The organism is Vibrio sp. RC2502, from assembly GCF_054850435.1.
In genome coordinates this window covers 230,686-692,058 of sequence record NZ_CM141453.1, presented here as the reverse complement: position 1 = coordinate 692,058, position 461,373 = coordinate 230,686, and the positions used below count along the sequence as shown (strand labels likewise).

The 461,373-nt window shown below is 45.0% G+C and carries 415 protein-coding genes, 5 tRNA genes, 3 rRNA genes, 2 other RNA genes, 1 pseudogene, 1 riboswitch and 2 other annotated features (2 of these 429 cut by a window edge); of the genes and pseudogenes, 149 read left to right on the top strand and 277 right to left on the bottom strand.

Going from position 1 to position 461,373, the window contains the following annotated elements; translation table 11 throughout:
• Positions 1–978 carry the 3' portion of a membrane-bound lytic murein transglycosylase MltF gene (gene mltF / locus ACYJZR_RS03195; RefSeq protein WP_406966302.1) on the top strand. Its footprint begins 600 nt before the window's first position, so only the last 978 of its 1,578 coding nucleotides appear in the window; its start codon lies off the left edge, out of view; the stop codon is at positions 976–978.
• 308 nt (positions 979–1,286) lie between these two features.
• On the top strand, positions 1,287–1,421 hold the full coding sequence (locus ACYJZR_RS03190; protein WP_005488686.1) for a hypothetical protein: 135 nt from the start codon (positions 1,287–1,289) through the stop codon (positions 1,419–1,421).
• Positions 1,422–1,478: 57 nt separating this feature from the next.
• On the opposite strand, the gene tadA is transcribed toward ACYJZR_RS03190, so the two are convergent.
• The 6 genes from tadA to ACYJZR_RS03160 form a co-directional block, all read right to left on the bottom strand.
• A complete protein-coding gene (gene tadA / locus ACYJZR_RS03185) occupies positions 1,479–2,003 on the bottom strand; it encodes a tRNA adenosine(34) deaminase TadA (protein WP_005455934.1) in 525 nt (174 codons plus the stop codon).
• A gap of 166 nt (positions 2,004–2,169) precedes the next feature.
• Positions 2,170–3,729 carry an AbgT family transporter gene (locus ACYJZR_RS03180; protein WP_042772776.1) on the bottom strand — a complete coding sequence of 520 codons (1,560 nt, stop codon included), beginning with the start codon at positions 3,727–3,729 and terminating at the stop codon, positions 2,170–2,172.
• 287 nt (positions 3,730–4,016) lie between these two features.
• Positions 4,017–4,427 (bottom strand): type IV pilus modification PilV family protein, encoded by a 411-nt coding sequence (locus ACYJZR_RS03175; RefSeq protein ID WP_015296322.1) that lies wholly within the window; start codon positions 4,425–4,427, stop codon positions 4,017–4,019.
• The gene (locus ACYJZR_RS03170; RefSeq protein WP_406966301.1) at positions 4,417–5,727 is read right to left on the bottom strand and encodes a hypothetical protein; all 1,311 of its coding nucleotides are present in this window, start codon (positions 5,725–5,727) and stop codon (positions 4,417–4,419) included. Before ACYJZR_RS03170 ends, ACYJZR_RS03175 begins: the two co-directional genes overlap by 11 nt.
• Positions 5,724–6,341, bottom strand: a complete 618-nt coding sequence (locus tag ACYJZR_RS03165; RefSeq protein WP_005496288.1) for a PilW family protein — start codon at positions 6,339–6,341, stop codon at positions 5,724–5,726. Before ACYJZR_RS03165 ends, ACYJZR_RS03170 begins: the two co-directional genes overlap by 4 nt.
• The gene (locus tag ACYJZR_RS03160) at positions 6,322–6,831 is read right to left on the bottom strand and encodes a GspH/FimT family pseudopilin (protein WP_023623229.1); all 510 of its coding nucleotides are present in this window, start codon (positions 6,829–6,831) and stop codon (positions 6,322–6,324) included. The genes ACYJZR_RS03165 and ACYJZR_RS03160 overlap by 20 nt, the downstream gene beginning before the upstream one ends.
• A gap of 103 nt (positions 6,832–6,934) precedes the next feature.
• Between ACYJZR_RS03160 and ACYJZR_RS03155 the strand changes: the two genes are divergently transcribed.
• Entirely contained in the window at positions 6,935–7,366 is a 432-nt protein-coding gene (locus ACYJZR_RS03155) for a type IV pilin protein (protein WP_024700118.1), read from the top strand.
• Between the two features lie 69 nt (positions 7,367–7,435).
• Here the strand turns inward: ACYJZR_RS03155 and dnaJ are convergent, their stop codons facing one another.
• The 4 genes from dnaJ to grpE all read right to left on the bottom strand — a co-directional run bounded on the left by dnaJ (position 7,436) and on the right by grpE (position 13,335).
• Positions 7,436–8,581: a molecular chaperone DnaJ gene (gene dnaJ, locus ACYJZR_RS03150; RefSeq protein WP_005496291.1), complete on the bottom strand. Its 1,146-nt coding sequence runs from the start codon at positions 8,579–8,581 to the stop codon at positions 7,436–7,438.
• Positions 8,582–8,785: 204 nt separating this feature from the next.
• The gene (dnaK, locus tag ACYJZR_RS03145) at positions 8,786–10,699 is read right to left on the bottom strand and encodes a molecular chaperone DnaK (protein WP_029798300.1); all 1,914 of its coding nucleotides are present in this window, start codon (positions 10,697–10,699) and stop codon (positions 8,786–8,788) included.
• Between the two features lie 347 nt (positions 10,700–11,046).
• Positions 11,047–12,321, bottom strand: a complete 1,275-nt coding sequence (locus tag ACYJZR_RS03140; RefSeq protein ID WP_343344252.1) for a dicarboxylate/amino acid:cation symporter — start codon at positions 12,319–12,321, stop codon at positions 11,047–11,049.
• Positions 12,322–12,738: 417 nt separating this feature from the next.
• Entirely contained in the window at positions 12,739–13,335 is a 597-nt protein-coding gene (gene grpE, locus ACYJZR_RS03135) for a nucleotide exchange factor GrpE (protein ID WP_024700119.1), read from the bottom strand.
• 145 nt (positions 13,336–13,480) lie between these two features.
• On the opposite strand from grpE, the gene nadK reads away from it, so the two are divergent.
• From nadK to bamE, 4 genes are all read left to right on the top strand, one after another.
• On the top strand, positions 13,481–14,365 hold the full coding sequence (gene nadK / locus ACYJZR_RS03130; RefSeq protein ID WP_005455932.1) for an NAD(+) kinase: 885 nt from the start codon (positions 13,481–13,483) through the stop codon (positions 14,363–14,365).
• 250 nt (positions 14,366–14,615) lie between these two features.
• Entirely contained in the window at positions 14,616–15,806 is a 1,191-nt protein-coding gene (locus tag ACYJZR_RS03125; protein WP_021823044.1) for a DUF3103 domain-containing protein, read from the top strand.
• 167 nt (positions 15,807–15,973) lie between these two features.
• Entirely contained in the window at positions 15,974–17,638 is a 1,665-nt protein-coding gene (gene recN, locus ACYJZR_RS03120; RefSeq protein WP_005456006.1) for a DNA repair protein RecN, read from the top strand.
• Positions 17,639–17,877: 239 nt separating this feature from the next.
• A complete protein-coding gene (bamE, locus tag ACYJZR_RS03115) occupies positions 17,878–18,237 on the top strand; it encodes an outer membrane protein assembly factor BamE (protein ID WP_005455981.1) in 360 nt (119 codons plus the stop codon).
• Positions 18,238–18,337: 100 nt separating this feature from the next.
• Here the strand turns inward: bamE and ACYJZR_RS03110 are convergent, their stop codons facing one another.
• Together ACYJZR_RS03110 and ACYJZR_RS03105 are read right to left on the bottom strand one after the other, a co-directional pair.
• On the bottom strand, positions 18,338–18,685 hold the full coding sequence (locus tag ACYJZR_RS03110; protein ID WP_005456005.1) for an RnfH family protein: 348 nt from the start codon (positions 18,683–18,685) through the stop codon (positions 18,338–18,340).
• Positions 18,675–19,118, bottom strand: coding sequence for an SRPBCC family protein (locus ACYJZR_RS03105; protein WP_005381641.1), 444 nt, complete (start codon positions 19,116–19,118; stop codon positions 18,675–18,677). The genes ACYJZR_RS03110 and ACYJZR_RS03105 overlap by 11 nt, the downstream gene beginning before the upstream one ends.
• A 118-nt stretch (positions 19,119–19,236) precedes the next feature.
• On the opposite strand from ACYJZR_RS03105, the gene smpB reads away from it, so the two are divergent.
• From smpB to ACYJZR_RS03090, 3 genes are all read left to right on the top strand, one after another.
• Complete coding sequence (gene smpB / locus ACYJZR_RS03100; protein ID WP_005455975.1) at positions 19,237–19,722, top strand: SsrA-binding protein SmpB; 486 nt, start codon at positions 19,237–19,239, stop codon at positions 19,720–19,722.
• Between the two features lie 67 nt (positions 19,723–19,789).
• Positions 19,790–20,157, top strand: a transfer-messenger RNA (tmRNA) gene (gene ssrA, locus ACYJZR_RS03095).
• 277 nt (positions 20,158–20,434) lie between these two features.
• Positions 20,435–20,617, top strand: a complete 183-nt coding sequence (locus ACYJZR_RS03090) for a lipase family protein (RefSeq protein WP_406966314.1) — start codon at positions 20,435–20,437, stop codon at positions 20,615–20,617.
• A gap of 118 nt (positions 20,618–20,735) precedes the next feature.
• Here the strand turns inward: ACYJZR_RS03090 and ACYJZR_RS03085 are convergent, their stop codons facing one another.
• A complete protein-coding gene (locus ACYJZR_RS03085) occupies positions 20,736–21,299 on the bottom strand; it encodes a porin family protein (protein WP_005455971.1) in 564 nt (187 codons plus the stop codon).
• Between the two features lie 398 nt (positions 21,300–21,697).
• Here ACYJZR_RS03085 and ACYJZR_RS03080 point away from each other — a divergent pair, with 398 nt between their 5' ends.
• The 4 genes from ACYJZR_RS03080 (at position 21,698) to ACYJZR_RS03065 (ending at position 26,600) form a co-directional block, all read left to right on the top strand.
• The gene (locus ACYJZR_RS03080) at positions 21,698–22,588 is read left to right on the top strand and encodes a LysR family transcriptional regulator (protein ID WP_024699669.1); all 891 of its coding nucleotides are present in this window, start codon (positions 21,698–21,700) and stop codon (positions 22,586–22,588) included.
• A 135-nt stretch (positions 22,589–22,723) separates the two neighbouring features.
• Complete coding sequence (locus tag ACYJZR_RS03075) at positions 22,724–24,256, top strand: bifunctional GNAT family N-acetyltransferase/carbon-nitrogen hydrolase family protein (RefSeq protein ID WP_005464264.1); 1,533 nt, start codon at positions 22,724–22,726, stop codon at positions 24,254–24,256.
• 222 nt (positions 24,257–24,478) lie between these two features.
• Positions 24,479–25,066: a DedA family protein gene (locus tag ACYJZR_RS03070; RefSeq protein WP_406966313.1), complete on the top strand. Its 588-nt coding sequence runs from the start codon at positions 24,479–24,481 to the stop codon at positions 25,064–25,066.
• A gap of 166 nt (positions 25,067–25,232) precedes the next feature.
• Positions 25,233–26,600, top strand: coding sequence for a Na+/H+ antiporter NhaC family protein (locus ACYJZR_RS03065; RefSeq protein ID WP_192868715.1), 1,368 nt, complete (start codon positions 25,233–25,235; stop codon positions 26,598–26,600).
• Between the two features lie 75 nt (positions 26,601–26,675).
• On the opposite strand, the gene ACYJZR_RS03060 is transcribed toward ACYJZR_RS03065, so the two are convergent.
• The 3 genes from ACYJZR_RS03060 to ACYJZR_RS03050 form a co-directional block, all read right to left on the bottom strand.
• Entirely contained in the window at positions 26,676–27,515 is an 840-nt protein-coding gene (locus tag ACYJZR_RS03060; RefSeq protein WP_343365753.1) for a beta-keto acid cleavage family enzyme, read from the bottom strand.
• The gene (locus ACYJZR_RS03055) at positions 27,506–28,837 is read right to left on the bottom strand and encodes an aspartate aminotransferase family protein (RefSeq protein WP_406966300.1); all 1,332 of its coding nucleotides are present in this window, start codon (positions 28,835–28,837) and stop codon (positions 27,506–27,508) included. The genes ACYJZR_RS03060 and ACYJZR_RS03055 overlap by 10 nt, the downstream gene beginning before the upstream one ends.
• A gap of 207 nt (positions 28,838–29,044) precedes the next feature.
• Positions 29,045–30,313, bottom strand: a complete 1,269-nt coding sequence (locus ACYJZR_RS03050; protein WP_062866615.1) for an O-acetylhomoserine aminocarboxypropyltransferase/cysteine synthase family protein — start codon at positions 30,311–30,313, stop codon at positions 29,045–29,047.
• Between the two features lie 289 nt (positions 30,314–30,602).
• Between ACYJZR_RS03050 and ACYJZR_RS03045 the strand changes: the two genes are divergently transcribed.
• Positions 30,603–32,348, top strand: a complete 1,746-nt coding sequence (locus tag ACYJZR_RS03045) for an amidohydrolase (protein ID WP_020904175.1) — start codon at positions 30,603–30,605, stop codon at positions 32,346–32,348.
• A 154-nt stretch (positions 32,349–32,502) separates the two neighbouring features.
• On the opposite strand, the gene ACYJZR_RS03040 is transcribed toward ACYJZR_RS03045, so the two are convergent.
• The 3 genes from ACYJZR_RS03040 to ACYJZR_RS03030 all read right to left on the bottom strand — a co-directional run bounded on the left by ACYJZR_RS03040 (position 32,503) and on the right by ACYJZR_RS03030 (position 35,299).
• Complete coding sequence (locus ACYJZR_RS03040) at positions 32,503–33,639, bottom strand: lipase family protein (protein WP_005464246.1); 1,137 nt, start codon at positions 33,637–33,639, stop codon at positions 32,503–32,505.
• Between the two features lie 20 nt (positions 33,640–33,659).
• Complete coding sequence (locus ACYJZR_RS03035) at positions 33,660–34,226, bottom strand: DUF6795 domain-containing protein (protein ID WP_017448840.1); 567 nt, start codon at positions 34,224–34,226, stop codon at positions 33,660–33,662.
• A gap of 152 nt (positions 34,227–34,378) precedes the next feature.
• Positions 34,379–35,299, bottom strand: coding sequence for a LysR family transcriptional regulator (locus ACYJZR_RS03030; protein WP_406966299.1), 921 nt, complete (start codon positions 35,297–35,299; stop codon positions 34,379–34,381).
• A 107-nt stretch (positions 35,300–35,406) separates the two neighbouring features.
• Here ACYJZR_RS03030 and ACYJZR_RS03025 point away from each other — a divergent pair, with 107 nt between their 5' ends.
• Together ACYJZR_RS03025 and ACYJZR_RS03020 are read left to right on the top strand one after the other, a co-directional pair.
• On the top strand, positions 35,407–36,663 hold the full coding sequence (locus tag ACYJZR_RS03025; RefSeq protein WP_025501377.1) for a D-amino acid dehydrogenase: 1,257 nt from the start codon (positions 35,407–35,409) through the stop codon (positions 36,661–36,663).
• A gap of 304 nt (positions 36,664–36,967) precedes the next feature.
• Positions 36,968–38,515, top strand: coding sequence for an alanine/glycine:cation symporter family protein (locus tag ACYJZR_RS03020; RefSeq protein WP_005464242.1), 1,548 nt, complete (start codon positions 36,968–36,970; stop codon positions 38,513–38,515).
• Between the two features lie 104 nt (positions 38,516–38,619).
• Here ACYJZR_RS03020 and ACYJZR_RS03015 read toward each other — a convergent pair whose 3' ends face one another.
• The 5 genes from ACYJZR_RS03015 to ACYJZR_RS02995 all read right to left on the bottom strand — a co-directional run bounded on the left by ACYJZR_RS03015 (position 38,620) and on the right by ACYJZR_RS02995 (position 44,385).
• Positions 38,620–39,600 (bottom strand): HAD family hydrolase, encoded by a 981-nt coding sequence (locus ACYJZR_RS03015; protein WP_079877535.1) that lies wholly within the window; start codon positions 39,598–39,600, stop codon positions 38,620–38,622.
• Between the two features lie 185 nt (positions 39,601–39,785).
• Positions 39,786–40,376 carry an acetate uptake transporter gene (locus ACYJZR_RS03010; protein ID WP_005460258.1) on the bottom strand — a complete coding sequence of 197 codons (591 nt, stop codon included), beginning with the start codon at positions 40,374–40,376 and terminating at the stop codon, positions 39,786–39,788.
• Positions 40,377–40,547: 171 nt separating this feature from the next.
• Positions 40,548–42,251: a chitinase gene (locus ACYJZR_RS03005; protein WP_005483748.1), complete on the bottom strand. Its 1,704-nt coding sequence runs from the start codon at positions 42,249–42,251 to the stop codon at positions 40,548–40,550.
• Positions 42,252–42,465: 214 nt separating this feature from the next.
• Positions 42,466–43,986 (bottom strand): Na+/H+ antiporter NhaC family protein, encoded by a 1,521-nt coding sequence (locus tag ACYJZR_RS03000; RefSeq protein WP_140270826.1) that lies wholly within the window; start codon positions 43,984–43,986, stop codon positions 42,466–42,468.
• 213 nt (positions 43,987–44,199) lie between these two features.
• Positions 44,200–44,385, bottom strand: coding sequence for a hypothetical protein (locus tag ACYJZR_RS02995; RefSeq protein WP_017635711.1), 186 nt, complete (start codon positions 44,383–44,385; stop codon positions 44,200–44,202).
• A gap of 887 nt (positions 44,386–45,272) precedes the next feature.
• Between ACYJZR_RS02995 and ACYJZR_RS02990 the strand changes: the two genes are divergently transcribed.
• Together ACYJZR_RS02990 and ACYJZR_RS02985 are read left to right on the top strand one after the other, a co-directional pair.
• Positions 45,273–48,425 carry a DEAD/DEAH box helicase gene (locus ACYJZR_RS02990; RefSeq protein ID WP_136677715.1) on the top strand — a complete coding sequence of 1,051 codons (3,153 nt, stop codon included), beginning with the start codon at positions 45,273–45,275 and terminating at the stop codon, positions 48,423–48,425.
• A 718-nt stretch (positions 48,426–49,143) separates the two neighbouring features.
• The gene (locus ACYJZR_RS02985; RefSeq protein ID WP_136677713.1) at positions 49,144–50,232 is read left to right on the top strand and encodes an Abi family protein; all 1,089 of its coding nucleotides are present in this window, start codon (positions 49,144–49,146) and stop codon (positions 50,230–50,232) included.
• Between the two features lie 218 nt (positions 50,233–50,450).
• Here the strand turns inward: ACYJZR_RS02985 and ACYJZR_RS02980 are convergent, their stop codons facing one another.
• The 6 genes from ACYJZR_RS02980 to ACYJZR_RS02955 form a co-directional block, all read right to left on the bottom strand.
• Positions 50,451–50,705: a hypothetical protein gene (locus tag ACYJZR_RS02980; RefSeq protein WP_136677711.1), complete on the bottom strand. Its 255-nt coding sequence runs from the start codon at positions 50,703–50,705 to the stop codon at positions 50,451–50,453.
• A 2-nt stretch (positions 50,706–50,707) separates the two neighbouring features.
• Positions 50,708–50,911: a hypothetical protein gene (locus ACYJZR_RS02975; RefSeq protein ID WP_025610286.1), complete on the bottom strand. Its 204-nt coding sequence runs from the start codon at positions 50,909–50,911 to the stop codon at positions 50,708–50,710.
• 55 nt (positions 50,912–50,966) lie between these two features.
• Entirely contained in the window at positions 50,967–52,262 is a 1,296-nt protein-coding gene (trbL, locus tag ACYJZR_RS02970; RefSeq protein ID WP_140363914.1) for a P-type conjugative transfer protein TrbL, read from the bottom strand.
• 202 nt (positions 52,263–52,464) lie between these two features.
• Positions 52,465–53,241 (bottom strand): P-type conjugative transfer protein TrbJ, encoded by a 777-nt coding sequence (trbJ, locus tag ACYJZR_RS02965; RefSeq protein WP_025518621.1) that lies wholly within the window; start codon positions 53,239–53,241, stop codon positions 52,465–52,467.
• A gap of 980 nt (positions 53,242–54,221) precedes the next feature.
• Positions 54,222–55,235: a replication protein RepA gene (locus ACYJZR_RS02960; RefSeq protein ID WP_029855865.1), complete on the bottom strand. Its 1,014-nt coding sequence runs from the start codon at positions 55,233–55,235 to the stop codon at positions 54,222–54,224.
• A gap of 12 nt (positions 55,236–55,247) precedes the next feature.
• On the bottom strand, positions 55,248–55,472 hold the full coding sequence (locus ACYJZR_RS02955; RefSeq protein ID WP_025518619.1) for a helix-turn-helix transcriptional regulator: 225 nt from the start codon (positions 55,470–55,472) through the stop codon (positions 55,248–55,250).
• Between the two features lie 207 nt (positions 55,473–55,679).
• Between ACYJZR_RS02955 and ACYJZR_RS02950 the strand changes: the two genes are divergently transcribed.
• From ACYJZR_RS02950 to ACYJZR_RS02935, 4 genes are all read left to right on the top strand, one after another.
• Positions 55,680–57,032 carry a hypothetical protein gene (locus ACYJZR_RS02950; protein ID WP_136677704.1) on the top strand — a complete coding sequence of 451 codons (1,353 nt, stop codon included), beginning with the start codon at positions 55,680–55,682 and terminating at the stop codon, positions 57,030–57,032.
• A 440-nt stretch (positions 57,033–57,472) separates the two neighbouring features.
• Positions 57,473–57,691, top strand: a complete 219-nt coding sequence (locus ACYJZR_RS02945; protein ID WP_062853956.1) for a hypothetical protein — start codon at positions 57,473–57,475, stop codon at positions 57,689–57,691.
• 63 nt (positions 57,692–57,754) lie between these two features.
• Positions 57,755–58,042 carry a helix-turn-helix domain-containing protein gene (locus tag ACYJZR_RS02940; protein ID WP_062853957.1) on the top strand — a complete coding sequence of 96 codons (288 nt, stop codon included), beginning with the start codon at positions 57,755–57,757 and terminating at the stop codon, positions 58,040–58,042.
• Positions 58,026–59,165 (top strand): reverse transcriptase family protein, encoded by a 1,140-nt coding sequence (locus ACYJZR_RS02935; RefSeq protein ID WP_136677700.1) that lies wholly within the window; start codon positions 58,026–58,028, stop codon positions 59,163–59,165. Before ACYJZR_RS02940 ends, ACYJZR_RS02935 begins: the two co-directional genes overlap by 17 nt.
• A gap of 26 nt (positions 59,166–59,191) precedes the next feature.
• Here the strand turns inward: ACYJZR_RS02935 and ACYJZR_RS02930 are convergent, their stop codons facing one another.
• The 3 genes from ACYJZR_RS02930 to guaB all read right to left on the bottom strand — a co-directional run bounded on the left by ACYJZR_RS02930 (position 59,192) and on the right by guaB (position 63,805).
• Positions 59,192–60,379, bottom strand: coding sequence for a tyrosine-type recombinase/integrase (locus ACYJZR_RS02930; protein ID WP_062853959.1), 1,188 nt, complete (start codon positions 60,377–60,379; stop codon positions 59,192–59,194).
• Between the two features lie 307 nt (positions 60,380–60,686).
• Positions 60,687–62,240, bottom strand: coding sequence for a glutamine-hydrolyzing GMP synthase (guaA, locus tag ACYJZR_RS02925; RefSeq protein WP_406966298.1), 1,554 nt, complete (start codon positions 62,238–62,240; stop codon positions 60,687–60,689).
• A 98-nt stretch (positions 62,241–62,338) separates the two neighbouring features.
• Positions 62,339–63,805, bottom strand: a complete 1,467-nt coding sequence (gene guaB / locus ACYJZR_RS02920; RefSeq protein WP_005460229.1) for an IMP dehydrogenase — start codon at positions 63,803–63,805, stop codon at positions 62,339–62,341.
• A 232-nt stretch (positions 63,806–64,037) separates the two neighbouring features.
• Here guaB and xseA point away from each other — a divergent pair, with 232 nt between their 5' ends.
• Complete coding sequence (xseA, locus tag ACYJZR_RS02915; protein ID WP_025611248.1) at positions 64,038–65,369, top strand: exodeoxyribonuclease VII large subunit; 1,332 nt, start codon at positions 64,038–64,040, stop codon at positions 65,367–65,369.
• Positions 65,370–65,390: 21 nt separating this feature from the next.
• Here xseA and ACYJZR_RS02910 read toward each other — a convergent pair whose 3' ends face one another.
• The 20 genes from ACYJZR_RS02910 to trmJ form a co-directional block, all read right to left on the bottom strand.
• Positions 65,391–65,615 (bottom strand): zinc ribbon domain-containing protein, encoded by a 225-nt coding sequence (locus tag ACYJZR_RS02910; protein ID WP_005460239.1) that lies wholly within the window; start codon positions 65,613–65,615, stop codon positions 65,391–65,393.
• 292 nt (positions 65,616–65,907) lie between these two features.
• A complete protein-coding gene (locus ACYJZR_RS02905) occupies positions 65,908–66,789 on the bottom strand; it encodes an alanyl-tRNA editing protein (protein ID WP_203493131.1) in 882 nt (293 codons plus the stop codon).
• Positions 66,790–67,022: 233 nt separating this feature from the next.
• Positions 67,023–68,519 carry a ribosome biogenesis GTPase Der gene (gene der, locus ACYJZR_RS02900; protein WP_021487269.1) on the bottom strand — a complete coding sequence of 499 codons (1,497 nt, stop codon included), beginning with the start codon at positions 68,517–68,519 and terminating at the stop codon, positions 67,023–67,025.
• Between the two features lie 167 nt (positions 68,520–68,686).
• Positions 68,687–69,847 carry an outer membrane protein assembly factor BamB gene (bamB, locus tag ACYJZR_RS02895; protein ID WP_406966297.1) on the bottom strand — a complete coding sequence of 387 codons (1,161 nt, stop codon included), beginning with the start codon at positions 69,845–69,847 and terminating at the stop codon, positions 68,687–68,689.
• Positions 69,848–69,862: 15 nt separating this feature from the next.
• Positions 69,863–70,477, bottom strand: coding sequence for a YfgM family protein (locus ACYJZR_RS02890; RefSeq protein ID WP_053301640.1), 615 nt, complete (start codon positions 70,475–70,477; stop codon positions 69,863–69,865).
• A gap of 125 nt (positions 70,478–70,602) precedes the next feature.
• Positions 70,603–71,871, bottom strand: a complete 1,269-nt coding sequence (hisS, locus tag ACYJZR_RS02885) for a histidine--tRNA ligase (RefSeq protein WP_020904180.1) — start codon at positions 71,869–71,871, stop codon at positions 70,603–70,605.
• Between the two features lie 26 nt (positions 71,872–71,897).
• Positions 71,898–73,016 carry a flavodoxin-dependent (E)-4-hydroxy-3-methylbut-2-enyl-diphosphate synthase gene (gene ispG, locus ACYJZR_RS02880; protein ID WP_005496320.1) on the bottom strand — a complete coding sequence of 373 codons (1,119 nt, stop codon included), beginning with the start codon at positions 73,014–73,016 and terminating at the stop codon, positions 71,898–71,900.
• Positions 73,017–73,022: 6 nt separating this feature from the next.
• Complete coding sequence (rodZ, locus tag ACYJZR_RS02875) at positions 73,023–73,973, bottom strand: cytoskeleton protein RodZ (RefSeq protein WP_005496322.1); 951 nt, start codon at positions 73,971–73,973, stop codon at positions 73,023–73,025.
• Positions 73,974–74,385: 412 nt separating this feature from the next.
• On the bottom strand, positions 74,386–75,513 hold the full coding sequence (gene rlmN, locus ACYJZR_RS02870; protein WP_015296287.1) for a dual-specificity RNA methyltransferase RlmN: 1,128 nt from the start codon (positions 75,511–75,513) through the stop codon (positions 74,386–74,388).
• 219 nt (positions 75,514–75,732) lie between these two features.
• Entirely contained in the window at positions 75,733–76,158 is a 426-nt protein-coding gene (gene ndk / locus ACYJZR_RS02865) for a nucleoside-diphosphate kinase (RefSeq protein ID WP_005460254.1), read from the bottom strand.
• Positions 76,159–76,244: 86 nt separating this feature from the next.
• The gene (gene pepB, locus ACYJZR_RS02860) at positions 76,245–77,543 is read right to left on the bottom strand and encodes an aminopeptidase PepB (protein ID WP_005460223.1); all 1,299 of its coding nucleotides are present in this window, start codon (positions 77,541–77,543) and stop codon (positions 76,245–76,247) included.
• Between the two features lie 171 nt (positions 77,544–77,714).
• Positions 77,715–77,909, bottom strand: a complete 195-nt coding sequence (gene iscX, locus ACYJZR_RS02855) for a Fe-S cluster assembly protein IscX (RefSeq protein ID WP_005460231.1) — start codon at positions 77,907–77,909, stop codon at positions 77,715–77,717.
• 44 nt (positions 77,910–77,953) lie between these two features.
• Positions 77,954–78,292 (bottom strand): ISC system 2Fe-2S type ferredoxin, encoded by a 339-nt coding sequence (gene fdx / locus ACYJZR_RS02850; protein ID WP_005460237.1) that lies wholly within the window; start codon positions 78,290–78,292, stop codon positions 77,954–77,956.
• A gap of 12 nt (positions 78,293–78,304) precedes the next feature.
• Positions 78,305–80,158: a Fe-S protein assembly chaperone HscA gene (gene hscA, locus ACYJZR_RS02845; protein WP_406966296.1), complete on the bottom strand. Its 1,854-nt coding sequence runs from the start codon at positions 80,156–80,158 to the stop codon at positions 78,305–78,307.
• A 21-nt stretch (positions 80,159–80,179) separates the two neighbouring features.
• Positions 80,180–80,695: a co-chaperone HscB gene (hscB, locus tag ACYJZR_RS02840; RefSeq protein WP_005460241.1), complete on the bottom strand. Its 516-nt coding sequence runs from the start codon at positions 80,693–80,695 to the stop codon at positions 80,180–80,182.
• 55 nt (positions 80,696–80,750) lie between these two features.
• On the bottom strand, positions 80,751–81,074 hold the full coding sequence (gene iscA / locus ACYJZR_RS02835) for an iron-sulfur cluster assembly protein IscA (protein ID WP_005482998.1): 324 nt from the start codon (positions 81,072–81,074) through the stop codon (positions 80,751–80,753).
• A 71-nt stretch (positions 81,075–81,145) separates the two neighbouring features.
• On the bottom strand, positions 81,146–81,529 hold the full coding sequence (gene iscU / locus ACYJZR_RS02830; protein WP_005483070.1) for a Fe-S cluster assembly scaffold IscU: 384 nt from the start codon (positions 81,527–81,529) through the stop codon (positions 81,146–81,148).
• A gap of 37 nt (positions 81,530–81,566) precedes the next feature.
• Complete coding sequence (locus ACYJZR_RS02825) at positions 81,567–82,781, bottom strand: IscS subfamily cysteine desulfurase (protein WP_005460179.1); 1,215 nt, start codon at positions 82,779–82,781, stop codon at positions 81,567–81,569.
• A gap of 28 nt (positions 82,782–82,809) precedes the next feature.
• Entirely contained in the window at positions 82,810–83,316 is a 507-nt protein-coding gene (gene iscR, locus ACYJZR_RS02820; RefSeq protein WP_005381720.1) for a Fe-S cluster assembly transcriptional regulator IscR, read from the bottom strand.
• A 126-nt stretch (positions 83,317–83,442) separates the two neighbouring features.
• Positions 83,443–84,162 carry a tRNA (cytosine(32)/uridine(32)-2'-O)-methyltransferase TrmJ gene (gene trmJ, locus ACYJZR_RS02815; protein ID WP_005460175.1) on the bottom strand — a complete coding sequence of 240 codons (720 nt, stop codon included), beginning with the start codon at positions 84,160–84,162 and terminating at the stop codon, positions 83,443–83,445.
• 231 nt (positions 84,163–84,393) lie between these two features.
• On the opposite strand from trmJ, the gene suhB reads away from it, so the two are divergent.
• Positions 84,394–85,197, top strand: coding sequence for an inositol-1-monophosphatase (gene suhB, locus ACYJZR_RS02810; protein WP_005460178.1), 804 nt, complete (start codon positions 84,394–84,396; stop codon positions 85,195–85,197).
• 222 nt (positions 85,198–85,419) lie between these two features.
• On the opposite strand, the gene secF is transcribed toward suhB, so the two are convergent.
• The 6 genes from secF to ACYJZR_RS02780 form a co-directional block, all read right to left on the bottom strand.
• Positions 85,420–86,367 (bottom strand): protein translocase subunit SecF, encoded by a 948-nt coding sequence (gene secF, locus ACYJZR_RS02805; RefSeq protein ID WP_005460198.1) that lies wholly within the window; start codon positions 86,365–86,367, stop codon positions 85,420–85,422.
• A gap of 14 nt (positions 86,368–86,381) precedes the next feature.
• Positions 86,382–88,238, bottom strand: coding sequence for a protein translocase subunit SecD (gene secD / locus ACYJZR_RS02800; protein WP_005460193.1), 1,857 nt, complete (start codon positions 88,236–88,238; stop codon positions 86,382–86,384).
• Positions 88,239–88,259: 21 nt separating this feature from the next.
• Positions 88,260–88,589, bottom strand: a complete 330-nt coding sequence (gene yajC / locus ACYJZR_RS02795; protein WP_005460204.1) for a preprotein translocase subunit YajC — start codon at positions 88,587–88,589, stop codon at positions 88,260–88,262.
• 165 nt (positions 88,590–88,754) lie between these two features.
• Entirely contained in the window at positions 88,755–89,888 is a 1,134-nt protein-coding gene (gene tgt / locus ACYJZR_RS02790) for a tRNA guanosine(34) transglycosylase Tgt (RefSeq protein ID WP_005460199.1), read from the bottom strand.
• Positions 89,889–90,035: 147 nt separating this feature from the next.
• A complete protein-coding gene (queA, locus tag ACYJZR_RS02785) occupies positions 90,036–91,088 on the bottom strand; it encodes a tRNA preQ1(34) S-adenosylmethionine ribosyltransferase-isomerase QueA (RefSeq protein ID WP_005483764.1) in 1,053 nt (350 codons plus the stop codon).
• A 305-nt stretch (positions 91,089–91,393) separates the two neighbouring features.
• On the bottom strand, positions 91,394–92,542 hold the full coding sequence (locus tag ACYJZR_RS02780) for a trypsin-like serine protease (protein WP_248377712.1): 1,149 nt from the start codon (positions 92,540–92,542) through the stop codon (positions 91,394–91,396).
• A 317-nt stretch (positions 92,543–92,859) separates the two neighbouring features.
• On the opposite strand from ACYJZR_RS02780, the gene ACYJZR_RS02775 reads away from it, so the two are divergent.
• The gene (locus ACYJZR_RS02775; RefSeq protein WP_005460159.1) at positions 92,860–93,318 is read left to right on the top strand and encodes a CBS domain-containing protein; all 459 of its coding nucleotides are present in this window, start codon (positions 92,860–92,862) and stop codon (positions 93,316–93,318) included.
• 78 nt (positions 93,319–93,396) lie between these two features.
• Here the strand turns inward: ACYJZR_RS02775 and aceA are convergent, their stop codons facing one another.
• The 3 genes from aceA to ACYJZR_RS02760 all read right to left on the bottom strand — a co-directional run bounded on the left by aceA (position 93,397) and on the right by ACYJZR_RS02760 (position 97,966).
• Complete coding sequence (gene aceA, locus ACYJZR_RS02770; RefSeq protein ID WP_005460165.1) at positions 93,397–94,707, bottom strand: isocitrate lyase; 1,311 nt, start codon at positions 94,705–94,707, stop codon at positions 93,397–93,399.
• Between the two features lie 118 nt (positions 94,708–94,825).
• Positions 94,826–96,454 (bottom strand): malate synthase A, encoded by a 1,629-nt coding sequence (gene aceB / locus ACYJZR_RS02765; RefSeq protein WP_021823035.1) that lies wholly within the window; start codon positions 96,452–96,454, stop codon positions 94,826–94,828.
• Between the two features lie 606 nt (positions 96,455–97,060).
• A complete protein-coding gene (locus tag ACYJZR_RS02760; RefSeq protein WP_005460156.1) occupies positions 97,061–97,966 on the bottom strand; it encodes a hydrogen peroxide-inducible genes activator in 906 nt (301 codons plus the stop codon).
• Between the two features lie 199 nt (positions 97,967–98,165).
• Here ACYJZR_RS02760 and ACYJZR_RS02755 point away from each other — a divergent pair, with 199 nt between their 5' ends.
• The 3 genes from ACYJZR_RS02755 to ppk2 all read left to right on the top strand — a co-directional run bounded on the left by ACYJZR_RS02755 (position 98,166) and on the right by ppk2 (position 100,652).
• A complete protein-coding gene (locus ACYJZR_RS02755; protein WP_005381738.1) occupies positions 98,166–98,777 on the top strand; it encodes a peroxiredoxin C in 612 nt (203 codons plus the stop codon).
• A 285-nt stretch (positions 98,778–99,062) separates the two neighbouring features.
• Complete coding sequence (locus tag ACYJZR_RS02750) at positions 99,063–99,806, top strand: copper homeostasis protein CutC (protein ID WP_406966295.1); 744 nt, start codon at positions 99,063–99,065, stop codon at positions 99,804–99,806.
• A 69-nt stretch (positions 99,807–99,875) separates the two neighbouring features.
• Positions 99,876–100,652: a polyphosphate kinase 2 gene (gene ppk2, locus ACYJZR_RS02745; protein ID WP_005460167.1), complete on the top strand. Its 777-nt coding sequence runs from the start codon at positions 99,876–99,878 to the stop codon at positions 100,650–100,652.
• 60 nt (positions 100,653–100,712) lie between these two features.
• Here ppk2 and phoU read toward each other — a convergent pair whose 3' ends face one another.
• The 4 genes from phoU to ACYJZR_RS02725 are packed head-to-tail and all read right to left on the bottom strand — an operon-like array spanning position 100,713 to position 106,171.
• The gene (gene phoU, locus ACYJZR_RS02740; protein WP_005440349.1) at positions 100,713–101,411 is read right to left on the bottom strand and encodes a phosphate signaling complex protein PhoU; all 699 of its coding nucleotides are present in this window, start codon (positions 101,409–101,411) and stop codon (positions 100,713–100,715) included.
• Between the two features lie 30 nt (positions 101,412–101,441).
• Complete coding sequence (gene pstB / locus ACYJZR_RS02735; protein ID WP_005460191.1) at positions 101,442–102,260, bottom strand: phosphate ABC transporter ATP-binding protein PstB; 819 nt, start codon at positions 102,258–102,260, stop codon at positions 101,442–101,444.
• Positions 102,261–102,262: 2 nt separating this feature from the next.
• On the bottom strand, positions 102,263–103,936 hold the full coding sequence (gene pstA, locus ACYJZR_RS02730) for a phosphate ABC transporter permease PstA (protein ID WP_020904187.1): 1,674 nt from the start codon (positions 103,934–103,936) through the stop codon (positions 102,263–102,265).
• A 30-nt stretch (positions 103,937–103,966) separates the two neighbouring features.
• The gene (locus tag ACYJZR_RS02725) at positions 103,967–106,171 is read right to left on the bottom strand and encodes an ABC transporter permease subunit (protein ID WP_029798109.1); all 2,205 of its coding nucleotides are present in this window, start codon (positions 106,169–106,171) and stop codon (positions 103,967–103,969) included.
• A gap of 208 nt (positions 106,172–106,379) precedes the next feature.
• Here ACYJZR_RS02725 and ppk1 point away from each other — a divergent pair, with 208 nt between their 5' ends.
• Positions 106,380–108,470, top strand: a complete 2,091-nt coding sequence (ppk1, locus tag ACYJZR_RS02720; protein ID WP_005460183.1) for a polyphosphate kinase 1 — start codon at positions 106,380–106,382, stop codon at positions 108,468–108,470.
• A complete protein-coding gene (gene ppx / locus ACYJZR_RS02715) occupies positions 108,454–109,959 on the top strand; it encodes an exopolyphosphatase (RefSeq protein ID WP_042770880.1) in 1,506 nt (501 codons plus the stop codon). The genes ppk1 and ppx overlap by 17 nt, the downstream gene beginning before the upstream one ends.
• Before the next feature lie 26 nt (positions 109,960–109,985).
• Here the strand turns inward: ppx and ACYJZR_RS02710 are convergent, their stop codons facing one another.
• Genes ACYJZR_RS02710 through phoB form a run of 3 tightly spaced genes read right to left on the bottom strand, consistent with a single transcriptional unit; the run spans position 109,986 to position 112,973 of the window.
• Positions 109,986–110,945 carry a PstS family phosphate ABC transporter substrate-binding protein gene (locus ACYJZR_RS02710; protein WP_025631379.1) on the bottom strand — a complete coding sequence of 320 codons (960 nt, stop codon included), beginning with the start codon at positions 110,943–110,945 and terminating at the stop codon, positions 109,986–109,988.
• Positions 110,945–112,243, bottom strand: a complete 1,299-nt coding sequence (gene phoR, locus ACYJZR_RS02705; RefSeq protein ID WP_005460158.1) for a phosphate regulon sensor histidine kinase PhoR — start codon at positions 112,241–112,243, stop codon at positions 110,945–110,947. Before phoR ends, ACYJZR_RS02710 begins: the two co-directional genes overlap by 1 nt.
• A 40-nt stretch (positions 112,244–112,283) precedes the next feature.
• Positions 112,284–112,973 (bottom strand): phosphate regulon transcriptional regulator PhoB, encoded by a 690-nt coding sequence (phoB, locus tag ACYJZR_RS02700; RefSeq protein WP_005460184.1) that lies wholly within the window; start codon positions 112,971–112,973, stop codon positions 112,284–112,286.
• 224 nt (positions 112,974–113,197) lie between these two features.
• On the opposite strand from phoB, the gene rdgC reads away from it, so the two are divergent.
• From rdgC to ACYJZR_RS02685, 3 genes are all read left to right on the top strand, one after another.
• A complete protein-coding gene (gene rdgC, locus ACYJZR_RS02695) occupies positions 113,198–114,112 on the top strand; it encodes a recombination-associated protein RdgC (RefSeq protein WP_005460210.1) in 915 nt (304 codons plus the stop codon).
• A 165-nt stretch (positions 114,113–114,277) separates the two neighbouring features.
• Positions 114,278–115,678, top strand: a complete 1,401-nt coding sequence (trhP, locus tag ACYJZR_RS02690) for a prephenate-dependent tRNA uridine(34) hydroxylase TrhP (RefSeq protein WP_005496358.1) — start codon at positions 114,278–114,280, stop codon at positions 115,676–115,678.
• Positions 115,679–115,680: 2 nt separating this feature from the next.
• Positions 115,681–115,935: a YfhL family 4Fe-4S dicluster ferredoxin gene (locus ACYJZR_RS02685; RefSeq protein WP_005460170.1), complete on the top strand. Its 255-nt coding sequence runs from the start codon at positions 115,681–115,683 to the stop codon at positions 115,933–115,935.
• A gap of 42 nt (positions 115,936–115,977) precedes the next feature.
• On the opposite strand, the gene ACYJZR_RS02680 is transcribed toward ACYJZR_RS02685, so the two are convergent.
• The 13 genes from ACYJZR_RS02680 to rluD all read right to left on the bottom strand — a co-directional run bounded on the left by ACYJZR_RS02680 (position 115,978) and on the right by rluD (position 128,499).
• Positions 115,978–116,286, bottom strand: a complete 309-nt coding sequence (locus ACYJZR_RS02680; RefSeq protein WP_005496359.1) for a hypothetical protein — start codon at positions 116,284–116,286, stop codon at positions 115,978–115,980.
• Positions 116,287–116,606: 320 nt separating this feature from the next.
• Positions 116,607–117,443: a penicillin-insensitive murein endopeptidase gene (mepA, locus tag ACYJZR_RS02675; protein ID WP_406966294.1), complete on the bottom strand. Its 837-nt coding sequence runs from the start codon at positions 117,441–117,443 to the stop codon at positions 116,607–116,609.
• A gap of 12 nt (positions 117,444–117,455) precedes the next feature.
• Positions 117,456–117,788, bottom strand: a complete 333-nt coding sequence (locus tag ACYJZR_RS02670; protein ID WP_005483015.1) for a DUF1904 domain-containing protein — start codon at positions 117,786–117,788, stop codon at positions 117,456–117,458.
• A gap of 366 nt (positions 117,789–118,154) precedes the next feature.
• Positions 118,155–118,231, bottom strand: a tRNA-Trp gene (locus ACYJZR_RS02665).
• A 35-nt stretch (positions 118,232–118,266) separates the two neighbouring features.
• Positions 118,267–118,343 (bottom strand) — tRNA-Asp (locus ACYJZR_RS02660).
• A 30-nt stretch (positions 118,344–118,373) separates the two neighbouring features.
• Positions 118,374–118,489 (bottom strand): 5S ribosomal RNA (gene rrf, locus ACYJZR_RS02655).
• A gap of 91 nt (positions 118,490–118,580) precedes the next feature.
• Positions 118,581–121,471, bottom strand: a 23S ribosomal RNA gene (locus tag ACYJZR_RS02650).
• 280 nt (positions 121,472–121,751) lie between these two features.
• Positions 121,752–121,827: transfer RNA gene (locus tag ACYJZR_RS02645), tRNA-Glu, on the bottom strand.
• A 12-nt stretch (positions 121,828–121,839) separates the two neighbouring features.
• Positions 121,840–121,915, bottom strand: a tRNA-Ala gene (locus ACYJZR_RS02640).
• 97 nt (positions 121,916–122,012) lie between these two features.
• Positions 122,013–123,565: ribosomal RNA gene (locus ACYJZR_RS02635) — 16S ribosomal RNA — on the bottom strand.
• Together the 16S, 23S and 5S rRNA genes with 4 tRNA genes alongside form the textbook arrangement of a ribosomal RNA operon.
• 505 nt (positions 123,566–124,070) lie before the next feature.
• A complete protein-coding gene (gene clpB / locus ACYJZR_RS02630; protein WP_005460310.1) occupies positions 124,071–126,644 on the bottom strand; it encodes an ATP-dependent chaperone ClpB in 2,574 nt (857 codons plus the stop codon).
• Between the two features lie 147 nt (positions 126,645–126,791).
• Positions 126,792–127,520, bottom strand: a complete 729-nt coding sequence (pgeF, locus tag ACYJZR_RS02625) for a peptidoglycan editing factor PgeF (RefSeq protein WP_406966356.1) — start codon at positions 127,518–127,520, stop codon at positions 126,792–126,794.
• A gap of 1 nt (position 127,521) precedes the next feature.
• Positions 127,522–128,499 carry a 23S rRNA pseudouridine(1911/1915/1917) synthase RluD gene (rluD, locus tag ACYJZR_RS02620; RefSeq protein WP_005460300.1) on the bottom strand — a complete coding sequence of 326 codons (978 nt, stop codon included), beginning with the start codon at positions 128,497–128,499 and terminating at the stop codon, positions 127,522–127,524.
• Between the two features lie 136 nt (positions 128,500–128,635).
• On the opposite strand from rluD, the gene ACYJZR_RS02615 reads away from it, so the two are divergent.
• From ACYJZR_RS02615 to yjjX, 5 genes are all read left to right on the top strand, one after another.
• Positions 128,636–129,364 carry an outer membrane protein assembly factor BamD gene (locus tag ACYJZR_RS02615; protein WP_005460312.1) on the top strand — a complete coding sequence of 243 codons (729 nt, stop codon included), beginning with the start codon at positions 128,636–128,638 and terminating at the stop codon, positions 129,362–129,364.
• Between the two features lie 134 nt (positions 129,365–129,498).
• Positions 129,499–130,980, top strand: a complete 1,482-nt coding sequence (locus ACYJZR_RS02610) for an MltF family protein (protein ID WP_406966357.1) — start codon at positions 129,499–129,501, stop codon at positions 130,978–130,980.
• Positions 130,981–131,310: 330 nt separating this feature from the next.
• Positions 131,311–131,637 carry a ribosome hibernation-promoting factor, HPF/YfiA family gene (hpf, locus tag ACYJZR_RS02605; RefSeq protein ID WP_406966358.1) on the top strand — a complete coding sequence of 109 codons (327 nt, stop codon included), beginning with the start codon at positions 131,311–131,313 and terminating at the stop codon, positions 131,635–131,637.
• 108 nt (positions 131,638–131,745) lie between these two features.
• Positions 131,746–131,867, top strand: a sequence feature (Phe leader region).
• Positions 131,868–131,880: 13 nt separating this feature from the next.
• Positions 131,881–133,059: a prephenate dehydratase gene (gene pheA, locus ACYJZR_RS02600; protein WP_005468591.1), complete on the top strand. Its 1,179-nt coding sequence runs from the start codon at positions 131,881–131,883 to the stop codon at positions 133,057–133,059.
• Between the two features lie 24 nt (positions 133,060–133,083).
• On the top strand, positions 133,084–133,617 hold the full coding sequence (gene yjjX, locus ACYJZR_RS02595; RefSeq protein WP_021450232.1) for an inosine/xanthosine triphosphatase: 534 nt from the start codon (positions 133,084–133,086) through the stop codon (positions 133,615–133,617).
• Positions 133,618–133,665: 48 nt separating this feature from the next.
• On the opposite strand, the gene trpR is transcribed toward yjjX, so the two are convergent.
• Entirely contained in the window at positions 133,666–133,977 is a 312-nt protein-coding gene (trpR, locus tag ACYJZR_RS02590; RefSeq protein WP_005497218.1) for a trp operon repressor, read from the bottom strand.
• A 13-nt stretch (positions 133,978–133,990) separates the two neighbouring features.
• Entirely contained in the window at positions 133,991–135,937 is a 1,947-nt protein-coding gene (gene sltY / locus ACYJZR_RS02585; RefSeq protein WP_406966359.1) for a murein transglycosylase, read from the bottom strand.
• Positions 135,938–136,300: 363 nt separating this feature from the next.
• Between sltY and ettA the strand changes: the two genes are divergently transcribed.
• The 3 genes from ettA (at position 136,301) to ACYJZR_RS02570 (ending at position 139,670) form a co-directional block, all read left to right on the top strand.
• Complete coding sequence (gene ettA, locus ACYJZR_RS02580; RefSeq protein ID WP_005460278.1) at positions 136,301–137,968, top strand: energy-dependent translational throttle protein EttA; 1,668 nt, start codon at positions 136,301–136,303, stop codon at positions 137,966–137,968.
• 303 nt (positions 137,969–138,271) lie between these two features.
• A complete protein-coding gene (locus ACYJZR_RS02575; protein WP_005497212.1) occupies positions 138,272–138,640 on the top strand; it encodes a PilZ domain-containing protein in 369 nt (122 codons plus the stop codon).
• Positions 138,641–138,668: 28 nt separating this feature from the next.
• A complete protein-coding gene (locus tag ACYJZR_RS02570) occupies positions 138,669–139,670 on the top strand; it encodes a M23 family metallopeptidase (protein ID WP_005477915.1) in 1,002 nt (333 codons plus the stop codon).
• Between the two features lie 61 nt (positions 139,671–139,731).
• Here ACYJZR_RS02570 and tyrA read toward each other — a convergent pair whose 3' ends face one another.
• The 3 genes from tyrA to nagZ form a co-directional block, all read right to left on the bottom strand.
• Positions 139,732–140,859: a bifunctional chorismate mutase/prephenate dehydrogenase gene (tyrA, locus tag ACYJZR_RS02565; RefSeq protein WP_020904200.1), complete on the bottom strand. Its 1,128-nt coding sequence runs from the start codon at positions 140,857–140,859 to the stop codon at positions 139,732–139,734.
• Positions 140,860–140,884: 25 nt separating this feature from the next.
• Positions 140,885–141,958 carry a 3-deoxy-7-phosphoheptulonate synthase gene (locus tag ACYJZR_RS02560; protein WP_005477886.1) on the bottom strand — a complete coding sequence of 358 codons (1,074 nt, stop codon included), beginning with the start codon at positions 141,956–141,958 and terminating at the stop codon, positions 140,885–140,887.
• Positions 141,959–142,165: 207 nt separating this feature from the next.
• Entirely contained in the window at positions 142,166–143,149 is a 984-nt protein-coding gene (gene nagZ, locus ACYJZR_RS02555) for a beta-N-acetylhexosaminidase (RefSeq protein WP_025505049.1), read from the bottom strand.
• A 99-nt stretch (positions 143,150–143,248) separates the two neighbouring features.
• On the opposite strand from nagZ, the gene ACYJZR_RS02550 reads away from it, so the two are divergent.
• Together ACYJZR_RS02550 and murQ are read left to right on the top strand one after the other, a co-directional pair.
• Positions 143,249–144,361 carry an anhydro-N-acetylmuramic acid kinase gene (locus ACYJZR_RS02550; protein WP_140389119.1) on the top strand — a complete coding sequence of 371 codons (1,113 nt, stop codon included), beginning with the start codon at positions 143,249–143,251 and terminating at the stop codon, positions 144,359–144,361.
• A 36-nt stretch (positions 144,362–144,397) separates the two neighbouring features.
• The gene (gene murQ, locus ACYJZR_RS02545) at positions 144,398–145,324 is read left to right on the top strand and encodes an N-acetylmuramic acid 6-phosphate etherase (RefSeq protein ID WP_021822970.1); all 927 of its coding nucleotides are present in this window, start codon (positions 144,398–144,400) and stop codon (positions 145,322–145,324) included.
• A 79-nt stretch (positions 145,325–145,403) separates the two neighbouring features.
• On the opposite strand, the gene ACYJZR_RS02540 is transcribed toward murQ, so the two are convergent.
• Together ACYJZR_RS02540 and ACYJZR_RS02535 are read right to left on the bottom strand one after the other, a co-directional pair.
• The gene (locus ACYJZR_RS02540) at positions 145,404–145,736 is read right to left on the bottom strand and encodes a hypothetical protein (RefSeq protein ID WP_140334419.1); all 333 of its coding nucleotides are present in this window, start codon (positions 145,734–145,736) and stop codon (positions 145,404–145,406) included.
• A 139-nt stretch (positions 145,737–145,875) separates the two neighbouring features.
• Complete coding sequence (locus ACYJZR_RS02535; RefSeq protein WP_005460271.1) at positions 145,876–146,217, bottom strand: DUF2799 domain-containing protein; 342 nt, start codon at positions 146,215–146,217, stop codon at positions 145,876–145,878.
• 273 nt (positions 146,218–146,490) lie between these two features.
• On the opposite strand from ACYJZR_RS02535, the gene ACYJZR_RS02530 reads away from it, so the two are divergent.
• The 3 genes from ACYJZR_RS02530 (at position 146,491) to btsR (ending at position 150,551) form a co-directional block, all read left to right on the top strand.
• The gene (locus ACYJZR_RS02530; RefSeq protein ID WP_029796805.1) at positions 146,491–147,975 is read left to right on the top strand and encodes a carbon starvation CstA family protein; all 1,485 of its coding nucleotides are present in this window, start codon (positions 146,491–146,493) and stop codon (positions 147,973–147,975) included.
• A 145-nt stretch (positions 147,976–148,120) separates the two neighbouring features.
• On the top strand, positions 148,121–149,791 hold the full coding sequence (locus ACYJZR_RS02525; protein ID WP_461715840.1) for a LytS/YhcK type 5TM receptor domain-containing protein: 1,671 nt from the start codon (positions 148,121–148,123) through the stop codon (positions 149,789–149,791).
• A gap of 31 nt (positions 149,792–149,822) precedes the next feature.
• A complete protein-coding gene (btsR, locus tag ACYJZR_RS02520) occupies positions 149,823–150,551 on the top strand; it encodes a two-component system response regulator BtsR (protein WP_005460295.1) in 729 nt (242 codons plus the stop codon).
• Between the two features lie 76 nt (positions 150,552–150,627).
• Here btsR and ispH read toward each other — a convergent pair whose 3' ends face one another.
• The 6 genes from ispH to murJ form a co-directional block, all read right to left on the bottom strand.
• Positions 150,628–151,593 carry a 4-hydroxy-3-methylbut-2-enyl diphosphate reductase gene (gene ispH / locus ACYJZR_RS02515; RefSeq protein ID WP_193245244.1) on the bottom strand — a complete coding sequence of 322 codons (966 nt, stop codon included), beginning with the start codon at positions 151,591–151,593 and terminating at the stop codon, positions 150,628–150,630.
• Between the two features lie 24 nt (positions 151,594–151,617).
• Positions 151,618–152,049 (bottom strand): FKBP-type peptidyl-prolyl cis-trans isomerase, encoded by a 432-nt coding sequence (gene fkpB, locus ACYJZR_RS02510; RefSeq protein ID WP_024702563.1) that lies wholly within the window; start codon positions 152,047–152,049, stop codon positions 151,618–151,620.
• Positions 152,050–152,205: 156 nt separating this feature from the next.
• On the bottom strand, positions 152,206–152,715 hold the full coding sequence (gene lspA, locus ACYJZR_RS02505; protein WP_005460289.1) for a signal peptidase II: 510 nt from the start codon (positions 152,713–152,715) through the stop codon (positions 152,206–152,208).
• Positions 152,716–152,788: 73 nt separating this feature from the next.
• Complete coding sequence (ileS, locus tag ACYJZR_RS02500) at positions 152,789–155,617, bottom strand: isoleucine--tRNA ligase (protein WP_461715839.1); 2,829 nt, start codon at positions 155,615–155,617, stop codon at positions 152,789–152,791.
• Positions 155,618–155,681: 64 nt separating this feature from the next.
• A complete protein-coding gene (gene ribF / locus ACYJZR_RS02495) occupies positions 155,682–156,617 on the bottom strand; it encodes a bifunctional riboflavin kinase/FAD synthetase (RefSeq protein ID WP_005477935.1) in 936 nt (311 codons plus the stop codon).
• A gap of 70 nt (positions 156,618–156,687) precedes the next feature.
• Positions 156,688–158,250: a murein biosynthesis integral membrane protein MurJ gene (murJ, locus tag ACYJZR_RS02490; protein WP_193245242.1), complete on the bottom strand. Its 1,563-nt coding sequence runs from the start codon at positions 158,248–158,250 to the stop codon at positions 156,688–156,690.
• 294 nt (positions 158,251–158,544) lie between these two features.
• Between murJ and rpsT the strand changes: the two genes are divergently transcribed.
• Positions 158,545–158,805, top strand: a complete 261-nt coding sequence (gene rpsT, locus ACYJZR_RS02485; RefSeq protein WP_005381938.1) for a 30S ribosomal protein S20 — start codon at positions 158,545–158,547, stop codon at positions 158,803–158,805.
• Between the two features lie 198 nt (positions 158,806–159,003).
• On the opposite strand, the gene ACYJZR_RS02480 is transcribed toward rpsT, so the two are convergent.
• Together ACYJZR_RS02480 and nhaR are read right to left on the bottom strand one after the other, a co-directional pair.
• Positions 159,004–159,300 (bottom strand): ArsR/SmtB family transcription factor, encoded by a 297-nt coding sequence (locus ACYJZR_RS02480; protein WP_005461077.1) that lies wholly within the window; start codon positions 159,298–159,300, stop codon positions 159,004–159,006.
• A 292-nt stretch (positions 159,301–159,592) separates the two neighbouring features.
• Positions 159,593–160,483 carry a transcriptional activator NhaR gene (gene nhaR, locus ACYJZR_RS02475; RefSeq protein WP_005457134.1) on the bottom strand — a complete coding sequence of 297 codons (891 nt, stop codon included), beginning with the start codon at positions 160,481–160,483 and terminating at the stop codon, positions 159,593–159,595.
• Between the two features lie 384 nt (positions 160,484–160,867).
• Here nhaR and ACYJZR_RS02470 point away from each other — a divergent pair, with 384 nt between their 5' ends.
• Together ACYJZR_RS02470 and ACYJZR_RS02465 are read left to right on the top strand one after the other, a co-directional pair.
• Complete coding sequence (locus ACYJZR_RS02470) at positions 160,868–162,016, top strand: Na/Pi symporter (protein ID WP_049887087.1); 1,149 nt, start codon at positions 160,868–160,870, stop codon at positions 162,014–162,016.
• Positions 162,017–162,322: 306 nt separating this feature from the next.
• Positions 162,323–163,465, top strand: a complete 1,143-nt coding sequence (locus ACYJZR_RS02465) for a flavohemoglobin expression-modulating QEGLA motif protein (protein WP_021454849.1) — start codon at positions 162,323–162,325, stop codon at positions 163,463–163,465.
• Between the two features lie 72 nt (positions 163,466–163,537).
• Here the strand turns inward: ACYJZR_RS02465 and ACYJZR_RS02460 are convergent, their stop codons facing one another.
• The 5 genes from ACYJZR_RS02460 to rppH all read right to left on the bottom strand — a co-directional run bounded on the left by ACYJZR_RS02460 (position 163,538) and on the right by rppH (position 168,880).
• Complete coding sequence (locus tag ACYJZR_RS02460; RefSeq protein ID WP_083147847.1) at positions 163,538–164,389, bottom strand: thymidylate synthase; 852 nt, start codon at positions 164,387–164,389, stop codon at positions 163,538–163,540.
• Positions 164,390–164,398: 9 nt separating this feature from the next.
• Positions 164,399–165,220 (bottom strand): prolipoprotein diacylglyceryl transferase, encoded by an 822-nt coding sequence (gene lgt / locus ACYJZR_RS02455; RefSeq protein WP_005497169.1) that lies wholly within the window; start codon positions 165,218–165,220, stop codon positions 164,399–164,401.
• Positions 165,221–165,308: 88 nt separating this feature from the next.
• A complete protein-coding gene (locus ACYJZR_RS02450) occupies positions 165,309–166,100 on the bottom strand; it encodes a sulfite exporter TauE/SafE family protein (protein WP_005481395.1) in 792 nt (263 codons plus the stop codon).
• 6 nt (positions 166,101–166,106) lie between these two features.
• Complete coding sequence (gene ptsP, locus ACYJZR_RS02445; RefSeq protein WP_025792726.1) at positions 166,107–168,353, bottom strand: phosphoenolpyruvate--protein phosphotransferase; 2,247 nt, start codon at positions 168,351–168,353, stop codon at positions 166,107–166,109.
• A gap of 2 nt (positions 168,354–168,355) precedes the next feature.
• Positions 168,356–168,880, bottom strand: a complete 525-nt coding sequence (gene rppH, locus ACYJZR_RS02440) for an RNA pyrophosphohydrolase (RefSeq protein ID WP_005457789.1) — start codon at positions 168,878–168,880, stop codon at positions 168,356–168,358.
• Between the two features lie 618 nt (positions 168,881–169,498).
• Between rppH and mutH the strand changes: the two genes are divergently transcribed.
• Entirely contained in the window at positions 169,499–170,179 is a 681-nt protein-coding gene (gene mutH, locus ACYJZR_RS02435) for a DNA mismatch repair endonuclease MutH (RefSeq protein WP_005481789.1), read from the top strand.
• A 14-nt stretch (positions 170,180–170,193) separates the two neighbouring features.
• Here mutH and ACYJZR_RS02430 read toward each other — a convergent pair whose 3' ends face one another.
• The gene (locus ACYJZR_RS02430; RefSeq protein WP_005481791.1) at positions 170,194–170,505 is read right to left on the bottom strand and encodes a DUF6482 family protein; all 312 of its coding nucleotides are present in this window, start codon (positions 170,503–170,505) and stop codon (positions 170,194–170,196) included.
• A 156-nt stretch (positions 170,506–170,661) separates the two neighbouring features.
• Between ACYJZR_RS02430 and ACYJZR_RS02425 the strand changes: the two genes are divergently transcribed.
• Positions 170,662–171,696: an NADP(H)-dependent aldo-keto reductase gene (locus ACYJZR_RS02425; protein ID WP_005488759.1), complete on the top strand. Its 1,035-nt coding sequence runs from the start codon at positions 170,662–170,664 to the stop codon at positions 171,694–171,696.
• A 133-nt stretch (positions 171,697–171,829) separates the two neighbouring features.
• Here ACYJZR_RS02425 and ACYJZR_RS02420 read toward each other — a convergent pair whose 3' ends face one another.
• The 7 genes from ACYJZR_RS02420 to xerD form a co-directional block, all read right to left on the bottom strand.
• Positions 171,830–172,081, bottom strand: coding sequence for a hypothetical protein (locus ACYJZR_RS02420; protein WP_005459410.1), 252 nt, complete (start codon positions 172,079–172,081; stop codon positions 171,830–171,832).
• Between the two features lie 509 nt (positions 172,082–172,590).
• Positions 172,591–173,925, bottom strand: a complete 1,335-nt coding sequence (vpsR, locus tag ACYJZR_RS02415; RefSeq protein ID WP_005459408.1) for a cyclic-di-GMP-binding transcriptional regulator VpsR — start codon at positions 173,923–173,925, stop codon at positions 172,591–172,593.
• 249 nt (positions 173,926–174,174) lie between these two features.
• Positions 174,175–175,692 carry a lysine--tRNA ligase gene (gene lysS, locus ACYJZR_RS02410; protein WP_005459407.1) on the bottom strand — a complete coding sequence of 506 codons (1,518 nt, stop codon included), beginning with the start codon at positions 175,690–175,692 and terminating at the stop codon, positions 174,175–174,177.
• 34 nt (positions 175,693–175,726) lie between these two features.
• Positions 175,727–176,825 (bottom strand): peptide chain release factor 2 gene (gene prfB, locus ACYJZR_RS02405; RefSeq protein ID WP_097371395.1). Its coding sequence is split into 2 segments (ribosomal slippage): positions 175,727–176,749 and positions 176,751–176,825, totalling 1,098 coding nucleotides; the frame shifts between segments, so codons are not numbered across the junction.
• A 173-nt stretch (positions 176,826–176,998) separates the two neighbouring features.
• Positions 176,999–178,738, bottom strand: coding sequence for a single-stranded-DNA-specific exonuclease RecJ (gene recJ / locus ACYJZR_RS02400; protein ID WP_140268712.1), 1,740 nt, complete (start codon positions 178,736–178,738; stop codon positions 176,999–177,001).
• Positions 178,739–178,783: 45 nt separating this feature from the next.
• Positions 178,784–179,572 (bottom strand): bifunctional protein-disulfide isomerase/oxidoreductase DsbC, encoded by a 789-nt coding sequence (gene dsbC / locus ACYJZR_RS02395; protein WP_005497149.1) that lies wholly within the window; start codon positions 179,570–179,572, stop codon positions 178,784–178,786.
• 59 nt (positions 179,573–179,631) lie between these two features.
• Complete coding sequence (gene xerD / locus ACYJZR_RS02390) at positions 179,632–180,549, bottom strand: site-specific tyrosine recombinase XerD (protein ID WP_005459400.1); 918 nt, start codon at positions 180,547–180,549, stop codon at positions 179,632–179,634.
• Between the two features lie 167 nt (positions 180,550–180,716).
• Here xerD and fldB point away from each other — a divergent pair, with 167 nt between their 5' ends.
• Complete coding sequence (gene fldB / locus ACYJZR_RS02385; protein WP_005479739.1) at positions 180,717–181,235, top strand: flavodoxin FldB; 519 nt, start codon at positions 180,717–180,719, stop codon at positions 181,233–181,235.
• Between the two features lie 90 nt (positions 181,236–181,325).
• Here the strand turns inward: fldB and brnQ are convergent, their stop codons facing one another.
• Positions 181,326–182,639: a branched-chain amino acid transport system II carrier protein gene (brnQ, locus tag ACYJZR_RS02380; RefSeq protein WP_005459396.1), complete on the bottom strand. Its 1,314-nt coding sequence runs from the start codon at positions 182,637–182,639 to the stop codon at positions 181,326–181,328.
• A gap of 331 nt (positions 182,640–182,970) precedes the next feature.
• Between brnQ and ACYJZR_RS02375 the strand changes: the two genes are divergently transcribed.
• The gene (locus ACYJZR_RS02375) at positions 182,971–183,690 is read left to right on the top strand and encodes a tRNA1(Val) (adenine(37)-N6)-methyltransferase (RefSeq protein WP_406966364.1); all 720 of its coding nucleotides are present in this window, start codon (positions 182,971–182,973) and stop codon (positions 183,688–183,690) included.
• 107 nt (positions 183,691–183,797) lie between these two features.
• The gene (gene srmB / locus ACYJZR_RS02370; protein ID WP_005479730.1) at positions 183,798–185,021 is read left to right on the top strand and encodes an ATP-dependent RNA helicase SrmB; all 1,224 of its coding nucleotides are present in this window, start codon (positions 183,798–183,800) and stop codon (positions 185,019–185,021) included.
• 105 nt (positions 185,022–185,126) lie between these two features.
• Here srmB and yaaA read toward each other — a convergent pair whose 3' ends face one another.
• Together yaaA and ACYJZR_RS02360 are read right to left on the bottom strand one after the other, a co-directional pair.
• On the bottom strand, positions 185,127–185,903 hold the full coding sequence (gene yaaA, locus ACYJZR_RS02365) for a peroxide stress protein YaaA (RefSeq protein WP_025523242.1): 777 nt from the start codon (positions 185,901–185,903) through the stop codon (positions 185,127–185,129).
• A 107-nt stretch (positions 185,904–186,010) separates the two neighbouring features.
• Positions 186,011–187,444, bottom strand: a complete 1,434-nt coding sequence (locus ACYJZR_RS02360) for an alanine/glycine:cation symporter family protein (protein WP_005459389.1) — start codon at positions 187,442–187,444, stop codon at positions 186,011–186,013.
• Between the two features lie 721 nt (positions 187,445–188,165).
• On the opposite strand from ACYJZR_RS02360, the gene ACYJZR_RS02355 reads away from it, so the two are divergent.
• Positions 188,166–188,351, top strand: coding sequence for a DUF3545 family protein (locus ACYJZR_RS02355; protein WP_005459060.1), 186 nt, complete (start codon positions 188,166–188,168; stop codon positions 188,349–188,351).
• Between the two features lie 230 nt (positions 188,352–188,581).
• Here ACYJZR_RS02355 and ACYJZR_RS02350 read toward each other — a convergent pair whose 3' ends face one another.
• The 3 genes from ACYJZR_RS02350 to nfo form a co-directional block, all read right to left on the bottom strand.
• A complete protein-coding gene (locus ACYJZR_RS02350) occupies positions 188,582–189,133 on the bottom strand; it encodes a hemerythrin domain-containing protein (protein WP_005459058.1) in 552 nt (183 codons plus the stop codon).
• 112 nt (positions 189,134–189,245) lie between these two features.
• On the bottom strand, positions 189,246–189,926 hold the full coding sequence (ung, locus tag ACYJZR_RS02345) for a uracil-DNA glycosylase (protein ID WP_406966365.1): 681 nt from the start codon (positions 189,924–189,926) through the stop codon (positions 189,246–189,248).
• Between the two features lie 284 nt (positions 189,927–190,210).
• Entirely contained in the window at positions 190,211–191,098 is an 888-nt protein-coding gene (gene nfo, locus ACYJZR_RS02340; protein ID WP_406966366.1) for a deoxyribonuclease IV, read from the bottom strand.
• 326 nt (positions 191,099–191,424) lie between these two features.
• On the opposite strand from nfo, the gene grcA reads away from it, so the two are divergent.
• A complete protein-coding gene (gene grcA / locus ACYJZR_RS02335; RefSeq protein ID WP_005459053.1) occupies positions 191,425–191,802 on the top strand; it encodes an autonomous glycyl radical cofactor GrcA in 378 nt (125 codons plus the stop codon).
• A gap of 138 nt (positions 191,803–191,940) precedes the next feature.
• Here the strand turns inward: grcA and thrC are convergent, their stop codons facing one another.
• Genes thrC through thrA form a run of 3 tightly spaced genes read right to left on the bottom strand, consistent with a single transcriptional unit; the run spans position 191,941 to position 196,654 of the window.
• Complete coding sequence (gene thrC, locus ACYJZR_RS02330) at positions 191,941–193,221, bottom strand: threonine synthase (protein ID WP_461715838.1); 1,281 nt, start codon at positions 193,219–193,221, stop codon at positions 191,941–191,943.
• Positions 193,218–194,174: a homoserine kinase gene (gene thrB / locus ACYJZR_RS02325; RefSeq protein WP_020904214.1), complete on the bottom strand. Its 957-nt coding sequence runs from the start codon at positions 194,172–194,174 to the stop codon at positions 193,218–193,220. Before thrB ends, thrC begins: the two co-directional genes overlap by 4 nt.
• 20 nt (positions 194,175–194,194) lie before the next feature.
• Positions 194,195–196,654: a bifunctional aspartate kinase/homoserine dehydrogenase I gene (thrA, locus tag ACYJZR_RS02320; RefSeq protein WP_005479590.1), complete on the bottom strand. Its 2,460-nt coding sequence runs from the start codon at positions 196,652–196,654 to the stop codon at positions 194,195–194,197.
• 54 nt (positions 196,655–196,708) lie between these two features.
• Positions 196,709–196,828, bottom strand: a sequence feature (Thr leader region).
• A 439-nt stretch (positions 196,829–197,267) separates the two neighbouring features.
• Here thrA and ACYJZR_RS02315 point away from each other — a divergent pair.
• Positions 197,268–197,738 (top strand): hypothetical protein, encoded by a 471-nt coding sequence (locus tag ACYJZR_RS02315; RefSeq protein WP_005486998.1) that lies wholly within the window; start codon positions 197,268–197,270, stop codon positions 197,736–197,738.
• Here ACYJZR_RS02315 and ACYJZR_RS02310 read toward each other — a convergent pair.
• Positions 197,735–198,217 carry a putative 4-hydroxy-4-methyl-2-oxoglutarate aldolase gene (locus ACYJZR_RS02310; protein WP_025552947.1) on the bottom strand — a complete coding sequence of 161 codons (483 nt, stop codon included), beginning with the start codon at positions 198,215–198,217 and terminating at the stop codon, positions 197,735–197,737. The two genes, ACYJZR_RS02315 and ACYJZR_RS02310, sit on opposite strands and share 4 nt — an antisense overlap.
• A 53-nt stretch (positions 198,218–198,270) precedes the next feature.
• Complete coding sequence (locus ACYJZR_RS02305; RefSeq protein ID WP_005497140.1) at positions 198,271–198,678, bottom strand: DUF3293 domain-containing protein; 408 nt, start codon at positions 198,676–198,678, stop codon at positions 198,271–198,273.
• 360 nt (positions 198,679–199,038) lie between these two features.
• Here ACYJZR_RS02305 and arcA point away from each other — a divergent pair, with 360 nt between their 5' ends.
• Positions 199,039–199,755 (top strand): two-component system response regulator ArcA, encoded by a 717-nt coding sequence (gene arcA, locus ACYJZR_RS02300; protein WP_005479585.1) that lies wholly within the window; start codon positions 199,039–199,041, stop codon positions 199,753–199,755.
• Positions 199,756–199,822: 67 nt separating this feature from the next.
• Here arcA and ACYJZR_RS02295 read toward each other — a convergent pair whose 3' ends face one another.
• From ACYJZR_RS02295 to mnmL, 4 genes are all read right to left on the bottom strand, one after another.
• The gene (locus ACYJZR_RS02295) at positions 199,823–200,287 is read right to left on the bottom strand and encodes a hypothetical protein (protein WP_015296247.1); all 465 of its coding nucleotides are present in this window, start codon (positions 200,285–200,287) and stop codon (positions 199,823–199,825) included.
• A gap of 1 nt (position 200,288) precedes the next feature.
• Positions 200,289–202,640, bottom strand: a complete 2,352-nt coding sequence (gene arcB, locus ACYJZR_RS02290) for an aerobic respiration two-component sensor histidine kinase ArcB (protein ID WP_017449171.1) — start codon at positions 202,638–202,640, stop codon at positions 200,289–200,291.
• Positions 202,641–202,866: 226 nt separating this feature from the next.
• Positions 202,867–204,612 carry a sensor domain-containing diguanylate cyclase gene (locus ACYJZR_RS02285; protein ID WP_005455892.1) on the bottom strand — a complete coding sequence of 582 codons (1,746 nt, stop codon included), beginning with the start codon at positions 204,610–204,612 and terminating at the stop codon, positions 202,867–202,869.
• Between the two features lie 34 nt (positions 204,613–204,646).
• A complete protein-coding gene (gene mnmL, locus ACYJZR_RS02280) occupies positions 204,647–205,606 on the bottom strand; it encodes a tRNA modification radical SAM protein MnmL/YtqA (protein ID WP_021450207.1) in 960 nt (319 codons plus the stop codon).
• A gap of 551 nt (positions 205,607–206,157) precedes the next feature.
• Between mnmL and gltB (ACYJZR_RS02275) the strand changes: the two genes are divergently transcribed.
• From gltB (ACYJZR_RS02275) to ACYJZR_RS02230, 10 genes are all read left to right on the top strand, one after another.
• The gene (gene gltB, locus ACYJZR_RS02275) at positions 206,158–210,711 is read left to right on the top strand and encodes a glutamate synthase large subunit (RefSeq protein WP_025792699.1); all 4,554 of its coding nucleotides are present in this window, start codon (positions 206,158–206,160) and stop codon (positions 210,709–210,711) included.
• Positions 210,711–212,180 carry a glutamate synthase subunit beta gene (locus ACYJZR_RS02270; RefSeq protein WP_406966368.1) on the top strand — a complete coding sequence of 490 codons (1,470 nt, stop codon included), beginning with the start codon at positions 210,711–210,713 and terminating at the stop codon, positions 212,178–212,180. The genes gltB (ACYJZR_RS02275) and ACYJZR_RS02270 overlap by 1 nt, the downstream gene beginning before the upstream one ends.
• A gap of 452 nt (positions 212,181–212,632) precedes the next feature.
• Positions 212,633–217,096: a glutamate synthase large subunit gene (gene gltB, locus ACYJZR_RS02265; RefSeq protein ID WP_140170144.1), complete on the top strand. Its 4,464-nt coding sequence runs from the start codon at positions 212,633–212,635 to the stop codon at positions 217,094–217,096.
• A gap of 21 nt (positions 217,097–217,117) precedes the next feature.
• Entirely contained in the window at positions 217,118–218,530 is a 1,413-nt protein-coding gene (locus ACYJZR_RS02260; RefSeq protein WP_020904222.1) for an FAD-dependent oxidoreductase, read from the top strand.
• Between the two features lie 91 nt (positions 218,531–218,621).
• Positions 218,622–219,050 carry a DUF1499 domain-containing protein gene (locus tag ACYJZR_RS02255; protein ID WP_025533283.1) on the top strand — a complete coding sequence of 143 codons (429 nt, stop codon included), beginning with the start codon at positions 218,622–218,624 and terminating at the stop codon, positions 219,048–219,050.
• Positions 219,051–219,112: 62 nt separating this feature from the next.
• A complete protein-coding gene (gene mtnN / locus ACYJZR_RS02250) occupies positions 219,113–219,808 on the top strand; it encodes a 5'-methylthioadenosine/S-adenosylhomocysteine nucleosidase (protein ID WP_005461186.1) in 696 nt (231 codons plus the stop codon).
• Positions 219,809–219,820: 12 nt separating this feature from the next.
• Entirely contained in the window at positions 219,821–220,774 is a 954-nt protein-coding gene (locus tag ACYJZR_RS02245) for a cobalamin biosynthesis family protein (protein WP_281960834.1), read from the top strand.
• On the top strand, positions 220,774–221,598 hold the full coding sequence (gene btuF / locus ACYJZR_RS02240) for a vitamin B12 ABC transporter substrate-binding protein BtuF (protein WP_025504582.1): 825 nt from the start codon (positions 220,774–220,776) through the stop codon (positions 221,596–221,598). Before ACYJZR_RS02245 ends, btuF begins: the two co-directional genes overlap by 1 nt.
• A gap of 71 nt (positions 221,599–221,669) precedes the next feature.
• Positions 221,670–222,290, top strand: coding sequence for a TRIC cation channel family protein (locus ACYJZR_RS02235; RefSeq protein WP_005461192.1), 621 nt, complete (start codon positions 221,670–221,672; stop codon positions 222,288–222,290).
• A gap of 132 nt (positions 222,291–222,422) precedes the next feature.
• Entirely contained in the window at positions 222,423–223,283 is an 861-nt protein-coding gene (locus tag ACYJZR_RS02230; RefSeq protein WP_029786531.1) for a LysR family transcriptional regulator, read from the top strand.
• On the opposite strand, the gene ACYJZR_RS02225 is transcribed toward ACYJZR_RS02230, so the two are convergent.
• On the bottom strand, positions 223,219–223,998 hold the full coding sequence (locus ACYJZR_RS02225) for a TSUP family transporter (RefSeq protein WP_406966369.1): 780 nt from the start codon (positions 223,996–223,998) through the stop codon (positions 223,219–223,221). The genes ACYJZR_RS02230 and ACYJZR_RS02225 overlap by 65 nt on opposite strands.
• Positions 223,999–224,231: 233 nt before the next feature.
• On the opposite strand from ACYJZR_RS02225, the gene ACYJZR_RS02220 reads away from it, so the two are divergent.
• Positions 224,232–224,702, top strand: coding sequence for a hypothetical protein (locus ACYJZR_RS02220; RefSeq protein WP_406966370.1), 471 nt, complete (start codon positions 224,232–224,234; stop codon positions 224,700–224,702).
• Between the two features lie 304 nt (positions 224,703–225,006).
• Positions 225,007–225,429, top strand: a complete 423-nt coding sequence (locus tag ACYJZR_RS02215; protein ID WP_011105666.1) for a hypothetical protein — start codon at positions 225,007–225,009, stop codon at positions 225,427–225,429.
• 556 nt (positions 225,430–225,985) lie between these two features.
• Here the strand turns inward: ACYJZR_RS02215 and carB are convergent.
• The 5 genes from carB to secA all read right to left on the bottom strand — a co-directional run bounded on the left by carB (position 225,986) and on the right by secA (position 234,976).
• Positions 225,986–229,219 carry a carbamoyl-phosphate synthase large subunit gene (gene carB / locus ACYJZR_RS02210; RefSeq protein WP_337218865.1) on the bottom strand — a complete coding sequence of 1,078 codons (3,234 nt, stop codon included), beginning with the start codon at positions 229,217–229,219 and terminating at the stop codon, positions 225,986–225,988.
• Positions 229,220–229,235: 16 nt separating this feature from the next.
• Positions 229,236–230,375 carry a glutamine-hydrolyzing carbamoyl-phosphate synthase small subunit gene (carA, locus tag ACYJZR_RS02205; RefSeq protein WP_011105665.1) on the bottom strand — a complete coding sequence of 380 codons (1,140 nt, stop codon included), beginning with the start codon at positions 230,373–230,375 and terminating at the stop codon, positions 229,236–229,238.
• Between the two features lie 481 nt (positions 230,376–230,856).
• Positions 230,857–231,666 (bottom strand): 4-hydroxy-tetrahydrodipicolinate reductase, encoded by an 810-nt coding sequence (dapB, locus tag ACYJZR_RS02200; RefSeq protein WP_015296233.1) that lies wholly within the window; start codon positions 231,664–231,666, stop codon positions 230,857–230,859.
• A gap of 109 nt (positions 231,667–231,775) precedes the next feature.
• Complete coding sequence (gene mutT, locus ACYJZR_RS02195) at positions 231,776–232,174, bottom strand: 8-oxo-dGTP diphosphatase MutT (protein ID WP_069548379.1); 399 nt, start codon at positions 232,172–232,174, stop codon at positions 231,776–231,778.
• A 75-nt stretch (positions 232,175–232,249) separates the two neighbouring features.
• Positions 232,250–234,976 carry a preprotein translocase subunit SecA gene (secA, locus tag ACYJZR_RS02190; protein WP_005461206.1) on the bottom strand — a complete coding sequence of 909 codons (2,727 nt, stop codon included), beginning with the start codon at positions 234,974–234,976 and terminating at the stop codon, positions 232,250–232,252.
• 412 nt (positions 234,977–235,388) lie between these two features.
• On the opposite strand from secA, the gene ACYJZR_RS02185 reads away from it, so the two are divergent.
• Positions 235,389–235,844, top strand: a complete 456-nt coding sequence (locus ACYJZR_RS02185; protein ID WP_005497100.1) for a DUF721 domain-containing protein — start codon at positions 235,389–235,391, stop codon at positions 235,842–235,844.
• A 104-nt stretch (positions 235,845–235,948) separates the two neighbouring features.
• Here the strand turns inward: ACYJZR_RS02185 and lpxC are convergent, their stop codons facing one another.
• From lpxC to rsmI, 16 genes are all read right to left on the bottom strand, one after another.
• On the bottom strand, positions 235,949–236,866 hold the full coding sequence (gene lpxC, locus ACYJZR_RS02180) for a UDP-3-O-acyl-N-acetylglucosamine deacetylase (protein WP_005461213.1): 918 nt from the start codon (positions 236,864–236,866) through the stop codon (positions 235,949–235,951).
• A 101-nt stretch (positions 236,867–236,967) separates the two neighbouring features.
• On the bottom strand, positions 236,968–238,197 hold the full coding sequence (gene ftsZ / locus ACYJZR_RS02175) for a cell division protein FtsZ (protein ID WP_005497096.1): 1,230 nt from the start codon (positions 238,195–238,197) through the stop codon (positions 236,968–236,970).
• 30 nt (positions 238,198–238,227) lie between these two features.
• Positions 238,228–239,490 (bottom strand): cell division protein FtsA, encoded by a 1,263-nt coding sequence (gene ftsA, locus ACYJZR_RS02170; protein ID WP_005458184.1) that lies wholly within the window; start codon positions 239,488–239,490, stop codon positions 238,228–238,230.
• On the bottom strand, positions 239,483–240,265 hold the full coding sequence (locus ACYJZR_RS02165; protein ID WP_005489880.1) for a cell division protein FtsQ/DivIB: 783 nt from the start codon (positions 240,263–240,265) through the stop codon (positions 239,483–239,485). Before ACYJZR_RS02165 ends, ftsA begins: the two co-directional genes overlap by 8 nt.
• Before the next feature lie 190 nt (positions 240,266–240,455).
• Positions 240,456–241,913 (bottom strand): UDP-N-acetylmuramate--L-alanine ligase, encoded by a 1,458-nt coding sequence (gene murC / locus ACYJZR_RS02160; protein ID WP_005497094.1) that lies wholly within the window; start codon positions 241,911–241,913, stop codon positions 240,456–240,458.
• A gap of 22 nt (positions 241,914–241,935) precedes the next feature.
• Positions 241,936–243,003 carry an undecaprenyldiphospho-muramoylpentapeptide beta-N-acetylglucosaminyltransferase gene (gene murG, locus ACYJZR_RS02155; protein ID WP_406966371.1) on the bottom strand — a complete coding sequence of 356 codons (1,068 nt, stop codon included), beginning with the start codon at positions 243,001–243,003 and terminating at the stop codon, positions 241,936–241,938.
• Positions 242,990–244,186, bottom strand: coding sequence for a cell division protein FtsW (ftsW, locus tag ACYJZR_RS02150; RefSeq protein WP_005458190.1), 1,197 nt, complete (start codon positions 244,184–244,186; stop codon positions 242,990–242,992). The genes murG and ftsW overlap by 14 nt, the downstream gene beginning before the upstream one ends.
• 18 nt (positions 244,187–244,204) lie before the next feature.
• A complete protein-coding gene (gene murD, locus ACYJZR_RS02145) occupies positions 244,205–245,518 on the bottom strand; it encodes a UDP-N-acetylmuramoyl-L-alanine--D-glutamate ligase (protein ID WP_406966372.1) in 1,314 nt (437 codons plus the stop codon).
• 39 nt (positions 245,519–245,557) lie between these two features.
• Positions 245,558–246,640: a phospho-N-acetylmuramoyl-pentapeptide-transferase gene (gene mraY / locus ACYJZR_RS02140; protein ID WP_005458164.1), complete on the bottom strand. Its 1,083-nt coding sequence runs from the start codon at positions 246,638–246,640 to the stop codon at positions 245,558–245,560.
• Positions 246,640–248,004, bottom strand: a complete 1,365-nt coding sequence (locus ACYJZR_RS02135) for a UDP-N-acetylmuramoyl-tripeptide--D-alanyl-D-alanine ligase (protein WP_062851669.1) — start codon at positions 248,002–248,004, stop codon at positions 246,640–246,642. Before ACYJZR_RS02135 ends, mraY begins: the two co-directional genes overlap by 1 nt.
• Positions 248,001–249,482, bottom strand: coding sequence for a UDP-N-acetylmuramoyl-L-alanyl-D-glutamate--2,6-diaminopimelate ligase (gene murE, locus ACYJZR_RS02130; protein ID WP_406966373.1), 1,482 nt, complete (start codon positions 249,480–249,482; stop codon positions 248,001–248,003). Before murE ends, ACYJZR_RS02135 begins: the two co-directional genes overlap by 4 nt.
• Before the next feature lie 60 nt (positions 249,483–249,542).
• Complete coding sequence (locus ACYJZR_RS02125) at positions 249,543–251,336, bottom strand: penicillin-binding transpeptidase domain-containing protein (RefSeq protein ID WP_025588528.1); 1,794 nt, start codon at positions 251,334–251,336, stop codon at positions 249,543–249,545.
• Entirely contained in the window at positions 251,333–251,650 is a 318-nt protein-coding gene (ftsL, locus tag ACYJZR_RS02120; protein WP_005458197.1) for a cell division protein FtsL, read from the bottom strand. The genes ACYJZR_RS02125 and ftsL overlap by 4 nt, the downstream gene beginning before the upstream one ends.
• 5 nt (positions 251,651–251,655) lie before the next feature.
• On the bottom strand, positions 251,656–252,606 hold the full coding sequence (gene rsmH / locus ACYJZR_RS02115; RefSeq protein ID WP_005458168.1) for a 16S rRNA (cytosine(1402)-N(4))-methyltransferase RsmH: 951 nt from the start codon (positions 252,604–252,606) through the stop codon (positions 251,656–251,658).
• A 175-nt stretch (positions 252,607–252,781) separates the two neighbouring features.
• Positions 252,782–253,211: RNase P RNA component class A (gene rnpB, locus ACYJZR_RS02110), an RNA gene on the bottom strand.
• A 166-nt stretch (positions 253,212–253,377) separates the two neighbouring features.
• Positions 253,378–254,241, bottom strand: coding sequence for a 16S rRNA (cytidine(1402)-2'-O)-methyltransferase (rsmI, locus tag ACYJZR_RS02105; protein WP_005497083.1), 864 nt, complete (start codon positions 254,239–254,241; stop codon positions 253,378–253,380).
• Positions 254,242–254,309: 68 nt separating this feature from the next.
• Here rsmI and ACYJZR_RS02100 point away from each other — a divergent pair, with 68 nt between their 5' ends.
• The 4 genes from ACYJZR_RS02100 to ACYJZR_RS02085 are packed head-to-tail and all read left to right on the top strand — an operon-like array spanning position 254,310 to position 257,807.
• Positions 254,310–256,121, top strand: coding sequence for a penicillin-binding protein activator (locus ACYJZR_RS02100; RefSeq protein WP_406966374.1), 1,812 nt, complete (start codon positions 254,310–254,312; stop codon positions 256,119–256,121).
• Complete coding sequence (locus ACYJZR_RS02095; protein ID WP_005479720.1) at positions 256,108–256,473, top strand: YraN family protein; 366 nt, start codon at positions 256,108–256,110, stop codon at positions 256,471–256,473. Before ACYJZR_RS02100 ends, ACYJZR_RS02095 begins: the two co-directional genes overlap by 14 nt.
• A 3-nt stretch (positions 256,474–256,476) precedes the next feature.
• Positions 256,477–257,067, top strand: a complete 591-nt coding sequence (locus ACYJZR_RS02090; protein WP_005458175.1) for a phosphoheptose isomerase — start codon at positions 256,477–256,479, stop codon at positions 257,065–257,067.
• A gap of 20 nt (positions 257,068–257,087) precedes the next feature.
• Positions 257,088–257,807: a BON domain-containing protein gene (locus ACYJZR_RS02085; protein ID WP_109183583.1), complete on the top strand. Its 720-nt coding sequence runs from the start codon at positions 257,088–257,090 to the stop codon at positions 257,805–257,807.
• Between the two features lie 60 nt (positions 257,808–257,867).
• On the opposite strand, the gene sspB is transcribed toward ACYJZR_RS02085, so the two are convergent.
• The 8 genes from sspB to zapE all read right to left on the bottom strand — a co-directional run bounded on the left by sspB (position 257,868) and on the right by zapE (position 264,427).
• Positions 257,868–258,350 (bottom strand): ClpXP protease specificity-enhancing factor, encoded by a 483-nt coding sequence (sspB, locus tag ACYJZR_RS02080; protein ID WP_005458208.1) that lies wholly within the window; start codon positions 258,348–258,350, stop codon positions 257,868–257,870.
• 16 nt (positions 258,351–258,366) lie between these two features.
• The gene (sspA, locus tag ACYJZR_RS02075; protein ID WP_005458199.1) at positions 258,367–259,002 is read right to left on the bottom strand and encodes a stringent starvation protein SspA; all 636 of its coding nucleotides are present in this window, start codon (positions 259,000–259,002) and stop codon (positions 258,367–258,369) included.
• A 96-nt stretch (positions 259,003–259,098) separates the two neighbouring features.
• Entirely contained in the window at positions 259,099–259,836 is a 738-nt protein-coding gene (locus tag ACYJZR_RS02070; protein ID WP_005479715.1) for a cytochrome c1, read from the bottom strand.
• The gene (locus tag ACYJZR_RS02065; RefSeq protein WP_005479717.1) at positions 259,833–261,098 is read right to left on the bottom strand and encodes a cytochrome b; all 1,266 of its coding nucleotides are present in this window, start codon (positions 261,096–261,098) and stop codon (positions 259,833–259,835) included. The genes ACYJZR_RS02070 and ACYJZR_RS02065 overlap by 4 nt, the downstream gene beginning before the upstream one ends.
• Positions 261,098–261,688 (bottom strand): ubiquinol-cytochrome c reductase iron-sulfur subunit, encoded by a 591-nt coding sequence (gene petA / locus ACYJZR_RS02060; protein ID WP_005479718.1) that lies wholly within the window; start codon positions 261,686–261,688, stop codon positions 261,098–261,100. Before petA ends, ACYJZR_RS02065 begins: the two co-directional genes overlap by 1 nt.
• Positions 261,689–262,234: 546 nt before the next feature.
• Positions 262,235–262,627 (bottom strand): 30S ribosomal protein S9, encoded by a 393-nt coding sequence (gene rpsI / locus ACYJZR_RS02055; RefSeq protein WP_005458217.1) that lies wholly within the window; start codon positions 262,625–262,627, stop codon positions 262,235–262,237.
• A 15-nt stretch (positions 262,628–262,642) separates the two neighbouring features.
• Positions 262,643–263,071, bottom strand: a complete 429-nt coding sequence (gene rplM / locus ACYJZR_RS02050) for a 50S ribosomal protein L13 (protein ID WP_005396465.1) — start codon at positions 263,069–263,071, stop codon at positions 262,643–262,645.
• A 252-nt stretch (positions 263,072–263,323) separates the two neighbouring features.
• On the bottom strand, positions 263,324–264,427 hold the full coding sequence (gene zapE, locus ACYJZR_RS02045; RefSeq protein ID WP_017449190.1) for a cell division protein ZapE: 1,104 nt from the start codon (positions 264,425–264,427) through the stop codon (positions 263,324–263,326).
• A 196-nt stretch (positions 264,428–264,623) separates the two neighbouring features.
• Here zapE and zapG point away from each other — a divergent pair, with 196 nt between their 5' ends.
• From zapG to degS, 3 genes are all read left to right on the top strand, one after another.
• Positions 264,624–265,067, top strand: coding sequence for a Z-ring associated protein ZapG (gene zapG / locus ACYJZR_RS02040; RefSeq protein WP_005457173.1), 444 nt, complete (start codon positions 264,624–264,626; stop codon positions 265,065–265,067).
• 336 nt (positions 265,068–265,403) lie between these two features.
• A complete protein-coding gene (locus tag ACYJZR_RS02035) occupies positions 265,404–266,771 on the top strand; it encodes a Do family serine endopeptidase (RefSeq protein ID WP_005457169.1) in 1,368 nt (455 codons plus the stop codon).
• Positions 266,772–266,967: 196 nt separating this feature from the next.
• Positions 266,968–268,032, top strand: coding sequence for an outer membrane-stress sensor serine endopeptidase DegS (gene degS / locus ACYJZR_RS02030; protein WP_005490480.1), 1,065 nt, complete (start codon positions 266,968–266,970; stop codon positions 268,030–268,032).
• 42 nt (positions 268,033–268,074) lie between these two features.
• On the opposite strand, the gene parC is transcribed toward degS, so the two are convergent.
• The 6 genes from parC to nudF form a co-directional block, all read right to left on the bottom strand.
• On the bottom strand, positions 268,075–270,360 hold the full coding sequence (parC, locus tag ACYJZR_RS02025) for a DNA topoisomerase IV subunit A (protein WP_024700365.1): 2,286 nt from the start codon (positions 270,358–270,360) through the stop codon (positions 268,075–268,077).
• A 3-nt stretch (positions 270,361–270,363) separates the two neighbouring features.
• Complete coding sequence (gene parE, locus ACYJZR_RS02020) at positions 270,364–272,244, bottom strand: DNA topoisomerase IV subunit B (protein WP_005457157.1); 1,881 nt, start codon at positions 272,242–272,244, stop codon at positions 270,364–270,366.
• A gap of 252 nt (positions 272,245–272,496) precedes the next feature.
• Positions 272,497–273,081: an esterase YqiA gene (gene yqiA, locus ACYJZR_RS02015; RefSeq protein WP_015296221.1), complete on the bottom strand. Its 585-nt coding sequence runs from the start codon at positions 273,079–273,081 to the stop codon at positions 272,497–272,499.
• A 48-nt stretch (positions 273,082–273,129) separates the two neighbouring features.
• Complete coding sequence (cpdA, locus tag ACYJZR_RS02010) at positions 273,130–273,936, bottom strand: 3',5'-cyclic-AMP phosphodiesterase (protein ID WP_406966376.1); 807 nt, start codon at positions 273,934–273,936, stop codon at positions 273,130–273,132.
• Positions 273,937–273,997: 61 nt separating this feature from the next.
• Positions 273,998–274,441 (bottom strand): DUF1249 family protein, encoded by a 444-nt coding sequence (locus ACYJZR_RS02005; RefSeq protein WP_005482022.1) that lies wholly within the window; start codon positions 274,439–274,441, stop codon positions 273,998–274,000.
• Positions 274,441–275,091 carry an ADP-ribose diphosphatase gene (gene nudF / locus ACYJZR_RS02000; RefSeq protein ID WP_005497056.1) on the bottom strand — a complete coding sequence of 217 codons (651 nt, stop codon included), beginning with the start codon at positions 275,089–275,091 and terminating at the stop codon, positions 274,441–274,443. The genes ACYJZR_RS02005 and nudF overlap by 1 nt, the downstream gene beginning before the upstream one ends.
• A gap of 229 nt (positions 275,092–275,320) precedes the next feature.
• On the opposite strand from nudF, the gene vpoC reads away from it, so the two are divergent.
• Positions 275,321–276,649: an efflux RND transporter outer membrane protein VpoC gene (gene vpoC / locus ACYJZR_RS01995; RefSeq protein WP_005455451.1), complete on the top strand. Its 1,329-nt coding sequence runs from the start codon at positions 275,321–275,323 to the stop codon at positions 276,647–276,649.
• A gap of 217 nt (positions 276,650–276,866) precedes the next feature.
• On the opposite strand, the gene hldE is transcribed toward vpoC, so the two are convergent.
• The 3 genes from hldE to ACYJZR_RS01980 form a co-directional block, all read right to left on the bottom strand.
• Positions 276,867–278,297, bottom strand: a complete 1,431-nt coding sequence (hldE, locus tag ACYJZR_RS01990; protein ID WP_005497052.1) for a bifunctional D-glycero-beta-D-manno-heptose-7-phosphate kinase/D-glycero-beta-D-manno-heptose 1-phosphate adenylyltransferase HldE — start codon at positions 278,295–278,297, stop codon at positions 276,867–276,869.
• Positions 278,298–278,374: 77 nt separating this feature from the next.
• Entirely contained in the window at positions 278,375–281,218 is a 2,844-nt protein-coding gene (glnE, locus tag ACYJZR_RS01985; protein ID WP_406966377.1) for a bifunctional [glutamate--ammonia ligase]-adenylyl-L-tyrosine phosphorylase/[glutamate--ammonia-ligase] adenylyltransferase, read from the bottom strand.
• A 108-nt stretch (positions 281,219–281,326) separates the two neighbouring features.
• Complete coding sequence (locus ACYJZR_RS01980) at positions 281,327–282,583, bottom strand: methyl-accepting chemotaxis protein (protein WP_005455439.1); 1,257 nt, start codon at positions 282,581–282,583, stop codon at positions 281,327–281,329.
• Between the two features lie 48 nt (positions 282,584–282,631).
• Here ACYJZR_RS01980 and ACYJZR_RS01975 point away from each other — a divergent pair, with 48 nt between their 5' ends.
• Entirely contained in the window at positions 282,632–283,450 is an 819-nt protein-coding gene (locus ACYJZR_RS01975) for a potassium channel family protein (RefSeq protein ID WP_005455438.1), read from the top strand.
• 62 nt (positions 283,451–283,512) lie between these two features.
• Here the strand turns inward: ACYJZR_RS01975 and ACYJZR_RS01970 are convergent, their stop codons facing one another.
• The gene (locus tag ACYJZR_RS01970) at positions 283,513–285,048 is read right to left on the bottom strand and encodes a CYTH and CHAD domain-containing protein (RefSeq protein ID WP_020840070.1); all 1,536 of its coding nucleotides are present in this window, start codon (positions 285,046–285,048) and stop codon (positions 283,513–283,515) included.
• A gap of 212 nt (positions 285,049–285,260) precedes the next feature.
• On the opposite strand from ACYJZR_RS01970, the gene ACYJZR_RS01965 reads away from it, so the two are divergent.
• The 3 genes from ACYJZR_RS01965 to ACYJZR_RS01955 all read left to right on the top strand — a co-directional run bounded on the left by ACYJZR_RS01965 (position 285,261) and on the right by ACYJZR_RS01955 (position 288,120).
• Complete coding sequence (locus ACYJZR_RS01965) at positions 285,261–285,941, top strand: TIGR00153 family protein (protein ID WP_005479163.1); 681 nt, start codon at positions 285,261–285,263, stop codon at positions 285,939–285,941.
• A gap of 130 nt (positions 285,942–286,071) precedes the next feature.
• On the top strand, positions 286,072–287,331 hold the full coding sequence (locus ACYJZR_RS01960; protein WP_005479165.1) for an inorganic phosphate transporter: 1,260 nt from the start codon (positions 286,072–286,074) through the stop codon (positions 287,329–287,331).
• A gap of 177 nt (positions 287,332–287,508) precedes the next feature.
• Positions 287,509–288,120, top strand: a complete 612-nt coding sequence (locus tag ACYJZR_RS01955; protein WP_005455434.1) for a TIGR04211 family SH3 domain-containing protein — start codon at positions 287,509–287,511, stop codon at positions 288,118–288,120.
• A 93-nt stretch (positions 288,121–288,213) separates the two neighbouring features.
• Here the strand turns inward: ACYJZR_RS01955 and ACYJZR_RS01950 are convergent, their stop codons facing one another.
• Positions 288,214–288,897, bottom strand: a complete 684-nt coding sequence (locus tag ACYJZR_RS01950) for a general secretion pathway protein GspB (protein WP_021450183.1) — start codon at positions 288,895–288,897, stop codon at positions 288,214–288,216.
• Complete coding sequence (locus ACYJZR_RS01945) at positions 288,897–290,516, bottom strand: ExeA family protein (protein ID WP_021487208.1); 1,620 nt, start codon at positions 290,514–290,516, stop codon at positions 288,897–288,899. The genes ACYJZR_RS01950 and ACYJZR_RS01945 overlap by 1 nt, the downstream gene beginning before the upstream one ends.
• 138 nt (positions 290,517–290,654) lie before the next feature.
• Here ACYJZR_RS01945 and ACYJZR_RS01940 point away from each other — a divergent pair, with 138 nt between their 5' ends.
• On the top strand, positions 290,655–291,875 hold the full coding sequence (locus ACYJZR_RS01940; protein WP_274015825.1) for a multifunctional CCA addition/repair protein: 1,221 nt from the start codon (positions 290,655–290,657) through the stop codon (positions 291,873–291,875).
• Between the two features lie 52 nt (positions 291,876–291,927).
• On the opposite strand, the gene ACYJZR_RS01935 is transcribed toward ACYJZR_RS01940, so the two are convergent.
• The 3 genes from ACYJZR_RS01935 to folB are packed head-to-tail and all read right to left on the bottom strand — an operon-like array spanning position 291,928 to position 293,585.
• Positions 291,928–292,731 carry an undecaprenyl-diphosphate phosphatase gene (locus ACYJZR_RS01935; protein WP_005497040.1) on the bottom strand — a complete coding sequence of 268 codons (804 nt, stop codon included), beginning with the start codon at positions 292,729–292,731 and terminating at the stop codon, positions 291,928–291,930.
• Positions 292,732–292,746: 15 nt separating this feature from the next.
• Positions 292,747–293,229 (bottom strand): 2-amino-4-hydroxy-6-hydroxymethyldihydropteridine diphosphokinase, encoded by a 483-nt coding sequence (gene folK / locus ACYJZR_RS01930; protein WP_023584970.1) that lies wholly within the window; start codon positions 293,227–293,229, stop codon positions 292,747–292,749.
• Positions 293,226–293,585 (bottom strand): bifunctional dihydroneopterin aldolase/7,8-dihydroneopterin epimerase, encoded by a 360-nt coding sequence (gene folB / locus ACYJZR_RS01925; protein WP_005465889.1) that lies wholly within the window; start codon positions 293,583–293,585, stop codon positions 293,226–293,228. The genes folK and folB overlap by 4 nt, the downstream gene beginning before the upstream one ends.
• Positions 293,586–293,833: 248 nt before the next feature.
• Between folB and plsY the strand changes: the two genes are divergently transcribed.
• Positions 293,834–294,445 carry a glycerol-3-phosphate 1-O-acyltransferase PlsY gene (gene plsY / locus ACYJZR_RS01920; RefSeq protein WP_005479185.1) on the top strand — a complete coding sequence of 204 codons (612 nt, stop codon included), beginning with the start codon at positions 293,834–293,836 and terminating at the stop codon, positions 294,443–294,445.
• Positions 294,446–294,466: 21 nt separating this feature from the next.
• Here plsY and ACYJZR_RS01915 read toward each other — a convergent pair whose 3' ends face one another.
• The gene (locus tag ACYJZR_RS01915; RefSeq protein WP_406966378.1) at positions 294,467–295,282 is read right to left on the bottom strand and encodes an alpha/beta fold hydrolase; all 816 of its coding nucleotides are present in this window, start codon (positions 295,280–295,282) and stop codon (positions 294,467–294,469) included.
• A gap of 157 nt (positions 295,283–295,439) precedes the next feature.
• On the bottom strand, positions 295,440–296,456 hold the full coding sequence (gene tsaD, locus ACYJZR_RS01910; protein ID WP_011105657.1) for a tRNA (adenosine(37)-N6)-threonylcarbamoyltransferase complex transferase subunit TsaD: 1,017 nt from the start codon (positions 296,454–296,456) through the stop codon (positions 295,440–295,442).
• Between the two features lie 230 nt (positions 296,457–296,686).
• Between tsaD and rpsU the strand changes: the two genes are divergently transcribed.
• From rpsU to ACYJZR_RS01885, 5 genes are all read left to right on the top strand, one after another.
• A complete protein-coding gene (gene rpsU / locus ACYJZR_RS01905; protein WP_001145625.1) occupies positions 296,687–296,902 on the top strand; it encodes a 30S ribosomal protein S21 in 216 nt (71 codons plus the stop codon).
• Between the two features lie 28 nt (positions 296,903–296,930).
• Positions 296,931–297,374 (top strand): GatB/YqeY domain-containing protein, encoded by a 444-nt coding sequence (locus tag ACYJZR_RS01900; protein ID WP_005453780.1) that lies wholly within the window; start codon positions 296,931–296,933, stop codon positions 297,372–297,374.
• A gap of 148 nt (positions 297,375–297,522) precedes the next feature.
• Positions 297,523–299,283, top strand: coding sequence for a DNA primase (gene dnaG, locus ACYJZR_RS01895; protein ID WP_406966379.1), 1,761 nt, complete (start codon positions 297,523–297,525; stop codon positions 299,281–299,283).
• 99 nt (positions 299,284–299,382) lie between these two features.
• On the top strand, positions 299,383–301,245 hold the full coding sequence (rpoD, locus tag ACYJZR_RS01890) for an RNA polymerase sigma factor RpoD (RefSeq protein ID WP_005453778.1): 1,863 nt from the start codon (positions 299,383–299,385) through the stop codon (positions 301,243–301,245).
• 140 nt (positions 301,246–301,385) lie between these two features.
• Positions 301,386–301,461, top strand: a tRNA-Ile gene (locus ACYJZR_RS01885).
• An 862-nt stretch (positions 301,462–302,323) separates the two neighbouring features.
• Here the strand turns inward: ACYJZR_RS01885 and ACYJZR_RS01880 are convergent.
• Entirely contained in the window at positions 302,324–302,887 is a 564-nt protein-coding gene (locus ACYJZR_RS01880) for a hypothetical protein (protein WP_406966487.1), read from the bottom strand.
• Between the two features lie 168 nt (positions 302,888–303,055).
• Here ACYJZR_RS01880 and ACYJZR_RS01875 point away from each other — a divergent pair, with 168 nt between their 5' ends.
• The 4 genes from ACYJZR_RS01875 to ACYJZR_RS01860 all read left to right on the top strand — a co-directional run bounded on the left by ACYJZR_RS01875 (position 303,056) and on the right by ACYJZR_RS01860 (position 306,488).
• The gene (locus tag ACYJZR_RS01875) at positions 303,056–303,418 is read left to right on the top strand and encodes a hypothetical protein (RefSeq protein WP_406966486.1); all 363 of its coding nucleotides are present in this window, start codon (positions 303,056–303,058) and stop codon (positions 303,416–303,418) included.
• A 10-nt stretch (positions 303,419–303,428) separates the two neighbouring features.
• A complete protein-coding gene (locus ACYJZR_RS01870; protein WP_406966485.1) occupies positions 303,429–304,613 on the top strand; it encodes a tyrosine-type recombinase/integrase in 1,185 nt (394 codons plus the stop codon).
• A 156-nt stretch (positions 304,614–304,769) separates the two neighbouring features.
• Positions 304,770–306,296 carry an anti-phage dCTP deaminase gene (locus tag ACYJZR_RS01865; RefSeq protein WP_406966484.1) on the top strand — a complete coding sequence of 509 codons (1,527 nt, stop codon included), beginning with the start codon at positions 304,770–304,772 and terminating at the stop codon, positions 306,294–306,296.
• Between the two features lie 9 nt (positions 306,297–306,305).
• Positions 306,306–306,488 carry a hypothetical protein gene (locus ACYJZR_RS01860; RefSeq protein WP_461715837.1) on the top strand — a complete coding sequence of 61 codons (183 nt, stop codon included), beginning with the start codon at positions 306,306–306,308 and terminating at the stop codon, positions 306,486–306,488.
• A 1,052-nt stretch (positions 306,489–307,540) separates the two neighbouring features.
• Here ACYJZR_RS01860 and ACYJZR_RS01855 read toward each other — a convergent pair.
• From ACYJZR_RS01855 to ACYJZR_RS01800, 12 genes and pseudogenes are all read right to left on the bottom strand, one after another.
• Positions 307,541–308,569 (bottom strand): ImmA/IrrE family metallo-endopeptidase, encoded by a 1,029-nt coding sequence (locus tag ACYJZR_RS01855; protein WP_180795755.1) that lies wholly within the window; start codon positions 308,567–308,569, stop codon positions 307,541–307,543.
• A 70-nt stretch (positions 308,570–308,639) separates the two neighbouring features.
• Positions 308,640–309,299, bottom strand: a complete 660-nt coding sequence (locus ACYJZR_RS01850; RefSeq protein WP_140062845.1) for a hypothetical protein — start codon at positions 309,297–309,299, stop codon at positions 308,640–308,642.
• Between the two features lie 236 nt (positions 309,300–309,535).
• A complete protein-coding gene (locus ACYJZR_RS01845; RefSeq protein WP_406966292.1) occupies positions 309,536–310,984 on the bottom strand; it encodes an ATP-binding protein in 1,449 nt (482 codons plus the stop codon).
• A 20-nt stretch (positions 310,985–311,004) separates the two neighbouring features.
• Entirely contained in the window at positions 311,005–311,862 is an 858-nt protein-coding gene (locus tag ACYJZR_RS01840) for a DNA polymerase (protein ID WP_193294739.1), read from the bottom strand.
• Between the two features lie 210 nt (positions 311,863–312,072).
• Positions 312,073–312,813 (bottom strand): hypothetical protein, encoded by a 741-nt coding sequence (locus ACYJZR_RS01835; RefSeq protein WP_406966291.1) that lies wholly within the window; start codon positions 312,811–312,813, stop codon positions 312,073–312,075.
• Between the two features lie 363 nt (positions 312,814–313,176).
• Positions 313,177–314,397, bottom strand: a complete 1,221-nt coding sequence (locus ACYJZR_RS01830; protein WP_140090607.1) for a hypothetical protein — start codon at positions 314,395–314,397, stop codon at positions 313,177–313,179.
• Positions 314,398–314,540: 143 nt separating this feature from the next.
• Entirely contained in the window at positions 314,541–314,717 is a 177-nt protein-coding gene (locus ACYJZR_RS01825; RefSeq protein ID WP_019280745.1) for a hypothetical protein, read from the bottom strand.
• Between the two features lie 70 nt (positions 314,718–314,787).
• Positions 314,788–315,162, bottom strand: coding sequence for a hypothetical protein (locus ACYJZR_RS01820; protein WP_406966290.1), 375 nt, complete (start codon positions 315,160–315,162; stop codon positions 314,788–314,790).
• Positions 315,163–315,257: 95 nt separating this feature from the next.
• A complete protein-coding gene (locus tag ACYJZR_RS01815) occupies positions 315,258–315,728 on the bottom strand; it encodes a hypothetical protein (protein ID WP_193294736.1) in 471 nt (156 codons plus the stop codon).
• A 1,666-nt stretch (positions 315,729–317,394) separates the two neighbouring features.
• The gene (locus ACYJZR_RS01810; RefSeq protein ID WP_406966293.1) at positions 317,395–317,769 is read right to left on the bottom strand and encodes a zeta toxin family protein; all 375 of its coding nucleotides are present in this window, start codon (positions 317,767–317,769) and stop codon (positions 317,395–317,397) included.
• A gap of 169 nt (positions 317,770–317,938) precedes the next feature.
• Entirely contained in the window at positions 317,939–318,256 is a 318-nt protein-coding gene (locus tag ACYJZR_RS01805; protein WP_406966289.1) for a hypothetical protein, read from the bottom strand.
• A 15-nt stretch (positions 318,257–318,271) separates the two neighbouring features.
• Positions 318,272–318,828 (bottom strand): annotated as a pseudogene (locus ACYJZR_RS01800) (VapE domain-containing protein).
• 1,233 nt (positions 318,829–320,061) lie between these two features.
• Here ACYJZR_RS01800 and ACYJZR_RS01795 point away from each other — a divergent pair.
• Together ACYJZR_RS01795 and ACYJZR_RS01790 are read left to right on the top strand one after the other, a co-directional pair.
• The gene (locus tag ACYJZR_RS01795; RefSeq protein WP_080259884.1) at positions 320,062–320,844 is read left to right on the top strand and encodes an ApaLI family restriction endonuclease; all 783 of its coding nucleotides are present in this window, start codon (positions 320,062–320,064) and stop codon (positions 320,842–320,844) included.
• Positions 320,837–322,015: a DNA-methyltransferase gene (locus tag ACYJZR_RS01790; RefSeq protein WP_029831948.1), complete on the top strand. Its 1,179-nt coding sequence runs from the start codon at positions 320,837–320,839 to the stop codon at positions 322,013–322,015. The genes ACYJZR_RS01795 and ACYJZR_RS01790 overlap by 8 nt, the downstream gene beginning before the upstream one ends.
• Before the next feature lie 598 nt (positions 322,016–322,613).
• On the opposite strand, the gene ACYJZR_RS01785 is transcribed toward ACYJZR_RS01790, so the two are convergent.
• Positions 322,614–323,327, bottom strand: a complete 714-nt coding sequence (locus ACYJZR_RS01785) for a tyrosine-type recombinase/integrase (RefSeq protein ID WP_406966288.1) — start codon at positions 323,325–323,327, stop codon at positions 322,614–322,616.
• Between the two features lie 27 nt (positions 323,328–323,354).
• Positions 323,355–323,516: a hypothetical protein gene (locus ACYJZR_RS01780; RefSeq protein WP_406966287.1), complete on the bottom strand. Its 162-nt coding sequence runs from the start codon at positions 323,514–323,516 to the stop codon at positions 323,355–323,357.
• A 507-nt stretch (positions 323,517–324,023) separates the two neighbouring features.
• Here ACYJZR_RS01780 and ACYJZR_RS01775 point away from each other — a divergent pair.
• Positions 324,024–324,827 (top strand): MetQ/NlpA family ABC transporter substrate-binding protein, encoded by an 804-nt coding sequence (locus ACYJZR_RS01775; RefSeq protein ID WP_406966286.1) that lies wholly within the window; start codon positions 324,024–324,026, stop codon positions 324,825–324,827.
• A gap of 117 nt (positions 324,828–324,944) precedes the next feature.
• Here ACYJZR_RS01775 and ACYJZR_RS01770 read toward each other — a convergent pair whose 3' ends face one another.
• A complete protein-coding gene (locus ACYJZR_RS01770) occupies positions 324,945–325,217 on the bottom strand; it encodes a hypothetical protein (protein WP_005497023.1) in 273 nt (90 codons plus the stop codon).
• 366 nt (positions 325,218–325,583) lie between these two features.
• Here ACYJZR_RS01770 and ACYJZR_RS01765 point away from each other — a divergent pair, with 366 nt between their 5' ends.
• On the top strand, positions 325,584–326,633 hold the full coding sequence (locus tag ACYJZR_RS01765; RefSeq protein WP_024700375.1) for a DUF4382 domain-containing protein: 1,050 nt from the start codon (positions 325,584–325,586) through the stop codon (positions 326,631–326,633).
• 43 nt (positions 326,634–326,676) lie between these two features.
• Here the strand turns inward: ACYJZR_RS01765 and ACYJZR_RS01760 are convergent, their stop codons facing one another.
• Positions 326,677–327,396 (bottom strand): SIMPL domain-containing protein, encoded by a 720-nt coding sequence (locus ACYJZR_RS01760; protein ID WP_005453781.1) that lies wholly within the window; start codon positions 327,394–327,396, stop codon positions 326,677–326,679.
• Positions 327,397–327,559: 163 nt separating this feature from the next.
• Here ACYJZR_RS01760 and ACYJZR_RS01755 point away from each other — a divergent pair, with 163 nt between their 5' ends.
• From ACYJZR_RS01755 to ACYJZR_RS01730, 6 genes are all read left to right on the top strand, one after another.
• Complete coding sequence (locus tag ACYJZR_RS01755; protein ID WP_023650285.1) at positions 327,560–327,826, top strand: hypothetical protein; 267 nt, start codon at positions 327,560–327,562, stop codon at positions 327,824–327,826.
• Between the two features lie 137 nt (positions 327,827–327,963).
• Entirely contained in the window at positions 327,964–329,712 is a 1,749-nt protein-coding gene (locus ACYJZR_RS01750; protein WP_025571048.1) for a lysophospholipid acyltransferase family protein, read from the top strand.
• A 610-nt stretch (positions 329,713–330,322) separates the two neighbouring features.
• On the top strand, positions 330,323–332,275 hold the full coding sequence (locus ACYJZR_RS01745; RefSeq protein WP_005487444.1) for a PTS mannitol transporter subunit IICBA: 1,953 nt from the start codon (positions 330,323–330,325) through the stop codon (positions 332,273–332,275).
• Between the two features lie 112 nt (positions 332,276–332,387).
• A complete protein-coding gene (locus ACYJZR_RS01740; protein ID WP_045544848.1) occupies positions 332,388–333,536 on the top strand; it encodes a mannitol-1-phosphate 5-dehydrogenase in 1,149 nt (382 codons plus the stop codon).
• 57 nt (positions 333,537–333,593) lie between these two features.
• Complete coding sequence (locus ACYJZR_RS01735) at positions 333,594–334,124, top strand: MltR family transcriptional regulator (RefSeq protein ID WP_005392227.1); 531 nt, start codon at positions 333,594–333,596, stop codon at positions 334,122–334,124.
• 120 nt (positions 334,125–334,244) lie between these two features.
• Positions 334,245–334,904, top strand: a complete 660-nt coding sequence (locus ACYJZR_RS01730) for an HAD family hydrolase (protein ID WP_406966285.1) — start codon at positions 334,245–334,247, stop codon at positions 334,902–334,904.
• Here ACYJZR_RS01730 and ACYJZR_RS01725 read toward each other — a convergent pair.
• The 5 genes from ACYJZR_RS01725 to ACYJZR_RS01705 form a co-directional block, all read right to left on the bottom strand.
• Complete coding sequence (locus ACYJZR_RS01725) at positions 334,864–336,237, bottom strand: heavy metal sensor histidine kinase (protein WP_199251002.1); 1,374 nt, start codon at positions 336,235–336,237, stop codon at positions 334,864–334,866. The two genes, ACYJZR_RS01730 and ACYJZR_RS01725, sit on opposite strands and share 41 nt — an antisense overlap.
• The gene (locus ACYJZR_RS01720; protein ID WP_140077665.1) at positions 336,230–336,922 is read right to left on the bottom strand and encodes a heavy metal response regulator transcription factor; all 693 of its coding nucleotides are present in this window, start codon (positions 336,920–336,922) and stop codon (positions 336,230–336,232) included. The genes ACYJZR_RS01725 and ACYJZR_RS01720 overlap by 8 nt, the downstream gene beginning before the upstream one ends.
• A 102-nt stretch (positions 336,923–337,024) precedes the next feature.
• Complete coding sequence (locus ACYJZR_RS01715; protein WP_005496993.1) at positions 337,025–337,402, bottom strand: DUF3316 domain-containing protein; 378 nt, start codon at positions 337,400–337,402, stop codon at positions 337,025–337,027.
• 204 nt (positions 337,403–337,606) lie between these two features.
• Positions 337,607–339,439: a glutamine--fructose-6-phosphate transaminase (isomerizing) gene (gene glmS / locus ACYJZR_RS01710; RefSeq protein WP_005453795.1), complete on the bottom strand. Its 1,833-nt coding sequence runs from the start codon at positions 339,437–339,439 to the stop codon at positions 337,607–337,609.
• 114 nt (positions 339,440–339,553) lie between these two features.
• Complete coding sequence (locus tag ACYJZR_RS01705) at positions 339,554–340,315, bottom strand: DeoR/GlpR family DNA-binding transcription regulator (protein ID WP_005453786.1); 762 nt, start codon at positions 340,313–340,315, stop codon at positions 339,554–339,556.
• 431 nt (positions 340,316–340,746) lie between these two features.
• On the opposite strand from ACYJZR_RS01705, the gene pykF reads away from it, so the two are divergent.
• A complete protein-coding gene (gene pykF, locus ACYJZR_RS01700; RefSeq protein ID WP_005453794.1) occupies positions 340,747–342,159 on the top strand; it encodes a pyruvate kinase PykF in 1,413 nt (470 codons plus the stop codon).
• A 199-nt stretch (positions 342,160–342,358) separates the two neighbouring features.
• Positions 342,359–342,985 (top strand): GntR family transcriptional regulator, encoded by a 627-nt coding sequence (locus ACYJZR_RS01695; RefSeq protein WP_461715869.1) that lies wholly within the window; start codon positions 342,359–342,361, stop codon positions 342,983–342,985.
• Positions 342,986–343,078: 93 nt separating this feature from the next.
• Here the strand turns inward: ACYJZR_RS01695 and ACYJZR_RS01690 are convergent, their stop codons facing one another.
• From ACYJZR_RS01690 to ACYJZR_RS01655, 8 genes are all read right to left on the bottom strand, one after another.
• Entirely contained in the window at positions 343,079–344,959 is a 1,881-nt protein-coding gene (locus ACYJZR_RS01690; protein ID WP_053315255.1) for a sensor domain-containing diguanylate cyclase, read from the bottom strand.
• A 111-nt stretch (positions 344,960–345,070) separates the two neighbouring features.
• On the bottom strand, positions 345,071–345,565 hold the full coding sequence (ilvN, locus tag ACYJZR_RS01685) for an acetolactate synthase small subunit (protein WP_005459526.1): 495 nt from the start codon (positions 345,563–345,565) through the stop codon (positions 345,071–345,073).
• 1 nt (position 345,566) lies between these two features.
• The gene (locus tag ACYJZR_RS01680; RefSeq protein ID WP_005480580.1) at positions 345,567–347,291 is read right to left on the bottom strand and encodes an acetolactate synthase 3 large subunit; all 1,725 of its coding nucleotides are present in this window, start codon (positions 347,289–347,291) and stop codon (positions 345,567–345,569) included.
• 450 nt (positions 347,292–347,741) lie between these two features.
• The gene (locus ACYJZR_RS01675) at positions 347,742–349,550 is read right to left on the bottom strand and encodes an AMP-dependent synthetase/ligase (RefSeq protein ID WP_406966283.1); all 1,809 of its coding nucleotides are present in this window, start codon (positions 349,548–349,550) and stop codon (positions 347,742–347,744) included.
• A 298-nt stretch (positions 349,551–349,848) separates the two neighbouring features.
• Positions 349,849–350,808: a LysR family transcriptional regulator CalR gene (gene calR / locus ACYJZR_RS01670; RefSeq protein ID WP_005459522.1), complete on the bottom strand. Its 960-nt coding sequence runs from the start codon at positions 350,806–350,808 to the stop codon at positions 349,849–349,851.
• Positions 350,809–351,405: 597 nt separating this feature from the next.
• Positions 351,406–352,452, bottom strand: a complete 1,047-nt coding sequence (locus ACYJZR_RS01665; protein ID WP_005488416.1) for an MJ1255/VC2487 family glycosyltransferase — start codon at positions 352,450–352,452, stop codon at positions 351,406–351,408.
• Positions 352,453–352,455: 3 nt separating this feature from the next.
• Positions 352,456–353,004: a phosphatase PAP2 family protein gene (locus ACYJZR_RS01660; RefSeq protein ID WP_406966282.1), complete on the bottom strand. Its 549-nt coding sequence runs from the start codon at positions 353,002–353,004 to the stop codon at positions 352,456–352,458.
• A gap of 167 nt (positions 353,005–353,171) precedes the next feature.
• Entirely contained in the window at positions 353,172–353,969 is a 798-nt protein-coding gene (locus ACYJZR_RS01655) for an SH3 domain-containing protein (protein ID WP_406966281.1), read from the bottom strand.
• 544 nt (positions 353,970–354,513) lie between these two features.
• Here ACYJZR_RS01655 and leuA point away from each other — a divergent pair.
• From leuA to ACYJZR_RS01630, 5 genes are all read left to right on the top strand, one after another.
• The gene (gene leuA / locus ACYJZR_RS01650) at positions 354,514–356,061 is read left to right on the top strand and encodes a 2-isopropylmalate synthase (RefSeq protein ID WP_005459507.1); all 1,548 of its coding nucleotides are present in this window, start codon (positions 354,514–354,516) and stop codon (positions 356,059–356,061) included.
• Positions 356,062–356,143: 82 nt separating this feature from the next.
• Entirely contained in the window at positions 356,144–357,235 is a 1,092-nt protein-coding gene (leuB, locus tag ACYJZR_RS01645) for a 3-isopropylmalate dehydrogenase (protein ID WP_005459506.1), read from the top strand.
• Positions 357,236–357,325: 90 nt separating this feature from the next.
• A complete protein-coding gene (leuC, locus tag ACYJZR_RS01640) occupies positions 357,326–358,741 on the top strand; it encodes a 3-isopropylmalate dehydratase large subunit (RefSeq protein WP_025532972.1) in 1,416 nt (471 codons plus the stop codon).
• Between the two features lie 11 nt (positions 358,742–358,752).
• A complete protein-coding gene (gene leuD / locus ACYJZR_RS01635) occupies positions 358,753–359,355 on the top strand; it encodes a 3-isopropylmalate dehydratase small subunit (protein WP_005480538.1) in 603 nt (200 codons plus the stop codon).
• A gap of 132 nt (positions 359,356–359,487) precedes the next feature.
• The gene (locus tag ACYJZR_RS01630) at positions 359,488–360,270 is read left to right on the top strand and encodes a DUF547 domain-containing protein (RefSeq protein ID WP_031815902.1); all 783 of its coding nucleotides are present in this window, start codon (positions 359,488–359,490) and stop codon (positions 360,268–360,270) included.
• A 110-nt stretch (positions 360,271–360,380) separates the two neighbouring features.
• Here ACYJZR_RS01630 and djlA read toward each other — a convergent pair whose 3' ends face one another.
• The gene (gene djlA / locus ACYJZR_RS01625) at positions 360,381–361,235 is read right to left on the bottom strand and encodes a co-chaperone DjlA (RefSeq protein ID WP_005459635.1); all 855 of its coding nucleotides are present in this window, start codon (positions 361,233–361,235) and stop codon (positions 360,381–360,383) included.
• Positions 361,236–361,502: 267 nt separating this feature from the next.
• On the opposite strand from djlA, the gene lptD reads away from it, so the two are divergent.
• From lptD to apaH, 6 genes are all read left to right on the top strand, one after another.
• Complete coding sequence (gene lptD, locus ACYJZR_RS01620) at positions 361,503–363,848, top strand: LPS assembly protein LptD (RefSeq protein ID WP_005459627.1); 2,346 nt, start codon at positions 361,503–361,505, stop codon at positions 363,846–363,848.
• Between the two features lie 61 nt (positions 363,849–363,909).
• Positions 363,910–365,193: a peptidylprolyl isomerase SurA gene (surA, locus tag ACYJZR_RS01615; RefSeq protein ID WP_005459625.1), complete on the top strand. Its 1,284-nt coding sequence runs from the start codon at positions 363,910–363,912 to the stop codon at positions 365,191–365,193.
• Positions 365,183–366,181: a 4-hydroxythreonine-4-phosphate dehydrogenase PdxA gene (gene pdxA / locus ACYJZR_RS01610; protein ID WP_005488414.1), complete on the top strand. Its 999-nt coding sequence runs from the start codon at positions 365,183–365,185 to the stop codon at positions 366,179–366,181. Before surA ends, pdxA begins: the two co-directional genes overlap by 11 nt.
• Positions 366,178–366,987, top strand: coding sequence for a 16S rRNA (adenine(1518)-N(6)/adenine(1519)-N(6))-dimethyltransferase RsmA (gene rsmA, locus ACYJZR_RS01605; RefSeq protein WP_005459622.1), 810 nt, complete (start codon positions 366,178–366,180; stop codon positions 366,985–366,987). The genes pdxA and rsmA overlap by 4 nt, the downstream gene beginning before the upstream one ends.
• Before the next feature lie 65 nt (positions 366,988–367,052).
• Positions 367,053–367,433: a Co2+/Mg2+ efflux protein ApaG gene (gene apaG, locus ACYJZR_RS01600; RefSeq protein ID WP_005459620.1), complete on the top strand. Its 381-nt coding sequence runs from the start codon at positions 367,053–367,055 to the stop codon at positions 367,431–367,433.
• A gap of 16 nt (positions 367,434–367,449) precedes the next feature.
• Positions 367,450–368,256: a bis(5'-nucleosyl)-tetraphosphatase (symmetrical) ApaH gene (gene apaH / locus ACYJZR_RS01595; RefSeq protein WP_283012958.1), complete on the top strand. Its 807-nt coding sequence runs from the start codon at positions 367,450–367,452 to the stop codon at positions 368,254–368,256.
• An 80-nt stretch (positions 368,257–368,336) separates the two neighbouring features.
• On the opposite strand, the gene folA is transcribed toward apaH, so the two are convergent.
• From folA to rplU, 6 genes are all read right to left on the bottom strand, one after another.
• A complete protein-coding gene (folA, locus tag ACYJZR_RS01590; RefSeq protein ID WP_062858396.1) occupies positions 368,337–368,819 on the bottom strand; it encodes a type 3 dihydrofolate reductase in 483 nt (160 codons plus the stop codon).
• Positions 368,820–368,828: 9 nt separating this feature from the next.
• Positions 368,829–369,302, bottom strand: a complete 474-nt coding sequence (locus ACYJZR_RS01585) for a threonine/serine exporter family protein (protein ID WP_005459611.1) — start codon at positions 369,300–369,302, stop codon at positions 368,829–368,831.
• The gene (locus ACYJZR_RS01580) at positions 369,302–370,102 is read right to left on the bottom strand and encodes a threonine/serine exporter family protein (protein ID WP_005459610.1); all 801 of its coding nucleotides are present in this window, start codon (positions 370,100–370,102) and stop codon (positions 369,302–369,304) included. Before ACYJZR_RS01580 ends, ACYJZR_RS01585 begins: the two co-directional genes overlap by 1 nt.
• 192 nt (positions 370,103–370,294) lie before the next feature.
• Entirely contained in the window at positions 370,295–371,464 is a 1,170-nt protein-coding gene (gene cgtA, locus ACYJZR_RS01575; protein WP_025573710.1) for an Obg family GTPase CgtA, read from the bottom strand.
• 210 nt (positions 371,465–371,674) lie between these two features.
• Positions 371,675–371,932: a 50S ribosomal protein L27 gene (gene rpmA / locus ACYJZR_RS01570; protein WP_005383095.1), complete on the bottom strand. Its 258-nt coding sequence runs from the start codon at positions 371,930–371,932 to the stop codon at positions 371,675–371,677.
• 20 nt (positions 371,933–371,952) lie between these two features.
• The gene (gene rplU, locus ACYJZR_RS01565) at positions 371,953–372,264 is read right to left on the bottom strand and encodes a 50S ribosomal protein L21 (RefSeq protein WP_005383096.1); all 312 of its coding nucleotides are present in this window, start codon (positions 372,262–372,264) and stop codon (positions 371,953–371,955) included.
• A 257-nt stretch (positions 372,265–372,521) separates the two neighbouring features.
• Here rplU and ispB point away from each other — a divergent pair, with 257 nt between their 5' ends.
• Positions 372,522–373,493: an octaprenyl diphosphate synthase gene (ispB, locus tag ACYJZR_RS01560; RefSeq protein ID WP_005479642.1), complete on the top strand. Its 972-nt coding sequence runs from the start codon at positions 372,522–372,524 to the stop codon at positions 373,491–373,493.
• Between the two features lie 91 nt (positions 373,494–373,584).
• On the opposite strand, the gene ACYJZR_RS01555 is transcribed toward ispB, so the two are convergent.
• Both ACYJZR_RS01555 and mdh read right to left on the bottom strand, forming a co-directional pair.
• A complete protein-coding gene (locus tag ACYJZR_RS01555; protein ID WP_005479653.1) occupies positions 373,585–373,776 on the bottom strand; it encodes a hypothetical protein in 192 nt (63 codons plus the stop codon).
• 113 nt (positions 373,777–373,889) lie between these two features.
• Positions 373,890–374,825 carry a malate dehydrogenase gene (gene mdh / locus ACYJZR_RS01550; RefSeq protein WP_005454639.1) on the bottom strand — a complete coding sequence of 312 codons (936 nt, stop codon included), beginning with the start codon at positions 374,823–374,825 and terminating at the stop codon, positions 373,890–373,892.
• 358 nt (positions 374,826–375,183) lie between these two features.
• Between mdh and argR the strand changes: the two genes are divergently transcribed.
• The 4 genes from argR to ACYJZR_RS01530 all read left to right on the top strand — a co-directional run bounded on the left by argR (position 375,184) and on the right by ACYJZR_RS01530 (position 380,387).
• The gene (gene argR, locus ACYJZR_RS01545; RefSeq protein ID WP_005430583.1) at positions 375,184–375,654 is read left to right on the top strand and encodes a transcriptional regulator ArgR; all 471 of its coding nucleotides are present in this window, start codon (positions 375,184–375,186) and stop codon (positions 375,652–375,654) included.
• 405 nt (positions 375,655–376,059) lie between these two features.
• Positions 376,060–377,028, top strand: a complete 969-nt coding sequence (locus ACYJZR_RS01540) for a TAXI family TRAP transporter solute-binding subunit (protein WP_406966280.1) — start codon at positions 376,060–376,062, stop codon at positions 377,026–377,028.
• Positions 377,029–377,325: 297 nt separating this feature from the next.
• Positions 377,326–379,905 (top strand): TRAP transporter permease, encoded by a 2,580-nt coding sequence (locus tag ACYJZR_RS01535; RefSeq protein WP_063517145.1) that lies wholly within the window; start codon positions 377,326–377,328, stop codon positions 379,903–379,905.
• A gap of 44 nt (positions 379,906–379,949) precedes the next feature.
• Complete coding sequence (locus ACYJZR_RS01530; RefSeq protein ID WP_005454686.1) at positions 379,950–380,387, top strand: universal stress protein; 438 nt, start codon at positions 379,950–379,952, stop codon at positions 380,385–380,387.
• Between the two features lie 60 nt (positions 380,388–380,447).
• Here ACYJZR_RS01530 and thiQ read toward each other — a convergent pair whose 3' ends face one another.
• From thiQ to mpl, 5 genes are all read right to left on the bottom strand, one after another.
• The gene (gene thiQ, locus ACYJZR_RS01525) at positions 380,448–381,155 is read right to left on the bottom strand and encodes a thiamine ABC transporter ATP-binding protein (protein ID WP_406966279.1); all 708 of its coding nucleotides are present in this window, start codon (positions 381,153–381,155) and stop codon (positions 380,448–380,450) included.
• On the bottom strand, positions 381,155–382,741 hold the full coding sequence (gene thiP / locus ACYJZR_RS01520; protein WP_071651775.1) for a thiamine/thiamine pyrophosphate ABC transporter permease ThiP: 1,587 nt from the start codon (positions 382,739–382,741) through the stop codon (positions 381,155–381,157). Before thiP ends, thiQ begins: the two co-directional genes overlap by 1 nt.
• Before the next feature lie 41 nt (positions 382,742–382,782).
• A complete protein-coding gene (thiB, locus tag ACYJZR_RS01515; protein ID WP_140051900.1) occupies positions 382,783–383,775 on the bottom strand; it encodes a thiamine ABC transporter substrate binding subunit in 993 nt (330 codons plus the stop codon).
• Between the two features lie 72 nt (positions 383,776–383,847).
• Positions 383,848–383,984, bottom strand: a riboswitch (TPP riboswitch).
• Between the two features lie 37 nt (positions 383,985–384,021).
• Positions 384,022–384,660 carry a flavin prenyltransferase UbiX gene (locus ACYJZR_RS01510; RefSeq protein WP_005489583.1) on the bottom strand — a complete coding sequence of 213 codons (639 nt, stop codon included), beginning with the start codon at positions 384,658–384,660 and terminating at the stop codon, positions 384,022–384,024.
• A 5-nt stretch (positions 384,661–384,665) separates the two neighbouring features.
• The gene (mpl, locus tag ACYJZR_RS01505; RefSeq protein WP_047725488.1) at positions 384,666–386,024 is read right to left on the bottom strand and encodes a UDP-N-acetylmuramate:L-alanyl-gamma-D-glutamyl-meso-diaminopimelate ligase; all 1,359 of its coding nucleotides are present in this window, start codon (positions 386,022–386,024) and stop codon (positions 384,666–384,668) included.
• Between the two features lie 312 nt (positions 386,025–386,336).
• On the opposite strand from mpl, the gene fbp reads away from it, so the two are divergent.
• Together fbp and ppa are read left to right on the top strand one after the other, a co-directional pair.
• Positions 386,337–387,353 carry a class 1 fructose-bisphosphatase gene (gene fbp, locus ACYJZR_RS01500; RefSeq protein ID WP_005454699.1) on the top strand — a complete coding sequence of 339 codons (1,017 nt, stop codon included), beginning with the start codon at positions 386,337–386,339 and terminating at the stop codon, positions 387,351–387,353.
• Positions 387,354–387,480: 127 nt separating this feature from the next.
• Entirely contained in the window at positions 387,481–388,011 is a 531-nt protein-coding gene (gene ppa, locus ACYJZR_RS01495) for an inorganic diphosphatase (RefSeq protein WP_005454643.1), read from the top strand.
• Positions 388,012–388,085: 74 nt separating this feature from the next.
• Here the strand turns inward: ppa and ACYJZR_RS01490 are convergent, their stop codons facing one another.
• The 4 genes from ACYJZR_RS01490 to tamA form a co-directional block, all read right to left on the bottom strand.
• A complete protein-coding gene (locus tag ACYJZR_RS01490) occupies positions 388,086–388,448 on the bottom strand; it encodes a DUF2799 domain-containing protein (RefSeq protein ID WP_015296185.1) in 363 nt (120 codons plus the stop codon).
• A gap of 96 nt (positions 388,449–388,544) precedes the next feature.
• Positions 388,545–388,892: a gamma-glutamylcyclotransferase family protein gene (locus ACYJZR_RS01485; protein ID WP_005454676.1), complete on the bottom strand. Its 348-nt coding sequence runs from the start codon at positions 388,890–388,892 to the stop codon at positions 388,545–388,547.
• Between the two features lie 44 nt (positions 388,893–388,936).
• Complete coding sequence (gene tamB, locus ACYJZR_RS01480) at positions 388,937–392,704, bottom strand: autotransporter assembly complex protein TamB (protein WP_406966278.1); 3,768 nt, start codon at positions 392,702–392,704, stop codon at positions 388,937–388,939.
• On the bottom strand, positions 392,701–394,413 hold the full coding sequence (tamA, locus tag ACYJZR_RS01475; RefSeq protein WP_005489530.1) for an autotransporter assembly complex protein TamA: 1,713 nt from the start codon (positions 394,411–394,413) through the stop codon (positions 392,701–392,703). Before tamA ends, tamB begins: the two co-directional genes overlap by 4 nt.
• Positions 394,414–394,580: 167 nt before the next feature.
• Here tamA and msrA point away from each other — a divergent pair, with 167 nt between their 5' ends.
• Entirely contained in the window at positions 394,581–395,219 is a 639-nt protein-coding gene (gene msrA / locus ACYJZR_RS01470; protein WP_005479646.1) for a peptide-methionine (S)-S-oxide reductase MsrA, read from the top strand.
• A gap of 83 nt (positions 395,220–395,302) precedes the next feature.
• Here the strand turns inward: msrA and ACYJZR_RS01465 are convergent, their stop codons facing one another.
• Positions 395,303–395,503, bottom strand: coding sequence for a DUF1107 domain-containing protein (locus ACYJZR_RS01465; RefSeq protein WP_005454667.1), 201 nt, complete (start codon positions 395,501–395,503; stop codon positions 395,303–395,305).
• A 212-nt stretch (positions 395,504–395,715) separates the two neighbouring features.
• Between ACYJZR_RS01465 and ACYJZR_RS01460 the strand changes: the two genes are divergently transcribed.
• The 7 genes from ACYJZR_RS01460 (at position 395,716) to ACYJZR_RS01430 (ending at position 401,253) form a co-directional block, all read left to right on the top strand.
• On the top strand, positions 395,716–396,267 hold the full coding sequence (locus ACYJZR_RS01460) for a YtfJ family protein (protein ID WP_069541489.1): 552 nt from the start codon (positions 395,716–395,718) through the stop codon (positions 396,265–396,267).
• Between the two features lie 159 nt (positions 396,268–396,426).
• The gene (locus ACYJZR_RS01455) at positions 396,427–396,726 is read left to right on the top strand and encodes a DUF2607 domain-containing protein (RefSeq protein ID WP_079879303.1); all 300 of its coding nucleotides are present in this window, start codon (positions 396,427–396,429) and stop codon (positions 396,724–396,726) included.
• A gap of 128 nt (positions 396,727–396,854) precedes the next feature.
• Positions 396,855–397,484, top strand: coding sequence for a zinc uptake protein ZrgA (gene zrgA / locus ACYJZR_RS01450; RefSeq protein WP_025524937.1), 630 nt, complete (start codon positions 396,855–396,857; stop codon positions 397,482–397,484).
• Positions 397,485–397,548: 64 nt separating this feature from the next.
• Complete coding sequence (locus ACYJZR_RS01445; RefSeq protein ID WP_025517589.1) at positions 397,549–398,277, top strand: ABC transporter ATP-binding protein; 729 nt, start codon at positions 397,549–397,551, stop codon at positions 398,275–398,277.
• On the top strand, positions 398,274–399,533 hold the full coding sequence (locus ACYJZR_RS01440; protein WP_005454685.1) for an ABC transporter permease: 1,260 nt from the start codon (positions 398,274–398,276) through the stop codon (positions 399,531–399,533). The genes ACYJZR_RS01445 and ACYJZR_RS01440 overlap by 4 nt, the downstream gene beginning before the upstream one ends.
• Positions 399,534–399,535: 2 nt before the next feature.
• Entirely contained in the window at positions 399,536–400,030 is a 495-nt protein-coding gene (locus tag ACYJZR_RS01435) for a DUF3299 domain-containing protein (protein WP_005479671.1), read from the top strand.
• A gap of 317 nt (positions 400,031–400,347) precedes the next feature.
• Positions 400,348–401,253: a TIGR03899 family protein gene (locus tag ACYJZR_RS01430; protein ID WP_005454670.1), complete on the top strand. Its 906-nt coding sequence runs from the start codon at positions 400,348–400,350 to the stop codon at positions 401,251–401,253.
• 90 nt (positions 401,254–401,343) lie between these two features.
• Here ACYJZR_RS01430 and cysC read toward each other — a convergent pair whose 3' ends face one another.
• The 5 genes from cysC to cobA all read right to left on the bottom strand — a co-directional run bounded on the left by cysC (position 401,344) and on the right by cobA (position 407,234).
• Entirely contained in the window at positions 401,344–401,961 is a 618-nt protein-coding gene (gene cysC / locus ACYJZR_RS01425) for an adenylyl-sulfate kinase (protein WP_005454655.1), read from the bottom strand.
• 24 nt (positions 401,962–401,985) lie between these two features.
• Entirely contained in the window at positions 401,986–403,710 is a 1,725-nt protein-coding gene (locus ACYJZR_RS01420) for an SLC13 family permease (protein WP_025535700.1), read from the bottom strand.
• A 231-nt stretch (positions 403,711–403,941) separates the two neighbouring features.
• Positions 403,942–405,372, bottom strand: a complete 1,431-nt coding sequence (gene cysN, locus ACYJZR_RS01415; RefSeq protein ID WP_005454657.1) for a sulfate adenylyltransferase subunit CysN — start codon at positions 405,370–405,372, stop codon at positions 403,942–403,944.
• 18 nt (positions 405,373–405,390) lie between these two features.
• The gene (gene cysD, locus ACYJZR_RS01410) at positions 405,391–406,299 is read right to left on the bottom strand and encodes a sulfate adenylyltransferase subunit CysD (protein WP_005454659.1); all 909 of its coding nucleotides are present in this window, start codon (positions 406,297–406,299) and stop codon (positions 405,391–405,393) included.
• 59 nt (positions 406,300–406,358) lie between these two features.
• On the bottom strand, positions 406,359–407,234 hold the full coding sequence (cobA, locus tag ACYJZR_RS01405; protein ID WP_021447805.1) for a uroporphyrinogen-III C-methyltransferase: 876 nt from the start codon (positions 407,232–407,234) through the stop codon (positions 406,359–406,361).
• Positions 407,235–407,500: 266 nt separating this feature from the next.
• Here cobA and cpdB point away from each other — a divergent pair, with 266 nt between their 5' ends.
• A complete protein-coding gene (gene cpdB / locus ACYJZR_RS01400) occupies positions 407,501–409,462 on the top strand; it encodes a 2',3'-cyclic-nucleotide 2'-phosphodiesterase (RefSeq protein WP_406966277.1) in 1,962 nt (653 codons plus the stop codon).
• Between the two features lie 108 nt (positions 409,463–409,570).
• A complete protein-coding gene (locus ACYJZR_RS01395; RefSeq protein ID WP_025521914.1) occupies positions 409,571–410,143 on the top strand; it encodes a Crp/Fnr family transcriptional regulator in 573 nt (190 codons plus the stop codon).
• A gap of 58 nt (positions 410,144–410,201) precedes the next feature.
• Here the strand turns inward: ACYJZR_RS01395 and dbpA are convergent, their stop codons facing one another.
• Entirely contained in the window at positions 410,202–411,581 is a 1,380-nt protein-coding gene (dbpA, locus tag ACYJZR_RS01390) for an ATP-dependent RNA helicase DbpA (RefSeq protein ID WP_005454697.1), read from the bottom strand.
• 146 nt (positions 411,582–411,727) lie between these two features.
• On the opposite strand from dbpA, the gene ACYJZR_RS01385 reads away from it, so the two are divergent.
• Positions 411,728–412,189, top strand: a complete 462-nt coding sequence (locus tag ACYJZR_RS01385; protein ID WP_005489532.1) for a GNAT family N-acetyltransferase — start codon at positions 411,728–411,730, stop codon at positions 412,187–412,189.
• A gap of 66 nt (positions 412,190–412,255) precedes the next feature.
• Here ACYJZR_RS01385 and ACYJZR_RS01380 read toward each other — a convergent pair whose 3' ends face one another.
• Positions 412,256–412,855: a LysM-like peptidoglycan-binding domain-containing protein gene (locus ACYJZR_RS01380; protein ID WP_020904298.1), complete on the bottom strand. Its 600-nt coding sequence runs from the start codon at positions 412,853–412,855 to the stop codon at positions 412,256–412,258.
• 232 nt (positions 412,856–413,087) lie between these two features.
• On the opposite strand from ACYJZR_RS01380, the gene ACYJZR_RS01375 reads away from it, so the two are divergent.
• A complete protein-coding gene (locus ACYJZR_RS01375) occupies positions 413,088–413,708 on the top strand; it encodes an FKBP-type peptidyl-prolyl cis-trans isomerase (protein WP_005489645.1) in 621 nt (206 codons plus the stop codon).
• 138 nt (positions 413,709–413,846) lie between these two features.
• The gene (locus ACYJZR_RS01370) at positions 413,847–414,326 is read left to right on the top strand and encodes a DUF2780 domain-containing protein (RefSeq protein WP_017449005.1); all 480 of its coding nucleotides are present in this window, start codon (positions 413,847–413,849) and stop codon (positions 414,324–414,326) included.
• 138 nt (positions 414,327–414,464) lie between these two features.
• Here ACYJZR_RS01370 and rplQ read toward each other — a convergent pair whose 3' ends face one another.
• From rplQ to rpmE, 29 genes are all read right to left on the bottom strand, one after another.
• A complete protein-coding gene (rplQ, locus tag ACYJZR_RS01365) occupies positions 414,465–414,845 on the bottom strand; it encodes a 50S ribosomal protein L17 (protein WP_005383141.1) in 381 nt (126 codons plus the stop codon).
• A 26-nt stretch (positions 414,846–414,871) separates the two neighbouring features.
• Complete coding sequence (locus ACYJZR_RS01360) at positions 414,872–415,864, bottom strand: DNA-directed RNA polymerase subunit alpha (protein WP_005383143.1); 993 nt, start codon at positions 415,862–415,864, stop codon at positions 414,872–414,874.
• Between the two features lie 24 nt (positions 415,865–415,888).
• On the bottom strand, positions 415,889–416,509 hold the full coding sequence (rpsD, locus tag ACYJZR_RS01355) for a 30S ribosomal protein S4 (RefSeq protein WP_005383146.1): 621 nt from the start codon (positions 416,507–416,509) through the stop codon (positions 415,889–415,891).
• Positions 416,510–416,536: 27 nt separating this feature from the next.
• The gene (gene rpsK, locus ACYJZR_RS01350; RefSeq protein WP_001118870.1) at positions 416,537–416,926 is read right to left on the bottom strand and encodes a 30S ribosomal protein S11; all 390 of its coding nucleotides are present in this window, start codon (positions 416,924–416,926) and stop codon (positions 416,537–416,539) included.
• An 18-nt stretch (positions 416,927–416,944) separates the two neighbouring features.
• A complete protein-coding gene (rpsM, locus tag ACYJZR_RS01345; RefSeq protein WP_005450559.1) occupies positions 416,945–417,301 on the bottom strand; it encodes a 30S ribosomal protein S13 in 357 nt (118 codons plus the stop codon).
• Positions 417,302–417,450: 149 nt separating this feature from the next.
• Complete coding sequence (rpmJ, locus tag ACYJZR_RS01340; RefSeq protein ID WP_000868186.1) at positions 417,451–417,564, bottom strand: 50S ribosomal protein L36; 114 nt, start codon at positions 417,562–417,564, stop codon at positions 417,451–417,453.
• Positions 417,565–417,602: 38 nt separating this feature from the next.
• A complete protein-coding gene (secY, locus tag ACYJZR_RS01335) occupies positions 417,603–418,937 on the bottom strand; it encodes a preprotein translocase subunit SecY (RefSeq protein WP_005481401.1) in 1,335 nt (444 codons plus the stop codon).
• Between the two features lie 20 nt (positions 418,938–418,957).
• Positions 418,958–419,392: a 50S ribosomal protein L15 gene (gene rplO / locus ACYJZR_RS01330; protein WP_005450562.1), complete on the bottom strand. Its 435-nt coding sequence runs from the start codon at positions 419,390–419,392 to the stop codon at positions 418,958–418,960.
• A 5-nt stretch (positions 419,393–419,397) separates the two neighbouring features.
• Complete coding sequence (gene rpmD / locus ACYJZR_RS01325) at positions 419,398–419,574, bottom strand: 50S ribosomal protein L30 (protein WP_000201159.1); 177 nt, start codon at positions 419,572–419,574, stop codon at positions 419,398–419,400.
• Positions 419,575–419,581: 7 nt separating this feature from the next.
• Entirely contained in the window at positions 419,582–420,085 is a 504-nt protein-coding gene (gene rpsE, locus ACYJZR_RS01320; protein ID WP_005435090.1) for a 30S ribosomal protein S5, read from the bottom strand.
• A gap of 14 nt (positions 420,086–420,099) precedes the next feature.
• Positions 420,100–420,453: a 50S ribosomal protein L18 gene (rplR, locus tag ACYJZR_RS01315; RefSeq protein ID WP_005435088.1), complete on the bottom strand. Its 354-nt coding sequence runs from the start codon at positions 420,451–420,453 to the stop codon at positions 420,100–420,102.
• A 9-nt stretch (positions 420,454–420,462) separates the two neighbouring features.
• Complete coding sequence (gene rplF, locus ACYJZR_RS01310; RefSeq protein WP_005455654.1) at positions 420,463–420,996, bottom strand: 50S ribosomal protein L6; 534 nt, start codon at positions 420,994–420,996, stop codon at positions 420,463–420,465.
• A 12-nt stretch (positions 420,997–421,008) separates the two neighbouring features.
• On the bottom strand, positions 421,009–421,401 hold the full coding sequence (gene rpsH / locus ACYJZR_RS01305) for a 30S ribosomal protein S8 (RefSeq protein WP_005455656.1): 393 nt from the start codon (positions 421,399–421,401) through the stop codon (positions 421,009–421,011).
• A gap of 29 nt (positions 421,402–421,430) precedes the next feature.
• Positions 421,431–421,736: a 30S ribosomal protein S14 gene (gene rpsN, locus ACYJZR_RS01300; RefSeq protein ID WP_005455658.1), complete on the bottom strand. Its 306-nt coding sequence runs from the start codon at positions 421,734–421,736 to the stop codon at positions 421,431–421,433.
• 17 nt (positions 421,737–421,753) lie between these two features.
• A complete protein-coding gene (rplE, locus tag ACYJZR_RS01295; RefSeq protein ID WP_005455660.1) occupies positions 421,754–422,293 on the bottom strand; it encodes a 50S ribosomal protein L5 in 540 nt (179 codons plus the stop codon).
• A gap of 23 nt (positions 422,294–422,316) precedes the next feature.
• Positions 422,317–422,634, bottom strand: a complete 318-nt coding sequence (gene rplX, locus ACYJZR_RS01290) for a 50S ribosomal protein L24 (RefSeq protein ID WP_005455662.1) — start codon at positions 422,632–422,634, stop codon at positions 422,317–422,319.
• Positions 422,635–422,647: 13 nt separating this feature from the next.
• The gene (rplN, locus tag ACYJZR_RS01285) at positions 422,648–423,019 is read right to left on the bottom strand and encodes a 50S ribosomal protein L14 (RefSeq protein WP_005489425.1); all 372 of its coding nucleotides are present in this window, start codon (positions 423,017–423,019) and stop codon (positions 422,648–422,650) included.
• A gap of 162 nt (positions 423,020–423,181) precedes the next feature.
• Positions 423,182–423,436: a 30S ribosomal protein S17 gene (rpsQ, locus tag ACYJZR_RS01280; protein WP_005461671.1), complete on the bottom strand. Its 255-nt coding sequence runs from the start codon at positions 423,434–423,436 to the stop codon at positions 423,182–423,184.
• Positions 423,436–423,627: a 50S ribosomal protein L29 gene (rpmC, locus tag ACYJZR_RS01275; RefSeq protein ID WP_005379576.1), complete on the bottom strand. Its 192-nt coding sequence runs from the start codon at positions 423,625–423,627 to the stop codon at positions 423,436–423,438. Before rpmC ends, rpsQ begins: the two co-directional genes overlap by 1 nt.
• Positions 423,627–424,037 (bottom strand): 50S ribosomal protein L16, encoded by a 411-nt coding sequence (gene rplP / locus ACYJZR_RS01270; protein WP_005379577.1) that lies wholly within the window; start codon positions 424,035–424,037, stop codon positions 423,627–423,629. The genes rpmC and rplP overlap by 1 nt, the downstream gene beginning before the upstream one ends.
• A gap of 11 nt (positions 424,038–424,048) precedes the next feature.
• Positions 424,049–424,747 (bottom strand): 30S ribosomal protein S3, encoded by a 699-nt coding sequence (gene rpsC, locus ACYJZR_RS01265; RefSeq protein ID WP_005383161.1) that lies wholly within the window; start codon positions 424,745–424,747, stop codon positions 424,049–424,051.
• Between the two features lie 18 nt (positions 424,748–424,765).
• The gene (rplV, locus tag ACYJZR_RS01260) at positions 424,766–425,098 is read right to left on the bottom strand and encodes a 50S ribosomal protein L22 (RefSeq protein WP_005383164.1); all 333 of its coding nucleotides are present in this window, start codon (positions 425,096–425,098) and stop codon (positions 424,766–424,768) included.
• A gap of 10 nt (positions 425,099–425,108) precedes the next feature.
• Positions 425,109–425,387, bottom strand: a complete 279-nt coding sequence (rpsS, locus tag ACYJZR_RS01255; RefSeq protein WP_004394525.1) for a 30S ribosomal protein S19 — start codon at positions 425,385–425,387, stop codon at positions 425,109–425,111.
• A 21-nt stretch (positions 425,388–425,408) separates the two neighbouring features.
• Positions 425,409–426,233, bottom strand: coding sequence for a 50S ribosomal protein L2 (gene rplB / locus ACYJZR_RS01250; RefSeq protein WP_005489461.1), 825 nt, complete (start codon positions 426,231–426,233; stop codon positions 425,409–425,411).
• A gap of 15 nt (positions 426,234–426,248) precedes the next feature.
• Positions 426,249–426,551 carry a 50S ribosomal protein L23 gene (gene rplW / locus ACYJZR_RS01245; protein WP_004398471.1) on the bottom strand — a complete coding sequence of 101 codons (303 nt, stop codon included), beginning with the start codon at positions 426,549–426,551 and terminating at the stop codon, positions 426,249–426,251.
• Positions 426,548–427,150, bottom strand: a complete 603-nt coding sequence (gene rplD / locus ACYJZR_RS01240) for a 50S ribosomal protein L4 (protein WP_005379556.1) — start codon at positions 427,148–427,150, stop codon at positions 426,548–426,550. The genes rplW and rplD overlap by 4 nt, the downstream gene beginning before the upstream one ends.
• Positions 427,151–427,167: 17 nt before the next feature.
• Positions 427,168–427,797 (bottom strand): 50S ribosomal protein L3, encoded by a 630-nt coding sequence (rplC, locus tag ACYJZR_RS01235; RefSeq protein ID WP_005456132.1) that lies wholly within the window; start codon positions 427,795–427,797, stop codon positions 427,168–427,170.
• 14 nt (positions 427,798–427,811) lie between these two features.
• Positions 427,812–428,123, bottom strand: a complete 312-nt coding sequence (gene rpsJ / locus ACYJZR_RS01230) for a 30S ribosomal protein S10 (protein ID WP_004410492.1) — start codon at positions 428,121–428,123, stop codon at positions 427,812–427,814.
• A 457-nt stretch (positions 428,124–428,580) separates the two neighbouring features.
• Positions 428,581–428,802 carry a 50S ribosomal protein L31 gene (rpmE, locus tag ACYJZR_RS01225; RefSeq protein ID WP_005457203.1) on the bottom strand — a complete coding sequence of 74 codons (222 nt, stop codon included), beginning with the start codon at positions 428,800–428,802 and terminating at the stop codon, positions 428,581–428,583.
• A gap of 294 nt (positions 428,803–429,096) precedes the next feature.
• Between rpmE and priA the strand changes: the two genes are divergently transcribed.
• The 7 genes from priA (at position 429,097) to rraA (ending at position 437,124) form a co-directional block, all read left to right on the top strand.
• Positions 429,097–431,301: a primosomal protein N' gene (gene priA, locus ACYJZR_RS01220; RefSeq protein WP_406966276.1), complete on the top strand. Its 2,205-nt coding sequence runs from the start codon at positions 429,097–429,099 to the stop codon at positions 431,299–431,301.
• A gap of 332 nt (positions 431,302–431,633) precedes the next feature.
• Positions 431,634–432,641 (top strand): DNA-binding transcriptional regulator CytR, encoded by a 1,008-nt coding sequence (cytR, locus tag ACYJZR_RS01215; protein ID WP_005481416.1) that lies wholly within the window; start codon positions 431,634–431,636, stop codon positions 432,639–432,641.
• A 175-nt stretch (positions 432,642–432,816) separates the two neighbouring features.
• Positions 432,817–433,362: a cell division protein FtsN gene (gene ftsN, locus ACYJZR_RS01210; RefSeq protein WP_005489623.1), complete on the top strand. Its 546-nt coding sequence runs from the start codon at positions 432,817–432,819 to the stop codon at positions 433,360–433,362.
• 164 nt (positions 433,363–433,526) lie between these two features.
• Positions 433,527–434,078 (top strand): ATP-dependent protease subunit HslV, encoded by a 552-nt coding sequence (hslV, locus tag ACYJZR_RS01205; protein ID WP_005489705.1) that lies wholly within the window; start codon positions 433,527–433,529, stop codon positions 434,076–434,078.
• A gap of 23 nt (positions 434,079–434,101) precedes the next feature.
• A complete protein-coding gene (hslU, locus tag ACYJZR_RS01200; protein WP_021449544.1) occupies positions 434,102–435,433 on the top strand; it encodes an HslU--HslV peptidase ATPase subunit in 1,332 nt (443 codons plus the stop codon).
• A gap of 184 nt (positions 435,434–435,617) precedes the next feature.
• Positions 435,618–436,535: a 1,4-dihydroxy-2-naphthoate polyprenyltransferase gene (locus ACYJZR_RS01195; RefSeq protein ID WP_005457195.1), complete on the top strand. Its 918-nt coding sequence runs from the start codon at positions 435,618–435,620 to the stop codon at positions 436,533–436,535.
• Positions 436,536–436,611: 76 nt separating this feature from the next.
• Positions 436,612–437,124, top strand: coding sequence for a ribonuclease E activity regulator RraA (rraA, locus tag ACYJZR_RS01190; RefSeq protein ID WP_005457192.1), 513 nt, complete (start codon positions 436,612–436,614; stop codon positions 437,122–437,124).
• A gap of 104 nt (positions 437,125–437,228) precedes the next feature.
• On the opposite strand, the gene zapB is transcribed toward rraA, so the two are convergent.
• Positions 437,229–437,471: a cell division protein ZapB gene (gene zapB / locus ACYJZR_RS01185; RefSeq protein WP_005481417.1), complete on the bottom strand. Its 243-nt coding sequence runs from the start codon at positions 437,469–437,471 to the stop codon at positions 437,229–437,231.
• A 346-nt stretch (positions 437,472–437,817) separates the two neighbouring features.
• Between zapB and glpX the strand changes: the two genes are divergently transcribed.
• From glpX to ACYJZR_RS01170, 3 genes are all read left to right on the top strand, one after another.
• The gene (gene glpX / locus ACYJZR_RS01180; protein ID WP_005458880.1) at positions 437,818–438,825 is read left to right on the top strand and encodes a class II fructose-bisphosphatase; all 1,008 of its coding nucleotides are present in this window, start codon (positions 437,818–437,820) and stop codon (positions 438,823–438,825) included.
• Positions 438,826–438,970: 145 nt separating this feature from the next.
• Complete coding sequence (locus tag ACYJZR_RS01175; RefSeq protein ID WP_005484031.1) at positions 438,971–439,585, top strand: helix-turn-helix transcriptional regulator; 615 nt, start codon at positions 438,971–438,973, stop codon at positions 439,583–439,585.
• A gap of 104 nt (positions 439,586–439,689) precedes the next feature.
• On the top strand, positions 439,690–440,046 hold the full coding sequence (locus ACYJZR_RS01170) for a DUF3135 domain-containing protein (RefSeq protein WP_015296168.1): 357 nt from the start codon (positions 439,690–439,692) through the stop codon (positions 440,044–440,046).
• A 40-nt stretch (positions 440,047–440,086) separates the two neighbouring features.
• Here ACYJZR_RS01170 and ACYJZR_RS01165 read toward each other — a convergent pair whose 3' ends face one another.
• Together ACYJZR_RS01165 and ACYJZR_RS01160 are read right to left on the bottom strand one after the other, a co-directional pair.
• Entirely contained in the window at positions 440,087–440,509 is a 423-nt protein-coding gene (locus tag ACYJZR_RS01165) for a DUF805 domain-containing protein (protein ID WP_005458874.1), read from the bottom strand.
• Between the two features lie 98 nt (positions 440,510–440,607).
• A complete protein-coding gene (locus tag ACYJZR_RS01160; RefSeq protein WP_005496920.1) occupies positions 440,608–440,955 on the bottom strand; it encodes a 5-carboxymethyl-2-hydroxymuconate Delta-isomerase in 348 nt (115 codons plus the stop codon).
• 270 nt (positions 440,956–441,225) lie between these two features.
• On the opposite strand from ACYJZR_RS01160, the gene tpiA reads away from it, so the two are divergent.
• Entirely contained in the window at positions 441,226–441,996 is a 771-nt protein-coding gene (gene tpiA, locus ACYJZR_RS01155) for a triose-phosphate isomerase (RefSeq protein WP_406966275.1), read from the top strand.
• 95 nt (positions 441,997–442,091) lie between these two features.
• Here the strand turns inward: tpiA and galU are convergent, their stop codons facing one another.
• From galU to wecA, 17 genes are all read right to left on the bottom strand, one after another.
• Positions 442,092–442,970, bottom strand: a complete 879-nt coding sequence (galU, locus tag ACYJZR_RS01150; RefSeq protein ID WP_406966274.1) for a UTP--glucose-1-phosphate uridylyltransferase GalU — start codon at positions 442,968–442,970, stop codon at positions 442,092–442,094.
• Between the two features lie 67 nt (positions 442,971–443,037).
• On the bottom strand, positions 443,038–444,204 hold the full coding sequence (locus ACYJZR_RS01145; protein ID WP_406966273.1) for a nucleotide sugar dehydrogenase: 1,167 nt from the start codon (positions 444,202–444,204) through the stop codon (positions 443,038–443,040).
• Positions 444,205–444,301: 97 nt separating this feature from the next.
• Positions 444,302–446,404 (bottom strand): YjbH domain-containing protein, encoded by a 2,103-nt coding sequence (locus tag ACYJZR_RS01140; protein ID WP_406966272.1) that lies wholly within the window; start codon positions 446,402–446,404, stop codon positions 444,302–444,304.
• A 171-nt stretch (positions 446,405–446,575) separates the two neighbouring features.
• Positions 446,576–447,784 carry a mannose-6-phosphate isomerase, class I gene (manA, locus tag ACYJZR_RS01135; RefSeq protein ID WP_406966271.1) on the bottom strand — a complete coding sequence of 403 codons (1,209 nt, stop codon included), beginning with the start codon at positions 447,782–447,784 and terminating at the stop codon, positions 446,576–446,578.
• Positions 447,785–447,855: 71 nt separating this feature from the next.
• Positions 447,856–449,280 (bottom strand): phosphomannomutase, encoded by a 1,425-nt coding sequence (locus ACYJZR_RS01130; RefSeq protein WP_406966270.1) that lies wholly within the window; start codon positions 449,278–449,280, stop codon positions 447,856–447,858.
• A 3-nt stretch (positions 449,281–449,283) separates the two neighbouring features.
• A complete protein-coding gene (locus ACYJZR_RS01125; RefSeq protein ID WP_406966269.1) occupies positions 449,284–450,030 on the bottom strand; it encodes a glycosyltransferase family 2 protein in 747 nt (248 codons plus the stop codon).
• A complete protein-coding gene (locus tag ACYJZR_RS01120; RefSeq protein ID WP_203501090.1) occupies positions 450,030–451,436 on the bottom strand; it encodes a mannose-1-phosphate guanylyltransferase/mannose-6-phosphate isomerase in 1,407 nt (468 codons plus the stop codon). The genes ACYJZR_RS01125 and ACYJZR_RS01120 overlap by 1 nt, the downstream gene beginning before the upstream one ends.
• Before the next feature lie 24 nt (positions 451,437–451,460).
• Complete coding sequence (locus ACYJZR_RS01115) at positions 451,461–451,916, bottom strand: GDP-mannose mannosyl hydrolase (protein WP_203501087.1); 456 nt, start codon at positions 451,914–451,916, stop codon at positions 451,461–451,463.
• Positions 451,917–451,918: 2 nt separating this feature from the next.
• Positions 451,919–452,896 carry a GDP-L-fucose synthase gene (fcl, locus tag ACYJZR_RS01110; RefSeq protein ID WP_203501084.1) on the bottom strand — a complete coding sequence of 326 codons (978 nt, stop codon included), beginning with the start codon at positions 452,894–452,896 and terminating at the stop codon, positions 451,919–451,921.
• Positions 452,896–454,002 (bottom strand): GDP-mannose 4,6-dehydratase, encoded by a 1,107-nt coding sequence (gmd, locus tag ACYJZR_RS01105; protein ID WP_203501082.1) that lies wholly within the window; start codon positions 454,000–454,002, stop codon positions 452,896–452,898. The genes fcl and gmd overlap by 1 nt, the downstream gene beginning before the upstream one ends.
• Positions 453,999–454,547 (bottom strand): WcaF family extracellular polysaccharide biosynthesis acetyltransferase, encoded by a 549-nt coding sequence (locus ACYJZR_RS01100; RefSeq protein ID WP_203501080.1) that lies wholly within the window; start codon positions 454,545–454,547, stop codon positions 453,999–454,001. The genes gmd and ACYJZR_RS01100 overlap by 4 nt, the downstream gene beginning before the upstream one ends.
• A complete protein-coding gene (locus ACYJZR_RS01095) occupies positions 454,544–455,449 on the bottom strand; it encodes a glycosyltransferase family 2 protein (RefSeq protein ID WP_406966268.1) in 906 nt (301 codons plus the stop codon). The genes ACYJZR_RS01100 and ACYJZR_RS01095 overlap by 4 nt, the downstream gene beginning before the upstream one ends.
• On the bottom strand, positions 455,449–456,612 hold the full coding sequence (locus tag ACYJZR_RS01090) for a glycosyltransferase (RefSeq protein ID WP_406966267.1): 1,164 nt from the start codon (positions 456,610–456,612) through the stop codon (positions 455,449–455,451). The genes ACYJZR_RS01095 and ACYJZR_RS01090 overlap by 1 nt, the downstream gene beginning before the upstream one ends.
• On the bottom strand, positions 456,609–457,358 hold the full coding sequence (locus tag ACYJZR_RS01085; protein ID WP_406966266.1) for a glycosyltransferase: 750 nt from the start codon (positions 457,356–457,358) through the stop codon (positions 456,609–456,611). Before ACYJZR_RS01085 ends, ACYJZR_RS01090 begins: the two co-directional genes overlap by 4 nt.
• Positions 457,355–458,716 (bottom strand): hypothetical protein, encoded by a 1,362-nt coding sequence (locus tag ACYJZR_RS01080; protein ID WP_406966265.1) that lies wholly within the window; start codon positions 458,714–458,716, stop codon positions 457,355–457,357. Before ACYJZR_RS01080 ends, ACYJZR_RS01085 begins: the two co-directional genes overlap by 4 nt.
• Positions 458,717–458,720: 4 nt before the next feature.
• On the bottom strand, positions 458,721–459,917 hold the full coding sequence (locus ACYJZR_RS01075) for a polysaccharide biosynthesis protein (protein ID WP_406966264.1): 1,197 nt from the start codon (positions 459,915–459,917) through the stop codon (positions 458,721–458,723).
• Between the two features lie 395 nt (positions 459,918–460,312).
• A protein-coding gene (wecA, locus tag ACYJZR_RS01070; RefSeq protein ID WP_406966263.1) for a UDP-N-acetylglucosamine--undecaprenyl-phosphate N-acetylglucosaminephosphotransferase crosses the window boundary here: on the bottom strand, positions 460,313–461,373 show its 3' portion. 25 nt of this gene lie beyond the right edge of the window; 1,061 of the gene's 1,086 nt are visible here — the last part of the coding sequence; its start codon lies beyond the right edge, outside the window — the gene reads right to left on this strand; its stop codon occupies positions 460,313–460,315.

The following is a 461,373-nucleotide window of genomic DNA, read 5'->3' as shown; positions in this document are numbered from 1 at the left end:
CGCGATCTACTGAAACATGTATCGACTGGAGAACTGCGTTTCACCGTCACTGATTCCGTAGAACTGTCCCTCGCGCAACGCCTGTATCCAGATTTAGCACTTGCTTTTGAGCTCACCGAAGATCAACCAGTATCATGGTTTACTCGCCGCTCAGAGGATGAGAGCTTGTATGCGATGCTGATTGAGTTTTTCGGCAATATCAAACAATCTGGCGAGCTAGCTTCTCTTGAAGAGAAGTACATTGGCCATATTGAAGCGTTTGACTACGTGGACACGCGTGCCTTTATTCGTGCTCTTGATGATAAGTTGCCGAGATGGGCTCCGCTGTTCCAAAAATACAGCGAAGAGTTTGATTGGCGTTTAATCGCGGCTTTGGCCTACCAAGAATCTCATTGGAAACCAAAAGCAAAATCGCCTACGGGTGTTCGTGGCATGATGATGCTGACTTTACCAACTGCGAAAAGTGTTGGTGTAACCGATCGTCTAAACCCAGAGCAATCTGTTCGTGGTGGTGTGGAATACCTGCGTCGCATCGTCGCTCGCGTACCTGATACGATTAACGAACATGAAAAAATTTGGTTTGCATTGGCATCGTACAATATTGGTTATGGCCACATGATGGACGCGCGTCGACTAACCAAGACACAAGGTGGCGATCCAAACGCATGGGCAGATGTAAAAGACCGACTACCGCTGTTACGACAAAAGCGTTACTACAGCCAAACTCGTTATGGCTACGCTCGTGGAGACGAGGCACGAAATTACGTTGAAAATATTCGACGCTACTACCAATCAATCATTGGGCATGTCAGTCAAAAGCCTTCCATTGATGAAGATACGGATGATCTACAGGTTATCCCACCATTAAATCCAGAGTTGCTTATTTCTGGTGCGGTGGAAACCATTGCAGAAGAAGTGTCTGGAGCCTCTGATATCACCAATGAAGTCGATGAAGATTTAGACCAAGAAGAAGAATAAACACGCAAAAAGACGAGTGTGAAGCTCGTCTTTTTTGTTGAGTCCAAGGTAGAACTTATCTAAAATCCGATGTTCCGAACCAGACCGGTCATCATAGTAAGTGCATATAAACGTGATTGGTCAACACCTTGCCGCAGCGTCCATACCCATTAATTGATGCCTGCGGAATAAATCGGTTCGGTTGGTTTCCCTCTCTCCTAATTTGAAGTGACTCCATCACTAGAATGTCATCCACAAGGCAAAGTAGATGCGGCCGTGCGCTGTATCGCGAGAGGGTGTTTGTAGTCTTGTCTGCAGGAGGTTCGGATATGAGAAGACGTAGAGTGCAGTCAAAGCGTTTGAATAAGACAGTGGCTGCGATTCGCCGCAAGCGAAAGCTGACAACGATGAAAAAGAAAGTCAGTTCACGCAATCGTGTATTCGTTCACTTAGTAAATCACTAAGAACTTAAAGCAAACATCTACACACCCGTAGATGTTTGCTGAACACAACTCACCAACTTAATCTTCTTGCTTACCTTCTAATACTTTTTTCTCTTGTTTCTTAGCCTTAATTTCTTTGCGACGACGCTTGAAAAAGGCCTGCAACTGCTCACGGCACTCATCCTCTAACAGCCCTTTTTCGACCGTTGCGTAATGGTAAGCCGCTTGGCTCTCAAACAAGTTCAATACCGTACCAGCCGCGCCAGCTTTAAGATCTGGCGCGCCAAATACCACGCGTTTCACTCTGCTGTGCAACAGTGCTCCTGCGCACATCGGGCAAGGCTCTAGTGTGACATAGAGAGTGGTGTCTAAAAGTCGATAGTTTTCTAACACAGCCCCTGCGTTACGTAGAGTCTGAATCTCCGCATGTGCTGTTGCATCATGAGAGCAGATAGAGCGGTTCCAGCCTTCTGCAATCACTTCTCCATCTTTAACTAATACCGCTCCCACAGGCACCTCTCCTTCCAATTCAGCTTGTTCAGCTAATGCAAGTGCACGGCGCATAAAAATTTCGTCTTGTGGGGTAAATTGATGCTCAGACAAAAGGGCTCCAGAAAGGAAGGTAACTATGAATAGCGAAATATTACCACCAACATCGCTTTCACTACAGCAGGACATAAGTTTTGGAGATGCGCCTCTTTCGTAATAGCACCTCAAAACAAAAAAGCGCAGACCTTTCGACCTGCGCTTTTCTCTAATATTCGATCATTTACATCGTGTATGTGTACGGTGCTTGAATACCTAGTGGGATACCTACCATCCAGTAAAGAACTAGGAAGATTGACCAACCAATCAACATAGCAATCGAGAATGGCATCATCAGTGACGCCAGTGTACCAATGCCTGTCGACTTCACGTAACGTTGACAATAAACCACTACAAGAGGGAAGAATACCATCAGAGGCGAAATGATGTTCGATACTGAGTCACCCACACGGTAAGCCGCCTGAGATAGTTCAGGAGAAATACCTACCGCCATTAGCATTGGAACTAGGATTGGACCAATCAAAGCCCATTTCGCAGAAGCGGAACCGATAAGTAGGTTTACAGCTGCTGTTAGCAAGATCATACCAATGATGGTTGCTTCACCTGGTAGGTTCATCGCTTTTAAGCCTTCTGCACCATACAACGCTAGCATCGTACCGATGTTTGACTGAGCAAATGCAGATAGGAACTGAGCACAGAAGAACGACATGACAATGTATGCGCCCATGGTCGACATGGTGTCCGCCATCGCTTTGATGATGTCGTTACTTGTCTTAAAGGTGCCAGATACTTTGCCGTAAACGTAACCAGGGATGATAAATAGAATGAAGATCAGTGGAACAATCGACTTCATGATAGGCGCAGAAAACGCCGTAATTTCGCCTTCAGGAGAACGAAGTGCCGAGTTCTCAGGCAATAACGCGACAACAAGAAGTGCGATACCCGCCATCATAGCCCAGCCAGCGTAGCGGAATGCTTTTGATTCCAACTCAGTGAAAGAGCCTAAGTTTGGTGCCGTTTCTGCATCTTCATCAATTGGCATCTTTGCAAGACGAGGCTCGATGATTTTCTCAGTCACGTACCAACCGATAGCAACGATGATCACTGAAGATAGACCAGTGAAGAAGATGTTTGCTAGAGGGTTAACCACGTATTCAGGATCAAGAACCTGTGCTGCCGTTTGTGTGAAACCAGCGAGCAATGGGTCAATACCTGAAGGAATGAAGTTTGCAGAGAAACCACCAGACACACCAGCAAATGCTGCTGCGATACCAGCTAGAGGGTGACGACCAGCGGCATGGAAAATGATACCACCTAGAGGAATAACCAAAACGTAGCCCGCATCAGCCGCGGTATGCGAGATGATTGCGACAAGAATAAGCATTGGTGTAAGTAGCTTCGCTGGAGTGAAGTTCAGCATCTTCTTAAGGCCAGTAGTGATAAAACCAGAAGAATCCGCAACACCTACACCCAACATTGCAACTAATACGATGCCTAGAGGTGCAAAACCAGTAAACGTAGTGACCATGTTAGCAAGGAAACTTGCTAGAGCTTCACCCGTAAGTAAGTTAGTAATGGTAAGAGCTTCGCCCGTTCGAGGGTTTGGAAGGTCGAAAGTCACATTCGACAAAAGTGCAGACGCAGCCCAAGTAATGATCAGTGCCCAGAAAAACAAAATCGCAGGATCAGGAATTTTATTACCTGCACGCTCGATAAAGTTTAGAAAGCGATCCATCCCGCTCGGCTTCGATGATGGTGCCTTATTTACAGCTTGGTTACTCATGGTAACTCCATATGAATGATGTTGGTGCCAAGGCCTATTTGAATAATTATAACGGCCTATTATCAACACAGCATTCTAGTAAATAAGGATAGGGAAAGCACAAGGTTCTATGATTTTTTCCATAATTGGAGACATATTTTGCAAAAACGCCACTCCAATTAAACATAATAAAAACAGTAGAACATCAACCGCATTAACAGTTCGAAAACCATTCATTAACTGAGACAAACCCGGTATCAAAAAGAAATTATCCACGACTTTGTCTCAAGCTATGTATGCAATTGAACTTAGTTTTCGAATTCACTGTACTGTGAAATCATAGTTTTCAACTGAACTGATTGCGTTTGTCCCACTCTATCTTTCCAACTGGTCGTAATAGTAATGGTTTTAAGAGATCCAGACACAGTAGCCGACGGCACAACCCACTCCACTGTATACGCACCAGTAGCGGAAGATCCTGTTGCAATAGAGGCAAAGCTAGCCGTAGAGATCGTCGAAAGCGCATCCGAGGCTCCACGCGTACGGAACCATTCCAATTTATTTTCAGCAAGACGCAACGCTTCAATACTTTCTATCGCATAGTCGGATTCTCGTTCGAGATACACGTTTAGCTTTGTTAAACCTAGAGCCCCAACACCGATAAGCAAAAAAGAAATTAGAACCTCAAGAAGGTTAAAACCTTTTTGTTTAGAGATCATTCCAAGAGCCTCGCTGCCACTTTAGTTTCTCAATGTACTTGCCGCTCTTTCCACCATTGTAGGCAGGTATCAAAGATCCATTTAATTTTATAGTTCTATCTTCTGCATCTAACCCTATCCCGCCATCAAGCTTCAATGAACCATCTAGCAAAAAAGCATATTTATTAAAGTCATTATTAATATCATGCTTGTGAAAAGAAGTAGGGGTTACACCTATATCATTTTTAGAATCAAAAAGATCAATCCATATTTCTTTAACATCCAACACAATTGGCTTTGAAAGGTATTGGTAAAGAAGTCCATCAAAATAACTCATACTTTGACTGTAGAGAACACCATCATAAATAATAAGCTGAATAGCATTATCTACAGGCTGAGTAGTAGAACCAAAAATATTTCCTGATATTGCGCAACTGCCATCGACCCAAAACCTTCGTTTTCCAGCAGCGTAAGCATTAGCTAACTTAGTATGGCATGACTTAACCCAACCTTTAGGTGTCTTACCGCTAGCAATTACAACGCCAACAGGATCCGCTTTAATCTCGTTTTTGAGTTTTGCTACGTTAACTGCGTTGAAATCCATAGTGAATAAGTCTTTGAAAACCGAAATATTTGCAACATTTTCTTTGATATCTTCATTTTTATTCGAAGTGCTAGTAGTAGCTAGGTAGGTTGGACGTTTGGTTTCTTCAAATAAATTGGATTTGTGCGAATTCTTACAAGTAAAGCTAGGAGCCCCTAAAATCCCAGTAGCATGACTACTGACTGAACTGTCCACCGTCAGAAAGTGCTCATCAGAACCACTTACACTTGCTACATAACTCACGGTTCCACCAGCAATAATGGATGTACACTCACTGTCAGACGACAAACCTTTTGCTTTAGGGACAAAGTGCATTGAGCCAGTAAGCTCTACCGACGCACTCGTTTTTAGTACTGCACCAAGGCCGTTTCCTGTCGAAATTATCACTTTACTTAAATTTGTATTTCCCTCTTTAGATGTAACCAAATATTCATAATCGCTGAGCTTTCTTATCGTAGTAGATACTGCACAGCCCAGTAGAGTAATTGTTCCCGAAGGAGGAAGTACTAACATCTTCTCCTTTATTTGTGCAAAAGCACATTCCAATCCTCCTTCAGCCTTCCAATGTTCTTGTCGAGCTTTTAGTTCATTCTGAGCCACTTTTAATTGAAAGAATACGCCCTTTGATGATGCGAGAGATGCAATCAAAGCAAACAATAATAGTATGGATGTTACTAACAACGTCGTGTATCCAGAACATCCAAATTTAGATCTCATTGCCAATTCCTTTGCTTAATTGAAAACTCTGCAACTTGATTAATTACGCCGTCTACAGTTTGTAAAGCCAAAGTAACATCCGTTACAGCGCTAATATTTGTGCCATTCGTTACGACTTTAGAATTCACTGTAAAATTCGTCACTTGAAAAATATCTTCATCAAATAAAGAACGGCAAAAATCCACACCATCAAAAGACAGTATTTGGGCTTGGGATACTACACCATTCTCACAGATTACAAGTTTGCTATCTCGCTTCTCATACTTAATATTTCTATAGTTTTTATTTAACGGAGAGTCATCTCTAAAATAAACAAACCCAATAGAAGATGCACCACTGACTGTTATTGTTTCCGAGGCTCCGGATAATTTAAGAGACATACCATGACCACCATCATAACCCGCTCTTTGAATATCCTCTTTCATGACAGCTAGAGTAATATTAAGCCCTTGTAGCAAATTTAGTTCTAAGCTTTTTTCTTTCGCTGTTTGTTGTATGCTAATAAATATCGAACCAATTATTCCTAAAACCATGAGTCCAATTAGAGAGCTAATCATGAGTTCAATCAAAGAGCTACCTATTTGGTAACGTCTGCTAGCATTTAAGGTAATCATACAATTTAGCTCCAGACATACTACAAACTTTTATTCGCCCTGGCGGATTAGAAAGTGCCACTTTTAATTTTGTACTTTGCTCACTGGTCGGGAAGAACTCGATACTTCCGCTTTGCGGTCGACCTCTCACTTCCTCAAAACTCATTTTTTTAGTCTCATAACTATGTAACACTGATAATTCTGAAAACTGTGTCCCGGAAAGGTGTAAAATAACATTCCCCGCACCACTTTCTGCATCGGTTAAGGTGATTGACCAAGCACCTTGACTCACTACATTGCCTTTATTCATAGAGAAATGGACATATAGTTTTTTATTTCGTACGACTGCTTCAGATTTACTTTGGCTCAAAAAACCGACCAACTCTGTTGCAAGTCTCTGCATTTGTACTGTTTGAGAAACACGACTAAAGCTTGGCGCTGCAAACGCTAATATAATACTCAGCACAGCAACAGTGATCATAAGTTCCAACAACGTAAACCCGCGAGGCATTTCCCAAATTCCTATGCAAACGGCTAGTCGACCGTAATTCATCTTGCACAGATGCTATCACCTGCCAAAAATAGGCGGAAAAGTGAAAAGGAAACTACTCGTGATGATTCGAATTTCTCGTTGTAACAGCTACAAAAAAAGATTGAGAGGGATGACATTGATCGAATTACTGATAGCCGTAACGATCGTCGGAATCATTGCAGCAATCGCCTACCCTTCTTATACCAATCATGTGATCAAGTCCCATAGAACGGTTGCCTTGAGCGATCTTAGTCGAATTCAACTGGAACTAGAGACATCTTATGATGGTGGGTATGACTGGAGTCATATTATTTCTGGTGGCGCCTGTACTCTATGTGATTCCGACACAGATCGATTTTCGTTCGATATTGCGAGCTCTGCAAGCACAGCCTACATCATTACAGCAACAGCAAAATCGGATCTTGGGCAGGACGACGACGAGTGCTTGAATGGCACTACAACTATCACTTTAACGTCAACAAATGTTGAATCACCAAGTGCTTGCTGGAATTAAAAAAACTACAAATGCAAAAAGGCCTGCGTTTCAGCAGGCCTTTGTTTTTGAGCTTTTAATGAACTTATCTTAGCTGGTTAAATCATCAAAGAACTTCTTCACACCATTGAAGAAGCCTTCAGATTTTGGTTTGTGTTTAGTTGCAGCTTCACCGCCACAAGACTCTTCAAACTCTTTCAACAGTTCTTTTTGGCGAGCGCTTAAGTTAACTGGCGTTTCTACAACCAATTTAACGATCAAGTCACCAATACCACCGCCACGGACGCCTTTCACACCTTTACCGCGCATACGGAACATACGGCCAGTTTGTGTTTCTGACGGCACTTTTAGGCTTACTCGTCCATCAAGTGTTGGAACTTCAACTTCGCCGCCGAGTGCAGCCATAGCAAAGCTTACTGGCACTTCACAATAGAGGTTGTTGCCGTCACGCTCGAAAATGTGATGCTCTTTCACGTGTACTTGTACGTATAAATCACCTGATGGTGCACCCATTTCTCCCGCTTCGCCTTCGCCAGATAGACGAATGCGATCGCCGGTATCCACGCCAGCTGGGATTTTAACGTTAAGTGTTTTCGTTTTTTGCTTGCGACCTTGACCATGACACTCATTACAAGGGTCTTTAATGATCTTACCTTTACCATGACAGGTAGGACAGGTTTGCTGAACAGCGAAGAAACCTTGACGCATTTGTACTTGGCCATGGCCATGACAGGTACCACATGTTTCCGCTGATGAGCCTTTCTTCGCACCGCTACCGTCACAAGAGTCACAGTGAACCAGTGTCGGAACTTCAATCTCTTTAGTTACACCACGAACGGCTTCTTCTAACGTTAGCTCCATGTTGTAACGTAAGTCGGCGCCACGTTGCGCACGATGACCACCGCCACCACGGCGACCGCCACCGAAGATATCGCCAAACACATCACCAAAGATGTCGCCGAAGTCAGCACCGCCTCCACCAAAGCCGCCGCCGAAACCACCGCCACCTTGTTCAAAAGCAGCATGGCCATATTGGTCATAAGCCGCTTTTTTCTGAGAGTCGGTTAGAACTTCGTACGCTTCTTTTACTTCTTTAAACTTGTCCGCCGCAGACTCATCACCCTGGTTTCTGTCTGGGTGGAATTTCATCGCTAGGCGCTTGTACGCCTTTTTGATATCACGCTCTGAGGCATCACGGCTTACGCCTAATACTTCGTAAAAATCACGTTTTGACATGTTCTTCGTCACCAGTTAATTACTACAAACGGCATCGATTCACCGCTTGGTGTTTGTATCGTTCTAGGTAAGTGCACTTATTGCAAAATACTTAACTAGAAAGACAGCGTTTACAAACAGACGGGCGTAAGAGTCACCCCAAACGCCCGCACACCGAAGTCGTATCGACCCCAGATGGCTTTGCAGCCATCTGGTTAAGAAAGATTATTTCTTGTCGTCTTTAACTTCTTCGAACTCCGCATCTACCACGTCGTCATCTTTTGACGACGCGCCAGCGTCAGCACCTTGAGCTTGTTGCGCTTGAGCTTGTTGTTGAGCGATTTCCATTAGTTTTTGAGCAGCAGTCATAAGAGCTTGAACTTTCGCATCAATTGCTTCTTTGTCTTCGCCTTTACGTGCTTCTTCTAGCTCAGAGATAGCAGTTTCAATCTTCTCTTTCTCTTCAGCTGGAAGTGCGTCACCCGCTTCTTCCATTTGCTTACGAGTACCGTGAATCATTTGGTCTGCTTGGTTACGTGCAGTTGCTAGCTCTTCGAACTTTTTGTCCGCTTCTTTGTTAGCTTCTGCTTCTTGAACCATTTTCTCGATTTCGTCATCGCTTAGACCGCCAGAAGCTTGGATTGTGATCTTCTGCTCTTTACCAGTCTGCTTATCTTTCGCTGATACGTGTAGAATACCATCCGCATCAAGGTCGAAAGTTACTTCGATTTGTGGCATGCCACGTGGTGCAGGCTGGATGCCCTCTAGGTTAAACTGACCTAGAGACTTGTTGTACATCGCTTGCTTACGCTCACCTTGTAAAACGTGGATAGTTACCGCGCTCTGGTTGTCTTCTGCAGTAGAGAAAACTTGGTTCGCTTTAGTTGGGATAGTTGTGTTCTTCTCAACTAGCTTAGTCATTACGCCACCCATAGTCTCGATACCTAGAGACAGTGGAGTTACGTCTAGTAGTAGAACATCTTTAACTTCACCAGCAAGTACACCACCTTGAACTGCAGCACCCATTGCTACTGCTTCGTCAGGGTTCACGTCACGACGCGCTTCTTTACCGAAGAACTCAGCAACTTTCGCTTGAACCATTGGCATACGAGTCTGACCACCAACTAGGATTACGTCAGTGATATCGTTTACTGATAGGTCAGCGTCAGCTAGAGCTACTTTTAGTGGCTCAAGAGAGCGTTGTACTAGGTCTTCAACTAGAGATTCTAGTTTCGCACGAGTCACTTTGATGTTCATGTGCTTAGGACCAGTTGCATCAGCAGTAACGTAAGGTAGGTTTACGTCTGTTTGAGAAGTAGAAGAAAGCTCAATTTTCGCTTTTTCTGCTGCTTCTTTAACACGCTGCATTGCTAGTGGATCGTTTTTAAGATCGATACCTTGCTCTTTCTTAAACTCGTCTACTAAGTAGTTGATTAGACGGTTATCAAAGTCTTCACCACCTAGGTGAGTGTCACCATTAGTTGCTAGAACTTCGAATGTTTTTTCGCCTTCAACTTCATCGATTTCGATGATTGAAATATCGAATGTACCACCACCAAGGTCGTATACAGCGATAGTGCGGTCACCGCCTTTCTTGTCTAGGCCGTAAGCTAGCGCAGCTGCTGTTGGTTCGTTGATGATACGTTTAACTTCTAGACCTGCGATACGACCAGCATCTTTCGTTGCTTGACGCTGTGCATCGTTAAAGTAAGCAGGTACTGTGATAACTGCGCCAGTTACTTCCTCACCTAGGAAGTCTTCAGCAGTTTTCTTCATTTTCTTAAGAACTTCAGCAGAAACCTGAGGAGCTGCCATTTTTTGGCCTTTCGCTTCTACCCAAGCGTCACCGTTGTCAGCCTTAACGATTTTGTAAGGCATGATTTCGATGTCACGCTGAACTTCTTCGTCTTCAAAACGACGACCAATTAGACGCTTAATTGCAAATAGCGTGTTAGTTGGGTTAGTTACTGCTTGACGTTTCGCAGGTTGACCTACTAGCGTCTCACCGTCAGTGTAAGCAATAACCGATGCAGTAGTACGTTCACCCTCTGCGTTTTCAATTACACGTGGTTTGTCGCCGTCTAGTACAGCAACACATGAGTTAGTAGTACCTAAGTCAATACCAATGATTTTACCCATCTGGCTATCTCCGAATAAATTCTATTTTCGTTTGGTTATAACCCCAATGTGGGGGGAGGAGAATCGGGTTTCAACCCTTGCTCACAAACAAAAATAATCAATGTTTGCTTCTCTATGCCACATAGATAAGGGCGTCAAAACGCTTTTCAAGGGCAGAATTGAAAAAAAGCGTATTTTTTATGAATTAATTGATTTCTTTCCAGCTTGTTGGGAATGCATCACATTCCAGAGACAACTTCCAAAGTAAACATGATGAAAAGCGGTTATTTTTCTGTGACATAAAAACAAGAAAGCGAGCTCATTCCGCTCGCTTTCTATATATATAGATTCAACTCTATTGTTCAAGGCTAGGCATTAGCTTGTGCAGGCTGCGCCTCTACTTCTTCTTGATTGCCGATCTCACCTTCTGTTTTGGCGACAATAGTGTTCACTGCGGTATCCCCTACCACGTTCGAAGAGGTACAGAACATATCGTTGATACGGTCAACCGCTGCAATGATAGCTAAACCTTCTGGTGGAAGACCCAATTGGTGAAGAAGCACACCAACCATCACCACACCACCACCTGGTACGCCACCAGCACCAATAGAAAGAAGAAGAATCGTCAGACCGAGTGTAAACACATCAGCGGTGTTAATTGGCTGGCCAAACGCGTTAGCAACGAAGATTGTTGCAAGCGCGATATAAATAGATACACCTGACATGTTCATCGTCGCGCCTAGCGGTACACCAAAACCCGCAACTGATTTAGAAACTTGCAGTTTCTCTGTCAGAGTACGCATGGTTACAGGGATGGTTGCATTTGAACTTGCCGTAGATAGGGAAAATAGGATTTGTTCACGAGTTGCGCGGAGAAACGCCTTTGGAGAAGTTCCAGTCGTAATACCAACTGCCATTGGATAGAAGATGAAAATCCAGAACACAAGCATAGCCACGACAAGCGCAACATAACCTGCAACAGACATCAGTGTATTCGCATTTAAGGTTGCACCTAGTTGAATCATCAGAGCAAACACACCGTAAGGTGCTAGACTCATGACCAAACCAACCAGCTTCATCATGATCTCATTGGCCATCTTAAACGTGCGGATAGCAGGGCCACCACGAGAATCCAGAGCTTGAATGGCTAGACCTGTCAAAATAGCCATAAAGATAATTTGTAGCATGTCGCCGTTAGCAAAAGCTTGTACTGGATTGCTTGGTACAATGTTTACCACGAGCGAGAAAATATCTGGTGTTTCAGTTGTCGTCAGTTTGACGGTTTCAGAAACAGTACCCGCTAAGTTTGCACTAGCACCCGGTTGGAAAATTAAACCTACGGTCAGCGCTGCTGCGATCGCAATGATGGTATTGAGAATGTAGAGAGTAAAAGTTTTCCCACCAAGACGACCAAAAGCGCTAATGTCTTTCAAATCGACAATGCCGCACACGATTGAAACATACACAAGAGGCACAACCAAAAGCTTGATCAGCGAGACAAACATGCCGCCAACCCCTTCTGCCGTTCCAAGTAGGTAAGTATCAAAAATCGCAATACCACTAAATAAGTACTGAATAGCTGTGCCCAGCACAAGGCCGGCAAACAAGCCTATGAAAATCTTACTAGAAAGCGATTTATCCATTATAAATCTCCGATATGTTGTGTTTACTATTTACATTTTTGTAGTTATATCTGCTTATTTCTAAAGCAGTGGTCGCAAATAATACATATCAAAGTTACAAAATAAAGCGATAATTTACATTTTTGTTAACAACAAAATTCAGCAAAACAAACTATGAATACATTCATATTCAGAACAAAACTCACTTAGTCAAATGATAACAACCAGTTATCGGTTTAAGGTTGTATAACTACGCAGTTGATAGAAAGAAAATTCCCTATAAGAAAAAATATCCCCAATAGGAAAAACTTTGAAAGGGATCAAATTTTAGATATCGATGGTTCAGCGAGACGGAGGGAGCACACCTTTGTTTAAAACAAAAATGCCCATCACAAACGTGATAGGCATTTTGTATTTACTTTGCAGTGACTTGCGTCGTTATTTAGCAACCATGACCATTGCAGGACGAATCACACGGCCGTTTAACTCATAACCCTTCTGCATAACAAACATCACGGTGTTTGATTCATGATCTGGGCTTTCTTGAATAGACATTGCTTGGTGGAATTCAGGGTTGAACGTTTCGCCTTCAGGGTTGATTTCTTTCAAACCAAACTTAGCAACCACATCAACAAACGTCTTGTGGGTCAGCTCAACACCTTCAAGGATCGGCTTAATCACTTCGTTTTCTGTATCTGCCGCTTGAATCGCACGCTCTAGGTTATCGATAACAGGAAGCAGTTCTTCAGCGAACTTGTTAAGAGCGTATTTACGCGCTTTGTCGATTTCCTGTTCAGTACGACGACGCATATTTTCAACTTCAGCTTTTGCACGAAGCACTGCGTCTTGCTGATCTTTTACTTTGGTTTCGCTAGACAATAATGCCGCTTCTAGTTGAGCAATCTTAGCGTCTTTCTCGTCACCAATTTCTTCAAGTTCTGCTTCAGTTTCTTGAGCCGCAGCTTCTACTTTTTCAGCCTCTTCGATGATTTGATCAAGCTCTTCTTCTGTAACTTTGTTTTCTTCGTTGCTCATGATATCTCCAGAATTCAACGTAATGCCCTTAAAGCCATGCTCGTTTTGCGGGCTTTAACCACATAAAAATTCGCATATTTAGGTAACTTGCCATTATTATGGGGATGAAGATTCCTGATTCAAGCCTCTTTAATGCGGAAATGCTATGAAAAATCCATGTAACGTGATCGCGATTATCGGAAAACCAAGAGATCAACAAGCGATTCAGACTCATAAAGAGCTTTACGAATGGCTGACCTCAGAAGGTTACAAAGTGTTTATTGACGATCGCCTTGCAGCGATTTTGGACGAGATCCCGCAAAACCACTTCGCCAGCTTAGTTGAGTTGGGCAAAAACGCAGATCTTGCGATAGTTGTCGGTGGTGATGGCAACATGCTGGGCGCAGCGAGAATTTTATCGCGTTTTGACGTGCCTGTGATTGGCGTAAACCGTGGCAATCTAGGCTTTTTAACTGATTTAAACCCAGACGATTTCCAAGCGGCACTCAAAGCCGTACTTGCGGGAGAGTACATTGAAGAAGAGCGTTTCTTACTTGAGGCAGAAGTGCATCGTCATGGTCAAATAAAAAGTCATAACGCCGCTTTAAACGAAGCCGTACTCCATCCTGGGCAAATCGCACATATGATTGAGTTTGAGGTGTACATTGATGAAAGCTTTGCCTTCTCTTTACGCGCCGATGGGTTGATTGTCTCCACACCAACAGGCTCGACAGCATACTCACTTTCTGGTGGTGGCCCTATTCTGTCACCAAGCCTGAATGCCATTTCACTGGTGCCTATGTTCCCTCATACCTTATCTAGCCGACCGTTGGTGGTTGATGGCAAACGCAGAATCAAACTGATTGTGTCACCAGAAAATCGCGGTACACAAGAAGTAAGTTGTGATGGACAAGTGTCGCTGCCAGTTTCTCCCGGCGATGAGATCCACATTTATCAAAGCCCAAATGTACTCAAACTCATCCATCCGAAAGACTACAGCTACTATCACGTATTAAGGAACAAACTCGGTTGGTCTAGTAAGTTATTCTAGCTTTCATGAACACGAATTTAAGCCAGTTGCTGATTGCTGCTGGCTTTTTTCTTTTTTGGGATAACACGTAAAACCTTACTAATAAGGCGACGCAATATATCCTGCCGTTAAAACGAAATTTATAAACCTTGATCCTGTGTGCAAAGTTTAACTTATTCCAGAAAAGCAAATTGAATGGAGTATGTCGGGTGATATTCTCACCATGAATAGAGTATTAACTCTATTTCATAAAATCAATAAAGGACATACTATGAAAAAAACTATCATTCTGTCTGTTCTCAGTACATTAGCACTGATTGGCTGCCAATCTGAAGATACTAAAGTGACAAACGTATCTAATGCGCGTGCGGACGACATTACACAAACCAAACGGGAACTTGCTCAACAACTGAGCGAAAACTATACGGCAATTGAGCCAATGTTGAGAAGAGATATTACTGCTCAACAAACCAATGTTCCTGTCTCCTCTTTCATTGAGCAAAACCCTACTGCAGAATTTAGCCAACAGCTCGTTGAAGCCGATGCTCAAATTCGTAGCTGGAAAGGCATTACTGAATTCTCAGATCAATTGCTAGAAGTGCGCTTAGCCAACGAAAAAATGCTAGGAGCATGGCTCAATGGCGACGTTGCACCACTCTTTGCCTTTGAACCAAGCGGTGATGATGAAAGCTGGCAATACATCGAAGCGTTTGACGTTTACGGGCAAATTCATCAACTTGATGTGTATCAGCTTCCTGACGTTCCCGTTCTAGTTGTCGATAACAACAGCTCTGCAGAGCTCAAAGCAGGCTTACAGGCGATGCAGGCAGAAATGAAAAAACTGGGGCAGCCAGCTCTAATTCAGCCTTATTATTCAGAGAGTCAAAAACAATCTTCACCAATGCTACAAAGCGCAGTGACAAGTGATGTCGCTCCGATTCAAACAACTCAACTGAAGAAAATTCGCTTAGCGGATGACAAAGAACCGTGGATCTCTGGCAAAGCAGAGGTTTACGCCATCGTGACAGGTGTCAATCCAAGCCGCGACGAGCCGACAATTGATCTGGTAGAGCTTCCTTACTTGGATTACGACAACCAAGATTACTACCCAAATCAAATCATCATTCACTGGTCTCGCTACCGCTGGGGCGCTGCAGATATTGTTCTGATGGAGCAAGATGACGGCACAGACTACAAACAGCTGGCGAAACTATTGGTGCAAGTGGCTGAAGAAGTTCTGAAAGCCATCCCAGATCCGCAAGTTCAGGCATACGCAGTCATCCCACAAATCACTAACAAGATCATCGATGCCATTCCAGATGGTGTGCTTACCAACGATGATGACTTTGTTGACGTTTTCTACACGTTGATGCAAGACACGTCGTATGTCGATCACCCAGGAGCAAGTGTTAATGCTGTCGTGACACTAGAGCCACTGACGATCAATCCAACTCGCCCATAACCCTTTCAATTTCAATGAGTCGTTGTCGAGACTTCGACTCATTTTTCCCACCTCATCACAAAAAATAACCTGTTAGATAAAAATATTCCCGCTCATCTTTACTGTATAAAGAAACAGTATATACTGTTCTCATATACAGTATTGTTCAGTTATACAGGTAAATAAAAATGCTGGCTCATCTAAGTGTTAATAATTTTGCGATTGTTAAGTCTTTACAACTCGAGCTTTCTAAGGGCATGACCACCATTACAGGTGAAACAGGCGCTGGTAAATCTATTGCGATTGATGCGTTAGGTCTGTGCCTAGGCGGACGTGCCGATGCAGGTATGGTGCGTCAAGGTGAAGAGAAAACCGAAGTCAGTGCCGCCTTTTTACTGGACAACAACCTACATGCAACGCGTTGGCTAGAAGATAACGATCTGCTGGATGGCACTGAATGTATCTTGCGTCGCATCATAACTAAAGAAGGCCGTTCAAGAGCCTTCATCAACGGCAGCCCAGTACCACTTTCACAATTAAAATCTCTTGGGCAGCTGTTAATCAACATCCATGGACAACACGCGCATCACCAACTGATGAAAAGCGAATACCAAATGGCGATGTTGGATCAATATGCCGGACACTTAAATCTATTAAAGAGTACACGCAGTGCGTACCAACATTGGCGTCAGGCAGACAATAACCTCAAGCAACTCAAGGAAAACAGCCAGCAGAATCAGGCGCAAAAACAGTTGCTTGAATACCAAATCAAAGAACTGAATGAGCTATCGCTAGGTGAAGAAGAATTCGCAGAACTCGAGCAAGAGCACAAACGACTGTCCAATAGCGGTGAACTCGCCGCTACCTGTCAGCAAGCCCTCGAACTTATTTACGAAGGTGAAGAAGTCAATGCGCTTGGTATTTTGCAATCGGCCAATCACTCCCTAATTCAATTAGCGGAATTAGATGAAAAATTAGCCGAGCTACCAAATATGCTGGCTGACGCGATGATCCAGCTAGAAGAAACCAAAAACGAACTTCGTAGCTACTTGGATGGCATCGATGTTGATCCAGGTCGTATGGCTTATGTCGAAGAGCGTTTTTCTAAAGTGATGTCGATGGCTCGTAAGCATCATGTTATGCCTGATGAGTTATACCAACATCACCAAGACCTTCTAGCACAAATCGAAGCATTGGATTGCTCTGATGAACGTCTGGATGAATTGGCTCAAGAAGTGGAACAGAAATACCAAAGCTTCCTGACTCAAGCGGAAAAGCTGCATAAATCACGCAGCCGTTACGCAAAAGAACTGAACAAGCTGATCACGCAAAGCATGCACGAACTGAGCATGGAAAAAGCCGTCTTCAGCATTGAAGTAAACAACGAAAACACACATCCGTCGCCACTGGGTATGGACAGTGTGTGCTTCTTGGTTTCCACTAACCCTGGTCAACCTTTACAACCAATTGCGAAAGTTGCGTCAGGTGGTGAGTTATCCCGAATCTCGCTAGCGATCCAAGTGATCACTGCTCAAAAAGTAGATACGCCAAGTTTGATCTTCGATGAGGTGGACGTGGGTATTAGTGGCCCAACAGCTGCGGTAGTAGGCAAAATGCTACGCAAGCTTGGAGAATCGACTCAAGTCATGTGTGTCACACACTTACCGCAAGTAGCCGGTTGTGGCCACCAACAAATGTTTGTCGCAAAACACACCAAAGGTGGTCAAACGGAAACACAAATGCGCGCACTAGATGAAGAACAACGTGTGGCAGAACTGGCTCGTTTACTCGGTGGTAGCCAAATCACTGATTCAACATTAGCTAACGCGAAAGAACTCCTTATCGCCGCCTAACCCTATGACACAGAGTCATCGGCAATCCAGTTGATGACTCTTTTCGTATTAATCGCTTCAGTGACTCGGCTAACGAAAACGCCATTAGGCCCCCTATCACCCCTTAATATCTGCTAATAAATGCAACTCAACTCAAAATTCGTTGTCAGATTCCCTACCATGCGACGCATAGCTTTTTACATCTGCGTCGAGCTTGTTTATTATCAGCGCAGTATTTTAAAGGTTACTAAGAAATTATTATGCAATTAAAGAAGTGGTTAGTTGCCGTACCATTAGCAATGACATTGCTGACAGGATGTTCGGTATTGGAAAAACTGGTTTATCGTATTGATATCAACCAAGGCAACTATGTAGAACAAAGTGCGGTTGATAAATTAAAGTTTGGGATGACTAAAGCACAGGTTCGCTTCGTACTTGGATCGCCAATGCTTATCGAAAATGGCTATCCTAACACTTGGTATTATATCTACCATCACACGCCAGGCCACGGTGACCCAGTACAGAAAGATCTTGTCGTAAACTTTAATGACCAAGGAACGCTGGCCGATATCAGCGGTGACTTCCCGAAAAGTGACGCGTTTTACGAACAGATCCAATAAACCAATCCTGTCATTACATCGATTGGCATCATAAAACCTTTATGCAAAAAAACCTCCCACTTGGGAGGTTTTTTATCATCTAAAATATTGCTTATTCTGCTTACTTGCGCAGAGCATTTGGCTTGCCACCAGTCACTGGATCGGCATTCCCAGCCGCTTTTGCTTGCTCTGCTCGCTTACGACGAATCTCTTTTGGATCTGCCAATAAAGGGCGATAGATTTCAATGCGGTCTTTATCACGTACGGTCGCGTCTAGTTTTACATTACGACTAAACACACCTACTTTGTTTTTTGCTAAATCAATTTCTGGATACAATTCCAAGACACCCGACTGACGAATGATCTCTTCAACCGTCGCGTGGTTATTCACAACTAAGTTAAACACGCGTTGCTCATGAGGCAATGCATACACGACCTCAACGTGAATCATGTCTGACTCAATACTCATAACACTCGTACACCTGTTTCGCGCGTTTGGTAAATGCATTAACCATATTGCTAGTTAGCTCGTTAAAAATCTTGCCGAACGCCATTTCAATCATTTTGCTCGAAAACTCAAACTCAAGCTTAAGTTCAACCTTACATGCCTGCTCATCCAACGCAGTAAAAATCCAACCACCTCGGAGCGTTTTAAACGGACCATCAACCAAGTTCATCATAATAGCTTGGCCAGGAATAAGCTCATTGGACGTAGTGAACGTTTTACTGATGCCCGCTTTCGCAACATCGACAGAAGCGACCATGCCGTTACCCGAAGACTCAATAATTCGAGAGCCCGAACAACCAGGCAAAAATTCAGGGTATTTAGCAACATCATTGACCAGATTAAACATCTGTTCTGCACTAAAAGACACCAACGCAGAACGGCTGACTTGCTTCATACATACTCCTATCGATACATGTACAGATTTAAAGCTCGCGACAATTTTACTTTTATTCCACGATTGCGCAAATAAAAGGATTTCCTATCCGATATCCAACCCGTATAATGACGCCATTATGGCAAAGAAAAAATCAAAACAAAAAGCGGGTAGTAACACTATCGCGCTGAACAAAAAAGCTCGCCACGAGTATTTCATTGAAGATGAAATCGAAGCTGGCTTGGAGCTCCAAGGTTGGGAAGTGAAAGCCCTTCGCCAAGGTAAAGCCAATATTTCTGAAAGTTACGTATTCATGCGTGACGGTGAAGCCTTTGTGAGTGGCATGACAATCACTCCTTTAAATCAGGCATCGACACACGTAGTGGCGAACCCTACTCGTGTGCGCAAACTACTTATGAGTCGTCGTGAACTTGACAACCTACTCGGTCGCATTAACCGTGAAGGTATGACACTTACGGCACTCTCTCTGTACTGGTCTCGCTCTTGGGTGAAGATAAAAATAGGTGTAGCAAAAGGTAAAAAGCTTCACGATAAACGTACAGATCTTAAAGAAAAAGACTGGGCAAGAGAAAAAGCACGCGTAATGAAGAGCGCACTGCGTTAATCTTGACCACTTAAACGCATAGTGCTGGACAGCTAAGTCTTTTCTGTTACTATGCGAATCATACCTTGGGGCTGATTTAGGATTCGACGGGAATTCAGAAGTCTGAGGTGCATGCCGAGGTGCGGTAGGCCTCGTTAACAAACCGCAAAAAAATAGTCGCAAACGACGAAAACTACGCACTAGCAGCTTAATACCCTGCTCAGAGCTCTCTCGCCCTAGCTTCCGCACGTAAGACGGGGAATAACGAGAGATCAAACCCAAACGCGCTAGCCCGGATTCTCCCGCCTGAGAGATGAACGGCGAATTATAATTCAGGATAGTCATTCATTAGCGTGTCGGTTCGCAGGTGGATGGTGAATTTAAAGATCGACTAAGCATGTAGTACCAATGATGAACGGTTTTCGGACGCGGGTTCAACTCCCGCCAGCTCCACCAAACGTTTGGAAAAGGCCACCTTCGGGTGGCCTTTTTTGTATCAACAATCATATTGTCTTCTTTTCTCAGGCACTCATACTACCTGATGACTTATCACAAGCATTACTGCGTAACTTTACAACCTATGCTGATAAAAACTCGTTGAGTATTAAATAGCAGACTATACGCTCATAAGTACAACACCAACCACACATGAGAATTCAAAAGTACTCATTAAAAGATAGAAAGTGTGTACTTACTATATGCTTTTCAATCTAAAGTTTTCTAAGCTTTTGGGATATCAGGTACTTCATCCGGTTACAAGGTACATGCAGGTTTTGTAAATCTCTTCAATACAATAAAGCCACAACTTGCAGCATGCATCGCTGGTTATTCGAAAAAGAACATAAAAGAACCAAAGGTAATACACTGCGTAGGTCATAGTTTAGGTGGTGCTCTTGCTTCATTAGCAACAGATTGAGTGAGTAAAATAGTCTCTTCAATTTTCTCCTTACTAAGAATTTCAGGTCTAGTTCATATAACACAACAAAAAATGCGAAGCTATTTAAGCTTCGCATTTTTATTATGGCTTAGAATTATTAGAATCTATATTCCACACCTAAAGATGCTTGTTTAAAATCTGTATTTGTATTCGCACCATCAAATACATTTTCTGCATTCAATTCCACATCGTACCAAGTGTATTCTGCGTTAACTAAAAAGTTATCCGTTACTTTAAAACCTACACCAGCACCAGCAAATACCCCTTCGTCATCTTTGTTCCCATGGAATCCAGCAACGTTATAATCTGTCGAATACCACATTTGGCCACCTTTCGCGTACACATCCACTCTATCGGTGATTGGAGCCGTCACTTTCAATGCTGCGGTATAACCATCCGTCTCTGCATTAGCCAAGTTGTTACCATAGCTACCAAAATCAATGTAGCCACCTTCCAACGCTAAGTAACGGTTAAAGCGATAACCCACCAATGCTTGCATTGCATCGCTGTCGTCATCGAAATCATCTTGTCCATCAACTTTTAAATAACCGTAGTTCGCACCTACATAAACGCCATGATCTTTGGAGTCCGCTGCGTAAGATAAAGTACTAAACGTTGCTAGAGAAAATAGACCAACCAGAGTAACAACATTGCTTTTCATTTCGTTCTCCTAAATTAACTGATTATCGAAAGTTCCAATCATAAATAGCAAAAGCAATGCCAATATTAAATTAATGAAAAACTATTTTATTTAATAAGATTCTGACAATTAGCTAAAAAAACTCGTACAAAAAACAAAATACCGGCTATTTATTTACCTTACACAAACAATATAAATTTAGGATAAATATAACTAGTGAAAAAGCTTCTCGCTAATTTGTAGTTTTTTCAAAATAAAAATACACAGCGTGAATATTCTTGAGTTGTTAAATAGTCATTGAAATATCGCGTTGCGTGTTTACTAGAAAGGAAGACAATCACACATCCGTCGTGCCTTGCTTTGCTTAAAAGCACAAATCCTCTACTCTGTGCCTAAGCAAATTCAATGGAATTGAAAGAATGATAAAAGGCAGTGAGTACCCTTCCATTCGTGCGTTGAGGACTTTTGTTGCTGTGGCTAACTATCTCAGCTTTTCTAAAGCCGCCGATGACCTGTGCGTAACACAAGGAGCGGTCAGTAAACAGATGGCATCTTTAGAGCAACTCGTTGGGCTTCCTCTCATTCATCGAGGGTTAAACGGCGTGGAGCTAACAGAGGAAGGAAAGCGCTATTTGCCCCAAATAACAGAAGCTCTGGAGCTCATTCAGCATGCAACCGCCAGCCTAATTCAGACCAATACTGATCAAGAGCTGTTGGTTGTCGATGTCACACCCTCATTTGCCAGTCTTTGGCTCGTGCCAAATATCGATGATTTCCACCAGCGCCATCCAAATATTCGCGTGAAAATTCTTACCGGAGATGGCGCAGTTAAAAACATTCATGGCGAAAGCGATCTGCATGTGCGGTGTTTGCCTCTTTCGACTCATTATGAATATAGCCAGCTCTTATGTGAGGAAACCTTGTTGCTGATTGGCAACACCAACCTACCAAAACTGTCAGACAACCAAGCTATCAGCCATTACCCATTTATTCCGCAAACGACTCGCCCGCAGCTGTGGGAGCAATTCAAACAGGAGAACGATTTAGAGTGCCCAATCACCTATCACTCCGTCGGGTTTGAGCATTTTTATTTGGCGTGTGAAGCCGTGAGAATGGAGAAGGGCTTGGCTTTGCTGCCCGATTTTATGGCGCAATTTTCTATTTTGCGTGGTGACATCCAACATATTGGGAATCTAAAGCTTCACAGCGGCTATGGCTATTATGTGGTGATCCCAAACTTCCGGTTAACGTCAAGAAAAGTGGCACTTTTTCATGACTGGTTAAAAGACAAACTTACCCATCATACCTAAAGCTACCGATATGAAACCAGTATAAATATGAAGATTGTGCAGAGCCTATCACCTACCGCGCCTCAAATGTAAGTATGGTTAAATTTGTGGCATTCTCATCCATACTATTTGAAAAGGATAAATGGATAGTAGGATATGGACAGCAACACGCCAAGACTCTCTTTACGTACCATTGAGCCGACCGATTACCCAGAGTTAGCGGAATTAATGGACCTCGTTTTTCCTGATGTGGGCGGATCATGGCCACGCCTGACCATCATGGATCTCATTCATCAGTTTCCCGATGGACAAATCTGTATTGAGGATAACGGCAAAATTGTCGGCGCTGCGCTGACGATCAAAGTGGACTACAACCGATTTTCACTTCCTCACCTGTACACTGACATCATCACCGAAAATAACGTCATTCAGAACCAAGTGACAGGCGATGCCATGTATGGCCTAGATGTGTTTGTTCACCCTGATTACCGTGGGCTTCGCTTGGGCCGACGTCTTTACGACGCGCGCAAAGAGTTGTGCCGCAGCAAAAACTTTAAAGCAATACTAGCCGGTGGCCGCATTCCGAATTACCACCAATACGCGGATGAACTGAGCGTTGCAGAGTACATCGACAAAGTAAAACGCCGCGAATTGCACGACCCGATCCTCTCATTCCAGCTTGCGAATGACTTTGATGTTAAACGCATCATGCGTGGCTATTTGCCAGAAGATAACGCCTCAAAAGGCTACGCCACGTTGCTAGAGTGGGATAATTTTTTCTACGAGGAAGACATTCAATCCGTTCACGACATCGAGAAAACCTTGATTCGCATTGGCGTGGTGCAATGGCAAATGCGCGCGATGAACGATTTGGAAGACTTGCTCGATCAAGCCGAGTTTTTTATCTCCTCTCTGGCCAACTACAAAGCCGACTTTGCTTTGTTTCCTGAGTTCTTCAATGCTCCGTTGATGGGATTGCAAAACGATCAAAACTCGGTTGAAGCTATTCGCTTTCTTGCTAGCTTTACAGAAGAGATCAAAAACCGTTTCTCGCAAATGGCGGTCACTTACAACATCAATATCATTGCTGGCAGTATGCCGCTCATCGAAGATGGCAAGCTCTACAACGTAGCGTACTTACTGCAACGCGATGGGGAAATTAACGCTCAGTACAAAATCCACATCACGCCACACGAACAAAAAGATTGGGTAATTGATGGCGGCGATAATGTACAAGTGTTCGAAACCGATGCTGGTAAGGTCGGCATTCTGATTTGTTACGACAGCGAGTTCCCTGAGCTGGGTCGTATGCTCGCCGAACAAGGCGCGCAAATTATCTTTGTGCCATTCTGGACCGATACCAAAAACGGCTATCAACGTGTGCGGATCTGTTCTCAATCTCGCGCGATCGAAAACGAGTGTTATGTAGCGATTGGCGGCAGTGTCGGCAACTTACCGCGCGTAGACAACGTGGACATTCAATATGCTCAGTCAGCGGTGTTCTCACCTTCAGACATTTATTTCCCCCACGACGCCACATTGACGGAAGCCAGTGCGAATACGGAAATGATCATCTTTGCCGATGTTGACTTAACCAAGCTGAAACAGCTCAACACCGAAGGCTCGGTAACGAACTTACGCCATCGACGCCTCGATTTGTACGGTGCGTTCACAACACCAAAAGAGTAGCCTGAGACCCAAGCCATAATAATGACCGCTCGCCGTCGTGAATCAAACGGCGAGCGGAATCCAGCGCAACAGCGCATCAGGTAAACACAATTATCAGAGGTATGTCAGTTTTTCTCGGGAATGAGAAACAAGAATTGACCAGAGAAAACAACAGGAGTATCACTCCCATTTCCTTCCGATTTTATTAGAGGAAAGCATTTGGAACACATTAACGCTTTACTCATCTCCATGAAGCCTCTGCTGGAGCAGTACGGCTACCTTGCGCTTATTGTCAGCATCTTTTTTGAAGGTATTGGCATTCCCATGCCTGGGCAATCTTTGATGATCGCAGCGTCAATTCTGGCCTCAGAACAAGTCATGAATCTGAGTATGGTCATGGCTATATCTTGGCTCAGCTGCTTTTTGGGCAATACTTGTGGTTACTTACTTGGTTACTACTTTGAAGGATGGCTAGATAAAAAAGGTTACATCTCTGGCCCTAAAATGCAGAAGCTCCAAAGCACCATTCAAAAATATGGCCCTGCTTGTTTGGTGGTCAGCCGATTTATTGAAGGGATGAAGCAATTTATGCCTCTGGCGTGTGGGATAGCAAAAATGCCACGCAGAGAGTTTTTACTCGGCAACGCACTCGCTGCCACCATTTGGGTTTTGGTGTTCAGTTTACTTACGCATTTTGCATTTGAGCACCTCAGCGCACTCAGTCATTTATATAGCCACTACAAATACGTAATCTGGGCGAGCGCCGCGGTTGTGTTCGCATTGATGCTCCTAGGCTTACTCAAGCGAAAAAAAGCAAAATCGTCGCTATAAATGCACTTTCAATAAAGGCTCATGGTATCAGTAAGATAGATGCCATGAGCTTTTTTCTTTCCTCCAAATACAAAAATTACTCAGCCATTTAGACGTCTAGACGTTGACAATAAAAGTCGGTGAGATTAGTCTGCTCACTTCTCTTATTATTATCTTTGTCGTTTACATGTCCGGTTCCCAACAAACTACTAAAACAGTTGCACCGTCTGCGGTCGCTCTGATCCCATTGATCGTATTCCTTGCGCTATTTATTGGCGTAGGCACGTACTTATCTTTGCAAGGCGTTGAATTTGCCTTCTACCAGCTGCCAGCACCAATTGCGGTATTACCAGCCATCATCATTGCGTTTCTTCTCAGCAAAGAGAAACTTAACCGCTCTATTGAACATTTTATGCGTGGTGTTGGTCATCAAGACATCATCGCAATGTGCATGATCTACTTGCTTGCAGGTGCGTTTGCTGCCGTTGCAAAGGCTTCTGGCGGTGTCGATGCTACCGTAAACTTAGGTCTATCTGCCATTCCGACCAGCATGATTTTGCCTGGTATTTTCATGATCTCAGCCTTCATTGCGACAGCGATGGGCACTTCGATGGGCACCATCGCTGCCGTTGCACCTGTGGCTTTGGGCATTGCTCAATCTGCAGGCATGAGCTTGCCATTAACCGCTGGTGTTGTGCTCAGCGGCGCGATGTTTGGTGATAACCTTTCTATCATCTCTGACACCACCATCGCGGCAACACGCTCTCAGGGCTGTGAAATGAAGGACAAGTTCAAAGAGAACATCCGCATTGCACTGCCAGCAGCACTGGTTGCTATGGGTATTTTTGCCTTCAACAGCACTGCGACTCAAGTGCCAGAGACTGGCCCAATTGAATGGTTAAAAGTGCTACCGTACGTCACCATTTTGATTTTGGCGGTTTCAGGGCTTAACGTATTTGTTGTGCTGACTATCGGTATTTTACTGGCGGGTGGCGTAAGTTTGGTTTCGATTGACGACTACGGTCTAACGAACCTAGCGCAAGACGTGTACAGCGGTTTTGGCAACATGCAGGAAATCTTCCTGCTATCGATGCTGATTGGTGGTCTGAGTGAGTTAATGCGCCGTCAAGGTGGTCTTGCTTTCCTAACCAACTTAGTGAGCAGCATGATCCACGCGTTTGGCTCTAGCCATTCAAAACACGCGAACAGCCGCGCAAGTGAGCTAGGTATCGCGGGCTTGGTTTCTATGGTGAATGGTTGCACGGCAAACAATACGGTCGCCATCATCGTATCAGGTAGCGTGGCGCGCCAGTTGGCGGAAGAGAACAATGTCTCTCCTCGTCGCTCAGCAAGCTTGTTGGATATTTTCTCGTGCGTGGTACAAGGCATTTTGCCTTACGGCGCGCAAGTATTGTTGCTAGGCTCAGTATTTAACCTTTCTCCATTAGAAGTGGTTACCAACTCTTACTACTGTTTCGCGCTGGCAATTGCAGCCATTGTGGCGGTGTTTATCAAACACCCAGCTCGCCAACCCGCAGTGCAAACCGAAAACTAACGACAAATACCGAAAAGGCTCCGATGGAGCCTTTTTGCTTTCCGTTCTTCTTTATTTTCCTTGCTTCAAACAGATTCACTTTAAAACTGAACGCAAACTTTGCGCACTGTGTAAAGGAATCGCGAAGCAACGCGCCACATCGCGTAGAGCTTCCACCTGAGCCGCGTTACTGATTGCCAATTCGCCTGCCACATCGAAGTGGTTATTCTCAAACCCCACTCTCACATCGAATCCAAGTAACATCGCACTCGCTAAACAGTCTTGCTCTCGCGCGCCAAAAGCACAAATGGCACATCGAATTCCTTCCTCGACAAAACGCGCCAAATTCAAACCTCGTAAATCCCATGGCGAAGACTGTTGAGCTTGGTGATAACGCCCTAACACCACTAATGCATGCTGATGCGTTTTAGGTAGCATGCCCGCATCGCGTAGTTGGAAATAACGTTCAATGTCGGTTGCATCGTAGAGAATAATTTGGCTCACGATGCTGTTCTCTGCCAACCAATGGAAAAAGGCATGCCCTTCTTTCTCACTTGCGCGATCGGGGATTAACTCCCTCAATGCGAAAGAAGCCGCTTCTGGTTTCACAGCTTTAACTAACGCCCGCTGTTGTGGCGGAGAATATAAACCCACCGCCTCTGTAGTGAGCTGAACCATCATGGTTTCTCCCACCGCTTCTTTCACGGCATGGTAAATTGCCATGTTGTCGTCGATGTCTAATGAATGACGTCCGTTGGCGTCTCTAGCATGCAAATGGATCATGGCAGCTCCTGCCGTTTGACAAGCGATAGCCTCTTCAACCAGTTCGTCTTTTGTCATGGGTAAGTTGGCGTGATCGTGCTTAGTTTTTCTAGCACCGTTTGGGGCCACGATAATGGCGATAGGTTCTCGCAAATATTGGTTTGCTACTTCCATGTCTCCGCCACCTCTTTTAACGTCAGTGAGAGTTTACCGACTAGTTCATCAATATGATGAGACTGAATAATGAATGGTGGTGCGAGCAAAATATGGTGCCCATTAACGCCATCAATCGTCCCACCCATTGGATAGCACATTAAGCCATTTTCCATTGCTCGCTGTTTGATGCGTTTGTCTGCCAATGTGGCTTTACTCAGAGGCGCCTTGCTTTCTTTGTCCGCCACCAGCTCAATGCCAAAAAACAAGCCTTTACCACGAATGTCGCCAATGTACGGTAAATGGGCCAATGCAGAAGTAAGCTCATTACGCAGCAAAGCACTTTGCTGATTCACCGCCGTTAATAAGTCATCTTGGAAGATGGTTTGAATGGTTGCCACGGCAGCAGCGCACGCCACAGGGTGCGCCATAAAAGTATGACCATGTTGGAAAAAACCACTTCCATCAGCAATAGCTTGGTAGACTCGATCATTCGCCACCACCGCACCAATAGGTTGATAACCCGCACCAAGCCCTTTAGCCATACACACCAGATCGGGTTCTGCCTCTTCCTGCTCAAACGCAAAAAAACTGCCACTGCGTCCAACGCCACACATGACTTCATCCAAGATCAATAACACATCGTATTGGTCGCATATTTCGCGAATACGCTTGAAATAACCTTGCGTTGCAGGCACAGCTCCAGCGGTGGCTCCCACAATGGGCTCGGCGACAAAAGCCATGACATTATCGGCCCCCAACTCAAGAATTTTTGCCTCTAGTTCATTCGCCGCTCGCAATGAGTAATCCAATTCCGACTCATGACTCTGCTGATAACGATAAGCATAGCAAGGGGCAATATGATGACTCGGATGCAAGATAGGTTTGAACGGTTCACGTCGCCATTCATTACCACCGACCGCCAGAGCTCCCAACGTATTGCCGTGATAACTTTGCTGACGCGCGATGAATTGCTTTTTCTCTGGCTTACCTGATTCCACAAAATACTGCCGCGCCATTTTTAGTGCCGACTCCACCGCTTCTGATCCGCCACTGACTAAATACACATGGTTGAACTGCTCAGGCATATGCTGACAAATCAATTCCGCTAGTCGCTCACTGCTGTCACTAGTAAAAAATCCAGTATGAGCAAACGGCACTCTCTCGAGCTGTTCCAACATGGCTTTTTTAACGGCTTGATGACTATGGCCAAGGTTTGATACCGCAGCGCCACCACAAGCATCGAGATACTGTTTTCCTTGTTTATCGAATAGATAAACACCTTCACCTTTATCGATGATTGGCAGCGTGGCATGGCAATGACGGTGAAATACGTAAGACATTTGAGTCCCTTCCAATGTATAAGATTTGCACATATCATCAGGAACAAACCCAAACGCGACAAGGGAATAAATTTCACCCACCATGAGCTTTTGGAATACCACAACCCAAAAACAATAAAGCCTTTGATATTTAAACAATAAAACAAATAAAGGCCAGCTTTTTTAAAGGCTGGCCTATGGGTAACCAAAAGCTAAAAAAGAATCGTTTTACGCGTTTAGTGCCTGTTCTAAATCGGCTAGGATATCGTCAATATGCTCAATACCCACAGATAAACGAATCATCTCTGGTGACACACCAGCTTGTTTTTGTTCTGCTTCGCTCAACTGACGATGAGTCGTCGATGCTGGATGACAAGCCAATGATTTTGCATCGCCAATGTTCACCAAACGCTTAAAGATTTTCAGAGCGTCATAAAAGCGCACTCCGGCTTCATAACCGTCTTTTAAACCAAACGACAAAATCGCAGAAGGCTTACCTTTCATGTATTTTTCGGCGAGGTTGAAGTGTGCTGAACTTGGCAAGCCGGCGTAACTCACCCAACTGACTTTGTCATGCTGTTCCAAGAATTCAGCCACTTTGAGAGCATTCTCAGTATGGCGTTCCATACGCAGCGGTAACGTTTCTAGCCCTTGCATAAGCATAAATGCATTCATCGGTGATAATGCCGAACCGGTATTACGCAATGGTACGGTACGCGCGCGCCCGATAAATGCTGCCTCACCAAACGCTTCGGTATACACGACTCCGTGGTAAGAAGGTTCTGGTTGGTTGAAAACGGGAAAACGGCCTTTGTGCTGCGCCCAAGGGAATTTACCGGAATCTACAATCACGCCACCCAATGTGGTGCCATGCCCACCAACGTATTTAGTGAGCGAGTGAACTACGATATCCGCACCGAACTCGATGGGTTTGCACAGCACTGGCGTCGCGACAGTGTTATCCACAATCACAGGCACACCTTGTGCGTGAGCAAGCTCCGCCACACGTTCTAAATCAACGATATTACCCGCAGGGTTACCAATGCTCTCGCAGTATACCGCTTTGGTATTTTCATCAATTAACTCGACCAAACTTTCTGGCTTGTCATCTTTGGCAAACTTCACTTGAATACCTTGATTTGGCAGCATGTGCGCAAACAAGGTGTAAGTACCGCCATAAAGTTGCGGCGTAGAAACGATGTTATCGCCCGCTTGCGCTAAGGTCAGAATCGCATAGTTAATCGCTGCACTCCCCGCACTCACGACCAATCCAGCAATGCCGCCTTCTAACGCCGCCATGCGTTTTTCCAGAACATCGTTAGTCGGATTCATGATGCGAGTGTAGATATTACCCGGCACTTCCAAGTTAAACAGATCAGCGCCGTGCTGCGCGTTATCAAACTCGTACGCGACCGTTTGATAAATCGGCGTCGCGACAGATTTAGTGGTAGGGTCAGTTTCGTAACCAAAATGGATGGATAGCGTTTCGTCTTTCATGTTCTTCCTTGAGCGTCATCGAGATAAATCGTGGACTTATCATGCCGACTTTTTAACCACAGAACCTCGTTATGGGTCACATTGCCCAAGCCCAGAAACGTTTATGAAATGGGAAAAGGTAACATTTTTGATATTCATCGATAGGTATAACTTGCGCTTGATTGAAAGTCTTTAATCTTGTTGATAATCCTCCTTCAATATGAACTAAAGTGAATGTGACCTATTGAGTTCTCAAACTCATTGAGATGGGAGCAATAGGCAAAAAACTTACTCTGTATGGAGATGACCGATGAACAAAAACTGGATCCCCATTGCCCTATCTGGGCTTGCTTTAACGGGGTGTTTTTCTGAAGAAGCGAAAGAAGTAGAAGCCGTCGCCGAGCCACTCAAAGTAACCGCCGCAGACAAAATTTATTATGGTGGCGACATCCTAACCATGGCTGGCGATAAGCCAGAGTACGCCGAAGCCGTCGCGACATTAGGCGAGAAAATCATTTATGTCGGCAGCAAAGATGGAGCGATGGAACACAAGTTCGGTAAAACACAGTTGGTCGACTTAAAAGGCAAAACTATGTTGCCTGGCTTTGTTGATCCGCACAGTCATGTGTATGGTGTTGGTCTGCAAGCCATGGTCGCAAACGTGCTGCCATCTCCTGATGGCGAAGCCGATACCGTTGCGAAAATCATAGAAACTCTGAAAAATGCCGAGAACAATAATACGCAACGCCTATTCATTGAGAAAACGGGGTGGATTTTAGGTTTTGGTTACGACGACGCCCAACTGGATTACTACCCTACCAAAGCGGATCTCGATAAAGTCAGCACAGATAAGCCTGTATTGATCATTCACACTTCGGGGCATTTGAGTGTCGCAAACAGTAAAGCGTTAGAGCTAGCAGGCATCACATCAGAATCGGAAGATCCAAAAGGTGGCATTATCCGCCGAATGGAAAACAGCCAAGAGCCAAATGGTGTCCTAGAAGAAAACGCGCACTTTGCAATGCTGTTCAACCTCAATAAGTTGATTGATTCAGAACTTCAAGATCGCATGTTAGAAGCCTCACAAGGTATGTACGCGAAATATGGCTATACCACAGCTCAAGAAGGACGAGCAACATCAGAAGGTTATGAAGCGATGAAACGCGCGTCGAAAAACGACAAGCTGATGATCGACTTGGTTGCGTACGCCGATATGGTATCGAGCAGTGATTTTATGGACTCGGAATACAACACGCCAGAGTACACAAACCATTTCCGCATCGGTGGCGTAAAGCTGAACTTTGATGGCTCTCCACAAGGTAAAACGGCATGGCTAAGTCAGCCTTACTTCCACCCGCCACATGGACAAGATAAAGACTACGCTGGCTACCCAACCTTTGAAGATCAACAAGCTTACGATTACGTAGAAACGGCCTTTAAAAATGAATGGCAAGTGCTGACGCATGCCAATGGTGACGCTGCGATCGAGCAATTTATCAACGCAGTGACCAAAGCAAATGAAAAGCTAGGAAAACAAGACCGCCGACCTGTACTCATTCACGGCCAAACCATGCGCCAAGACCAAGTGGATCGCTTAGCGGCGCAAGGCATCTTCCCTTCTCTATTCCCAATGCATACTTTTTATTGGGGTGACTGGCATGTGGACTCGGTGCTCGGCCATCCTCGTGCCGATTTCATTTCACCAACTCAAGCGGTGAGAAAGGCAGGGTTAAAGTTCAGTACTCACCATGACGCACCTGTTGCGCTGCCAAGTTCATTCCGAGTATTGGATGCGACCGTCAATCGCACCACCAGAACTGATAAAGTACTGGGGGCAGATCAGCGCGTTGACACGTACACCGCGCTGCAAGCCATGACCATTTGGCCAGCTTACCAACACTTTGAGGAGTCGTATAAAGGTTCTATCGAAGTAGGTAAGAATGCGGATTTAATCATCCTCGATAACAACCCGATGAAGATTGAACCTAAGGCGCTAAAAGACCTAAACGTGGAAGAAACCATCAGCAGAGGTCAATCGGTTTATCAACGACAGTAATCCAAAATAAAACACCGCCGCTATCGAGGCGGTGTTTTCTATCTGACTCACCAAGCACTTTATCTATTTGCTCGCCACTAGCTTCACTAACCAAGTAGGAAACTTTTCGTATTTAAGAATAAACCACACCTAAGCAAAGGAGGATTAATCAAAATCAGAAGGTCGTTTTGAGGGCGGCTTTAACAGCCTGATTCAACTTACTTAGCACCAATTCAAACACCCAACGAATAAAGGAATAAGTAAATTTGATCGCGATATTTGCACCTTTCCCCGCAAATACCAACATGTGGCCAAGTAAACCTTTTACGCGTTCAGAAAATTCGCTAGAGAGTTCTGAAATTTTGACGATTGAACGAGCAATCGCGTCATATATAGTAGCAATAGCAGAACCTACATTTTGCAGGGCAAAGACTGACGCCGCAGCCCCACCATCAACTAACAACGTAAGGAGCGCTGCCGAGATCTTATCTGCCCAATCAGCAGAAGGTGTGGCTTGAAGTCGATTCTCATAGTTTAAAACTACGCGTTTAAAAGTGGAGCTTGCCTTTTGAAAGCCAAGGCTATCCCAGGTTGCAGTCTGTGTATAAGAACTGTACTCCGCCATAAAATGTGCGCTAGGAAAAAGACCTTGAGCACGATTCAATATGTACTCCGAACCATCATAAGGCACATGATAAAAAGGCCATACTGGCGCTTTTGTTACGGGGTCCGCACCATTGACACAACGGAAGTGAGTCGATATTCGAGATGATGAGTTGATCGAAAAAGATTTCATTCCGACTCTTGGTGAGCCAAAAGTATATAAGTTAACTCTGCCTTTAAACTCTGGAGAAGCAGAAATCCAATTAGCAACCAGAGTCGCTAATGCACCACCTAAACTGTGTCCAACACAATGTATAGTACCGTTAGCGGTTACCGGATTATCACGAAGAAAACGAGTTAAACCTTTTCTCATAGAATAGAACGTAGTTTGGAATCCCGAATGAACGGTCTCTCCGGTATCTGTTCCTTTCCCGCTACACGTTAAGTCTGTAATCCCATCAGCTAATCCTGCTGTACCTCTAAAAGCTAAGACAAGGTCATTTTTATAACGCTCACTTTTTCCCTTTCCTAGCAGAGCAAACCCTGTTTCAGGACGAAAGAAAAAACCACCACTTGTACCTACCGCTACTTTCGAAAAACCAAAGTGATTATCAACAACAGCTGGCAGTTTCACACGTTCAAGATTGTGCTTCACTTCGTATGCAATATTACATAGTTCACTCGCCATAAATGGAGAAATAGTGCTCATTAGTTGTTTTTCCTTACTCTTTATTTTTTCAATACGTGGGTATCAGTAGTTTCGTCATATTCGTATGTATTTATTCTCTCGCTATTCCAATCACATACAGAATGAACAGGAGTTCGCCTTGTGCTTTCTGGTGAAATATCAACTTCGTGGATTTGCTTGTTGTTCGATAACTCACAGTCAATATTCATCAGCATCCATCTCAATGAGTCTGCGCCTTCTGTTGGCACCCACGCCCCCCAGACTTCTTTCTTTTCAGACTCGCAATCAACGCAGACATATTGATACACCTTCAAACTCCCACCAAATATGTCTCCGGGAGCTCGCGACCGAACAGTAACGCCAGGAAAGAAAAACTCACCTAGTTCATTGGTTTGGGCTTCATCTTTTAGCGTTTTTCCTTTTTTATATCCTTCATAAAAAAGTTCTCGATGAACCGTTAGCCCAACTTGTGGTTTACCATCAAGCTTAATAACACCACGTACTTCTGGTGACATTTCCACATCGTATTTTTTAAACGGCCAAAACATTGCACTTGCTCCTACCGAAAATAGAGCTAGGACCAATATAAGCGAGTTTTTTTTAGCCATAGCCTTTCTCTATCCATTAGTTATTTTCTAGGATGATATGGAAAAAGATGAGTAAGAGAGAGAAGTTAATAAAGTGAAGATAATTTGTGGGAAGTGGCTCAAGATAATATGTAATTAAGACATTTATTTTTATTATTTCTTAAACACTTAAATCATCGTCGTGACTCAATCTGCTTCAAAAGCCACTCTCTAAATCGCTCAGTTGACTGGCTTCTTGTATTCATGATCAAGTAATACCCAGCATTGGCAGGAATGGGGGCGAATGGAGAAACCAAACGTTTCGTCGTCAATTCATCCTCAATCAACGCCATGCGTGCCATCGCGATCCCGACTCCAGCTTCCGCCGCAGACATCGCCATGTCTGTTCGATTGAAAAAGTGACCGACATCGGTTTTAAAATCGAATCCCATTGCCGAAGCCCAATACAACCACTCATAGTCACGTGTCGCTTTTTCCCACGGCATCGCGTCGTGCAACAACGTAGCCGCTTGCCATTGATTAGCAGACATCGACGATGTTTGATCACCAAAAGGAGTTTTTAGCCATCGATGATCCTCAAGGTATTTAAGGCTCATCACTGGCAGCAATTTTTCATCGAGAATCAACTCGGCATCATGGTCTCGATAAGGGTGAAGGCCGTAGTCAATGGCGACGTCATAGTCTTTCAAATCGCTGTTGACTAGCGCTCCTTCCGCAAAGATCTGCACTTGTATTTCTGGGTTCTCTAGTTGAAAGCTTTCGAGTTTAGGCACTAGCCACTTAAAGGCGAATGAGGGAGTGAGCTTCAAGCGAACCTCATTGATATGCTTTTCTACTCTCAGATCATCAAGCAACTTGCCTAACTCAGAGAAATGCAACTGCGTGGCTTGTTGCAGTTGTATTCCCTTTTCGGTGAGGCGGATCCCTCGAGAGTGGCGTTCAAAAAGAGTAAAACCTAACAACTCTTCTAAGTGGATTATTTGTTGGCTTACAGCCCCTGTCGTAAGGTGTAGATGCTTAGCAGCGCCCGTAAAACTGGCATGTGCCGCCACTTGGTTAAACAACCATAAACCACTTATCACGTTACTTCTCATCACTAAGCCTATAGTTTTTCTAAACGCTGTATGTAATTTATATCGATTGTTAATAAAAGGTAAAGAAAAGAAACTAACCGCTACTGATAAATGTGTGGAGTACCTCAATGGAAGTCATCGTATTAGGCAGCGGTGTTATCGGTTTAACCTCTGCTTGGTATTTATCTCAAGCAGGCTATCAAGTCACGGTCATCGATCGCCAACCAAGCAGCGCGATGGAAACAAGCTTTGCCAATGCAGGACAAATTTCTTATGGCTACTCATCCCCATGGGCAGCTCCGGGTATCCCGCTCAAGGCGATCAAATGGCTGATGGAAGAACACGCTCCACTAAAAATAAAGCCGTCGCTAAGCACAGACATGATCAGTTGGGCAAGCAAGATGGTTGCGAACTGCACCTTGCCTCGCTATCAAATCAACAAAGCTCGCATGCTGTCTATCGCCAACCACAGCCGAACTTGCTTGGAACAATTACGTAATGAGCACGCGATTGAATACCAAGGACGCCAGTTTGGTACCTTGCAAGTGTTCCGCACAACTCAACAGTTAACCGCAATCGAAAAAGACCTCAAGCTGCTTGAGCAAAGTGGTACTCGATTTGAGTTGATGGACGTTGAACAGTGCCTTCGACAAGAACCCGGTTTAGCGCTGGTCAAAGATAAAATCGTAGGCGGGTTGTATTTGCCTGATGATGAAACAGGTGACTGCTTTCAGTTTTGCCAACAGCTGACAGAACTTGCGAAAGCGCATGGTGTCACGTTTAAATTCAATACCGAAGTGAGTAATTGGGTTACTGTAGGCAAAAAGATCATAGGTGTCCAAACGAACCACGGTTTGTTTAAGGCCGACCAATTTGTCGTTGCTTCTGGTAGCTTTTCCACAGCGCTTTTAAAGCAGCTCGATATTGATATTCCAGTGTATCCGGTTAAAGGATATTCACTGACGCTACCGATAGAAAATGAAGAATACGCACCGCGCTCTACTGTCATGGATGAGACTTACAAAGTCGCTATGACTCGATTTGATGACCGCATACGAGTGGCTGGCACCGCTGAACTTGCCGGTTTCGACCCATCCTTGCCACAAAAGCGCAAAAACACGATTGAGATGGTGGTTCGCGATTTGTTCCCTCGCGGCGGTGATTTCAGCCAAGCAGAATTCTGGACCGGATTTCGCCCAATGACGCCAGATGGCACACCAATCATAGGTGCAACGCCATACGACAACCTCTTTACTAATACCGGGCATGGGACGTTAGGGTGGACAATGGCATGTGGTTCTGGGCACTTATTGGCCAATATCATGACAGGTGAAAAAGCCAAAATCATGGAGAACTCAGAGCTCAACTTACTTCGTTACGCGTAAATAATCGCACAAAAATCAAACAGACCTTTATTCCACATACTGCATAGTGGTTAGCATTTTTAACTCATCGAATATGCAGCACATTAAAATGACAACGTGCTGCATATTTAATCAAACCAATAAATTCCCCATCTAATTGCGCACAATAATCAACTAGAACCAAATTTTAACAACACCAAGCCATTCTGTGCCCACCATCACGCTATAAACGATTTATAGACAAAAAAGTTAACAATTGCATTACAAAAAGGGTAATGTGTTGTTTGAAAAATAACCACAAACACAACTAACAGGGAAAATACTCATGCAGTCATTAGTTGATTTTCTGAATGGAATTATCTGGAGCCCAGTACTGATCTACCTGTGTCTTGGGGCGGGTTTGTTCTATTCGATCATGACACGCTTTGTGCAGATTCGTCATTTCTTTGAGATGTGGCGCTTGCTACTTTCGGGCAAAAGTTCAACCAAGGGGATCTCATCATTTCAGGCGCTTGCCGTTTCGCTATCTGGCCGTGTAGGTACTGGTAACATTGCCGGTGTTGCTGCGGCTATCGGCTTTGGTGGCCCTGGCGCCGTATTCTGGATGTGGGTTGTTGCCTTCTTTGGCGCTGCAACAGCATATGCAGAATCCACTCTCGCTCAAATCTACAAAGAAGAAGATGAAGGTGAATTCCGTGGCGGCCCTGCTTACTACATCGAAAAGGCAATGGGGCAAAAATGGTACGCATGGATCTTTGCTATCTCGACCATCTTTGCGTGTGGTGTGCTACTTCCTGGCGTTCAATCCAACAGTATTGGTAACGCGGTAGAAGCAGCATTTGGCTCTGGTGACATGATCGAAACCGCTATTGGTACCTTCAGTTTTGCTAAAATTTTCACTGGTACGGTTGTCTGTGTCATTCTTGCCTTCATCATCTTTGGTGGCGTAAAGCGTATTGCGAACTTCACTCAGATCGTTGTGCCATTCATGGCATTGGCGTACATCATCACCGCTTTCGTTATCATTCTTCTAAACATCGGTGAAATCCCACGCATTATCGGCATGATCCTAGGAGACGCGTTCACTCCTATGGCTGGTGTTGGTGCTGCCATTGGTTGGGGTGTTAAACGTGGTGTTTACTCAAATGAAGCAGGCCAAGGTACCGGCCCTCACGCAGCAGCGGCAGCAAGCGTTGATCATCCTGCACAGCAAGGTCTGGTTCAATCATTCTCAATCTACATCGATACACTACTAGTATGTTCGGCAACTGCGTTTATGATTCTTATCACAGGTGCGTACAACGTACACGGTGCGGTTGAAGGTGCATTCCTTGTGCAAAACCTACCAGCCGATATTGGGGCCAATGGTCCAGTATTCACGCAAATGGCGATTGAAAGTGCTCTGCCTGGAGTTGGTAAACCGTTCATCGCTGTTGCACTGTTCTTCTTCGCATTCACCACGATCTTGGCTTACTACTACATCGCAGAAACAAACATTGCCTACATTCGCCGTACCTTTAAAGTGAACGGTCTGATGTTTATCTTAAAACTGGTACTTATCTCAGCCGTGTTTTACGGTACAGTAAAAACCGCAAACCTAGCATGGGCGATGGGTGATGTTGGCGTAGGTTTGATGGCTTGGCTGAACATCGTGGGTATCTTGATCATCTTCTTTATGTCGAAGCCTGCTCTGAAAGCGCTGACCGACTACGAAGAACAACAGAAGCAAGGTGTCACAGAGTTTACGTTCAACCCAGTTGCGCTAGGTATCAAAGGTGCAGATTACTGGGAAGAGAAATACAAACGTAAAACGGGTCAAGCACCAACGACTGAAACTACCGCAACAGACACGGTAGAACAGCCTTCGACCTAAGTTTCTTTCCTTAAAAATAAGAAAAAGCAGTGGTCCGTTCTTCGGACACAACAAAGGGGTTAACCAGTGGTTAACCCCTTTTTATATCAGTCAGATTGGAAATCTTACTTGGTCGGATACACTTGCTTCCAATCGTTTTTCATATCAGCGATTAACCAACCTTTCGCTTTCGCTTCATCCAATCCTTTATCTAGCTTACCAATGCTAGAGGTGCGGTCATATTTCCACTCACGTTGGTCATCCGTGTGATGAACGTACATTGCTAAACGAGGAGCAGTACCTGACGTCGTCCATTGCAGCATTTGTAGGTCACCATCTGAGTTGCCAAACGAAGCTATTGGGCGCTTACCAATGTGCTGATAAATTTGCTGCGGTTTTTCCGCTTTGTCGTTATTCACTTCAATGCCCGGTACGCGCTTAACTTGGTAACTACCATCAACATTAACGAACTCTGTAGATAGACGAGTACCAATGATACGCTCGGATGGGATGTTGTAGACATCCGTCGCCCAAGCTCGCATAAAGGCATTGCCACCACCAGACACAATGAAGTTTTTAAAGCCGTTGCTATCAAGATAGTCCAACAGTTCTAACATTGGTTGATACACCATATCGGTGTATGGGCGACCCGTTACGGGGTGCTTAGCCGTACTTATCCAAGCTTGCACAATAGACGTGAACTCATCGCTGCTCATTCCTGAATGCGTTTTTTGCACCATGGTTAGAACATCTTCTAAGCTCAGCTTATCTATCTGCCCGCTTAACACCAGTGAGTATGGTTTAGTCGTCTTCCAATCAGGGTGGCTAGCCGCTTGCTCTTTAATTTGGTCGAGCACAAACAAGATTTGGAAGTACATCGGCTTTTCTGACCATAACGTTCCGTCGTTATCAAAAGTGGCAATACGATCTTGAGGAGCAACAAAATTGGGAGAGTTAGCGTCAGTAACATCACTGACAAATTGGATAATTGCTTGTTTGGTTTGACCGTCGTTCCACGAAGGCAATGGGTCACTATTTTGCGCCAAAATAGGAAATGAAATCACCGCGACAGCGAGCGTAAAAACATTCAAGAGGTAATTTTTCATCAGTTGTAAACTCTTTATATAGGGGAGTTTAATAATGGAGCATTCTCGAAGAAAAAATTCTCTCTTGGTCACAACAATGTCTTATTCGGAATATTCCTACTTGAAAGCCCAAAAGATTCATAAAATTCAATGAAATAAAAAAGCGGACCTATTGGCCCGCTTTTTCAATGAGTTCGATTTAACGCTTAAGCTGCGACTGCTTCAACTTTACGAGCGATTTTTGCTTTACCTACAGGTAGAACTTCACGACCAAATTCGTTGTTTAGCACTTGCGCCATTGCGAAGTAAATTGCGCTTGCGCCACAGAAGATACCTTCGAAGCCAGCGATAGCACCGATAACTTCGCTACCAGTGAAATCACGAGCAGCAAGCAAGAAGAACAGGATAGTTAGAGAACCAAATACCACCTGCTTCGCTGTTGGGTAACATAGAGAGCCAATGAACATGAAACCAGTGAAGATACCCCAAAGTGCTAGGTACCAACCCATAAAGCTTGCTGGGCTCGCAGGAAGACCCATGTGAGGCATTACGATTAAACCAACCAATGTTAGCCAAAATAGACCGTAAGAAGTAAACGCAGTTGTCCCGAACGTGTCGCCGCGTTTAAAGCACATGATGCCAACGATTACTTGGCTAAGGCCACCGTAAAAGATGCCCATCGCTAGAATCATAGAGTCAAGTGGGAAAAATCCTGCGTTATGAATGTTCAGCAGAATAGTGGTCATACCGAAACCCATCAGACCTAGCGGTGCTGGGTTAGCCAGTTTTGTCGACATGTACAAATACCTTTTTTCAAAAATGTTGATAAAAAATGCGCGCGAATTTTAATGGACACCCAATCAAAAGAGAAAAGCCGTTATTGAAAACTTAGATTCCACAAATAAGCAACAGCACAAATAAAAAAAGACCCTGCTAAAAAGCAGAGCCTTTATAAAGAGTTAAATTATTTATTGGCAGGAAATCTCATCCCAGAACCAGTTGCTCTGCGTTGGGCTTTCCCACACTCCAGGGCCGTTTTTTGCGACAAAGCATTTGTTTTGGTACGTCACTTTATCACCGTTAGCCACTTGAGTTACGCCTGGCTCCCACTGAATGAAGTTACCTGTTACTGGTGGCACTGGCTCAGTGACCGGAGGCTCTGGTTCTGTGACTGGCGGTTCAGGTTCAGTCACAGGTGGTTCAGGTTCCGTTGTTGGCGGCTCCGTAGGTGTGCCTGAAACCAACTTCCAAGGGTCTCCTTTCGTTGGCTCATTACCTTGTGACCACCATTTCGCTTCGTAAACAGCACCTTGGTAAGAAACTTGATCACCAGTGTTGTAGACTTTGCCTGAATCCCAAGCTGCCACGCCACCTACAGGTGGATCGACCGGATCTACAGGGTCTAACTTGTCAACCACACGAACTTCAGGCCAACCCGCATGAGATTGGTAGAAGTTAGTTACACACTTCTCGTAATCGCCCGCAACTAGCGCAGAGTAAGCCGTTTGGAAACCAACCAACTCACATTCAAACGAATGGCCTCCAGGGCGATCTGAGTAGTATTTCCAGTTACCATCCCAGTTAGTGTAAAGCACGTCAGTTGCACCATTTAGGTTTAGGCTGCCGTAAGGCGTTTGCTGCCAACAAGTGTTCTTCTCGTCAGCTTCAATTGGAATTTGGTAGTGTGCCGCCAAACCTTCCCAGTAACGGATACGGTTAACAGGCTGACCTTTATCCTTGTTTTGCTCACCACACTCAATACCACCATTGATCACGTTGATAGTGGTGCCGAAACCGTAACCAATGCCTGCATCAAGTTCACGTTGTGAAGGAACCCAAGTACGGTCAATTACATGTAGCATTGCTGGTTTAGGTGCTTGTGGGGTTAGGAAGAACCAGATAGCCGATGCCAAGTTCAGCCACGAATCCGCAACCAAACCTGGATTTTTCAGCAATACAGATGCATCACCATCAAACATCACTTCAGAGAACGCGCCATAGTTAAAGTGGTAAGAAAGCTGTTTAGCACCACGTCCAAAGTAACCTTGTCCCGGTTCACATGGCCAACGTTTGTTTTGCCAGTCATTCTGACCACAACCTGTCGTGTAACCTTCTTGACCTTCTGACCAGCCCATTTCACGTACGTGAACCAAAGCTTGCTGCCACTCTTCCAATCCTAGAGGGTTATCCGATACGTTATCAATCGAAATATGACCACCGGTTTCCTGCGCAAAGTGAGCAAAGGCTGTCACGATCGATTTTTTACAAATCGCATCCGAATCACGGCCATCAGTGTACTCACCACAAAATGCTGGGAATTTACCAATCGCACGTAGGAAACGCGTGTAAGTGTATTCAGGTGCGGCCATTTGAGTCAGGAAGTCCCACTCGCTTTCAGGGAACACACGCTCTACACGCTTCACGTTTTCTGGGTTGGTTGCCGCTCCAGGAACAATCGCTTCGACGACTGAGTTAGGACGCGTCTCTAGTGCTTGTGACCAAATGGCATACATAGGGTCAGAGGTTTTGCTTTGCTCCATAGCTTGAACGTCACCACGAGCAATGACATAACCATTCGGATTTTGCGGATCAGGCTGGATATTCATACTTGCATTCGCTTGTGCCGCTAGGACACAACTCAATGCAATAGGAAGATGTTTGAGTGCAAACATGTCTAGTCTCCGGGTTTAACAATACAATATACAAGGAATAACTAGACATATAGTGGATCATATATAAAAAACGCCGAGCGAAGTGAGTTCATTCTGCGAGACAAAATGAATAAATAAGTCCTTGCACACATTTTGTCACAAGAAAAATGTTACCTTGACTCAAAAGAAAAGCGGAGGCTGACTACGCCTCCGTTTGATGATATTTCTATCTCTATTACTCTGCTGAAACAGACTCAAGTTGCTCGGTTGGCTTCTGTTTTGATAGCACATAGTAAATAGCGAACTGAGCGACAATCGCCGCAAGTACAATCACAGGTGAGGCAGCAACGCCTGCCAAAAGAAAGCACCCAAGTGCAATCACGCCATTCAACACCGCGTAAGGCAACTGTGTACGGAAGTGCTCATACTGTTCACACCCTGCTCCTGTTGACGACAGAATCGTGGTTTCAGAGATTGGAGAACAGTGATCACCAAATAAACCGCCAGATAACACGGCACCAATGCAAACTAGCAAAGGAGCATCAATCGCAACGGCCGTTGGGATCACTAATGGCATCATGATGGCGAACGTGCCCCAAGATGATCCCGTAGCAAACGAGATAATACCGGCAAGCAAAAAAGCAACGGCTGGCAATAGCCAATACGGGAAACCGGCTTGAGCTTGTTCAGCAATATATGCAGCTGCACCTAATTCTTTCCCAACAGAGCTAAGCGCCCAAGCCAATACCAAGATAACCGCGACAGACATCATGTTTGACATGCCTTTGAGGTACACTTGGATACCATCGGAAAGCTTTCTGACGCCATAAAACGCCATCAGCGCAATTAGAGTGAAGGCCGCGAAGAAGTACGCCGAAGAGAGTGCAGCCCTAAACGTTGAGCCTGCCACTTTTTGAAATGGAAAACCGTGTGGCACCAGGATGGTACATAGAACCACCAACATAACGAGCAAAGGCGCCCAGACAAAACTAGATTTTGCATTTTTATGCACAAACACATCCATCGATTCCTGAACTTTTCCAAAATCAGAACCCTGTTCTGCTAACTGCTCAGCCTTCGCCATCGGTCCGAAATCTAACTTGAAGAAAGAGACAATCGGCACAATCGCGATCGCAAGAAAGGCATAAAACTGATACGGGATCGCACCAATGAAAGCATCCCAGTCACTCATACTGACATTCAGGGCAATAAACTCTTTTTGAATCAATCCCATGATGTAAACGCCCCACCCGATAAAAGGAATCAAGATTGCGACGGGAGAGGAAGTAGAATCGATAATGAAAGCTAATTTTTGGCGTGATACTTTTAACTTATCAAATAAAGGGCGAAAAACAGGGCCAACAATCAGTGGTGTACCAAGGTCTGAGAAGAAAATAACGACACCACCGAACCATGCTGATAGTTGAGCTTGGCATTTACTCGCCACCCATTGGGTAACCTTTTTAGCAAAGGCGACACCGCCGCCGGACTTTTCCATTAAAGCGACGAAACCACCAATAAACACTAATAACAAAATCACACCAGCGTTGTAGCTATCCGTAAGTTGCGGCAGTAGATAGCTTTTCATCAACGCACTAAACGAGTCTAGTGGTCCTTTTTCAACAAAGGTGCCTTCAAGCATAGCGACGCCACTGACCACACCGGCGAACAAACCAACGACGACATTTCTCGTAGTCAGCGCGAGGAAAAGGGTAATAAGGATGGGAATGAGGGAGGTAACGTCAGCCTGTTCCATAGCAATACCATTTTTAATATTTAAACAATAAAAATGAATATATATCTAATTTTGGCGCATGTATATATTTCTCACGAAAAATTTGAGCCACCTCTTCACAAATTGGAAGTACAAAAAAACCAGCCCGAAGGCTGGTTCTTGTTAACTCAACAATCTAGAGGAAAATTATTCCCACTCGAATATCAACGAGCACAAAATACATCTAAATAACAGCTAGTTAGAAATGCCACCTTTCTCGATACCATCATCTATACCATGCGCAGATTTTTTTTGATTTTTTGCGTCTCGTCGGCGTTTTAGTTCAGCCTTGCCCCAAGCTGAGGATTCTTTCATATCGCGACGAAGCTCTTGTATCTCTTCAACACTAAGCCGTCGTGGGCCCGAGGTAATTCTATCCATCTTGTGCCTCCAACTTGTCGCAGTACATTTTAAAACGCATCAAAACATGAGTTACTAGCAAGAAATATTGGGGATATTTTTAGATTGTTTTTCATACACATCTTGAAAGCCATCAACACTGCCCAAAGATTATACAACGAGGAATAACCTCGTTAAATAAAAGGATCAAATCATGGGTTTGAAACCAGGGCCAAAACCAATAGCCAAGTCGACCGGCAAGCCAGATCAACGTCGACGTGACAACAAAAAAACTCCAGGAAACACTCCCGGCTTAAAGCCAAGCAAATCCTCGACCAAGTAACGCTACCTCAATATCGAGTCAGTGTAAGTGGTACTGACTCTTGTTTTAAAACCGATCACCTATTTTTTCCTGAGTTCTACCAGCGCCGATCGCAGCACACTAGTTAGGTGGTACTTCTTCACTATTTCATCAACAGAAAATGGACAAGCATTACTTTTCATGCATTCGACATACTTTTCGATATCAGAATCAAGTAATCGATATGCTTTAAGAGGTAGGAATTTTTTTAGTTTCAAATAGCTAGTTTTTCATTAACTATCAGATAGTAAGTAAAATTTTGAATGTATTATTTTCGGCTTCATCACAGTCTTTTGCTGATTTCGCATCTATATTTCATTGAGTTGTGGAATTCATTGGTTGATGCTTTAGGTAGTGTATGTGCTGAAGGTGTGCGATTTCAGCATACTAAACAGAAGTAGTCGAAGAATATCTGAAAACACTAAGTAAACGCAGTCGTCTTAATTCCTAGTTGATAAAGGTGTTTATACTTTTCACGTAATTCAGAGCTTAAATTCCAGTTCTTTTGGATGAGCAGGCTTATATCGGGTGTAAGAAAATTTTCCAAAGGCAAAGGAGATAGCTATTTATGGAGACATTGGGTAACGAAGCGCTTTACTTTGAATATCGCAAAACCAAGATTGGGTATTTAACTCGTTTAGCTGTTGAAGAAGGAGCTCAACGCCTCAATGCTGGTTTACTTGATGATGGCTCCTATTCAATTGTGAGCAAGGGATTAAAACTGAAGGCAAACCTCAAAAAAGGGCGAGGAAAGCGTAAGGGGCAGTATATTGTAGATGGGTGTGTGATACCTGATTCCGTATTGGCGTCCACTTTTTATAGCGGAGTTAATATTAATGGAGTTGGTTTAGATAACGAGGAACTCAGACCTGCACAAAAAGGAGCAATTCACGGTTTACTATGTCACTGGTCACTAAGTAATGAGCCTGCTACGGTAGTTTTGCCAACAGGTACTGGTAAAACGGAAACTATGTTAGTAGCCACTCTTGTCGACAAGGCAAAAAGAACACTAGTTATAGTCCCCACAATTGAACTAAAAAGTCAGATTGCTGGAAAATTTGGTAGTTGGGGAATATTACGTGAACTAGGTGTTCTACCTGAAAGTGCACCAAATCCATGTGTATTGACACTAGATAAAACAGTTTTGTCCGTAGAGGATCTTGAGGCTATAGAACTAGCTGACGTGGTTGTTACTACACCTGCTTTAATTGCTAGAGCAACTCAATGTTTGCACAAAAATTTAGCTAATTCATTTTCTCATGTGTACTTCGATGAAGCTCATCACGTACAAGCCAACGAATGGAACTCAATCAAAAGCCTTTTCTCTGACTCAAAAATAGTGCAGTTTACCGCAACACCATATCGACACGATAAAAAGCCAATTGAAGGGAAAATTGTATACAACTATCCGCTATCACAAGCTTTAATGGATAACTGCTTTTCAAACATTTCACTTGTAACTATTGATGAAAGACATCCAAGAAAAAAAGATAAAGCAATAGCAGATGCAGCCATATCTCGTCTTAGGGAAGATAGAAAAAAAGGTTGGACTAAGCATCGTGTAATGGTTAGAACAGGCAGCCAGAAACAAGCGGATAAGCTTTTTTTACAGTACCAACAGTGGTTTCCTGAGGAAAGAATTGTGCTAATTCACAATAAAACTCCCGGAAAGAAAGAAATAATAAAGAGGATAAAATCCGGGGAGTATGACATTGTTGTCTGCGTTGATATGTTAAAAGAAGGGTTTGATTATCCGGAATTTAAGATTGCAGCAGTACATAGCGTTCATAAATCTCTTGGAGTGCTTCTTCAATTTATCGGACGTTTTACTCGGACTCGAAAAGACTTGGGTGATGCATCTTTTGTTGTTAATTATGCAGAAGAAAAAATGTCCTTAGAACTGGAAAACCTTTTTCAAGATGGTACCGGTTGGGAGAATGTAATTAGCGAAATAGCAGATGCAAAGAAAGTGGAAGCTGAGTCACTTCTATCTTTTCTTCAAGGATGCAAACCATACTCTGGCTTCGACTCAGCAGATATTGAATTGAACCCCAAATTGGTTTACCCCGCTCTAAGTTGTTTATGCTTTCAAGCCGAGAAAGTCGATTGGGGATCCTTTAAGGGTGCCTTCAACTTATCACACTATTCACTGTCTCAGCCATATATTAACGAAAAAGAAAATGTATTCTATTTCACCACACAAAAAAGAGAGCAAGTTAAGTGGGCAAGAAGTAATAAAATGCGGGACCAAAACTGGGACTTGATAGTCATGCATTTTGATGACCGCTCTAAACTCCTTTACATTGGTTATACTGAAAAAAGTTTAGATATAGATAACTTAGTAGATAAATTAACAAATAAGGAGCCCGAACTCATTAAAGGGGATTGCGTTTTCCGTTCGTTCGATTCGATAAAAAGGTTAAGTATTATCCATGCTGGCATATTTAAACCTGCAAATCACTTACATCGTTATTCGAAGTTGAGTGGTGCTGATGTATCAACAGAACTAGAGCGATGGAAAGAAGGAAAGCGTTGCAAGAAATCCGATTTTGTTGGTATCGGCTACCGAGGAGGGTTTCCTGTTAGCGTTGGAGCCTCAGTAAAAGGGAAGATTTGGAGCCCGTCGAGACGAGGAGACCTAAAAGAATGGAAGCTGTGGTGTCTGGAAATAGGAAAACTGATTACCGATGAAAGCATCGATTCTAATCAGTTATTAGAAGACTCAGCTCAAAAAGTTCAAATAGAATCCTATCCAGACGATTTGATAGTACTTTCAACTGACTGGTCTGAAGACTTATATGATCGTATCCACAAGATCACACTAGAGCATGGGCAATATGGTTCTTATTTATTATCGGAAGCAAAACTAAAGTTGCTATCAACAAAAGGAAAAACAGCTAATTTTGTTTTAAAGCTATTAGACCAAGAGTTGTCATTTAAAGTTGTTCTCGGTAGTGAAAACGGTCATGAAGTAAGAGGGCTGAATAGCAGTGGATATCATATTGAAGGGCTTAAGGCTACTCCTATTTCTTTAGAGCAATTTTTTCAAGAGTACCCTCCAACTATGTTTTTGCTAAATGGTTGCACTATAGCAGGCTGCATCCATACCGATTACGGGGAAGAGTTTATACAATCAATTCCGAACGATAAAATAGTTGCAGTAGATTGGGAGGATACAGACTTTACCATTGAATCGTATTATAAAAGTGATAAACCAAGACAAAAGTCCATTCAAGAATTCATGATGCGTCGAATGGTCGAGGAAGGGGCCACCGTAGTATTTAACGATGACAACTCAGGTGAGTCATCTGATATTGTTGCAATTTTTCTTGAAGATGAATTGATTAGATTTAATATGATTCATTGTAAGTACTCTAAAGAAAAATCTGGTGCAAGAAAATCTGACTTGTATGAAGTATGCGGTCAAGCAATCATTTCTCTACGCTATAAATGGAAAACGGAAGAGTTACTTAAACACTTAGATAGAAGAAACAGGACTGGTGTATTAAATGGAAAACGTTTCTATCATGGTGAAACAAGCGACTTAATCAAAGTTAAACAAGCCTTAAAGTACTGTAATGTTGAATTTGAGTTTGCTATCGCTCAACCTGGAGTTGCCATATCACAGATTGATGCTGAAATGAGTAGTTTTTTAAACTCAATTTACTCAACGGTTATTGAAATGACAGAGACACAATTAAAGTGTTATTTCAGCGCTTGATTCGGGACTTAGCGTCCTTTTGTTAGAGTAAGGCATAGAAACGGTTAAAGAGATACTATAGTCGGAAATCAAAACGTCAAATTGCTTTCCGGCGAGAAGCGAATTAGGAAATATTACTCAGCTGTTTGAAAAATCAGCATAAAGGAATAAGATAAAGATTGAGATCAGTAGATAGCATGCTCGAAACTCTCAATTTCCGTTCACGGTCGGTATCATATGAACTGATTCCGTTTTGCTATTTGGGATACCAGAAGTAATCCTTGGGGTTGAAACACACCGTTGCTGTAACTCGAAAGTGTCCAAAGGTGCGCTGACGGCACGTGCAACACGATTTCCCCAAAGCAAGCTAGAATAATGAATCAAACACACATTGCTAAACTGGATTTACCATGGAAAAGCTAATACTAGCAGTAAAAAGCAAATCTCTAGTGGTGTGTTCAAAGAACGGATAGGCGTACGGCGAAATTGTCCTTAGAATGCTCACAGAATCAAAAAAAGCACCTGAAAGGTGCTTTCTTTGAAAATTTTTCGGTACTAGGACATCAAACTTAATTGAGTAGGACCTAGCCCTCACTGTGTAAGTCGGGCGGAAACCGCACTTCTTGGTATCTAGTCTAGGTTAGTTATGACTGCTATGTCAAGAAAATCTTTGATATTAAACCTGACTAATAACCATGTATAATGACTCGTATTAAACATAAGCGAAAATCAGCCAGTTATGACCATAAAATCAATAAAGTCATCTTTATCTCTTAAGCGTCTATCCACATACCTTACCCCGCCAATTGGCTGTAAAACGGATGAAGCCGCTTTAGGGGCTTACTTGTGGAATCAAGAAGTAAGCAGCGTCATGGGAAGCGTCCTACACACTATTGAAATTTCGTTGCGCAACGCAATATATGATAGCTATCTTAACTATGTAAAAGGGCACATTCAAGCTGGCACGGCCCAATCAACAGCTGCAAACATCCTCGGTCCTGTAAGGGGCAACCCTGAAATGTGGTTTAGGATGGCATTCACAGCCCAAACGAATAAAACAGCTGTAGATATCATTAATCGTGTAAAGGCTCAACTAAATACGGAAAAGAAACCAAAAACTCCTGATAATTACATTGCAAAGTTAACACTGGGTTTTTGGGTGGAACTGATTGATAAAGCTTATAGTATTAATAGTCCTGACAATACAACTGGTTTAATACTCTGGCCTCCAATTCGTTCTGATGTATTTCCTAACGCTACTCGTAAAGGTAATCCGCTTGGCATCAATGAAATTCGAGATGAGCTAAAGTATATCAATAAACTTCGTAATCGCTTAGCTCATCATGAACCTTTATGGAAAACTAATAGCCAGTTTGATGTTAAGTCCATTATTAATAAAGTAATCAGTGACTATCAACGATGCATCACTGTCATTAATTGGATAAATCCATCCATGACAAAGCTACTATCCATGGTGGAAAATCACAATAGAATCAATGAACTGTGTAAACTGGAGACACTAGAACGAATGATGAAGCTGCCTGTTGACTTAGACAATATGCCAGATGAAGATTTGTTGACTAATCTGCTCTTAATTGATGAAACTAGAGAGGGAAAGATAATTTCAGTTACCAAAGGCGGCGGCCTTTTCATTCGTGACTCTTCAAATCAGACATTTTTTTCACCAAAATCTGAAATTAAGCTGCCAGATGGCCACGCGGGTCTTACAATAAATGATAAAGTAAGGTTTGTGGGAGCACCTCCTAAAGATCCAAATGACTCAAAACAGAAACCTCTAGCTCTAGGCATTTCTATTGCGCCTAATTAATGTTTTTGCAAGACATGTAGACACTTTTTCAAGGAATTCGTGCTTAACTGCATCGCACAGGTTTACTAAACTTCAGTTAATCCATAACACTCTAAATTGACAATCTCACTGACGCATTTATGTCCAGAAACAGAAGCGAGTTAAAGCATCACCATAACCAGTTTGATGTATATGAAAATACAGGCCGGTGCACCATCACCGGCCCGTGTGCTTTCTAACTACTTGCGTCGGCCAAACGGCCAGCGTCTCATGTTGTCGATTTGATCGACCGATCTCGTCATGTCCTTGTAAATGCACCAGGCCAACTTGTTTTGGGGTACCTCCATTTTGTCGGCAATGGCTTTCATCTTTGGACCGTGCCCGATGTTATGCAGCCGCTGGCCAAAAAAATAGAAGGCCAGCATCACAATGAACATCACTGCGAAGAAACCAAATACCTCCGCAAGGTTTTGAGGTGGAAAGTTAAACTCCATAATCAGTAATCCTTATCTAGTTCGGCCGAACGGCCTTTATTGACAAAGCTAGCAACCTCTTCATTGCGTTCCTGGGCATACGAAACGTAGTCCTCAACGCCAAAGGTGTGCTTTTCCGGGTTGCGCTCTTGCCATTCAGCATGTGCTTGGCGGGCTTCTTCCTGGTCCTCGCTGGATAGGCCATCAAAGCCGCCGATTTGATTCATCCAGCTAGTACCCACACCGCCCAGGCTATCGTTATCAAATGCAGGGGAAGCATCGTCAATCGTCCTCCTTATCGCCGTCATCCCCGTCATCTTTCGTGCTGTTTCGGATCGAGCTGGCTAAACGGCCACCGGCAGTGTGGCCAAGTCTTTCTCCGACCATATCCCCCATTCCCTTTATCAAATTAGCGCTAGTATCCGCTGCAATACGACCCGCTTTTACAGCGCTACCTTTAAAGCCACCGCCAGAGGATTCGCCATTACTAAAAGATTGACCGGAAGCTTGGGAGAAGGAGCCAGCCTCGTCAGAATCACCGCTACCGCTAAATGCACTGCTAAGGCTCGACATCACGTCAGCATTGTTCGCTACGTTCTCACCGGCTTTTGCAAACGCAGCTTGAATAGCAGACGCACCGCCAGCGGTAGCCATTGCTGCACCGGCAGCCATACCACCAGTGGCAACAGCCGCTCCGGCCATCGCACCAGCACTTATGCTGCCAGCCCCCGCCGCCGCGCCGCCTCCAGGAACTAGGCTAGCAACCACATTGGGAACAGAGTGAATAAGCATTACGAGAACCAGTGAAACGACAAAGATCACCAGCAGTTCACGCATAGGGGCGTCATTGGATAGATCAGCATAAAAACCGTCCATAATCGACATGGCAATGCCAATGAGCAAAGTCATTGTCATCAGCTTCAAAGCAACGCCCAATACGCTTTTGAAGTAGTTGATTGCTATATCTGAAGTCCAACGCGAACCACCAAACCCCAGCACGAAAACACCGGCATATATCAATATCCAAGCTGTTACCAAGGCCAACAACACATTAGCTGCCACAACCGCCATACATGCCAAAATTGCTAGCGTGATGAAGAAGATAGACAAGTTATCTATAGGGTTTGTGAAGCTGTAGGACTCACCTGCTTTAACAATAATGTCGAAAGCAATGCTAATAGGCTCTGAGGGGGTTAGGTCTCTCGGAAGGCCACCGGCTTGAGCACCGATCGTTCTCAACGAGTCGATGATTGACGTCGCAAAGTCCGGGCCGTTTCTGAGTAACCAGAGGAAGAAACCAAACGTCAGGATAAAGCGCATAAACTCGGCAAAGAACTCCCTCATATCAGCTTGTTTAAGGATTAAAGTCCCGCCAGTCCAAACAAGAGATATAGTGCCCAGCGTCCAAAACAGCCACACGGCATGGTTTGTAATTACCGTACTCCAAGTGGCACTGGCGATCATGAAGCGCATAGCCACCTCATCCAAGACACCATTAGGCTCAATGGCCGCCGACGCAGTTTGCGAGGTAAGTAAAACAGCTAGTAGCATCACAAGTCGAATGCATATCTTGCTCATAATTAGAACCCCTTATTCTCGGAGCGATCCGTGTGCTCGCCCATATTCCAAAGACAGTTCCCTTCTTCCCTCTGCTCTTTCGTCAGGCTCGGGTTATTACAGTTGATCGTTGTAGACTTTGGCCCTCCATCTTCACCACACCCTACCAGAACGAAAGAGGCCAACACGCTGACGATAAAAACTCGAATGATATTCTTCATGATTAGAACCCCCTGTTTTTTGAACGGTCGGTTGGATCTCCCATATCAAATAACCTTTCACGGGACGCTTGATATTGAGCTTCGCGGTCGGCTTCAGCCTGCATTCGAGAACCAACAGCATTCTGCTGAGCAATCAACAAGCTACGGATTTGAAGGAGTTGGTTGGCTTGGTTACTAGCAAGCTGGTTGGCATAGCCAATAGCAGCTAACTGACCATCAGCTCCCTGGGCAGCTGACTGTAATCGGTGCAGCTGACGAGCGTCAGCCTGCAAGTTTTTATGCTGTAGCTTCAAGCCTTCAAAGAGAGCATCGTTGGCTGTTTTCTGGGATTCGGACGCCAAGCGACGGTTTTCTTCCATCCTCGCTTGCTCTGCAGGCGTACAACCTCCAGATCCATTGAAGCAAGGTGAACTGCGGTAGTAGGCCACATCCTGGAATTTGCTTAGGTAAGCATCAAGGCTACCAAGCTGGTTTTGATAATAAGCAAGCGTATTGGTGGCATGAGTTAAATCATCAATCGTCGATTGTGCCTGGTCCCAAATATAAGCCGCTGGGGCCATCGTGTTTTGCAGCTGGTTTTCATACTGCTGCAACTGAGTTTGGTACTGTTGGATCTGCTTGGCTGTTTGAGTGACAGACTCCATTGCTGACATAATATTTTGTGTCAGGTTCGTTCCATCAACAACCGGAATCCCAGCGACTACCGGTATGGGAGAGATAAGCGCTAATGAAATAGCAACCGTAGGTATTTTAGCCGCTAAAATACGTATATTGTTCATGATTGAGTGCCCTTAGTATTGTCGTGACTAAGTTGCACCCACCAACCTGTATCGGCCTAAAATCTATAGATATAAGCCTCTACCCCTACTGAAAATCAGCGGTGAATGTGGACCTCTACAAAGATAGGTTGTCACTTTCTATCCTGGCGTCCGACCTGCGCGACACCTTAAAAACGCGCGGCCTTAGAGCTTTGAAACATAGGTGTCATTCCCCTTAAAACTGGTTAGGAGTCCAAGGGTTAAAATCGAGAATTAGATACCTCGTAGAGCAAGATGTCGTTGAGCCCGAAGGTGCGAATAAGTAGTGAGTGAAATAGGAACCATCAACTTGTTGGTGGGCCTACTTCACCTATCTTGCCCGCACCTCAGCACTGTTTATCCATGTTTTGCTATCTGTATATTTCTGCAAAGACGATGAATCTTGTCTGTATTTGTATGTATATGTCTGAAATCACATGGGAAAGGCTTGTAATATTATTTCGATTCCAAATATCTCCCGCCCCTCAAATGTCAATAAATGTTGAAACGCCAAGAAAATTAAATATTAAAGAAATTAATTTTCAATAACTTAAAAAACTCCCATGCCGTTCAAATCCGTTCTATTGACAGTTTCAGACATGTATAAATCAGCTGCACAAGTCGGTGTTTCATAAACTACATTGTTCCAATTTTCCAATTTCGAGATTCAAACCTCTCAGTCTTTACCAAATTATCCACTGTGTTTTTCGCTTAACTACAGGTTAATTTTTTATATAGGTAAACCTACAGGAAAGTACTATAGGAGGTTCCACAACCATCTGTTATTAAAAAGCTTTTTGGCCTTTCTCGGGACAGAACATGCGCACTCCGGGACAAAACATGCGTAAACCGGGACAAAACATGCGCAAAACTCCTCCTTTAAAGCGGGACAAAACATGCGTGGATAACTTTCTAATTTCCCAGACTTACTAACACCTAAAACGATGGTGTATACAGTTCCATTACGCTTCAATATCCCGTTCAATCTGTCGTTTTGTCCGTCGAGGTACTTGAGGAGCACTTGGCTTCAAAAGTAATCCTTTTTCGGTTGGAGTAGCATCTAGTTCTGGCCATGCCTGTTGTACCTTTTTAAGTCCACCATTGAACCGTCGTTTAAAGTCTTTGACATTGGCGTAATTCGCTCCCAATTGTCCCATCAAACCTAACCAAGGGATAATTGTGGCTCGCTTTAAATAACTCACCCGATAAGTCGCCCAGCAATATATATCTACGGCCATCGGAGAACGCTTAATCAACCGCAGAACTCTCATATCCAAAGGGACAGGTTTATCTGTAATAAGTTGAAAAAACTTAGGCGATAGTTCCACCCAAGATTCCCCTAATGAATCTTGATCGGATTGCTTTGTACTCCACCAAATATGGGAAAAATCAGCAACCCTAGCTCCTGTTTCATCTTCACAAATATATCCACCTTCATCATTTAGTTCTGTATAACTGACACTGATCGTAGTTTTGAACAACCGCCGCATTTGGTCCCTAAAGGGGTCTATTGGCCCATTTTCTCCCCCACTTGAACGCACCCCTAGTTTTTTCATAAAACCTCTTTGAGAATCTCCTAGTTCAAGCTTGCGTGCTTCCTGTTCTGTGATAAAGCCATTGTCCAGTTTTGACTTATTTCTCACTGCTTGTGTACTTACCCAAACCAAGAGATAGCGTGCATAACAACCGAAAGGCAAACCTACAGATGATGGTGCCATCATGTGCATCGTGAAATTACCATTCTTCCGGCTCCACTCATTCGATTTTGGATTGCTGTGCGGCATGGTTGCTTGAATCAGAAGTCGAGCAATAAATCCGAGTTCATTAGCCTCCTGAGCACTGCATTCTTGAATCTCTATGATGGAGTCTACGTAGCTCGATCTCACCTCAACTTTTGTTTTACGGCGCACTACTGGGACATTTTTTTTCTTGTTTGATACAAGGAACTCTGTATCCATAAAATCTTCAAACGACATATTGATTACTGACTACCAAAAAAAGCCCGGTCTAGCTGCTTTGAATGCAGACCTGCGTTTTTCTTCTATCCAGTTTTCAACCTCCGCAAGATCCCACGCCACACTGCGGCTAGTAAGTACTATTCGTCGAGGAAACTCTCCCCGTTGCTCCATGTTGTAAATAGTCCGATCAGACAAAGGAATCATCTTGAGTAGTGTCTTGCGGTTAATCAGGGTTTTATGTGCCAGCTCCTGCATGTCTTTGCCTCCTCTTAGTTACTGAGACCTGACTATGCCAATATTTTTTAAACTCCGGATTGGACGTTTTGGCTGATTAAGTTGAGCCTTCATTTATTTTCATATTGATAAAGGACCAGCTACCAATAAATGCAAGTGGTTGCTAATATATTCATTGCTTAGCCATTGGCGACATGACACTGCAGTATGGGGGGACGGGAGTGACAGATGGAACATGCTGAAATCGAAAAGGAAGCGAGTGTTCGCTTAGACACATACTTTATATCTGTATGGGAAGATTGCGACGCCTTTGTCGCCGATGGCATACGGGAGTTTCGAGATCGTTGGGCAAACTACACCGTACATTCAAGAAGAAAAGACCCTAGAAGCCATTTGAAAGATGTTCTGGCCTACGACAAGTTAGAAACAGATAAACTCCCTATTGGAGAGCTCATCTTAGAAGTTCTCGATCCCAAGGTATCGGCGTTCCTTAGCTCTCTTCCTGAGAGTCATTTTCATTTCTTTCCAAATCCCTATCTGAATATTAATCGCTCACCCTTGCCACGTTCAAAAGCTAAATTGACCATGACAGAACGAGTCACACGTGAGATGTCTCGTAAATATGGCTCCAAATTTAAAGAAGATACTCCATTAACCAATCTAGTCATGATGATGGGATTTAAAAACGCTCATGATGTGATCAAACAGCAACTACGACATTTTGAGAATACTGAGCATCAATATCGGCCTATAGATTTTAGGTTTCAAGCAACCGTAGATAATCTGCTCGAACTATTATGGCTGCTTCACCTGACACCTACGCGATTTAAACAACATAGTGCCGACACCAAACTTAATGCACGACGAAAGCAAACCTACTGTGAGCTATGTGGCCAAAGAAATGAACTCGCAGAATATTTCTATAAGCTAGATAACAATATGCCAAATGATGAATATCAGATAGATAATCACAACGAAAAAAATCCTGACAACAAGAAAAAACTGCAGCTCAGCCACCGGTATTGCTCTCGCCATAAACCGAAAAACATTGATGGCCGCACTTGGAATTCGACATACAAAAGTGCTCTGAAATCAAAGGGCCAATTTGAGAAGGAATTACGACGATTGCAGCTTCACATTTTCAAAGTCGAACAGCTTAAAGCTGTATCAGGAGATGAACTAGTTGACCAGTATTTCTACCACTTCCTCCAAGATAAATGCGTAACGCAAAAGCAAGCTGACGCATTTTTCCATTACATTAGGAATAATTTCGAGTACCCGGTAGAGCTAAAGGGCGAAACAGAAAAACTCATTAATGAAGCAGCAGTGAGCTTTACTGGATCTGGTACAACTCTTGGAGCCGGTGATGAAGGAGCTTTACGGAATATAGCCCGAAGAATGGTCGATTCAAGACTTACTGACAATAAGAAAAGAATGCTCGCTCTGAAAAAGCAAGACCAAGGCCTTAGTCAGAAAGCGATTGCTCAAAAACTAACTGAACTTGGTGGTAAAAAAATAACTCCCCAAGCTGTGTCTAAAGCACTAGGAACTATTCGCGATGAGTTTCTCTTACCACGCTAGAAGAACTGACAGAATTTTAGCGGCTAAAATTACCATTCTATAAAATTAGCAAACAGGGTTGACAAATAGGCCACCCAAATTTATTCTATCTATAGTGCAGATGAAATCATCTGTAACGCTCTTTCAAAAGTTACCTTTATTGTGAGCCTGACATATGGCCTAACAGCCGTTCATTTGTAGCAATTCAAAATGAACTATCTTTCCAGCCCACATGAGGATTCATATTGGCACGCGGTTGTCATGAGCCAAAGCTCGAACCGAACGTCGATGGTCCTTATCGCTTAGTTGAATAACTTTGCTGATGGCAGGGGAGAACCAGAGATACACTTCTCTGGGGGTATTGGTTGGTTTGTCTACTGTATTTCTATTCGGCCACGATGTGCAAATTGGCAGGGGGTACATCCTGTATCCGATTAGTGCAACTATATAAGGTAATATATATGAACTTGAAAGAATCGATCGAGCGTCTTAAAGAGGCTCGTGAAAAATGCGTTAATACAGTAGACAAAAGCACACTTGAGAAAATCGATAATTCTATCGAGGAACTTGAGATAATGAGTAAAGTGGCAAGTAAGCCCAACAAAATGAAGTGGTTGTCAGTGGTTGTTCAGGTATTGAGCTTGATAAAATTGGCGGCTGGTTTCATTGACTTGGAGTAACAAAAGCTCACTAACTCTGTGCAACCAGCCAAATAAATCCTCCAATATTTAAGAGATATAATTATGTTAGCTATCGGTAAAACTATTAAAGAATTCAGACAACTACGTGGATTGTCTTTAAATCAGGTGGCTGAAGAAGCTAATATGGATAAATCTTATCTATCCAAAATAGAAAATGAAAAGCGAGATCCTTCCCTATCATCATTATCTCGAATCAGTAAAGCACTTAACATTCCTTTAAATATACTGATTTTGATGTGTGAAGAGCCCTCAGATAGTCCTTTCTCTGAGTTTACAGAAAGTCTAAAATCAATAGCGAGAGAAATCGTAAAAAGTGAACCTACGGCCTAAATACACACAAAAACCAATTGGTAGTATCGAAGCTTTAGCTAATTTATTGAATTTAACGTTACATGATCTTGATAAGCTAATACAATCATCAAACGATGACTATATCGTAGCTGATAAAATTGAGAAAGATGATGGCAGTATAAGAGTTACATACAAAGCGAAACCAAGACTTCGTACTGCTTTAGATTCTATAAAATCAAGAGTTTTTGATAAGGTTGAACATCCTGACTATATAACAGCAGGACAAATAGGAAAAAGTTATGTCGATAATGCACAAGCTCACATTAATTCACGCATGTTAATGTCTGAAGACATAAGAAATTTTTTCCCATCAATTAGCGTCAAAGAAGTAAACCGTATTTTTCAACACTTTTTCTGTTTCCCTCCTAAAGTATCAAATGCACTTAGCGAGCTAAGTACAAAAGAAGGCTTTTTAGTTCAAGGCAGTCCCCTAAGTGGTGAAATAGCCAATCTAATATTCTACCGAGATGAGCCAGAACTTGTTAAATTTTGCCAAGACCAAGGACTAAGATATACACGTTACTACGATGACATTCATATTAGCTCTGATGAAAAAGATTTCTATGAATTAATTCCTCACCTGAAATCAGAAATCTATCGAATTTTTGGAAAGTCAGGAGTAAAACCTCATAGAGCTAAGAAAAAAAGCCATTTTAGTACGTGTTCATCTCGACTTTCTGTACACGATGTTACTGTTAACTCAAAAAAAACTAATCCGTCCCAAAAAAGAATATCTAAAGTGAGACAGTTATTATTCACATATGAATATATGGTAGATAACAACTGTGATATAGAAGATATTATTAAAAAATACCGTTCTATTCACGGGCACATAAATACTCTTCAGCAACAAGGATACTCACAAGCAGGAAAGTTAAAAGAACACTTATCATTGATAACTTGTAGAATAAGTGAGTCTGAGGCAAAAAAATACGCTAGAAAATATCGAAAAGTTAAATCGAAGAAAGAATTAACCCAATTTAGTTCAAAAGTATCTATTCTAAAAAGAATTAGTGGCAGAGTAGCTATGGTTATAAACTCAGAAAAAAAATCTGCTAATGATAAAATTAAGAAAAAGCTATCTCGTAATTCAAGTATGTAATCAACATTGACTAGCGTAACTGAGCTTCAACGAGTCCACTCATCAATCATATCAGCCCAATCCTGTAGCATTGATGCACGTTGTTCTCGATACTCGGCTTTGTTGTAAACTGCCCTCACCCCTTTCTGTTCGTGCGCCAGGCATTTTTCTATCCAATCCGTGTTGTATCCAGCTTCATGCAGCAGTGTACTCGCTGTTCTACGTAGGTCATGCGGCCCAAACTTACTTAGTGACTGACCTTCCTTTTGCGCGGCCTTGTATGTCAAATCCATGACTCGGTTCATCGTCGCACTACTCATTGGAGCATCAGAGTCATAACGGGAAGGAAGAATGTAATCAGAACCACCGGCAAATGTCTTTAAGGCGATGAGAATGTCCATAGCCTGGCGTGACAAAAATACCAGGTGCGGGTTACGTCGTTTCATTCTCTCCTTGGGGATCGTCCACAACGCTTCACTAAAGTTAATTTCATTCCAGGTTGCATTGGTTAACTCGCTTTTGCGCACCATAGTCAACAACAGCAACTTTACCGAAGCACGAATCGAAGGGGTTGTACCTACCTTTTCCATGTAGCGGTACATCAGACCGATCTCAGCCGGCGTTAATGTTCGGTCTCTTGGTTCAAATCGAGCAATACTGGCGGGTCTCACCAAGTCTGCCGGGTTCTCAACTTTCTGCCCTCTCTCAATCGCCCATCGATACACCTGGAGTACAATGTCACGCGTATGCACAGCTGTTGCCGGTGCTCCACGCTCTACTATCGCGTCAGTCAATGCTCGCAGATCTTCATGAGTGATTTCTGTCAGCTTCTGATTGCCAAATTTACCCTCTAACTCTCGGGCATAGACTGAGCGACGCATATCCCGGGTAGAATCGGCCATCTGATAACCACGCAACCATTTCTGAGCCCAGGCACCAAAGGTTTCAGCATCTTTCGTTCTCGCCTTCGCACGTGCTTTCTCTTTGGCCGGTGACTTTCCATCAGTAACCATTCTCTTCGCTTCATTGAGACGCTCACGCGCTTCTGCTAACGTGATGCCTCCTACTCCATAGCGACCAAAGGTAATGGTTTCTTGTCTGCCATTGATCGAGTAGTTGTAGCGAAAAGAAATAGAGCCCGCAGTGGTCACAGCAACATAGAGGCCATCACGGTCATTGACTTTGTAAAGTTTATCTTTGGGTTTGAGATTGCGTAGCTTGGTATCAGTCAGCATGTTTCGACCTTTTATTCTTGTTTGATACCATGCTGAAAAACCTCTAAATAATAAGAGGTTAATCTTTACAAAACAGATAGATATAGAAATTTAATACCATGCCCCATCAAAAACACTCAGCATGGTATCGGGCGTAATCCATGGCATTACCGATGAATCATACCCATCAAAATACCACGGTCAAACCGTGCTTGGCGTTGCCAGACATTGCCAAAAATGACTAAGCCAAAAACAAAAAAAGTCCGCAATTACGCGGACTTAAGTATGATTTAGTGCTTGTTAATGCCAGACCTTTCTTAAAGGGGCATTATTCCCACTCGATTGTCGCTGGTGGCTTACCAGAAATGTCGTAAACAACACGTGAAATACCTTCAACTTCGTTGATAATACGGTTAGATACCTTACCTAGGAAGTCGTACGGTAGGTGTGCCCAATGCGCTGTCATAAAATCGATAGTTTCAACTGCACGCAGTGATACCACCCAATCGTATTTACGACCGTCGCCCATTACACCTACAGAGCGAACTGGTAGGAATACCGTGAACGCTTGAGATACTTTATCGTATAGATCTGCTGCGTGAAGCTCTTCAATGAAGATAGCATCAGCACGACGTAGCAAGTCACAGTACTCTTTCTTGATCTCGCCAAGAACGCGAACACCTAGACCAGGACCTGGGAACGGGTGGCGGTAAAGCATGTTGTACGGAAGACCTAGTTCTAGACCAATCTTACGAACTTCATCTTTGAACAACTCACGTAGTGGCTCAACTAGACCCATTTCCATATCGTCAGGTAGACCGCCCACGTTGTGGTGTGATTTGATCACGTGCGCTTTACCAGTTTTAGATGCTGCAGACTCGATTACGTCTGGGTAGATAGTGCCCTGAGCTAGCCATTTTGCGTTTTTCAGCTTCTTCGATTCTTCATCGAATACGTCTACGAACACGTGACCGATAGTCTTACGTTTTTCTTCTGGGTCAGACTTGCCTTTCAGCGCTTCAAGGAAACGCTCTTCTGCGTCAACTTTGATGATGTTTAGGCCGAACTTATCGCCGAACATATCCATTACTTGCTGACCTTCGTTTAGACGAAGCAGGCCGTTATCCACGAATACACATGTAAGCTTGTCGCCAATTGCACGGTGAACCAGCATAGCAACAACGGATGAATCTACACCACCAGAAAGACCTAGAATAACTTCATCGTCACGCACTTGCTCTTTAATACGAGCAACAGCGTCTTCGATGATAGATTCAGAGGTCCATAGACGCTCACAGCCACACACGCCAAGAACGAAGTTCTCTAGCATTTGTAGGCCACCTTTCGTGTGTGTTACTTCTGGGTGGAACTGAACGCCGTAGTATTTCTTCTCTTCGTTCGCCATTGCCGCGTAAGGACAAGTGTCTGTCTCACCGACTTTTACGAAGTCTGCTGGAATTTCTACAACTTTGTCACCGTGGCTCATCCAAACGTCTTGAGTCGCTTCAAGATCTTTGAAGATCGCAGATTCGCCAGAAACTTTTACTTGTGCGTAGCCAAATTCACGCTCGTTTGAGCCCGCGACTTTACCACCTAGCTGTTCTGCCATGGTTTGCATGCCGTAACATACACCAAGTACAGGAACACCTGAGTCAAATACATATTGAGGAGCGCGAGGAGAGTTTTCTTCTGTAACGCTTTCTGGGCCACCAGAAAGGATAATGCCATCTGGGTTGAATTCGCGAATATCCGCTTCTTCTACGTCCCAGCTCCATAGCTCACAGTAAACGCCGATTTCGCGTACGCGACGTGCAACTAATTGAGTGTACTGAGAACCGAAGTCCAAGATCAGAATACGTTGGTCATGGATATTTTTAGTCATTTTGAGCAGTCTTTTAAGGCTAAGTGATTAAAACCGAGGCGAGTGTACTCGCCTCTTCTTAATGCTTCAAGGAAAAAGCAAACGTTTACGTTAGGCTATTAGTTACCTAGACGGTAGTTTGGCGCTTCCTTAGTGATCTGAACGTCGTGTACGTGAGATTCTTGCATACCCGCACCAGAAATACGTACAAATTCAGCTTTAGTACGCATGTCTTCGATAGTTGCAGAACCCGTAAGACCCATGCTTGAACGTAGACCACCCATTTGTTGGTGTACGATCTCTTTTAGGCGGCCTTTGTATGCGATACGACCTTCAATGCCTTCTGGTACAAGCTTGTCTGCTGCGTTGTCAGACTGGAAGTAACGGTCAGAAGAACCTTGAGACATCGCGCCTAGAGAACCCATACCACGGTAAGCTTTGTAAGAACGGCCGTTGTAAAGAATCACTTCGCCCGGCGCCTCTTCTGTACCTGCGAACATAGAACCAACCATCACACATGATGCGCCTGCTACGATTGCTTTACAGATATCACCAGAGAAACGGATACCGCCGTCAGCAATTACTGGGATGCCGTATTCGTTAGCCACTTCAGCCGCGTCAGCGATTGCTGTGATTTGAGGAACACCAACACCCGTTACGATGCGAGTCGTACAGATAGAACCAGGGCCAATACCGACTTTCACTGCGCTCACGCCAGCTTCGATCAGTGCTTTCGCGCCAGCACCTGTTGCGACGTTACCGCCGATGATGTCTAGATCTGGGTACGCAGCACGAGTGTCACGAATACGTTGTAGAACGCCTTCTGAATGACCGTGAGAAGAGTCGATAAGTAGTACGTCAACGCCCGCTTCTACAAGTGCAGCAACACGTTCTTCGTTACCCGCACCAGCACCAACAGCAGCGCCAACACGTAGACGACCGCGCTCATCTTTACATGCATTTGGTTTACGTTCTGCTTTATGGAAGTCTTTAGCAGTGATCATACCGGTTAGTTTGAACTCATCGTTCACTACCAGTACTTTTTCAACGCGTGCTTCATGCATTTTCTCTTGAACTTCTTCACGAGTTGCACCTTCTTTTACAGAAGCTAGACGCTCTTTAGGCGTCATTACCGCAGACACTTTCTTAGATAGGTCAGTCACAAAGCGTACGTCACGACCAGTGATGATACCCACTAGCTCGTTGTGCTCTGTTACTACAGGGAAACCTGCAAAACCGTGCTTTTCAGTCAGAGCGACTACATCGGCGATGGTTGCATCAGGATTCACAGTCACAGGGTCTGTTACCACACCAGCTTCGAACTTCTTAACTTTACGAACTTCTGCCGCTTGCTGCTCAATAGACATGTTCTTGTGGATAAAGCCAATGCCACCTTCCTGCGCAAGAGCGATAGCTAGACGGGCTTCCGTCACGGTGTCCATCGACGCAGAAATCATAGGGATGTTCAGACTGATGTTTTTCGTCAACTGAGTGCGAAGATCAGCTGTGTTTGGGAGAACGGTGGAGTGTGCTGGCACAAGTAGTACGTCATCGAATGTCAGCGCTTCTTTGGCAATTCTTAGCATTTGCAATATCTCACAATTAGAGGAGTAAAAAGAACAATCCAATCTCATCGTTTCGCATAATGAGGGTAACTGGTTTTAGGTAACAAGTTACATTTGGATTAGATATTGCGGAGGGATTATACGTTCAACGCAATCGCTTGACTACAAGTTTTTTAATTTTTTTCTTGCAATTACCCCCTTGCTATGTATTATATTGCCGCTAATTTCCATACTCACGTCTAAGAGATTAGCTGTGCTCTCCAAGACCAATCAAAACATCTTCACTGTTTCTCGTCTCAACGCAGAAGTTCGTTTACTCCTTGAAAACGAAATGGGGATCGTTTGGCTTGTCGGAGAGATATCCAACTTCTCTGCTCCTGTTTCCGGTCACTGGTACCTCACCCTTAAAGATTCTCGTGCTCAAGTAAAATGTGCCATGTTCCGTGGTAACAATCGTCGCGTTACTTTCAAACCTGCAAATGGCAATCAAGTTTTAGTTAAAGCCCGTCTGTCTCTGTATGAGCCACGTGGTGACTACCAATTGATCATCGAAAGCATGCAGCCTGAAGGCGATGGTCGCCTACAACAAGAGTTTGAAGAGCTTAAGATGAAGTTGGCAGCGGAAGGTTTGTTCGCTCAAACCAACAAACTGCCACTACCAGAACATCCAAAGCGTGTTGGTATCATCACTTCTAAAACAGGTGCTGCGCTTTACGACATATTGGACGTTTTAAAACGCCGTGATCCTTCCCTACCCGTGGTGATTTATCCGACCATGGTCCAAGGTGATGACGCAGCCATTCAAATTGCCCAAGCAATCGGTCGTGCGAATAGCCGAAATGAATGTGATGTATTGATTGTTGGTCGTGGCGGCGGCTCTCTAGAAGACTTATGGTGCTTTAACAATGAGATCCTTGCTCGCACTATTGCTGCAAGTCAAATCCCGATCATTAGTGCTGTGGGCCATGAAGTCGACATGACGATTGCCGATTTTGTTGCCGATGTGCGAGCTCCTACTCCATCAGCTGCCGCTGAACTGGTTAGCCGTGACAACAGCCATAAAGATCAATCGCTTGTAGCGAAACAGCATAAACTAGCTAGTGCGATGCGCTACTACTTAGCGCAGCAAAAACAGCAATCTGCGCAACTTCTGCATCGCTTAGAACGCCAACATCCAAGTTATCAGTTGCAGCGTCAGTCACAGCAACTCGATGAGCTGGATATGCGTTTGCGTAGAGCTATGCAACGCTTCATCGATACACGCCAACAAGCCGTTGAGCGTAAACACCATCGTCTGCAATTAAACTCTCCTATTAAACACTTAGCACAACAAAAGTCGAGGCTTGAACGTGTTGAGCACAAGCTAATGGACGCAATGGATCGAAAACTACTGACGATGCGTCATCAGTTAGCGATTGCGGCAGAAAAGTTAGATACCGTCAGTCCCCTAGCGACACTCAAGCGTGGTTACTCCATCACGCAAACGGATCAAGGTAAGGTCGTTACAAGCGCAGATGATGTAAAAACGGGCGACCTTTTAGTCACCCGTTTGGCTAATGGTGAGATTCACTCTACCGTTAGTTAGCCAACTTTAAAGTGAGCTTAGTCAGCTGATTTTTTGAAACTCAAATCGCACACGAGATTTAGATTTGAGTTCATTACAGGTATTGCAGAAATAATTCGCAGCCCCACAAGCCTGAAGCTTTTCTAACTCAGCACCACAGTCCGGGCAAAAACCTACTTTTTTGAAATCGGATTCACATTGGCCACAATGATATTGACCAGTCCATTCTAGTTCTACTTCGCAATCTGGACATTTGTTCTGTTGCATATCTCTCACCTTACTGTTTCACTCGCTCCAGTATTCACATTTTCTAACCGCTAACCTTGATGTATACACCATATGCAAGGTAATGGGTTTACTTCACGAGAAGCTTACTTTAAGAAAGATCTTATTCTGATCATCGGATATTTACCATTTGATCAGCGATCACCCCCTAAAAGAATATTTATATAACCACACACCGAAAGCATAAGTTACATGTTCTGCATTCCAATTTAAAGAAGCATAAAACACCAAAATAAAATTCAAAAAAAGAAAAAACAGAATTTAATAAAAAGATCTAATTGGAAAAGCAAGCTATTACATCGGTGTGCATTTCAATCGTTTGTGAATCCATTTCGACCAACTTGACGTGTATCGAGCCAAAGTCACTCAAATGCTCTGCGTGCGTTCCTCCACAAGGGATCACGGCCAATTCTCCCTCTCCCAAGTCACATTTCCAATAACGAGAATCGGTCAAGTTGTCACCATGGCAGTCCATAATGATCGCCGCGTCTCTTTCCAGCCAAAGCTTCAATTGTGCATTCACCTGACCCTCTATTTTCTCTAAGTCTGACAGCATTTCTGCGCTGTTTAGGCCTCTTTTACGGAGTGTTTTACCTAAACGGTAAGTATCTAGGCACTTGTCTGGTGTTACAAAGCTGGCTTCTTGGGCATAACTATTAAAATCATAGTTGCCATGTGGGTCTTTACGATCTGCATCTTTACGCCAGTAACTGGCAGCGAGGACTTTATTTAGGGCTAAGTAGGCGAGATGACCTGCACTGTGTCCACGACTCAATGCTTGTTGGTACTCTTTATCCACTTTCAGCGTCACTCGTGTACCTTGAGATAGAGTGTCAACAAGCGCTAATACATGTACGACAACAAATAACCAGCCTTCTGTATCGCGCTTTACAGGGATTGCCGCTCCAACAAATAACTCTCCGGTTGCCACTTCAATGGCACCAACTTGACAATCAATCACTTCAAATTGTTGATCATTAAATACTAAGATGCCTTTATCCGCGGGATGATCAGGCCAGATATGGCTAACGGGATGAAACGGAGTCACGTCGGTGACTACGTAGGTCACTTCATTGTGGTTTTGAACGAGTTGAATCTGAGCGTCCAACTGCCAAGTTTGATGGCAGAAACGGGTTTGTGTCGCGGTAATCGTCATGCTTTGCTTATCTTTGTGAATGTAAGAAGTTAAGGTTGTGTGCTGAGCATTTGAAGATACAGGAATCTGCACGTCATCACTAATATCACTAGAGAAAAACCGCGCAGAAGAACATTGTGATAATGATGAAAGTAAGGTTTAGAAAAGGACACATCTCACATCACTTTTAGAGGTTGCAAAAAACAGATAAAAAAATACCCAAGTAAAAACTTGGGTATCTTCAAATGCTTAAATTATTTTTTGCGGTTTTTAACCACAGACATCATACGTTTACGCTTACGCTCTTGAGACAAAGTTAGCTTGTTCGCACGATTCTCAAACGGGTTTTCGCTATTCTGGAAGTTGATACGAATTGGCGTACCCATAATTTCCAGTGACTTGCGGAAGTAGTTCATCAAGTAACGCTTGTATGAATCCGGAAGTTCACGAACCATGTTACCGTGAATCACGACGATTGGTGGGTTGTAACCACCTGCGTGCGCGTATTTTAGCTTGATACGACGGCCACGAACCATTGGCGGTTGGTGATCATCAGTCGCCATCTTCATGATACGAGTCAAAACAGAGGTACCAACACGTGTCGTTGCCGACTTGTACGCTTCTTGGATAGACTCAAACAAGTGACCAACACCAGTACCGTGCAGTGCAGAAATAAAGTGAATACGAGCAAAGTCTACGAAACCTAGGCGGCGGTCTAGCTCTTTCTTCACGTTCTCTTTTACTTCGTTATCTAGACCATCCCACTTGTTTACCGCTAGTACGATTGAACGACCGGCGTTCAATGCAAAACCTAGCAGGCTCAAGTCTTGGTCAGAGATGTTTTCACGTGCGTCGATAACCAATAGCACTACGTTTGCGTCTTCGACAGCTTTCAACGTTTTAACAACGGAGAATTTCTCAACCGTTTCGTTAATACGACCACGACGACGTACACCCGCAGTATCAATGATTACATACTCACGGCCATCACGTTCCATAGGAATGTAGATTGAGTCACGAGTTGTGCCTGGCATGTCGTATACCACAACACGTTCTTCACCAAGAATACGGTTGGTTAACGTCGACTTACCAACGTTTGGACGACCAATGATTGCTAGTTTGATTGGCTGTTCTTGTAGACGTTGGAACTCCGCTTCCGCTTCTTCTTCGGTGTATTCGTCTGGTGCAATTTCAGCGTCTTCAAATTCTGTCAGATCTTCAATCTCACCTTCTTCTGATTCACTTGTTAGTAAATCATCAAAGAATGGAGCTAGTGCACGCTCAAGCAACGCTGTAACACCACGACCGTGTGCAGCCGCGATTTGGTACATGTCATCAACACCAAGCTGCCAGAAATCAGCACACGCAGCGTCAGCATCAATACCATCAATTTTGTTTACCACCAGCATCGCTGGTTTTTCAATTTTACGCAGATGCGTCGCAATCGCTTCATCAGCAGGTGTAAGACCAGCACGACCGTCAACAAGGAATAGCACGACGTCAGCTTCATCAATCGCTGCTAGCGACTGCTCTGCCATTTTGGTTTCCACGCCTTCTTCTGTGCCATCAATACCGCCAGTATCAATGACAATGAATTCGTGCTCTTCATCAAGACGAGCTTGGCCGTATTTACGGTCTCGCGTTAGGCCTGGAAAGTCCGCAACCAACGCGTCACGTGTGCGTGTCAATCGGTTAAATAGTGTAGATTTACCTACGTTCGGACGCCCTACTAGAGCAACAACAGGTACCATAACAACCTCTACAATAATCTTTCTTCTGTAGTTATAGGTAACGACTTGCCCGATGCCAAATCAAGCCAGCTTTTTACCTATAACCACGTCAGGGTTAAAAATTTCAAACAACAAAACGGCTCCTAACTGTCACCAGCCAGGAGCCGAATGTGAATTATATCACGATATTATTCGTTAATGGTTAGTTTCTTTACATCGCCGTTGCGAGTTGTAATGACATAACCATCAGACAATAGAGTCGGACCAACCGCAAAACCACTGTCATCAACGAATTGTTGAGCTACGAACTCACCCGTCGAACGATCTAACCAGTGCAGGTAACCTAGGGTATCACCTAAAACTAAATAGTTACCGACGATAACTGGCGCAGTTAACTGACGGTGTTCTAATAGGCTATTTTCCCAAAGTTCAGTACCGCTTCGAGCATCAACCGCGACCACGTGATCTTTTTCGGTGATAACAAAGATACGACTGCCGTCCGTTGCGATATCGTTCGCTGACGAATAATTACGCTTCCAGATTGGGTTAGCCGAACGCAAATCAATAGCGATCAACTGACCATTGTATCCAATGGTGAAAAGAGTTCCGCCCAGTACAATAGGTGAAGAGTCAACGTCAACCAGACGGTCAATTTCCGTAGCGCCTTTCGGTGTGCCTACTGGCTGTTGCCAAATAAGCTGACCACGCTCCACAATCGCTGCGGCTAGTCGACCATTTGCCGTACCCCAGAAAACACCACCACCAATCGCAGTTGGAGTGCTGTCTCCGCGTAGTGTCAGGTTTGGAACTTCAGTACTTAGTGCCCAGCGCTGCTCACCAGAGTTTTCATCCAAAGCAATCAACATACCACGGCTGGTATTTACGATGATCAAGCCTGAATCCGCAACGGGTTTCGCCAGAACTTCACCACCGACTTTAATGCGCCAAATGATTTCACCAGTTTCTTGGCTTAGTGCAATCACTTCACCATTTTCAGAACCGATGTAAAGATGTTCGTACGCCGCAGTAATACCGCCAGACAGACGAGTAATCACGTCTTCTTCCAGATCGGTTTGCCATAATTGCTTACCATTTTCTGGATCAAGCGCTTTCACCAAACCATCACGGCTCGCGACAAACAACATGTCGTTTGCGTAGACTGGAGAAAGCTTTGAGAAGTAATGACCAACACCATCACCAATCGATGTGCTCCATTCACTCTTGGTCGTAAACTGACTATCTACCTGCGGTAGTGGTGCCATAACGATGGTATCTTCCTCGCCAGCACAACCAGCTAGGATGCCCACCGTTAATGCCCCTAACAAGGCTTTCTTAAAGACTCTTTTCATCCAATGCGGTCCTTATTATTTCGCCAAGTCGTCCAATTTCATTTGCAGTGTTGGGCTTGCATCTGCTGCTTGCTGCGCTTCTGTGTACGCCGCGTAAGCTGCATCTTTGTCACCTTGACGAAGTGCAATATCACCACGCAATTCAGCAATGCGACCAGCCCATGCTGTATCTGTCACTTTGCCTAGCTCAGTGTTTGCAGCATCAAAGTTACCCATTTCTGTCTCGATACGAGCGATGCGGTAGTTAATTAGTGGAGATAAAGCAGCATCTTTCGTATTGCTTTGAGCCCATTTAAGTTGCTCAAGAGCAGCAGCAAAGTCTTTCGCTTCGACTTGTGCTTTTGCTAGTTGCAGAGCAGCCAATACTGAATATTCTTTAACTTCGTTCGATTCGATAAAAGCTTGCACATCTGATTGCGCATCTACGCCTTTTTCTTGCAGCGTATTCATTGCGGTTGTGTAGCTTTGCGAAGCTGTTTCACTCGCCTGAATCACAGTATCCTGGTAGTAACGCCAGCCAAATAGACCACCTAAGCCAACAACAGCACCGATGATGACGGCTTTACCGTTTTCCTTCCACCAGTCTTTAATAGCTTCAACTTGTTGTTCTTCAGTATCGTAAAGTTCCACTTCCTGTCCTCTTAAAACATGTAAATGGCAGCAAAGCTGCCATTGCTCCTATTTCGTCGAAAGGCTCCGATTTTGGGAGCCTTATTGTTACGAACTAGGATTTAATCTTTAGCTTATTAAAAGACTTAAATCAGTGCTGCGATCTTCTCAGCAACTTCAGCTTGGCTGTAAGTCTCTTGCTCACCACCAACTAAATCTTTTAGTACAACGGTATTGTCGGCAACTTCGTTTTCGCCCAGAACCAATGCTACAACAGCACCTACTTTATCTGCGCGTTTAAACTGTTTCTTGAAGTTACCGCCACCGAAGTGATTCATCACGCGAACGCCTGAAATAGCTTCACGAAGCTGCTCTGCTAGCTTCATACCTGCCATCATGGTGCCTTCACCTGCAGTTACCACGTAAACATCCACACTGCGACGTACGTCTGTAAGCTCTAAAGTTTCCAACATAAGAACTAGACGCTCTAGACCCATTGCAAAGCCAACTGCTGGTGTTGGTTTGCCACCAAGTTGCTCTACAAGACCGTCGTAGCGACCACCGCCACACACAGTGCCTTGAGCACCTAGGCTTTCCGTGATCCACTCAAATACCGTGCGGTTGTAGTAATCCAGACCACGAACAAGACGTTCGTTAACTGTGTATTCGATACCTGCTGCGTCTAAAAGTTCACATAGACCTGCGAAGTGTGCTTTAGATTCTTCACCTAAGTACTCAGAAAGACGCGGTGCATCACCTAAAATAGCCTGAATGTCAGGGTTCTTCGTATCCAGAACACGCAGTGGGTTAGTGTGCATGCGGCGCTTACAATCTTCGTCTAGCACATCGATATGTTGTTCAAGGAAGGCAACCAGTGCTGTGCGGTAGTCTGCGCGATCTTCTTGAGAACCGATTGAGTTCAGTTCAAGACGCACGTGCTTGTCGATGCCTAATTCACGCCATAGACGAGCAGTCATCATGATAAGCTCGGCGTCAACGTCAGGGCCATTTAGACCAAACACTTCCACACCACATTGGTGGAATTGACGGTAACGACCTTTCTGCGGACGCTCATGGCGGAACATAGGCCCCATGTACCACAGACGCTGTTCGTCACGGTTGATCAGGCTGTTTTGAATACATGAACGTACACAACCCGCAGTACCTTCAGGGCGAAGTGTTAGGCTGTCTCCGTTACGATCATCAAAGGTGTACATTTCTTTTGAAACGACGTCTGTCTCTTCACCAACAGCGCGGCTGAATAGGTTTGTTTCTTCAACGATTGGCATGCGCACTTCGTTATAACCGTATGCGCTAATTACATTTTTCACTGTGTTTTCAAGTTTCTGCCACAGTGGAGATTGAGTTGGGAGACAATCGTTCATGCCTCGGATTGCTTGGATTGTTTTTGCCACAATACTTACCGTAATACTCGTTGAGATTAATCTTGTACTTTTACTTCAATGCGATTTTCGCTATCCATCATAGACGCTTTCGCACGGATCTTTGCTTCTAGCTGATTCACAAGATCATTGTTATCGAAACGCTCTTTTTGACGTTTTCCGTCTTCATAGAACGCACTCTTCTTGTTGCTACCCGCAAGACCCAAATGGGAAACCTCAGCTTCACCAGGACCATTTACTACACAGCCAATAATAGACACATCCATTGGTGTGATGATGTCTTCTAAACGCTGTTCAAGCGCATTTACGGTACCAATAACATCGAATTCTTGGCGTGAACAACTTGGGCAAGCAATAAAGTTGATGCCACGAGAGCGAATACGCAAAGATTTCAGAATATCGAAACCGACTTTGATTTCTTCGACTGGATCAGCAGCTAAAGAGATACGTAACGTATCACCAATACCTTCCGATAAAAGCATGCCCAAGCCAACTGCTGACTTCACAGCACCTGCGCGCGCACCACCAGCTTCAGTAATACCTAAGTGAAGCGGCTGGTCGATTTTCTTCGCTAGCAAGCGGTAAGAATCAACCGCAAGGAATACATCCGATGCTTTAACGCTGACTTTGAACTGATCAAAGTTAAGACGATCGAGATGATCCACATGACGCATCGCTGATTCAACTAGGGCTTCAGGCGTTGGTTCACCGTATTTCATCTGCAGATCTTTTTCCAAAGAGCCGCCATTAACGCCAATACGGATCGGGATATTCTTATCACGCGCACAATCAACAACCGAGCGAATACGCTCTTCGTTACCAATGTTACCTGGGTTGATACGCAAACAATCGACGCCGTATTCCGCGACTTTCAGTGCGATACGGTAGTCAAAGTGAATATCAGCAACCAGAGGAACAGATACTTGCTGTTTGATCAGCTTAAACGCTTCTGCTGCTTCCATCGTTGGTACTGAAACACGGACGATGTCTGCGCCGACTTTTTCTAGTGCTCGGATTTGTGCGACTGTCGCTTCCACATCAGTCGTGCGAGTGTTAGTCATTGACTGTACGGCAATTGGCGCACCATCACCAATTGGCACATCACCCACATAAATACGCGTCGATTTACGACGAATAATTGGAGATTCGTGTTGCATAATTTTTTATAACGGTAGAGTGAATCTAGCTACTTTGCCTGAAGTATACCCAGAAAGGTCGACAGGTTCACTTGCAAATGTCATTGTTACACCTTCCGGTGCGCCTAATATCACTTTAAATGGCGCTTTTCCGGTAAGTTCTACATCTTGACCCGGTTTCTGAGTGCCACTTACGAGTGTTTTGCCGTTTGTATCTTTTACTTGGATCCAGCAATCTGCTTTAAATTTCATGGTGAGCAGAGTCATACCTTCTGGCACTACAGGAGATGCGTCTTGAACCTCTTCTGCTGCTTCAATCACAGCAACTGGTTCTTGAGTTGCTTCTGTTGTCGACTCTTCTGTTTCTGCAGGTACCACTTCATCAGTTTGCGCTGCATTGATGGATGATTCTGATGCTGTATTGTTTGATGCCGCTAGTTCTGCTGGAGTACTTGCGATCAGCTCTTCTTCGGTCATTAGATCAATATCAGCAATTTCATCGGCACTTGGTTGGCTTGTTTCAACATTAGCCTCTGCTACAACTTGAGCGAGACTATTTTCTTGCTGATTTTGCCACCACCAAGCTGCTGAGATACCGATGATGACAATGGCTATTACCCAAGTCAGCAACATAATTCGGCTGTTGTGTTTCTCGTGTTTGGTTTTACGAGAAAAGCTTTGCATTTCGATTTCTTGCTCTTTTGGCTTTACATCTGCCGTCTGTTCTAGAGCAACCAGCACCACTTTCTCATCTAGCCCGACAAACTTTGCGTAAGAACGCAAATAGCCGCGAGTGAATGTCGCTACTTGTTGAGATTCAAATCGGTTGTTTTCAATATCTTCAATAACAGAAACGCGAAGTCTCAGGCGATCAGCAACTTGCTTTTGAGTCATACCTAAAGATTCGCGTTTGTTTTTGAGTAATGTGCCCGCTTCAATCGAAAGCGGTACTTCATTGGTATTTTCGTGTTCTGTCATAATGGTGGTATTTAATCTGTTTTAGTGGCTAACACGGTTATTTATTTTCGTTGTTGTTCTTAAGCCTCACTTAAAGATAGCTAGCCTGTTCGCGTTAACCAAAATTATATTTTTAAGAAATTCTCAACAATTGAGTGTGAATACCCGTTTTGCAAAAATCAGCAAAGCGTATGAGAAAAAATGTTGAGAATAATCGGTGTCTTCATGAATGTTCTTCACCATGATAAGCGAATGTATAACGAAGACAAAAACTCTTTCCACTCAAACTAACAGATAGCTCAAGCTTTTGTCCAAACTTTGACACAGTAAATTGAAATAAACGCCAAAACCATTCAATTCAGGGGTTACTTTACAAATACAACAAACAAAATAGCCAGAGCAAAGGCTCTGGCTATTTTTAATTTGGGGCAAATTATACCGCTTTTACGTCGATGGTTTCTGCACCGCGCGCAGCTTTTAAAGCCGCAGTACGTTTAGTACGGTCAATAACGTCACCGACTAACTGACCACATGCCGCATCAATATCATCACCACGTGTTTTACGAACCGTCACCGTATGCTCGTATTGCATCAATGTTTTTTGGAATCGGTCAATACGTGAGTTGCTTGGCTTCTTGTACGGAGAACCTGGATACGGGTTAAACGGAATCAGGTTGATCTTACATGGTGTGTCTTTCATCAGCTCAGCCAGCTCGCGTGCGTGATCCATGTCATCGTTCACATGATCAAGCAACACGTACTCGACTGTTACTTTGCCACGGTTTGCGTTCGAAGATGCGATGTAACGACGAACTGACGCTAAGAAGTCTTGAATATCCCAACGATCGTTGATTGGCATGATTTCACTACGTAGCTTATCGTTTGGCGCATGTAGGGAGATAGCCAATGCGACGTCAATCTTACCTGTCATCTGATCAAGACCAGAAACCACACCTGAAGTTGATACAGTAACGCGACGTTTAGAAAGACCAAAACCAAGATCATCAAGCATGATTTCTAGCGCAGGGATTAGGTTCTTCATGTTAAGAAGAGGCTCACCCATACCCATCATTACGACGTTAGTGATTGGACGACGACCAGTTTCTTTTTGCAAACCGATTTCACGTGCAGCACGCCACACCTGACCGATGATTTCAGATACTTTTAGGTTGCGGTTGAAGCCTTGTTGAGCGGTCGAACAGAACTTACACTCCAACGCACAACCTACCTGAGAAGATACGCATAACGTCGCGCGATCCTCTTCTGGGATGTAAACCGTTTCTACGTCTTGGTCACCCACCTTCATTGCCCACTTAATCGTGCCGTCTGAAGAGTGCTGAGCTTCTGCAACCGTTGGGGCTTTAATTTCGCACTTGTGCTGCAGTTTTTCACGTAGTTTCTTGTTGATGTTCGTCATGTTGTCGAAGTCATCAACACCGAAATGGTAGATCCACTTCATAACCTGATCAGCACGAAACGCTTTCTCGCCTAGTTCTTCCGCGAAAAACTGACGCATGCCTTTGCGATCAAAGTCTAGTAGATTGATTTTTTCAGTAGTCATGTTGCCTCTCAATGACTGAAACAAGAATAAGGGCGCGAATTGTACAGCCTTTATGCAGCTACAACAAGAGGTCTAAAACCCTGTCTTTGCTAAGCCATTAAAAACACTTCGGTTAAACATTGAACAACCTAACCAATGCGCCTTCGAACTGTTTCGATAATAAAAAGCCCCGGAATTATCCGAGGCTAACTATCTTTACGAGCACAAACTAACTACCAATTAGCGAGGGCAAATTTCTGACTCAGGGAAGAAGAACTCAATCTCACGAGCCGCTGATTCAGGACTATCTGAACCATGCACAGAGTTATGACGCATGCTTAGCGCGTAATCTGCGCGAAGTGTGCCTGCTGCCGCTTCTTCTGGGTTGGTTTTACCCATCAATTCGCGGTAACGTGCAATCGCATTTTCGCCTTCCAACACTTGAACCATAATAGGGCCAGAAGTCATGAACTCTTTTAGAGGTTGGAAGAATTCTTTACCTTCATGTTCTGCGTAAAAACCACTCGCCTGCTCTTCAGTCAGGTGAACCATTTTCGCAGCAATAATGCGTAGGCCAGCCTTCTCGATTCGATTGTAGATTTCACCGATCAGGTTTCTTTCCACAGCGTCAGGCTTAACAATTGAAAACGTTCTTTCCAGAGCCATAAGGTTTCCTTTTTGTACTTGTAATAATAGTGTTTAAAAGTGACTTACTTGACTACGGCAGCGCCTAACTGACGCCACCATAAATATTATTTTTCTGCTTGCTCATTAAGAAGGCGAGCAAGAGTGCGGACACCCATACCAGTCGCGCCAGCCGCCCACTTGTCTGATGCAGACTTACGGTAAGTACCAGCACAATCGAAGTGCAACCAGCCTTTCTTGTAGTCTTCAACAAAGTAAGACAAAAATGCAGCAGCGGTACTTGCGCCTGGACTGTAGTCTCCAGAGCTGATGTTCGATAAATCAGCGAAGTTTGACGGCAACATACCACGGTGGAAATCAGCCAGAGGCAGTGGCCACAGGCCTTCTTTCTCTTTGTTTGCTGCGGTTAGCGCTTGATGAGAAAGTTCATCATCAAAGCTCATTAACGCGTGGTAGTCGTTACCCAATGCGTTTTTCGCCGCGCCGGTTAACGTTGCGCAGTCGATGATCAACTCAGGGTTATGCTCGCTTGCATAGATAAGACCATCGGCAAGTACCAAACGACCTTCTGCGTCGGTGTTCATGATCTCAACAGTCTTACCATTTTTGTAGGTGATGATGTCGCCAAGCTTCAGCGCACGACCAGAAACCATATTCTCAGCACAACATAAGATCAGTTTTACGCGCTTGTTCAAACCACGCAAAATAGCTAACCCCAAACCACCAGTAATCGTACCTGAACCGCCCATATCGGCTTTCATTGCACTCATAAAGTTTGAAGGCTTAAGGCTGTAACCACCTGAATCAAACGTAATGCCTTTACCTACTAGACACGCGAATACTGGTGCGTTTTCATCGCCAGTCGGGTTGTAATCCAATTGCAGCATTGCTGATGTGCGATCCGAACCACGACCAACCGCATAGATACCTTCCCAACCTTCCGCTAGTAGATCTTTATCTTTAACAATACGAGCCGTTACTGTGCCTTCTGGTGCGACAGATTTGATGAACTCAGCCGCCATCGTAGCAAGTTGACGAGGTGCAACTTCTTCCGCCGTTTTGTTGATGATATCGCGCGTAAAATCGGTCGCTTTAATGCGAGCTTGAAGTTCAGTTTGGTCTTCTTCAGAAAGCGCAGTCCATTCTAGTAAACCGTGTTTTTTCGGGTTGCGGTAACCTTGATGGAAAGCCCAGATGCTTTCCAAATCCCAATGTTCACCAGAAAGTAGAACTGAATGAATTCCTTGGCCATCTAGCTGACGAGCTGCACGCTGAATTGCACCAAGATCATGACCTTCACCTAGATGAATCGTCGCACCGGTTTCAGAGAATGAAAGTAGTGCTTTCTCACCCCAGTGTGGAGCAGCAGAATCTTGACTTAAAAATACAGACATCTGTGTAGACATGGTTTCTCCTTGTCTTATATCGGCGTAGCCTACGCCGCTTCTTTTTAATAACTCACGGATGTTAGCATTATGTAGGGTAAAAATGTCAACTTGATAAAAAAACGGACCTAGAGGTCCGCTTTTTTTAGTAAGAATTGTTAACTCGGCTGCGTTTTACTGCCGAATTGAGCATCAGTCTGCTTCGTCCATCCAGCACATGATGACCGCTTCTAGGATCTTTTCGTTACAATGGTTTGGCTCATCGTCAAACTCATCTAACTCCATGATCCATTGATGAAGATCGGTAAAACGTACGGTTTGTGGATCCACATCTGGAAACTTGTCACAAAGCTCAATCGCGATATCGCGAGAATCTGTCCATTTCATTGCTCATCTTCCTTTTTCTTCGCCCCTATTTTGGAGCGATAGTATTAATGATCTTCTGATGCGTGGTTTAGCGTGTATTTTGGAATTTCAACAACCAAGTCTTCATCCGCAACTTTCGCCTGACAACCAAGACGAGACTCCGGCTCAAGACCCCATGCTTTGTCTAGCATGTCATCTTCTAGCTCTTCGCTCTCTTCAAGAGAATCAAAACCTTCACGAATGATCACGTGGCAAGTAGTACAAGCACACGATTTTTCACACGCGTGTTCAATACCAATACCGTTTTTTAGTGCTACGTCTAGAACGGTTTCACCCGTCTTCGCTTCCAACACTGCGCCTTCTGGGCACAAATCTTCGTGTGGTAATACAATAATCTTAGGCATAACTACTTTCTCTTATATATCGTCTACTGATTGACCTGACAATGCAGCTCGAATCGATTTATCCATACGGCGCGACGCAAAGTCTTGGCTAGCTTTGTCTGTATCTTTGATGCCTTGCTCAATGGCATTTGCATCATCACCATTACGCAGCTCAATCAGTGCTTCAATGGCTTTTAATAGATCTTGTTTTTCTTGCTCTGATAGTAGTTCATCACCATCAGCTTGCATTGCAGCGATCAAACCTTCAATCACCCGGTCGGCTTCAACGCGTTGTTCAGCTAACGCACGAGCTTGCATGTCTTCTTTGGCGTGAGTCATCGAATCACGCAGCATGTTCGCAACTTCGTTATCGCTTAAACCGTAAGAAGGTTTCACTTGAATTTCGGACTGAACACCAGTGCTCTTTTCCATTGCAGTCACAGATAGTAAACCGTCAGCATCAACTTGGTACGTCACTCGGATGTGCGCTGCACCTGCCGCCATAGGAGGAATACCTTTTAGTGAGAAACGCGCAAGTGAACGACAATCATCCACCATCTCGCGCTCGCCTTGCACAACGTGCACGCTCATCGCTGTTTGACCATCTTTGAAGGTGGTAAACTCTTGCGCGCGAGCAACAGGAATCGTGGTGTTGCGCGGAATGATTTTCTCAACCAACCCACCCATGGTTTCAATACCCAATGATAATGGAATCACGTCAAGCAGCAGCATTTCAGAGTCAGGCTTGTTACCAGCAAGAATATCTGCTTGGATACCCGCACCAATAGCCACCACTTCATCAGGGTTGATGCTAGTGAGTGGTGTGCGACCAAAGAATTCACCTACCATTTCACGGACAAGCAAGGTACGAGTTGAGCCACCAACCATCACAACTTCAAGTACTTCCTCCGCTTCTACGTCAGCATCTTTCAGTGCACGACGACAAGACATCAGAGTTTTCTTCACGAGTGGGCGAATCAGGTCTTCGAACTGCTCGCGTGTTACAGTGCCTTTCCAGCCAAACACGTCAACTTCTACGCTGTCTTGCTCAGAGAAAGCAATTTTGGTCGCCGTTGCAATGTTCAGTAATGCACGGTTTTTCTCAGCAGAAAGCGGCGCTTCTAGGCCAGCTTGCTCCATTAGGTAATCCGCTAATAGGTGGTCAAAGTCGTCACCGCCAAGTGCAGAGTCGCCGCCTGTTGCTAATACTTCAAATACGCCTTTCGACAAACGTAGGATAGAGATATCGAACGTACCGCCACCTAAATCGTAAACGGCAATCACGCCCTCTTGACCTGAATCCAGACCGTAGGCAATCGCCGCTGCCGTTGGCTCATTAAGAAGACGCAGTACATGTAAACCCGCTAGCTTAGCCGCATCTTTCGTGCCCGCGCGTTGCGCGTCATCGAAGTACGCTGGAACGGTAATTACCACGCCCGCAAGCTCTCCACCTAGAGTTTCTTCTGCGCGTTTACCTAGCGCTTTTAGAATATCTGCAGAAACTTCAATCGGGTTTTTATTCCCTTGAGCAGTTTGCAGTACTGGTAAGCCATTATCACTCTCTTTAAAACGGTAAGGTAATGAAGGGTAGCGAGATTGAATGTCTTTTAGCGAGCGGCCAATCAAGCGTTTCACTGAGATAATGGTGTTCTCAGGTTCAAACTCTGCTTTGGCTTTCGCATCGTAACCAACCACTGTTGATTCTGCTGAGTAATTCACCACCGATGGCAAAATGCTACGACCTTGCTCATCATTTAATGTGGTGGCATCGCCACTGCGTACAGAAGCGACCAAAGAGTTGGTAGTACCTAAGTCGATACCAGCCGCTAACTTATGCTCATGAGGTGCCGAGCTTTGGCCCGGTTCTGCGATTTGAAGTAGTGCCATGATTGGTCCTTGTCACGCTAACTAGCCGAGAAGCTTATCTTCGACCAGTTCAATTTCGTTCTTTAGTTTGGCAATGAATTTCAATTTACGAACTCGGTCTGCGGCTTCAGCCCAAAGACCATCGTTAAGCTCTTGCTCAACGCTTGCCAAATGCTGCTTATACATTTTGCTGACCTTAGAATCGAAGTCAAAAAGCGCCGATTCAGGATCAGAGCAGTCAGCAATATCTTCTAGTTCTTCGCGCAGTTCCATTTGTTCCATCAGGAACATCGGATCTTGCATGGTTTGTTGCTCACCACGGATTTCCATTCCCTGCTCTGCCAAGATGTACTCCGCACGAGAGATAGGATGTTTGAGGACTTGGTACGCATCGTTAATTTGCGCAGCCTTTTGCACCGACATCAAGCGGTCTCGCTCAGAGGCGGTAGCAAAGTTGTCCGGGTGGAAGCGTTTTTGTAGTTCTCGGAACTTAGAAGAAAGAAGGCTACCATCCAGCTGAAACTGACTTGGTAGCCCAAATAATTCAAAGTGATTCATTAAGATCGGGTCCTAGTAAAGCCTTCCGGACTCGCTTGCCCAGAAGGACAATCAATTAGACGTTGAAGCTTTCACCACAACCACATTCACTTTTTGCATTAGGGTTGTTGAATTCAAAACCTTCATTCAACCCTTCTTTCACGTAATCCAATTCGGTACCGTCTAAGTACACCAAGCTTTTCTTGTCGATGATGATTTTCACGCCTGAGAAATCAAACACTTCATCTTCTTCGTTTAGCTCGTCAACAAACTCAAGTACGTAAGCCATGCCGGAACAACCTGTCGTCTTCACTCCAAGACGTAAACCGATACCTTTGCCTCGGTTATCTAGGAATGCTTTTACGCGACTTGCCGCTGTTTCTGTCATTGTGATGGCCATACTGCACCTTAGTCTGTCTAAATTACGATTGGAATGGGAGCGTTAAAGGCTCCCATTATATTACGGAATAATTATTCTTGGTGTTTTTTCTTGTAGTCAGCAACCGCTGCTTTGATTGCATCTTCAGCAAGAATTGAACAGTGAACTTTCACAGGTGGAAGTTCTAGCTCTTCTGCAATTTCAGAGTTCTTAATTGCAGCCGCTTCATCAATTGATTTGCCTTTTACCCACTCTGTTACTAGTGAGCTTGACGCGATTGCACTACCACAACCGTAAGTTTTGAACTTCGCATCTTCGATGATACCTTCCGGTGTCACTTTAATTTGCAGTTTCATTACGTCACCACAAGCTGGAGCGCCAACCATGCCGCTACCTACTGATGGGTCTTCTTTGTCAAATGAACCAACGTTACGCGGGTTCTCGTAGTGATCAATTACTTTTTCGCTGTATGCCATGATAAATTACCTCGAATCCTCTATTCAGTCCGTGAGATTAATGGTGAGCCCATTCAACAGTGCTCAGATCAACCCCTTCCTTGTACATATCCCATAGAGGAGACATGTCGCGTAGCTTAGTCACTGCAACGCGGATTTGTTCAATTGCGTAATCAATTTCTTCTTCTGTCGTGAAACGACCGAATGAGAAACGAACCGAGCTGTGAGCCAATTCATCATCCATGCCTAGGGCACGAAGTACGTAAGAAGGCTCTAGACTCGCAGAAGTACATGCACTACCTGAAGATACCGCTAGATCTTTTAGCGACATCAGCAGAGATTCACCTTCTACGAAAGCAAAACTGATGTTTAGGTTTTGTGGTACACGCTGCTCTAGGTCACCGTTCACTGTTACCGCTTCAAGGTCTTTCACACCATTAAGAAGGCGGTTACGAAGTGCTAGTGCGTGGTCGTAATCTTTCTGCATCTCTTCTTTTGCAATGCGGAAAGCTTCACCCATGCCTACGATTTGGTGAGTTGCTAACGTACCAGAACGGAAACCACGCTCGTGACCGCCGCCGTGCATTTGTGCTTCAAGGCGGATACGAGGTTTACGACGTACGTAAAGTGCACCGATACCTTTAGGACCGTAGACTTTGTGTGCTGACAATGAAATCAAATCAACTTTCATTTCTTGAACGTCGATTGGCAATTTACCAGCAGACTGAGCTGCATCCACGTGGAACACGATCTTGCGCTCACGACATAATTCGCCGATGGCTGCGATGTCTTGAATTACACCGATTTCGTTGTTTACGTGCATAATAGACACAAGCACGGTGTCATCGCGCATTGCCGCTTTCAGCTTCTCAAGATCGATAAGGCCGTTTGATTCTGGCTCTAGGTAAGTCACTTCAAAGCCTTCACGTTCCAGTTGACGACATGGGTCAAGAACCGCTTTATGCTCTGTTTTACACGTGATTACGTGTTTGCCTTTTTTCGAGTAAAAGTGCGCAGCACCTTTAATCGCAAGGTTGTCAGACTCTGTCGCACCAGATGTGAATACGATTTCGCGAGGATCTGCATTTAGAAGGTCAGCAATTTGCTCACGAGCAGTATCTACCGCTTCTTCTGCCTGCCAGCCGTAACGGTGCGAACGTGAAGCTGGGTTGCCAAATGTGCCATCCATTGTCATGTACTGAACCATTTTTTCAGCAACACGTGGATCAACTGGACATGTAGCGGAATAATCAAGATAAATCGGCAGTTTCATTCTCTACTCCAATGTAAAATGCTGACCGCTAAGAGCGGACGTTTACACCGATGGGCGCGGCGGTTGTATTTTTGTTTGAAAGCCCATGAGTTACCGCCAGATCAATATCCTGACGATCAGAAATTTCTAGCACTTCATTGTCTGTCATCAACTCACCAAGAGTGATGTTATTCAAGAAGTCACTAATGCGAGAACTTAGGTCACGCCATAGCGTATGAGTTAAGCAACGAGTCCCGCCTTGGCAATCTCCTTTGCCCTGACATTTGGTTGCGTCAACTGACTCATCAACGGCCGCAATCACAGTACCGATAGCGATACTATGTGCGTCGGCACCAAGTCGGTAACCACCACCAGGACCACGAACGCTGGCAACGAGACCTGCTTTACGCAATTTAGAAAAAAGCTGCTCTAAGTAAGAGAGCGAGATCCCCTGACGTTCTGAAATATCAGCAAGAGGTACAGGGTTTTGTTGCGAATGCAGTGCCACATCCAGCATGGCTGTCACCGCATATCTTCCTTTAGATGTAAGTTTCATACCACACCGTATCCACATGGTTTGTAATGGTTAAGATTTTTCCATACCCGAGTAAAATGGTCAAGTATTTATTTGACTAAATTACTCAAGTATTCATCCTTACACCTAAAAAGGTTATTTCTTTATTCAGAGCTTCTTTTCAATCGAGGTCAAAATACCGCGAAGAATATTCAACTCTTGAGTCTCTGGTCGTGCTCGAGAGAAAAGACGACGCAACTTATTCATCACCTGGCCAGGTTGTTCTTTGTTTATAAACTGGGTCTCTACGATGACCTTTTCAAGATGGTCAAAGAACATTTCTAGCTCTTTATGACGAGGATACTCTTCGACTTCAACTGGTGAGAATTGTTTCTGCTCAAGATTAAGATGAGCAACACGAACTTCATAGCTTAGCGTTTGAACCGCCATCGCTAAGTTCAGGGAACTGTATTCAGGGTTAGCAGGAATGCATACATGATAGTGACACTTTTGTAGCTCTTCGTTAGTTAGGCCTGTTCTTTCACGCCCAAACACTAAAGCTACCGGATGTTTTTGGCCTTCAACTGCAAACTTTTCACCACATTCACGTGGCTCAAGCATTGGCCATTCTAATGTGCGAGAGCGAGCACTTGAACCTACCACAAGACCACAGTCTTCAATAGCTTCTTCCAGTGTGCTTACGACTTGAGCATTCTGAGCGATATCAGCGGCACCAGCGGCCAGTGCTAGCGTTTGTTCATCCACTTCACATTGTGGATCGACCAATACAAGTTGGCTTAACCCCATCACCTTCATTGCTCGGGCTGCTGAGCCAATATTGCCAGAATGTGAGGTACCTACGAGTACGACTTTTACTTGATCCAACATCTATGATTGCTACCTAAATTAAAACCGCAGGATGTTACCATAGTTTTTTAACACACCCTAGGGAGAAGCTGACTTCTATTCGCATTCTCATCAATTGTTGTGTTGTATGACGCGATATCAAAGATGACACCATTCATTAACGTCTAAAAAATAACCACTTCCTTTTTCGTTTATCTTTGGTATACTCGCCGCCGCTTTTATTCGTTCTTTAACATCCGTTGGGAAATTTGTATGCATCCAATGCTAAACATTGCTATTCGCGCTGCGCGAAAAGCAGGCAATCATATTGCTAAATCATTAGAAAACACTGATAAAGTAGAATCTACACTTAAAGGCACTAATGACTTTGTCACTAACGTAGACAAAGAAGCAGAATACATCATCATCGATACTATCAAGCAGTCTTACCCAGAGCACTGCATCGTTGCTGAAGAACAAGGTCTTATCGAAGGTAAAGATAAAGACGTACAATGGATCATCGACCCACTGGATGGCACTACTAACTTTGTAAAAGGTTACCCACACTTCGCGGTTTCTATCGCTGTTCGTATCAAAGGCAAAACTGAAGTTGCTTGTGTTTACGATCCAATGCAAAACGAACTATTTACTGCACAACGCGGTGCTGGTGCTCAGCTAAACAGTGCACGTATTCGTGTTACTCCGCTGAAAGACCTTCAAGGTACTGTTCTAGCAACAGGTTTCCCATTCAAGCAGAAGCAACACTCAGAGTCTTACATTAAGATCGTTGGTTCTCTATTCACTGAATGTGCTGACTTCCGTCGTAGCGGCTCTGCAGCTCTTGACCTATGTTACGTGGCTGCTGGCCGTGTTGATGGTTACTTCGAGCTAGGTCTAAAACCTTGGGATATGGCTGCAGGTGAGCTTATTGCTCGTGAAGCTGGCGCAATCCTAACTGACTTTGCTGGCGGCACTGAGTACATGAAGTCTGGTAACATTGTTGCTTCAAGCGCTCGTGGCGTGAAATCTATGCTTAAGCATATTCGCGAAAATGGTAACAGCGCGATCCTTAAGTAAGATTTAAAAGTCAATTTAGCCCGTCACGCTGATGACTTTAAGAAGCCCCGCTCGTTGAGCGGGGCTTTTTTGTATCCAGACCCACATTGTTTAGATTCTAAAAACTTGGGCTAGATTATAAAAACTTGATGTCCGCCAGACACTCTACTTCTTTGCTCAACGTCTAGATACAAAAAAACCGCTGAGAGTTCAGCGGTTTTTGTTTTCGATTCTCAATCAGCCTTATGGCATCTCGTCGAATTCTGCGCCTTCTTTTTCTACTTGCGGTGGCATCAAGTGCTCTTTCTGGATACCCAGTTTTAGAGCAAGTGCAGATGCTACGTAGATAGAAGAGTAAGTACCAACCGTGATACCTAACAACAGTGCCGTTGCAAAGCCGTGGATCATTGCCCCGCCCTGTACAAACAGTGCAATAACTACAAACAACGTTGTACCAGAAGTAATCAACGTACGGCTCAATGTCTGTGTAATCGAAGCATCCATGATGTCCGCAGGATCACCTTTACGCATCTTGCGGAAATTTTCACGAATACGGTCGAATACTACGATGGTATCGTTGAGCGAGTAACCAACAACCGTTAGCAACGCAGCCACGATAGTTAGGTCCACTTCAATCTGTAGGAATGAGAATACACCCAGCGTGATAATAATATCGTGCGCCAACGCCATTACAGCACCTGCCGCTAGACGCCATTCAAATCGCATTGATACGTAAATCAGGATACAGATGAGCGACACTAGGATCGCCAGACCGCCGGCTTCAGTTAGTTCATCACCAACGTTTGGACCAACAAACTCGATACGGCGCATTTCTACGCTTTCACCAGTACCTTCTTTGATCGCACCGATGATTTGGTTACCTAGCGTTTCGCCAGAAACGTCGTCACGAGGACGAAGACGCACCATCACATCGCGAGCACTACCAAAGTTCTGTACTGTCGCATCTCCGAAACCTTTTGCATCAAGTGCTGTACGGATTTCTTCAAGGTTAGCTGGTTTTTCAAAGCCAACTTCGATTAGCGTACCGCCCGTGAAATCTAGACCCCAGTTCAGCCATTTGGTTGATAATGTGAAGATAGAAGCGGCAATCATGAAGATTGAGAATACGAACGCCACTTTTGACCAACGCATAAAGCCGATCGACTTCTCTGCTTTTAGAATTTGAAACATATTAATTCCCAGCCTTAGATCGACAATTTATCAACGCGTTTGCCACCGTACAGTAGGTTCACGATACAACGTGTACCAATGATGGCGGTGAACATTGAAGTTAAGATACCGATAGATAGAGTAACTGCGAAACCTTTCACTGCACCTGTACCAACAGCAAACAGAATGATTGCAGTGATAAGCGTCGTGATGTTCGCATCGGCAATGGTACTAAATGCGTTGGCGTAACCTTGGTGAATCGCTTGTTGTGGACTACGTCCATCTCGCAGCTCTTCACGGATACGTTCAAAGATCAGTACGTTAGCATCGACGGCCATACCCACAGTCAATACGATACCGGCAATACCTGGCAGCGTCATCGTTGCCCCTGGAATCATCGACATCACACCAATGATCAACACTAAGTTAGCCATCAACGCAATATTGGCAATCAGACCAAAGCCGCGGTAGTAAAGCAGAGTAAATAGCATTACAGCTACCATACCCCAAACACACGCTTGGATACCCATGTCGATGTTTTGCTGACCCATTGACGGACCAATGGTACGTTCTTCAACGATAGAGATCGGTGCGATAAGTGCACCAGCACGTAATAGAAGTGCGAGGTTGTGCGCTTCAGCAGCAGAGTCGATACCTGTAATACGGAAGTTACGGCCAAGTGCAGATTGAATCGTTGCTTGGTTAATCACTTCTTCGTGCTTAGTCAGGATAACTTTGCCTTCAGGCGTTTTACGACCGCTGTCTTTGTACTCAGCAAACACGGTAGCCATTAATTTACCAATGTTTTTCTTTGAGAACGCCGACATCTTGTTACCACCCTCGCTGTCTAGCGAGATGTTAACTTGAGGGCGACCGTATTCATCCACACTAGAACTTGCATCCGTGATGCTAGCGCCGCTTAGGATGACACGCTTTTTAAGTACAACAGGACGACCATCGCGATCTTGTTTGATTTCACTGCCCGCAGGTGCACGGCCATTCGCCGCCGCTGCTAAATCAGCTTTATCATCAACTTCACGGAATTCAAGGGTTGCCGTAGCACCGAGAATTTCTTTCGCACGAGCAGTATCTTGAACACCTGGCAGCTCAACAACGATGCGGCTAGCGCCTTGACGTTGCACAAGCGGCTCAGCAACACCCAGCTCGTTTACACGGTTACGTAGAATCGTGATGTTTTGTTCTACAGCGTAGTTACGAATCTCTTGCAAACGTTGCTCAGTAAAAGTGGCGATAAGAGCGTAACGACCATTCGAATCAGACTCGACAAAGTTCATGTCAGGATGATTCTTCGTTAGCGTGCGCTTCGCTTCAGCCAGTTGCTCTTCGTCACGTAGCAGTACTTCCACCCCTTCTTTGCCAGAAGGACGGATTGCACGGTAACGAATCTTAGCGTCACGAAGTTCACTACGGAAAGCTTCCTCTTGTTGACCAACAAGCTTTTCCATTGCTGCGTCCATATCCACTTCCATCAAGAAGTGAACACCACCACGTAGGTCAAGACCTAGTTTAAGTGGCGACGCACCAATTGCTTCTAGCCAATCTGGAGTAGAAGGAGCAAGGTTAAGTGCAACAATTTTGTCTTTGCCAAGCGCTTCGCTGATGACATCACGAGCACTAATTTGAGTATCAGTGTCGTTGAAACGAACAAGAATTGATCCATTCTCGAGAGCAATGGATTTATGAGAGAGATGCTCTTTATCAAGAGCAGTGGTGACAGCATCCAGCGTTGACATATCTACAGAGGCGCCACGCGCCCCTGTAACTTGAATAGCCGGATCTTCACCGTAGATATTTGGAAGTGCATACAATGCAGCGGTGATGATGGCAAAAAACACCATCAAGTACTTCCATAATGGGTAACGGTTTAGCACAGCGAGGACCCTTTAGCTGTTTTATAGAGACTTAAGCGTACCTTTTGGCAGCACTGCAGTGATGAAGTCTTTCTTGATTACAACTTCATTGTTCGCGTTAAGCTCAATTGAAATGTAGTCGTTGTCTTCAGCGATTTTAGTGATTTTACCCACTAGACCGCCGCTGGTCAGAACTTCGTCACCTTTGCCCATAGAAGACATTAGGTTCTTGTGTTCTTTAACACGTTTCGCTTGTGGACGGTAAATCATGAAGTAGAAAATCACTGCGAACATGCCAAGCATGATTAGCATTTCGAAACCACCGCCAGCTGGCGCGCCTTCTGCTGCTGCGTGAGCCTGAGAAATAAACATTAAAACATCCTCATTATATTTTATTGATAATCCAACAAGTTGGGCTTTCGCAATTTAGATTCAAGTCTGAGAGTGACTAATAGAGATCGCTCTCTCAAAAATAACGTGCGTTAGCCTACTTTATTAGCAAAAGCCTCTGGCGACATGCCAAAGGCTTTAATTCTTTTAAGCTTTGCTTAGTGGTGGCACTTCGCGGTCACGACGAGCGTAAAACTCTTGAACAAACTCATCGAAACGGTCTTCATCAATCGCCTTGCGAATGCTTTCCATCAGACGCTGGTAGTAACGCAGGTTGTGGATCGTATTCAGACGAGCTCCTAGAATTTCGTTACAACGCTCTAGGTGGTGAAGGTACGACTTGCTGTAGTTCTGACAAGTGTAACAGTCACAATGCGGATCTAACGGCGTTGTATCCGTTTTATGTTTCGCATTACGGATCTTGATCACACCACCAGTCACAAATAGGTGGCCGTTACGTGCGTTACGCGTAGGCATTACACAGTCAAACATGTCGATACCGCGACGAACGCCTTCTACCAAGTCTTCCGGTTTACCTACGCCCATTAGGTAGCGTGGCTTATCTTCTGGAAGTTGTGGACAAGTGTGCTCAAGAATACGGTGCATGTCTTCTTTTGGCTCACCAACCGCCAAACCACCCACTGCGTAGCCGTCAAAACCGATCTCAGTTAGGCCTTTTACCGATACATCACGAAGGTCTTCGTAAACACCACCTTGAACAATACCAAATAGGTTGTTCGGGTTTTCTAGCTTATCGAAGTGATCACGTGAGCGTTGAGCCCAACGTAGCGACATTTCCATCGATTTTTTCGCTTCGTTATGTGTCGCAGGGTATGGCGTACACTCGTCGAAAATCATTACGATGTCAGAGCCTAGATCTTTTTGAATTTCCATCGACTTTTCTGCATCCATGAAAATCTTGTCGCCATTCACAGGGTTACGGAAGTGAACACCTTTCTCTGTGATAGTACGCATCTTACCTAGGCTGAATACTTGGAAACCGCCTGAATCGGTAAGAATAGGACCGTGCCAGTTCATGAAATCGTGCAGGTCACCGTGCATTTTCATCACTTCTTGACCAGGACGCAGCCACAAGTGGAACGTGTTGCCTAGCAGAATTTCTGCCCCTGTGCCTTTTACTTCTTCTGGTGTCATGCCTTTAACCGTACCGTAGGTACCGACTGGCATGAACGCTGGAGTTTGGACAGTGCCGCGTTCGAAAGTCAGTTGACCACGACGCGCATTACCGTTTTTCTTCTTAAGATCGAATTTTAATTTCACGATGCCTCCGAATGTCAGAGAAACAGTCTGACTGAGTGTTTAGGGCTCTGCCCTACTTAAGGAGCGGTCGCTTTTCCTTGCGAGAGACAAAGCAATGAATGCTTTATTTCCTAGCTTACTGCTAGCACTCGTAAATCTTATTTTTTACTAAATCGTTTTCTTTTTGATGAACATTGAGTCACCGTACGAGAAGAAGCGGTATTTGTTTTCCACCGCATGCTTGTAAGCATTCATGGTGTTCTCGTAGCCAGCAAACGCACTCACCAACATGATCAATGTTGATTCTGGTAAGTGGAAGTTCGTGATCAAGCAATCCACCAGCTGGTATTCGTAACCAGGGTAGATAAAAATTTCAGTATCGCCGAAGAATGGAACCAACTCTGAGCCTTTCTTCAATGCATCTTGCGCTGCACTTTCGAGTGAACGTACTGATGTTGTACCCACTGCGATGATGCGACCACCGCGAGCTTTGGTTGCATTGATGGCATCCACCACTTCTTGCGGTACTTCTACATACTCTGCATGCATGTGGTGATCGTTGATGTTATCCACTTTTACGGGTTGGAACGTACCTGCACCGACGTGTAGTGTAACGTAAGCGAACTCAGCGCCTTTGGCTTTGATCTTATCTAAAAGAACGTCATCAAAGTGCAGGCCAGCCGTAGGTGCTGCTACTGCGCCTGGTTTTTGGTTATATACGGTTTGGTAACGCTCTTTATCTGCGTCTTCATCTGGGCGGTCAATGTATGGAGGAAGTGGCATGTGGCCAATTTCTTCAAGGATTTCTAATACCGTCTTATCAGAGTTAAATTTCAGTTCAAATAGAGCGTCGTGACGAGCCACCATTTCCGCTGAGTATTCGTCATTCTCACCCACAATAATGGTAGTACCTGGTTTTGGTGATTTAGAGCAGCGAACGTGCGCAAGAATGCTTTTCTCATCTAGCATGCGCTCCACTAGCACCTCTAACTTACCGCCAGATTCTTTACGACCAAACATACGCGCTGGAATAACACGAGTATTATTGAAAACCACTAAGTCACCAGCTTGAACTTGGTTTAACACATCGGTAAATGTGCCATCTATAAGCTCGCCAGTATTGCCGTCCATTTGTAGTAGTCGGCTTGCGGTACGCTCTGGTTGAGGGTAACGAGCGATGAGTTCATCTGGAAGGTCGAAATGGAAATCTGATACTTGCATGTTACTTGTCTTATATATTGGTCAAATCACGTCAAAGAAGACGATTAAATTGCGACGAGTTTTTCGCAGCAGACTAGTATATGTTTACATGCTGCAATAGCAAGCAAATCCCCAGAATATCGCTGTAAAAGCCATGGTGAAGAGTGTAATAAAACATGAAAATCCGCGATCACTTGGCAATATTCTTACATGGCGTAAGGACATTCATTTTGACGACGCACTCATCGTCATTAATACAGCGCCAACCTAACAATAAAACGAGCAGCGACGTGGGCTGCTCGTTTCTTTCAACATCGTTAACGTTATTACGCTTCGCGTCTGCGCCACCATGCTAAAGGAGCGAACAGAGCCAACAACCAGAGATTTAGACTGCCGCCATCGTCATCGGAACCTTTGAAATCACAATTATTGGTTGCAATACCATCGTGACACTCTTTGCCTGCTTCTTCTCTAGCATTGATGATAAAATTTGGTTCAGTGATGTAACGGTTTGGTGGTGTGTCGGCAGTAATGTAAGACTGAACCCAATCGTAGTAGTTACTGACCTTCGTATAAAAACTTGGAATGGTCAGCGAGCCACAAGTCGGCAATACCAAAGGACCACCACTCACGACCCCAATTTGCTTGCCTGTCGCAATGTCCAGCAGCGGGCCACCGCTGTCCCCTTTACAAGCAGAGTTACCATATTGAGTGCTGCTGCTTGGCTCTAAAATCCTATTGAATGTGGGCACTGTACAGATCTTAGTCGCGTTGTTTCTAGAGTTAATCAACCCCGGATAGCTATTGCCAATTTCCAGACGCTCATAACACTTGTCTATCGGAAGAAAACCGATCTGAGTGGTTTGTAACAAAGGAGAAGCCTCCGATGCCATTGGCGTTGTTGTTCCCCATCCATAAACCTGAACATTTTCAGTTCGCTGGTTGGTGTCGTAGTTATCGTTCCAATCCGCAGCTAATCGTGCCTCAATGCTGATCATGTCTTCTTTCGTGGCGAGGTCAGCCACATTCACCCCAGTAACTGGGCGAGTAAGGTAAAGCAGCGCAATGTCATTATCGAGCGCCGTTTGAATAGGCTTCACATTCCCCTTGCTGTCAACATCCGCTTTCGAGATACGAGTGTAGTTTGGATGCACGACGACATGCGAAACGGTGTAGTAGTTGTCGATACTCGTATCGTGAAGATTATGTACACGAGCAGTGATAGACAGTTCACCCGGTTGGGTAACGTAATAGCTCGCTTCGTTCGAACCTTGCCCCATTACGACACAGTGGGCCGCAGTCATTACCCACTGGTCAGTGACCATAGTGCCGCCACAGTTTTGAAATTCCGCCATGTTACTGGCTCGAATCGCAACGCGATCTGCAGGGTTTGACTCCACACTGCCCAAAACGATGGCCTGAGCGGATTGGACACTCATTGCAGCAGCCATCAGTGCAAATAATTTTTTGTACATAATCGTCTTCAATTTGGTAAGCCTGAGCGTATCTTCTTCGAGAGACGAATCTTGGAAAATCCAACGAATAAAAATGTGCGATTCAATTCATTGGATTACCTTGGGTACACATTCAATATCAATCAAAAATGCCAACTGACTCGCACGCAAACCGACTTATTCAAACTAATAAAAACATCGATAACACACAGATTACGCAGTAAAAAAGAGGCGCAAGAACATTGTGCTATTTAATTGATGAAAAACGAGTTGGCTCCCAGATATACGGCAAAATATTCTCTATATTTAAAGAAAGGACAATGCCGCTGGAGGTCTCTATGATCAAGGTTGAAGACATGATGACTCGCAACCCTCATACCTTGCTACGCACGCATACCTTGCGCGATGCAAAGAGCATGATGGACGCGTTGGATATTCGACATATTCCGGTTGTTGACGCCAATCATCACTTACAAGGCTTGGTGACTCAACGTGATATTCTTGCTGCTCAAGAATCCTGTTTGCACCCAGATGACGCTGAACAATCTTTTACCCTCGATACGCCTCTCTACGAAATGATGCACACTAACATCATGACTGCAGAGCCAAGAGCGGGTCTAAAAGAGAGCGCCATTTACATGCAAAAGCACAAAGTGGGCTGCTTGCCTATCGTGCATAAAGGGCATCTGGTTGGAATCATTACTGACACGGACTTCGTTACGATCGCGATCAACTTGCTTGAACTGCAAGAAGAGGTTGAGCCGGAAGAAATTGAACCGGATGAAGAAGCGTTATAAAGACGAAAAAAGAGCGGCCGGGATGCCGCTCAAAATATGCCATTACTGACGCTGATTAAGGAAGTGTTGCAGTGCCAATTAGAATTGGTCTTCTTCGGTCGAACCGGTAAGCGCAGTGACAGATGAGTTACCACCTTGGATGGTGTTCGTCATTCTATCGAAGTAACCTGTACCCACTTCTTGTTGGTGAGCCACAAAGGTGTAGCCTTTCTCTGCTGCTTGGAATTCAGGACGTTGAACTTTCTCAACATAATGACGCATACCTTCACCTTGCGCATAAGCGTGTGCCAATTCAAACATGTTAAACCACATGTTGTGGATACCCGCTAGCGTGATGAACTGGTACTTGTAGCCCATGTCTGAAAGCTCTTGCTGGAACTTCGCAATGGTTTCTGCATCGAGATTTTTCTCCCAGTTGAACGATGGCGAACAGTTGTATGCAAGCAGCTGATCTGGATACTCAGCATGAATCGCTTCTGCGAACTTACGCGCCTCTTCTAGACACGGCGTCGCAGTTTCACACCAAATCAAGTCTGCATATGGTGCGTAAGCCAAACCACGAGAAATCGCTTGGTCGATACCTGCACGTACACGGTAGAAGCCTTCTTGAGTACGCTCACCTTCAATAAAGTCTTTATCGTATGGGTCGCAATCTGAAGTTAGCAGGTCTGCCGCGTTCGCATCAGTACGTGCAATAACTAGCGTTGTTGTGCCAGAGACGTCTGCAGCAAGACGCGCAGCTACCAGTTTTTGTACCGCTTCTTGCGTCGGAACCAGTACTTTACCGCCCATGTGACCACATTTTTTAACCGAAGCGAGTTGGTCTTCAAAGTGAACACCAGCGGCACCGGCTTCGATCATCGACTTCATCAGTTCATATGCGTTTAGCACGCCACCAAAGCCCGCCTCTGCGTCCGCTACGATTGGTAGGAAGTAATCAATACCACCTTCATCTTCAGGAGACTTGCCATTCGCCCACTGAATTTGGTCAGCACGACGGAAAGAGTTGTTGATGCGCTTAACCACTGAAGGCACTGAGTCCACTGGGTATAGCGACTGATCCGGGTACATAGTCGATGCAGTGTTGTTATCTGCCGCTACCTGCCAGCCTGATAGGTAAATCGCTTCGATACCCGCTTTCGCTTGTTGTACGGCTTGACCACCTGTCAGTGCACCAAGACAGTTTACATAACCTTTTTTCGCACTGCCGTTGACCAGTGACCACAGCTTATCAGCACCACGTTGTGCGATTGTATTTGCAGGTACCATCGAGCCACGCAGTTCTACGACTTCTTCTGCAGTATACGTACGCTTTACGTTTTTCCAGCGTGGATTCGTTGCCCAGTCTTTTTCCAGAGCTTCAATTTGTTGGCGGCGAGTCAATGTCATTGGTCTATCCCTCTTTATTATTTGCACTTTTGTTTGTGCGTTGAGTTTCCGTTCTCAGGCAGTACATCCCTATCTGCCTCGAAAGTTTTCACGTTATTGGTATTACAGTTAAGAATTCTTAGTCCAGGTAGTCATAACCAGGGACGGTTAAGAAGTTGGTTAGCTCATCGCTAGTTGTTAGCTTCGCCATCAATTGTGCGGCTTCTTCAAAACGCCCGGCTTGATAACGTTCTTCGCCCACTTCTTGTTTCACTACTTCTACTTCTTCTTGCAAGTAGGTTTCGAACAGTGCTTTTGTCACCTGTTGACCATTGTCGAGTGACTTACCGTGCTGAATCCATTGCCAGATTGAGGCGCGAGAAATCTCAGCAGTCGCAGCATCTTCCATTAATCCGTAGATTGGTACACAGCCGTTTCCAGAAATCCAAGCTTCGATGTATTGCAGCGCAACGCGAATGTTGTGGCGCATGCCTTCTTCTGTACGTTCACCGTCACACGGTTCTAGCAACTCGGCTGCGGTAATTGGCGCATCTTCGGAGCGACTAACATCTAGTTGATTTGTTCGCTCTCCAAGTGCCGCACTGAATACTTCCATAGCAGTATCGGCTAGACCCGGGTGGGCAACCCACGTACCGTCGTGACCGTTATTCGCCTCAAGTGATTTATCGTTGTGAATTTTATCCAACACTTTCTGGTTTTCTTGCGGGTCTTTCGCGGGAATAAAGGCGGCCATTCCTCCCATCGCGAAAGCACCACGCTTGTGACAAGTACGAACCAACAAACGCGAATAGGCGTTCAAAAATGGTTTGTCCATGGTGACGACTTGGCGATCCGGCAGAACACGATCTGGGTGTTTCTTCAGTGTTTTGATGTAACTGAAAATGTAATCCCAACGACCACAATTCAGCCCTACGATATGCTCTTTAAGTGAGAACAAAATCTCATCCATCTCAAACACAGCTGGTAACGTTTCGATCAGCACGGTCGCTTTGATCGTGCCAGTCTCTAAACCAAAATATTCTTCTGTGAAATGGAACACTTCACTCCACCACTTCGCCTCATGATGAGACTGCAGTTTAGGAAGATAGAAATATGGACCGCTGCCTTTTTGAAGCAATGCTTTGTGGTTATTGTAGAAATACAGTGCGAAATCAAAAAGCGCACCTGGAATGATCTGACCGTGCCACGTCACGTGTTTTTCTTTTAAGTGAAGGCCGCGAACACGGCAGATCAACACCGCTGGGTCGTCCACCAGCTGATAATGCTTGCCATTGCCAGGGTTGGTGTAGCTAATGTTGCCATTAACGGCATCTCGCAAGTTAACTTGACCATCGAGAACCTTGTCCCAAGCTGGCGACATAGAGTCTTCGAAATCCGCCATGAATACTTTTACATTTGCATTCAAAGCGTTGATCACCATTTTGCGATCTGTTGGGCCTGTAATCTCAACACGGCGATCTTGTAGATCCTGAGGAATACCTAAGATCTTCCAACTACCTTCACGAATATCTTGTGTGTCAGGCAGGAAGTCTGGCAACTCCCCAGCGTCGATGCGTGCTTGCTTTTCTTCTCTCGCTTCCAACAACTCTTCAACACGCCCAGCAAATTTTTCACACAGCAGAGATAAAAAGGTTTGGGCTTCAACAGGGAAAATAGCTTGATGCTCCGGAGCAAGTGCTCCAGTCACCTCAAGCATGCCTTGGGTTTGCTGTGATGGTTGTGTTTTTTGTTCTGTCTGAGCAAGCATAATCATTCATCCTTAACGTGCTTTATCTATCTTGGGCAGTCAGCGTAAAGCCACATTTGTAAGTTATGAACAACAAAATACATCCTTTAACTTTGTGTTCAATCTGTGTGGCCGTGTTCATAGATTGCTTAAGCCTGAGTGCTTTTTCAATCTAGACATAAGTCTTAGCAGCCTTTAAATAAGCTATATCAACAAAGGGTTTAACGAAACCCCCTAGACAAACAAAACACAAAATTCGAAGTTTTATTCGGCACCAAACAAAGCACTGATTTTGGATGCCAATTTGTAAGTTATTACGTAATTAAATTACATTAAATTTTACAATGAAATATGATTTAAAACAGGTGTATGAATATAGAGGCAAGCGAGAAAACCTTGTACTCATAAGGTCTAGCGTAAGGAATTTAAACGGAGGTTAAACACAATGCGCAGCCAATTGTGTAAAATTAACATTGTGAAATTTCACAATTTTATGAAAGCTTCACGAAAATAAAGCTGTGAAATTTTACAAGCCAAAGTTCACCGACAGAATAAAATACTAGAAAGCGCACCGTTTCCAGTGCGCTTTTAGAGAAATAGTGAGGAAGTAAAGGCTAATACTAATAGCTAAAGCAGTTCGGAAACCACATCTGCAAGTTGGTTAAAAGTGTTTGTTCTTGATGAACTAGGGCGCCAAACCAAACCAATTTCGCGATACGCTTGCTGGCCAGGAGGGTCGATCACCACCAAATTTTGGTTGTGTAACAAGCCGTGTTCGATTGCCATTTGAGGAATAAAAGTGGTACCTAAGCCGTTCGCGACCATCTGCACCAAGGTATGTAAGCTGGTTGCCGTAAACGGGTTAATTTTCTCTTTATCGGTCAGCTTACAAGCTGAAACTGCATGTTCAGTTAAACAATGCTCTTTCTCTAATAGGAACACCGACTCATCCGGCAGATCGTCATAACGAATCGGTACAGGAATCGAATCGACTTGGTTTGCACTGATCACCATACGGAACGGATCTTTGCCGACGACGCGACTCTCCATGCCATCGATTTCAACAGGCAACGCTAAGATCAGTACATCTAACTCACCATGGCGCAGCGCTTGCAACAAATTGGTGGTGGTGTCTTCTCTTAATAGAAGATTTAGTTGAGGGAATCGATAATTCACCTCTTGGACGAGGTCACACAATAAGAACGGTGCAATCGTTGGAATACACCCAACCTTCAACTGGCCTTTCATATCATCGCCCTGACATAATCGGCCAAGTTCTACCAAATCTTGTCCTTTGGCCAATAGCTCTCGACCTTGCTTTACGACCATTTCTCCCGTCTGGGTAAAAACCAACGGGCTTTTCTTGTCTTTCTTTTCGTAAAGCGGACAACCGATCAACTCTTCAAGATTCTGAATCCCTTTACTTAACGTTGATTGACTGACAAAGCAGCGTTCTGCTGCCTCGCTAAAATGTCGAGTTTCATGCAGTGTCACTAAATAATGTAACTGCTTCAGACTGGGCCATTTATTCATAATTGTATTTGTATCTACCGCTGTTCCAGTGATCGAGTTAATAGTTTTGTTGTTATCGCTTTTTTCGATTAACTCAATCTATTTATTTCGCTTTTTTCAATACTACAATCTGTACTATAGTTTGTCTCGAACAAACACGGACCAAACCGACATTACTGTATTCGGTTTGGAACTAACCATACTTTTTAGGAGCAAAAAAATGGTACTAGTAGGTCGTCAAGCCCCTGATTTTACTGCAGCAGCTGTTCTAGGTAACGGTGAAATCGTTGAAAACTTCAACTTTGCAGAGTTCACTAAAGGTAAGAAAGCAGTAGTTTTCTTCTACCCACTAGATTTCACTTTCGTTTGCCCATCTGAGCTAATTGCATTCGACAACCGTCTAGCTGATTTCCAAGCTAAAGGTGTTGAAGTTATCGGTGTTTCTATCGACTCTCAGTTCTCTCACAACGCATGGCGTAACACTGCTATCGAAGATGGCGGTATCGGTCAAGTTAAGTACCCACTAGTTGCTGACGTTAAGCACGAAATCTGTAAAGCTTACGACGTTGAGCACCCAGAAGCAGGCGTTGCTTTCCGTGGTTCTTTCCTAATCGACGAAGAAGGCGTTGTACGTCACCAAGTAGTTAACGACCTACCTCTAGGCCGTAACATCGACGAAATGCTACGTATGGTTGATGCTCTAAACTTCCACCAGAAGCACGGCGAAGTATGTCCTGCACAATGGGAAGAAGGCAAAGCAGGTATGGACGCATCTCCAAAAGGTGTTGCAGCGTTCCTATCTGAGCACGCAGCTGACCTAGGCAAAAAATAATAGACCTTCACCCAAGCTCAACGGGTGTGATGGTTGGATGTATATATAAAGCAAAAAGCTATAGCGGGAAAACCGCAAACGCCAATCAGTCTAAGTAAAGTCCTATCGAAGCCCAGAGTATATGCTCTGGGCTTTCTTTTATCTTCAATAAATGTGCTCAAATGAGGTAACACCTAGGCGAAAACTTTACCTCTATTTCCCATCGACATCATACAGATTCTGCCTGTTGGCCCTGCTAATATCTTAGCCATAACACTTACTGTAACGTTAGTAGGATGAATCAAAGTGGTTACTCATCTAGAAGTCTGTATTGATAATATTGAATCTCTTCATTACGCCATTGCTGGTGGCGCAACTCGTATTGAGCTTTGCTCATCTCTCGCATTGGGTGGCTTAACGCCAAGCTTCGGTTTTATGCAGCAAGCGGCCAAACAATCTTCTGTGCCTGTGTATGCCATGATTCGTCCACGCCAAGGCGACTTTTTCTATAACGAAGAGGAGCTAGACATGATGCGTTGGGACATCGAAGCCGCCCATCAATCTGGTTTAGATGGAGTGGTGCTAGGCGTACTGACCCAAGAAGGTGATATCCACATGCCGTTTGCCACCGCATTGTGCGAGTTTGCACAAGCACTGGGTCTTGGCATCACGTTTCATCGTGCGTTTGATCAATGTCGCAAAGCAGAACAAGCGTTGGAAGATATTATCCATTTAGGTTGCGAACGTATTCTGACTTCAGGCCTCGCTCCATCTGCACCAGCAGGCGAGAGCGTACTTAAATCTCTTGTGGAGCAAGCCCAAGGACGCATTGCGATCATGGCCGGGGCGGGAGTGAATGCAGACAACGTCCGTGATTTAGTCAAAAACACGAACGTGCAAGAAATCCATCTTTCAGGCAAGACCACACGCCCTAGCCAAATGACCTTTATTGCTGAACAAAGCAAAATGGGCGCTTCAGATGTCGATGATTTTGCGATTCCTATTACCAGTACTCAAGCCATCGCCAACGTCGCAGCAGCTCTCAAATAACACATTCGAAACCCCCACTTTCTACTTTGAGTGCTAACATATTGAGCATCAAGGAGTGAGGAACGAATAATGTCTAAGCTAAAGAAAAAGGAATACGAACAAGAGCTTAAAAAGCTGCAGGTCGAATTGGTAAAGCTGCAGGAATGGGTTAAACACAAAGGACTAAAAGTCGTCGTTCTGTTTGAAGGCCGTGATGCCGCAGGCAAAGGCGGCGTAATTAAGAGAATTACGGAAAAGTTAAATCACCGTGTTTGCCGCGTAGTGGCATTGCCCGCCCCGACTGAAAAAGAAAAGACACAATGGTACTTTCAACGTTATGTCGCGCACCTGCCATCCGCCGGTGAAATCGTCTTGTTTGACCGCAGTTGGTATAACCGAGCTGGCGTCGAAAAAGTCATGGGCTTTTGTACGCCAGATGAATATGAAGAATTTCTACGCTCTTGCCCTGAATTCGAGAGAATGCTGCAACGCTCAGGCATTATTTTGCTCAAGTACTGGTTTTCGGTCTCCGACGAGGAGCAGGAAAAACGCTTCTTAGGGCGCATCAACACGCCGATAAAGCGCTGGAAGTTCAGCCCTATGGATCTAGAATCTCGACACCGCTGGGCGGAGTATTCTGAAGCAAAAGACAAGATGTTCGCTTACACCGACACCAAAAACTGTCCTTGGTGGGTTGTACCTTCAGATTCAAAACAAAAAGCGCGCTTAAATTGCATTAGCCATCTACTCAGTCAAATTGAATATAAAGCGCTAGAGTACCCACCAATTGAGTTACCAGAGATCAATAAAGAGGGCTACGTCAGAGCGCCAATAGACGATCAAACGTTTGTACCGGATAAGTACTGATCTCGGCTTCTAAGATCCAAAAGACCAGCGTTCGCTGGTCTTTTTCATTTATATGAAGCGTTACTTCAACACATCATCAATGCTTTGATCACCAAGGTGACGAACGTCCTTACCTTTCACAAAGTAAATAATGTATTCACAAATGTTTTGGCAACGATCCCCTACTCGTTCAATAGCGCGAGCAGACCACATTACCTGAAGAATATGCGGAATATTTTTTGGGTCTTCCATCATGTAGGTCATGAGCTGACGGATCACCGCTTCGTATTCGGCATCCAGCTTATCATCGAGTTTGTGAACCTCTGCGGCGGCTTCAACATCCATACGAGCGAATGCATCCAAAACCTGATGCAACATTTGAATCGCCTGACGGCAGAGAGGTTCTAATGAAACTTGGAATTGGCGTTCTTTCGATGACGGGCTTTCGATAGCGACATAAGCAATGCGTGTCGCGACATCCCCAATGCGTTCAAGATCAGTAATGGTCTTGATGATCGCCATAATCAGGCGCAAATCTTTCGCAGTCGGCTGACGTTTGGCGATGATGCGAGTACACGCGTCATCAATCGATACTTCCATTGCATTCACTTTATGATCGTCACGCACAACCTTTCGCGCGAGCTCAATGTCTTCTTTATGCAAGGCTTGAATAGCATACGAAAGCTGCTGTTCCACCAAGCCACCCATGGTTAACACATGAGTACGAATCGATTCTAGCTCTACGTTAAATTGTCCTGAAATATGACGTCCAAAGTGCATGATTTTCCTTATTCCGTGTTTGATCGAGCCTTAGCCGTATCGACCAGTAATGTAGTCTTCTGTCTGTTTCTTCATTGGCGATGTGAAGATTGAGTCTGCGTCGGAGTATTCAATCAACTTACCCATGTGAATGAATGCGGTGTGGTCACTCACTCGCGCGGCTTGCTGCATGTTGTGGGTAACGATCACGACAGTATATTGAGTCTTAAGCTCGTTGATAAGTTCTTCAATAGTTAAAGTTGATATTGGATCCAGTGCCGATGTTGGCTCATCCAATAACAGCACTTCTGGTTCAATTGCTACAGCACGCGCAATAACTAAACGTTGCTGCTGACCACCCGAAAGTCCAAATGCGTTTTCGTGCAATCTATCTTTCACTTCATCCCACAACGCAGCAGAGCGAAGCGAACGTTCAACCGCATCATCTAATGTGCGACTGTTCTTAACACCTTGTAAGCGTAAGCCATAAACCACATTCTCATAAATCGACTTAGGAAATGGGTTGGGACGCTGAAAAACCATTCCAACGCGACGCCTAAGCGTTGCTACATCGACATTCGGGTGATAGACGTTCTTACCGTGCAAACGAACTTTTCCGGTGACTTTACATCCTTCCACCAAGTCGTTCATACGATTGATACAGCGCAACAATGTCGATTTACCACAACCAGACGGGCCGATAAATGCTGTCACTCGCCCTTTTGGGATACGCATCGAAATATCGTGTAATGCCTGCGCTTGACCGTAGAAAAGATTAAGGTTCTCTATCGAGATCGCCGTTTGTTCATCCGTTAAGTTATGGACGTCCAGTGGTGGCTCATAACCTAATGTATTATCGAAATTAAACATACTTAATCTTGTCCTAACGTTCTGTATTTTTCTCGTAAATTATTGCGAATGCTGATTGCTGTTAAGTTTAGTCCGACAATCACGGTAACGAGCAAGAAGGAAGTGGCATACACCAGCGGGCGCGCCGCTTCAATGTTGGAGGTTTGAAATCCAACGTCGTAAATATGAAAACCTAAGTGCATGAACTTTCTGTCCAAATGCACGTAAGGGAACTGACCATCAACAGGCAAACTGGACGCCAATTTCACAACCCCCACTAGCATTAGTGGCGCGACTTCCCCTGCGGCACGCGCAATCGCCAGAATCAAACCAGTGATAATTGCAGGCGTTGCCATTGGTAATACCACGCGCCACAACGTTTCAAATTGCGTCGCGCCAAGCGCCAAAGAACCGTGGCGTACTGAGCTCGGAATACGTGTTAAGCCTTCCTCTGTCGTAACAATAACCACGGGCAGTGTTAATACTGCTAGCGTCAAAGCCGACCACAACAAACCCGGCGTACCAAAAGTTGGCGCAGGCAATCGCTCGGCATAAAACACGTTATCGATGGAGGCTCCGATGGTATAGACAAAGAAACCCAACCCGAACACGCCATACACGATCGAAGGAACCCCCGCCAAGTTGATGACCGCAATTCGAATAATTCGCGTAAGTGCATTGTTCTTCGCGTATTCATGCAAGTAAATCGCAGCAACCACCCCAAGCGGCATCACGATAATCGACATGATAAGCACCAAGAAAACGGTTCCGAATATTGCAGGAAAAACGCCGCCCTCAGAGTTCGATTCTCTTGGATCTTCGGATAAGAATTTCCAGACCTGTTTACCCCAATGCATCACTTTGTCAGGTAACGACATTTGGTTTGGGTACCAGTAGTCCAATATGTCTTCAAGGGGAATCGAAACATGAGAACCCGTCATGTCCTCAACAATTAGTGCATAGCCAGAAAGCTGTAAACGCAAGCCATCCAGTTGTAAGTCCAACTTCGCCAGCTCTTGTTCCACTTGCTCTTTTTGTTGCAAGTTCTGCGCTAAAAAATCTTCCGTTAGGGTATTGTTGAGCTCATGTTTGCGCTTGTCTAAACGCAATTGCTCAAGCTTCCAACCCAGGTCTTTCAGTTGGTCGACGACCAAAGAATCAATCTCGTGGCGCAGCGTTTCTGCGTCATCAAGCTTTTTGTTCAACACCGTTTGGATATCAGTTTGATAGAGCTTGTCGCCATCTTGAAACGCCACCAGCTTACCAAAAAAGTATCCGCCGCTGCTGCGCTCAATCACCGCCCACTCTTTGGGTGTGGTTGGCTCATCCAGCTGCATCTGCAATACGGAAATAAAATCGGCCGGATATAACTCGCGATTCGCAATTTTGATGTTCAATCGAGTCGCGAAGTCCTCATCTTCGTCTAACTTCTTGACGGCATCCACTGGAAGATAGCTTCTCGGAACAAAGCTACGCTCGTAAATTTGGCCAATCAAAATGGTGTTTTCATGCAGCACTTCACCTTGCACCGGCGTCAACGACGTTACGTTCCATTGATACAATGGCGCAGGCCAGAAATAGGTTAATCCTTTCCAACCAATGAGGAGCAATAACCCTAACACCGATAACAAACTGATGCTGACCGCACCGCCTGTTAGCCATATCCACGGTGCGCCAGAACGAATCCAATTTAACATTCAGTAACTCGCTCTTTTTCCTGATCTAAACTACAACGCACGGTATTTATCTCTCAATCTTTGACGCACCAACTCTGCCAGCGCGTTCACAGCAAAGGTGAAGACAAACAAAATCAACGCAGCGAGGAACAACAAACGATAATGCGAACTGCCAACTTCAGACTCTGGCAACTCCACCGCAATGGTTGCCGATAAGCTGCGAAGTCCTTCTAAAATGTTCCAGTCCATCAAAGGCGTGTTACCAGTCGCCATCAAGACAATCATCGTCTCACCAACTGCGCGTCCAAGTCCCATCATAATGGCGGAGAAAATACCTGGGCTGGCCGTAAGGAGCACGACGTAAATCAAGGTTTGCCAAGGAGTGGCCCCAAGCGCTAACGAACCATCAGACAAGTGCTTTGGTACAGAGAAAATGGCATCTTCCGCAATGGTAAAAATGGTAGGAATCACGGCAAAGCCCATCGCAAGGCCAACCACCAAAGAATTACGCTGATCAAAACCAATCCCGTGATTGGTCAAAAACAAACGCATGTCGCCACCAAAGAAGGTTTGTTCAATACTTGGAGAAATCCAAACTCCGATACCAATCAACAGTAAAATCACTGGCATAAGAACCAGCGCATGCCATCCATTAGGTAGACGATTACGCAGAGATTGAGGTATCAGAGCCCACAAGCCCCCCATGACCATGGTGCTCAATGGCAACACAAACAACATCACCACGACCGTAATCAGATGGTCTTCGACTATCGGAGCAAACCATAACCCGGCTAGGAAACCGATGATGACGGTCGGCAGTGCTTCCATCAATTCAATGGACGGCTTAACCACTCGACGCATGCGTGGCGACATAAAATACGCCGTATAAATAGCGCCTAGCACCGCCAAAGGCACTGAAAACAGCATCGCAAACATAGCCGCTTTTATCGTGCCGAACGCAATCGGCACCAAGCTAAATTTGGCTTCAAAGTTATCGCTGGCCGATGTAGATTGCCATACAAATTCAGGCTCTGGATAACCTTCGTACCACACTTTCTGCCACAGTGAAGAAAGCGAGACTTCAGGGTAAGAGTTATCGACCTCCGCCACCTTTAACGAGTCATCATTCCAAGTAATCAGATAGCGTTCATTGTTCGACATTGCCGCCATCGCAGGCGCTTGTTTATAAGCTCGCTTAAACAACACCAGTTTTTCACTGGTCGTGTAATGACTCTGAAGCGTACCATTGGTGTAGAAACTGTAGAATCCTTTGCGGTGTGAATCTGGCAATAAGTATTTAAGTTCAGACGCTAATTTGAAGTCACGAATATGAGTTAAGGTTCGCTTATCATTTTGCAAAGTATCAAACCATTGCGAAACGCGACCATCATTGTGCGTCACCAACAGGGAATATGCGCCCGCAAGCAAATCAATCGTTCTTACAGAATGCTTTTTATCCCCTTGAGTAAGATCGATAACTTCGCGCACCGTAAACTTTTGAGCAGCTTTGGTCAGAACAATTAACTCCGACCCATCACGCAAATAAAGCGTTTCACCATCCGGTGTTAAGAGCATCTGTTGGGGAGCGTCAAAGCCCGCAGAAAAGGAAAAATCAATCGTGGTTGGAGCGACGCCTAGCGCAGACTTCTCTTGCCAACGCGCTTTGACTTTCCCGCTGCGAGTCTGCCAAACAATAGTTGGAGTTTGTGTTGACGCATTGAAGACAAATTGAGTCACAGGATCTTGCGCGTCGGTGAGCGTCAAATTCATATCCGTCGACAGCGCCACCACTTCTGGCGGGCGAGTATTTTCTCTCAACGTTGCGTTGAATTCTGGCTTGAAGATATGAGCTAGACCTTGATCATCCACTAATCCATACCAACCAAGGCCAGGAGCCGATTGAGAAAAAGATACCGGATTAGTCGCTAACTGTTGAGTATAAATGGCGGGCTTATCAGGTGCGTCCATCGATAAATATTGAATCTCACCACTTTGCGTTAAAACGAAAGCAAGTTGTGAATAGTCATCGACAGAAATGGCCAGAGGCATGCCCACTTGCGTGGTTCGAGTCGCGTGATTAGGTTTGATCTCTGCATCAGAAAACAGAGGAATGATCACCATCGCAAGGTAGACGAAGATCAGAATAAGGGCAGCGAGCACACCCACTCCACCAGATGTCACTGCAAGTCGAACTAAACGATCTTTAATCAGCCGTTTCTTATCTTTTTCCTGCAATGAAAACTCGGCTTGGGCCATTTATCTCTCTACCTTTTTTGACTTAGTACTAGAATATGTCGTTAAGATGACAATTATATTACAGATCACATTAAACACCTGAAAAGAATACAACTCTTATGCAATGCGTGGTATGAAATATATCTGTAACAAAAATCTCATAATGTTTTCACTCGTCTGTTTATCCCCATGATCAGTACGATTACTTCACTTTAGGCTAGGTAAGGTTATGAGCGCAGAAAAACTATATATAGAAAAAGAGCTTAGTTGGTTATCTTTCAATGAACGAGTGTTACAAGAAGCGGCCGACAAAACCGTTCCGTTGATCGAGCGTATTCGTTTTCTTGGGATCTTTTCCAACAACCTCGACGAATTCTACAAAGTGCGCTTCGCTGATGTGAAACGTCGTATTTTGATCAACCAAGAGCGAGGAGGGAGTGACAACTCCAAGCGTCTGTTAAGTAAGATGCAAGCCAAAGCCCTTAAGCTTAACGAACAATTCGACGAACTTTACAGTGAATTAATTAGAGAAATGGCACGGCGTCGCATTTTCTTGGTCAATGAGCATCAACTCGATGAAGCGCAGGAAAAATGGATCACCAAATACTTCCGCAAAGAAGTCATGCCACATATCACGCCTTTGTTGATGAAAGATGAAATCGACGTGCTGCAATTCCTCAAAGACGAATACGCTTACATCGCCGTCGAACTGCGCAAAGAAGACCACTCTCAATACGCTCTCATCGAAATTCCAACCGACCACCTGCCACGCTTCGTGATGGTGCCAGAGCAAAAAGGCAAACGCCGTAAGACCATCATCCTGCTTGATAACATCATCCGATACTGTTTAGACGAGCTTTTTAAAGGCTTTTTCGACTATGATGAGCTCGCAGGCTACGCGATGAAAATGACGCGTGATGCAGAATACGACTTGCGTAATGAAATCGAATACAGCTTGCTAGAGCAAATGTCAGCAGGTGTAAACCAACGTTTAACCGCCATGCCAGTACGCTTTGTGTATGAGCGTGAAATGCCGCAAGAGATGCTCGACTTCTTGTGCAGCAAACTAAGAATTTCCAATTACGACAACCTAATTCCAGGTGGGCGCTACCACAACTTCAAAGATTTCATCGCTTTTCCAAACGTCGGGCGAGAATACCTCGAAAACAAACCAATGCCACCAATGAAGTGTGCAGACTTTGAAGGTTACGCCAACAGTTTCGAAGCCATCAAAGCCAAAGACATTCTACTCTACTACCCTTATCACACCTTTGACCATATTGGTGAATTGGTTCGCCAGGCATCCTTTGACCCGAAAGTGCTCAGCATCAAAATTAATATCTACCGCGTAGCCAAAGACTCTCGCTTGATGAACTCTTTGATTGATGCAGTGCATAACGGCAAAAACGTTACTGTAGTCGTTGAGTTGCAGGCGCGATTTGATGAAGAAGCAAATATTGAATGGTCAAAAGTTCTGACTGAAGCTGGCGTGCACGTCATCTTTGGTGCGCCCGGTTTAAAGATTCACTCAAAGTTATTGATGATCAGTCGCCGTGAAGGTGACGATATTATTCGCTACGCGCACATTGGCACGGGCAACTTCCACGAAAAAACCGCTCGAATCTATACCGACTTTTCGCTGCTCACCGCAGACCAAGAAATCACCAATGAAGTGCGCAACGTGTTTGGATACATTGAGAACCCTTATCGCCCAGTGAAGTTCAATCACTTGATGGTTTCTCCGCGTAATTCGCGCACCCAAATTTACCGCCTGATTGACAATGAAATCGCCAATGCAAAGGCGGGCAAAAAGGCCGGATTAACCATAAAGGTCAACAACCTCGTCGATAAAGGCATCGTCACCCGTCTTTACGCAGCAAGCAACGCGGGGGTAAAGATCAACATGATCATCCGCGGCATGTGCGCTTTGGTTCCAGGAATTGAAGGCGTCAGCGAAAACATTCGAATCATCAGTATCGTTGATCGCTTTTTGGAACACCCACGCGTAGTGATCACGCACAATGATGGGGATCCTCAAGTCTACATTTCATCTGCCGATTGGATGACACGAAACATCGATCATCGTATCGAAGTTGCCGCTCCTGTTCGTGATCCACGTTTGAAACAGAGAATTATTGATATAACTAACATCCACTTTACCGATACAGTAAAGGCACGTTTGATAGACAAAGAGATGAGCAATAGCTATGTACCGCGCGGGAACCGTAAAAAAGTTCGCTCACAAGTTGCCATCTACGACTATCTTAAAAATATAGAAAAGCAAACGAGAAGACAAAAGTCAGATGTCTCAGATACTTGAACAAGATGAACGCTATATTGCCGCGATCGATCTCGGCTCTAATAGCTTCCACATGGTGGTGGCGAAGGTGGTCGGCAGCGACCTACAGCTTATCAGTCGCCATAAACAGAGGGTTCGTTTAGCCTCTGGCCTAGACAGTGAATTGAATTTAAGTCACGCCTCCATGGAGCGAGCGTTGGAGTGTCTTGCGATGTTCGCAGAGAGGCTGCAAGGCTTTGATGAATCCAATGTGCGCATTGCTGCTACACACACGCTAAGAAGAGCGAAAAACGCGCATTTGTTTATCCAACGAGCAAAAGCAGTCATGCCATTCCCGATAGAGATTATTCCGGGAGAGGAAGAAGCGCGCCTAATTTACTTGGGTGTCGCACACACTCAAGTGGAATCTAATTCTAAACTGGTGGTCGATATTGGCGGTGGCAGCACCGAGATGATCATCGGACAAGAGTTCGAGCCAGAACTGCTTAATAGCAAACAGATGGGCTGCGTCAGCTTTACACAGCAGTACTTCAAAAATGGCAAGTTATCGAGCAAAAACTTCAGCAAAGCCATGCTCGCTGCCGAACAAAAGTTAGAGTCCATCGCGACCAAATACCGCAAGAAAGGTTGGGATATTGCACTCGGCTCATCAGGTACCATCAAAGCGATTCAAGAGGTATTGATTGGGCTGGGCTTTGAAGACGGTTTAATCACAGCAAAGCGTCTGAGTAAGCTCATTGATACTTTAAACGAGTTCGCGTCAATTGATGATATTCAGTTGACTGGCTTGACCGATGAACGTAAACCGGTATTTGCCGCTGGTGTGGCGATTTTAGCTGCGATTTTTCAGGCACTAAAAATCGACCAGATGTTTTTCTCTGATGGAGCATTGAGAGAAGGCTTGTTATATGAAATGGAAGAGCGGTTTGCTCGCTCTGACATTCGCATGCGTACCACGGAAAACCTAGCACAAAAACATCGTGTGGATCTCGAGCACGCTGCACGCGTAAAAGGTCACGCACGCGAGATGCTTGAACAAGTACATTCTGAGCTTGGGATTAAAAAGAAAAGCGAACTGTTTGATTTATTAGAATGGGCCGCTCTGCTGCATGAAGTTGGGCTAAGCATCAACCTACGCAGCTTCCATCGCCACTCGTTTTATATTCTTCTGCATTCAACCCTTCAAGGTTTTAACCGTGAGCAACAACTCGTCTTGGCGACGCTTGCACGCTTTCAACGCAAAGCGCTAAGGCTCAATGAGTTACCAGAGTTCAACCTCTACAAACAAAGTGATGTGTTAAGCCTGATTAAGATTCTTCGTCTGTCCATAGTCCTTAATGGGCAACGCAACGACGACCCACTACCTGACATCACTTTATCGATCAAAGGCGATGAATGGATGCTCACTTGTACCGATGAAGCATGGTTAGATAATAATAAGTTGCTGCATGCCGATTTGCTGGAAGAACAAGATAGATGGGCAAGTGCGAAGTGGACACTCACTTTTTAGTTTTCGGTACAATGAAAAAAGTCGGCTTAAAGGCCGACTTTTTTTAACTCTTCCGCTGCGAAATCTGCAGTGATCGGTACATAGCCATCTTTTTCGACTAACGCTTGTCCCTGAGCAGAGAACATAAAACGAATAAACTCGGCTTCTATTGGAGACAACGGGTAATCAGGATGCTTGTTCACGTATACATAAAGGTAGCGTGATAGTGGGTACTTACCTGAGACAATATTTGTACGAGTCGGGCTAACATAGTTAACCCCCTTTTTAGCGATGGGAACCAACCTTACGCCAGCCACTCGATAACCCACGCCAGAATAACCAACTCCGCTGATGGTCGATGCCACAGATTGCACCACAGAAGCCGAGCCCGGTTGTTCATTCACTCGAGTTTTGAAGTCACCGCCACACAGCGCATTGCTTTTGAAGTAACCATACGTCCCGGACACAGAGTTACGCCCAAACAACTGCAAGTTGCGCTTCGCCCATTCGGCTTTTAAACCTAGTTGCTGCCAGTTAGTGATGAACTGACTTTCTCCACAACGCAACGTAGCGGAAAACATGGCGTCCAATTGATTAAAGTTCAAACCTTGAATGGGATTGTCTTGATGCACAAAAATACCAATAGCATCAATAGCAACGCGCAATGCTGTAGGTTTGTAACCATGCTGTCGCTCAAACGCTTCGATTTCTTTCAAACGCATCGGGCGGCTCATTGGACCAAACTGCGCCGTTTGCTCTGTTAAAGCAGGTGGCGCCGTTGACGAGCCTGAAGCTTGAACTTGCGCGTTGATGTTCGGGTAAATGGATTTAAACTCTTCCACCCAAAGTGTGGTCATCCCCGCCAAAGTGTCTGAGCCTACCGAAAGCAAATTACCAACAATGCCAGTGGTTTTATGGTAGTTCGGTAATGGCTTATCTTGAGCAACCGCCATACTCGAACAAATAAGCGCGATACAAACGATGGCTTTACTGACTCGACGTCCCATTATTTCACCACCAAACGACTTGGAAGTACGAACGAGAACTTACTGCCTACACCGACTTCACTTTGAATTTCCAGGTGTGAGTCATGATGGCTCAACGCATGTTTCACAATTGCCAATCCTAAACCACTGCCACCCGTATCGCGTGAACGTGCTTTATCAACTCGGTAGAAACGCTCAGTCAGTCGATGCAAGTGTTGTGGCTCAATGCCATCACCACTGTCTTCAACTTCAAGGCACGCACCTTGTGCGGTTTGATACCAACGAACATGAATATTGGCTCCCGGAGGAGTGTACTTCACTGCGTTGTAAACAAGGTTGGAGATCGCGCTGCGCAATTGGTCATCATCTCCAAGCACGCGAAGGCTAGTATCGACATCAAACTTGAGTTTATGTTGGTCATCACCACTTAAGCTGATCGCTTCTTTCTCTAATACTTCAAGCATTGCTGGCACGTTTACGACATCTTCCAACTCATGCATCGGCGCGGCTTCAATCTTAGATAAGGTAAGAAGTTGATTCACTAAGCTATTCATGCGGTTAAGCTGCTCCGTCATCACCCCATGCGCTTTAGTCCACATCGGGCCGACGATCATGTCTGGGTCTTCCGTCATCTCCAGATAACCTTGTAGTACGGTCATCGGAGTACGTAGCTCATGAGAAACGTTGGCGAAGAAGTTACGACGCATTCCTTCGAGTTGCTTAAGTTGGCTCACGTCACGCACCACCATCAGGTGTTCACCTTCCGTGTAAGGCACGATACGCAGTTCTAACATACGTTCGACATTCAACGGCGAGCGCATTTCTAGCGGTTCGGAGAAATCTTTTTTATTGAGGTACTTGATGAAATCTGGAGTTCGAATCAGGTTCGAGATAGGTTGACCGGAATCTTCTGGCCAATGGAAGCCTAACAGGTGTTGAGCTAATCGGTTACACCAAACAATGTTGCCTTCCGCGCGAAATACTACGACAGCATCGGGCAATGATTCGGCACCGTTTCTAAAGCGACGGATTAGATTGGTGAGCTCTTTGCGTTTACGGCGTTGACGCTGTTGCAAACGATAGAGACCGTTAAAGAGAGACTCCCAGTTACCACTGCCAGACGGCGGAGTCAGACGTTTTTCATCCCATAACCAAGAAGACAAGCGCACTTGGTTATGCAAATGCCACACAAGCTGCAAAGCCGTGGCAGCCAAAAGCAACCACGGCATATAACCGAATATCCACCCCACTATCACCCAAGGGGTGTAAAAAAAAGCCAGCTCCCAGGCCAGCTTTTTCCACGTTAATCTTTCAACCACTCATTACTCCAGAAATGGCATTGATAAGCTGCGTAAAAATCTAAGCCTTTGTTGAGAAGCGGTAACCAGCGCCACGAACGGTTTGAATCAGTTTGTCGTGACCGGCAGCTTCCAGTGCTTTACGAAGACGACGGATATGAACGTCAACAGTACGGTCTTCAACATAAACATTGGTGCCCCACACGTTATTTAGCAGCTGCTCACGGCTGTAAACACGCTCTTGATGGGTCATAAAGAAGTGCAGCATCTTGAACTCGGTAGGCCCCATATCAACCGCTTCATCATTCGCAGTAACACGGTGAGAAACAGGATCGAGTTTGAGACCTTGAACATCAATCACATCTTCTAATGCGGTCGGCGTAACACGGCGAATAACCGCTTTAAGGCGAGCAACTAACTCTTTAGGAGAAAACGGTTTGGTAATGTAGTCATCTGCACCAACCTCTAAACCGCGAACTTTATCTTCTTCTTCACCGCGAGCAGTCAGCATCACAACAGGAATGTTGCGTGTAAGCTCTTCACGTTTCATGTGTTTGATAAAATTAATGCCACTACCGCCAGGTAACATCCAATCCAGTAATACTAAATCAGGGAAGGGTTCAGCCAGTTTGGTTACAGCAGTATCGTAATCTTCCGCCTCTACCGCCTGGTAACCTTTTTGTTCAAGCACGAAGCAAAGCATTTCACGAATTGGAGCTTCGTCTTCAACAACTAGAATCCTTCTAGACATAATTGAGTAACCTTATGTTTGTTGAGCTAATGAATTTAAGAGACAAAGCGCCCCTCGATGCATAAGCATTATCACTACCAATTATGACACTTTTGTGACCTTTGAAAACAAATTTTCATATAACTTTCTTTTGGGGTTCATCCTGATATTTTTCATTTCTATTAAGACATCAGCTCAAAAATTCCCTATGATTACTCCCTTGTCATCAAGCCTAGAGAAGATTTATGTGGTTTAAAAACTGTCTGGTATATCGCGTTAACCGCGAGGTTAACTTCAACGCCGATCAACTAGAAACTCAACTCGCTGAGTTTCGATTCACCCCTTGTGGTAGCCAAGATAAACAAAAGTTTGGTTGGGTTAGTGCTATGGGTCGACATGGCGACATGATGACGCACGTGTCAGAAAACCGCATTCTGATCTGTGCAAAAAAAGAAGAGAAAATGCTGCCTGCTTCTGTGATTAAAGAGTCTCTGAATGCAAAAGTAGACGCTATGGAAGCGCAAGAAGGTCGCCCTCTGAAGAAGAAAGAGAAAGACAACTTAAAAGATGACATCGTGATGGACTTGCTGCCTCGTGCCTTTAGCCGCAGCAGCCACACTCACGTGTTGATTATGCCAAAAGAAGGCTTCATCCTTGTCGATGCAAGCAGCTACAAAAAAGCAGAAGACGTATTAGCGCTACTGCGTAAAACCATGGGTAGCTTACCTGTTGTTCCTGCGATTCCAGAAGTAGCAATTGAAACCACGCTAACTGAATGGGTTAAAACAGGTAACACACCGCAAGGCATCACCATGATGGACGAAGCTGAGTTAAAATCGGTACTTGAAGAAGGTGGCGTGATTCGCTGTAAGAAGCAAGAGCTGACCACAGATGAAATCCGCAATCACATCGCAGCTGACAAAGTCGTGACGAAACTTGCGCTTAACTGGCAAGACCGAATCGAGTTCATCATGGCTGAAGATTCCGGCATCAAACGTCTAAAATTCTCAGATGAGTTGAAAGATCAAAACGACGATATCCCACGTGAAGATCAAGCGGCTCGCTTTGATGCTGACTTCTCACTAATGTGCGGTGAATTCAGCGCTTTCCTACCAAATCTATATGAAGCGCTAGGCGGCCTGCCTAACCCTAACGCATAAGATAACCCTACTTTTTAATAAATACGCCCTCACTTTTTGTAGGGCGTTTGTTCATCTAAAGCACAATTCTCCTAGTCACAGTTCACATTTTGACGTAAAATTTGCGCCCCATTTCCATAAGGTGGAATTGGCCTGACTTGTGATCAGATAAAAGAGAATTGAGCAATGACAACTGAGAAAGCATTCGTACCTGAGCTATTGTCTCCAGCGGGCAGCCTGAAAAATATGCGTTACGCATTCGCCTACGGCGCAGATGCAGTTTACGCTGGCCAACCTCGCTACAGCCTACGCGTACGTAACAACGAGTTTAACCACGAGAACCTAAAAATCGGTATCGATGAAGCACATGCCCTAGGCAAAAAGCTTTACGTGGTATGCAACATCCAACCACATAACTCGAAGCTAAAAACCTTCATTCGTGACCTTAAACCAGTCGTTGAGATGGGCCCTGACGCGTTGATCATGTCAGATCCTGGTCTAATCATGATGGTTCGTGAAGCTTTCCCAGAAATGCCAATTCACCTTTCTGTACAAGCAAACGCTGTAAACTGGGCAACCGTTAAGTTCTGGGCAGCGAATGGCGTTGAACGTGTAATCGTTTCTCGCGAGCTTTCTCTAGAAGAAATCGAAGAAATTCGTGAGCATTGCCCTGAAACTGAACTAGAAGTATTCGTTCACGGTGCACTATGTATGGCTTACTCTGGTCGTTGCCTACTTTCTGGTTACATTAACAAGCGTGACCCTAACCAAGGTACATGTACTAACGCATGTCGTTGGGAATACAAAGTTGAAGAAGGCAAAGAAAACGACGCTGGCGACATCGTTGAGAAGTTTGACCCAACTGAAGCACAGCCTGTTGAAGTTCAAGACGAGCGCCCTGAAACCACTATCGGTCGTGGTAAACCAACGGATGAAGTGGTTCTGCTTTCTGAAGCGCATCGTCCAGAAGAAAAAATGGCTGCCTACGAAGATGAACACGGCACTTACATCATGAACTCAAAAGACCTACGCGCGGTTCAGCACGTAGAGCGTCTAACTAAGATGGGTGTTCACTCACTAAAAATCGAAGGCCGCACTAAGTCGTTCTACTACTGCGCACGTACAGCGCAAGTTTACCGTAAAGCGATCGACGACGCAGTTGCAGGTAAACCATTCGATGAAAGCCTAATGGGTACACTAGAAAGCCTAGCTCACCGTGGTTACACAGAAGGTTTCCTGCGTCGTCATACACACGATACTTACCAAAACTACGACTACGGTTACTCAGTCTCTGACGCACAACAATTTGTTGGTGAGTTCACAGGTAAACGTCGTGGCGACATGGCAGAAGTTGAAGTGAAAAACAAATTCGTTGTAGGTGACAGCCTGGAGTTAATGACACCAAAAGGTAACGTTGTTTTCACTTTAGAAGCGATGGAAAACCGCAAATCAGAGTCAATTGAAGACGCAAAAGGTAACGGCCACTTCGTATTCATTCCTGTTCCTGAAGACATGGACCTAGAATACGGTCTGTTGATGCGCAATCTAAACGCAGGCCAGGACACTCGTAACCCTACTGGTAAGTAATCATGGCGTTACTCATCACTGACAAATGCATTAACTGCGACATGTGTGATCCGGAATGCCCGAATGGCGCGATCAGCATGGGAGACAGCATCTTCGAAATCGACCCTAACTTATGTACTGAGTGCAAAGGTCATTACGAAAAGCCTACCTGTCAGTCAGTTTGTCCAATAACAAAATGTATTATTACTGATCCAAACCACATTGAGACAGAAGAGCAATTGCTTGAAAAGTTTGTGGTGATTCAGGGACTCGCCTAAATAAAATGAGGTTCAACTTTGCGAACAAAGTTGAACCTTTTTTTATCCTGATTTTTCGATTGGATAGATATTGCAAAACAACTCTTTCTCAAAGTGATACTCGAGTCTTTCACGCCAATTTTCAGCTTGAGATACAGGAATTAAATAGAAGTTTTCCCTGCTCGTATCTGTAACGAAAGCCATTCCATATTGCATTAGCTCGTAATGCACATCATTAACAAATCCCGGATCGAGACGCTGACGTCCCGTCAGGTGATTAACATCTTCACGAGTCAATAAAACTCCCTTGGGATCACTGCTAAATCTGTGTCTTAACCACTCTGCAAATTCTTTTGCACAAATCATAGTCATGGTTTTGTCCTTGATTCATTCTACGGCAGGTCACTCCACAACCCCGCCTCAATACCTTGTCTGCGTTGCCTATTTTACTTACCAACCGACAGACATATTGTTCAGAAATCAGAGTATCGTGACGAAAGATCTTTCAAAACAGAGTCGTTACCACTCAACAATACATACAACCCGTTGTTTATTTAGGATTTCTATAATATGCCACCCAAACGAGTTGGGTTAGTTTTTGTATTGGTATTATTCACTGTAGACAAAAGTATGATGTTTCTCCAGTTTCATAAAAGAGATACCTGAGCCGAAACAAGAACAAAGATAAGACGTTATTTACTGACGATAAGTGGCTGACATTGTGGTGGAATCGCTTTTTTCTTTTTAGGTTTAGCCGCTACTTTTTCTGGCTGGGGCTTCGCTGAGACAACTGCTTTTGGCTTCCAACTCGCTAACTCCGAACCGCACCCATCACCAGAAGGAGGAGGTGCTTGATCGACACAATTAGAGCTTGAGTCAGGGCATGATAAGCGCACATGAAAATGATAATGATGTCCCCACCAAGGACGAACTTTACGTAGCCAAGAACGATCTTTTCCCCCTTCCTGAGCACACAGTTGCTCCTTGATAACAGGGTGAACAAAGATACGAGCCACCTCATCGCTCTTAGCAGCATAACGGATGAGTTCAAAATGCCTCTTATCCCATCGATGATTTAATATCGAGTAGTCTTGCAGATCAACCACACTCATCGGTTTCGGCAATTGAAGTTCGTTATAGGAGAGAGGAGAGTCAGCTAAACGCAACCAGATATCAATATCCAGCCCCGTTTGATGGCTTGAATGACCAGATGAAAAACGGCCGCCACGAGGTAAAGAAAGGTCGCCAATCAGTAAAGTAGTTTTTAACTTTTGATTCGCCTTTAAAGCTAGGCTTTCAACAAAATCTATAGTGTTAGGGTGCCCATAGTAGCGATTCGTTCGACTACGTAACACTTGATAACCTGTACCTTCTAAAGGCAACGGGGAAGCCCCATCTAAGCAGCCGTTCGCGTAACTACCAATAGAAGAGGATATATTATGAGTGGGAGCACTAACTTGCTCCCATGGCGTAGCATAAAGAGGAGCTGAGAAAAATAAACTTAAATAAAAAGAAAGACTCAGCCGCATCATACATCCCCTTTAGTAATGTTCACCATTATCATAGTAGGCATTTGGCGATAGTGCAGAAAAAATGACTGCTACATCAATATCTTCACCGACTACACCACGAACCTGTTGTGTAATTACTTTCGCCACCTTGTCTTGAGTCTCTTGTCCTCGATCAAACCACAAAACTTCAACAAAAGGATAAGCAGGACTTACCTCGCCTTCACTAAAGAAAGTTGTGTAGATGTACTCAAAAGTAAAATCTTCTCGTGGACTATTCATTAGTGGCTGGAGCTCGTCAGTCAGTGGCTTTGACAAAGCTTGTACTGCTTGAGGTTCTACAGCGCGAAATCGTAGATGTGGCATAAGGTTAATCCTATATTTGTATTGTCCTAAGATGATAACAGGAACAACAACGCTAATCATCCCAACAACAACTAAACACGTTCTTAAAAATACCCAGAAAAACGCTAATAAATATCAACAAGAGCTTGAGATTCCCATCAGTGACATTCAACGACAAGGTATCACTAGCGGCTAGATATCAATCCCGCTGGAAATCTGCTGTTCTTTATATAGGGAAAGTAGATAAGAGATTAGGGCAGTTCAGACTTAGCGACCATTAGCTACGCGCCTAGAATCGCCTATTTGGGAACTTGAGTTCACAAAGAATAAATTTTGCCATTTTACAAACGTAAAAAAGCCCCAGTCTTTCGACTGAGGCTTTAAATATGGCAGGGGTGGAGAGATTCGAACTCCCAACACGCGGATTTGGAATCCGCTGCTCTGCCAATTGGAGCTACACCCCTGTAGTTCGTGTTTAATGAGACGACTCTCGAATAAGTGGCGGAGCGGACGGGACTCGAACCCGCGACCCCCGGCGTGACAGGCCGGTATTCTAACCAACTGAACTACCGCTCCGCACTGGTTAGACCTAAGTCTAAATTTAAAGCCTGGCGATGTCCTACTCTCACATGGGGAAACCCCACACTACCATCGGCGCTATTTCGTTTCACTTCTGAGTTCGGAATGGAGTCAGGTGGGTCCAAAACGCTATGGTCGCCAAGCAAATTCTTTAATTCGGAAAGCTGTTTTTGTGTTCTCTACACATTCAATTCTGTTCTTGCTTCGAGTCCATCAAAACCCCTTGGGTGTTGTATGGTTAAGCCTCACGGGCAATTAGTATCAGTTAGCTCAATGCCTCACAGCACTTACACACCTGACCTATCAACGTCGTAGTCTCCGACAACCCTTTAGGATACTTAAAGTATCAGGGAAGACTCATCTCAGGGCTCGCTTCCCGCTTAGATGCTTTCAGCGGTTATCGATTCCGAACTTAGCTACCGGGCAATGCGTCTGGCGACACAACCCGAACACCAGAGGTTCGTCCACTCCGGTCCTCTCGTACTAGGAGCAGCCCCCTTCAATCTTCCAACGCCCACGGCAGATAGGGACCGAACTGTCTCACGACGTTCTAAACCCAGCTCGCGTACCACTTTAAATGGCGAACAGCCATACCCTTGGGACCGACTTCAGCCCCAGGATGTGATGAGCCGACATCGAGGTGCCAAACACCGCCGTCGATATGAACTCTTGGGCGGTATCAGCCTGTTATCCCCGGAGTACCTTTTATCCGTTGAGCGATGGCCCTTCCATTCAGAACCACCGGATCACTATGACCTGCTTTCGCACCTGCTCGAATTGTCATTCTCGCAGTCAAGCGGGCTTATGCCATTGCACTAACCTCACGATGTCCAACCGTGATTAGCCCACCTTCGTGCTCCTCCGTTACTCTTTGGGAGGAGACCGCCCCAGTCAAACTACCCACCAGGCACTGTCCGCAACCCCGATTAGGGGTCGACGTTAGAACATCAACACTACAAGGGTGGTATTTCAAGGACGGCTCCACACATACTGGCGTACGTGCTTCAAAGCCTCCCACCTATCCTACACATGTAGGGTCAATGTTCAGTGCCAAGCTGTAGTAAAGGTTCACGGGGTCTTTCCGTCTAGCCGCGGGTACACTGCATCTTCACAGCGATTTCAATTTCACTGAGTCTCGGGTGGAGACAGCGTGGCCATCATTACGCCATTCGTGCAGGTCGGAACTTACCCGACAAGGAATTTCGCTACCTTAGGACCGTTATAGTTACGGCCGCCGTTTACCGGGGCTTCGATCAAGAGCTTCGACCGAAGTCTAACCCCATCAATTAACCTTCCGGCACCGGGCAGGCGTCACACCGTATACGTCATCTTACGATTTTGCACAGTGCTGTGTTTTTAATAAACAGTTGCAGCCACCTGGTATCTGCGACTCTCGTCAGCTCCATCCGCGAGGGACTTCACCATCAAGAGCGTACCTTCTCCCGAAGTTACGGTACCATTTTGCCTAGTTCCTTCACCCGAGTTCTCTCAAGCGCCTTGGTATTCTCTACCCGACCACCTGTGTCGGTTTGGGGTACGATTCCTTACAATCTGAAGCTTAGAGGCTTTTCCTGGAAGCATGGCATCAATGACTTCACACCCGTAGGTGCTCGACGTCGTGTCTCAGCCTTAAAAAGAGCCGGATTTACCTAACTCTTAAGCCTACGCACTTGAACCTGGACAACCGTCGCCAGGCCCACCTAGCCTTCTCCGTCCCCCCATCGCAATTGTAAGAAGTACGGGAATATTAACCCGTTTCCCATCGACTACGCCTTTCGGCCTCGCCTTAGGGGTCGACTTACCCTGCCCCGATTAACGTTGGACAGGAACCCTTGGTCTTCCGGCGAGGAGGTTTTTCACCCCCTTTATCGTTACTCATGTCAGCATTCGCACTTCTGATACGTCCAGCATGCGTTACCACACACCTTCAACCGCTTACAGAACGCTCCCCTACCCAATGTGCAAAAGCACATTGCCGCAGCTTCGGTTTACTACTTAGCCCCGTTACATCTTCCGCGCAGGCCGACTCGACCAGTGAGCTATTACGCTTTCTTTAAATGATGGCTGCTTCTAAGCCAACATCCTGGCTGTCTGAGCCTTCCCACATCGTTTCCCACTTAGTAGTAATTTGGGACCTTAGCTGGCGGTCTGGGTTGTTTCCCTCTCCACGACGGACGTTAGCACCCGCCGTGTGTCTCCCGGATAGTACTTACTGGTATTCGGAGTTTGCAAAGGGTTGGTAAGTCGGGATGACCCCCTAGCCTTAACAGTGCTCTACCCCCAGTAGTATTCGTCCGAGGCGCTACCTAAATAGCTTTCGGGGAGAACCAGCTATCTCCAGGTTTGATTGGCCTTTCACCCCTAGCCACAAGTCATCCGCTAATTTTTCAACATTAGTCGGTTCGGTCCTCCAGTTGATGTTACTCAACCTTCAACCTGCCCATGGCTAGATCACCTGGTTTCGGGTCTATATCCAGAGACTGAACGCCCAGTTAAGACTCGGTTTCCCTACGGCTCCCCTAGATGGTTAACCTTGCCACTGAATATAAGTCGCTGACCCATTATACAAAAGGTACGCAGTCACAGGACAAAGCCTGCTCCTACTGCTTGTACGTACACGGTTTCAGGTTCTATTTCACTCCCCTCACAGGGGTTCTTTTCGCCTTTCCCTCACGGTACTGGTTCACTATCGGTCAGTCAGTAGTATTTAGCCTTGGAGGATGGTCCCCCCATATTCAGACAGGATATCACGTGTCCCGCCCTACTCGATTTCACTGAACACACGTCGTCAACTACGGGACTATCACCCTGTATCGTCGGACTTTCCAGACCGTTCGTCTAACGCGTGTAAAGCTTAAGGGCTAATCCAATTTCGCTCGCCGCTACTTTCGGAATCTCGGTTGATTTCTTTTCCTCGGGGTACTTAGATGTTTCAGTTCCCCCGGTTCGCCTCCTTACCCTATGTATTCAGGTAAGGATACGTGCTTATGCACGTGGGTTTCCCCATTCAGAAATCCCAGACTCAAATGGTTGTTACTACCTAATCTGGGCTTATCGCAAGTTACTACGTCTTTCATCGCCTCTGACTGCCAAGGCATCCACCGTGTACGCTTAGTCACTTAACCATACAACCCGAAGGAGTTTCGAGTTGATGAACAAGTCACCAAAGTTGTCTGCAATTTTTATACATGATGCAGACTCGATTTTGCCGGACTCAAATTCCAAGAACACTTGAATGTGTTATTTTGGTGTTTGTCATAAAGACAAACATTGAGAACTTTACAAACAACAATAAATTGTTGTTTTGTCAGCTTTCCAAATTGTTAAAGAGCTAATCACTTCTAATGAAGTAACCATTTTTAAGAACACTTAATACTTTCTTATCAAAAGAAATGTGCTTAAAGATGGTATCCCGTAGGGGAGTCGAACCCCTGTTACCGCCGTGAAAGGGCGGTGTCCTAGGCCTCTAGACGAACGGGACATAGGAAGTCAGTGGTGGAGCTAATCGGGATCGAACCGATGACCTCTTCGCTGCCAGCGAAGCGCTCTCCCAGCTGAGCTATAGCCCCACATAAATTGCTTCAGCACTTTATGCAGAACCAACTTTTTGCTCTTAATTTAAACCATATCAATCTGTGTGGACACTCATCGTGAGTAATCATCGTTTAAGGAGGTGATCCAGCGCCAGGTTCCCCTAGCGCTACCTTGTTACGACTTCACCCCAGTCATGAACCACAAAGTGGTAAGCGTCCCCCCGAAGGTTAAACTACCTACTTCTTTTGCAGCCCACTCCCATGGTGTGACGGGCGGTGTGTACAAGGCCCGGGAACGTATTCACCGTGGCATTCTGATCCACGATTACTAGCGATTCCGACTTCATGGAGTCGAGTTGCAGACTCCAATCCGGACTACGACGCACTTTTTGGGATTCGCTCACTTTCGCAAGTTGGCTGCCCTCTGTATGCGCCATTGTAGCACGTGTGTAGCCCTACTCGTAAGGGCCATGATGACTTGACGTCGTCCCCACCTTCCTCCGGTTTATCACCGGCAGTCTCCCTGGAGTTCCCGACATTACTCGCTGGCAAACAAGGATAAGGGTTGCGCTCGTTGCGGGACTTAACCCAACATTTCACAACACGAGCTGACGACAGCCATGCAGCACCTGTCTCAGAGTTCCCGAAGGCACCAATCCATCTCTGGAAAGTTCTCTGGATGTCAAGAGTAGGTAAGGTTCTTCGCGTTGCATCGAATTAAACCACATGCTCCACCGCTTGTGCGGGCCCCCGTCAATTCATTTGAGTTTTAATCTTGCGACCGTACTCCCCAGGCGGTCTACTTAACGCGTTAGCTCCGAAAGCCACGGCTCAAGGCCACAACCTCCAAGTAGACATCGTTTACGGCGTGGACTACCAGGGTATCTAATCCTGTTTGCTCCCCACGCTTTCGCATCTGAGTGTCAGTATCTGTCCAGGGGGCCGCCTTCGCCACCGGTATTCCTTCAGATCTCTACGCATTTCACCGCTACACCTGAAATTCTACCCCCCTCTACAGTACTCTAGTCTGCCAGTTTCAAATGCAATTCCGAGGTTGAGCCCCGGGCTTTCACATCTGACTTAACAAACCACCTGCATGCGCTTTACGCCCAGTAATTCCGATTAACGCTCGCACCCTCCGTATTACCGCGGCTGCTGGCACGGAGTTAGCCGGTGCTTCTTCTGTCGCTAACGTCAAATAATGCAGCTATTAACTACACTACCTTCCTCACGACTGAAAGTGCTTTACAACCCGAAGGCCTTCTTCACACACGCGGCATGGCTGCATCAGGCTTGCGCCCATTGTGCAATATTCCCCACTGCTGCCTCCCGTAGGAGTCTGGACCGTGTCTCAGTTCCAGTGTGGCTGATCATCCTCTCAGACCAGCTAGGGATCGTCGCCTTGGTGAGCCCTTACCTCACCAACTAGCTAATCCCACCTAGGCATATCCTGACGCGAGAGGCCCGAAGGTCCCCCTCTTTGGCCCGTAGGCATCATGCGGTATTAGCCATCGTTTCCAATGGTTATCCCCCACATCAGGGCAATTTCCTAGGCATTACTCACCCGTCCGCCGCTCGACGCCGTTATCGTTCCCCGAAGGTTCAGATAACTCGTTTCCGCTCGACTTGCATGTGTTAGGCCTGCCGCCAGCGTTCAATCTGAGCCATGATCAAACTCTTCAATTTAAGATTTTGTTCGGCTCAATGAATACTGAACATTACATAAAGTAATGTTTGAATTGACTGTGCTGAATCCGAAGATTCAATGGTCACTTCGTTTCATTGAAACCTAATTTGATACCGAAGTATCGAATTGGATTATCATCAACGAGTGCCCACACAGATTGATAGGTTCTTATTTTTAAAGAGCACACTTTGAAGCTCTCTTCAAAGTGGACGGCCATTTTAGCTAGATAACTTATCGTGTCAAACACTTTTTTAAGTTATTTATCTGCGAGTTAATTCTTAACTCACTGACCTTGTTGACTAGGCTTCGCTTAACTAGCTTTCCCTTGGCAACGGAGGCGCATTATAGGGAATTCATTGAGGAACACAAGCCTATTTTTCAAAAAAACTCTCCTTTTCAGTTCGTTCGTATAGAAAACATTCAAAACGGACTAAAAGCGCATAGAAAAGGGGCCCGAAAGCCCCTTAAGTGTGATTTTAATCTCACTTTTTTGTGTCAGTGCAATTACTGATGAGCGAGAATTTGGTCATTAGTAACGATTAGCTGCACTTTCTTGTCTGGAACTATTTCACCAGCAAGAATGGATTTAGCTAATGGGTTCTCGACATTCTGTTGAATTGCACGTTTTAAAGGACGTGCACCGTATACTGGGTCGAAACCGACTTGGGCGATCAAGTCGAGTGCTTTATCAGACACCTCCAATTGATACCCTTTTTCTTCTAGTCGTTTTGCCAAGCGTTCTAATTGAATAGAAGCAATGGACTTAATGTGCTCTTGACCAAGTGGGTGGAATACCACTATTTCGTCAACACGGTTCAAGAACTCTGGGCGGAAGTGTTTGCTAACCACATCCATCACTTCACTCTTGATACCTTGATAGTCCAATGTGGCGAAGTTCTCTTGGATTCGAGAGGAACCCAAGTTTGATGTCATGATCACGACGGTGTTACGAAAATCAACCGTACGACCTTGTCCATCAGTGAGTCGGCCATCATCGAGCACCTGCAGAAGAATATTGAACACATCTGGATGTGCTTTTTCTACTTCATCCAACAAGATCACTGAGTATGGTTTACGACGAACCGCTTCAGTTAGATAACCACCCTCTTCGTAACCAACGTAACCTGGAGGCGCACCCACTAATCTTGCCACTGAGTGTTTCTCCATGAACTCCGACATGTCGATACGTACCATTGCATCTTCACTGTCGAACATGAAGCTCGCGAGTGTCTTACATAATTCCGTTTTACCGACACCAGTTGGGCCTAAGAATAAGAAGGAACCAATTGGTCGGTTTGGATCAGAAAGCCCAGCTCGGCTACGACGAATCGCGTTCGATACCACTGCAACTGCTTCGCTTTGCCCTACAACACGATTGTGAAGCACATCTTCCATGCGAAGTAGTTTCTCTTTCTCCGCTTCTAGCATCTTAGATACTGGAATGCCGGTTTGTTTAGAAAGCACTTCTGCGATTTCGTTATCTGTTACCTTATTGCGAAGCAGCGTCATTTCTTGCATTTCAGCCTGAGTCGCCAAGTCTAGTTGCTTCTCTAATTCCGGAATACGGCCGTATTGAAGCTCAGACATTCGGTTCAGATCACCAGCACGACGCGCAAACTCCATGTCCATGCGAGCTTGCTCTAGTTCAGATTTAATATGCTGAGTACCAGAAAGTGCGGCTTTTTCTGTATTCCAAACCTCTTCTAACTCTGCGTATTCGCGTTCTTTCTCATTCAACTCATCATTCAATGCTTGCAGACGCTTTTCACTCGCTTCATCGTGCTCGTTACTTAGTGCTTGTTGCTCAATTTTTAGTTGGATGATTTTACGCTCAAGCTTATCCAATGATTCTGGTTTTGAATCGATTTGTAGACGAATGCTTGAAGCCGCTTCATCGATCAAGTCAATGGCTTTATCTGGCAACTGACGGTCCGAAATATAACGGTGCGACAAACTTGCCGCTGCAACAATCGCTGGGTCAGTAATTTCTACATGGTGATGAAGTTCATAACGCTCTTTCAGACCACGAAGAATAGCCACCGTATCTTCTACTGTCGGCTCATCCACCAGCACTTTTTGGAAACGACGTTCTAATGCAGCATCCTTTTCGATGTATTGACGGTACTCATCCAATGTTGTTGCACCAACACAGTGAAGTTCGCCGCGAGCCAATGCTGGTTTGAGCATGTTGCCCGCATCCATTGAACCTTCACCTTTACCAGCGCCGACCATAGTGTGTAGTTCATCAATGAAGAGGATGACGTTGCCTTCTTCTTTAGCAAGTTCATTCAATACTGATTTTAAACGCTCTTCAAATTCACCACGGTATTTCGCGCCAGCAACAAGTGCGCCCATATCCAGTGATAGAACACGGCGACCGCGTAGACCTTCTGGCACTTCGTTATTAACGATTCGCTGCGCCAAGCCTTCAACAATTGCGGTTTTACCCACACCAGGCTCACCGATGATCACTGGGTTGTTTTTGGTGCGACGTTGCAATACTTGAATCGTGCGACGAATTTCATCATCTCGACCAATTACAGGATCCAATTTGCCCTGCTCAGCTCGCTCAGTTAAATCGATGGTGAATTTTTCAAGAGCCTGACGTAGCTCTTCAGCATTTGGATCATTGACCTTTTGACCACCTCTGATCTTTTCAATCGCTTGACTCACTTTTTGCTCGGTCAGCCCAACTTCTTTAAGTAGTTGCCCTAAAGGACCACGATCTTCTAATGCCGCAAGCAAGAAGACTTCGGACGAGATGTAGGAGTCTTGACGCTTTTGAGCCACTTTGTCACACAGATTGAACAAAGTCCCCATCGAGCTAGAAAGCTGCACATCACCACCGATGCCACTCACCTTTGGTAATCGATCAAGCATTTCGCCCAGCTTTGAGCGGAGATGAGTTACATCCACGTCCAGCATTGTCAGCAATGGACGAATTGGACTGCCATTTTGATCAAGCAAAGCCACCATTAAGTGAACTGGCTCGATGTACTGATGATCGCGCCCTAACGCTAGTGATTGAGCATCAGAGATAGCGATTTGAAACTTACTGGTAAATCTATCAAGACGCATATCGACCTTCCTAACCTCGATTAAAGAGAATTCTTTTGACAGTAGAAAGATGGATACTCAGTGGGGGAATTTCAAGGGAGTGAATAAATAAAGATAGCTTTGCAAAAATAGAACTATGCATCTCAGCTCTTTTGATCTTTATGTGGCTTACTCTTCCATCCAGATAAACGTAGCTTGTCTTCCTGTCACACCATCTCGGCGGTAAGAATAAAAGGACTCTTTATCTTGGTAAGTACACAAACCGGAATCGAAAACTTGCGAGACGCCAGCCCTGTTGAGACGCAGCGTCGCTAATTGCGACATATTGGCAAGCCATTTACCTTCTATATTACGAGAAGTAAATGCGCGCTGAGCATTTGAGTCAAAATCGACAAACGCTTGTAGAACATCTTCGCCCACTTCAAACGCCTGTGGACCAATAGCAGGCCCTAACCATGCCATCACATCACCCGAAAATAATGCAAGAGCATTTTCAACGATACCATTTGCCAAACCACGCCAACCGGCATGAACAGCTGCTACTTGAGTACCTTGAGTATTCGTCAGCAGTACAGGCAAACAATCAGCGGTCATGGCAGAACACACAACATTACTCGCCGATGTGAAGACGCCATCAGCATCAAGCACTATTGACGTAGGAGCATTCGCATGGGCAACGACAGTAGAATGAGTTTGGTTTAACCAAATTGGCGCACTTGGCATATTCGCTTGCTGCGCCAACCAATGACGATTCTTCGCTACGATAGAAGCATCATCCCCAACGTGTGCACCGAGATTTAACCCTTGATAAGAGCCTGTCGAAAAGCCACCAACTCGCGTAGAAGCAAAGGCTTTGACATTTTTAGGTGCAGACCAGTTAGGAATGATTGCCTTCATCTTAAAACTCGTCCGGTAGACCGTATTCTTCAGTGTCTTTACGCAGCGCTTCAGTCATTGCCACCATATCGTCTGGCACTGGAGCATGGAATTCCAGTTCTTCACCAGTTATCGGGTGTTCAAAACGAAGCATTACAGCGTGTAGCGCCTGACGATCGAAACCACGAATCATGTCCGTCAGTTCCTGCGATGCACCAGTAGGAATACGTGCACGACCACCGTAGGCAGTATCACCTAACAGAGGATGCTGTAGGTAAGACATATGAACACGGATTTGGTGAGTACGACCCGTTTCCAAACGCAGACGGATACGCGTGTGCTCACGGAAGTGCTCTGCCACACGGTAGTGCGTTACCGCAGGTTTACCCAAAGGAGCTACAGCCATGAGTGTGCGTTTAGTCGAGTGGCGACCAATTGGTTGATCCACTTTACCACCCGCAGTCATACGACCGATTGCAATCGCTTCGTACTCACGCGTGATGTTGCGTTTTTGCAGAGCACGAACCAAACGCGTTTGCGCAGGAACGGTTTTCGCCACAACCATCAGACCTGTGGTGTCTTTATCAAGACGATGTACGATGCCCGCTCGCGGTACTTCTGCGATATCTGGGTAATGATGTAGCAATGCATTCAGCACGGTACCATCTGGTGTACCAGCACCAGGGTGAACGACGAAGTCACGAGGCTTATTGATTACGATGATGTCATCATCTTCGTAGACGATATCTAGTGGGATATCTTGCGCTTCCCAGCGTTCTTCATCTTCCAGCTCGGCTTGCAAAGTAATTTCCTCGCCACCCATAACTTTGGTGCGAGGTTTAGTGACAACTTCACCATTCACTTGAACTTTCCCGTCCAGCAACCATTCTTTCAGGCGCGAACGAGAGAAGTCAGCGAACAATTCGGCGATAGCTTGGTCTAAACGTTGACCTAACTGGCTATCTTTTACGGTATTTGTTAATACAATCTGCTGAGCCATATCGAACTTTTTTAAAAACTGTGAGACTAATGCTCACGACTGTGGAAAAATAGACTATTACGTCATTGTATCTGTTACTGGAAAGAAAGTAACGGCAGCTTAAGAAATATTTAGATTCAAGGAACAGACTCCTGATATGAAACGTCAGACTTTAACAGGCCTTTTAGCGGTATCTCTTCTGTTTGGATGTGCAAGCAAAGAAGAAATCGTTCCTGATGTGCCACCTTCGGAACTGTATGCAGACGCACAAGTCTCACTTCAAAGTGGCAACTGGCTTTCTGCGATTGAGAAACTGGAAGCGTTAGACTCACGTTACCCATTTGGTGCCTACTCTGAACAGGTGCAACTTGACCTTATTTACGCATACTACAAAAACGACGACCTAGCGTTAGGCTTAGCAACCATCTCTCGCTTTATGCGCCTAAACCCTACCCATGAAAAAATGGACTGGGTGCTTTACATGCGTGGTCTGAGCCACATGGCTCAAGATCGTAACTTTATGCACGACCTGTTTAGCATCGATCGTAGCGACCGCGACCCAGAGCCCGTGAAAAAAGCATTTGATGACTTTAAGAAGCTGCTTCAACGTTATCCAAACAGCCCATATGCGGAAGATGCACAAAAACGCATGGTGGCCTTGAAAAACCGCTTAGCGAATTACGATTTAGCTACCGCTGATTTTTACCTTCGCCGTGAAGCATGGATCGCTGCCATTAACCGTAGCCAAGAGCTTCAAAAATCATTCCCTGATACAGAAGCAGCTCGCAAATCGTTAGAAATTCAGCTGGAAGCCTACAAGCAGCTGCAACTAGAAGATGCCGTTGCAAGAACAGAAGCGCTCATTAAGCTAAATCCTGTCAAATAAACGCCTACCGCCACAGCTCAAACTGTGGCGGTTTTGTTTTCTACCACCAATTCCTCCTCTTTGAACAATCTTGATGATTTTTTGAGCACAACTTATGCTTAGAGTTCTACTCCACCATTAAACTGGACGTGAACGTGACCATATCTAAGTTTTGGGCAATGCTGTTCTTTCTGTTGTCGGCGTCCGTTTACGCTTTGGAAATCTCACCATTAAAACAGCCTCCGTACACGGGTGACTTAGATGTCATCAAAGAGAAAAATGTATTGCGCGTTTTAGTCTCTGCCGATTTAGGCTTCTACTATATCGAAGGAGGAACACCAAAAGGGATTGGCGCAGAGCTGCTGGCTCACTTTGAAAAAGATTTACGCAAAATCAAACCCAAACTGAACGTACAAATCATCCCTCTAGCGCGAGACCAATTGCTCCCTTCTCTCGAAAACGGCTCTGGTGATTTAGTGGTGGCAAACTTGACGATCACTGAGGCCCGCAAACAAAAAGTCGACTTCAGTACCCCAATCTTATCCGGCATCGAAGAGTGGGTGATCACCAACAAAAGTACTCCAACCATCACTAAACTTGAGCAGTTGAGCGGTAAGGAGATTTGGGTACGTGCCAGTTCAAGCTACTTTGAAAGCATTCAAGCCGTCAACAAAACACTGAACAAGAAAGGCTTACCGCCAATTATCGTGCACTTCATCGAAGAGACTCTGCAAGACTACGAACTCGTCGGCATGCTCAACAATGGCTATATCAAAGCCATTGTTTTAGATAGCCACAAAGCCAAACTTTGGCTCAATGCGATGGATGACATCAAAGCGCATAAGAAAGTCCCTCTTCGCAAAAACGGCAACATCGCTTGGGTAATGCGACAAAACAGTCCTCAACTCAAAGCAGTGGTGAACAAATTCATCCAAAAATCTCGCTCAGGCACTCTCCTTGGAAACGTCATATATAGCAAATACATCGACAATACCAATTGGCTCAATAAGGCACTTAACCCTAAGAAAATTGCCCAGCTAGAAAAACTGTCGGCGCTGTTTTCACGCTACGGGGAGAAATATGACTTGGATTATTTGCTGATTGCGGCGGTTGCGTATAAAGAGTCCGGATTTAATAACAACTTAGTCGGCACAAGAGGCGCAGTGGGCATAATGCAAGTCTTACCGAGCACAGCGCGCGATCCAAACATCAACATCCAAAATGTTCGACAACTCGAAAACAACATCCACGCAGGAGCGAAATACTTAGCGTTTTTACGTCGGCAGTACTTTGGCGATAAGGCCATTACGACTGAGAACAAAATTTACTTTACCTTGGCGGCTTACAATGCAGGCCCAGGTAATGTCGAGAAAATGCGCAAGCGAGCCGCACAGCAAGGCTACGACCCCAACGTTTGGTTTAATAATGTCGAAGTGGTCATGCGAAAAAGCCTCAGCTCAACGGTCAGTTATGTGACTAGCGTGAACCGTTACTACGTCATCTATAAGCAACTAGAGAGCTTAGACCTCACCAAAACACTAGAAAATGTGCTGCTGATTCCTGATGACCCAGTCTTTATGACACCAATAAGGAAAATCACTCAAACGCCAGATACAAAAATGCCGCTTGTTAATTAAGCGGCATTTTTATTATTCAGTGTACTTTGAAATTGCAGAGTGATTAATGTCACATTTTCATTCTAGTTAAAATTTAACCACTCTAAAAAACAGGCTGAACAACGTCCCTAAAAACGAAGGCGTTTTCAGCTGAGTACTCTATCCAATCTAATGATTTGCTAACCGATAACAAGCAATTTTGCGATAAATCTCAACAGATCTTGAGTGAGATCACATTCATTTTTCATCATCAAAAACACAACTTAAAAGGTGATCTAAATCACATTCTTTTATCCTTAAAGCGGTAATCTGAACTCAACCCATGAGGGATGCAACAGAGGAAAAACACTTATGACAATGAATATCACTGGCAAAAACATCGAAATCACCTCTGCAATCCGTGCTCATATTGAGAGCAAATTTAAAAAACTGGAGAAATGGCAAGTCGACATTATTGGATGCCAAGCAACTTTCAGTGAGGAACCGAATAAACATAAGAAATTCGAAGCGGTAATTAAAGTTCCTAAAGGCCAACTTGTCGCCTCAGCAACTCACGAAGATCTTTACGCAGCTATCAATGAAGTGGAGCAAAAACTAGAACGACAACTGAATAAGCTGACCCACAAACCTGAAGCTCGTCGTGCCAATAAGCCTGAGCTAGTGGAAGAAGAAGAGTAAACCGACCAGATTGAGGAAGTAGCGCCGAAAGGCGCTATTTTTTTGCTTGACGCTCCCCGCCTGCTTGCTTATTGTGTTTAAACACTCATAAATTAAGCACTATTTATGCACTTAACCTCACTGTTTATTTTTGACTTCTTTTTCCTTCCATAGTTGGAGGGGCTAACTCGTTTGTGAAAGAAAAGTCAAAAACAAACAGAAAGCCTCCCCACTCGGGAGGCTTTTTTTATAAGGAAAGAATTGATGACTGACCAACCTATTTCCCTTGAAGAAATTCGTTTACGCTTGAATGAGCTCGATGACCAGCTCCTTAGCTTGCTGTCTGAACGCCGTAAACTCAGCATTGAAGTAGCCAAAAGCAAAGTACAAACCTCAAAACCAGTTCGTGATGCCGTTCGAGAACAACAACTGTTGGTTAAGCTGATTTCCAACGGCCGAGACAAATACGAACTCGACGCTCAGTACATCACCAAACTTTTCCACACCATCATTGAAGATTCGGTCTTACTTCAACAAGGTTATCTGCAAAACCTTGTTAATCCGCAACAAAGCCGCAAGCCACTTGCACGCGTCGCTTTCTTGGGAGCCAAAGGTTCTTACTCGCACTTGGCAAGCCGCGAATATTTCAGTCGTAAAAATACCGAGCTTATCGAGCTAAATTGTGAGCATTTCAAAGAAGTGACTCGAACGGTGGAATCTGGCCATGCTGATTACGGTGTGCTGCCCATCGAAAACACCAGCTCGGGCTCGATCAATGAAGTATATGACCTACTACAACACACCACGCTGTATATTGTTGGTGAGCTGACTCAACCTATCGAGCACTGCTTAGTCGCAACGAAAGACATTCGCCTCGAAGACATCAAAACACTGTACTCGCATCCGCAACCGCACCAACAGTGCAGCGAATTCTTAAGCCGTATGAAAGGCGTGAAACTTGAGTCTTGCGCAAGCACAGCAGACGCGATGCAAAAAGTCCAAGAGATGAATCGTGATGATGTGGCCGCAATTGGGAATGCTTCAAGTGGTAAGTTGTACGGCCTACAAGCGATCCAAGGCAACATCGCGAACCAAACCGAAAACCACACGCGCTTTATTGTCGTCGCGCGTAAACCAGTTGAAGTCTCGACGCAAATTCCAGCCAAAACGACGTTGATTATGTCGACCTCCCAAGAGGCGGGCTCATTGGTTGAAACTCTACTGGTACTGCAACGCTACGGCATCAATATGACTAAGTTAGAATCGCGTCCAATCATGGGTAATCCGTGGGAAGAAATGTTCTACGTTGATCTAGAAGCGCACCTAGGCTCAACCGAAATGCAGCAAGCATTGCAAGAGCTAACAAAAATCACTAAACACTTGAAAGTACTGGGTTGTTATCCAAGCGAAAACATCAAACCAACGCAAGTGAAATTGAGCTAATAGACATCGATGAGTAAAAAGATCATGGCAACCCAAAAAGTCGTTATCGCCTCTCTAAACCCTGCAAAAATCAATGCGGTAAAGAGTGCATTTCAAAGCGCATTCCCTCAACAAGCTTTTGAGTTTGTCGGCATCAGCGTTCCGAGTGAAGTCGCCGATCAGCCGATGACTAACGAAGAGACCCATCGCGGCGCAGTCAATCGAGTTAAAAATGCCAAAGTGGAAATGCCAACTGCAGACTTTTATGTTGGCTTAGAAGCTGGAATTGAAGGCAATGTGACGTTTGCGTGGATGGTGATTGAATCAGATACCCATCGTGGAGAATCTCGCTCAGCCAGTTTGATGTTGCCGCCAGAAGTATTAGCTCAACTTGCAGATGCTAATGAACTTGGTGATGTGATGGACAAAGTATTTGGCACCGAAAACATCAAACAAAAGGGCGGCGCAATCAGCTTGCTGACCCAAAACCAATTAACTCGTAGCTCGGTGTATCATCAAGCATTAATTCTGGCGCTGATTCCATTTACGAATCCAGACCACTTCCCTGCCAATCTTTAATTCGAATTACCAGATACGAAAAAGGGCGGATATTTCCGCCCTTTTCTGTTACTTCGCGACTTGAGCCACTTGCTCTAGTAAGAGTTTCAGCTTGTCTTTTTCCGCCTCGGATTTCGACTTCAACTCATTTGAGCCACGAGTGATCGTGGCAATGCCAACACCAAGCATCTGACTGATCTGACGTTGAGATAATTCCCCTTTGAGAAGCTCATTAAGAATGTTAACGCGTGCAGTTAATGATTCCCTCTCATCAGGTGTCATCAGCATGGTTAACAGCATCTCATGTTGCTGACTATCCACGCTGGATCGGATTAGCTCGACAATCTGTTGCCAGTCTCTGTACTCGGGTTCGTGTGACATCAAGTTACCTCACTCAATACTTGGTATTGATCTCGTGTTGATTCAAGAACGCGCCGTCGATACCCAAAAGATCACGATAGTAGGTTTCAAACATCAGAATGTTTTGCACATACCCACGAGTTTCGTTAAATGGAATCGCCTCAATAAAGGCGTATGCGTCCACTTTGCCTTGGGTTCGCTCTCGCCACGTTTTTACTCGGTTAGGGCCAGCATTATAAGCGGCGAGCGCAAAAATACGATTATTATCGTAATCCTCTAGCAAACCTTGCAGATAATGGCTACCGATCTCGATGTTTTTGCCGACGTTGTATAAATCATCGCTACCTTGATAAGTCAGCTTGTATTTACGCGCCGTGTACTTCGCAGTCGCAGGCATGATTTGCATGATACCGCGAGCCCCTACCGGAGAACGCGCCTCTGAATCCAATGCACTTTCTTGTCTGGCTAACGACATCATCGTAATCGGGTCGATGTCATGCTTCTTCGCATAAAAGTTGAACCACCAGCGGTGCGCAATGGGGAATCGCAGTTCAATATTGTCCCACATTTGCGCTTGGATACTGGCTGTGACAGTTAGGTGATGCCAATTCTTGGATGAGGCATACGCCGCCAACATCGCCTTTTCATCTTTACCTACTCTACTCAGCAAATGCGCCCACTCACTTTTCGCTGCCGCAATTTTATCTGTCGCAATCAACTCTTCAATACGAGTGAGAGAGTTTTGATACGGGTGAATAACCTTAGTATCGAGCTTAATACGATGAGATGGATATTTGATTGACTGACCAATCGCATTCGCCGCAGCTACGCTGTAGAAATTGCGCTGACCAACTAAGGTCGCCAATCGCTGTTTGCCTGCAATATCATCACCCAGCGCAATCTCACTTCGACCTAACCAATATTGCCAGCGAAGCGAGGCTTGCTCATCTTTGTTGAGTACGGCAATCCACTGTTGAACACCTTTCCAATCTGCATTTTGAATTGCTAGACGGATACGATTTTCGATCAAAGCGACATTTTTACTGGTTTTCGTCTTATCATCTCGCCATTTGGCTAGTGAATCGGATTCAGTACGAATCAGACGAATCGCAATGTAGTCCGCAAGTGCTTGGGCTTTTTCTGCTGAGAACTTTTGTCCTTTCACGACTTGCGCATGCGCTTTTTGAGCTTGATTGACATCCATGCGAGCTAGCTTTTCTAACGCATATTCACTCTGAGCACGATAAAAGTCATTGGCTGGCTTTTTCTTAGCAAACTCAACCACCGTTGCAGGTTTATCAAACAGCGCTTTCATTTCTTGCGCTTGTTGTTTCGCTTTTGCAGAGCTTGGCAGCTTTTGCAAATAAGCCATCAAACTACCGTTACGAGCATCAAACGCCAACAACATGCGTTGCAGAACCAAATCGTCTGTACGTCCACCCGCTTTATCCCAAGCATTAAATAACGGGTCACACTCACTCGCGATGCTAGAACCGCTTAGCCACATGTCTTCTGCGCCTTTAAAGGCTGCAACTTGTTTGCCTTGTTTTAACTGAGCAACGTAAAAAATACACTGATAACGCTCACCACTTGGAATGACTTTTTGAAACTCAGTGATGGTTTTCCAATCTTTCTGTTTGTACAAGTTATCGAGATAAGGCGCACGAATGCGACGTGAGAAAGGGAACGCCTCATGCTCATTAATGAAAGCATCCACTTGTTGTGGTGATTTCATGGATAGCTGCCTGATGAACGTTCGGTAATCCACATAAGGAGTCAGTGGATAATCAGCAATTTTTGGACGAATAGATAAGTATCCGTCAATGTCATTCTTATCTAATAAATCTTGAGCTTGTTCATATACTTCGCGCTGCTTTTCTAAGCTGAGCGACGCGTTTGCCGTCATGCTCACTGCACATAACGCAGCGGCATAACACACGTTTTTAGCCAATTCAGATACGTTGAATCTCATTTGTGTCATTTTCCCCAGACATTTACTGCCCCAAAGCCTAGTTTTCTTAGAGTTCAGTGTTTTGAAGGCGCTTTGAATCCATGCATTCATTCGTTTGGAATGCGGCTATCACTGTAAAACAACTTGGTGTATTAAAATTTGTACTCGTGAAACTTTTAAGACAATAGAGGCATGATGTTCCCAATAAGCAATGCAGACGCTCCTAAAATCAAAGCGAATAACAAAAGTGTATACCCTAACCGTGTAAGTTTCCGGTCAGCTGAAAATAAGAAATCTCATCCATAGGGAAATTCTTGCAATCCGGTAACAAAACAAAGGGAGTTGGTATAAAATAGTGGGTTTGAATGACAGTTAATTTAGGAACGATCGGCAATGGCTGAATACGTATATACCATGTCGCGGGTGAGCAAAATTGTGCCACCTAAGCGTCAAATTCTTAAAGACATCTCTCTGAGCTTCTTCCCTGGTGCGAAAATCGGTGTTTTAGGTCTGAACGGTGCAGGTAAATCTACCCTGCTACGTATCATGGCTGGTATCGACACGGATATCGACGGTGAAGCACGTCCACAACCGGGCCTAAACGTTGGCTACCTACCGCAAGAACCAGTACTCGATGAATCGAAAACCGTTCGTGAAGTCGTTGAAGAAGCAGTTGCTGACGTTGCTGACGCACTGAAACGTCTTGACGCTGTGTACGCTGCATACGCAGAACCAGATGCAGACTTTGATGCCCTAGCGAAAGAGCAAGGTGAACTAGAAGCTCTGATCCAAGCAAAAGACGGCCACAACCTAGAAAACACGCTAGAGCGTGCGGCAGATGCACTTCGTCTACCTGAGTGGGACCAAAAAATCGCTCACCTATCTGGTGGTGAACGTCGCCGTGTAGCAATTTGTCGTCTGCTTTTATCGAAACCAGACATGCTACTACTCGACGAACCAACCAACCACTTGGATGCAGAGTCGGTTGCATGGCTAGAACGCTTCCTAGTGGATTACTCTGGCACTGTTGTGGCGATCACCCACGACCGTTACTTCCTAGACAACGCAGCAGGTTGGATTCTTGAACTTGACCGTGGTGAAGGTATTCCATGGGAAGGTAACTACACCTCTTGGCTAGAGCAGAAAGATGCACGTCTACAACAAGAAGCATCACAAGAAAGCGCTCGCCAAAAGACTATCGAGAAAGAACTTGAATGGGTACGTAAAAACCCTAAAGGTCGCCAAGCAAAATCTAAAGCACGTATGGCGCGCTTTGAAGAGCTACAAAACACTGAGCACCAAAAACGTAACGAAACCAACGAGCTGTTCATCCCACCAGGTGAGCGTCTAGGTGACAAAGTGATTGAAGTGAAGAACCTGACTAAGTCGTTTGACGGTCGCGTTCTGATTGATGACCTATCGTTCAACATGCCTAAAGGTGCGATCGTGGGTATCATCGGTGCCAACGGCGCGGGTAAATCAACGCTATTCAAGATGCTAAGCGGCACTGAACAACCTGACTCAGGTACCATTGAGATGGGTGACACAGTGAAACTCGCATCTGTTGAGCAGTTCCGTGATTCAATGAACGATAAGAACACGGTATTCCAAGAGATTTCTGAAGGCGCTGACATCATCAAGATCAACAACTTTGAAATCCCTGCGCGTGCGTACTGTTCACGTTTCAACTTCAAAGGCTCAGACCAACAGAAAGTGATTGGCGAGCTATCTGGCGGTGAACGTAACCGTGTACACCTAGCAAAACTGCTTAAAGCGGGCGGTAACGTACTACTACTCGACGAACCAACCAACGACCTTGACGTTGAAACGCTACGTGCTTTAGAAGAAGCACTACTAGAGTTCCCGGGCTGTGCAATGGTTATCTCGCACGACCGTTGGTTCCTAGACCGTATTGCAACGCACATCATCGACTACCGTGACGAAGGCCAAGTTAACTTCTACGAAGGTAACTACACTGAGTACATGGATTGGTTGAAGAAAACGTTGGGTCCTGAAGCTGCAGAGCCGCACCGCATCAAATACAAACGTATTGCAAAATAATGATTACGACAGACTGACACCGAAACTTACGCTTTCTGGAAAGTCTGTTGGTAATTTATACAAAGGCCGCTATCATAGCGGCCTTTGTCGTATACCCCAGCCAGTTAAAAGCGCCTTTCTGGGCCATTTTGATTGGCGTTATTAAGGTATTTGATGATTTGAGAGTCATTGGGTCAGTGAAAAACATGACCGTGTACTTACGTAACTCTGTAGCGTTCTCGACAGTTTTTAAACAACATTCGAACACTTTTTGTTCTTCTTGATATACTATTCAATCTGTTTAAATGCCTTAGAGAGCGCAATATGACGGAGAAAAGACGCTTTTCACGCATCATCTACCAAGCTCCAGCTCAGTTAGAACAACGTGATTTGAGACTTAACGCTACGATTCAAGATCTTTCCTTACATGGTTTGCTCTTACAAGCCGAAGGCTTAGATACATTGAATCCTGCACTTTTAGTTGATGTCGGTTTCTCGTTCCACCAGTCTGAACAAGAGATTACGTTAACGGCACAGATCGTAGACGTCGCTCAAGACCAAATACGGCTCAAGATCACCAACATCGGCATTGAAAGCATTAGCCAATTAAAACGATTTATCGAATTGAATGTAGGCAATAACGAACTTCTGAATCGAGAGTTAGACCATCTTTCCGATTTAGGGGAAAAATAAATCAACGCCTATTTAAGTAACAATAATTATGTCTAAAAAAATCATCATGCAGATCCCCACTAAAAACGGTGATCAGCAATTTTATTTGGGCCGCGGTTCGGTCCTAACCATATTAACTTCGATCATCGCCTTACCTGCCGTTGTCGGCGGGGCTTGGTATTTGAACCAGCAACAGATTCATAATCAGACAACGCTGGCGCAAACCATTACCAAACTAGAAAGCGAGAAAGCGGAAATCACAGCGCTCTATGAAGAGCAATTGGATACCAACCACTCACTCTCTCAAGCTTTGACGGACAAGAACAACCAGATTCAGCTGCTCGGAAAGCGCGTATTTGATGTGGAATCGGTACTCGGCCTTGCTGATGAAGAGCTGTCTATCGATGAGAACAACCTCGCCTTAGAAGAGCGAATTGATGCGGCAGCTATAGATTCTGCGGTTCGTGCGACCATGTTCCGTTTGATTCCGAATGATAGCCCAGTGACGTATCAACGAATCTCTTCTTCTTACGGCAGTCGGATCAATCCTATCTCAGGTAGAAGACACGTGCATACCGGTATCGATTTGACCTGTAAGCGCGGTGAAGAAATCCTCGCGCCTGCAGACGGTGTGGTTGAAACCGTACGCCCAGGAAACAAAGGTTATGGTAACTACCTCACCCTTCGTCACTCTTTTGGTTTCTCTAGCTCTTTCGCTCACTTGAACAAGTTCAATGTCAAAAGCGGCCAGTTTGTTAGTAAAGGTGATGTCATTGCGCAATGTGGTAATTCAGGAAATTCAACCGGCCCACATTTGCACTATGAAGTGAGATTTCTAGGTCGCACACTTAACCCTCAATCACTAATGGAGTGGACGCCAGAAAACTTCAACTACGTGTTTGAGAAAGAGAAGATGGTGAAATGGGGTCCATTAGTTCAGTTGATTGATAATGTAGTGCGTCTACAAATCAACTTAACTAACTCACCCTACCGCGACACAACGATTAATACAGTTTCTAGTGAAGACAACAACGAAACGATTATTAACTGATGTCATTCCTTGAAATAGAAAGAGCAGCCTAGAGCTGCTCTTTTCTTTTAAGAGGATAACATTATCCACGATGGATATTGTCATTCGCCTGTTTCAGTAAGTTTTGGCTCTCGTTCATAAATTGTTGAGAGTATTGGCCAAACCAATCACTCACCTGCTCAAAACTTTCTACAAATTTGGCCTTGTCTTTGCTGTCTAAAATCGCAAGCGCTTCCCCAAAGCGTTGATGGAAACGCTTGATCATATCGATGTTCTCTTGCGATGCGAGAATGATGTCACCGTAGAGATTTGGATCCTGACCAAACAGACGCCCCACCATTGCCAATTCAAGACGGTAAATTGGCGAGCTCAGTTTCAACAGTTGCTCAATATTCGGGTTCTCTTTGCTAAGGTGCATTCCGTAAGCAAATGACGTGAAGTGGCGCAGCGCTTGGATTAACGTCATGCCATGGTCGTGCTCTTGCGCATCAATCTGACACAAGCTCGCGCCCCAAATACCAAACTGTTGCAACAACCATTGGTATTGCTCGTTACCACGCCCATCACAGTAAACAATCACCTGCTTGGCAAGGCTAGGAACATCAGGGCCGAACATCGGGTGTAAACCAACCACAGGTCCAGCGTGCACATTCAACATCGCTTGCAGCGGCTTTGACTTGATAGACGTCAGGTCACACAGAATGCAGTCTTGTGGCAAGTTGCCCAGTTTTTCAATCACCCCTTCCGTCAGGTGAATCGGTACGGTGACAACCACTAGGCCTGCGTCTTTGAGAATCTCATCCGCACGATCCCAATCTTTGCTACCCAAAACTTTCACTTGGTAACCTGATAGCTTGAACATGCGGCCAAACAGACCGCCTAACTGGCCATTACCACCAATAATGACCACTGAGCGTAATTCTGGGTTCAAACACTTAAAACCGGAATCTTTCTCGCTGGCATAAGACTCACGCATGGTACGACGAAGAATGTCTTCGATAAGCTGAGGTGGGACACCCATTTTCTCAGCTTCTGCTCGGCGAGACGCCAGCATCGCCGCTTCACGATCAGGGGCATAAATAGGCAAACCGTGTTCACTTTTTACTTCCCCAACTTTTTCTACCAGCGCTAAACGCTGAGCCAAAAGCTCAAGCATTTGTTTGTCGACTGCATCAATCTGATCGCGCAATGCGTTAAGTTCAACTGCCATTGATGTTCCTTAAATAAGTTCCGTTTTAGCCTTTAAGGCGGTTTTCTAAGAAAGGCACCAGCTCTTCGTGTGCATGACGTAATAGTGCCTCAGTTGACTCCCAATTAATACAAGCGTCAGTGATAGATACGCCGTATTTCATCTCATCCAACGCCAGCTCAGAAGATTGATTACCTTCATTGATGTGGCTCTCGATCATCAAACCGATGATCGACTTGTTCCCTTCACGGATTTGGTGAATCACATCTTCTGCGACCAATGGCTGACGACGGTAATCTTTGCGTGAGTTTGCATGGCTGCAATCCACCATCAATGACGCTTCAAGACCTGATTTCGCCATTTCTTGTTCGCATTCCGTAACGGATACTGAGTCGTAGTTCGTCTGTTTACCACCACGTAAGATCACGTGGCCATTCGGGTTACCTTGGGTTGTGAGCAACGCAACTTGACCTTCACGGTTGATGCCCATAAAGCGGTGGCTAGAAGAGGCGGCCTGCATCGCATTGATTGCGGTTGCCAAACTGCCATCTGTGCCGTTCTTAAAGCCAATCGGCATCGAAAGACCACTAGCCATCTCACGGTGTGTTTGTGATTCTGTTGTGCGTGCGCCGATCGCTGCCCAACTAAAAGTATCGGCTAAGTATTGTGGGCTAATTGGGTCAAGAGCTTCGGTTGCAAGTGGGATTTCCATTTCCGCCAGTTCCACCAGCAGTTCACGTCCTACGTGCAGACCGTGTTCAATGTCGAAGCTGCCGTCTAGGTGTGGGTCATTGATCAGGCCTTTCCAGCCGACCGTGGTGCGCGGCTTCTCAAAGTAAACACGCATTACAATATACAGTTGATCGCTTAGTTGTTCAGAAAGAGCTTTTAGACGCTTCGCGTAATCCTTTGCGGCTTCAATGTCATGGATGGAGCATGGTCCACATACGACAAGTAGGCGATGGTCTTTTTTGTGAATGATGTTGGCGATGGTTTGGCGAGATTCTTGAATAAAACGGCGCGCCTTTTCACTAAGAGGAAGCTTCACTTTTAGCTCATCTGGCGTAATAAGAACCTGTTCATCGCTGATGTTAATATTGCTCAATTCACTTTTTTGCATAATTCAAACCTGTATATTTATTTTTACACCCAACCAAATCCTTGGCGAGACAACTAAGCCTTAACGACAAGATAACAGGCTAAAAAAGAAAAACAAGCGTACACAATAAAAAACATTTACCGTAAACTTTATTTTACATGCAAAGAAAAAGCCAAAGTCTAATGAGCTTTGGCTTCTAATTGGTGTTTTTAACAGTTTACGAGAGGTTTAGCTGGTCAAGCGTTTCATCGCTTCACTCGCCGCTTTCCACTCATGAGACAATTTGAGATCGCTTAAAGAAAACGACTGCTTTTTGAGTAGTGCATCCGCCAGTGGCACGGTTGAAACAGGCAAGTTATCCAACACTTCAACTTGTGCTTCACGCTTATTACACATCAATAGCATATCGCAACCGGCTTTCATGGCTTGAGCCCCACGCTCAGCGGGGCTTCCCATGATCGCAGCGCCTTCCATCGTCAAATCATCGGAGAAAATTAAGCCTTTAAAACCAAGCTGTTGACGTAAAACGTGTTTCAACCAGTATTCAGAACCACTTGCGGGCTGAGAATCGTAGTTCGGGAAAATCACGTGAGCAGGCATCATGGCATCTAAAATACCGGCATCAATTTGCGCTTTGAAGATAGCCATGTCTTGTTCAAAAATGTCGCTGCGCTCGTCGTATGGCGTTTCTAAATGTGAGTCAGCAATCACACCACCATGACCCGGGAAGTGTTTTCCGGTCGTCGCCATTCCTACGCTCTTCATACCCTGCATATAAGCGGTGCTATAACGAAGGATGGTATCGGCATCTTCACCAAATGCACGGTTACCGATCGCTTTACATTGATGACCTTTGTCGAGCACGGGTGCAAAGCTTAAATCGATGTCGTGAGCAATCAACTCGGCTGCCATTAGCCAACCGCCCATACGTGCTAGCTCCTCGCCATTGTGATGTTTGGCGTATTCGTCGGCGGCAGGGATTAACGAGAAACCTTCACGAAAGCGTTGTACTCGCCCGCCCTCTTGATCCACACCAATCAGGAATGGGCGTTTCACAGCTTTGCGAATAGATTGAGTAAGTGCTTGAAGCTGTTCACTATCATGATAGTTACGAGTAAATAGGATCAAGCCACCAACCGTAGGATGTTCCAGAATTTCTTTGTCTTCTGCGGTCAGTTCATAACCCGCAACGTCAACCCATAACGGTCCCATTTTTTCTCCTCAAAATCGGCTGAATATCTCGTATTCGATGAGGTTATTCGCTTCAGATTTGCTTTACAATAAGTGAATGAAGAATTGACGAGATCGGCTATGAAATTTAACGAACTGTACATTGGTGTGATGTCTGGAACCAGTATGGACGGCGTTGATACCGCTCTGGTTGAGATTACAGATAATCACGTTCGCTTAATTGCGCACGACGACTATCCAATGCCTGCGGCGATGAAAGAAATGCTGTTATCGGTTTGTACCGGTCAAGCGACAAACTTAAAAGCCATCGGTGAACTTGACCACCAGCTCGGCCACCTATTTGCAGATGCCGTGTTGCAGCTACTCAATAAGTCTGGTTACGTCGCAGAACAAATTCGTGCGATAGGCAATCACGGTCAGACAGTGTTCCATCAGCCTACCGGAGACTTGCCATTTACCACTCAATTGGGCGATGCCAACATTATCGCGGTCAAAACAGGTATTGATACGGTAGCGGATTTTCGTCGTAAAGACATGGCGCTGGGTGGACAAGGTGCTCCACTGGTTCCCGCTTTTCACAAAAGCATCTTTGCCATGCAAGATTCCACAACGGTCGTGCTAAACATCGGCGGCATTGCCAACATTTCGGTTTTGCATCCGCAGCAACCCGTGCACGGCTACGATACAGGGCCGGGCAATATGTTGATGGACGCATGGTGTGAGCGACATACTGGCCACGGTTTCGACAAAGACGCGCAACTTGCCCAGCGAGGCAGCGTCAACGAAGCATTGCTGGCTCATTTACTTAAAGAGCCTTATCTCACAATGTCAGCCCCGAAGAGTACTGGACGTGAACTGTTCAACATGGATTGGCTACATCACCAGTTAGCCAATTACAATGTATCCGTCGAAGACGTCCAACGCACCTTGTGCGAATACACCGCGATCACTATTGCGCATGACGTAACAAAGTTCACGTATGGCGAGACACCTCAGCTGTTGGTTTGCGGCGGCGGTGCACGCAACCCACTGTTGATGCAACGTTTAACGGAACTTCTCCCCCAATGGCATGTGTCAACCACTACCGATAAAGGCGTTGATGGCGACTACATGGAAGCAATGGCGTTTGCTTGGCTTGCGCAGCGCCATATTCATGGCCTCCCTAGCAATTTACCGGAAGTCACAGGGGCAAGTCGCCTCGCTTCACTTGGTGTGCTCTATTCAAAAAATTAAGGGCAATAGACCCTAAACAAAAAGGCTTAATTCATTATGACGAACGATGCACTTATCGCAGCTTTATCCCATCTGGTATCTGAAGGGCGAAATCCAGATACCATGGACATCGACTTGCTGCCTTCTCTCGATATTGTTCAGCGCATCAACCAACAGGACAAACTCGTTCCGCTTGCCGTTGAAAAAGTGTTGCCTGAGATTGCTCAAGCGGTCGATAAGATCACCGACGCCTTTAAAGTGGGTGGACGCTTAATTTATATGGGTGCAGGCACGAGCGGCCGTTTAGGTGTACTGGATGCCTCGGAATGCCCACCAACGTTTGGCGTATCGGACAAAATGGTGATCGGCCTTATCGCTGGTGGCCCAGAAGCGATACTAAAAGCCAAAGAAGGTGCAGAGGACTCACCTCAACTTGGTGAGCAAGATTTAAAGGCTATCGACTTCAGCAGCAATGATGTACTGGTAGGAATAGCAGCCAGTGGTCGTACACCTTATGTGATTGGCGGTTTGGAATACGCGAATACGATTGGAGCAACTACCGTTGCGTTGTCGTGCAATCCGGATTCTCCTATCGCAGATATTGCTGATATCGCAATAAGTCCCGTTGTTGGCCCAGAAGCCTTGACGGGGTCCACTCGCTTAAAATCAGGCACCGCGCAAAAGTTGGTGCTCAACATGCTCACTACAGCAAGTATGATCCGTTTAGGTAAGAGCTACCAAAACTTGATGGTGGACGTGAAAGCGACCAACAACAAATTGGTCGCGCGTGCTGCTCGCATTGTTATGCAGGCGACGGAGTGCACTAAAGAAGAGGCAACCGAGGTACTTAAGCAGACCAATTATGAGGTGAAACTGGCGATCTTAATGATCTTGACCGATCTTGATATCGAGTCCGCACGTCAGCACCTTCATCATCAAGACGGCTTCTTGCGTAAAGCGGTAGAAAGCCACAAAGCAAACTGACCTAATGTAAGAAGGTTGGACAGTAAAAAGGTGGCTCATGGGCCACCTTATCTTTTTGCCGGAGCTGATACATCAAGCATCAATCCTCGTCATACAACCACTCATCAAATTCGCGATTTAACTCGTTATTCACCTTACGCTTGAGCTGGTCTGGATCAGTGGCATTTTTAACGCGTTCCACTTTATTCGTGTACTGGCGTGTCGCCTCGTTTACTTCCCGTTTCATTTTGTTTTGCACGTAAGTCCCGTTGGTGAGATCTTCAATATCCCGCTTGGTATTATTGAGCGTATTCGTAATCTGATGCTTGTTATGGTCGTATTTGCGTTTCGCTTTGATCGTGTCTTTCAGCACATTGCCGGCACTTGCGGTTAGCGGCAGTAATACTAACGCAACTAAAAAGTACTTTTTCATATTTCAATATCACTTATTACTCAATCTCAATGAGCCAAGTAGACCAAAGCGATCCGATAGAATTGTCAGAAGTTCAACAAGCCAAACTATCGTCTTGATTATGAAACAGAATGAGTCTTGGCGTTAATTACTGTATTTATTAATTACTGTATTCGTTCCAGCCTCGTTGCCATTCCATACGGAATTTTTGCGCTTGCTCAGTGCCCTCACAGACACCCTCATAATATTGGCCAGATAGACCCATTTGATAAGCAAAGTCTGGATTGCAATATTCAGCGACACCTTCCAAATAGCCACGGTCATAATCACCAGGATTAGCAGTGCCCAACGTTTTCAGCTCTTTTACACTACGAGAAGTGTGCCCTGCGATGCCATCTTGATAACCAATCTGATACCAATCACCCGATTTGGCGAGATCTTCCGTGGTTGCAGCACACCCAGCCAATAATACCAGCGCCAACCCCAACGTCGCTTTTTTCATAACTCTTCCTTAACTGATTGTTTTCAAAACAAGCTTATCACTAATTCTCAGAATCTGCCGCTCAACACCCAGATTTCGCCACTCACGCTGCCGTTAAACCACTTAATGATGAAACGCGCCACTCACTAGCATCACAAACCACTCAATCGGTATATCGACCACTCGCTACTCTATTCGACCACTCATCTACTAAGCGAATGCATTTAACACAAGTGCCGCATAACATGCACCCTGAGATTAAAAAATTACCCTACCCAACCAAGGACAATTGCTATGATGTGGTTTCTAACTTGTGTCGCTGCCCTCATCGGCGGATACTTCATCTACGGCGCTTTCGTTGAGAAAATTTTCGGCATCAATGAGAAACGCCAAACCCCTGCACACACCAAAACGGATGGTGTTGACTTTGTTCCAATGTCAACAAAGAAGGTTTACCTAGTTCAGCTACTTAACATCGCTGGTGTAGGTCCTATCTTTGGCCCAATCATGGGTGCACTTTACGGCCCAGCCGCAATGCTTTGGATTGTTGTAGGTTGTATCTTTGCAGGTGCCGTACACGATTACTTCTCAGGTATGCTTTCAGTGCGTAACGGCGGTGCATCAGTGCCAACGATTACTGGTCGCTACCTAGGTAATGGCGCAAAACACTTTATGAATATCTTTGCCATTGTCCTGTTGCTTCTTGTTGGTGTGGTATTCGTATCAGCGCCAGCGGGCATGATCACAAACCTAATCAATGATCAAACCAGCCTAAACGTAAGCATGACAACAATGGTTGTGATTATTTTTGCTTACTACATCATCGCGACAATCGTTCCAGTAGATAAGATCATCGGTCGTTTCTACCCTCTATTTGGCGCACTACTTATCTTCATGTCGGTTGGTCTAATGACTGCGGTTGCTCTATCTAGCGAGCACACAGTGATGGGTGATTTCCAAGTAACAGACATGTTCTCTAACCTAAACCCAAATGATATGCCTTTATGGCCTGCACTGTTCATCACTATCGCTTGTGGTGCAATCTCTGGCTTCCACGCAACTCAGTCGCCACTAATGGCGCGTTGTATGGAAAACGAGAAAAACGGTCGCTTCGTATTCTACGGTGCAATGATTGGTGAAGGTGTTATCGCTCTAATCTGGTGTGCTATCGCCCTATCATTCTTCGGCTCTCTAGAAGCGCTTTCTGAAGCAGTGAAAAACGGTGGTCCTGGTAACGTGGTATACAGCGCGTCATTTGGTCTACTAGGTGTATTCGGCGGTATCATTGCTTTCCTAGGTGTGGTTATCCTACCAATCACATCAGGTGACACAGCATTCCGTTCAAGCCGTCTAATCCTTGCTGAATACTTCAACATGGAACAGAAAACACTACGTAACCGTCTGCTAATGGCTGTACCGCTATTCGTTATCGGTGGTGTGTTGACTCAAGTAGACTTTGGCATCATCTGGCGTTACTTCGGCTTCGCAAACCAAACAACTGCGGTAATGATGCTTTGGACTGCGTCGGCTTACCTACTACGTCACAACAAACTGCACTGGATTACGACTATCCCTGCAATGTTCATGACTACAGTGTGTGTAACTTTCATTCTGAACAACAGCTCACTAGGTTTCGGCCTACCAATGCAAGTGTCGACTATCGCAGGTGTCATCTTCTCCCTAGTCGTTACAGGTTACGTTATCAAAACCTCTAAAGGTAAAGGCGAATCTGAACTGGCGGATGAAGAAAAACCACAAACAGTAACAGAAACTGCATAAGCCAACCTCATATTGACTGGTTAAGACAAGGAGCCTGCCGTTTGCAGGCTCTTTTTGTTTTATACCTAAATGACTTTAAAGGCCGATAAAACCTTGAGGTTGTTTAGGTATACAATAACAACATTAATTTCAGGTTAGGTTCGCTATGGAACTGGTTATCTCTCTCTTGCAGCAAATGTGTGTTTACTTAGTCTTGGCTTACATGCTGAGTAAAACACCCATCATCTTACCGCTACTGAGTATTTCGTCTCGCCTTAGCCATCGTTTAATTTGCTACGTGCTCTTTTCTGGCTTTTGTATCCTCGGGACGTACTTTGGCCTGCACATCAATGATGCGATCGCCAACACGCGTGCCATTGGCGCTGTCATGGGCGGGTTGTTCGGCGGGCCAGTAGTCGGTTTTGCTGTCGGCTTAACCGGCGGGATTCATCGTTATTCACTTGGTGGCTTTACCGACCTAGCCTGTGCTATTTCAACCACTGCTGAAGGCGTGATTGGTGGCTTGTTACATGTCTACCTTATCAAACGCAACAAGGGCGCATTGCTGTTCAACCCAAGTGTGGTGTTCAGCGTGACATTTGTTGCCGAAGTTGTGCAGATGATTTTGTTGTTGGCGGTAGCCAAACCCTTCGACCAAGCCTACGAACTGGTGTCAGCGATTGCCGCTCCGATGATCATTGCCAACTCGTTCGGTGCCGCACTTTTCATGAGCATCCTACAAGATAGAAAAACCATTTTTGAAAAGTACTCCGCTACCTTTTCACGCCGCGCGCTTACCATCGCCGATCGCTCCGTAGGCATTTTGAGCAACGGTTTTAACACCGAGAATGCAGAAAAAATCGCTCGTATCATTTACGAAGAAACCAAAGTTGGCGCAGTTGCAATTACTGATCAAGAGAAGATTTTGGCGTTTGTCGGCATTGGCGATGACCACCATAGACCGAATACGCCTATTTCATCGCAAAGCACATTAGATTCGATGGAGAAAAACGACATCATCTACCTTGATGGTACAGAGCGTCCGTATCAGTGTTCTTTGGCGAAAGATTGCAAACTCGGTTCGGCGTTGATCATTCCATTGCGTGCGGGTAAAGCGGTCATCGGAACAATCAAACTCTATGAACCTAAGCGTAAGCTGTTCTCAACCGCCAACATGTCAATGGCAGAAGGGATAGCTCAATTGCTCTCCAGTCAAATTTTGTATGGCGATTATCAACAACAACAAGCGCTGTTAGCGCAGGCAGAAATCAAACTGTTGCACGCGCAGGTAAACCCTCACTTTTTGTTTAACGCGCTCAATACCATCAGTGCGATTACGCGCCGCGATCCAGATAAAGCCCGCGAATTAATTCAAAATTTATCGCACTTTTTCCGCAGTAACTTAAAACAGAACATCAATACGGTGACGCTGAAAGAAGAGCTTGCACACGTCAATTCTTACCTCAGTATCGAAAAAGCACGCTTCACGGATCGCTTGGAAGTAGAAATAGATATCGACCCAGAGTTGCTCGATATCAAGCTGCCAAGTTTCACACTTCAACCCTTGGTGGAAAATGCCATCAAACACGGCATCTCCAATATGCTTGAAGGTGGAAAAGTTAAAATTTACAGCGAAGTGCACCCTCAAGGACACCTGATTACAGTCGAGGACAACGCAGGCAGTTTCCAGCCACCAAAAGACAACCACTCAGGTTTAGGCTTGGAAATTGTAGACAAACGTCTCACTAATCAATTTGGGCGTGATTCAGCGCTAAAAATCGCGAGTGTGACGCATCAATTTACTAAAATGAGCTTTATCATTCCCCCGAAATCATAAACCCAATCAGCAGCAATAAAGGTAATGTTGGATGTTAACCGCACTCGTCATTGATGATGAACAGTTTGCTCGAGAAGAGCTGGCAGAGCTCTTGGATGAAACAGGTCAAGTGGAGGTGGTCGGTGATGCGTCCAATGCCATCTTGGGCCTCAAAAAAATCAACGAGCTCAAACCTGATGTGGTGTTCTTAGATATCCAAATGCCTCAAGTGACTGGGATTGAGCTGCTTGGCATGCTCGATCCTGAAACCATGCCGTATGTGGTTTTTGTTACCGCTTATGACCAATACGCAATCCAAGCTTTTGAAGACAACGCGTTTGATTATCTCCTCAAACCTGTCGACCCATGCCGCTTAAACAAAACCGTTAAGCGCCTAAACAAGGTGATCAGTCAATCAGCGTTAACTCAACAACTGTCTGCGATTACACCCGATACTTTGGATCAAATTCCTTGTATTGGACACAATCGGATTGTGATCATGGCAACCGAGACGGTGGAATGTGCTTATAGCGATATTAGCGGTGTGCATGTACGTTCCACCAGCCAAACAGCAAGCACTCAGCTCACGTTAAAAACACTGGAAGAAAAAACGCCCTTAGTGCGTTGTCATCGCCAATATTTAGTGAGCATTAAGGCCATCAGTGAAATCAAGCTGCTGGAAAATGGTCTAGCCGAAATCATCACTAAAACAGGCTTTGAGATTCCAGTAAGCCGTCGTTACCTCAAAGTACTCAAAGAGATGCTAGGTATCAGCCATTAAGTGCCGAATATGAGCGAAACATGCGATCAAAAAAGGCGACCTTGAGGTCGCCTTTTGAATATTCGATAAATGGATATCAGTCCACTTGCTTGATTTGCAGCTCTTTTGGTACTTCGAAGAACATGTTTTCTTCTCGACCTAAGACTTCATCGACTGAACGTGCACCCACTAGCTCTTTGATACGCTCAAGAATCTGATTCACCAACTCTTCTGGCGCAGAAGCACCCGCTGTCACACCTACTTTTGTCTTGCCTTCAAACCACTCAGGCTTGATATCTTCAGGACAATCAGTCAAGTAACCAGGCGTGCCAAGTTTCTCAGCCAACTCTTTAAGACGAGTAGAGTTTGAAGAGTTCTTAGAACCCACAACCACCATTACATCCACATCACCAGCCAGCTCTCGCACGGCATCTTGGCGGTTTTGTGTTGCGTAACAAATATCGTCTTTACGTGGACCTTGGATGTCAGGAAATACGCGGCGTAGCTCTTCAATCACATCAGAGGTTTCATCGACAGACAATGTGGTTTGGCTTACATAGTGCAGATCCGATGGATCTTTCACGATCGCTTTTAGTTTCTCAACGTCCGCAGGAGTTTCCACTAAGTACATGCCGCCAGTTTCGCTTGAGTACTGACCCATGGTACCTTCGACTTCTGGGTGACCAGCGTGACCAATCAGAACCACTTCCATATTGCGGCGGCTTGCACGCGCAACTTCCATATGAACTTTCGTTACCAATGGGCAGGTTGCATCAAATACCGTCAGATCACGCTGTTTTGCTTCTTGGCGAACCGCTTGCGATACACCATGAGCAGAGAAAATCACGATGTTGTTGTCAGGCACTTCATGTAGCTCTTCAACGAAGATAGCGCCTCGTTGCTTTAACCCCTCAACCACAAAACGGTTATGTACCACTTCATGGCGAACATAAATCGGTGGCTGATACAGCTCTAGCGCACGCTCTACGATGCTAATCGCACGGTCAACACCAGCACAAAAACCGCGTGGGTTAGCTAATAGGATTTTCATTTCATTGCTCATGGAAATTATCTTTTATTGGGTTGGCTATTCTACTGACAAAATTTCGACTTCGAAAGTCACGTCTTGTCCCGCTAGAGGGTGATTAAAGTCTACCGTTACCGAATCGCCAGCAATCTCAGTAATGATGCCCGGAATTTCCATACCATCAGGGCCACTGAAAGCCATGATAGTACCGACTTCAACTTCCGCTTCACCAACAAATTTGGTGCGATCCATATGATGAATATGGTCTGGGTTAGGCATACCAAAAGCATCTTGCGCTTTGAGTTCAATCGCTTTTTTCTCACCAGATTGGAGACCCACCAAGCACTGCTCGAAGTTCTCACTCAGGCTGCCGTCACCCATCACAAACTTCGCTGGTTTGCCCATATTATGAGTGCTGTCTGCCACCGAACCATCTTTCATTTTGATCGTAAAATGCAGGGTTACTATCGAATCATTCGTTATTGTTGTCACGTTACTGCTTCCTTGTTCTTGGGTCATTACGTCTATCCGCTTTGTCTTTTTATACACTGATGTGCGGATTTGCGCTCCAACATAATAAAAAGCGTCGTACGAATCAACGGACGACGCTTAGGGTTATTCGACTTTTCCAATATACATGGCCACGATTTAGGCTTTTGCTGTGTCTTTCTTGCGAAAGCCGTCTAGGATAATCATCGCCGCACCAAGACAAATCGCCATATCAGCAAGGTTAAATGCCGGCCAGTGATAATTGCCCCAGTAGAAGTCTAAGTAATCGACCACAAAACCATGGATCACGCGGTCAAATACGTTGCCAACGGCACCGCCAATAATCATGGCGTAAGCAATGTTGTTCCACTTTTCTTTTGCAGGAAGCTTACTCATCCAATAAGTCAAAAGACCTGTGACTACAAACGCGATACCGGTAAACAACCAACGTTGCCAACCCGCTTGATCGCTCAAAAAGCTGAAAGCTGCGCCATAGTTGTGAACATAGAGAAGATTGAAGAAAGGCAAAATTTCAATTCGGTTTGCCCAGCCATATCCCATGTTGTTCATGACAACGTATTTAATGCCTATATCGGCCAAAAAAATCACAATCGCTAGCCACAGCCAACGTACACCTGATTGCTTTAACGTCAGTGCTTTTTCACTCATTACTTTACCTACAAACAGCCCCAGTAAATACTGGGGCTGTTAATTTTAAAAAAAGTTCAGTCGTTCTAGGCAATTACGCGAATTTACGTACTTCACCTTCGCCATCAACGTTAGATACACAGCGACCACAAATCTTCTCGTGACCCGCAATTGTGCCTACGTCTGGCGTGTGGTGCCAACAACGATCACACTTCTCAGCTTCTGTCGCTTTCACTTCAACAAACAGACCTTCGATGTCTGTTGCTTGTGCCGCGTCAGATTTCTCGCTTAAAGGCTTAACTGCTGCTGCAGACGTCAGTAGCACGAAGCGTAACTCGTCTTCTAGCTTGTTGATTTTCGCCGCTAGTGCGTCATCAGCAAATAGAGTTAGCTCAGCTTGTAGTGCACCACCGATGGTTTTCTCTGCACGCGCCGCTTCAAGAAGTTTGTTCACCGCCCCACGAACTTTCTGAATTTCAGTCCAGAATTCGTTGTTCAGCTCTTCACCTTCCGCTAGACCAAATAGACCATCGAACCACTCACCTGTGAACACGAATTTTTCGCGATCGCCTGGCATCTCGTTCCAGATCTCATCTGCGGTGAATGACATGATTGGCGCCATCCAACGAACTAGTGCTTCTACGATGTAGTAAAGTGCAGTCTGACAGCTACGTTGAGCGTGGCCGCCCTGCTTCGCTGTGTACTGACGGTCTTTGATTACGTCTAGGTAGAATGAGCCCATCTCGATAGAACAGAACTGCATTAGACGCTGAGTTACGGCGTGGATGTTGTATTCATCGTACGCTTTGATGATCTCTTCTTGCGCAGCAAGTGCACGACCAACTGCCCAACGGTCTAGCGCCACCATTTCTTCAGCTGGAACGATGTCTGTTGCTGGGTTGAAGCCATTTAGGTTCGCTAGGAAGAAACGCGCTGTGTTACGGATACGACGATACGCATCTGCAGAACGTTTTAGGATTTCATCAGAAACCGCAACTTCACCAGTGTAGTCTGTAGAAGCAACCCATAGACGCAAAATGTCTGCACCGAGTTTGTTCGTTACGTCTTTTGGCGCAACCACGTTACCGATAGATTTAGACATCTTACGGCCGTGACCATCAACCACGAAACCGTGCGTCAGAACTTGTTTGTATGGCGCGACACCTTTCATCGCAATTGATGAAATTAGAGAAGACTGGAACCAACCACGGTGTTGGTCAGAACCTTCAAGGTATAGGTCTGCACTGTTACCGTTGTACTCTTCACGAGCATCAACAACTGAGAAGTGCGTAACACCTGAATCGAACCATACGTCTAGCGTATCTAGTACTTTTTCGTACTGCTCTGCTTCGTCGCCTAGTAGTTCAGCTGCGTCTACATCCCACCATGCTTGAATGCCTTTTTCTTCAACAAGCTTCGCTACTTTTTCAATTAGCTCTAACGTGTTTGGATGAAGTTCTGCTGTTTCTTTATGAACAAACAGAGCGATTGGCACACCCCAAGTACGTTGACGAGAGATACACCACTCAGGACGACCTTCGATCATACCTTCGATACGGCTTTGACCCCACTCAGGCATCCACTGAACACCTTTGATTGACTCTAGTGCTTTTGCACGTAGGCCAGCTTGGTCCATTGATACGAACCATTGAGGTGTTGCGCGGAAGATGATTGGAGTCTTATGACGCCAACAGTGCGGGTAGCTATGCTCGTAAGCGTGATGATGTAGTAGCGCGCCTTTTTCTTTTAGCGTTTCTACGACAGCGTCATTCGCTTTGAATACGTGCTGGCCAGCAAAAAGCTCAGTGTCTGGTAGGTAAACACCGTTGGAGCCCACTGGGTTTGCCACTTCTAGGTTGTACTTTTGACCAACCGCAAAGTCTTCCTGACCATGGCCAGGTGCCGTGTGAACCACACCAGTACCTGAGTCAGTCGTCACGTGATCACCAAGGATCGCCGGAACTGTGAAATCGTAGAATGGGTGTTGGAACTGAGAAAGCTCAAGATCCGCACCTTTCGCAAAACCAAGGTTATGGAAGTGCTCGATGCCCGCGCGATCCATCACATCTTTTGCCAATTCAGCAGCAACGATAATACGCTCAGGGTTGTCACCCTCAACTTGGATTAGCACGTATTCAAGATCATCACGTAGACATACTGCGCGGTTTGCAGGCAGAGTCCAAGGAGTGGTTGTCCAGATAACGATTGAAACGTCACCCTTACCTTCGTGACCTTCAGTCAATTCAAATTTAGATAGCAGCGCAGCTTCGTCCGCTGTTTTAAAACGTACGTCGATAGATGGCGATACTTTATCTTTGTATTCTACTTCTGCTTCCGCAAGTGCAGAACCACAATCCGTACACCAGTGAACAGGTTTGAAACCTTTTAATAGGTGGCCATTACTTGCGATTTTACCAAGCGCACGAATGATGTTCGCTTCAGTTGCGAAATCCATAGTGCGGTATGGCTTATCCCACTCACCCATGATGCCAAGACGCTTGAAGCTTTCTTTCTGACCTTCAACCTGACCTGCTGCGTATTCGCGACATTTTTCGCGGAATTCCGCTGCCGTTACTTTTTGGCCTGGTTTGCCTACTTTCTTTTCTACCATCAATTCGATTGGCAGACCGTGGCAGTCCCAGCCTGGGATGTAAGGTGCGTCAAAACCTGAAAGTGTTTTGGATTTAATAATAATGTCTTTAAGAATCTTGTTTAGTGCGTGACCAATGTGAATGTCACCATTTGCGTAAGGAGGGCCATCGTGCAATACGAATGACTTTTTGCCTTTTTTAGCTTTACGGATTTCACCGTAAAGATCTTCTTTGTACCAACGCTCAAGCATTTCTGGCTCACGATTAGCCAGGTTGCCGCGCATTGGAAACCCTGTTTCAGGTAAGTTCAGGGTATCTTTATACTCACTCATCGATTCTTAATTCCGTTATATTGGGCGAAAATTAGACATTATGTCGAACGGTGGAATAAACCGTTCAACTCTTAAGCTGACGCAGCCACACCCTTGCTGCTTCAGCATCCAATTCGATTTGTTGTTTAAGTGCTTCAAACGACTCAAACTTTTGCTCATCTCGAAGTTTGTGCAAAAGTTCCACTTCTAGTTGCTTGCCATATAAATTGGCATGAAAGTCAAATAAGTGTACTTCTAACTGTTGGCGAACGCCATTTACTGTAGGTCGTTGGCCAATATTAGCCACGCCACCGACTGGCTTATCACCCAAGCCTAGCGCTTGAACAACATAGACTCCGGAAACCGGAGAAACACAACGCTTCAGTGGAATATTGGCCGTCGGGAACCCAATGGTTCTTCCTAACTTTCTTCCGTGTGAAACGCGACCGCTGATGCTGTAATCTCTTCCCAGCATCTCTTGAGCGGCATGCAAATCGTCACGAGCTAAGGCTTCGCGAATCGCGGTACTACTCACTCGTAACTGTTGTAAACAAAAGCTTTGGGTACTGACGACTTCAAAGCCGTATTTTTCCCCTGCTTCCTGCAACATAGCAAAGTTACCTAAACGGCCTTTGCCAAAGCAGAAATCATCACCAACGACAAGAAACTTAACACCCAAACGCTCGACCAACAAGTCGCGGATAAACTCTTCCGCTGTCAGGCTGGCAAAATGGCGATTAAAGTTGACGCAAAGCAAACGATCGATGTCGAGCTTGCTTAATTGAACGAACTTGTCGCGCAGTCGCGTCAACCTTGCGGGCGCTTTGTCTTTGGCAAACAGCTCCATTGGCTGAGGTTCAAAGGTCATCACAACCGACGGTAACGAAAGTTTCTCCGCTTGCTCAGACACTTGCTGCAATACTTGTTGATGGCCTTTGTGTACGCCATCGAAATTGCCGATCGTCAACACACAACCATAATGGTGTGGTGCGATATTATGAATGCCTCTAATCAGTTCCATTGGATACTGCGTTCTGCCTCTGTTTTTACTTTGCACTGTGTGAAACTGACGGATTATATACTAATCAACCTCAATCTGTCCCAGCTTTTAGGTCTTTTAAACGTACGCCTGTCAAAAATAGAACCGCCAGGTAAACTACGGCGCCTAGACCAATTAACATTCCTAACATGCCGCTACGGTGAGCAAAGCTCCACTCTAGCCAAACCGACATATCTTCCAATTGCCATAAGATCGCAGCGACCATCGCAGCGCCAGCAACAACCAAACGTATAATAAAGAAGACGGTACGCTTAGTGATTTGATAGACACCTGCAATGTGCAGACCTCGGTACAACAGCGCCATGTTGACGAACGCTGACAATGCCGTAGCAATAGCCAAACCGACGTAACCGTAGAAATAGGCGAAAATTGCGTTGAACACCATGTTAGTCACCATCGCGATGATGCCGTATTTCACTGGCGTTTTTGTGTCTTGACGTGAGTAATAGCCTGGCGCCAACACTTTAATTAACATGAAATTCAATAGGCCAGATGCGTAAGCGAGCAACGACAGAGACGCTTGGTGCACATCTTGTGGAGAGAACTCACCGCGCATAAATAGAACCATCAACATCGGCTTCGCCAACGCCATCAAACCCAACATCGCCGGAATCCCGAGCAGCGTAACCATGCGAACGCCCCAATCCATGGTATGTGCAAAACCTTCGCTCTGCGAGTCCACATGTTTACGAGACAGCGCAGGCAAAATCACCGTCGCAATCGCAATACCAAACAGCCCCAGCGGGAACTCCAACAAACGATCGGAATAATACAACCAGCTGATTGAGCCAGTTTGTAGAAAGCTGGCAATAAAAGTATCAAATAGCAGGTTGATTTGACTGACAGAGACGCCAAACAAAGCGGGAATCATCAACGTGCGGATTTTTACCACCCCAGGATCGCGCCACCCCCACTTAGGCTTAACCATCACGCCCGCTTTAATAAGGAAAGGAATTTGGAATAAGAACTGAACCAAACCACCTAAAAACACACCGATAGCCAGACCGATTTCCGGTTGAGACATCTGTGGCGAAATAAACCAAGCCGCCAGAATGATCATGACATTCAAAAAGACCGGAGTGAATGAGGAGACGGCAAACTTGCCGAGTGTGTTAAGAATGGCTCCGGAAAGCGCAACAAAGGTGATGAACCATAAATAAGGGAAGGTAATTTTGAGCATCAGACTGGCTAGCTCAAATTTCTCTGCGGCCGGCCCACCATGCATCCAATCTAAAAACCAGCCAAAACCAAACAGCGCGGTTACCACACCAGAGCCCAGCACGCCCAGCACGGTAACAATAGAGACAATAACCCCTAACGTACCGGCAGCACGAGCAATCAACTCGCGTGTTTTGTCCATATCACCTTGAGCGTGATTCTCCGTTAAAACAGGGACAAACGCTTGAGAAAAAGCCCCTTCAGCAAACAAACGTCGTAAGAAATTCGGAATTTTGTTGGCGAAGAAAAAGACGTCAGCGCTTGCTCCTGCCCCCATTAAATTTGCCACTACAACATCGCGAACTAAACCCAGAACGCGGGAAATTAATGTCATAGCACTGACGATCATGCCTGACTTGAGTAGTCGTTTACTCACTGTAACCTCGGAATATCACTATAAGACAGCCAACCCTATACTGTTAAGCTCGTGGAGGCTCTAAATAGACGTCAAAAATATATCCGTTTATTGTTAGTTCTAAGCGGATAATTATTAGCATTGGTATAAAAATGCTGTTAGAATCCCCGCCATCTTAACCGCGATAACCTTTCACACCAAAATTTGTTTTGGTTTAGATGGGTTTTTGCACAAATCATTTGACATTTAGGCGCAAATGAGGGATATTCCTCGCCCTTAAATTGTCACAGAACTAAGTTTTTGGGAGTTAGACCCTTGGCAAATAGTAAATCTGCTAAGAAGCGCGCTATCCAAGCTGAGAAACGTCGTCAGCACAATGCTAGCCGTCGCTCAATGATGCGTACTTACATGAAGAAAACTGTTGCTGCTATCGAAGCAGGCGACAAAGAAGCTGCAACTGCTGCATTCGCTGTAGTTACACCTATCCTAGACCGCATGGCAACTAAAGGCCTTATTCACAAGAATAAAGCAGCTCGCCATAAGTCTCGTTTCGCTGCACAAATCAAAGCTCTTTAATAGACACTTGATTTTACAGTGAAGAAAAAACCGGCTTTATGTCGGTTTTTTTATATCTAAAATTCGTCAAATCACGAATCCAAGATAAGAAAAAAGCTGGCACTGCCAGCTTTTGTTATTTAGGACGACTCAAATCTGCCAGTTACCTACCGTTGCCTAAACAACACAGATAACCCTTACGCATTTCAGTCTGTGCGATCAGTTTGCGCAATAAAGACCGTGAAGGGTTTGAATCAATGTCTTCACCTCATCACTTTTTAACGTGTAATACACCGTTTGCGCTTCTTTTCTCGTCGCGACCAATTCGTCACGACGAAGCCAAGCTAAATGTTGCGATAACGCCGACTGGCTTAATTCCAGTTTGGTACACAGCTCCCCAACGGACAACTCTTGGTTATGCAGCATACAAAGAATTTGTAGGCGTCTTTCGTTTGCCATCGCTTTGAGCAACACGACGGCTTTTGCGGAGTTTTTCTCCATTTCTTGTAGATTCATGTGTTGGACCTCTAGCTACAACTTACTTATTCCAACCCTGGCCAGCTTGTTGTGTTGCACTGATTTAATATCTCTAAGGACATCAAGATTCTTCTCCAGAGCCTTCTTTATTAGAACCTCTAAATTTGGCTTTAAAGCGATACATCAATTTAACCCACCAGCAGTGTTCACTGGGGCTTTATCGACGAGAAATAATTTTGCTCACTAAACCAAGTATCTTGAATTACTTAGGTATCATTTAGATTTATATTTTTATCGATAGTAATCTATTTATTTGAGCAACGATACGGGTTTACTCAAACATTTGACTGAAATCAGCATCACATACGTTTTTTACCGCAGGATGCTGAATCATTCGCTCGGCGAAAATAACGTAATACTCTTCTTTCAAATCCTCAACATGACCGATCAACTGCAAGCTGCGGTCATCTTCGATTTCTGACATGTAAACCGTCGGCGCCAAAAAGATTACATCATCACGGTATCTCGCAAAGGCTTTCATCAACGCGACATCATCAAACTCTCCCAAGACATCAGGTTGTAATCCTTGGCGATCAAACCATTGAATGACTTTTCGCCCCATCGCCGTTCGACTTGCTGGGATCAACAGCTTTTTCTTTTCCAAAATTTCAGGGAACTTCACGTCTGGAATGTCAGAAGATGCAAAGAAACTCATGCTACTCTCGCCAAGCTTCTTACTATAAAGGCCTGGGCTTTGCGTCGAGTCCACCGGGCAATCAGAAAGAATCATATCCAACTTGTGCTGCGATAGCCGTTCTAATAACAGTTCGTGCGTCGACTCATAACAACGTAAGTGGATACTGTTGTCTTCAGGTACAGTTGTCATCAGCACTTTACTAACTAGCCGTTTTGACAGCGCATCGGCCACACCAACTTCAAACAAAATGTTGGAGTGCTGACTGTAGTTCACAATATCAAGCATCTCATAGCTTAAACCAAACATACGATCCGCATATTTGAAGACCAATTGTCCGAGTTCTGTTGGTTCGACAGTACGGCCGTTTCGCTTGGTTAGCTTACCTTTCATCCGCTCTTCAAGCGCTTTGATTTGCCCGGTCACCGTTTGAGGAGTGAGAAAAAGCGCATCCGCGGCCTTGGTAACAGAGCCCTGCTTGCACACCATCCAGAAGTAATAAAGATGGTTGTAATTTAGATGTGACATCGGCCAATTCCAGAAAAGAAGGTGATGCTTTTTATACCAAATGTGACAGAGACAGACAAGATACTCGGCAAAACCATCACTTTAACCAACTAAAATTAAGTTTTACCGAAAATACAATCTCAGCATTGTCATAAAACTTGAAGTAAAACGCACTTTTTATCGAATTTTCATCAAAAAAACCTCAGTTTATAAAACCAATAAAACCTATATTTTTCAATAAATTAAAACAGGATAATCCGCTACCTTTTTGGAACTATTAAAAAGCACAATAAAAAGTGCCCACAGAAATCAATCTGTAATATTACTGAAATATTTGTTCTCTAACATCGCCCGAAGTTTCAACTTAAGACCGAAAAACGAACTTAAAGGTCAACGGAGAAAATTATGATGAACCAAGCTACTTCAACAGCAGCGCCTATCTCGAGCACGACTCGTTGGTTACGCTGGGCTAACTTGGCATTCATGCTGTATCTGCTTCTTCTAGCAGTATCTATGGTTGGTAGCGGTTTCAAATGGGCAACTGGCGACCAAGCAAAAGTATTGTTTGAGTTTGCATCTCACCCTATCGCTGGTCTTATGATCGGCCTAGTAGCAACAGCCCTAATCCAATCCTCAAGTACTGTAACTTCTATTATTGTGGGCTTAGTTGCAGGTGGTCTACCTGTAGAGACAGCGATTCCAATGGTAATGGGTGCCAATATTGGTACAACAGTGACCAATACTTTGGTTTCACTAGGTCACGTACGTTGTAAGGAAGAATTCAAGCGCGCATTTGCTAGTGCGACGATCCACGACTTCTTTAACCTTCTTGCTGTTCTGATCTTCCTTCCTTTGGAAATGATGTTCGGCATTCTAGAGAAAATTTCTCACTGGTTGGTTTCGCCACTATTGAACACTGGCGACATGAGCATGAAGGGTTTTGACTTCATCAAGCCAATCACTAAGCCTGTTGTTTCTGCTATCAAAGAACCGCTATCAACATTTGGTGACACCATGGGTGGCGTGGCTCTAATTGCTTTAGGTATCGCTACAATCTTCGTTGCTATCACAGTAATGGGTAAGCTAATGAAGAGCCTAATGGTTGGCCGTGCTCGCGATATTCTGAAGAATGCAATTGGTCGTGGTCCTATCCACGGTATCGTTTCAGGCTCGATCGTGACGGTGCTGGTACAATCTTCATCAACAACAACAAGCTTGATGGTTCCACTTGTAGGTACTGGTGTTCTTAAAGTTCGTGACATTTACCCATTCACGCTGGGTGCTAACATCGGTACGTGTATCACTGCACTACTTGCAGCTACCGCCGTATCTGGTGAGTTTGCTGTGTTTGCTCTTCAGATTGCGCTAGTACACTTAACCTTTAATATTTTGGCGACACTGTTTATCTTTGGTATTCCGTTCTTACGTGAAATCCCAGTAAAAGGCGCTGAAATGATTTCAGAGCTTGCTATCAAAAACAAAGCCGTTGTGGGTGGCTACCTGATGTCTGTATTCATCATTCTGCCAGGCACAATCCTTGCTCTGACAACCTGATAATACCAACCATCGCTTATTGTTTAAGGCTCCACGTTGTGGGGCCTTTTTTGTATCTGTAACCATGATGCAAAAATGAGAGCTGATGTAACTCCGATTGAGACTGAGAAATATTTGTTGTTCAAACCAAACACTCAATGATAATTTGGCTCCACCTCTTTCAATACAATCACCGTTAGTCAAAAGTACAGAGACGGTCATATACACAATGGATAACGGCTCTTGCCTCCCATAGTTGTCTTCGATGACTGACAGGTACTCTGCGCGTTGTTGAAAAGGTCTTACCTTCACATGGAGTTGAACGACATGGCTCAGTTTAATGAACCAATTTCTAGCCAGCTATTAGCAATAGATGAAAACCTCACTCAGTTAGTCACTGATATTGATATTCTTAGCAGCGTAAACCCGCTTAATTACGCCCAAGAGCGAGAAAGGTTCATCAGTAATAAGTACTCGCAAGAACCTAACTTTCAGTACCAGAAAGCGCCTCTTGACACTCATCAGTCAAAACGCCGTTTGTACGAATTGCCTTTGGAACACATCGAAGATACTCAGTTGCAAAAGCTTTATGAGGATGTCATTCAGTCTTACGCCGACAAACTTGATCAAGTCAACACCATAGGTACGCAAGAGTTCCTATACAACTCTCTGCGCTATTACGGTGAACCAAGTGCGAAAGACATTGCTAACGCACATTTCATTTTGCATCTTCCGACAGAAGAAGAGAGCAAACCAGAGCATGATAGCCGCTCCATTGCTCATTTCATGCAAAGCTTCGCCGATAAAAATGGGTATGAATGTGAAATTCAAATCTTAGATGGCATGCTAGCTAACGCTTTGGTGTCAGGCTCACGAGTGAAGATTAACAGCGCTGCGCACATCACAACTGACGAGCTTGAAGCACTCGCACACCACGAGATGGGTGTGCATTTGCTAACTACGCTTAATGGTCGTCAACAGCCACTTAAAGTGCTTAGTTTAGGTTGCCCTGCCAATACCAATACGCAGGAAGGGTTGGCCATTTTGTGTGAGTACCTCTCTGGACACTTCAGTATCAAACGTTTAAGAACCTTAGCTCTTCGCGTGCTTGCTGTAGAATCTATGATTAAAGAGCGCGATTTCCGCCATACCTTTATGTTGCTGAAGGAGCAGTACAAAGCGTCTGATGTTCAAGCCTTTACCATTACTTCGCGCGTATACCGCGGTGGTGGCTTAACCAAAGATTATTTGTACCTGAGAGGATTTAGAGAAGTGCTCAACGCGTACGATAAGCTAGGGGATGATTTTTCACTGCTGCTATGTGGTAAAACGGAATTGAAGTATTTCGATCTGATCCGTTCTCTCGTTAATAAAGGGATTTTCACACAACCAAAGTTCATTAGCCCTGCGCTATCGACTCCGAAGCAAACTAACCCGATTCATCGCTATATCGTTAGCGCATTGAAGTAACGAAACTCAAACGCATCACAAAAGCAAAAAAGCTCCATTCGGAGCTTTTTGTATTATCAAGAACCAGCGTGATTACACTGAGAATGGATAACGAATTGGATCGTGGTGTTCGTACCCTTCTACCCAAAAGTCATCCAGTGTCACCCAAGTTTCCAAATCTTCTAGAGATTTAATCTCCGGATTGATATGGAATGTTGGTGCTTGCAACGGTTCACGCTTCAACTGAACATCGCGCATCAACTCAAGCTGATCTTCATAAATGTGCGCGTTAACGATTTTATGGAAGGCCTGACCTGGCTTATTACCCGTAATTTGCGCCATGATCGCTAAGAACACATAAACTTGAACCATGTTGAAGTTCAATCCAAGCGGCACATCGCACGAACGCTGTGTACTGTTGAGATACAAAGTGTCATCCAGTAGCGAGAAATGATGACTGTACATACAAGGTCGCAAGCACCCCATATGGAACTCACCAGGGTTGTAGAAGTTCAAGATTTCACCACGGTCATCAACACCGCGAGTCAAATCATCCACAATCTTGCGTAGCTGGTCGATATGACCACCATCAGGCTTTGCCCATGCACGACCTTGAACGCCGTACACACGGCCCATGTCGTCTTCACCCTTACGGTATGGGTTATTCAACCAAGCGTCGTTTAGGTTGGCGTTCGCATCCCACGTTTTGGTGCCTAATTTACGGAAATCTTCAGCATTATCATAACCACGAATGTAGCCAAGTAGCTCAGCCACTGCTGCTTTCCAAAAACTTTTACGCGTCGTTACCAATGGAAATTGATTGTTCGCAACATCGTAGGTTAAATCCGCGTTGATTACCGTCAGGCAACGTTTACCTGTACGTTCATTTTCAACCCAAACACCTTGATCAACGATGCGTTGACACAAATCTAAATACTGTTTCACACCAATACCTTACTTCGTTTTAACTTGAGCTTTGTCTTGGTAAAGACCACGTTTGTAAGCCCAAACCATCATCAGAATACCCAACACGATCATTGGCGTTGATAGAATTTGTCCCATCGAAATATAACCACCAAATAGACCAAGCTGAGCATCCGGTTCGCGAACGAACTCGACTAAGAAGCGGAATGTACCATATCCAGCTAAAAATAGCCCTGATACCGAACCCAATGGGCGAGGCTTTTTGATGAACCAGTTCAAGATGAAAAACAGCACTACGCCTTCTAACAGCATTTCATACAGTTGCGATGGGTGACGTGGTAAAGGCCCGCCATTTGGGAAAACGATAGCCCAAGGAACGTCTGTTACACGCCCCCAAAGCTCGCTGTTCATGAAGTTACCCATACGGCCCATACCCAAGCCAAATGGCACAAGAGGCGCAACAAAGTCAGCAACGCCGAAGAAGGTACGACCGTTCTTGTGTGCATACCAGAACATTGCCGTAATCACACCCAACAAACCACCGTGGAACGACATACCGCCAGTCCAAACTTTGAAGAGATACAAAGGATCATCTAAAAACAGTTCAAAGTTATAGAAGATAACGTAACCGACGCGACCACCGATGACGACCCCTAAGAAGCCCGCGAAAAGTAGATCAGAGACTTGCTCTCGAGTCCAGCCGCTGCCTGGTTTGTCAGCACGACGGTTCGCCAACCACAATGCAAACATGAAACCGACGAGGTACATCAAACCGTACCAACGAATTGAAACAGGACCAATAGAGACTAAAACCGGATCAATATTGGGAAATTGAAGGTATCCCTGAGACATAAATCATTCTCTTCTTATTTACAAATAAAACCAATATACCCAAGTCACCTCAAATGCTCGGTTCAGCGTGAATAACTTGGGAATAAACTTACAGCAGCATTGTTGCTGCAACAAACATCAAGAATATTGCGAATATTTTCTTTAATACCGCAGTAGGAAGATTGGTCGCGAGCTTCGCCCCCACTTTCGTGGTCAACATCGAAGTCATCGCAATCGCAAGTAACGCAGGAAGGTAAACATAACCAATACTGTACGCAGGTAAGCCTTCAACCTTATAGCCGTGCAAAATAAAGCCGATCATGCCAGAGATGGCGATGATGCAGCCACAAACTGACGATGAGCCGACCGCTTTACGCATTTCTACGCCGTGCTTGTTGAGAAAAGGCACCGATAAAGAACCGCCACCGATACCAGCTAAGCTCGAAACCACACCAATTCCCGTTCCGTACATCATAGTGACCGGACTACTCGGCATTGGCTTCTCACTTTTTACTTTAATGGATCGGAACATCTGTACAGCTAGACACAGTACAATGACACCAAATACTTTCGGCAAGTAATGAGTTGGGATCCATTCGGCAATGTTGGCACCAACAAAGCCGCCAATCACCACTCCGGGCATTAGCCACTTCACAACAAACATATCTACGTTGCCAAGTTTAAGATGGTTGAGAGCAGAAGAACCTGATGTAACGATGATGCTTGCCAGAGATGTCGCAAGCGCCATATGCATGCTCATTTCTGGAGAAATGCCCGCCCAAGGCAGCAAAAATAACAACGCAGGTACGACGATTAATCCGCCCCCAATGCCGAGTAGCCCCGCCATCACACCAACAAAAGCGCCCAGCGCCAGCAATAACAAAAATAAAGAGACGGTCACGATTACCTACTTTTTCCCTGCACGAACGAAGCCTGCAAAACCTTGTTGGATAAAGAAATCATGCATCATTTGATGAATCTCCTCTCCGTACGATTTTGTCATCGCCTGTTCTGCTAGTTTTTCTAGTTCCTGTTGTTGGCTATGACGAATCAAATACTTCACCTTAGCCACGTTAGATGTGTTCATACTTAAGCTGGTGTATCCCAACCCAAGTAATAAGAGCGCACCAAATGGATCACCGGCTAATTCACCGCAGATGCACACTGGCACATGATATTTATCGCACACGTCATGAATCTGTTTGAGTGCTAACAGCACTGCCGGATGCATGGATTCATAGACATCAGCGACGCGGGAATTGTTCCGATCCACCGCCAGTAAATACTGAGTTAAGTCGTTAGTACCAACAGAGACAAAATCCACTCGATGCGCGATGGCAGGAAGCAGATATACCATCGATGGCACTTCGATCATCACCCCGACTTTTGGAACCTGGATACGCTCATCAAGCAAGACAACTTCGCTGTAGGCTTGGTTGATCAGCGTCATCGCATCATCCAGCTCTTTAATACCAGATACCATGGGTAACAAGATACTTAAATTACCACTTTCAGCACTAGCTCTTAGCATCGCACGCAATTGAATCAAAAAGATATCAGGATGATCTAACGTAAAGCGAATCCCGCGCCAACCTAAAAACGGATTGTCCTCTTCGATTGGCAGGTATGGCAATGGTTTATCACCACCGATGTCCAGAGTACGCATCACCACGCGTTGGCTCGAGTAGCTGTTTAATATTGCTCGATATTGATGATACTGCTCATCTTCCGATGGAAAGTGATGTTGAAGTAAAAATGCAATTTCAGTTCGATATAAACCGACACCATCGACGCCCGTATTAATGGCAATGTTGCTATCGGCACTGAGACCCGCATTCAGCATCACTTCAATGTGCTGGTTATCTAACGTTACGGCAGGTAACGCGAGATCTTTATTGACCATCGCGAAGAGCTCTGACTCTTCACTAACCAAACTGCGATACTCACGTAACAGCTGGCGGTTGGGCTCAAGAAAAATCTCGCCCGTATAGCCATCAACGATGCCTAATTTGCCGTTAACCACATCCGTATTGATGTTAGCGCCCATAACGGCCGGCACACCCAATGCGCGCGAAAGAATTGCAGCGTGTGAGTTTGCGCCCCCTTCAAGCGAAACGACCGCTAATAAATGTTCTTTCGGCACCGATGCTAACAAAGTCGCAGTAAGCTCATTGGCCACTAAGATGATAGGACGATCGATGGCCGCATTCTCTTGCTCACTGTTGTGCAGAAAATACAGCAACCTTTGCCCCAACTCTCGGATATCTTGTGCTCGTTCACGCAAATAGACATCTGACATACGAGCAAAGCGGTTTGAATAAGTTTCAACTACCTGACGCAGTGCCCAATCTGCTCGATCGCCTTTTTCAATCTGTTTCTTAAGATCGCCGCGCAACATTGGATCATTGAGCAAGTGGGTAAACAAATCGAATATCGCTAACGCATCTTTATTGATTTCGCTGTCGAACTTTTTCCGCATCCGGCGGAAGTCATTCAGCGCACGCTCAATCGCTACCAGCAGCAGCTCTTGCTCTCGCTCTTTATCCAGCGTGGAAGACGGGAATACGTCCGACAAACTCGGCTGCGTGTTGTCAAACCAAAACTCTCCGATGGCAACACCTGTTGATGCAGGCAATCCTTTAAGAACCGTCGGTTTTGAGGCTAATTGCCAATGACCTAAACTTTGCGCGTGAGCGATGATCACGGCTAACTGCGCAGATAAGGTCACTAAGAAAGATTCTTCCATCTCACTAAACAATCGTGGCGTCTTTTGCTGAATGACTAATACACCTAATACTTGTTTGCGATGGATGATTGGAGTGGCGAGGAAAGAGTGATAAACCTGTTCACCAAGCTGCGGGAAAAATTTAAATTCAGGGTGTTTTGAAGCTTCTGCGAGGTTAAGAGGTTCTGCGCTGCGTTTAACGAGACCAACTAAACCTTCATTGAAATTAATGTGGATGCTATCGCCTTCAAAAATAAGGCCTTGAGTTGCCATCAACTCAAGGCGCTGCATTTCTTCATTGGCGAGATAGATAGTACAACACTCAGTGCGAAGGGCGGCACAAGTCTCTTTTACCAATATATCGAGAGCCAGATGCACATCATCGACTCTGGAGACTTTCTCAACTATTTCCCTTAGCTGGCTGAGCATGACTATCCTCTACGTTGTTGCTTTTTTCTTTTCCCTTTCGCTTTTCTCTCTCGAAAAGGCATGGCTAAAGATGCAAACTCTTTCATCGCTCGACGATAAACATCACGCTTGAAAGAAACAACTTGCCGAACTGGATACCAATAGCTCACCCAGCGCCAACCATCAAATTCAGGGGATTTCCCGCGCTGCATATTGATGCGCGATTCATCGCATTCCAATCGCAGCAGAAACCATTTCTGTTTTTGGCCGATACAAACAGGCTTGGAGTCCCAACGCACCAATCGCTTTGGTAGTTTATATCTTAACCAATGACGACTTGTTGCAATGATCTTAACGTCTTTTTTCGTTAATCCGACTTCTTCATACAACTCCCTGAACATCGCCTGTTCAGGTGTTTCACCTTCGTCAATCCCACCTTGTGGAAATTGCCATGAGTGTTGCCCGTATCGTTTAGCCCAGAAGACCTGACCATGGTTATTACATATCACAATACCAACATTCAGTCGGTAACCATCGCCATCTATCACTGGCTAACCTCTATGAATAATTTTTTATTACCATGATTTTTCCACATATCCCCATTACTAGCAAACTTACTGATGTGATATGAGCAAGATTTATTACCTTTTCACCGTTATTGGATATCTTTTAATCAAATTAAAGTTTATCAACACAAGAGTGAGACATTGCCCACATTTATTCACCTTTTCTGTGAATAACTTTGTGAAGAATTCCATATCAACTCCGATTTTCAATCAAAAGCATTATTCTCTTACTCATCAATAAAAATAACGACCAATCATAACTCAATGATAAATATAAACTTAAAAACAAACCTGGTGATAAAACGATCTTGTCAATTCTGATGATCTTTTCACCAAACTCAGATCGGTCAAAGATCAACCGATCGGTTATTTATCCACACATTCATTCTCTAACTTCATGACATCTACATAAAATCAAGCCTAAAAACGTTTCAAAACCCCTGTTTATTCATCCAGTCCATCAGTAGATCCACTTATATGCACCTATATCTGTGGATAAGTTATGAATTGATCATTCTTAATCCATCTCGATGAAATCTTGGACAGTAGATTTTGTTGAAATTTGTTAGACTAGGATTTTTCCATTGTCATGCAGTTATTATGAAACCAGAACCACAATCAGAAGCGGAGTTAATGGAACGCGCTCACGATATTGCCGGACTCAGTTTTGCGGAATTAGCGGACGAAGCAGGGATGACCGTTCCAGAAAACCTCAAACGCGATAAAGGCTGGGTGGGACAATTGCTGGAATGGCATTTGGGCGCTCCTGCGGGTAGCAAACCTCAACAAGACTTTTCCAAACTTGGTATCGAGTTAAAGAGCATTCCAATTGGCTACAACGGACGACCGTTAGAAACTACATTTGTATGCGTTGCACCCTTAACTGGTGTTCAAGGACTGACATGGGAAACCAGCCATGTGCGCAATAAGCTCTCGCGCGTATTGTGGGTTCCTGTAGAAGGTGAACGAGAAATCCCCCTTGCCGAGCGTCGTGTAGGGACGCCTCTTATTTGGTCGCCAGATAAAGAAGAAGAGCAGATCTTACGAAATGACTGGGAAGAACTGATGGAAATGATCGTCTTTGGCAAATTTGATCAAATTTCAGCCAGACATGGCGAAGCGCTTCACCTGCGCCCAAAGGCCGCTAATGCCAAAGCACTAACTGAAGCCTATAGCTCCAACGGGAAACCAATGAAGACGCTACCACGAGGCTTTTACCTACGAACACAATTCACCGAACAGATCTTACTGAAGCACTATATCAATGTGCAATCTGAGTAACTCATCTGTTCACTCTAATGGGTAACCAACGATAATTCGATATCGCAGTAAGAGGCAGTACCCTCACTACCGCACTCATCATAAGCGTTGTGTAACCGCAAATAAGCTTTGTCGATACCTAACCTGAGCAGCTCTTCTTTCACCAAATCTAAGGAACCAAAATGAAGCGGTTCCTCTCCATCTTTAATCGGCTCTAGCTGGTGCTTATATTCCACAGCTAGCAAATAGTCAGAGACATCGGAACACCCAATGACAAATACTTTGGGTAACGTATAGGTGTCTTTATGTTGACCATGTAGCCACATGTCCAGTTGATGCTTCTGCATAGTGCACCTCCTTCACAAGATCTTTTTAGTGTAGTTGGGGGATGAATACCTTTCGAGCCACACTTGCGCTTATACGTAAATGATTTGCGATAGCGACCAAAAATCCCATATATTGATGGATAACCTATTCAGTTGGCTATTTTTCAAGGAAGTGAAATGCAATACACCAAACTACCGCACTCATCACTCGAGATCAGTAAAATCTGTCTCGGCACTATGACTTTTGGTGAGCAAAATATCGAACAAGAAGCTTTTGAGCAGCTCGACTTTGCTGTCGATCATGGGGTGAACTTCATTGATACCGCAGAGATGTACCCTGTTCCGCCAAAAGCAGAAACACAAGGCCTAACAGAACAATACATCGGCAACTGGCTGACAAAATCCGGCAAGCGAGAAAAAGTCGTTCTAGCGACAAAAGTGGCAGGGCCGCGCAATGTGCCTCACATCCGTGAAAACATGAGTTTAAATCGTCGCAATATCCATGATGCCATCGACTCTAGCCTTCAACGACTCCAAACCGATTACGTAGATTTGTACCAACTTCACTGGCCACAGCGTCAAACTAACTGCTTTGGCCAACTCAACTACCCTTACCCAGACAAGCAAGAAGAAGTGACGTTAATTGAAACCCTAGAAGCATTAACTGAACTGGTTAAGATGGGTAAAGTGCGTTACATCGGCGTATCTAACGAAACACCTTGGGGGGTGATGTCTTTGCTTCGTTTAGCGGAGAAGCATGATTTACCGCGTATAGTTTCAATTCAAAATCCATACAATCTACTCAACCGCAGCTTCGAAGTGGGTTTGTCTGAAATCAGCCATTATGAAGGTGTCCAACTGTTAGCGTATTCACCTCTGGCGTTTGGTTGTTTGAGTGGTAAATACTTACATGGCGCAAAACCAGAAGGTGCACGCTGTACTAAGTGGGAGCGTTTCGCTCGTTACTTCACGCCTCAAGGCGTCAAAGCGACAGAAGCATACGTGAACTTGGCGCGTGAGCATGGCCTAGATCCTGCGCAAATGGCATTGGCGTTCGTTAATCAACGTCCATTTGTCGCTTCCAATATCATCGGAGCGACCAACCTTGATCAACTTAAAGCTAACATTGACAGCATCGATATCAAGCTTAGTGATGAGCTGTTAACAGACATTCAAGCGATCGGTACTACCTACTCTAACCCATGTCCATAAAAGCAAACAGGCTGACCACATAGGTCAGCCTGTTAATAGCACTTAGAACAAATCTATTTCGATATGCGTTTACAGCGTGTTGAGCTTTTAGGGTTAACTAAAGCGTAATGTTGGAAGCTCAACACGCTATAGATTACGTCGGTATTCGCGCAGTTAGCACTCGACGAAGATGACGAACTCGACGTTCAACTTTAACCGCTTCAGGCACGCTGGTTTGAGTAACTCGCCCTTCACGATCTAAACCAATATCCCTTAATAAATGAACATTGGTCCATGGAACATCATGAGAACTGCGGCGCACGGTACGTTGCCATTCTCTCTCTTCACGTTTTAAATCCGCTTTAATAAGCAAAGTCGCCAATGTTAAGTAAATTGAGTGACGCATAATTTTTCTCCAATTAAACGATAAATGATCGACTGGGAAAAATAGTACGCAGAGACACAGAGAGATCTGTTGAGACTAAGCCGCTACTTTTCCGCAGCCTAGTAAACATAAATTAGGTTACGGATTAATTTTTATCTTGTGAGCCAGTGGTATCGTTAATATCCGATTTAAAAGCTATCGGAGATTTAGACATACGATCAGCGCAAGCAGTGGTGTTAACAACGTAATGTTTCATCTTGCGCCTCCTAGCTAAAAAAATAATCCGTGTGTGAAGTGATATAACTCAACGAGTTATGGCTAAATTGTAAGCGTTGATGAATATATATCAAACAATTTCTATGCTTTCGATAAAAAACAAATCAATACCCTGAAGATAAGTTGCATATGTTTTTTCATATAACATATTCATCTAGGGAATATATAAAACTTCGAGTTTTATAAATCAGAACGTATACAACGAAAAAGAGCGACCAGCAAGGTCGCTCTTTCAATTCGATTCACTCATTGAATTACATCGCTTGATCGGAAATCAAGTTGTGCTTATTCAGTAGTCGATACATGGTTGCACGCGACACACCAAGTTCTTTCGCCGCATTGGAAACTTGACCAGAGTGCGATTCCAACACGACCAATAACGCATCACGCTCACTCTTTTCACGAATTGATTTCAAACTGCGTTTTGAATCATTACGTTGCGGCAAATCGAGATGATGCTCTTCAATCATCACGCTGTCAGACATCAACACCGCACGCTTAACTTGGTTCATCAACTCGCGAACATTACCAGGCCAGAAGTAACGAGTCAGAGCTTTCAAAGCGTCCTCTGAGAAACTTTTTGCTTGAGAGTTGTACTCTTTAGAGAACTCTTGCAGATAGAAGCGAGCTAGTAGTGCAATGTCACTCGCGCGCTCTTTCAAGCTTGGTACGTTGATACGAAGTACATTGATGTAATGGTACAACTCTTCGTTGAAGTCGCCATCAATCAAAGCTTTTTCTACGTCTGACGAGTTAGCAGCAAGAATACGCACATTCACATTCTTCACACCTTCGCGCGTTTCAATCGTGCCCTCTTGCAAGAACCTTAACAGGTTCATTTGCTGGTCTTTCGAAATGGTCAGAATGTCATTAAACAACACAGTACCGCCATCTGCTTGTTCCAACAGACTTGGGCCCATCTCAGCATCCGCAGCAATACCAAAGACTTCCGCTTGGAAACGTTGCTCATTCAAAGCGCGGCAGTTAATCGACATAAAGGGCTTATGAGAACGGGAAGATACTTTGTGAATTGCACGAGCAACCGCTTCTTTACCAGTACCGCTCTCGCCAGAGATCAGAATACTCACGTCCGTAGGACCAATTCGCTTAACTTGATCGCGTAAGCGCTTCATCGGGATAGATTCGCCAATCAGCCCCATATCGAGGCTATTGCCAAAGCTTGGCCAAACTTTTTTCTCTAGCTTGAGCATACCAAGTTGGTGGCCGATGGTACTCAACAGTTGGGCATCTGGGATTGGGGCAGTAAAAAAGTCGATACAGAAGTTAACGATGAACTGGCAGATGGTGTCTGTGCCGAGCTGAGACTCACGAATAAACGCCAGCCAACGCACGTGCTTATGAGAACTCACTAAGTTTGCCAGACCATTCAAGCTAAACTCGTCATGGCTCAGGTCAACGATACCGATACAAGGCCCAATATCTTCCAATAACGTGTTAGCTTTGCGTAAGTCGCCTACTTGGTGACACTTCCAGCCAACTTGTTCCAGTACTGATAACCAAGGCTCATAAGTACCGCCAACTACCACAAGCGATCCCGGGATGGAATCCATCTTAAACTGCCCAGCCATTCTCTAACCCTTATTCTTTTGTTGATAGAAATTTCGCGCCACAAACCCATCTTTGCGAACGGGTAACATTATCGAGACTACGACGCTCGAAGTCTGTCTCAATATTAAGACTATGCAATAGATTGAGATTTGGCGAATACTTATTTGCATATGCCATCAAAATCAAAATGCAACCTATTGAATTTTAGGAAATTAAAGATACAAAAAAACCACCCGAAGGTGGTTTTTTTGTCATTGTTCAGCAAAGAATTACGCTTGTGGGCGCATTGCAGGGAACAAGATCACGTCACGGATAGTGTGCGTGTTAGTTAGCAGCATAACTAGGCGGTCGATACCGATACCTTGACCTGCTGTTGGTGGTAGACCGTGCTCTAGTGCAGTGATGTAGTCTGCATCGTAGAACATCGCTTCGTCATCACCAGATTCTTTTGCTTCAACCTGTGCTTTAAAGCGCGCGTCTTGGTCTTCTGCATCGTTAAGCTCTGAGAAGCCGTTTGCTACTTCACGGCCACCGATGAAGAACTCAAAGCGGTCTGTGAAGAATGGGTTGTCATCGCTACGACGTGCCAGTGGAGAAATATCCGCTGGGTAGCCAGTGATGAACGTAGGCTGCATTAGTTTAGGTTCTGCAGTTTCACCGAAGATCTCTTCAAGAAGCTGACCACAAGTCCAGAAAGGTTCTACTTCAACGTGAACAGATTTCGCGATAGAAACCATTAGTTCGCGGTTTTGTAGATCTTCTTCCGTTAGCGCTTGGATTTGAGCGTGGTCTGGGTTGTAGTGTTTGATTGCTTCAAACATGCTCATGCGAGCGTACTTACCGCCAAACTCAACAGTATCTTCACCGTAAGGCATTGATGTTGAACCTAGAACTTCTAGTGCTACAGAGCTTAGTAGTTCCTCAGTGAAGTCCATTAGATCTTTGTAATCCGCGTACGCCATGTAGAATTCCATCATTGTGAATTCTGGGTTGTGACGTGGAGAAAGACCTTCGTTACGGAAGTTACGGTTGATTTCGAATACGCGATCAAAGCCACCAACAACTAGACGCTTCAGGTATAGCTCAGGCGCAATACGCAGGTACATTGGCATGTCTAGCGCGTTGTGATGCGTGATGAATGGGCGAGCACTTGCACCACCAGGGATCACGTGCATCATTGGCGTTTCAACTTCCATGAACTGTTTAGAGATCATGAAGTTACGAATTGCAGACATAACTTTAGAACGTACAACGAATGCATTACGAGAATCTTCGTTAACGATTAGGTCTACGTAACGCTGACGGTAACGCATTTCTTGGTCAGTTAGACCGTGGAACTTCTCAGGAAGTGGACGAAGTGCTTTTGTTAGCAACTCGTACTCTTCCATGTTCACGTATAGGTCGCCTTTACCAGATTTGTGTAGCGCACCTTTAACACCGATGATGTCGCCGATATCAAGACCTTGGTATTTCTCTTTCAGTTCTTTTTGAACTTCTTTGTCTGCGTAAGCTTGGATACGGCCAGATGTTTCTTGAATTACTAGGAATGGACCACGTTTTGCCATAATACGACCAGCGATCGCTACTACGTGGTTAAGCTCTTCTAGCTCTTCCTTAGTCTTTTCACCGAACTCTTTTTGAAGGTCGCCCGCTAGTGCGTCACGACGGAAGTCGTTTGGGTGGCCGTTTGCTTTGCAGCTCTTTCGGATTTCGTCCAGTTTAGCGCGGCGCTCAGCAATCAGCTTGTTTTCTTCTTGTACAGTTTCGTTTTGAACAGCATCAGTCATTTTCGATGTATCCTGTTTTTGTCGGTGAAAAGCTTTATAGGCCTGATTTCAGGCTAGCTTCAATAAATTTGTCCAGATCGCCATCAAGAACCGCTTGAGTATTACGGTTTTCAACGCCCGTACGGAGGTCTTTAATGCGTGAATCATCCAATACGTAAGAACGGATCTGGCTACCCCAGCCAATGTCAGACTTAGCGTCTTCATTAGCTTGTTTTTCCGCGTTTTGCTTTTGCAATTCAAGCTCAAATAGCTTCGCTCGAAGCTGTTTCATTGCCTGATCTTTGTTCTTATGTTGAGAACGGTCGTTTTGACACTGCACCACAGTATTCGTTGGTACGTGCGTAATACGTACCGCAGATTCAGTGGTGTTGACGTGCTGACCACCCGCACCTGACGCACGGTAAACGTCGATACGAAGATCAGCAGGGTTAATGTCGATAGCAATGTTTTCATCAATCTCTGGGTAGATGAACGCAGACGCAAAAGACGTATGACGACGGCCGCCTGAATCGAATGGCGATTTACGTACTAAACGGTGAACACCAGTTTCTGTACGTAGCCAACCGTAAGCGTAATCACCAGAGATACGAACCGTTGCAGATTTAAGACCCGCAACCTCACCTTCAGATACTTCGATAACTTCCGCCTTGAAGCCTTTCGCTTCTGCCCAGCGTAAGTACATGCGTAACATCATGTTGGTCCAGTCTTGCGCCTCAGTACCACCTGAACCTGCTTGCAAGTCAATGTAGCAATCAGAGCTATCGTGGTCACCAGAGAACATACGGCGGAATTCTAGCTGCGCAAGCTTCTCTTCCAACTCTGCAAGTTCTGGTTCGATTTCATCAAACGTTTCTTGGTCTTGTTCTTCAACAGCCAGTTCAAGAAGACCATCAACATCTTCTACACCTTGCTCTAGTTGATCAATAGTTTCAACTACGGCTTCAAGTGATGCACGTTCTTTACCTAGTGCTTGTGCACGTTCAGGCTCGTTCCATACATCTGGCTGTTCAAGTTCTGCGTTGACTTCTTCTAGACGCTCTTTCTTCGCGTCATAGTCAAAGATACCCCCTCAGGACATTCGTGCGCTCAGACACGTCCTGAAGACGGTTTTTAATGGGATTGATTTCAAACATGTTTGCTCAACATTTTAGAATAGAATTTAACCGAGAAATTCTACTGAAAAATGTGACGGAGATACAGGAAAATTTCGGCTGAGAAATCAGATTACGATTAGAGAGAGCACGGTCATAAAATTTTACACCCGCTTAAGGGCAACCGTACTCTATATTTAAGAAAAGCTTAGGTATTACTTGGCTTCGATGTGATCAATCATCAGTTGCAATGATTGGTTACCACGAAATTCATTCACATCCAGCTTGTAGGCTAAACGTACAGTTTTGACCGATGCGTCAGGCCAACGGCGTAAATCGACGTTAAATGCAATTCCATCAATCATCACATTGGTCGGATACCCTTTGTATAAAGGCTCCAACATCAGTTTAAGATGTTTTTCTCCCACCAATTTTTGGTGCAACACCTTAAACTCACCATCAAAGATTGGCTCAGGAAAAGCTTGTCCGAATGGCCCACCAGCGCGCAACTGCTCCGCAATGTGCATAGAAAACTCTTCCGGTTTTAACTCGCCATCAGTAAGAATCACGCCTTTTAGAGCCGCTTCGTCGAGCTCTTTTTTCACCACTTCATCGAATAAACGACTGAAACGCTCAAAATCTTGCTCTTTGATGGTTAATCCTGCCGCCATCGCGTGACCGCCAAACTTGATGATCAAACCTGGATTTTGCGTATCGATGAAGTCCAACGCATCACGCATGTGTAATCCAGGAATCGAACGACAAGAACCCTTGATCGTCCCTTCACCACCGTCAGCAAAGGCAATGACTGGGCGATGGAATTTCTCTTTGATACGCGAAGCGAGAATACCAATCACACCTTGGTGCCAATCGCGTTGGAACAGCGATAAACCGTATGGCAGTTCGCTGTTTTCGCCAAACTGCAAACGTTCACAAAACGCCATCGCTTCTTGCTTCATGCCTTCTTCAATCTCTTTACGAGTCTGATTGAGCCCATCAAGCTCACTGGCCATGCGACGTGCGGCGTGGATGTTGTTACACATCAGCAGCTCAACACCAAAAGACATGTCGTCTAAACGGCCAGCGGCATTAATACGCGGCCCCAATGCAAAGCCGAAGTCCGATGCCACCAAACGTCGCGCATCGCGTTTCGCCACTTCAATCAGTGCCTGAATACCTGGGCGCGCTTTCCCCGCACGAATACGCTGCAAACCTTGATGCACCAGAATTCGGTTGTTCTCATCAAGCGGCACAACATCAGCGACAGTGCCCAGTGCGACAAGGTCGATCAGCTCCATCAGTTTCGGCTCTTGCATGCCTTGCTGAGCAAACCAGTTGTGTTTGCGCATGTGGACACACAACGCCATCATCAGATAGAACGCCACACCAACGCCAGCCAACGCTTTAGAAGGAAACGCACAACTGTCGAGGTTTGGGTTCACCATCGCATCCACTTCTGGCAGAACTTGTCCTGGCAAATGGTGGTCTGTCACCAATACGGTAATGCCATTTTCTTTGGCGTAGCGCACACCTTCAATCGACGATACGCCATTGTCGACCGTCATGATCATTTCTGCGCCAAGTTCCAATGCTTGATCGACCACCTCTGGGCTCAAACCGTAGCCATCTTCAAAGCGGTTCGGCACCAAGTAATCGACGTTATTGCTGCCAAGCATACGCAATGCCAATACAGAAAGAGCAGAACTCGTTGCGCCATCTGCGTCAAAGTCACCCACCACGATGATGCGTTTTTGCTCTTGAATAGCTTGGAACAACAACTCAACCGCCTGCTCAATACCGCCAAGCTTTTGGTACGAATGCAATCCACGAGCAGAGGTTTCTAGCTGCGCGATGTCAGTAATACCGCGATTGATGTAAATGCGTTTTAAGATCGGAGGAATGGAATCTGGGAGAAGGGAAAGATCCGGTTCGGGACGTCGTTGAATTTCTATCATGCTTGAAAAGAGCCGACTATTGCGTCGGCTCTGCTCCTTAAAGGATTACAGTTGCTCTAAACGTTTCAGTAGTTCAGCTGGCGGTAAGTAACCACCAACCATCTCACCGTTTGGAAGGAAGATTGCAGGTGTACCTGAAATACCTAACTGACGACCAACGTTGTAGTGCGCTTGGATGGTCTCTTTACATTGTTCAAGATCTTTCGCTGGATTGTCGAAAGTGCGGCTCACTTTCGCGTTATGCATCGCCGCTTTTGGATCTTCTGCACACCAAATCGTTGCCATTTGCTCAGCAACAGGCCCTGTCGCACCTTGGCGAGGGTATGCCATGTAACGCACAGTAATACCTAGATCATTGTAGCCCTGCATTTGGTTATGCAGACGAACACAGTAGCCACAAGTGATGTCAGTAAACACAGTCACCACGTACTTTTCGTTGTCCGCTTTGTATTCGATCATGCTGTCTGCAAACTTAGCAATTTTCTCAGCATTCAAAGGCGCTTGGCGTTCTGCAAGTACGTCTTTGTAACCGCCGTTGTCATCAATCGCGTATAGCGTACCTGCAATAAAGTGATCGCCATTGTTTGACGCAAACAATATGCCGCCGTTGGTTTGAATTTCTAGCAAGCCCGCCACGTCTGAAGGTTGAATATCAATAATAGACAGACCTAGTTTCGAGAACTTCGCTTTTAGCGCCGCTTCATCAAAGTGTTGTTGCGCAGTTGGCGCAGCCTGTTGTGCAGGAGTTTCGGTTTTTGCCTGACTTTCTTCCGCACCACACGCGGTAATAAAGAATGGTAAAGTCAGCAGAGTTAGTCGGCGTAATACGCTCATTAAAGTCACCTTTAAATAAATTCTTTTCATCCAATCAAGAAGGATGAAGCAAGCCATCATTATGCTCTTGGGTGGTGTTGACTGTGGATCTGCTTCAATCGTTCAGTCGCCACGTGAGTATAAATTTGCGTGGTCGATAAGTCACTATGCCCTAGCAGCATCTGTACGACCCTGAGATCTGCGCCATAGTTCAATAAATGCGTTGCAAACGCGTGGCGTAAAACGTGCGGCGAAAGCTGGTCGGTATCGATGCCAGCAATGACAGCATAGTATTTGATACGATGCCAAAACGTCTGACGAGTCATTTGGCGTGCTCGTTTACTTGGGAATACCACATCGGAAGACGTTTCTCCCAATAATGCAGGGCGACCTTGCTGGATGAATGTTTCAATCCAATCGATCGCATTCTCCCCCATCGGCACCAAACGTTCCTTGCCACCTTTACCCGTCACACGCACGACGCCCTGACGTAAACTGATGTTTTCCATCGTCAGGCTGACGAGTTCTGTCACACGCAACCCAGTCGCGTACAACAACTCAAGCATGGCTTTATCGCGCAGTTCTACCGGATCATTAGGATCTGGCGCGTCCAAAAGTGCGTCCACTTGCTCTTCACTGATGTCTTTCGGTAAGCGTTGTGGCAATTTCGGGCTGACCAACAAGGCACTAGGGTCATCGGCACGCACTTTTTCACGGTGAAGATACTGAAACAAACGGCGAATAGCTGACAGCATACGAGCACGTGACGTCTGCTTGTAATCCAAATCCACCAGATACGTTTGGTATTCTTGAAGTCCAGACAAACTGATGAAATCGAGGCGGTAACGATGATGCTCCATCCAAGTGAGAAGCTTCATTAAGTCATTTCGGTACGAAGCCAGCGTATTCTCTGACAGACCGCGCTCCATCCACATTGCATCTAAGAATTGCTCAACAAGCGCAAAATCTTGTTGATTGACAGGCTGTTGTGCCGTCATTCACGCTTCCTTTTATTGTTCATCTATACCCAGTGAGAGTAAGACAGCGCCAGTGTGAATGCTATAAAAAATTGGCTCAGGTGGGGAATCTCACGATATTCGCTGCATTCCTAGGCAGTTTAAGGTTAAAATCCTCTGCAACAGCAACACAAAAAACGACGAATATAATGAAAATCGGACTCTTTTACGGCTCAACAACCTGCTACACCGAGATGGCAGCAGAGAAAATTCGCAACATTATTGGTGCAGACCTTGTCGATATTCACAATGTGAAAGAGACGCCGCTATCGCTGATGGCTGAGTATGATTTATTGCTTCTAGGCATCTCGACTTGGGACTTTGGTGAGATCCAAGAAGATTGGAGCGCTATTTGGCAAGACATCGCGTCTACGCCGTTGAAAGGCAAAGTTGTGGCACTATTTGGTCTTGGCGACCAAGAAGGCTACGGTGAATGGTACCTTGATGCCATGGGCCTACTGCACGACGAGTTAAAAGCAACCGGCGCCCAGTTTATCGGTTATTGGCCAAACGAAGGCTATGAGTTTGAAGCCTCTAAAGCGCTAACGGAAGATGGCAGCCAATTTGTTGGCCTAGCACTAGATGAAGATTCTCAATACGACTTGAGTGACGAGCGAATTGAAAAGTGGTGTGAACAAGTACTTGTGGAGTTCCACGATACGCTTTAAGCACCGACGCTTACGTTGATGCGAACCAGATACAAAAAAGCCCGATGAATCACTTCATCGGGCTTTTTCATTATTCAATTTCTAGCGTCTTTACGCCGCTTCTTCTCGTAGTTCTGGTTGAACAGATTTAGAGATGAAGAACATGCAGATGATAGCTGCCAGAGTAGGAAGAACCCAACCCATGCCCACTTCAAACAGCGGTAGTACGTTGAACGCAGATACATCCAAACCAGCAACTTTCGCTGCATCAACAAGTGCGAATAATAGTGATACTAGCAGTACCGCACGGTATGCAAAGCGAGGATTTGGCAGCTTGCTACGAACAAAGGTAAGAGCAACCAAAGCAATCGCCACTGGGTAAAGGGCAAACAGTACAGGTACAGAGAGCGAAATCAATTGCGCTAGACCAACGTTAGCAACTAGAGCACATACAGCACCGTTGATTAGAACCCACTGCTTGTATGACAGTGATGTCTTCGAGCTGAAGAAATCAGAACATGCTGAAATCAGGCCGATAGCCGTTGTCAGACACGCTAGCAATACAATCACAGAAAGAACGATTTGACCGTAAGGGCCAAACAACGCTTGAACGTACTGGCTTAAAATCAGACCACCGTTGTCTGCGCCCGCAGCAACTGTTGCACTGGTAGCGCCTAGGTAGAATAGCGAAATGTAAACAAATGCTAGACCAGCCGCAGCGATACAACCTGCAAAAATCAGGTACTTAGTCGTCGCAGAACGCTCCGTGATGCCTTTGCCGCGCAGTGCATCCACCATCAACATACCAAACATCAGCGATGCGAAAGTATCCATGGTGTTGTAGCCTTCAAGGAAGCCTTTGGTTAGTGGCTGAGTTAGGTACTCACCGCGTGCACCAATCATATCGCCTTGAGGATCTAGGAATACTGCAACAGCAAGAATGATCAAACCGACAAACAGCGCTGGAGTCAGCACTTTACCGATCAAGTCGATAAGACGGCCTTGGAACCAAGAGAACAGCATTGCAACCGCAAAAAAGATCACAGAGAACGCGGTAAGGTGCGCTTGAGAAGCTTCAACAAAGAATGGCTTCACGGCCATCTCGTAAGCCACTAGACCTGTACGAGGCGCTGCAAACGCAGGACCAATAATGATGAAGATAAGTGCTGCCATCAATACTGCTGCTTTTTTCGGAAGATCTTGAGTCAAGTGATCCCATGATCCACCTGCAACAGCAATAGCAACAATAGTAATAAGAGGTAGACCTACCGCTGTTAGCAAGAAACCGAACATCGCTGGCAATAGGTTTTCACCCGCGAGCTGACCCGCTAGAGGTGGAAAGATGATGTTGCCTGCACCTAAAAAGAACGCAAATAGCATAAAGCCTACTGCGACAATATCTGTTAGTTTTAACGTCTGCTTCACAGATAACCCTTTTCTTTATTTAATGAATGTTGTGTATGCATCGACCACTTTTTTGTATACCCAAAAGTTAATGAGTATCTGTGGTTCAATCTATAAAATTTTCGCCGCATAATGACGAAAGACTCATCATTTGGCAACCTTTAAGAAAAAAACACCATATTAATTTAGTTTTTAAACTTAAAAGCAGTGTATCTAACTAGATCAAAAGAACCGTACAGTTCTTTATCTCGATCAATTAACCATACAATTTAATAACCAACAAAACAACAATCTATACAAATAAGAAACAATAGAGAATTTCACTTAAATATTGAGCAGATAAGAAACAATCATGAAGAGCGGAAAATTTCAAACTAAAGGCTTCAAGTTTAAGCAGTTTTGTATCGAAGGAGGCGAAAGTGGCATGCCGGTGAGTACCGACGGCGTGATGCTAGGCGCGTGGATGGAAAGTCCGAGCCCTGCCCATATCTTGGATATCGGGACAGGAACAGGGTTACTCGCTTTGATGTGTGCTCAACGCTTTCCTGACGCAAAAATTACCGCCGTTGACATCGAAACCACAGCGGTTGAAGCCGCAAGCCACAATTTTTCGCACTCGCCGTGGCACGACCGACTCTCAGTTCAGCATACCGATGTTTTGAGTTTTTCGCCGCCGCAACGCTTTCAACGCATTGTTTGCAACCCACCCTACTTCAACACTGGTGAGCAAGCTAAACAAAGCCAGCGAGCAACCGCAAGGCATACCGACTCCCTACGCCATGATGCGTTGCTTAAGTGTTGTTATCAGTTGCTAGATGCAGAAGGAAAAGCCAGCTTTGTGCTGCCAATCACCGAAGGGGAGCTATTTATTGAACTAGCATTAACCCAGGGTTGGGCTCTATCTCGACTGTGCCGCGTGCAACCATCGGAAAAGAAACCCGTGCACCGTTTGCTGTTTGAACTGGCAAAGCAACCTTGCGAGACTCAAGAGTCACATTTGATCATTCGCTCATCAGACGGTTACAGCGATGATTTTGTCCGCTTAACCCACGAGTTTTATCTTAAGATGTGAAATAACATGTGATCCTTATCACCAATCACTTTATAATGTGCGACCTTTTTATATTCTATGCTGCTTTGGCGAACCATTAACCAAGCTTTGCTTGTGGAGAACTCATTGTGATCAGAACCTTTGCTGAACTTGATCTAGACCAAAACCTACTTGAAGCCATTGAAGAGATGGGCTACGAACGCCCAACTAAAATTCAGGCAGAAGCGATTCCACAAGCGTTGGATGGTCGTGACATTCTAGCGTCAGCGCCAACGGGTACTGGTAAAACGGCAGCCTTCGTTCTGCCAGCATTGCAATACTTGCAAGATTTCCCTCGTCGTAAACCTGGGCCTGCGCGTATTTTGATCCTTACGCCAACTCGCGAACTAGCTATGCAGGTTGCCGACCAAGCTCGTGCTTTGGCAAAGAACACTAAGCTGAACATCTTCACGATCACAGGCGGCGTTCAATACCAAGAACATGCAGACATCCTAGCAACTACGCAAGACATCGTAGTTGCAACACCAGGCCGTCTACGTGAGTACATTGATGCAGAACGTTTTGATTGTCGTGCTATCGAATGGCTGGTTCTCGATGAAGCAGACCGCATGCTGGACATGGGCTTTGCTCCAACGGTTGACCGTCTGTCGAATGAATGTCGCTGGCGTAAGCAAACCCTTCTGTTTTCAGCAACATTAGAAGGTAAAGGCGTAGAAGGCTTCACAGCTGACCTACTGAACGAGCCAGCAGAGATCGACGCAAAATCGCCACTGCGTGAGCGTAAGAAGATTGCTCAATGGTATCACCGTGCTGATAGCGCAGAACACAAACTGGCTCTGCTGAAACATATCATCACAGAGCAAGCTGAGCGCACTATCGTGTTCTTAAAAACTCGTGAACGCTTGGCAGAGCTACGTGCACAACTTGAGAGCGCACAAATCCCGTGTTCGTGGATTCAAGGTGAAATGCCTCAAGATCGTCGTAATAATGCCATTGCACGTTTCCGTGACGGTACTGTGAACGTGCTACTAGCAACAGACGTTGCGGCGCGTGGTATCGACCTTCCTGATGTTTCTCACGTTATCAACTACGACATGCCGCGCACGGCTGACGTATACCTTCACCGTATCGGCCGTACAGCTCGTGCAGGTAAGAAAGGTAACGCAATCTCAATCGTAGAAGCGCACGACCAGCCAATGATGGATCGCGTAGCACGTTACGTGAAAGAAGACATCAAAGAGCGTTTCATTAAAGAGATGCGCCCTAAGCACAAGAAACCTGTGTTTAAGAAGAAAAAGAAAAAAGAAGACAAGAAGAAAACAGCGAAAAAGAAAACCGCTAAGAAGAAGTAATCTTGTTGAGGCTTAAAAAGCCCAAATAGAAATAACAAAGGGTTGGCAGTGCCAACCCTTTTTCGTTTATGTAGCTTTCAATCAATAACGCGTATTACGCTTCAATCAGTTTTGCTCTTCGCGTTTAAATACCAAGTCTGTTGGTGTCGACTCTTCCTCAACGAAGTAGTAGCCAGCGGTATCAAACTTCGTTAAGTCCGCCACGCTCTCAATGCGATTTTCGATGATGTAACGCGCCATCATGCCACGCGCTTTCTTCGCATAAAAACTGATCACCTTGTATTGACCATTCTTACAGTCTTTGAAAATTGGCGTAATCACTTGTGCATCCAAGTTCTTTGGCTTCACCGCTTTAAAATACTCATTCGACGCAAGATTGATCAAAACATTGTCGCCTTGCTCAGCAATCGCTTCGTTGAGCTTGTCGGTAATCACATTGCCCCAGAACTGGTACAGGTTGCTTCCTTTCTCGTTCGCCAGTTTTGTCCCCATCTCCAGACGGTATGGTTGCATTAAGTCGAGCGGTTTGAGCAGACCGTACAGACCAGATAGCATGCGTAAGTGTTTTTGCGCGTATTCGAAGTCCGCATCTGATAGTGTTTCAGCTTCCAAGCCCGTGTACACATCACCTTTAAACGCCAAAATGGCCTGACGCGAGTTTTCCGTTGTGAACGTTTCGCTCCACTCTTGGAATCGCCCGACGTTCAGATCGGCTATCTTGTCACTCACTTTCATTAAAGAGGCAACATCAGCAGGCGTCAGTTTGCGGCAAACGTCGATCAATTCTTTTGAATATTCAATTAACTCTGGTTGAGTAAATTTTTCTGTCGCTAACGGAGACTCGTAATCGAGGGTCTTCGCTGGAGAAACTACGATAAGCATGACTTTCACTTCCCTAATTTTGTTTTTTATTAGGGTACAAAAAAAGCCATGCATTGTCTGCATGGCTTTACGAATCGTCTTAATAGCTTTTAACGATAGGAGAACACTTAGTCTTTCTTAGTGTTGTCCCAAATACCGTCTTCTAGCTGAGACTTAAGCTCAGGGAAATCGTTCGCATCGAACGTTGGTACTTTACCTTCGCCTAGCTGGCGGTTGTAGTCTTTCGCCAGTTTGATCACGATGCCCGATAGCAACAGAATCGCTACCAAGTTAACAATCGCCATCAGACCCATCGAAACGTCAGCTAACGACCAAACCACAGGAAGAGACGCTAGCGCACCAAACATTACCATGCCCAGAACCACAACGCGGAAGATGCTTAGACCAGCTTTATGGTTATGTTCCAAGAAGATCAGGTTCGTTTCTGCGTAAGAGTAGTTCGCGATGATTGAAGTAAACGCGAAGAAGAAGATTGCAACTGCAACAAAGATGCCGCCCCAATCACCAACTTGCGAGCTCAATGCACGCTGAGTTAGCTCAATACCAGTAACTTCCGTTGCTTGACCTACATACTCGCCCGACATCAGGATAATCGCTACTGTTGCAGAACAGATAACAATCGTATCCATGAACACGCCTAGCATCTGAACGTAACCTTGAGATGCTGGGTGCGGTGGGTAAGGCGTTGCCGACGCTGCCGCGTTAGGCGCAGAACCCATACCCGCTTCGTTCGAGAATAGACCACGTTTGATACCGTTGATCATTGCTTGTGCAATCGCATAACCAAGACCACCCGCTGCTGCTTCTTGCAGACCGAATGCGCTCTTGAAGATCAGCATCAATACATCTGGTAGTTTCTCTAGGTTTGAGAATACAACGAACAATGCAAGTACTAGGTATAGCAGTGCCATGATAGGAACGATCAGCTCAGCTACTTTCGCGATACGCTTGATACCACCGAAGATAACTACAGCTGAAAGTGCAACAACAGCAATACCAACGTATAGGTCATTCCAACCAAATGCGTTGCTCATTGCGTTTGCAATTGAGTTCGCTTGTACGGCGTTGAATACCAAACCAAAAGCGATGATTAGGAAAACAGAGAACAACACGCCCATCCAACGCATGCCCAAGCCTTTTTCCATGTAGTAAGCAGGACCACCACGGTAGTTGCCATCATCATCTTTGGTTTTGTATAGCTGCGCCAGAGTACTCTCTGCAAACGACGTTGCCATACCAAGCATTGCGATCAGCCACATCCAGAAGATCGCGCCAGGGCCACCCGCAGTCAATGCAACTGCAACACCCGCCATGTTACCAGTACCTACACGTGCAGCAAGACTAGTACAAAGCGCTTGGAAAGAAGAAATACCAGCTTTGTCTGCTTTACGACTGTTCTTAAGAACAGAGAACATGTGGCCGAAGTGGCGGAATTGGATGAATCCCAATCGAACGGTGAAGTAGATTCCTACACCTACAAGAAGATAAACCAGAATCGAACCCCAAAGGAGGTCGTTCATCAAATTGATTAAGTCTGTCATGTGTACCTCAAAGTGAGTTGCGCCAGTCTGTGCGTCCGAGCCATCCACCAGATTGCCTGCTAAGTGTCAAAGTGTGCTTAGCTTTTTGAATAATGTTTATGCGCAATCTAGAATCGTAAACGTCGCTTCATGCATCCATTTTACGTACCAGCGTATTTTTTGACGGGCGGATAATGCAACCTAGGAACGCAAAAATCAATATGCAACCATTACAATAACATTGTTATTTTTCACTATAAAGTCACCAAAAAATAACATAAAAAGAGGACTTAACACCCCAAACACGCAACATTTCAATTACCAACATCCAACATAAATAATTACACCGACATTAATAGAACAGCACTCCATAAAAAACGAACCAGGCTAGTATTCACAAGGTGTTACATAAAATTATCTTCGCCGCCAGAGAGGTAATCGAACACTATTTCATCAAACACATTTTATGCAACTTCAACCTTTGCTTAGTACTCTAATTGAACGCATCAAATTAACATTGAAAATCTCTTCATTTAATCGTTTTCCCTTTCTCGTTTGTACACTTTTTATTCAATTATTCACGAAGCAAAATGTGATTTTGAGAGAACTTTTGTACGAAACTGTCATGTTACCGACACAAATGCGAAATATATCATGGTTATTCTCACACCTATTGTGGTACTTAAAAAACTCCACAAGGACTGGTTACAACAGTTTAGATAAAGAAGGGTAAAGGTGGCTTATGGAAGGCTTTCAACTAGATGAGATTTTCAATCTGGATACTACCTCAACAACAAGATCTCGCGCTAAACCAGTAAAAAGAAAGTGGCGTGAAATAGAAGAGATGAACGACAGACGTAACTTACTTAAAGAACTACGTGAACTTGATGTTTGCAACGACTACAGCTTAGACGACATCAAACTCTAATTTGAACAAAAGGCACCCTAACGGTGCCTTTTGTTTTTGTATAGAGTAGGGTTACATGTTCTGATTCTCTACGTCTAAATGTTTACGTGGACGGAATTCTTACTCAATGAGAATTATCCGTTCTTTTTATCGAGAATTGGTTATGTTGAATTTCCATTCAATTCTCAAAGAATAAGAATTACCACAAATAAACCCGAGCAAGATTTATAGATACTCGGGCTTTGAGTGAGTTAAACAAACTCCATATCGCTTTGACGAACGCGCTCGGCAAGCTGTTTGTAGCGATCCGCAATCGTGTCACCAAATACAGGGTCGTCTTCGCTCTCGGTCCACAGACTTTCAACGTGTTGCCAGTCTTCAGTAGTAAAAAGCTCTTCAATTAATGGCAGGATTTTTCTCTCTTCGAGCTCAAGGTGACGCTTTTGCGACTCAATGAAATCTTCTAGCTGAGCAATAAAGATGTCTTGAGGAACAACCGCATCTTGCAAAATCATCTCAATGAGCATCGAAAACTCTTTGGTCTTCTCGGCAAGCTCTTGGTGCTCTTTCTCCAAGTTTTCCATGGTTTGTTGCTTACCGTAATGCTTGAGGAAATGATGGTAGAGAATATCTTCTTTCGGATGATGAATTTTTTCCGAATGGTTTGAGAGGTAATCAACAATCTCGCTTACTAGCGAGTAATTAATGGCGTTTTCTTCTTTTATTTCGTTGAGTTTATGGCGCAATATGGCCAGCAGGCGAACCATGTAGCCGTGTTCGCGTCGAATTCTTTCGATCATCATAGCGTCTCTCCTTAACACCTACTTTCAATAAGTGTACATGAGAAATTCGCTACCAGCTTCGAGCATGCTCAAAAAAACAGCGATCATAGCACCATGATCGCTGTCTCTTCTTTTATACCGTTAACGGTAAATGCCAGTTGATTGGCTCTTTTCCTTGCAAAGCAAGTAATTGGTTTGCTTGGGAGAAATGCTTACAACCCAAGAATCCTCGATGAGCAGACAATGGCGATGGATGCGGCGCGGCTAATACATGGTGCTTCGAGCGGTCGATGAAACGCCCTTTCTTCTGAGCGTGAGATCCCCATAAAAGGAACACGACCCCATGCTGATGCTGGTTTATCGCTTCAATCACTCGGTCTGTGAATGTTTCCCACCCTGTTTTAGAGTGTGAGTGCGCTTTGCCTTGCTCAACCGTCAAAACCGTATTGAGCAACAATACGCCTTGCTCTGCCCAGCTTTGCAAGAATCCGTGCTGAGGGATCTGGAATCCTTCGATATCTTGAGCCAATTCTTTATACATGTTCACGAGCGACGGTGGCGTTTTGATTCCTGGAAGCACAGAGAAGCACAAACCATGCGCCTGATTTGGACCGTGGTATGGGTCTTGTCCTAAGATCACCACTTTCACATCGTTAAACTCAGTGAAACGAAATGCGTTAAAAACATCTTTTGCTGGCGGGTAAATCGCTTTGCCTGCTGCTCGTTCTGCTTCAACAAAATTCAACGTGTCTACAAAGTAGCTCTGCTTTTTCTCTTCGCCGATCACATCGTGCCAAGTGGGTGACTGATTCATGGAAAGTTCCTGTCCTAAATTTTGCTTCTATTCTAACGAGCGAAACCCAAACAAACAAAAAACTTACCACGAACTTGAGAACAGCAATAAAAGACTAATGCTTCTGCGGCGTTCTAAAATGACCTTGCCCAGTAATGTGGCGATTAGGCATCGGCAGACGCAGTACGCGGCGACTGTAAGCATAGGGAGCAAAAGAGAGTGGTCGAGACATAGTGGCATCCTTCTTTCTTAATTCAAATTGACTTAAGCGACTAAGAAAGAAAGGTGCCAACTTTGCGATTACATTATTGGTTGTTAATAGCGGCTAAATGAAACTGGCGCAGTGTGTTGATCTCTTGCTGCCAGATGTCCGGATCAATTGTTTCTAAAATCAGAGGGATACCATCAAAACGAGAGTCTTTCGCAATGTACTCGAAACAATCCCACCCGATCTCTCCTTTACCTAAAGAATGGTGACGATCCACTTTGCTAGCAAACTCTACTTTTGAATCATTTAGATGCATTGCTCGCAAATAGTGCATACCCACAATACGGTCAAATTCAGCAAAAGTGCGTTCGCAATCTTCTTTTGTACGCAAGTCATAACCAGCCGTAAAGGTATGGCAGGTATCAATACAAACACCGACACGATCTTTATCTTCCACTTGCTCGATGATTTCAGCTAAGTGCTCAAACTTCCAACCAAGATTTGTGCCCTGCCCCGCAGTATTCTCAATCACCGCTACCACATCCGGTACAGTTTTGTGCGCTAAGTTGATTGACGCAGCAATCGTTGCCAAGCATTCCTGTTCAGAGACTTTCTTTAGGTGACTACCCGGGTGGAAGTTAAGCAAAGTCAGTCCCAACTGATTGCAACGCTCCATTTCATCGATGAACGCAGCGCGTGACTTATCCAACTTGTCCGCTTCTGGAGCACCTAAGTTAATCAGGTATGAGTCGTGCGGGAGAATATATTCTGCGCCGAAACCCAGCATTTTACAGTTCGCTTTAAATGCACTGATGGTTTTTGCTTCTAAAGGCTTCGCCACCCACTGGCGTTGGTTTTTAGTAAATAGTGCGAATGCATTCGCGCCAATTTCGCGAGCTCTCAACGGCGCTTGATCGACCCCACCAGCAGCAGAGACATGTGCACCAATGAGTTTATTACCAAACTTGTTTTTCATGTTTGTCATTTAATCACTTTAGACTTTCAGTATCGCTACCCAAATACAGATAGTTGCGTTAATCAGTTTAAATTTTAAGCTCAATTTGTAGTAAATTTACAACAAATTGAGTTATTAAATATTTTTTATATTATCAAATAAATTGTAATTAGTATGTTTTCAAAGGTTTTATTGATTTAACTCAACAAAATCACCTTAATAAAAATGATGTTTTTGGTTGTTTTTTGACTTAAATCAATATTAAAATAGTGGATATTAGCTATATAATACTCAGCTCAACAAAAATTTGAAAATTAACACCAATAATCACCACGTAAGTGGTCTAGGAGATAGTGATGATCCAAGGTATCCAAATTACTAAAGCAGCAAACGACGAACTACTAAACTCAATCTGGCTACTAGATAGCGAGAAGAATGAAGCACGTTGTGTTGCTGCAGCAACTGGTTACGAAGCAGACCAAGTTATCGCAATCAGCGACCTAGGTGAATACGAAAGCCGCGAAGTAGCTATCGAAACTGCACCTCGCATCGAAGGTGGTCAACACCTAAACGTGAACGTTCTTAAACGTGAAACGCTAGAAGATGCAGTTGCTCACCCAGAAAAATACCCACAGCTAACAATCCGTGTTTCTGGTTACGCAGTACGCTTCAACTCGCTAACGCCAGAACAACAACGTGATGTTATCGCTCGTACATTCACTGAGACTCTATAATAGAGTACGCTCAAGTAAGTTTTAAAAACGGCGCTCAATGAGCGCCGTTTTTTATATTCGATTTCTGCCCGAGACCAGCCCTATAAAAACAAAAAGGCGGAGACAATGCCCCACCTTTTATCGCATATTCAGTTTTGGTTACTGAACGCGGCGTAATACTGTTTTTAGTGCATCAAAATCCGCATCAAGATCTTCAGACAACAACTCCATCGCAGCATGTTTAGCTAGTGGTGCAGGCAGTTCGATATCCGTCTGAAGAATATCATCTACAACCTCTTTGAACTTCGCTGGGTGCGCAGTACACAAGAACAGACCCGTTTCACCTTCTTGCAGTTGCTCTTCCAATACGCGGTAAGCAATCGCACCGTGTGGCTCACATAGGTAGCCTAATGCGTACAAGTCTTTTACTGATTGTGCGCTTTGTTCATCAGAAACTGCGCCTTTACCTAGTGTCTCTAGGCCCCACTCTTTCACGCGGCACAGCTCTTCGATACGCGGCCAGTTGTTCGGTTGGCTCACGTCCATCGCATTTGAAGTGGTTGCAACCGTTGGTTTTGGCTCCCATTTACCCGTTTCGAGGTAACGAGGCACCGTGTCATTCGCGTTGGTAGCAGCAATAAAACGTTTGATAGGTAAACCTAGCGCTTTTGCTAATAGACCTGCTGTTAGGTTACCAAAGTTACCGCTTGGTACAGAAACCACGAGGTTTTCACGCTCTTGCTTACTCATTTGCGCCGCAGCTTCAAAGTAGTAACAGATTTGTGCCATCAAGCGGCTGATGTTGATTGAATTTGCAGAGTTCAGACCGATCTCTTCACGCAGCTCCGCATCATCAAACGCTTGTTTCACCAATGCTTGACATGCATCGAAATCGCCATTGATTGCTACAGTGTGGATGTTTTTACCTAGTGTACAAAACAGCTTCTCTTGCAGCGGGCTGATCTTGCCTTTCGGGTAAAGAATCACAACATTAATGTCTTCCATTCCGTAGAAAGCATGCGCAACAGCTGCTCCAGTATCGCCTGACGTTGCGGTCAAAATAGTGATCTTGCCGCCATTAGAAACTGCCGCAAGGGATTGCGCCATGAAGCGGCCACCGAAATCTTTAAATGCTAACGTCGGGCCATGGAAAAGTTCTAGCGCGTAAACGCCTTCTTTTACTTGGTTGATTGGTGCTGGGAATTGGAATGCAGCATCAACCATTGCGTTAACTTGCTCTTCCGACAGTTCATCACCAATCAGTGCTGATAGAATCTTGGTGCTACGAGAAACAAAATCTTCTGCTAGCAACGCATCAACGTCTTCAAGTTTTGGTAATTCCGATGGGAAAAATAGGCCTTGATTACGACCTAATCCTTGGCGAACGGCTTGGCCAAAGGAAACTTGTTCATCATTTTCTTTTATATTGTAAAGCCTCATAGCTCACTTCCTGTTACTTTCGAACCCTGCTTATCTAAACGACAAACATGGACGAATCCTTCTTCGTTTTGTACGTAATTTTGTTCTAGCCAGCGAGCAACTCGCTCAGCGACATCTTTCTGTTTGCAAATACTGAACAGTGTCGGACCACTGCCAGAAATACCAGTTGCTAACGCGCCTGCTGATGCTGCGTACTGACGCGCATTCGCAAAGCCCGGAAGCAGTTTCTCACGATACGGTTCTGCGATCACGTCTTTGATCATTTTTGCAGCAAGCTCTGGCTGACCAGAGTGACATGCATGAATAAAGCCCGCAAGGTGACGGCCATGAGCAATGATATCTTGTCGACGATATTGAGATGGTAGAATTTCACGCGCTTCAGCCGTCGACACTTTAATGCCTGGATACGCCATCACCCAATACCACTCGTCAAAGCAAGGGACTTCTTGGCTGATGATGCCCAGCTCTTCAAGCATCAACTGAACACCACCAAGGTAACATGGAGCAACATTGTCGTAGTGAACACCACCCGAAATTTTGCCTTCCATTTCACCCATTAAAGCCAGTAATTCCGTTTCATTCAAAGGCTGGTCGTGGAATCGGTTTAGCGCGTCCAACGCTGCCACAATAGAACAAGCACTTGAGCCCAAACCAGAACCAATAGGCATGTTTTTCTCTAGCGTCATTTCAAGTGGTTTTAGCTCAATGCCTTTTTTGTCCAGTTCACGAGCAAACACCACCCAACAATCGTAAACGATGTTCTCTTTTGGATCGGTTGGTAACTTCGAAACAAAGTGCCCAGCAGTGTTTAGACTGAACGGCTCAGTCCCTGCTTTTACTTGAACTCGGTCACCTAACAAAGTGCCGTCAACTGGAGAAACTGCAGCCCCCAGCACGTCAAAACCTACGCTAACATTACCAATTGAAGCTGGGGCATAAACCACTACGCCCATATCACTTGCACTCATTCTTGTTATACCCCTAGTTTCCAACCTAAAGTACGCATTACATCCGAGAATACGCCTGCTGCCGTCACTTCTGTACCGGCACCGTAACCACGCAGCACCAAAGGAATTGGCTGGTAGTAGCGACTATAAAACGCCAACGCGTTTTCACCGTCTTTAATTTTGAACATTGGATCATTTTCATCGACAGCGGCCATGCTCACTGTGCACTTGCCATCATTAATTTCACCAACATAACGTAGCACTTTGCCTTCTTCTGCCGCTTTCGCAGATAACTCTTTGAAGTACGCGTCCGCTTCTGGCAAACGAGCCATAAATTCATCAACACTGCCTGAATCATCAAAGCCTGGTGGTAGCGCTTGGTCAACGACCACATCTTCAAGCTCTAATGACATACCTGCTTCGCGAGCTAGGATGAGCAGCTTACGCGCAACATCCATACCAGAAAGATCATCACGAGGGTCTGGCTCAGTGAAGCCATTTTCTTTCGCAATATTTGTCGCTTCGCTCAGGCTCATACCCTCGTCAAGTTTACCGAAGATATAAGACAGTGAACCTGACAAAATGCCACTAAATCGTTCAAGCTCATCGCCTGCTGCAATCAGGTTTTGTAAGTTTTCGATAACCGGTAGGCCTGCCCCTACGGTTGTTTCGTACATCAACTTGCGACGCGAGCTACGAGCGACATCTCGAAGCTGATGGTAGTACGCCATGCTTGCTGTGTTTGCTTTTTTGTTTGGTGTGACCACGTGGAAACCTGCTGCTAGAAAGTCTGCATATTGATTTGCAATGTCTTCACTAGACGTACAATCCACAAGTACAGGGTTGATAATGTGATTGCGCTGAACTAACGCGATTAAACGAGCTAGACTGAATTCTTCTGTTGCCGCAGACATGCGGTCGCGCCAGTGTTCTAGTGGTAAGCCTTCACTATCGAGTAGCAAGCCTTTGCTATTTGCTAAACCACACACTCGAATCACGATACCTTTTTCTGCCAGTTTGGATTGCTGACGTTGGATCTGATCCACCAGCTCACCGCCAACACCACCAACACCAACAACAAACACATCGAGGAAGTATTTGGAGTTAAATAGGTTTTCGTGACACGCTTTGATCGCCTCAGAAATTTTGTCTTCCGGAATCACCGCAGAGATAGCACGCTCTGAAGAACCCTGCGCAATCGCGACGATATTGACGTTCACTTCCGCAAGAGAAGAGAAGAAACGTGAAGCAACACCACGAGATGTACGCATGCCGTCACCAACCAAGGTAACGATAGAAACATCATCGATAAAATCAACCGGTTCCAATAGACCGTCTTTTAGTTCAAGCTCAAACGCATCCGCCAGAACTTGTTGAGCTTTCAGCTTATCATCGGCCTCGATACAGAAGCTGATGCTGTACTCAGACGATGATTGAGTAATCAAAACAATAGATACGCCAGCAGAAGACATCGCACCAAATACTCGGCTCGCCATGCCTACCATCCCCTTCATACCTGGGCCTGATACGTTAACCATGGTTAGGTCGTTAAGCGTTGTAATACCTTTGATCGCAAGATTATCTTCACCAGTATCTTGGCCGATAAGCGTACCCGCGCCTTGAGGGTTAAAGCTGTTTTTGATCAGACATGGAATGTGGAATTGCGCGATAGGAGCAATGGTCTTCGGATGCAGAACGGATGCACCGAAGTAAGAAAGCTCCATTGCTTCTTGATAGCTGAGTGACTTAAGCAGTCGTGCATCTTCAACCAATCGAGGATCGCAGTTGTAAACGCCATCCACGTCCGTCCAGATTTCACAACAATCAGCACGTAAACAAGCCGCTAATACTGCCGCTGAATAGTCAGAACCGTTACGACCCAGCGTCACCAATTCGCCTTTTTCATTACCCGCAGTAAAGCCCGGCATGATGTTCACATGATCTTTAGGAAGAGGATTTTGACGGAAGTTCTGTGTCGATACATCAACATCCACCATGGCTTCTAGGTGATCGCCTTTCGCATACAGATATTCAACAGGATCAATGAGGTTCGCTTTTTGCCCTTTGGCTTCCAGTACCGCCTTCATCAATTGAATCGAAACTCGCTCACCTTTACTGATGATGCGAGCATTGACGTTGTTTGGACACATACCAAGTAAGTTGATGCCGTGCACAAACTGACGCAGTTGAGAAAGAGAGGTTTTAACTTGGTTATCGAACGCCGCACCTTCTAGGTTAGGCAATACCGCTTGGATATCAGCAAAAAGCGTTTTAAACGACTCTTCCAACTCATTGATTTGCAGCTCAGCTTCACCATTGCGAAGTGCACCTTCAATGACTGCTACTAACTTATTCGTCGTTTTACCCGGCGCTGAAAGTACAACGGCCACTTCTTCTTGTTGAGCGTTATTGGCAATGATATCTGCCGCTCTCAAAAAGCGATCTGCATCCGCTAGTGATGAACCGCCAAACTTCAATACTCGCATCCCTTCCTCCGATGTATTTTCTTAATTTTTGTCTAAATTCTGTCTAAAAACGCATAAAAAAAGGCCTGTATCTTGTTGGATACAGGCCTTTTTTGTGAATTTCTTTCGCTCAGCAGCCTGCCCCAACATTTGTCGTGTCGGTAATAATAATGGTCGTGGTCATTACTACTAGGCTGTTAGATGGCATAAATAAATATTCAACGTTAATCGTGTTTGCTTATATCTACGTTTACCGAGTTTCCTATTCAGAGTCAACAAAAAATTGTTTATTTTCCAGTCTTCCAGAGGTTTATTCTGCGTAATGTCATTGATATATAAGTGTAATTACTTACGCTTGATTTTAAGAAAAACATCCTTGTTTTCTAACTTCAGGAGTTAATGCCATTAAACGAAGGGTGATTAGGAGCCATAGGTAAGCGGATCTTTCTCATAAAGCGCAAGATCAAACATTTAGACGGTGTTGTTTCTAGTTAACAACAACTTAACTGTGATCAATGTTCCTAGGATCGAATTATTTAGAAAATAGATGTGTTGGCTTTCATATTCTATGCTTTAATAGTGAGAAGCTTTTAGCAGATACTAATAAAAAAGTTAGACACAAGGAGTGGTGGACATGAAAAAATGGCTTTTTCTGTTACTGTTTTCAGTGTCTGGCGTTTCTTTTGCTAACGATCTCCCTCCCCTTCCAGGGAAAACAAGCGCGTCTCCTCACAAACTGTTTATCTCAAGCGAAAGTTACCAAACCGACAGCTTTGATGTATGGAATATTGATGGTGGCTACGCCTATGAACTTTTTGATTCTGTTGACCTTTATGTAGGTGCGCGAGTCAATAACTCTCCGACTCAAAACCAAAGCGGCTTTCTCAGCGGGATCAGCTACCACTTCAATGATCGTGTCACCGTAAAAAGTACCGTAAGATCTTACAAATCTGAGAATAGCAACGGCATTCAAACCGAAGACAGTAGCCTCGCTGCTGAACTTTCTAGCCGCGTGAAAATTACCGATAAGTTAGACATTCACGCGACGTTGGATTACCAAGATTGGCAACAAGGCTTTGAGGTAGGTTTAGGTTTCCGATTTTAAAAATCGAGTGCTTCTTTTGAAATCAACACCCCATTCCAATCGGCATAAACATGATGTTTTGGTTGAACAATTTGGTTCAGCATCGTTAACGTCACGTTGACTTCACCCACACCACGCTTTTCCGTTTTAAACGGGCATGTACCCAGCGCTTGCACTCCTATGTCCATTTGCGACATTTGTGCCACATCACGCACTGCTCCGTACACAATGATGCCTTCCCAACCATTTTCGATACCGAGTATCGCCAGCTGATCACCAAGCAGCGCTTTTTGGCAGGAACCGTGTCCATCAACAATCAAGACTTTGCCAGTGCCATCCTGTTCTAGAACTTCACGTACTTTAGAATTATCGTGATAGCAACGCACTGTGACAATTTCGCCATGAAAGGCGGTACGTTGACCAAAGTTCTGTAGTGGTAAATTCAGCAACGCCACTTGGTCTTCAAATTGGTCACAAATATCTGGTGTTATGTCTCTCATATTTCCTCCGTGAATTTGCTCGCTCGGGCATAACCCCAACGAGAGATATCCTGTTATACGAGCCTGTCGTTAATTTTTCCTAGCCAGTGTTTTTTGCTCGGTGCCGCGCACGCAACTAAGTAAAGATCACTATCTATCACATAGTAAATGGCATTTTGTTGAAACGCTTTTGCCAATCGCACAGCCTCTTCTAATGATATATCCGCCGCAAAACTCTCTTCACACCATTCAAAGCTGCGATCACCTACGTTAACGAGCACGTAATTCGCGTGTTTAAGTTGTTTTTCCAACTCTTGATTACTTATGCAGTTCTCTTTCTTTGACCGCAAATTACTGTAGGGGTTCCAAGCAGTTATCACCGCATAACTTGACGTATGCCATTCAGCTTCAAAATGAAAAAAAGATTCTGAATAAGCATTCCATAACGATACATCTATGTTCGTATTACTTTTTTCTATCATAACTCTTAAACGATTAATAACAGTTACATTTCATCAATTGATGTAAATCAACAAACTGAATGGAATTAACATTTGAGCATTGTTAGCATGCTGTTAACAATATAAAATCCGCTCCATATCTTAGGGTGTTTACGTTTCATGCCCTGCAAAGCAAGGAACTGAAAGGTAAACAAGCCCTATAGAATAAACGTCGCCATTGGATACTGGTGAGTTGGCAAAATTCCAAGGAAGGCGGATAGCTGAAAGAAGTGTTTTTTTGATCAACTTGATTTATTATCAAAATCACATTACCTGTATGTTATATTTTTGCCTAGAATTTATTCTATTAGCACAATTTTGTCACAAATTTAGGTACCGCCAATGCAAACCCCGCAGATTCTTATCGTAGAAGATGAGCAAGTAACTCGTAACACTCTTAAGAGTATTTTTGAAGCAGAGGGATACGCTGTTTTTGAAGCCAGTGACGGTGAAGAGATGCACCAAGTGTTGTCTGACAACTCTATCAACTTGGTCATTATGGACATTAATCTTCCAGGCAAGAATGGTCTACTGCTAGCACGTGAACTACGTGAGCAAGCGAACATCGCTCTGATGTTCCTAACAGGCCGCGACAATGAAGTAGACAAGATCCTAGGTCTTGAAATTGGTGCTGATGACTACATCACAAAACCATTCAACCCACGTGAATTGACTATTCGTGCGCGCAACCTGCTAAGCCGCTCAATGAGCACTAACGCAGTTCAAGAAGAAAAGCGCTCAGTAGAAAAATACGAATTCAACGGTTGGGTGTTAGATATTAACAGCCGCTCACTAGTGAGCCCTGCTGGCGATAGCTACAAGCTGCCTCGTTCTGAATTCCGTGCACTTCTGCACTTCTGTGAGAACCCAGGTAAGATCCAAACACGTGCTGATCTTCTTAAGAAGATGACTGGCCGTGAGCTTAAACCACATGACCGTACTGTCGACGTAACGATTCGCCGTATTCGTAAACACTTCGAATCAGTATCTGGTACGCCAGAAATCATCGCGACTATCCACGGTGAAGGCTACCGCTTCTGTGGAGACTTAGAAGACTAATTCAGTCTGCTAGAAATACGAAGGGCTTGCTCATTGGAGCAAGCCCTTTTTCTATGCGGGAAAGAAACTAATAAACCTTGTTTATCTTCACGTGCTTTTCAACAAGCCAACGTTGTTTACCCGCATCATCAAGCAGCAACGCCAAATCGACGGATTTATCTGTATCGGCTTCAACTTGCCAAGTAAACGTCACTTCCCACTGATTTTCGCTGTGAGTGCGAGTTTCCAAGTCCCCACCATCAATCATCCACTCGGTAGTACCCTGCTTTATAATCAGAGCCTCAGCAGTCAAATTCGCAGGCAGCTGTTTGTCGCCTTCCAGATACAAAGCACCTTGAATACTCAACTCTTGAACGTCTTGCACAGGTTCTTCCTCAATCGCAGGCATTAAGTTCACCCAAAGATTGCTCTTTAGTTCAACATTCACCTGATTCATCGTAATTTGGCTGCCTTGTTGCCAGTTCACTTGAGGAACAGAACTACAACCTACGAGCGATGCAATAAGTAAGGCTACGGGTGCAAGTTTCTTCATGTTATTTCCTTTGATCTAACCAACTTTTGAGTACCTGAATATCGTTTTGGTATTCATTCTTTATCTCTTCGACCCAGTCAGAAATATTTTCCCACCATGCCGGCATATCCGGTGATTGCGCTTTTTGAGCAACGCTTTGGATACGTTTAAGACCAATAGATCCTGCCGCACCTTTGATTTTATGCGCTTCAGAAACAATGCCATCCTGATCTTTTGCGGTCATGTTTGAGTCTAATACCTCAATGTAATCTGGCATCATGTCTTCAAACATCTTGATGCTGTCGTACACGGGTTTAACGCCGACAATATCCACATAAGACTCTAGCATATCCAGATCCAGTAGATGTGTCTCAATCACAGGAGAAGGCGCCGCTTCTTCCTTGACTTCAGGCTTAACAATCACCGCGGGTTTATCGACTCGATCAACAAAGAACTTATCTATCACTGACTGAATAGCATGCACAGCTAATGGTTTACTGATTGCGTCATCCATTCCATTTTCTAAGTACTCTCGACGATCTTTCATCACGTTCGCCGTTAACGCCACCAACGGAGGTAAGTGGTCATAATGCTCACGGTAGTACTTCGCCACATCAAACCCTGTCATGTCTGGCAGTTGAATGTCCAACAGCGCAAGGTCGTATTGATCCGGCACAAAGTTGACTAACGCTTCTTCCCCAGTCATCGCGACCGTCACGGAATGCCCCAAACTTTCTAGCAGCGACTTAGCCACCGTCACGTTAAGTTCAATGTCTTCAACCATAAAGATGTTGAGATGCACATTGTCGCGCTTTGCATCGATTACCGGCTCTTCGAGTTCAACAATAGGAACGTGAATCGACACAGTAAAAGTACTACCAAAGCCTTCTTCACTTGTGACCGTAATGTCCCCATCCATCATATTGATCAGTTGTTTCGAAACCGCTAACCCAATGCCTGTACCTACCGCATGCAAGTTGTCTTTGCCCGACTTAACTTGATAATACATAGCAAAAATCTTATCCAGTTCAGCTTCAGGAATACCGATGCCAGTGTCTTCGACTTCCATAATGATAGTCGCGAAGTCTTCTTCGACATCAGCGCTGACTGTCATCACAACGCCACCTTCTTTGGTGAACTTCATCGCGTTGCTGACTAGGTTCCAAATCACCTGACGTAAACGGGTCGCATCCACCTCGATCGCTTTTGGTAGGTCACTCAAACGTTCTAAGTCGAAACGCAGTCCTTTTTGTTCCGCCATGAGCGCCGAAATACTCTCTATCTCGGCGACAAAGTCTTCAAAGTTCAATGGCGCAGGTAACAGCTCAAGCTTGCGACGGTCGAATTTGTCCATATCGATGATGTCATTGAAGATATTCCCCAACGTAATCGCACTCACGTTGATCGTCTGCATGTGCTTACGCTGCTCTTCCGTCAGCGGACTATCAAGCAACATTCGACTCAGGCCAACAATGCCGTTTAACGGTGTGCGAAGTTCATGGCTAATTGTGGAGATAAACGTCGTTTTATCTCGGCTGGCTTTTTCTAGAGATTCTTCGTGACGCTTACGCTCAGTAATGTCTCGCCCAAAACCAACCAACCCCAAATGTCGACCGTCTTTGCTATAAAATGGTACTTTGCGCAATTCAAAATAGTGTTTTCGCCCATCAGGGTATTCCAACCATTGCTCGTAAGTGATCGCTTGGTTGTCGCTAAAGACTTTTTGGTCGGTATCTACGATTGGTTGCGCAATTTCTTTACTGTAGACATCCCACGGGCTCAAGCCGACAAGTTGATGCTCTTTCTTGCCCGTTAACTCTTCCATCGCTCGGTTACAACCAGAGAAGACGCCATCGGCATTACGGTAATAAATCAAATCAGGTGACGCATCGATGAATGAACGTAACAAGGCGGTACGCTCTGCTAACTCTAATTGCGTTCGCTCACGCTGGAAAACCTCATTTTCTAGATCCTGCATCGCCTCTTCACGCGCTTCTTCCGCTTTAATCCGCTCTTCAATCTCTAGATTGAGCTTTTCGATGTTCTGCTGTAGTTGGAAGTTCAGTTCTTGGTCACGTGAACGCATGTCTTTCAATTTAGAAACCAGCTTCGTCAATCGTTGACGAGACTCTTCTAACTGATCTACCACCACAGATAGGAAGTAAACGGCCCAGGGCGTGATTAACAAACCAAAGAAAACGGAACGTACGATGTCGATATCATCGACGCGCCCTTTGAGAGCCAAAGTGATACCAACTTGTACGACGACAGCAAGTGCCACCAGCGCTAGGGCTAACAAAATTGAAAAACGGACAATCCCTAGTTTCACCAGTAAGTCTACATAGTACTGGGCGAGATTTTTCATGGGCTTCATTCACTACTCCATGGCACAAGCAAGCTATCAACCCGACATATTGAAAACGGGCAGATGTACAAGGCCTAACGCAATTTAGGTCTGTTTGATTTTGAGGCATTCACCTTGATGAACTGGCGACAATCAGAGGATCACAGACGAGAACACAAGGTATAAGCAGTTTAACGTGTTTAATACGGTGATTTAAACCGCTTGCTATCAACTTAGAGCAAGCGGTCACAAAGCGCTAGAAGGAACTAGGGTGGATGCAGGTGCGATTACGGCCATCGGCTTTGGCCTGGTATAGCGCACTGTCGGCCATAGCGATGCCCATTTCAGGTTCATCACCATGCTGAGGAACGTAAGAAACAAAGCCGATACTCACACTCAGGTGCTCTGAAGCTTCCGAACTACCGTGCTCCATATCAAGCTGTCTAATTTGTTGATGAATGCGCTGAGCGACTTGCTCTGCGCCTTCTGTTGTCGTGTTTGGCAAGATAAAACCAAATTCTTCACCACCGTATCGAGCCACGCAGTCTGAAGAACGGTTGACCACTTGCTTGAAGACCGCCGCGACACGAATCAACGCCTCATCGCCTTGTTGGTGCCCGTAACAGTCGTTGTAATCTTTAAAGAAGTCGATGTCGCACAACATGATAGTCAAAGGCAATTTTTCACGAATGTGGTGATACCAAAGTACATGAAGACGTTCATCAAATCGGCGTCTATTCGCCACTTGCGTCAAGCTGTCCATAAAGCTCAATTTCTCAAGTTCAAGGTTCGCTTGTTCAAGTTTTTGCTCGGCAAGATAACGCTCTGAAATATCACGCGCCATGATAAGAACGCCATTCGTACCCGATGCCTTGTCTTTAAACGGCGATTTCACCACATCAAACCACGTAATATGGCCATCACTACTCACGACCTTATCGATGTACCTTACCGGTTCCGCTTGTCGTAGAGCGTGTAGGTCGCTCGTTTCCAACCGCGTGTACATTTCAACGGGAATGACATCTTGAAGACGCTTACCAATCAAATCAGAAACTTCCGATATACCTAAAGCGTTTACAAATGGCTTATTGCACGCTTGGTACACCATATTCTCATTAAAAATACCGATAGAGTCAGGGCTTGCATCTAAGATTGTTTGAAGAATGGTGTCACGCTGAGCCAAGGCGACTTCAGTGTCTTTACGACGTTCCATTTCATCACGTAAGTTCTGTTGAATCTTATGCCATTCCGTCACATCGTGACTAATAGACAACGTTCCGAGTAGCTCACCACTTGGCGATACTAACGAGCTTAAATTCACTTCAAGCAAGCAGCTGCGACCTTGCGTGTCCGTCGTCCATTTGCGTTCACTTTTACGGGTAGCGACTCGGCTCGCCGTTGCAGTGATGGCTTCTTCTCGTCGCCCCTCCCAAAACTGGTCAAAGGCACGATTCGTCGTCAATAAGTTACCTTGGCAATCTTGCAAGCAGATCAACTCGGACAGCGAATCTAGCGCTGAGCGAGCCATCTCTAACTGCGCCAACTCTTGCTGCTGCTCTTGTAAAGTGACTTGATAAGGTTGCGCGTACATGATCCAAACACGATGACCACGTAGCAAACTCTTTCGGCCGGACAATTCAACCTTAATAGATTCGTTTTCAGATAAACGCCAATCAAAGACTTGGTGACGGAAATAGCGACTGGAAAAACTATCTAGCAACGAAGAAAGTTTGTGAAGCTCAAACAAAGCTGGGTACAAAAAGCCTGTACCCAGTGAGCGAATGCCAAGCAACTGCATCGCTGCTTGATTCGAAAGTAGGATTTGTCCATGGCTGGCATCTAGCACCAGCACTGGATAAGGCGAATCAGTAATAAGCTGCTTAAGTGCGTTTTGGAAACGAAAGTAGATAAGTGCTATCGCAATCGCACTGACTATCGATAGCAGGACAATATATCCATAACTCTCCTGCCCATTCCAAAGCCAATTAAGTAACTGATCCATTTTTCCACCTATAAAGCAAACTGCTAAAAATATATCAGTTATTTATTGAGCAATCTGCTTTTAATTCCGGCTTCGTGTAGATAAAAGGTTTTCCTATTAAGCTGCCTTGAGCGCCATCTTTATTTAATGCGCGACCAATTTCAGTCATGGCTAACCAACGGTTTTCACACCAAAGCGGGGACAACAACGTTGGACGACGAGCTGCGGAAGAGACACGATGAAACACAACATCAGCGGGCGTCATACGAATCATTTCACTGGCAATCGCAACATATTCTTCCAATTCAGGAGCTTCTAATCTGCCAGCTCTCCAAGCTTTCGCCATCGTACTGCCTTCCACAATATGCAGGCCATGTAACTTGATGCCATCAGTGCCCACGGCCAGCACTTTTTGCAGCGTTTCAATATTATCATCGCGGGTTTCTTTCGGTAATCCAACAATCAAATGAGTACAAACTTTGATCCCTAAGGCTCGAGCTCGCTGAGTGATCTCCGCATAACATTCAAAATCATGTCCGCGGTTGATGCGTTTGAGCGTATCGTTATTTGCTGTTTGAAGACCTAGCTCAAGCCAAATTTCATAACCTTGGTTTACATAATCCGACAGCAAATCTAATACGGAATCAGGTACACAATCCGGTCGAGTGCCTACGCACAGCCCCACAATATCAGCAGCTTTGAGCGCTTCTTCGTACATATTTTTCAGTACTTGCACTTCTGCATAGGTACTGGTGTAAGCCTGAAAATACGCCAGATATTTCTTCGCTCGATGGATTTCCCCAGCACGATCTTTCAACTGTTCATGAATACTTTTGATTTGTACTTCTTCGTCAGCAAACGAAGCCACATTACAAAATGTACAACCACCTCGGCCAATCGTGCCGTCGCGGTTTGGGCAACTAAAGCCACCATGTAAAGTCAGCTTATGGACTTTTTCGCCGTAACGACGCTGAAGATCTTGGCCTAGTGTATTGACCAACTCATGTAACTGCATAGATTCTCACCAATAGTAAACCGTAATAAATCTCACTACGATTTATGTAACTAAATTACATCCCTGCAAGAAAAAACAAACAATATTACTCAATTCAAACAACTCCCAATCGGTGTGAAATCAATAAACTTGCATAAATACAGACAAAAAAGCGTCATGTTGCGTAAATGTTAAACTAAAAATGCATATTTAAACGAAAAAATTGGGTCACAGAGGCGACTTTTCATTGCAATCCGAAGTAACAAAATTGTAGGATACTTACACAACCCCGCATTTTTTGTGACTTTTATTACAGCACGCACAGCGGGAATTGTCGGTGTTATCCCACTCCCACCTATATAAATCACTAAATAGTGAGAATAAATAAAGGGATATCACCAAGGATTGTTTTTCTCGCAATACTTTTCCTGCGAGATACGGAAAGGAATCAAGACCAGTCAACCTCGACTGGTGGCGATAATAAATATAAAGGACAAGACGCATCATGTGTCACAAGGCAACTTCGGTCTGCCTCGTACCTTTGCGTCGCATTGAACTGGAAGGATGTATCTATGGTAGATAGAGAGCAAAATTCACAGGGTCTATACACTCCGGAATTGGAGCATGACGCTTGTGGTATCGGTTTTGTTGCTCACCTTAAAAACCGTAAATCTCATGAAGTAGTGACTCAAGCATTGGATATGCTGGCTCGCATGGAACACCGTGGCGGTCAAGGTTGTGACCCATGCAGCGGTGACGGTGCGGGTATTTTGTTGCAAAAACCTCATGAATTCCTATTAGAAGAGGCCGTTAAACTAGGCATTAAACTGCCTTCGTTTGAAAAGTATGGCGTTGGTGTCGTTCTTTTCCCAAAAGACGAATACAAACGCGAACAATGCCGTGACATTTTAGAGCGTAATGCCAAACGCTTAGATCTCGAAGTCATCGGCTACCGCGTATTACCAACCGACAACTCCATGATTGGTGCCGACCCTCTAAGCACAGAGCCTCAATTTGAGCACGTGTTTATCTCCGGCGGTCCTGGCATCACACCTGAAGAGCTAGAACGCAAACTTTACGTACTTCGTAATTACACCGTACGCGTTTGCCTAGAAAGCGTTTCGAACATTGGTGACGACTTCTACATTAACTCAATGTCTTACAAGACATTGGTGTACAAAGGTCAGTTAACGACAGAGCAAGTGCCTCAGTACTTCCTCGACCTGCAAAACCCGACCATGGTGACCGCTCTGGCACTGGTACACTCTCGTTTCTCTACCAATACCTTCCCGAAATGGCGTCTTGCACAGCCTTTCCGTTACATCGCTCACAACGGTGAAATCAACACAGTTCGCGGTAACTTGAACTGGATGAAAGCCCGTGAAGCGATCCTAGAATCAGACCTGTTTACTCAGGCTGAAATCGACATGCTTCTTCCTATCTGTCAGGAAGGCAGCTCGGATTCATCAAACTTTGATATGGCACTTGAGCTCCTAGTTCTTTCTGGTCGTAGCCTGCCACATGCCTTAATGATGATGATCCCTGAAGCATGGCAAGAAAATAAAAACATGGATCCTAAGCGTCGCGCGTTTTACCAGTACCACGCAAACATTATGGAACCGTGGGATGGCCCGGCATCTGTCTGTTTTACCGATGGTGTTCAAGTAGGTGCAACGCTCGACCGCAACGGTCTACGCCCTTCTCGCTACACAGTGACCAAAGATAACTTCCTAGTCATGGCATCAGAATCTGGCGTAGTGGATATTGCACCAGAGAACGTAGAGTTCCGTGGTCGTCTGCAACCAGGTCGTATCTTCGTTGCGGATCTAGAGCAAGGTCGCATCATTTCTGATGAAGAAGTGAAAGACACCATCGCAACGGCACAACCTTACGAGAAGTGGGTAGAAGAAAACCTACTGAGCTTGAAGAAGCTGCCTGATGCGAGCAACCAGTTCAGCCAACCTAAGCCAGAACATCTTCTACACCGTCAACAAGCGTTTGGCGTAAGTACTGAAGAAGTGAACGAAATCATCGTTCCAATGGCAAATGAAGGTAAAGAACCGCTATCTGCAATGGGTGCAGACTGGCCGCTGGCCGTGCTGTCACACCAGTCGCAACATCTTTCAAACTACTTCAAGCAGTTGTTTGCGCAGGTAACCAACCCACCGATCGACCCGATCCGTGAGCGTATGGTTATGTCGCTGAATACTTACTTGGGTAAAGACCAAAACCTTCTGACTGAAACGCCACTTCACTGTCAGAAAGTGGAATTGGAATCGCCAGTTCTGGCTAACTCTGAGCTTGAGAAACTGCGTGCTATCGACAACGAACACCTGCAAGCCAAAACGCTGGATATCGTGTTCCAAGCCAGCGAAGACCAAGGCAAGCTAGAGCGTGCACTAAAACGTATCTGCCAATACGCTGAAGATGCCGTTATCGATGGTTACTCAATCATCCTACTGACTGACCGTGCAGTGAACTCAAACCACGCGGCGATCCCAGCAATGCTGGCAGTTGGTGCAGTACATCATCATTTGATCCGCAAAGGTCTACGTGCGAAGTGTGACATCGTGGTTGAAACCGGTGACGCGCGTGAAACGCACCACTTTGCAACGCTACTTGGTTACGGTGCGAATGCGGTTAACCCTTACCTAGTGATTGAAACCATCATTGAACTTCAACGTACTAAGAAGTTGGATCCAGAAACGAACCCTCGCGATCTGTTCAACAACTACCGTAAAGCGATCAATGGCGGTCTTCTGAAGATCTTCTCGAAGATGGGTATCTCAACCCTGCAGTCGTACCATGGTGCGCAAATCTTCGAAGCATTGGGTATCCACAAATCAGTGGTAGACAAATACTTCACTGGTACGGTTTCTCGCATCCAAGGTTTGACTCTGGATGACATCGCGAAAGAAGTGTTGATTCGCCACCGCATCGGTTACCCACAACGCGAAATCCCAATTCAAATGCTGGATGTGGGCGGTGTTTACCAGTGGAAACAACGTGGTGAGAAACACCTATTCAACCCAGAAACCATCTCTCTACTCCAGCAATCAACTCGCAACAAAGATTACGAGCAGTTCAAGCAGTATGCGAGTGCCGTCGATAAACAAGGTGACAACGCGGTAACGCTACGTAGCCAACTGGAATTCATCAAGAACCCTGCGGGCTCTATCTCTATCGATGAAGTAGAACCAATCGAAAGCATCGTGAAACGCTTCGCGACAGGTGCAATGTCATTCGGTTCTATTTCTTACGAAGCTCACTCCACACTGGCTGTTGCGATGAACCGTCTTGGCGCGAAGTCCAACTCAGGTGAAGGTGGTGAAGACCCAATGCGCTTTGAGCGCAAAGAAAATGGTGATTGGGAACGCTCTGCAATCAAACAGGTGGCTTCTGGCCGTTTCGGCGTAACCTCTTACTACCTAACTAACGCTGAAGAGCTGCAAATCAAAATGGCTCAAGGCGCGAAGCCGGGTGAAGGTGGTCAGCTACCAGGTGATAAAGTGGATGACTGGATCGGTGCCACTCGTCACTCGACTCCAGGCGTCGGTCTGATCTCACCACCGCCACACCACGATATCTACTCAATCGAAGATTTGGCTCAGCTGATCTACGATTTGAAAAACGCCAACCGCGCTGGTCGTGTAAACGTGAAACTGGTATCGGAAGCGGGCGTAGGTACGATCGCATCTGGTGTAGCGAAAGCGAAAGCGGACGTAGTACTGATCGCTGGTTTCGATGGCGGTACCGGTGCTTCACCAATGTCTTCTATTCGTCACACCGGCCTTCCTTGGGAGCTAGGTTTGGCAGAAACCCACCAAACGCTACTGAAGAACGGCCTACGTAACCGTATCGTTGTTCAAGCAGATGGTCAGATGAAGACACCTCGTGACCTTGCAGTCGCAACACTACTAGGTGCAGAAGAATGGGGCGTAGCAACCGCCGCATTGGTGGTTGAAGGCTGTATCATGATGCGTAAGTGTCATAAGAACACCTGTCCTGTTGGTATCGCGACTCAGAACAAAACACTTCGCGAGCGCTTTGATGGTCGCGTAGAAGACGTCGTAACCTTCTTCCAATACATGGCCCAAGGTCTACGAGAAATCATGGCTGAACTTGGCTTCCGCACTATCGATGAGATGGTAGGGCAAGGTCAAAAACTGAAAGTTCGCCAAGACGTTTCTCATTGGAAGTACAAGAACCTGGATCTATCTCCTGTACTTCATGTTGAACAGCCTCGCGAAGCTGATGGCGTGTTTAACCAAGCGCAGCAGAACCACAACCTTGAAGCAGTACTAGACCGTAAGCTGATTCAAGCCGCAATTCCAGCTCTAGAAAAAGGTGAAGCAGTAAATGCTGACTTCCCTATCGTTAACACAGACCGCTCTGTCGGAACCATGCTGTCTAACGAAATTTCGAAAGTGTACAAAGACCAAGGTCTACCTCAACCAATGAATGTCAAATTCAAAGGTTCTGCGGGCCAATCTTTCGGCGCATTCCTCGCTAAGGGCGTGAAGTTCGAAGTGGAAGGTGATGCAAACGACTACTGGGGTAAAGGCTTATCTGGCGGTACTTTGGTGCTCTACCCTGACGCGAAATCGAGCATTGTCGCAGAAGACAACATCGTAGTTGGTAACGTATGTTTCTACGGTGCAACTTCGGGTGAGTCTTTCATTCGCGGTATGGCAGGTGAGCGTTTCTGTGTTCGTAACTCAGGCGCGAAAGTGGTTGTAGAAGGTGTCGGTGACCACGGTTGTGAATATATGACGGGCGGTGCAGCCATCATCCTGGGTTCAACAGGTCGTAACTTTGCTGCAGGTATGAGTGGCGGCGTGGCTTACGTATGGGATAAATCGGGTGACTTTGAGTCAAAACTGAACCCAGAGCTCGTTGACTTAGACCCAATCGAGCAAGAAGACAAAGATCTATTACTCGACATGCTAACCAAGCATGTTCAATTCACAGGAAGTGAAGTCGCTCAGTCTTTCCTAGATAACTTTGAAGCAAGCCTAGCCTCTATGGTTAAGGTGATGCCGCGTGACTACAAAGCGGTTCTTCAAAAGCGTAAAGCTGAGGAGGCTCAGTCTCAAGGAAATGAAACTCAAGCGGAGGCAGTGTAATGGGTAAGCCTACTGGATTTTTAGAGCATGGTCGTGAACTACCACAGAAGATCGACCCAGCTGAACGTATCAAGAACAACAAAGAGTTCGTTCTGAACGAGGAGTTTGGTAGCAAAATCAATACTCAGGCTTCTCGTTGTATGGATTGTGGTGTGCCGTTTTGTCATAACGGCTGCCCTATCGGCAACATCATCCCAGAATTTAACGATGCGGTTTATCGTGATAGCTGGGAAGAAGCATGGAACATTCTAAGTTCAACCAACAACTTCCCGGAGTTTACTGGTCGAGTTTGTCCCGCTCCTTGTGAAAGTGCATGTGTGCTTGGCATTAACCAAGACCCAATCACTATCTGTAATATCGAGAAAACCATCGTGGAAACGGCGTACCGTGAAGGATACGCCAAACCAAAAACTCCGCGTTCTCGCACTGGTAAAACAGTCGCTATTATTGGTTCTGGCCCTGCGGGTCTTGCGGCTGCCGAGCAGCTAAACAGCGCAGGCCATACCGTGACCGTATTCGAGCGTGACGAGAAAGTGGGTGGTCTGCTGCGTTTCGGTATTCCAGATTTCAAACTGAGCATGGAAGTCATTGATCGTAAGATCAATCTAATGACAGAAGCTGGCGTTGAGTTTAGAGTAAATCAACACGTTGGTGTCGATGTAAACGCGCAACAACTGCGTCAAGAGTACGATGTGGTACTGCTGACTGGTGGCTCAACCGTTCCTCGCGATCTTCCTGTTCCGGGACGCGATCTAAAAGGCGTGTACTTTGCAATGCAGTTCCTCGGACAAAACAATCGCCGAGCAAACAACATGGATCTAAAAGGTGAAGAAATTCACGCAGCAGGAAAACATGTTGTCGTAATCGGTGGTGGTGATACTGGTTCAGACTGTGTGGGTACATCAAACCGTCACGGCGCAGCAAGCATAACTCAAGTTGAAATCATGCCGATTCCACCAGAGAAGCGCCCTGCCAATATGCCTTGGCCTCAATACCCAATGATCCTACGCACTTCGACTTCTCATGAAGAAGGTGTCGATCGTCACTGGAACATCTTGACCAAAGAGTTCATCGGTAACGACAAAGGTGAAGTTACAGGTCTTCGTCTTGCAGATATCGTTTGGGAAGATGCGAAACCAGGCGAGCGCCCAAGCTTTAAAGAAGTAGAAGGCAGCGAACGCGTGATCCCATGTGACATGGCTTTCCTAGCGATGGGCTTCCTGCACCCAGAACCAACTGGCGTGCTTGCTCAACTGGATATCGTACTCGATGATCGCGGCAACGTTGCAACGCAAGGTTTCGCGACGAATCAAGAAGGCGTATTCGCCGCAGGTGATATGCGTACAGGCCAATCTTTGGTGGTTCGTTGTATCAACGAAGGTCGCGAATGTGCTCGTGCTATTGATGAATACCTGATGGGTGGCACTAACCTTGAAGCAAAAGCAAATTCGCTAATGCTTTCAGCATAAAGGGGGCATTCACGCTTCCTTCTTTCAAAGTCATCACTTAGCCATCAGCGATATCGATGGCTAAAGACCAAGAAAGAAAACAATTCCTTCCAATCTTTATCTTTTGACCAGCATTTTATGCTGGTCTTTTTTATTCCTCCCAGCATCAAATGTTACTTTTTTGTAACAATCAATTTTCTATCCCATTGAAATCATTACACTATTTTAGGTAATTAAACGGTAAATCGCATATTCACGTGATTATCCACTAATAACTTGACCTTTTTTACAATAAGCTATAGCTTGTGAAGTTGATGAAAATAAAACACACAAATTTTGTTAAATATTTTTCTGAATTAACTGAATAAATACACACAAAAAATATAAAAGTGACGCATAGTTAGTCATCACTATCAACGTAAGCAGTGTTGATGTATCTGTCGGGATGACAGATAAGCAAAGGGAGAATTGCAATGGCTCTTTATGATCCAAGTCTTGAGAAAGACAACTGTGGATTTGGCTTGATCGCACATATGGAAGGCGAGCAAAGCCATAAGCTGGTTCGTACAGCAATTTCTGCACTTGACCGAATGACCCACCGTGGTGGTATTGCCGCCGATGGTAAAACAGGTGATGGTTGTGGTCTTCTTTTACAAAAGCCCGATTCCTATTTACGCCTTATCGCCGAAGAGAATGGTTTCAACCTAGGCAAACAATATGCCGTAGGGATGCTTTTCTTCAGCCAAGATCCGGTTAAAGCTCAATTATCTAAAGACATCGTCAATAAAGAACTCGCTCAAGAAACCTTAACGGTTGCGGGTTGGCGCGAAGTTCCAACAAATTCTGCAGTACTCGGCCCGATTGCGGCCAACTCACTGCCCAATATTCAGCAAGTCTTTATCTCAGCTCCAGCGGGCTGGCGTGAGCGCGACATTGAACGCCGTCTCTATATTGCCCGTCGCCGTATTGAAAAACAGATCACCGAGGATCCTGATTTCTACATCTGTAGCTTATCGACGCAAGTGCTGGTGTACAAAGGTTTGTGCATGCCTGCAGATTTACCTCGCTTCTACCTTGATCTTGCTGATCTACGCATGGAATCCGCTATCTGTCTGTTCCACCAGCGTTTTTCAACCAACACTCAACCTCGCTGGCCACTGGCGCAGCCGTTCCGTTATCTTGCTCACAACGGTGAGATCAATACCATTGAAGGCAACCGCCAATGGGCCCGAGCGCGTGCTTATAAGTTCTCTTCCCCATTGCTGCCCGATTTACAAACCGCAGCTCCGTTTGTAAATGAGACTGGTTCGGATTCTTCAAGTCTGGATAACATGTTGGATCTTTTCTTGGCAGGCGGCATGGATATCTTCCGAGCCATGCGAATGCTTGTTCCACCAGCATGGCAAAATCACCCAGATATGGATCCCGATCTACGAGCCTTCTACGATTTCAACTCCAAACACATGGAGCCTTGGGATGGCCCAGCAGGGATCGTACTTTCCGATGGCCGCTACGCAGCATGTAACCTCGACCGAAACGGTCTGCGCCCAGCTCGCTACGTGATCACAAAAGACAAGTTAATCACGCTGGCTTCTGAAATCGGTATTTGGGATTACGCACCAGACGAAGTTGCGAAAAAAGGTCGTGTTGGCCCTGGTGAGTTGTTAGTTGTCGATACTCGTAAAGGTAAACTGTGGCAATCAAGCGAGATCGATAACGATCTCAAATCTCGTCACCCATACCGCGAATGGATGGAAAACAACGTTCGCAAACTAACGCCATTCTCTCAGTTACCTGAAGATCAAGTGGGTGAGCGAAGCTTCGATGAAGATTTGCTTAAGACCTATCAAAAGCAGTTCGCCATGACCAATGAAGAAGTGGATCAGGTTCTGCGCGTACTTGGCGATATGGGTCAAGAAGCCGTAGGCTCTATGGGCGATGACACGCCAATGGCAGTACTGTCTTCGAAAGAGCGTTTGGTTACCGATTACTTCCGCCAGAAGTTTGCTCAGGTCACCAACCCGCCTATCGATCCACTACGTGAAAAGCATGTTATGTCGTTAGCCACCAGTATAGGTCAGGAGATGAACGTCTTCTGTGAAACCGACGGCCACGCGCATCGAGTGACATTTGATTCTCCAGTGCTACTTTACTCTGACATGCAGCAGTTGCTTGAGCTGGGTGACGATCACTACCGCAATACCATTCTCGACATAAACTACGATCCACAAGAGAAAGATCTCAAACAAGCGATCGATGACTTATGTGATCAAGCTGAACAAGTGGTGCGAGAAGGTACCGTCTTAGTGGTTCTTTCCGACCGCGCATTAGTTAAAGGCAAATTGCCAATTCCAGCCGCCATGGCTGTCGGCGCCGTGCAAACTCGCTTAGTTACAGCCAACCTTCGTTGTGATGCCAACATCGTCGCGGAAACCGCAACCGCACGTGATCCTCATCAATTTGCCGTATTGCTAGGCTTTGGCGCTACGGCGGTTTATCCGTATCTAGCTTATGAAGCTTTAGGCAAATTGATTGACGATGGTGCCCTAGATAAAGACTACCGCGATGTTATGCAGAACTATCAGTATGGCATCAACAAAGGCTTGTACAAAATCATGTCGAAGATGGGTATTTCGACCATCGCCTCTTACCGTTGCTCACAATTGTTCGAAGCTGTTGGGTTGAGCCGGGAAGTGGTCGACTTGTGCTTTAAAGGCGTAACCACTCGCATCGAAGGCGCAAACTTTGATGATTTCCAACAAGATTTAACCAACTTGTCCCGCAAGGCGTGGGCAAAACGTAAATCGATTGAACATGGCGGATTACTCAAATACGTACATGGCGGTGAGTACCATGCCTACAACCCTGATGTGGTAGGTACACTGCAAAAAGCGGTGAAATCTGGTGAAAGTAACGATTACCAAAGTTTTGCCAAACAAGTAAACGAGCGCCCTGTCGCGATGTTGCGTGACCTAATGACACTGAAAAAAACTGACTCGCCATTGCCACTTGAACGAATCGAACCTAAAACAGAATTGTTCAAACGTTTTGATTCTGCCGCCATGTCTATCGGAGCGTTGAGCCCAGAGGCACACGAAGCACTTGCAACGGCGATGAACCGTCTTGGTGGTTACTCTAACTCTGGTGAAGGTGGTGAAGATCCTCGTCGTTTTGGCACCGAGCGTAACTCGCGAATCAAGCAGATCGCGTCAGGCCGTTTTGGGGTTACGCCTCATTACCTAACCAATGCAGACGTACTGCAAATCAAGGTTGCACAAGGAGCTAAACCTGGTGAAGGTGGTCAGCTACCAGGGCACAAAGTCACGGCAGAAATCGCCAAGCTGCGTTACTCGGTGCAAGGGGTAACGTTAATCTCCCCTCCTCCACATCACGATATTTATTCGATTGAGGATTTAGCTCAGCTGATCTTCGACCTAAAACAAGTCAACCCGAATGCCCTAGTTTCGGTGAAACTCGTCTCCGAGCCTGGTGTCGGCACCATAGCCACAGGGGTCGCAAAAGCTTACGCCGACCTCATCACTATCTCAGGTTACGATGGCGGTACGGCCGCAAGTCCACTGACTTCGGTGAAATACGCAGGTAGTCCTTGGGAACTTGGCCTCGCAGAAACCCAACAAGCACTGGTTGCAAATGGCCTTCGCCATAAGATTCGTCTTCAAGTAGATGGCGGGTTAAAAACAGGGCTAGATGTTGTTAAGGCCGCGATTCTTGGTGCGGAAAGCTTCGGATTTGGTACCGCACCAATGGTTGCGATGGGTTGTAAATTCTTACGTATTTGCCACTTGAACAACTGTGCAACGGGTGTGGCAACTCAAGATGAAACCCTTCGTAAAGAGTACTTTAAAGGCTTACCTGAAATGGTAATGAACTATTTTACTGGCCTTGCCGATGAAGTACGTGAGTTACTCGCAGAACTTGGCGTAGAGAAACTGACAGACTTAATTGGTCGTACTGATTTACTTGAAGCCGTCGAGGGCTTCACTGCGAAGCAAACCAAGTTGGATCTATCAAACATCTTAGAAGCTCCTATTTCAGCCGAAGGTCATCCACTATTTTGGACGGAGCCAAACAAACCGTTTGATAAAGCCGAACTCAACCAAAAAATCGTTGATGATGCCTTGAATGCTGTCGAAAACAGCCAATCAGCAAGTTTCTTCTACAACGTCATCAACACCGACCGTTCTGTTGGCGCGCGTTTATCTGGTGAGATAGCAAAACGCTATGGCAACCAAGGTTTGGCAGCTTCGCCAATCAAAATCTATCTTGATGGTACGGCTGGCCAGTCGTTTGGTGTTTGGAATGCGGGCGGCGTAGAGCTTTACCTCACTGGTGATGCGAACGACTACGTAGGCAAAGGCATGGCAGGCGGTAAAATCGCGATTAAACCTCACCTAGGCACTGCATTTAAATGTAACGAAGCCACCATTATCGGTAACACATGTTTGTACGGCGCGACAGGAGGCAAACTGTTTGCTGCGGGTAAAGCGGGAGAGCGTTTTGGTGTTCGTAACTCTGGCACCATCGCTGTCATAGAAGGCGCGGGGGATAACGCTTGTGAATACATGACTGGCGGCATTGTGGCTATTCTTGGCGCCACAGGTGTGAACTTCGGCGCGGGTATGACGGGCGGTTTTGCTTACGTGTTGGATGAAAATCAAGACTTCCAAGGCCGTGTAAACAACGAATCGGTGGAAGCCATTTCACTGTCGGATCTATACATCCACCAAGAGCACTTGCGCGGCCTAATTGCAGAGCATCTCGAAGAGACTGGCTCTAGCCATGCAGAACATATTTTGGCGAACTTTGACGAATGGATTCCGAAGTTCTATTTGGTGAAACCTCAAGCGGCTGACTTAAACACGCTACTTGGTCACCAAAGCCGCAGCGCTGCTGAACTGCGCGTTCAAGCCCAATAAATCATGGAGGATGTTTGAATCATGAGTCAGAACGTTTACCAATTTATCGATGTTCAACGCGTAGATCCGGCGAAAAAACCAATTAAGATTCGTAAGATTGAGTTTGTTGAAATCTACGAGCCGTTCACGAAACAACAAGCAACGGCGCAAGCCGATCGCTGTTTGGATTGCGGTAACCCATATTGTGAATGGAAGTGCCCAGTCCATAACTACATTCCCCAGTGGCTAAAACTGGCGAATGAAGGCCGAATTTTAGAAGCCGTGGAACTTTCACACCAAACCAACAGCTTGCCTGAAGTGTGTGGCCGTGTGTGTCCGCAAGACCGTTTGTGTGAGGGTTCGTGCACACTAAATGATGATTTTGGTGCAGTCACGATAGGTAACATTGAAAAGTACATCACCGACAAAGCCTTTGAAATGGGCTGGAAGCCTGACATGTCCAAAGTGGAGTGGACGGATAAAAAGGTGGCAATCATCGGCGCCGGCCCTGCTGGTCTGGCAGCAGCAGACATCTTAGTTCGCAACGGTGTAAAACCGGTGGTGTTTGACCGTTACCCAGAGATTGGTGGCCTACTTACCTTTGGTATTCCTTCTTTCAAATTGGAAAAAGGAGTCATGGAAAATCGTCGTCGGGTATTTACCGAAATGGGCGTTGAGTTCCGCATGAATGTGGAAGTCGGCCAAGATGTGCAGATGCAAGAACTGCTTGATGAATACGATGCGGTTTTCTTAGGTGTGGGCACATACAAATACATGCGCGCGGGTTTGGAAAATGAAGACGCGCCGGGCGTTTATGACGCCCTACCATTTTTGATTTCCAATACCTATAAGGTTATGGAGCTAGAACATAACCAACCGTTTATCGATATGGCTGGCAAAAAAGTCGTAGTGCTTGGTGGTGGTGATACCGCGATGGACTGCGTGCGAACTTCGATCCGTCAAGGCGCATCTAACGTGATTTGTGCCTACCGTCGTGATGAAGAAAACATGCCAGGCTCCCGTCGAGAAGTGAAAAATGCCAAAGAAGAGGGCGTGAAGTTCATGTTTAACCTCCAGCCTTTAGGTATTGAGGTTGATGCGTATGGCAAAGTTTCAGGCGTGAAAGTGGTCAAAACTGCTTTAGGCGAGCCTGATGACGCAGGTCGCCGTCGCCCAGAACCTGTAGAAGGAAGTGAACACGTCCTGCCTGCCGATGCTGTCATCATGGCATTTGGTTTCCAACCTCATCAAATGAACTGGCTGACTCCGTTCAATGTTGAACTTGATCAATGGGGACGAATCAAAGCACCCAACAACCAAGAGTTTCAATATCAAACCAGCAATGAAAAGATCTTTGCTGGGGGAGACGCGGTTCGCGGTTCTGATTTAGTGGTAACCGCCATTGATGAAGGACGAAAAGCAGCAGAAGGTATTCTTGATTACTTAGACGTGTAGCCTCGTCCCAACACTCAAAAAGGCTCCAATGATTGGATCCTTTTTTCTTTTATTACATATAATTAAATTCCTCTGTTAAGGAATAGAACTCATGAAAAAAGCCGCTCTGATGCTCATCACTTTTCTCGGCTTAACCGCATGCAGCCAAGGAGTCACTTCGATGCCAGATAGAACTCAAACCCCATGTGGGAACAAACCTAACTGCGTTTCAACACAAGACCAACGAGAAGAACACCACCTCGAACCTTTTACTCTCACCGAATCCGCCACATTGGATGCAATTGAGCAAGCAGCACTGCAACTATCGGGGGCTAAAACAGCAGAGAAAGATGGCAATTATCTGCGCATTGAATGCACATCTAAAATCATGCGCTTCGTGGATGATCTCGAATTAAAGATCGACGGGCATACTCTGATCGTGCGTTCAGAATCGCGCGTAGGGTATTCCGACTTTGGCGTCAATCGAAAACGGGCCGAGCAATTACGAACCGAACTTTCTAAAGCAGAACTCATCAAATAGAAAACTGCTGACAGGGAGTGCTATACTCTCGCCGATTAAATATTTTACCTAAAGAGAGTGCTATGAAAGTTGGTATCATCGGGGCGATGGAACAAGAAGTGACCATCCTGAAAGAAGCTATGACAAACTGCCAAACCGTAAACAAAGCAGGTTGTACGTTTTTCTCTGGTCAAATTAACGATGTAGATGTAGTGCTACTACAATCTGGTATCGGTAAAGTTGCTGCGGCAGTTGGTACAACAATTCTTCTTGATGAATACCAACCAGATGTGGTTATCAACACAGGTTCTGCTGGTGGTTTCGATTCAAGCCTAAATCTAGGTGACGTAGTGATTTCTACAGAAGTGCGCCACCATGATGCAGACGTGACTGCTTTTGGCTATGAAATTGGTCAAATGGCAGGTCAGCCAGCAGCATTCAAAGCGGATGAAAAACTGATGGACCTAGCGGAAAAAGCACTCGAGCAAATGGCAAATACACATGCCGTTCGCGGTTTGATCTGTACGGGCGATGCGTTTGTTTGCACGGCTGAGCGCCAAGCGTTCATTCGTGAAAACTTCCCATCCGTTATTGCGGTTGAAATGGAAGCATCAGCTATTGCTCAGACTTGCCACCAGTTCAACACACCATTTGTTGTTGTACGTGCTATCTCTGACGTTGCTGATAAAGAATCACCAATGAGCTTTGAAGAATTCCTGCCTCTAGCAGCAAAAAGCTCTTCAGAAATGGTATTCAAGATGCTGGAACTGGTTAAGTAATCCAAGTCATTCATGGAAGAAATTTTTCAGCAATTCTATGCTAACGGTGCGCTCCTCGTGATGTGGGGCGCATTACTGTTTCACCTTATCCTCCCTATTCCTCATTCCGCTCACCCTGCGACTTTATGGCGCAAGGTAGCCGAACAATTAGCAGAGAAAGTAAATAACCACCATAGCTACTCACAAAGCATTCTCTCAGGAAGCCTCGCTCTTATTTTGATGACATTGCCGTGTTTGGTGCTCTTAATCGCTCTAAAGCCCTTAGTTTGGCAAGAGCCTCTGTACGAACTTGCCTTGTTACTATTAGCGTTAGATTGGCGAAGTTGCGAAACCCTCACCAAACAACTTGCCCTCGCCTTGTCGCGTGAGGATAAAACGCGCTGTCGCGAGCTACTCAAACCTTTTGTGAATCGTGATACCGAAACGTTATCGCTTGTCGGTATAGGTAAAGCCGGAGCTGAAACCATCATTATGGGCTTTGGTCGCAATGTAGTGTGTGTACTGTTTTGGTATGCCATCGCAGGTGGGATTGGGGCGCTCATGTACCGTTTAACCATGGAGCTAGCACGAGCTTGGTCTCCTAGCCGTCGTCAGTATGCGCCATTTGGGAAACCAGCCATTCAAATCGTTGCCGTTTTAGAGCTCATTCCATTAAGATTATTTGCCCTACTGTTGCTTGCTGGTCACAATATGTCCGCAGTGCTTAATGGACTTAAACAACAAGCGAAATCTTGGCCATTGCCAGGGCCAGCTTGGGTGCTGTGTACTATCGGCAATAAGTTCCAGCTTTCGTTAGGAGGCCCAGCTCTATACCAAGGCGTCAGAGCAGAACGCACCAAGATTGGTGGACGCATTGTGCCTTCTGCTATTCATCTTGCACAAATCCAAATTTTACTGGTTTGGCGCATCTTTGCTTGGATTGTGATTCAAAGCTTTCTTCTAGGACTGATTTATCAAGGATTATGATGAACAAAATTTGCCTATCCCTCCCCCTTTTCTTCTCCTCTCTTACGATGGCGAACGAACCCGTTGAACGAGTGATCAGTTTAGCGCCTCACGCCACAGAGATCGCTTATGCTGCTGGCTTAGGTGACAAACTGATCGCTGTGAGTGAGATGAGTGATTATCCGAAGGAAGCTGGCGAACTGGAGAAAGTATCCAATTACCAAGGCATAAAGTTGGAACGCATCATTGCCCTTCAGCCCGATCTTGTCATTGCTTGGCCTGCGGGTAACCCCGCCAAAGAGCTCGAAAAGTTAAAACAATTTGGCGTACCTATCTACTACTCAACCACGGGTACTTTAGAAGACATCGCAAATAATATTGAGCAGCTGAGTCAATACAGTGATGATCCATCAAAGGGTCAAAAAGCAGCACGGGACTTTAGAGAGGGGCTAACTGCTCTCAAAGCGACATACAACACCACAGAGAAAGTCCGCTATTTTTATCAACTCAGCGAAAAGCCGATCATTACTGTGGCAGGTAAAAACTGGCCGAGCGAAGTGTTTAACTTCTGTGGTGGTGAAAATGTATTTGCCAATACAGCAGCACCCTATCCTCAAGTTAGTATCGAGCAAGTGATCACACGTCAACCTGAAGTACTCTTCACCTCTCGTCATGCTATGAGTGATGATGGAATGTGGGCTCAATGGAAAAATGAACTGCCAGCTCTGCGCAACAATCATGTTTGGTCACTCAATTCTGATTGGATAAATCGCCCAACACCACGCACACTCAACGCTATCATTGAAGTGTGTGAACACTTTGAAAGCGTTAGACGAAAACGCTAACGTTTTCGTTGGAAATACCGTACAATTTCCGCCCATTTTTGTTCTCACACTTTTTATAGGTACCAAGTAACATGGATTCCATGCTGCTTTATATGATCGATTTATTCGGTACAGCAATCTTCGCTGTGTCTGGTGTTTTACTCGCTGGCCGATTAAAAATGGATCCCTTCGGCGTTATCGTCCTAGGCAGCGTGACTGCCATTGGCGGTGGCACTATTCGTGATATGGCACTTGGTGCGACCCCCGTCTTTTGGATTACCGATACCACTTATCTTTGGGTTATCTTCATCACCTGTTTGTTAACTATGATCTTGGTTCGCAGACCAAAACGGTTAGCTTGGTGGGTTTTACCCGTGTGTGACGCCATCGGTCTGGCCGTATTTGTGGGAATTGGAGTAGAAAAAGCACTCGCCTACAACGCCTCCGGCATGGTTGCCGTGATCATGGGCGTAATCACCGGTTGCGGTGGCGGCATAATCCGAGATGTCTTGGCCCGAGAGGTACCTATGGTGCTAAGAAGCGAAGTCTACGCCACAGCCTGTATCATTGGTGGCATCTTCCATACAATGGCTGTGAGTATGGGTTACGATCATTCCACAGCCCTGCTCGCAGGTGTTATCTCAACACTAGTGATTCGCCTGGGTGCGATTCGTTGGCATCTATCTTTACCTACTTTCGCTATCAACCGCTAAGCACTTCAAGTACAGCTTTCAATCTAAAGAGCCGGCTTTATCTCGGCTCTTCGCATTTTAATTAACACGATTCGCTTATCCCTCAGCAATTCGTTAAATTATCCGTCTCATTCCTAATTTTCATTAATTGCTATGTTATTAGAAGGCATTGAAACGTTACTTGTACTAAGTAAAGAAAAAACCATGAGCCGCACTGGTAGTCAGCTGTACATCAGCCAATCTGCGGTGAGTAAACGTATCGCCAATTTAGAAAAAAAGTTAGGAAAGAAACTGATCGAGCCAAACGGCAGACACATTAAACTAACCTCGGATGCTCTGGCCCTTATCAATACGATAGAGCCCACATTCAATGAGTTACGAGGACAGATTTACGATCAGCAAGAGCTCGAAGATACGTCATTAATAAAAATGGATTGCTCAGAAACTCTCGTCGCAGGTTATCTGAGTATGATTATGGAAGAGCAACTAGCACACGATCCTTATCTCAGAATCTCTACCAATCACACTCCGAGAATCGTTGAAAACGTAAAATCAGGGCGAGCGACCCTAGGATTCTGCGCTGGTTACTTACCTTCTCATCACGGTTTGATGAGCGTTCATCTCGCCGATGAGCCTTTCTCTATAATAAGTAAGCACCCGCTAACTCAATTACCAAAAGCGATTTTAACTAACGATTTGAATAACCCAGCCAATACATATCAGCAAGCCATTTTGTCCAAGTACGAGATCCAACCTTTGATGGAGATGGACTCCTACACTGCGGCAGCGCAATTAGCTTTAAAAGGTATGGCACCAGCACTGATACCTAAATCCATCATCAAAACACTCAACATCGCATCAAATTTCTGTTTTGAATTCGAAGAACTAGAGCCTCTAATTCGCCCAATACACATCTGTCTTCGCCACAACACATACCGCAATCAGCGAATTAAAACAGTGTTAGAAGCCATTGCTGATGTTGTTGCCAAAGAAGTTTTGTTGCCATCAGCATAGACATGGTAATCACTAGAGGTCGAATCCACTTTTGACCTTTGGTAACCACCACTTTTGCGCCAAGTTGAGCGCCAATAAAGCCACCGACCGCCATCGTCAAACCAATTTCCCATACAGGTAACCCTGCTAGAACGAAAAACGACAATGCAGCGATGTTTGAAGTGAAATTCAAAATCTTAGTTCGTGCTGTTGCATCCACGAGGGAAAAGTGGCCAAGAGCAACAAAGCACACAGTAAAAATCGAGCCCGTACCGGGGCCAAAGAAACCATCGTAGAAACCAACTCCACCACCGATACACAATGCAAACATCGCTTCGGCAAGTTTTGGTTCTCCATCGATTTTTCGAGTACTTGGTGCGAGTAAAAAATAAAGAGAAATCGCAATTAGAAGAATAGGAATCAAACTGGTGAGTACGCTAGCATCAATAAACTGTACAGCCTCGGCACCGATTGCAGCACCAATAAAAGTACAGAGTATCGCGAAACGCATTTCCTTTAGGCTAACAATACCGTTACGCACGAAATACCAGCTAGCCGAGAAGCTACCAAACGAACTTTGTAACTTGTTGGTTGCTAGAGCTTGAGTCGGACTCAACCCCGCAGCCAAAAGCGCAGGGAGCGTAATGAGTCCTCCCCCACCAGCCATCGCATCAATAAAACCAGCCACAGATGCAACCAAAAACAACGCGGTTAATACTTCTAAAGTAAGCTCCACTTACACTTCCTTGCTCAAAAATACGAAAAGAGCTAAACGGTAGCACTTAACACCTCAAACTAAAAAGGAAAGTCGAGATATGAACCTATTCCATATTTTCACCTTTGCGAAAATTTCATTTATATTTTCATAAAAAAGGAGGCTTGCCTCAAGATTATACATAAAAATAGTATTTTCATTGCCTATGAAATTCTAGTCAGGTCTAATATCATTACGAATTCATGGAGAAAAACATGTATCCTGTAATACAACAAGACAAAACGAGCAACGCCAAAGAAATACATATATTATCAGTTAACACACTCGACTCTTTAATTAGCATTAACATCAAAAGGAAAGATATAGTATCAAAATGGACAATTCTAAAAGATAAATTTGATAATACTGCCAATTACTATGCAACAGCAGATGACCTTGTATTTTTATCGAGATTAGCTAATAACCTAACCGGCGCTGTAAACCCAGTCCATATAAATTATTATTCAGGCCAAGCACATTTTGTATTTACAGGAACTCCTGCACTAAAAATAAAACTAAGAGTGTTAGGTTCTCGTGCCCCAACGCCAATAATCGCAAACTTTGCTGTTGGTTCAAAACAGGCAATTCAATCGATAAAAAGTGGGACAATTATTACGGTAGTGTTAGTTAGTTCTTTCAGAGCACTAGAACATTTTTTTCAGAAAATAATAAAACCACACTATTAAGTCTGTTTGGAACAATAACTAGTGACATCATAAAACTGGGAATTTCATCCGCAATAGCAGCAATTGCTGTAAAAGGAATCTCTGGAGCGACTACTATTTTTGCTCTAACTTCTGGCCCATTATTTTTGGCTATAGGTGTAAGCTTGGTTGTCGGGAATATTTTAAACCACATTGATAATAAATATGAGATAACACAAAAATTCAAACTAGCACTAGAGAAAACATTGAATGAATCACTAAAAAAAGAAGAAATGAGAATCAACGATGTGATAGGTAGAAGTTACATAAAGAATGGGGTATTTTTATGAAACAAGAAGATGACTTGGATTTAACATCAACACTGTTGATATCATTGTTATTTCTTTTATTAGGCTTATCTTGCATTTACTTCTTTTACAACGATGTAATTAACTATGTAAAATATATATATAACAAAGATGAAGTTATAGTCATTTCTCAGGGCGCACTTTATGGACTATTTGGAAGCTGGATATTTATATCTTGTTTTATTTTTTTAATAACTGTATTTTTAAATAAAAGAAAGTTATCACACAAAAAAGAAGCACTTTTCGTAAGGGTTATAATTTCCTTTTCAATCATAACAATTGTAGCGCCAACTGCACTTATGTTTCTTACTAAAGAACACTTAATAAGACAAGGTTATTCTTTCTCGATTGACGAAGACAAGTCTTGGTTACAAGATAGAGTTTATATTTTTAAAAAGTAACTGGTATCAACATTTTAAACCGGAGTATTTGGTACATTAAAAAGTACTTTTCTTTTTGGAAGGTATAAAACTTAGTCACACATAAGAAAACTTAAAATAACGCAGAAAATCCATTAAAATAATTAACATATCAAGAGTATATTTTTACATTTAACACTGAGACCATACCTGAAAATAAAATAATAATTTAAAATAAATAAGCCCATTTCATTCAATAAATAGAATTCATTGCATATCTTTCTATTATGATTCGTAATCATAGTTATCATTTCCCCTCCGAAAATTCTTTAAAAAAGAGGGGCGCATTTCAGAGAAAATACACTGGATTACCACCAAATCAATCCCCTCTCACTTGTTGTATCAATTTTATTAAAAAATAGTGGTTCTATAACATATCATTTTCCATAACAAGTTTAGCGCTGTACAGAGTCTTAGATATCAAAAGCTCTTAGCACGCTTCAATTAAGTAGGCCTAAAATAAAAAAGCCCGCTCAAATGAGCGGGCAATGAGGTTGTCATATAAGCCCTATTTACCGGGCTTATTGATTTTTATCTATTACGCTTCCAGACTCGCTTTTACTTTAGCGTGTAGCTCCTGAACAGAAGTTACTGACGCTTTTGCATCAGCAGTGTGAGACATACACGTTGCAAACGCAGCGTTTAGCGTTGTTGTGTAGTTCACTTTTTCTGCTAGAGCACCGCGGCGTAGAACTTTCGAATCTTCAATAGCTTGACGACCTGCAGCCGTGTTCACAATGTAGGTGTATTCGTTGTTCTTGATGCGGTCAAGAATGTGTGGACGACCTTCATGTACTTTGTTTACCAGGCGAGGGTTAATACCCGCTTCACCAAGGATTACAGCAGTACCGTGAGTAGCATCCAATTGGTAACCCAATTTTACTAGCTTAGAAGCCAGGTCAACAACACGCTGCTTATCACCTTCACGAACAGAAAGTAGCGCACGGCCACCTTCAGGGTACACACTGCCACAGCCAAGCTCTGCTTTTGCGTAAGCTTCTGCAAACGTTGCACCAACACCCATCACTTCACCTGTTGAGCGCATTTCAGGACCTAATAGAGGGTCAACGCCAGGGAACTTATTGAAAGGTAGAACGACTTCTTTGACTGAGTAGTAAGGAGGAATAATCTCTTTAGTGAAACCTTGTGATTCCAGAGATTGACCCGCCATTACACGTGCCGCGATTTTCGCTAGTGGTGCGCCTGTCGCTTTCGATACGAATGGAACCGTACGTGCAGCACGCGGGTTTACTTCGATTAGGTAAACTTCGTTGTCTTTTACTGCGAACTGCGTGTTCATCAGACCACGAACACCAAGTTCGAACGCCAGCTTCTCAACTTGCTCACGCATCTTGTCTTGGATTTCTTGGCTTAGCGTGTAGGCAGGAAGCGAACATGCAGAGTCACCAGAGTGAACGCCCGCTTGCTCAATGTGCTCCATGATGCCGCCGATAACCACGCGCTCACCGTCACAGATAGCGTCGATATCCACTTCTGTTGCATCATCTAGGAATCGGTCTAGTAGAACTGGAGATTCATTCGATACGCTTACTGCTTCGTTGAAGTAGCGACGTAGATCTTGCTCGTCGTATACGATTTCCATCGCACGACCGCCTAGTACGTAAGATGGGCGGACAACCAATGGGAAACCGATCTCTTTCGACTTCTCTACCGCTTGCTCCATCGCCGTTACTGTTGCGTTTTGTGGTTGTAGAAGACCTAAACGCTCAACTGCAGCCTGGAAACGCTCACGGTCTTCTGCGCGGTCAATCGCATCTGGGCTTGTACCGATGATTGGCACGCCTGCAGCTTCTAGTGCGCGAGCCAGTTTAAGTGGCGTTTGACCACCGTATTGAACAATCACACCTTTTGGCTTTTCAACGCGGGCGATAGACAACACATCTTCAAGAGTTACTGGTTCGAAGTAAAGACGGTCAGATGTATCGTAGTCTGTCGATACTGTTTCTGGGTTACAGTTCACCATAATGGTTTCGTAGCCATCTTCACGAAGCGCTAGTGATGCATGTACACAACAGTAGTCGAATTCGATACCTTGACCGATACGGTTTGGACCACCGCCCAGTACCATGATCTTGTCTTTATCTGTTGGGTTTGCTTCACACTCTTCATCGTAAGATGAGTACATGTAAGCCGTATCAGAAGAGAACTCTGCCGCACACGTATCCACACGCTTGTAGACAGGGTGGATGTCAAACTGGTCACGTAGACGACGGATTTCGCTTTCAGCCACACCTAACAGTTTAGATAGGCGCGCATCAGAGAAACCTTTACGTTTCATCTGGCGTAGAACTTCTTCTGTTAGACCAGCAAAGCCACCGGCTTTCACTTGCTCTTCTAGTTTAACTAGCTCTTCAATTTGAACTAGGAACCAGCGATCAATGTTCGTCAGGTTAAACACGCCATCCACTGACATGCCCGCACGGAATGCATCTGCGATATACCAGATACGCTCTGCGCCAGCTTCTTTTAGTTCGTGACGAATCTTAGTTAATGCGTCAGGTGCATCTAGGTCAACCATCTCATCAAAGCCAGTCGCGCCAACCTCTAGGCCACGTAATGCTTTGTGAAGAGATTCTTGTTGGTTACGACCAATCGCCATTACCTCACCAACTGACTTCATCTGAGTCGTCAGGCGATCGTTAGCGCCAGCAAATTTCTCGAAGTTAAAACGAGGAATCTTGGTCACTACGTAGTCGATAGTAGGTTCGAATGATGCCGGAGTTGCACCACCTGTAATGTCGTTTTGCAGCTCGTCTAGAGTAAAGCCAACAGCCAGTTTCGCCGCAATCTTAGCGATTGGGAAACCTGTTGCTTTTGATGCCAGAGCAGAAGAGCGAGATACACGTGGGTTCATCTCGATGATAACCATACGGCCATCTTTCGGGTTGATACCAAACTGTACGTTTGAACCACCTGTCTCAACACCGATTTCACGCAGAACCGCTAGCGATGCATTACGCATTAGCTGGTATTCTTTGTCAGTCAGAGTTTGCGCTGGAGCAACCGTGATTGAGTCACCGGTGTGGATGCCCATTGGGTCGAAGTTTTCGATTGAACATACGATGATACAGTTGTCCGCTTTGTCGCGAACTACTTCCATTTCGTACTCTTTCCAACCGATTAGCGATTCATCGATAAGAAGTTCGTTAGTCGGAGAAAGATCCAGACCACGACGACAGATTTCTTCAAACTCTTCTTTGTTGTACGCGATACCGCCACCCGTACCACCCATGGTGAACGATGGACGGATGATACAAGGGAAGCCAACCATGTCTAAAACTTTGTAAGCTTCTTCCATCGTCTTCGCGGTATCAGCACGAGGACACTCAAGGCCGATAGACTTCATTGCTTTATCGAAGCGAGAACGGTCTTCTGCTTTATCAATCGCGTCAGCCGTTGCGCCAATCATCTCTACGCCGAATTCAGCAAGAACGCCGTGCTTCTCTAGATCTAGCGCACAGTTAAGCGCCGTCTGACCACCCATTGTTGGCAATACTGCATCTGGGCGTTCTTTCTCAATGATCTTGCGAACAACTTCCCATTGAATCGGCTCGATGTAAGTTGCATCTGCCATTTCAGGGTCTGTCATGATGGTTGCTGGGTTAGAGTTAACTAGAATAACTCGGTAGCCTTCTTCACGAAGAGCTTTACACGCTTGTGCGCCAGAGTAGTCAAACTCACATGCCTGACCGATAACAATCGGACCAGCACCAAGAATTAGAATACTTTGAATGTCAGTACGTTTTGGCATTATCTACTACTCCGAATTAAGCGCTGTGTTTTTTGATGAGTTCGATAAAGTGGTCAAATAGCGGTGCCGCGTCGTGTGGACCTGGGCTTGCTTCTGGGTGACCTTGGAAACTAAATGCTGGCTTGTCTGTGCGGTGAATACCTTGTAGAGAACCGTCAAATAGTGATACGTGAGTCGCACGTAAGTTTTCCGGTAATGTTGCTTCATCTGCCGCAAAGCCGTGGTTTTGCGAAGTGATCATCACAACGTTACGCTCTAAATCTTTTACTGGGTGGTTCGCACCGTGGTGACCAAACTTCATTTTCACCGTTTGCGCACCCGACGCAAGCGCCAGAATTTGGTGACCTAGACAGATACCAAAAATTGGTAGGCCTTTTTCTAGGAACACTTTGGTCGCTTCAATCGCGTAAGTACAAGGCTCTGGGTCACCAGGACCGTTCGATAGGAACACGCCATCTGGATTCAGAGCCAGAACTTCTTCAGCAGAAGTTTCTGCAGGAACAACCGTTAGGCGGCAGCCGCGGTCAACCAACATTCGTAAGATGTTGCGTTTTGCGCCGAAGTCGTAAGCAACAACGTGGTATGGCAACTCGCTGTCGTCTTTCGCTTCTGGAAGTCCACTCTCAAGCGTCCACGAACCTTGTTTCCATTGATACGCTTCTTTTGTTGTAACCTCTTTCGCAAGATCCATACCTTTCAAACCAGGAAATTCTTTTGCTTTCGCTAGCGCCAAAGCTTCGTCTAGATTGTTACCAGCTACGATACAACCGTTTTGAGCACCTTTTTCACGCAGGATACGAGTTAACTTACGCGTGTCGATGTCTGCGATGCCGACGATGTTTTGCGACTTAAGATAATCAGAAAGGGATTGTTCATTACGGAAGTTAGAAGCGATAAGAGGGAGATCGCGAATCACAAGGCCTTGTGCATGAATGGAAGAGGATTCTTCGTCTTCGGAATTGGTTCCGGTATTGCCAATGTGAGGGTAAGTAAGAGTAACGATTTGCTGAGAATAGGAAGGATCAGTGAGGATTTCTTGATACCCCGTCATCGAGGTATTGAAAACGACTTCACCGACGGAAACGCCATCTGCCCCAATGGACACTCCGCGGAACACTGTCCCATCTTCTAGGACTAACAGTGCTAATTTACTCAAGACAACCTCCAGAATAAAAATGCAAAAAAAATAAATCAAACTGCAACCATGCCTTCCTTTACCTATAAAATCTACATAAATAGGTATTTCAGACAAATTGGCGGTATTCTAAAGATGGACTGCAAACCTGTCAACACACAATGAAAAATAAATTATCTTTTTCTAAAGAGTAATAGCATTTACTAGCAATAAGCCCCAAAAACACAAGTTTCCACCACCTGCAAACTTTGAAGATGGTTCTTTTTTTAGATTTTACAAATTTGAACTTTTTATAGATCACAAATTTTTATGAGATTTTCACGCAAACGTTAATCACAACAAAACAACATCAACTTTTAAGCAGTTAAGACAAATAAAGCAACCAAGCCAGCAAAAATACACACAAACAAGTTCAAAACTGACGCTCTACAATACTCATTTTATTTACATAACTTTCTTCAAATACAAAAAAGCCGGCTTACGCCGGCGAATAATTATGTATTTAAAGCTCATTCAAACCAAGCACATCGGTCATGGTATAAAAGCCCGCCGGCTTGGAATGTAGCCACACAGCAGCCTTCACGGCACCATTAGCAAAAGTCATGCGGTCCGTCGCTTTGTGCGTTATTTCGACTCGCTCACCAATATCAGCAAACATTGCTGTGTGCTCGCCGACAATGTCACCTGCACGAATGGTTGCAAAACCGATTTCATCTTTAGTACGCTCACCAGTAATGCCTTCACGCGCATACACCGCAACATCACTTAACTTGTTGCCCATAGCGCCAGCAATCGCCTCACCCATACCAATCGCAGTACCTGACGGAGCATCAACTTTATGGCGGTGATGAGCTTCGACAATCTCGACATCGCAGTAATCACCCATTACTTTTGCAGCTTTCTCAAGCAACTTAAATACTAAGTTCACACCAACAGAGTAGTTAGGCGCCATCACAACAGGTACGTGCTTCGCAACTGCATCAATCAGTGCTCGCTCTTCTTCACTAAAGCCAGTGGTACCAATTACGATAGACTTCCCATGCTGTTTACATAACTCTAAGTTCGCTAACGTACTTACTGGAGCGGTAAAGTCGATAACAACATCAAAATTGTCGACCTCTTTCTCTAGGTCATCGGTCAGGAAAACATCGAACTTTCCTTCACCACAAAGTTCACCGATATCAACACCGACGAGCGAAGATTCTGGACGTTCTGAACCTGCCGTTACAGATGCATCTGGGTTTATGTGCGAGGCTTTGACTAGGTTGCGACCCATACGGCCAGCAGCTCCTGCGATTGCAATACGAACCATTGCGCTTTCTCTCCTTCTCTGGATAACGAGGCTTCTCGTTCTCTTTCGTTTCGCTGAATCTTTTTAAACTAACAACATACTGTGTTAACCACAAGCACGTTCATTGGGCTTAAGCAAACTCTTTTACGACACGTTGTAAGATAGGCACGTTCGCTTCAGGGAAGGTGTAATTCCCTAATTCACCAACTGCGACCCAGCGCCCTTCTTGACCTTCTCGACCATAAGGTTCGTTCTCGAACTGAGAGACGGTAATAAAATCAAATTTTAGTGACTTATCTGGGTAATCGTATTCAAGGTGTTCAAACGGTGCTTGTTCAATCACTCGAATCCCCACTTCCTCTTCAAGCTCACGAACCATCGCTTGTTCAACTGTTTCTCCTAGCTCGACTTTACCGCCCGGAAACTCCCAAAAACCACCTTTATGTTTATCATCAGGACGTTTAGTAATAAAGATTTGCGACTTATCTTGATTGAAAATGATCGCTGCAACAATGTGAATTCTTTTCATGGATATTTACCTAGGATCTATCGATACAAAAAGAGCCGCCTAAGCGACTCTTTCTTATTAAGTTATCAAGTTAGATTAATTGATCTGACCGTGACACTGCTTGTATTTCTTGCCACTACCACATGGACAAGGTTCGTTTCGACCTACTTTACGCTCATCACGAACAACAGGTTGATTTGAGCCCTCAGACTCTTCACCATCAGCCAACTGATTTTCCGCAGCTGCATGCTGAGCCTGCGCACGACGAGCAGCTTCTTCTGCTTGTGCACGACGTTGCTCTTCCATACGCTCAACTTCTTCTTGCTGTTGAACGCGGACACGAGACAGAACAGTAATAACGTCAGTCTTTAGCGCTTCAAGTAAACCTTCAAACAATTCAAACGATTCACGTTTGTACTCTTGTTTCGGGTTCTTTTGTGCGTAGCCACGTAGGTGGATACCTTGACGCAGATGATCCATCGCCGCCAGATGCTCTTTCCAAAGCGTATCGAGTGTTTGAAGCATCACTGATTTTTCGAAGTTACGAAGCACTTGTGCACCCACAACTTCTTCTTTCGCTTTGTATACTTCAACGGCTAGGCTGATAATCTTCTCGCGCAGCGCTTCTTCGTACAGTTTGTCGTCTTCCTCAAGCCATTGCTTGATTGGCGCGTCTAGATCGAAATCTGCTTTCAAACGTTCTTGAAGACCTTCCACATCCCACATGTCTTCTAGAGATTGTGGTGGAATGTATTCGTCGATGATCGCTGTGAGCACATCTTCACGGTTTTGTTCAATCATGTCGCTGATATCGTCAACGTTCATGAGCTCATCACGCAGTTCGTAAACCACTTTACGTTGATCGTTCGCCACGTCATCGTATTCAAGAAGCTGTTTACGGATGTCGAAGTTGCGACCTTCCACTTTGCGTTGTGCTTTTTCAATAGAACGAGACAACATCTTAGATTCGATTGCTTCGCCTTCTTCCATACCGCTTTGAATCAAGCTTGCCATACGATCTGAAGTGAAAATACGCAGTAGTGAGTCTTCCATCGATAGGTAGAAACGAGATGAACCCGCATCACCTTGACGACCAGAACGGCCACGTAACTGGTTATCGATACGACGAGATTCATGACGCTCAGTACCGATGATGTGCAGACCACCAGCATCTAAAACTTGATCGTGAACTTTTTTCCACTCAGCTTTGATTGCGTCGATTTGCTCTTTCGTTGGATCTTGTAGTGATTCAACTTTTGCTTGCCAGCTACCACCTAGCACGATATCTGTACCACGACCCGCCATGTTTGTTGCGATAGTTACCGCACCAGGCATACCTGCTTCAGCAACGATTTCCGCTTCTTTCTCATGGAACTTAGCGTTCAAAACGTTGTGTTTGATCTTCGCTTTCTTCAAGGCGTTGGAGAGTAGTTCTGATTTTTCAATCGATACTGTACCAACCAATGTTGGCTGACCTTTCGCAACGCGCTCTTTGATATCTTCAATGATTGCAGCAAACTTCTCAGCTTCGGTACGGTACACCACATCCGGCATATCGTTACGAATCATTGGTTTGTTGGTTGGAATAACAACAGTTTCCAAGCCATAAATAGATTGGAACTCAAACGCTTCAGTATCCGCTGTACCAGTCATACCAGACAGTTTCTCGTATAGACGGAAGTAATTCTGGAATGTGATAGAGGCTAGCGTTTGGTTTTCGTTTTGGATCTTAACGCCTTCTTTCGCTTCGACAGCTTGGTGAAGACCTTCTGACCAACGACGACCTGGCATTGTACGACCAGTGTGTTCATCAACGATCACAACTTCGCCGTCATCGTTAACGATGTAATCCACATTACGCTCAAACAGCACATGTGCTCGTAGAGCAGCATTTACATGGTGAAGCAAGCTGATGTTCGCTGGTGAGTACAATGTATCACCTTCTTCCATCAAACCATTTTTAACCAATAGCTCTTCTACGTATTCTTGACCCGTTTCAGTCAAGTGAACTTGTTTTGATTTTTCATCAACAGTGTAGTGACCATCGCCACGGTACTCTTCAGAATCTTCTTTATCTTGCTTCTGTAGATGTGGGATAAGCAGGTTGATTCGAGTGTAAAGTTCTGAACTGTCTTCTGCCGGACCAGAGATAATCAAAGGAGTACGAGCTTCATCGATAAGGATTGAGTCCACCTCATCGACCACAGCAAAGAAACGTTCGCGCTGAACACGGTCTTCATTGCGGAAAGCCATGTTGTCGCGCAAGTAATCGAAACCAAACTCGTTGTTTGTTCCGTATAGAATATCAGCTTGGTACGCTTCTTTTTTCGCTTGAGGAGGCATGTTCGGTACGTTAACACCAACCGTCATACCTAGGAATTCAAATAGCGGACGGTTTGTCTCCGCATCACGTTTAGCGAGGTAGTCGTTGACCGTAACAACGTGTACGCCTTTACCAGGAAGTGCATTTAGGTAAGCAGGAAGAGTTGCCGTTAGAGTTTTACCTTCACCCGTGCGCATCTCTGCGATTTGGCCTGCATTTAGAACCATACCGCCGATGAGCTGCACGTCGAAGTGACGCATACCGTATACACGTTTAGACGCTTCACGAACAGTAGCAAAAGCTTCTGGAAGTAGCTTATCAAGAGTTTCGCCTTGCTCTAGGCGCTCACGGAACTCAACAGTTTTCGCTTTAAGCTCTTCATCTGAAAGTGCTTCAAATGTTGGTTCGTAGTTATTGATCTCTTTTACAATTTTTCTAAGGCGGCGCAGTGTTCGGTCGTTGCGACTGCCAATTACTTTTGTCAGTAGCTTAGTTATCATTTTTCGTGAATCTCTCTTTAATCAGACCGTTCCCGATCTACTCGTAATGCCTTCAGTCTCTGCCAGTTTGGAACTAAGAATACTGAGATAAATCATTTATCAAAGATATTGAGTTCAAACATTCATATTTCAAGGCTAAGTTTCGAAACAATGTGGCTTAGTGTAAGGATTTTTCATCGATACAACCATAAATAGACGTATTTGTTTGAAGCACTCTGAAATTTTTAGTTAAAGTGGTGATGGATTAGCCAATATTATTAGCAGCTACACGACGAAACTTGGCAAAAACAGGACTTTACCACGTTCAATCCATCTCCATTGTAAAACTGAGGCTAAAGACGTTAATGTAAACTATACCTAGTGAGAAAGCTGCTCTAGAATAGTCATATCTCAACAAAATTAGATTTTACCTATGCGTGATCATCGACCAACCTCGACAGAGGATGTAATTGCTGAGTCTCAATTTAAGCAAATTCAAGAACATGCCGGAGAAATCTTGCAGCTTAACCAAGCTCTACAAACAATTTTACCAAAAGGGACGGCAGATCATTGCCGAGTTGCAAATATTCGCAATGGCCATCTTCTGATAGACGTATCTAGCGCGGCCATCAAAATGAAGATCGACTACGATCGTCTAATGATCTTAAACAAACTGCGCACACAAGGTTATGCAAAATTGATAAGTGTCGACGTTCGGATCAACCCTTCACTTTATCGTAATCGATACGAGAAAGACGATAGGCCCAAACGCCCGCCGCTCACTGAGTCAGCAGCTCAATCACTGATGACCATCGCTGATATGGCCCCACCAAAAATCCAAGAGCGACTAAAAAGGCTCGCAGATATGGCAGAAAAATCTGGCCAATAACCATCAACCATCAACCATCAACCATCAACCATCATCAAGTGATGGTAAAATTTAGATAGAAAAAAACCAGGTCGAAACCTGGTTTTTAATATTCTTTGACTAACTTATGCTAGCACCATGTTTGGCTCTGCAAAAGCGACTGGAGAACCGACTTCTTCTTCGAAAGTTGTCCATTCCCACGCTTCTTGATCCGCCAATACTGCGCGTAGAAGTTGGTTGTTTAAACCGTGACCTGATTTATAAGCACGGAATTCACCAATAATTGGATGACCACACATGTAAAGGTCGCCAATTGCATCTAACACCTTGTGAGTAACAAACTCATTCTCAAAGCGCAGACCTTCTTCGTTCAGAATTCGGTAATCGTCCAATACGATAGCATTGTCGAAACTACCACCCAAAACTAGGTTTTGAGATTGTAGGTACTCGATATCACGCATAAAGCCAAACGTACGTGCACGAGAAATTTCGCGAACGAAACCTTGAGATGAGAAATCAAACAGCAGGCGCTGCTCGTCTGATTCAATCGCAGGGTGGTTAAAGTCAATTTCGAAGTCCATACGGAAGCCGTTAAATGGGACAAATTCTGCCCACTTATCGCCATCTTCAAAACGAACTGGCTTTTTAATGCGGATAAAACGCTTAGGAACGTTTTGCATTTCGATACCCGCTTGCTGAAGCAGGTAAACGAACGGGCTTGCGCTACCATCCATAATTGGGATTTCAGGTGCGTCAACTTCAACAATAATGTTGTCGATGCCCATACCTGCAAGTGCAGCGTTCAAGTGTTCAACCGTTGAAATACGCACACCTTCGTCGTTCACTAATGCAGTACAAAGCATAGTGTCACGAACAGAAGCTGGATCAGCTGGAAAATCTACAGGTGGATTTACATCTGTACGACGGTAAATAATACCTGTGTTTGCAGCAGCCGGGCGCAGAGTAAGCGTGACTTTACGACCAGAATGGAGACCCACACCAGTAGTTTTCACTATTTCTTTCAGAGTACGTTGTCTGATCATCTGCTTGCCTCTCTAAAATATGCTACAAAACACGGCCGTCTGTAACGTCGACCGTGAATGCTACCATAATTTTGAGCCATGTCAAATTTATGGGTTAAAGATTAATCAGCCTGACGACGTAAAAATGCCGGGATATCTAAGTAACCGCTTTCTTTCTCTTGCTTTGGTGCTGCTGAGCTTTGGCCCGCGGCAGGAGAAGAAGAAACTGTGTTTGTCGGCTGAGGAGTTACCTGTGGCTTCTCTTGCACTTGATTTTGCAAAGTTTGTGCCGGCTTTTCTTCAGCTTGCGTTGCCGCGACTTGTTGTGGCTGAGCTTGAGGAGCCGAAGCTACTTTCGCTTTACCACCAGCGACTAGCGTGATATCTGGCTTTCTTTCATTGCCAATACCTGTCGCAACTACTGTCACACGGATTTCATCAGTCATATCTGGGTCTAGAGAAGTACCGATAACCACGGTTGCATTGTCAGATGCAAATGCCTTCACTGTGTTACCAACTGTCTCAAACTCATCAAGACGCATGTCCAGACCAGCAGTGATGTTAACAAGAACACCGCGAGCACCAGCAAGATCGATATCTTCTAGAAGTGGGCTAGAAATTGCCATCTCAGCCGCTTCTTCAGCTCGGTCTTCACCTTTCGCAATACCACTACCCATCATCGCGTGACCCATTTCAGACATCACTGTACGTACGTCTGCAAAGTCGACGTTGATCATACCAGGGCGAGTGATTAGCTCGGCGATACCTTGAACTGCATTCTTAAGAACGTCATTCGCACTCGCAAATGCTTCAAGCAACGTTACGCCACGACCAAGAACTTTAAGTAGCTTCTCGTTTGGAATCGTAATTAACGAGTCAACGTGCTTAGATAACTCATCGATGCCTTGCTCAGCAAACGCTAAACGCTTTTTGCCTTCAAAGCTGAACGGTTTTGTTACAACCGCTACAGTCAGAATACCTAGCTCTTTCGCCACTTCAGCAATAACAGGTGCTGCACCAGTACCTGTACCACCGCCCATACCAGCTGCGATAAACACCATATCGGCACCTGTTAGGGAATCTTTAATTCTGTCTCTGTCTTCGAGAGCTGCCTCACGGCCAACTTGTGGATTCGCACCTGCACCCAGACCTTTAGTGATATCACCACCAATCTGAATGACATTGCCAACGCTTGTCTTACGAAGTGCTTGCGCATCAGTGTTGACGCTGATGAATTCCACACCTTCGATGGATTCACGCACCATGTGTTCAACGGCGTTACCACCGCCGCCACCAACTCCAACGACCTTGATTACTGCATCGTCAGACATTTCCATCATCGGTTCAAACATGTGTTGTCTCCGTTTATCCTGCAACTCAGGTTAAAACTCTTTTTGTATCCAATTACGCAATTTATCGAAAAAGCCAGTAACAGATGAGCGTTTAGGTTCATTGTAATCGCTATCGTCGCTAGACTGCATGTCTCTTGCGTAATGAAGTAATCCAACTGCCGTAGAATGGTACGGCTCTTTTACATAGTCAGTTAGTCCGCTGACTTCGAGCGGTTTGCCGACCCTTACTTGATTGCGGAATACGCGCTCCGCACATTCTACTACTCCGTCAATTTGCGCCGCACCGCCGGTTAGAACTACACCCGCAGCAAGATGGTGCTTAATGCCCTCTTCACGCAGTTTCGCTTGTACAGAGTCGATAGTTTGGTTAACTAATCCCATAAGCTCAGAGTATCGTGGCTCAATCACTTCAGATAGAGTCTGACGCTGCAGACTACGTGAAGGACGTCCTCCTACGCTTGGGACATTAACCGTGTCATCCTTACTGACCAGTTCACTCAAAGCACAGCCATATTTGACTTTTATTTCTTCAGCATCGCTCACTGGCGTACCAAAAGCAAAAGCAATATCGCTCGTTACAGCATTTCCTGCGTACGAAAATACTTCTGTGTGACGTAACGCACCACCAGTCCAGATAGCCACATCCATCGTGCCGGCGCCAATATCTACCACACAAACTCCGAGCTCTCTTTCATCCTCGGTGATTACCGCATTACTTGCAGCAAGCCCTGAAAACACAAGTTGCTCTACTTTAAGGCCGCAGCGCTCTACTGCCTTAATAATATTGCGCGCCATGTCATTATGACACGAGATAAGATGGACACTGACTTCCATTCTTACCCCTGATAAACCAAGAGGGTTTTTGATCCCTTCTTGATAGTCGATGGTGAACTCTTGAGGAATCACGTGAAGGATTCGCTGTTCATCACCGATTTTAATTGATTTCGCGGTATGGATCGCTCTGTCCATATCTTCTTGAGAAACTTCCTCGTCTGATATGGTGCCCATGCCTTTTTCAATTCGGCTTGCGATATGCTTACCAGACAACGAGATGAAGACTCGGCTGATTTGGCACTCGGCCATTAGCTCAGCTTGATCAATTGCACGTTGTACTGATTTTACAACCGACTCCAAGTCATTCACGCCACCTTTATCCATGCCGCGCGAAGGGCTACTACCCGCACCAATAATATTAATTTGGCCATCAGGTAGAATCTCACCCACTAGAGCTGATACGGTTGCAGTGCCTATATCAAGACCAACAATAATGTTGTCATCTGCGGCCTTAGTCATCTGTACTCTCTTCTAACTCTTCTTCAGGAAACCAACCGACTGCGGCTCCTGTATCGTACCTGAGATCGATATAACTGATTCGTTGCGTGTCACTGCCAAGCTTGTTATAGAGCGAAAAAAAGCGCTCTATACGCTCAAGAAGAGACTCTTTACCAAGCTCTAATCGAATACCGTTATCTAGGATGATTTGCCAAGCTCGTCGCTCGTTTAACACCAGAGACGATATCGCTAAACCCAATTGTTGAAACTTAGGACTCAGTTCGCGGTAAGTTTGTAACACTTCCGGGCCAGTGTCTTTGGGTCCATACAACTTAACTTTCTCGTCCTTTAACAAAGCAACATCACCATCGAAAACCAAACCGTTTTTATCTAACAGTTCGTTGCCATTCCAAATGGCTTCGGGTTGATGCTCTGTTAAGAAAACTTTTACTGTATCGGGCCACTGCTTGCGAATCGCTGCATGAGCAACCCACGGCAATGCTTCAACACTTTGCTGTAATACATCAATATCCTGAGACATGAATGTACCGATGTGATCTATTCGACTAAATGCAGCCTGAACATCGTCAGCTTTGACGTACTCCAATTTACCTTGAAGCACTATTTTGGAGAGAGGTAACCTTTGGTCATCCCACATCCAACTGATCGCCGAGTACAAAACAGAACTAATTAAGGTCACAACCACAACGAAAAATAGCGCACCCAAGATTTTATCTTGGCGACCACGGTTATTGTCCGTGTTTAGTCGCTCTTCATTAAGTGCAATATTCAACAACGTCTTCGTTTCCTGACTTTTGTCGTGTACTTTTCACCGCATAATATCGTATCGGCAAAAGTATTGACTTTAACCTTGGGATTATACTGAGCTCTTGTAAACTATCAAACACTGATAACAATAAATCACAACGATCTTGACGCAAAATCGAGATCTGAGTCTTATCTGTCCTTTGCGTCATCACTCTGACTTATCCAAGCATCTTGTTTATATTTAACTCAAGATTAGCCAGCTGTTTGGCAACTTTACCAACATCACCAGCACCTTGCGTTAAAATTAGGTCGCCGTCTTGTATAACGTTAGCCAAAACTGATGGTAATTGCTCGATTTCTGGAACAAAAATCGGATCTACTTTACCTCGGCTGCGAATCGTACGGCACAAAGAGCGTCCATCCGCGCCAGCAATTGGTTTTTCACCCGCGGCATACACGTCAAGCATGATCAATACATCAACCTGCTCAAGCACGTTTGCAAAATCATCGTAAAGGTCACGAGTGCGACTGTAACGATGTGGTTGGAAAATCATAACCAATCGCTTATCTTGCCAACCACTGCGTGCTGCATTAATGGTTACGTCAACTTCCGTTGGGTGATGACCGTAATCATCGACTAACATCGCATGACCGTTACCTGTATCAAACTCACCAAGGTGATCAAAACGACGGCCAGTACCTTGAGTGCCCGCCATCGCTTTTAGAATCGCGTCATCTTCAATGTCGTCTTCCGTTGCGACCGCTATTGCTGCTGATGCGTTCAACGCATTGTGACGGCCTGGAATGTTTAGCGTGATATCGAGGTTAGCTCGACCTTTACGTACTACTGTAAATTTACCTTGCTGACCTTCTTGATGATAATTTTCGATACGTACGTCCGCATCGTCAGAAAAGCCGTAGGTGATCACTTGACGGCTAATACGCGGAATCAACTCACGAATCACTGGATCATCGATACAGACAATGGCTTGGCCATAAAACGGCAGGTTGTGAAGAAAATCAATGAAGGTTTGTTTCAACGTTTCGAAGTCACCACCGTAGGTATCCATGTGGTCAGCTTCGATGTTGGTAACGATGCTCACCATAGGTTGCAGGTGCAAGAAAGAGGCGTCGCTCTCATCCGCTTCTGCAATCAGAATACGGCTAGAGCCCAAGCGCGCATTGGTGCCCGCGCTCTTTACTAGACCGCCGTTTACAAACGTTGGATCAAGGCCTGCTTCGGAATAGATTTGTGTGACTAGTGCTGTGGTGGTGGTTTTACCATGTGTACCCGCAACAGCGATACCATGACGGAATCGCATCAGTTCAGCCAGCATTTCTGCTCGGCGAACAATAGGAATACGCAATTCACGAGCCGCCATGACTTCAGGGTTTTCCTCGTTAATCGCGGTGGAAACGACTACCACACTAGCCTTTTCGACATTACTTGCTTGGTGACCAATAAATACGGTTGCCCCTTTCGACACTAAGCGCTCGGTTACTGGGTTTTCAGACAAGTCTGAACCCGTGATTTCATAACCTTCGTTTAGAAGAACTTCAGCAATGCCGCTCATGCCCGCACCACCGATACCGATGAAGTGGATGCATTTCACGCGACGCATTTCTGGTACCATCGCGCGAATCTGAGCTAAGTCTTGTGTATGTTGGATAGTCATTAATTCGATTCTCAATAATTCGTTAACGCTTTTCGGTCAAAGCGACAATGGCTTGTGCGACAACTTTGTCAGCATCTAATTTTGCGGCACTGCGTGCCTTTTGAGCCATTGAAAGTAAAGCTTGGCGATCCAATTGTTGGATCTGTTGAGTCAAAGACTCCACGGTTAAATCAGGTTGTTCAATCATCTTCGCAGCACCGCATTCCACTAAGTGGTCGGCATTCAGTGCCTGTTGACGGTCTTTATGCATGAACGGGATAAAAATCGCGCCTACACCTGCTGCTGAGACTTCAGATACCGTCAATGCGCCAGAACGGCACACTAGCAGATCTGCCCACGCATACGCTTGTGCAACATCATCAATAAACTCGGTCACTTCTGCATTAGCAACATTGTTCGCTTGATAAGCAGCTTGCACTTCTTGCGCTGCGCCTTTACCTGCTTGATGACGAATACAGTAGTCTTGTCCCAAGTTTGCCATCACCGCTGGCAATGTTTGATTAAGAATACGCGCCCCTTGGCTGCCGCCCATAACAAGAATACGAATTGGTCCTTCTCTCTCTTGCATACGTTGAGCGGGCTCATCCAACTGCGTTACGTCTTCACGTACTGGGTTACCGACAACCGCCGCAGAAGGAAATGCGCCGGGAAACGCTTGAAAGACTTTCTTAGCGATCTTTGATAGCCATTGATTTGTTAAACCTGCAACCGCGTTTTGTTCGTGTAGAACAACCGGGATACCGCTTAACCAAGCCGCGATACCACCCGGACCACTCACATAGCCGCCCATACCTAAAACGGCATCCGGCTGCCAGCGCTTCATGTGCGCTCGTGCTTGCATGATGGCATTAGTAATTTGAAAAGGGGCAGCTAAAAGACGTTTAACACCTTGGCCTCGCAGACCTTTTACTTTGATAAAGTCGATCTCAATACCATGCTTTGGCACCAAATCGGCTTCCATTCGATCCGCTGTACCTAACCAACGGATCTCCCAGCCTTGTTCTTGAAGCTGCTTTGCAACCGCCAAACCTGGGAATACGTGACCGCCGGTACCACCAGCCATCACCATCAAACGTTTATTCTGTTTCATTCGTCTGTTGTTCTGATTGTTGTTGCGCGCGTTTCAAGCGGCATTCGTGATCGATACGCAGCAATATGGACACTGCAACGGACATGATAATCAGACTGGAACCACCATAACTGATTAGTGGAAGCGTCAAACCTTTGGTTGGAACAATACCAGCGGCTGCGCCCACATTGACCATGGTTTGAAACGCAAACCAAATACCAATACCAAACGCTAAGTAACCACCAAACATCTCGCCTTCTTCAAAAGCACGTTTGCCGATATACACAGCTTTAAGTACCAAGCTAAAAATCAACATCAGCACTAAAACGACACCGACGAAACCAAGCTCTTCAGCCAATACCGCAAATACAAAGTCGGTGTGCGCTTCTGGTAGGTATTCCAGTTTTTGAATTGAGTTCCCCAACCCTTGACCAAACCATTCTCCGCGACCAAACGCCATCAAAGATTGAGTCAACTGATAGCCGCTACCGAACGGATCTTCCCATGGGTCAAGAAACGAAGTAACACGGCGCATACGGTACGGTTCTACCAAGATCAAACCGACGACAGCGCCAATGCCAGCAATCATCAGAGCCAGAAACTGGGTTAGCTTCGCGCCCGCGATAAATAACATACCAAACAGAGTAACCAGCATTACAACGACGGTACCCAAATCCGGCTGACCAAGTAACAAGACGGCGAAGAAAGCAAACACCATGATTGGCTTCATAAAGCCGCCAAAGAAGGTCTGGCGCACTTCATCTTGCTTACGGACTAAATAACCGGACATGAAGATGAACAGCGATAGCTTCGCAACTTCGGCAGGCTGTAAGTTGAACAGACCAAGCGGAATCCAACGAGAGGCGCCGTTTACTGACTTACCTGCAAGAAGTACAACAATCAGCAAGCCGAATGAGACCCAAAGCAAGTAATGACTTTTCTTAAACCATTGCTCTAAAGGTACTTGAAGTATCACCGCAGAGGTCCCGATCGCCAACACTAAGAAGGTGGCATGACGGAACATGAAGTGGAACGGCTGATCGGTCAATCGTGAGCTGATTGGGAAAGACGCAGAGGTCACCATAATCAAACCAGTCAACATCAAACCCAACGCAATCCACACCAACTGGCGATCAAACAGCGCTTCTGGCGCTGGATGCTTAAGCCAATTACCAATGTTGTGTTTAACGTTACTTAAACCCACGAAACGAGTAACCTTTAGTTATGCATATTTCTGAGCAAGAACAGCAAATACATCGCCTCTTGCCATAAAATTGTCGAATTGATCAAAGCTAGCACATGCGGGAGACAGCATCACCATATCACCAGATTTTAACTGCGAAGATATTTGTTGAATCACATCTTCCATGGTGTTGAAACGGATTGCTGACTCATGTAGTGGCATAAAATCATCGCCATCTAGGCCAAAACAGCACAGTTGTAGGTTAAGCGTTGCAAAGATCGGTTTTAATGGCGTGAAGTCCGCGCCTTTACCGACACCACCAACGAGCAGATAAAGTTTACCGGTCGACTCTAATCCTGATAGCGCAGCCGTAGTGCTTGCGATATTAGTTGCTTTAGAGTCATTCACCCATTTTACGCCACGATTATCCGCAACCACCTGGCATCGATGTGTCAGTCCAGTGTAATTTTTAAGTGCATTCAAAGCGTTGTGGTAATCAACACCTGCAGCTTTGAGCAGAGCCAACACGACGAGAGCGTTCGCTAAGTTATGTTTGCCGACAAGTTTCAATTCATCGCTGGCGATGACGCGCTGACCATGATCAAGTAACCATGTGCGAGAACCATCGACTTCAAGGCCGTAAGCTTGCTCATCGCTGCCAAACGTAACCACGGGCATCTCAACCTCTGGGTACGTCTCTTGATCATCACGGTTAACTACAGCTAACTCTGCATGATCAAAAATACGCAGCTTAGCAGCGCGATAATCTGCCATACCTTCGTAGCGATCCATATGATCTTCGGAAAGGTTAAGAAATGCCGCCGCTTTGAGTTTCAAACTCGACGTCGTTTCCAACTGAAAACTTGAAAGTTCCAGTACATACAAATCCGCATCTTGCTCAAGCAGCTCCAGTGCAGGCACGCCAATGTTACCACCGACACCCACCGTCAATCCTGCCGCTTTTGCCATCACACCAGTTAAATCTGTCACCGTGCTCTTGCCGTTTGAACCCGTGATAGCCACCACTGGTTTATTCACAGCCCAAGCAAACAACTCGATGTCCCCCACGACAGGCGTGCCTTTCGCTAGCACCGTTTGTATCTCTGGTGTCGCTAACGCAATACCAGGGTTGGTCACCACCAAGTCCGCCTCTGCAAGCCACTGGGTATTCCAACCACCACGGTGTAGTTCAACCTGTTCAGGCAGACGCTCGGCGCCTGGCGGATTGTCACGCGTATCAATAACTTTAACCGTCAATTGCGGCTGAGTTTTTCGGAGGTGTTTAACGACAGAGAGCCCGGTAATACCGAGCCCTACGACGACAACGTTATGTATGTTTTGCCAACGTTCCATATGTGATCACACTGTATTGCTTGTTCTTGGAAAGTGCGTTTAACGCACTTTCAATGTCGCAAGACCAATCAGAACAAGAACCATAGAAATTATCCAGAAACGCACGATTACACGAGGTTCTGGCCAACCTTTTAATTCGTAGTGATGATGAATTGGTGCCATGCGGAAAATGCGTTGACCGCGCAGCTTGTATGAACCGACTTGGAGGATTACAGACAGTGTTTCCATTACAAACACACCGCCCATGATAACCAGCACTAATTCTTGACGAACCAAAACAGCGATAGTGCCTAGTGCACCACCTAGCGCAAGAGAGCCTACGTCACCCATAAATACTTGCGCTGGATAGGTGTTGAACCATAAGAATCCAAGACCCGCGCCCACAATCGCCGTACATACCACAACAAGCTCAGAGGCGTGCGGTAGATATGGGATGTGCAGATATTCAGAAAAGTTAACGTTACCTGTCGCCCAAGCGATAACGGCAAAACCTGCAGCAACCAGTACCGTCGGCATGATAGCCAAACCATCTAAACCATCAGTGAGGTTTACCGCATTACTGGTGCCAACAATCACGAAGTAAGTCAGAATGATGTACATCAGACCAAGCTGTGGCATCACGTCTTTAAAGAATGGCACGACAAGCTGCGTCGCTGCTGTGTCTTTACCATAAGCGTATAGAGCAAATGCCACAACAAATGCGATCAAAGACTGCCAGAAATACTTCCAACGCGCGATCAAACCATCGGTGTTTTTACGCACCACTTTACGATAATCATCGACAAAGCCAACGGCGCCATAACCTAGCAACACCGTCAGTACCGCCCAAACATAAGGGTTGGATAAATCAGTCCACAATAGAATCGTGATCGAAATAGCCGCCAAAATCATGATACCGCCCATAGTAGGAGTACCACGCTTGCTAAAGTGAGATTCAGGGCCTTCGTTACGCACGACCTGACCAATTTGAAGCATTTGCAAACGCTTGATCATGATAGGTCCCATCCAAAGAGAAAGACCTAGGGCAGTAAGTACACTGAGAATTGCTCGAAAAGACAGGTATTCAAACAATCGGAAAAAAGACAGGTATGGCTGTAGCAGCTCGGCAAGCCAAATAATCATTAAAAATACTCCTTCAAAGCAGCAGCGACTTCAAACATACGTGCACCGTTCGCGCCTTTAACCAAAATAGTGTGTTGGTCAGAAACGGTTTGGTCTAGATGCTGCTTGATGTAGTCAATCATCTCTTGATGTGTCTCAAAGTGAATGCCATGGCAAAGCTCGCTAATGATCTTTGCGTCTGCACCATATGTGAGAACATGTTCAAATTTTTGTGGGGCAGCATGTTCCCCGACTTGACGGTGAAGTGCAAGACTTTCCTCACCCAATTCAGCCATATTGCCTAAAATCAACCAGCGCTGACCGCGAAACGCCCCAAGCAAATCAACCGCCGCTTTCATCGCAGGTACGCTTGCATTGTAGCTGTCATCGATCAACTTGATCGTCGAGCTGAGTTGCTCCACATCCACTCGGCCTTTTACTTTGTTAAGGTTTAAAAGACCAAACTGAATCTCTTCAACAGTTGCCCCCATGTGTAGCGCAATGATTGAGGCCGCAATGGCATTTGCAACGTTATGTTGACCAATAATACCAAGTGACAGTTCAATTTCTCGCGAATCTGATGAAATATGCAAAGTAAAGCTCGCTTTACCTTCCTCATTCATTGTCACGTTCGATGCGTAAAAGTCCGCTTGCGAATTATTATGCGAGAAAGTGATCACTTTTTTATCTGCAAGAACCGATTGCCACAGCGCGTCACCGTTACTATCGAGATTGACGATGGCTATGCCACCAGCCGATACCCCTTGATAGATTTCACCTTTGGCTTGTTTTACACCCTCAATAGAACCAAAGCCTTCCAAATGCGCCGCCGCGACATTGTTTACCAGCGCGATATCCGGTTTCACAAGCTGCGTAGTGTAAGCAATTTCACCAATATGGTTTGCGCCTAGCTCAATCACCGCGTAATCGTCATCTTGCTGAGAACGCAGCAAGGTCAGCGGAACACCAATATCATTATTGAAGTTACCTGCCGTGAACAACACGTTGCCTTTTTGCTGAAGAATGCTGGCAACCATCTCTTTCACAGTGGTCTTTCCACAACTGCCAGTTATCGCAACGGTAGGCGTTTGGCAAGAATGGTGCACCCAAGAAGCTAACTCGCCCAGTGCGATTTTGGTATCCGATACCACGACTTGCGGCGCATTCACATCAAGACGCTTTTCAACCAATAAGGCACCAGCCCCCGCTTCAAATGCTTGCTGACAAAAATTATGCGCATCGAATCGTTCACCGACAAGCGCAACAAACAGCGCACCATTGTCGATCGTTCGCGTGTCAGTGGACACTGCGTCGATAGTCAGATCGTTACCGAATAACGCTCCGCCAGTGATTTCTGCAATTTGAGATAAAGTAACCTTGATCATGAGGACAATCCTAAAAGCTGCATTGCGGATTCGCGGTCGGAATAATGAATCGTTTCGCCATTACGAATTTGGTAGTCTTCGTGGCCCTTACCTGCCAGCAAGATAATGTCTTGAGGCGCAGCGTTTTCTAACGCGTAAGAAAGCGCTTTAAAGCGATCATGCTGAACAATAGCTTCTGCTGGTTTGGATAGGCCAGCAAGCATATCTTTGACGATGAATACAGGGTCTTCACTGCGCGGGTTATCATCGGTCAAGACGACTTTGTCACCCAAACGCTCAGCGATTTCTGCCATCATCGGACGCTTACCTGCATCGCGATCGCCACCACAACCGAAAATAGCCCAAAGCTGTCCGTCACAATGCACGCGCAGTGCTTGTAATGCTTTTTCAAGCGCATCTGGCGTGTGAGCGTAATCGACCACAACTTTGGCGCGATGCTCAGCTTGGAATAGCTCCATTCGGCCTAACACCGGCTGCAATTGAGCAGCCGTCGCTAGCAAATCGTTCTTATCAAAACCAAGGCTCAATAAGGTCGCAAATGCCAGCATTAAGTTGGCTGCGTTGAATTCACCAATCAACGGCGCATGCAGCGTACCTTCGCCAAACTGACCATCAAAACGAATCGTAATACCGGATTCAGCATAAGCCACTTGGCTCGCCCATAGCGCGTGTTCAAACTCAGTTGTAGGATCAAGAGAAACGGCAATCGCATTGGTCAGTTGTTTCGCCCACGCAGCGCCAACTTCGTCATCAACATTGATGATTGCTTGATCACATTGATGCTGGGTAAACAGCGTTAGTTTGGCATTGGCGTACTCTTCCATCGTACCGTGATAATCAAGATGGTCTCGGCTCAAGTTGGTAAATACGCCAGCAGCAAAGGAAAGGGATTTAACGCGGCCTTGGATCAAGCCATGAGAAGACACTTCTAACGCCGTATATTGCGCTTGTTGTTCGGCCAAAGAAGCCAGCGTATGCTGGATTTCCACTGCGTTTCCTGTGGTGTTCGCCGCTTCTTTTAAATCATCTAAGAAACCATTACCTGTGGTGCCCATCACTGCTGCTTTTGAGCCAACTAATCCAATCCACTGCGCGATAAGCTGGGTGATGGTAGTTTTACCGTTTGTACCTGTCACACCAATCAACTTCATATCAGGATAGGTGTACAACTGGCCGGCAATTTCAGATAAACATTTATCAAGCGCATCGAGATAAACCACCGGAATATCATCGATGATGTCGATTGTGCCATGTGCTTTCACATCACAAGCCTGGGCAATCACCGCATTGGCGCCTTTTTCAATCGCAGAGACAATGAACTTACGTCCATCTACCACATGGCCGACAAGAGCGACAAAAGTTGTACCTGGTTGAACTTTGCGACTATCAAGTTCTAGTTCTGAAACAAGAACGGACGCCAAACTAGGGCAATCCACCCAAGGGGAAAGCAGCGCGTCCATACTGATGGCTTTAGTCATAATTGTTCTCCGAGCTTTGGCTCAGGTTTTCTTAAAGTGCTTTGCAGTAGGCTACATCGCCTACTGCTGGAATTTGTTTTCATCAGGTGCGACGTTCAGGATTTGCAGTGCGCCTTTCATAATTTCAGAAAAGACAGGGGACGCGACCGAACCACCATAGTAATCATCACCTTGCGGCTCATTCACAATCACCACCAACGCAATTCGTGGGTCGCTCACAGGTGCTAGACCTGCGGTATAAGTGATGTATTCATCACTATAGCCACCCGCCGATGCTTTTCGAGACGTACCCGTTTTAGCACCGACTCGATACCCCGGAACGGCTGCACGACGAGCCGAACCGCCTTTTTGAGTTACGGTCTCAAGCATATCAAGCACAAGACGCGCATTTTCCTTGCTTACTACCTGACGTGACATATCACGGTCATTACTCTCGATAATATGAATCGGCTCGTACTTGCCAAGGTTCCCTAACGTTGCATACGCATGTGCAAGCTGAATCGGCGTGATAGACAGACCATAACCAAACGCAATGGTTGCACGTTCAATGGGAGACCAACGCGTTCGAGTTGGGAAGATACCAGTCACTTCGCCAACTAAGTTCAAACCAGAAAGTTCCCCAAAACCCACCGAACTGTACAAGCCAAGCAGCGCCTCAACAGGCATTTGCATCGCAAGTTTGGTCACACCGATGTTACTCGATTTTTTCAGAATCATAGACAGACTAGCTTTGCCTACCCACGAAACGTCCCTGACTCGGCTACCGCCCAATCGAAGCACGCCATTACCGGTATCAACGATAGTATCTTTATCCGCCACTCCATTTTCTAAGGCGGCTAAAATAACGAAAGGCTTAATGGTCGAGCCGGGCTCCATTGAGTCCGTGATCACACGGTTACGCATCTTATAACTTTGCCAATCCGTGCGGTTATTTGGGTTGTATGACGGAGCATTAACCATCGCCAAAACGGCACCCGTTTTTACATCCAGCATCACCACGGAGCCAGAGGTTGCACGGTGATCGGCAACCGCCTGTTTGATGGCACGGTAAGCGATAGCCTGCAAACGCTGATCAATGGTCAGCTGCAACGACTTGCCTTCTTGTTTGTCTTGCCAAGCGATGTTTTCAACGACACGGCCATAGCGGTCTTTACGAATGGTCTTTTTACCTTCTTCACCGGTTAGCCATTCATCGTAACTGCGCTCAACCCCCTCTAGGCCATGACCGTCAATGCCTGTCACACCGACAAGGTGCGCACTGACTTCGCCAGCCGGGTAATAACGACGAGACTCCGACTTAAGACCAATACCTGGTAGCTTCAGTTCACGAATGTAGTTTGCCATTGCTGGGCTCACCTGACGCTGCAGGTAAATAAAGCGACGATTTTCGTTGCGCTTGATTTTGTCAATCAGGCCTTGGCGATCCACACCTAACACGTCTGCTAAGGCATACCAGTTTTGTTTCTGACTTAGCGCATTTTCTTTAAAAATGGTGGCTGGATCGGCCCAAACCGCTTCAACAGGCACACTCACCGCTAAAGGTTCGCCATTGCGATCAGAAATAATGCCTCGTGCAGACGGGATAGACTTAACACGAATCGAACGTAGATCGCCCTGCTTAATGAGATTATCCGGCTCGATGATTTGAATGTAGGCCACACGAGCGACAAGAAGCGCAAAGGCGCAGAAAACAAAAAACAGCAATAAGTGGAAGCGCCAGCGAATCAAAAATGATGACTCTACTTCTACTTTCGCTGCTTTCGGTGCGGTTTTGGTGTCGTTTACTGCGGCTTTGGGTTTCGCAGAAGACTTACGCTTATTTCCTTGTTTAGCGTTGGTTTTCTTTCTTATCATTTTAGCGTGATAACCACTTCTTTATCGCCGTCAGGTCGTTTCATTTCAAGATCCTTTTTCGCAAGATCTTGCACTCGACTGTGTTCTGCTAAGGCGGTTTCTTCCAACATCAGGTTGCGCCATTCGCTATCTAATCGCTCGCGCTCAACCAGAGTGTGATCTTTTTCAGTGATCGCTTGACGCGCATGGTGGGTAGCAAATACCACTCCCATTGCTGATGCCATGATCAATAGCAACAATAGTAATGACCAGCGACCAACGGTAATTAAATCCGTGGCGATCAACTTAGCAAGGTTGGGAGTGGGTTTCGTCATAATAATTAAAGCTTTTCAGCAATTCTTAGCACAGAACTGCGCGAACGAGGGTTCATGTCAATTTCTTGTTTGCTCGGTTTTATCGCTTTGCCAACAGTTTTCATGTTTGCGCTGCCAAGCTCTTTGATTTGCGCTTCCGTCAAAGGAATCCCATGTGGAACCTCAGGACCTTTACTTTCTTTGCGGATAAAGCGTTTTACCATGCGGTCTTCCAACGAATGGAAACTGATGACAGATAAACGACCTTCAGGAGCTAAAATACGAGCCGCGCCTTTCAGCGCAGTATCAATTTCTTCTAGCTCACTGTTGATGTAAATACGGAACGCTTGGAAAGCACGCGTCGCTGGGTGCTTTTTCTCTTTAAAACTTTTTGGTGCTGCTTCAGAGATCAGTTTTGCCAACTGACCAGTACGAACCATTGGCTCGTTCTCTTCGTTTTCACGGTATTCCACAATCGCACGAGCAATACGACGAGCGTGTTTGTCTTCACCGAATTCACGAATCACCCAAGTGATGTCATCCAGATCCGCTTCCATCAACCATTGAGAAACCGGGATGCCTGAAGTTGGGTCCATGCGCATATCTAGCGGGCCATCTTTCATAAAGCTGAAACCACGCTCTGCGTCATCCAACTGAGGCGAAGACACACCAAGATCCAATAGTACACCGTCTACTTTACCAACTAGGTCATACTCTTCTGCGTATTGAGCCATGCCAGAAAACGGGCCATGAATAATGGTAAAACGAGGGTCGTCAATTTTGCCTGCTTCCGCAATCGCTTGAGGGTCACGGTCAATACTGTACAGTCGGCCATTTGGGCCTAGTTTGGATAAAATTGTACGGCTGTGACCGCCTCGGCCAAATGTTCCATCAATGTAGATACCATCTGGTTTGATAGCCAAGCCATCAATGGATTCATTTAATAACACGGAAATATGTTGGAAGGTTTCGGTCATAGCTTTCTCGTTGAATGATCTTGAAGCGATTCTTTAGTGTACTGATTTCCTACATCATCGCCACCACAAGTCTAAAGTTAGACGTGATTTACGCCAAGTTTATTGGTAATGACATAGTTTGCGTCAATTAAATGCAAAAAACCCATCGCTACCGAAGTAGAGATGGGTCTCGAATAGGTGGAGCCGACACATAAGCCGGGTTCTGTTCCGCTTGCGCGGCGGTAGCCATTCGTCTAGGCCAGCAATCACTCACTGGCTCGAGCAACCTACCCGCCTCCTTACGCGAGCAACGCAATGTGGAGGCCTATTTGGTCTTGCTTCAGGTGGAGTTTACCCTGCTACGAACTATTACTAGTCGTCCGGTGCGCTCTTACCGCACCCTTTCACCCTTACCTGTTCCCTTGCGGGCCATCGGCGGTCTTCTCTCTGCTGCACTTGTCGTAGGCTTGCGCCCCCCAGGCGTTACCTGGCACCTTGCTCTATGAAGCCCGGACTTTCCTCCCCTTTGTCAGTCTCCCGAAGGACGTCAACGTCAGTTTCCCGAAGGACCTCAACGTCAGTCTCCCGAAGGACATCAACAAAGCAGCGACTACCCAGTCAGCTCCGAGGGCGGATTGTATAGAGTTCTCACTTCAGAGTCTAGTTAGATCACAGATATGATGAAATGAATGCACCGAGTGATGAGTTTTTAGTCAAAACGCAAAAGGTAAACAATAAAAAAGGGTCGATGCTTTCACATCAACCCTTTGCAATATGCAATCTAAACAGCCCTTAATCTAAGTTTTCTAAACCCCATTTGTATAGAGCGTTCTTCTTCAGATTGTGGATTTCTGCCACCAACGCTGCCGCTTTCTTCAAAGGCAGTTCTTTCGTCAGAATACCCAAAGTACGCAAAGCCTCATCGGGCAATGCCTCATCCGATGTTTCACGATGACCATGGATCAAAAGCACCATTTCACCACGTTGCTGGTTATCGTCACTTTTCACCCACTCAATGAGTTCACCCAAAGGCATGCCTTGGATGGTTTCAAATGTTTTAGTGAGTTCTCTTGCTAGAACGACTTCTCGCTCAGGGCCAAGAACGTCTAACATATCTTGTAACGAGTCTAAAATTCGGTGTGGTGACTCGTAAAAAATGCATGTGCGCTCTACCGATGCGATCTCTAAGAATTTATCTTTACGACCTTTACTTTTGGGCGGTAGAAAGCCTTCAAAACTAAAGCGATCTGACGGCAATCCAGACGCGCTTAACGCAGTGATAACTGCACACGCACCAGGAAGAGGCACAACTCTTACGCCCGCTTGACGACATTTTGTCACCAGATGGTATCCTGGATCGCTGATTAGTGGTGTACCAGCGTCAGACACTAAGGCGATAGACTGACCTGACAATAGCTTTTCGACCAAAACCTGTGCTTTTTGTTGCTCATTGTGATCATGCAACGCAAAAGTTTTGGTTTGGATATTGAAGTGAGACAGTAATTTACCCGTATGTCGGGTATCCTCTGCAGCGATGATGTCCACGTTCGACAGAACTTCGATAGCACGTTGTGTGATATCCGCTAAATTTCCGATTGGAGTCGGTACGATGTAGAGAGTTGGCCCCTCATTCGGCAACTTATTTTTATCTGTCATTTGTTTACCATCACTTCAACGATTAATATAGAGACAATTTTGTACAAAATTATAGAGAACTCACGGCAATGATTAACCATAAGAGACTCAGTGTACCACGCATACTCACTCCTGTTGCACTAGCAATTACGCTCGCCGCCTGTTCTTCAGGCCCGAGACAGCCTGATGGCGTAGATGTCACACTTGAGCCTACCCAGTCGGTACAGAACTACATGATTCAAGCTGATAGCACGGAAGGCAGCTTACAAAACGACTGGTTGATCATGGCAACCAAAGCCGCAATCCAAGCGAACCAATTGGATCAAGCAGACCTTCTGATAAAACGTCTGGCTCGCCAACAATTGACGGAAGTTCAACAGGCAGAGTGGCAACTGGCGCGTGCGACCATACAGCAAAAGCAAGGCGATTACTCTCAGTTGTTGCAACTTCTCAACTTTAAGCCTTGGTGGAAACTACCAAATGAGCAGTGGAAAGATTACTACTCTCTACGTGCCGACGCTTACCAAAGCCTAAATCAGCCGTTTGAAGCCAACCGCCAACTGGTAGCGTTTAGTCAATACGCGTCATCAGAAGAGCAACGCGAAATCTCAAGCCGAATTTGGATGAACTTTGGCAGTTACTCTGAATATGAACTGACTTCGCTACAAACTGAACCCAGCGAAGACGTGTTAGACGGATGGTTGCAATTAGCAGTTTACGCAAAAACGCTCTCCGGCAATCTGTCTCAGTTAAAAAATACCCTTGAGCGTTGGTTGAACGAGAACCCGTCACACCCAGCGGCAATCTATACACCAGAAGAAATTCAAAACATTCTGTCACTTGATATCGTAAAACCAAATAACACAGCATTGTTGTTACCATTAACAGGTAAGTTTGCGCCTCAGGCACAATTGATCCGCGATGGTTTTGTATTCGCGATGATGAATGATAGAAACCGCGATCCAAGCGCAACGCTTACCGTCATTGATACGAATGCGTACAGCGCTGACGAAGTGAAGCAACGTCTTATCAACGAAAACATCGATTTTGTTGTCGGCCCGCTGCAAAAAGAAAATGTCGAACTATTGCAAACAACAATGGATGGCTCAGCAAACAGTCCAGCCATTCCAGCACTGGCGCTGAATATTCCTGAAGATGTTCAGCCAGGTACCGACATCTGCTACCTAGCGTTGTCACCAGAGCAAGAAGTGGCTCAAGCTGCAAAATACTTGTTTAGCGAAGGCTATAACTTCCCGCTGATCCTAGCGCCAAAAGGCAGCTACGGTGAGCGTGTTGTGCAAGCTTTCAATGAAGAATGGAGCAAGTACAGCTCAAACAAAGTCGCAACAAGCTACTTTGGTGATAAGCGCCAGCTACAAAAAGACATTAACGACGTCTTTGGATTACAAGAGAGCAAACAGCGTATCGCACAGATGCAATCGCTCATGCGCATTAAGTTGGAAACACAGCCACGCAGTCGTCGTGATGTGGACGCAGTTTACATTGTCGCTCGTAGCTCTGAACTAACACTTATCAAACCATTCATTGAGGTCGCAATTAACCCAGATGCGAAGCCACCAAAATTGTTCTCGAACTCTCGTAGCAACAGCGGTGGTGCGACGTACGAAGACTTAACAGGCATTATCTACAGTGACATTCCGCTGTTAGTAAACCCAGACCCAATCGTGACAGCTGAAATGAATGAGCTATGGGCAGATCAATCCAACATGGAAAAACGCTTAAAAGCTCTAGGGATGGATGCCTACAAACTGATCGGTGAATTGCCACAAATGAAAGTGGTACCAGGTTACTCAGTAAGCGGCCAAACTGGTACGTTAAGCATTGACAACAACTGTGTTGTACAACGCGAATTGAGCTGGGCTGAGCGTGGGGCTCTTTAGTAAGCGTCAAATAGGTAATCAGTACGAGACCCTGGCGAAGCAGTATCTGCAGCGTCAGGGTTTGCGTTTTTTAGATCAAAATTATCTGACAAAGTTCGGCGAAATTGATTTAATCTTCCAACAAGATGAAACTATCGTCTTTGTTGAAGTCAAATATCGTAAGAACGATCATTTTGGCTCAGCGGCTGAAATGGTCACAAACGCTAAAATGCGCAAACTGATCAAAACAGCACAAGTTTGGCTCAGCCAACAACGCACAATGAACACCATAGATTATCGGTTCGATGTCATCGCCATTCATGACAGTGGTCGCGACATCAACTGGATACAAAATGCAATATCTGAAGGATAAGCGATGCTAGACAGCATTAAAGATAGCTTTACAGAAAGTATTCAAATTCAAATCGCAGCCGCAGAAGCTCTGCCTGATGCGATCACGCACGCCGCTCAAGCCATGGTTTCGAGCTTGCTGAATGGCAACAAAATTCTTTGCTGCGGCAACGGTGGCAGCGCCTCAAATGCACAACAGTTTGTTTCTTGTCTTTTAAATCGCTTTGAGACCGAACGCCCTAGCCTTCCCGCTATGGCGCTGACTGCGGACAACACCACACTAACGGCAGTTGCAAACGACTACCACTATCAAGAGATTTTCTCTAAGCAAGTTCGTGCATTTGGCCAACCAGGCGATATTCTTTTGGCGCTTTCTACCAGTGGCAACAGCAAAAACATCATCAAAGCGATGGAGGCGGCTGTAACTCGCGACATGACCATTATCGCCCTAACAGGTAAAGATGGTGGTGAAATGGCAGGATTACTGGGCGAAAACGATGTAGAAATTCGCATTCCATCCCATCGCACGGCTCGCATTCACGAAGTGCATATGGTCACTCTTCACTGCTTATGCGATTTGATTGACCAAGTACTTTTCCCTGCTCATGAAGAATAACAGATTTGAGAATCAGCATTATGATACGTAGCCTTGTCATTTTATGTACCATCTTAAGCTTGAGCGGATGTGCAGGACTGTTCATTGCTGGAGCTGCCACCACGGCAAATATTGTGACAGATACTCGCACCACGAAGCAGATCTGGCAAGACAACAATATTGAATTTGAAGTCGCAGCGATCGGTAATAAAGAACCATTTAAAGGGCATGTTCGAGTTGTTGCGAGCTCGTACAATGGTACGGTTGTTTTAATGGGCCAAGCTCCAACTCAAGATTTGATTAATCAAATTGAGCAACGAGCTAGAGCCATTGATGGCGTCAAAACCATTCATAACCAAATTAAGGCTAAAGAGCCATTGAGCGTGACGCAAATCAGCAACGACAGCTGGATCACAACCAAGGTAAAATCGGCTCTATTAACCGACTCGGACCTCAATGGCGTGAAAGTCAAAGTCATTACAGAGGATGGTGACGTATTTTTGTTTGGCTATGTAACCGCTCAGCAAGGTGAACGCGCGACGGAGATTTCGCGCAATATCTCTGGCGTAAAACAGGTGATCAAAGGGTTCCAATACGGAGACGCAGAACCAGTTAAAGTCGATTTACCTAGCGACGGTGTGACAACACAGACACAAACACAGACACAGACACAGACACAGACACAGACACAGACACAGACACAGACACAGACACAAGATGATAGTGATCCAGATGTCGAGACGTTTACCATTAGTGACTAAACGATATTGAAAAACTTGAAACCGAAGTATAAAAAAAGCAGCGTTAACGCTGCTTTTTATTTACTTAATCACTCTTAAGCTTGGTCGACCTTTAGGACGAGGAGCTTCTTCCTCTTGGGATTCTGCACCAATCTCCTCAGAAGTTTCTTCCGTCACCGCCTTAAAAGATGGTGACAAATCTTCTTCTTCAATCGTTTCTTCTTCGATGTGCGTGTACGCTTCTTCTGGTTCAAACATTGTTCCAGCACCGTTTTCACGAGCATAAATCGCTTGAACCGCATACACTGGCACGATCACTGAGTGTGGTCGGCCACTAAAACGAGCATGGAAGGTAATCGCATCATTACCCAACTCTAAGTTACCAACGGCACGAGGAGCAATATTCAAGATAATCTGACCATCTTGAACAAACTCAACAGGCACACGCACACCCGGCATAGTTGCATCAACAACCAAGTGGGGAGTTAAGTCATTGTCTACTAGCCAATCGTAAAATGCGCGAAGCATATACGGACGGCGAGCAGTCATTTTTGCAATATCCATAACGTCTCTAAATCGCTTAGCGAACTAGACGCATTTCACGTTCAGCTTCAGTTAAAGAAGCAAGGAATGAATCACGCTCAAATACGCGGTTCATGTATACCTTGATTTCTTTTGAGCCTGGGCCAACTAGGTCAATACCAAGTTGAGGTAGGCGCCACAATAGTGGAGCTAGGTAACAATCGATTAGGCTGAATTCTTCACTCATAAAGTATTCGTATTCAGCAAAAATTGGCGCTAGAGTCAGTAGATCGTTACGAAGTTTCGTACGCGCTTTTTCTGACTCTTCTGCATTACCTTTAACAATTTTTTCAGCTAGTGAGTACCAGTTACGTTCAATACGGTACATCATCAAACGGCTGTTACCACGAGCAACTGGGTAAACCGGCATTAGAGGTGGATGAGGGAAACGCTCGTCCAAGTACTCCATGATGATTTTTGAATCGTAAAGAGCTAGCTCACGGTCAACAAGAGTTGGCACTGATTTATATGGGTTTAGCTCAACAAGCTCAGCAGGAAGATTAGCTTCATCAACAAGCTCAACTTCAACACTTACGCCTTTTTCAGCTAGTACGATGCGAACCTGATGGCTATACAAATCTGATGCACTTGAGAAAAGAGTCATCACAGAACGTTTATTGGCAGCTACAGCCATGGAGCCCTCCAGTACACTTACAAATAAAAATAATGGAGGCTAAGCCTCCATTATCCATCAATTAAAATTGGGAATTAGCACGGTATGATAGCACAATTAATGCACATCACGCCAATACTCTTTCTTAAGCATCACGACAACAATCGTTAGTAGAACTAGGAAACCCATTACCCACCAACCCAAAGCATGACGCTCAAGTTGAACTGGGTCGCCGGCGTAAACCAAGAAGTTCACCAAGTCACCAACCGCTTTGTCATATTCGCCTTCGCTTAATTCGCCAGTACCGTTTGTCTCAGTACCAACAACCACTTTGACTTCTTCACCATCAACCATCTTAGTGCCGTACACTGGCGTTGGAATACCTTGCAGTTCTTCAAGAACGTGCGGCATACCAACACTTGGGAATACGATGTTGTTCACGCCAAATGGACGAGATGGATCAACATAGAAAGAGCGTAAGTATGTGTACAACCAATCCGCACCACGCACTCGGGCTACCAAAGTTAGATCCGGTGGTGGAGCACCAAACCAGTTTGCCGCCTGCTTCGGTGGCATAGCATTAACCATGAGGTCACCGATTTTCGCTTCAGGGTTGAAAATCAGATTTTCCTTCATTAGGTCAGCTGGAATATCTAAGTCTGTTGCTACACGCTCATAACGCTGGTATTGCGTAGAGTGACAAGCAAAACAGTAGTTCATGAACAACTTCGCGCCATTTTGTAGCGAAGCTTTATCCGTTAGGTCCACGTTTGCTTTATCAAGCGGAACGTTGGCCCCTGCTGCCATCGCAAGAGATGGCAACATAGCAAATAGAATTACAATCCACTTCTTCATTTGAATGTCACCCTCTCTGGTAATGGTTTGGTTGCTTCATTTTTGCTGTAGAAGAACAGCAGTACAAAGAACATGAAGTAACACAAGCTAAAGATCTGAGATAGTAGTGTGTACGTCGGTGTTGCAGGCAACGCACCTAAAATGCCCAGAGCGATAAAGGCGATAGTGAACTGAACAATATTCAATAGGTGGATTTTGCTACGGTAACGGTACGAACGTACTTTACAGCGATCCAACCAAGGTAGAACAAACAGTACAGCGATAGACGCACCCATTAGGATTACACCCAATAGCTTGTCTGGAACCGCACGCAAGATTGCGTAAAACGGAGTGAAGTACCATACCGGAGCGATGTGTTCAGGCGTCTTCAATGGGTTTGCAGCTTCAAAGTTAGGCGGCTCAAGGAAGTATCCACCCATTTCTGGGTTAAAGAACAACACATAACAGAAGAAGAACAAGAAGCCAGCGACACCAACCAAATCCTTAACCGTGCCATATGGATGGAAAGGAATAGAGTCAATAATATCGTATTTCTTCGTGTAGTAATCGTGGAACTTGAACTGCGTTTTGTAATCATCGCCCATTGAACCTTTTGGTAACTTCGTTTCGATACCGTCAGGGTTGTTAGAGCCCACTTCGTGCAGTGCCAACACGTGAAGCACGATAAGTAGAAGTAGTACGATAGGCAGCGCGATTACGTGTAGTGCGAAGAAACGGTTCAACGTTGCACCTGAGATGATGTAGTCACCACGAATCCAAAGCGTTAAGTCATCACCGATAACAGGGATTGCACCAAACAGAGAAATGATTACCTGAGCGCCCCAGTATGACATCTGACCCCATGGTAGTAGGTAACCCATGAATGCTTCAGCCATTAGAACTAGGAAGATCAACATACCGAAGATCCACAGTAGTTCACGAGGCTTTTGGTACGAACCGTAGATCAGACCACGGAACATGTGCAGGTATACAACAACGAAAAACGCTGATGCGCCAGTTGAGTGCATGTAACGCAGAAGCCAACCGTACTCAACGTCACGCATGATGTATTCGATAGATGCAAACGCACCTTCACCAGAAGGAACGTAGTTCATCGTTAGCCAAATACCCGTTAGGATTTGGTTAACAAGAACCAGCATCGCCAGAGAACCAAAAAGATACCAAAAGTTGAAGTTCTTCGGCATTGGGTATTCAGATAAATGCTTTTTATAAGCATTCATTGCTGGAATACGCTTTTCTACCCAGTCTAATAGTGCTTGCATTATGCATCCCCCTCATCAACACCCACAATGAGCTTGGTGTCGCTCAAATACATGTGTTTAGGAACGACAAGGTTCAATGGAGCAGGTACCCCTTGGAATACTCGGCCTGCCATATCGAACTTAGAACCATGACAAGGGCAGAAGAAGCCGGACCTTACACCCTGCACCTGCTCTGAGAAAGAGTCTGGTAGGTAGGTAGGTGAACAACCAAGGTGAGTACAGAAACCAACGGCAACAAAGTACTCTTCTTTAATCGAGCGAAACTCATTCTGAGCGTACTCTGGCTGCTGTTCCATTTCAGATTGTGGATCACGAAGCTTATCACTGATCGTTTTTAGGTTATCCAGAACGCTTTGAGTACGGCGAACAATCCATACAGGTTTCCCCTGCCACTCAACACGTACCAGCTGACCTGGTTCAATTTTACTTATATCCACTTCCACCGGTGCACCCGCCGCTTTGGCTTTAGCACTCGGATTCCATGATTTAATAAAAGGCACGGCGACGGCGACTGCCCCTAACCCACCAACAACTGCCGTTGTAGCGGTTAGAAAACGCCTGCGACCGTTATTTAAAGGCGCGTTGCTCATCCAAACATTCTCCCATTTGCTCCCTTTGGATCGTTATTATTCCGCTTATAAGAGCATGGCTAACAAATAATGAATTTAGTTCTAATTATTGGGGAGAAATGATAAAGAAAACCCTACTTTTTGACAAGATAAAGCTACCTTTTTGTAACATTTGTGAGGCAAATCGCTCGCGTCGTCACAAAAGCGGCAGAATTATAAAAAATTGATGTGATTTGTAACAAGAAAGCGAAATGAAGAACAACAAAATTAAGCCTCACATGCCTTTTATTTTGGTTGTTTTCAGAGAATTACACCGAATAAGTTTTCAATAAGTGACAAAAATCACTAACACGTAAATTTAAACTTTTGTAGCACAGGTAAAGCGTAAATATTGCGATAAAACCTTCGTAAAATGTTGCGTGGATATTAAGGGGAAGTGTTCTGAGATAACCAGAGAGAACGGATGTTTTATCTGACAATAAAAAACAAAAAGCTCGGCATATAGCCGAGCTTTTGGTGCACAGTCCCAGAATAATTCTGGAAAGCATAATTTCCGGTAAAAGGAAATTAACGCTTAGAGAACTGTGGACGACGACGTGCTTTACGTAGACCAACTTTCTTACGTTCAACGCAACGAGCGTCACGAGTAACGTAACCAGCTGCACGTAGAGCAGGACGTAGAGACTCATCGTATTCCATAAGCGCGCGAGTGATACCGTGACGGATAGCACCAGCTTGACCAGAAATACCGCCGCCTTTAACTGTAACGTAAAGGTCTAGCTTCTCAGTTAGTTCAACTAGCTCTAGAGGTTGTTTAACAACCATGCGAGAAGTTGGACGACCGAAGTATTCATCAAGGCTACGCTTGTTTACTACAATGTTGCCGCTGCCTGGTTTAATAAAAACACGTGCAGCTGAGCTTTTGCGACGGCCAGTGCCGTAGTATTGATTCTCTGCCATTTTCGAAATCCCCAATTAGATGTCTAGTACTTGTGGTTGTTGAGCAACATGGTTGTGCTCAGCGCCTGCGTAAACTTTAAGCTTACGGTACATAGCACGGCCTAGAGGACCACGTGGAAGCATGCCTTTAACTGCTAGCTCAAGAACCATCTCAGGTTTACGATCGATCAGCTTTTCAAAAGTGATAGATTTTAGACCACCTGGGAACTCAGAGTGACGGTAGTACACTTTGTCTTTAGCTTTGTTACCAGTTACAGCAACTTTCTCAGCGTTGATAACGATGATGTAGTCACCAGCGTCAACGTGAGGAGTGTATTCAGCTTTATGTTTGCCACGTAGGCGAGATGCAATTTCACTTGCTAGACGGCCAAGAGTTTTACCTTCAGCGTCTACAACGTACCAGTCGCGTTTTACAGTTTCTGGTTTAGCAACGAAAGTTTTCATGCTAATAATAACCCGTTAATTAAAATTTAAACTTTAAAGGAACACCCGTTTGGTGCTCCCACACTGTCTAAGAGCCCAGTCATCACCCCTTCGAGTCGTTGGTACTCTCGACCATCTATTTCGAAATAACTTCGATAATCCGGTCTGCAGTAACGGTGGGTCGCAGGATTATAGAGAAGAGCGAAGAAAAAATCACCTTTTTTTGCGCCAAATCACTAATTTTTTCTTCACTTTTTAAAGAGGCAATCAAATTTACGCCAAATGCTCGCGAGCAAGGTACTCATGACTCTGCATCTCGGTTAAACGCGATACACAACGCTTGAACTCAAATTCCAGTTGTCCTTCGGTATATAAGGCATCCATCTCGACTTCCGCTGAAATAATCAGTTTTACGTTGCGCTCATAAAACTCGTCGACTAAAGCAATAAAACGCCTCGCAGCATCATCAATTTTACGATTCATCTGACGAACATCGGCCAGTAAAACCGTGTGATAAATACGTGAGAGTTCAATGTAATCGTTTTGACTTCGAGCGGTTTGGCACAACTGCTCAAAAGAAGCATGTAACACCCCATCACTGGCTTCAATCACGTTAATCTGTCGATGATTAATGTCGATTTTGTGGGCAACGCTTTTACGCTCAGCCGTAAGCTGCTGGTAATAGGTATTTAAATTAATAGAAGCCTGCTCATCCAATGGATAATGGTAGATTTCGGCTTGTTCCAACGTCCTCAGACGATAATCGACACCACTATCCACATTTAGTACATGGCAACGCGCCAAAATCATATCAATAGCAGGAAGGAAACGAGCTCGCTGTAAGCCATTACGATACAAATTTTGTGGTTCGATGTTTGACGTCGCCACCAGCACCATCTGACGCTTAAACATTTCTTGCAACAATGTGGCAAGAATCATGGCATCAGTTATGTCAGACACAAAGAACTCGTCAAAACAAACAATATCTGCTTCTTGTTTAAATAAGTCGGCAACTTTGGAGAGAGGATTTTCTACCTCCCCCAAACGCTTTAACTCGTCATGTACCCGATACATAAAGCGGTGAAAGTGCACGCGCATTTTTCTGTCAGTAGGTAAGGCATCAAAAAAGGCGTCCATTAAATAGGTTTTACCTCGGCCTACCCCGCCCCAAAAGTACAAACCTTTTGGGGGTTGAGGCATCTCGACCTTTTTACCCATGAGCTTTTGCCATTTAGAAAGTTGAGGGATCGGCGCAGACTGAAACTCAACAATATCATGGTAGAGTTTGTCTAAAGCGACAACGGCTTGATGCTGGGCTTCATCGCGCTGGAATCCATGTTCTGCTATATCTTTTTGATATCGTTTTAGTGGTGTCATCAGATTAAGTCGTGTTAGAGGTACAGAGAAAATGGTCACCTCGGGGTCAACTTTGAGAATAGAGAGAAGTAGTTATCAGTCCCCGAAGACATACTGCTATTTTTCTTTATCGGCTGTGAAAGCCATAGTAACATGGACAAGCACCGCGTGTAACTAAGTAGTAAAAGACTTGTTAAAACAACTATAAGGAGCAGTTATGCCTTGGATTTATGCCATTGTGGGTTTGCTGGTCGGTACAATCGTAGGCGTAGTCATTAGTAGACTAACCACCCCTGAATACAAGAAACAAAAGTCTGTGCAAAAAGAACTTGAAGCGGCTAAGTTTGAACTAGAGCAACAACGTCAAGAGCTCGTAGATCATTTTGCACAAACCGCAGAAATGTTGGATACCCTGGGTAAGGATTACACTAAACTCTACCAACATATGGCGAAGACCTCTTCAGAACTTCTGCCTAACTTGCCAGAACAAGATAACCCGTTTGATAAGAAAACGGCGATGTCTTCAGAGCAAATCAAAGAAGACCAACCAGAGGTCAACGAACAACCAAAAGACTACGCCAACGGCGCGACCGGTCTTTTGAAAGATCAAGAAAAAGAGATCATCAACGCTCCCGACGTGGTGACGGCTAAAGCCTCTTAACCTGCTCTTTTCCTTTCTTTTGGGTCGATATAAATCGTAATTTGTATCGACCCTTTTTGAACTTTTCTGCAGCAATCCCTCTCTAACTTGCATGTGAACTGCCGTCACCCTTTGAATATCCAAACTAGACCTTATATTAAAAATATCAATCAAGATAAGTTGATGTTCATAAACCTATGCAGGCAATTCGTTTCAATCTATTGCGGCCTTTGAATAATGGCATGCGCTATCGGTTGGGCTAAACGTACCCTGTCATGGATGACCAAACGCTTATTCTTATTGGTGTAAAGTGCGGATATTTCTTTTTGGCAGACATGTTTCAAGAGGAGTTACTGGATGAAAAAGCCATTGCTTGCGCTAACCGTTCTATCTTTAAGTTTGAGTTCCATTATCACGCCGATAACGGCCACGGCAGCACTGCCTCTAAGTGTTGATGGCCAGCAATTACCAAGCCTAGCCCCGATGCTAGAAAAAGTGACCCCAGCAGTCGTGAGCATTGCGGTTGAGGGTAAACAAGTTCAAACCAGTCGTATTCCGGAACAATTTCAGTTCTTCTTCGGCCCTGACTTCCCGATGGAGCAAACTCGAGAGCGTCCATTCCGCGGATTGGGCTCTGGCGTCATTATTGATGCCCAAAAAGGGCACATCGTCACTAACTATCATGTGATCAAAGGCGCGGATGAAATTCGAGTGCGCCTCTATGACGGCCGCGAGTACGATGCAGAACTCGTTGGTGGTGATGAGATGGCAGACGTCGCATTGCTGAAATTAGAAAAAGCGAAAAATCTAACTCAGATTAAGATTGCCGACTCTGACAAGTTACGCGTCGGCGACTTTACTGTTGCTATCGGCAACCCATTTGGTCTCGGCCAAACCGTCACCTCGGGTATCGTTTCTGCTCTGGGTCGTAGTGGTTTAAACGTGGAGAACTTCGAAAACTTCATCCAAACCGATGCCGCAATCAATAGTGGTAACTCTGGCGGTGCACTGGTAAACCTTAACGGTGAGCTGATCGGTATTAACACCGCCATTTTGGGACCAAATGGCGGCAACGTCGGGATTGGTTTTGCGATCCCATCGAACATGATGAGAAACCTCACTGAGCAGATTTTAGAATTTGGTGAAGTAAAACGTGGCATGTTGGGCGTTCAAGGTGGTGAAGTGACCTCTGAGCTGGCAGAAGCACTGGGTTACGAGTCAAGTAAAGGGGCATTCATCAGCCAAGTCGTGCCCGATAGCGCAGCGGACAAAGCGGGTCTAAAAGCCGGTGATGTGGTTGTCTCAGTGAACGGTAAGTCAATCGACACTTTCTCTGAGTTGCGCGCTAAAGTCGCCACATTAGGAGCGGGTAAGAAGATCACGCTAGGCGTTATTCGTGATGGTAAGAGCAAGTCGTTTGACGTGACTCTTGGCGAGTCCACCAACATGAAAGCCAAAGCGGAAACGTTGCATGAAGGCCTAAAAGGAGCAGAATTAAGTAACACTACACCGAGTGATGCCATCCAAGGGGTAAAAGTCTCCAGTGTTGCAGAGAATTCACCTGCCGCGCAATACCAGCTAAAACAAGGTGACATCATTATTGGCGTCAATCGTCAACGAGTGAAAAACCTTGCGGAGCTTCGCTCTATTGTTGATAAACACAAAGGTGTGCTTGCGCTAAATATCCAACGTGGGGAACGTACTATCTACTTGGTGATTCGATAGTCTCTAGCCTCTAAAATCAGGGCAAAACCAGACGATTGATTCATCACTCTTGGTGATGAAGCTCGAAGAGTTCAGCTTACTATCAATCTGATTATTAAAAGGGCAGTGCGATCACGCACTGCCCTTTTGTTATTTTTCAATGTAATGCTATTCTTCACCTTTCTATGCCATTTTGGCGCTCATGCATGGAGAGGATATGCTTAGCTTTTTATTACGTTCTGTCTTTTTAGGCTTAGCAACCGCTGCCGTTGTACTGCTCGCAGTTCCATCATTGCGCAATAACGTTATTCCTGTCGCGCTCGACCAACAACCGAAAAATATCGCATCTCTTGAGTTGTCGTTTAATCAAGCCGTAAGAAGAGCGGCGCCAGCGGTTGTGAATATCTACAGCCGAAAATACGTTGAAAACGATCGCAGTAAACTCTCGACACAAGGGCTGGGTTCTGGGGTTATCGTCAGCGAAAAAGGTTATATCATTACCAACTATCACGTGGTAGCTCAAGCAGACCAAGTCGTTGTTGCATTGCAAGATGGTCGAGCTGCTGCTGCTCAACTTGTTGGCACCGACAAACGCACGGACATTGCCGTTTTACGAGTTGAAGGTTCTAACCTACCTGTCATCCCATTGAATTCCGAATACAAACCTCAGGTTGGTGATGTCGTTTTAGCGATTGGTAACCCATACAACTTAGGGCAAACCACGACCTTCGGCATTATTTCCGCGACAGGTCGCTCTTCTATTAGCGATGGTCGTCAAGCCTTCATCCAAACTGATGCTGCAATCAATGAAGGTAACTCGGGCGGCGCATTGGTGAATACTCAAGGTGAATTGGTAGGCATCAACACCGCATCTTTCCAGCAGGCAACCGATCTCGAAACCTACGGTATCTCATTTGCAATCCCTGCCCCACTCGCCAGCAAAATTATGCAGAAAATCATCGCTGATGGTCGTGTGATTCGCGGCTACATCGGTATTGATGGGCAAGACATCAATGCAGTGACGGCCCGTTTACTAGGAAACGAGCACATTGGCGGTATCGTTGTTTTAGGTATCGACCCAAATGGTCCAGCAAGTGCCGCAGGCTTTGAAAAACAAGACATCATTATCAGTATCGATGGCAATAAAGTTCAGGGCCGTCAAAGCGTGATGGATATCGTCACGGATTTACGCCCAGGCACTTCTGTCGACGTTGGTATCATTCGTAAAGGCAAGGAAATGACTCTAAAAGTCACCATCGCCGAAGACAAACAAGAAGCATAAAAAAATCCCAGCCAATGGCTGGGATTTTTGTTTCTATTCGTTTTATTCGCTTTCGATCGATTCTTCAGTGCTGCTCGACTCACCAAGCTCAACGTCAATTCGCGTCACTCTCTGTAAGCCTCTTGGCAGCAGACTACCTCGGCGACCACGCTCACCACGGAAGTTCTCAAGATCAGCAGGTTTCAAACCTAGTTTGCGCTTACCAGCGTACAAGGTTAAAGAAGCACCTTGCGGCAACGCGATTAAGTGGGACAACACTTCTTCACGCTCTTTCGCTTTAGCTGCTGGGATGTTGATAATCTTGTTACCTTTACCTTTCGCTAATTGCGGCAAGTCTTTAATTGGGAACAACAACATACGCCCTTGGTTGGTAATCGCTAGAATCTCATCCGAATCCAGATCGCCGACTTCTTTCGGTGTCATCACTTCAGAATTTGCAGGCAACGTAACCAACGCTTTACCGCTGCGGTTCTTCGATAGCAAATCAGCGCCTTTACACACAAAGCCGTAACCAGCATCGGAGCCCACCAGCCATAGCTGATCTTCTTCGCTCATGATCACCTGACGAATACTGCTACCCGCCGTGATATTCAAGCGACCAGTAATCGGCTCACCTTGACTACGTGCTGATGGCAACGAGTGCGACTCAAGCGAGTAACTTCGACCATCGCTGCCAAGGAAGACCGCCGGCTGACTGCTCTTACCGCGCGCATGCGCCAAGTATTTATCGCCTGATTTGTAGTTCAAGCTTTCCGCATCGACATCGTGTCCTTTCGCATGACGAACCCAACCTTTTTCAGACAGTACAACGGTAATTGGTTCACTTGGTACTAGGTCACGCTCAGTCAGTGCTTTTGCTTCAGCACGTTCAACTAAAGGAGAACGACGGTCATCGCCGTATTTCTCTGCGTCGGCTTTAATTTCTTTCTTAAGCAGTGTGTTCAGACGACGCTCAGAACCAAGCAGCTGCTCTAGCTTCTCACGCTCTTTCTCGAGTTCGTCTTGTTCACCACGGATCTTCATCTCTTCTAGCTTCGCTAGATGACGAAGTTTGGTATCCAGAATCGCATCGGCCTGAATATCGGTGATACCAAAGCGTTCCATCAACACCGCTTTTGGATCGTCTTCGGTACGAATGATCTCAATCACTTCATCTAGGTTGAGGTAAGCAACTAACAAACCTTCTAAGATGTGTAGACGAGCCATCACCTTGTCTAAACGGTATTGTAAACGACGACGCACGGTACTGCGGCGGAACTCAATCCACTCAGATAGGATCTGTACGAGACCTTTCACTTGAGGACGGTTATCCAAGCCAATCATGTTCAAGTTAACACGGTAGCTACGCTCTAGATCAGTAGATGCAAACAAGTGGTTCATCAGCAAATCGCAATCGACGCGATTCGAACGTGGCACGATTACGATGCGAGTTGGGTTCTCATGATCCGATTCGTCACGAAGATCTTCTACCATTGGTAGCTTCTTCGCACGCATTTGGTTTGCGATCTGCTCAAGCAGCTTCGAGCCAGACACTTGATGTGGAATCGACGTGATGACGATGTCTGACCCTTCTTTATGCCATACTGCACGCATCTTGATGCTGCCACGGCCGTTGCGATAGATCTTTTCAATTTCCGCTTGAGGCGAAATAATCTCCGCTTCTGTCGGATAATCTGGACCTTTCACAAACTGCATAACTTCAGGCAATTCTGCTTTCGGATTGTCGATCAGATGGATAGTTGCGTCAGCCACTTCACGAACGTTGTGAGGTGGGATATCTGTCGCCATACCAACCGCGATACCCGTTACGCCATTCAACAAGATATGAGGTAGACGTGCTGGCAACATTTGAGGCTCTTTCATCGTGCCATCAAAGTTTGGTTGCCATTCCACAGTGCCCTGACCTAACTCACCAAGCAATACTTCTGCAAACTTCGACAGTTTCGCTTCGGTATAACGCATTGCCGCGAAAGATTTCGGGTCATCCGGAGCACCCCAGTTTCCCTGACCATCAACCAGTGGGTAACGGTAAGAGAATGGTTGCGCCATTAATACCATCGCTTCGTAACATGCAGAGTCACCGTGCGGGTGGTATTTACCTAACACGTCACCAACGGTACGTGCAGACTTTTTGTATTTTGCTGATGCCGAAAGACCAAGCTCCGACATCGCGTAAATGATGCGTCGTTGAACCGGTTTTAAACCATCGCCAATGTATGGCAATGCACGGTCCATGATTACGTACATCGAGTAGTTCAGATAAGCGTCTTCAGTGAACTTGCGCATTGGCAACTGTTCAACGCCATCGTAGGTAATTTCTGTAGACATCCGTTAAACCTCTGCCAAATCGCCGTTGTTTTGTAGCCAAGAACGACGGTCATCTGCGCGTTTTTTACCTAGCAGCATGTCCATCATTTCCATAGTGGCTTCAGAGTCGTCGATCGTAAGTTGAACCAAACGACGCGTGTTCGGATCCATTGTGGTCTCGCGTAGCTGAATTGGGTTCATCTCACCCAGACCTTTGAATCGTTGTACGTTGATTTTGGCTTTCTTCTTCGACAAACGTTCTAGAATGCCATCTTTTTCATCGTCATCGAGGGCGTAGAAGACTTCTTTACCACAGTCGATTCGATACAGAGGCGGCATTGCTACATAGATATGACCCGCTTCAACGAGCGCGCGGAAGTGACGAGTAAACAAAGCACACAATAGCGTTGCGATGTGAAGACCGTCCGAGTCCGCATCGGCAAGAATACAAATTTTACCGTAGCGTAGGCTGTCAAGGTTGTCGCTGTCTGGGTCGATACCCAATGCAACCGAGATGTCATGCACTTCTTGAGACGCCAGAACTTGATCGGCAGAGACTTCCCATGTGTTTAGGATCTTACCACGCAGTGGCATTACCGCTTGGAATTCACGATCTCGGGCTTGCTTCGCGCTGCCACCCGCAGAGTCACCCTCCACGAAGAAGATTTCGGTGCGATTTAAGTCTTGTACGGAACAGTCTGTTAGCTTACCTGGCAAGGCAGGACCCGATGCGACTTTCTTACGTACGACTTTCTTGCTTGCGCGCATACGACGGTGCGCGTTAGCAATACACACTTCCGCTAGTTGCTCTGCAAGTTGAGGCTTTTCGTTTAGCCACAGACTGAATGCATCTTTTACCACACCAGAGACAAACGCAGCGGTTTGACGCGAAGAGAGACGCTCTTTAGTCTGACCAGCAAACTGTGGATCTTGGATCTTAACCGACAACACGTACGAACAACGGTCGAAAACATCATCGCCCGTTAGCTTCACACCACGTGGTAGCAAGTTGCGGAATTCACAGAACTCACGCATCGCATCCAACAAACCTTGGCGAAGACCATTTACGTGTGTACCACCCTGAGCTGTTGGGATAAGGTTCACGTAACTTTCGGTGATCATCTCGCCGCCTTCTGGCTGCCAGATTACTGCCCAGTTTGCTGCTTCTGTGTCTGCAGAAAACTCCCCAGTAAACGGTTCTTCTGGTAGTACTGGGTAACCTTTTACGCCTTCGGCTAGATAGTCTTTCAAACCATCTTCGTAGTACCACTGGTAGTCTTTGTTGTTTACTTTATCGGTAAACGTAATTTCTAGACCTGGGCAAAGTACCGCTTTCGCTCGTAGGTTGTTCACCAAACGAGTTACAGAGAAGTTAGCTGAATCGAAATACTTCGCATCCGGCCAAAAGTGCACGCTAGTACCGCGATTGCGGCGACCACATGTGCCCGTTACAGTAAGGTCTGATACTTTGTCACCGTGCTCAAAAGCAATTTCGTACACTTGACCATCACGACGTACCGTCACTTCAACTCGCTTAGACAGCGCGTTTACTACTGAGATACCTACACCGTGCAAACCACCTGAAAACTGGTAGTTTTTGTTGGAGAATTTACCACCCGCATGGAGCTTACATAAGATCAGCTCAACACCAGATACTTTCTCTTCAGGGTGGATATCAACAGGCATGCCTCGACCATCATCGATCACTTCTAGTGATTGGTCAGCATGTAGGATGACTTGTACTTTTGAGGCATGTCCGGCTAGCGCTTCATCGACACTGTTATCGATAACTTCTTGGCCCAAGTGGTTTGGGCGCGCTGTATCCGTATACATCCCTGGTCGGCGACGTACTGGCTCAAGGCCATTCAGTACTTCAATGGCACCAGCATTATATTGTTCAGTCATAATACGGAATTGTTCTCAAAGTTTACTTGTTACCCAAGTCTTACCTATCGGTAAGCACATACTCAGGAAACGAAAAAGCTACCCTGTCAGCATCGTTAAGTGTTTATAAATCTGATGCATAACAACGTAGCCAGGGTCGATGACCCTTAAGATCTTTAGGCAAAACATAGTCGGAAAGCATACCGCCTATGTCAAGAAACAGTTGGATATATCAATAAAAACTATGAGCCTATTCCAATCGTCTCATTAGTATTACAGTTCAAGGAATTCGATAATCTTAGCAGGATAACGCTCAAAGCCTACAAAACTGTGATCACCGCCTTGTTCTACCGTTTGCTTAGCTTTTGCAAACTTATCTACCGCTTGGCGATAGTCTAAAACCTCGTCTTCGGTTTGCTGCAACAACCAGAAAGAGTTAGGCGACGCGATGCTTTGTACATCAAGAGCTTTTAACTCGTCAATATGACAAGCTTCAAGTGTATAGGTTTCATGCGTGTATGGGTTGGTTTGCTCCCCCAAATAATCAACAAGCAACTCATAAGGTTTAACTGCAGGGTTCACGACAACCGCTTTAAAACCGTACTTCGCGTTTAACCACGTCGACATGTAACCACCAAGCGAGCTACCCACTAAGCCAATGTTGTAGTCGTCTTTGTATTGCTCAACAATATCCAACAACAATTGAGCCGCTTGTTCAGGAAAGCAAGGCAATTGTGGGACGATGACTTTGATGTCCGGACGATGCTGCGCGCAATATTCTCTCATTAAATTGGCTTTCATTGAGAGCGGTGAGCTGTTGAAACCGTGGATGTACAATAGAAGTGAAGGTTTACTCATAGAAGTCTCGCATGAAAAAGCGAGCCCGAACTTAGAGCTCGGGCATCATTAATATCCGTTGGAAGAGAAATCTGGCTGGAATTGGCCTTCTGGTAAACGGTCGACATGGGTTGTGATGTCGCCGTTGGTGTGCATTTCTAGCTCACGCCAACCTGGGGATGTGGTATCAAGCGCGAAATCATCGGAATTCGGCTTAAACTGGACACACGTTGATGGTGTTGCCATCACTCGAATACCTTTGTGTATTACGTTCATGTCTTGATGAACATGCCCACACAAAATGCCTTTTACATTGTCGAATCGATCCACAACTTGCCAAAACGCTTCTGCTTCTTTCAACGTATGCTGATCAAGCCAAGCGCTCCCCACCAGCAAAGGATGGTGATGCAATAAAACCAGTGTATGACGCTCAGGAAATTCCGTTAATTTCTCTTCCAAAAGAGTCAACTGCTGATCGCTTAAACGCCCATGAGGCACGCCTACTACTTGAGAATCAAGCAAAATCAATTGCCACTTTTCACCCAGCAACACATGTTCTGCCGCTTGAATTTGTGGTGAAGGTAACACACTGCCCATATTGGGTTTGTAATCGTGATTTCCCGGCAGCCAATAACAATCCTTTTGCAGCGGCGCAATGCCATCAGCAAATCGTTGATAAGATTCAGCGCTATGATCCTGTGAAATATCGCCAGTCGCTAAAATGTAATCAAACCCCACTTTGCGGCGCAAAACTTCGTTAACCACAGCAGAAAAGCTGTCGGCTGTTTTTACGCTCAGCAAACTTCCCTCGTCTGCAGCGAACAGATGAGTATCCGTGATTTGTAAAAGTTTGATGCTGTCATTCGATGATTGCAAAATGAAAACCTGATTCGTTCACTCTATAGTTTCTTGTTATTTTCCTTGAATGACGTGACGATCAATTGAAGGCAAGCGGCGTTCTACTAATGCCACTTCGTAAACAAAACGTCAGCCATTCACCAAGGAACGTATTAAGTTGATGCTTTTCATCTCTCTGCATCAACTGGTCATTGGGATAATCATATTTAGCTTTAATGCGTGAGAACTCTCCGCTTGAGCATACTTCAGCCACTCTCGCATCGTGATAAAGCCTGACAGACATCGTCGGCAAAGGAAACACTGGCGTTTCATCACTCTGACATATCTCAACAACTGTGGTGTATTTTGTGATTTCATTCACGGTCAGTTGGTAAACCATGTTCGCCGCTTGATAGCAACGTACATCCCCAACCTCAGCAGAGACAGGCAGTAAGGCATTTAACTTAGCGTAATTGGTCTCATAGGTTCTCATCAGACCCGCTAAATCAACATGATATCGCTGTTTTTCAGCCACCTGCGCCATTACTTACTCTCCACTATTTGGGGATATCCCCATTGTGACCTCAACTCTTGATGGTTTAATTGCAACCATTGCAACGCAATAATAGAAGCACCATTCTCAAATATTCCGTCTTTCACCCATTGGTACGCTTGTTCACGACTTAGCACATGAACTCGAATGTCTTCATCTTCATAGTCTAAACCATGAATGCCGTGCGCTTTAGAAGCATCAACTTCACCAACAAACACATCCAGTTTTTCAGAACATCCACCGGAAGAAGGATAATAAGACGTGACTGATGCCACTCGCCCTACGGTAATGCCGGCTTCTTCTTCGGCTTCACGGCGAATCACCTCTTCTGCGGATTCATCGCGATCGATCATACCAGCGACAATTTCTAGCTGCCAAGGGTGTTCATGTTCCAATGCGCCAATGCGGATCTGCTCAATGATAACCACTTGATCCGTTTTAGGATCGTAGGGCAGCATTGCCGCGGCATGGCCACGCTCGAACATTTCTCGTTCAACCACGTCGCTCCAACCACCAGCGAATAGCTTATGCTTAAAACGGTACTTCACCATTTTAAAGAAGCCTTCAAACACAGATTCTTTCGAGATGATTTCTACGTCTCGTGAAGTAAACTCATCTTGTCGTTTGTCACACTGTTGCATTCAACACCTCTCTGAGTGAATCTTGTAGTTTACTCATTGTTAATCACTTGCTCAAAGGACTTGGCTCAACTTTTTGTACAATAGTTATAATTTATTTTAAGTCTGAGTCAAAAATTTATTGCACAGATGGACAATTACGTGTAAAAAAGTGCAAACTTTAGAGTAAATATCGTTCAAATTGAGTTAAACTACTGAGAATTAACCAATCTATTGACCGCGGGAATAGAAAATGAAAAAATTGCTTCCACTATTTATCAGTGCAGCGCTAGGTGGCATAAGTTCTTCTGCATGGGCAGATTCTTTAGCTGAAATCTACGACTTAGCAAAGCAAAATGATCCACAATTGCTCAGTGTAGCAGCACAGCGTGACCGAGCTTTTGAAGCAATCACCTCTAGCCGTAGTGCTCTATTACCACAAATCAACCTAACAGCGGGTTACAACCTGACTCGTGGCGATACAGAATACGATTCAAATCTTATTAGTGACGTGTCAAACGACTCAAATGCCCTAACTGCTGGCGTTAACTTCTCGCAAGAACTTTACAACCGCGCATCTTGGATCACATTAGATACTGCTGAAAAAAGCGCTCGCCAAGCAGATGCTACTTACGCAGCAGCACAACAAGGTTTGATCCTTCGCGTATCTCAAGCGTACTTCGAAGTATTGCGCGCTCAAGACAATCTAGTCTTCGTTCGTGCAGAGAAAGCAGCTGTTGGTCGCCAACTAGAGCAAACAAAACAACGCTTCGAAGTTGGTTTGTCGGCAATCACTGACGTTCACGATGCTCAAGCTCAGTACGATGCAGTACTAGCGGATGAAGTGTTGGCAGAAAATGACCTGATCAACAGCTACGAATCGCTACGTGAAATCACTGGTCAAGAACACAAAAACTTAAACGTTCTTGATACTAACCGTTTCTCTGCAACACGTACGAACAGCCCTGCTGAAACGTTGATCGATGAAGCGAAAACGAAGAACCTTAGCCTATTGTCAGCTCGTATTTCACAAGACATCGCGCGCGACAACATCTCGCTAGCTAGCTCTGGTCACCTACCAACACTGTCTCTAGACGGTGGTTACAACTACGGTGATACTTCAAACAGTGCTCGTGATAACACGACGGATAACTTCAATATTGGCGTTAACCTAGCAGTGCCACTTTACACTGGCGGCAACGTGACATCACAAACCAAACAAGCTGAGTTTGCGTACGTTGCAGCAAGCGAAGATCTTGAAGCTCAGTACCGTAGCGTAGTGAAAGATGTTCGTGCACAAAACAACAACATCAACGCTTCTATTGGTGCGTTAAAAGCGTATGAGCAATCTGTAGTTTCAGCGAGATCTGCGCTAGAAGCGACAGAAGCTGGTTTTGATGTAGGTACTCGTACTATCGTTGATGTTCTAGACGCAACTCGTCGCCTATACGATGCGAACAAAAACCTTTCAGACGCTCGTTACAACTACATCCTGAGTGTTCTTCAGCTTCGCCAAGCGGTTGGTACACTAAGCGAACAAGACATCTTGGATGTGGATGCAGGTTTGAAACCAGCGAAATAACGTTCAGTTATACAATGAAATTAAAACGCCAGTTGATTCTTCAACTGGCGTTTTTTGTTGTCTATCATTCGATGCAAATTACCTAACATTGTACGCCTAGCGATTATCTCGCAAATGCATTGCCATACCAGAACGTAACGTAGGACAGCAAGCATAGAAAAACAAAAAGGCCGCTTTGCAGCGACCTTTCAGATAGTGTTGTTCAAAGCAGTAAGGCTTAGCCTTTGCCGCCTTTAATTGCATTGATGATTTCGCTGGTTGAGCAACCATCTTCAAAGTTCAAAACACGAACTTCACCACCTGCTGCAATCACTTCTTTACCACCGGCAATCTCTTCTGGTTTGTAGTCACCGCCTTTCACTAACATGCTTGGCAGCACTTCAGAGATCAGACGCTGTGGCGTATCTTCACTAAACGGTACAACCCAGTCAACTGCACCTAAACCTGCCAATACTGCCATACGGCGATCGGTTGGGTTTACTGGACGACCAGGGCCTTTTAAACGCTTTACAGACTCATCGGTATTTACTGCGACAATTAGGCGATCACCTAGCTCAGCAGCATGATTAAGGTAAGACACATGACCAGCGTGAAGAATATCAAAACAACCATTAGTCATAACGACTTTCTCGCCACGAGCACGTGCTTTTTTCACCGCTTCGATCAGTGCTTTTTCTGAGATGACACCAAAGTCGGTATCTTGACTGCCATGAACCGCTTCTGCCAATTCAATTTCAGACAGCGTCGACGTACCCAATTTACCCACGACAACGCCAGCAGCTGCATTAGCAAGTGCACACGCTTCTTCAAAGGATTTACCTGCCGCAACCGACGCGGCAAGTACAGAAATCACCGTGTCGCCAGCACCTGTTACGTCGTAGACTTCTTTCGCTTGCGTTGGTAGATGGAATGGCTCTTGGCCGCGACGAATCAACGTCATACCGTGCTCACTACGTGTTACCAATAGCGCTTCAAAATCAAACTCTTCAACAAGTGCCAGTGCTTTCTCTACCAGCTCTTGATCCGATTTCACTTTACCGACCACATCTTCAAACTCTTTCATGTTTGGTGTCAGTAGAGTTGCACCGCGGTAACGTTCAAAGTCCGCACCTTTGGGATCGATGAAAACAGGAATATTCGCGGCTCGCGCTTTCTGAATATACGCTTGAACGTGCTCTAGAGAGCCTTTTGCGTAGTCAGACATGATCACCGCTTTCACGTTTGGTAGCGCTGCATCCATACGAGACAGAACCGGGGTCGCGTCGGTATTCTCAAACTTATCTTCGAAGTCAAGACGGATAAGTTGCTGGCCACGGCTCATAACGCGTAATTTAGTAATGGTTGGATAATCAGGCAACGCAACAAAATCACACTTCACGTTCAATGCGCTGAGTGTTTCCGTTAGCACTTTTGCTGGCTCATCTTCACCAGTCAGACCAACAATGTGAGCATGACCACCTAGTGACGCGATGTTCATCGCAACGTTCGCAGCACCACCCGGACGCTCTTCATTGTTTTCTACTTTTACAACAGGTACTGGTGCTTCTGGCGAGATACGTCCAGTTGGGCCATACCAGTAACGGTCTAGCATGACATCACCGATGATGAGCACACCAGCGCTGTTGTAATCAGGTAGAATTGGTTTCATTATTGGTCTCCAAAAATTAAATCGTGGTGAGTTTAGCACAGCCTTTTTCTAGGCTGAACCTTGAGCACTACTTCTACTTAGGCGAACCACTGGTTCCATGCTTGCTTCACCCATTCTCTTTCTGCAACAAACTTATCTTCAACCACATCAGCATCCAAATTAAGCAGGTTTCTGTGGTGTATTTCGTTACGCATCGTCGTGTACGCGCGTATCAGTTGCATCGCTTGGTCTTCCTCCATGACACCTTGAGCAATTAGCGTTTCATATATTCGGACATTGTCACACCAACGCGTAAGCTTAGGTTTCTCGTGACTATAGTTAAGCACCAAATATTGAGCCAGAAATTCGATATCGGTAATACCACCGACGTCTTGCTTGATCATGAAGCGACCAGATTTCTTACCGCCTAAATGATCGCGCATTTTTTCGCGCATCTCGACGACTTCTTTTTTCAACGTTTGCTCATCACGCGGTTTACACAACACATCATGACGAGTGTTATGGAAAGCAATCGCCAATGGTTCATCACCATAAATCATGCGAGCGCGCACTAAAGCTTGATGCTCCCAAGTCCACGCATCTTGATGTTGATAATCATCAAACGCATCGGTTGGACTCACCAACAGGCCGGACGCACCAGAAGGACGTAAGCGAGTGTCCACTTCGTATAGAATGCCTGATGCGGTGCGGGTTGAGAAAATATGGATGATGCGCTGTGCTAAACGAAGGTAGAACTGGCGGCCGTCAATTTCCTTCTTACCATCGGTGTATACATTAACTGGGCAGTCGTGCATAAAGACAATATCTAAGTCTGAGTTGTAGCCCAACTCCCATCCACCGACTTTACCATAACCGATCACGGCAAAGCCTTTGCCTTCACGGTCTTTCACGTGTGTTGGCTCGCCGTATTTTTCAGACACTTGAAGCCACGCTTGGCTGACCACCGCTTCAACAATGGCTTCTGCTAGATAAGTTAAGTGGTCACTTACTTTCATGACTGGCAGCACGCCAGCGATATCCGCTGCGGCAATACGCAGAATACAAATTTGCTTAAACTGACGCAGCGCTTCCATTTGCTGCTCCATATCATCTTCGGGAATACGGGCAAGGAAATCGCGCAATTCAGTGCGATAGCTATCGAGTGGAATTGGGTTGTACAGTTGTTGAGGATCTATCAACTCATCCAGAAGGATTGGATAACGAGACAACTGTTCGGAAATCATTGGACTTGCGGTACACAAGCGCACCAACTGCACCAATGCGGCAGGGTGTTCATCCAACAATTCCAAGTACGTCGTGCGCGTGCAAATATTGTGTAGTAAATGCAACACTCGCGGTAAACCAAATTGAGCATCTGGGTGGGCAAACACCGCATCAAACACTTTTGGCATCAAGCGGTTTAAGACCTCTCGCCCACGGGGGCCGAGCGTTTTCTTGGCCAAGTCGGCTTTAAAGTTGATGATAGCTTTAGAGAATATGGCGGGCTCTTCAACTTGAATGTCCTGCTCTAAAATCAGCTCTAGCACATCTTGTTTATTGGCCATATCCCATAATTCATGGAAATGACGAGCAATCGTGCTGCCCTCATCTTCTTCGTCGTCACCAATCAAGGTTTCAAATACTTGATGGACTTTATTCATGTGCTGCTGAGCTTGTTCGATGAGCAGATCCCACGACTCTAGCTGCATCGCAGTTGCCAGTTTTAAACGCTCAATGTCGCAATCGGGCAGCGTTTGAGTCTGCTTGTCTGCCATTGCTTGCAGTAGATTTTCTAGCTGGCGTAAATATTTATATGCCGCTTCCAGATTGCTGACCTCTTGCGGGGTTAACAGTGCAAGCTCTTCAATACCACTTAGGGTTTCGAGCAAGCCACGATTGCGCAAAGATGGCTCTCGCCCGCCGCGAATCAGTTGGAAAACTTGCGCGATAAACTCAATTTCTCGAATACCACCAGCACCCAGCTTGATGTTGTTGGTTAAACCGCGACGTCGCACTTCACTGCTGATCATTGATTTCATGCGGCGCAATGACTGAATCGCACTAAAGTCGATGTAACGACGGAACACAAACGGACGCAACATTTTGCGTAGCTCTTGATATTGCGGATACATTTCGCATCCCATCACGCGCGCTTTGATCATCGCGTAACGTTCCCAGTCTCGTCCTTGCTCTTGGTAGTAATCTTCCAACGCGGCATAGCTCATTACCAATGGGCCGCTTTCTCCAAATGGACGCAACCGCATGTCGACACGATAACAAAAACCATCAAACGTCTGTTGATCGAGTGCTTTGATGATCCGCTGACCAAGACGAGTAAAGAACTGCGCGTTAGCAATACTGCGGCGGGCACCTTGGGTTTCGCCGTTTTCAGGGTAAGTAAAAATCAGGTCGATATCGGAAGAGAAATTCAGTTCACCGCCGCCTAGCTTGCCCATCCCAATGATCAACATCGGTTGAGCTTCACCCTCTGCATTTGTTGGCGTTCCCCATTCTGCGCAGCAAATTTTGTATTGCCATTGGTATGTCTCAAAGATCATCGCCTCTGCCAATTGGGACAAATGACGTAATGACTCTTCAAGTGTCCAAGCATGTAAGAAGTCTTTCCACGCGATGTAGACCATTTCTCGATTTCGGAACTGACGCAGAACGCGATGACCAGAGATTTCATCTGGGCATTCTGCCAATAAAGCGGCCAGACGGGTGCGATAAGCTTGGTGTCGGCTAAGCTCACTTAACATCGTTGGTAACTGCTGCGCGAGAGCCTCGTCACGGTGAATGGTTTCCGTAATAAATTGGCTCAACGCCGAGACGTAATGAAACTGCTCTACGACCTCATTTGGCCATGATTGAAGGTAACCCGCTTCTTGGGCATTTTGAACGGCAGATTCGGCGACAGAGACCAGTGACGAAGGCAGCTGCATGTTTCTTCCTTGTGTGAAAAGCACGGTGATTCATTCTTTATACCAGACTTAAAGCAAATAAAAACGCCCACAAAAGGTTTGTGGGCGTTTTATCAAATCCAATTCGCTTTATACGCTAAATGACTTAATCTTCTTATCTAGCTCTTCGGCGTTACTTTGCATCATTTCAGAGGTTTCCAGTAACTCTGTGACCACCACGACCGATGCTTCAACCAGCTCACGAACGTTCGTCAAGTTCTGGCTCATTTCTTCCGCTACACTGCTTTGTTGTCCTGAAGCGGTGGCTATTTGGAAGTTCATGTCGTTGATTTGTGTTACTTGAGCAACAATGCCATCAAGCTCACTACCCGCGTTAGAAACCAGTTCCACGCCTTCAGCCGCTTCGACAACACTTTTCTCCATCAAATCAACCGCAGAAGTCGCGCTGGCCTGTAGCTGAGTGATCATTTCTTGAATTTCCACCGTCGCTTGTTGCGTGCGCTGCGCAAGGTTACGAACTTCGTCCGCCACCACAGCAAAACCACGCCCTGCTTCACCAGCACGCGCCGCTTCAATCGCTGCATTCAAAGCAAGCAAGTTGGTTTGCTCAGAGATGCCTTGAATCGTACCCACTACGCTACCAATCGACTCAACACGCTCTTCGACTTGGTTTACGGCTTGTGCAGAAGACGCAATATCTGAAGATAGCTCGCTCATTTTCGCCACTGTGCTTTGCAAGAACTGTTGACCCGTTACGGCTTGCGTGGAAGCCTGTTCCGTCAAAGAAGAAGCCGTTTGAGCATGATCGGCCACCGTTTGTACGGTCGATGACATCTCGCTCATGGCCGTCGCCAGTTGGTCAATCTCGTTGAACTCTTCTTGCGCCGACTCTTTAGTTTCTGACATGCTCAATGTCATCACTTCCGTCAATGTCGCTAGCTCGTCTGAGGCGTTGATTTGCATTTGAATCACGTCATGCAGTTGGCGACGCGTTTTCTCTAGCTCTCGTGCCACATCTCCGTATTCATCTTTACAGTCCATACCAAATGGTACCGACAAGTTTTTGCTCGCCATTAATTTGATGGCTTCATTGAGATACTGAGTTTGGCGCAGCATTACGCGTGCGGCGGCCAACAGTAAAGCCACAAAAACGACGATAAGTAGCGCGGTCTGCCACACGACTTGAGTCAAATACGCTTCATAATGTTGTTGAGCAACTTGCGCATTTTGAGTGGCTGCTAAAAGTGAATCGTAAAATGTGTTTGCGTCCCAAAGTTGTTTTGCCACGATCAGAACGGTACTGAATACCATCAACATGACCATTTTCGGTACAAGTCGAATGTCGGATATGACCCTTTCCCATGGCTTGAATGCCAGCTTTTCCATTGTCAGTTCTCCACTGAGTCTTATATAGTTTTTACATCTCTTATAGTTATGTTTGCGCTTGGGTTCTATCACGCGATTTATTTCGAGCTTCGTATGAAAAATAATGATATCAAAGACAGCACTCGACCGATGGGCCTGTTGTCACTAATCTTGTCCTTTATGGCGTTATTTGTGATCTCTGGCCTGTTGTTTTTTCCAATTGATAACGAAACCCGTCAAGTTCTTATCGGTCTGGATTTTATAATCTGTAGTATTTTTCTATTGCAGCTCACCATTGATTTGATCCGCTCCACAGATCGACGTTCATTTATTAAGCTGCATTGGATAGATTTTGTGGCCAGCATCCCAATGATCGAGCCATTACGCTTTGCTCGCATCTTTCATATTTTGCGCGTGGTGTTGGTGCTGCGCTCTTCAAAGTTCATTCTGCATCAGCTCAAAGAAAACCGCCGAGAAACGACCGTCGCGTCCATATTGCTGTTGATGGTGATCCTCATAACGCTCGGCTCCACCGCCATGCTGTTTATCGAAGCCAAAAACCCAGCTGCGAACATCCGTACTGGAGCTGATGCTTTGTGGTGGGTCTTTGTGACCATCTCCACTGTGGGTTATGGCGATCATTATCCAGTGACCTCTGGAGGAAAGTTTTTAGCCGTCATCATCATCGTTTGTGGAGTGGGGATCTTCGGTATGATCTCTGGTGTGATTACGTCGATTTTAACCGCTCCGACTAAACAGCAAGATCACCGTTCTAAGAACAAAGAGCGGATGTTAGAACAGCTATTAGAACAGCAAGAACAAATCCTTGAGCGACTAACTCTTATCGAAGAGGAAATGCAGCAACGCAAAATTCAGACAAAAAAATAGGACCTATCGGTCCTATTTCTCTTTAAATTAATGAAGATAACGCGGCTTTACACTCGCCTATCTTATTTTTCACGCCAGTACGGCTGAGTCTCTACGCTGATTGCTCTTGTTTGATCCATTGCATGAAGAATCGAACGCTCTTGGCGGTGCAGCCAACGCTCTAGCTGTTCTTTCTCTTCATTTTCCAGCATATCGACCAAAGGCAATAGATGGTTCAGCATCAACAGATCATCAATGCCATGCACTAAGTCAGCCCAAGGAAGGCGGAAACTATTACGCTCGTCGAAGTTGTACAAGCTCGCAAAACCAATTCCAGTGTAAAGGTTACGCAGCAGACGGTAACGCTGATCCACATACTCTTGCGCAGACAAATCACGCTCTGCAGGGAAAGCTTCCATCAGCTCTGCCCAAGTGCGATCCAATTGCGTCACAGAAAACGGCATGATGTTGCTTGCCATCTTCTCGCGCGCTTTCTCATCCAAGAATGGCTGCCAGCCACGCGCTAAGATCCAGCGGCTAAGATCCAGCAGTAATCCTGTGTAACGCGCCGAACTCAACAATGTCAGCATCTCTTCACGACTTGGCAACTCTTCCAACTGTTGAGTCAACTCAGAGACAAGGAACTTACGCGCGTCAAGTTTGCGCAATACGTTACCTTTATCATCAAGCAACTCTTCAAGGTGAGCATGTTCATCAAGCCAAACGAGCTCTTCTTCTAACCACTTCAATTCTTGACGTAAGATAGCGCTCGCACGACGAGGCACTACGCCACCAAAAATGGTCAATGTTTGGCGAATAAAACGAATGGCGTTACTGATTTCACGCAGCGCTTCCACACTGTCGCGCTCTGAGTAAATTTGTTCGTGGTAATGCCAATGCGATAAAGCATGTTCAAGTGAATTGATTAAGCAGTATTCAACGGTGTCTGTTTTGTTACTGTCCACTAAAGAAAGCGGCTTCACTTCGTCGCCAGTGTAACCAGTCGCTAAACGGTAGCCTTTTGCGGCTTTGCTCAAGTTACCCAGACGCATCCCACCTTGTTCGCAGAAACTGCGCGCCAAAGTAAATAGTGCATCGGTCTGGCCAGATTTGAGTTCAAGTTCGACTTCACAAATCGGTTCTTGTCTCTCTTCTCCGTCTTCCCCTTGCGCGACAACCATGCCTTGGTCAAACGCGACCTCTACTTGGCTGCCATCTGGCATACCAATCAGCCACTGCTCACGCGTGAAGTTGGTCGAAAAAAGCGGAACTAACTCGGATTGTAGAGTCGCGACATCTTTGCCTGACGGCCAGATATCGGAAGGATGAAGCGAAAGATCAGGTTCATTATTTGTGTGCTCAGCATTGTATTCTGGTCTTTGATGTAAGCCTGCGACAACGCGTCCTGCGGTTTTTACGGTTTGGACGAAAACGTCATCAAAACGGCGAATTCTTAAACCAATGTCGTGCTGTCTTAGCCAATTGTCGGCTGTATCAAAATAGGTGTTACCCAAGTCACGACAACTATGCTGAAGTACTTTTGTTTCAGAAATTTTTGCTCGTAAAGTTTCTGAAAATTCAGGAGAAACAAAAAACTTCAGTTCTATCTCGGTTTCCATAGCTATACCTTTCAAAGCAGATAGAAACAGGATATTGCCTAATTTCTCGCACGGCAAGAAAGAAATATCACCCGAATGATGATCTAAAACAGTTTTAATGAGCCATTTAATGCGTTAACATGCGCGCCTTTATAGCCATCGTTCAACATTTCGCCAAGAACTAAGAAATGGTGTATGTTTTTTTAAGGTTATAGTTATTAGGTTGAATGACCATGCCAGTAAATACAATTATGGGGTTATTTGCAAAGTCCCCAATTAAGCCTTTGCAACGCCACGTTGTGTGTGTCAACGAATGTTGTTCACACCTGGTGAAGTTCTTTGAAGTTTCTTCAAAGGGTGACTGGGAAAAAGCATCTGAGATCCGTGCACAAATTTCTCATCTAGAGAAAGAAGCGGACGTGCTAAAACGTGAAATCCGTCTAAAACTGCCTCGCGGTTTGTTTATGCCAGTCGATCGTACTGACATGCTTGAGCTTCTGACTCAACAGGACAAACTTGCTAACCTGGCAAAAGACATTGCTGGCCGTGTATATGGTCGACAACTTGTCATTCCTGAGGCTCTCCAACCAAACTTCCTCGCTTACGTTCAACGTTGTCTTGATGCTGCTAACCAAGCGCAAAAAGTAATCAATGAACTTGATGAACTGCTAGAAACCGGCTTCAAAGGCCGCGAAGTGACGCTCGTCGCTGAAATGATTCATCAGTTGGACGTTATTGAAGATGATACCGATGCCATGCAGATTGAACTGCGCCAACAACTGATGGCGATTGAATCTGAAATGAACCCTATCGATGTCATGTTCTTGTACAAGATTCTTGAATGGGTAGGTGGTATTGCCGACCAAGCGCAGCGCGTAGGTGCTCGTTTGGAAGTGATGCTATCTCGATCTTAAAACATAAGTTAACGACATAACGAAGAGCATAATGAACACGTGTCAGATGGACGATGACTATTTTCACCGTCTTATGGTTTGGCGCGCGTAAAATTTTGCTCCGCTTGTTATAAAACAACTAGGTATTACGATGGATATCCTTGCGAACTACGGCACTGTCCTGATTATTGTTGCAGCGATTTTTGGTTTCATGATGGCGATTGGTATTGGCGCGAACGACGTTGCTAATGCGATGGGTACATCAGTAGGTTCAAAAGCGCTAACCGTAAAACAAGCTATCATCATTGCGATGATCTTCGAATTTGCGGGTGCATACCTTGCAGGCGGTGAAGTAACCGACACTATCCGTAAAGGTGTTATCGAAACATCTCTCTTTGCTAGCCAACCAGACATTCTTGTCTTCGGTATGATGTCAGCACTTCTTGCTGCTGGTACATGGCTGCTGCTTGCTTCTTACATGGGCTGGCCTGTATCAACGACTCACTCTATCATCGGTGCAATCATCGGTTTTGCATGTGTGTCTGTAGGTACTGAAGCGGTTGACTGGAGCAGCGTTCAAGGGATTGTCGGTAGCTGGATCATTACTCCGGTTATCTCAGGCTTCTTTGCTTACGTCATTTTCGTCAGCGCACAGCGTCTGATTTTTGATACTGAGAACCCACTATTCAACGCAAAACGTTTCGTTCCTGTTTACATGTTCATCACGACAATGGTGATTGCACTTGTAACCATCAAAAAAGGTCTGAAGCACGTTGGTCTTCACCTGACTAACGGCGAAGCGTGGATGTGGGCAGTAGCGGTATCTGCACTTGTTATGGCTGGCGGCTACTTCTACATTCAGAAAAAATTCGCTAACCGTGAAGAAGACCGCAGCTTTGCTGGCGTAGAAGGTATCTTCAGCGTTCTAATGGTAATCACAGCTTGTGCGATGGCATTTGCTCACGGCTCAAACGACGTAGCAAACGCGATTGGCCCTCTTTCTGCAGTAGTATCGACTGTTGAACATATGGGTGAGGTTACAGCGAAAAGCACTATCGCATGGTGGATTCTTCCATTGGGCGGTATCGGTATTGTTGTCGGTCTTGCAACAATGGGCCACAAAGTAATGGCAACCGTTGGTACCGGCATCACTGAACTAACACCAAGCCGTGGTTTTGCAGCTCAGCTTGCAACTGCATGTACGGTTGTATTGGCATCAGGTACTGGTCTGCCAATCTCTACCACTCAAACACTGGTTGGTGCGGTTCTAGGTGTAGGTTTTGCACGTGGTATCGCTGCCCTAAACCTAGGTGTAGTACGTAACATCGTGGCTTCATGGATTGTTACGCTACCAGCAGGTGCACTATTGGCTGTCGTATTCTTCTACGGCATTCAAGCGATGTTCTCTTAATACATCCGTCAATAGAATGTAAGCGCTTTGTCATTATTGACTCAAACGCACAGAAAGGGAGGCTTTGCCTCCCTTCTTTGTTGCACCGAACTTTGAAACTGCATACTATTCGTCTATTTCCGGCTCCAATCATTCGGTGCCAACGCTGTATCCAAGAAAATCGTTAAGGGATTTACTGTGAAAAAACTAATCATCACGGTTTTGTTTACTTTGCTAGCAGCACCAGCGGCACTAGCAGCAAACCGTTATATTTCTGATGACCTATTCACTTTCATGCACTCAGGTCCAAACAATACTTACCGTATCATTGGCAGCATTAACGCTGGCTCTAAAGTTCAGCTTTTACAAGCCAACAAAGATACAGGCTACACGCAAGTTCGTGATGACCGCGGCCGCACTGGTTGGGTACAAAGCAAGTTTGTGACAAATCAAGAAAGCATGGCAATTCGCCTTCCTCGTATTGAGAAAGAGCTGTCAGAAGTGAAAGAACAGCTAGCAAATGCTCGTCAAACTTCTGATACCGAGAAAGCGGGTCTAGTAACATCACTAGAAACTCGTAACCAACAAATTACAGATCTAGAGAAAAAATACTCTGAGATCAGCGACCAGCTCACTTCTGTTGAAACAGAAAACCGTGAACTTCGCGCCAAGCTGGATACGCAAAAAGATGACATGCTGCTTAAGTACTTCACTTACGGTGGCGGTGTAGCAGGCCTTGGTCTTTTATTTGGTTTGATTCTTCCTCATATCATTCCACGCAGAAAGAAATCACCTGCAGGTTGGGCATAACTGCCCCGCAAACTACCAGTTTGCACATAGCGGATACGAAAAAGGCCACATTCATGTGGCCTTTTGCTTATCTAATGGTTTCACGCGAGAGCACTAACCATCCCATTCGTAAAGTGCAGGGATTCGGATTTGCTCACCTTGGAATTCGACAATGACAGCCTGCGGCTGAATCTCTTTCAGCGTGACTTGTCCATCCACCACATCCCCTTGGTGATACTCCACATTATTGATTTTCACCCAACGACGATTGGCGTCACTGGCATACATATGCGTTTGCAAATTAAGGGCAGGAAGACGTCCTTGCCACTGCTGCGCATTGCGCTCCAAGTCATTCACCTGTGACGGCGCAGAAGTCGGCGCATCGTTTTGAGACAGCGCATTTTCCACTTTTTTGGCGAGATCTGGAGACAAGGAAGACAAGTCTAGATCATCCAATGACAAACCTAAGTCGTCACGACGATGCGTAGATGCTGTGCTCGTGACGGGAGTAGCCGTTGTCGGATCTGGAGCCTCACCCTCGTTGGCATACTCGGAGGGTTGCAAGAATGTCCCAATGTCGCGAGATAACTCGGCACTCGGCCATTCTCGTGGCAGTTGAGCAAGATCCGTTGATTCTGGATAATCTAAAACTTCAAATGGTTGTACGGCTTCCGCCACCACTACCTCTGGCGTAACCGCTTGAGTCTCTGGCGTAAGCAAATCTAAATGCCACGCAACCGCAATCGCTGACACGCTAATAGGCACAAGAAAGAGTCCAACATGTTTGATGACTGACATTACGCCTCCTCCTTGTTAATGCTTGCTAGTGTTGGCGCATTAGGTTGCACACTTTGTTGTAAGCGCTCTAACGTGCGATGACCCGCAATGCCATCCACACCGATGCCTTGCCAACGTTGGAACAGTTCCACTCGCTCTTTTAACGCACCGTCAAAAATAGACGTTTCCAGTGGTGATTCACTGACCGCTTTTGCAAGCAATTGGTCAAGCACTTCGATCGCCGGCCCTTCCATATCTAAACGCAACGTCTCTTTAAGCGGCGCTTGCCACAATTCAATGATGTTGCCCTGCCACATTGGTTTCAGCCACGAAACAGGTAAACGTAGACGCTGTTTGCCATTGAGCACTTCTACTTGGTCGTTGCCAACTGCATACAAAATCACGTAACCAACATCGCCTTGATAATTCAGCTCTAAAATAACCGGTCGATTTTGCTGCATCAGCAAGGGCCACGTTGCCATTTTTCTTTCACAACGCATGGTGGATTGAGGCTCAGACAAGCAAAGATTATCGCGCACTGATGCTCGATATCCCCAAAGGCGGTAAAGATCATTCACGGCAAGATTGGATTGTTTCTGCGCCAACAGCATATCGCGCTGCGCATCAGTTAGCTGCTCACTTGCCATAAGAGGAGCAGGAGTAGACGAAGACGCAGCAACGGGTACTTCCGACATCGGAGCCTTTGGCTTCATTGGCATGTAATTTATTGCAGCCCAGCCGACACCAACCGCTGCCATTACACCAATAGCAGCCGATCCCCACGCTGGCCATGTAAAAGATTGACGAGGTTTATCTTGCTGGTAAATGTCCGCCTGAAACTGCATGACTTCTTCGCAGGCTTGTTGCACCGTCTGTTTATCGACAACGACACTGCCCTGGTGATAACTCATATTCAATGCTTTATCACAAATCAGGTTGATGAGACGCGGAATGCCATGGCTATACTTCGCAATCAACTTACTGGAACTGCGATGAAACAGTTGCTGATCACCACCAGCCGTGTGCAAACGAAACGCGATGTAATCCGCAGTCTCTTTCTCATCAAGAGGTAACAGATGATAACGGCCAGTGATACGCTGTGCGAGCTGACGCAACTGCGTAGTCTGTAACAAGCGTTGCAATTCTGGCTGCCCTACCAACAGCACTTTAAGCAGCTTTCTGGTATCGGTTTCTAAGTTCGTTAACAAGCGCAGTTGCTCAAGTACATCGGCAGCAAGATGCTGAGCCTCATCAATGACGAGCAACGTCTGCCAACCCACCTTGTGGTTACGCAGCAAATAATGATGTATGACTTGGTTTAGCTGTTTTAACGTCGCATCCTGCGGATAAGAGATCTTAAATTCATCGCAAATCGCTTCTAGCAGATCTCGGCTCGAAAAAGTCGGATTGAGAATCAGCCCCGCTTTGGTGCTTTCATCTAAATTCGCGAGCATGGCTTTGGCCACTGTCGTTTTGCCTGTTCCTACCTCACCGGTCAGCATGGCAAAACCACCGCCGTCGCCCAATCCCGCATTGAGGTGCGTGATCGCTTCTTTATGACGTTGGCTTAAATACAAATAACGTGAGTTGGGAACAATCGAAAACGGCTGCTCAACAAACCCAAAAAAGTCCTTATACATTAGGATCTCCAGCTAAAAACCCATCCCAAAAGAATCAAATATGATGTAAACATAGTTGCATCTGTTCTTGGGAGTAAAGAAAAGTACCATTGCTTGCTACAATGTCCAACGTCATATCCATAAATTCAGAGGTAATTCGTGCAAGTTTATTTAGTAGGTGGCGCAGTTCGAGATCAATTGCTCGGCATTGACAGTTATGACAACGATTGGGTGGTAGTCGGAGCCACACCAGAAATGATGCTTGCTCAAGGATACACTGCCGTCGGAAAAGACTTTCCTGTTTTTCTTCATCCTAAAAATAAAGAAGAACACGCACTTGCACGAACCGAAAGAAAATCAGGCTCAGGTTACACGGGTTTTGACTGTTTCTTCGATCCAAGCGTAACGCTAGAAGAGGATTTGATTCGCCGTGATTTAACCATTAACGCCATGGCGATGGATGATAGCGGCCAGCTGTACGATCCTTATGGCGGCCAAGCCGATTTGAATAATCGCATATTGCGTCATGTATCAGATGCTTTTGTGGAAGATCCCCTTAGAGTACTTCGGGTCGCACGTTTTGCTGCAAAACTTGCCTCGCTGGGATTTACGGTAGCAAAAGAAACCATGCAACTCATGCGCGACATGGCAGACTCAGGTGAACTCAATACGCTAACCCCAGAACGCGTGTGGCAAGAGTGGCATAAATCGCTTTCAACGCCTCGTCCCGATGTGTTTATATCAGTATTGCGAGATTGCGGCGCGTTAGCCGTCGTGCTACCAGAAATCGATGCGTTGTTTGGGGTACCTCAACCTGAAAAATGGCACCCAGAGATCGATACGGGTATCCATATGTTGATGGTAGCAGAGCAAGCCGCAAAGCTGAGCACGTCACTCCCTGTTAGATTTGCCGCACAGGTGCATGACTTAGGGAAAGGCGTGACACCAGAGAGCGAATGGCCTAGCCATAAAATGCATTGTCATACCGGTTTAAAGCTAATTAAAAAACTGTGCGAACGTGTACGTGTACCGAATGAATTTAAAGATTTAGCGCTCATGGTCTGCGAGCAACACTCCAACATTCATCGCGCCGCTGAGTTAAAGCCGCAAACCATCATCAAAATCCTGAACAAGTTTGATGTATGGCGCAAGTCGGAGCGCTTAAAAGACATTCTAATTTGCTGCCAAGCGGATCATGCAGGCCGCAAAGGTTTAGAAGACCAACCGTATCCACAAGCGGATATTTTTATGCTGGCCTATCAAGCAGCGGCATCAGTAGATGTGCAAGCCATCATTCAGGATGGCTTCAAAGGTCCAACTATTCGTGATGAACAAGAAAAACGACGTATTGAAGCGGTCAAAGTCGCTTTAAATAAGTAACGCCAAAATAAAAACGCCCGCTCAATTGAGCGGGCGTTTTTGTTTTCAATGATTAAGCACTAAGCAAGAATGCAAATAGGCCCACACCTAGAATCAGACGGTAAATCACGAATGGCGTCATGCCCATGCGTGAAATCATCTTCAAGAAGAAGTGGATACAGATGTATGCGCTAATAAATGAAGTCAGAATACCAGTCAGCAAAAAGCCTACGTGCACAGGCTCACCGCTGGTAACCAGCTTCATACCCAAGTAGCTACCAGCTAATGTGATGATAGGAATCGACATCAAAAATGAAAAACGCGCTGCCGCTTCACGGGTGAAGCCCAAATATAGAGCGGCAGTGATCGTTGCGCCAGAACGTGAAGTCCCAGGGATCATCGCAAGTGCTTGAGCAATACCAATAAACACCGCTTTCTTCCAGCCAGTTTGGTACTCATCGGCAACAAGCTTGGCATTCTTATCCACCCACCAAAGCAACAAACCGAATACGATGGTGGTTGTCGCAATCACATAGGCACTGCGCAGGTAGACTTCGATAACGTCTTTCATCAGCAAACCGAACACACACGCCGGAATCGTCGCGATCACGATCATCCATGCCAGTTTTGCTTCTTTACTGCGGTCACCTTTGAAGATCGAAGCAAACAATGCTTGGAATAAAGTGATCACTTCGTGGCGGAAATAAATTACAACCGCCATCAATGTGCCGACGTGTACTGCCACATCAAACGCTAGACCTTGGTCGGCCCAGCCGAAAATAGCAGAGGGTAGGATCAAGTGCGCAGAGCTGGAAATGGGCAAAAACTCTGTCAGACCCTGAATCAGAGCCAAAATAAAGGCTTCAAAATAACTCATGTAAACAACTCAAATTTAAAGTGAAAAAGAAACTGGTTTGAGTGAATCAACGGGCTGCATAGCATGCCAAATGTCGGCTACAGTGCGTCCATCGCCGGGGATCACTAAATGAGGTTCGAGATCATACAAGGGCTTTGTGACAAAAGGATATTTGTAGATATCACTGCGAGGTAGCTCCGGTTTTTGTGTCGAGATGCACTCACCGAAGAGCACTATATCGAGATCCAGTGTTCGATCCTGATACTTTTGCGCATTTTCCTCACGCCCCCACTTATATTCAATCTCACGTAAGTGGTGACTCAACTCTTCGAGTGACAACTTTGTGCGCATCACAATCACAAAGTTGTAGAAGTTTTGGCTACTAAAGCCGATAGGTTCACATTCGTATATCGGTGAGACGAGGAGATCTTCGCCGAGCTTCTGCAACTCGAGATAGGCAACCTTAGCGTGTTGCTCTCTGTCTATGTTTGTCCCCACACCGATATAAGTGGTGATCATGCTTGGCCTCGTTCAATCACAACCCCAACAGATCGTGCCTGAGGAACGGCGCCCGGTTTCGCTAAACGAATCTTCACCCAAGGGACGCTGAAGCGTTGCATGATAAGTTCTGCAACTTCTTCCGCCACGCGCTCTACCAACAAGAAGCGACCATTTTCAATATGATTTAATACTGCTTCACTCACCTGTGAGTAATCTAAGGCATCTTGAACATCATCACTTTTACCCGCAGGCTTGTTGTCGTGCGCCATTTCAATATCCAGAACCAACTTTTGTTTAATTTGTTGTTCCCAGTCATACACGCCAATCGTGGTGATTACTTCTAACTGTTCAATAAATACTTTATCCAGAGCCATCTTATGTCCTTCTTTACAGAGGTCGGATACCCGTCAGGGGTAATTTGATCGTAATATTCTATACCTAAGTAACCTTTGGCTAGGTCATCGAAATGTTACTTAGGTATAAACTGCGCTGCATCTTTATATACAAGAACTCACATAATGCAAGCTCTATCGCAGAGAGTATTTCAGCTCACCGCTGAATCAGGCTATGATACCAACTACGCGGGAACTGAGCATTAATTTCCAATCCATCAAGGACTTCTATGGACGCACTGGCACTAATAATGACAATGGCCGCCTACTTACTGGGTTCTGTTTCCAGTGCGGTGTTGATTTGTCGCCTGTTAAAACTGCCAGACCCTCGTAACGTTGGCTCAAACAATCCAGGCGCGACCAATGTATTGCGCATTGGCGGAAAAGGCGCGGCCGTATCGGTGTTGTTGTGCGATATGCTCAAAGGGACGATTCCAGTTTGGGGGGGGTACTTTCTTGGTATCGATCCTATCATTCTTGGCGTTATTGCTATCGCGGCGTGCCTTGGTCACATGTACCCAATTTTCTTCCACTTTAAAGGGGGTAAAGGCGTCGCTACCGCGCTTGGTGCCATTGCTCCAATTGGCTTAGACCTCACAGGCCTAGTTATGCTGACTTGGCTCTCGGTTGCCGTCCTGTTTCGCTACTCTTCCCTTGCCGCACTCGTCACTGTGTTAGTCACACCGTTTTATACTTGGATGTTCAAACCGCAATACACCCTGCCCGTTGCCATGTTGTGTTGTCTAATCGTGTTTAAACATCATCAAAACATTCGCCGTTTACTTTCGGGTGAAGAGCCTAAAATTGGTGAAAAGAAACTGACAGAAAAAAACTCGGCATAACGCCGAGTTTTTAAATGGATTTTAAGCGTGAACTTTGTTTAGGAAGTTCAACAGCATCTGATTCACAAACTCGGGCTGTTCAAGCGAACTGATATGACCCGCATCTGGAATCTCCACCAACTCACTGCCCGTAATGCAGTCATTCATTAGGTAAGATTCAAATACCGGACGCGGCTTATCTTCTCGACCAACTGCGATCAATGTTGGCAGTGCGAATTTTTCTGCATCTTCAATCACATCACGTCGCCCAAACACCATGCGACCGATACGAGCAATTTCTACAGCTCGCTCACCTGTTAGCAATTCAAGGCTTTGTTTAAATGAAGCAACCAATTCTGGGTGAACTTGATCCGCGTTATTCGCAAAGAACAGTGGTGCAACTGCTTCGATAATAGGCTCAGGAACACCTTGAACTTGGCTGATGGTATCTAGCATCGCAAAGTATTTTTTATGCGTCACTTCTGGTTCCCAACCAATAAAGGTATCCATCAACACCAATGACTTCACTCGTTGCGGGGCTTGAGCGGTCAGTTCCGCGCCCCACATGCCGCCAACAGATAAGCCAACAATGGAAAATTTGTCGATTTCCAAATGATCCATTAGCGCCAGCATGTGTTGGGCATAATCAACTAAAGACGTGGTCGAAGCAGGAGCGGCGTCCGATTCACCATGCGCCCATAAGTCAGGCACAATACAACGATAGGACTGACTCAAAACTTCAATTTGAGGCGCCCACATTTGGCAATCCCACAAATAGCTATGTCCAAACAGCAGCACAGGCCCTTCGCCTTTGTCTAGGTAAGCAAGTTGCTGACCTTCAATTTCAAACTTCTTCATTGTTATATCCATTTATTATTCTTCCGCGCCATCCTATCACTGAACACAAAGAAAACTGCTCACATCAGTCTGGAAATCTCGCGCCTTTTTCTTAGGGAAATAAACCACAAAAACAAAGGCCTCTATAAATAGAGGCCAGTCAATATACAAGGTTTGATTACGCGATTGGCGTTAGCTGGTCAATTGGCCAGCGCGGACGCGCTTCCACCGACATATCTGCGACTTCACCGTTCTTCAAACGTTGCATACCCGCATACGCAATCATTGCACCGTTGTCAGTACAAAACTCGGTACGTGGGTAATACACTTCACCACCGATTTTCTTCGCAAGCTTCTCAAGCTCTGCACGCAAGCGACGATTCGCACTTACACCACCAGCAATAACGATGCGCTTCATACCGGTTTGCTCTAATGCACGCTTACATTTAATTGCCAACGTTGCACAAACGGCTTCTTCAAAAGCGTATGCAATATCAGCACGAGTCTGCTCGTCATCGCCATTCGCTGCAATCGTGTTTGCCGTGAAGGTTTTCAAACCCGAGAAACTCATATCCAAACCCGGCACATTGGTCATTGGTCGTGGGAACTTAAAGCGACCCGGAGTACCTTTCTCTGCTAGCTTAGATAACAGAGGACCGCCTGGGTAATCTAGCCCCATCAGCTTAGCCGTCTTATCAAATGCTTCACCGGCTGCATCATCAATGGATTCGCCTAGAATCTTGTATTCACCAATGCCTTTTACTTCCACCATCATCGAGTGACCGCCAGAAACCAACACCGCCACAAATGGGAATGGTGGTGGGTTGTCTTCTAGCATTGGCGCAAGTAAATGACCTTCCATGTGATGAACAGGAACAGCAGGCACACCCCATGCGTAAGCAATACTGCGACCGATGGTTGCACCCACTAGCAAAGCACCAACCAAACCAGGACCGGCCGTGTAAGCCACGCCGTCGATGTCTTGGGATGTTAAGTTTGCTTCTTTTAGTGCCTCTTTAATAAGAGGAATGGTTTTCTTTACATGGTCACGTGAAGCCAACTCTGGCACCACGCCGCCGTAATCCGCGTGAAGTTTTACTTGGCTGTAAAGCTTGTGCGCCAACAGGCCTTTTTCATCGTCGTAAATCGCGATTCCTGTCTCGTCACAAGAGGTTTCGATACCAATAATGCGCATGGTTTTCTCAGTATGCTTTCTGTATAGAGGAAATTTGGGCGTCATATTACCTCGCCTTGGTGCTTCAAACAAATTTTGTACAGACAATAAACGACAAAAGGCTTTACAAAGCCGTTGTGATCGGATTAAAATTCCGCACCATTTTTGATCAAGCTGGTAAGTGACCAAACAATTATGATTTGGTCTGTTGAATGCCAGCGTTAACGAATAACCCCTGAGGTGAAAGGCATATGCCAGTAGTTAAAGTACGTGAAAACGAACCGTTCGACGTTGCTCTACGTCGTTTCAAGCGCTCTTGCGAAAAAGCAGGTATCCTTTCTGAAGTGCGTCGTCGTGAGCACTACGAAAAACCAACTACAGTTCGCAAACGCGCTAAAGCAGCAGCTCAAAAGCGTCACGCTAAGAAGCTAGCTCGCGAAAACGCTCGTCGCGTTCGCCTGTACTAATAACTGAGCTCCCAAAAGGAATTTAGTTATGGCTCTCATTGATCAACTCAAAGAAGAGCAAAAATTAGCGATGAAAGCCAAGGACAAATTGCGCCTTGGTACTATTCGTTTAGCCTTAGCAGCAATCAAGCAACGTGAAGTTGACGAGCAGATCACTCTGAACGATGACGACATTCTTGCTGTGTTGACTAAAATGGTTAAGCAGCGTCGCGACTCTGTTACGCAGTACGAAGCAGCTGGTCGTCAAGATCTTGCTGATGTGGAACAAGCAGAAATTACAGTTCTTGAGGAATTTATGCCTCAACCACTGACAGAAGAAGAAGTTGCTGCTCTTATCGAGAAAGCAATTGCAGAATCTGGTGCAGCTGGCATGCAAGACATGGGCAAAGTAATGGGCGTTCTGAAACCACAAATTCAAGGGCGTGCAGATATGGGTAAAGTAAGCGGTTTAGTTCGCGCTAAATTGGCTTAACACCCCACCCAATTGCAGCAAGCCGTGCTATCCTTTGGAACGCACGGCTTGTTTGTATCTGGCAGAATGGAATAAAACAAAGTCTCGCACATGCTTTTCTCTATAACCCATTCACACCAATCATGATTTTTCTTTTTTGTTAGGTTTTATGGCTGGACACATCCCTCGCAGTTTTATTGATGACCTTCTAGCTCGGCTTGATATTGTCGATATTATCGACGCACGCGTGAAACTTAAGAAAAAAGGCAAAAACTACGGTGCTTGTTGCCCATTTCACAACGAGAAAACACCGTCATTCAGCGTGAGCCAAGAGAAGCAGTTCTATCACTGTTTTGGCTGTGGTGCACATGGCAACGCCATCGACTTTATGATGGAGTTTGAACGCCTAGAGTTCGTTGAAGCGATTGAAGAACTTGCCTCTTATCTAGGTTTGGACGTTCCTCGCGAACAACGTAGTGGTGGCGGTGGGCAGTTCAATTCTGGACCGCAAGCAAGCAGCAGTGAAAAACGCAGCCTATACGATTTAATGAGTAGCATTGCCCAGTTTTACCGTAACCAACTCAAACAACCTTCGAGCAAGGTCGCGATTGAATACCTAAAAGACCGTGGTCTATCTGGTGAAATCGTTCAGAAATTTGGCATTGGTTATGTGGCTGACGAATGGGATTTAGTCCGTAAAAACTTCGGCCAGAATAAAGACAATCAAGACATGCTTGTCACTGGTGGCATGCTGATTGAAAACGACAAAGGCAACCGTTATGACCGCTTTCGTGGTCGTATTATGTTTCCAATTCGTGACCGTCGTGGTCGAGTAATTGGCTTTGGTGGTCGAGTACTTGGTGAAGGTACGCCAAAATATCTCAACTCACCGGAAACGCCAATATTCCATAAAGGCAAAGAGCTTTATGGCCTGTACGAAGTGTTACAAGCGCATCGTGAACCAGCACAAATTTTGGTGGTTGAAGGCTATATGGACGTTGTCGCTCTGGCTCAGTACGGCGTAGATTATTCCGTCGCTTCGCTAGGCACTTCGACAACGGGCGATCATATTCAAATGTTGTTCCGCCAAACCAATACCGTTGTGTGTTGTTACGATGGCGACCGAGCAGGTAAAGAAGCGGCATGGCGAGCGTTAGAAAACGCACTTCAATTCCTCAAAACCGGGAACACATTGAAGTTCTTATTCTTACCTGATGGGGAAGACCCAGACAGCTACGTTCGTAAATACGGCAAAGCCGCGTTCGAGCAACAAATAGAACAAGCGACACCACTATCGAGCTACCTTTTTGACAACTTGATTGAGTTACACCAAATTAATTTGGGTAACAACGAAGGTAAGTCTGCGTTGAGAGCATACGCTAGCGCCTTGATTGACAAGATTCCTGACCCATACTTTCAGGAGTTGCTCGAAAAACTATTGGATGAGCGCACGGGGTTTGATAACCGCCTACGTCAGCCTCGTAAAAAGATAAGTGAAACTCGACCTCAACCGCACAAAGAGATCAAACGAACTCCTATGCGTGAGGTTATTGCTCTACTTATTCAAAATCCGAGCTATGCTCAAATGGTACCGGACCTTTCCTCAGTGAGAGACTTATCCATACCAGGCCTAAGTTTATTTGCAGATGTACTTGATAAATGCCAGGCGCATCCCCATATCAACACAGGCCAATTATTAGAGCACTGGCGCAACAGCCAGAATGAGGCACTTCTGTCTCGTCTTGCGAGCTGGGATATTCCGCTCGACGAAGACAACCAAGAAGAAATATTTTTAGACTCACTGGATAAAATTATTGCCCAGTGCGTAGAAAAGCAAATTGAAAACCTGCAGGCCAAAGCAAGAAGTGTCGGTTTATCAGCCGAAGAGAAAAGGGAGCTGCTAGCACTTATGCTAGATTTAAAAGCGTAACCCTGTTTAATTAGTCAGCAACAATTTAATTTGTTATAGTAAGTGGTTTGCATTTCGCATACTGATTCCTTCACCAGATTACGAAGTTGGATACCGTCTATGGATCAAAATCCGCAGTCACAGCTAAAGTTACTTGTTATTAAAGGCAAGGAGCAAGGCTATCTGACCTACGCCGAAGTAAATGACCACCTACCTGCTGAAATCGTAGATTCAGAACAGGTAGAAGACATCATTCAGATGATCAACGACATGGGTATCAAGGTAGTAGAAACTGCTCCTGATGCTGATGATCTAGCACTGAACGATGACACAAACATTACCGATGAAGATGCAGCTGAAGCTGCAGCAGCAGCACTTTCTAGCGTAGAAAGTGAAATTGGTCGTACAACAGACCCAGTTCGCATGTACATGCGTGAAATGGGTACTGTAGAGCTGCTGACTCGCGAAGGCGAAATCGACATCGCAAAACGCATTGAAGAAGGTATTAACCAAGTTCAATCGTCTGTTGCTGAATACCCTGGCACTATTCCTTACATCCTAGAGCAATTTGATAAGGTTCAGGCAGAAGAACTTCGTCTGACTGATTTAATCTCTGGTTTTGTAGATCCTGACGCTGACGATACAGCAGCGCCAACCGCGACTCACATCGGTTCTGAACTGTCTGAAACTCAATTAGAAGAGGAAGACGAAGAAGACCTAGAAGATGATGAAGAAAGCGATGACGATTCAGATGATTCAGAAGAAGATGTAGGTATTGACCCAGAGCTAGCGCTTGAGAAATTCAACCAGCTACGCAGCACATACCAAAATCTTCAGCTAGCGATCAATGAGTACGGCTACGACAGCCCGAAAGCAACCGTTGCTAACGAAATGATGCTAGACGTATTCAAAGAATTCCGTCTAACACCAAAACAGTTCGACCACCTAGTGAACGAACTTCGCACAGCAATGGATCGCGTTCGTACTCAAGAACGTTTGATCATGAAGTCTGTGGTTGAATACGGCAAAATGCCGAAGAAATCGTTTATTGCCCTATTCACTGGTAACGAATCAAGTGATGCATGGCTAGACGAGATCCTAGCATCTGACAAGCCATACGCTGAGAAAATCAAACGTAACGAAGAAGAGATCCGTCGTTCAATCGCTAAGTTAAAAATGATTGAAGAAGAGACATCTCTAAACGTACAAAACATTAAAGACATCAGCCGTCGCATGTCTATCGGTGAAGCGAAAGCACGCCGTGCGAAGAAAGAGATGGTTGAAGCGAACTTACGTCTTGTAATTTCTATCGCGAAGAAATACACCAACCGTGGCCTACAATTCTTGGATCTAATCCAAGAAGGTAACATCGGTCTGATGAAAGCGGTAGATAAGTTTGAATACCGTCGTGGTTACAAGTTCTCGACTTACGCAACGTGGTGGATCCGTCAGGCAATCACTCGTTCAATCGCGGACCAAGCACGTACGATTCGTATCCCGGTACATATGATCGAAACGATCAACAAGCTAAACCGTATCTCTCGTCAAATGCTACAAGAGATGGGCCGTGAGCCGCTACCGGAAGAACTGGCAGAGCGTATGCAAATGCCAGAAGACAAGATCCGTAAAGTACTGAAGATCGCTAAAGAGCCAATCTCAATGGAGACACCAATCGGTGACGACGAAGATTCGCATCTAGGTGATTTCATCGAAGATACAACGCTAGAACTACCGCTAGACTCTGCAACAGCAACAAGCCTGAAAATGGCTACAAAAGATGTACTTGCAGGCCTAACGCCACGTGAAGCGAAAGTACTTCGTATGCGCTTTGGTATCGACATGAACACTGACCACACTCTAGAAGAAGTTGGTAAACAGTTCGACGTTACTCGTGAACGTATTCGTCAGATCGAAGCAAAAGCTCTACGTAAACTTCGTCACCCTAGCCGCTCAGAAACTCTGCGCAGCTTCCTCGACGAATAATAAAGCGTTGGACAAAAAAGGTGACCTTAGGTCACCTTTTTTATTATCACTGGTTCTAAGTGGATAAAAACTAAGCGCAATTGCCCTAGTTGCTATCTAGACACCTTGCAATGCTTCCCCTATAATCGTTGACCTATTAAGGCCCCTTAGCTCAGTGGTTAGAGCAGTCGACTCATAATCGATTGGTCCGCAGTTCAAGTCTGCGAGGGGCCACCATATTCCAGAAGGCTCGTAGAGAAATCTACGGGCCTTTTTTCGTTCTAGTCCTTTCCATATCCGGTCCGCGATTACTTCCGGTAAGCTCTGCTCCATTCGGTCAGCCGAAACTCGCAGCGTAGTCACCACAGTGATGTATTTCCTAGTCCAGAGTGATATCCACCATCAGAACTTTCTCTAGTCTGTACAGCGCGAATCAGAGCAGATACATACCACTCAACACCAGACCCGAACCCCATAAAAACTCGCCACCTAAACCAACAAAAATATAACCAACATCCTGTCCATTAGCTGAAGTTATTAATATAGATATGGGATGGAAAGCTAGTTCAGCGACGGAAGGGACACCCATGATCCAAAAGCTCTCAGAACTAGCCAGTCAGGAAAAAACAGCATTCAATGATGACCGATTACCCTCAGTGGTAATCGGTCTGTTATCTCTTAAGTAATTTAGGTCAGTAATCATCTACACTCCACCACAGCACCAGAAACAACAGCTAATCACTGGACTGGTATTCATACTCAGAACGGAATTACCAACAGCACACTGGATTACAGCGCGAACCTGCTATGAGTTAGGGTGTCAAGTTGGGTTGATGGAATCAGATGGAACTCCCGTCGACGACGACGGCAAACTGGACGGAAAACCTAAATAGGAAATTTACATTAGGGTTCGTGTCCAGCTCGGTATCTAGCCAAAATCGCAGCTAAAGACCGGATAGAGACCGGACCGACGACGCCGTCGCGATAACTACAGAAACTACATCATGCAGGAAGTTAGGCAGGATAAGCCTTAGAGGAAGATTACAGGGGCAGTCTGATGTGACCGACCCAGCGATCTAGGATTTTAGTTGTTGGGGTGTTAGAGGTTGAGCATGAAAGCTGGTAAGTATACTTCGCGGTCATTATTAACTTTGTGCTGAACTTTATCGATGATAGACAAATCTTCATTCTCAAACCAAATTAGATAGTTATTCTCGTCCTCTCGGTGATGTCGTGGTTGAACTACTACAGCATCCGCATAGCTAAGCCCCAATGCGTGTCCTATTTCTAAAACAGTTCTGTTAGTGCTCGAATCCAAAATGGTTAGGGTGATTCCGGTGATACCTTTTTCTTTCCACCCCCTCAGAAAACCTGACCACAGATTGGCCTTCAGATTTGATGATTCCTTAAACTTCTCTGCGTTCCATACGAGAAACTGAGTAGGTTTATCGTTGTAGGAAATGCAAACCTCAGCCAGTCTTGTATCCAATAGAGCAGCTTTAAAATCTAGCTCATTACTTGGGTCAAAGGTAATCGTAGGCTTACGTTCAGAGACCTTGGTTACTGAGTCCAGTAAACGATTTATTACAGCATCAGGGGTATCAAAGCCTTTAGCTAACTCAGACAAGCGTTCGTATGTTTTTTGAGATATATCTATTTTCATAATCATCCTCCAAATCAATTATGGAACAATGTAAATCATATATGATTAAACTATGATTTCAATAGCTAATTTTTGAATTGCTTAAAAAAGTATCACTATTATTAACCGAATCATTCTAAAAATTAGACTCATATTAACTCTATGACATTGATAATAATGGAATTAATTATGATTAAGCTAACTAATCTTCAACAAATCACAAGTCTACCAATCACCACCACCTTACAAGAACAAATCAAATCCATACTCACCGAACCATTTCACGATGACGCAGAAACCCAACAGGCATGGGATGAGCTGCAATGTGAACTCTGGTTTCTCACATCAATTTCCGAACTCTCTGCCGTCGTCGACGACGATATCGAAATGCTAAAGCGAGCACTGACCTATACCGAATTCGAAGATGATCTGGACTACGGAGCAGTACTCACACTGAGCATTGTCGAGGACTCTGGTAAGGGTATCTACCTACTGATGCCTAAGACACTGCTCACCGAATTATGCCAATACTTCTCCATCGAGAATGACTAAGGAGGCGGTGATGCAATCTCGAAAATTCAAATTCAATAAGCGCCAACTTGATTCACTTCCTCCGACGCCGACGACGAGCAAAAGTAAGGAAACGGAATATACCGACGAGTTGTGTTGCGGACTCAAGCTGATAATTAACCGTCAAGGCAGGAAGCGTTTCTTGTTCAGATACACCCTGCATGGAACCAAGAAATCCATCCAACTAGGTGAGTATCCAGCGCTAGACATCAACACTGCTCGCCAGATTGCCAATGACCATAAACGGGAAATTGCTCTCGGTAATGACCCTAAGGCTATTCGCGATGAGAAGCGCAACGTCCTTACGTTCCAAGAGTTCTCAGAACTGCACTACTTACCCTACGCAATGATGAACAAGCTCACAGCCAAAAGTGATGCAGGTAGTCTCAAGCTCCATTTCTATCAGAAATGGAGCAAGAAACCTATCACTGATATCGGACAGCAGGACATTCAGAAATTGTTAGATGGATTACTAGAAGGTAGGAAGCCAGCGACGGTAAATCGTTTGCGGTCGCTTATCCTCCGCATGTTCAGACTCGCAATGGAATGGGGTTATGTCGATTCTAATCCCGGTCAGTACATCAGGAAGTTGAAGGAAAACAATGTAAGACAGCGATTCCTTTCACGGGCCGAGGTCTCCAGCTTCATCAAGGCATGTAACGAAGAATCGAATCGCACTCAATCTAACGCATTGAAATTCGCTCTGCTTACTGGGATGCGAATCGGGGAAATTACCAGTTCGAAATGGGAATGTCTTACCGTCGACGACGACGGCAACTGGAGTCTATTTCTACCTCACACTAAGTCGGGACTATCGAGAACGGTCCTGCTCAACCATTTAGCTAAGGAAGTCATCCATGATCAACGACGATTTCAACAACCGAAGAACCCCTATATCTTTGCCGGAGATGCACCCGGTAGACCTATCGCCCACCCGAAGAAAGCATTTGCTCGGATCAAGAAAGCTGCTGGAATTACAGACAACTTCCGAATTCATGATTTGAGGCATAGCTTTGCATCAATCCTGATCAATAGTGGTAATGCCACGCTCTACGATGTTCAGCATTTGTTAGGGCATCAGTCGCCACAAACCAGTACGAGATATGCTCATTTGGCTAGTTCAAGGCTGAGAGAGGTTAGTGCTAATGTGGCTGAGTTGGTAAGAGGATGTAAGTAGCTCTTGACCTTAAGTAACCCTATCTCAGGTTACTTAAGGTCATCTTTCAAGTTAAATAAGATATACATAACATTTTTAGTGGCTAATGTTTGTACTATTTATGCTTTTCTTATCATTATGTAATTTGATGCATTACTTTATTGGTTGAAAGTTTTTATGGGTAATAAAGGCAATCCACAGGAAAATGGTACAGTAGATTCAGAAGACGATTATTCCGAAATAGTGATAGCTTTAGTCTCAGCTGTAGGGACTGACTTAAGTCGATTCATTAATTTAATGAAGGACGAACTAGAGTTATACGATTTTAAACCTGAAGTAATTCGTGTCTCTTCTGCTTTCTTGTGTGCACTTCAGTCTCAACCTGAGGGCTTATCAAAGCTGGAAACCATTAATTACTTTATGGATCTAGGTAATGAGTATCGTAATTTGACTGGAAACAATGCAGCTCTAGCATACGCTGCTATTTCCGAGATATCTAAACGTCGTGCAGAAATTTTAGGGGATAGTGAGCCTCGCCCATTAAACAAGAAAGCTTGGATTATTCGCTCACTAAAGCATCCCGATGAAGTGGCTGCTCTGAGGGAGACTTATGGTAATAGTTTATTTGTCATGGGAATACATGCTAGTTACGAAAGCCGCTCTCAAACTTTAGATAATAAACGTAGAAGTACTGAAGGAAAGGATGTAGTCGAAAAACTTATATTAAGAGATGCTGATGAAGGCCCAGATAACGGTCATGGTCAACATACGAGAGATACTTTTCATTTAGCTGACTTCTTTATAGATGAAGATCAAAATCTAAACAAAAATAGAGCAGATGTAGAACGTGTTTTTAGGCTAATTTTCGGGTATCCATTTCTTACCCCCACATTCGATGAATATGCCATGTATATGGCTTTTGCAGCATCTAGTCGCTCAGCAGACCTGTCAAGACAAGTAGGGGCAGTACTAACTAAAGACAATAATATAATATCTACAGGTGCTAATGATGTCCCTAGAGCCAAAGGAGGTTTGTACTGGCCAACTTTGGATAGTTCAAAAACACGGATAGTAGATAGTCCAAGTGGTAGGGACTACATGCGTGGTTATGATGCTAACAAAAGAGCAATTGAAGAGGTCATTGAGGATATCATTGAAAAACTGGAACTCGATAACTGCTCCGAACTGCATGAGAAGCTAAAAAGAACAAAATTAAGAGATATAACAGAGTACGGAAGAGTTGTGCATGCAGAGATGGAAGCGATTTTATCTTGTGGTAGAACCAACAATAGTACTTTAGATACAACTTTATACTGTACAACTTTCCCATGTCATAACTGTGCGAAACATATAATTGCTGCTGGAGTATTGAGAGTTGTCTATGTTGAGCCGTATTCCAAAAGTAAGGCTTTTGAGTTTCACAGCGATGCAATTTCAGAACGTTTATGTGCTGAAAAAGTTTCTTTTGAGCCATTTGTGGGTGTTGGTCCAAGAAGTTTCCTAAACTTTTTTTCTATGACCTTAGGGGATGGACGAGAGATTAAGCGCAAATATCCTTCAGGTGATACTGTAGACTGGAGCAGAGAATCAGCTAAACTAAGGCTAGAGCCTAATGCAATCCAATATATTGCAAGCGAGGTTATCTCCTCTGCTTTAACAAACCAGTATTTCAAAATTTATAAAGAGAAAAATGCTAATAAATAGGAAGTTATGATGAATAAAGTTGATAACAAAGCTCTAGTTGAACATTTGGAGAAGGCTGAAAAGACTGTAACAGCCTGGCCTCAATGGCAACAACAAATTTATAGAGCCAAAGTATCCTCTCAATCCACGCAGCTTTCAAAGCAAGCAGAGAGGAACCCAGCCACCAATCCTTTTATTAACCCCAACAACTAAAATCCTAGATCGCTGGGTCGGTCACATCAGACTGCCCCTGTAATCTTCCTCTAAGGCTTATCCTGCCTAACTTCCTGCATGATGTAGTTTCTGTAGTTATCGCGACGGCGTCGTCGGTCCGGTCTCTATCCGGTCTTTAGCTGCGATTTTGGCTAGATACCGAGCTGGACACGAACCCTAATGTAAATTTCCTATTTAGGTTTTCCGTCCAGTTTGCCGTCGTCGTCGACGGGAGTTCCATCTGATTCCATCAACCCAACTTGACACCCTAACTCATAGCAGGTTCGCGCTGTAATCCAGTGTGCTGTTGGTAATTCCGTTCTGAGTATGAATACCAGTCCAGTGATTAGCTGTTGTTTCTGGTGCTGTGGTGGAGTGTAGATGATTACTGACCTAAATTACTTAAGAGATAACAGACCGATTACCACTGAGGGTAATCGGTCATCATTGAATGCTGTTTTTTCCTGACTGGCTAGTTCTGAGAGCTTTTGGATCATGGGTGTCCCTTCCGTCGCTGAACTAGCTTTCCATCCCATATCTATATTAATAACTTCAGCTAATGGACAGGATGTTGGTTATATTTTTGTTGGTTTAGGTGGCGAGTTTTTATGGGGTTCGGGTCTGGTGTTGAGTGGTATGTATCTGCTCTGATTCGCGCTGTACAGACTAGAGAAAGTTCTGATGGTGGATATCACTCTGGACTAGGAAATACATCACTGTGGTGACTACGCTGCGAGTTTCGGCTGACCGAATGGAGCAGAGCTTACCGGAAGTAATCGCGGACCGGATATGGAAAGGACTAGAACGAAAAAAGGCCCGTAGATTTCTCTACGAGCCTTCTGGAATATGGTGGCCCCTCGCAGACTTGAACTGCGGACCAATCGATTATGAGCGAAGGTCTGACACAATATCACTGCACAATCAACATAGAAACCCTGCCCCGAATCACGCCTAAATCCACCAGCAAAATCACATCACCTGATTACCCGCATGATTTTACTGACGTCGCCGTCGGTAGTTGCTGACAGTGATTAGTACGACGACGCCGCTCTTTAAACTAGCTCCATGAATGGTGAAGGCATTTTTATACTTGGAAATAGTTTTGAAACTAACTGTCTAGACAAACCTATTTCTTTCAATAAATTATGCCAATTTACAGGACCTATTTTAGTGAATAGATCTGAAATTAAGCTAGGTTCTTCAACTGGAATTTTGTCGTCAAGAGGCTCATTCTTTGAGTACCCATTTTTATTAAGGTATATATATCCAGAACGCATTCTATCTTCAGAGATCAAACCTAAACTTTTTGCTCTATATAACAATGCTTTTAAGCTTACACCAAAGTAAGTTTTTAGAACCTTCAAGCTATTCCAGTTTAAACTTCTAGTTCCTTTTAACAATGGATATTTATTAGTCGCACTTAAAAATAGACTTCTTGGCATCAAGAGAGAGCTTGCAAAATAGTTTGCTTGCTTTTCAGTTTCTTTATCACCAGTTTGAATTCCGCTATGCATAACAAGGTGACCAATTTCATGAGCAAGGTCAAAACGATACCGACAAGGACTACCTTTAGCGTTATTCCGGATTATTAATGGCCACTTTCTTGATATAGAAAATGCATCAACTTTTTCATCAACACCTTCGATAATAGCTATAACAATACCAGCATTTTCAGCTAAGAGCGTTAAATTCCCGATGGGAGCATCACCAATATTCCATTCTTTTCTTAGACGCTCAGATGCTATTTCGATATCGTTTATATTTTCAAAGGATAGATCTGAAACTTCAGGAAGAAGAACCTCTCTAGCTGGATAATATTTACTGACCCCTTGAAGTAATTCATCCAAAACCTCAGCTCTAGCCATTACCATATTAGTTAATGTTTTAGTTCTTGAACGTAAACTTCTAAAGTGACAATCTTCTTCTACAACTGGTGCTATTCTATCGCTATAAAAATATTCTTTTTTAACGTCTAAGTGTTTACATAATATTGGGAGTTGCTCTTCGGTTGGTTCTTGACCAGCTTCCATTTTATGAACATTTTGACGAGTTACTGCTAATAACTCGCCTAGCTCTTCCAATGAGAACCCCTGAGCTAATCGTGCAAGTCGTAACTTATCACCACGATATGATCTTAATGCTTCGCGATTACTAAACATCGTCCTCAGCCACATTTGGTACTTCTTCTTTATCTCTCAATGGCTCAATTTCAACTTTCTTCACTTCAGCAGGAGCAGGAAGTGCATCTTCGACAGGATATGGTACATGCCTTGCCGTTGAATTGGATTGCCAGACAGATTTCATTTGTTTTGTAATTGAGTCATATCCAACTAGAACGACTCGATAGTCATCCTCTAAATCTTCTAGCTCATTTCCTGTATCTTCAACAGTAGCAGGAGCTTGAATAAAGAGACGCCAAGTTAAATCAATCGAATTCCCCTCAAGGTCATCAAAAAGAGTTAGTTGAGATTGCTCACAATCATTTTTAAAGAAAACTTTTCCTTTTTTGGGATTAGAAGGGTCGTCTTTAAAAACGCGAACAGGGATAGTACAGATTTTAGGAACGTAGTCCATAGTTTTACTGGCAATAGTAAGCCACGGGATAGACTTATCTTCCGCCAATTTAAAGAACAACTGTCGAGTCCTACCAAAAATACTCGTTTCAAAGGTATAGTTATCATCATACTCTGAACTATTAGATTGAAGTGTCATCTCAACGATTTGTAGCATTCTTTTAGATACGAACTCTAAATGCTCTTCTTGTAACTCGGGGCACAACACAAATGGAGATTCGAATTGTTCGATGTTCATACTTTCAGGCTCTTTTTTGATTTTGTAAACCAATTATCTTGCCGATTTGAAATTTAGTCAACTAGAAAGAGGCGAAAAATGGATTTTGTTAACTGATGAATTGGCTTTTAATGTGAGTATTATTCGATTTATATAGACATTACGCTCTATACCTAGGCTTTGACGTCGTCGACGGCAGCACTAAAACAAAAAAATCCGACACCGATGACCAAAGCCACCGATGCCGGATGTGTTGATTAAATCAAAGGTTTATCTGAAACCATTATGTAACGCTCTGCATCTCGTCCAAACTTGAAGTAGATGCCATTCGCATTCAAACTCGATTCTTGACCCTTAATCTTTGCTGACAACGCCGCTGCACCTTTAGGTAGGTACATGCTTTCTTCAAACTCTTGAAGCTTATTCAGAAGCTCGGAAGGCTTGCCCTTCCACGGCTTACCTCCAGCTTTCTTAAGCAATGCCGTAAAAGCAATCGTTAGACTATCATCTGCCATACCCGACGCCATCAGCGACTCTACATTCTTCTCGTACACTTTTTGCAGCTTACCCTCTGGGAGTTTCCAAATTTTTTCTAGCGCTCCTATCCATTTGGCATAGTCCATCATTCGCGCTTCGTGCATCACCTCAACATCAGGCAATACCGCCAACGCTTTGGATGCAAGAGTCAGTAAGGCACCGAATATCTCTGGCATTGATGCTTCTAACTCTGCTTTCAGCTCTTGTTCAGGACGTCGATCACCTTTCTTCATCGGTTCCAAGTTGACTCGGAGGCAACGGGAAGCTAAGTCGGATTCTTTAACAAAATCATGAATACCGTTTAATACTAGTGGGCTATGTAGCTCTAGCATCGTCACTTCTGCTGTCTTGTACAGTGTTCGCTTCGTCATGGTTCCCTTGGTAGCTACGGTACAAAGAAAATCACTTTGACGCTTAGTTAGGCTTCTAAGGTTATCAATAACAACTAGCGACATGCCGTTGATGGTCAGAACAAAGTCACTTTGCTTAGGAAAAGCCATCGCTGAGACAGCGCTAGGATCTAACAAGCCACGAAGCACGTTATTACAGAAGAAGCTTTTTCCCGCCCCCTTTTCACCTTGAATCATCAAGATAGGATAAGGGACACCTTTCGCCTTAGGATGTGCCATTAAGTAAGTCATGTAAGCGACCAGCAAGAAGAAAGTATTCGTGTCCGTATTAATGAACTTTCTCAGCTTTGCCAAGGCTGACTTGGTGTCGTCACATGGCAACTTAGGCGTATCCATTGGTAACTGAAAGCTCGGTCGCTGAAAATAGAGATTCTCATTACTAGCTGGCATTGTATCCAACACTTCAACACCTTGAGCACTAAGTTGAGCAATCTGACCGTTCGAGAGGTCAATGGTCACTGTTTCAGATCCCGGAGCCATACCATATCGAATTTGAGGTTTAATCAACGGCTGCTCATGCTCCCATGCGATAGCTTTGACTTCCTCGAATGCATCTTTCACGTTTTTACCAACCAATCTTAGTTCTACTCGCTTAGCGAACTTACGCAGCATCTGCTCTCCCTTATCAGAAGCCAATGGGATAGCTTGCTTAGACTCTCCGGTATGCTCAATCAAATATGGTGTACGTGACTCGTCCTGCTTAACTACGCTAGGGGTAAACTGTTCTAAGAACTCTGCGAATGCATTTTTATCAGCCATTGTAAAAATCTCCTTTAATACTATTTTACTTGGGATGGCAGCATCATTTCGACTGCCACTTTTAAACGGAAACCATTTAGAACATCGGCGGCGGCGTCGGTGAGAGCCTGAGTTGCCGCATCCAATTGGTTTTGAAATTGTGCTTGTTCTAACCTCACCAAGAACGAATCGTGGTTGGTGAGTAGAAGTGGAATGTTGGCATCATCAAGACGTAGACAGGCTCGGCGCATAATGTCGGCACCTGTTGCTTGGATCTTCCAATTAGCTAGCGAGAGTTGCCCGTCCAAATCCGAAACGGTGTATTGCCAATCTAAGGAACGAGCGAAGCCTTGATGCCGAATAACATCGGCAGACTTAGCGAGATAGCGGTCAATTGGGTAAATAAGACGAGATAGCTCATTAGACAGAGCTCTAACTCGACTCAACGCAATCCCCAGTTTTTCAGCGAGTGTCCGATAACCGATACCATATAAGCGCCCAATGAGCATTTGCTTACACTGGTCACGGCTAAATTGGCCGCCAACTAACTGAACGATATTTTTGTATATGTCTCCCTTTTGGTACCAATGCATGAGCACCTGACATTGCGCAAAATAAGCGGCAATCATGGGCTCTTGTTGCTGGTAATCTAAAAGGGCATAAACACTGCCTTTAGGTGGGCTCAGTACAGACTTCCAGTACTGCTTAGGAACTTGGTTCAGAGAAGAACCAAGAGCATGGTCACGACCTGTTTTAGTATGAAAAGCCGAGACGACCGGACGATACCAATGTCCGGTAGAATCTGTGTTTAGTGCTTTAACAATGCCTTGATATTGCTTAGCTACGAATTGGCTTGTACCCGATTTTTTCTGTGAGTACGAACCAATTCGCTTAAGCATTGCAGCACGATTTACTCTAATCGCTTCTCTACTCTTTAGATGCTCTATATGCCGGGTAATGCGACGTTGAACATCTAAAGGGGGCAAGCTTGAAACAGATTTAACCTCTTGAGCAATATGGTCAGGTAGGTAACCTTGCACAGAGTGAGCAAGTAACTGTTTATTCAGCGCATAGGTATGTGGTCCAAGACCATAACGTACTATTGCAATTCATGCTGCAATATCATCGAAATCCAAATCATCAAGGTCAATCTCATCTTCAATTTCGATTTCTTCCAATTCTTCTAACGGCTCAGAGTCGTCCGAGAAAATTCCATCTTCGGAAGGATCTCTCACTCTTTCATCGTCGGCGTCGTCATTACTCACTGGCTTTTGTTCAGTATCACCGTCAACGACGTCAACAAACTCACCTTTATTTTCTAACAACGCTTGAGCTACAGGATGTTCTAGGGAATCGATGTGATACTCTCCACCAAACGTTTCATCAAAAGCTTTCGCTACAAGAGACATATCAACATCGAATGGGGCGATATCATGCTCAAGCGAGTAACTATAGACACCAGCCTCTTTGTTACGTTTTACGGAGATAACCTTCCCCTCAGCACTCGCCTTCACCGCGTCTAGCTTGCTGCGGTTCCAAGAGTTTGATGGATTGCTACTCAATAGAACTAGGCGAATCTCGTTTTTTGTCGTTTGCAGAACATGAAGTATCTTTTGAGATACTTCTTTTTTTGGTAAGGACTGTGCAACATCGGCATCTACATAATATGTATACTTATATCCTGTCTCGTCATCGTATCGCTCAATCGTTAGCATTTTTTGTACTTCAGACTTCGTCATAAATGGAACACCATCTGACGGCATCATGTTTGACAATGCGTTACTAGGAATCTGCGCTTTGAAGTTAGCTACTTTTTCAGCCTGTTCATTTAGTTTTTCAAATAGACTCATTTCATTCTCTCCTAAGTTATCAATAGATAATTGATGCGACTTAATTCAGCATCGCAATAGGCAGCCATTCAGCTACCCATTAAGTTGCTAAATCAACATTCAAAAATCGTAGAGCGTTACTTTCCAGATTGTTAAAGAGCATCGAGAAGGCGTTCCGTCTCGTTGGTTTGCATTAAACAGCAATGTTGTAGAGTTGAATTTCCAAAGTGCTTGCAATAGCCAAACTTATCGTTGGAACCTTCTTTCCTAACCACGAAATACATTTAACCAGCTCCCCCACGAAGATAATTTCCAAAGTGCTTGTAAAAGCTACAGGCATAAAAAAAGAGAAGCTTTCGCTTCTCTTTGGGCATCTAACTCACGCTACTTTGACTGTTGTGATTTCTCGTATGCATTCCTACTTTTACTGAACAAACTATCTGATATATAAGCAAATGGTCCATCATACTTCTTCCACTTACTAAACTCTGAATTGAGTTGCTTCTGTCTTCTGGCATAGCATTCATCATCAGACTCAACTACACCATCCTTCCCCACTTTCCTACTCACTTTATCCAGATAAAAGAAGCGATCATTTTTTGCCATTTCTTCTGCTGCTTTATTGGCAGACACTGCATTAACCTTTAACCATGAATATAGCCACGCTTTAATAAATAACCAGCGATACGTTGCTCTGATATCGCTAGCTTTGTAACCACCATGTAGACGAGTATAGATAAACGCATTGGGACTTTTTAATTCCACTTCTCGTTCATACTTGATACCCGTATGCTCCATTTCTAATTCTGCTGCACGCTTAGAGAGCTCGTAGTAGAGCACCATATCCACATATCGCTTAGTATCTATCCTCAATAACTTCTCATATCCCATAGTAGTGAGTAGCTCTGATTGCAGGTCATCAACTAAACACTGCACATGGCTTACAATTGTGTCTTGATAGAGCTGCAATAAGGATTTGGCTAGTAAGGCGTATTTTTGATTAGGACGAAACTCTTCGAATGCACCTGTATTCATTACAGGTAGCTTCGATAGTAAAACCAATTGGTCTGCAACATAAGAACATTTATCAAGAATTTCGGTAAGAAGCTCTGGAGTGAACATCGCCTCCTCATTTCCTATTTGTGCTTTCAACACAGTAAACAACCAGTTGTCCCATGCATAACAACAATGCTCAACCAATTCGACAAGCTCACGAGCCATCAATGTGACTTCATTATTGTATGGGTGTCGAAACTCTATCGTATGCATAATTCGATGCATCTCGGCTCTTACGCTCAACTCTAACGAGTCATTCTTAACTAACTGAGAAATAGGTCTTTCCAGTAATGTTTGACACTCCCAGTAGTACTCTTCAATGTCATCCAACCCAAAAAGGTTCATAGCAAAAATGCAATATGGCTTACTATTTCCGGGCATATCGTTGACCTTTATAGAAAGCTCATGGAATTGAGGATGTTCGTAGCTTAATTTTCCTCCTATTTTTAGCTGTTTAAGCTCCGGATGATGTTCTACGATATTTAGCTCAAATACTTGTAAGTCTTTATCTTTGCAATCTATCGTAAATGGCTGTCTAGCTTTACTCATTGTTCTTCAAGATTTATCCAAAAAAACAATGATACCGTAACGATACTGAAAGCTTTAATGTTGTATCGTCGTCGACGCATTGTGAATCGACGTCGGCGACAACAAAAAAGCAGAGGTTATCCCCTGCTCACCTAGCTTGTCCGTCAATCGTCTATAACCTCGTCGGCGACAATGCCGATCAAAAAACCAGCAACTCCACCAGCTAAAGCACCGTAGGCCCCATAGTACCTAGCTCCGAGAGCTGCACCTATTTTCGCTGCACGAATACCTGTGTTCTTTTTTGACTGGGATGATGATTGTGAAAAGGTTCTGCTTTGCATGTTTGCTCCTTTGGGAAGTAAAGAAGGGCAATACCTCTCGATATCACCCTTAACGATTTAATGTCCCAACTTACTTAACTGAATCGCATAGATGATTTGCGAAGCTACGAGTCATCATCTGACTTTGATATTGGTTATTTAGCTTCAATGTGTTGAGCCAGAACTCATCCCCATCAACTTCGAATTGCATAAATGCTTTCTGCTCTTGATTACGGAAATTCACATCACCTTCAATATCAACGAAGATTCGCCCCGATTTGGTTTTACCTGATTTCCATGTTTCATTGGTGAATGCTGAGTCGATCATGTCCCCTATTACGTAAGGGCAACCATCTGGGCTGCCTTCTTTAATTGTCTGGATTACATCATCTGTATCCGAACTAAATAGACCTGCTGATGCACCAAAGCTAGCTAGAACTAACGCACTGATTAGTAGTTTTTTCATTACTACATTTCCTTATTAGATTTACTGATTGAAAAATTTGATAGTGATTGCTGTCGGTGTCGTCGGTACGACGTCAACGACGATAAATGGAAGGGTTATTTTGTTTTCTTGTCTGCGAGTGCTAACAGCTCTGCTTTTAGCTTTTGGTATTCGTCGCCTAGTACGTGAAGATAAATTGATGATTTGGACTTTTGGGCTAGACCTAAGTCTCTAACTATTGAGGCGCAAAAACCTTGGTTATTGGCTGAACCTGAAGGATATAGGGATTTATAGACCTGACTTTTCCACGGGTTATCACCTTGAGATTCGATCAACTGGAATAGTTCGTTAAGTGGAACCCAGTGTTTTGAATGCAATCCTGCCCCGCCACTTTGTCCGGCAATACGAAAGTAGAGTTGATCATCTTCACTGTTTTGAGCAACCTCGTAGAGCACCATTCCTTGGGCCTTTGCCCCTAGTTTGGGTGCTTCACCTGTTTTGAGAATGGTAGAGAATGGCTTGTCTTCTGGTGTGGTTTTAGATGTGTCAGCCTCTGCATTCTTCCTGCTGTTTTTGGGTTGGTTCATAGAAACTCCTTTATTTCATTGAGCTAGAAATAAGAAAGCCCCTACCGGACGGATCCAGTAAGGGCTCTTACAATTCAATAATATAAATTCGTTTTGCTGCTTGTTACGCCTAGGGATTTTTCCTGTCTTTTTCCGGTACTGTTCCTGTCTTTCCAACACAGTTTTCTACATTTTCTCGTCGGCGTCGTCGTACTAATCACACTCAATAATTCCCGTCGTCGATGCCAGTAAAATCATGCGGGTAATCAGGTGATGTGATTTTGCTGGTGGATTTAGGCGTGATTCGGGGCAGGGTTTCTATGTTGATTGTGCAGTGATATTGTGTCAGACCTTCGCTCATAATCGATTGGTCATGTGTTCAAGTCACATAGGGGCCACCATTATTCCTTAAGGCTTATGGAGAAATCCGTAAGCCTTTTTCGTTCTAGTCCTTTCCATATCCGGTCCGCAATTACTTCCGGTAAGCTCTTGTCCATCAGGTCAGCCGAAAGACTCCACGTAGTCACCACAGAGTCACACTTCCCCTATCAGAGTGATATCCACCATCAGAACCTTCTCTCGTCTGTACAGCACGAATCAGAGCAGATACATACCACTCAACCCCAGAAAAACTCCGTACCTGAACCAACAAAAATATAACCAACATCCTGTCCATTAGCTGAAGTTATTAATCTAGGTATGGGATGGATAGCTAGTTCAGTGACGGGAAGGACACCCATGATCCTAAAGCTCTCAGAACTAGCCAGTCAGGAAAAAACAGCATTCAATGAAGACCGATTACCCTCAGTGGTAATCGGTCTGTTATCTCTTAAGTGATTTAGGTCAGTAATCATCGGCACTCAACCACAGCACCAGAAACAGCGGCTGATCACTGGACTGGTATTCATACTGGAACCGGAAAAACCAACGGCACACAGGATTACAGCGTGGATCTGGTATGAGTTAGGACTACGAGTTGGGTTAGTCGAATAGGATGGGAATCTAGCTGATTACTGTCGGGACTGTCGCGGCTGTCAGAACCGTCGTAACTGTCAGGACTACAGGGAAAATACATCTGCTGCCGTCGAGATAATTACAGAAACCACATCATGCAGGAAGTTAGGCAGGATAAGCCTTAGAGCGAGATTACAGGGCCAGTCTGGTGTGACCGACCCAGCGATCTAGGATTTTAGTTAGTATGATTTGTGAGAGTCACACTCAGATGAATCATTAGATTTTTGGCTGTATTTTGAATACCTCTGGGCAAGCTTATGTTTATTTGCCCTAGCATCCCTTGTTTTTCTTATCACAGCCCTAGTTTCTCGAGTTTCTCGTTCATATATATAGGAAACATTTTCTTGATAGTTACTGTTTTTTTTTCGCATTATCCTTGGCTACTCGAGCACTAGAGCCTGTGGCGTAAACACCATTATAGTATGCGACGGTTACTTTCTTTTTCTTCTTTTTTTGTCTTTGCTATCAATCATGCTCCAACCCCTCCATAAATTGAGATAAGCGGACTTTCCTCTGTAGCATAGATGACATTGGGAGCATCTGCCTCTGTATTTACCTTACCAACAGAACTCCATTCTGAATCATCCCTCATACGGTAATAGGTTAACGTTGGGTCATTTGAATACTCATCAAATACCAGTCCGAGTGGTACATAACGTTCAGTACTCAAGAATCAAGAAAAGGTGCGGTTAGCAGAAACTTTGCGGTCTACACTAACAAAAACAAAATGGACTTTATAGCCAGCTTCAATCAATGCATTGCGCAAGCCTCGTATAGAAGAACAATCATAGCCTATTTTAGGTATTACTATGTTGGCGCCTTCTGACACCATGAACTCATGTACAGATTTTTCTTCCTCAAATTCAGGCTTGGTACTTCCAGATGTAAGCAACGATGATTCGGCATGTACTAAGCTTGCGCCTTGAGGGATACAAAACTCAGGAAACTTTCTTTTTGCATAGTCCGAGTCAATGATTGCCGCTCCCTTTAGCTCTGCAATTAGGTTTGATACGGTGGATTTTCCTGACTCAGGTAAACCAGTAACAATTATCGCTTCTTGCTCATACTTTAGTCCGCTTTGAGGCAGGATTCCTCCGCGCCCTAGTTTAATCTGGTCGTCATCATCAAGGCGTGTGTTGCTAATTAGCTCTTCAAATATCCTACTTCTTAAATTTTCTCTTAGTTCATTAGTGCGATAGGATGTATGTCGACTATCTTCACTTGTTAACGTCGGCTGATTTACTGTTGCAGATAGTAGCTTCTCCGCTGTGACGAGATTCTAGTTTCCCTTCATCTGCTAATAGCTGTAAGGCCCTACCAACATGGGCTACATAATTGCATGGCACTCCTACAACCTGACAAATCTGCCCTGGTGCAAGCCACTCTGTTTGCATACGTATATCATCAGTGCTCATTGATATTCTTTCTTGCAATATATGGTACCAGCGCCCTTTGTCGAGATACTTATCTGATATCGTATCAACTAAGCTCTGTTCTTCCATCGTTAATATCCAAGGTTCGCCAGCTTCATACATCTGCTTTACTTCTAGCTAAAACTGCCTTAGTAACTCAGGATTATTGTGACGAAGGCTACCTGTCCCATTAAATTCCCAGCCAAGTATTTCATTAACAGTATCCATATCGATAGGCTCGCTTAGCTCTATCACACCAAAACGCGTATTACCTGTCCTATCTTTTAAGATATCTTGGCCGTTAACAGTTGCAATAAGTAGTGATTGTCTGGTTTTTTCAGATCTGTACGCGCATATGGAGGTCTTATTGTGTCAAATTCTTGAGATATAAATGCTTTTAGCTGACCCTGACTGCATTTTGTCGATGACTCCAGCTCGCCAAGCTCAACAATCCATGACTTAATTATTGGCCGTACACTATCTTTACTGCGGGGATCTAAAGCTCTTCCTCCCACAAACGCCCCTTGAATGACGTCCCCAATCCTTGATAAGAATGCCGTTTTTCTAAAAGATTGCTTGCTTTGAATTACAGGCACTAACTTGCTGCTAAAACGAGGCTCATAAAGGGCGGCAATACACGCTACCAGCCACCTCCGCATAATTAGTTCCGTTACGTCAGGTCTCTTTGAACGCATGTAACTAATAACACTCTGCACACGTTCAACACCATCCCACTTGGACTTATCTAAATATAAAACGACTGGGTGATATGCACGCTGTTTGGATAAAACATGTATGTGATCGTCAACAGTTGCTTTCGGTAAATCAACTCTTGCACAGTCACTTTTCAGCCGACTCTTAAACTCCTCATATTCCAGACACTCACCCTTGTGGTATGTTTCTATTTCAACGGTCATATAATTCAGATAAGGTACGTATTCATTATGCATCAAAAGTAGCTTCAAGTTCTCATCAGTATTTAGTATCGCTTTCCTAACTCGTTGCTTTCTTTGGTCTGGAAAATCAAGTTCATTATTGTTATCCGTAGCCTTACTCATTGCTCCCTCCTTGGCTTTCTATCCATTTATTTACCTCAGACTCTCACCACCCCAAGCATCGGCCGTTCATTTGAATCGGTTGTAGAAATCATTTTTTCTTTTGCCCACCACCTCCAAATTGTCTTTGGCGTTCGCCCAAGAGCCTCTGATACTTCTTTTAATGGTATTATTCGATTTGGTGTCATGATCTGTCTCCTTATCTCATTTCAGGACAGGAGCTAGTATCTTTGAAAAAAGGGGGGAACGGTTTTAGGAGATCGATTGCTATTAATGACACTTTAGAAGGTAGTTGAGGCCCTAGGTTTTGTTCGCAGTGCGAACAAAAGGTAATGCTAAGCAACCTAAAAAATAGCCGTGAACACAATAGCGGTGAACGTACTGGCACGTCTCTGGACAGATCTGAGCTAGCTAGGGGTCGCTAGCTCGAAGTTGGAGAAAAGCTTCTTAGAACAGTGAAGATACTCTTAAACGAGTCTTTCACATAAATCTTCATTGGGATATTATTCGGTCAAAATTCGCACTCCGTAGAGTTTGGTTCGTCACAAAGTCACAGTCCGTTTTTTGGGTAAACTGGTGAGAATAAGTGCTTAAAAATGTCCCTAGAGCGACTTGATTGCGTCAGGTGGGCGTTTTGATGTGCTGAGTTCGGCTATTTGCCATAATGGGCATAAGCAGCACTTTTTTGTAAGGTAATTTTGAAAATTACATTATGCAGTTAACATCCATACTCCTATATTTAGATGTATAGACGTTTAGATGCTTAGATGTTTGGGGGTGTGATTTTTTGTGAGTAAGATTGTGTTGTTTGCAAATCTTAGCTTGCTAAATATGGTAGATTCTCTTGAAAAGTCATTGTTTATTGAGATTTAAATGAAGATTGAAAAACTAAAAAAAACTGAACTAGTAGAGTATTGCAAATCGATAGGTTTAGATACGAAAGGAAAAAATGTTCCTGAGCTCAGGGACGCAATATACAAACTTGAAAGAGAAGAAATCGATAGCGCTATATCTAAAGGACTTGGCTTAGAACTTCTGAAAGAAAAGATCGGAAAACTTGCAGATGATTATGCTCATAATTTAAGCATGAAGATTGATGATCGGAAAGAAGAAATGAAGAGAGATGACAACTCTCATTACCTAATATACAGAGTATTAGGTATATCAAATGAAGAGGGTACATTGATAGATGTATACCAAAATACAGGTCGATTTCTCTATAAGTATGCAGGCTCATTCTTAGAAGAAGCCGCAACACTATGTATGTTCTTTTCAAATCGAGACGGAAAAAAAACTCTAATAGATAATACTATTGGTAGTAAGCCTAAAACTTTTGAAATAGATTTTTTAAATAGTAATGATGCTGTTGAGTTGAAGTGGAGAGATGCCACAACAGATGGTGATCATATAACCAAAGAACATACTAGGGTCAAAGCGATAAAAGAAAGCGGGTTTAAACCTATTCGAGTTATGTTTTATTACCCTCAAAGAGAGCAAGCTATAAAGATACAGGAAACATTGAAAACCATCTACCATGGCGTTGATGGTGAATACTATGCTGGGGATGACGCTTGGGACTACTTAAAAGAAGTGAGTGGTTATGACTTGAAAGGTATTTTGGTAGAAATTGCAGAGAGTAGAGACAAAAATGATTGATACCATATTACATGGTGACTGTTTAGATGAAATGAAGCTTCTAAATGAATCATCAATAGATATGATTTACTTAGACCCCCCTTTCTTTACAGAAAAGCGCCATAAACTAAAAAATCGAGAGCGCACTAAAGAGTTCAGTTTTGATGACATTTGGGGGAGTGACAGGGAGTACGCTGAGTTTCTTAAAGAACGCATTGAAGTAATGCATTCACGATTGAAAGATACCGGGTCGATTTTTGTTCACTGTGATAAAAGTGGTGAGCATATTGTTAGAGCAATATTAGACCAAGTTTTTGGCGCGGAAAACTTTCAATCAGAAATAATTTGGTCTTATAAAAGATGGTCTAACTCTAAAAAAGGACTTCTTCCAAGCCATCAAAATATTTATTTCTATTCGAAAACAAAAAAATTTAAATTTAATAAGATTTATACTAATTACTCTGAAACAACTAATGTTGACCAAATTCTTCAAAGAAGAAGAAGGGATGAACACAATAAATCAATTTATGATAGAGATAGTGATGGTAATATAATAAATGGAGACAAGAAAAAAGGAGTTCCTTTAAGTGATGTTTGGGATATTCCTTACTTGAACCCAAAAGCAAAAGAAAGAGTCGGGTACCCTACTCAAAAGCCACTTTTACTATTAGAGCAGATTATTAAACTTGTTACTGATGAAGGTGATTTGGTTTTAGATCCTTTCTGTGGAAGTGGTACTACTTGTGTTGCTGCTAAGTTGGAAAACAGACGGTTCTTAGGTATAGATCAATCAGCTGATGCCGTAGAACTTGCAAACTCTCGACTAGACAATCCTATTAAAACCGAATCGAACTTGGTTAAAAAAGGAAGAGCGTCATACAGAAACTCTGATGAGTCAGCGTTGGCCTTATTGAAAGGAATTGAATTTAACGCCGTTCAGCGCAATAAGGGTATTGATGCGATTCTTATGGAGCAGTATCAAAACACTCCAATCCTAGTCAGAGTTCAAAAAGAGAATGAATCTTTAAGTGATGCTGCATCATTACTTTCTAACGCAATGAAAGTTAAGAAATCTTTGCGTTCTATATTGATTCAAACAGCATTGGATGACGGTATGTTTGAAGTTAATGTGGAAGGAATGGAGATAATACAAGCTCCATCTTTATTGATATCTAAAGCAGTAGGATTGTAACGTTATCTACCATAAACTTCGTTGTACGAACCAAGAGTGAACTAGAGGCTGATCATCAGCCTCTTTTGCTATCTGTCTAGCAAGCTTGGGGGCAAAAATGAGTCACGAGCAATCAGACATGGTGCATGCACATATCACTAACACTTTAGTACAGCACCATTAAATAGAAGCTAACCGACGCTGCGTTCGCAGTACGAACGCAAATCTCACCAGAGACTGACGACGTTTGAATCCGAGTTTTCAACCCTAGATAACTTACTTTCCCATAACTCCAAAGCATGACGCTTCTCAGCCAAATATTCGTATCTATCGTAATGTTTTGAGCTAACGTCGTTTAAAGCATGATTTTGTAACCTATCTCTTACAGCCTTACGTCCCCCTATCTCTCCCATTAAGGTTTTGCAGGTACGACGTATATCTTTAGGGATAAAATGCTCAAAGTTCGGGTGATCATCTCTGTAGCGTGAAATTGTTTGGCTCAGAGAGTCAAAACGAACATGGTCATTCTCATTTTTGTAGTGCGGAAAGATGAACGAGCTACCCAAATAACGTTCTTTCAACCTCTTCAAGATGGATATCGCAGAGTCAGTTAAGGGAATTAAATGACTGCGCTTGTTTTTCGACAGCTCGGCATAATAAGTAAGGTTCGTTCATCCCAGTTGATAGCAGTCCATTTAGAGGCTGCTAGCTCATAAGGTCGTTGTCCTCCTGTATGAATACAAAGAAGAATAAGGCATCGCATCATTTCAGACGCACGAACACCCTCAATATCAAACTCAATATCCTGTATGAACTGGTGCAACTCTTGAAAAGTTAAGTAGCGTTCTCCTACTCGTTCCGCATCTTTTTGTTTCGGTATCGAAGAAACGGGGTTAAAAGTAAGACCAAACTTAGCATCTCTCAAATAATTAGCAGGATCGTTATCGTGTGAAAGGCCATAGTTAAATGCTGCATGAAGATAGCTTCTGACACGATTACTTTGAGTTGCTGCTCCACGTTGAATCATGTGGGCTAAAATTGTAACGATATCAGCTGTAGTCACATCACAAGCCTTAGTCTCTCTAGATATAAATGGATAAACCTCCCTCTCCAGCGAGCGATAAACGTTTTGAAAAGTCCTTTTCCCTTCTTTTTTCATTTGGTTCACGTAACTTTGAAACAGTAGCTCAATGCTGCCCTTACTTTCTTCTTCTCGTCGGGCTGCTTCGCGCTTTTTCTCTGCCGTAGCTAATTCAAATTTAGGATCAAGCCGATGCTTTAGCATCAAACCTAGCTTGTGCGCCTCTTTCCTCGCATCAACAAGACTGAGCACCGGAAATCGGCCTAATTGAATAAAACGTCACTTACCTTCTTTGTAGTATCGAAAGACAAAGCTCTTACTACCACTGACCATCACCTTAATGCCAAGACGACCGACACCTTTCGTTCGGTCATCGTCCCAAAAATAATAAGCATTGGTTTTGGGCTTCAATCCCAGAATCTCTTTTTGAGTTATTGCCATTGTCTCATCCTGTATTGCCTAACTAGACCCAATACAATATTGGGTCTAGTTAGGAAGTCGCTTAATGACAGTTTGTGAGATGACATACGATAAAACAAGCCAAGTAATCCATTATTTTTCAACGACTTTAATACTTTGTGAGATAAAATTGAATTCTATAAAACAAGTATAATCACGACTCATAATCGATTGGTCCCCAGTTCAAGTCTGGGAGGGGCCAGCAAATTTCGAAAGGCGTTGCTGGTTGGACCTACTACGCCTTTTTTGTATCTGATGGTTTTAAGTGTTGCTATAGGTACACCGTTGGCACCTGAGCTCATCTTCTTGTCCCCCTTGTAAATTCCCTTGCTTAAACCCCCATCAACTTTCTCAACCATCTGCTCAATAATATTTGTGCTCTACAGCCCTTGTGACCTTCAAATGATCCCTCAATGTTTTAGTCGTTGACCGTTTATATATTCCTGATAGGATAGCCGTATGGACGTCTAAACATAAAATGGAGTTACGATGACAAGTTTAGGTCACATCAAAAAGTTATCTTGGGTTCTCGCTGCTGTGATCAGCTTAAGTGCCTGCGGAGAAAAAGATAATTCAGTACTCAAAGTCGGAGCTACGGTTGGGCCACATGCACAAGTAGTTGAAGCAGTAGCGAAAGAAGCGGCAAAACAAGGGCTAAATGTTGAAGTCATCGAGTTCTCTGATTACGTGACACCTAACGCCGCGCTGAGTGACGGTAGCATCGATATTAACAGCTACCAACACCAACCTTTTTTGGATAATTTCAACAGCAGTCATAACTCTCAGCTCGTTTCAATTGGCCAATCTATCTTGATGCGCATGGGTATTTATTCCAATAAATACCGTTCGTTAGAAGAGTTACCAAACCGTGCCAGAATTGCCATTCCAAACGACCCAACTAATGGAGGCCGAGGGCTGTTACTACTCGCTGATGCGGGCTTGATTGAGCTTAAACCAGGTGTTGGCCATAAAGCCGCGTTAACCGATATTAAGAGCAATCAAAAAGAACTGGAGTTCGTTGAGGTAGATGCGGCGCAGCTGCCAAGAACGCTGGATGACGTTGATGCCGCAGCTATTACGATGAATTACGTGATGTCTTCAGGCTTAGACCCCAAGAAGCAAAGTATTTTCCTAGAGTCCAAAGACGCACCTCTCGCTGTTATGGTTATTGCGACTCGTGAAGCCGACAGAAACAACGAGGCTTACAAGAAGTTCGTCTCTATTTACCAATCCCAAGAAATTCGCGACTTCCTTGATAGCACTTTCAAAGGAACGATTGAACCAGCCTTTTAAGTAAGAATTAATCCTTGAGCAAGCTATCTTGCTTAGAGAGACAAAACGACAGAGGCTCATGAAAAAAAGCGTGAGCCTCTGTCGTATCAAATGGTATCAATCGTACTTGGAGTTAGATTATCGGTTTTCTGCTTCTAATTTTAGCGCGATATAGTTTTGTGCGGCGGTAACCAAATCAGAACGATTGATGATCTTCCATAGGAAAAATGGCGGGATTAAGAATGCAATGAAATAAAACGACTCATGAAAAAAGATCTGAGCAATTGCATCTTGATGTTCCCACAGCGCCGTAAGCGCGAAAAGATCGAGCATCACGCCAAGTACACCAAAAACAACTGAAACCACGATCGCTAATCCTAGTAGCTCTCGAATAAAAAATTTGTATGCCATCATACTAATTCCTTCTAGCAATATTCGACCTTACGTTACGCCCCTCATCACCTATCTATTTTGATTATTATCAACTTCATTTCACTACGAATAAGAACTTAGTTTTATAAAAAAGCGCTTGTATAAATGGGGAAAGTGGTTGCAAAGCAACCACGTTGTTTAGCTAAGTAGAGCCGAAGTTAATGGAGTTACTGCTTCGCTGCTGCACTTGAGCAATAGATTTAAAAATAGCCTTTTAGGAATCCATATCACACTATGAATTTCCCTTTTTTACATTGACCCCGTCATTACCAAGCAATGACATTTCGTCTCGACTCTGAGACTAATCTTCGATGTTTATCGGCAGTGTAAACACAAGAGGTCAATATGAAAAAATACACTTATCCTCTACTTGCTATCTCAGGCGGTCTACTACTGACTGGCTGCGGTGGCGACGACTCTTCATCAAATACAGAATCCGCTACGTTTTCTCTTGGTGTCTCAGATGCACCTGTGGATGACGCCAACAAAGTGGTCTTAGCATTTAAAGACGTGGTTTTAATTCCCTTTAACCCAGAAACGGGCGAGCAAACTGGCGATCACATTCTGCTAGACGCAAGCGAGAACGGCGCTCTACATCAAGTTGATTTGATGGAATATCAAGGAAAAAATGCCAAAACCATCATTAGCGAACAACAAATTGCTCCGGGTGATTACGCCATGTGCGTTTACGCGAAAGATGGCCGACAGTTGAATGATACGTCTCTATCGTATGTCGAAAAAACTGATGGCTCAGTAAAAGGTCTTGTTGTTCCAAGTCGTGGTAGCTGCTTTGGCTTTAAGCCCGATACCAGCGATCAGGGTCGCTTGAAGTTTTCCCAAAAAGGTCAGTATGTAAAAGTTCACACTGGGCACAATAGCTACGTTGTAGAGTTTGATTTGCGTAAAGGTCTGGCGGATCCAGTCGGCCAAGATCATATGAACATGAACTCGAATGCCGTAAGTTTGGTGAACGCATCAGATTCAGGCCATATCGCTGGCACGGTAAGTAACGTGCAATACCAAGCTTGCGAAGCAGACAGTGCGGCATGGAACGCGATTCATGATGTGCCTGCCGTTCACTCTGTTTACCTGTATGCGGGTTCTATGGATCGCTCAACCATGGGCGATATGGGCGCGACAGCTCCACTCAACGCGCCAGTTGCGGTAGCTAACGTGAATGAATCACAAGACGAAGAAGGCAATACAACCTACAGCTACGAGTTTGGTTACATTGGCCCGGGTACTTACAGCATTGGCTACACATGTACCGCGTATATTGATACGCCAGACGCTCATGAAACGTCAGAAGACGGTTTCTTGATTTACCAGCACTACACGCCAGTTGATGTTGTCGAGACAGAGCTGACAACTCAGGACATTAATCCCATTCTTTAAGTCACCATATTAAAAAAGCCGCTCGTACTGAGCGGCTTTTTACTTAGTCAGAAAGGTAATATTGAACCGTCGATACCACTCGGACTTTTTTAATGTAAGGCGTATTGCTATCGCGGTCATAAATGGAGAACTGACCTTGCGTCGCTCGCTTGATCTTTCCTAATGAGCTTTGTGAGTCTTTCGCAAACTTTTGTGCCACCTCGCGGGCGTTTTTGGTCGCCTCTTCGATCATGTCTGGTTTGATGTCATTAAGTTTCGTGAAACTGTATTCGATTCGGTTTGCATAAGGATCTTGATTAAGAATCACGCCTTGTTTCCCAAGTTCACCAATCTCATTGATCGCCGCACGAACCACATTGATATTTTGGCTGTAAACCGTGACCGTTCGGGATGCTAAATAACGATACTCAATATCTTGCTCACCACCATATTGCTGCGCTTTACGGTCTATCACTGAAGGCGAAGACAGCGAGATGTTTTTGTCAGTTAAGCCTTTTGCGGTTAAAAAATCGAGAATCAAACGCGTTTGTTGGTCTATGTCATCAAACATCGCGCCCATATCATTGCTGGCTACCGTAAATTGGATTGGCCAAATGACGGTATCTGCCGGGTATTCTCGCTCAGACAATCCCTTCACCGTTACCACTCGCTCATAGGCTTTGTATTTGACTGCTGTTTGCTGAATAAAAAAGCCCAATACTCCTAAACCTATTATCAGACACAGCCCGAGCCATATTGACGCTTTATTGGAAATCTTCTCCATTCATCCTCCTAATTTCGCCAAAACTAACAATTCGTAGTATCGATAACATAGCTCAACTATGGCCAGAAAATGGCGACCTAAAGCTAAATTTTTGTCATATCGTTCGAAATGGTGAATAAAATTAATTAAAATTGAACAGTGTTTTATTGTGAGTTTTAAGATTATGTTGAAAACAAAATGGTTGGTGGTTCTAGGCGGATTATTTGTCTCAACGGCCTGTTTGAGTGCTGACGACTTAGCTATAGATGACAACTCAACACAAGAACCCCAAGCGGATGCGTGTAATGAACAGCAATACGAAGGGAAAAGCTTTGATGGTCGAATTCTGCTAGATAATGAGCCGACCAAACAGGTCTTGAGCTCACTAGAAAGTCTCGGTGAAACGCTCAACTCTCTGAGTATCCTGATGTTTGCTGGCGACAAAACGTAACGCTAAAGCTGTCCTATCCCCTTCGCCTTTGGTCAACAAAGCTTCACCAGTTTGTCACCAAAGGCTCATGGATTTGCCTCTGAACTGTCATATGTAATTTCTACTATCCGATCAGCCACTTGTACGCTGAGGTAAATATGGATAGTTCGACCCCTTTTCGTCTCCCTCGTAAAACGCCGTTTGGCATTGGTGAAAACGTTGCAGAATGGGCTACGGGTTTAAGTCAGCTCGATAAATTCTACGCCCAACGCCCCGTGAATACGGATACCAAAACTTTCTTACGATTCACACTGGATATCTTGGGTATCGACTATCGCATTGCCCATGGTTCGCTCGGCTCAGTGCCAAAGCAAGGCGCAACCGTCATTGTGGCGAATCACCCTCTCGGCTGTGTTGAAGGCGTGATTCTCGCCGAACTACTGTTGATGGTACGAGACGATATCCAAATTTTAGCGAATCAGTACCTAAAAACCGTGCCAGAGCTCGACCAACTTTTTATTGGTGTCGACGTATTCGAGGGCAAAGATGCGGTCAAGTCAAACATGAAGGCACTTAGAGCAGCCAACAAACACCTTGCGAATGGCGGCTTGTTATTGGTTTTCCCTGCGGGTGAAGTGTCGCAGTTGGTGGATGCTAAACAACAGCGTTTAGAAGACAAAGAATGGAGCCGCAGTGTCAGCGCGTTAATTCGTAAGAACAAAGCCGCCACTGTTCCTGTCTTCATTCGTGGGCAGAACTCAAAACGCTTCTACATGGCAGGTAAAATCCACCCTCTTTTACGCACCTTGATGTTAGGAAGAGAGCTGCTCAACAAGAGCGCAAAAACCATTGAGTTGTCCTTTGGGCAAGCAATCAAGTTTAAAGAACTCAATAACCTCAACGATGATCAGATCGTCAATTATCTGAGGCTTAACACCTACCTGCTTAACCGCGATGTAAGTGCCACTCAGCAAACGGTCTCAGACAATGATCTCTTACCTATTGCGGCAGGGTTACCCATAGGCCAATTGCTTGAAGAGCTGCACAGCTTACCGGCAGAAACCCAACTGCTTCAAAGTGGCGAGTTCGACGTGTACTGCGCCAGTGCGCAGCAGATCCCATCTCTCCTGCATGAAATTGGCCGCTTGCGAGAACATAATTTCCGTCAAGTTGGCGAAGGGACCGGACAAGCGATAGACATCGATCACTTCGATCATGATTACCTGCACCTGTTTGTGTGGGATCGTGAGAACCAATGCATGGTAGGAGCTTACCGTCTTGGATTAGTTGATCAATTATTGGCGAAATATGGCGTAGAAGGATTGTATTCGCGCACCTTGTTCAACTATGACCAACGCTTTCTCGATCAAATGGGTAAGTCGATTGAAATGGGGCGTTCTGTGATTGCCGAGCAATATCAAAAAAGCATGAGTGCCCTACTCTTACTCTGGAAAGGCATAGCGACTTTTGTTCATCAACATCCTGAGTACACGCACTTATTTGGCCCAGTGAGCATCAGCAACGATTACAGTCATACCGCGCGTCAATTATTGGCACAATCGATGACCCTACACCACTACGACAACGACTGCGCCGAATACGTCACTCCGTCAAACCCGCTGCCAGAAACCAACTTAAACTGGAATACCAGCATGCTAACCGCATTGGGAGATTTACAATTGCTATCTCGCGTGATCGCTCGAATTGATGAAGGCAAAGGCGTCCCGGTATTACTGCGCCAATATTTGAGTTTGAATGGTAAGTTGGTGTGTTTTAACGTCGATCCTGCGTTTAACAACGCACTGGATGGATTGATTATGGTGGATTTACGCGATGTACCTGAGAAAACGCTTGCACGTTATATGGGCAGTGAAAACGCACGCGAGTATTTAGCTATGAACAATTAACCGTCGTCTACAAACGTAGGAGGTATCGCGCTGCTCAAAATCGCTATAAACAAAACGCGTGCAGCGTGATACGTTATTTGCTCATAAAACATTAAAAACAAAGTGTTTAGTTAAGCTCATCGCAAAAAGGCCACTCATCTCCAGCTTTAATCCACAAAACGCCAACATCGCGCAAACGTTCACGTTATAAACTTTCACAAAACCTCAAAATGGTTATATATCACATTTCAAATCAAACCGAACGCCAAACAAAATGTGACATTGATCGTTTCAGGCATTTAATTTGAATTAAAAAAGAAATTAAAGGTGATCTCAATCACAATGAATTTTGATTTTATATTTGTCAGAAGATCGAATTGATCACTAATATTTTTATTGACAGATTTGAAAGTCATTTTTTGTTATTAAGTTACATATCAATTAATTGATCATCATCACTTAAAAAATGCTTTTCATCCGAAGAAATGCGGGGGTTGATCACGAAAAACCCGTCGTCAGTTCCAATTGGAAAATGTGTGGTAAATTGATTGGGTACTAAGCAATCAAACAAGCGGTTTTGGCGAACCGTTTACGACAACATATTCATCAGAACATCGAACGGGGAATTGTTATGATATCACCAGATGCCAAGATCAAGATACAAAATTTTGGTCGTTTTCTGTCAAACATGGTAATGCCTAACATCGGCGCGTTTATCGCGTGGGGCTTTATCACTGCTCTATTTATCCCAACCGGATGGCTACCAAATGAGACGTTAGCTTCCATGGTTGGGCCTATGATCACTTACTTGCTGCCACTACTTATCGGTTACACCGGTGGTAAGTTAGTGGGCGGCGATCGCGGCGCGGTCGTTGGTGCAATCACAACCATGGGCGTGATCGTCGGTACCGACATCCCAATGTTTATGGGCGCAATGATGGTTGGCCCAATGGGTGGCTGGGCAATCAAAAAATTCGATAACTACATCGACGGTAAAGTAAAAAGCGGCTTCGAGATGTTGGTCAACAACTTCTCTGCGGGCATCATCGGTATGCTGTGCGCCATTCTGGCTTTCTTCCTTATCGGCCCATTTGTCAAAGTGCTTTCAGGCGCATTGGCAGCTGGCGTAAACTTCCTTGTTTCAGCGCACCTTCTGCCACTGACTTCTATTTTTGTTGAGCCAGCGAAGATCCTGTTCCTAAATAACGCGATCAACCACGGCATCTTCTCTCCACTGGGTATTCAGCAAGCGTCTGAGACCGGTCAATCGATCTTCTTCTTGATCGAAGCGAACCCTGGTCCGGGCTTGGGTATCCTGCTTGCTTACATGGTGTTTGGCAAAGGTACGGCTCGCCAAACGGCTGGCGGTGCATCCATCATCCATTTCTTCGGTGGCATTCACGAGATTTACTTCCCGTATATTCTAATGAACCCACGTCTGATCCTTGCGGCTATTGCAGGTGGTATGACTGGCGTGTTCGTTCTAACCATGTTTAACGCGGGCATCGTTTCTCCAGCATCACCAGGTTCAATCTTTGCAATCTTGTTGATGACTCAAAAAGGCTCAATTGTTGGCGTTCTTGCCTCTATCGCGGCAGCAACAGGCGTGTCATTCGCGGTTGCATCTCTGCTGATGAAAACGCAAACCTCGACAGAAGAAGATGGCGATGAAGCGGCACTAGAAAAAGCCACATCGCAAATGAAAGACATGAAATCTGCATCGAAAAACGGCGCAGTGGTAAACAACGAAAGCAAAGGTGACGTTGACCTAGCGACAGTACAAAGCATCATTGTCGCTTGTGATGCAGGCATGGGCTCAAGCGCCATGGGTGCGAGCATGCTACGTAAGAAAGTTCAGGACGCAGGTCTGAACGTCCACGTAACCAACCTTGCTATCAACAGCTTACCAGAGAGTGCAGATATCGTGATTACTCATAAAGACTTAACGGATCGTGCACGTAAGCATGCTCCAAACGCACACCACATTTCATTGACTAACTTCTTAGACAGCGAAATGTACAACCAGCTAGTCACCAAGTTACTGGCAGCACAAAAACAGTCGGCGGCGAATGACGATCAAATGGTCAAAGTATCAGTACTTGCTGCCAACGACGACAGCTTTGAGCCACAACAGCCATCGGTTTTCCAAATCCAGCGTGAAAACATTCATCTAGGTTTGAAAGCAGCCAACAAAGAAGAAGCCATCCGCTTTGCAGGCAACAAATTGGTTGAACTTGGCTACGCAGAACCAGAATACGTAGACGCGATGTTTGAACGTGAAGCGTTGGTTCCAACTTACCTTGGCGAGTCTATCGCGGTTCCTCATGGCACCGTAGAAGCGAAAGACCGTGTGAAGAAAACTGGCATTGTAATCTGCCAATACCCATCGGGTATCCAATTTACTGAAGATGACGACGATGTCGCGAAACTGGTTATCGGCATTGCCGCTAAGAACGATGAGCACATCCAGGTGATCACCACCATTACGAACGCGCTCGATGAGCCGGAAGCAATTGAGAAGCTAACCAGCACCAACGATGTAGAAGAAATTCTGAACATCCTTGGCGGTCAACAAGCGGCTTAATTACTCCTTTAATTTGCTCCTGAGGCAAACGAGGTCAGCTGTCACCCCCTATGCGGTTGGCCTCACCCTAGTTTCGTAAGTCAACATTTTCAGATATTGGTAGGTAAGAATTATGAAAAACGCAGTTCATTTTGGTGCAGGTAACATCGGTCGTGGTTTCATCGGTAAACTCTTAGCAGACGCAGAAGTCGAGGTCACTTTCGCTGACGTTGATGTACCGCTAGTAGACCAGCTCAGCCACAAACAAGAATACAAAGTAAAAGTGGTCGGTACTGAGTGTCAAATCGACACCGTTACCCATGTCACAGCGGTAAACTCAGCCAGTGAAGACGTGATTGATCGCATCGTCAAAACCGATTTAGTCACCACAGCAGTGGGTCCAAACGTATTAGACATCATCGCGAAAACCATCGCGAAAGGTATCGCCAAACGTTTTGAAGCTGGCAATGACGCGCCACTTAACATCATCGCCTGTGAAAATATGGTGCGTGGCACAACGCACCTAAAAGGTGAAGTGTACAAACACTTAGATAAATCATTGCATGCAAAAGCAGACGAGTTGGTTGGCTTTGTTGATTCCGCTGTCGATCGCATCGTGCCACCAGCAGAAGCCGCCAACGATGACCCATTGGAAGTGACGGTTGAAAGCTTCAGCGAATGGATTGTCGATGAGCAACAGTTCAAGGGCGACATCCCAAACATTGCTGGCATGGAAAAAACCAACAACCTAATGGCCTTTGTCGAACGTAAGCTGTTCACCCTAAACACAGGTCACTGCATTACCGCTTATTTAGGCTGTTTGAAAGGCCATCGCACCATTCGCGAAGCGATTGAAGACCCAAGCATTCATGCCGAAGTAAAACAAGCAATGCAGGAAAGTGGCGAAGTATTGATTCGTCGTTACGGCTTCGACCGCGACATGCACAATGCCTACATCGAAAAGATTTTAGGTCGCTTCGCCAACCCATATTTAGTGGATGAAGTGGATCGAGTTGGGCGACAACCAATTCGTAAATTGGGTGCAAATGATAGATTAGTGAAGCCATTACTCGGTACAATCGAGTATTGCACTGAAAATCAAACACTTTTGAAAGGGATCGCGGCGGCGTTGAAATACACCAACGACACCGATCCGCAAGCGGTTGAGCTACAGACCTCATTAAAAGAGGTTGGCGTGACAAAAACGCTAGCAAAATACACAGGTCTGGCTGAAGACAGTGTTGAAGTGGCTCAAATCGAGTCGCTTTACAACCAGCTTTGATTGACTCAGGGGGAGCTCTGCTCCCCTTAATATAATAATGAAACAACTGATCAGTATATGGCAGATAACATCAACGAAACCGAGATCATTGAACGACTCAACAGCGCACCATCGGTACGTGGCTTCTTTATTGCGACCGTCGACGTTTTTAACGAATCCATCGACGGACTCATCCAAAGAATCTTCCGTAAAGATAACTTTGCTGTGCAATCGGTCGTCGGCCCATTACTGCAAGATTCAGGACCGCTTGGCGACTTATCGGTTCGTTTGAAGTTATTGTTTGGTCTAGGTGTATTGCCCGACGACATCTACCACGATATCGAAGACATCATTAAGCTGAAAAACCAACTGAACAGCGATGCATCGGACTACGAGTTCACTGACCCGAATATCCTAGAACCGATCAAAAAACTGCATCTGGTGAAGAAAATGGGCATGGTGCAATTGGAAGTCAACGAACCCGATGACGACATCGATCTTGAGTTTTACCAACTCCAGCTTCAGCGCCAACAACAAATCATTAAGTCCGGCCTGTCACTCGCGATTGTCGAAATTTGCAATGAACTGGGCAAGGACAGCCCGTTCTAATATCTGCCCCTTGTTATACCTAAGCTCCCTAACACTCATGCTGATCTAGGTAGCTTTGTTATAACCGCTTGCTACCACCGATAGCAAAAGACTGGCCCTTCTCTGCCACAGGAGCGTGTGATGCTCAAAGCAATTCTCTTTGATATGGACGGCTTAATTTTCGATACCGAATCCATCTACAGGCAAAGCTGGCAATTCGCAGGAGCCGAGCAAGGCTTACAAATCACCGACGATACCTACCAACAGTTCATTGGCGTTCAAGACCCAGAGTGCGAAAGAATTCTCGCCGAGCACTTTCAAAACGCTATCGATATGACGCGCTACAGAACGGTACGGGATGCGCATTTTCATCAACTAAGAGAACAAGGCATCGGACTAAAAACGGGATTTGATGGACTATTTTCTGCGATCAAACTGCGGGGCCTAACCACAGCACTGGTCACCTCTTCTCATCGACCTGACGTACTATATAACTTTGCCCCTTTCAATTATCTCGACCAGTTTGATTTGATTATCACTGCAGAAGATGTGCAACATGGCAAACCCCATCCAGAATGCTACCAAATGGCGTATCGAAAACTCGGGCTAAAATCACAGCAATGCTTAGTGTTGGAAGATTCCAATAATGGCATTAAAGCCGCACTTGCTGCTGGCTGCCATGCAGTGATGATTCCAGACTTATTGCCACCGCAGACAGAGTTAATGTCTGATATCACTGTACTCGACAACCTAGCTCAGGTTATTCCTCTTTTGGACTCGTACGGGCCGAAGGCAACCTGATGTGAAATTCGGTGCGCTGGTTTTCTGATTGAACTTGGATATCACCTTCATACGCCTGCACGATAGATTGGGTAATCGACAAACCTAACCCTGCACCGACGCTACCTACATGTTGGCGAGATTTATCTGCGCGATAAAACCGGTCGAAAAGGTACGGTAAGTTTTGCTCGGCAATGGCGTCACCTTGGTTGCTGACCGATATCGTCACCTGTTCATCAACCTCTTGAACGTCAATCACAATGGTTGAATCAGCATACGCATGACGAATCGCGTTGGAGAGCAAATTGCCCACCGCACGCTCAAACATGTTTTTGTCCATATAGAGCTGACCGTCGCCTGAACTCACGATTCGCACCTCGGCATCTTCGGCCAATATTTCAAAATACGCGACCAAGCGGTCAATTTCCTCCTGCACCGCAAACACTTCGTCATGGCGATGAATGAGCTTGTTTTCAGCCTTGGCAATGTAGAGCAAATCGTTGATGGTTTTCGTGATGCGGTTGAGTTCTTCCAACGTTGAGGCAATCGCATCCTGATACTCTTCAGGCGTTCGACACGCACCTAAAATGACCTGATTTTGCGTAGTAATGTTGGTGAGTGGCGTTTTTAACTCATGTGCTATATCAGAAGAAAACTCGCTCAAGCGGCGAAAACCAGTTTGCAACCTATCGAGCATCGCGTTGTGTTTGTTGGCTAACTCGCGCAGTTCTATTGGCAACGAATCGGGGTCGAGACGAATGCCCATTTGCTCTGGTGATATCTGTTGAATGTGCTGATTCAATCCCACAATCGGCTTCAACCCACGTTTTACCATCCAACCGCTCAACGCTGAAGAAATCACAAACGCCAAACCGAGCGCCCAAAACAAAATCCAGTCGAGTTTATCCAAAAACAAAATATGGTGATTGATACTCATACCGAGCACCACCTGATACTCCCCAGCTTGAAACGCAAACGCACGAATATTCAGCGAGTCCTCACTCCATTCGATGGCACGCTCGTGATTTAAGACCTGAGGAGAGCTAATGCTGTAGGCTCGGTTCTGAGGAATCGTCAGGCTCGAATTCTGATAGACGTTCTGCTTGCCTTCAAACACCCACATGTAGAGCGTGCTGTTATTCGCTTGCTTGAACACATCCTCTGGCGAGCGTTTTAACTCGTTCTCAATGGCATTGAACTTACTGGAAATATAGCTGAAATCTTGCGAATAAAAGTGACGCTCAATGGCGTACTGTAGGATGAAAGCCAAAGAAAAATAGGTCACAAACGTCATACTAACAAACATCAGCACGAGCTTGTTTTTCATGGAAAAAGGCAGCGAGAACTTAGGCATCACGACTCTCTTCGAGTTTGTAGCCCATCCCTCTGACAGTGTGAATCAGTGGTCTATCGAACGGTTTGTCCACTTTGCTACGCAGACGTTTGACCGCCACATCAATCACATTGGTATCGCTGTCAAAGTTCATATCCCACACTAACGACGCAATGGTGGTACGTGAAAGTACTTGGCCAGTTTTGCGCATCAACAACTCAAGCAGGGCATATTCTTTGGCGGTAAGCGACATCGACTGCCCCGCGCGCGTGGCAACGTGTTTGATCATATCAAGTTCTAAATCTGCCACACGTAATGTTTGCGGCGATGCGACCACTTGCGCGGCAATATGATGACGAAATACGTTTTGAACACGCGCCAGTAGCTCTGCAAACGCGTAAGGTTTTACCACATAGTCATTGGCACCCAGCTCAAAACCGCGCACGCGATCTTCCACTTGCTCCTTCGCTGTCAGCATGATCACTGGAGTGTGAATCCCACTACTGCGCAATGTGTTAAGCACCTGCCAACCATCGAGTTTAGGCAACATAATGTCGAGGAGGATTAAGTCATATTCTTCACTGGTAGCGTGATAAAGCCCATCGACCCCATCATGCACTAAATCCACCACATACCCAGATTCAATCAAACCTTTTTGCAGATATTCTCCGGCTTTGTGCTCATCTTCGACGATCAATATTTTCAACTTTACTTACCTAGTGTGTTAGCGGGAGGATGAGAACCCAGTATAAAGCTCGAAAAAGAGCATGATGTGAACCACACCATACTCTTCCTCCTTGGTAAACCATTATCGATTGTTATCGCGTTCGGCATAATGCACTTTGACATTCACTTTGCCCAAATATTCCAACTGACCATCTTCATTCATGCGTTCTTGCACGGTCACGAAGCCACCATCTTTTAAATGCGTACTGCGAGACTTCACATTAAACGTCAGGATATTGAGCTCTTTATTCAATTCACGAGCCGTCATGGTTTTAAGTGAATTGAGTTCAGACAGTGCCTGTTGATAAGCCTCATCTGACGTTGCCGTCGGCGTAACTGAGATTGTTTTCATCTCTTCGCGGCTCACGTAGTTGCCACCAGTGAAAAGTGGTTGAGCGAATGCAGATGCGCTAGTCATTGCCATTACCGTTACAAAAAGAGCAGTTTTGATTGCGTTCATGTTGTTAACCTTTGAGTGCTTGTTTTCAATGAGGTCATTATTGAACACCGCCTCTGACACCACCCTTTCAACAAAATTACATTTTTGTCATGAAAGCAACCTACTGGCGAAAGCTCTTGATCGCTCCATCACGCTTAGCACAAGACAAAAAAAACGGCACATGCTCTCGCATGTGCCGCCTAGGATTTTTGCTGTTAAGCGTAATTACTCAACCGTCACCGCTTTCGCTAAGTTACGTGGTTGGTCTACGTCCGTACCTTTGATCAGTGCTACGTAGTAAGACAGCAACTGCATTGGGATGGTGTAGTAGATCGCCGCCGTGATTTCACTAACGTGAGGCATCGTGATGATCTTCATTGTTTCATCGCCTTCGAAGCCTGCGTCTGCATCTGCGAATACGTATAGAAGGCCGCCACGTGCACGCACTTCTTCAACGTTTGATTTTAGCTTCTCAAGTAGGTCGTTGCTTGGTGCAACCACCACAACAGGCATGTCAGCATCAATCAGCGCAAGAGGACCGTGTTTCAGTTCACCCGCCGCGTACGCTTCTGCGTGGATGTAAGAGATCTCTTTCAGTTTTAGAGACGCTTCCATCGCGATTGGGTAGAACTCACCACGACCTAGGAACAATGTGTGGTGCTTGTCTGCAAAATCCGTTGCTAGTGCTTCAATTTCTTTCTCGAAAGAAAGTGCCGCGTTGATTTGCTTAGGAAGTGCGTGTAGCGCTTCAACAATCTCTTTTTCTTTCTCTTTGCTGATGCGACCTTGCTCTTTACCCAGGGCTGTTACCAGCATAAGTAGTGCAGAAAGCTGAGTCGTGAACGCTTTGGTTGAAGCCACGCCGATTTCGACGCCAGCGCGAGTCATGAATGCAAAATCTGACTCACGAACCAAAGAAGAACCCGCTACGTTACAGATGGTCATCGCCGCCATGTAACCTTTTTCTTTCGCAAGACGAAGTGCTGCTAACGTATCTGCTGTTTCACCAGACTGAGACAACGTAATAAGAAGGCTGTTTGGACGAGTCACAAACTTACGGTAACGGAACTCAGACGCGATTTCGACGTCACAGCTCACGCCAGCAATGTCTTCAAACCAGTAACGCGCTGTCATACCTGCGTTGTAAGACGTACCACACGCGACGATTTGTACATGTTCTACTTTGCTTAGAATGTCTGCCGCATGCACACCGATCGCATCAGTTACAACAGAGTCTGCCGTGATGCGGCCTTCCATTGTGTTGATCAACGCTTTAGGTTGCTCGTAGATTTCTTTTTGCATGAAGTGACGGTATTGGCCTTTATCACCTGCATCATGCTCTGCATTTGATTCGGTAATTTCACGCTCAACACGTTCGCCAGTCACATCGAAAACCGTTACGTCACGGCGAGTAATTTCTGCTACGTCACCTTCTTCTAGGTACATGAAGCGACGTGTTACGTTAAGAAGTGCAAGTTGGTCAGAAGCAAGGAAGTTCTCACCGACACCAAAACCGATCACGATTGGGCTGCCAGAACGTGCTACGACGATGCGAGATGGGTCTTTACGGTCCATCGCCACTGTGCCGTATGCGCCTTCAAGTTGTTTCGCGGTTTTTTGTACCGCTTCTAGTAGAGATTCAGCTGTACGCAGTTCCCACTCAACCATGTGTGCGATAACTTCTGTATCCGTTTGCGATTCGAATACGTAACCACGAGATTGAAGCAGTTCACGCAGCTCTTCGTGGTTTTCAATAATACCGTTGTGAACCACCGTGATGTCGCCAGACATGTGTGGGTGAGCGTTGATTTCAGAAGGTTCACCGTGCGTCGCCCAACGAGTGTGAGCGATACCAGTACCGCCAACCACTTTCGCTTCATCAACCGCGTCCGCCAACTCTTGTACTTTACCTAGGCGACGAATGCGCGTTAGGTTTGCTTCAGCGTCAACAATTGCCACGCCCGCAGAGTCGTAACCGCGGTATTCCAAGCGGCGTAAGCCTTCAACTAAAATTTCTGCAACATCTCGTTGTGCTACTGCACCTACGATTCCACACATGTGTTTATCTCCGTTTGTAGTTTTGTTCTTCCCTAGCCATGTTTCAGATAGAGGCAGCAAGCAAAGGCCTGTATTCAGAGGGAAGTGAAATATGAAACTGGTTACATTATTAGATTAGGCGCAAATGACTTTCACGCCATGTTGTTCAATCTGTACTTTGTGCTCTGGTTGGATATCCGCATCGGTGACCAGCACATCAATTTGATGCCAAGCGAGCTCTAAGTTAGGGATCTTACGACCGATTTTTTCGGACTCGATCATAACAATGACTTCACGAGAGACTTCTGCCATCACCTTACTTAAGCCAACCAACTCATTAAATGTTGTGGTTCCGCGCTCCAAATCGATGCCATCCGCACCAATAAACAGCTGGTCAAAGTCGTAAGCTCGTAATACAGATTCGGCTACTTTGCCTTGAAAGGATTCAGAGTGCGTATCCCAAGTTCCACCTGTCATTAGCAGAGTGGGTTCACTCTCTAGTTCGTTAAGGGCATTGGCGACGTGCAACGAGTTGGTCATGACCACCAAGCCACGTTTGTCGTTCAGTTGCTGAATCAGCGCAGCGGTCGTGCTACCGCTGTCTATCACGATTCGATTATGGTCGCGAATCAATGATGCCGCAGCTTTCGCCAAACTTAACTTTCGAGTCGAAACATTAGAGCTTAGTTCTTCATGAATAACTTCCGTAGGGATGGCAATCGCACCACCGTATCGGCGTAAAAGTTGTCCATTTTTTTCTAGAGAAGCTAAGTCCTTTCTAATCGTGACTTCTGAGGTTTCGAACTTTTGAGCCAGTTCATCAACACTGACTTCTCCTAGCTCATTTACCATGTTGGAAATCGCGTGTCTTCTCAGTTGAGTGTTTCGTTTCGACATTTACGTTTTGAATTTAAGTTTCGATGTGAAACTTATTATAGTCAAACCGAAACTTTTAAGTCCATTTATTTCGATCCAAAAAATTAATATTTCTCGATAAAACCTTGTCCTAAGACAATTCTTAAACAGTGATATTGGATTCATTCGGTGGTAGAATTCGCCACCGAAAAGAAAAAAAATTACAGAACTGACGGCTATTTTTTTGCAACTTTCTGCATATAAAGTGGGATTAGTCACAAAAAGGTAACCAAAATCGCCGATCTTTTAGTCATAAAATGACTAAACTTGGTGAAAGACTTTCAGAATCTGAAGTTCAATAATACGGCGGAAAATCGGTGGGTGGCAGGCACTAAATGTCATCAAAAGCGCCTAACTTCAGAGTAAATAACCGACTTTCAAATTGTAACTATACTTACCGGAGAGTATCTTCCATGAAAAAGACCAAAATCGTTTGTACGATTGGCCCTAAAACTGAATCTGTAGAGAAGCTAACTGAACTAGTAAACGCAGGCATGAACGTAATGCGTCTTAACTTCTCTCACGGTGACTACGAAGAACACGGCACTCGTATCGCGAACTTCCGCAAAGTAATGGAAGCTACTGGCAAACAACTAGCAATCCTTCTAGATACTAAAGGTCCAGAAATCCGCACTATCAAACTAGAAGGCGGTAACGACGTTGATCTAGTAGCTGGTCAAGAATTCACTTTCACAACTGACACTTCAGTTGTAGGTAACAAAGACAAAGTTGCAGTAACTTACGCTGGCTTCGCAGCTGACCTAAACGTTGGTAACACTATCCTAGTAGACGACGGTCTAATCGAAATGGAAGTTATCGCAACAACTGACACTGAAGTTAAATGTAAAGTTCTTAACAACGGTGCTCTAGGCGAAAACAAAGGTGTTAACCTTCCTGGCGTTTCTGTAAACCTACCTGCTCTATCTGAAAAAGATAAGAACGACCTTAAATTCGGTTGTGAGCAAGGCGTTGATTTCGTAGCTGCATCTTTCATCCGTAAAGCTTCTGACGTTCAAGAAATCCGTGAAGTACTTGCTGCAAACGGCGGCGAGAACATCCACATCATCTCTAAGATCGAAAACCAAGAAGGTGTTGATAACTTCGATGAGATCCTAGAACTTTCTGACGGCATCATGGTTGCTCGTGGCGACCTAGGTGTTGAAATCCCAGCTGAAGAAGTAATCTTCGCTCAGAAAATGATGATCGAGAAGTGTAACCGTGCACGTAAGATGGTTATCACTGCAACTCAAATGCTTGATTCTATGATCAACAACCCACGCCCTACTCGTGCGGAAGCAGGCGACGTTGCAAACGCAGTAATGGACGGCACAGACGCAGTAATGCTTTCTGGCGAAACAGCAAAAGGTAAATACCCTGTTGAAGCGGTAACTATCATGGCTCAAATCGCTAAGCGTACTGACTCTGTACTTAAAGCTGAACTAGGTTCTCGTCTAGACAGCCCACGTCTACGCATCACTGAAGCAGTATGTAAAGGCGCAGTAGACACAGCTGAAAAACTTGCAGCTCCACTGATCGTTGTTGCAACTGAAGGCGGTAAATCAGCTCGTTCAGTACGTAAGTACTTCCCAACTGCAAACATCCTAGCGCTAACAACTAACAAGAAAACTGCAGCACAACTAGTTCTAACTAAGGGTGTTACTCCAGTTGTTGTTGACGCTATCGAAAGCACTGACGCATTCTACGTAGCAGGTAAAGAACTTGCTCTAGAATCTGGTCTAGGCAACAAAGGCGACATCGTAGTAATGGTTTCTGGTGCTCTAGTCGCTTCAGGTACTACGAACACAGCTTCTGTACACGTACTATAAGACTGAATTTTTAACACTTCAGTTTATTGAGAAAGAGGGCTTATGCCCTCTTTTTTTATATGGCTTTCTTGCTCTAATAATACGCTACCTGTATCATTCTCCTCACGCAGAATTGCGTACTGTTTAATTTTGTCGTCACGATAAAAAATTCTATGAGGTGTATGTGTCCAGTCCCACTCTTACCGACAAAGTATCAAAAATGATCTGTCAGGATATCCTGACTGGTGAGCTAAAACCTGGTCAAAAACTTGTGGTTGCAGAGCTAAAAGAGAAATACAACGTAGGTGCCTCCCCTATTCGCGAAGCATTGGTTCAGCTATCGTGGAGCAAATACGTCAAACTCGCGCCGCAAAAAGGCTGCTGGGTTGCGCCAGTGTGTAAGCATGAGTTGAATGACTTGTATGAAAGCCTACGGATGACGGCTTCATTTCTATTGAAAAAGGCGATCATGACAGGTGATGAGAACTGGGAACTGGACGTCCTAACTTCATACCACAAACTATCTCGAGTGAATCTCGACCAAGGCTTTTGCTGGAGAGAGTGGGAAGAACGCCACTATCACTTTCTTGAAGCGTTGCTTGAGGGGGCGAACTCACACAATTTGTTGACCTTCTTCCGAGATATTTTAAACCAGATCAAGCGTTACCATTACTTTGCTATGCAAGTGCTAGGAACGAACAATCAAGGTCACTGCAATATCGATGAACAAGAGATGATCATGAAGTTATCGCTGTCTAAAAATAGTGACGATGCGGTGCAGTTTCTGGATCGTTATTTGTTGAAGTCGTTGCAATGTGTCGAAACCGCCATCGACAACCCGCTATAAACGTCACGCCAAATCAACTCGCTTATTAACGAAAAAATCGGGTATATCCCGATTTTTTCTTTTTGGTATAAACGGTTCTCTCGCCCATGTGAACTAAGCAATATCATCAATGCTATGACACAAAGAAACGCAGTTTCTACCAGCGCTTTTGGATTCATACAGCGCGATATCTGCGCACTTATAGCTTCGAGTTCGGTCGGCAGTGAGGTCACTATAACCCGCACTGACGGTAACGGTCATATTGCTTCGCAGCTGAACCGCGACTCGCAAACGATTGAGCACCACTTCGGCCTCTTTAACTGTAGTATGAGGCATGATCACCGCAAACTCCTCACCACCAACACGAGAAACAAAATCCGTAGTGCGTACTTCACGTAGTAACGTTTCTGCGACGCTACAAATGACTTTATCCCCTTCATCGTGACCGCGTTCATCGTTAATGCGCTTAAAGTGGTCAATATCAAACAAAGCCAAACACGTCGTCGGTGTATCAGGATAACGTTCTACAATATTCGCGTAGTGGGTTAATTGTTCTTCAAACTTTCTGCGGTTCCACAGTCCAGTCAAACCGTCTTTCTCACTTAAGTTGCGCAGCTGCTCTTCCAACGCTTTACGTTCAGAAATATCTACCAGCGAAGTGATGTAATAGCTGATTTTACCGGACTTTGTTAAGTTCGCTTGGATACGCATGATCGCCGTAAACACATGATTCAATTGGGTACGGCAGCGTACTTCGCCTTCCCAAACATTCTCGCGCCCTAACTTATTCCAAATGTTTAGCGTCTCTTCGAGGTCTTCAGGAAGCAAAATCAGGCTATGGGCATTTGAGCCTTTCACTTGTTCGGTAGAATAACCCATCATGTTTTCAAACTCTTGGTTGACCATGATGATGCGAAGCGATGCGTCAGAAATCATGACGGCGGTCATACCATCGAGTGCGGCACGGGCTAACTTCGATTCCACACTATGACGACGGTAATGCAGCGCCAACGCGGTAATTGGCAAAGTGAAAACCAGCACAAGACTTAATACAAACAAGGATTCTTGAATAAGGTCATTGATGTCGCGCGTCGCTCTTTTTGACAACTGCTCATTCGAGAGGTCGATGATGAGATGCAAAGGCTCGTTGGAGACAAACTTAATCGAGCTAAACGCAATCAAATGTTCACCGTTATAAGAGTACCCCGCTTGCTCAGATACTACTCGCAGCCATATATCTGGATACATATTCGAGAAATTAAACTGAGAACGCTCAGGAATAATATCGCCATACAAGCGCGACTCGTCAGGACTCGCGATATAAAAACCTTTGTGCTTAACCAACTCGATATGGAAATCTCGCACTGGTGAATAGTTGAGAAGGGATGACAGATACTCGATATCGACATTCAACACTAAGTAACCCTGTCGAACGTCATTCACTGAAATTGGCATCAAAATGCGTAGTGACGGACTTAGCGGATAAACCAACTCACCTTTGTCCCTTTCAAGTTCAATCCCCCAAGCTGAGATTTGCTCGTTCTCCAAACTCTGCGCGTATTTAAAATACTCTCGCGCAGATTTATCTCGAAGGATCAATGATGGGCCAGCGATGCCGGTTTTGAAATCGTATTTAATGCGAACTTTTTCGGTGCCAGAGGTATCGAGAAAACGGATCTGCTTATACAGTTTTTGGTTGCGAGCAACCGAGCTCCACATGTTCTCTAAGATGGTCAGATTGGCTTTACTGGGTTCACGTAAGTAATCGTAAAGGCTTTGACTGTGACCAAGTAGGTCGCTGATGGTTTCTATCTGATCTTGAATATTGTTGTATTCGCGCCCGGTGTAAGCCAGTTGGTGTAAGGCTTCTTTGGCGGTGTTTTCAACATTATTCGCTAAGAGGGCTTGGTATTTCTGGTAGTAGTAGGTGGCGGTGAGGGCACTAAAGAATAGTGCTGTCGCCAATAATGTGCCGACCAGCTTTTTTACTTTCACGCGTCCTACAGCCTATGATGCCTACTAAAACGACAATTATATCATTATTTGGCAGCATCTAAACAAAAAGCCACTGTAATACAGTGGCTTTTCGGTCAGATATGAGGCTTGTTAAGGCTTTAACGCTCGTTCTCCACGGGCAATACCTACTACCCCGCTACGTGCTACTTCGACCACTTCGGTGACTTCGGAGATGGCTTGGATGAACGCGTCGAGCTTTTCACTGGTGCCAGCAAGCTGCACGGTGTACTGAGAAGCGGTGACATCCACAATCTGTCCACGGAAGATATCTGCCGTACGTTTCACTTCCGCTCGCGCAAAACCACTGGCTTTCACTTTCACCATCATCAGTTCACGTTCAATATGTTCAAACTCTGTGACTTCTTGCACTTTCAGTACATCAATCAACTTGTGTAACTGTTTCTGGATTTGCTCCAGCTGCATTTCATCCGATGTGGTTGTGATGTTCAAACGCGATAATGTTTCGTCATCCGTCGGCGATACGGTCAATGATTCAATGTTGTAACCACGTTGAGAGAACAAGCCGACAACACGAGACAACGCACCCGGTTGGTTTTCCAATAGCAATGAAATAATGTGTCTCATATTAAGTTCTCTCCGTTTTGCTTAGCCACATCTTGTCCATACCTTCGCCTTTAATTTGCATCGGGTATACGTGCTCGGTTTCGTCTACGTTGATATCAACAAACACCAAACGATCTTTCATATCCAACGCTTTTTGTAGCCCTTCTTCGAGCTGATCTGGCGTTTCGATACGAATGCCGACGTGACCATAAGCTTCTGCAATCGCAGCAAAATCCGGAACAGAACTCATGTAAGAGTTAGAGTGGCGACCTTGATAAATTATGTCTTGCCACTGTTTTACCATACCGAGGAATCGGTTATTGAGGTTAATGATCTTCACAGGAATATCGTACTGCATGGCCGTCGATAGCTCCTGAATGTTCATCTGGATACTGCCATCACCCGTCACCACCACCACTTCTTCTTCAGGCATCGCGAACTTAACGCCCATACCAGCAGGAAGACCGAAGCCCATTGTGCCCAAGCCACCCGAATTGATCCAACGGCGAGGTTTGTTGAATGGGTAGTACAACGCCGCAAACATTTGGTGCTGGCCTACATCAGACGCCACATACGCATCACCATTGGTTAGCTTGTGCAGTGTTTCAATGACTTGCTGTGGCTTAATTCGATCCGACGAAGTTTCGTAAGACAAGCACTGACGATCGCGCCACACTTGAATATCATCCCACCACTTAGTGATCGCCGCTTCATCGTTGCCACAATCTTGCTCTGCCAGTAGACCAAGCATAGTAGTCAGTACTTTTTCAGCAGAGCCTACGATTGGAAGATCCACTTTGACGTTTTTGGAGATCGACGACGGATCAATATCAATGTGCATCACTTTCGCATTTGGACAGTACTTCTCAAGGTTATTGGTGGTGCGGTCATCAAAACGCACCCCAATACCGAAGATCAGATCCGCTTCGTGCATCGCCATATTGGCTTCGTAAGTACCGTGCATCCCCAACATACCAAGCGAGTTTTTGTGAGTACCCGGAAATGCACCTAGGCCCATTAAGGTACTGACAACTGGCAGGTTAAGTTTGTCTGCCAGTTCTAAAATATGTTCGTGAGCACCAGAAATGACTGCGCCACCACCGACATAAAGCACCGGTTTTTTCGCTTCAATCAAAGACTTCAGCGCTTTCTTGATTTGGCCTTTATGACCCGAAGTGGTTGGCTTGTATGAACGCATCGAGATGCTTTCTGGATATTGGTAAGGCAGTTTGATTTGCGGATTCATTACGTCTTTTGGCAAATCAATCACAACTGGCCCAGGACGACCCGTTGTTGAAATGTAGAAGGCTTTTTTGATCGTTTCAGGGATATCTTCCGCCTTTTTCACCAAAAAGCTGTGTTTTACTACCGGACGAGAGACGCCCACGATGTCACATTCTTGGAAAGCATCGTTACCAATCAGGCTGTTTGGCACGTTCCCTGAAATCACGATCATCGGAATGGAGTCCATGTACGCCGTTGCAATACCGGTAATGGTATTGGTTGCGCCAGGCCCTGAACATACCAGTACCACACCCGGCTTACCTGTTGCGCGAGCATAGCCATCAGCCATGTGTGTCGCAGCCTGTTCGTGTCTTACTAGTACGTGTTTAATTTGGTCGGTTTTTGCGTGCAGTGCATCATAGATATCCAAAACGGAACCACCCGGATAACCGAAGATCTGCTCTACGTTTTCCTCTATCAGAGATTGCACCACCATCTCTGCACCTGATAACATTGCTGTCATAATTGCTCTCCTTACCCAGAATTCCACACCGTAAGGTCAACGGTTTGGTCTGGTTTTACATAGTCTAGGTCTTATTCGTAGCCTAATCGAAATACTTCCACGTTTTCGGCTATGTCTTGCGTTCGTCATAACATCCCGCAAGGTTCATCAACAAATGTAACGGTTTATTAGCAACGGGTCTAATGAGAGATATGTCTAGTTTTTAAACAAGACACTAGAAAGCAGAACGATAACAGGAATAGAAGCCAACTAAGCGCAAATATGCAGCACGATCAAAAAACATAACGACAAAAAAAAGAACATAATTTCACAGAGATTTACCCAAACATCAGAAATTCACCCGTTATCTGCATCATCAAGCCGAACTGCTGCACATACAAAAATCCCCAACGATACCAAAAGGTATGGCTGGGGATCTTTTCATCAATCTGAAATCTAAGTCAGTGCTTGTTACTTTTTATCTGACTTTTCGTTGTACATTTCTTCGATTTCGTCTTGGTATTTATCGTTAATCACTTTACGACGCAGTTTTTGCGTTGGCGTTAACTCTCCATCGTCCATCGAGAAAGCTCTTGGTAGCAGTTTGAACTTCTTAACTTGCTCAAATTTCGCCAGTTCTTTTTGCAGTTCATTCACTCGCTTCTCAAGCATTTCGACCACTTGGTGGTGTTTGATAAGCTCAACTCGGTCGTGGTATGCGATGTTCAGTTCTTTCGCATATTCTTCAAGAGAGTCAAAACACGGCACAATCAGCGCAGAAACAAACTTGCGTGTATCGGCAATCACCGCAATCTGCTCAATGAAGTGGTCTTTACCAATCGCACCTTCGATCATTTGCGGTGCAATATATTTACCACCAGAGGTTTTCATCAGTTCTTTAATTCGATCGGTGATGAACAGGTTGCCATTTTCATCAATATGGCCAGCATCACCGGTCTTTAAGAAACCGTGCTCATCAAACGTCTTTTCGGTCTCTTCTGGCATTTTGTAGTAACCGCGCATCACCATCGGGCCACGAACCAGAATCTCGTTGTTTTCGCCAATCTTCACTTGCGCGCCAGGCATCGACATACCGATAGAATCCGGATCAAAGCACTTGTCATCCCAGCACGAAATCGTCGCGGTGGTTTCTGTCATGCCGTAGCCCAACTTCACGTTGATGCCAATAGCATGGAAGAAGCGACCAATGGTTTCATCCAACTTCGCGCCACCACATGGCATAAAGTTGATACGACCACCGAGTAACGCACGCAACTTACTTAGCACCAGCTTGTCAGCTAATGCGTGTGCTTTGCGCAGCATCATCGAAGGTTTGCGCTTTTCTTGATGGCAAAGTGCCATTTTCGCGCCCATGTTCACCGCCCAAGTAAACATGATCTTGCGATTAATCGGTGCTCGAGACACTTTCTCGTGAATCGCTGAGAAAATCTTTTCGTAGAAACGAGGAACCGCACACATCACGGTTGGACGCACTTCATTCAAGGCATCGCGCACCTGCATTGTGTCTTGCAAGTAACAGTTCGTCGCACCTTTGTACAATACGTAGAATGTCCAAGCGCGTTCAAATACGTGTGAAAGCGGAAGGAAACACAAAGAAACATCATCTTGAGATAAGCTCAAGCGTTGGTCGTGACCTTCTAGCTGAGCTGCGATGTTGCCATAATCCAACATCACGCCCTTAGGTTGACCCGTTGTACCTGAGGTGTAGATCAGCGTAAGCAAATCATCAACTTTCGCTTGTTCCAAACGCTCATCAAGTTCAGCTTGATGGCTTGTATCGCCTTTTGCGACAAAGTCTTTCCAAGAGATAGCAAAGTCATGATCGCCAAGCTCAATATCGTCCGACATCGCAACAATCAGCTCTAACTGCTCACATTGTTCAAAAATGCTCACAGCAGCATCAAACTGAGGCTGTTCGCCAACAAACAGAACTTTTACGTCTGCGTTGTCGATGATGTATGCCGACTGAGCAGCAGTATTGGTTGGGTAGATAGGTACCGTCACGCCACGCAGTTGCAGTGCGGCGAAATCAGCAATCGTCCATTGCGGCATATTGTTTGAGAAAATGCCGATCTTATCTTGGACTCCTAAACCCTGAGCCAAAAGTGCAAGCGATAAAGTATCAACTTGCTGACCAAACTGCTCCCAAGTAATACCTTGCCATGCTCCTGCTACTTTATGTTTCAGTGCAACGCGGGTACCACCGTTCGCAATTTGTTCACGAATACGTTTAACGATATGAAAATCTAACTTGGCCATTCTTTTACTTACCTTTTGGCTTACAGGCGTAAGCTATTTGAGCGAACAAGTGTACTCACGCAATGCTAAAACGCAACTGACCAGTATCAAACTTATCACTAATAAGAGACAACTATCACTAATGAACCCAAGGCCCAATTGAAGTTGATGGAGGTTTAGGCAAAATAACTTGCTGTTTCGCTTATTAATTAACCTAAATAAAAAGCCCCGAAAGACAAGCGTCTCTCGGGGCCAAACAATTGTAAAAATTGATGATTACAAATCCAGTCTGACCAGTTCATCAGACCAAATAATAAACTTATTTTGATGCAACCACTTCACCACACGTCACCATTAGCTGGTCACGTAGCCAAATGTGGCCTTTGTCTTTTTCACTTGATTCATGCCAGCTAAGGAAGCCGCTGATTTCTTTGTTCGCAAATGGGAAGTCTAGAATCTGCAGTTGGTCACTGTTCACCGCATTTTCCGCCATCCAGCGTGGTGCGATAGTCACTAACTCAGATTGGCTAACAACGTAAAGCAAGTTGCTTAGGCTTGAACCTTCGTACGCAGCTTGGCAGTCAAGCTCGCGGTACGCCTGCTCAGAGAAGCTACGTTGACCGTGAACTTTAGACAGTTTCGCGTGCTTTTCGTTAATTAGCTGCTCGGCGCTTACGCCACCTTGAATACGTGGGTGCGTTTTCGAAGCGATAACCACCAATTCATCTTTGAAGATTTCTGTGCTTGAGAAACCTTGCTCATCAAAACGAGCGTAATCGATCACGAAGTCGATTTCTTGGTAACGCATGCGCTCAGAAAGAAGACGGTCAAATTCCGCGTCTAGATGTAGCTGAACGTTTGGCGCTTGTTGATTAATCTTCGCCATGATTTTTGGAGCAAAGCGCATGTCACATGGGCTGCAAATCGCCAGCTTGAATAGACGAGTTGACGACTCTGGTTGGAATACCGAGCTTGGCAATTCGTTACGGATCAGTTGCAATGCTTGGCGGATAGGGCCAAACAGTTGACGCGCACGTTGAGTTGGTTGAATACCACGGCCCTGACGCATGAACAGTTCATCGTTAAACATCACTTTTAGACGTGCCACGGCATTACTTACTGCCGGTTGAGACATGCCTAAGTTGTGTGCTGCACGAGTGATATTTTGCTCTTGCATCACAGCATCAAATACAGTCAGTAGGTTCAAATCTACACCACGCAAAGTGCTTTCCATACGGTAGCTAGCAATTGCGCTCATCGCATCTTTCTTCTCTAACATTGAGTGCGCCTCTTTTGTAATCGTCAAATTGTTTCAATGAATTCATAACGAATAGAATCCCATCTCGCACAAAAGACGGCGGCTGGATTCGAATCATTTTTACGAATAGAAACCTAATTTTTATTATATTTATCGTCCGGATACTTCCGGCTCGAAGCGTACTATCAACTAATCGATTGGGGTTTAGCAACTAGATTGATATTTAATCACTAAATTTTAGCCACTTAGGTATTTAATCATTTAAAATCAACAAATTGAGAAAAACATAAAAAACTATAAAACAACTAAAACCACACTCTTTGAGTATGTATTTAGCAAATTGATAAGACTAAGAACAAACATCGAAACACATTTACCCCACCTATCAATAACCAGCAGACCAAAAAACACAGCCTATGTCTTTGGCGTAAATTTGCGCGTATCAGTCAAATAATCTGCAATTAAACAATGAATAGAAATGAACGAGAGGGAATAAAAATGCAGCCCTTCGAAATCGAAAAGCTGCATCAAGTACCATGTAGGAATGTTGGAAGGAACGTAATAATAGGTAGTTAATAGTTATTATGTGTTTGCCACAAGCAATCCGAGCAAACAAACTTAGATATTGGATACATAGCTCGGAAAATCCACCTGCTCCCACAACTGTTTGGAGAGTTCTTCTTGCGAATCCCATGCCCCTTGTAAAACCCAATTCACGATGGCTTGTGCAACGTCGGGGTATTTAACACTCTCAGCTTGCTGCTCTTTGAGCCACTGACGTACGGTAGAAATGTCTAAACTATCCATTGCAGTGGCTAACCCAAGATCTTCCAGCGTGGCTACGTTGCTCTGCTGTTCAAATTGTCCTGCCAGTGGTTTCATTAGCAGTTTTTTGCCAAGAGAAAGTGCTTCTGAAGGCAATTCAAAACCACCATTGGCGATGACCCCACAGCAACGATGTAGATGGTGCTGAAAGTTGGTGTGGCACAGCGGACGCAATTCTATGTTCTCCACTTTCTCTACTTCTATCACGTCGGGGTGATAACAAATAAACGTCTGCTGATTAAAGTGGAACAACAAGTCGCAGATGTCCTCAATCGACTCAAACGGTAAATACACCAACACGAAATCATCGTTATCCGCTTGGTTATCCAAAGTGTGAACGATGGGCGGTAGCAACGGCTGATCAAAGTGATACCAGTGCAATCCAAGCTGATGTTGAGATGGAGCAAAATACTCAAGTACTGATTTATCCAGCCAGCTCGCCCCCTTCAGAGGCACTGGATAGCGAAACGCATTTTGGTGACTGATACCGATACACGGCTTATTTTGTTGACGAGCAGCCCAAGCCGTGACGGGTTCAAAGTCGTTGATGATTAAATCATAAGGCGCCAGGTTGAGTTGGTTCACTTCTTTGAAAAAATGAATCAAATTGTTGTTCAAGGCCGTTTTGGCGTAATTGACCGAGCCTTTTTCCGTCACAAACGTAAAACCGCGACGAGTCTGATAATCGCCAAACGCTTCCATTGAAAAGTATTTCTCCGGTGCTCGCCCAGAAAAAAGAAAGTCGACCTGCACATCGTGCGATTCAAATGCCTTGCTCATTGCACGAGCACGTGCGATATGGCCATTTCCCGTACCTTGAACACCGTATAGAATTTTCATTCATTAGCCTCCTACGTTCGCAATAGCTAGAGCACCACACGCACTTCCCAACAGCGCCCCTATGATGACGTCAGTAAAGAAATGGACACCGAGCAAAATACGCGCCGTACCAATTAAGCTCGCCCAAAAGAATGCGGCATAACCGAGTTCTGGGTAGTAATGGTTGATAAGTGTTGCCATAACAAACGCAGCAGCAGTATGTCCAGACGGTAAACTATAGCGATCAGAAGGGGTGATAAAAGCAGGTAACAAAGCGCTCAGTTCTTCAGGACGGCGGCGTTTAAAGCTGTTTTTTAGCGTCCAGTAAATGGGTAGCTCGACGGCAAATGCCAGCAATCCGGCTAACATAAACCAAGAGCCGTGTTCTTTATCTAAATACCAAGCTAACAGCCCTAAGACGACGTAGAGATGCCCATCTCCACTGTGCGAAACGCCTTTACTGATGTTGGCAACTTGTTGGTTAAAACGGTGCTGAAGACATACGCTAGAGAATGCTAAATCAAACTTAGCGATGGTTGCTATTGGCTGTGTGATTGTCTCAATGGTTCGCATGTGACCTTCCCTTACTTTGACAACGCCTTTGTGTGCAAAGTAGGAGGTTTAGGTGACAGCTACATGACGGGAAGTTGGACAATTAGTGACAAAAGTAGAATGGACGGAATAGCGCACATTGATGTGCCCAACCATACCGTTAAACACATCAATAAAAGCAATAAGAATTACGAAGGGTTAGCTGATGAGGCTGACGGCGTATCGATATACCAAACTTTGCGTTTTTTGCGGCATGCGCGTAATGACCCCGTGGTCACATCACCGTCTTTAGTTAACTCATAGCTCAGCGCTCGACAAGTGTAGCTGCCCAGCAGCTCGTGTCGGGCACTCGATACAGAATGAGTCGCTTGCTGAGCATCGAACAACGGATTCGGTTGAGTCGACAAAATATCGCGATTCACTACGTTGCTGCGTACGTAATCTTGGTGCACGTAGCCCTTAATAACGCCTTTTTGTTCAACCAGAATCCAAGGTTCTCCTTCTACTCTCGCCAACGCATTGAACACTTCGCCTTTTTCAAGTTGCCCCAGCTTTGTACTCTCTACACTCGGTTTGGAGCGTAAATTTAACCCCGTTTTTGAACGATAGGAGACATCCATAAACTCCAGCTTGTTAGAGGTATCCACTCCCTCTTCTACTGGCCTGACTATCTCCGCTTGTTGCCACTCATTAGGTTGCACGCGGATCTTCCACCACGAATAGGTGTCAGGATCTTTGCCTTTGAATTTATCTCGGCTGTCTGACTCAAGCGCCACAAGCATCTGATTTAAGAAAGATTCCCGCCCTTCACTGCTTAAGTACATGTCCATTTGATCGCTGATCACCATAATACTTTGCGCATGATCGTTCACGATCACCGGAGAAGCCACCTCAGCATTCGTGTTTGATTGAAACAGCTGACAACCAGATAAGCTGATCAATGTTAATGCGAGTGCCGAACGTCCAAGTTGTTTTGCTGTGACCATGAATCCTTTACCTTCTGTTTCTCTTCACCTAATGCAACTGCACTACTATAAATGGTCAGCGCGTATTTTCGCCAAGCAATTAAGACCTTTGTGTGATAAGTCGCAATCCCTATATCTGAATTTTGATAACACAAAGCTTTAGGCTGTGATCTTTGTCGCCACGCTCAGGTTCTAGCACGTTTCCTTCACTTTTAACTGATTGCACTTTGAATTGATTGAATGTGTCGATGTATTCGCTGACTATTATTAAACCACTCATCCGATATGAATAAAAAATCGACTTTAGGGTTGACGCGCTCCAAGGAGTGCGGTACTAATTTGTTAACTTAAATTTGTGGAAAGCTTAACAACTATGTCAGCTCATTTTTCTATCCTGCTTAGCCTCCTCCTGATCGTGACCAGTTCGCGCGGGTAGGCTGTGGAAGAAAAATAACCACACCAATTTCTTAGAAACCCGCATGAAAATGCGGGTTTTTTTATATCTAAATACTGGAAGTAAACGATTAACTTGCACGAAAGTGCAGAAATCAGGAAGGAAGCAAACATGAACGATCAGGTCATTATATTCGACACCACCTTGCGTGATGGCGAGCAAGCGTTGTCAGCAAGCTTGACGGTTAAAGAAAAACTGCAGATTGCCTATGCGCTTGAAAGGCTGGGCGTTGATGTTATCGAAGCTGGTTTTCCTATCTCTTCCCCTGGCGATTTCGAGTCCGTACAAACTATTGCAAAACACATCAAAAATAGCCGAGTTTGTGCCCTTTCGCGTGCCGTTGCGAAAGACATCGATGCCGCAGCTGAAGCGCTAAAAGTTGCTGACCAATTCCGTATCCACACTTTTCTAGCCACTTCCACGATTCACGTTCAAGACAAGCTACGCCGCAGTTACGATGACGTACTTGAAATGGCGGTCAACGCCGTTAAACACGCGCGTAACTACACCGATGATGTCGAATTTTCTTGTGAAGACGCAGGCCGAACACCAATCGACAATCTATGTCGCATGGTTGAAGCCGCAATTGATGCTGGAGCAAGCACCATCAACATTCCCGATACCGTTGGCTACACAGTGCCAAGCGAGTTCGGTGGCATCATCCAAACGCTTTTCAACCGAGTGCCGAACATCGACAAGGCCATCATTTCGGTGCACTGTCATGATGACTTGGGCATGTCGGTCGCAAACTCAATTGCAGCAGTACAAGCCGGTGCTCGCCAAATTGAAGGCACCATCAATGGTATCGGCGAGCGTGCGGGTAACTGCTCACTAGAAGAGATCGCGATGATCATCAAGACGCGTCAAGAGCTTCTGGGCGTAAGCACGGGGATCAAACACGAAGAAATCCATCGTACTAGCAAGTTAGTGAGTCAACTGTGCAACATGCCGATCCAAAGCAACAAAGCGGTCGTGGGTGCCAATGCATTCAGCCATTCTTCAGGTATCCACCAAGACGGCATGTTAAAGAACAAGAACACTTACGAGATCATGACGCCTGAGTCGATTGGTCTTAAGAACCAAGCACTTAACCTAACCAGTCGTAGCGGCCGAGCGGCGGTGAAGAGCCACATGGATTCCATGGGTTATAAAGAAGATGAGTACAACCTAGACGCACTGTACGCCGACTTCTTGAAACTGGCCGACCGTAAAGGCCAAGTGTTTGATTACGATTTGGAAGCGCTAATGCACTTCTCCAACTTGCGTGAAGAAGATGACTTCTACAAGTTGAATTACCTAAGCGTGCAATCGGGCAGCGTGATGGCAACCACCAGCATCAAGATGCAATGTGGTGATGCGGAAATGTGTGAAGCGGCGGTCGGTAATGGGCCTGTTGATGCGCTATACCAATGTATCTACCGCGTGACAGGTTACGAGATCGTACTAGATAAATTCGATCTAACCGCAAAAGGTGAAGGTGAGGATGGTCTAGGTCAAGCAGACATCATTGCCAACTACAAAGGTAGAAAATACCACGGTACGGGCGTTTCAACCGATATCGTAGAAGCTTCTGGTCAAGCGCTATTGCATGTTATCAACAGCATCCATCGCGCAGACACCATTGCCGAGATGAAGCAGAAAAAGATTGCTACGGTATAGTCATGCTGAGCTTTATCGCTCAGAGACACACAACACGATTTCAAATAATTGAGCTCAAAAATTAGAAGATTAAAGGAATAACATGACAGACAAATCATACAAAATTGCCGTACTTCCTGGTGACGGCATCGGCCCAGAAGTGATGGCTCAAGCGCATAAAGTTCTGGATGCGATCGAGCAAAAACATGGCATCTCATTTGAGCGCGAAGAACATGATGTTGGTGGTATTGCTATCGATAATCATGGTTGCCCACTTCCAGAAAGTACGGTAACAGCGTGTGAAGAGTCTGACGCGGTTCTATTTGGTTCGGTTGGTGGCCCTAAGTGGGAACATTTGCCACCAAACGACCAGCCAGAGCGCGGTGCATTGCTGCCACTACGTAAGCACTTCCAACTGTTTTGTAACCTTCGTCCAGCGCAAATCCACGCTGGTCTAGAAGCTTTCTCACCGCTACGTGCAGACATCTCAGGTCGCGGCTTTGATATTGTCGTCGTACGCGAATTAACTGGTGGCATCTACTTCGGCCAACCGAAAGGCCGTGAGGGTGAAGGCGCTAACGAAAAAGCGTTTGATACCGAGGTGTACCACCGCTACGAAATCGAACGTATTGCAAAAATCGCGTTTGAATCGGCTCGTCTACGTCGCAAGAAAGTGTGCTCAATTGACAAAGCAAACGTTCTGCAGAGTTCTATCTTATGGCGTGAAGTTGTGGAAGAGATTGCCAAAGACTACCCAGATGTCGAGTTGTCTCACATGTACATCGACAACGCGACCATGCAGTTAATCAAAGACCCAGCCCAGTTTGACGTCATGTTATGTTCAAACATCTTTGGCGACATCATCTCTGATGAGTGTGCAATGATCACGGGCTCTATGGGCATGTTGCCTTCAGCAAGTCTTAACGAAAGCAAGTTCGGCCTATACGAGCCTGCCGGTGGCAGCGCACCAGATATCGCAGGCAAAAACATTGCTAACCCAGTTGCGCAGATCCTTTCTGCAGCACTGATGCTGCGTTACAGCCTTGGCGAAGAAGCCGCGGCGCAAGATATCGAATCCGCAGTATCTAAAGCACTTTCGGCAGGCGAGCTTACCGCAGACCTAGCAAGCGATAAGCCTGCACTGACGACATCAGAAATGGGTGACAAGATCGCTGAGTACATTTTGAACTCATAAACAGACTGACATTATAAATATAACTGTCGTTTGCCATCACCACAGCGGATCATCCCGTTGCGGTGACAAGGACGACGAGGAAAGGAAGCAATGGGCAAAACACTATACGAAAAAGTCTACGACGCACACGTTGCCGTCGCGGCAGAAGGGGAAACCCCTATTCTTTATATTGATCGTCACTTGGTACACGAAGTGACCTCTCCACAAGCCTTTGATGGCTTGCGTGAAAAAGGCCGTAAAGTTCGTCAGGTTAGCAAAACGTTCGCCACGATGGATCACAACGTTTCGACCACAACCAAAGACATCAACGCCTCTGGCGAGATGGCGCGTATCCAAATGGAAACGCTATCGAAAAACTGCGAAGAGTTCGGTGTTACCCTTTACGACCTAAACCACAAATATCAGGGCATCGTCCATGTTATGGGCCCAGAGCTAGGCATTACTCTACCGGGTATGACCATCGTTTGTGGTGACTCTCATACCGCAACACACGGGGCATTTGGTTCACTGGCTTTCGGTATCGGTACCTCTGAAGTTGAACACGTACTAGCGACTCAAACGCTAAAACAAGCACGTGCGAAAACAATGAAAATCGAAGTGAAAGGTAAAGTCGCACCGGGTATTACCGCAAAAGATATCGTTCTAGCGATCATCGGCAAAACAACGGCTGCGGGCGGTACTGGTTATGTGGTTGAATTCTGCGGTGAAGCGATTACTGACCTTTCTATGGAAGGCCGCATGACGGTATGTAACATGGCCATTGAATTGGGCGCAAAAGCAGGCCTAATTGCGCCAGATGAAACCACTTTTGAATACATCAAAGGTCGTAAGTTCTCACCGCAAGGCACAGATTTTGATGCCGCAGTAGAGTACTGGAAGACGTTAAAAACTGACGCAGATGCCGAATTTGATGCCGTAGTAACGCTAAACGCTGCTGACATCAAACCACAAGTAACTTGGGGCACAAACCCAGGTCAGGTCATTGCCGTTGACCAACCGATTCCAGCACCAGAAAGCTTCACAGATCCAATCGAAAAAGCGTCTGCTGAAAAAGCATTGGCTTACATGGGCCTAGAAGCAGGCAAATCATTGTCTGACTACCAAGTAGATAAAGTGTTTGTTGGCTCTTGTACGAACTCTCGCATCGAAGACATGCGCGCTGCCGCCGTCGTGGCGAAAGGCCGTAAGGTCGCATCGCACGTTCAAGCATTGATTGTCCCGGGCTCAGAACAGGTGAAAGCACAAGCAGAAGCCGAAGGCTTGGATGTCATATTTAAAGAAGCGGGCTTTGAATGGCGTCTACCAGGTTGTTCAATGTGTTTAGCAATGAACAATGACCGTTTGGGACCTCACGAGCGTTGTGCATCCACATCAAACCGTAACTTTGAAGGCCGTCAGGGCCGTGATGGTCGCACTCACTTGGTTAGCCCTGCAATGGCAGCCGCGGCAGCTATCGCGGGTCACTTTGTTGACATTCGTGAATTAACTTTTGATAAACAGGATTAGGGAGAACAATCATGTCAGGTTTTAAACAACATACTGGTTTGGTTGTGCCTCTAGATGCCGCCAACGTTGACACGGATGCCATTATTCCAAAGCAGTTTTTACAAAAAGTTTCTCGCCTAGGTTTCGGTAAGCATCTTTTCCATGACTGGCGCTTCCTTGATGATGCAGGCGAGCGACCAAACCCTGAGTTTGTAATGAATGCGCCGCGTTACCAAGGCGCTTCTATCCTACTTGCGCGTGAAAACTTCGGCTGTGGCTCATCTCGTGAACACGCACCTTGGGCTTTGGCTGATTACGGCATTAAAGCGATGATCGCACCTAGTTTTGCGGACATTTTCTACGGCAACTCCATCAACAACCAAATGGTTCCGGTTCGTCTGACTGAGCAAGAAGTGGATGAACTGTTCCAATTCGTTGAAGCCAATGAAGGTGCGCAAATTGAAGTGGATCTGGAAGCCCTAAAGGTGCGCGCAAACGGCAAGGAGTATGACTTTGAAATCGACGAGTTTCGTCGTCACTGCCTGCTTAATGGCTTAGATAACATCGGTTTGACGCTTCAGCACGAAGACAAAATCGCTGAGTATGAAGCCAATATCCCAAGCTTCCTGCGTTAAAACGCTTCTTTGAATAGACAAATAACAGGCTGACCATTGTCAGCCTGTTTTGTTTTTATGCATAGATTAAAGAAAGAAAACAACAACTAGACGGGTCTACACTAACAATTAAGTCTCACTAAAGGTCTCTCTATGAAGCGTTTCTTATTGCTACTGTGTGCCCTACTCTCCTTTTCCGCTCTGGCCGCACCAAAAGCCGACTTATGGCCTTATTGGCAGCAGTCCAACGGGGTCAACCAAACCTCAATCTCTCATCTGGAGTGGCAACAGTTACTCGACAGCTATCTAGTTACCCGAGGCGACAACACTCTATTTCGTTACAACCAAGTCTCGTTCGCCGATAAAACAAAGTTAAAGCAGTACATTCAACGTCTCGCTAGTTTAAATCCATTGCAATACCGCCAAGCCGAACAATACGCGTATTGGGTAAACCTGTACAACGCGCTGACGGTTGACCTAATTTTGGATAACTACCCGATAACGTCGATCACCAAGTTAGGCGGGCTGTTTAGCTTTGGCCCATGGGATCAAGATGTCATCACCATTAACGGAAAAAGTCTGACCTTAAATGATATTGAGCACCGAATTTTACGACCAATCTGGCAAGACCCAAGAACGCACTACGCTGTCAATTGTGCAAGCCTAGGCTGCCCGAATCTTCAAACTCAAGCTTTTACCGCTGAGAATACTCAAACCTTGCTAGAGAGTGCCGCAAAGACCTTTATCAACAGCAAAAAAGGCGTCTCTATTGAAGGTAACACGGCGAAAATATCTTCAATTTATGAGTGGTTTGCCGTTGATTTTGGTGGTGAGAAAGAGGTGTTTAACCACATCAGAAAGTACGCGCCACAATACAACCATTTTTCAGGTCGGGTGAAGTACGACTACGATTGGAACTTGAACCAAGCCGACTGATTTATTCAGCTTTGTTCAGCTTGAGATGCTTTTAGCCACCGATAACCCAAAAGCTAAAAAAGGGCACCAAGTGCCCTTTTTACTTTCTAGTTTGCTTGCTAGATTTTGGCTTACTTAAAGCCTTTTACCTTTTTAATTAAATCGTAAGCGTTTTGAATTTCTTGCGATTTTTCTTTTGCGACGTTCATCATTTCTGGCGGTAAACCTTTGGCCATCAACTTATCAGGGTGGTGCTCATTCATTAACTTACGGTAAGCACGTTTAACGGTTTTACCGTCCGCCTCTGGTGACACATCCAAAATTTTGTACGCATCGGCCAATTGATCCGCCTGTGAGGCTTGCTGCCAACCTGACGACTGGTATTGACCTTGTTGCTGACCATGGAAACCACCTTGATGTTGGAAACGGAACGCCGCTTCTTGCATTTGCAGGCGACGCTCTAGTTGCTCAGAGGAGAAACCTAAACCACGAGCAATTTTGTGCAGGACATTACGTTCACTTGGATGGATAGCTCCATCAGCAAAGGCCGCGGAAATTTGCAGTTCAAGGAAGAATTGCAGCAAATCAAAACGGCCAGCGGTCGAGATTTTTACACGCACCAGCACATCTTCTAATGGGAAATCACTCTCTTTCCCTTCGCGGAACGCATCTTGCGCCGCACGGCGTTGTTCGCCATGCAAATTCATACGATCCATCATGGCAGTCGCAAGTTGGATCTCTTCTTTAGTGACCTGCCCTTTGGCTTTTGCCACGTGTCCCATTACTGCAAACGCCGCTTTAAAGAATTCTTCCTGACGCTGTGCCTGACTTGGTCCTTTTCCAAAGCCACCTGTAGAGAACCCAGCTTGACTCAAACGTCGGGCTTTATCGAATTGGTGACCAATAAATAAACCAAACAGCAAACCGAATGGACCACCCAGTAACAAGCCAAAAAAGGCACCCAGAATTTTGCCAAAAATATGCATTATGTGTTCTCTATCAATGAATTTTTATCGACGACGACGGTCTTATAGTGCCGGATGGAACGATTTCCTTTATGATAATGGAATTAGTTTTATTTCGGCTAGGCCATTTCGCCTGCTTATCTTTGCAGCTATTTTTGTCGTCATTATGCCATAGCAAATCAATACGCTGGGACAATTGCGACTATAGTTGATTCATTTGGCTATGACGCTAGGGTACAACAAGCCCTATAGCCATCGAGTAGTAGTGACACAGGAAAGTTCAATTCAATGCAACATTTCTCCCGCACATTTATAGCGGCCTCTATCAGCACCGCCTTGTTTGTACCCACCACTCAAGCTGAAGCGAATATAAATGATAGTGTGCAGGAAATGCCCGCCACAGATCAATGTTTGGTCGAAACAAGTGGCGAGGAGGACGCTCTTAATACCCCAGTAGTGGTAGAAGCGGACAACCTGCAAGCCATTAATGGTGACAAAGCACAATACTCTGGAAACGTCCAAGTAACGCAAGGTCCGAAGAAAATCACCGCAGATAGCGTAACCCTGCACCAACAAGACAACGTGGTGGTGGCAGAAGGCAACGTGACCTTCAATGACGGACAAGTTAAAGCCCGCTCAGATCGTGTTACCAACGACATCAACCAAGATACCTTCTCGCTTGAAAACACCGAATACCAATTTCTTTGCCAACAAGGTCGTGGTACTGCTGCTTACATTGCGCGTACAGGTCAGTCTGTCTATGAACTAGAAGATGGCTCAATCACATCATGTCCGGAAGGCGATAATTCATGGCGCTTGGTTGCGTCTGGTATTGATGTAGACCAAGACGAAGAGACCGCCACGCTGCACCACCCTCGTTTTGAGATCATGGATGTGCCTGTGTTTTACGTGCCATACATGACCATGCCTATTGGCAACACGCGTAAAACTGGTTTCCTATTCCCTTCTCTTTCCTACGGTTCTAGTGACGGTATGGAAGTGGAAGTGCCATTTTACTGGAACATCGCGCCTCAATACGACATGACACTCACTGCACTCTACATGCAGCAACGTGGCACCAAACTCGACACCGATTTCCGTTACCTAACCGATGGTTGGGGTGAAGGTAAACTGAAAGGCGAATACCTCAACAGCGATAAAAAATATCAAGATGATTCTCGCTGGGGTTACCAAGTTAAGCACGATGGTATTATCAATAAACAGTGGATTGTGAAAGTTGATTACTCACAAGTCAGTGACATTGATTACTTCCTAGATTTGGACTCTGACATCGGTAACCGTGAAGACGGCCAGTTAGTCCAAGAAGGACATGTGCAGTACCGTTCAGATTTCTGGGATGCGTCTTTAACCGTTCGAGATTTCCAAATCCTCTTGAAAGAAGAAAACCGTCCATATCGTTTGCTTCCTCAATTAGATTTGAACTACTACACGCCGTTGTGGGGTGATCACCTTAACTTCGACGTAAAAAGCCAAGTCAGCCGTTTTGACACTAGTGATACCGCTCGACCAAACGCGACTCGCGTTCACATAGAGCCGGGACTAACCATGCCGCTGTCAAACTCTTGGGCCACTTGGACAACGGAAGCGCGCGTACTTTCAACTTACTACTCTCAAGACCTTACTGGCTTGACAGACGTAGACTTGAAAAACCAGCTTGATGAACAAGTTTCTCGTGTTATTCCTGAGTTCCGAACCCATGCTCAGATTTACTTAGAGCGTGACACCAGTTGGATCAAAGGCTACACACAAACGCTAGAACCACAGCTTCAGTACCTATACGTACCAGAAGAAGATCAAACCAACATTTACAACTACGATACAACGCTGCTGCAAACTGACTACTACGGTCTATTCCGCAGTCGTAAGTACAGTGGTATTGATAAGATCGCATCGGCTAACCAGCTGAGCTACGGTGCAAGTACGCGCTTCTTTGATGATGACTACAAAGAACGTTTGAACGTGTCGTTTGGTCAGATCTACTACTTCGATAAGAAGACGAAAATCAGCAATAGCCCGAACATTCCAGACGAGACAACCAACTACTCTTCATGGGCAGTTGAAGCTGATTTCAACTACAACGACTACCTGTTCTATCACGGTGGCGTTCAGTACGACATCGACTTAAGCTCAATGCAGCTTGCCAACAGTACGTTGGAATATCAGTTTAACGGCGGCTTTATTCAAGGTAACTACCGCTATGTCACTCGCGAATACATCGAAGATACGATCATTCTCGAAAACCTCGACACTATTACTCGTAAAGGTATTTCACAAGCAGGTATCGTAGCGGCATACGAGTTCAACCGTAACTGGTCTGCAAGCGGTCAGTACTACTATGACCTAAATGAAAATACCGATATGGAATGGCTAGCAAGCCTGCGTTACCAATCTGATTGTTGGTACATTGGTTTGACATACTCTAACCAATTACTCGGTTGGGAAAATCAAGCCATCGGCAGTACGGGCTCCTCTCCTGAATACGAAAACAACTTTAGTGTTAACTTCGGTATTCAAGGCTTTGCGACAAATCAAAGCACCGGTACAGCAGTCAAAGAACTGGATGGTTCCGACAACGCGATTAAATACGGTCGCCCATTCTATTTGAACAATTAATCGAATTAAGCGTCTTACTCTAAATAAGACGCTTCTTCAAAAAATACTGACGGAATTTTAAATGAAAATTTGGAAATCAATCTTATTCACGACCCTACTCTCTTGTGGAGCAGTAGCAGCACCGGTAGAGCTTGATAAGGTTGCTGTCATCGTTAACGACGGTGTCATTCTACAAAGCGACATCAATACTGCGATGAAAACCCTACAAGCCAATGCTCGTCAAAGCGGAAAAAGTCTACCTTCGGCAAGCGTGCTCAAAGAGCAAGTGGTAGAAAAACTGATCATCGATACGCTGCAAGGCCAAGAAGCTGACCGTATTGGTGTACGCATCGACGATAACCGTCTAAACCAAGCCATCGCAGAAATCGCACGCAACAATAACCAAAGCGTGGAAGAACTGGCAGCATCAGTGCAAGCAGAAGGCCTAAGCTACCCAGAGTTCCGCGAGCAAATCCGTAAAGAAATTGCAGCGTCAGAAGCTCGTAATGCGCTAGTTCGTCGCCGAATCAATATCCTTCCAGCAGAAGTTGATAGCCTTGCAGACCAGCTAGCGAAAGAAACCAACGCAACCGTGCAATACAAAATCGGTCATATCCAACTGCGTTTCACCGACGGTCAAGATAAATCAGAAGTAGAAGCACAAGCGAAAGCCCTGGTTAAAAAACTCAATGACGGCGCAGACTTCACCGAAATGGCTTACACCTACTCTAAAGGTCCGAAAGCTCTCCAAGGTGGTGATTGGGGTTGGATGCGTAAAGAAGAAATGCCAACCATCTTTGCTGATCAAATCAAGATGCAAAACAAAGGCAGCATCATTGGTCCATTCCGTAGTGGCGTTGGTTTCCACATCCTAAAAATTGAAGATGTGAAGGGTCTGGAAACCGTTGCGGTGACGGAAGTTAACGCTCGACATATTCTGATCAAACCAACCGTGATTCTTAGTGATGAAGGCGCTAAAAAGCAGTTAAATGAATTCGTTCGTCGCATCAAAGCTGGCGAAGCGACCTTTGCTCAATTGGCCTCACAATACAGCCAAGACCCAGGCTCTGCGGCTCAAGATGGTGAACTTGGTTACCAAACACCAGATCTTTATGTTCCTGAATTTAAACACCAAGTTGAAACACTACCAGTTGGCTCAATCAGTGAACCATTCAAAACGGTTCATGGCTGGCACATTGTTGAAGTGTTAGACCGACGCCAAGTCGACCGCACAGATTCAGCAATGAAGAATAAAGCTTACCGCATTCTGTTCAATCGTAAGTTTAATGAAGAAGCAGGCGCATGGATGCAAGAGCTGCGTGCAAGTGCGTTTGTTGAAATCGTGGATGACAACAATGACAACTAATTCAATTCGCAGAATTGTCGTAACCGCAGGAGAACCTGCGGGCATCGGCCCTGACTTAGTGCTGGCTCTATCAAAAGAAGATTGGGCACACCAGATTGTCGTCTGCGCAGATAAAAACATGTTGCTGGAACGTGCCAAAATGCTTGGCATTGATGTCCAACTCTTTGATTACAATCCTGAAGAAGCACCTAAGGCGCAAAAAGCGGGCACACTTATCGTTGACCACGTTGAAATTTCGGAAAACGCGATTGCTGGTCAACTTAATGAAGCCAACGGCCACTACGTATTAAAAACGCTAGAAAGAGCCGCTTTGGGCTGTATGAATGATGAATTTGATGCTATTGTCACCGGCCCTGTTCACAAGGGGGTGATCAATCGCGCAGGTGTTGCATTCAGTGGTCATACTGAATTCTTTGCCGAGAAATCAAATACACCGTTAGTGGTGATGATGTTGGCAACAGAAGGACTGCGTGTCGCATTGGTTACCACACATATTCCATTGGCGTATGTGTCAAAAGCGGTCACCGAAGAGCGACTAGAGAAGATCATCGATATTCTTCATAAAGACCTCGTAGAAAAATTTGCCATCGCAGAGCCAAACATCTATGTTTGCGGGCTTAATCCTCATGCAGGTGAAGATGGCTGTTTAGGTCGTGAAGAGATCGAAACCATCACTCCGACACTGGAAAAGATTCAAAAAGAAAAAGGTATCAAGCTGATCGGCCCACTGCCGGCAGATACCATTTTCAATGAAAAATATTTAAACGATGCAGATGCTGTTTTAGGCATGTACCACGACCAAGTATTGCCAGTATTAAAATACAAAGGCTTTGGGCGTTCAGTAAACATTACTCTTGGTCTACCTTTTATTAGAACCTCGGTAGATCACGGTACTGCATTAGAACTGGCAGGGACAGGTCAAGCGGATACAGGGAGCTTCCGAACAGCGCTCACGCATGCGATAGAATTGGTAGAGAAGAAACAATGAGAAATGATGTCCATTTAGGACACAAAGCGCGTAAACGTTTTGGTCAAAACTTCCTGAACGATCCATACATTATTGATGGCATCGTATCAGCAATTAACCCAAAGCCAGGTCAGAATCTGGTTGAGATCGGCCCGGGTCTTGGTGCAATCACAGAACCCGTTGGCCGTGAAGTAGATAAGTTCACCGTCATCGAACTGGACCGTGACTTAGCCGAGCGTTTACGTAACCACCCTGATTTAGCAGACAAACTAACGATTCATGAAGGCGACGCAATGCGCTTTGACTTCACTCAGTTAGTGAAGCCAAACAACAAGCTGCGTATCTTCGGTAACTTGCCGTACAACATCTCTACACCTTTGATGTTCCACCTATTTGAATTCCATAAAGACATTCAAGACATGCACTTTATGCTTCAAAAAGAAGTGGTGAATCGCTTGGCAGCAGGCCCGGGTAGTAAAGCTTACGGTCGTCTAACGGTAATGGCGCAGTACTACTGTAAAGTTGTACCTGTACTAGAAGTACCACCAACCGCATTTGTTCCGCCACCGAAAGTAGACTCCGCTGTTGTTCGCCTAGTACCTTATGAAGAGCTACCATGCCCAGCGAAAGATCTACGTTTACTCGATCGAGTTTGTCGTGAAGGCTTTAACCAACGCCGTAAAACCGTGCGTAACTGCTACAAATCTCTGTTGAGCGCAGAAGTTCTGGAAGAGCTAGGTGTAAACCCAAGCATGCGTCCAGAAAACCTAACGCTACAACAATTCGTCGCGATGGCGAACTGGCTAGCGGACAACCCGCAGCACTAATAACTCAAACAATAAGCCAAACCCTTGCCGGTTTGGCTTATTATTAAGTTTATCAAGGAGTGCACATGGACGTCATTCAACCCTGCATCAAGATTCAAGTTCACACCAAATACATCGAAGAGCAATCCAATCCAGAGCTACAACGCTTTGTTTTCGCCTACGTCATTACCATTAAAAACCTCAGCCAACAGACAGTACAGCTCATAAGTCGCCGATGGTTGATTACCGATTCCAACGGTAAACAAATGACGGTAGAGGGAGAAGGTGTTGTTGGGCAGCAGCCGTTTATTCCAAGCAACGATGAATACACTTACAGCAGTGGTACCGCGTTAGAAACGCCTGTTGGTGTCATGCAAGGACACTACAAAATGCTGGATGAAAAAGGCCAGGAATTCATCACTGAAATTGAGCCATTTCGTTTAGCGATTCCGAACGTTTTAAATTAATAAGATTGGAGATTCAGTGGCTACCTATATCGTTGGTGACATCCAAGGCTGTTTTGACGAACTACAGCAGCTACTCAAGCGCGTCAACTTTTCCACTCAACATGACCAACTTTGGCTCGCAGGAGATTTGGTGGCTCGCGGCCCGAAATCACTCGAAACACTGCGCTTCGTAAAGTCACTCGGTGACAGCGCAAAAGTCGTACTCGGCAATCATGACTTACATTTACTGGCAGTATCTTACGGCCTGAAAAAGCGAAAAGACAAAGATAAAACGACCCCTATTTTCCTCGCTAAAGACCGCGAAGAACTGCTCTCTTGGCTAGCTAAACAACCTCTTCTGGCAGAGCACGACGAGTTTGTGATGTGTCATGCGGGTATCTCACCGCAATGGGATTTAGAAACAGCCAGACAATGCGCTCGCGAAGTAGAACATATTATCCAAGGCGAAGAGTTGCCGTGGTTGCTAAAAAACATGTACAGCAACTTACCAGATCTTTGGGATGACTCACTGGAAGGTCTGGATCGCTATCGCTATATCATCAATGCCTTTACAAGAATGCGTTTCTGCTTTTCTGATGGTCGTTTAGATATGGACTGCAAACTGCCTCCGCAAGAAGCCACTGGTGACCAATTGGTACCTTGGTTTGAACTGCCGCACCGCATACCGTTAGAAAAAACAGTGTTATTCGGCCACTGGGCAGCATTGCAGGGCTATATCGATGAAAAAGTCATTGGACTCGATACAGGTTGTGTCTGGGGTGGTTCGCTGACGATGATCCGTTGGGAAGACAAACAACTCTTTACCCAAGACGCTCTCGATTAATCACTAGATCGTTACTCCAAAAACAAAAAGCACCGTGGTTACGGTGCTTTTTTCTATTCTGCTTCGAGAGACTTTTCTAACTATTGCTTTTCTAAAATCGTAAAACGCATGTTGTAAGCGTTTTTCTCATCCGCTTGGTAGGTTTCAGAATATGTCTCTTTGAACTCATTACCCCAGTCTGGGAACTGGGTGTCACCTTCAACTACAGCATCAATATGTGTGACGTACAGTTTATTTGCCATCGCTAAACAAGAAGCATAGATAGCACCGCCACCAATGATCATTACTTCTTCAACATCACCTGCAGCCTCTAACGCTTTTTCAACTGAAGTCACCGTCGTAACGCCTTCAATACTCAATGATTCATCTCGGCTAATGACAATATTCAAACGTCCTGGCAAAGGGCTACCAATTGAATCGTAAGTCTTTCTTCCCATTACGACGGGCTTCCCCATCGTACAACGTTTAAACCAAGCAAAATCCGCAGGAAGATGCCAAGGCATTTGATTATCTTTGCCAATAACGCGGTTGTCTGCCATCGCGGCAATCATACTAATGATCATGTCGGGTCCTTATACTATCGGTCTGCGGCGGTAGAATAACAGCCCAGGAACTGCGAGGCCAACTGCTAAACCAGCAATAATAAACATGGCTTTAAGAAAGTTCTCCATGCATGTCGCAATTAACTCTGGCGAGTAACCCAAATGGTTAATCTCCACCATCGCAATCATCGCTTTGTAAGCAAAAACTCCCGGCACCATAGGTATCAATGCAGCGACAGTAAACACTTTTGGATGAGCCAAAAAGCGGTGAGACCAATGAACCCCTATCATGCCAACCAAGGTGGCAGCGAAGAAGGTCGCCCACTCAATCGGTACTCCAAACTGCATCATCAAGTAACGGCTTCCGTGACCAATCGCACCACCTACCGCGCAATAGATCAAAGCTCGCTGTGGCACATTAAACACCAACGCAAAGCCGACTGCAGGGATGGCTGCAAAAAACATGTCATTGAGCAAACCGAGCGTTAAATCAAAAATATTCATTAAATTGCCCACCCCCAAATACCAGTTACACTCATTGCCGCCACAATGCCCAAACACGTTGCTAACGTCAGCAAACTGGCCATTACAAACCGAGCAATACCCATATTAATGTGACCTTTTAGCATGTCTGCTACCGAATTAATCAGTGGAAAACCAGGCACCAACATCAATACCGACGATGCCATCGCTACGGTTGGTAAATTACCAATTTGGTAAATTTCAGCTTGAGCAGAAATCAACGTAGTTACAAATGCGGTAGCAGCAAAGTTAAGTAATGGATTGAAGTGACGATGGCCAATCTCTTGGCGCACGATCATGCCACCAGCCGAGGCCAAGAAGGTCATAATAAATACGCCCCAATCGCCACCTGCTAAATGGCTGAATGCCGCGCATGATAAGCCAATCATAAGCACCACTAGCCAGCGATTGTACCGTTCTGGGCTGATGGTATTCAGTTTTTTCTGCGCCATGGCTGCATCGAGTAACCCGCGCTCCATCATGATACAGATGCGTTGAATTTGCGTAATAACGCGCATGTTGATGCCACGATCGGCACAGCTTCGAGTAGTGGTGATACAGTGTCCATCCATTACGGTCGTGACAACCAAGGCATTGGCTGAGAGGGCTACAGCCACTTCATGCACGCCACAAGCTAAGCCAATACGACGCATGATATCGCACACAAGCGTACTTTCTGCGCCATGGGCCAACAGCATTTGTCCGGCTTGAGCGACAAGTCGAGAAATGGAGCGTTGGTTAGATACCGTCAACTCTCCAGACGGTATGGTTTCTAGATTCATAGATAGGTCTAAGTCCTTTTAGGGTGTTGCTTACTCTCACGTGAAGGAGGCCAAACAGTCCCGAATTATCACGCGAAGCCACTATTGTGCCGCAAATCACATCATCTAAATATGATTTAGATACAAAAAAAGCCGCAATAGATTTTGCGGCTTTATTAAATTTTCTAACAAGACATCGCTTGGAGAGAACGATTAGTCACGAACGTAGACAACGTGACCGTCATCTTCTTCGTCATCCCAATCATCCCAGTCGTCGTCTTCAGTAACAACGTCTTTTCCTGCCATTGCATCTTTATGGTAATCATCCCACATGAAGTTAACTTTATCTTCTTCAGCCACTTCTTCCTCTTCGCGAGGTAGGTTTTCCATAAAGTCAGCAAGTTTGTAGCAAAGCTCTTTGGTGCCAGAACGGTTGATCGCAGAGATCTTGAAGTACTCATCTTCCCAACCTAGCGCATCCAAGATCTCTTGGATCTTTTCATTCGCTTCTTCTTCAGGCATCAGATCAACTTTGTTGAACACCAACCAGCGAGGTTTGCTTGCCAGTTTTTCACTGTACTGCTCTAGCTCATCAATGATGGTTAGTGCATTTTGTACAGGATCAGACTGATCAATCGGCATGATATCAATCATGTGCAGCAACACTCGGCAACGTTCTAGGTGTTTCAAGAAACGAATACCTAGACCCGCACCATCAGCAGCCCCTTCGATAAGCCCCGGGATGTCAGCAACCACAAAGCTCTTTTCAGGAACAACACTCACCACACCCAAGCTTGGGATTAACGTGGTAAACGGGTAGTCTGCTACTTTTGGTTTTGCCGCTGATACCGCGCGAATAAACGTCGATTTACCTGCGTTTGGCAAGCCAAGCATACCAACGTCCGCCAACAGCAGTAGCTCAAGACGGATTTCACGAATTTCACCTTTCGTACCTAGCGTTCTTTGACGAGGCGCTCGGTTTACTGAAGATTTGAAACGCGTGTTACCAAGACCGTGCCAACCGCCTTTCGCGACCATCACTTTCTTACCGTGCTCAGCAACTTCTGCAACAATTTCGTTAGTGTGGATATCCACTGCGCGAGTGCCCACTGGTACGCGAAGAACGATGTCTTTACCACGTTTACCAGTACAGTTACCACCGCGACCGTTTTCACCACGCTCCGCTTCGTAGAAGCGTTGGAAACGGTAATCAATTAGGGTATTTAGGTTTTCATCAGCTTGGATGTAAACATCACCGCCGTCACCACCATCACCGCCGTCAGGGCCGCCTTTAGTGATGAATTTTTCACGCCAGAAACTGACAACGCCGCTACCGCCATCACCAGCCTGAACTTTTACTACCGCTTCATCTACGAACTTCATCTTTTACTCCGACTACTTCGTGCGTGGATTAAATCTACTGTGTCATCCGACAATTTTAGCAGATGACAGATCTAAGCTCCCAGATTCAAATCGCCTCGGATTCTAACGAGAAACTTCGATATGTCGACTGCCATAAATAAAAAACCCCGCCGATTCGGCAGGGCTTTTGAATTCAGCTTAAAGCTATTAAGTAACTTGGTAAAAACCTAATTACTCAGCTTCGATGCTTACAAACTTACGGTTCTTAGGACCTTTCACTTCGAACTTCACTTTACCTTCAGTAAGAGCGAATAGAGTGTGGTCTTTACCGATACCTACGTTGTTACCAGCGTGGAACTTAGTACCACGTTGACGAACGATGATGTTACCTGCAAGTACAGATTCACCACCGAAACGCTTAACACCTAGACGTTTGCTTTCTGAATCGCGGCCGTTACGAGTAGAACCACCAGCTTTTTTGTGTGCCATTGTTAAACTCTCCTAATAGATTAAGCGTTGATACCAGTGATCTTCACTTCAGTGAACCACTGACGGTGACCCTGTTGCTTACGAGAGTGCTTACGACGACGGAACTTAACGATTTTAACTTTATCGCCACGACCGTGTTGTACAACTTCAGCAACAATTTTGCCGCCCTCTACAAGAGGAGCACCAACTTTGATGTCTTCGCCGTTAGCAACAAGAAGAACTTTATCAAATTCTACAGTTGCACCAGTTTCAACGTCTAATTTCTCTAAACGAAGAGTTTGACCTTCGCTTACACGGTGTTGTTTACCACCAGATTGGAAAACAGCGTACATATTTTACTCCGCTTTTTCCGCACAGCCTTTTCATGAGGGTGTGCGCTAAACTAATCATCAATAGGGCGCAGATTCTACAGAAGAGATGCCCCTATGACAAGCCATATTTTGAAAAAATTGGCGAAAAGCTAATCGCCAAAGAAAAGTGCGGCAATCATGCCCTTTAGTAATGTATTAATCAACGTTTTTTAGTGTATTATTCGACAATTATATAAATCGAATAAGCCTTGCAGGGTCTAACTTCAGCCGGATATACGATGGATTTTAAAACTATCCAAGCGCTTACTGCCGATGACATGGCAAAAGTGAATGAAACAATTCAAGCCCAACTAAATTCTGATGTCTCTTTAATCAACCAGCTCGGTTTCTATATCGTGAGTGGTGGAGGCAAACGTCTACGACCGTTACTGGCAATATTGTCAGCACGTGCATTGGGGTACCAAGGCACTGGCCATACGATGGCAGCGGCGTTTATCGAGTTCATCCATACAGCGACTTTGCTGCACGATGATGTCGTGGACGAATCAGACATGCGCCGTGGAAAAGCGACAGCGAATGCTGCGTTTGGTAATGCCGCGAGCGTACTTGTTGGGGACTTTATTTACACTCGCTCATTTCAGATGATGACTGAGCTAGGATCCATGAAGATCCTTCAACTAATGAGTAATGCAGTAAATGTGATCGCCGAAGGTGAAGTTCAACAGTTGATGAACTGTAACGATCCTGACACGACCGAAGAAAGCTATATGCAAGTCATCTACTCAAAGACTGCACGCTTGTTCGAGTCTGCAACGCAAATTGGCGCAATCTTAAATGATGCTCCAGAACACGTTGAATTGGCTCTGCAGAATTATGGTAAATACCTAGGCACTGCATTCCAGCTTATTGATGATGTGATGGACTACACATCCGATGGCGAAGACATGGGCAAAAACGTTGGTGATGATTTGGCTGAAGGAAAACCGACACTGCCTCTGTTGCATGCAATGCGTAATACGACGCCAGAAAATGCGCTAATGATTCGCGAAGCGATTGAAAAAGCCAATGGAATGGAACGCTTAGATGAAATCCTAGCCGTTATGAAAGAGGCCGGTTCGTTAGAATACACTACACAGAAAGCGTTAGAAGAAGCAGATAAGGCGATCGCTGAACTGGAAGTACTACCAGAATCAGAATACAAAGAAGCGCTTATCACGCTGGCTCATGTTGCGGTAAAACGCACCCGCTAGCACCACCAGACCCTTTAGCAAGAAACACAAAAGGAAGAGCATTTCGCTCTTCCTTTTTCGTCTCAGCTCTAGACAATTTCAACGGCTCTGACTAATAGTATCGTTCGCTTCCACCATGCAGCTGTGGATCGTCTTCTATCTCATCAAAACTCACTGCTATCTGTTGATCTGAGCCTTGCTTGGATAACAAAACGGTCTCTGCTTCACGGTCGACAACCAAAATCGTACCGACGCCTTCTTGGCACTCAACAACCATGCCTTTACGGATTCGACTTGCTTCCATCATCTTCTCCTTAACAATGTTGTTTTGGTTCGCTTGTGATACGTAATTCAGAGCAAAAAGATCAAAAAAGCCGATCCTAAGATCGGCTTTCTTCTTAATTCGCGTTATAGAGATTATTTAGCGAATTCAACACCAATGTTGATGTCGCCATTTAACGTTTCTAGCATTCCATCTAGTGCAGCTTTTTCGAAGTCGCTCAATTCGCCGTAGCTTAGTACTTCTTCTACGCCTTCTTTGCCCAGCTTCACAGGTTGTGCAAAGTAAGGTGCGTGCTCGCTGTCACCTTCAACGTAAGCACACTCAACAACGCCTTCTTCACCTTGAAGAGCTCGTACAAGTGCTAGACCGAAACGACAAGCCGCTTGGCCCATAGAAAGTGTCGCACTACCGCCACCCGCTTTTGCTTCAACAACTTCTGTGCCCGCGTTTTGAATACGCTTAGTCAGAGCTTCTACTTCTTCAGCTGTAAACTCCACACCTTCTACTTGAGAAAGAAGAGGAAGAATTGTCACGCCAGAGTGACCACCGATAACTGGTACACGGATATCGCTAGGATCTTTGCCTTTTAGCTCAGCAACAAACGTTTCTGAACGGATCACGTCTAGTGTGGTAATACCGAATAGGCGACGCTTGTCGTAAACGCCCGCTTTCTTCAGAACTTCAGCAGCGATTGGCACTGTTGTGTTCACTGGGTTAGTGATGATACCTACACATGCTTTAGGACAAACAACCGCAATTTTTTCAGCGAGTGATTTCACAATACCAGCGTTTACATTGAACAGATCCGCACGATCCATGCCCGGCTTACGAGCAACACCCGCAGAGATAAGAACTACATCTGCACCTTCTAGCGCAGGAGTTGGATCTTCACCAGCGTAACCTTTGATCGATACTGGTGTTGGGATGTGGCTAAGATCTGCTGCTACGCCAGGCGTAACTGGAGCAATATCGTATAGGGCTAAATCAGAACCAGCAGGAAGACGGTTCTTAAGCAGAAGGGCAAGGGCTTGACCGATGCCACCAGCGGCACCAATAACGGCTACTTTCATGTAGTTCTCCTTGAGAGTATTTCTCTTATAAACGTATTCGTAGGGTAGTTTGTAACCAACTGAAATAAGCTATCGGAATCACAACTTGATTACAATCAATTAACGCCAGCTTTGCGACCTCGCGCAACTCGCTGTTGTCGTGCTACAAATGAAGGTTGGATTATTCTTTTATTCTGTTGAAATGACAAGAAATTCAACAGGACAAAACGAGACTGGTTGAATAATCTTAAAGAATCCTGTTCTGTTTATGGTTTACAGTGATGCAACTAACAGAATGCCGGGACTTTTTGGCACTGCATGAATATATATGCGAGAATATGCAAAATTGCTGACACGTACTAAGAGAATCATAATGACTATGCGCAATTCAGAGAAACAAGATAACCTAGTCCGCGCCTTTAAAGCCCTGCTAAAAGAAGAGAGCTTTGGCTCACAGGGTGAAATTGTTGACGCACTCAAGCAGCAAGGCTTTGAAAGCATTAACCAATCTAAAGTTTCACGTATGCTGACCAAGTTTGGTGCTGTTCGTACTCGTAACGCAAAAATGGAAATGGTGTACTGCCTACCGGCCGAGTTGGGCGTACCAACAGTAAGCAGCTCTCTACGTGAACTGGTTTTAGACATCGATCACAATGCGGCATTGGTTGTCATTCACACAGGTCCTGGCGCAGCACAGCTTATTGCTCGCCTACTCGACTCGTTAGGTAAATCCGAGGGTATTCTTGGCGTAGTAGCGGGTGACGATACCATTTTTATTACCCCTACAATGCCAGTATCAACTGAACAATTGTTCAAGTCTGTATGTGAGCTATTCGAGTACACAGGCTGAGACCGACGAGCATTGGTTTAAGTAACTCTTTGTGGGCTATGAAAGAAATACTATTTTGTAGCCCATTATTTATGTAAACAAATTGCTTCATGCGACTACTTTTTACCCACCACTTTTGTGATTAATATCACGCAATTGATCTTTTTCACCATCTTGCCTTATTCACACCTAACTAACTGTTATAAAAAGAATTAAATCAAAGATCAATCACCATACCCTGTCGCAAGCTTTAGACTTATTCGCTATAACATTTAACATTCGGATAATTTTCTGCCAATTTTTTGTTATGATTTGCTCGCTTTTTCAAACAATTGGATTGGAAAAGATGCCGTTTCCAAATAGGAAACTCCAGAAGTGATTTATGGTTATTTCCGGGTAAATAATGAATATAAGGAAGGGAAATTCATGGCATTTAACAAACTTCTCAAAGTAGGCGCTATCGCTGCAGCTGTAATGGGCGCAGGCGCGGTTAACGCTCAAGAGTTTATTACTATCGGTACTGGCTCTGTAACTGGTGTTTACTACCCTACTGGTGGTGCTATCTGTAAGTTGGTAAATAAAGGTCGTAAAGACCACAACATCCGTTGTTCAGTAGAATCAACTGGTGGCTCAATTTACAACGTTAACACTATCCGTGCAGGCGAATTAGATTTTGGTATCGTGCAATCGGATTGGCAGTACCACGGCTACAACGGTACGAGCAAGTTTGCGGAACAAGGCCCGTACAAAAAACTGCGTGCAATGTTCTCTCTTCATACTGAACCTTTCAACATCATCGCACGTGCTGACTCTGGCATCGAAAACGTTCAAGACCTAGCAGGTAAGCGTGTCAACATCGGTAACCCAGGTTCTGGTGACCGCGCGACAATGGGCGTAGTAATGAAAGCAATGGGCTGGACAAATGACAGCTTCAAACTTGCTTCAGAGCTAAAAGGCTCAGAGCGTTCTCAAGCACTTTGTGACAACAAAATTGATGCGTTCATCTACATGGTTGGCCATCCAAACGGTTCAATCAAAGAAGCAACAACATCATGTGATGCGAAGCTAGTGCCTGCAACTGGTCCTAAGATCGACAAGATCGTCGCAGACAACCCGTACTACGCATTCAGCACAGTGCCGGCTGGTATGTACCGTGGTACAGATAAAGACGTGAAGAGCTTTGGTGTTGCAGCAACAATGGTAACAACAGCTGATGTTTCTGATGAAGTTGCATACAACGTTGCTAAAGCCGTGTTCGAGAACTTCGACACCTTCAAACGTCTGCATCCAGCTTTTGCTAACCTGAAAAAAGAAGACATGGTGAAAGCAGGTATTTCTATCCCTCTTCACCCAGGTGCAGAAAAATACTACAAAGAAGTGGGTCTAATTAAGTAAGCACTCACTTATTTCAATCTCAGGCAGAAAAAGATGGTTTTCTGCCTGATTGAGTATGCTGGTTGTAGCACGTTGAACCAGCATGCTTTGTTCATTTGCCAGTTTTTCTTAGAACTGCGCACTCAATACCCAAGAAAACACTTTAACGCCGCCAACAAAGCACTCGGTACTCTTGCTTTGTGATTCGGCAGCGGAATACTCGAAAGCAAACTTCGCTCCATTCACTACACTGATAAAGGCGAAGTGTGGTTCTCGATAGAAGAACGGACAGGACCATCAATAATAAGGAAAAAGTACATGGCGACGAATAAGACTCCGTCTCAAGATGTGCAAGAAATGGTGGCTCAAGCAGACACGGGCGCACGTAACCCTTCGGGAGTGCAAGGACGAATCCTTTGGTTAGTCCCTCTGTGTTGGTCACTATTTCAATTATGGTACGCCTCCCCGCTACCATTTATTTTCAATTTTGGCGTACTGAATGACACTGAAGCGCGAGCGATTCACCTCACTTTCGCGATATTTTTGGCCTTCACTGCTTATCCAGCAATGAAGAACTCTCCGCGGGATCACATTCCTCTTGTGGATTGGATTCTCGCGTTAGCGGGTAGCTTTTCGGCTGCCTATATCTACCTTTTCTACACCGAACTCGCAGGGCGTTCCGGCGCGCCCACCACTACCGATATTGTGGTTGCGGTCGTTGGCATGATATTGCTACTTGAAGCGACTCGTCGTGCATTAGGGCCTCCGCTAATGGTTGTGGCCGCCGTGTTCCTGACTTACACGTTTGCTGGCCCATACATGCCAGATGTCATAGCCCACAAAGGCGCAAGCTTAGGTAAAGCGATGTCGCATCTGTGGCTAACCACCGAAGGGGTATTTGGTGTTGCGTTAGGTGTATCCACTTCTTTCGTATTCTTGTTTGTACTGTTTGGCGCGATGCTAGAACGTGCGGGTGCAGGTGCTTACTTCATTAAAGTCGCGTTTTCTCTACTTGGTCACATGAAAGGTGGCCCAGCTAAAGCCGCCGTTGTCGCATCTGGTCTATCGGGTCTGGTTTCAGGCTCATCGATCGCAAACGTCGTAACCACGGGTACTTTTACCATTCCATTGATGAAACGAGTCGGCTTCCCGGGCACAAAAGCGGGTGCCGTTGAAGTGGCAGCGTCAACCAATGGTCAGCTCACCCCGCCAATCATGGGCGCGGCAGCGTTTTTGATGGTGGAATACGTTGGGATTTCTTACGTAGAGGTTATCAAAGCGGCATTACTTCCAGCGCTGATTTCCTACATCGCGTTGATTTACATCGTTCACCTTGAAGCATGTAAAGCGGGCATGACTGGCTTACCTCGTCGTCATAATCCAACGTTACTGCAAAGCCTACTTTCATTCACGGCTACCATTTTAGGTCTGTGTGTAATCAGCGCTTTGGTGTACTACGGTGTAGGTTGGACGAAAGATGTCTTTGGCGACGCAGCGACTACGATAGTAACGATCGCGCTACTCATCGCCTACGTCGGCCTCGTAAAAATTTCTGCGAACCACATGAAAGATGGCGCAATTGAGATTGATGCGGAGCTGACTGAAGTGCCAGATCCGGGTCCTACAGTGAAGTCTGGCTTACACTACCTGCTACCTATAGTGGTACTGGTTTGGTGTTTAACAGTAGAGCGCTTCTCACCTGGCTTATCAGCATTTTGGGCGACCGTCTTTATGGTCTTCATTTTGCTAACACAACGCCCTCTGATGGCGTTACTTGCGAAAGAAGGCGACCTAGTACAACAAACCAAAGAGGGTTTTGTCGATCTCGCTGAAAGCTTGGTGGCTGGTGCTCGCAACATGATCGGTATCGGTGTCGCAACTGCGGCGGCAGGTACGGTTGTTGGCGTTGTGACACTAACCGGTATCGGCTTGGTGATGACGGATTTTGTTGAGTTTATCTCTGGCGGTAGTGTCATCCTAATGCTGCTGTTTACTGCGGTTATCAGTCTGATTCTCGGTATGGGTCTGCCTACCACAGCAAACTACATTGTAGTATCAACGCTAATGGCGCCAGTTATCGTAACGCTCGGCGCAGCGCACGGTCTTATCATTCCACTGATTGCAGTGCACTTGTTCGTGTTCTATTTCGGTATTCTCGCCGATGATACACCACCGGTCGGTCTGGCAGCCTTTGCCGCTGCAGCAATCGCGAAGTCCGATCCAATTCGTACCGGTATCCAAGGCTTTACCTACGATATTCGAACCGCCATTCTGCCATTCATGTTTGTTTTCAATACCCAATTATTGTTGATGGGTATCGATTCTTGGTGGCATTTAGCACTCACGGTAATCTCTTCCATCATTGCGATGCTGATCTTCTCTGCCGCTACGCAGGGATGGTGGCTGACTCGTAACAAGTGGTGGGAAACCGTCCTATTATTAGTATTAACTTTCTCATTCTTCCGACCTGGTTTTTGGTGGGACATGTTATACCCAGCGAAAGTTCTTTCTCCTGGGGTTGAGATAGCTCAAATCACGGAAAACCTAAATGTAGGAGAATCCATTGAGTTACGTGTTGCCGGACAAAACCTCGAAGGCGAATACGTCGAGAAAACGGTACGTCTGCCATTCGAAGACAGAGCAACGACAGCTGAAGAGCGTATCTCTTCAATGGGTCTGATGCTGACTGAGAACGACGGCAAAATGGTCGTCGACATGGTTGAATTTGGTAGCCCTGCGGAGTCATCTGGTATCGACTTTGATTGGGAAATCAAATGGGTCGTTCAAGACGCGGATCGTCCAATGAAAGAATGGGTATTTGTACCTTGCTTGATTCTTCTGCTGGTACTTGCCATGAACCAAAAACGTCGTGCTCGCAAGGAACAACTGAGCGCATAACCGATTTGGCCCCGCGGATCTGGGGCCTTAGTGAGAGACATTGAATGTATAAACAAATTCTTGTTCCGGTTGATCTAAATGATCAAGGCTTCTCAGACCGAGCAGTTGAACTGGCGGTGTGGCAAGCAAAACAAGCAAACGCAGAAATCCACCTGCTCACTGTTTTGCCAGGTATTCACATGTCGATGGTCGCCACTTACTTCCCAAAAGACGCAGCAGCGAAAATGAAGCAAGATGTGAAGCAGCAGCTAAAAGCATTTGCCAGCGAGCACATTGATGATGAAGTGATTTACAAAGTGCACGTTGCCGAAGGTAAAGCTTACGCAACAATTCTTGATTACGCCGAGCGTTTGGGCGCAGACCTTATTATCATGCCAAGTCACAAGCGTTCGAAAATTAACAAAGTGATGCTTGGTTCTGTTGCAAGTAAAGTTGTGGAATATTCTCCAATCAACGTGATGGTAGTGAAGCCGCAAGGTTAAGCTTACGGCCACGCAAGAAAAAAAGGTTGATGCTCGCATCAACCTTTTTTGTATCTCTCATCATTGTCCAGCAGCACGAACGAAGGCCTGTAGGGTCTTGCTGGGATGCTCGGCAGTCAGGGCATCAATCTCACCCACCGCTTCTACTTTTCCGTTAGCAACAAAGGCAAAGTGACTCGCAATCGCTTTGGCATCACTAAGATGATGCGTAACCATCAACACGGTAATTCCGCGCTCCGCAGCCAGTTTTTTTACCAAGCTCAGCATCTCTTCACGCAACACTGGATCAAGTGCCGAGAAAGGCTCATCCAACAGCCACATGGAATGAGGCTGAACAAAACAACGCGCTAAGGCAACACGTTGACGCTGCCCTCCAGAAAGGTGCTCAGGCAAACGGTCGAGGTACTCTGCAACGCCAACTTGCTGCGCAGCTTGTTCAACCTGACGCTTTTGGTCTACCGTGAGCTTTAGTCCCGGGTGTAAACCTAAGCCAATGTTGTCACGCACCGACAAGTGAGAAAACAAGTTATGCTCTTGGAACAGCATGGAGAAAGGACGCTGATAAGGCTCTTTGCGCACAATCGACTCACCATCAACCCGAATGTCACCTTGATCAGGATGGATAAATCCTGCGGCCAGAGCCAGCAAGGTTGATTTCCCTGCCCCACTCGGCCCCATCAACGATACAATCTGACCACGTTCAATGCTCAACTCAAAACGAAACAGTTCACGTTGGTAGGTGTACTGCACATCATCCAACACTAGCATTATGCTTTCTCCTTCGCTTTCAATACTTTCTCTATCAAGGCAAAACAGCCCACACTCAACAACAATAGCGTCACGGACACCACCGCAGCGGCGTCCATCTGATAACTGCCAAGCAACTGGAACAAATACAGAGGTAAGGTACGAAATTCTTGTCCACCAAACAGCGCTATCGCGCTTAAATCCCCTATTGCAAACATAAAGCTGATCGCAAACGCATGTGCAAACGGCTTGCGCAGCGCCTGCCACTCCACCACTTTAAATCGTTGCCAGCCACGCATGCCTAAGCTGGCACAGACATACTGATACTGTTGCTCAATGTGCAGCATCGGTTGCGCTAGCGTTTTGATCACGTAAGGCAAAGCCATCATACCATTCACCAAAATCACGACAAAAAACGCCAAGCTAAAAACATCGGTAAATGATCGCAGTAGTAAGAATAGGCCAGTGCTAATCACCAGCCCCGGCGTCACTAGAATAATGGTACCGATTAACTCTATCTGATCAGCTCGCGTATTTTTATACTGCAAACGCCAACGGCGACTGGTCAACAATATAGACACTCCCGCAGCGACCGCAAGCGCACTGGCTAACCCTGCAACTTTGAGCGAGTTAGATAACGCAGACCAAAAACGTTCATCGGTTAACACCGTCCAAACTTGTTGGTTGATACCACTCAGTAACACCATCAGTAACGGCGGTATCACCAGTAAAAAGGCACCTATGATCCAAAAGCTATCCCAAGCTTTTGACCACCCATGATCCTTCGTTAAAAATTGCTGTACCGATGTGCTGCCAGCACTGATAGCAACAGGCTTTGTTAACTTCTGAACTCCGATCGCAAGTAGTCCACACAACAGCATCTGCCACAACGCTAATAACGCACCAGCTTGCAAATCAAAATCAAACTTAATCGCTTGATAGATTGCCAGCTCAATAGTGGTGGATTTTGGCCCGCCACCCAGCGCCATCACAGTGGCAAAACTGGTGAAGCACAACATAAATACCAAGCCACAAACGTGAGGAAGTTGCTGCCTTAAACGCGGCCATTCCACCCAGCGAAACTTATCCCAATGGCTCATACCAAGATGCGAACACAGCTTGTGTTGCTCAGCAGGGATAGACTCCAAGGCTTGCAGCAGCAAGCGTGCCGCATAAGGTAAATTAAAGAACACATGGGCAAGTAAGATGCCATTCAAACCATAAATAGAAAATGGAAGTTTGGTGTCGAAACCTTGCAGCCACTGCGCTAACAAACCGCTGTTGCCATAAATAGCTAATAGCCCAAAAACACCAACCAAAACCGGCAAAACCAGTGTCGATGCAAATAGCTTAAGCAGTAATGATTTACCCAAAAATTGGCGACGCGAAAGCGCGTGCGCAACTGGAATGGCAAAACCAACACTGAGCAATGTGGAAAGAAAAGCTTGGTAAAAGCTGAACTTGGTGACATGTTGATAATACGGGTCGTCCCATACCACAGACACATCAAGTGAAGGGGCTTGAACAATCAAAGCACCTAGGGCAGAAATAACAAAGGTCGCGATGATCATCGCGACCCCTAAACCTATTTTTGGAACAGAATTCAAAGGTAAAACCTATCTCATTCAGATGAGGGTGGAAACGTCAGCTAAAACGTCAGTGCACTTTGCCATTCGCGAATCCAAGACTTACGCATTTTTGCCACTTCATCAGCACTAAAGCTCAACGACTTGCTTGGAACGCTCAAGGTTTCAAAACCTTTAGGTAACTCAACGTCAGTAACTGGGTACATCCAGTTGCCCGTTGGCATCGCTGACTGGAACTCATCACTTAAAATGAAATTCATAAACTGATCAGCAAGTTCTGAATTTTTTGACCGTTTCACTTTGGCGGCTACTTCAACTTGCATGTAGTGACCTTCAGCAAAATTCGCCGTCGCAAACTTCGAATCGTTTTCCGCAATTAAGTGGTACGCAGGTGAGGTGGTGTAAGAAAGCACTAAATCGGACTCACCATTTAGGAACATAGAATACGCCTCAGACCAACCTTTCGTGACCGTTACGGTTTTGCTTGCTAACTTCTGCCACGCTTGCGTCACATCGTCGCCATAAATGGATTTCATCCACAGCATCAAACCTTGGCCCGGCGTTGACGTACGCGGATCTTGATAAATCACTTTCAAATCGTCGCGCGTTTCCACCAGCTCTTTCATGCTTTTCGGCGGATTAGCCAGTTTCTCTTTGTTGTACACAAACGCGAAGTAGCCGTAATCGTACGGTACAAACGTCGTATCGCTCCAACCGTTTGGTAACACTGTGTTGGCCGTATCCACATTGTGCTCGGTAAGCAGACCGGTTTTCTTCGCTTCAGCCATCAGGTTGTTATCCAAACCTAACACGATGTCGGCTTTGCTATTACCGCCTTCAAGACGAAGACGATTCAGGATCGACACACCATCGTCCAACGCTACGAAGTTAACGTCACAGCCACATTTTGCTTCAAAAGCTTGCTCGATTTTAGGACCCGGCCCCCAATCTGCGGCAAAAGAGTCGTAGGTATAGATGGTTAATGTGTTTTCAGCGGCAAACGCTGAAGTAGAGGTGATTGCAGCTAAGGCAATCAGATTTAGAGTGGTTTTCACTGCTCGCTCTCCATGAGTATTTCAGAGAAATAAGTTGAGCGGCACAGGGTTTGAGGCGGCTATTAAGGATTTCCAATATCCAGACTCAATTCCTACGCCAGCATTATCTGGTTCAGGTAATACGGGTCCCTAGTAAAGCACTTAGGTCTCAGCGCCCAAATGCATTGATTGACTCAATGCAAAATGGGTTTGCTCCCCGATGAGTTGGATGGATTGTAAAGGTATTTGAGTGGTTACACAATCAGCTCACGAGCGCTGGTCATAGCCCCAACGAGGCACTAAACCTTGCTCAATACCTAAGTGGTCGAGAATTCTCGCCACCATAAAGTCCACTAAGTCTTCAATGCTCTTTGGCTGATGGTAGAAGCCCGGAGCCGCTGGCATGATGGTGACGCCCATTTGCGATAGCTTGTGCATGTTCTCAAGATGCAGCGTTGAAAATGGCGTTTCACGAACCACGAGCAACAGTTGCCCGCGTTCTTTCATTACCACATCAGCCGCCCGTTCGATCAAGTTGTCCGACATACCATGCGCGATCGCCGCAACACTTCCTGCTGAACATGGGCAAACCACCATTTGCTTTGGTGCCGCTGAGCCAGACGCTACCGGTGAGAACCAGTCATCTTTACCACAAACAGTGATGTTATTTGGATCACAGTTGAGATGTTCCACCAGCGCTTGCTTTGCGGCGTCTGGCCCACTTGGCAGCTTAAGGTTGTGTTCGGTTGCCATCACAACGCGAGCCGCCGAAGAAATCAGAACGTAGACATGATAATCCGCCGCGACCAAACATTCTAAAAGACGAAGGCCATAAGGAGCACCTGAGGCACCCGTTAATGCCAACGTGATGGCTTTTTTCTGAGAGGGTTGTATTTTGTTGTGCATATCAATCAGGCTTTTAGTTTTAACTGCTCAAGAAGTTTTCCGTGAATACCACCAAAGCCACCGTTACTCATTACCAGAATTTGGTCTCCAGGCTGAGCACGTTCGACGATTTTAGCTACAAAATTATCCATATCGGCATCGACAAACGCTGGCTGCTTGCATTGATCAGCAATGTCTTGCACCGACCATTCGATATTGTCTGGCTGGAATAAGAACACTTCATCTGCGCTGTGTAGCGAATCCGCGAGTGTGTTCTTATGAACACCACGCTTCATGGTGGCAGAGCGAGGTTCCAATACAGCAAGGATACGTTTTTCACCCACTTTGTTACGCAAACCGCCCAGTGTCAGTTCAATTGCCGTAGGGTGATGCGCGAAATCATCGTAAACCGTGATGCCTTGTTCTTCACCTTTGAGCTCTAAACGACGCTTAGTGTTGATAAAACGACCCAACGCCTGACAAGCAAGTTCTGGCGTTACACCAACGTGTCGTGCGGCAGCGATCGCCATCAGTGCATTATCCACATTGTGGTCACCCACCAAATCCCATTCGACGGTACCGACCTTCTCGCCTTGCAAAGCAACGTCAAATTTTGAGCCATCAAGCACTAATTTGTGCGCTTGCCAGTCACCATCCTCACCAGAGAACTGTCTTTCCGTCCAGCAGCCACGCTCTAATACATCCGCCAAAGCTTGATCCTGCTTCGGCGCTAAGATCAAACCATTGCCCGGTACCGTTCGCACTAAATGATGGAATTGGCGCTTGATCGCTTCTAGATCATCGAAGATGTCAGCATGATCGAACTCAAGGTTGTTCATGATTAAAGTGCGAGGATGGTAATGCACAAACTTAGAACGCTTATCGAAAAAAGCACTGTCATATTCGTCCGCTTCAACAACAAAAAACATGCTTTCGCCCAAACGAGCCGACACACCGAAGTTACCCAACACGCCACCAACGAGGAAACCAGGTTGGTAACCACAGTCTTCGAGTATCCACGCCAGCATGCTCGAAGTGGTCGTTTTGCCGTGTGTACCGGAAACAGCCAACACCCAACGATCATGCAGTAAAAATTCGTTCAGCCATTGTGGTCCTGAGGTGTAACGCATGTTGCTATTAAGTACATGCTCAACACACGGATTGCCACGGCTCATCGCGTTACCAATCACCACAAGGTCAGGTTGAGGATCGAGTTGAGACGGGTCGAAGCCTTCAATAATTTCAATACCTTGAGACTCTAGCAATGTGCTCATCGGTGGGTAAACATTGGCATCAGAACCCGTCACTTTATGCCCTAATTGACGCGCTAAAATTGCTGCGCCGCCCATAAACGTGCCACAGATACCCAAGATATGAATGTGCATAAACTAAACCTTGTAATGCGTTCTTTGATGCCTTCATTATCGCGATAACGACCAGAAAAGCGAGTGACTTTAGCCTTCTTCTTGCAGTCCCTTTCACAAATATGACAAGGTTGAACAGAGACTGTACAGCGCTCTGACCTGCGAATGAATCCCTAATTTGAGCAGACAAATAAATTGAGATCTCAGACAGTTACTTCATTACCATTAAAAAGATCCACGACTTAAAATTACATCTAGCGCAAACGTTTAACATCCATAAAGAGATGCCCGTTGCGCAACACCCCCAATGAAATGTAAATGTAAGGATTAACCATGTCAGGAATGCGCACCCTAGGCGAATTCATTGTTGAAAAACAAGCGGATTTCCCCCACGCTAGCGGTGATCTCTCATCTCTTTTAGCATCCATTCGTTTAGCTGCAAAAATCGTTAACCGTGAAATCAACGCAGCAGGTCTTGGTGATATCACTGGCGCTGTCGGCACGGAAAATGTCCAAGGCGAAGCACAGCAAAAGCTAGACGTGTACGCGAACGACAAATTTAAAGCGGCGCTTGAAGCTCGTGACCAAGTTTGTGGCGTTGCCAGTGAAGAAGAAGATGAAGCGGTTGCGTTCAACAAAGAACTCAACCAAAACGCAAAGTATGTTGTATTGATGGACCCACTTGATGGTTCTTCAAATATCGACGTAAACGTGTCTGTCGGTACTATCTTCTCTATTTATCGCCGTGTTTCGCCTATTGGCACACCCGCGACAGAAGAAGATTTCCTTCAGCCAGGTCATAAGCAAGTCGCAGCAGGTTACGTAATTTACGGTTCATCAACTATGTTGGTGTACACCACAGGTAACGGCGTAAACGGCTTTACTTACGACCCATCCATCGGCAGCTTCTGCCTATCTCATGAAAACATGATGATTCCTGAAGATGGTAAGATCTACTCCATCAACGAAGGTAACTACATTCGTTTCCCACAAGGTGTGAAAAAGTACATCAAATACTGCCAAGAGAATGTGCCTGAAGACGGTCGTCCATACACCTCTCGCTACATTGGTTCTTTGGTGGCGGATTTCCATCGCAACCTGCTTAAAGGTGGCATCTACCTTTACCCAAGTACGCAAAGTCACCCACAAGGCAAACTTCGCCTGCTTTACGAATGCAACCCAATGGCATTTCTCATCGAACAAGCGGGCGGCATTGCATCAGATGGCGTGAATCGCATCATGGACATCAAACCGACTGAGCTACACCAGCGTGTACCTTTCTTTGTGGGTTCGAAGAACATGGTTCGCAAAGTTGAAGAGTTCCTTGAACTGCACCGCGACGAAGAATAATCTCAGACCTTTGTCCAACGCGGCAGGTGTTTACCTGCCGCGTTTTTGTCGCTAAAGTGAAATGCGAATTAATCATAGATGAGGGCGATCTTCTGGCTCCTCATCCTCAATGAAAAGGAATATTCAAATGAGCCTAAACCATGTACCAGCAGGTAAATCGCTACCTGAAGATATTTACGTCGTTATCGAAATCCCTGCCAATGCAGACCCTATCAAATACGAAGTAGATAAAGACTCTGGTGCTGTATTTGTCGACCGTTTCATGTCTGCGCCAATGTTTTACCCATGTAACTACGGTTACGTGAACAACACACTTTCGCTTGATGGTGACCCAGTAGATGTCCTTGTCCCAACGCCATACCCACTCATGCCTGGCTCTGTTATTCGCTGCCGACCTGTTGGCGTTTTGAAGATGACGGATGAATCGGGCGAAGATGCCAAAGTCGTTGCCGTACCGCACTCTAAAATCTCTAAAGAGTATGAACACATTCAAGATGTGGGCGACATTCCTGAGTTGCTAAAAGCGCAAATCACGCATTTCTTTGAGCGCTACAAAGAGTTGGAATCAGGAAAGTGGGTGAAAGTTGATGGCTGGGCAGATGTAGAAGCGGCAAAAGCAGAGATTCTACAATCTTACGAGCGTGCGCAAAACAAATAAGCGTAAACGCCAACCCCGAATACAAAAAGAGCTGCAAAGTGCAGCTCTTTTGCTTTCTAGCCTAAACGCTTGCCTTAGATAGGAGCTCCTGCGGAGGACATACGACCAGCGTCATAATCGTGTTGGAAGAACGGGTCAACGTCATCGCAGATTCCGAAATACGGTCGTCCAACCACACCCAGCATATAGGCACTTTGCTCACAATACTCTTGCTTACCTTCTTGATAACCGTTTTGGTAGGCCATGATCAGTTCTGGCGTTGCATGGTTAGTGCCATCCAACTTAGCTATCCGCTCTTTTGACAACTCTCGTAATCCATCTAAGGCAGACTGTTTCCCGAACGCTTGCCAATCAGTCACACTGGTTGAAGCTGGTAAGGTGGTTTGCGCACAAGCAGACAGAAGCATCATCATCGCGCCAATTATTAACACTCTCATCATCACTCCTTACTTTTCTGACTTGTCGTTTTCTAACGTGTTTAGAAACGTTTTTAAATCTCGACAACGTTCTTACGATGGTTACTTAAGTATAGTTCACACCCTTTGACACCAATCGCCAGACGCTATCTCTTCCGTAAGCTGCTCCGTGTCTTGATACAAGTAAATCCATGCTTGGCCAAATGGCGTTGCAATGCTCTCTCTACGATATTCGACAGGTACGTCTTCAAGCTTATCGAGCGCCACCAAAGTATCATCATCAATCAGATAAACTTCGCCTTGGATTGAGCGCTGCCCTTCTGACAGCGCTGGGTACGAGCCTACATCGTAGAGAGAAAATTGGGCGTCCGTTTCATGTAAACCAAGAAATTGAGCCGAGCTCAAATAATGATGGTTGTACTCTCCCTTACGTAACGTCCCGTAGACAAAAATCAAATGCTGCATAACCACTCCTTAGCTATGAGTTCTGTGTGGTTAGGACGTGCGCCCTAATCAAATTCAAATTGATAGAGTAGGTCAACTGCGCTATCTACACCAGATACCGCCTCTAAATACAGGTCTTGCATCAATCGGTAACGCACCGTGAACTCACCCAGCGAGTTGAAGATACCGACACCATACTTAACCTGTAGACCTGGCAAAATGTAACCACTCACCGTCACTTGAGAGTCATCACCCGAGCCTGCCGTATCAAGCTGTAAATCTTGTACGCCAAAGGCTTCACCGATTTCTCCAACAACACGACCGCTTTTCGCCAAACTCAGACCAATTAATGTGGTCGTCATCGCGTTACCACCCGACTCACCATCAATATCTTGACCACGAAGCAGGTAAGACAACGCGTTGGCTTGTGGCATCGCAGGCTCCGAGAAAATTTCCACACTCGGATCGGAAGCAGGGCCAGTCACACGCACACCTGCGATCACATCGTCTTGAGTATTGTCAGGGTTACGAATCGCTTTGATCGATACGTACGGTTGATCCGCTGGACCGTTCATTAAGATCTTACCTTCTTCGATCACCAAATCTTGACCAAATGAACGGTAAGAACCGTCAACGATGTTTACCTCACCAACGATGAATGGTCCTTTGTCTTTTTGTGTCACGTTAAGGCTACCTTTCAAGCCGCCCTTCAAGCCAAACGCCGCAAGTTGGAAGTCGTCACCAATCTTAATGTTGATGTCCGTTTCGACGTTGAATGGCATAGCCGTCACTTCATCAACTGGCTGTAAATCCTTGTTTAAAATCACGGTATCACTCGACACCCCAACCGCACTTGGTGGCAGTTCCTCAATGACGATACGTCCCCATGGCAGATTGATATTACCTTCCACCTTCGCCAACTGCGGTGTGACATCAATGGTCATGTCCGGCTCAACTTTGATTTTGACCATCGGCGGCATATCAACTTTCAGCTCTTTTGCAAACACGCGGGCACGAGTTCGCCAGTCTTGCAGGTCACGCCAGTCAGCATCACCGGTGATTTCTAGCTTACCGTCAGGCGTAATGATCCCAGCATCCAAATCCGCTTGGTGACCTTTAAAGTTGATCACGACTTGTCCGGAGTTGATGTCGATTGGCGTCACTTCGCCTTGCAGTTTCATTTGATCGATAAGGAACTGACCATTCACTTTTGGATGCATTACATCACCAGACAAGGCCAAATCAGTATTCATATTCGCCTTGAACAAGCTGTATTCCCCGATCAACGGAGCCAAGAAGTCCAAGTGGAACGTAGAAAGCGCAACCTTACCGTCAATAGTTGGCTTCTCAGATGAGACATTCAGTAAAGAAACCTTACCTGACAAGTCACCGTTATCTTTCACATCAAATAACCACTCAGCATCAAGCTTGTCTTTCGCTAATGCCGCTTTAAAGCTGAAGCTGTCCCAGCCCACTTTAATTGGCTGCTCTAGTGCTTGTTCAACTTGGCCTTTTGGCATGTTGACACTCAAGGTAACTTCAGGCTTTTTCTCTGGAGCCCATTTAGCAAAAGCCTGTGCATTAACTGAGCCTTGCAGCTTGGTTTCTGGCGGCAGGAATTGTTTGATTTGGTCGAAATTAAAATCATTGATCGCTAACTTCGCTTGGCCACTCTTACCGACACTAATATCTTCGGTTAGACACACACTCGACTTCGCTTGCAACCAACAATGAGCTTGAACATTCGCGATCTGTTTGTCGATATTGACCTTCACTGCAGTCGATTTTTGCAGTGACCAAGGACCTTGTTGCGAGCTCAGCGTCAAGCGGCGCAGCGCCCCATCCCAAATCATTTCTGGCTTCTGCTTAAACGTCCCTTCGATTTCCAAACTGGTCGAAACCAGATCAGACACCACATCAAGCGTCAGTTGATGCAGTTTTTCATCTCCAGAGACTTCAAGATCCGCGCTATCAACTTTAATGTCGTCGTAGGTAATGTTATTCGCAATAAGACTTAAGTTCGCTTTTGGTGCTGGCAGAGGCGTCACATCGCCCTTTAAGGTGATCGTTTCTACATTCGCCTGTTGCTGCCAGTTGATCTGATTTAAAGCGAGATCAAGATTGATATCAGGCTCTTTCAAACTACCGCGTAGCGCTACTTTACCTTGCATCTTACCCGCAAGATCCGGAACACTTTTCGCAAAGTCAGGGAAGTTAACCTCAACATCCATCAAGATTTGTTTGTCGATCTTGCCCTTCGCACTCAGTTGGTTCGGGCCATGAGAAAGCGCTAAACCTTGAGTGGTTAGTTGGATGTCTTCACCTTTGCCATTCTTATCAGACGCTTCAAGTTGCCCTTCGACATTCAATGGATAACCTCGCAAAATGCCGTCGATGTCTAACTTAGGCAAACTGACTTGCCAACCACCTTGTTCCGTTAACGATCCCGAAGTCGAGAGACTACCACTGATATCCCCTTCTGCTTCTTTCCACTGCAATCCTGGTTGAATGTTCTTCAGGTTCAGGTCGGCTTGCCAGTTGATTGGAGCCGCCCAATTCGCCATAACTTTACCGGAAAGTTCGCCCCCCAAAGTTTTCACTACAAGGCTTTCGAGATCGATTTGCTCCAGCGTACCTTTGCCGTTCAGCGCAACATCAACGGCGGGAATGTCTTTGCCTGACGCTTTGGTTTCTAATGCGACTTCGTAACCATCAAGTGAACCTTTTGCCGCCAAACTTGGTACAGAAACCTGATAATCACTTTGCCCAAATAGCGGCCATTGCGCTTGAACATTTTTGATCGAAACATCAAACGGCAACTGCGTTTTAAGCGGTTGGATGTCACCTTTGATCTCCGCTTGTACAAGCTCAGAAAGCGTAGCATTTAACGATAAATCCCCAACCGAACCAGAGGCCGAAAGCGACAGTTTTTGTCCCTTCGCATCCGCTTGCTTCACTAACGCGTCCAATTGCGCTTTGATTGGGTAATCAGCAGAAAGGGTCACTTGTGTGCTTAACTTGCCTTCCACTTCTGGCATGTCGAGCTCTAACGTTTTGACATCAACACGCTCACCACCCGCTCTTGCAACCAAACCAAGATGATTGACGATCACTGGCGTTTCACCTGCCAGTTTAAAATTATGAATATCCAGACGACGCGCTTCCACCGTCAGTGGAATCCATACTTCTGGTAACACAATATCTTGCGGCGTAGCGTCAGTTTCTTTCGGCTCCTCGGCAGCCGCTTCAGGTTCAGCTTCACTTGGTGCGAGTACAACATTGATGTCTTTCAACGCGGTTGGTGCGATCACCAAACGATCGCCCTGCATCGACAAAGCGGTCGAGAACGTTTGCCAATCAATCTGATTGCCTAACACATTGACGTTGATGTCATTAAAGCTGACTTTATTGACAAAAATTGGCACTGGCGTGCTGATAGAACGCAGCGGTGGTGTTTCTTCTTCAGGCTCTTCACTGGCAGGTGGCAATTCTGGCATTTGGAAGTTAACACCTTGCAGCGCCAGTTCATCAACACACACTTTTGGGTCAAAGAAACAGCGGAAGTTAATCGCCAACGCAAGGCGCTCGACTTTCGCATCAATATGTAAAGACTCATCAACAAAGCTGACATTTTGCAGTGCAAAACGAGGGAATAGCGAACCTTGAATGTTCTCGACTTTGAGCTGAGGTAAGGCTTTCTCTGCGCCCCAAATCGCCAACTTCAACCCTGGATGGGTAAACAGTACCGTTGCGACAAAAATAGTGATTAACAACAGCAGACCAATCAAACTTAGTGATAACCACTTGGTCCACTTAAACATCTTTTTGATCATAGCTCAGGCCCCAAAGAGAAGTGGATGCGGAATTCGTTGTTTGGCTTTTCATCCAGCCCCCACGCAAAGTCGAAGCTTACCGGTCCCACAGGTGAAGCCCATCGAATACCAACCCCGGCACCAGATTTCCATTCAGGTGTGTCATTAAACGCATCACCAATATCGTAGAACGTTGCGGCCCACCAGTTGCCGTAAACACGATATTGATACTCCAAGGTGCTGCTTAAGATGTATTTCGCACCCGTTAATGCGCCACTTTCATCGACAGGTGAGATGGATTCATAGCCATAACCACGGATGTTGTTGTCACCACCAGCAAAGAAACGCAACGATGGCGAAAGCTTTTCAAATTCCTCCGTGATGTTAGCCCCCCCTTCGAGACGGAACAAACCACGATGGTTTTCGCCGATGCCACGAATCCACGAAGATCGCCCAAGCAGACGCAATACGCGCGTTTCAGACAGTAGCGCCGGATCGCCATATTCAACCGTTACGCTTTGCTTATCGCCCCACATTGGCATACTGCCACCACGGACACGAGTACGCGAAAAGGTTGCGCCAGGAAGCACAAACTGCACGCCATCATCTTGCAAACCTTGCGAGAAGTTTTCGTACAAGTGACGAACGTACACGGTTTTGTGCCAACCACCGTCGGTTAACCAGTGTCTTTCTACCGCAAGGTTTGATTCCAAACTCTCAGTATCACGGTTGTCCAAATGCTTCAGACCAAATTGCAATTGATAGTATTCACGTAAGACGTCGTCTAATGGAATTTTGTAGCCGGCGGTGATGGTTTGTTCTGGTTTGGAGAGAGAAAGCGCCGTATTAAAGCTATGACCGCGTGCACTTACCCATGGTTTTTTCCATTTTAAAGTACCGCGCACACCCGTATCGGTGGAGTAACCAATACCAGTTTCAATTTGGTTTTTCGCAGCAGGCGCTAACGAGACTTTAATCGGCAACTCGCGCCCATCTTCAAGCTTGCTTAAGTCAGGCTCAACAAACACGGAGGAAAACCAATCGGTGTTAGACAGGTTTTGGTTGTATTCACCCACATCAGAGACAAGATAAGGTTCGCCAATTTCAAAAGGTCGCATCGACTCAACACGGTTTTCCCAGATCTGGCTTCCCGTAATTTCTACCGGACCAAAGTGATAGCGAATACCGCTGTCGTAGTGCAAACGTACATTGGCTTCATTCAATTCAGGGATCACTTCCAGCTTGTTGAGCTTAAAGTCACCATTGAAGTAACCACGTTGCAAAGCCAGGTTACGAATCCCTGATTTAAGGCTGTCATACTCACCCTGATTTAAAATCCGCCCAACTTTTAAAGGCGATTTGGCGATGAGATTCGCGAATTCTTCATCCTCTTTCGCTTCACCGCTGATCACGACATCCATTACTTTGATCTTAACTGGTAAACCTTTGTGGATGTTAACGATCAGCTCGTCATTCCCTTCGGAAATAGAGTATGAAATTTTTGCATGATAATAGCCAAGCGCATTCAGCGCTTCAGTGATACTTTGATCCAATCGCGCCTGAAAGCGCAGCGAAGTGGAGTAATCCTTCTCTGGAATCGAAGACAGGTACGCTTTCACGTTATCTTCCAGTGCGCCATCGATGCCTTTAAGCTTTAAAGAAACATCGGCATACGCGCTCTGAGAAACAACCAACAAGCCAACAATGATGGGGAGAGCTTTTTTTATCATGCTTTTTTAGCTGAATGAGGTTAAATAAACGTAAATAATGATAACGCCAATTAAAGGCTAAGTCTGTAATATTAATAGGTTTACCGCGGTCTATGTCATAACAACATCAGATACAGACGAAATGAAAAAGTTCGCAAATTTAAGACACGTATTAAAGGACAAATACCATGCTCAACAAACAGACATTAATCAGTATAGAAGATGCCCTGCCTGGTAGAGAACAACCAATGCAGATTGAAGATTGTCATTTTGTAAATCAATCGAGTCTAACGGCACCATTAGCCCATCATCAGCAACAGATTTTGTTAGGCATGGGGTGCTTTTGGGGCGCCGAGCGTCTCTTTTGGCAATTGGATGGCGTGGTTTCGACATCTGTGGGCTATGCGGGTGGGTTTACACCAAATCCAACCTACGAAGAAGTGTGTACGGGTAAAACCGGTCATACTGAGGTTGTGAGAGTCGTGTTTGATGAGCGTGTTATCTCACTAGCACAACTCCTTGCGGTATTTTGGGAAAAACACGACCCGACTCAAGGCATGCGCCAAGGTAACGATCTCGGCACACAATATCGCTCTGCGATTTACACGTACTCTCAAGATCAGCAAGAAATTGCTGACAAATCAAAGCTTCAGTATCAACAAGCATTAGAAGCTGAGCTTCGCTCAACGATCACCACTGAGATCGTCCCAGCAGGGCCTTACTATTTTGCAGAAACCTACCATCAACAGTATCTTGCAAAGAATCCGGATGGCTATTGTGGCATAGGCGGCACAGGTGTTTGCTTCCCACCAAGCTTGCAAGGCTAATCAAACTGCACTGAAACGAGAAAGAGCGACCAAGGTCGCTCTTTTTAATCTTTCGTTTTTTGGGTTAACACGCCATGAATGGTTTAGGCGGATAATGATGAAATTGCTTGGTTTACTTCTTTAAAGACAGCCAGTCGCTTTTGATCTTTCACATCAGGAAGCAGCACTTTGCCATTATCAAAGCAGAAACTTCCCACTCCGACAATGAAGAATTGCCCTTTAAACAACGTCTTTACGAAACGAGCCACTTGTAGTGGTCGATATACAGCAAACTCACGTAGCATAATTCACCTCAATTCCTTTGAGAAAACCCCGATTGCTTATTCTCTGCAACCTTAATGCGCATTTTGCGACGGAGTTCAGTGTAGCAAATTCTAACTACAACGCAACATTACACCACTGCATACGTTAAATAAATGTTATCAACAATTCTACAAATTTGCCGGGACTGGATATATACTGGCTTAACTCCCAAACCCAAACGGAATATAACAATATGAAAACTAAGACTCTCCTACCTCTACTGCTTGCTCTTTCTCCAAGTTTGGCTTTCGCACATAACTTGTCGGTTGGTGAAACCGTTCCACCTGCACAAGTCGGCGCATACGGTGAAATTGTTATACAAGGTGAAGGTGTGGCTTACCAGCCTTGGGCAACACAGCATATGTTAGGTAAAGTCCGCGTAATTCAAGCGATTGCTGGTCGCAGCAGTTCAAAAGAGATGAACGCACCGCTGATGACTGCAATTACCGCCGCTAAATTCCCAGAAGATAGCTACCAGACCACCACCATCATCAACCAAGATGATGCGATTTGGGGCACTGGCTCATTTGTGAAATCTTCTGCACAAGACAGTAAAAAAGAGTTTCCTTGGTCATCAATGGTATTGGATGAAAATGGCTTGGTGGCGAACACTTGGGGGCTAAAAGAAGAAAGCTCTGCGATCATCGTACAAGACAAACAAGGCAAAGTTCTGTTTGTGAAAGAAGGCGCATTGACGCAAGACGAAATTACACAAGTGATTGGCCTTATCAAGCAAAGTATTTAGTTCGAGATGACGGCTCCTGACTCGGCACCAATCAGGAGCCTCAATCACACGGTATCCCACTAATATGCTGTGTTAAATTTTCCTCACCAGACAAAAGAGTGAACTTTTGCCAATAATGAGTGTTATATTATAACACCCGTTAGGATTTCAGGCGTTCAGATGTACTTTTCTTGGCAAACCATTTTCAGATCTTGGCATCGCACTGTTGTACTTTTCAGTGTTGCTTTGCTTATCATCTGGAATTTTGCTTCGATCTTTCATCAAGTCGACCTCACACCAGAACATCATACTCATCATCACTGCCAACTCTTCGCTGGCGCGCAACATGGTCTCGCTAAAGCACAACTGGCAATCCCTGTGCCGTCATACACACGGGCCCATTATGATGATGTCTCAGAGCGCTCGCATCATGTAGAAGAAGTATTCAGCGCTGCGCGTGCACCGCCTTATTTTGCGTAAACACTCAAACACAACCCAATTACGTTATTTCCAACGTGTATAGACGCGTTTCAATAACAGAACGTCAAATGAGTACTAATCTGAAATCAACCAGATCTCGGATTTATCAGCAAAATTAGGAAAGTAAAATGCCATCTAAACAGGTTTTAGCGATCGTTATCGGTTTGTCTCTATCGACAGTCGCAACAGCAGAAGAATACCGCCAACACAGTGCACACGTTCATGGTCATGTTGAATTTAATATTGCTCAAGACGGCAGTGACTTGCTGCTCGAAATCACAGCTCCTGGTGCAGATGTGGTCGGCTTTGAACACGCACCAGAAAATGCAGAGCAAGAGAAAACTCTGCAACACGCGGTCGCAACGCTAGAAGATAGCAACGCACTGTTTGCGATTAACCCACAAGCACAATGCGAAATTGAAGAAGTTCATGTTGAACACTCGCTTGGGGGGCAACATGAAGAACATGAGCACCATGATCATGAAGGCCATGACCATGATGAACACGCCCATCACGATCACGACAAACATGAGCACGACGGTCATGAAGGTCACGCCCATTCAGAGCACAGCGACCACGGTGAATTTACCGTGCAATATCGCTTTCATTGTGCCCAAGTCGGCGAACTTAGCCGTATTCAAACTGATTGGTTTAACCAATTCCCAAGTACTGAATCGGTAAATGTAAACCTATTCACTGATACGACTCAATCAGCCACTAGCTTAACCAAAAGCAACACTCAAATCGCAATCAAATAACCCAAATAGCGTGTAAGTACCCACTTACACGCTGTGTTTTTTTAATTCGCTTTGGTGATTTACTATGACTGATTCAGCATCAAACGTGGTTGAGCTCAAACAGGCTCAGTTTGTCTGGCCCGGTTCAGAGACCGCGGTGATCAATATTCCTGATTTGCAGATAGCAACAGGTGAGCATGTCTTTATCAAAGGGCCAAGTGGCTGTGGAAAATCCACACTTTTAGCTTTGCTCACCGGAATCAATACGTTAAGTTCAGGCTCGTTATCAGTACTCAATACGAACTTAGCGACGCTGAGTTCAAGCCGCAGAGATAGATTCCGCGCCGACCACATTGGTTATATCTTCCAGCAATTCAACTTGCTGCCGTATTTGAATGTCATCGACAACGTATTACTTCCTTGCCAATTCAGTAAAGTGAGACGAGATCGCGTGACACCAAACGCCTCCAAAGCCGAGCTTTTAGCACAAGCGACAACCTTGTTGGAGCGGCTTCATTTACCGACAAATTTACACTCTCGCCCAGTGTCAGAGCTGAGTATTGGACAACAACAGCGAGTGGCGGCAGCTCGTGCGCTAATAGGGCATCCTGCGTTAGTCATTGCTGACGAGCCGACATCTGCACTCGATCATGATAATCGCATGGCGTTCATCGAACTGCTGATGGAACAGGCTAATCAAGCCAACGCGACATTAATCTTTGTCAGCCATGATCCAACTCTGGAAAGCTTGTTCGATCGCACCATTAATCTGCCAGAAATAAACCAAAGCAGTAACATGGAGGTGCTAGCGTGAGTGCTGTAATCAAACTCGCTTGGAAAAGCTTGATGAACCGCAAAGCGACAGCGGTGTTGACGATCATGACGGTAGCAATATCGGTAATCTTGCTGCTTGGCGTAGAACGTATCCGCACTCAAGCAAAAGACAGCTTTGCGAACACCATTTCCGGAACCGACCTAATTGTCGGCGGACGCTCTGGCCAAGTGAACTTACTGTTGTATTCAGTCTTTCGTATCGGTAATGCCACCAATAATATCGATTGGAAAAGCTACCAAGAATTCAGCCAGCATCGCGCGGTTGATTGGGCAATTCCCATTTCGCTCGGAGACTCTCACAAAGGCTTTCGAGTGATGGGAACCAATCATAGTTACTTTGAGCATTATAAGTACGGAAGTAAGCAACCACTTACTTTCTCAAAAGGGAAAGAGTTCAATGGATTATTTGAAACCGTACTCGGATCGGACGTCGCCAAACAATTGGGTTACCAGATAGGCAGTGAAATCATCATTGCCCATGGTATCAGTGATGTTGGCTTCAGCCGTCACGATAAACTGCCATTCAAAGTTGTTGGTATTTTAGCTCCAACTGGCACACCAGTAGATAAGACGGTTCACGTCTCGTTAGAGGCGATCGAAGCCATTCATGTCGGTTGGGAAAGTGGTGCACGCTTGGGTCCAACACCGGATGCGAAGGTATTACAAGAAAGGGACTTTCAACCAAAACAGATCACTGCCATGCTTGTGGGCTTGAAATCGCGCATTCAAACTTTTGCGTTGCAAAGACAGATCAACAACTACCCGAAAGAGCCTCTCAGTGCAATTATGCCCGGTGTCGCGCTACACGAATTGTGGGGCATGATGTCTGTCGCAGAACAGGCCTTGATGGCGGTTTCTGGTTTTGTGGTTATCGCGGGTTTACTCGGCATGTTAAGCAGCCTACTGACCAGCTTACAAGAACGACGTCGAGAAATGGCCATTTTACGCGCTATGGGAGCGCGCCCGCGCCACGTTTTTTCTCTGCTCATTAGTGAAGCGAGTTTACTCACAGCAGCAGGTATCGTCACCGGCGTTTTGGGGCTGTATGCGATACTCGCCCTACTTCAGCCCCTAATTCAACAACACTACGGTATAAATCTCACGTTAAGCACGCTTTCTGCGTACGAATGGATGCTGCTTAGCTTTGTACAATGCGCCGGTATTGTGATTGGTTTTATTCCAGCATTCCGCGCCTACAGACAGTCACTCAGTGACGGAATGACCATAAGGATCTAACGATGTGGAAAAAAGTTTTAGCCAGTTGCTTACTCGCGATTGCATTTACGACGCCGGTCATGGCGAGTGATGAGCCATTAACGCTCGACTGGATCGATCTGGTTCCTGAAGCGGAACGTAAGCTGTTCGACAGCGTGGGGATGCCCGCGTCTGATCACAGTGGTGGCGCGGCGCAGCAATCAAAAATCGGTAACGTCAGACCAGAACTCAATGGCAGTCAGGTCAAAATCCCTGGCTTCGTGATTCCTCTTGAGGGAGATGCCAACACGGTGACGGAATTTTTGTTGGTGCCGTATTTTGGGGCCTGTATCCACGTGCCACCACCACCACCAAACCAAATCATTTACGTGAAATTTCCGAAAGGCGCACCAGTACAGGAACTTTGGGATGTCATTTACGTGGTGGGAACGTTAAAAACCGAAACCATTAACCATGAACTGGCAGAAACGGCGTATGTGATTGAAGGTTCAAAAATCGAAGCCTACGACGATATGTAGTCGTCGATTTCGAGGTACACCAAAGGCGTCGCATCGGCGCCTTTGTCATCTTTAAATGTTAAACAATGTAGCGCGATAAGTACGCTAACACGCCCACATAAAGAATCAAAAGAAACGCTATCGACAGGTGCTTTTTCAGTTTACTTGCTTCCGAGAACTTCATCGCCCCTCCAAAATAACGATAACAATTTTAACAACTCATTATCATTTTGGATAGACCTATTCCTTCAAAATCTGAGACGCTCTCTCTGGTCGCCTCGCGGATTAAGGTGTAAATTGAGGCAAGCGTCAAACGCAAGCTCTTGGTAGGAAAATACATGGCAGAACCAACGAAACAACCTGTAGTGATTGAACACCAGCCTAATACGCAGAAAAACGGTCACCACGACAAGAAAACGGGTTACATCAAAGACAGTGCGAGCAGAATTAAAAACATCGCTCAATCTCATGGCCTCGACGCTCTGTTGCAAACTGACCCTCCTGCCAAATCCGCATTAGAAAGAGCACAACTGCGAGACCAACGACGCCAAGAGCAAAGACAAAAAAACCTTGAGCAAATCCTAAAACTCGCGCACAGCGCTTGCCGCGATGAAACCGCAGGTGAACCCGATCAAGATTGGTTGTATCGATTTTTTGATATGGCCCAAGACATCCACAACAGTTCAATGCAGAAGTTGTGGGCGCAAGTAATGAAGCGTGAAGTGACCAACCCAGGTTCCACGTCGATGAAAGCGCTGAAAGTCCTTAAGGATATGTCCCCAAAAGAAGCGCAAACACTACAAAGAGCAGCCTCTTTGGCGTGCAGTTTTGGCGGCGATAACAGTAAAAAGTTATTGATAGGCTATAAGGCACATGGCGGAATATTCAACTTTGGTAAACGAGATACCACCAGCAATCTGAATATGGGCAGCTTTCAATTGCCGTACTCAAGTCTATTAGTATTGATTGAATTGGGGTTACTGCATAGCACAGAACTGGAATCAGGAGAGATCGGCATTGAAACGCCATTGATACTGGCATATCAAGGCAAGAATTTGTCTCTGCAAGTGAATACGAAGGGCATCCGTCTGCTGTACTACCGTTTCACGCCGACGGGTAACGAACTGTGCAAACTGCTTGGCAACAAGCCAAATTCCCAGTACTACGATCAAATGCTCGCCTTGTTAAATCAAAAGTTTAGCGTAAGCACCGAAGCAAGCAGCAGCGTGAACTATACCGTTTAGTTTCGCTCTAGGAGCTTTAGGTCACCTATGATCTAAAAGCTCCTCAAGCATTACACGAGGCTTTTTTCCACCCATGATCCAAAAGCTGAGTTAGCTGATCACACGACGCTGTTTAAGCTCATTCAAACACAACTCAACCAACTCTTCGACGCTCTTCTCGCCTGCTGGCAAATCAATTTCTGGATTGATTGGCGCTTGATATTCTGAATCAATACCCGTGAAATTTGGGATCTCACCTGCTCGCGCTTTTTTGTATAAACCTTTTGGATCTCGGCCTTCGCACACTTCGAGAGATGCATTCACAAACACTTCAATGAACTCACCTTCGGGCAGTAAATCGCGAACGAGTTGACGCTCAGCACGGTGAGGAGAAATGAACGCGGACAACACAATCAAACCCGCATCTGCCATCAGTTTCGCCAACTCGCCAATACGACGAATATTTTCACGGCGATCTTGTTCAGAAAAGCCTAGATCACTACACAGGCCATGACGAACATTGTCACCGTCCAACAAATAAGTGTGGTAGCCCAACTCAGCTAAACGATTCTCCAGCGCGCCCGCGACGGTTGACTTACCTGCACCAGATAAACCAGTAAACCAAAGCACTGCTGGTTTCTGTTTTTTCAGCTCAGCACGAAACTGTTTATCAACCGTGTGCTGATGCCAGACAATGTTTTCATCTTTTACCGGTGTTTCAGCGGTCATAACGAATCCTTGTATTTATCGGAATTAAAACGGAAAGAAGACCGGAATCAATGTCAGTACCAATACGGAATACACAATCGAAATCGGCACACCAATTCGCACATAGTCGGTCAATTTGTAATTACCTACGCTGTAAACCAACAAGTTAGTTTGATACCCGTAGGGAGAAATAAAGCTCGCGCTTGCGCCAAACAATACCGCCATAATAAATGGCATCGGATCCACTCCGTACCCGACAGCCATGCTATAGCCAATCGGAAATGCTAACGCGGCAGCGGCATTGTTGGTCACCAATTCAGTCAGCACCAAGGTCATGATGTATGTGGCCACCAGCGCACCAAATACGCCCCAGCCGTTAAAGGCTTCGATAAACATTTCGCCCATCCTGACGGACAAGCCCGATGAAATCATCAGCTGCGCAATAGAGAGCGCAGAGCCCACAATCACCACAATATCAATGGGAAAACGGCGGCGAAGCTCAGAGATTTGCACTATGCCAAACGCAATAAGTGCAATGATGTATACCGCGAGCCCTTTAATGATTGGCACAAGTTCAAGTAGTGCACAGGCGATAACCGCAGCAAAACCAATCAACACAATCGTCGATTTATTGGAGTCCAAACGTGCGCTGGAATCTAAGTCGTGCACTAACACAAATTCTTTACGGTGCGCTCGACGCTCAGACTCGAAACGCTTGCCCGGCACCAACACTAAAGTATCGCCCGGAGCTAAGGTAATACTGCCCAATCCACCTTCCAAACGCTCATGCCCACGACGAATGGCGACAACAACCGCATCAAAACGATCGCGGAAGCGGCTTTCTTTCAAGGTCTTATGGCAGAAGGTTGCAGAGGAACTGACCACCACTTCAATAAAGTTTTGGCCATTCAAATGCTGTTGCCCAAATAGCGTCAGCCCCGGAATTTCTTGCAAGGTCGCCACACTTTCGACATCGCCACAAAACAACAGACGATCTTTCGCTTTCAGCACGAAGTCGGGGCCTACTGACGATACCGTCACGCCATCACGAACCACCTCTGCAAGAAACAACTTACGCAGCGCACGCAGATTGTTTTCACTGATGGTACGGCCAACCAAAGGGGAACCTGGTTCAACACGAGATTCAAGGAAATACGGTAAGTCTTCTTGGCTTTGGTCATCGTAACTTGGCAGCAAATAGCTCAGCGGAATAAGAATTAAAAGACCACCCGCTAAGACAGCCAAGCCAATCATCGTCGGAGTAAAAAAGCTCAGACTCGGTAGCCCTGCATCTTCCACAAAGCTATTAATAATAAGGTTGGTCGAAGTACCAATAAGCGTTAATGTGCCGCCAAATATCGCCGCGTAAGAAAGTGGAATCAGTAGCTTAGAAGGCGCGTGCTGTTGATTGCGTTTAATCGCACCAATCAAAGACACAACAACGGCCGTATTGTTGGTAAAGGAAGACAGTAAGGCGGTCGATAACCCAAGCTTGGCGATCACACTGCCTAAATGACCTTCTGAAATACTACGGCTCACCCAACTGATCAGTAACGTTTTTTCTAATGCACAAGAAGCGAGAATCAGCAGGACCAAAGTTAACAATGATGAGTTGGTAAAGTTCGCAGCAATGGTCGTGGAATCCATCATTCCCGCCATGAAAGCAATAAAGGCTGCACCAGCAAAAACGTAGCTCGGCTTAATCTTAGTCACAAGCAAACAAGTGATAATGCCAAGCAAAATCGCTAATACAAATCCTTGTTCCCACATAGCCTTTCCTTACCAAACAGCCCGAAACGAGCGAAACAAACCGCAACACAACGACAGTGTGTAGAGCGATAAAACAAGTAACCAGAGCAAAGCAAAGCGAAAAAGAGTGCCAGAATGCTCAGTTTTCTTGGGCTTCACTGAACATTCCGGTGTTAGAGGCAGCCTAACCGCATTTCGCACTCGGTTAGGCTGTGAACCTAGACACTAATAACGTCCCTAGGTTTACTGCCATTACTTCTTGAGTAACTGGCTTAGGTCTTTAGCTTCCCAATGCGGGAAGTGTTTGCGAACAAGGGCGTTCAACTCAAGTTCAAAGGCAGATACATCAGCTAAACCGCGTTCAAGCTCTGTTAAGCTTTCTTTCACCATACCAGCACCAACGGTCACATTAGTTAGGCGATCGATGATGATGAAACCACCGGTATCTGCGCAGTCTTGGTAATTGTCCAACGCTACTGATTCATTGAGCGACCACTCACACAAACCAATGCCATTTAGAGGCAGTTCCGCAGCACCATGTGTCGACAAGTTATTGATGTCGTACTGGTGACGAATCGACTCTACGTGACCAACGGTCTTCTTACCTGCAATCTTGATGTCGTAATCACGACCAGGTTGCAACGGCTGCTCAGTCATCCACACCACATCGGCAAGCAAATGGTTGGTGGTTTGCACTTGCGCGTTCTCAAGCACGATCAAATCACCACGGCTGATGTCAATTTCATCATTCAGAGTCAGCGTAACGGCTAGACCAGCTTGCGCTTCTTCAATGTCGCCATCGAAGGTCACAATGCGAGCGACAGTCGACGTTTTACCGGACGGCAATGCTTTGATGGCATCACCGACTTTCACAGAGCCAGACGACACCGTGCCCGCAAAGCCACGGAAATCAAGGTTAGGACGATTCACGTACTGAACAGGGAAACGGAATTCACCCGCACCTTTTTCGTAGTCCACATCCACCGTTTCTAGCAACTCAAGCAACGATGGACCTTCAAACCAGTTCAGGTTCTGTCCTTTATCCACTACGTTGTCGCCTTCCAGCGCTGAAATCGGGATAATTTGAATATCAATATCGCCAGTTAGATTTTCAGAAAACTTCAGGTACTCATCACGAATTTCTTCGAAGCGCGCTTGTGAGTAATCCACCAAATCCATCTTGTTGATTGCGACAACAAAATGTTTCAAGCCCAATAGGTTTGAAATGAAAGAGTGACGACGCGTTTGATCCAAAATACCTTTACGGGCATCCACTAAAATCACCGCTAAATCACACGTCGATGCGCCTGTCGCCATGTTGCGCGTGTACTGCTCATGTCCTGGGGTATCAGCAATAATGAACTTACGCTTTTGCGTCGAGAAGTAACGGTAAGCAACATCGATTGTGATGCCTTGTTCACGCTCAGCCTGCAGACCATCGACAAGCAACGCCAAATCGGGCTTTTCACCCGTCGTACCAACGCGTTGGCTATCTGAGTGAACCGCTGCTAGTTGGTCTTCATAAATTTGTTTTGAGTCATGGAGTAAGCGACCAATCAGGGTGCTTTTCCCATCATCCACAGAACCACAAGTCAGAAATCTAAGCAGAGACTTGTACTGATGTTGTTTTAAATAGCCTTCGATACCAAGCTCGGCTAATTGAGCTTCAACTGCACTGTTCATTCTCTTTCCTTAGATCTTTTAGAAGTAACCTTGACGTTTCTTGAGTTCCATCGATCCTGACTGATCGTGGTCGATCGCGCGGCCTTGACGCTCACTTGAGGTCGCCACCAACATCTCTTCAATGATGCCCGTCAGCGTATTCGCTTCAGATTCAATCGCACCTGTCAGCGGATAACAGCCCAACGTACGGAAACGCACGCTTTTCTCTTCAATTACTTCACCCGGTTGAAGCTCCATACGGTCATCATCCACCATGATCAGCATGCCATCGCGTTCGACAACCGGACGCTTATCAGCAAGATAAAGCGGGACAATTTCGATGTTCTCTAGATAGATATATTGCCAGATATCAAGCTCGGTCCAGTTAGAAAGTGGGAACACTCGAATGCTCTCGCCTTTATTCACTTGACCGTTGTAGGTTTTCCAAAGTTCTGGACGTTGGTTTTTCGGATCCCAGGTATGGTTCTTGTCACGGAACGAATACACTCGCTCTTTTGCGCGTGATTTTTCTTCATCACGACGAGCGCCACCAAAAGCAGCATCGAAGCCATATTTGTTTAGCGCTTGCTTAAGACCTTGCGTTTTCATGATGTCCGTATGCTTTGACGAGCCATGAACAAACGGGCTACATCCCATTGCGATGCCTTCTGGGTTCTTATGAACCAAAAGCTCAAAACCGTATTTTTCCGCAGTACGATCACGGAATTCGATCATTTCGCGAAATTTCCAATCGGTATCCACATGCAGCAGCGGAAATGGGATCTTACCTGGGTAAAACGCCTTACGCGCCAAATGCAGCATCACTGATGAATCTTTACCAATCGAATACATCATGACTGGGTTATCAAACTCAGCAGCAACTTCGCGGATGATATGAATACTCTCCGCTTCGAGTTGTTTAAGGTGAGTTAAACGTTGTTGGTCCATGTTTTGTATTTCCTTTTTAAGCTTGAAGGCGCGTTACGTCTCTAATCTTTGGACTGAAATTATATGGAGTTGGCAATAGCACTTTTGTTGAAATCAGTACTAGACAAAAACCAATCTAACTTTTGAGACAATCGCACTACCTCTCCTACGACAATCAAAGATGGCGCCTGAGCTTCCTTCGATAAATCAGATAGTTGGGAAAGTTCTCCCGTAAAAACTTTTTGCTGAATTTGCGTACCGCGCTCGATAATAGCAATCGGAGTTGAAGCCGCTCTTCCGTGCTGAATGAGCTGATTCTGAATATAGTGTGATTTCATGAGTCCCATGTAGATCACTAAAGTCTGATTACCACGAGCCAGTGTTGACCAATCCATCTCATCACTTTCTTCTTTCAAGTGACCAGTAACAAAAATGGCCGATTGAGCATAATCACGGTGCGTCAACGGAATGCCAGCATATGCTGTTGCTCCTGCTGCGGCAGTAATACCAGGCACCACTTGAAAACGAATGCCAGCATCAGCCAAAACTTCTAGCTCTTCTCCACCGCGACCAAATACGAAAGGATCACCGCCTTTTACTCGTACTACTCGGTAGCCTTGCTTAGCAAAATCAACCAAAAGTTGATTTGTCTTTTCTTGCGGTACACTGTGGTGCCCTGCACGCTTGCCAACACAAACTAAAATCGTATCGCTTGGGATCAGCGCCATGATCTCTTCAGACACCAAATAGTCGTACAAGACCACATCCGCCTGTTGTAAACAGTTCAGTGCTTTAATGGTGAGAAGTTCAGGGTCGCCAGGGCCAGCACCAACCAATGCCACTTCGCCTGGTTTGAGTGACTGCTTTACAAAACGAGTGACGCCAGACACTTGGTTGTCAGAAACCAACCTCGGCTTTTGTACAGGTAAAGGAGTGACTGAATCGTTCGTTGCCATGTGCTTGCTCATCATCCATTGATATTGTGATGCAGGCATTATGGCGGGGTGTTTTTATTACCTGAAATTCTAAAATTTCATTTTTTATTCAAAAATCTGCTAAGAAGTTTTTGTTTGGTCTCATTCAAAATCGTGAAAAAGTCGGCGTTTAATATGAAAAGGGTTCAGTAAAATGTCGTTGATTCACAGTTTTCTGCACCTTAATCATTAAGTTGCATTAAAATTCGTTACACTCAACTTCCTATCCCATTAAATTGGAGCACCTCATGAAAATGGCCGTTAATCCTATTTCCGTCGCAGTTTTGAGTGGCATGTTGACGCTTGCAGGGCCAGCAATGGCAGACACGATCAAGCTTCGCATTATTGAAACCACTGACATCCACACCAACGTGATGGATTACGATTACTACAAAGACCAACCATCACAACAAATTGGTTTAAGCCGCGCAGCCACATTAGTTAAGCAGGCAAAATCCGAAGTGGAAAACAGCGTGTTGGTCGACAACGGCGACTTAATTCAAGGTAGCCCGATGGGTGACTACATGGCAGCAAAAGGCATACAGGCTGGAGAAGTTCATCCTGTGTACAAAGCCATGAACCAATTGCACTATGATGTGGGGAATATTGGTAACCATGAATTCAACTATGGTTTGGACTTCCTACAAAATACGCTGGCCGGCGCGAACTTCCCCTACATCAACGCCAATGTGTTTGATAAGAAAACTGGCGAGCATTACTTCCAACCTTACCTGATCAAAACACACAGTTTTAAAGATACCGATGGCGAAGTTCATCAAGTAAAAGTGGGTTACATCGGGTTTGTTCCACCGCAAATCATGGTTTGGGATAAGAAAAATCTTGAAGGCAACGTGGTTGCCAAAGACATCAAAGAAACTGCAGAAAAGCTGATTCCGCAGATGAAGAAGGAAGGTGCGGACATTATTGTCGCGATTCCGCATTCAGGGGTTTCAACCGATCCATATAAACTAGGTGCGGAGAACTCGGTGTACTATTTAACGCAAGTGAAAGGCATTGATGCCATTGCGTTTGGTCACTCTCACGCGGTCTTCCCAGGCAAAGGATTTGAGAATCTACAAGGCGTAGACAACAACAAAGGTACCATCAACGGTGTCACTGCCGTCATGCCTGGCCGTTGGGGTAGCCACGTGGGAGTCATGGATCTGGTCATCGAGCAAAAAGACGGCCAATGGCAAGTAGTGGAAGGACAATCTGAAGCAAGACCAATTTTCGACAAAGCGACTAAGAAATCGCTTGCAGAAGCAGACCAAGGCATCATTAGAGCACTCGAAGACGATCACAAAGGCACTCGCGAATTCGTTAACCAACCAATTGGTAAAGCGAATGACGTGATGTACAGCTTCTTGGCTTTGGTGCAAGATGACCCAACAATCCAAATCGTTAACCTTGCACAAAAAGACTACGTTGAACGTTTCATTCAAGGCGATCCAGACCTTGCTGACATTCCAGTTTTGAGCGCGGCAGCGCCGTTTAAAGTGGGCGGACGTAAAGATGATCCGAACGGCTTCACTGAGGTAGAATCTGGCCAACTGACTTTCCGCAACGCCGCCGACTTGTACCTATACCCAAATACGCTCGTCGCAATGAAGGTGAAAGGCAAAGAAGTACATGAATGGCTAGAGTGCAGCGCAGGCCAATTCAAGCGCATTGATGTCAATACGACTCAGCCACAATCGTTAATTGATTGGGATAACTTCCGTACGTACAACTTTGACGTGATTGATGGTGTGGAATACCAAATCGACATCACTCAACTACCGAAGTACGACGCGAATTGTAACGTCATTAACCCGGACTCCCAGCGTATCGTGAATCTGACTTTCAATGGCAAACCAGTTGATCCGAAACAAGATTTCATCATCGCGACTAACAATTACCGCGCGTACAGCAATACTTTCCCTGGCACTGGTCCGAACTTCATTGCATTTGACTCTCCAGACGAAAACCGTTCTGTGGTTGCTGCGTACATTTCTCGCGTCAGTGAGGAAAAAGGCGAAGTCACGCCAAGCGCTGACAATAACTGGTCGTTCGCACCAATTAAGTCAGACAAAAAACTGGATATTCGCTTTGAAACCTCACCGAGCGAAAAAGCTTCGAAGTTTATCCAAGACAAAGGCCAATACCCGATGAAACGCGTCGCAACTGACGAAGTGGGCTTTGCGATTTATCAGATCGATTTAAACAAATAAGCGACTCCATGTTCAAACTAGCGGCTCCTCAGTGAGCCGCTTTTTGTTACTGCGCAAAGCAGTTAAGATAGTTCAAATGCGCTAACCCTTTCACTGCAGATAACCTTCATGCAAAACGACGTATTTTTCGATCTCACTCAACATGGCTTTTCAGAAGATGAAGCCTCACAACTCATGGTCTATGGACAAGAGTTAGAATTACCCACTAGGCACATTCTTAGCCATCAAGGTGAATTTAGTTCTCACATCTACTTCATTCTGGAAGGGTTATGTCACGCAAGCTATCTCACAGAGAAAGGCAAAGAATTCAGCAAAGAGTTTTATTGGGAAAAGGACTGGGTGATCGGCTTTGAAAGCGTGATAAAAGCTCAACCTTCACCGTACTTATTGGAAACGCTGACCGCATGTCATTTATTCTGTTTGCCTATCGAGGCATTGCATCAATGGCGCGCCGAAAAGCACTCAATTTACCTAAAATTGCTCGAAACGCAGTTGATAAACAAAGAGAATAAAGAACGTTTTATGCTGTTGTATTCGCCTGAGGAACGTTATCAGTTATTTTGCCACCACTACCCAGATTTAGAACAACGCATTACCGATAGCCAAATTGCGGCTTACCTCGGCATTACCGCTATCAGCTTAAGCCGTATTAAAGCGCGTTTAGCAAAAGACAACAAATAAGAGACGCACCAAACAAAAAAGGCTCTTCCAACGAAGAGCCTTTGTTCAATCTAATGACTTATTTAAGAAGACGCGCTCGGAACTGACGCCCTTTCATCTTACCCGTACTGATAATTTGCAATGCTTTCTTCGCGGCAGACTTTTCTACAGCAACGTAAGAACGTACAGGGAACAAATGAATCTTGCCCACTTGCGCACCTGGGATGCCATTTTTGCCAGTCAAACAACCAAGAATATCGCCAGGACGAACTTTTTGCTTCTTGCCGCCATCAATGTTGATGGTCACCATCTTCGCTTGGTATGGCTGCTGATTTGATTTCGCTGGCAAGGTCGCGGGTACCACATCCATCTCTAAGTACTCTTCGATACGAGCGACACGTAGACCGTCTTTTTCGCCAAAAAAGCTGAACGCCAAACCTTTACTGCCTGCTCGGCCAGTACGGCCAATACGGTGCACGTGTACCTCTGGGTCACGAGACAGCTCAAAGTTGAACACAGCATCAAGATTGTCCACATCCAAACCTCGTGCCGCCACGTCCGTTGCCACAAGAATAGAAACGCTCTTGTTCGCAAATTGCACCAGTGCTTGATCACGTTCACGCTGTTCAAGATCACCGTGAATATCGATCACGCTAAAGCCACGATGGTGTAATTCATCCGCAACATTTTGAACCTCTTTCTTCGTATTACAGAACACCACCGCCGACTCTGGTTGGTAAGTCAAAAGAAGATTCGCTAGCGCCTCATCACGCGCTTCAGTTCCTTCTACTTTGTAGAAGTATTGAGCAATGCTGGAAGTATCGTGAGTCGATTCAACCTTGATCATCTCTGGCGATTTCATAATACGCTGAGCGATTTTCTCGATCTTCTCTGGGAATGTTGCGCTAAAAAGCAATGTCTGACGCTGTTTAGGCGCCGCATTAATAATTGCATCTAAAGCATCTTGGAAGCCCATTTCTAGCATACGATCGGCTTCATCCAGCACCAATGTATTCAACTCTTCCAAGTTAATACGGCCTTTCTCAAGGTGATCCAGAATACGCCCCGGAGTACCAACAAGGATATGTGCACCATGCTCTAACGAACCAATTTGCGGTCCCATCGGCATACCGCCGCACAACGTAAGTACTTTAATGTTATGGATACCACGCCCTAGCGTTCGAATTTCTTTAGCAACTTGATCCGCCAGTTCGCGAGTCGGACACAGCACCAAAGCCTGCACGCGAAATCGTTTTACGTTTAGATTTGATAGCACGCCAAGACCAAACGCCGCTGTTTTACCCGAGCCCGTTTTACCCTGACCAATTACGTCACGCTGATTCAAAATCGCCGGTAAGCTTAACGCTTGAATTGGCGTCATATGGGTGTAGTTCAATGAATCCAGCGTTTCTAGTAGCGCTGGGTTCAGGCCTACTTGGTCAAAAGTTTGTTTGCTCACAGGGAAATATCCTCAGGTGGGATGAAAAAGAGGGCACATTATCGCCAGATTTTCTGGGAAGACCAGTGAAAATTAACCATTGTTAATGAGTATTGAAACAAAAGCGAGTACATTCAGGCACTCTACTATCATTATGGACGACGGACATGACCACTTGGATCACTTTGCCTTTTGCTCAACTAACTACCTTACAACTGTATGAGATGCTGCGCTTACGCGTCGATGTGTTCGTCGTCGAGCAAACTTGCCCGTACCCGGAGCTAGATGGTAAGGATATTATTGACGGCGTTCATCACCTACTCGGCTACCACAATGATGAATTAGTTGCCTGCGCTCGGCTTCTGCCAGCTGGAACCACTTACGATAACGTCAGTATTGGCCGAGTCGTAACCAAACAAACAGCCCGAGGTGGTGGCTTAGGCCATCAGCTAATCACACGAGCCATCCAAGCATGCTCTACGTTATGGCCCGAAAAAACCATAGACATTGGTGCACAAGAACATCTTATCGATTTTTATGCTCACCATGGATTTGAGGTTATTTCTGACAGTTACTTAGAAGATGGAATTCCACACGTAGACATGCGCAGGAAGCAATCGACTCAATAAACCTCTACAAAACTGCAATAAAAAAGACGCGAGATGATTGCGTCTTTTTTAAATCTACAACGGAAACTATTTGTTTCTGCCGAAGCTACCATCCGATAGACGGAAGAACATAACCGAATGATCGCTCTTTTCCAGTTGCAACATATCTAACTGGCCGTTTTCTGAGAGTTTAAAACGGATGAGTTGCCCCTGCTTGATATGGCTCAGCGGTTTGTCGCTTCCTTCTATTTTTACTAAGGCGCTAAGGTCTGCCATAGAAAGCTGATTGTTGCGAAAAACTTGAGCTAACGTATCACCATTCTTCACATGGTACTCTTTCCAGTCTTCTGACTTAGGCCCCGAGTTTTGCGACGTACGTTGCTGACTCAGGCTTTGCGCATTTAACTGGATCGCAACACGCTGGCTATCTACTTCACCCTGCTGTTCGACTAACGCTTCCGTCTTTTTCGGTAACGGTACAATCAGAAGTAGAAGTAATAATGGCATTAACACCATCAAAGCTCGTTGATGGAATTTAGGTAAGCGCTGCCAAAATGCCTTGATTGGTTCTACACGTTCCAACCACTTACTTTTGTTGAACGGCTGCTTCCAGTTGATAGCAGCGAACTTTTGTTTGACCAACTCGACGTAGTCGACTTGCTGCTTTTTCTTTCTGCGACGATTCATGTTGATGTGTCCCTTAATACTTCTACTACCAGTATAAAAATACCAGCGCGGAGAGTATATGGTTTTGACTAAAGTAAAATGGAATTTGGTTTAAATTAGCAGAAATTTCACTTGGAGTAAGAGATAAGTCACACGCTGACTGGTCAGATAACGCAATCGCCAGCAATTATTTAAACCTAAGCTCGAAACTGATATCCTGTTACCTTTATCACTCCTAATAAGAGCGACATTCATGTCTGAAATTAAATTTGAAACTGCAGAACAAAAAGCAAGCTACGGCATTGGTCTGCAAATGGGTCAGCAACTAGCTGGCTCTGGCCTTGAAGGCCTTAGCGTTGACGCTATCGCTGCGGGTATCGCAACAGCATTGACTGGCGAAATGCCATCAATCGAAATTGACGAAATCAACAATGCACTGCAAGAGCTACACACTCGCGCCGAAGCAGCTCGTCAAGAAGCAGCTAAAGCAGCAGCAGCTGATGGTGAAGCGTTCCTAAAAGACAACGCCCTACGTCCAGAAGTTAATGTTCTTGAATCTGGCCTACAGTACGAAATCATCACTGAAGGTACTGGCGAAATCCCAACAGCTGATAAATCTGTACGTGTTCACTACCACGGTGAACTAACAGACGGCACAGTATTCGACAGCTCTGTATCTCGCGGCCAACCAGCTGAGTTCCCAGTAACTGGCGTAATTAAAGGTTGGGTTGAAGCTCTACAACTAATGCCTGTAGGTTCTAAGTGGAAACTATACATCCCACAAGACCTTGCGTACGGTGAACGTGGCGCAGGCGCTGCAATCCCTCCATTCGCAGCACTAGTATTCGAAGTTGAGCTACTAGACATTCTATAATTGAGGCTTTTCTCAATGACCTACATAAAGCGGCGCATTAGCGCCGCTTTTTTTATAAAATAATAGAAGTTATCAGTCAGATGACCTAAAAAAATAAATACAACAAATAAGTTAAAACGCTCAACCGTCGGAGGTACTATGCGTAAAACTCTCCTAACTTTAGCTCTCCTATCAGTGAATATTGGCAGCGCACATGCGTTTTTGGACACTGTCGTAGATAAGAGCAGCAAAAATGGTCTTATGGATATGGTAAGCCAAGGCCTAAATGCAGAATCTTCACCTCTTACTGAGCTACTAACGAGTCAGCTACCAGTTTCGACAGAACAAGCTGCAGGTGGCAGCAGTGCCCTAATTGCACTTGCTCAAAGCCAACTGTCTCAACAAAACAGCACGGAATTGCAGTCATTGATCCCTGGATTATCCAACTTGAAAGGTGCACAAAGCCTGTTAGGTAACATCGAAAGCTTGAGTGCCGTACAAAGCGCATTTAATGCACTAGGACTAGACCCATCGATGATCAGCCAATTTGCACCAGTGATTTTAGGTTACCTAAATGAGCAAGGAGCAAGTGAGGGATTATTGAAGTCTTTAAGCGGTCTATGGACGAGCGGTAAGTAAATTCGCTTTAAGCGAAATCCCCACCGAAATAGAAGTAAAAAGAATGGGAGCATACAAACAGTAGGCTCCCATTTTTGAGCAAATTACAGATACAAAAAAGCCGAGCTAACGCTCGGCTTTCTCGTTCTTACGAACTGATTACTCAGCAGCTTCTTCAGCAGCTGGGCGATCTACAAGCTCAATGTAAGCCATTGGAGCTTTATCACCAGCACGGAAGCCAGCTTTTAGGATACGAGTGTAACCGCCCTGACGAGCAGCAAAACGTGGACCTAGTTCGTTAAATAGTTTTGCAACTACTTCGTTGTCACGAGTACGTGCAAATGCTAGACGACGGTTAGCAACACTGTCAGTCTTAGCTAGTGTAATCAAAGGCTCAACTACGCGACGTAGCTCTTTTGCTTTTGGCAAAGTAGTCTTGATAACTTCATGACGTACTAGAGAGCTAGCCATGTTGCTAAACATCGCTTTACGATGTGAGCTGTTGCGGTTGAGTTGACGACCACTCTTACGATGGCGCATGACCTAATCCTTCTAACTAGTATCGATTAATCTTCAGCGATTGATGCAGGTGGCCAGTTTTCTAGGCGCATGCCCAGAGATAGACCACGTGACGCAAGTACGTCTTTAATCTCAGTAAGAGACTTTTTACCAAGGTTAGGCGTTTTAAGTAGCTCAACCTCAGTACGTTGTACTAGATCACCGATGTAGTGAATCGCTTCTGCTTTCAGACAGTTAGCAGAGCGAACTGTTAGTTCAAGATCGTCTACAGGACGCAGTAGGATCGGATCGAATTCTGGCTTCTCTTCCTTCTCCTCAGGAACACGTACATCACGAAGATCTACGAATGCATCCAATTGTTCAGCTAGGATAGTAGCTGCACGACGGATTGCTTCCTCAGGTTCTAGAGTACCGTTTGTTTCCATATCGATAACAAGCTTGTCTAGATCAGTACGCTGTTCTACACGAGCTGCTTCTACAGCGTAGGCAATTTTGTCTACTGGGCTGTAAGTAGCATCTACTAGTAGGCGACCGATTGGACGCTCGTCTTCTTCATTATGGATACGCGCAGAAGCTGGAACATAACCACGACCACGTTCAACTTTAATACGCATTGCGATTTCAGCGTTGTCATCCGTTAGGTGACAAATAACGTGTTCAGGGTTAGCGATCTCTACATCACCGTCATGGGTGATGTCACCTGCAACCACAGGGCCCGAGCCTGATTTGTTCAAAGTAATGAACACTTCATCTTTGCCTTCAGCTACACGCACTGCCAAACCTTTAAGGTTTAGAAGGATTTCAAGAATATCTTCTTGTACGCCTTCTTTAGTGCTGTACTCATGAAGTACGCCTTCAATTTCTACTTCTGTCACTGCACAACCAGGCATAGAAGATAGAAGAATGCGGCGAAGTGCATTACCCAGAGTATGACCAAAGCCACGCTCTAATGGCTCAAGAGTTACTTTTGCGTGAGTCGAGCTGATTTGTTCGATGTCAACTAGACGTGGCTTAAGAAATTCTGTTACAGAACCCTGCATTGTGTCCTCTCTTTAGTTTAAACCTTACTTAGAGTAAAGCTCGACGATCAATTGTTCGTTGATGTCAGCTGATAGATCAGAACGCTCAGGCATACGCTTGAATGTACCTTCCATCTTGCCACCATCTACTTCAATCCAAGTTGGTTTTTCACGTTGTTCAGCAACTTCTAGAGCTGCTTTGATACGAGCTTGCTGTTTAGCTTTCTCGCGAATAGAAACAACGTCATTAGCCGCTACTTTGAAAGAAGGAACGTTTACAACTTTACCGTTAACTAGGATAGCTTTGTGGCTAACTAGCTGACGTGCTTCTGCGCGAGTTGCGCCAAAGCCCATGCGGTAAACTACGTTATCAAGACGACCTTCAAGAAGCTGAAGCAGGTTCTCACCTGTGTTGCCTTTAAGACGTGCAGCTTCTTTGTAGTAGTTACGGAATTGTTTTTCTAGAACGCCGTACATACGACGAACTTTTTGCTTCTCACGAAGCTGAACGCCATACTCAGATAGACGACCGCGACGAGCGCCGTGTACACCTGGTGCGTTATCAATTTTACACTTGGTATCGATCGCGCGAACACCAGACTTAAGGAATAAGTCAGTGCCTTCACGACGGCTAAGCTTCAGCTTAGGACCCAAATATCTTGCCATGATTCTTCTCCAATAGTCCTAGAAACGTTATACGCGACGTTTCTTAGGTGGACGACAACCGTTATGAGGGATTGGTGTAGCATCAACGATGTTTGTGATGCGGAAACCAGCTGCGTTCAGTGCGCGAACAGTAGATTCACGACCTGGACCAGGACCCTTAACCATAACTTCCAAGTTCTTTAGACCGTATTCTTTAGCCATTTCAGCACAACGCTCAGCAGCAACCTGTGCAGCGAACGGAGTAGACTTACGAGAACCACGGAAACCAGAACCACCTGCAGTAGCCCATGCAAGAGCGTTACCTTGACGGTCAGTAATGGTTACGATTGTGTTATTGAAAGAAGCATGGATGTGCGCAACGCCATCTGCAACTTGCTTGCGTACGCGCTTACGAGCGCGAGTTGGTTGTTTAGCCATTGTACTCTACCTTCCCGATTATTTCTTGATCGGCTTACGCGGACCCTTACGGGTGCGAGCGTTGGTTTTAGTACGCTGTCCACGTAGCGGTAGACTGCGACGATGACGAAGACCACGGTAACAGCCAAGGTCCATAAGACGCTTGATGTTCATAGATACTTCACGACGTAGATCACCTTCTACAGTGTACTTAGCTACACCATCACGCAGTTGATCGATCTGCTCTTCAGTTAGTTCACTGATCTTAACATCTTCAGCAATACCCACTTCAGCTAGGATAGCTTGAGAGCGAGTTTTACCGATGCCGTAGATCGCCGTTAGAGCGATTACAGCGTGTTTCTGATCAGGAATGTTAATGCCTGCTATACGGGCCATTATTCACTCCTAAGTGTTTCTATAAAAGAATTAGCCGCAGCAAAGCCCGTTATGGATACGCTGCGGAATACTACTTCTTTTGCACGCAAAAGGTAGGCCGAGGAATATACTCGACCCAACCTTCATTTTCAAGTAAAAATTTCTGCTAATTAGCCTTGGCGCTGTTTGTGCTTTGGCTCACTGCAAATCACGCGAACGACACCGTTACGCTTGATTACTTTACAGTTACGGCAGATTTTTTTAACGGAAGCACGAACTTTCATTGCTAAACTCCGTAAATGAAACTGAGTCTACCGCCGGATTAACGGCCGTAGCCTTTCAGATTCGCTTTCTTCAACACAGAATCATACTGTTGAGACATCAGATGAGTCTGTACCTGTGCCATAAAGTCCATAATTACAACAACTACGATTAGTAGTGATGTACCGCCGAAGTAGAAACGTACGTTCCACGCGACCATCATGAACTCGGGAATCAGACAGATAAAGGTAATGTACAGTGCACCAGCAAGGGTAAGACGTGTCATTACTTTATCGATGTACTTCGCTGTCTGCTCACCTGGGCGGATACCGGGTACGAATGCACCAGACTTCTTCAAGTTATCTGCTGTTTCACGCGGGTTGAAAACCAACGCCGTGTAGAAGAAACAGAAGAAGATAATTGCTGCTGCATATAGCATTACATACAACGGCTGACCTGGGCTAAGAGCCAAAGACACGTCAGTTAACCAACCGAACGCGCTGCTCTCACCATTCTGACCAAACCACTGAGCCAGTGTTCCTGGGAACAGGATAATGCTTGATGCGAAAATCGCTGGAATAACACCTGCCATATTAATTTTAAGTGGCAAGTGAGAACTTTGTGCAGCAAATACTTTACGACCTTGTTGACGCTTCGCGTAGTTAACGACGATTCGACGCTGACCACGTTCCATGAAAACAACGAAGTAAATTACTGCAAAAGCTAATACCGCGATTAGCAACAGAAGAAGTACATGCAATTCACCTTGACGCGCTTGCTCGATTGTTTGACCGATTGCAGAAGGCAATCCAGCAACAATACCTGCAAAAATTAGTAACGAAATACCGTTACCAATTCCACGCTCTGTAATTTGTTCACCTAACCACATTAGGAACATGGTGCCGGTTACTAAACTTACGGTAGCAATTAGCGTAAACATGGTTTGGTTGATAACAACCAGATTGTCGACCATGTTTGGTAAGCCTGTTGCGATACCTATAGCCTGGAAGGTTGCAAGTACAAGCGTGCCGTAGCGTGTGTATTGGCTGATCTTACGACGGCCTGCTTCACCCTCTTTTTTGAGTTCAGCTAACGCTGGATGAACTACAGTTAGCAATTGGACAACAATAGATGCCGAAATATACGGCATGATGCCCAATGCTAATATAGATGCACGCTCAAGAGCACCACCGGAGAACATGTTAAACATTTCAACGATGGTACCTTTTTGCTGTTCGAACAAATCGGCAAGTACAGCAGCGTCAATACCAGGAATCGGCACAAAAGAGCCGGCTCGGAATACTAAAAGTGCACCAATTACGAATAACAAGCGCGACTTTAGTTCACTTAAGCCGCTCTGAGCACTACGAAAATCTTGTCCTGGTTTCTTAGCCATCTGTACCTCGTTCCTCGAGATTATTCCTCGATTTTACCGCCTGCAGCTTCGATTGCAGCTTTAGCGCCTTTAGTCACACGTAGACCTTTAACAGTCACTGCTTTGTTAATTTCACCAGAAAGAACAACTTTAACGAATTCGATGTTCTTAGTGATGATGTTAGCAGCTTTAAGGCTGTTTAGATCAACCACGTCACCAGAAACTTTCGCTAGCTCAGCTAGACGAACTTCAGCAGACACTAGGCTCTTACGAGAAGTGAAACCGAATTTTGGTAGACGTTGTTTCAGAGGCATCTGACCGCCTTCGAAACCTGGACGAACTTTACCGCCAGAACGTGATTTTTGACCTTTGTGACCACGGCCACCAGTTTTACCTAGGCCAGAACCGATACCACGGCCTACACGCTTAGGAGCATGTTTAGAGCCAGCAGCCGGTGCAAGAGTATTCAAACGCATTCTGATTACTCCTCAACTTTAACCATGTAGTAAACCTTGTTGATCATACCGCGTACGCACGGAGTATCTTCAAGTTCTACTGTGTGGTTGATTTTACGAAGACCTAGACCACGCAAAGTAGCTTTGTGCTTTGGTAGGCGGCCAATTGAGCTTTTAGTTTGAGTTACTTTAATAGTTGCCATGGTGTTCTTACTCCGAAATAGCTTCAACAGTTAGACCACGTTTAGCAGCAACCATTTCTGGCGACTTCATGCTACCTAGTGCATCGATCGTTGCACGAACGATGTTGATAGGGTTCGTTGAACCGTATGCTTTAGATAGTACGTTGTGTACACCAGCAACTTCTAGTACTGCACGCATCGCACCACCTGCGATAACACCAGTACCTTCTGCTGCAGGCTGCATGTAAACTTTAGAGCCCGAGTGGCGACCTTTCACTGGGTGGTGAAGAGTGCCTTCGTTTAGAGCGATCGTAGTCATGTTACGACGCGCTTTTTCCATTGCTTTTTGGATCGCTGCAGGTACTTCACGAGCTTTGCCGTAACCGAAACCTACACGACCATTACCGTCACCAACTACTGTTAGTGCAGTGAAGCTCATGATTCGACCGCCTTTAACCGTTTTAGAAACACGGTTAACTGCGATTAGCTTTTCTTGCAAATCATTCGCTTGAACTTGTTGTTCTTTAGCCATCTTCCAACCCTACCTTAGAATTTCAGACCAGCTTCGCGAGCAGATTCTGCTAGCGCCGCTACTCGACCGTGGTATTGGAAACCAGAACGATCAAATGCAACTGCAGTTACGCCTTTTTCAAGAGCGCGTTCTGCAACAGCTTTACCTACTGCTTTAGCTGCATCAACGTTACCAGTGTATTTCACTTGCTCACGGATCGCTTTTTCTACAGTAGAAGCTGCTGCGATAACCTCAGAGCCGTTAGCCGCGATAACCTGTGCGTACACGTGACGAGGAGTACGGTGTACAACTAGGCGAGTCGCACCCAGTTCTGCAATCTTACGACGTGCGCGTGTAGCACGACGGATGCGAGATGCTTTCTTATCCATAGTGTTACCTTACTTCTTCTTAGCTTCTTTAGTACGCACATTTTCATCTGCGTAACGAACACCTTTACCTTTGTAAGGCTCAGGTTGACGGTAAGAACGAATGTCAGCCGCAACTTGACCAACTAGTTGTTTGTCACAACCAGTAATCACGATTTCAGTTTGGCTTGGACATTCAGCTTTGATACCCGCTGGCAACTCGTGCTCAACTGGGTGTGAGAAGCCTAGTGTTAGACCTACAGCGTTGCCTTTGATAGCAGCACGGTAACCAACACCTTTAAGAGTTAGCTTCTTAGTAAAGCCTTCAGTAACACCAACAACCATGTTGTTAACTAGTGCACGAGCAGTACCTGCTTGTGCCCAAGCGTTAGCAACACCTTCTTTAGGACCGAAAGTTAGGTTGTTTTCTTCCTGAGCGATAACTACAGCGTCGTTTAGTACGCGAGTTAGTTCGCCTTTAGCACCTTTTACAGTGATTTCTTGGCCGTTTAGTTTCACCTCTACGCCAGCTGGAATAGCGACAGGTGCTTTAGCAACACGAGACATATTCTACTCCTATTAAGCTACGTAGCAGATGATTTCACCACCAAGACCTGCTTTACGTGCAGCGCGGTCTGACATAAGACCCTTGGAAGTAGAAACGATAGCAATACCAAGACCACCCATTACAGAAGGAAGTTCATCTTTCTTCTTGTAAACACGTAGACCTGGACGAGAAACACGTTTAAGTTGCTCGATTACTGGTTTAGCTTGGAAGTACTTAAGAGTTACTTCTAGCTCAGGTTTTGCTTCGCCTTCAACAGCGAAGTCAACGATGTAACCTTCAGCTTTTAGTAGTGCAGCAATTGCAACTTTAAGCTTTGAAGAAGGCATTTTAACAGCAACTTTGTTTGCTGCCTGACCGTTACGAACGCGGGTCAGCATATCCGAAATCGGATCTTGCATGCTCATATGATTTACTCCAAATGATTAAGTGGCAATTACCAGCTAGCCTTACGAAGACCCGGAATCTCGCCTTTCATGCAAGCTTCACGAACCTTAATACGGCTTAGACCGAACTTACGTAGGTAACCGTGTGGACGACCAGTTTGGTTACAACGGTTGCGCTGACGTGATGCACTTGAATCACGTGGAAGAGATTGCAGTGTAAGAACTGCGTTCCAACGATCTTCTTCAGATGCGTTTACATCGCTGATGATAGCTTTTAGCGCTGCACGCTTTTCAGCGAACTTAGCTACTAGCTTTGCACGTTTAGCTTCACGTGCTTTCATTGATTGTTTAGCCATAACAGTAACCCTTCACCTTACTTACGGAATGGGAAGTTAAAGGCAGCCAGCAGAGCACGGCCTTCCTCATCAGTACCAGCAGACGTCGTAATAGTGATGTCTAGACCGCGTACACGATCAACTTTATCAAAGTCGATTTCCGGGAAGATGATTTGCTCGCGAACGCCCATGCTGTAGTTACCGCGACCGTCAAAAGACTTAGCGCTAACACCACGGAAGTCACGTACACGTGGAAGAGCGATGTTAATCAAACGCTCAAGAAAATCCCACATACGTTCGCCACGCAAGGTTACTTTACAACCGATAGGGTAGCCTTCACGGATTTTGAAACCTGCAACAGATTTACGCGCTTTAGTGATAAGTGGCTTTTGACCAGAGATCGTTGCCATATCAGATGCTGCGTTTTCTAGCAGTTTCTTATCGTTGATTGCTTCGCCAACACCCATGTTTAGGGTGATTTTCTCGATTCTAGGGACTTGCATGACGCTTGTGTAACTGAACTGTTTGGTCAGTTCAGCGACTACAGACGACTTGTAGTAATCATGCAGTTTCGCCATAGTAGAACTCCAAATTACTTCTATTAGTTAGAAACGGTTTCGCCGTTAGACTTGAAGAAACGAACTTTTTTGCCGTCTTCAAAACGGAAACCGATACGGTCAGCTTTACCAGTAGCTGCATTAAAGATAGCCACGTTAGAAACATCGATTGCTGCTTCTTGCTCTACGATACCGCCTTGGATACCTAGTGCAGGAACAGGTTTCTGGTGTTTCTTAACAAGGTTGATACCTTCAACGATAACTTTACCAGTTGCTAGGACCTTAGTTACTTTACCTTTCTTGCCTTTGTCTTTACCAGCAAGAACGATTACTTCGTCATTACGACGGATTTTAGCTGCCATTTCTACGTGCTCCTTACAGAACTTCTGGAGCCAGTGAAACGATCTTCATGAACTTATCGCCACGAAGTTCGCGTGTCACAGGACCAAAGATACGTGTACCGATTGGTTGCTCAGTAGTGTTATTCAACAGTACGCAAGCATTTCGGTCGAAGCGAATGACAGAACCGTCAGGACGACGTACGCCTTTACGGGTGCGCACTACAACCGCCTTCATAACGTCACCTTTTTTAACTTTACCGCGAGGAATTGCTTCCTTAACAGTAACTTTGATGACGTCACCGATATGTGCATAACGGCGGTGTGAGCCACCCAGAACCTTAATACACATTACGCTGCGTGCGCCTGAGTTATCAGCTGCGTCCAGCATACTTTGCATTTGGATCATGTTAGTGCTCCGCTAAATATTAATAACTAGACCCATCACGGGTCGGGCTGCCTCTTTATAAGGGACGCGAATTGTACCACCCTTTTCTGTGATTGGGTAGTCAAAAAATAAACGGCTCCAAAAATATTTTTGGAGCCGTTTCTTATCATAGAAGAGTGAAGATTACATCTTCGCCTTTTCTACAACTTTCACCAAAGTCCAAGACTTAGTCTTAGACAGTGGACGACACTCTGCGATTTCAACAGTGTCGCCAATGCCACACTCGTTGTTTTCGTCATGTGCGTGTACTTTAGTCGTACGTTTAACGAACTTACCGTAAATTGGGTGTTTTACGAAACGTTCGATTGCAACAGTGATAGACTTGTCCATCTTGTCGCTAACAACACGACCTTGTTGAGTACGTTTTACTTCGCTCATTATGCGCCTGCCTTCTCAGTCAAAACAGTTTTCACACGTGCGATATCACGGCGTACAGCTTTCAGAGTATGAGTTTGCTGTAGTTGACCAGTTGCAGCTTGCATGCGCAAGTTGAACTGTTCACGTAGCAAATTCATTAGCTCAGCGTTAAGCTCTTCAACGCTTTTCTCGCGTAGATCTTGTGCTTTCATCACATCACCTGCTTAGTTACAAATGTAGTTTTGAAAGGCAGTTTACGTGCCGCTAGACGGAACGCTTCACGTGCCAATTCTTCAGGTACACCACCCATTTCGTACATAACCTTACCAGGTTGGATTTGGGCTACCCAGTACTCAACGTTACCTTTACCCTTACCTTGACGAACTTCTAGTGGTTTTTCTGTGATTGGTTTGTCTGGGAACACACGGATCCAGATTTTACCTTGACGCTTAACGTGACGTGTCATTGCACGACGTGCCGCTTCGATTTGACGAGCAGTTAGACGACCACGGCCAACAGCTTTAAGACCGAATTCGCCGAAGCTTACATCAGTACCTTTAGCTAGACCACGGTTACGACCAGTCTGAACCTTACGGAACTTAGTACGTTTAGGTTGTAGCATCTGTCGACTCCTTACTTACGGCCTTTACGCTGCTTCTTAGGCTTGTCGCCTTTAGGCTCTACAGCGTTAGCTGCTGGCATACCACCTAGGATTTCACCTTTGAAGATCCAAGTTTTAATGCCGATCACACCGTATTGAGTGTGAGCCGAAGAAGTTGCGTAATCAATGTCAGCACGTAGAGTGTGTAGAGGCACACGGCCTTCACGGTACCACTCTGAACGTGCGATTTCAGCGCCGCCTAGACGACCGCTTACTTCCACTTTGATACCTTTAGCGCCTAGACGCATAGCGTTTTGTACTGCGCGCTTCATAGCACGACGGAACATAACACGACGCTCTAGCTGAGACGCGATGCTGTCACCAACAAGTTGCGCATCTAGTTCAGGCTTACGTACTTCAGCGATGTTAATTTGCGCTGGTACACCTGCAATTTTAGCTACAGCTGCGCGTAGCTTCTCAACGTCTTCACCTTTCTTACCGATAACAACGCCTGGACGAGCAGTGTGAATAGTCACACGGATGCTCTTAGCAGGACGCTCGATAACGATACGTGATAGAGACGCTTTTTTCAGTTCACTTGTAAGGAACTGACGTACCTTGAAGTCGCCGTCTAGGTTGTCAGCGAAATCTTTGGTGTTAGCAAACCATGTAGCATTCCAAGGCTTAACGATGCCTAGACGAATACCATTTGGATGTACTTTTTGACCCATTGCTTACTCTCCTAGTCTCTAGCGATCTGCTACAACAACAGTGATGTGGCTTGAACGCTTCAAGATACGATCCGCACGACCTTTAGCACGAGGCATAATACGCTTCATGGTTGGGCCTTCATCTACAAAGATTTTTGCGACATTCAGATCGTCAATATCTGCACCTTCGTTGTGCTCCGCGTTAGCGATAGCAGACTCTAGAACTTTCTTAACTAGTGCAGCAGCTTTTTTGTTGCTGAACGTTAGGATTTCTAGAGCTTGGTCAACAGATTTACCACGGATTAGATCCGCAACTAAGCGAGCTTTCTGAGGCGAAATGCGAGCAAAGTTATGTTTAGCAATTGCTTCCATTATCTACTCCTTAGCGCTTCTTAGCTTTCTTATCCGCAGCGTGACCGCGGTAAGTACGTGTTGGTGCGAATTCGCCCAGTTTGTGACCGATCATTTCATCAGTTACAAATACTGGTACGTGCTGACGACCATTATGGACAGCGATGGTCAAACCGATCATCGTAGGGATGATCATTGAACGACGGGACCAAGTCTTAATAGGCTTTTTGTCTCCGCTTTCCACCGCTTTCTCTACCTTCTTCAGCAAGTGTAGGTCAATAAAAGGACCTTTCTTGAGAGAACGTGGCATGGCGATTCCTCTTTATATAGATTACTTGTTACGACGACGTACGATGTACTTGTCAGTGCGTTTGTTCTTACGAGTCTTGAAGCCTTTAGTTGGCATACCCCAAGGAGATACTGGATGACGGCCACCAGAAGTACGACCTTCACCACCACCGTGTGGGTGATCAACCGGGTTCATTACTACACCACGTACGGTTGGACGTACGCCGCGCCAGCGTGAAGCACCAGCTTTACCAAGTTCGCGTAGCATGTGCTCAGAGTTACCAACTTCACCGATTGTTGCACGGCCTTCAGAAAGAACTTTGCGCATTTCGCCAGAACGTAGACGGATAGTTACGTACGCACCGTCGCGAGCAACGATTTGAGCGTAAGCACCAGCCGAACGAGCTAGCTGACCACCTTTACCAGGTTTAAGTTCAACATTGTGTACAGTTGAACCTACTGGGATGTTACGCATTGGTAGAGTGTTACCAGCTTTGATTGGTGCATCAACACCAGACTGAATAACATCACCAGCTACAACACCTTTAGGTGCTAGGATGTAGCGACGCTCACCGTCTTTATAAAGAACTAGAGCAATGTTTGCGCTACGGTTTGGATCGTATTCTAGACGCTCAACTGTCGCTGGGATACCGTCTTTAGTACGTTTGAAGTCAATTACACGGTAGTGATGCTTGTGACCACCGCCGATGTGACGTACTGTGATACGACCGTTGTTGTTACGACCGCCATTCTTAGAGTTTTTCTCTAGAAGAGGTGCGTATGGCTTGCCCTTGTGTAGGTCAGCGTTAACAACTTTAACAACGTGACGACGACCAGGGGAAGTCGGCTTACATTTAACAATAGCCATTTTTAACTACTCCTGTTATTCCGCGCCGCCAACAAAGTCAAGATCTTGACCTTCTTTCAAAGTAACGTACGCTTTCTTAACGTCGCTGCGGCGACCTTGGCGTAGACCTTGACGTTTGGTCTTACCCTTAGTGATAAGAGTATTTACAGACTTAACTTCAACTTCAAATAGCTTTTCTACAGCTGCTTTGATCTCTTTTTTAGTTGCATCTTTAGCTACTTTGAAAACGATAGTGTTCGCTTTCTCAGCTGCCATAGTTGCTTTTTCAGAGATGTGCGGTGCACGTAGAACTTTTAGGATACGCTCTTCAGTGATCATGCTAGCATTTCCTCTACTTGCTTAACTGCTTCTGCAGTCATTACAACTTTGTCAAACGCGATTAGAGATACTGGATCGATACCAGCAACATCACGTGCGTCAACTTTGTATAGGTTACGAGCAGCTAGGAATAGATTCTCATCTACTTCGCTAGTCACGATTAGAGCGTCAGTTAGCTCAAGCTCTTTCAGCTTAGCAACTAGCTCTTTAGTCTTTGGTGCTTCAACTGAGAAGTTATCAACAACGATTAGACGCTCTTGACGAACAAGCTCAGAAAGAATGCTCTTCATAGCACCGCGGTACATTTTTTTGTTTACTTTTTGGCTGTGATCTTGTGGTTTCGCAGCAAAAGTAACACCACCTGTACGCCAGATTGGGCTACGAATTGTACCAGCGCGAGCGCGACCAGTACCTTTTTGACGCCATGGCTTAGCGCCACCGCCAGATACTTCTGAACGTGTTTTTTGAGCACGTGTACCTTGACGAGCACCTGCTGCGTACGCAACAACTACTTGGTGTACAAGAGCTTCGTTAAACTCACGTCCGAAAGTAGTTTCGGAAACAGTTAGTGCATCAGCACCTTTAACCATTAGTTCCATTACTTACTCCTGAGACGTTATGCTTTAACAGCTGGTTTAACGATCACGTTGCCGCCAGTTGCGCCTGGGACTGCACCTTTAATAAGAAGCAGGTTGCGCTCAGCGTCAACACGTACGATCTCTAGGTTTTGAGTCGTTACACGCTCAGCACCCATGTGACCTGCCATTTTCTTGCCTTTAAATACGCGACCTGGAGTCTGACATTGACCGATAGAACCAGGAGCACGGTGAGACAATGAGTTACCGTGAGTCATATCTTGAGTACGGAAATTCCAACGCTTAACAGCGCCTTGGAAACCTTTACCCTTAGATGTACCAGTAACGTCTACTTTCTTAGTTTCGTTGAATAGTTCAACAGTTAGTTCAGCACCAACTTCGAACTCTTCGCCGTTTTCTAAACGGAATTCCCAAAGACCGCGACCAGCTTCAACGCCAGCTTTAGCAAAGTGACCTGCTTCAGCTTTGTTTACGCGGTTAGCTTTCTTAGAACCAGCTGTAACCTGAATTGCAGCGTAGCCATCAGTTTCAAGAGTTTTCACTTGAGAAACACGGTTAGCTTCAACTTCAACAACAGTTACTGGGATAGAAACGCCTTCTTCAGTAAATACGCGGGTCATGCCCACTTTACGACCGATTAGACCAATCATACTTCTAATCTCCCTTAACCTAGGCTAATTTGAACGTCAACGCCCGCAGCAAGGTCTAGACGCATTAGAGCATCAACAGTTTTGTCTGTTGGCTCAACGATGTCGATTAGACGCTTGTGAGTACGGATTTCGTACTGGTCACGTGCTTTCTTGTTAACGTGTGGAGAGATAAGAACTGTGAAACGCTCTTTACGAGTTGGTAGTGGGATTGGACCACGAACCTGTGCGCCAGTGCGCTTAGCTGTTTCAACGATTTCCGCTGTAGAAGCATCGATTAGTTTGTAATCGAAAGCTTTTAGGCGGATACGGATACGTTGGTTCTGCATGAGACAGAGCTCCAATTTTAAAAATTACACAAACAATATCGCCACTCAAACTCGTCAAGACGAGAGAATGCCGATTGATTTATGTGAAACCGTAGCATCCAAGATTAGGACGCATTGTCAGTTAATTTTCGATTAACAATCCCTACGTGCCAAAGTCACCTTTGGGGATAGTTTTTCCGAAGAAAAGATAGCTAATTGTATTAACCGCGAACATAAGCTGAGTCTACATTACCTAACTGTCCTATAAGGAAGTTAGCTCCTCACTGCTCATTGGTTCACAACTGGCTTAACCAGTGCGACGCATTATACAGATCACACTTTAGGTTGCAAGGGCTGAATGAAAAATAATCGAAACTATTTTTAACTTGCTGTTTTATGGTCACCTGCAAAATGGGCCATAAACAAAAAGGACGCCGAAGCGTCCTTTTCTAAACTGTAATCGTAATAGCAGTTGCTATTATTTCTTACCGCTTGATAGTGCACCGAAACGCTTGTTGAAGCGATCAACACGGCCGCCTGTATCAACGATACGTTGCTTACCAGTGTAGAATGGGTGACACTTGTCACATACGTCTAGGTGGATAGACTCTTTACCTAGAGTAGAGTTGAACTCGAAAGAGTTGCCGCAAGAACAAGTAGCGTTTACTGCTTTGTATTCTGGGTGGATACCAGCTTTCATGGGATAACCTCAATAGTAGGCCGTGTCGCTATACGAATCTAAGCCGCACACCACACGCAATTAATAATAAAATGGGATACCGCACCAACCAATTGCTGAAGCCATATCTCAAGGCGCGATATAGTAATGAATCCCCTAGATAGGATCAATACGTATGGCAATTTTTTCGCCACTTTTTTCACCAATCCGGTGATATTAGTATATTTCCGAACACACTCCGTAGGTTGACTCGTATTCCTGGGACGATTTTAATAAACTCTACAGTCCTTTCTTCTTTTATATAGCTACGAATCTATGCGTCCATCCATTGCTAGAGTGGCACTGCCCGTACCTCTCGACAAACAATTTGACTATGCCATCCCAGGACACCTGTTTCCTATCATTGGCGGGCGCGTATCCGTACCTTTTGGACGTCAAACGTTAGTTGGCATCGTCACCGCGATGGTTAATCACTCGGATTTCCCCAAAGATCAACTCAAGCCAATCAAAGCAGTTCTTGATTCTCAGCCGGTATGGCCTGAAAAGCTTTATTCGTTGCTGACTTGGTGCAGCCAGTTCTACCAATACCCACTTGGAGATACGCTACACAATGCGATGCCAGCAGCTCTGCGTAAAGGAAAGCCTGCAGATTTTGCGACGCTACAAGAGTGGCAAATTACCGAATCCGGTAAAGACAAGCTGATGCAAGGGCTTGATCGTCGAGCGGTCAAACAACAGAAGGTCTTGCAAATGTTGGTTAACGGCGCTTTGCCTCACCAGGAATTTGTCGACCAAGAGATAGCCTCAACTGTACTAAAGTCTTTGGAAGAGAAAGGCTGGATTGAACGTATCGAGAAGAAGCCTGTAATCACCAAGTGGGGGCAGCACGTTGAATGCGACGTCGAGAAGCCAAAGCTCAACCACGAACAAGCGCTAGCTATTGCGAGTGTAAATAGCCAAGCAGGTTTTGCCTGCTATTTACTAGAAGGCGTCACGGGCTCAGGTAAGACAGAAGTGTACCTCAACCTGATCAAACCGGTCTTAGAGAAAGGTAAACAAGCCTTGGTTTTAGTACCAGAGATTGGCTTAACACCACAAACCATCAACCGCTTTAAACGCCGTTTTAATGTGCCAGTTGACGTTATCCACTCCGGATTAAACGAGACGGAACGTCTGAATGCGTGGCTTTCTGCACGCGACAAAGCGGCCGGAATCATTATCGGCACACGCTCTGCCCTACTCGCGCCTTTTGCTGATCTCGGGATTATCATTGTGGACGAGGAACATGACACCTCTTACAAACAGCAAGATAGCTTGCGTTATCATGCACGCGATGTTGCTGTAATGCGCGCTCATAAAGAACAAGTTCCGATTGTTCTGGGCTCAGCTACACCTGCACTGGAGACATTGCACAATGCCTTGTCAGGCAAGTATCACCATTTAACCCTGACCCAACGCGCAGGCTCTGCGGTTCCTACTACTAATAAAGTGCTCGACGTCAAAGGTCAGTATTTAGAAAGTGGTTTATCTGCCCCATTGATTGCGGAAATGCGCAAACACCTTAAAGCAGGCAATCAGGTGATGCTGTTTCTTAACCGTCGTGGTTTCTCCCCTGCTCTCATGTGTCATGAATGTGGTTGGATTGCCGAATGCAAACGTTGTGATGCTTATTACACCTTCCACCAATACAGCAATGAGATTCGCTGCCACCATTGTGGCTCACAGCACCCAGTTATTCATCAGTGTCGGGGCTGTGGTTCTACTCAACTGGTTACCGTTGGTGTCGGTACCGAACAGTTAGAACAACAATTGGCACAATTGTTTCCCGAATACAAAGCCATCCGTATCGACAGGGATAGCACGCGCCGGAAAGGCAGCTTAGAAGACGCGTTGGACTCCATCCGCAAGGGTGAATATCAAATTTTGATTGGCACTCAAATGCTAGCTAAGGGACACCATTTCCCCAATGTAACGCTCGTCGCCTTGCTAGATGTTGATGGCTCTCTATATAGTAGCGACTTCCGCGCCTCCGAAAGATTAGCGCAGTTATTCATTCAAGTCGCAGGGCGAGCCGGACGAGCAAGTAAGCCGGGGGAAGTGGTTTTACAGACTCACCATCCTGAGCACAGTTTATTGCAAGCCTTATTGGAAAAGGACTACCGACACTTCGCTATGACGGCATTAGAGGAACGTAAACTGGCGCAGTTGCCACCGTACAGTTTCCTGACTCTATTTAAAGCCGAAACGAATCAGAGCGAGATCGTAGAAGATTTTCTGCGCCAAGTTCGCTTTACCTTAGAATCGCACCCTTTGTTTGACGACACCTGCATGGTGCTTGGTCCAACACCATCGCCTCTCGCCAAACGTGCAGGCAAATACCGTTGGCAGCTGCTACTCCAAACCCAGCACCGTTCATTAATGCAAAAGTTATTAACCAGTGCCAAACCTGCTATTGAGTTGTTGCCTAATGCCAAAAAAGTTCGCTGGAATTTAGACATAGAACCACAAGATCTCAGCTAGCAAACGTTTAACTATGTAATGAATTACCTTTTAATGTGATGAGGCTCACATCGAGATTGCAATTTTTGTTAAACAGACCGTAACTTTCCCGATAGAAATGAATAGACTATCCAAATTAGCAAAGTCTAAAGTGGGTTTACCCCATAGGCTTAGATTAAAACAATGACTATTCCCAAAATTTGAAGCAGTAGCCAAGCGATGCTTTATCGCCTACTCCCTAAAAATAACCACTAACAACGTGATTAGATAGGCACTGATTACCAGTGATAAAAACCTACGACTTCTGACAGGGAATAACGTCATCTTGGCAAAAATTTGAGAGGTTAAACACTATGGCGACAATGAAGGATGTTGCCCAGCTTGCGGGAGTGTCGACAGCTACGGTATCTCGAGCATTAATGAATCCAGAAAAAGTCTCTTCTTCAACAAGAAAAAGAGTCGAAGATGCCGTCCTTGAAGCGGGCTATTCTCCAAATTCATTAGCGCGTAATCTACGTAGAAACGAATCAAAAACGATTGTTACCATCGTTCCTGACATCTGTGATCCTTACTTTTCTGAAATCATTCGTGGTATCGAAGACGCCGCTATGGAACATGGCTACCTCGTACTGCTCGGTGACAGCGGCCAGCAGAAAAAGCGTGAAAGCTCGTTTGTGAATCTAGTGTTCACCAAACAAGCCGATGGCATGTTACTGCTTGGTACCGACCTGCCATTTGATGTCAGCAAGCCAGAACAGAAAAACCTGCCACCAATGGTCATGGCTTGTGAGTTTGCGCCAGAGCTAGAATTACCAACCGTGCATATTGACAACCTAACGTCTGCTTTTGAAGCGGTCAATTACCTAACTCAACTTGGCCATAAACGCATAGCACAAATTTCAGGGCCAGACACAGCGGTATTGTGCCAGTTCCGCCAGCAAGGTTATCAACAAGCCTTGCGTCGCGCGGGGATCAGTAAAGACCCACAATACAGTGTTATCACTGAGTTTTCTTTTGACGGCGGCGCGAAAGCTGTACGTAAGTTGCTAGAACTTCCAGAGCCACCAACTGCGATTTTCTGCCACTGCGACACCATGGCAATCGGCGCAATCCAAGAAGCCAAACGACTCGGTCTGCGCGTTCCGCAAGATTTGTCAGTGGTTGGTTTCGATGATATCAACTTTGCTCAATACTGCGATCCACCGTTAACGACCATTTCTCAACCTCGTTATGAAATTGGCCGCCAAGCGATGCTTATGATGCTTGAACTACTTAAAGGCCATGACGTTCATTCAGGTTCACGCTTACTAGAAACTAAGCTTGTTGTCCGTGGTAGCGCAGCGCCACCGCAACGCGCCTAAGCGTTCGGTAGTCCAACGCGACTATCATGTAAACTAACGATAAGCGGTGCCCATTGGCGCCGCTTTTTGTATTCTCTATCTGATACGTAGCTATCAAGATTACATCAATAGGGTGTTTTCTCGACCCGTTCTGGATTACCATATTTGGAAGAATCCTTGATGACCAGAAGTAACCGTGGCAAACAGAGATTATGTGAGACGGGGGCGAGGCGCTCCAAAAAAGTCGACAAAAAAACAACCTCCCAAAAGAAAACCTTGGCGTAGTGGTCTACTTGCAATCTTGCTTGTGGGCGGTTTTGGCTATGGTCTGTATTTATTAAGTAACGATCCAGAACCGAAACCACCCGTGGTGCAACAACCTATAACGACCGTCAGTAAGCCAAAGCCGAAAAAGGATTTGCCACCACCACCTGAAGAGAAGTGGGAATACGTCGAATCTTTACCCAAGCGAGAAGTGGAAGTCGTCGCTAAAGAAATCGAAGTATCTAAAATCCCATACGTAATGCAGTGTGGCGCTTACAAAACCCAAGCGCAGGCCGAAGAACGAAAACTGGCTATTGCTTTCCAAGGTCTTTCGAGCAAAATTCGTAAGAAAGAAGGCAGCTCTTGGTATCGTGTTGTACTTGGCCCGTACAAGTTCAAACGCGATGCAGAGAAAGATCGCCACAAGTTGCAACGCGCGAAAATCGAACCGTGCGCAATTTGGAAAGAAAACTTCTAATCTCACAAAGACCAACCGCATTCGCTGTTGGTCTTTTTTATTCCTCGCGTGTTATTGGCATCATCAGCGTTAGCAAATGTGAAAAACGCCCTCCCCTTGAATCCCAAGTTCCTCTCCCCCATATACTGAATTAAATCCAAAGAGAAATAATTAAGAGGTCGACTGTGACTACCATTGTATCTGTACGTCGAAATAACAAAGTCGTCATCGCGGGTGATGGCCAAGTATCTCTAGGCAATACCGTCATGAAAGGTAACGCGCGCAAAGTTCGCCGCCTATACAACAATAAAGTGCTTGCTGGCTTTGCTGGCGGTACAGCGGACGCCTTCACCCTATTTGAACGCTTTGAAAGCAAACTACAAATGCACCAGGGCCATCTGACGAAAGCAGCCGTAGAACTGGCAAAAGACTGGCGCAGCGACCGAGCTCTTCGCAAATTAGAAGCGTTGCTTGCTGTTGCAGACGAAACAGCATCACTCATCATCACTGGTAACGGCGATGTCGTTCAGCCAGAAAATGATTTGATTGCAATTGGTTCTGGTGGTGCATACGCACAAGCAGCCGCAACTGCACTTTTAGAAAATACTGACTTAGATGCACGTGAAATCGCGGAAAAGGCACTGAACATCGCTGGTGATATCTGTGTATTCACCAACCATCACCACACCGTAGAAGAGCTAGACTCAACTGCAGAGCCTGAAACCCCAGCCGCGTAATCGTAACGAAGTAAGGAAAGAATATGTCTGAAATGACCCCTCGCGAAATCGTTCATGAACTGAACCGTCACATCATTGGTCAAGACAAAGCAAAACGTTCGGTTGCGATTGCCCTTCGTAACCGCTGGCGTCGCATGCAGCTAGAAGAAAGCTTGCGCGTCGAAGTCACACCGAAGAACATTCTGATGATTGGTCCAACTGGTGTTGGTAAGACAGAGATCGCTCGTCGTCTTGCTAAACTAGCCAATGCGCCATTCATCAAAGTCGAAGCAACAAAGTTCACCGAGGTGGGTTACGTTGGTAAAGAAGTTGAAACCATCATTCGTGACCTGACTGATGTCGCTGTGAAGATGACCCACCAACAAGCGATGGAAAAAGTAAAATTCCGCGCGGAAGAGCAAGCTGAAGAGCGCATTCTCGATGCACTACTGCCACCAGCACGCGATAGCTGGGGTCAAGTCGAGCAGAAAGAAGACACCTCAAACACTCGCCAAATCTTCCGTAAAAAACTGCGGGAAGGTCAGCTAGACGATAAAGAGATTGAAATCGATGTAGCAGCGCCTCAAATGGGTGTGGAGATCATGGCACCTCCTGGTATGGAAGAAATGACCAACCAGCTACAAGGTATGTTCCAAAACCTTGCCGGCGACACCAAGAAAAAGCGTAAGCTGAAAATCAAAGACGCGATGAAAGCGCTGGCAGAAGAAGAAGCTGCAAAACTTGTAAACCAAGAAGAGCTAAAAGAAGCCGCGATTTTCAACGTAGAAAACAACGGTATTGTTTTCATTGATGAAATCGACAAGATTTGTAAGCGCGGCGAAAGCTCTGGCCCGGACGTGTCTCGTGAAGGTGTGCAACGTGACTTACTTCCTCTGATTGAAGGCAGTACCGTTTCGACAAAACACGGCATGGTAAAAACAGACCACATTCTGTTTGTTGCATCCGGAGCATTCCAAGTTGCCAAGCCATCTGATCTCATTCCAGAACTGCAAGGCCGTCTGCCAATCCGTGTGGAATTGGAAGCACTGAGCAGCCACGACTTCAAACGCATTCTGACCGAACCTAAAGCGTCATTGACTGAGCAATACATCGCGTTGATGAAGACAGAAGATGTAGACATTGAATTTACTGAAGACGGTATCACGCGAATTGCAGAAGCCGCATGGACAGTAAATGAAACCACCGAAAACATCGGTGCTCGTCGTCTGCATACCGTGATGGAACGTCTGATGGACGAAATCTCTTACGATGCAGCAGAGCAATCTGGTGCTAAGTTTGTGATTGACGCAGCCTACGTGCAAGCTCGTCTGGGCGATACAATTGAAGATGAAGATCTAAGCCGCTTTATTCTGTAAACTCAGATTTCACCTTGATTTTAAAGGCTATCTCGAAAGAGGTAGCCTTTTTGTTTTCCGGGCATTTGCGTAAAGATTATTCTCAGATACGTACCAACAGTCATGCCTGCCTTGTTTTAGGTCAATAGCGTATCTGCTGCTTTGTGCTTATACTGGGCACATTGGTTACTAGCACGAAATTTCCATGAAACAATCTTTGCAGATCTGGCTTGAAGCCGCTCGCCCTAAAACATTGCCTCTCGCTCTGGTGTCTATTTTAACTGGTAGCGTACTTGCATACTCAGCCGGTCATTTCTCTTTGACCATCGCAATCATGGCCTTTGCTACGGCAACCTTATTGCAGATTCTATCGAACTTAGCCAACGACTATGGCGATGCAGTAAAAGGCACCGACAATGAAAACCGTTTAGGTCCACAGCGTGCGATGCAGACCGGTGCCGTTAGTGCCAAACAGATGAAACAGGCGATCATTTTTAATATCGTGCTTACCGCCATCTCAGGCTTGGTTTTGGTGTTTTACGCGCTGAGCTCGCCAGAAAGCATCATCACCTTCATCGGTTTGGGTATTCTTGCCATTATCGCGGCGATTGCTTACACGATGGGCAGTAAGCCCTACGGTTATGTCGGCTTAGGCGATATTTCCGTATTCCTGTTCTTTGGTCTGCTAGGCGTATCTGGTACATATTTCCTGCATACTGGGCATGTAGACACCACTCTATTCTTACCTGCTCTGGGCTGCGGTTTACTCGCGGTAGCGGTACTGAACATCAACAACATGCGTGATATCGAGAACGATCGCGAATGTGGAAAGCGCACGGTCGCAGTCCGTTTGGGCCAACACAAAGCCAAGCAGTACCACTTTATCTTGCTTGGTGGTGCTATTTTAGCGTTTGCGGCTTACTTGTTAATTCAAGACAAACCACTGTGGATTAGCCTACCCTTCTTGTTGAGCGTTTATGTCGTCATTCATCATGGTAAAGCCGTTTGGGATACAGAAAAACCTGCACAAATCGCTCCAATGCTGCCAGTTATCGTAAAATGCTCATTAGTCACTAACGTTTTGTTTGCAACAATTGTGGTAGCTCAAACTCTGGTAAGTTAAAAAAGGATTGTCATTGCATTGACTTAATGCCTAGATATACTCAAAGACAACCAGTTTCTGTTTAGAAAGGTACGCTATGGAATACAATACCTCAGCACTCTGCGATATCTACCTTGATCAGGTCGATGTGGTTGAACCAATGTTCAGTAATTTTGGCGGACGCGCGTCATTTGCCGGGCAAATCACCACCATTAAGTGTTTTGAAGACAACTCACTGATCCGCGAAACCTTAGAGCAAGATGGTCTTGGGCGCGTGTTGTTGATTGACGGTGGCGGTTCCTTACGTAAAGCGCTCATCGATGCAGAAATTGCTGCGATTGCAGAAGAAAACGAGTGGGAAGGCATTGTCGTTTACGGTTGTGTCCGTGAAGTCGATGAACTAGAAGACATGAACCTCGGCATTCAAGCTTTGGCATCGATTCCTGTTGGCGCGGCGAACCAGGGCATTGGTGAGCTAGATGTACCCGTAAACTTCGGCGGCGTTAGCTTCCTTCCAGAAGATTACATCTACGCCGACAACACTGGCATCATCCTATCTCCAGAGCCACTTAATATTGACCTTGAGTTAGATGATACGGTCGAAGAGTAGCTTCCAGTAGCCAGTCATCTTTCGTTGACTAAAGCGCTACTCATACCCAAATACACAAACACCCGCCGAAGCGGGTGTTTTTAATTCTGGATGAAGAAGTGAAATTATTCCACTTCGTCCATTTTGCCAAGTAGTGCACGAATGCGCTCCTGCCACTGTGCGTGCTCTTGCTGAGCTTGCTGAGCTTTTTGCTCTAGATCTTCACGTTGAGAACGAAGCTCGTTTGCTTCTGCTTCTAGTTTTACTTTGTCTTCTTTCAGCTCTTCAACTTCCATCTGAAGAAGAGTGATTGTGTCAACTGCAGTTTGAATTTTAGATTCTAGTTGTTCTAGTACTTCAAAAGACATCTTGGCCTACCTATGTTATTCCGTTGGGACGATGCACGAGATTGGCGTGCAGCTTACCTATATAAGGTCATTCTACTCAGCGTCGCGATGAGAAACACTCACTATATTCGATATTTCGCATCATTCGGTTAAAAAATCGGCGCAATCTCACTAAACGCTGACTTTTCTTATCGGCGAAGCATTTTTGTGCAAGGTATTTACGCCTCTCCGCGACAAAAATCACCCAAGTATTGATCAAATTCAACTTAGTTAAAGTAAAAGCTCAGCAAAAAGGCAAACGTTTAACTGCCGTTGTGATAGAATCGCCGCGCAAATTCCTCTTCCTTATTGCTTACTTGGAGACATCATGAAACGCGATTTAGCAATGGCATTTTCTCGTGTAACTGAAGGTGCTGCACTCGCTGGTTACAAATGGCTTGGCCGTGGTGACAAAAACGCAGCCGATGGCGCTGCTGTTGAAGTTATGCGCACTCTACTGAACAAAACAGACATCAGTGGTGAAATTGTCATTGGTGAAGGTGAAATCGATGATGCTCCAATGCTATACATCGGTGAGAAAGTTGGTCTAGGTGGCGATGAAGTGGATATCGCTGTTGACCCTATTGAAGGCACTCGCATGACCGCAATGGGTCAATCAAACGCATTGGCAGTGCTTGCCGCGGGTGAAAAAGGCAGCTTTTTAAAAGCACCTGACATGTACATGGAAAAACTGGTTGTTGGCCCAGGTGCGAAAGGCGTGATCGATCTAGAAAAGCCGTTGAAAGAAAACCTAGAAAACGTTGCTAGCGCGCTGAATAAAACGCTGGACACTCTGGTTGTCATCACTCTAGCAAAACCTCGCCACGATGATGTGATAGCTGAAATGCAAGCGATGGGTGTGCGTGTTTTCGCGGTGCCAGATGGCGACGTTGCTGCTTCCATCCTAACGTGTATGCCAGATAGTGAAGTGGACCTCATGTACTGCATTGGCGGTGCACCAGAGGGGGTGGTATCCGCAGCGGTGATTCGCGCACTTGATGGTGACATGCATGGCCGCCTTCTACCTCGCCACGAAGTGAAAGGCGACACAGAAGAAAACCGTATTTACGGCGCAGCAGAACTACAACGTTGTGAAGAAATGGGCGTAAAAGCCAACGTCGTCCTAAAAATGGAAGACATGGCGCGCAGCGACAACGTCGTCTTCTCAGCAACAGGCATTACAAAAGGTGACTTGCTAGAGGGGATTTCTCGTCAAGGTAATATTGCGACAACAGAGACGCTACTCGTGCGAGGCCGTTGCCGTACCATTCGCCGCATCAAGTCGACCCATTACTTAGAGCGCAAAGATCCAGAAGTTCGCGATATCATTCTGTAATTTTTAGGTTCAGCATCGCAGAGGGTTGGCAAAGTGCCGACCCTTTTTGTTTTTGGCTCACCAAATCCCCACTCAAGTTAAGTCAACACTTTTCTTTACTAAGCCTATCGCGCATAATGTGTACGGAAATACAAATGGTGGGAATATGAAGACCGTAGATAGGATATTGCAAATCGTTAAGCGTGACGGGTCTGTCACTGCAAAACAACTCTCTTCTGAGCTTGGGATGACAACCATGGGTGCTCGCCAGCACCTGCAAGGTTTAGAAGATGAAGGCATCCTGTCGATTCACGATGTAAAAGTCAAAGTCGGACGCCCTACTCGCCATTGGTCTTTAACCCAGAAGGGACATGAGCAATTCGCCGATCGTCATGGCGAACTCACCATCCAATTTATCGAAGCCGTGGAACACATCTTCGGTAAAGATGGCCTCGACAAAGTTACCTCCGAGCGCGAAAAACTGACTTTACAAAACTATCGCCAGCACCTCGATCAATGTGAGTCTTTAGAAAGCAAACTGGAAACTTTGGTTTTTCTGCGCGAAAAAGAAGGCTACATGGCAGAGCTTGAACAAGATGAGCACGGCTTTATCTTGATCGAGAATCACTGCCCGATTTGTAAAGCCGCCACGCGTTGCCCTAGTTTATGCAAATCTGAACTGAGTGTGTTCCAGTCCTTACTCGGAGACGACACGACCGTCGAGCGTACCGAGCATATCATTAGCGGTCAACGTCGCTGCGTTTACCGAATCCGCGCTTAGATTTCGGCCCTTTCGCTCTCTCTTATAAATGAGACAGGCCAATGATTCATCCTTTACTCTGATTCCTGTGGTGTACGCTTGTAGTATTGAACACGAGTATCCATATGGATTTGGAGAAAGGGATGAGAACTCTACATACTCACACAACGCAAGTATTACCCTCATTTGATGAACTGGTTCAGATGGCCGAAAGCGATCCAGAAGGCTTTGAACAATTTCGCCACGAGATGGCAAAAGAAATGATAGAAAGCGCATCAGAAACGATGCAACCACGCTTATGGGCTCAGCAAAGCCATATTGATCGTGTGATTCGCAACTGTAAAAACCCTCATCACACCAACGTCGTGCTAATGAATGAACTACAAAAACAAGTCACGAAGTTCAGAGAAGCATTACAAGGAAAAGCGACGTCGGTTAAAACAGACAACGTAGTCGCCTTCAACAGAAACGATTTCTACTGATGTGAGAGTCGCACCTTAGGCAGACTCCCACACTCATAAATCACTGTGGCTCAGGACCGTATTTATTCGGGCCTGATGTGCCTTTCAAAAAACCACACTCAATCAAAATCCAAAGCCCACAAATTAATGAAATCGAAGCAATGAACAGCTGTGGCGTTGAAGGCTCTTGCGCCATTGGGCTTGTCATCGGCGTTGCGATTCGACCAATCACCAAAGGAATATTCAAGCCTAACCAGTAGATCGACTTGTCGCGGTCATGCCATCTCTTTGTCGTAATAGCCAAATCAGGAATGAGCAGTACCAACAAGAATATTGGCAGTAACAGGTAAGAAAATGCAGGAAACAACTTACTGATACCCGCACCAAAACCTATAATCGAAATGTAGTAAATCACATTCCAAATCCAATAGGTTTTGCGATCGATACGTCCGTGAAACGAAAACAGTAACTCTTTAGTCGACATCAATTTTTATCCAAAAATAGAAAGAATACAGAGTAGCCGAGTCGGGTTAATTTGGGAAGAAACAACAAGTCGTGAACAACGTCGGCCAAGCCTTATATTCAGTTCACCACTTTTTGAAAGCTGTCCACATCCATATCTCGAATGTTAACCGTTAAACTGTGCACATGACTTGCCTGTTCTTGAAGCACAACCATTAAAGCTCGCGATAATTCTCGCTTTTGTTCAGGCGTTCGGCCAGACAACAAATCAAAATTGATATGGATAAAATCGAGACTGTCACCCGCTTCACCAATTAGCCAGTTATGACATCTTAACGTTCTTGATTTCACAGAGGCCAACTCAAAAAGGCCACTCTCTAACGCAGCTTTATGTAAGTCTTCCAGCAAACCTTGTACATTGACTCGCTCTTCCACTGAGTTCGAATACTCTAAAACTAAGTTTGGCATTTTGATTCCTTTCTACAACATAAAAAATTCAGTGTGTAGTAATACCAATCTAGTCAGCAATTTCCGAGGAATGAACTATCATTCTGTCTACGCGATCACCAATCGATTGCTTTTGACAAAAATAACAGAACAAATGCAGCACCGACCAGATGAAGAAAGCCGAATAAGACATGACGCCAATCATGATCTGTTCACATTATTCTGTTATATTCCTACGTAGATTTTTTACATTAATAGACTATTTACATTAAAGATAAGGGAGATATTCCTATGCGTCGTCCTGTAGTGATGGGTAACTGGAAACTAAACGGTAGCAAAGCAATGGTAACTGAGCTACTAACAGGTATTAACGCTGAACTTGAAGGCGTTGAAGGTGTAGACGTAGCAGTAGCTCCACCAGCTCTTTACATCGACCTAGCTGAGCGTCTAATCGCTGAAGGCGGTAACAAAGTTATCCTAGGTGCACAAAACACTGACCTAAACAACAGCGGTGCTTTCACTGGCGACATGTCTCCAGAAATGCTGAAAGATTTCGGTGCTACTCACATCATCATCGGTCACTCAGAGCGTCGTGAATACCACAACGAATCTGACGAGTTCATCGCTAAGAAATTCAACTTCCTAAAAGAAAACGGCCTAACGCCTGTTTTCTGTATCGGTGAATCTGAAGCTCAAAACGAAGCTGGCGAAACTGAAGCAGTATGTGCACGTCAAATCAACGCAGTGATCGACACTTACGGTGTTGAAGCTCTAAACGGCGCAATCATCGCTTACGAACCAATCTGGGCTATCGGTACTGGTAAAGCAGCAACAGCTGAAGATGCACAACGCATCCACGCTTCTATCCGCGCACTAATCGCAGCGAAAGACGAAGCAGTTGCAGCACAAGTAATCATCCAATACGGCGGTTCTGTTAAGCCAGAAAACGCTGAAGCTTACTTCTCACAACCAGACATCGACGGTGCTCTAGTTGGCGGCGCTTCTCTAGACGCTAAGAGCTTCGTAGCTATCGCTAAAGCAGCGGCAGCAGCTAAAGCTTAATTTCGCTTTTATTAAGCAGAAATAACAAAGGGATGCATCACGCATCCCTTTTTGTTTGTGTTGTACCGTCGGAGTACCTAATAGAAAGTTCCAACTTACGCTGGCTCGGCAATTTTCACGGTTGGCTTTTTCACGAGCTCCGCACTGGAGTCTTTTTTATAAAGGTTCTCGTAGCAGTAATTTGTTGCTTCAATGTAGCCTTCTACACTACCGCAATCAAAGCGTTGACCTTTAAATTTGTATGCCAAAACACAACCAGACTGAGCTTGTTGCATCAGCGCATCGGTGATTTGAATCTCGCCACCTTTGCCCGGCTCTGTATTTTCAATCAGTTCAAAGATATCAGGAGTCAAAATGTAGCGACCAATAATCGCTAGATTGCTAGGTGCTGTGCCTGGTTCTGGCTTTTCAACCATGTTATCAATGCGGAAGATATCATCTTTGATCATCTCGCCAGCAATCACACCGTATTTATGCGTTTCTGATTCCGGCACTTCTTGTACCGCAACGATTGAACAGCGGAACTGTTTGTACAGCTCAACCATTTGAGCTAGAACGCCTTGGTCCTCATTCACACAAAGGTCATCCGCGAGCACAACAGCAAACGGTTCATCACCGACCAGTTCACGCCCCGTAAGAATAGCGTGACCTAAGCCTTTCATTTCACGCTGACGGATGTAAGTGTAGCTCGCAGAGTCAATCAAAGAACGAATATCATCAAGCAGCGCTTCTTTACTTGTACCGCTAATTTGATGCTCTAGCTCGTAGTTTTTATCAAAGTGATCCATTAACGAGTGTTTACCACGACCTGTGACGATGCACATACCGTCCATGCCGGCTTCAATCGCTTCTTCAACACCGTATTCAATCAATGGCTTGTTCACCACTGGCATCATTTCTTTAGGCATCGACTTAGTTGCAGGAAGGAAACGTGTACCATAACCCGCCGCAGGGAATAAACATTTTTTAATCATAACCATTACCAACTAAAAAAAGGCTCCTCTGGGGGAGCCTTTTATATTATTTGAATATAAATACGAATTAATCGCTACCAAACAGGTCGCGTGTGTAAACTTTATCAGCCACATCAGCAAGTTCTTCAACCATGCGGTTAGAAACAATGACATCTGACATTTGTTTGAATTCTTCAATATCGCGGATAACAGCAGAGTGGAAGAATTCATCTTCCTTAAGTACTGGCTCATACACCACGACTTCGATGCCTTTTGCCTTAATGCGCTTCATAATGCCTTGAATAGACGAAGCGCGGAAGTTATCTGAACCTGACTTCATAATTAAGCGGTAAATACCCACGATTTTTGGTTCACGCTTGAGAATAGACTCTGCGACAAAATCTTTACGAGTGCGGTTCGCATCAACAATCGCTCCAATAATGTTGTTTGGAACATCCTGATAGTTTGCTAACAGTTGCCTTGTATCTTTCGGTAAACAGTACCCACCGTAACCGAATGACGGGTTGTTGTAGTGATTGCCAATACGAGGATCTAAGCCTACACCTTCAATAATTTGGCGCGCATCAAGGTTATGTGCTTCAGCATAAGAATCCAACTCATTGAAGTAAGCCACGCGCATCGCAAGGTACGTGTTTGAAAACAACTTAACCGCTTCTGCTTCTGTAGAGTCAGTAAACAGAACCGAGATATCTTCTTTTACCGCGCCTTCAACCAGAAGGTTCGCGAACTTCTCTGCACGTTCGCTGCGCTCACCAACAATGATACGAGACGGGTGTAGGTTATCGTAAAGTGCTTTACCTTCACGAAGAAACTCTGGAGAGAACATAACATTCTGACAACCGAGCTCTTCTTTAATACGCGCAGTATAACCTACTGGCACTGTAGACTTAATGACCATAACCGCATCTGGGTTAATTGCCATTATATCTTTAATCACTGCTTCAACTGAAGAGGTATTAAAGTAGTTCGTTTGAGGGTCATAATCCGTTGGTGTGGCAATAATAACAAACTCTGCGTCTTTGTAAGCCAGCTCTTTATCTAGCGTCGCGACAAAGTTGAGCTCTTTGTTTGCAAGAAAAAGTTCGATTTCCGCATCAACAATTGGAGACTTATTGTCATTCAACAAGTCCACTTTTTCCTGGATAATGTCAACCGCCACAACCTCATGGTTTTGTGACAATAACATAGCATTGGACAAACCGACGTAGCCCGTGCCTGCTACAGCAATTTTCATTTTTATTTCCTATTATTTAACTGACGCTAGCATATCAAAACACCTAAACTCTCGATAGAGTGCGGTGATTGACTAAAAGCCTAACTAGCAACACAACTTAATTCAATTGAGTGCCCAAGTAACGCAAATAAGCGTTGCGGATGCGAAGCTTGTTCTGCTCAAAGTACTCTTGACCATAACGGCCTCGGTTAAAGTAGCGACGAAGCATACTATTATCCATTACGAGTTCATCACCCTGGCCTGCCGCTAAATGGTTAGCATCATTACCAACCCGTGTCGTAACGTTGAAATCATAAGCCTCGTTACCACGAATCTGTATCACTCCCGGCGACATATCACGCCATGGCGTTAATGGCAGCTTTACCGACACAGTGACAAACTGCTCTTCGTCTGTATCGTTAAACTTTGTCACCTGATAACTTGCGGATACTTCTATGTCTTCAAACCAATGTGATGTCGTGAATTTTGCGCCGGCATCCCCTTTCCAAAACTCACCCACTGTCGCATTAAACTGCCAATCCCATTCAGGCATGCTAAAGGTATAACGAGTAAGGAACGTTTGGCGATCCGGGTTCGCATAGCCATTTTTGTCTTTCTCATCCATGTGCTGGAAATAGCTCATCTCTAGACCAAGTGCATGAGCACCTGATGGAGAGAACCAAGCAGATTCACTACGAGCACCGACATAGTCGGTTTTTACCAGACCTAACGACACTTGGTTTGCTACATCGACATATGGCAAGCGGAAGAATTGATGCATCATCGCACGGTCAATTTCGTTTTCGTAGGCGCTATCTTCAAAGTAACCGCCTTCTTCAAAATCATCGCTCTCCGCCAATGGCAGGATATGGCGAACATCTACAGCAGCACCAGACCACAAGAAGGTATAGAGGTTGCTCGACATAGCAAACGAGTAATCGTAAACACCGAACTCAGTCGCAACACCATGACGCACCATTGGCGATAACACTAACTGTGAATCTAAAACCCCACTGTTTACGCGATCTGTTTTCCAGTCAACTAACTCAAGCTTGTCAGATAGATTTTTGGTACTGAATTGAATGTCATCACATACCGCGGAACCATTGACAAAACTCTGGTAACACGCCGCATCCGTTTGCACACTCACGACTGGTTTTTGGTTTGCTAACAGCATTAACTCAATACGACCAGAACTTAAACCCATTTCTTGAGCAGAGCTTGTACCGAAGTAGCTTGAAATGATCCCCATCGCCACTCCCAAACCATCCATCTGGTTGTGATTGTAGCGGCGGTTCTCTAGTGCCACGACAACCGATTGATTTAAGATACCGACTTGAATATTCACAAAACCTTCGTTGCGCAATGTACTGACCAAGGCAGAGATTGACGCATTATCCGCTTTGCTTTGCTCTAGAGAAAGCTTTTCCATCAGTGACACATTGCCACGAGCATACTCACGAGAACGGGTGTAATCGGTGATGAGCGGGATAGACAATGCAGCATTCCAAATAGACTGTTCATCCGTCTCATGACCAGAGTAAATCTGGTAGCTCAAAGAAGCCGTCATGTCGTAAGGTAAGAATTCTTCTGGGGTGAACACTTTCACTGATGAGTTAAACTCTACAGCATCGTATTCACCAATGAACTGGACAAAATCAAGTGGTTGGTATTCGATGCCACCAAATGGCCCGTCCATCACACCGAGAGGAATGTCTGACTGTCCATATCCCACCGAGAGTCGTGCTGGCAATGACGCTAAATTATAATCAGCGACAACAAATTTAGTATCAAAAAAGCTCTTTGCCCCACCAAGGTCCTGAACACCAAAAGCAACATTGAAGCGTTCAAATTCCCCAAAATTGGGAATTTGATACTTTAGTGACATGGATAAATCCCGAACTCCACAGTACTCCCCAAAAAAGCACCTTGAGCTATATGTTTCCGTTGAAATTCGGCCATGCGCTTCTAAGCCTTCGATAAGACCAAATGAAAATAGCCAAGAATCAACATCACCAATCTCATCTTCCAGTGGAAGCCCTTGGGCATAAGTAAATGAGAACTCACCATAATCTATGACTTGAGCATTGGGGGTATAAATAATACCAGTAAAACTTTGATTTGAGGGAAGCTCTTTTAGAGAAGAAGCAAAGGTTGCTGATAAAGAATAAAAAGGCAAAACACCAACTAATATTCCCAATTTTATTTTTTTATTTTCCATAACCTAATTAGATTTAATCCACTGCTTAAAAATCAATTACTTTTAACGCAGTTACTCTAATAAGAGTAACACCCACTACGTACGTTTAGTCTAAAATTAATACCGAGATAACCTCTAGGCCATCTAACTCCACCTTTAGATATCATTTAAACCTTCACCATGCGCATTAACCTACTGGTTATAAACTCGTGCAACTCTCCCTGAGGAAAAGAGAGTATATTGACAAGCTCGTGCCGGAATAAAAGCTGACTCCCCTTTGCTTAGCCTTAACTTCTCCCCAGAAGCATGTGAAATGATGACTTCTGAGTCGATTGCAAAAATAATTTCTGCTGAATTAACACCAATAACTTCACTATCTGCTTTGATAAAACAATCAAAGCAAAAATCCGAAACGGGGATTGGATATACCTCTCGATGTCCATCCAAATTAGGTACAGTAATCAATGTGCTTTCAGGCTTTTCTTTGAACAGCGTACATTTCGAAAGCTCATCTATATCAATACATTTAGAGGTGAGCCCTGCTCTCAGTACATTGTCTGAACTTGCCATGACCTCAAGCCCAACACCTTTAATGTACGCATGTGGCGTTCTAGCATCTAGATACATAGCCTGCCCTGGCTCAAGCGTAATTACGTTTAAGAATAATGGAGAAAATAACCCCATGTCCTGTGGGTAATGGCTTGCAAGTTCAATAATTGTTGTATAAATATCATTGTCTTGACTTTGACTCGAATGAGCAAATGATAATAAAGCGTCTAGTTCGTTAATTTTATCCTTACCATCTAAACACAATACACCGACAAACAGTTTCTGAAGATTTTGTGATGAAGGTGATAATTTAAATTCTTTCACCATTCGAGTAAGGCTCGATGAATCACGTCCCTCTAAAAATAATGAGAAGATCGAGATTATCTCATCAAAACATCTAAAACCATTCATCGCTTTATAAGGCGTTATTGCATAGACTAATTCTGGTTTGTGGTTGGCGTCTCGATAGTTTCTTGTTGGATCACTGCGCGGCACCCCAGCACTTTCCTCTCTTTGAAAACCTAACTTTGCTTCTTTTTTGTTGGGGTGAACTTGAACCGAGAGCGCGCTCTCTGCGGCTAAAACTTTGAAAAGGAATGGAAGGCAACCAAAACGCTCAGTGGTATCTAACGATAAACAACTTATCTTATCTTGGTTAATCAGATCAGACAGTAAAATCGATTGGTTATTCACAATTACTTTTGAACAACCATTCGCGTGTGCTCCCATCCACAACTCAGCTTGGGGCGCACCATCATGATTATCTAGGCCAAACAACTTCGATATTGCAGTTTTACTCCCCCATTCATAATTTTTAATTTCATTTTCAAGCTTGAATAAGTATTGAGTCATTTTTTAAACCTATAAAGCATGGCCTAGCAAACTATCGCCAAGCTTTATTTCATATAGCTGGTAATTGATATTTAAAGAGACCGGATACGGCCTAGAACTTTGTCAACTATCTGCCTTGCGATATCAAACGAATCAGACTCTGCATAACAACGAAGTTCTGGTGCATTACCTGATGGTCTCAAGTGGATAATTGTTGAATCTAAAAGAGTCATTCTTAAGCCATCGGTGAGGTCTACATTAGAAACTGCCACATTTTTCACACCAAGCAGGGCAAGTAACTCTTCAGGGTTTTCTTTACCTTGAGCAAGAATTGATAGGCTTTTTTCTGTAGCGAAATTTTGAATACGATCGCTATGATTAAATCTCGAAGGTAGTGCTGCTACAAGTTCTTTAATACTCGTGTTTTGTTGCTTAGCGAACGAAAGTAACATCAATGCAGGCAATACAGCATCTCGTGTTGGTAACGCTTTTAATACCTTTCCGTTAAATTCAATATCGCTTCCAAGCAGATAACCACCATTAGCTTCAAAACCTGCCACTGTTTTATATTGCTTAGCTAGATTTTCAAATTCTGCAATCACATACGGCGAGCCAATTTTAGTTAACGATACCGTCTTGAACTCAGGAGATTGAGCAATAATTGTGTTACAACTCACCGGTATCGCTAAAGCTTCTACTTCTAGAACTTTTGAACACAGTAAACCAAGAATGTCTCCACGTAGCCATTCGCCATTCTCACCAGCGACCAAGGGTCTGTCACCATCACCATCTGTTGAAAAAATAAAATCTAACTGGTGGTCTTTCGACCAATTTATCGCTTTTAGTTTATCGGCTTCAGCAACAGCCTCTGTATCGATAGGTACAAACTCATCCGTACGCTCTAGAGAGACAACTTCAGCACCCAGACCTTCAAACAAGTCACGATACAATTCTCGTCCTGCACTTGAATGTTCGTATATACCAATTCTCTTACCTGTTAGTAAATTTTTAGCAAATAAACTTAAATAACGATCTACATACTGCTTTGCTGCTTTTTGATCAACCTTTAGCGCTGGCAAAACTAATGGCGCTTTAAACTCTGACTTAACATTTAAAATACTGGTCTCATCAGTTTTGGTTATCTCACCATCAGGACGGTAAAACTTGAGGCCATTTCGATCAAACGGAATATGACTTCCCGTCACCATAAGACATGGGATGCTTTCTTGCATCGCAGAGTAAGCTAGTGCCGGTGTAGGAATTACACCATAGTAAACAACTTCGTAACCTTGCTGGCTCAGTGCTGCAACACAAGCCTGCGCCATAGCATAACTGCTCGGGCGGTTATCAATAGCAACGGCAACTCGTTTAAAGCAGAATTCTTCAGAGAGTATCGATGTGAAAGCGATCGCAAACGCAGCACACACTTCTGGTGTAAACTGCTCAACTAGTCCCCTTGCCCCGCTGGTTCCAAACTGAATCCCTGACGCAGAAATAACTTTACTGGTGATTAACACAATTTACCTCGCAAAAAACTGTGGGATCTTTGATACATTTTTCATCAAAATTGCTCTTGGCCAAAAAATTCCATTAGCTTTTAGCGCTTCGATGTCTTCTTTAGTTTTCTCAACAATATTCTTGAGGCTTCGGTTGCTTGCTCCACCTACACGCATTTTGGTTACCACTTTTGGTAGATAGCATGTAGATACCTCATTGCTCCATAAGTACCTAAGAATTGAGTCGTAATCGGCGGCAATATTAAACTTCAAATTGAATAGACCAAGTTTTTGATAATGCTCTCGCTTCATGAAAAATGTTGGATGCGGCGGCATCCATCCAGAAAGTAGCTTTGCCTTGGAACAAGAACCCGACTTCCACTTCCTCACCACTTTCGATGTATCTTCTTTTGAGACATACTCCAGGTCTGCATATACAGAATCAGTCCCTTCGACTTCCAACGTCTTAACAAGATCTCGAATTGCATCAGGGTATGCAAACAGATCATCCGAGTGTAAGAAGCCGATAATATCTCCAGTCGCTGCCTTAATGCCTTTGTTTAAAGCATCATAAATCCCTTTGTCGGGCTCGGATATAATCTTAGCAATACGAGAACAGTTATCTTGAACAACTTTCAGCGTAGAATCAGAAGATGCACCATCAATAATGATGTACTCGATGTCTTCATACGTTTGTTGGTTCAGAGACTCTAAAGTATCAATAACTGTTTGGCTGCTATTGTAAGTAGCGGTAATAACGGAAACTTTCACTAATATCCGACTCCATAATCCTCTGTACGTACGACATCATCTTCTGACAAATAGGCACCAGAACGCACCTCTATTAGCTCCAAGGGAATTTGTCCCGGATTCTCAATTGAATGCGGTGCCCCTATAGGAATATAAGTGGACTCGTTCTCTGTTAACAAATACGTTTTGTCACCATTTGTCACTTTGGCAGTACCTTTCACAACAACCCAATGCTCAGCACGGTGATAATGCATTTGAGTCGCTGTGCGTTCTCTCGGCTTGACGATGACATGTTTAACGTGAAAGCGATCTCCTTCGGCAATTTCATCATGGGTTCCCCAAGGACGATACACCTCACGATGCTGTAGGTGCTCATAACGCTCTGCTGCTTTTAGTTGTTCAACAATACCTTTTACATCTTGTACTTTGTTTTTGTGAGCGACCAACACTGCATCTTTGGTTTCGACGACAATCAAGTCTTCAACTCCAACGGTTGCAACGAGCTTGTTTTGGGAGTAGATGTAACTGTTTGAAGTTTTCTCGACCAAGACATCACCACGTACAGCATTGCCCTCTGAATCTTTGTCCGCAACTTCCCAAAGAGCAGACCAAGATCCCACATCACTCCATGACGCATCCATTGGGACTACCGCTGCACGCTTAGTTTTCTCCATCACGGCATAATCAATAGAATCATCAGGACATGCCAGAAAAGCTGCAGAGTTTAGACGGATAAAATCTAGATCTTTTCTGGACTCATCCATCGCCATTTTACATGCCTTTAAAATCTCTGGAGAGTATCGTTCCAATTCTGAGAGGAACTCTGATGCTTTAAACAAAAACATTCCACTGTTCCAGTAGAAGTTTCCGCTCGCAACATATTCTTCTGCAGTGGATAACTGTGGCTTCTCAACAAAGGCTTCCACTTCAAACACTCCGTCCCGAATGGCACTTCCGCGGCGAATGTACCCATATCCAGTTTCCGGATGAGAAGGAATAATGCCAAAAGTAACAAGTCTACTTTTTTGAGCCTCGATATAAGCTTGCTGTACAGAAGCTAAAAACGCTTCTGTATCTTTAATGACATGATCCGCGGCCAACACAAGTAAGTAAGGGTCCTGATGTTGGGCCACCGCCTGCAATGCAGCCAATGCTATCGCAGGAGCCGTATTTCGCCCCGCAGGCTCTAGGATAATTCCACTACTTAACATTTCCCCTTTACGCAACTGTTCCGCAACAATGAAGCGATGCTCTTCATTACAAATAAACAATGGTGCTTGATGGTCAACACCATCAAGGCGGCGAACGGTTTCCTGCAGCATGGTGGCGTTGGAGGTAAGCTCTAAAAACTGCTTGGGGTATAGCGTGCGGGACAACGGCCACAAACGACTGCCCGAACCGCCTGCCATAATCACAGGGAGAAGCATAATCAGCTATTCCTATTCATTATTCTAAAGAAAATATAATTTGGTGTGATGATGAACATCACCACATTCGAGTAGATCATTAACGTCAGCCCATCGATAGTTACCATGCTGCTCTTTGGGCAAATCGGAAAGGTTCAAATCCAGAGAGATACGATACCCTAGAACCACATAGTGAGTAGAGAAACTCTCGCCGGAGAAATTATCTGAATAAAGGTGCTCATAAGGGCCAATAAATTCAGCCTCAACCAATGCTAGCTCAACACCCAACTCTTCCTTGGTCAAGCGTGAAAATGCATCAGCAATTTTCTCGCCTTTCCGAATTCGTCCCCCGGGAACAAACCAACAGCCTTGAGCAGGCCGATTTAAGCGCTGCCCAAGTAATACTTTTCTTTGACTATTCTCAACGATAAGGTCGAGAGAAATGAGCGGAGTGTGAGCTACAACGGTTTTAAAGGTATTTATATCTAACCGTTGTGTCATGGTTACTTCCTGAAGTTATCTTGGTTGGCTAAGAACCACTGGTAGGTGCGTGTCAAACCTTCTTCTAGGCTCACGCTATGACGCCAACCTAAATCATCAAGACGGCTCACATCCATTAACTTACGAGGGGTACCATCAGGCTTAGTGGTATCAAAGACCACATCACCTTCAAAGCCCACGACTTGTGCCATGGTCTCAGCCATTTCTCGGATTGTACAGTCAACACCGGTACCTACGTTAATGTGCGATAACATCGGCTGGGTATTTGCTTGATAAGTTTCGTTGTCTAATTCCATCACATGAATAGAAGCGGCGGCCATATCGTCAACAAACAAAAACTCACGCATTGGTGTGCCTGAACCCCACACCACCACTTCGTTGTCACTCTTCGACTTCGCTTCATGGAAACGACGCATCAGCGCTGGAATAACATGCGAGTTATCAGGATGGAAGTTGTCGTTCTCACCGTACAAGTTCGTAGGCATCACACTTCGGTAATCGCGACCATATTGGCGATTGTACGATTCACATAACTTAATACCGGCAATTTTTGCCACTGCGTAGGGCTCATTAGTCGCTTCTAGCGTACCAGTAAGCAGTGCGGACTCCGTTATTGGCTGCTCAGCCAATTTAGGATAAATGCACGATGAACCTAAAAATAGTAGGTGCTGCACATCATTTTGGTGCGCCGCATGTATGACGTTACATTCCATCATCAAGTTTTCATAAATGAAATCAGCAGGATAAATATTATTGGCATGAATACCCCCTACTTTTGCCGCTGCTAAGTAGACTTCGTCGATATCTGCTTCAGCAAAGAAATCACTCACCGCTCGTTGGTTTAATAAATCCAATTCGCTTCGCGTACGCGTAATGATTTCGACATTCTCACGTTGAGATAGTTGACGAACAATTGCTGAGCCTACCATGCCGCGGTGTCCAGCAATAAAAATACGTTTTTTCACAACTGATACCGCCATTAGCTTTCGATTGAAATAGCCACATCAAAGCCGTTGGCTTTAAGTAGAGCATGCTGTTTTGCTTTATTGATGTCATTTGCGACCATTTCTGCACACATCTCTTCAACGGTGATTTCAGGTGTCCAACCTAACTTTTCTTTTGCTTTGCTTGGGTCGCCTAACAAGGTTTCTACTTCTGCAGGACGGAAGAACTTAGGATTGACCTCAACGATCACGTCACCCACAGACACAGACGGTGCTTTAGTTGAGTCTACAGCTGTTACGGTTGCGATTTCATCAACACCTTCGCCACTGAATTCAAGCTCAATGCCCGCCTCTTGCGCAGACATTCGAACAAACTCACGCACAGAGATTTGCTTGCCAGTTGCAATTACAAAGTCATCAGCCACGTTTTGTTGAAGCATCATCCACTGCATGCGCACATAATCTTTCGCATGACCCCAGTCACGAAGTGCGTCCATATTACCGAGGTATAAGCAAGATTCTAAACCTTGTGAGATATTAGCGATCGTACGTGTAATTTTACGTGTTACGAAAGTCTCTCCACGACGTGGTGATTCATGGTTAAACAAAATACCGTTACATGCATACATGCCGTAAGACTCACGGTAGTTAACCGTAATCCAATACGCATACATCTTAGCTACAGCGTAAGGGGAACGCGGGTGGAATGGTGTGGTTTCTCGTTGAGGAATTTCCTGTACTTCACCGTAAAGCTCAGAGGTAGAAGCTTGGTAAAAACGTGTCTTCTTTTCAAGCCCGTTAATACGAATCGCTTCTAATAAACGAATGGTACCCATAGCATCAACATCAGCGGCGTATTCTGGTGATTCGAAGGATACTGCAACATGAGACATTGCCCCCAAGTTGTAAATCTCATCCGGCTGAATTTCTTTAACTAATCTGATCAAATTAGATGAATCAGTCAAATCACCGTAGTGAAGGTGGATGTTACCACTGTTTTCAATCAAATTATCAATACGTTCAGTATTAAATGAAGAAGCGCGACGGATAAGACCGTGTACTTCATATCCTTTTTCTACAAGAAGTTCTGCTAGGTAAGATCCATCCTGCCCAGTAATTCCCGTAATTAGTGCTTTTTTCATGAAATAGTCCTCTCCTTTATTTTTACAGCAGGATTACCTTGGTAAATACCATTTTCGTCTAAATTTTTTGTTGCAACCGAACCAACAGTAAGTATTGCTGCCCGGTATAATTTTACGCCAGGGCAAACAACAGCTCTTGCCCCAACCCAAGATTCACTATGAATATTAATATCAGAAATCATCAAATCAAACGAACTCGAAGTGAAATCATGATTCCCAGTTAATAAGTAACAACCTTGTGACAAACAGCAATTATCGCCAATTTTTACCTCGGCTAAGTTGTCGATCCAGACATTCTCTCCAACCCAAGTATTTCTACCGATAATTAACTTCCAAGGATATTTAATGTTTACACTTGGTTTAATAACTGCACCATCCCCGATTTGCGCGCCAAATAATTTAAGAATAAACACTTTTATTACTGATGGCACTGGTAGTGAAGTACGAAAAAAGAGAGCACTTGCCAACATCCACAGTACAATCTTTACCTTTCGACCAGGCATAAACCAGTCGTTATTATAGTTTTTTAAATTAACCTGATTCAAAACTCAATTCCGTAATCTTCTTTCAGCATCTTTTGAATTTTAACTTTATTCTTACCAGCCTTGGAGTATATCTCTTTGATTTTTGCATCAACTAGAAAACGATACCAAAATCCTTGTAAAAAATGCCATATTAACCCTTGCTTACCATCTAAAAAACCAAACTTTAAAAAATAACGAAATATAAAATATATAAAAGGCCTTAGAAAAAGAGGCATATGTGCATAAATATGTTTTAATCTTCTTTTACGCTGCTCCTGTGTTCCAAATAATTTTGGTTCTATCTCATCATAATCTTTAAACCCATAAATGGTATTCAATATATCGACGGCTTCTTTAGTTGAGTAATGGTTATGTTTTTCCGTCCACCAAGTAAGGTTGTTTTTATTATCATCAACAATATCATTATCAAATTGAATGGTATTACCTGTCTTAAGCTTAATATGCTCGTCCATCCAACGCTGCTCCATCACCCCTTCTTTATATCTCCATATTCGAAGTAGCCAGGTAGGATAGTATCCGCCATGTTTGATCCAACGCCCCATAAAATTAACTCGACGTTTAATGTAAATACCAGAATCATGTTTACTCACACTTGCAAGTTTAGAGTTAATCTCGTCAACTAAGCCAGGTAAAATAAATTCATCCGCATCCATTTTCATTACCCATTCAGTTTCAATTGGACAATGTTCCAATCCCCATTGAAATTGCTTAGCGTGATTACCAGGCCATGGATTTTGATAAACTTTTGCCCCAAGGGATGATGCTATTTCGACGGTCTCATCTGTTGAAAGTGAGTCAATAATGAAGATATTTTTAGTGATCGGTAGTAATGACTGAATGCAACGTTTTATGTGTTGTTCTTCATTTAAAGTTAGAATGATTACAGATATTTTATTTTCCATTATAACTTAACCATTTTTTCATATAATTTTTTAAATTTTAATGCGATATTTTTCCAATCATACTTCGCTGCATGCATTTGAGCATTAACTCGCATTACTTCTCTATCTCTACTCAGCATATCTAGCATTGCATCTGAAGTATCTTTGACATTATTAGGCACCCACCTTCCACAATTATCATCTTCAACCTCAGACCAAGGAGTATTAGTACTGGCGACTATTGGTGTACCGGCCGCTAGACTTTCGATATACACATTGCCAAAATTTTCATTATGAGAAGGTAATACAAACAAATCTGCACCAGACAAGAAGTCAATTTTGTCTTGTCCGGAAATAGCACCTATAAAAAAAACAGATTGAGTTAAGTTTAATTTATCAACCAAAGTAATAAGTGTGGATAATTCACCTTCATCTTCACCTGCAATTAATAACTTAGCTGTTGGATATTTAGCAGTCACATCCAGAAATGATTTTATTAATATGTCAAACCCTTTCTTCTTTTGTATCCTCCCCATTGAAACAATAATTTTTCCCGCATCAATCTCCATATTTAAAAAACGACTAGTATATTCACTTGAGGAACATAAGTTGCCACTCTTAAATTTAGAAAGCTCTATACCATTAGGTATTATTTCAACTTTGGCTTTAGGAAAAACACGTAAAATCTCATCTTTTTCTTGTTGAGCCGTAGAATGCCATACAACGTTACCCAAAAATGGTTTAATTGCATATTTAAGCCAGTATGATTTAAAATTATTTCCATTTTGCAAACACCAATCACCTAAGGCTCCACGCGGGGAGAGTAAAACTTTCTTTTTTAATATTTTTGAATATATTAATGAAATTGGTGTTGGCGTGTTAAAAATTGACTGTATATGTACAACATCTACATTATTTATATCCTTCCATATCGTAAATAAAAGACGCATTGAGAATTTATCAATTACACTTTCATTGTAATATTTTACATAAAAACCGTTTAAAGGCAGCCATTTATTAACTTCAACATCTAACTTAGAACTCATATTAGTGTTTGTAGTTGATGCACGGATATTAACATCATTAAACTTCGCTAGCTCACTGCATGCATGGTAAGTTGAAAATATTGGGCCTCCATATACAAATGCAGGGTAAAAACTAGGTATTATTACTAAAATATTCATCCAAAAGCCTTTAAATATAGTCTATAACCTAAAACTCGAATCACCACGACTTTTGACAACTGCTTAAAATATAGATAAAAAATAGACTTTTTAGATTTCAAACCTCTAGTTTTAATTATCTCACTACAGTGCTGAATTGTTTTTTTAAAGCAAGTCGGTTTACTTGATATACCACCTAAAGTAAATACGCAAACATTTTCACACACATATATATATTTCAACCTTTCAAATGCCAGCATTTGGAGCTTAGAATCAGCAGAAACTTTAAAACTTTCATCAAACTTATTTTTAACCAAAAAGTCATGAGGCATAAATACAGATTGATGTGTAGGAATCCAATCTATTCCAATCTTATCTCGATCGCTACAAATAAACTCTCGCGTATAATCTTTATACTTTAATACTGAATTTCCAAATATTATTTTATTACTTAATTCCGCTTCATAGGCACGAACGAATTCATTCAAATCAAAGCTTTCACTAAAAACATCTCCTGAATTCATAAAAATAACAGATGTTCCCAAACACAATTCAACCCCTTCATTCATAGCACCATAAATACCACTGGATGTTTGTTTAAAGTACCTAACTCCATAGTTATTACAAACCGAAAGACAGGCGTCATCAACAGAACCATCAATAATCACTGACTCGACTTCACCCCCTAAATAAGAGTGATAGCTTTCTATGGTTGAATAAAGTTCTTCTGGGTTGTCTTTGCATATAGTTACAATAGAAACTATCATTTTTCATACCTTGACAAAATACTAAAAAAAATCATGGAAGATGCTATAAACAGCTTATCTAGAATAAATATTCCATGAGCAAAACCGAGCATAGCCAATAACGAGCAACAACAAATCGAAACAATATAATTTGTTGATTTTAAACTATTAACAACGAAAAATAATAACAACACACATAAGAAGAAACCCAGCAACCCGACTTGAAAAAACATGCCAAATATATAATTATCATAAATAAGACGAAAAACTTTCGTCTTGGCTTCAATATCTTCTAGACCAAGCCAGTAAAATTTCGGATATGGACCTATACCTAAAACAAGATCTTTTATATGCATATCTGATATAATTTCAAACGATGGTTTCAAAAAACCAGAGTATGCATATTCTAGTAATGTCAATTCGCTACTATCATTATTTATTCTAACTTCTGTGAGACCTAACTTTAATAAAAACAAAAATAATAATGGTGTTAGAATCAATGTGATCTTTTTCAAGTTAGGGTTCAGCTGACATTGTGTCCAGGAAAATAAAAAAATTAATATTGTGAAATAAAAAGTAAATGAACCGGATATAAATCCAGCAATAAAGAGTATGAGTAAACTAATAAAGCAATTAAATCCTTTAACCTTAACTTCACTTTTAAAAGTAAGTAAGATACAAGCCGCAATACCATAGAGACAGCTAGCAGCTCCCTGAGTAGACAACCCAAAAACAGACTGCATTCTTACAACTGATATCCCTCCAAAATTTCTAACTGCGGAAAATTTCTCATCACTTAACCCGTCAGGAATTACAAATCTATTGTAAGTATTGGAAATGGAAAAAATATAATTTAGCAGGCTTAATATGGCAACAACTAAAATAGCAAAAATAAAACACCTTATTAAATAGATAATATCTTCTTCCTTGGTATCCAACCTAGTGAGAAAAATCATAAATAACAAGATCGACATATATGGCATGATAAAGTCTTTGATTGCCAACCCAAAATAAAAGAAATCTTTATCAAAACTTCCATATATGACACTTAAAACTATTACAGTAATAAGACAAAGTAGAGCTATGGAAAACCGATTTAATGAAATATGGCCCATACCCACCATAGAGCAATAAAAAACCCTAATAAAAACCACACAAAAAAGTAACGGTTCTACTATAAACCTAGCGTTTGACACATGGTTAAATTGCATAAGCCCGTTATAAAAACTTAGTGAAACAATAGTTCCTATTAATAACTTATCTTCTTGCAATGAAAATATAATTGTTGCAACCACCAATAAAATAGTTAGCCTTGAATCAATAATCGCACTTGATGGTATTAGAAAAAACAATAAGAAATAATGTATCTTTAAGTTCATGGCATTATCTCAATACTTTATATAACTTACCACACCCCAATATACATAGAGGAGAGAAAGCTAGTGAATAAATTAGTACAAAGTCAATATATTGATGATTATGGCTAAGTAAGAAGAAACCACCAACACAGAGTAGAACGCCAATAAAATTATAGTAGACTTGTTCTTTGATTAGTGACAATCCATTCATAATGTATGAGACGATATTATGTAGTATCACGGTCATACCAAAAACAAGTGTTGCTGAAATAGCTTTATCATCGATGTACACGTCTGGCACCCATTTTTCATATAAAAAATTGGTTACATTAATATGGTTTAAAAAACAAACAAAAATAAGTGTTAATATATATAAAACAAATAGCCGTATGATAGTTTTTTTACAAGAATCAATATTTCCTGAACTGAACTTCATTGAAATATCAGACCAAATAGGCCTCAAAAGCAATATAAAGACCATTATAGCAATAGTAATAGGTCTAAACACTATGTCAAATATCGCAGCATAGTTATAAAGCTCATAATACGCGAAAGAGTATCTAATGGATGTCAATAGAAATATAAAAACGACTTGAGCAATAAAAAAAGAAACACTAGTTTTTAAGAATGATATTAATGAATGACGAGAAACGTTAAGTTCAATAACCTTTTCACGATGAAAAGACATTAAAAGCGCAACCCTTGGGATTAAAGACTTCATAAAGTAAAAAACTTTTGGAGCTACCAATGTCAATGAATAAACAATCAAACACCATGCCAAACTAATGAAACCAAGACAATAAGAAACAACAACAACAACAACAAACATAGCATTCGATATAAATGAATAATACTCTACCTTGTGAGAGTATCCTCGGCTGATCCAGTACTTACCAACTAGATTGAAAGGAATTGATAGAATAACAATGCTAAATGATATTGATAGTGACAATGAAAAATTAAAAAATGGAGAAACCCCCCCCAAAAAGATAATTACCCCCAATAGAGCTAAAATTGTATTGAATATATTTGTTATAATCATATATTCAAGGCGTACATTAAGTTTTTTAGTTGAACTCAACTTGTTCTGGAGAGCATTGCCTACCCCGAAGTCCATTAAGAACATCCACATTACAGTACTTTGAAATATACTCCATTTTCCATAATCTTCTATGCTAAAACTTTTGGTTAAAACAAAAGGTAAAACTAATGTACAAATCATGGTTATGGCTTTATAAATTAGAGCATATTTAAACTGCCTCATTACCATATAAACATCTCAGACTTTCAATACAAAATTAATCCCTAACATAAAACAATGGGCATTATTCATCAATTTCTATCATTAGAGCGTAAAAATATAACATACATCTCAACACCATCAACATTAAAGCATTTTTCATGCATGGAAAATATATGAAACTCATAATATTTTGCAAGCAAGTAAATATCAGAAAAACATTAATTTACTTCAAAAGAGTAGACTTAATAATTTTAGCTCTTAAAAACAGTATTTAACAGTTCAAGTGCAGCCGTTAATCTCAGAGATTATTGTATTAAACGTACTTTATGACACCCAAATTTACCAGTTAACAAAACAATCAGAAATCGTTTTTATTATCTAATTTTTGAATTAAACTGAGGTCTTATAACCAAGTGTGATTTTTTAAACCAAGCTGATATTCTCCAAATATAAGTAATTATAAAAAAATAGCATGCAAACAAAATCAGGAACGCTACAAACATGATCGATTCGCTAACACCAAAAAAATCAGCCCATAAACCGATAGCAGCAAAAATCGATGCCATCGAACAAATAAAAATTAACGTTGCACCTGAAGAAAGCCCGATACGTTGGCAAATATGGTGTAGATGTTCTCTGTCTGGTTGGAATGGTGACTGACCTTTACGAACGCGACGAATCATAATGGTTGCCATATCCATCAATGGTAAGGCAATTAACCACAGTGCTGTGACTGGCTTGAAGGCTACAGCTCCTGGCTCTTGTGTGCCGCGAATCAGCATCCAGACCACGGTAAAGCCGATAAACATACTGCCAGCATCACCCATAAAGATCTTAAAGCGACGACCAAGTGGGAAACCTAAATTAAGGAAGATGTAAGGAAGCATCGCAGTCACGATCATTAAACAGATCGTGGCTAAATATTCGTTTCCATTGTAGGCAAACACAATACCTAATGCTGTAAAGGTTACCGAGGCTAACCCGCCCAGCAAGCCGTCTATGCCATCAACCATATTAAATGCGTTAATTGCGCCTATTACCGCAATAACGGTGATCACTGCGCCAGCGACTTCATTAAGGGCAATGGTTTCGCTCCCCATTAAGTAGCCTAAATCGTGTAAGCTGTGGCCTCCGATGTAAATCATCGCAAGGGATATTCCGGCTTGGATAATAAGGCGAATTTTGAAACTTACATCGTAGTAGTCATCTAATGCGCCGAGCGCTATAAGCACAGCCGAACAAGATAAGTAGAGTGATAGGTTGTCATTCATTGGTAGGAACAGAAGGAACCCGACCAGTATAGTAGAGAAAATGGAGATACCTCCTACAAGGGGTACGACACCCTGGTGAAGCTTTCTTGCATTGGGTTTATCTACTAGACCTACGCGCTTAGCAACTTTGCGCATAACAAAAAGTAGAACGAACGACAAAATAA

Bases quoted from the DNA above. Each gene is read 5' to 3' on its own strand.
- ACYJZR_RS01950 (WP_021450183.1), bottom strand. From the start codon at position 288,897: ATGTCAGTCATCAAACATGTTGGACTCTTTCTTGTGCCTATTAGCGTG.
- hscB (WP_005460241.1), bottom strand. From the start codon at position 80,695: ATGAATCACTTTGAATTATTTGGGCTACCAAGTCAGTTTCAGCTGGAT.
- pykF (WP_005453794.1), top strand. From the start codon at position 340,747: ATGAAAAAGACCAAAATCGTTTGTACGATTGGCCCTAAAACTGAATCT.
- ung (WP_406966365.1), bottom strand. From the start codon at position 189,926: ATGAATCAGTCACCCACTTGGCACGATGTGATCGGCGAAGAGAAAAAG.
- rplU (WP_005383096.1), bottom strand. From the start codon at position 372,264: ATGTACGCTGTTTTCCAATCTGGTGGTAAACAACACCGTGTAAGCGAA.
- mtnN (WP_005461186.1), top strand. From the start codon at position 219,113: ATGAAAGTTGGTATCATCGGGGCGATGGAACAAGAAGTGACCATCCTG.
- ACYJZR_RS01165 (WP_005458874.1), bottom strand. From the start codon at position 440,509: ATGTCGACTAAAGAGTTACTGTTTTCGTTTCACGGACGTATCGATCGC.
- rpmC (WP_005379576.1), bottom strand. From the start codon at position 423,627: ATGAAAGCACAAGATCTACGCGAGAAAAGCGTTGAAGAGCTTAACGCT.
- ACYJZR_RS01630 (WP_031815902.1), top strand. From the start codon at position 359,488: ATGAAGCGTTTCTTATTGCTACTGTGTGCCCTACTCTCCTTTTCCGCT.
- manA (WP_406966271.1), bottom strand. From the start codon at position 447,784: ATGACTCAATACTTATTCAAGCTTGAAAATGAAATTAAAAATTATGAA.
- ACYJZR_RS03015 (WP_079877535.1), bottom strand. From the start codon at position 39,600: ATGAAAAATTACCTCTTGAATGTTTTTACGCTCGCTGTCGCGGTGATT.
- ACYJZR_RS01975 (WP_005455438.1), top strand. From the start codon at position 282,632: ATGTTTGCGCTTGGGTTCTATCACGCGATTTATTTCGAGCTTCGTATG.
- ppk1 (WP_005460183.1), top strand. From the start codon at position 106,380: ATGAGCGCAGAAAAACTATATATAGAAAAAGAGCTTAGTTGGTTATCT.
- ACYJZR_RS02125 (WP_025588528.1), bottom strand. From the start codon at position 251,336: ATGATAAGAAAGAAAACCAACGCTAAACAAGGAAATAAGCGTAAGTCT.
- leuB (WP_005459506.1), top strand. From the start codon at position 356,144: ATGACAGACAAATCATACAAAATTGCCGTACTTCCTGGTGACGGCATC.
- pdxA (WP_005488414.1), top strand. From the start codon at position 365,183: ATGACAACTAATTCAATTCGCAGAATTGTCGTAACCGCAGGAGAACCT.
- fldB (WP_005479739.1), top strand. From the start codon at position 180,717: ATGAAAATCGGACTCTTTTACGGCTCAACAACCTGCTACACCGAGATG.
- dnaK (WP_029798300.1), bottom strand. From the start codon at position 10,699: ATGGGTAAAATCATTGGTATTGACTTAGGTACTACTAACTCATGTGTT.
- queA (WP_005483764.1), bottom strand. From the start codon at position 91,088: ATGCAAGTATCAGATTTCCATTTCGACCTTCCAGATGAACTCATCGCT.
- argR (WP_005430583.1), top strand. From the start codon at position 375,184: ATGCGCAATTCAGAGAAACAAGATAACCTAGTCCGCGCCTTTAAAGCC.
- ACYJZR_RS02085 (WP_109183583.1), top strand. From the start codon at position 257,088: ATGATACGTAGCCTTGTCATTTTATGTACCATCTTAAGCTTGAGCGGA.
- der (WP_021487269.1), bottom strand. From the start codon at position 68,519: ATGGTACCTGTTGTTGCTCTAGTAGGGCGTCCGAACGTAGGTAAATCT.
- ACYJZR_RS01780 (WP_406966287.1), bottom strand. From the start codon at position 323,516: ATGGCAATAACTCAAAAAGAGATTCTGGGATTGAAGCCCAAAACCAAT.
- rraA (WP_005457192.1), top strand. From the start codon at position 436,612: ATGGAATACAATACCTCAGCACTCTGCGATATCTACCTTGATCAGGTC.
- ACYJZR_RS02945 (WP_062853956.1), top strand. From the start codon at position 57,473: ATGAACTTGAAAGAATCGATCGAGCGTCTTAAAGAGGCTCGTGAAAAA.
- ACYJZR_RS01935 (WP_005497040.1), bottom strand. From the start codon at position 292,731: ATGAGTTATTTTGAAGCCTTTATTTTGGCTCTGATTCAGGGTCTGACA.
- ACYJZR_RS01845 (WP_406966292.1), bottom strand. From the start codon at position 310,984: ATGGCTGATAAAAATGCATTCGCAGAGTTCTTAGAACAGTTTACCCCT.
- djlA (WP_005459635.1), bottom strand. From the start codon at position 361,235: ATGCATATTTTTGGCAAAATTCTGGGTGCCTTTTTTGGCTTGTTACTG.
- ACYJZR_RS02535 (WP_005460271.1), bottom strand. From the start codon at position 146,217: ATGAAAAAAGCGACGTTGGGGTTGGCGCTGGTATTATTGGCTGGGTGT.
- ACYJZR_RS03160 (WP_023623229.1), bottom strand. From the start codon at position 6,831: ATGCCTCGCGGGTTTACGTTGTTGGAACTTATGATCACTGTTGCTGTG.
- ACYJZR_RS03175 (WP_015296322.1), bottom strand. From the start codon at position 4,427: ATGATCTCTAAACAAAAAGGTTTTAACCTTCTTGAGGTTCTAATTTCT.
- recJ (WP_140268712.1), bottom strand. From the start codon at position 178,738: ATGATAGAAATTCAACGACGTCCCGAACCGGATCTTTCCCTTCTCCCA.
- ACYJZR_RS01820 (WP_406966290.1), bottom strand. From the start codon at position 315,162: ATGAAAAAACTACTAATCAGTGCGTTAGTTCTAGCTAGCTTTGGTGCA.
- nadK (WP_005455932.1), top strand. From the start codon at position 13,481: ATGAAAAATCCATGTAACGTGATCGCGATTATCGGAAAACCAAGAGAT.
- iscU (WP_005483070.1), bottom strand. From the start codon at position 81,529: ATGGCATACAGCGAAAAAGTAATTGATCACTACGAGAACCCGCGTAAC.
- ACYJZR_RS01375 (WP_005489645.1), top strand. From the start codon at position 413,088: ATGTCTGAAATTAAATTTGAAACTGCAGAACAAAAAGCAAGCTACGGC.
- bamB (WP_406966297.1), bottom strand. From the start codon at position 69,847: ATGAAAAGAGTCTTTAAGAAAGCCTTGTTAGGGGCATTAACGGTGGGC.
- ACYJZR_RS01730 (WP_406966285.1), top strand. From the start codon at position 334,245: ATGCTCAAAGCAATTCTCTTTGATATGGACGGCTTAATTTTCGATACC.
- rplQ (WP_005383141.1), bottom strand. From the start codon at position 414,845: ATGCGCCATCGTAAGAGTGGTCGTCAACTCAACCGCAACAGCTCACAT.
- ACYJZR_RS01075 (WP_406966264.1), bottom strand. From the start codon at position 459,917: ATGATTTGTACATTAGTTTTACCTTTTGTTTTAACCAAAAGTTTTAGC.
- rplP (WP_005379577.1), bottom strand. From the start codon at position 424,037: ATGCTACAACCTAAACGTACTAAGTTCCGTAAGGTTCAGACTGGTCGT.
- phoB (WP_005460184.1), bottom strand. From the start codon at position 112,973: ATGTCTAGAAGGATTCTAGTTGTTGAAGACGAAGCTCCAATTCGTGAA.
- ACYJZR_RS01655 (WP_406966281.1), bottom strand. From the start codon at position 353,969: ATGGTCACAGCAAAACAACTTGGACGTTCGGCACTCGCATTAACATTG.
- ACYJZR_RS01755 (WP_023650285.1), top strand. From the start codon at position 327,560: ATGTTGAAAACAAAATGGTTGGTGGTTCTAGGCGGATTATTTGTCTCA.
- carB (WP_337218865.1), bottom strand. From the start codon at position 229,219: ATGCCAAAACGTACTGACATTCAAAGTATTCTAATTCTTGGTGCTGGT.
- ACYJZR_RS01695 (WP_461715869.1), top strand. From the start codon at position 342,359: ATGATCTGTCAGGATATCCTGACTGGTGAGCTAAAACCTGGTCAAAAA.
- ACYJZR_RS02540 (WP_140334419.1), bottom strand. From the start codon at position 145,736: ATGAAAAAGTACTTTTTAGTTGCGTTAGTATTACTGCCGCTAACCGCA.
- ribF (WP_005477935.1), bottom strand. From the start codon at position 156,617: ATGGAACTGATTAGAGGCATTCATAATATCGCACCACACCATTATGGT.
- rplD (WP_005379556.1), bottom strand. From the start codon at position 427,150: ATGGAACTAATGGTTAAAGGTGCTGATGCACTAACTGTTTCCGAAACT.
- ACYJZR_RS01805 (WP_406966289.1), bottom strand. From the start codon at position 318,256: ATGTATGAAGCTGGCGAACCTTGGATATTAACGATGGAAGAACAGAGC.
- ACYJZR_RS02245 (WP_281960834.1), top strand. From the start codon at position 219,821: ATGGAAGAAATTTTTCAGCAATTCTATGCTAACGGTGCGCTCCTCGTG.
- ACYJZR_RS01680 (WP_005480580.1), bottom strand. From the start codon at position 347,291: ATGACAGCAATGTTATCAGGTGCAGAGATGGTGGTGCAATCTCTGATA.
- ACYJZR_RS03055 (WP_406966300.1), bottom strand. From the start codon at position 28,837: ATGTCTTACGTATTTCACCGTCATTGCCATGCCACGCTGCCAATCATC.
- ACYJZR_RS02755 (WP_005381738.1), top strand. From the start codon at position 98,166: ATGGTACTAGTAGGTCGTCAAGCCCCTGATTTTACTGCAGCAGCTGTT.
- ACYJZR_RS01555 (WP_005479653.1), bottom strand. From the start codon at position 373,776: ATGGAAGCAAGTCGAATCCGTAAAGGCATGGTTGTTGAGTGCCAAGAA.
- folK (WP_023584970.1), bottom strand. From the start codon at position 293,229: ATGATCACCACTTATATCGGTGTGGGGACAAACATAGACAGAGAGCAA.
- ACYJZR_RS01760 (WP_005453781.1), bottom strand. From the start codon at position 327,396: ATGGAGAAGATTTCCAATAAAGCGTCAATATGGCTCGGGCTGTGTCTG.
- ACYJZR_RS01715 (WP_005496993.1), bottom strand. From the start codon at position 337,402: ATGAACGCAATCAAAACTGCTCTTTTTGTAACGGTAATGGCAATGACT.
- ACYJZR_RS02270 (WP_406966368.1), top strand. From the start codon at position 210,711: ATGGGTAAGCCTACTGGATTTTTAGAGCATGGTCGTGAACTACCACAG.
- ACYJZR_RS03045 (WP_020904175.1), top strand. From the start codon at position 30,603: ATGAACAAAAACTGGATCCCCATTGCCCTATCTGGGCTTGCTTTAACG.
- ACYJZR_RS01915 (WP_406966378.1), bottom strand. From the start codon at position 295,282: ATGAAGAAGTTTGAAATTGAAGGTCAGCAACTTGCTTACCTAGACAAA.
- rluD (WP_005460300.1), bottom strand. From the start codon at position 128,499: ATGGCTCAGCAGATTGTATTAACAAATACCGTAAAAGATAGCCAGTTA.
- ftsZ (WP_005497096.1), bottom strand. From the start codon at position 238,197: ATGTTTGAACCGATGATGGAAATGTCTGACGATGCAGTAATCAAGGTC.
- ACYJZR_RS03180 (WP_042772776.1), bottom strand. From the start codon at position 3,729: ATGAGTAACCAAGCTGTAAATAAGGCACCATCATCGAAGCCGAGCGGG.
- lgt (WP_005497169.1), bottom strand. From the start codon at position 165,220: ATGTCTCAGGGATACCTTCAATTTCCCAATATTGATCCGGTTTTAGTC.
- ACYJZR_RS02305 (WP_005497140.1), bottom strand. From the start codon at position 198,678: ATGATAGAAAAAAGTAATACGAACATAGATGTATCGTTATGGAATGCT.
- ACYJZR_RS01140 (WP_406966272.1), bottom strand. From the start codon at position 446,404: ATGGAAAATAAAAAAATAAAATTGGGAATATTAGTTGGTGTTTTGCCT.
- ACYJZR_RS03035 (WP_017448840.1), bottom strand. From the start codon at position 34,226: ATGGCTAAAAAAAACTCGCTTATATTGGTCCTAGCTCTATTTTCGGTA.
- ACYJZR_RS01420 (WP_025535700.1), bottom strand. From the start codon at position 403,710: ATGTGGGAACAAGGATTTGTATTAGCGATTTTGCTTGGCATTATCACT.
- ACYJZR_RS02940 (WP_062853957.1), top strand. From the start codon at position 57,755: ATGTTAGCTATCGGTAAAACTATTAAAGAATTCAGACAACTACGTGGA.
- fbp (WP_005454699.1), top strand. From the start codon at position 386,337: ATGTCAGGAATGCGCACCCTAGGCGAATTCATTGTTGAAAAACAAGCG.
- ACYJZR_RS02960 (WP_029855865.1), bottom strand. From the start codon at position 55,235: ATGTCGTTTGAAGATTTTATGGATACAGAGTTCCTTGTATCAAACAAG.
- ileS (WP_461715839.1), bottom strand. From the start codon at position 155,617: ATGAGTGAGTATAAAGATACCCTGAACTTACCTGAAACAGGGTTTCCA.
- pepB (WP_005460223.1), bottom strand. From the start codon at position 77,543: ATGTCTACACAGATGTCTGTATTTTTAAGTCAAGATTCTGCTGCTCCA.
- ACYJZR_RS01490 (WP_015296185.1), bottom strand. From the start codon at position 388,448: ATGAGAGTGTTAATAATTGGCGCGATGATGATGCTTCTGTCTGCTTGT.
- mutT (WP_069548379.1), bottom strand. From the start codon at position 232,174: ATGAAAAGAATTCACATTGTTGCAGCGATCATTTTCAATCAAGATAAG.
- ptsP (WP_025792726.1), bottom strand. From the start codon at position 168,353: ATGCTCAGCCAGCTAAGGGAAATAGTTGAGAAAGTCTCCAGAGTCGAT.
- ACYJZR_RS01115 (WP_203501087.1), bottom strand. From the start codon at position 451,916: ATGACACAACGGTTAGATATAAATACCTTTAAAACCGTTGTAGCTCAC.
- ACYJZR_RS03050 (WP_062866615.1), bottom strand. From the start codon at position 30,313: ATGAAAGACGAAACGCTATCCATCCATTTTGGTTACGAAACTGACCCT.
- ACYJZR_RS02430 (WP_005481791.1), bottom strand. From the start codon at position 170,505: ATGCAGAAGCATCAACTGGACATGTGGCTACATGGTCAACATAAAGAC.
- tyrA (WP_020904200.1), bottom strand. From the start codon at position 140,859: ATGGCAGTTGAACTTAACGCATTGCGCGATCAGATTGATGCAGTCGAC.
- ispG (WP_005496320.1), bottom strand. From the start codon at position 73,016: ATGCAACACGAATCTCCAATTATTCGTCGTAAATCGACGCGTATTTAT.
- glnE (WP_406966377.1), bottom strand. From the start codon at position 281,218: ATGCAGCTGCCTTCGTCACTGGTCTCTGTCGCCGAATCTGCCGTTCAA.
- ACYJZR_RS01740 (WP_045544848.1), top strand. From the start codon at position 332,388: ATGAAAAACGCAGTTCATTTTGGTGCAGGTAACATCGGTCGTGGTTTC.
- ACYJZR_RS01395 (WP_025521914.1), top strand. From the start codon at position 409,571: ATGCAAAACGACGTATTTTTCGATCTCACTCAACATGGCTTTTCAGAA.
- secF (WP_005460198.1), bottom strand. From the start codon at position 86,367: ATGTTTCAAATTCTAAAAGCAGAGAAGTCGATCGGCTTTATGCGTTGG.
- rplR (WP_005435088.1), bottom strand. From the start codon at position 420,453: ATGGATAAGAAAGCATCTCGCATCCGTCGTGCTACACGCGCACGTCGT.
- rplV (WP_005383164.1), bottom strand. From the start codon at position 425,098: ATGGAAGCAATTGCTAAACATAACTTTGCTCGCATTTCGCCTCAGAAA.
- ACYJZR_RS01775 (WP_406966286.1), top strand. From the start codon at position 324,024: ATGACAAGTTTAGGTCACATCAAAAAGTTATCTTGGGTTCTCGCTGCT.
- ACYJZR_RS02685 (WP_005460170.1), top strand. From the start codon at position 115,681: ATGGCGTTACTCATCACTGACAAATGCATTAACTGCGACATGTGTGAT.
- rpsM (WP_005450559.1), bottom strand. From the start codon at position 417,301: ATGGCCCGTATAGCAGGCATTAACATTCCTGATCAGAAACACGCTGTA.
- ACYJZR_RS03125 (WP_021823044.1), top strand. From the start codon at position 14,616: ATGAAAAAAACTATCATTCTGTCTGTTCTCAGTACATTAGCACTGATT.
- pstA (WP_020904187.1), bottom strand. From the start codon at position 103,936: ATGTTAAATTGGATTCGTTCTGGCGCACCGTGGATATGGCTAACAGGC.
- tamB (WP_406966278.1), bottom strand. From the start codon at position 392,704: ATGATCAAAAAGATGTTTAAGTGGACCAAGTGGTTATCACTAAGTTTG.
- leuA (WP_005459507.1), top strand. From the start codon at position 354,514: ATGAACGATCAGGTCATTATATTCGACACCACCTTGCGTGATGGCGAG.
- ACYJZR_RS02995 (WP_017635711.1), bottom strand. From the start codon at position 44,385: ATGGATAGAATTACCTCGGGCCCACGACGGCTTAGTGTTGAAGAGATA.
- ACYJZR_RS01485 (WP_005454676.1), bottom strand. From the start codon at position 388,892: ATGCAGCATTTGATTTTTGTCTACGGGACGTTACGTAAGGGAGAGTAC.
- ACYJZR_RS01090 (WP_406966267.1), bottom strand. From the start codon at position 456,612: ATGAATATTTTAGTAATAATACCTAGTTTTTACCCTGCATTTGTATAT.
- bamE (WP_005455981.1), top strand. From the start codon at position 17,878: ATGCAATTAAAGAAGTGGTTAGTTGCCGTACCATTAGCAATGACATTG.
- ACYJZR_RS01675 (WP_406966283.1), bottom strand. From the start codon at position 349,550: ATGGCCAAGTTAGATTTTCATATCGTTAAACGTATTCGTGAACAAATT.
- ACYJZR_RS02710 (WP_025631379.1), bottom strand. From the start codon at position 110,945: ATGGGACGTCGAGTCAGTAAAGCCATCGTTTGTATCGCGCTTATTTGT.
- ACYJZR_RS02310 (WP_025552947.1), bottom strand. From the start codon at position 198,217: ATGAGAGACATAACACCAGATATTTGTGACCAATTTGAAGACCAAGTG.
- hpf (WP_406966358.1), top strand. From the start codon at position 131,311: ATGACAATGAATATCACTGGCAAAAACATCGAAATCACCTCTGCAATC.
- rpsC (WP_005383161.1), bottom strand. From the start codon at position 424,747: ATGGGTCAAAAAGTACATCCAAATGGTATTCGTCTAGGCATCGTTAAG.
- thrC (WP_461715838.1), bottom strand. From the start codon at position 193,221: ATGAGGCTTTACAATATAAAAGAAAATGATGAACAAGTTTCCTTTGGC.
- sspA (WP_005458199.1), bottom strand. From the start codon at position 259,002: ATGGCTGTAGCTGCCAATAAACGTTCTGTGATGACTCTTTTCTCAAGT.
- msrA (WP_005479646.1), top strand. From the start codon at position 394,581: ATGCTCAACAAACAGACATTAATCAGTATAGAAGATGCCCTGCCTGGT.
- rplW (WP_004398471.1), bottom strand. From the start codon at position 426,551: ATGATCACTGAAGAGCGTATCCTAAAAGTTCTACGTGCACCGCACATC.
- iscA (WP_005482998.1), bottom strand. From the start codon at position 81,074: ATGGCCATCACAATGACAGAAACAGCGGCAAGTCGCGTAAAAGCATTC.
- rplC (WP_005456132.1), bottom strand. From the start codon at position 427,797: ATGATTGGTCTAATCGGTCGTAAAGTGGGCATGACCCGCGTATTTACT.
- murC (WP_005497094.1), bottom strand. From the start codon at position 241,913: ATGACTATCCAACATACACAAGACTTAGCTCAGATTCGCGCGATGGTA.
- ACYJZR_RS01960 (WP_005479165.1), top strand. From the start codon at position 286,072: ATGGATATCCTTGCGAACTACGGCACTGTCCTGATTATTGTTGCAGCG.
- trpR (WP_005497218.1), bottom strand. From the start codon at position 133,977: ATGTCACACGAACCCGAGTACAGAGACTGGCAACAGATTGTCGAGCTA.
- hldE (WP_005497052.1), bottom strand. From the start codon at position 278,297: ATGAAACCAATTCTACCTGATTACAACAGCGCTGGTGTGCTCATCATC.
- vpoC (WP_005455451.1), top strand. From the start codon at position 275,321: ATGAAAAAATTGCTTCCACTATTTATCAGTGCAGCGCTAGGTGGCATA.
- ACYJZR_RS01370 (WP_017449005.1), top strand. From the start codon at position 413,847: ATGCGTAAAACTCTCCTAACTTTAGCTCTCCTATCAGTGAATATTGGC.
- ACYJZR_RS01765 (WP_024700375.1), top strand. From the start codon at position 325,584: ATGAAAAAATACACTTATCCTCTACTTGCTATCTCAGGCGGTCTACTA.
- mutH (WP_005481789.1), top strand. From the start codon at position 169,499: ATGAAACCAGAACCACAATCAGAAGCGGAGTTAATGGAACGCGCTCAC.
- ACYJZR_RS01750 (WP_025571048.1), top strand. From the start codon at position 327,964: ATGGATAGTTCGACCCCTTTTCGTCTCCCTCGTAAAACGCCGTTTGGC.
- rpsH (WP_005455656.1), bottom strand. From the start codon at position 421,401: ATGAGCATGCAAGATCCGATTTCGGATATGCTGACCCGCGTTCGTAAC.
- ACYJZR_RS02185 (WP_005497100.1), top strand. From the start codon at position 235,389: ATGCGTGATCATCGACCAACCTCGACAGAGGATGTAATTGCTGAGTCT.
- trbJ (WP_025518621.1), bottom strand. From the start codon at position 53,241: ATGAACAATATACGTATTTTAGCGGCTAAAATACCTACGGTTGCTATT.
- murG (WP_406966371.1), bottom strand. From the start codon at position 243,003: ATGAAACAGAATAAACGTTTGATGGTGATGGCTGGTGGTACCGGCGGT.
- ACYJZR_RS01830 (WP_140090607.1), bottom strand. From the start codon at position 314,397: ATGAGTAAAGCTAGACAGCCATTTACGATAGATTGCAAAGATAAAGAC.
- ACYJZR_RS02550 (WP_140389119.1), top strand. From the start codon at position 143,249: ATGAAATTTAACGAACTGTACATTGGTGTGATGTCTGGAACCAGTATG.
- ACYJZR_RS03110 (WP_005456005.1), bottom strand. From the start codon at position 18,685: ATGAGTATTGAGTCAGACATGATTCACGTTGAGGTCGTGTATGCATTG.
- apaG (WP_005459620.1), top strand. From the start codon at position 367,053: ATGGACGTCATTCAACCCTGCATCAAGATTCAAGTTCACACCAAATAC.
- ACYJZR_RS02955 (WP_025518619.1), bottom strand. From the start codon at position 55,472: ATGCAGGAGCTGGCACATAAAACCCTGATTAACCGCAAGACACTACTC.
- ACYJZR_RS01530 (WP_005454686.1), top strand. From the start codon at position 379,950: ATGTATAAACAAATTCTTGTTCCGGTTGATCTAAATGATCAAGGCTTC.
- ACYJZR_RS01120 (WP_203501090.1), bottom strand. From the start codon at position 451,436: ATGCTTCTCCCTGTGATTATGGCAGGCGGTTCGGGCAGTCGTTTGTGG.
- ACYJZR_RS02725 (WP_029798109.1), bottom strand. From the start codon at position 106,171: ATGGCCCAAGCCGAGTTTTCATTGCAGGAAAAAGATAAGAAACGGCTG.
- ACYJZR_RS03190 (WP_005488686.1), top strand. From the start codon at position 1,287: ATGAGAAGACGTAGAGTGCAGTCAAAGCGTTTGAATAAGACAGTGGCT.
- ACYJZR_RS01095 (WP_406966268.1), bottom strand. From the start codon at position 455,449: ATGGAAAATAAAATATCTGTAATCATTCTAACTTTAAATGAAGAACAA.
- trhP (WP_005496358.1), top strand. From the start codon at position 114,278: ATGACAACTGAGAAAGCATTCGTACCTGAGCTATTGTCTCCAGCGGGC.
- guaA (WP_406966298.1), bottom strand. From the start codon at position 62,240: ATGACTAAAAATATCCATGACCAACGTATTCTGATCTTGGACTTCGGT.
- yjjX (WP_021450232.1), top strand. From the start codon at position 133,084: ATGGCAACCCAAAAAGTCGTTATCGCCTCTCTAAACCCTGCAAAAATC.
- ACYJZR_RS03005 (WP_005483748.1), bottom strand. From the start codon at position 42,251: ATGTTTGCACTCAAACATCTTCCTATTGCATTGAGTTGTGTCCTAGCG.
- ACYJZR_RS02905 (WP_203493131.1), bottom strand. From the start codon at position 66,789: ATGACGATTACCGCGACACAAACCCGTTTCTGCCATCAAACTTGGCAG.
- ACYJZR_RS02070 (WP_005479715.1), bottom strand. From the start codon at position 259,836: ATGAAGAAGTGGATTGTAATTCTATTTGCTATGTTGCCATCTCTTGCG.
- trbL (WP_140363914.1), bottom strand. From the start codon at position 52,262: ATGAGCAAGATATGCATTCGACTTGTGATGCTACTAGCTGTTTTACTT.
- gmd (WP_203501082.1), bottom strand. From the start codon at position 454,002: ATGAAAAAAGCACTAATTACGGGAATTACTGGGCAGGATGGATCTTAC.
- ACYJZR_RS01435 (WP_005479671.1), top strand. From the start codon at position 399,536: ATGTGGAAAAAAGTTTTAGCCAGTTGCTTACTCGCGATTGCATTTACG.
- tpiA (WP_406966275.1), top strand. From the start codon at position 441,226: ATGCGTCGTCCTGTAGTGATGGGTAACTGGAAACTAAACGGTAGCAAA.
- rpmE (WP_005457203.1), bottom strand. From the start codon at position 428,802: ATGAAAGCTGGTATCCACCCAGAATACAAAGCAGTAAACGCTACTTGT.
- nhaR (WP_005457134.1), bottom strand. From the start codon at position 160,483: ATGTCACATCTAAATTACAACCATCTTTATTACTTCTGGATGGTGTGC.
- ACYJZR_RS01900 (WP_005453780.1), top strand. From the start codon at position 296,931: ATGGCTCTCATTGATCAACTCAAAGAAGAGCAAAAATTAGCGATGAAA.
- ACYJZR_RS01860 (WP_461715837.1), top strand. From the start codon at position 306,306: ATGAATAAAGTTGATAACAAAGCTCTAGTTGAACATTTGGAGAAGGCT.
- arcA (WP_005479585.1), top strand. From the start codon at position 199,039: ATGCAAACCCCGCAGATTCTTATCGTAGAAGATGAGCAAGTAACTCGT.
- parE (WP_005457157.1), bottom strand. From the start codon at position 272,244: ATGACTGAACAATATAATGCTGGTGCCATTGAAGTACTGAATGGCCTT.
- murQ (WP_021822970.1), top strand. From the start codon at position 144,398: ATGACGAACGATGCACTTATCGCAGCTTTATCCCATCTGGTATCTGAA.
- ACYJZR_RS01875 (WP_406966486.1), top strand. From the start codon at position 303,056: ATGATTAAGCTAACTAATCTTCAACAAATCACAAGTCTACCAATCACC.
- ACYJZR_RS02525 (WP_461715840.1), top strand. From the start codon at position 148,121: ATGGAACTGGTTATCTCTCTCTTGCAGCAAATGTGTGTTTACTTAGTC.
- ACYJZR_RS02215 (WP_011105666.1), top strand. From the start codon at position 225,007: ATGAAACAAGAAGATGACTTGGATTTAACATCAACACTGTTGATATCA.
- ACYJZR_RS03080 (WP_024699669.1), top strand. From the start codon at position 21,698: ATGATAAAAGGCAGTGAGTACCCTTCCATTCGTGCGTTGAGGACTTTT.
- ACYJZR_RS02760 (WP_005460156.1), bottom strand. From the start codon at position 97,966: ATGAATAAATGGCCCAGTCTGAAGCAGTTACATTATTTAGTGACACTG.
- ACYJZR_RS03170 (WP_406966301.1), bottom strand. From the start codon at position 5,727: ATGAGATCTAAATTTGGATGTTCTGGATACACGACGTTGTTAGTAACA.
- ACYJZR_RS01145 (WP_406966273.1), bottom strand. From the start codon at position 444,204: ATGAAAATTGCTGTAGCAGGCACGGGCTACGTCGGTTTGTCCAATGCT.
- iscR (WP_005381720.1), bottom strand. From the start codon at position 83,316: ATGAAACTTACATCTAAAGGAAGATATGCGGTGACAGCCATGCTGGAT.
- rpoD (WP_005453778.1), top strand. From the start codon at position 299,383: ATGGATCAAAATCCGCAGTCACAGCTAAAGTTACTTGTTATTAAAGGC.
- pstB (WP_005460191.1), bottom strand. From the start codon at position 102,260: ATGTTTAATTTCGATAATACATTAGGTTATGAGCCACCACTGGACGTC.
- thrA (WP_005479590.1), bottom strand. From the start codon at position 196,654: ATGCGAGTATTGAAGTTTGGCGGTTCATCACTAGCGGATGCAGATCGC.
- pgeF (WP_406966356.1), bottom strand. From the start codon at position 127,520: ATGAAGGCAATCATTCCTAACTGGTCTGCACCTAAAAATGTCAAAGCC.
- ppx (WP_042770880.1), top strand. From the start codon at position 108,454: ATGTCTCAGATACTTGAACAAGATGAACGCTATATTGCCGCGATCGAT.
- ACYJZR_RS01790 (WP_029831948.1), top strand. From the start codon at position 320,837: ATGATTGATACCATATTACATGGTGACTGTTTAGATGAAATGAAGCTT.
- ispB (WP_005479642.1), top strand. From the start codon at position 372,522: ATGGATTTTAAAACTATCCAAGCGCTTACTGCCGATGACATGGCAAAA.
- fcl (WP_203501084.1), bottom strand. From the start codon at position 452,896: ATGGCGGTATCAGTTGTGAAAAAACGTATTTTTATTGCTGGACACCGC.
- ACYJZR_RS03165 (WP_005496288.1), bottom strand. From the start codon at position 6,341: ATGATTACCTTAAATGCTAGCAGACGTTACCAAATAGGTAGCTCTTTG.
- calR (WP_005459522.1), bottom strand. From the start codon at position 350,808: ATGTTAGAGAAGAAAGATGCGATGAGCGCAATTGCTAGCTACCGTATG.
- cytR (WP_005481416.1), top strand. From the start codon at position 431,634: ATGGCGACAATGAAGGATGTTGCCCAGCTTGCGGGAGTGTCGACAGCT.
- secA (WP_005461206.1), bottom strand. From the start codon at position 234,976: ATGATAACTAAGCTACTGACAAAAGTAATTGGCAGTCGCAACGACCGA.
- ACYJZR_RS02375 (WP_406966364.1), top strand. From the start codon at position 182,971: ATGAAGAGCGGAAAATTTCAAACTAAAGGCTTCAAGTTTAAGCAGTTT.
- ACYJZR_RS02425 (WP_005488759.1), top strand. From the start codon at position 170,662: ATGCAATACACCAAACTACCGCACTCATCACTCGAGATCAGTAAAATC.
- rpsN (WP_005455658.1), bottom strand. From the start codon at position 421,736: ATGGCTAAACAATCAATGAAAGCACGTGAAGCTAAACGTGCAAAGCTA.
- ACYJZR_RS02220 (WP_406966370.1), top strand. From the start codon at position 224,232: ATGTATCCTGTAATACAACAAGACAAAACGAGCAACGCCAAAGAAATA.
- ACYJZR_RS01665 (WP_005488416.1), bottom strand. From the start codon at position 352,452: ATGAAAATTCTATACGGTGTTCAAGGTACGGGAAATGGCCATATCGCA.
- aceB (WP_021823035.1), bottom strand. From the start codon at position 96,454: ATGCTTGCTCAGACAGAACAAAAAACACAACCATCACAGCAAACCCAA.
- yaaA (WP_025523242.1), bottom strand. From the start codon at position 185,903: ATGCTTATCGTAGTTTCTCCAGCGAAGACCCTCGATTACGAGTCTCCG.
- recN (WP_005456006.1), top strand. From the start codon at position 15,974: ATGCTGGCTCATCTAAGTGTTAATAATTTTGCGATTGTTAAGTCTTTA.
- degS (WP_005490480.1), top strand. From the start codon at position 266,968: ATGCTTAGCTTTTTATTACGTTCTGTCTTTTTAGGCTTAGCAACCGCT.
- ACYJZR_RS01745 (WP_005487444.1), top strand. From the start codon at position 330,323: ATGATATCACCAGATGCCAAGATCAAGATACAAAATTTTGGTCGTTTT.
- ACYJZR_RS01465 (WP_005454667.1), bottom strand. From the start codon at position 395,503: ATGCTACGTGAGTTTGCTGTATATCGACCACTACAAGTGGCTCGTTTC.
- ndk (WP_005460254.1), bottom strand. From the start codon at position 76,158: ATGGCTCTGGAAAGAACGTTTTCAATTGTTAAGCCTGACGCTGTGGAA.
- ACYJZR_RS03030 (WP_406966299.1), bottom strand. From the start codon at position 35,299: ATGAGAAGTAACGTGATAAGTGGTTTATGGTTGTTTAACCAAGTGGCG.
- nfo (WP_406966366.1), bottom strand. From the start codon at position 191,098: ATGACAAACATGAAAAACAAGTTTGGTAATAAACTCATTGGTGCACAT.
- ACYJZR_RS01535 (WP_063517145.1), top strand. From the start codon at position 377,326: ATGGCGACGAATAAGACTCCGTCTCAAGATGTGCAAGAAATGGTGGCT.
- rpmD (WP_000201159.1), bottom strand. From the start codon at position 419,574: ATGGCAACTATTAAAGTAACTCAAACTAAAAGCTCAATTGGCCGCCTA.
- rplF (WP_005455654.1), bottom strand. From the start codon at position 420,996: ATGTCTCGTGTTGCTAAAGCACCTGTCGCTATTCCAGCTGGCGTAGAG.
- ftsL (WP_005458197.1), bottom strand. From the start codon at position 251,650: ATGACGAAACCCACTCCCAACCTTGCTAAGTTGATCGCCACGGATTTA.
- zapE (WP_017449190.1), bottom strand. From the start codon at position 264,427: ATGACACCACTAAAACGATATCAAAAAGATATAGCAGAACATGGATTC.
- thrB (WP_020904214.1), bottom strand. From the start codon at position 194,174: ATGGGCGTAGTGGTTTATGCCCCAGCTTCAATTGGTAATGTTAGCGTA.
- rplB (WP_005489461.1), bottom strand. From the start codon at position 426,233: ATGGCTATTGTTAAATGTAAGCCGACTTCCCCTGGTCGTCGTCACGTT.
- ACYJZR_RS01840 (WP_193294739.1), bottom strand. From the start codon at position 311,862: ATGCTTAAGCGAATTGGTTCGTACTCACAGAAAAAATCGGGTACAAGC.
- ACYJZR_RS02285 (WP_005455892.1), bottom strand. From the start codon at position 204,612: ATGGATCAGTTACTTAATTGGCTTTGGAATGGGCAGGAGAGTTATGGA.
- cobA (WP_021447805.1), bottom strand. From the start codon at position 407,234: ATGGCAACGAACGATTCAGTCACTCCTTTACCTGTACAAAAGCCGAGG.
- ACYJZR_RS01540 (WP_406966280.1), top strand. From the start codon at position 376,060: ATGGCATTTAACAAACTTCTCAAAGTAGGCGCTATCGCTGCAGCTGTA.
- ACYJZR_RS01725 (WP_199251002.1), bottom strand. From the start codon at position 336,237: ATGCCTAAGTTCTCGCTGCCTTTTTCCATGAAAAACAAGCTCGTGCTG.
- trmJ (WP_005460175.1), bottom strand. From the start codon at position 84,162: ATGTTGGATCAAGTAAAAGTCGTACTCGTAGGTACCTCACATTCTGGC.
- ACYJZR_RS01835 (WP_406966291.1), bottom strand. From the start codon at position 312,813: ATGAGTCTATTTGAAAAACTAAATGAACAGGCTGAAAAAGTAGCTAAC.
- rsmI (WP_005497083.1), bottom strand. From the start codon at position 254,241: ATGACAGATAAAAATAAGTTGCCGAATGAGGGGCCAACTCTCTACATC.
- ACYJZR_RS02680 (WP_005496359.1), bottom strand. From the start codon at position 116,286: ATGACTATGATTTGTGCAAAAGAATTTGCAGAGTGGTTAAGACACAGA.
- rpsJ (WP_004410492.1), bottom strand. From the start codon at position 428,123: ATGCAGAACCAACGTATCCGTATCCGCCTAAAAGCTTTCGATTACAAA.
- ACYJZR_RS01195 (WP_005457195.1), top strand. From the start codon at position 435,618: ATGAAACAATCTTTGCAGATCTGGCTTGAAGCCGCTCGCCCTAAAACA.
- ettA (WP_005460278.1), top strand. From the start codon at position 136,301: ATGGCTGAATACGTATATACCATGTCGCGGGTGAGCAAAATTGTGCCA.
- plsY (WP_005479185.1), top strand. From the start codon at position 293,834: ATGGACGCACTGGCACTAATAATGACAATGGCCGCCTACTTACTGGGT.
- rpsU (WP_001145625.1), top strand. From the start codon at position 296,687: ATGCCAGTAGTTAAAGTACGTGAAAACGAACCGTTCGACGTTGCTCTA.
- ACYJZR_RS03040 (WP_005464246.1), bottom strand. From the start codon at position 33,639: ATGAGCACTATTTCTCCATTTATGGCGAGTGAACTATGTAATATTGCA.
- ACYJZR_RS01580 (WP_005459610.1), bottom strand. From the start codon at position 370,102: ATGAATCTAGAAACCATACCGTCTGGAGAGTTGACGGTATCTAACCAA.
- aceA (WP_005460165.1), bottom strand. From the start codon at position 94,707: ATGACATTGACTCGCCGCCAACAAATTGAAGCTCTGGAAAAAGACTGG.
- ACYJZR_RS01360 (WP_005383143.1), bottom strand. From the start codon at position 415,864: ATGCAGGGTTCTGTAACAGAATTTCTTAAGCCACGTCTAGTTGACATC.
- ACYJZR_RS03085 (WP_005455971.1), bottom strand. From the start codon at position 21,299: ATGAAAAGCAATGTTGTTACTCTGGTTGGTCTATTTTCTCTAGCAACG.
- ACYJZR_RS01850 (WP_140062845.1), bottom strand. From the start codon at position 309,299: ATGAACATCGAACAATTCGAATCTCCATTTGTGTTGTGCCCCGAGTTA.
- guaB (WP_005460229.1), bottom strand. From the start codon at position 63,805: ATGCTAAGAATTGCCAAAGAAGCGCTGACATTCGATGACGTACTACTT.
- lptD (WP_005459627.1), top strand. From the start codon at position 361,503: ATGCAACATTTCTCCCGCACATTTATAGCGGCCTCTATCAGCACCGCC.
- ACYJZR_RS01865 (WP_406966484.1), top strand. From the start codon at position 304,770: ATGGGTAATAAAGGCAATCCACAGGAAAATGGTACAGTAGATTCAGAA.
- ACYJZR_RS02570 (WP_005477915.1), top strand. From the start codon at position 138,669: ATGTCTAAAAAAATCATCATGCAGATCCCCACTAAAAACGGTGATCAG.
- ACYJZR_RS02560 (WP_005477886.1), bottom strand. From the start codon at position 141,958: ATGCAAAAAAGTGAATTGAGCAATATTAACATCAGCGATGAACAGGTT.
- btuF (WP_025504582.1), top strand. From the start codon at position 220,774: ATGAACAAAATTTGCCTATCCCTCCCCCTTTTCTTCTCCTCTCTTACG.
- secY (WP_005481401.1), bottom strand. From the start codon at position 418,937: ATGGCTAAGAAACCAGGACAAGATTTTCGTAGTGCTCAGAGCGGCTTA.
- ACYJZR_RS02950 (WP_136677704.1), top strand. From the start codon at position 55,680: ATGGAACATGCTGAAATCGAAAAGGAAGCGAGTGTTCGCTTAGACACA.
- ACYJZR_RS01795 (WP_080259884.1), top strand. From the start codon at position 320,062: ATGAAGATTGAAAAACTAAAAAAAACTGAACTAGTAGAGTATTGCAAA.
- ACYJZR_RS02090 (WP_005458175.1), top strand. From the start codon at position 256,477: ATGCTAGACAGCATTAAAGATAGCTTTACAGAAAGTATTCAAATTCAA.
- yajC (WP_005460204.1), bottom strand. From the start codon at position 88,589: ATGTTTATTTCTCAGGCTCACGCAGCAGCAGAAGGCGCGCCAGCTGGC.
- cysC (WP_005454655.1), bottom strand. From the start codon at position 401,961: ATGACCGCTGAAACACCGGTAAAAGATGAAAACATTGTCTGGCATCAG.
- ACYJZR_RS02825 (WP_005460179.1), bottom strand. From the start codon at position 82,781: ATGAAACTGCCGATTTATCTTGATTATTCCGCTACATGTCCAGTTGAT.
- rplE (WP_005455660.1), bottom strand. From the start codon at position 422,293: ATGGCGAAACTGCATGATTACTACAAGTCGTCTGTAGTCGCTGAACTG.
- pheA (WP_005468591.1), top strand. From the start codon at position 131,881: ATGACTGACCAACCTATTTCCCTTGAAGAAATTCGTTTACGCTTGAAT.
- ACYJZR_RS01945 (WP_021487208.1), bottom strand. From the start codon at position 290,516: ATGTATAAGGACTTTTTTGGGTTTGTTGAGCAGCCGTTTTCGATTGTT.
- rpsS (WP_004394525.1), bottom strand. From the start codon at position 425,387: ATGCCACGTTCTCTCAAGAAAGGTCCTTTTATTGACCTACACTTGCTG.
- ACYJZR_RS02035 (WP_005457169.1), top strand. From the start codon at position 265,404: ATGAAAAAGCCATTGCTTGCGCTAACCGTTCTATCTTTAAGTTTGAGT.
- mnmL (WP_021450207.1), bottom strand. From the start codon at position 205,606: ATGCAGTTACATGAGTTGGTCAATACACTAGGCCAAGATCTTCAGCGT.
- glmS (WP_005453795.1), bottom strand. From the start codon at position 339,439: ATGTGTGGAATCGTAGGTGCAGTAGCACAACGAGATGTTGCAGAAATT.
- ACYJZR_RS03020 (WP_005464242.1), top strand. From the start codon at position 36,968: ATGCAGTCATTAGTTGATTTTCTGAATGGAATTATCTGGAGCCCAGTA.
- grpE (WP_024700119.1), bottom strand. From the start codon at position 13,335: ATGAGCAACGAAGAAAACAAAGTTACAGAAGAAGAGCTTGATCAAATC.
- ACYJZR_RS01825 (WP_019280745.1), bottom strand. From the start codon at position 314,717: ATGCAAAGCAGAACCTTTTCACAATCATCATCCCAGTCAAAAAAGAAC.
- ACYJZR_RS02465 (WP_021454849.1), top strand. From the start codon at position 162,323: ATGGCTCAGTTTAATGAACCAATTTCTAGCCAGCTATTAGCAATAGAT.
- ACYJZR_RS01660 (WP_406966282.1), bottom strand. From the start codon at position 353,004: ATGCGAACCATTGAGACAATCACACAGCCAATAGCAACCATCGCTAAG.
- grcA (WP_005459053.1), top strand. From the start codon at position 191,425: ATGATCCAAGGTATCCAAATTACTAAAGCAGCAAACGACGAACTACTA.
- lpxC (WP_005461213.1), bottom strand. From the start codon at position 236,866: ATGATCAGACAACGTACTCTGAAAGAAATAGTGAAAACTACTGGTGTG.
- ACYJZR_RS02255 (WP_025533283.1), top strand. From the start codon at position 218,622: ATGAAAAAAGCCGCTCTGATGCTCATCACTTTTCTCGGCTTAACCGCA.
- parC (WP_024700365.1), bottom strand. From the start codon at position 270,360: ATGTCTACAGAAATTACCTACGATGGCGTTGAACAGTTGCCAATGCGC.
- zapB (WP_005481417.1), bottom strand. From the start codon at position 437,471: ATGTCTTTTGAAGTACTAGAACAACTAGAATCTAAAATTCAAACTGCA.
- dnaG (WP_406966379.1), top strand. From the start codon at position 297,523: ATGGCTGGACACATCCCTCGCAGTTTTATTGATGACCTTCTAGCTCGG.
- cysN (WP_005454657.1), bottom strand. From the start codon at position 405,372: ATGAACAGTGCAGTTGAAGCTCAATTAGCCGAGCTTGGTATCGAAGGC.
- ACYJZR_RS01430 (WP_005454670.1), top strand. From the start codon at position 400,348: ATGGCAGAACCAACGAAACAACCTGTAGTGATTGAACACCAGCCTAAT.
- ACYJZR_RS01770 (WP_005497023.1), bottom strand. From the start codon at position 325,217: ATGGCATACAAATTTTTTATTCGAGAGCTACTAGGATTAGCGATCGTG.
- btsR (WP_005460295.1), top strand. From the start codon at position 149,823: ATGTTAACCGCACTCGTCATTGATGATGAACAGTTTGCTCGAGAAGAG.
- ACYJZR_RS01870 (WP_406966485.1), top strand. From the start codon at position 303,429: ATGCAATCTCGAAAATTCAAATTCAATAAGCGCCAACTTGATTCACTT.
- ACYJZR_RS02355 (WP_005459060.1), top strand. From the start codon at position 188,166: ATGGAAGGCTTTCAACTAGATGAGATTTTCAATCTGGATACTACCTCA.
- yqiA (WP_015296221.1), bottom strand. From the start codon at position 273,081: ATGAGTAAACCTTCACTTCTATTGTACATCCACGGTTTCAACAGCTCA.
- ACYJZR_RS01170 (WP_015296168.1), top strand. From the start codon at position 439,690: ATGGATTTGGAGAAAGGGATGAGAACTCTACATACTCACACAACGCAA.
- ACYJZR_RS03105 (WP_005381641.1), bottom strand. From the start codon at position 19,118: ATGAAGCAAGTCAGCCGTTCTGCGTTGGTGTCTTTTAGTGCAGAACAG.
- ACYJZR_RS03000 (WP_140270826.1), bottom strand. From the start codon at position 43,986: ATGGAACAGGCTGACGTTACCTCCCTCATTCCCATCCTTATTACCCTT.
- murE (WP_406966373.1), bottom strand. From the start codon at position 249,482: ATGACTAAAGCCATCAGTATGGACGCGCTGCTTTCCCCTTGGGTGGAT.
- mraY (WP_005458164.1), bottom strand. From the start codon at position 246,640: ATGATTATTTGGCTTGCCGAGCTGCTACAGCCATACCTGTCTTTTTTC.
- ACYJZR_RS02420 (WP_005459410.1), bottom strand. From the start codon at position 172,081: ATGCGTCACTCAATTTACTTAACATTGGCGACTTTGCTTATTAAAGCG.
- ACYJZR_RS01160 (WP_005496920.1), bottom strand. From the start codon at position 440,955: ATGCCAAACTTAGTTTTAGAGTATTCGAACTCAGTGGAAGAGCGAGTC.
- clpB (WP_005460310.1), bottom strand. From the start codon at position 126,644: ATGCGTCTTGATAGATTTACCAGTAAGTTTCAAATCGCTATCTCTGAT.
- arcB (WP_017449171.1), bottom strand. From the start codon at position 202,640: ATGAAGCCCATGAAAAATCTCGCCCAGTACTATGTAGACTTACTGGTG.
- zrgA (WP_025524937.1), top strand. From the start codon at position 396,855: ATGCCATCTAAACAGGTTTTAGCGATCGTTATCGGTTTGTCTCTATCG.
- vpsR (WP_005459408.1), bottom strand. From the start codon at position 173,925: ATGGCTGGGCAGTTTAAGATGGATTCCATCCCGGGATCGCTTGTGGTA.
- ftsA (WP_005458184.1), bottom strand. From the start codon at position 239,490: ATGACTAAGGCCGCAGATGACAACATTATTGTTGGTCTTGATATAGGC.
- ACYJZR_RS02980 (WP_136677711.1), bottom strand. From the start codon at position 50,705: ATGGAGTTTAACTTTCCACCTCAAAACCTTGCGGAGGTATTTGGTTTC.
- tamA (WP_005489530.1), bottom strand. From the start codon at position 394,413: ATGATAAAAAAAGCTCTCCCCATCATTGTTGGCTTGTTGGTTGTTTCT.
- xerD (WP_005459400.1), bottom strand. From the start codon at position 180,549: ATGACGGCACAACAGCCTGTCAATCAACAAGATTTTGCGCTTGTTGAG.
- dnaJ (WP_005496291.1), bottom strand. From the start codon at position 8,581: ATGTCAAAACGTGATTTTTACGAAGTATTAGGCGTAAGCCGTGATGCC.
- rpmJ (WP_000868186.1), bottom strand. From the start codon at position 417,564: ATGAAAGTTCGTGCTTCCGTTAAAAAAATCTGCCGTAACTGTAAAGTA.
- ACYJZR_RS03155 (WP_024700118.1), top strand. From the start codon at position 6,935: ATGATTCGAATTTCTCGTTGTAACAGCTACAAAAAAAGATTGAGAGGG.
- ACYJZR_RS02315 (WP_005486998.1), top strand. From the start codon at position 197,268: ATGAAAAAATGGCTTTTTCTGTTACTGTTTTCAGTGTCTGGCGTTTCT.
- ACYJZR_RS01175 (WP_005484031.1), top strand. From the start codon at position 438,971: ATGAAGACCGTAGATAGGATATTGCAAATCGTTAAGCGTGACGGGTCT.
- phoU (WP_005440349.1), bottom strand. From the start codon at position 101,411: ATGCACTTTGGACGTCATATTTCAGGACAATTTAACGTAGAGCTAGAA.
- rsmH (WP_005458168.1), bottom strand. From the start codon at position 252,606: ATGACCGAAACCTTCCAACATATTTCCGTGTTATTAAATGAATCCATT.
- thiQ (WP_406966279.1), bottom strand. From the start codon at position 381,155: ATGCTAGTGTTGGATGATGTGCAGTACACCTACCAACGTGAACTGTTT.
- ACYJZR_RS01735 (WP_005392227.1), top strand. From the start codon at position 333,594: ATGGCAGATAACATCAACGAAACCGAGATCATTGAACGACTCAACAGC.
- ACYJZR_RS02260 (WP_020904222.1), top strand. From the start codon at position 217,118: ATGAGTCAGAACGTTTACCAATTTATCGATGTTCAACGCGTAGATCCG.
- rplX (WP_005455662.1), bottom strand. From the start codon at position 422,634: ATGGCAGCTAAAATCCGTCGTAATGACGAAGTAATCGTTCTTGCTGGT.
- ACYJZR_RS03010 (WP_005460258.1), bottom strand. From the start codon at position 40,376: ATGTCGACAAAACTGGCTAACCCAGCACCGCTAGGTCTGATGGGTTTC.
- lysS (WP_005459407.1), bottom strand. From the start codon at position 175,692: ATGACTGATGCTGTTCAAAACGAAACTGTACAAGAAGAAAACAAGCTG.
- ACYJZR_RS01980 (WP_005455439.1), bottom strand. From the start codon at position 282,583: ATGGAAAAGCTGGCATTCAAGCCATGGGAAAGGGTCATATCCGACATT.
- zapG (WP_005457173.1), top strand. From the start codon at position 264,624: ATGCCTTGGATTTATGCCATTGTGGGTTTGCTGGTCGGTACAATCGTA.
- ACYJZR_RS01385 (WP_005489532.1), top strand. From the start codon at position 411,728: ATGACCACTTGGATCACTTTGCCTTTTGCTCAACTAACTACCTTACAA.
- ACYJZR_RS01445 (WP_025517589.1), top strand. From the start codon at position 397,549: ATGACTGATTCAGCATCAAACGTGGTTGAGCTCAAACAGGCTCAGTTT.
- ACYJZR_RS02780 (WP_248377712.1), bottom strand. From the start codon at position 92,542: ATGTACAAAAAATTATTTGCACTGATGGCTGCTGCAATGAGTGTCCAA.
- folB (WP_005465889.1), bottom strand. From the start codon at position 293,585: ATGGCTCTGGATAAAGTATTTATTGAACAGTTAGAAGTAATCACCACG.
- rpsQ (WP_005461671.1), bottom strand. From the start codon at position 423,436: ATGAGCGAAGTAAAACGTACTCAACAAGGTCGTGTTGTTAGCGACAAG.
- rpsK (WP_001118870.1), bottom strand. From the start codon at position 416,926: ATGGCTAAACAACCAACTCGCGCTCGTAAGCGCGTACGCAAGCAAGTT.
- ACYJZR_RS01970 (WP_020840070.1), bottom strand. From the start codon at position 285,048: ATGGAAACCGAGATAGAACTGAAGTTTTTTGTTTCTCCTGAATTTTCA.
- nudF (WP_005497056.1), bottom strand. From the start codon at position 275,091: ATGCAACAGTGTGACAAACGACAAGATGAGTTTACTTCACGAGACGTA.
- ACYJZR_RS02235 (WP_005461192.1), top strand. From the start codon at position 221,670: ATGGATTCCATGCTGCTTTATATGATCGATTTATTCGGTACAGCAATC.
- ACYJZR_RS03065 (WP_192868715.1), top strand. From the start codon at position 25,233: ATGTCCGGTTCCCAACAAACTACTAAAACAGTTGCACCGTCTGCGGTC.
- gltB (WP_140170144.1), top strand. From the start codon at position 212,633: ATGGCTCTTTATGATCCAAGTCTTGAGAAAGACAACTGTGGATTTGGC.
- ACYJZR_RS02135 (WP_062851669.1), bottom strand. From the start codon at position 248,004: ATGATCAAGGTTACTTTATCTCAAATTGCAGAAATCACTGGCGGAGCG.
- dsbC (WP_005497149.1), bottom strand. From the start codon at position 179,572: ATGAGCGTATTACGCCGACTAACTCTGCTGACTTTACCATTCTTTATT.
- rdgC (WP_005460210.1), top strand. From the start codon at position 113,198: ATGTGGTTTAAAAACTGTCTGGTATATCGCGTTAACCGCGAGGTTAAC.
- rpsI (WP_005458217.1), bottom strand. From the start codon at position 262,627: ATGGCAGAGAATCAATACTACGGCACTGGCCGTCGCAAAAGCTCAGCT.
- mpl (WP_047725488.1), bottom strand. From the start codon at position 386,024: ATGCACATTCATATCTTGGGTATCTGTGGCACGTTTATGGGCGGCGCA.
- ACYJZR_RS02530 (WP_029796805.1), top strand. From the start codon at position 146,491: ATGATGTGGTTTCTAACTTGTGTCGCTGCCCTCATCGGCGGATACTTC.
- rpsE (WP_005435090.1), bottom strand. From the start codon at position 420,085: ATGGCTAAAGAACAACAAGTTCAAGCGAATGATTTGCAAGAAAAGCTA.
- ACYJZR_RS01815 (WP_193294736.1), bottom strand. From the start codon at position 315,728: ATGAACCAACCCAAAAACAGCAGGAAGAATGCAGAGGCTGACACATCT.
- tsaD (WP_011105657.1), bottom strand. From the start codon at position 296,456: ATGCGCATTATTGGTATCGAAACCTCTTGTGACGAGACAGGAATCGCG.
- ppk2 (WP_005460167.1), top strand. From the start codon at position 99,876: ATGTCTAAGCTAAAGAAAAAGGAATACGAACAAGAGCTTAAAAAGCTG.
- cpdB (WP_406966277.1), top strand. From the start codon at position 407,501: ATGAAAATGGCCGTTAATCCTATTTCCGTCGCAGTTTTGAGTGGCATG.
- rpsD (WP_005383146.1), bottom strand. From the start codon at position 416,509: ATGGCAAGATATTTGGGTCCTAAGCTGAAGCTTAGCCGTCGTGAAGGC.
- leuD (WP_005480538.1), top strand. From the start codon at position 358,753: ATGTCAGGTTTTAAACAACATACTGGTTTGGTTGTGCCTCTAGATGCC.
- ACYJZR_RS01705 (WP_005453786.1), bottom strand. From the start codon at position 340,315: ATGTCGAAACGAAACACTCAACTGAGAAGACACGCGATTTCCAACATG.
- ACYJZR_RS02295 (WP_015296247.1), bottom strand. From the start codon at position 200,287: ATGAAGAAACTTGCACCCGTAGCCTTACTTATTGCATCGCTCGTAGGT.
- ispH (WP_193245244.1), bottom strand. From the start codon at position 151,593: ATGAGCAATGAAATGAAAATCCTATTAGCTAACCCACGCGGTTTTTGT.
- ACYJZR_RS01510 (WP_005489583.1), bottom strand. From the start codon at position 384,660: ATGCACAACAAAATACAACCCTCTCAGAAAAAAGCCATCACGTTGGCA.
- rpmA (WP_005383095.1), bottom strand. From the start codon at position 371,932: ATGGCACACAAAAAAGCTGGTGGTTCTACTCGTAACGGCCGCGATTCA.
- ACYJZR_RS02985 (WP_136677713.1), top strand. From the start codon at position 49,144: ATGACCATAAAATCAATAAAGTCATCTTTATCTCTTAAGCGTCTATCC.
- ACYJZR_RS02575 (WP_005497212.1), top strand. From the start codon at position 138,272: ATGACGGAGAAAAGACGCTTTTCACGCATCATCTACCAAGCTCCAGCT.
- ACYJZR_RS03025 (WP_025501377.1), top strand. From the start codon at position 35,407: ATGGAAGTCATCGTATTAGGCAGCGGTGTTATCGGTTTAACCTCTGCT.
- mepA (WP_406966294.1), bottom strand. From the start codon at position 117,443: ATGCGGCTGAGTCTTTCTTTTTATTTAAGTTTATTTTTCTCAGCTCCT.
- ACYJZR_RS01880 (WP_406966487.1), bottom strand. From the start codon at position 302,887: ATGAAAATAGATATATCTCAAAAAACATACGAACGCTTGTCTGAGTTA.
- hslU (WP_021449544.1), top strand. From the start codon at position 434,102: ATGTCTGAAATGACCCCTCGCGAAATCGTTCATGAACTGAACCGTCAC.
- ACYJZR_RS02350 (WP_005459058.1), bottom strand. From the start codon at position 189,133: ATGATGATCGAAAGAATTCGACGCGAACACGGCTACATGGTTCGCCTG.
- ACYJZR_RS01460 (WP_069541489.1), top strand. From the start codon at position 395,716: ATGAAAACTAAGACTCTCCTACCTCTACTGCTTGCTCTTTCTCCAAGT.
- rplN (WP_005489425.1), bottom strand. From the start codon at position 423,019: ATGATCCAAATGCAAAGTATGCTGGACGCAGCTGATAACTCAGGCGCA.
- ACYJZR_RS02930 (WP_062853959.1), bottom strand. From the start codon at position 60,379: ATGCTGACTGATACCAAGCTACGCAATCTCAAACCCAAAGATAAACTT.
- ilvN (WP_005459526.1), bottom strand. From the start codon at position 345,565: ATGAGACACATTATTTCATTGCTATTGGAAAACCAACCGGGTGCGTTG.
- ACYJZR_RS01380 (WP_020904298.1), bottom strand. From the start codon at position 412,855: ATGAATCGTCGCAGAAAGAAAAAGCAGCAAGTCGACTACGTCGAGTTG.
- ACYJZR_RS01585 (WP_005459611.1), bottom strand. From the start codon at position 369,302: ATGAATATTTTTGATTTAACGCTCGGTTTGCTCAATGACATGTTTTTT.
- petA (WP_005479718.1), bottom strand. From the start codon at position 261,688: ATGAGCAACGCGCCTTTAAATAACGGTCGCAGGCGTTTTCTAACCGCT.
- rlmN (WP_015296287.1), bottom strand. From the start codon at position 75,513: ATGACTACTGAAAAAATCAATCTACTAGACTTTGATCGCAAAGGCATG.
- ACYJZR_RS02360 (WP_005459389.1), bottom strand. From the start codon at position 187,444: ATGACAGACTTAATCAATTTGATGAACGACCTCCTTTGGGGTTCGATT.
- mdh (WP_005454639.1), bottom strand. From the start codon at position 374,825: ATGAAAGTAGCCGTTATTGGTGCCGCTGGTGGCATCGGTCAAGCCCTT.
- murD (WP_406966372.1), bottom strand. From the start codon at position 245,518: ATGGAACGTTGGCAAAACATACATAACGTTGTCGTCGTAGGGCTCGGT.
- cysD (WP_005454659.1), bottom strand. From the start codon at position 406,299: ATGGACCAACAACGTTTAACTCACCTTAAACAACTCGAAGCGGAGAGT.
- ACYJZR_RS01455 (WP_079879303.1), top strand. From the start codon at position 396,427: ATGTACTTTTCTTGGCAAACCATTTTCAGATCTTGGCATCGCACTGTT.
- ACYJZR_RS02005 (WP_005482022.1), bottom strand. From the start codon at position 274,441: ATGGCGCAGGTGGCTGAAAAACAGCGATATCATGTTGATTTAGCGGGT.
- priA (WP_406966276.1), top strand. From the start codon at position 429,097: ATGCGTCCATCCATTGCTAGAGTGGCACTGCCCGTACCTCTCGACAAA.
- ACYJZR_RS01085 (WP_406966266.1), bottom strand. From the start codon at position 457,358: ATGATAGTTTCTATTGTAACTATATGCAAAGACAACCCAGAAGAACTT.
- leuC (WP_025532972.1), top strand. From the start codon at position 357,326: ATGGGCAAAACACTATACGAAAAAGTCTACGACGCACACGTTGCCGTC.
- hscA (WP_406966296.1), bottom strand. From the start codon at position 80,158: ATGGCACTACTTCAAATCGCAGAACCGGGCCAAAGCTCGGCACCTCAT.
- ACYJZR_RS02670 (WP_005483015.1), bottom strand. From the start codon at position 117,788: ATGCCACATCTACGATTTCGCGCTGTAGAACCTCAAGCAGTACAAGCT.
- surA (WP_005459625.1), top strand. From the start codon at position 363,910: ATGAAAATTTGGAAATCAATCTTATTCACGACCCTACTCTCTTGTGGA.
- ACYJZR_RS03075 (WP_005464264.1), top strand. From the start codon at position 22,724: ATGGACAGCAACACGCCAAGACTCTCTTTACGTACCATTGAGCCGACC.
- ACYJZR_RS02775 (WP_005460159.1), top strand. From the start codon at position 92,860: ATGATCAAGGTTGAAGACATGATGACTCGCAACCCTCATACCTTGCTA.
- nagZ (WP_025505049.1), bottom strand. From the start codon at position 143,149: ATGGGACCGTTATGGGTTGACGTTGCGGGTTATGAACTGACCGCAGAA.
- ACYJZR_RS01965 (WP_005479163.1), top strand. From the start codon at position 285,261: ATGCCAGTAAATACAATTATGGGGTTATTTGCAAAGTCCCCAATTAAG.
- rplO (WP_005450562.1), bottom strand. From the start codon at position 419,392: ATGCGTTTGAATACTCTTGCACCGGCTGCTGGCTCTAAACATGCTCCT.
- iscX (WP_005460231.1), bottom strand. From the start codon at position 77,909: ATGAAATGGACAGATTCTCGCGATATCGCGATTGAGCTTTGTGACAAG.
- ACYJZR_RS02230 (WP_029786531.1), top strand. From the start codon at position 222,423: ATGTTATTAGAAGGCATTGAAACGTTACTTGTACTAAGTAAAGAAAAA.
- ACYJZR_RS02975 (WP_025610286.1), bottom strand. From the start codon at position 50,911: ATGAATCAAATCGGCGGCTTTGATGGCCTATCCAGCGAGGACCAGGAA.
- suhB (WP_005460178.1), top strand. From the start codon at position 84,394: ATGCATCCAATGCTAAACATTGCTATTCGCGCTGCGCGAAAAGCAGGC.
- galU (WP_406966274.1), bottom strand. From the start codon at position 442,970: ATGATTAAAAAATGTTTATTCCCTGCGGCGGGTTATGGTACACGTTTC.
- glpX (WP_005458880.1), top strand. From the start codon at position 437,818: ATGAAACGCGATTTAGCAATGGCATTTTCTCGTGTAACTGAAGGTGCT.
- folA (WP_062858396.1), bottom strand. From the start codon at position 368,819: ATGATCATTAGTATGATTGCCGCGATGGCAGACAACCGCGTTATTGGC.
- ACYJZR_RS02910 (WP_005460239.1), bottom strand. From the start codon at position 65,615: ATGCAACAGAACAAATGTCCAGATTGCGAAGTAGAACTAGAATGGACT.
- sltY (WP_406966359.1), bottom strand. From the start codon at position 135,937: ATGACACAAATGAGATTCAACGTATCTGAATTGGCTAAAAACGTGTGT.
- ACYJZR_RS02100 (WP_406966374.1), top strand. From the start codon at position 254,310: ATGATTAACCATAAGAGACTCAGTGTACCACGCATACTCACTCCTGTT.
- lspA (WP_005460289.1), bottom strand. From the start codon at position 152,715: ATGAGTGAAAAAGCACTGACGTTAAAGCAATCAGGTGTACGTTGGCTG.
- dapB (WP_015296233.1), bottom strand. From the start codon at position 231,666: ATGGTTCGTATTGCAATCGCAGGAGCTGCTGGCCGTATGGGTCGCAAC.
- gltB (WP_025792699.1), top strand. From the start codon at position 206,158: ATGGTAGATAGAGAGCAAAATTCACAGGGTCTATACACTCCGGAATTG.
- ACYJZR_RS03060 (WP_343365753.1), bottom strand. From the start codon at position 27,515: ATGGAAGTAGCAAACCAATATTTGCGAGAACCTATCGCCATTATCGTG.
- ACYJZR_RS02990 (WP_136677715.1), top strand. From the start codon at position 45,273: ATGGAGACATTGGGTAACGAAGCGCTTTACTTTGAATATCGCAAAACC.
- ACYJZR_RS02065 (WP_005479717.1), bottom strand. From the start codon at position 261,098: ATGCAAGCACTATTAGACTGGGTAGAAAAGCGTATTCCAGCAATGAAT.
- ACYJZR_RS02470 (WP_049887087.1), top strand. From the start codon at position 160,868: ATGATGAACCAAGCTACTTCAACAGCAGCGCCTATCTCGAGCACGACT.
- smpB (WP_005455975.1), top strand. From the start codon at position 19,237: ATGGCAAAGAAAAAATCAAAACAAAAAGCGGGTAGTAACACTATCGCG.
- cgtA (WP_025573710.1), bottom strand. From the start codon at position 371,464: ATGAAGTTCGTAGATGAAGCGGTAGTAAAAGTTCAGGCTGGTGATGGC.
- ACYJZR_RS03140 (WP_343344252.1), bottom strand. From the start codon at position 12,321: ATGGATAAATCGCTTTCTAGTAAGATTTTCATAGGCTTGTTTGCCGGC.
- rplM (WP_005396465.1), bottom strand. From the start codon at position 263,071: ATGAAAACTTTCGTTGCTAAACCAGAAACTGTAAAACGCGACTGGTAC.
- ACYJZR_RS02615 (WP_005460312.1), top strand. From the start codon at position 128,636: ATGAAACGTCAGACTTTAACAGGCCTTTTAGCGGTATCTCTTCTGTTT.
- fdx (WP_005460237.1), bottom strand. From the start codon at position 78,292: ATGCCTAAGATTATTGTATTACCACACGAAGATTTGTGCCCAGAAGGC.
- ACYJZR_RS02480 (WP_005461077.1), bottom strand. From the start codon at position 159,300: ATGAATCTACAAGAAATGGAGAAAAACTCCGCAAAAGCCGTCGTGTTG.
- sspB (WP_005458208.1), bottom strand. From the start codon at position 258,350: ATGGATATTGCAAAAATGACTGCTCGCCGTCCGTATATGCTTCGCGCA.
- ACYJZR_RS01080 (WP_406966265.1), bottom strand. From the start codon at position 458,716: ATGAACTTAAAGATACATTATTTCTTATTGTTTTTTCTAATACCATCA.
- ppa (WP_005454643.1), top strand. From the start codon at position 387,481: ATGAGCCTAAACCATGTACCAGCAGGTAAATCGCTACCTGAAGATATT.
- rsmA (WP_005459622.1), top strand. From the start codon at position 366,178: ATGAGAAATGATGTCCATTTAGGACACAAAGCGCGTAAACGTTTTGGT.
- rodZ (WP_005496322.1), bottom strand. From the start codon at position 73,973: ATGACAGAACACGAAAATACCAATGAAGTACCGCTTTCGATTGAAGCG.